The sequence below is a fragment of the Lujinxingia sediminis genome, from assembly GCF_004005565.1.
In the GTDB taxonomy this organism is placed as follows: domain Bacteria; phylum Myxococcota_A; class Bradymonadia; order Bradymonadales; family Bradymonadaceae; genus Lujinxingia; species Lujinxingia sediminis.
Window position 1 is genome coordinate 634,387 of record NZ_SADD01000001.1, and the last position, 461,373, is coordinate 1,095,759.

The 461,373-nt window shown below is 62.9% G+C and carries 376 protein-coding genes, 6 tRNA genes and 1 pseudogene (2 of these 383 cut by a window edge); 234 read left to right on the top strand and 149 right to left on the bottom strand.

What is annotated here, in order from left to right; translation table 11 throughout:
* The 4 genes from hemC to EA187_RS02625 form a co-directional block, all read right to left on the bottom strand.
* Positions 1 to 861, bottom strand: partial view of a hydroxymethylbilane synthase gene (gene hemC / locus EA187_RS02610; protein ID WP_164855917.1) — the 5' portion only. The gene continues 48 nt to the left of window position 1, outside the view; only the first 861 of its 909 coding nucleotides appear in the window; it begins with the start codon at positions 859 to 861; its stop codon lies off the left edge, out of view.
* Positions 851 to 2,140 (bottom strand): glutamyl-tRNA reductase, encoded by a 1,290-nt coding sequence (hemA, locus tag EA187_RS02615; RefSeq protein ID WP_115603052.1) that lies wholly within the window; start codon positions 2,138 to 2,140, stop codon positions 851 to 853. Before hemA ends, hemC begins: the two co-directional genes overlap by 11 nt.
* Before the next feature lies 1 nt (position 2,141).
* Positions 2,142 to 2,969 carry a cytochrome C assembly family protein gene (locus tag EA187_RS02620; RefSeq protein ID WP_115603051.1) on the bottom strand — a complete coding sequence of 276 codons (828 nt, stop codon included), beginning with the start codon at positions 2,967 to 2,969 and terminating at the stop codon, positions 2,142 to 2,144.
* Positions 2,970 to 3,090: 121 nt separating this feature from the next.
* Entirely contained in the window at positions 3,091 to 3,930 is an 840-nt protein-coding gene (locus EA187_RS02625) for a carbon-nitrogen hydrolase family protein (protein WP_127779076.1), read from the bottom strand.
* A gap of 495 nt (positions 3,931 to 4,425) precedes the next feature.
* Between EA187_RS02625 and EA187_RS02630 the strand changes: the two genes are divergently transcribed.
* The 9 genes from EA187_RS02630 to EA187_RS02670 all read left to right on the top strand — a co-directional run bounded on the left by EA187_RS02630 (position 4,426) and on the right by EA187_RS02670 (position 16,095).
* Positions 4,426 to 4,965 carry a ribosome maturation factor RimP gene (locus EA187_RS02630; protein WP_127779077.1) on the top strand — a complete coding sequence of 180 codons (540 nt, stop codon included), beginning with the start codon at positions 4,426 to 4,428 and terminating at the stop codon, positions 4,963 to 4,965.
* Positions 4,962 to 6,689: a transcription termination factor NusA gene (gene nusA, locus EA187_RS02635; RefSeq protein WP_127779078.1), complete on the top strand. Its 1,728-nt coding sequence runs from the start codon at positions 4,962 to 4,964 to the stop codon at positions 6,687 to 6,689. Before EA187_RS02630 ends, nusA begins: the two co-directional genes overlap by 4 nt.
* A gap of 68 nt (positions 6,690 to 6,757) precedes the next feature.
* Positions 6,758 to 7,324, top strand: a complete 567-nt coding sequence (locus tag EA187_RS02640; RefSeq protein ID WP_164855918.1) for a DUF448 domain-containing protein — start codon at positions 6,758 to 6,760, stop codon at positions 7,322 to 7,324.
* Positions 7,325 to 7,567: 243 nt separating this feature from the next.
* Positions 7,568 to 10,345, top strand: coding sequence for a translation initiation factor IF-2 (infB, locus tag EA187_RS02645; RefSeq protein WP_241250155.1), 2,778 nt, complete (start codon positions 7,568 to 7,570; stop codon positions 10,343 to 10,345).
* A gap of 40 nt (positions 10,346 to 10,385) precedes the next feature.
* Positions 10,386 to 10,751 (top strand): 30S ribosome-binding factor RbfA, encoded by a 366-nt coding sequence (gene rbfA, locus EA187_RS02650; protein ID WP_115603046.1) that lies wholly within the window; start codon positions 10,386 to 10,388, stop codon positions 10,749 to 10,751.
* 49 nt (positions 10,752 to 10,800) lie between these two features.
* Positions 10,801 to 11,847: a DHH family phosphoesterase gene (locus EA187_RS02655; protein WP_164855919.1), complete on the top strand. Its 1,047-nt coding sequence runs from the start codon at positions 10,801 to 10,803 to the stop codon at positions 11,845 to 11,847.
* A gap of 44 nt (positions 11,848 to 11,891) precedes the next feature.
* Positions 11,892 to 12,782 (top strand): tRNA pseudouridine(55) synthase TruB, encoded by an 891-nt coding sequence (gene truB / locus EA187_RS02660; RefSeq protein WP_127779081.1) that lies wholly within the window; start codon positions 11,892 to 11,894, stop codon positions 12,780 to 12,782.
* Between the two features lie 68 nt (positions 12,783 to 12,850).
* The gene (locus tag EA187_RS02665) at positions 12,851 to 13,912 is read left to right on the top strand and encodes a saccharopine dehydrogenase NADP-binding domain-containing protein (RefSeq protein ID WP_115603043.1); all 1,062 of its coding nucleotides are present in this window, start codon (positions 12,851 to 12,853) and stop codon (positions 13,910 to 13,912) included.
* A 62-nt stretch (positions 13,913 to 13,974) separates the two neighbouring features.
* Positions 13,975 to 16,095 (top strand): Tex family protein, encoded by a 2,121-nt coding sequence (locus EA187_RS02670; RefSeq protein ID WP_206524165.1) that lies wholly within the window; start codon positions 13,975 to 13,977, stop codon positions 16,093 to 16,095.
* A 93-nt stretch (positions 16,096 to 16,188) separates the two neighbouring features.
* Here the strand turns inward: EA187_RS02670 and trxB are convergent, their stop codons facing one another.
* From trxB to EA187_RS02695, 5 genes are all read right to left on the bottom strand, one after another.
* Positions 16,189 to 17,172, bottom strand: a complete 984-nt coding sequence (gene trxB, locus EA187_RS02675) for a thioredoxin-disulfide reductase (RefSeq protein ID WP_115603041.1) — start codon at positions 17,170 to 17,172, stop codon at positions 16,189 to 16,191.
* An 84-nt stretch (positions 17,173 to 17,256) separates the two neighbouring features.
* Positions 17,257 to 17,841 (bottom strand): hypothetical protein, encoded by a 585-nt coding sequence (locus EA187_RS02680; protein ID WP_127779083.1) that lies wholly within the window; start codon positions 17,839 to 17,841, stop codon positions 17,257 to 17,259.
* Between the two features lie 152 nt (positions 17,842 to 17,993).
* Positions 17,994 to 19,427: a type I glutamate--ammonia ligase gene (gene glnA, locus EA187_RS02685; RefSeq protein ID WP_115603039.1), complete on the bottom strand. Its 1,434-nt coding sequence runs from the start codon at positions 19,425 to 19,427 to the stop codon at positions 17,994 to 17,996.
* A 108-nt stretch (positions 19,428 to 19,535) separates the two neighbouring features.
* Positions 19,536 to 19,877 carry a P-II family nitrogen regulator gene (locus tag EA187_RS02690; protein WP_115603038.1) on the bottom strand — a complete coding sequence of 114 codons (342 nt, stop codon included), beginning with the start codon at positions 19,875 to 19,877 and terminating at the stop codon, positions 19,536 to 19,538.
* Positions 19,878 to 19,945: 68 nt separating this feature from the next.
* Entirely contained in the window at positions 19,946 to 21,130 is a 1,185-nt protein-coding gene (locus tag EA187_RS02695; RefSeq protein WP_115603037.1) for an ATP-grasp domain-containing protein, read from the bottom strand.
* A 183-nt stretch (positions 21,131 to 21,313) separates the two neighbouring features.
* Between EA187_RS02695 and EA187_RS02700 the strand changes: the two genes are divergently transcribed.
* The gene (locus EA187_RS02700; RefSeq protein WP_127779084.1) at positions 21,314 to 22,600 is read left to right on the top strand and encodes a Glu/Leu/Phe/Val family dehydrogenase; all 1,287 of its coding nucleotides are present in this window, start codon (positions 21,314 to 21,316) and stop codon (positions 22,598 to 22,600) included.
* A gap of 23 nt (positions 22,601 to 22,623) precedes the next feature.
* Here EA187_RS02700 and EA187_RS02705 read toward each other — a convergent pair whose 3' ends face one another.
* From EA187_RS02705 to EA187_RS02715, 3 genes are all read right to left on the bottom strand, one after another.
* Positions 22,624 to 23,067, bottom strand: coding sequence for a hypothetical protein (locus EA187_RS02705; RefSeq protein WP_127779085.1), 444 nt, complete (start codon positions 23,065 to 23,067; stop codon positions 22,624 to 22,626).
* A 101-nt stretch (positions 23,068 to 23,168) separates the two neighbouring features.
* Positions 23,169 to 23,954: a hypothetical protein gene (locus EA187_RS02710; protein ID WP_127779086.1), complete on the bottom strand. Its 786-nt coding sequence runs from the start codon at positions 23,952 to 23,954 to the stop codon at positions 23,169 to 23,171.
* A 67-nt stretch (positions 23,955 to 24,021) separates the two neighbouring features.
* On the bottom strand, positions 24,022 to 25,446 hold the full coding sequence (locus EA187_RS02715) for a zinc-regulated TonB-dependent outer membrane receptor (RefSeq protein WP_127779087.1): 1,425 nt from the start codon (positions 25,444 to 25,446) through the stop codon (positions 24,022 to 24,024).
* 311 nt (positions 25,447 to 25,757) lie between these two features.
* Here EA187_RS02715 and EA187_RS02720 point away from each other — a divergent pair, with 311 nt between their 5' ends.
* From EA187_RS02720 to EA187_RS02760, 9 genes are all read left to right on the top strand, one after another.
* Positions 25,758 to 26,276: a hemerythrin domain-containing protein gene (locus EA187_RS02720; RefSeq protein ID WP_127779088.1), complete on the top strand. Its 519-nt coding sequence runs from the start codon at positions 25,758 to 25,760 to the stop codon at positions 26,274 to 26,276.
* 34 nt (positions 26,277 to 26,310) lie between these two features.
* Positions 26,311 to 26,796 carry a GNAT family N-acetyltransferase gene (locus tag EA187_RS02725; protein ID WP_115603031.1) on the top strand — a complete coding sequence of 162 codons (486 nt, stop codon included), beginning with the start codon at positions 26,311 to 26,313 and terminating at the stop codon, positions 26,794 to 26,796.
* Between the two features lie 118 nt (positions 26,797 to 26,914).
* A complete protein-coding gene (locus EA187_RS02730; RefSeq protein ID WP_127779089.1) occupies positions 26,915 to 27,445 on the top strand; it encodes an NADH-quinone oxidoreductase subunit NuoE family protein in 531 nt (176 codons plus the stop codon).
* Between the two features lie 94 nt (positions 27,446 to 27,539).
* Positions 27,540 to 28,841 (top strand): NADH-quinone oxidoreductase subunit NuoF, encoded by a 1,302-nt coding sequence (nuoF, locus tag EA187_RS02735; RefSeq protein ID WP_115603571.1) that lies wholly within the window; start codon positions 27,540 to 27,542, stop codon positions 28,839 to 28,841.
* 173 nt (positions 28,842 to 29,014) lie between these two features.
* Positions 29,015 to 29,788, top strand: a complete 774-nt coding sequence (locus EA187_RS02740) for an NADH-quinone oxidoreductase subunit J family protein (protein ID WP_164855920.1) — start codon at positions 29,015 to 29,017, stop codon at positions 29,786 to 29,788.
* 86 nt (positions 29,789 to 29,874) lie between these two features.
* Positions 29,875 to 30,186, top strand: a complete 312-nt coding sequence (gene nuoK / locus EA187_RS02745) for an NADH-quinone oxidoreductase subunit NuoK (RefSeq protein WP_115603029.1) — start codon at positions 29,875 to 29,877, stop codon at positions 30,184 to 30,186.
* Between the two features lie 92 nt (positions 30,187 to 30,278).
* Positions 30,279 to 32,402: an NADH-quinone oxidoreductase subunit L gene (gene nuoL / locus EA187_RS02750; RefSeq protein WP_127779091.1), complete on the top strand. Its 2,124-nt coding sequence runs from the start codon at positions 30,279 to 30,281 to the stop codon at positions 32,400 to 32,402.
* 93 nt (positions 32,403 to 32,495) lie between these two features.
* Entirely contained in the window at positions 32,496 to 34,313 is a 1,818-nt protein-coding gene (locus EA187_RS02755) for a complex I subunit 4 family protein (RefSeq protein WP_115603027.1), read from the top strand.
* Between the two features lie 63 nt (positions 34,314 to 34,376).
* Positions 34,377 to 36,020 carry an NADH-quinone oxidoreductase subunit N gene (locus EA187_RS02760; RefSeq protein WP_115603026.1) on the top strand — a complete coding sequence of 548 codons (1,644 nt, stop codon included), beginning with the start codon at positions 34,377 to 34,379 and terminating at the stop codon, positions 36,018 to 36,020.
* Between the two features lie 133 nt (positions 36,021 to 36,153).
* Here the strand turns inward: EA187_RS02760 and EA187_RS02765 are convergent, their stop codons facing one another.
* Complete coding sequence (locus tag EA187_RS02765) at positions 36,154 to 37,089, bottom strand: double zinc ribbon and FHA domain-containing protein (RefSeq protein WP_127779092.1); 936 nt, start codon at positions 37,087 to 37,089, stop codon at positions 36,154 to 36,156.
* A 273-nt stretch (positions 37,090 to 37,362) separates the two neighbouring features.
* On the opposite strand from EA187_RS02765, the gene EA187_RS02770 reads away from it, so the two are divergent.
* Positions 37,363 to 38,085, top strand: a complete 723-nt coding sequence (locus EA187_RS02770; protein ID WP_241250172.1) for a tRNA 2-thiocytidine biosynthesis TtcA family protein — start codon at positions 37,363 to 37,365, stop codon at positions 38,083 to 38,085.
* 68 nt (positions 38,086 to 38,153) lie between these two features.
* Here EA187_RS02770 and EA187_RS02775 read toward each other — a convergent pair whose 3' ends face one another.
* Complete coding sequence (locus EA187_RS02775) at positions 38,154 to 40,943, bottom strand: DNA translocase FtsK (protein WP_127779093.1); 2,790 nt, start codon at positions 40,941 to 40,943, stop codon at positions 38,154 to 38,156.
* 567 nt (positions 40,944 to 41,510) lie between these two features.
* Here EA187_RS02775 and fusA point away from each other — a divergent pair.
* From fusA to EA187_RS02790, 3 genes are all read left to right on the top strand, one after another.
* Positions 41,511 to 43,598, top strand: a complete 2,088-nt coding sequence (gene fusA, locus EA187_RS02780; RefSeq protein WP_115603022.1) for an elongation factor G — start codon at positions 41,511 to 41,513, stop codon at positions 43,596 to 43,598.
* Between the two features lie 136 nt (positions 43,599 to 43,734).
* The gene (locus EA187_RS02785; protein ID WP_115603021.1) at positions 43,735 to 44,298 is read left to right on the top strand and encodes an NADPH-dependent FMN reductase; all 564 of its coding nucleotides are present in this window, start codon (positions 43,735 to 43,737) and stop codon (positions 44,296 to 44,298) included.
* Positions 44,299 to 44,317: 19 nt separating this feature from the next.
* Positions 44,318 to 45,445, top strand: a complete 1,128-nt coding sequence (locus EA187_RS02790; RefSeq protein WP_115603020.1) for a CNNM domain-containing protein — start codon at positions 44,318 to 44,320, stop codon at positions 45,443 to 45,445.
* Between the two features lie 494 nt (positions 45,446 to 45,939).
* Here the strand turns inward: EA187_RS02790 and EA187_RS02795 are convergent, their stop codons facing one another.
* Positions 45,940 to 47,181, bottom strand: coding sequence for a porin family protein (locus tag EA187_RS02795; RefSeq protein WP_115603019.1), 1,242 nt, complete (start codon positions 47,179 to 47,181; stop codon positions 45,940 to 45,942).
* A 444-nt stretch (positions 47,182 to 47,625) separates the two neighbouring features.
* On the opposite strand from EA187_RS02795, the gene EA187_RS02800 reads away from it, so the two are divergent.
* Positions 47,626 to 48,144, top strand: a complete 519-nt coding sequence (locus EA187_RS02800) for a metallophosphoesterase family protein (RefSeq protein WP_127779094.1) — start codon at positions 47,626 to 47,628, stop codon at positions 48,142 to 48,144.
* A 5-nt stretch (positions 48,145 to 48,149) separates the two neighbouring features.
* Here the strand turns inward: EA187_RS02800 and EA187_RS02805 are convergent, their stop codons facing one another.
* From EA187_RS02805 to EA187_RS02815, 3 genes are all read right to left on the bottom strand, one after another.
* Positions 48,150 to 48,764, bottom strand: coding sequence for a methyltransferase (locus EA187_RS02805; protein ID WP_164855922.1), 615 nt, complete (start codon positions 48,762 to 48,764; stop codon positions 48,150 to 48,152).
* 25 nt (positions 48,765 to 48,789) lie between these two features.
* On the bottom strand, positions 48,790 to 50,181 hold the full coding sequence (locus tag EA187_RS02810) for a dicarboxylate/amino acid:cation symporter (RefSeq protein ID WP_127779096.1): 1,392 nt from the start codon (positions 50,179 to 50,181) through the stop codon (positions 48,790 to 48,792).
* Positions 50,182 to 50,311: 130 nt separating this feature from the next.
* Positions 50,312 to 50,737: a DoxX family protein gene (locus EA187_RS02815; protein ID WP_127779097.1), complete on the bottom strand. Its 426-nt coding sequence runs from the start codon at positions 50,735 to 50,737 to the stop codon at positions 50,312 to 50,314.
* A 275-nt stretch (positions 50,738 to 51,012) separates the two neighbouring features.
* Here EA187_RS02815 and EA187_RS02820 point away from each other — a divergent pair, with 275 nt between their 5' ends.
* Together EA187_RS02820 and EA187_RS02825 are read left to right on the top strand one after the other, a co-directional pair.
* Complete coding sequence (locus EA187_RS02820; RefSeq protein WP_206524167.1) at positions 51,013 to 52,614, top strand: acyl-CoA carboxylase subunit beta; 1,602 nt, start codon at positions 51,013 to 51,015, stop codon at positions 52,612 to 52,614.
* A gap of 26 nt (positions 52,615 to 52,640) precedes the next feature.
* Positions 52,641 to 53,045 carry a hypothetical protein gene (locus EA187_RS02825; protein ID WP_127779098.1) on the top strand — a complete coding sequence of 135 codons (405 nt, stop codon included), beginning with the start codon at positions 52,641 to 52,643 and terminating at the stop codon, positions 53,043 to 53,045.
* Positions 53,046 to 53,138: 93 nt separating this feature from the next.
* Here the strand turns inward: EA187_RS02825 and EA187_RS02830 are convergent, their stop codons facing one another.
* Complete coding sequence (locus EA187_RS02830; protein WP_115603012.1) at positions 53,139 to 54,035, bottom strand: ParB/RepB/Spo0J family partition protein; 897 nt, start codon at positions 54,033 to 54,035, stop codon at positions 53,139 to 53,141.
* Between the two features lie 12 nt (positions 54,036 to 54,047).
* Positions 54,048 to 54,836, bottom strand: coding sequence for a ParA family protein (locus tag EA187_RS02835; protein ID WP_127779099.1), 789 nt, complete (start codon positions 54,834 to 54,836; stop codon positions 54,048 to 54,050).
* Between the two features lie 263 nt (positions 54,837 to 55,099).
* Here EA187_RS02835 and EA187_RS02840 point away from each other — a divergent pair.
* Positions 55,100 to 55,173 (top strand) — tRNA-Pro (locus EA187_RS02840).
* 63 nt (positions 55,174 to 55,236) lie between these two features.
* Here the strand turns inward: EA187_RS02840 and EA187_RS02845 are convergent.
* Positions 55,237 to 55,992: a hypothetical protein gene (locus tag EA187_RS02845; RefSeq protein ID WP_127779100.1), complete on the bottom strand. Its 756-nt coding sequence runs from the start codon at positions 55,990 to 55,992 to the stop codon at positions 55,237 to 55,239.
* Positions 55,993 to 56,194: 202 nt separating this feature from the next.
* Here EA187_RS02845 and EA187_RS02850 point away from each other — a divergent pair, with 202 nt between their 5' ends.
* Positions 56,195 to 57,055 carry a UbiA family prenyltransferase gene (locus tag EA187_RS02850; protein WP_127779101.1) on the top strand — a complete coding sequence of 287 codons (861 nt, stop codon included), beginning with the start codon at positions 56,195 to 56,197 and terminating at the stop codon, positions 57,053 to 57,055.
* On the opposite strand, the gene EA187_RS02855 is transcribed toward EA187_RS02850, so the two are convergent.
* The 3 genes from EA187_RS02855 to EA187_RS02865 all read right to left on the bottom strand — a co-directional run bounded on the left by EA187_RS02855 (position 57,005) and on the right by EA187_RS02865 (position 59,664).
* On the bottom strand, positions 57,005 to 57,406 hold the full coding sequence (locus EA187_RS02855) for a hypothetical protein (protein WP_127779102.1): 402 nt from the start codon (positions 57,404 to 57,406) through the stop codon (positions 57,005 to 57,007). The two genes, EA187_RS02850 and EA187_RS02855, sit on opposite strands and share 51 nt — an antisense overlap.
* A 334-nt stretch (positions 57,407 to 57,740) precedes the next feature.
* Positions 57,741 to 58,871, bottom strand: a complete 1,131-nt coding sequence (locus tag EA187_RS02860; RefSeq protein WP_164855923.1) for a THUMP domain-containing class I SAM-dependent RNA methyltransferase — start codon at positions 58,869 to 58,871, stop codon at positions 57,741 to 57,743.
* Between the two features lie 94 nt (positions 58,872 to 58,965).
* Positions 58,966 to 59,664, bottom strand: coding sequence for a pirin family protein (locus EA187_RS02865; RefSeq protein ID WP_127779104.1), 699 nt, complete (start codon positions 59,662 to 59,664; stop codon positions 58,966 to 58,968).
* A 200-nt stretch (positions 59,665 to 59,864) separates the two neighbouring features.
* Here EA187_RS02865 and EA187_RS02870 point away from each other — a divergent pair, with 200 nt between their 5' ends.
* Both EA187_RS02870 and EA187_RS02875 read left to right on the top strand, forming a co-directional pair.
* Positions 59,865 to 60,869 (top strand): phosphotransferase, encoded by a 1,005-nt coding sequence (locus tag EA187_RS02870; RefSeq protein WP_127779105.1) that lies wholly within the window; start codon positions 59,865 to 59,867, stop codon positions 60,867 to 60,869.
* 90 nt (positions 60,870 to 60,959) lie between these two features.
* Positions 60,960 to 61,937 (top strand): asparaginase, encoded by a 978-nt coding sequence (locus tag EA187_RS02875; RefSeq protein WP_164855924.1) that lies wholly within the window; start codon positions 60,960 to 60,962, stop codon positions 61,935 to 61,937.
* Positions 61,938 to 62,001: 64 nt separating this feature from the next.
* Here EA187_RS02875 and EA187_RS02880 read toward each other — a convergent pair whose 3' ends face one another.
* Positions 62,002 to 62,721, bottom strand: a complete 720-nt coding sequence (locus EA187_RS02880; protein ID WP_206524168.1) for a response regulator transcription factor — start codon at positions 62,719 to 62,721, stop codon at positions 62,002 to 62,004.
* A 344-nt stretch (positions 62,722 to 63,065) separates the two neighbouring features.
* Positions 63,066 to 66,170: a fibronectin type III domain-containing protein gene (locus tag EA187_RS02885; RefSeq protein ID WP_127779106.1), complete on the bottom strand. Its 3,105-nt coding sequence runs from the start codon at positions 66,168 to 66,170 to the stop codon at positions 63,066 to 63,068.
* A gap of 286 nt (positions 66,171 to 66,456) precedes the next feature.
* Between EA187_RS02885 and EA187_RS02890 the strand changes: the two genes are divergently transcribed.
* From EA187_RS02890 to EA187_RS02955, 14 genes are all read left to right on the top strand, one after another.
* Entirely contained in the window at positions 66,457 to 68,118 is a 1,662-nt protein-coding gene (locus EA187_RS02890) for a cation:proton antiporter (RefSeq protein WP_127779107.1), read from the top strand.
* Positions 68,111 to 69,676: a cation:proton antiporter gene (locus EA187_RS02895; protein ID WP_127779108.1), complete on the top strand. Its 1,566-nt coding sequence runs from the start codon at positions 68,111 to 68,113 to the stop codon at positions 69,674 to 69,676. Before EA187_RS02890 ends, EA187_RS02895 begins: the two co-directional genes overlap by 8 nt.
* Positions 69,677 to 69,688: 12 nt before the next feature.
* Positions 69,689 to 70,192: a Na+/H+ antiporter subunit E gene (locus EA187_RS02900; protein ID WP_127779109.1), complete on the top strand. Its 504-nt coding sequence runs from the start codon at positions 69,689 to 69,691 to the stop codon at positions 70,190 to 70,192.
* Positions 70,189 to 70,443, top strand: coding sequence for an MrpF/PhaF family protein (locus tag EA187_RS02905; protein WP_115603000.1), 255 nt, complete (start codon positions 70,189 to 70,191; stop codon positions 70,441 to 70,443). Before EA187_RS02900 ends, EA187_RS02905 begins: the two co-directional genes overlap by 4 nt.
* A gap of 10 nt (positions 70,444 to 70,453) precedes the next feature.
* Positions 70,454 to 70,765 carry a monovalent cation/H(+) antiporter subunit G gene (gene mnhG / locus EA187_RS02910; protein ID WP_206524169.1) on the top strand — a complete coding sequence of 104 codons (312 nt, stop codon included), beginning with the start codon at positions 70,454 to 70,456 and terminating at the stop codon, positions 70,763 to 70,765.
* A gap of 20 nt (positions 70,766 to 70,785) precedes the next feature.
* Entirely contained in the window at positions 70,786 to 71,034 is a 249-nt protein-coding gene (locus EA187_RS02915) for a Na(+)/H(+) antiporter subunit B (protein WP_127779110.1), read from the top strand.
* On the top strand, positions 71,012 to 71,713 hold the full coding sequence (mbhE, locus tag EA187_RS02920) for a hydrogen gas-evolving membrane-bound hydrogenase subunit E (protein ID WP_115602999.1): 702 nt from the start codon (positions 71,012 to 71,014) through the stop codon (positions 71,711 to 71,713). The genes EA187_RS02915 and mbhE overlap by 23 nt, the downstream gene beginning before the upstream one ends.
* On the top strand, positions 71,710 to 72,015 hold the full coding sequence (locus tag EA187_RS02925) for an NADH-quinone oxidoreductase subunit K (RefSeq protein ID WP_115602998.1): 306 nt from the start codon (positions 71,710 to 71,712) through the stop codon (positions 72,013 to 72,015). Before mbhE ends, EA187_RS02925 begins: the two co-directional genes overlap by 4 nt.
* Entirely contained in the window at positions 72,012 to 73,523 is a 1,512-nt protein-coding gene (locus tag EA187_RS02930; protein ID WP_206524170.1) for a complex I subunit 5 family protein, read from the top strand. The genes EA187_RS02925 and EA187_RS02930 overlap by 4 nt, the downstream gene beginning before the upstream one ends.
* Positions 73,520 to 75,040, top strand: a complete 1,521-nt coding sequence (locus EA187_RS02935) for a complex I subunit 5 family protein (protein ID WP_115602997.1) — start codon at positions 73,520 to 73,522, stop codon at positions 75,038 to 75,040. Before EA187_RS02930 ends, EA187_RS02935 begins: the two co-directional genes overlap by 4 nt.
* 11 nt (positions 75,041 to 75,051) lie before the next feature.
* Positions 75,052 to 76,827, top strand: a complete 1,776-nt coding sequence (locus EA187_RS02940) for a complex I subunit 5 family protein (protein WP_164855925.1) — start codon at positions 75,052 to 75,054, stop codon at positions 76,825 to 76,827.
* Between the two features lie 111 nt (positions 76,828 to 76,938).
* Positions 76,939 to 77,826, top strand: a complete 888-nt coding sequence (sppA, locus tag EA187_RS02945; protein ID WP_127779112.1) for a signal peptide peptidase SppA — start codon at positions 76,939 to 76,941, stop codon at positions 77,824 to 77,826.
* A 4-nt stretch (positions 77,827 to 77,830) separates the two neighbouring features.
* Entirely contained in the window at positions 77,831 to 79,327 is a 1,497-nt protein-coding gene (locus tag EA187_RS02950; protein ID WP_127779113.1) for a TolC family protein, read from the top strand.
* A 106-nt stretch (positions 79,328 to 79,433) separates the two neighbouring features.
* Positions 79,434 to 80,045: an MlaC/ttg2D family ABC transporter substrate-binding protein gene (locus EA187_RS02955; protein ID WP_164855926.1), complete on the top strand. Its 612-nt coding sequence runs from the start codon at positions 79,434 to 79,436 to the stop codon at positions 80,043 to 80,045.
* 86 nt (positions 80,046 to 80,131) lie between these two features.
* On the opposite strand, the gene EA187_RS02960 is transcribed toward EA187_RS02955, so the two are convergent.
* From EA187_RS02960 to aspS, 8 genes are all read right to left on the bottom strand, one after another.
* Complete coding sequence (locus EA187_RS02960; RefSeq protein ID WP_115602992.1) at positions 80,132 to 81,457, bottom strand: FHA domain-containing protein; 1,326 nt, start codon at positions 81,455 to 81,457, stop codon at positions 80,132 to 80,134.
* A 76-nt stretch (positions 81,458 to 81,533) separates the two neighbouring features.
* Complete coding sequence (locus tag EA187_RS02965; protein ID WP_127779115.1) at positions 81,534 to 83,720, bottom strand: ATPase, T2SS/T4P/T4SS family; 2,187 nt, start codon at positions 83,718 to 83,720, stop codon at positions 81,534 to 81,536.
* 213 nt (positions 83,721 to 83,933) lie between these two features.
* On the bottom strand, positions 83,934 to 85,178 hold the full coding sequence (locus EA187_RS02970) for an ABC transporter ATP-binding protein (RefSeq protein WP_127779116.1): 1,245 nt from the start codon (positions 85,176 to 85,178) through the stop codon (positions 83,934 to 83,936).
* Positions 85,179 to 85,205: 27 nt separating this feature from the next.
* Complete coding sequence (locus EA187_RS02975; RefSeq protein WP_115602989.1) at positions 85,206 to 86,309, bottom strand: ABC transporter ATP-binding protein; 1,104 nt, start codon at positions 86,307 to 86,309, stop codon at positions 85,206 to 85,208.
* A 9-nt stretch (positions 86,310 to 86,318) separates the two neighbouring features.
* Positions 86,319 to 87,569 carry an ABC transporter permease gene (locus tag EA187_RS20565; protein WP_206524171.1) on the bottom strand — a complete coding sequence of 417 codons (1,251 nt, stop codon included), beginning with the start codon at positions 87,567 to 87,569 and terminating at the stop codon, positions 86,319 to 86,321.
* Between the two features lie 87 nt (positions 87,570 to 87,656).
* A complete protein-coding gene (locus EA187_RS02985; protein ID WP_127779117.1) occupies positions 87,657 to 89,150 on the bottom strand; it encodes an ABC transporter permease in 1,494 nt (497 codons plus the stop codon).
* 100 nt (positions 89,151 to 89,250) lie between these two features.
* Entirely contained in the window at positions 89,251 to 91,182 is a 1,932-nt protein-coding gene (locus EA187_RS02990) for an ABC transporter substrate-binding protein (RefSeq protein WP_115602987.1), read from the bottom strand.
* Positions 91,183 to 91,427: 245 nt separating this feature from the next.
* Complete coding sequence (gene aspS / locus EA187_RS02995) at positions 91,428 to 93,236, bottom strand: aspartate--tRNA ligase (protein WP_347343325.1); 1,809 nt, start codon at positions 93,234 to 93,236, stop codon at positions 91,428 to 91,430.
* A gap of 272 nt (positions 93,237 to 93,508) precedes the next feature.
* On the opposite strand from aspS, the gene EA187_RS03000 reads away from it, so the two are divergent.
* The 8 genes from EA187_RS03000 to EA187_RS03035 all read left to right on the top strand — a co-directional run bounded on the left by EA187_RS03000 (position 93,509) and on the right by EA187_RS03035 (position 101,638).
* The gene (locus EA187_RS03000; protein ID WP_127779118.1) at positions 93,509 to 94,189 is read left to right on the top strand and encodes a hypothetical protein; all 681 of its coding nucleotides are present in this window, start codon (positions 93,509 to 93,511) and stop codon (positions 94,187 to 94,189) included.
* Positions 94,190 to 94,380: 191 nt separating this feature from the next.
* Complete coding sequence (gene sucC, locus EA187_RS03005) at positions 94,381 to 95,544, top strand: ADP-forming succinate--CoA ligase subunit beta (protein ID WP_127779119.1); 1,164 nt, start codon at positions 94,381 to 94,383, stop codon at positions 95,542 to 95,544.
* 85 nt (positions 95,545 to 95,629) lie between these two features.
* Entirely contained in the window at positions 95,630 to 96,499 is an 870-nt protein-coding gene (gene sucD / locus EA187_RS03010; protein ID WP_115602983.1) for a succinate--CoA ligase subunit alpha, read from the top strand.
* Positions 96,500 to 96,558: 59 nt separating this feature from the next.
* Positions 96,559 to 96,987 carry a nucleoside-diphosphate kinase gene (gene ndk / locus EA187_RS03015; protein ID WP_115602982.1) on the top strand — a complete coding sequence of 143 codons (429 nt, stop codon included), beginning with the start codon at positions 96,559 to 96,561 and terminating at the stop codon, positions 96,985 to 96,987.
* A gap of 194 nt (positions 96,988 to 97,181) precedes the next feature.
* A complete protein-coding gene (gene rlmN / locus EA187_RS03020) occupies positions 97,182 to 98,345 on the top strand; it encodes a dual-specificity RNA methyltransferase RlmN (protein WP_115602981.1) in 1,164 nt (387 codons plus the stop codon).
* 74 nt (positions 98,346 to 98,419) lie between these two features.
* On the top strand, positions 98,420 to 99,346 hold the full coding sequence (locus EA187_RS03025; RefSeq protein ID WP_115602980.1) for a PfkB family carbohydrate kinase: 927 nt from the start codon (positions 98,420 to 98,422) through the stop codon (positions 99,344 to 99,346).
* A 60-nt stretch (positions 99,347 to 99,406) separates the two neighbouring features.
* Positions 99,407 to 100,177: a hypothetical protein gene (locus tag EA187_RS03030; RefSeq protein WP_127779120.1), complete on the top strand. Its 771-nt coding sequence runs from the start codon at positions 99,407 to 99,409 to the stop codon at positions 100,175 to 100,177.
* Between the two features lie 171 nt (positions 100,178 to 100,348).
* Positions 100,349 to 101,638, top strand: coding sequence for a serine/threonine protein kinase (locus EA187_RS03035; protein WP_164855927.1), 1,290 nt, complete (start codon positions 100,349 to 100,351; stop codon positions 101,636 to 101,638).
* 116 nt (positions 101,639 to 101,754) lie between these two features.
* Here EA187_RS03035 and alaS read toward each other — a convergent pair whose 3' ends face one another.
* Positions 101,755 to 104,415, bottom strand: a complete 2,661-nt coding sequence (gene alaS, locus EA187_RS03040; RefSeq protein WP_206524172.1) for an alanine--tRNA ligase — start codon at positions 104,413 to 104,415, stop codon at positions 101,755 to 101,757.
* A 376-nt stretch (positions 104,416 to 104,791) separates the two neighbouring features.
* On the opposite strand from alaS, the gene EA187_RS03045 reads away from it, so the two are divergent.
* Complete coding sequence (locus EA187_RS03045) at positions 104,792 to 105,832, top strand: tetratricopeptide repeat protein (RefSeq protein WP_164855928.1); 1,041 nt, start codon at positions 104,792 to 104,794, stop codon at positions 105,830 to 105,832.
* Between the two features lie 28 nt (positions 105,833 to 105,860).
* Here EA187_RS03045 and EA187_RS03050 read toward each other — a convergent pair whose 3' ends face one another.
* Complete coding sequence (locus EA187_RS03050) at positions 105,861 to 106,793, bottom strand: mechanosensitive ion channel family protein (protein ID WP_127779123.1); 933 nt, start codon at positions 106,791 to 106,793, stop codon at positions 105,861 to 105,863.
* 15 nt (positions 106,794 to 106,808) lie between these two features.
* The gene (locus EA187_RS03055) at positions 106,809 to 107,609 is read right to left on the bottom strand and encodes a DUF432 domain-containing protein (RefSeq protein WP_127779124.1); all 801 of its coding nucleotides are present in this window, start codon (positions 107,607 to 107,609) and stop codon (positions 106,809 to 106,811) included.
* 47 nt (positions 107,610 to 107,656) lie between these two features.
* Here EA187_RS03055 and EA187_RS03060 point away from each other — a divergent pair, with 47 nt between their 5' ends.
* A complete protein-coding gene (locus EA187_RS03060; RefSeq protein ID WP_164855929.1) occupies positions 107,657 to 109,024 on the top strand; it encodes a carboxypeptidase-like regulatory domain-containing protein in 1,368 nt (455 codons plus the stop codon).
* A 33-nt stretch (positions 109,025 to 109,057) separates the two neighbouring features.
* Here the strand turns inward: EA187_RS03060 and EA187_RS03065 are convergent, their stop codons facing one another.
* The 3 genes from EA187_RS03065 to EA187_RS03075 are packed head-to-tail and all read right to left on the bottom strand — an operon-like array spanning position 109,058 to position 111,782.
* The gene (locus tag EA187_RS03065) at positions 109,058 to 109,828 is read right to left on the bottom strand and encodes an ABC transporter ATP-binding protein (RefSeq protein WP_127779126.1); all 771 of its coding nucleotides are present in this window, start codon (positions 109,826 to 109,828) and stop codon (positions 109,058 to 109,060) included.
* Positions 109,825 to 111,336 carry a hypothetical protein gene (locus EA187_RS03070; protein ID WP_127779127.1) on the bottom strand — a complete coding sequence of 504 codons (1,512 nt, stop codon included), beginning with the start codon at positions 111,334 to 111,336 and terminating at the stop codon, positions 109,825 to 109,827. Before EA187_RS03070 ends, EA187_RS03065 begins: the two co-directional genes overlap by 4 nt.
* A 56-nt stretch (positions 111,337 to 111,392) precedes the next feature.
* Entirely contained in the window at positions 111,393 to 111,782 is a 390-nt protein-coding gene (locus tag EA187_RS03075) for an outer membrane protein assembly factor BamD (RefSeq protein ID WP_127779128.1), read from the bottom strand.
* On the opposite strand from EA187_RS03075, the gene era reads away from it, so the two are divergent.
* The 4 genes from era (at position 111,781) to EA187_RS03095 (ending at position 118,552) form a co-directional block, all read left to right on the top strand.
* The gene (gene era / locus EA187_RS03080) at positions 111,781 to 112,725 is read left to right on the top strand and encodes a GTPase Era (RefSeq protein WP_115602969.1); all 945 of its coding nucleotides are present in this window, start codon (positions 111,781 to 111,783) and stop codon (positions 112,723 to 112,725) included. The genes EA187_RS03075 and era overlap by 2 nt on opposite strands.
* Positions 112,726 to 112,802: 77 nt before the next feature.
* Positions 112,803 to 114,125: a ribosome biogenesis GTPase Der gene (der, locus tag EA187_RS03085; protein WP_115602968.1), complete on the top strand. Its 1,323-nt coding sequence runs from the start codon at positions 112,803 to 112,805 to the stop codon at positions 114,123 to 114,125.
* A 27-nt stretch (positions 114,126 to 114,152) separates the two neighbouring features.
* Positions 114,153 to 117,710 (top strand): serine/threonine-protein kinase, encoded by a 3,558-nt coding sequence (locus EA187_RS03090; protein WP_127779129.1) that lies wholly within the window; start codon positions 114,153 to 114,155, stop codon positions 117,708 to 117,710.
* Entirely contained in the window at positions 117,707 to 118,552 is an 846-nt protein-coding gene (locus EA187_RS03095; protein WP_127779130.1) for a class I SAM-dependent methyltransferase, read from the top strand. Before EA187_RS03090 ends, EA187_RS03095 begins: the two co-directional genes overlap by 4 nt.
* A gap of 23 nt (positions 118,553 to 118,575) precedes the next feature.
* Here EA187_RS03095 and EA187_RS03100 read toward each other — a convergent pair whose 3' ends face one another.
* Complete coding sequence (locus EA187_RS03100; RefSeq protein ID WP_127779131.1) at positions 118,576 to 119,850, bottom strand: hybrid sensor histidine kinase/response regulator; 1,275 nt, start codon at positions 119,848 to 119,850, stop codon at positions 118,576 to 118,578.
* 284 nt (positions 119,851 to 120,134) lie between these two features.
* Positions 120,135 to 122,117 (bottom strand): NAD-dependent DNA ligase LigA, encoded by a 1,983-nt coding sequence (ligA, locus tag EA187_RS03105; RefSeq protein ID WP_164855930.1) that lies wholly within the window; start codon positions 122,115 to 122,117, stop codon positions 120,135 to 120,137.
* 348 nt (positions 122,118 to 122,465) lie between these two features.
* Between ligA and EA187_RS03110 the strand changes: the two genes are divergently transcribed.
* The 11 genes from EA187_RS03110 to EA187_RS03160 all read left to right on the top strand — a co-directional run bounded on the left by EA187_RS03110 (position 122,466) and on the right by EA187_RS03160 (position 147,648).
* Positions 122,466 to 122,957: an RrF2 family transcriptional regulator gene (locus tag EA187_RS03110; RefSeq protein WP_164855931.1), complete on the top strand. Its 492-nt coding sequence runs from the start codon at positions 122,466 to 122,468 to the stop codon at positions 122,955 to 122,957.
* A gap of 55 nt (positions 122,958 to 123,012) precedes the next feature.
* A complete protein-coding gene (gene sufB / locus EA187_RS03115) occupies positions 123,013 to 124,449 on the top strand; it encodes a Fe-S cluster assembly protein SufB (protein WP_127779133.1) in 1,437 nt (478 codons plus the stop codon).
* A 103-nt stretch (positions 124,450 to 124,552) separates the two neighbouring features.
* Entirely contained in the window at positions 124,553 to 125,311 is a 759-nt protein-coding gene (sufC, locus tag EA187_RS03120) for a Fe-S cluster assembly ATPase SufC (protein WP_115602961.1), read from the top strand.
* Entirely contained in the window at positions 125,308 to 126,645 is a 1,338-nt protein-coding gene (sufD, locus tag EA187_RS03125) for a Fe-S cluster assembly protein SufD (protein ID WP_127779134.1), read from the top strand. The genes sufC and sufD overlap by 4 nt, the downstream gene beginning before the upstream one ends.
* 45 nt (positions 126,646 to 126,690) lie before the next feature.
* Complete coding sequence (locus tag EA187_RS03130) at positions 126,691 to 127,935, top strand: cysteine desulfurase (RefSeq protein ID WP_127779135.1); 1,245 nt, start codon at positions 126,691 to 126,693, stop codon at positions 127,933 to 127,935.
* Entirely contained in the window at positions 127,932 to 128,408 is a 477-nt protein-coding gene (gene sufU / locus EA187_RS03135) for a Fe-S cluster assembly sulfur transfer protein SufU (RefSeq protein WP_115602958.1), read from the top strand. The genes EA187_RS03130 and sufU overlap by 4 nt, the downstream gene beginning before the upstream one ends.
* Before the next feature lie 3 nt (positions 128,409 to 128,411).
* Positions 128,412 to 128,981, top strand: a complete 570-nt coding sequence (locus tag EA187_RS03140) for a NifU family protein (RefSeq protein ID WP_115602957.1) — start codon at positions 128,412 to 128,414, stop codon at positions 128,979 to 128,981.
* Positions 128,982 to 129,170: 189 nt separating this feature from the next.
* Positions 129,171 to 132,407, top strand: a complete 3,237-nt coding sequence (icmF, locus tag EA187_RS03145) for a fused isobutyryl-CoA mutase/GTPase IcmF (RefSeq protein WP_127779136.1) — start codon at positions 129,171 to 129,173, stop codon at positions 132,405 to 132,407.
* An 81-nt stretch (positions 132,408 to 132,488) separates the two neighbouring features.
* On the top strand, positions 132,489 to 134,387 hold the full coding sequence (locus EA187_RS03150; protein WP_127779137.1) for an ABC-F family ATP-binding cassette domain-containing protein: 1,899 nt from the start codon (positions 132,489 to 132,491) through the stop codon (positions 134,385 to 134,387).
* Positions 134,388 to 134,707: 320 nt separating this feature from the next.
* Positions 134,708 to 135,511, top strand: coding sequence for a hypothetical protein (locus tag EA187_RS03155; RefSeq protein ID WP_127779138.1), 804 nt, complete (start codon positions 134,708 to 134,710; stop codon positions 135,509 to 135,511).
* Positions 135,512 to 136,170: 659 nt separating this feature from the next.
* A complete protein-coding gene (locus EA187_RS03160; protein WP_127779139.1) occupies positions 136,171 to 147,648 on the top strand; it encodes a tetratricopeptide repeat protein in 11,478 nt (3,825 codons plus the stop codon).
* A 76-nt stretch (positions 147,649 to 147,724) separates the two neighbouring features.
* Here the strand turns inward: EA187_RS03160 and EA187_RS03165 are convergent, their stop codons facing one another.
* From EA187_RS03165 to EA187_RS03175, 3 genes are read right to left on the bottom strand one after another with little or no spacing between them, the layout of a single operon-like run.
* The gene (locus tag EA187_RS03165; RefSeq protein ID WP_127779140.1) at positions 147,725 to 148,522 is read right to left on the bottom strand and encodes a protein-L-isoaspartate O-methyltransferase family protein; all 798 of its coding nucleotides are present in this window, start codon (positions 148,520 to 148,522) and stop codon (positions 147,725 to 147,727) included.
* Between the two features lie 23 nt (positions 148,523 to 148,545).
* Entirely contained in the window at positions 148,546 to 149,022 is a 477-nt protein-coding gene (locus EA187_RS03170) for a low molecular weight protein-tyrosine-phosphatase (RefSeq protein WP_115602951.1), read from the bottom strand.
* A gap of 39 nt (positions 149,023 to 149,061) precedes the next feature.
* Complete coding sequence (locus tag EA187_RS03175) at positions 149,062 to 149,370, bottom strand: hypothetical protein (protein WP_115602950.1); 309 nt, start codon at positions 149,368 to 149,370, stop codon at positions 149,062 to 149,064.
* 328 nt (positions 149,371 to 149,698) lie between these two features.
* Between EA187_RS03175 and EA187_RS03180 the strand changes: the two genes are divergently transcribed.
* The 4 genes from EA187_RS03180 (at position 149,699) to EA187_RS03195 (ending at position 154,400) form a co-directional block, all read left to right on the top strand.
* On the top strand, positions 149,699 to 150,790 hold the full coding sequence (locus EA187_RS03180) for a hypothetical protein (protein ID WP_127779141.1): 1,092 nt from the start codon (positions 149,699 to 149,701) through the stop codon (positions 150,788 to 150,790).
* Between the two features lie 90 nt (positions 150,791 to 150,880).
* A complete protein-coding gene (ttcA, locus tag EA187_RS03185) occupies positions 150,881 to 151,693 on the top strand; it encodes a tRNA 2-thiocytidine(32) synthetase TtcA (RefSeq protein WP_127779142.1) in 813 nt (270 codons plus the stop codon).
* 203 nt (positions 151,694 to 151,896) lie between these two features.
* Positions 151,897 to 153,372, top strand: coding sequence for an MATE family efflux transporter (locus tag EA187_RS03190; RefSeq protein ID WP_127779143.1), 1,476 nt, complete (start codon positions 151,897 to 151,899; stop codon positions 153,370 to 153,372).
* A 62-nt stretch (positions 153,373 to 153,434) separates the two neighbouring features.
* Positions 153,435 to 154,400, top strand: a complete 966-nt coding sequence (locus EA187_RS03195) for a dimethylarginine dimethylaminohydrolase family protein (RefSeq protein ID WP_127779144.1) — start codon at positions 153,435 to 153,437, stop codon at positions 154,398 to 154,400.
* 9 nt (positions 154,401 to 154,409) lie between these two features.
* Here the strand turns inward: EA187_RS03195 and EA187_RS03200 are convergent, their stop codons facing one another.
* Positions 154,410 to 154,796 carry a VOC family protein gene (locus tag EA187_RS03200; protein WP_127779145.1) on the bottom strand — a complete coding sequence of 129 codons (387 nt, stop codon included), beginning with the start codon at positions 154,794 to 154,796 and terminating at the stop codon, positions 154,410 to 154,412.
* A gap of 152 nt (positions 154,797 to 154,948) precedes the next feature.
* Here EA187_RS03200 and EA187_RS03205 point away from each other — a divergent pair, with 152 nt between their 5' ends.
* The 10 genes from EA187_RS03205 to EA187_RS03250 all read left to right on the top strand — a co-directional run bounded on the left by EA187_RS03205 (position 154,949) and on the right by EA187_RS03250 (position 164,628).
* Complete coding sequence (locus EA187_RS03205) at positions 154,949 to 157,159, top strand: penicillin-binding protein activator (protein ID WP_127779146.1); 2,211 nt, start codon at positions 154,949 to 154,951, stop codon at positions 157,157 to 157,159.
* Entirely contained in the window at positions 157,156 to 158,388 is a 1,233-nt protein-coding gene (locus EA187_RS03210) for a hypothetical protein (protein ID WP_127779147.1), read from the top strand. The genes EA187_RS03205 and EA187_RS03210 overlap by 4 nt, the downstream gene beginning before the upstream one ends.
* Positions 158,389 to 158,544: 156 nt before the next feature.
* On the top strand, positions 158,545 to 159,276 hold the full coding sequence (gene tolQ, locus EA187_RS03215; RefSeq protein WP_115602942.1) for a protein TolQ: 732 nt from the start codon (positions 158,545 to 158,547) through the stop codon (positions 159,274 to 159,276).
* Between the two features lie 21 nt (positions 159,277 to 159,297).
* Positions 159,298 to 159,801, top strand: a complete 504-nt coding sequence (locus tag EA187_RS03220) for a biopolymer transporter ExbD (RefSeq protein WP_127779148.1) — start codon at positions 159,298 to 159,300, stop codon at positions 159,799 to 159,801.
* The gene (locus EA187_RS03225) at positions 159,801 to 160,652 is read left to right on the top strand and encodes a TonB C-terminal domain-containing protein (protein WP_115602940.1); all 852 of its coding nucleotides are present in this window, start codon (positions 159,801 to 159,803) and stop codon (positions 160,650 to 160,652) included. The genes EA187_RS03220 and EA187_RS03225 overlap by 1 nt, the downstream gene beginning before the upstream one ends.
* Positions 160,653 to 160,671: 19 nt before the next feature.
* Positions 160,672 to 162,054, top strand: a complete 1,383-nt coding sequence (locus tag EA187_RS03230) for a DPP IV N-terminal domain-containing protein (protein WP_164855932.1) — start codon at positions 160,672 to 160,674, stop codon at positions 162,052 to 162,054.
* Positions 162,042 to 162,773, top strand: coding sequence for an OmpA family protein (locus EA187_RS03235; RefSeq protein ID WP_127779150.1), 732 nt, complete (start codon positions 162,042 to 162,044; stop codon positions 162,771 to 162,773). Before EA187_RS03230 ends, EA187_RS03235 begins: the two co-directional genes overlap by 13 nt.
* Positions 162,770 to 163,684, top strand: coding sequence for an SDH family Clp fold serine proteinase (locus tag EA187_RS03240; protein ID WP_115602937.1), 915 nt, complete (start codon positions 162,770 to 162,772; stop codon positions 163,682 to 163,684). Before EA187_RS03235 ends, EA187_RS03240 begins: the two co-directional genes overlap by 4 nt.
* Before the next feature lie 194 nt (positions 163,685 to 163,878).
* Positions 163,879 to 163,962: transfer RNA gene (locus EA187_RS03245), tRNA-Leu, on the top strand.
* 192 nt (positions 163,963 to 164,154) lie between these two features.
* Positions 164,155 to 164,628, top strand: a complete 474-nt coding sequence (locus EA187_RS03250; protein WP_127779151.1) for a hypothetical protein — start codon at positions 164,155 to 164,157, stop codon at positions 164,626 to 164,628.
* Positions 164,629 to 164,723: 95 nt separating this feature from the next.
* Here the strand turns inward: EA187_RS03250 and EA187_RS03255 are convergent, their stop codons facing one another.
* The 3 genes from EA187_RS03255 to EA187_RS03265 all read right to left on the bottom strand — a co-directional run bounded on the left by EA187_RS03255 (position 164,724) and on the right by EA187_RS03265 (position 169,049).
* Positions 164,724 to 165,326, bottom strand: a complete 603-nt coding sequence (locus EA187_RS03255; protein ID WP_115602935.1) for a MiaE family protein — start codon at positions 165,324 to 165,326, stop codon at positions 164,724 to 164,726.
* Between the two features lie 7 nt (positions 165,327 to 165,333).
* On the bottom strand, positions 165,334 to 167,901 hold the full coding sequence (gene sppA / locus EA187_RS03260; protein ID WP_127779152.1) for a signal peptide peptidase SppA: 2,568 nt from the start codon (positions 167,899 to 167,901) through the stop codon (positions 165,334 to 165,336).
* Positions 167,902 to 167,972: 71 nt separating this feature from the next.
* The gene (locus tag EA187_RS03265; RefSeq protein WP_127779153.1) at positions 167,973 to 169,049 is read right to left on the bottom strand and encodes a hypothetical protein; all 1,077 of its coding nucleotides are present in this window, start codon (positions 169,047 to 169,049) and stop codon (positions 167,973 to 167,975) included.
* Positions 169,050 to 169,253: 204 nt separating this feature from the next.
* Here EA187_RS03265 and EA187_RS03270 point away from each other — a divergent pair, with 204 nt between their 5' ends.
* The 4 genes from EA187_RS03270 to EA187_RS03285 are packed head-to-tail and all read left to right on the top strand — an operon-like array spanning position 169,254 to position 173,291.
* Positions 169,254 to 169,982, top strand: coding sequence for a DUF1963 domain-containing protein (locus EA187_RS03270; protein ID WP_127779154.1), 729 nt, complete (start codon positions 169,254 to 169,256; stop codon positions 169,980 to 169,982).
* Positions 169,982 to 170,995: a lipoprotein N-acyltransferase Lnb domain-containing protein gene (locus EA187_RS03275; protein WP_164855933.1), complete on the top strand. Its 1,014-nt coding sequence runs from the start codon at positions 169,982 to 169,984 to the stop codon at positions 170,993 to 170,995. Before EA187_RS03270 ends, EA187_RS03275 begins: the two co-directional genes overlap by 1 nt.
* Positions 170,996 to 171,054: 59 nt before the next feature.
* Positions 171,055 to 172,458: a LemA family protein gene (locus EA187_RS03280; protein WP_127779156.1), complete on the top strand. Its 1,404-nt coding sequence runs from the start codon at positions 171,055 to 171,057 to the stop codon at positions 172,456 to 172,458.
* Positions 172,455 to 173,291 (top strand): alpha/beta hydrolase, encoded by an 837-nt coding sequence (locus tag EA187_RS03285; RefSeq protein ID WP_127779157.1) that lies wholly within the window; start codon positions 172,455 to 172,457, stop codon positions 173,289 to 173,291. Before EA187_RS03280 ends, EA187_RS03285 begins: the two co-directional genes overlap by 4 nt.
* 7 nt (positions 173,292 to 173,298) lie before the next feature.
* Here the strand turns inward: EA187_RS03285 and EA187_RS03290 are convergent, their stop codons facing one another.
* From EA187_RS03290 to EA187_RS03310, 5 genes are all read right to left on the bottom strand, one after another.
* The gene (locus tag EA187_RS03290) at positions 173,299 to 174,804 is read right to left on the bottom strand and encodes a hypothetical protein (protein ID WP_127779158.1); all 1,506 of its coding nucleotides are present in this window, start codon (positions 174,802 to 174,804) and stop codon (positions 173,299 to 173,301) included.
* Positions 174,805 to 174,996: 192 nt separating this feature from the next.
* The gene (locus EA187_RS20905; protein ID WP_127779159.1) at positions 174,997 to 177,291 is read right to left on the bottom strand and encodes an NADP-dependent malic enzyme; all 2,295 of its coding nucleotides are present in this window, start codon (positions 177,289 to 177,291) and stop codon (positions 174,997 to 174,999) included.
* A 46-nt stretch (positions 177,292 to 177,337) separates the two neighbouring features.
* Positions 177,338 to 178,012, bottom strand: coding sequence for a DUF6483 family protein (locus EA187_RS03300; RefSeq protein ID WP_127779160.1), 675 nt, complete (start codon positions 178,010 to 178,012; stop codon positions 177,338 to 177,340).
* Between the two features lie 60 nt (positions 178,013 to 178,072).
* Positions 178,073 to 178,282 (bottom strand): hypothetical protein, encoded by a 210-nt coding sequence (locus EA187_RS03305; protein WP_115602925.1) that lies wholly within the window; start codon positions 178,280 to 178,282, stop codon positions 178,073 to 178,075.
* A gap of 76 nt (positions 178,283 to 178,358) precedes the next feature.
* Positions 178,359 to 178,679 (bottom strand): hypothetical protein, encoded by a 321-nt coding sequence (locus EA187_RS03310; RefSeq protein ID WP_127779161.1) that lies wholly within the window; start codon positions 178,677 to 178,679, stop codon positions 178,359 to 178,361.
* Between the two features lie 521 nt (positions 178,680 to 179,200).
* Between EA187_RS03310 and EA187_RS03315 the strand changes: the two genes are divergently transcribed.
* Both EA187_RS03315 and EA187_RS03320 read left to right on the top strand, forming a co-directional pair.
* Positions 179,201 to 179,407, top strand: a complete 207-nt coding sequence (locus EA187_RS03315; protein ID WP_111728389.1) for a cold-shock protein — start codon at positions 179,201 to 179,203, stop codon at positions 179,405 to 179,407.
* Between the two features lie 74 nt (positions 179,408 to 179,481).
* Positions 179,482 to 180,138 carry a CAP domain-containing protein gene (locus EA187_RS03320; protein ID WP_127779162.1) on the top strand — a complete coding sequence of 219 codons (657 nt, stop codon included), beginning with the start codon at positions 179,482 to 179,484 and terminating at the stop codon, positions 180,136 to 180,138.
* Between the two features lie 184 nt (positions 180,139 to 180,322).
* Here EA187_RS03320 and EA187_RS03325 read toward each other — a convergent pair whose 3' ends face one another.
* Both EA187_RS03325 and EA187_RS03330 read right to left on the bottom strand, forming a co-directional pair.
* Positions 180,323 to 180,535 carry a cold-shock protein gene (locus EA187_RS03325; protein ID WP_115602922.1) on the bottom strand — a complete coding sequence of 71 codons (213 nt, stop codon included), beginning with the start codon at positions 180,533 to 180,535 and terminating at the stop codon, positions 180,323 to 180,325.
* Positions 180,536 to 180,806: 271 nt separating this feature from the next.
* Complete coding sequence (locus EA187_RS03330; RefSeq protein ID WP_127779163.1) at positions 180,807 to 182,126, bottom strand: lysyl oxidase family protein; 1,320 nt, start codon at positions 182,124 to 182,126, stop codon at positions 180,807 to 180,809.
* A 166-nt stretch (positions 182,127 to 182,292) separates the two neighbouring features.
* On the opposite strand from EA187_RS03330, the gene EA187_RS03335 reads away from it, so the two are divergent.
* The gene (locus tag EA187_RS03335) at positions 182,293 to 183,519 is read left to right on the top strand and encodes a hypothetical protein (RefSeq protein ID WP_127779164.1); all 1,227 of its coding nucleotides are present in this window, start codon (positions 182,293 to 182,295) and stop codon (positions 183,517 to 183,519) included.
* Between the two features lie 42 nt (positions 183,520 to 183,561).
* On the opposite strand, the gene EA187_RS03340 is transcribed toward EA187_RS03335, so the two are convergent.
* Together EA187_RS03340 and EA187_RS03345 are read right to left on the bottom strand one after the other, a co-directional pair.
* Positions 183,562 to 184,836: an alpha/beta hydrolase family protein gene (locus EA187_RS03340; RefSeq protein WP_164855934.1), complete on the bottom strand. Its 1,275-nt coding sequence runs from the start codon at positions 184,834 to 184,836 to the stop codon at positions 183,562 to 183,564.
* A 10-nt stretch (positions 184,837 to 184,846) separates the two neighbouring features.
* Positions 184,847 to 185,104, bottom strand: a complete 258-nt coding sequence (locus EA187_RS03345; protein ID WP_115602918.1) for an acyl-CoA-binding protein — start codon at positions 185,102 to 185,104, stop codon at positions 184,847 to 184,849.
* A gap of 143 nt (positions 185,105 to 185,247) precedes the next feature.
* Here EA187_RS03345 and EA187_RS03350 point away from each other — a divergent pair, with 143 nt between their 5' ends.
* Positions 185,248 to 186,234 (top strand): alpha/beta fold hydrolase, encoded by a 987-nt coding sequence (locus EA187_RS03350; protein WP_164855935.1) that lies wholly within the window; start codon positions 185,248 to 185,250, stop codon positions 186,232 to 186,234.
* Between the two features lie 100 nt (positions 186,235 to 186,334).
* Here the strand turns inward: EA187_RS03350 and rho are convergent, their stop codons facing one another.
* A complete protein-coding gene (gene rho, locus EA187_RS03355; RefSeq protein ID WP_164855936.1) occupies positions 186,335 to 187,282 on the bottom strand; it encodes a transcription termination factor Rho in 948 nt (315 codons plus the stop codon).
* A gap of 143 nt (positions 187,283 to 187,425) precedes the next feature.
* Between rho and EA187_RS03360 the strand changes: the two genes are divergently transcribed.
* The 3 genes from EA187_RS03360 (at position 187,426) to EA187_RS03370 (ending at position 190,473) form a co-directional block, all read left to right on the top strand.
* On the top strand, positions 187,426 to 188,325 hold the full coding sequence (locus EA187_RS03360; protein ID WP_164855937.1) for a hypothetical protein: 900 nt from the start codon (positions 187,426 to 187,428) through the stop codon (positions 188,323 to 188,325).
* A gap of 119 nt (positions 188,326 to 188,444) precedes the next feature.
* The gene (locus EA187_RS03365; RefSeq protein ID WP_127779167.1) at positions 188,445 to 189,341 is read left to right on the top strand and encodes a hypothetical protein; all 897 of its coding nucleotides are present in this window, start codon (positions 188,445 to 188,447) and stop codon (positions 189,339 to 189,341) included.
* A gap of 46 nt (positions 189,342 to 189,387) precedes the next feature.
* Positions 189,388 to 190,473 carry a S41 family peptidase gene (locus EA187_RS03370; protein ID WP_164855938.1) on the top strand — a complete coding sequence of 362 codons (1,086 nt, stop codon included), beginning with the start codon at positions 189,388 to 189,390 and terminating at the stop codon, positions 190,471 to 190,473.
* Positions 190,474 to 190,484: 11 nt separating this feature from the next.
* Here EA187_RS03370 and EA187_RS03375 read toward each other — a convergent pair whose 3' ends face one another.
* Both EA187_RS03375 and EA187_RS03380 read right to left on the bottom strand, forming a co-directional pair.
* Positions 190,485 to 191,336 carry a hypothetical protein gene (locus EA187_RS03375; RefSeq protein WP_127779168.1) on the bottom strand — a complete coding sequence of 284 codons (852 nt, stop codon included), beginning with the start codon at positions 191,334 to 191,336 and terminating at the stop codon, positions 190,485 to 190,487.
* 54 nt (positions 191,337 to 191,390) lie between these two features.
* Positions 191,391 to 193,007, bottom strand: coding sequence for an amidohydrolase family protein (locus EA187_RS03380; protein ID WP_164855939.1), 1,617 nt, complete (start codon positions 193,005 to 193,007; stop codon positions 191,391 to 191,393).
* Between the two features lie 205 nt (positions 193,008 to 193,212).
* Here EA187_RS03380 and EA187_RS03385 point away from each other — a divergent pair, with 205 nt between their 5' ends.
* The 4 genes from EA187_RS03385 to EA187_RS03400 all read left to right on the top strand — a co-directional run bounded on the left by EA187_RS03385 (position 193,213) and on the right by EA187_RS03400 (position 200,805).
* The gene (locus tag EA187_RS03385; protein ID WP_127779170.1) at positions 193,213 to 196,455 is read left to right on the top strand and encodes a serine/threonine-protein kinase; all 3,243 of its coding nucleotides are present in this window, start codon (positions 193,213 to 193,215) and stop codon (positions 196,453 to 196,455) included.
* A gap of 53 nt (positions 196,456 to 196,508) precedes the next feature.
* The gene (locus tag EA187_RS03390) at positions 196,509 to 198,158 is read left to right on the top strand and encodes an NAD(P)/FAD-dependent oxidoreductase (protein ID WP_127779171.1); all 1,650 of its coding nucleotides are present in this window, start codon (positions 196,509 to 196,511) and stop codon (positions 198,156 to 198,158) included.
* A 98-nt stretch (positions 198,159 to 198,256) separates the two neighbouring features.
* Positions 198,257 to 199,390, top strand: coding sequence for a PAS domain-containing protein (locus EA187_RS03395; protein ID WP_127779172.1), 1,134 nt, complete (start codon positions 198,257 to 198,259; stop codon positions 199,388 to 199,390).
* Positions 199,387 to 200,805, top strand: a complete 1,419-nt coding sequence (locus EA187_RS03400) for a PAS domain-containing sensor histidine kinase (RefSeq protein WP_127779173.1) — start codon at positions 199,387 to 199,389, stop codon at positions 200,803 to 200,805. Before EA187_RS03395 ends, EA187_RS03400 begins: the two co-directional genes overlap by 4 nt.
* Here EA187_RS03400 and EA187_RS03405 read toward each other — a convergent pair.
* Positions 200,771 to 202,534, bottom strand: a complete 1,764-nt coding sequence (locus EA187_RS03405; RefSeq protein ID WP_164855940.1) for a M64 family metallopeptidase — start codon at positions 202,532 to 202,534, stop codon at positions 200,771 to 200,773. The genes EA187_RS03400 and EA187_RS03405 overlap by 35 nt on opposite strands.
* 831 nt (positions 202,535 to 203,365) lie before the next feature.
* Positions 203,366 to 204,019 carry a nucleotide exchange factor GrpE gene (locus tag EA187_RS03410; protein WP_127779175.1) on the bottom strand — a complete coding sequence of 218 codons (654 nt, stop codon included), beginning with the start codon at positions 204,017 to 204,019 and terminating at the stop codon, positions 203,366 to 203,368.
* A 167-nt stretch (positions 204,020 to 204,186) separates the two neighbouring features.
* On the opposite strand from EA187_RS03410, the gene EA187_RS03415 reads away from it, so the two are divergent.
* From EA187_RS03415 to EA187_RS03475, 13 genes are all read left to right on the top strand, one after another.
* Positions 204,187 to 204,257: transfer RNA gene (locus EA187_RS03415), tRNA-Cys, on the top strand.
* 254 nt (positions 204,258 to 204,511) lie between these two features.
* The gene (locus tag EA187_RS03420; protein WP_164855941.1) at positions 204,512 to 204,889 is read left to right on the top strand and encodes a response regulator; all 378 of its coding nucleotides are present in this window, start codon (positions 204,512 to 204,514) and stop codon (positions 204,887 to 204,889) included.
* A gap of 79 nt (positions 204,890 to 204,968) precedes the next feature.
* Positions 204,969 to 206,687 (top strand): glycosyltransferase family protein, encoded by a 1,719-nt coding sequence (locus tag EA187_RS03425; RefSeq protein ID WP_127779176.1) that lies wholly within the window; start codon positions 204,969 to 204,971, stop codon positions 206,685 to 206,687.
* Complete coding sequence (locus tag EA187_RS03430) at positions 206,684 to 207,754, top strand: lysylphosphatidylglycerol synthase transmembrane domain-containing protein (RefSeq protein WP_127779177.1); 1,071 nt, start codon at positions 206,684 to 206,686, stop codon at positions 207,752 to 207,754. Before EA187_RS03425 ends, EA187_RS03430 begins: the two co-directional genes overlap by 4 nt.
* Before the next feature lie 119 nt (positions 207,755 to 207,873).
* The gene (gene hrcA, locus EA187_RS03435) at positions 207,874 to 208,914 is read left to right on the top strand and encodes a heat-inducible transcriptional repressor HrcA (RefSeq protein ID WP_127779178.1); all 1,041 of its coding nucleotides are present in this window, start codon (positions 207,874 to 207,876) and stop codon (positions 208,912 to 208,914) included.
* Positions 208,915 to 209,008: 94 nt separating this feature from the next.
* Positions 209,009 to 209,830, top strand: a complete 822-nt coding sequence (gene grpE / locus EA187_RS03440) for a nucleotide exchange factor GrpE (protein WP_127779179.1) — start codon at positions 209,009 to 209,011, stop codon at positions 209,828 to 209,830.
* Between the two features lie 46 nt (positions 209,831 to 209,876).
* The gene (dnaK, locus tag EA187_RS03445; protein WP_115602898.1) at positions 209,877 to 211,715 is read left to right on the top strand and encodes a molecular chaperone DnaK; all 1,839 of its coding nucleotides are present in this window, start codon (positions 209,877 to 209,879) and stop codon (positions 211,713 to 211,715) included.
* Positions 211,716 to 211,822: 107 nt separating this feature from the next.
* A complete protein-coding gene (dnaJ, locus tag EA187_RS03450) occupies positions 211,823 to 212,881 on the top strand; it encodes a molecular chaperone DnaJ (RefSeq protein WP_127779180.1) in 1,059 nt (352 codons plus the stop codon).
* Positions 212,865 to 214,073 (top strand): penicillin-binding protein activator, encoded by a 1,209-nt coding sequence (locus EA187_RS03455; RefSeq protein WP_164855942.1) that lies wholly within the window; start codon positions 212,865 to 212,867, stop codon positions 214,071 to 214,073. The genes dnaJ and EA187_RS03455 overlap by 17 nt, the downstream gene beginning before the upstream one ends.
* Entirely contained in the window at positions 214,063 to 215,064 is a 1,002-nt protein-coding gene (locus tag EA187_RS03460; protein WP_127779182.1) for a site-2 protease family protein, read from the top strand. The genes EA187_RS03455 and EA187_RS03460 overlap by 11 nt, the downstream gene beginning before the upstream one ends.
* A gap of 2 nt (positions 215,065 to 215,066) precedes the next feature.
* A complete protein-coding gene (locus EA187_RS03465) occupies positions 215,067 to 215,879 on the top strand; it encodes a hypothetical protein (protein ID WP_127779183.1) in 813 nt (270 codons plus the stop codon).
* Positions 215,880 to 215,954: 75 nt separating this feature from the next.
* Positions 215,955 to 216,959: a thiamine-phosphate kinase gene (thiL, locus tag EA187_RS03470; RefSeq protein WP_127779184.1), complete on the top strand. Its 1,005-nt coding sequence runs from the start codon at positions 215,955 to 215,957 to the stop codon at positions 216,957 to 216,959.
* Positions 216,956 to 217,774, top strand: a complete 819-nt coding sequence (locus EA187_RS03475; protein WP_115602892.1) for a methyltransferase domain-containing protein — start codon at positions 216,956 to 216,958, stop codon at positions 217,772 to 217,774. Before thiL ends, EA187_RS03475 begins: the two co-directional genes overlap by 4 nt.
* Positions 217,775 to 217,778: 4 nt before the next feature.
* Here the strand turns inward: EA187_RS03475 and EA187_RS20260 are convergent, their stop codons facing one another.
* The gene (locus tag EA187_RS20260) at positions 217,779 to 217,943 is read right to left on the bottom strand and encodes a hypothetical protein (RefSeq protein WP_164855943.1); all 165 of its coding nucleotides are present in this window, start codon (positions 217,941 to 217,943) and stop codon (positions 217,779 to 217,781) included.
* Positions 217,944 to 218,070: 127 nt separating this feature from the next.
* On the opposite strand from EA187_RS20260, the gene EA187_RS03480 reads away from it, so the two are divergent.
* Entirely contained in the window at positions 218,071 to 219,339 is a 1,269-nt protein-coding gene (locus EA187_RS03480) for a GTPase (protein WP_127779185.1), read from the top strand.
* 125 nt (positions 219,340 to 219,464) lie between these two features.
* Here the strand turns inward: EA187_RS03480 and EA187_RS03485 are convergent, their stop codons facing one another.
* The 6 genes from EA187_RS03485 to EA187_RS03505 all read right to left on the bottom strand — a co-directional run bounded on the left by EA187_RS03485 (position 219,465) and on the right by EA187_RS03505 (position 224,593).
* The gene (locus tag EA187_RS03485; RefSeq protein ID WP_127779186.1) at positions 219,465 to 220,169 is read right to left on the bottom strand and encodes an outer membrane beta-barrel protein; all 705 of its coding nucleotides are present in this window, start codon (positions 220,167 to 220,169) and stop codon (positions 219,465 to 219,467) included.
* Between the two features lie 107 nt (positions 220,170 to 220,276).
* On the bottom strand, positions 220,277 to 221,107 hold the full coding sequence (locus tag EA187_RS03490; RefSeq protein ID WP_127779187.1) for a hypothetical protein: 831 nt from the start codon (positions 221,105 to 221,107) through the stop codon (positions 220,277 to 220,279).
* Between the two features lie 85 nt (positions 221,108 to 221,192).
* Positions 221,193 to 221,324: a hypothetical protein gene (locus EA187_RS20910; RefSeq protein WP_283808529.1), complete on the bottom strand. Its 132-nt coding sequence runs from the start codon at positions 221,322 to 221,324 to the stop codon at positions 221,193 to 221,195.
* A 13-nt stretch (positions 221,325 to 221,337) separates the two neighbouring features.
* Complete coding sequence (locus tag EA187_RS03495; RefSeq protein ID WP_127779188.1) at positions 221,338 to 221,778, bottom strand: dienelactone hydrolase family protein; 441 nt, start codon at positions 221,776 to 221,778, stop codon at positions 221,338 to 221,340.
* A gap of 107 nt (positions 221,779 to 221,885) precedes the next feature.
* Positions 221,886 to 223,016 (bottom strand): oxidoreductase, encoded by a 1,131-nt coding sequence (locus tag EA187_RS03500; RefSeq protein ID WP_206524173.1) that lies wholly within the window; start codon positions 223,014 to 223,016, stop codon positions 221,886 to 221,888.
* 113 nt (positions 223,017 to 223,129) lie between these two features.
* Positions 223,130 to 224,593, bottom strand: a complete 1,464-nt coding sequence (locus tag EA187_RS03505) for an NCS1 family nucleobase:cation symporter-1 (RefSeq protein ID WP_127779189.1) — start codon at positions 224,591 to 224,593, stop codon at positions 223,130 to 223,132.
* A 365-nt stretch (positions 224,594 to 224,958) separates the two neighbouring features.
* Here EA187_RS03505 and EA187_RS03510 point away from each other — a divergent pair, with 365 nt between their 5' ends.
* The 5 genes from EA187_RS03510 to EA187_RS03530 all read left to right on the top strand — a co-directional run bounded on the left by EA187_RS03510 (position 224,959) and on the right by EA187_RS03530 (position 232,114).
* Entirely contained in the window at positions 224,959 to 226,281 is a 1,323-nt protein-coding gene (locus EA187_RS03510) for an NAD(P)-dependent oxidoreductase (protein WP_115602885.1), read from the top strand.
* A complete protein-coding gene (preA, locus tag EA187_RS03515) occupies positions 226,281 to 227,564 on the top strand; it encodes an NAD-dependent dihydropyrimidine dehydrogenase subunit PreA (RefSeq protein ID WP_115602884.1) in 1,284 nt (427 codons plus the stop codon). The genes EA187_RS03510 and preA overlap by 1 nt, the downstream gene beginning before the upstream one ends.
* 107 nt (positions 227,565 to 227,671) lie before the next feature.
* Positions 227,672 to 229,054 carry a dihydropyrimidinase gene (gene hydA / locus EA187_RS03520; RefSeq protein ID WP_127779190.1) on the top strand — a complete coding sequence of 461 codons (1,383 nt, stop codon included), beginning with the start codon at positions 227,672 to 227,674 and terminating at the stop codon, positions 229,052 to 229,054.
* Between the two features lie 153 nt (positions 229,055 to 229,207).
* Entirely contained in the window at positions 229,208 to 230,707 is a 1,500-nt protein-coding gene (locus tag EA187_RS03525; RefSeq protein ID WP_127779191.1) for a CoA-acylating methylmalonate-semialdehyde dehydrogenase, read from the top strand.
* An 87-nt stretch (positions 230,708 to 230,794) separates the two neighbouring features.
* Positions 230,795 to 232,114 carry an aminotransferase class III-fold pyridoxal phosphate-dependent enzyme gene (locus EA187_RS03530; RefSeq protein WP_127779192.1) on the top strand — a complete coding sequence of 440 codons (1,320 nt, stop codon included), beginning with the start codon at positions 230,795 to 230,797 and terminating at the stop codon, positions 232,112 to 232,114.
* A 110-nt stretch (positions 232,115 to 232,224) separates the two neighbouring features.
* On the opposite strand, the gene EA187_RS03535 is transcribed toward EA187_RS03530, so the two are convergent.
* On the bottom strand, positions 232,225 to 232,650 hold the full coding sequence (locus tag EA187_RS03535) for a DUF1801 domain-containing protein (protein WP_127779193.1): 426 nt from the start codon (positions 232,648 to 232,650) through the stop codon (positions 232,225 to 232,227).
* A gap of 93 nt (positions 232,651 to 232,743) precedes the next feature.
* Positions 232,744 to 234,339, bottom strand: a complete 1,596-nt coding sequence (locus EA187_RS03540) for a class I adenylate-forming enzyme family protein (protein WP_127779194.1) — start codon at positions 234,337 to 234,339, stop codon at positions 232,744 to 232,746.
* Between the two features lie 376 nt (positions 234,340 to 234,715).
* Between EA187_RS03540 and EA187_RS03545 the strand changes: the two genes are divergently transcribed.
* Together EA187_RS03545 and EA187_RS03550 are read left to right on the top strand one after the other, a co-directional pair.
* Positions 234,716 to 234,787, top strand: a tRNA-Asn gene (locus EA187_RS03545).
* Between the two features lie 385 nt (positions 234,788 to 235,172).
* Complete coding sequence (locus EA187_RS03550; RefSeq protein WP_206524174.1) at positions 235,173 to 235,439, top strand: ArsR/SmtB family transcription factor; 267 nt, start codon at positions 235,173 to 235,175, stop codon at positions 235,437 to 235,439.
* Between the two features lie 278 nt (positions 235,440 to 235,717).
* Here the strand turns inward: EA187_RS03550 and EA187_RS03555 are convergent, their stop codons facing one another.
* Positions 235,718 to 236,155, bottom strand: coding sequence for a hypothetical protein (locus EA187_RS03555; RefSeq protein WP_127779195.1), 438 nt, complete (start codon positions 236,153 to 236,155; stop codon positions 235,718 to 235,720).
* Positions 236,156 to 237,962: 1,807 nt separating this feature from the next.
* Here EA187_RS03555 and EA187_RS03560 point away from each other — a divergent pair.
* The gene (locus tag EA187_RS03560; RefSeq protein ID WP_127779196.1) at positions 237,963 to 239,237 is read left to right on the top strand and encodes an APC family permease; all 1,275 of its coding nucleotides are present in this window, start codon (positions 237,963 to 237,965) and stop codon (positions 239,235 to 239,237) included.
* A 61-nt stretch (positions 239,238 to 239,298) separates the two neighbouring features.
* Complete coding sequence (locus tag EA187_RS20265) at positions 239,299 to 239,439, top strand: hypothetical protein (RefSeq protein WP_164855944.1); 141 nt, start codon at positions 239,299 to 239,301, stop codon at positions 239,437 to 239,439.
* A gap of 366 nt (positions 239,440 to 239,805) precedes the next feature.
* Here EA187_RS20265 and EA187_RS03565 read toward each other — a convergent pair whose 3' ends face one another.
* Positions 239,806 to 240,372, bottom strand: coding sequence for an RCC1 domain-containing protein (locus EA187_RS03565; protein WP_164855945.1), 567 nt, complete (start codon positions 240,370 to 240,372; stop codon positions 239,806 to 239,808).
* 30 nt (positions 240,373 to 240,402) lie between these two features.
* Between EA187_RS03565 and EA187_RS20270 the strand changes: the two genes are divergently transcribed.
* Both EA187_RS20270 and EA187_RS03570 read left to right on the top strand, forming a co-directional pair.
* The gene (locus tag EA187_RS20270) at positions 240,403 to 240,681 is read left to right on the top strand and encodes a hypothetical protein (RefSeq protein WP_164855946.1); all 279 of its coding nucleotides are present in this window, start codon (positions 240,403 to 240,405) and stop codon (positions 240,679 to 240,681) included.
* A gap of 351 nt (positions 240,682 to 241,032) precedes the next feature.
* A complete protein-coding gene (locus tag EA187_RS03570) occupies positions 241,033 to 241,869 on the top strand; it encodes an Lnu(F)/Lnu(G) family lincosamide nucleotidyltransferase (RefSeq protein WP_127779198.1) in 837 nt (278 codons plus the stop codon).
* A gap of 417 nt (positions 241,870 to 242,286) precedes the next feature.
* On the opposite strand, the gene EA187_RS03575 is transcribed toward EA187_RS03570, so the two are convergent.
* The gene (locus EA187_RS03575) at positions 242,287 to 244,254 is read right to left on the bottom strand and encodes a hypothetical protein (protein WP_127779199.1); all 1,968 of its coding nucleotides are present in this window, start codon (positions 244,252 to 244,254) and stop codon (positions 242,287 to 242,289) included.
* Between the two features lie 325 nt (positions 244,255 to 244,579).
* Here EA187_RS03575 and EA187_RS03580 point away from each other — a divergent pair, with 325 nt between their 5' ends.
* The 5 genes from EA187_RS03580 to EA187_RS03600 all read left to right on the top strand — a co-directional run bounded on the left by EA187_RS03580 (position 244,580) and on the right by EA187_RS03600 (position 249,110).
* Complete coding sequence (locus EA187_RS03580; protein WP_115602873.1) at positions 244,580 to 245,149, top strand: TetR/AcrR family transcriptional regulator; 570 nt, start codon at positions 244,580 to 244,582, stop codon at positions 245,147 to 245,149.
* Positions 245,150 to 245,233: 84 nt separating this feature from the next.
* Positions 245,234 to 246,334: an SDR family oxidoreductase gene (locus EA187_RS03585; protein ID WP_127779200.1), complete on the top strand. Its 1,101-nt coding sequence runs from the start codon at positions 245,234 to 245,236 to the stop codon at positions 246,332 to 246,334.
* Positions 246,335 to 246,547: 213 nt separating this feature from the next.
* The gene (locus EA187_RS03590) at positions 246,548 to 246,955 is read left to right on the top strand and encodes a DUF6122 family protein (RefSeq protein WP_206524175.1); all 408 of its coding nucleotides are present in this window, start codon (positions 246,548 to 246,550) and stop codon (positions 246,953 to 246,955) included.
* A gap of 117 nt (positions 246,956 to 247,072) precedes the next feature.
* Complete coding sequence (locus EA187_RS03595; protein WP_127779201.1) at positions 247,073 to 247,519, top strand: hypothetical protein; 447 nt, start codon at positions 247,073 to 247,075, stop codon at positions 247,517 to 247,519.
* 244 nt (positions 247,520 to 247,763) lie between these two features.
* Complete coding sequence (locus tag EA187_RS03600; protein ID WP_127779202.1) at positions 247,764 to 249,110, top strand: FAD-dependent oxidoreductase; 1,347 nt, start codon at positions 247,764 to 247,766, stop codon at positions 249,108 to 249,110.
* Here the strand turns inward: EA187_RS03600 and EA187_RS03605 are convergent.
* A complete protein-coding gene (locus EA187_RS03605; protein WP_127779203.1) occupies positions 249,056 to 249,274 on the bottom strand; it encodes a hypothetical protein in 219 nt (72 codons plus the stop codon). The genes EA187_RS03600 and EA187_RS03605 overlap by 55 nt on opposite strands.
* 531 nt (positions 249,275 to 249,805) lie before the next feature.
* On the opposite strand from EA187_RS03605, the gene EA187_RS03610 reads away from it, so the two are divergent.
* Entirely contained in the window at positions 249,806 to 252,748 is a 2,943-nt protein-coding gene (locus EA187_RS03610) for a TolB-like translocation protein (protein ID WP_127779204.1), read from the top strand.
* A gap of 233 nt (positions 252,749 to 252,981) precedes the next feature.
* On the opposite strand, the gene EA187_RS03615 is transcribed toward EA187_RS03610, so the two are convergent.
* The gene (locus tag EA187_RS03615) at positions 252,982 to 253,335 is read right to left on the bottom strand and encodes a cupin domain-containing protein (protein ID WP_206524176.1); all 354 of its coding nucleotides are present in this window, start codon (positions 253,333 to 253,335) and stop codon (positions 252,982 to 252,984) included.
* 147 nt (positions 253,336 to 253,482) lie between these two features.
* Between EA187_RS03615 and EA187_RS03620 the strand changes: the two genes are divergently transcribed.
* A complete protein-coding gene (locus EA187_RS03620; RefSeq protein ID WP_127779205.1) occupies positions 253,483 to 253,905 on the top strand; it encodes a group III truncated hemoglobin in 423 nt (140 codons plus the stop codon).
* Entirely contained in the window at positions 253,902 to 254,558 is a 657-nt protein-coding gene (locus EA187_RS03625) for a helix-turn-helix transcriptional regulator (RefSeq protein WP_127779206.1), read from the top strand. Before EA187_RS03620 ends, EA187_RS03625 begins: the two co-directional genes overlap by 4 nt.
* Before the next feature lie 27 nt (positions 254,559 to 254,585).
* Here EA187_RS03625 and EA187_RS03630 read toward each other — a convergent pair whose 3' ends face one another.
* Positions 254,586 to 254,873: a hypothetical protein gene (locus EA187_RS03630; protein WP_127779207.1), complete on the bottom strand. Its 288-nt coding sequence runs from the start codon at positions 254,871 to 254,873 to the stop codon at positions 254,586 to 254,588.
* Positions 254,874 to 255,051: 178 nt separating this feature from the next.
* On the opposite strand from EA187_RS03630, the pseudogene EA187_RS21115 reads away from it, so the two are divergent.
* Positions 255,052 to 255,408 (top strand): annotated as a pseudogene (locus EA187_RS21115) (DUF1801 domain-containing protein); the annotation flags it as partial.
* 141 nt (positions 255,409 to 255,549) lie between these two features.
* Here the strand turns inward: EA187_RS21115 and EA187_RS20725 are convergent.
* Together EA187_RS20725 and EA187_RS03645 are read right to left on the bottom strand one after the other, a co-directional pair.
* Complete coding sequence (locus tag EA187_RS20725) at positions 255,550 to 256,542, bottom strand: leucine-rich repeat domain-containing protein (RefSeq protein ID WP_241250156.1); 993 nt, start codon at positions 256,540 to 256,542, stop codon at positions 255,550 to 255,552.
* A 251-nt stretch (positions 256,543 to 256,793) separates the two neighbouring features.
* A complete protein-coding gene (locus EA187_RS03645; RefSeq protein ID WP_127779210.1) occupies positions 256,794 to 258,116 on the bottom strand; it encodes an IS256 family transposase in 1,323 nt (440 codons plus the stop codon).
* A 371-nt stretch (positions 258,117 to 258,487) separates the two neighbouring features.
* On the opposite strand from EA187_RS03645, the gene arr reads away from it, so the two are divergent.
* Both arr and EA187_RS03655 read left to right on the top strand, forming a co-directional pair.
* Positions 258,488 to 259,150, top strand: a complete 663-nt coding sequence (arr, locus tag EA187_RS21035; protein WP_127779498.1) for an NAD(+)--rifampin ADP-ribosyltransferase — start codon at positions 258,488 to 258,490, stop codon at positions 259,148 to 259,150.
* Positions 259,151 to 259,498: 348 nt separating this feature from the next.
* Positions 259,499 to 260,275, top strand: coding sequence for a glucose 1-dehydrogenase (locus EA187_RS03655; protein WP_127779211.1), 777 nt, complete (start codon positions 259,499 to 259,501; stop codon positions 260,273 to 260,275).
* A gap of 160 nt (positions 260,276 to 260,435) precedes the next feature.
* Here the strand turns inward: EA187_RS03655 and EA187_RS03660 are convergent, their stop codons facing one another.
* Complete coding sequence (locus EA187_RS03660; protein WP_127779212.1) at positions 260,436 to 262,226, bottom strand: choice-of-anchor Q domain-containing protein; 1,791 nt, start codon at positions 262,224 to 262,226, stop codon at positions 260,436 to 260,438.
* A gap of 251 nt (positions 262,227 to 262,477) precedes the next feature.
* Here EA187_RS03660 and EA187_RS03665 point away from each other — a divergent pair, with 251 nt between their 5' ends.
* Together EA187_RS03665 and EA187_RS03670 are read left to right on the top strand one after the other, a co-directional pair.
* Positions 262,478 to 262,828, top strand: a complete 351-nt coding sequence (locus tag EA187_RS03665) for a DUF6122 family protein (RefSeq protein WP_241250157.1) — start codon at positions 262,478 to 262,480, stop codon at positions 262,826 to 262,828.
* Between the two features lie 246 nt (positions 262,829 to 263,074).
* The gene (locus EA187_RS03670) at positions 263,075 to 264,106 is read left to right on the top strand and encodes a bile acid:sodium symporter family protein (protein ID WP_241250158.1); all 1,032 of its coding nucleotides are present in this window, start codon (positions 263,075 to 263,077) and stop codon (positions 264,104 to 264,106) included.
* A gap of 87 nt (positions 264,107 to 264,193) precedes the next feature.
* Here EA187_RS03670 and EA187_RS03675 read toward each other — a convergent pair whose 3' ends face one another.
* Positions 264,194 to 264,547, bottom strand: coding sequence for a cupin domain-containing protein (locus EA187_RS03675; protein ID WP_206524177.1), 354 nt, complete (start codon positions 264,545 to 264,547; stop codon positions 264,194 to 264,196).
* Positions 264,548 to 264,693: 146 nt separating this feature from the next.
* Between EA187_RS03675 and EA187_RS03680 the strand changes: the two genes are divergently transcribed.
* Both EA187_RS03680 and EA187_RS03685 read left to right on the top strand, forming a co-directional pair.
* Complete coding sequence (locus tag EA187_RS03680) at positions 264,694 to 265,116, top strand: group III truncated hemoglobin (protein WP_127779213.1); 423 nt, start codon at positions 264,694 to 264,696, stop codon at positions 265,114 to 265,116.
* Positions 265,113 to 265,787: a helix-turn-helix transcriptional regulator gene (locus EA187_RS03685; protein WP_127779214.1), complete on the top strand. Its 675-nt coding sequence runs from the start codon at positions 265,113 to 265,115 to the stop codon at positions 265,785 to 265,787. Before EA187_RS03680 ends, EA187_RS03685 begins: the two co-directional genes overlap by 4 nt.
* Before the next feature lie 8 nt (positions 265,788 to 265,795).
* On the opposite strand, the gene EA187_RS03690 is transcribed toward EA187_RS03685, so the two are convergent.
* Positions 265,796 to 266,083: a hypothetical protein gene (locus EA187_RS03690; protein WP_115602864.1), complete on the bottom strand. Its 288-nt coding sequence runs from the start codon at positions 266,081 to 266,083 to the stop codon at positions 265,796 to 265,798.
* Positions 266,084 to 266,264: 181 nt separating this feature from the next.
* On the opposite strand from EA187_RS03690, the gene EA187_RS03695 reads away from it, so the two are divergent.
* The 4 genes from EA187_RS03695 to EA187_RS03710 all read left to right on the top strand — a co-directional run bounded on the left by EA187_RS03695 (position 266,265) and on the right by EA187_RS03710 (position 270,775).
* The gene (locus EA187_RS03695) at positions 266,265 to 266,885 is read left to right on the top strand and encodes a YdeI/OmpD-associated family protein (RefSeq protein WP_164855947.1); all 621 of its coding nucleotides are present in this window, start codon (positions 266,265 to 266,267) and stop codon (positions 266,883 to 266,885) included.
* 145 nt (positions 266,886 to 267,030) lie between these two features.
* Entirely contained in the window at positions 267,031 to 267,693 is a 663-nt protein-coding gene (locus EA187_RS03700) for an ArsR/SmtB family transcription factor (RefSeq protein ID WP_127779215.1), read from the top strand.
* Positions 267,690 to 268,964, top strand: coding sequence for an MFS transporter (locus EA187_RS03705; RefSeq protein WP_127779216.1), 1,275 nt, complete (start codon positions 267,690 to 267,692; stop codon positions 268,962 to 268,964). Before EA187_RS03700 ends, EA187_RS03705 begins: the two co-directional genes overlap by 4 nt.
* A 476-nt stretch (positions 268,965 to 269,440) precedes the next feature.
* Positions 269,441 to 270,775 (top strand): APC family permease, encoded by a 1,335-nt coding sequence (locus tag EA187_RS03710; protein WP_127779217.1) that lies wholly within the window; start codon positions 269,441 to 269,443, stop codon positions 270,773 to 270,775.
* A gap of 11 nt (positions 270,776 to 270,786) precedes the next feature.
* On the opposite strand, the gene alkB is transcribed toward EA187_RS03710, so the two are convergent.
* Complete coding sequence (gene alkB, locus EA187_RS03715) at positions 270,787 to 271,440, bottom strand: DNA oxidative demethylase AlkB (protein ID WP_127779218.1); 654 nt, start codon at positions 271,438 to 271,440, stop codon at positions 270,787 to 270,789.
* Positions 271,441 to 272,011: 571 nt separating this feature from the next.
* On the opposite strand from alkB, the gene EA187_RS03720 reads away from it, so the two are divergent.
* Positions 272,012 to 272,824, top strand: coding sequence for an SDR family NAD(P)-dependent oxidoreductase (locus tag EA187_RS03720; protein WP_115602858.1), 813 nt, complete (start codon positions 272,012 to 272,014; stop codon positions 272,822 to 272,824).
* 257 nt (positions 272,825 to 273,081) lie between these two features.
* On the opposite strand, the gene EA187_RS03725 is transcribed toward EA187_RS03720, so the two are convergent.
* A complete protein-coding gene (locus EA187_RS03725; protein ID WP_115602857.1) occupies positions 273,082 to 273,873 on the bottom strand; it encodes a hypothetical protein in 792 nt (263 codons plus the stop codon).
* Positions 273,874 to 274,653: 780 nt separating this feature from the next.
* Here EA187_RS03725 and mnmH point away from each other — a divergent pair.
* Both mnmH and selD read left to right on the top strand, forming a co-directional pair.
* Complete coding sequence (mnmH, locus tag EA187_RS03730) at positions 274,654 to 275,706, top strand: tRNA 2-selenouridine(34) synthase MnmH (protein WP_127779219.1); 1,053 nt, start codon at positions 274,654 to 274,656, stop codon at positions 275,704 to 275,706.
* Between the two features lie 5 nt (positions 275,707 to 275,711).
* Positions 275,712 to 276,764: a selenide, water dikinase SelD gene (selD, locus tag EA187_RS03735; protein WP_115603558.1), complete on the top strand. Its 1,053-nt coding sequence runs from the start codon at positions 275,712 to 275,714 to the stop codon at positions 276,762 to 276,764.
* Between the two features lie 270 nt (positions 276,765 to 277,034).
* Here the strand turns inward: selD and EA187_RS03740 are convergent, their stop codons facing one another.
* Positions 277,035 to 277,526, bottom strand: a complete 492-nt coding sequence (locus EA187_RS03740; protein WP_127779220.1) for an MOSC domain-containing protein — start codon at positions 277,524 to 277,526, stop codon at positions 277,035 to 277,037.
* Positions 277,527 to 277,568: 42 nt separating this feature from the next.
* Entirely contained in the window at positions 277,569 to 278,453 is an 885-nt protein-coding gene (yghU, locus tag EA187_RS03745) for a glutathione-dependent disulfide-bond oxidoreductase (protein WP_115602854.1), read from the bottom strand.
* Between the two features lie 551 nt (positions 278,454 to 279,004).
* Between yghU and EA187_RS03750 the strand changes: the two genes are divergently transcribed.
* The 3 genes from EA187_RS03750 to EA187_RS03760 all read left to right on the top strand — a co-directional run bounded on the left by EA187_RS03750 (position 279,005) and on the right by EA187_RS03760 (position 281,567).
* Entirely contained in the window at positions 279,005 to 279,622 is a 618-nt protein-coding gene (locus tag EA187_RS03750) for a glutathione S-transferase family protein (RefSeq protein ID WP_115602853.1), read from the top strand.
* A gap of 456 nt (positions 279,623 to 280,078) precedes the next feature.
* Positions 280,079 to 280,687 carry a TetR/AcrR family transcriptional regulator gene (locus EA187_RS03755; protein ID WP_127779221.1) on the top strand — a complete coding sequence of 203 codons (609 nt, stop codon included), beginning with the start codon at positions 280,079 to 280,081 and terminating at the stop codon, positions 280,685 to 280,687.
* A 1-nt stretch (position 280,688) separates the two neighbouring features.
* Positions 280,689 to 281,567, top strand: a complete 879-nt coding sequence (locus EA187_RS03760) for an alpha/beta fold hydrolase (RefSeq protein ID WP_115602851.1) — start codon at positions 280,689 to 280,691, stop codon at positions 281,565 to 281,567.
* On the opposite strand, the gene EA187_RS03765 is transcribed toward EA187_RS03760, so the two are convergent.
* Positions 281,564 to 282,577 (bottom strand): CE1 family esterase, encoded by a 1,014-nt coding sequence (locus EA187_RS03765; RefSeq protein ID WP_164855948.1) that lies wholly within the window; start codon positions 282,575 to 282,577, stop codon positions 281,564 to 281,566. The two genes, EA187_RS03760 and EA187_RS03765, sit on opposite strands and share 4 nt — an antisense overlap.
* A gap of 205 nt (positions 282,578 to 282,782) precedes the next feature.
* Between EA187_RS03765 and EA187_RS03770 the strand changes: the two genes are divergently transcribed.
* From EA187_RS03770 to EA187_RS03790, 5 genes are all read left to right on the top strand, one after another.
* Complete coding sequence (locus EA187_RS03770) at positions 282,783 to 283,286, top strand: GNAT family N-acetyltransferase (RefSeq protein WP_127779223.1); 504 nt, start codon at positions 282,783 to 282,785, stop codon at positions 283,284 to 283,286.
* Between the two features lie 135 nt (positions 283,287 to 283,421).
* Positions 283,422 to 284,657, top strand: coding sequence for a GTP-binding protein (locus EA187_RS03775; RefSeq protein ID WP_127779224.1), 1,236 nt, complete (start codon positions 283,422 to 283,424; stop codon positions 284,655 to 284,657).
* A 123-nt stretch (positions 284,658 to 284,780) separates the two neighbouring features.
* Positions 284,781 to 286,151 (top strand): FAD-binding oxidoreductase, encoded by a 1,371-nt coding sequence (locus EA187_RS03780; protein WP_164855949.1) that lies wholly within the window; start codon positions 284,781 to 284,783, stop codon positions 286,149 to 286,151.
* A gap of 21 nt (positions 286,152 to 286,172) precedes the next feature.
* Complete coding sequence (locus tag EA187_RS03785; protein ID WP_115602846.1) at positions 286,173 to 286,910, top strand: SDR family oxidoreductase; 738 nt, start codon at positions 286,173 to 286,175, stop codon at positions 286,908 to 286,910.
* 34 nt (positions 286,911 to 286,944) lie between these two features.
* Positions 286,945 to 287,496 carry a DUF1697 domain-containing protein gene (locus EA187_RS03790; protein ID WP_206524179.1) on the top strand — a complete coding sequence of 184 codons (552 nt, stop codon included), beginning with the start codon at positions 286,945 to 286,947 and terminating at the stop codon, positions 287,494 to 287,496.
* A 7-nt stretch (positions 287,497 to 287,503) separates the two neighbouring features.
* Here the strand turns inward: EA187_RS03790 and EA187_RS03795 are convergent, their stop codons facing one another.
* The 4 genes from EA187_RS03795 to EA187_RS21040 form a co-directional block, all read right to left on the bottom strand.
* Entirely contained in the window at positions 287,504 to 288,580 is a 1,077-nt protein-coding gene (locus EA187_RS03795; RefSeq protein WP_127779227.1) for a TPM domain-containing protein, read from the bottom strand.
* A 70-nt stretch (positions 288,581 to 288,650) separates the two neighbouring features.
* Positions 288,651 to 289,247, bottom strand: a complete 597-nt coding sequence (locus EA187_RS03800; protein ID WP_127779228.1) for a LemA family protein — start codon at positions 289,245 to 289,247, stop codon at positions 288,651 to 288,653.
* Between the two features lie 81 nt (positions 289,248 to 289,328).
* Positions 289,329 to 289,457: a hypothetical protein gene (locus EA187_RS20915; protein ID WP_283808530.1), complete on the bottom strand. Its 129-nt coding sequence runs from the start codon at positions 289,455 to 289,457 to the stop codon at positions 289,329 to 289,331.
* Positions 289,458 to 289,507: 50 nt separating this feature from the next.
* Entirely contained in the window at positions 289,508 to 290,170 is a 663-nt protein-coding gene (locus EA187_RS21040) for a DUF4259 domain-containing protein (RefSeq protein WP_127779229.1), read from the bottom strand.
* Between EA187_RS21040 and EA187_RS03810 the strand changes: the two genes are divergently transcribed.
* From EA187_RS03810 to EA187_RS03830, 5 genes are read left to right on the top strand one after another with little or no spacing between them, the layout of a single operon-like run.
* On the top strand, positions 290,138 to 291,244 hold the full coding sequence (locus EA187_RS03810) for a methyltransferase domain-containing protein (protein ID WP_115603556.1): 1,107 nt from the start codon (positions 290,138 to 290,140) through the stop codon (positions 291,242 to 291,244). The two genes, EA187_RS21040 and EA187_RS03810, sit on opposite strands and share 33 nt — an antisense overlap.
* A 36-nt stretch (positions 291,245 to 291,280) precedes the next feature.
* Positions 291,281 to 292,090, top strand: coding sequence for an acyl-CoA thioesterase (locus tag EA187_RS03815; protein ID WP_127779230.1), 810 nt, complete (start codon positions 291,281 to 291,283; stop codon positions 292,088 to 292,090).
* Positions 292,091 to 292,915 carry a molybdate ABC transporter substrate-binding protein gene (modA, locus tag EA187_RS03820; protein WP_127779231.1) on the top strand — a complete coding sequence of 275 codons (825 nt, stop codon included), beginning with the start codon at positions 292,091 to 292,093 and terminating at the stop codon, positions 292,913 to 292,915. It begins immediately after the preceding gene.
* On the top strand, positions 292,912 to 293,721 hold the full coding sequence (locus EA187_RS03825; RefSeq protein ID WP_206524180.1) for an ABC transporter permease: 810 nt from the start codon (positions 292,912 to 292,914) through the stop codon (positions 293,719 to 293,721). Before modA ends, EA187_RS03825 begins: the two co-directional genes overlap by 4 nt.
* On the top strand, positions 293,718 to 294,440 hold the full coding sequence (locus EA187_RS03830; RefSeq protein ID WP_127779232.1) for an ATP-binding cassette domain-containing protein: 723 nt from the start codon (positions 293,718 to 293,720) through the stop codon (positions 294,438 to 294,440). Before EA187_RS03825 ends, EA187_RS03830 begins: the two co-directional genes overlap by 4 nt.
* Here EA187_RS03830 and EA187_RS03835 read toward each other — a convergent pair.
* The 3 genes from EA187_RS03835 to EA187_RS03845 form a co-directional block, all read right to left on the bottom strand.
* Positions 294,437 to 295,627, bottom strand: a complete 1,191-nt coding sequence (locus EA187_RS03835) for a hypothetical protein (protein ID WP_127779233.1) — start codon at positions 295,625 to 295,627, stop codon at positions 294,437 to 294,439. The two genes, EA187_RS03830 and EA187_RS03835, sit on opposite strands and share 4 nt — an antisense overlap.
* Before the next feature lie 191 nt (positions 295,628 to 295,818).
* Complete coding sequence (locus EA187_RS03840; protein ID WP_127779234.1) at positions 295,819 to 298,617, bottom strand: hypothetical protein; 2,799 nt, start codon at positions 298,615 to 298,617, stop codon at positions 295,819 to 295,821.
* A gap of 425 nt (positions 298,618 to 299,042) precedes the next feature.
* Positions 299,043 to 300,908, bottom strand: a complete 1,866-nt coding sequence (locus tag EA187_RS03845; RefSeq protein ID WP_115602837.1) for a heavy metal translocating P-type ATPase — start codon at positions 300,906 to 300,908, stop codon at positions 299,043 to 299,045.
* Positions 300,909 to 301,043: 135 nt separating this feature from the next.
* On the opposite strand from EA187_RS03845, the gene EA187_RS03850 reads away from it, so the two are divergent.
* Entirely contained in the window at positions 301,044 to 301,424 is a 381-nt protein-coding gene (locus EA187_RS03850) for a hypothetical protein (protein ID WP_115602836.1), read from the top strand.
* Here the strand turns inward: EA187_RS03850 and EA187_RS03855 are convergent.
* The 6 genes from EA187_RS03855 to EA187_RS03880 form a co-directional block, all read right to left on the bottom strand.
* Complete coding sequence (locus tag EA187_RS03855) at positions 301,421 to 302,074, bottom strand: carbonic anhydrase (protein ID WP_115602835.1); 654 nt, start codon at positions 302,072 to 302,074, stop codon at positions 301,421 to 301,423. The genes EA187_RS03850 and EA187_RS03855 overlap by 4 nt on opposite strands.
* Before the next feature lie 28 nt (positions 302,075 to 302,102).
* Entirely contained in the window at positions 302,103 to 302,498 is a 396-nt protein-coding gene (locus EA187_RS03860; protein ID WP_115602834.1) for a VOC family protein, read from the bottom strand.
* Between the two features lie 191 nt (positions 302,499 to 302,689).
* Complete coding sequence (locus EA187_RS03865; RefSeq protein WP_127779235.1) at positions 302,690 to 303,859, bottom strand: zinc-dependent alcohol dehydrogenase; 1,170 nt, start codon at positions 303,857 to 303,859, stop codon at positions 302,690 to 302,692.
* A 59-nt stretch (positions 303,860 to 303,918) separates the two neighbouring features.
* Positions 303,919 to 304,713, bottom strand: a complete 795-nt coding sequence (locus EA187_RS03870) for an SRPBCC family protein (protein ID WP_127779236.1) — start codon at positions 304,711 to 304,713, stop codon at positions 303,919 to 303,921.
* A 150-nt stretch (positions 304,714 to 304,863) separates the two neighbouring features.
* Positions 304,864 to 306,135, bottom strand: a complete 1,272-nt coding sequence (locus EA187_RS03875; RefSeq protein ID WP_115602831.1) for an aminoacetone oxidase family FAD-binding enzyme — start codon at positions 306,133 to 306,135, stop codon at positions 304,864 to 304,866.
* A gap of 81 nt (positions 306,136 to 306,216) precedes the next feature.
* Entirely contained in the window at positions 306,217 to 307,047 is an 831-nt protein-coding gene (locus EA187_RS03880) for an EI24 domain-containing protein (RefSeq protein WP_127779237.1), read from the bottom strand.
* A 120-nt stretch (positions 307,048 to 307,167) separates the two neighbouring features.
* On the opposite strand from EA187_RS03880, the gene EA187_RS03885 reads away from it, so the two are divergent.
* Positions 307,168 to 308,049, top strand: a complete 882-nt coding sequence (locus EA187_RS03885; RefSeq protein WP_164855952.1) for an SRPBCC domain-containing protein — start codon at positions 307,168 to 307,170, stop codon at positions 308,047 to 308,049.
* Here EA187_RS03885 and EA187_RS03890 read toward each other — a convergent pair whose 3' ends face one another.
* From EA187_RS03890 to EA187_RS03910, 5 genes are all read right to left on the bottom strand, one after another.
* Positions 308,050 to 309,615: a hypothetical protein gene (locus EA187_RS03890; RefSeq protein WP_127779239.1), complete on the bottom strand. Its 1,566-nt coding sequence runs from the start codon at positions 309,613 to 309,615 to the stop codon at positions 308,050 to 308,052. It lies immediately after the preceding gene.
* A 151-nt stretch (positions 309,616 to 309,766) separates the two neighbouring features.
* Positions 309,767 to 310,480, bottom strand: a complete 714-nt coding sequence (locus EA187_RS03895; RefSeq protein WP_164855954.1) for a DsbA family oxidoreductase — start codon at positions 310,478 to 310,480, stop codon at positions 309,767 to 309,769.
* Positions 310,481 to 310,502: 22 nt separating this feature from the next.
* Positions 310,503 to 311,636 (bottom strand): ribosome small subunit-dependent GTPase A, encoded by a 1,134-nt coding sequence (rsgA, locus tag EA187_RS03900; RefSeq protein ID WP_115602827.1) that lies wholly within the window; start codon positions 311,634 to 311,636, stop codon positions 310,503 to 310,505.
* A 122-nt stretch (positions 311,637 to 311,758) separates the two neighbouring features.
* Positions 311,759 to 312,676 (bottom strand): LysR family transcriptional regulator, encoded by a 918-nt coding sequence (locus EA187_RS03905; protein ID WP_115602826.1) that lies wholly within the window; start codon positions 312,674 to 312,676, stop codon positions 311,759 to 311,761.
* A gap of 186 nt (positions 312,677 to 312,862) precedes the next feature.
* A complete protein-coding gene (locus EA187_RS03910) occupies positions 312,863 to 314,620 on the bottom strand; it encodes a thiamine pyrophosphate-binding protein (RefSeq protein WP_115602825.1) in 1,758 nt (585 codons plus the stop codon).
* Positions 314,621 to 314,866: 246 nt separating this feature from the next.
* Between EA187_RS03910 and EA187_RS03915 the strand changes: the two genes are divergently transcribed.
* Entirely contained in the window at positions 314,867 to 316,042 is a 1,176-nt protein-coding gene (locus EA187_RS03915) for an acyl-CoA dehydrogenase family protein (RefSeq protein ID WP_127779240.1), read from the top strand.
* Between the two features lie 229 nt (positions 316,043 to 316,271).
* Here the strand turns inward: EA187_RS03915 and dusA are convergent, their stop codons facing one another.
* Complete coding sequence (dusA, locus tag EA187_RS03920) at positions 316,272 to 317,273, bottom strand: tRNA dihydrouridine(20/20a) synthase DusA (protein WP_127779241.1); 1,002 nt, start codon at positions 317,271 to 317,273, stop codon at positions 316,272 to 316,274.
* Positions 317,274 to 317,479: 206 nt separating this feature from the next.
* Here dusA and EA187_RS03925 point away from each other — a divergent pair, with 206 nt between their 5' ends.
* Positions 317,480 to 318,121, top strand: a complete 642-nt coding sequence (locus EA187_RS03925) for a peroxiredoxin (protein ID WP_127779242.1) — start codon at positions 317,480 to 317,482, stop codon at positions 318,119 to 318,121.
* Positions 318,122 to 318,214: 93 nt separating this feature from the next.
* On the opposite strand, the gene EA187_RS03930 is transcribed toward EA187_RS03925, so the two are convergent.
* Positions 318,215 to 319,858 (bottom strand): PAS domain-containing sensor histidine kinase, encoded by a 1,644-nt coding sequence (locus EA187_RS03930; RefSeq protein WP_164855955.1) that lies wholly within the window; start codon positions 319,856 to 319,858, stop codon positions 318,215 to 318,217.
* A 310-nt stretch (positions 319,859 to 320,168) separates the two neighbouring features.
* Positions 320,169 to 321,149: a COX15/CtaA family protein gene (locus EA187_RS03935; RefSeq protein WP_164855957.1), complete on the bottom strand. Its 981-nt coding sequence runs from the start codon at positions 321,147 to 321,149 to the stop codon at positions 320,169 to 320,171.
* 243 nt (positions 321,150 to 321,392) lie between these two features.
* Here EA187_RS03935 and asnS point away from each other — a divergent pair, with 243 nt between their 5' ends.
* The 3 genes from asnS (at position 321,393) to EA187_RS03950 (ending at position 326,202) form a co-directional block, all read left to right on the top strand.
* Positions 321,393 to 322,787: an asparagine--tRNA ligase gene (asnS, locus tag EA187_RS03940; RefSeq protein WP_127779245.1), complete on the top strand. Its 1,395-nt coding sequence runs from the start codon at positions 321,393 to 321,395 to the stop codon at positions 322,785 to 322,787.
* A gap of 141 nt (positions 322,788 to 322,928) precedes the next feature.
* Complete coding sequence (locus tag EA187_RS03945; protein WP_127779246.1) at positions 322,929 to 325,232, top strand: hypothetical protein; 2,304 nt, start codon at positions 322,929 to 322,931, stop codon at positions 325,230 to 325,232.
* Positions 325,233 to 325,245: 13 nt separating this feature from the next.
* Complete coding sequence (locus EA187_RS03950) at positions 325,246 to 326,202, top strand: RluA family pseudouridine synthase (protein ID WP_127779247.1); 957 nt, start codon at positions 325,246 to 325,248, stop codon at positions 326,200 to 326,202.
* Between the two features lie 42 nt (positions 326,203 to 326,244).
* Here the strand turns inward: EA187_RS03950 and EA187_RS03955 are convergent, their stop codons facing one another.
* The 4 genes from EA187_RS03955 to EA187_RS03970 all read right to left on the bottom strand — a co-directional run bounded on the left by EA187_RS03955 (position 326,245) and on the right by EA187_RS03970 (position 329,461).
* Complete coding sequence (locus tag EA187_RS03955) at positions 326,245 to 327,198, bottom strand: ketopantoate reductase family protein (RefSeq protein ID WP_164855959.1); 954 nt, start codon at positions 327,196 to 327,198, stop codon at positions 326,245 to 326,247.
* 26 nt (positions 327,199 to 327,224) lie between these two features.
* Positions 327,225 to 327,968 (bottom strand): pseudouridine synthase family protein, encoded by a 744-nt coding sequence (locus EA187_RS03960; RefSeq protein ID WP_164855961.1) that lies wholly within the window; start codon positions 327,966 to 327,968, stop codon positions 327,225 to 327,227.
* A gap of 2 nt (positions 327,969 to 327,970) precedes the next feature.
* A complete protein-coding gene (locus EA187_RS03965; protein WP_115602814.1) occupies positions 327,971 to 328,732 on the bottom strand; it encodes a YebC/PmpR family DNA-binding transcriptional regulator in 762 nt (253 codons plus the stop codon).
* Between the two features lie 72 nt (positions 328,733 to 328,804).
* Positions 328,805 to 329,461, bottom strand: coding sequence for a 2OG-Fe(II) oxygenase (locus EA187_RS03970; RefSeq protein WP_115602813.1), 657 nt, complete (start codon positions 329,459 to 329,461; stop codon positions 328,805 to 328,807).
* A gap of 391 nt (positions 329,462 to 329,852) precedes the next feature.
* On the opposite strand from EA187_RS03970, the gene EA187_RS03975 reads away from it, so the two are divergent.
* From EA187_RS03975 to EA187_RS03985, 3 genes are all read left to right on the top strand, one after another.
* Positions 329,853 to 330,647: a gamma-glutamyl-gamma-aminobutyrate hydrolase family protein gene (locus tag EA187_RS03975; protein ID WP_127779248.1), complete on the top strand. Its 795-nt coding sequence runs from the start codon at positions 329,853 to 329,855 to the stop codon at positions 330,645 to 330,647.
* 133 nt (positions 330,648 to 330,780) lie between these two features.
* Positions 330,781 to 331,275 (top strand): tRNA (cytidine(34)-2'-O)-methyltransferase, encoded by a 495-nt coding sequence (locus tag EA187_RS03980; RefSeq protein WP_115603553.1) that lies wholly within the window; start codon positions 330,781 to 330,783, stop codon positions 331,273 to 331,275.
* Between the two features lie 36 nt (positions 331,276 to 331,311).
* On the top strand, positions 331,312 to 335,694 hold the full coding sequence (locus tag EA187_RS03985) for a serine/threonine-protein kinase (protein ID WP_127779250.1): 4,383 nt from the start codon (positions 331,312 to 331,314) through the stop codon (positions 335,692 to 335,694).
* Here EA187_RS03985 and EA187_RS03990 read toward each other — a convergent pair.
* The 3 genes from EA187_RS03990 to EA187_RS04000 form a co-directional block, all read right to left on the bottom strand.
* Positions 335,691 to 336,632, bottom strand: a complete 942-nt coding sequence (locus EA187_RS03990; RefSeq protein ID WP_115602810.1) for an RluA family pseudouridine synthase — start codon at positions 336,630 to 336,632, stop codon at positions 335,691 to 335,693. The genes EA187_RS03985 and EA187_RS03990 overlap by 4 nt on opposite strands.
* Positions 336,633 to 336,652: 20 nt before the next feature.
* Positions 336,653 to 336,925, bottom strand: a complete 273-nt coding sequence (locus tag EA187_RS03995) for a hypothetical protein (RefSeq protein WP_115602809.1) — start codon at positions 336,923 to 336,925, stop codon at positions 336,653 to 336,655.
* Positions 336,926 to 337,014: 89 nt separating this feature from the next.
* Positions 337,015 to 338,634 carry a helix-turn-helix domain-containing protein gene (locus tag EA187_RS04000; RefSeq protein WP_164855964.1) on the bottom strand — a complete coding sequence of 540 codons (1,620 nt, stop codon included), beginning with the start codon at positions 338,632 to 338,634 and terminating at the stop codon, positions 337,015 to 337,017.
* Positions 338,635 to 338,880: 246 nt separating this feature from the next.
* Between EA187_RS04000 and EA187_RS04005 the strand changes: the two genes are divergently transcribed.
* The gene (locus EA187_RS04005; RefSeq protein WP_164855966.1) at positions 338,881 to 341,505 is read left to right on the top strand and encodes an FHA domain-containing protein; all 2,625 of its coding nucleotides are present in this window, start codon (positions 338,881 to 338,883) and stop codon (positions 341,503 to 341,505) included.
* A gap of 4 nt (positions 341,506 to 341,509) precedes the next feature.
* Here the strand turns inward: EA187_RS04005 and EA187_RS04010 are convergent, their stop codons facing one another.
* Positions 341,510 to 342,229: an endonuclease/exonuclease/phosphatase family protein gene (locus EA187_RS04010; RefSeq protein ID WP_164855968.1), complete on the bottom strand. Its 720-nt coding sequence runs from the start codon at positions 342,227 to 342,229 to the stop codon at positions 341,510 to 341,512.
* A 108-nt stretch (positions 342,230 to 342,337) separates the two neighbouring features.
* Between EA187_RS04010 and EA187_RS04015 the strand changes: the two genes are divergently transcribed.
* Positions 342,338 to 343,627: a pyridoxal phosphate-dependent aminotransferase gene (locus tag EA187_RS04015; protein WP_115602805.1), complete on the top strand. Its 1,290-nt coding sequence runs from the start codon at positions 342,338 to 342,340 to the stop codon at positions 343,625 to 343,627.
* Between the two features lie 17 nt (positions 343,628 to 343,644).
* On the opposite strand, the gene EA187_RS04020 is transcribed toward EA187_RS04015, so the two are convergent.
* Positions 343,645 to 345,207, bottom strand: coding sequence for a sensor histidine kinase (locus EA187_RS04020; RefSeq protein WP_127779254.1), 1,563 nt, complete (start codon positions 345,205 to 345,207; stop codon positions 343,645 to 343,647).
* Positions 345,208 to 345,435: 228 nt separating this feature from the next.
* Between EA187_RS04020 and EA187_RS04025 the strand changes: the two genes are divergently transcribed.
* The 22 genes from EA187_RS04025 (at position 345,436) to EA187_RS04130 (ending at position 374,758) form a co-directional block, all read left to right on the top strand.
* On the top strand, positions 345,436 to 346,116 hold the full coding sequence (locus EA187_RS04025; RefSeq protein ID WP_127779255.1) for a hypothetical protein: 681 nt from the start codon (positions 345,436 to 345,438) through the stop codon (positions 346,114 to 346,116).
* A 77-nt stretch (positions 346,117 to 346,193) separates the two neighbouring features.
* Positions 346,194 to 349,061 (top strand): hypothetical protein, encoded by a 2,868-nt coding sequence (locus tag EA187_RS04030; protein ID WP_127779256.1) that lies wholly within the window; start codon positions 346,194 to 346,196, stop codon positions 349,059 to 349,061.
* A 137-nt stretch (positions 349,062 to 349,198) separates the two neighbouring features.
* Positions 349,199 to 351,721: an NHL domain-containing protein gene (locus tag EA187_RS04035; RefSeq protein ID WP_127779257.1), complete on the top strand. Its 2,523-nt coding sequence runs from the start codon at positions 349,199 to 349,201 to the stop codon at positions 351,719 to 351,721.
* 2 nt (positions 351,722 to 351,723) lie between these two features.
* Positions 351,724 to 352,332 carry a hypothetical protein gene (locus tag EA187_RS04040; protein WP_127779258.1) on the top strand — a complete coding sequence of 203 codons (609 nt, stop codon included), beginning with the start codon at positions 351,724 to 351,726 and terminating at the stop codon, positions 352,330 to 352,332.
* A gap of 341 nt (positions 352,333 to 352,673) precedes the next feature.
* A complete protein-coding gene (locus EA187_RS04045) occupies positions 352,674 to 354,230 on the top strand; it encodes a PEGA domain-containing protein (RefSeq protein WP_127779259.1) in 1,557 nt (518 codons plus the stop codon).
* 5 nt (positions 354,231 to 354,235) lie between these two features.
* The gene (locus EA187_RS04050) at positions 354,236 to 355,939 is read left to right on the top strand and encodes a Kelch repeat-containing protein (RefSeq protein ID WP_127779260.1); all 1,704 of its coding nucleotides are present in this window, start codon (positions 354,236 to 354,238) and stop codon (positions 355,937 to 355,939) included.
* Between the two features lie 126 nt (positions 355,940 to 356,065).
* Positions 356,066 to 356,248, top strand: a complete 183-nt coding sequence (locus tag EA187_RS04055) for a hypothetical protein (RefSeq protein ID WP_115602797.1) — start codon at positions 356,066 to 356,068, stop codon at positions 356,246 to 356,248.
* An 811-nt stretch (positions 356,249 to 357,059) separates the two neighbouring features.
* Positions 357,060 to 357,518 carry a division/cell wall cluster transcriptional repressor MraZ gene (gene mraZ, locus EA187_RS04060; RefSeq protein ID WP_115602796.1) on the top strand — a complete coding sequence of 153 codons (459 nt, stop codon included), beginning with the start codon at positions 357,060 to 357,062 and terminating at the stop codon, positions 357,516 to 357,518.
* Between the two features lie 226 nt (positions 357,519 to 357,744).
* Positions 357,745 to 358,710 (top strand): 16S rRNA (cytosine(1402)-N(4))-methyltransferase RsmH, encoded by a 966-nt coding sequence (gene rsmH, locus EA187_RS04065; protein WP_206524182.1) that lies wholly within the window; start codon positions 357,745 to 357,747, stop codon positions 358,708 to 358,710.
* Between the two features lie 11 nt (positions 358,711 to 358,721).
* Positions 358,722 to 359,078 carry a cell division protein FtsL gene (locus tag EA187_RS04070; RefSeq protein WP_127779261.1) on the top strand — a complete coding sequence of 119 codons (357 nt, stop codon included), beginning with the start codon at positions 358,722 to 358,724 and terminating at the stop codon, positions 359,076 to 359,078.
* 33 nt (positions 359,079 to 359,111) lie between these two features.
* Positions 359,112 to 361,181: a penicillin-binding transpeptidase domain-containing protein gene (locus tag EA187_RS04075; RefSeq protein ID WP_127779262.1), complete on the top strand. Its 2,070-nt coding sequence runs from the start codon at positions 359,112 to 359,114 to the stop codon at positions 361,179 to 361,181.
* An 11-nt stretch (positions 361,182 to 361,192) separates the two neighbouring features.
* On the top strand, positions 361,193 to 362,758 hold the full coding sequence (locus EA187_RS04080; protein WP_127779263.1) for a UDP-N-acetylmuramoyl-L-alanyl-D-glutamate--2,6-diaminopimelate ligase: 1,566 nt from the start codon (positions 361,193 to 361,195) through the stop codon (positions 362,756 to 362,758).
* On the top strand, positions 362,755 to 364,224 hold the full coding sequence (locus EA187_RS04085; RefSeq protein WP_127779264.1) for a UDP-N-acetylmuramoyl-tripeptide--D-alanyl-D-alanine ligase: 1,470 nt from the start codon (positions 362,755 to 362,757) through the stop codon (positions 364,222 to 364,224). The genes EA187_RS04080 and EA187_RS04085 overlap by 4 nt, the downstream gene beginning before the upstream one ends.
* 3 nt (positions 364,225 to 364,227) lie before the next feature.
* Positions 364,228 to 365,367 (top strand): phospho-N-acetylmuramoyl-pentapeptide-transferase, encoded by a 1,140-nt coding sequence (gene mraY / locus EA187_RS04090; protein WP_115602790.1) that lies wholly within the window; start codon positions 364,228 to 364,230, stop codon positions 365,365 to 365,367.
* Positions 365,368 to 365,424: 57 nt separating this feature from the next.
* Entirely contained in the window at positions 365,425 to 366,690 is a 1,266-nt protein-coding gene (ftsW, locus tag EA187_RS04095; protein ID WP_127779265.1) for a putative lipid II flippase FtsW, read from the top strand.
* Between the two features lie 29 nt (positions 366,691 to 366,719).
* Complete coding sequence (gene murG, locus EA187_RS04100) at positions 366,720 to 367,844, top strand: undecaprenyldiphospho-muramoylpentapeptide beta-N-acetylglucosaminyltransferase (RefSeq protein ID WP_164855970.1); 1,125 nt, start codon at positions 366,720 to 366,722, stop codon at positions 367,842 to 367,844.
* A gap of 325 nt (positions 367,845 to 368,169) precedes the next feature.
* Positions 368,170 to 369,081 (top strand): UDP-N-acetylmuramate dehydrogenase, encoded by a 912-nt coding sequence (murB, locus tag EA187_RS04105; RefSeq protein ID WP_127779267.1) that lies wholly within the window; start codon positions 368,170 to 368,172, stop codon positions 369,079 to 369,081.
* A gap of 6 nt (positions 369,082 to 369,087) precedes the next feature.
* The gene (locus EA187_RS04110) at positions 369,088 to 370,068 is read left to right on the top strand and encodes a D-alanine--D-alanine ligase (protein ID WP_115602786.1); all 981 of its coding nucleotides are present in this window, start codon (positions 369,088 to 369,090) and stop codon (positions 370,066 to 370,068) included.
* Positions 370,069 to 370,194: 126 nt separating this feature from the next.
* Positions 370,195 to 371,022: a cell division protein FtsQ/DivIB gene (locus tag EA187_RS04115; RefSeq protein WP_115602785.1), complete on the top strand. Its 828-nt coding sequence runs from the start codon at positions 370,195 to 370,197 to the stop codon at positions 371,020 to 371,022.
* 125 nt (positions 371,023 to 371,147) lie between these two features.
* Complete coding sequence (gene ftsA, locus EA187_RS04120) at positions 371,148 to 372,380, top strand: cell division protein FtsA (RefSeq protein ID WP_115602784.1); 1,233 nt, start codon at positions 371,148 to 371,150, stop codon at positions 372,378 to 372,380.
* A 217-nt stretch (positions 372,381 to 372,597) separates the two neighbouring features.
* A complete protein-coding gene (ftsZ, locus tag EA187_RS04125; protein WP_115602783.1) occupies positions 372,598 to 373,905 on the top strand; it encodes a cell division protein FtsZ in 1,308 nt (435 codons plus the stop codon).
* Positions 373,906 to 373,975: 70 nt separating this feature from the next.
* Positions 373,976 to 374,758 (top strand): RNA methyltransferase, encoded by a 783-nt coding sequence (locus tag EA187_RS04130; RefSeq protein WP_127779268.1) that lies wholly within the window; start codon positions 373,976 to 373,978, stop codon positions 374,756 to 374,758.
* Between the two features lie 11 nt (positions 374,759 to 374,769).
* On the opposite strand, the gene EA187_RS04135 is transcribed toward EA187_RS04130, so the two are convergent.
* On the bottom strand, positions 374,770 to 375,081 hold the full coding sequence (locus EA187_RS04135) for a hypothetical protein (protein ID WP_115602781.1): 312 nt from the start codon (positions 375,079 to 375,081) through the stop codon (positions 374,770 to 374,772).
* A 161-nt stretch (positions 375,082 to 375,242) separates the two neighbouring features.
* Between EA187_RS04135 and EA187_RS04140 the strand changes: the two genes are divergently transcribed.
* From EA187_RS04140 to EA187_RS04160, 5 genes are all read left to right on the top strand, one after another.
* Complete coding sequence (locus EA187_RS04140) at positions 375,243 to 376,754, top strand: prolipoprotein diacylglyceryl transferase (RefSeq protein ID WP_127779269.1); 1,512 nt, start codon at positions 375,243 to 375,245, stop codon at positions 376,752 to 376,754.
* 147 nt (positions 376,755 to 376,901) lie between these two features.
* A complete protein-coding gene (gene rpsO, locus EA187_RS04145; protein WP_115602779.1) occupies positions 376,902 to 377,171 on the top strand; it encodes a 30S ribosomal protein S15 in 270 nt (89 codons plus the stop codon).
* A 363-nt stretch (positions 377,172 to 377,534) separates the two neighbouring features.
* Complete coding sequence (gene pnp / locus EA187_RS04150; RefSeq protein WP_127779270.1) at positions 377,535 to 379,640, top strand: polyribonucleotide nucleotidyltransferase; 2,106 nt, start codon at positions 377,535 to 377,537, stop codon at positions 379,638 to 379,640.
* 287 nt (positions 379,641 to 379,927) lie between these two features.
* Positions 379,928 to 380,914, top strand: a complete 987-nt coding sequence (locus EA187_RS04155) for a hypothetical protein (protein ID WP_115602777.1) — start codon at positions 379,928 to 379,930, stop codon at positions 380,912 to 380,914.
* Positions 380,915 to 381,019: 105 nt separating this feature from the next.
* A complete protein-coding gene (locus EA187_RS04160; protein ID WP_127779271.1) occupies positions 381,020 to 382,342 on the top strand; it encodes a hypothetical protein in 1,323 nt (440 codons plus the stop codon).
* Between the two features lie 84 nt (positions 382,343 to 382,426).
* Here the strand turns inward: EA187_RS04160 and EA187_RS04165 are convergent, their stop codons facing one another.
* Entirely contained in the window at positions 382,427 to 383,323 is an 897-nt protein-coding gene (locus EA187_RS04165) for a PDZ domain-containing protein (protein ID WP_127779272.1), read from the bottom strand.
* Positions 383,324 to 383,417: 94 nt separating this feature from the next.
* On the opposite strand from EA187_RS04165, the gene EA187_RS04170 reads away from it, so the two are divergent.
* From EA187_RS04170 to EA187_RS04195, 6 genes are all read left to right on the top strand, one after another.
* Positions 383,418 to 384,833, top strand: a complete 1,416-nt coding sequence (locus EA187_RS04170) for a cytochrome c biogenesis protein CcdA (RefSeq protein WP_127779273.1) — start codon at positions 383,418 to 383,420, stop codon at positions 384,831 to 384,833.
* Between the two features lie 259 nt (positions 384,834 to 385,092).
* Positions 385,093 to 385,320: an FmdB family zinc ribbon protein gene (locus EA187_RS04175; protein ID WP_115602773.1), complete on the top strand. Its 228-nt coding sequence runs from the start codon at positions 385,093 to 385,095 to the stop codon at positions 385,318 to 385,320.
* A gap of 158 nt (positions 385,321 to 385,478) precedes the next feature.
* Positions 385,479 to 387,371, top strand: coding sequence for a molecular chaperone DnaK (gene dnaK, locus EA187_RS04180; RefSeq protein ID WP_127779274.1), 1,893 nt, complete (start codon positions 385,479 to 385,481; stop codon positions 387,369 to 387,371).
* A gap of 174 nt (positions 387,372 to 387,545) precedes the next feature.
* Positions 387,546 to 388,424, top strand: coding sequence for a hypothetical protein (locus EA187_RS04185; RefSeq protein ID WP_127779275.1), 879 nt, complete (start codon positions 387,546 to 387,548; stop codon positions 388,422 to 388,424).
* Between the two features lie 113 nt (positions 388,425 to 388,537).
* Positions 388,538 to 388,609, top strand: a tRNA-Gly gene (locus EA187_RS04190).
* Positions 388,610 to 388,788: 179 nt separating this feature from the next.
* Positions 388,789 to 388,860, top strand: a tRNA-Gly gene (locus tag EA187_RS04195).
* Positions 388,861 to 389,494: 634 nt separating this feature from the next.
* Here EA187_RS04195 and EA187_RS04200 read toward each other — a convergent pair.
* Positions 389,495 to 391,249: a peptidylprolyl isomerase gene (locus EA187_RS04200; RefSeq protein WP_127779276.1), complete on the bottom strand. Its 1,755-nt coding sequence runs from the start codon at positions 391,247 to 391,249 to the stop codon at positions 389,495 to 389,497.
* Positions 391,250 to 391,629: 380 nt separating this feature from the next.
* Between EA187_RS04200 and EA187_RS04205 the strand changes: the two genes are divergently transcribed.
* The 6 genes from EA187_RS04205 to EA187_RS04230 are packed head-to-tail and all read left to right on the top strand — an operon-like array spanning position 391,630 to position 398,792.
* Positions 391,630 to 392,667, top strand: coding sequence for a rod shape-determining protein (locus tag EA187_RS04205; RefSeq protein WP_115602769.1), 1,038 nt, complete (start codon positions 391,630 to 391,632; stop codon positions 392,665 to 392,667).
* Positions 392,668 to 392,722: 55 nt separating this feature from the next.
* Positions 392,723 to 393,556: a rod shape-determining protein MreC gene (gene mreC / locus EA187_RS04210; protein ID WP_115602768.1), complete on the top strand. Its 834-nt coding sequence runs from the start codon at positions 392,723 to 392,725 to the stop codon at positions 393,554 to 393,556.
* A 5-nt stretch (positions 393,557 to 393,561) separates the two neighbouring features.
* Positions 393,562 to 394,077 (top strand): hypothetical protein, encoded by a 516-nt coding sequence (locus EA187_RS04215; protein WP_115602767.1) that lies wholly within the window; start codon positions 393,562 to 393,564, stop codon positions 394,075 to 394,077.
* Between the two features lie 34 nt (positions 394,078 to 394,111).
* Positions 394,112 to 396,037, top strand: coding sequence for a penicillin-binding protein 2 (gene mrdA / locus EA187_RS04220; protein ID WP_127779277.1), 1,926 nt, complete (start codon positions 394,112 to 394,114; stop codon positions 396,035 to 396,037).
* Entirely contained in the window at positions 396,034 to 397,146 is a 1,113-nt protein-coding gene (gene rodA / locus EA187_RS04225; RefSeq protein WP_115602765.1) for a rod shape-determining protein RodA, read from the top strand. Before mrdA ends, rodA begins: the two co-directional genes overlap by 4 nt.
* 11 nt (positions 397,147 to 397,157) lie before the next feature.
* Entirely contained in the window at positions 397,158 to 398,792 is a 1,635-nt protein-coding gene (locus tag EA187_RS04230; RefSeq protein WP_127779278.1) for an ABC transporter ATP-binding protein, read from the top strand.
* A 21-nt stretch (positions 398,793 to 398,813) separates the two neighbouring features.
* Here EA187_RS04230 and EA187_RS04235 read toward each other — a convergent pair whose 3' ends face one another.
* Positions 398,814 to 399,149 (bottom strand): nucleotide pyrophosphohydrolase, encoded by a 336-nt coding sequence (locus EA187_RS04235; protein WP_127779279.1) that lies wholly within the window; start codon positions 399,147 to 399,149, stop codon positions 398,814 to 398,816.
* A gap of 44 nt (positions 399,150 to 399,193) precedes the next feature.
* Between EA187_RS04235 and EA187_RS04240 the strand changes: the two genes are divergently transcribed.
* Complete coding sequence (locus tag EA187_RS04240; RefSeq protein WP_115602762.1) at positions 399,194 to 399,526, top strand: Rieske (2Fe-2S) protein; 333 nt, start codon at positions 399,194 to 399,196, stop codon at positions 399,524 to 399,526.
* Between the two features lie 3 nt (positions 399,527 to 399,529).
* On the opposite strand, the gene EA187_RS04245 is transcribed toward EA187_RS04240, so the two are convergent.
* Positions 399,530 to 401,263: an aldehyde dehydrogenase family protein gene (locus EA187_RS04245; RefSeq protein ID WP_127779280.1), complete on the bottom strand. Its 1,734-nt coding sequence runs from the start codon at positions 401,261 to 401,263 to the stop codon at positions 399,530 to 399,532.
* 664 nt (positions 401,264 to 401,927) lie between these two features.
* Here EA187_RS04245 and EA187_RS04250 point away from each other — a divergent pair.
* Positions 401,928 to 402,821, top strand: coding sequence for a PfkB family carbohydrate kinase (locus tag EA187_RS04250; RefSeq protein WP_164855972.1), 894 nt, complete (start codon positions 401,928 to 401,930; stop codon positions 402,819 to 402,821).
* 84 nt (positions 402,822 to 402,905) lie between these two features.
* Here EA187_RS04250 and EA187_RS04255 read toward each other — a convergent pair whose 3' ends face one another.
* From EA187_RS04255 to fsa, 3 genes are all read right to left on the bottom strand, one after another.
* Entirely contained in the window at positions 402,906 to 403,739 is an 834-nt protein-coding gene (locus tag EA187_RS04255) for a PHP-associated domain-containing protein (RefSeq protein WP_127779282.1), read from the bottom strand.
* 109 nt (positions 403,740 to 403,848) lie between these two features.
* On the bottom strand, positions 403,849 to 404,403 hold the full coding sequence (locus EA187_RS04260) for an FxsA family protein (protein ID WP_115602758.1): 555 nt from the start codon (positions 404,401 to 404,403) through the stop codon (positions 403,849 to 403,851).
* Between the two features lie 60 nt (positions 404,404 to 404,463).
* The gene (fsa, locus tag EA187_RS04265; protein WP_115602757.1) at positions 404,464 to 405,114 is read right to left on the bottom strand and encodes a fructose-6-phosphate aldolase; all 651 of its coding nucleotides are present in this window, start codon (positions 405,112 to 405,114) and stop codon (positions 404,464 to 404,466) included.
* A 272-nt stretch (positions 405,115 to 405,386) separates the two neighbouring features.
* Here fsa and serS point away from each other — a divergent pair, with 272 nt between their 5' ends.
* Complete coding sequence (gene serS / locus EA187_RS04270) at positions 405,387 to 406,664, top strand: serine--tRNA ligase (RefSeq protein WP_127779283.1); 1,278 nt, start codon at positions 405,387 to 405,389, stop codon at positions 406,662 to 406,664.
* A 174-nt stretch (positions 406,665 to 406,838) separates the two neighbouring features.
* Here serS and EA187_RS04275 read toward each other — a convergent pair whose 3' ends face one another.
* Complete coding sequence (locus EA187_RS04275) at positions 406,839 to 409,220, bottom strand: efflux RND transporter permease subunit (protein ID WP_127779284.1); 2,382 nt, start codon at positions 409,218 to 409,220, stop codon at positions 406,839 to 406,841.
* Positions 409,221 to 409,371: 151 nt separating this feature from the next.
* On the opposite strand from EA187_RS04275, the gene ruvX reads away from it, so the two are divergent.
* Together ruvX and mltG are read left to right on the top strand one after the other, a co-directional pair.
* Positions 409,372 to 409,809 (top strand): Holliday junction resolvase RuvX, encoded by a 438-nt coding sequence (gene ruvX / locus EA187_RS04280; RefSeq protein WP_283808536.1) that lies wholly within the window; start codon positions 409,372 to 409,374, stop codon positions 409,807 to 409,809.
* Positions 409,810 to 409,834: 25 nt separating this feature from the next.
* Complete coding sequence (gene mltG / locus EA187_RS04285) at positions 409,835 to 410,926, top strand: endolytic transglycosylase MltG (RefSeq protein ID WP_164855974.1); 1,092 nt, start codon at positions 409,835 to 409,837, stop codon at positions 410,924 to 410,926.
* Positions 410,927 to 410,989: 63 nt separating this feature from the next.
* Here mltG and EA187_RS04290 read toward each other — a convergent pair whose 3' ends face one another.
* Positions 410,990 to 411,544: an AgmX/PglI C-terminal domain-containing protein gene (locus EA187_RS04290; RefSeq protein ID WP_127779287.1), complete on the bottom strand. Its 555-nt coding sequence runs from the start codon at positions 411,542 to 411,544 to the stop codon at positions 410,990 to 410,992.
* 145 nt (positions 411,545 to 411,689) lie between these two features.
* Between EA187_RS04290 and EA187_RS04295 the strand changes: the two genes are divergently transcribed.
* Both EA187_RS04295 and EA187_RS04300 read left to right on the top strand, forming a co-directional pair.
* The gene (locus EA187_RS04295; protein WP_127779288.1) at positions 411,690 to 413,243 is read left to right on the top strand and encodes a sigma-54 interaction domain-containing protein; all 1,554 of its coding nucleotides are present in this window, start codon (positions 411,690 to 411,692) and stop codon (positions 413,241 to 413,243) included.
* The gene (locus EA187_RS04300; RefSeq protein ID WP_127779289.1) at positions 413,215 to 414,588 is read left to right on the top strand and encodes a BamA/TamA family outer membrane protein; all 1,374 of its coding nucleotides are present in this window, start codon (positions 413,215 to 413,217) and stop codon (positions 414,586 to 414,588) included. Before EA187_RS04295 ends, EA187_RS04300 begins: the two co-directional genes overlap by 29 nt.
* A gap of 16 nt (positions 414,589 to 414,604) precedes the next feature.
* Here the strand turns inward: EA187_RS04300 and EA187_RS04305 are convergent, their stop codons facing one another.
* Positions 414,605 to 416,824, bottom strand: a complete 2,220-nt coding sequence (locus tag EA187_RS04305) for a transglycosylase SLT domain-containing protein (protein WP_115602749.1) — start codon at positions 416,822 to 416,824, stop codon at positions 414,605 to 414,607.
* A 68-nt stretch (positions 416,825 to 416,892) separates the two neighbouring features.
* Positions 416,893 to 417,540, bottom strand: coding sequence for a hypothetical protein (locus tag EA187_RS04310; RefSeq protein WP_127779290.1), 648 nt, complete (start codon positions 417,538 to 417,540; stop codon positions 416,893 to 416,895).
* Positions 417,541 to 417,639: 99 nt separating this feature from the next.
* Here EA187_RS04310 and EA187_RS04315 point away from each other — a divergent pair, with 99 nt between their 5' ends.
* The 6 genes from EA187_RS04315 to EA187_RS04340 all read left to right on the top strand — a co-directional run bounded on the left by EA187_RS04315 (position 417,640) and on the right by EA187_RS04340 (position 424,375).
* A complete protein-coding gene (locus tag EA187_RS04315; RefSeq protein ID WP_115602747.1) occupies positions 417,640 to 418,188 on the top strand; it encodes a hypothetical protein in 549 nt (182 codons plus the stop codon).
* Between the two features lie 280 nt (positions 418,189 to 418,468).
* Positions 418,469 to 420,172 carry a hypothetical protein gene (locus EA187_RS04320; protein ID WP_127779291.1) on the top strand — a complete coding sequence of 568 codons (1,704 nt, stop codon included), beginning with the start codon at positions 418,469 to 418,471 and terminating at the stop codon, positions 420,170 to 420,172.
* A 218-nt stretch (positions 420,173 to 420,390) separates the two neighbouring features.
* On the top strand, positions 420,391 to 421,173 hold the full coding sequence (locus EA187_RS04325; protein ID WP_115602745.1) for a Stp1/IreP family PP2C-type Ser/Thr phosphatase: 783 nt from the start codon (positions 420,391 to 420,393) through the stop codon (positions 421,171 to 421,173).
* Positions 421,174 to 421,218: 45 nt separating this feature from the next.
* Complete coding sequence (locus EA187_RS04330) at positions 421,219 to 422,424, top strand: DNA-processing protein DprA (RefSeq protein WP_127779292.1); 1,206 nt, start codon at positions 421,219 to 421,221, stop codon at positions 422,422 to 422,424.
* A gap of 102 nt (positions 422,425 to 422,526) precedes the next feature.
* Entirely contained in the window at positions 422,527 to 423,666 is a 1,140-nt protein-coding gene (locus tag EA187_RS04335; protein WP_164855975.1) for a pyridoxal-phosphate-dependent aminotransferase family protein, read from the top strand.
* Between the two features lie 82 nt (positions 423,667 to 423,748).
* On the top strand, positions 423,749 to 424,375 hold the full coding sequence (locus EA187_RS04340) for a hypothetical protein (protein WP_127779294.1): 627 nt from the start codon (positions 423,749 to 423,751) through the stop codon (positions 424,373 to 424,375).
* Positions 424,376 to 424,377: 2 nt separating this feature from the next.
* On the opposite strand, the gene EA187_RS04345 is transcribed toward EA187_RS04340, so the two are convergent.
* From EA187_RS04345 to EA187_RS04355, 3 genes are all read right to left on the bottom strand, one after another.
* Complete coding sequence (locus EA187_RS04345; RefSeq protein WP_347343331.1) at positions 424,378 to 424,887, bottom strand: peptidylprolyl isomerase; 510 nt, start codon at positions 424,885 to 424,887, stop codon at positions 424,378 to 424,380.
* 236 nt (positions 424,888 to 425,123) lie between these two features.
* Positions 425,124 to 425,903 (bottom strand): hypothetical protein, encoded by a 780-nt coding sequence (locus EA187_RS04350; protein WP_115602740.1) that lies wholly within the window; start codon positions 425,901 to 425,903, stop codon positions 425,124 to 425,126.
* Positions 425,893 to 426,531, bottom strand: a complete 639-nt coding sequence (locus tag EA187_RS04355; RefSeq protein WP_127779295.1) for a hypothetical protein — start codon at positions 426,529 to 426,531, stop codon at positions 425,893 to 425,895. The genes EA187_RS04350 and EA187_RS04355 overlap by 11 nt, the downstream gene beginning before the upstream one ends.
* A 211-nt stretch (positions 426,532 to 426,742) precedes the next feature.
* Between EA187_RS04355 and EA187_RS04360 the strand changes: the two genes are divergently transcribed.
* Together EA187_RS04360 and EA187_RS04365 are read left to right on the top strand one after the other, a co-directional pair.
* Positions 426,743 to 430,513 (top strand): sigma 54-interacting transcriptional regulator, encoded by a 3,771-nt coding sequence (locus tag EA187_RS04360; protein WP_127779296.1) that lies wholly within the window; start codon positions 426,743 to 426,745, stop codon positions 430,511 to 430,513.
* A gap of 4 nt (positions 430,514 to 430,517) precedes the next feature.
* Positions 430,518 to 431,342 carry a hypothetical protein gene (locus EA187_RS04365; protein WP_127779297.1) on the top strand — a complete coding sequence of 275 codons (825 nt, stop codon included), beginning with the start codon at positions 430,518 to 430,520 and terminating at the stop codon, positions 431,340 to 431,342.
* Between the two features lie 64 nt (positions 431,343 to 431,406).
* Here the strand turns inward: EA187_RS04365 and meaB are convergent, their stop codons facing one another.
* The 6 genes from meaB to EA187_RS04395 are packed head-to-tail and all read right to left on the bottom strand — an operon-like array spanning position 431,407 to position 436,621.
* On the bottom strand, positions 431,407 to 432,372 hold the full coding sequence (gene meaB / locus EA187_RS04370) for a methylmalonyl Co-A mutase-associated GTPase MeaB (RefSeq protein ID WP_115602736.1): 966 nt from the start codon (positions 432,370 to 432,372) through the stop codon (positions 431,407 to 431,409).
* Complete coding sequence (locus tag EA187_RS04375) at positions 432,372 to 433,334, bottom strand: acyl-CoA dehydrogenase family protein (RefSeq protein WP_164855976.1); 963 nt, start codon at positions 433,332 to 433,334, stop codon at positions 432,372 to 432,374. The genes meaB and EA187_RS04375 overlap by 1 nt, the downstream gene beginning before the upstream one ends.
* Positions 433,335 to 433,363: 29 nt before the next feature.
* Positions 433,364 to 433,789, bottom strand: a complete 426-nt coding sequence (locus tag EA187_RS04380) for a cobalamin B12-binding domain-containing protein (RefSeq protein ID WP_115602734.1) — start codon at positions 433,787 to 433,789, stop codon at positions 433,364 to 433,366.
* Positions 433,790 to 433,821: 32 nt separating this feature from the next.
* Positions 433,822 to 434,949: an acyl-CoA dehydrogenase family protein gene (locus EA187_RS04385; RefSeq protein ID WP_115602733.1), complete on the bottom strand. Its 1,128-nt coding sequence runs from the start codon at positions 434,947 to 434,949 to the stop codon at positions 433,822 to 433,824.
* A gap of 15 nt (positions 434,950 to 434,964) precedes the next feature.
* Positions 434,965 to 435,750, bottom strand: coding sequence for an enoyl-CoA hydratase/isomerase family protein (locus EA187_RS04390; protein ID WP_115602732.1), 786 nt, complete (start codon positions 435,748 to 435,750; stop codon positions 434,965 to 434,967).
* A gap of 10 nt (positions 435,751 to 435,760) precedes the next feature.
* Complete coding sequence (locus EA187_RS04395; RefSeq protein ID WP_115602731.1) at positions 435,761 to 436,621, bottom strand: 3-hydroxybutyryl-CoA dehydrogenase; 861 nt, start codon at positions 436,619 to 436,621, stop codon at positions 435,761 to 435,763.
* A gap of 177 nt (positions 436,622 to 436,798) precedes the next feature.
* On the opposite strand from EA187_RS04395, the gene EA187_RS04400 reads away from it, so the two are divergent.
* Positions 436,799 to 438,157, top strand: a complete 1,359-nt coding sequence (locus EA187_RS04400; RefSeq protein ID WP_115602730.1) for a serine/threonine protein kinase — start codon at positions 436,799 to 436,801, stop codon at positions 438,155 to 438,157.
* Positions 438,158 to 438,159: 2 nt separating this feature from the next.
* Here the strand turns inward: EA187_RS04400 and EA187_RS04405 are convergent, their stop codons facing one another.
* Positions 438,160 to 439,143, bottom strand: a complete 984-nt coding sequence (locus tag EA187_RS04405) for an NAD(P)H-quinone oxidoreductase (protein ID WP_206524183.1) — start codon at positions 439,141 to 439,143, stop codon at positions 438,160 to 438,162.
* A 97-nt stretch (positions 439,144 to 439,240) separates the two neighbouring features.
* Between EA187_RS04405 and EA187_RS04410 the strand changes: the two genes are divergently transcribed.
* Together EA187_RS04410 and EA187_RS20285 are read left to right on the top strand one after the other, a co-directional pair.
* On the top strand, positions 439,241 to 440,539 hold the full coding sequence (locus EA187_RS04410; RefSeq protein WP_164855977.1) for a CBS domain-containing protein: 1,299 nt from the start codon (positions 439,241 to 439,243) through the stop codon (positions 440,537 to 440,539).
* Between the two features lie 95 nt (positions 440,540 to 440,634).
* On the top strand, positions 440,635 to 440,781 hold the full coding sequence (locus tag EA187_RS20285; protein ID WP_164855978.1) for a hypothetical protein: 147 nt from the start codon (positions 440,635 to 440,637) through the stop codon (positions 440,779 to 440,781).
* Positions 440,782 to 440,784: 3 nt separating this feature from the next.
* On the opposite strand, the gene EA187_RS04415 is transcribed toward EA187_RS20285, so the two are convergent.
* Genes EA187_RS04415 through EA187_RS04425 form a run of 3 tightly spaced genes read right to left on the bottom strand, consistent with a single transcriptional unit; the run spans position 440,785 to position 443,591 of the window.
* Entirely contained in the window at positions 440,785 to 441,471 is a 687-nt protein-coding gene (locus EA187_RS04415) for a deoxynucleoside kinase (RefSeq protein ID WP_115602728.1), read from the bottom strand.
* 58 nt (positions 441,472 to 441,529) lie between these two features.
* Complete coding sequence (locus EA187_RS04420) at positions 441,530 to 442,735, bottom strand: MFS transporter (RefSeq protein ID WP_115602727.1); 1,206 nt, start codon at positions 442,733 to 442,735, stop codon at positions 441,530 to 441,532.
* On the bottom strand, positions 442,713 to 443,591 hold the full coding sequence (locus tag EA187_RS04425) for a hypothetical protein (RefSeq protein ID WP_115602726.1): 879 nt from the start codon (positions 443,589 to 443,591) through the stop codon (positions 442,713 to 442,715). Before EA187_RS04425 ends, EA187_RS04420 begins: the two co-directional genes overlap by 23 nt.
* A gap of 242 nt (positions 443,592 to 443,833) precedes the next feature.
* Between EA187_RS04425 and lon the strand changes: the two genes are divergently transcribed.
* On the top strand, positions 443,834 to 446,266 hold the full coding sequence (gene lon / locus EA187_RS04430; protein ID WP_115602725.1) for an endopeptidase La: 2,433 nt from the start codon (positions 443,834 to 443,836) through the stop codon (positions 446,264 to 446,266).
* Between the two features lie 84 nt (positions 446,267 to 446,350).
* Here the strand turns inward: lon and greA are convergent, their stop codons facing one another.
* The 4 genes from greA to EA187_RS20290 form a co-directional block, all read right to left on the bottom strand.
* A complete protein-coding gene (greA, locus tag EA187_RS04435) occupies positions 446,351 to 446,824 on the bottom strand; it encodes a transcription elongation factor GreA (RefSeq protein ID WP_115602724.1) in 474 nt (157 codons plus the stop codon).
* Positions 446,825 to 447,001: 177 nt separating this feature from the next.
* On the bottom strand, positions 447,002 to 450,250 hold the full coding sequence (gene carB, locus EA187_RS04440) for a carbamoyl-phosphate synthase large subunit (protein ID WP_127779298.1): 3,249 nt from the start codon (positions 450,248 to 450,250) through the stop codon (positions 447,002 to 447,004).
* Positions 450,251 to 450,372: 122 nt separating this feature from the next.
* The gene (locus EA187_RS20570; RefSeq protein ID WP_206524184.1) at positions 450,373 to 452,262 is read right to left on the bottom strand and encodes an alanine/glycine:cation symporter family protein; all 1,890 of its coding nucleotides are present in this window, start codon (positions 452,260 to 452,262) and stop codon (positions 450,373 to 450,375) included.
* A 243-nt stretch (positions 452,263 to 452,505) separates the two neighbouring features.
* Positions 452,506 to 453,099: a hypothetical protein gene (locus EA187_RS20290; protein WP_164855979.1), complete on the bottom strand. Its 594-nt coding sequence runs from the start codon at positions 453,097 to 453,099 to the stop codon at positions 452,506 to 452,508.
* 204 nt (positions 453,100 to 453,303) lie between these two features.
* Between EA187_RS20290 and EA187_RS04455 the strand changes: the two genes are divergently transcribed.
* Positions 453,304 to 454,113: a tetratricopeptide repeat protein gene (locus EA187_RS04455; protein WP_164855980.1), complete on the top strand. Its 810-nt coding sequence runs from the start codon at positions 453,304 to 453,306 to the stop codon at positions 454,111 to 454,113.
* Positions 454,114 to 454,164: 51 nt separating this feature from the next.
* Positions 454,165 to 455,319: an outer membrane protein assembly factor BamB family protein gene (locus EA187_RS04460; protein ID WP_127779299.1), complete on the top strand. Its 1,155-nt coding sequence runs from the start codon at positions 454,165 to 454,167 to the stop codon at positions 455,317 to 455,319.
* A gap of 100 nt (positions 455,320 to 455,419) precedes the next feature.
* Here the strand turns inward: EA187_RS04460 and trmB are convergent, their stop codons facing one another.
* A complete protein-coding gene (gene trmB, locus EA187_RS04465) occupies positions 455,420 to 456,037 on the bottom strand; it encodes a tRNA (guanosine(46)-N7)-methyltransferase TrmB (protein WP_164855982.1) in 618 nt (205 codons plus the stop codon).
* A gap of 96 nt (positions 456,038 to 456,133) precedes the next feature.
* Positions 456,134 to 457,066 (bottom strand): MBL fold metallo-hydrolase, encoded by a 933-nt coding sequence (locus EA187_RS04470; RefSeq protein ID WP_115602718.1) that lies wholly within the window; start codon positions 457,064 to 457,066, stop codon positions 456,134 to 456,136.
* Positions 457,067 to 457,224: 158 nt separating this feature from the next.
* Here EA187_RS04470 and EA187_RS04475 point away from each other — a divergent pair, with 158 nt between their 5' ends.
* From EA187_RS04475 to EA187_RS04490, 4 genes are all read left to right on the top strand, one after another.
* Positions 457,225 to 458,079, top strand: coding sequence for a hypothetical protein (locus tag EA187_RS04475; protein ID WP_127779301.1), 855 nt, complete (start codon positions 457,225 to 457,227; stop codon positions 458,077 to 458,079).
* Complete coding sequence (locus tag EA187_RS04480; RefSeq protein WP_127779302.1) at positions 458,072 to 459,970, top strand: sensor histidine kinase; 1,899 nt, start codon at positions 458,072 to 458,074, stop codon at positions 459,968 to 459,970. The genes EA187_RS04475 and EA187_RS04480 overlap by 8 nt, the downstream gene beginning before the upstream one ends.
* A 3-nt stretch (positions 459,971 to 459,973) precedes the next feature.
* Positions 459,974 to 460,726, top strand: coding sequence for a DUF72 domain-containing protein (locus tag EA187_RS04485; RefSeq protein ID WP_115602715.1), 753 nt, complete (start codon positions 459,974 to 459,976; stop codon positions 460,724 to 460,726).
* 107 nt (positions 460,727 to 460,833) lie between these two features.
* On the top strand, positions 460,834 to 461,373 hold the 5' portion of the coding sequence (locus EA187_RS04490) for a hypothetical protein (RefSeq protein WP_115602714.1). Its footprint extends 75 nt past the window's final position; only the first 540 of its 615 coding nucleotides appear in the window; it begins with the start codon at positions 460,834 to 460,836; its stop codon lies beyond the right edge, outside the window.

Genomic DNA, 461,373 nt, shown 5'->3' on the forward strand with positions numbered 1-461,373 from the left:
CAGGGCGTTCGCCAGGTCGTCGGGCTCGACGCCGGTGCGGCTTTCATGCAGGCATCGCTGGCCGTCGGTCGAGGAGACCCAGGCGTGGAAGATCCACTCGCCGGGCCTCTCGGCCGGCTCACAGTAAGCCCCGAGTGCCACGGAACAACCCCCTTCAAGCCGGCGCATAAAGATGCGCTCGGCCGTGACCGCGCGCATCGTCGCCTCGTCGAGGATCGGCGCAATCAGCGCGTCGATATCATCGCGACCGATGCGGGACTCCAGGCCAATCGCACCCTGACCCACCGCCGGAACATACTGGTCGGCGGGCAGCGCCGAGGTCACCCGGCCGCCCATCTCCAGGCGCTCCAGGGCGGCATGCGCCATAATGATGCCGTCGAATCCCTCGCTCTCCAACTTCTCCAGACGTGTGCCGATGTTGCCGCGCAGATCAGCAAACTTCAGGTTGGGCCGGCGGTGCAAAAGCTGGGCCTTGCGGCGCTGGCTTCCGGTGGCGATGGTCGCCCCGTCGGGTACCTCATCGAAGGAGGCGTAACGCGTGGAGATAAACGCATCCAGCGGGCTGGCGCGTCGCGGACTTCCCGCGAACTTCATGCCTTCGGGGAGTGTGGAGGGCAGATCCTTGAGCGAGTGAACCGCCAGATCGATAGCGTCGCTGGCAAGCGCCGCCTCCAACTCCTGGGTGAAGAGCCCCTTGGCGCCGATGGCCGGCAGCGGCACATCGGTGCGCAAATCGCCCAGGGTGTCCATCGTGACGATCTCGACTGTGAGTCCCGGGTGGGCCGCCCTCAACAGGTCGGCCACGTGATGGGTCTGCCACAGTGCCAGCGCTGACTTTCGCGAGCCAAGCTTAAGGTTCATCGGGGTTCTCATCGTTGTTCTGTAAGTTGTAAAGCGAGAGCACCAGGTTCAGGTCTTCGGAGCGCAACGTGTTGTTGGCCACCGAGGTGCGCAGGTACGAGATCGGGTTATGCAAGAGCTTTTTGACCAGCCCGCGGCTGAACTCTTCGAGCATCACTCGCTCCTGCTCGGAGATGCGCTTGTTATGGCGGTCGATCTCCTGGGTGCAGACGTCTTCAAAGTAGCGGGCCAGCGAGGCGATTGTTGGGGTGACCGCCATGGACTGCTGCCATGCGAGCCACTGCGCAAGCATCTGCTCGATGATGGCTTCGGCCGCCGGGATTTCGTCTTTCCGGGTGGCCAGGTTTGCCGCCACCACGTGCTCAAGATCATCGATGTTGTAGAGGAAAACGCTGTCAAAGCGCGCGACCTCCGGATCGACGTTTCGCGGGTTGCTGATGTCGATGAGGAAGAGAGGGCGGCGCTCGCGCGCGCGCATCACGGACTTCAACGCCGCGTGGGTGAGCAGGTAGTCCGGCGAGCCCGTTGCAAAAACGGCAACTTCGGCGCTCACAATGGCGTCTTCAAGCTCATCGAGGGGGCGGTAGATGCCATGAAACTGGTCGGCCAGCAGGCGCCCGCGCTCTTCGGAGCGGTTGAGCACCACGAAGCGGGTGCCGCCGCTCTTCTCAAAATGCATCGCGGCGGCCTCGGCCGTCTCACCGGCGCCCACGAGTAGGATCTCGCGCTGGTTAAAGTCGCCAAAGATCTTGCTGGCCAGATCGACCGCCGCCGAGCTGATGGAGACGGCCCCCTCACAGAGGGCTGTCTCGGTGCGCACCTGCTTGCCCACGCGGATCGCGAACTGAAAGAGGCGGTCAAGCACCGGGGACTTCGCCGGGTTAGCCAGAATCTGGTCATGCACGTCTTTGATCTGGGCCAGGATCTGGTTCTCTCCCAGGGCCAGCGACTCCAGAGAGGTCGCCACGCGGAAGGCGTGACGCGCCGCCGCGTCGTCGTAGGCGACCATCGGGGAGGGCAGAGCGGCCAGCTCAATGCCCCGTAGCCGGGCAAGCTCCGGGGCGAGCTCTTCCCAGAGCGCGTAAGGCGTGGGGCCGTAGAGGTAGATCTCGGTGCGGTTGCACGTCGAGAGTACCGCAGCCTCACTGAGCCATCGTTGACGGCAGAGCGGTACGAACGCCGCAATGTCTGCGGCGCTCATCGCCAGGGCGTCACGTTCAGCCAGTGTCGCGTTACGATGGCTAAACGAGATGAGGGTGAGCCGGTTGGGTGAGGTCATGCTATTGGAAGGTGTGGAAGGAGCTAAAGAGGGTGTTGACGAGCACCATCGACGCGATCAGCGCCAGGTAGCCCCCGAGCGAGAGGTAGCCCATGCGCAGTCCAGAGAGCTTGCGCAGCTTCGCCCAGATGAAGGCGACCGCGTAGGCGGCCCAGGCCACGTAAGTAATGACGATCTTGGGGTCGAGCAAGCTAAAGTCGTCCAGAACGTAGATCGCGACAAAATGCCCCGAAAAAAGCCCCAATCCCAAAAGCACGATACCTGCCAGCGTGGCCAGCCGACTCATATTCTCAAGGGTGTTTAGCGGGGGCAGGCGTCGAAAGAGCGCGCCTAGCTCCCGGCTCTTGAGCTGGCGAGCCAGGAGGACATACATCAGGGCGTAGATAGCGCTAATGGCCAGGGAGACAAAGCCCGAGAGGATGAAGATGACGTGCACGCCGTAGATCGGGTGCTCGTGCAACAGGGGGTGGGCGGTGTTCGGATCGATGAGCAGCGACGACCAGCTCTGTGCCACCGCCGCCAGTCCTACGAAGAAAGCGCCGGTATTCGGCTCGCCGTGACGACGCTCGGTCAGCGCATAAATCAGTCCGATGGCCAGCGCCAGCAGCGAGAGGAACTCACCCTTCGAGGAGACGGGAAAATGACTGAGTTCCACGCCACGCATCGCCAGGTATGCGGCGTGTACGCCCAGAGTCCCGTAGAGAAGTGGGGAGCCCCAGAAGCGCTGATCCCGATCTCGGCGGGCCACAAAGCGGCGTACATAAAGCGCAAAGATGGCCAGGTAAGCCAGCGGGAGCGCAATTTCAATGAGTTGAAAGACCTGCAACATGCGGGGCCTCTACGGCTAACAGCAAAGGGGCAAAGTGAAGCTGGTAAGCAACCTGTAGGGCGTCGCTCACCGAATCGATCATAGCCTCCGCGCGCACTGATAGTCCGCACGGGGCGGCGGGTCAAACCTCGTCTGCGTCCGGGGCGCGAAGCCCCAGACGTTGATGCGTGAGCACCGGCATGCTCTGACGAATCTCGCGTTGACGCTCCAGGTTAAGATCCGCGAGCACCACGCCATTTCCCTCTTCGAGACACCCCAGGCAGTCGCCCCAGGGGTCGTAGATGACGGAGTTGCCAAAAGAGGCGCGGCTTCCGTAATGATGTCCCCACTGGTTGGGCGCGAGCACGAAGCATTGATTCTCAATGGCGCGAGCCCGCAGCAGGGTGTGCCAGTGGGCACGACCTGTCGGCAGCGTGAACGCCGAAGGCACCGTCAACATTTCCGCGCCTCTCAGCGCGAGCTCCCGGTAGATCTCCGGGAAGCGAAGATCGTAGCAGATGGTCAGGCCGACGCGCGCCTGCTCTTGCTTGAGCAGCACGTCTGTGAGTACGAGTTCGCGGCCGCCCATCACGCTCTTGGACTCCATCAGGGTGAGATCCCCGTCGACCTTTGCGTCGAAGAGGTGAATCTTGCGGTAGATTGCCGCGATGGCACCGTCGGGGGTGAGGTGAATCTGGGTGTTAAAGGTGCGCGTGGGGTCGGGGGAGGTCTCTGCGAAGCTGCCCACGGTGAGGTAGACGCCCAGCTCGCGGGCGATCGTCTGGTAGGTCTGAATCTGCGGCCCGTCGAGAGGCTCGGCGATGGGAAGTTTGTCGCGATCCGGACCCAGGAAGGGCGCGCACTCCGGAAAGATCACCCAGCCTGCGCCTTGCTCCGCGGCGCTTTCGGCGAGCTGGCCGCAGGTCCTGAGGTTATCTTCGATATCGCGGGTTGATGCGATCTGGGCGAGTGCGACGCGCATAAAGACTCCGGTGCGGAGGGAAGAGGCCTGCGGTGAACGTCATCAGGCGTTGCGAGTATGGCATTGAAGTGCGGTCAGAGCACTGAAAGATTGTGAGCGTCTTGCGCGCTGTCAACGTCGCTTCACGTCGCTCTAAGGTCCTCAGAAAAGCCGGCTCTTGCGGGCGTTCCGGGGGCGCTTTCGCAGACTGCACCTTGACAGATTCTAAGCCCTTGTTTACTACATCGGCCCGCGGCATGCAGATTCAGTGGAAGAAGCGTGTCGGGCTGTCAGTTCATCGGGATAGAGCTGGCAGGGAGAGGCCTGAGAGTGTGTTCAGTTTTTGAAAGTCTCTTCTCGGGCGACGTCAGGTAAAGTGTGGATGATCTGGCGTCTCGCTACATTTCGCGGCGCTGAGCGAAAGTGGGCCCTCCAAGCCCGCTTTTTTTATTTTTCAGGCCCGGGGTGGCGTCCCCTCACAGCGATGCGTTCAAACACAGGTAAGGCCGAGGACACGTGGGTAAGAAACGACGAAAAGAGCGACGCGCTAAGGCTCCGGCGCTGCCCCTGAGCAATGAGATCGCCGAGGCGATCGAGGCCTGGGCGCACGAGGCCGCCGAGGTGCACGAGCTGGAACTCTACGATGTGATCACCAGCAGCGCCGGCGGCTGGTCGGTGCAGATCTTTGTAGACCGCCCCGATGCCGAGCCTGGCACGGGGGTGGCTGTTGAAGAGTGCGCCCGCGTCAGCCGATATATTGAGGCGTTGCTCGACGCCGATGAGAGGGTCCCGGAGCGGTACGTGTTGGAAGTTTCCAGCCGGGGCGTAGAACGCAAACTCACCAGGCCTGCGCATTACGAAAAAGCGATCGATCGCGAGGTTGAACTTGTGGTTCGCGAGCAGATCGATGGACAGAACAAGGTAGTCGGGCGGCTGACGTCTTTTGAGGACGACACGCTGACCCTCGAGATGGACGGCGCCACGGTGAGCATTCCCCTGAGCGGGGTGAGCCGGGCGAAGTTGACGTTCGACTTTTCAGGAGCGAAGCAACGATGAATCTCAACAGTGTCATCGAAGAGGTCGGAAGGACCAAAGGGATCGATCGTTCGATCCTTGTGGAGACCCTTGAGGCGGCCATCTTGACCGCGGCGCGCCGGACCTACGGCGCGCAACGCGAGATCGAAGCCGAATACAATGAAGAAAGCGGTGAGGTGCAACTCTTCCAGATCATCACGGTGAGTGATGATGTGGAGAACCCCTACCGCGAGGTCTCCGTGGAGGAGGTGCGCGAGGCGGGCTTTGAAGCCGAGCCTGGCGATGAACTCCTCTTCCAGATCTTCTACCGTGAAGACGACAAAGAGAAGGCCAAGGCGCAGGACAAGCGCTATGGCAAGTTGCTCAAGCTCGACTCGTACAACTCCACCTTCGGCCGCATCGCCGCGCAGACCGCCAAGCAGGTCATCATCCAGCGCGTACGCGAGGCCGAGCGCGACATCATCTACGACGAATACAAAGATACCGTCGGTGACATGGTCATCGGGCGAGTGCGCCGCTTTGAGAAGGGCAACATCATCGTGGACCTGGGGCGCACCGACGCGATCCTTCCTCGCCGCGAGCAGACCCCCCGCGAGAGCTACCGCCCCGGCGACCGTCTGCAGGCGATGATCAAAGAGGTTCAGAAGTCCAGCCGCGATCCGCAGGTTGTCTTAACGCGTGCCGATCCCATGCTTCTGCTCAAGTTGTTTGAACAGGAGGTTCCGGAAATTCACGAAGGCGCGGTCCGCATTGTGGCCGTGGCTCGTGAGCCCGGCGTGCGTACCAAGGTGGCCGTTTACAGCCGCGATAGCGATGTCGATCCGGTGGGCGCCTGCGTCGGGATGCGCGGTTCGCGCGTTCAGGCGGTGGTTCAGGAGCTGCGCGGCGAGAAGATCGACATTGTGCCTTACGTCGAAGATACGGCTCGCTTTGTGTGCAACGCCATCAGCCCTGCGGAAGTGGCCAAGGTCTTGATCGACGAATCGAACATGACCATGGAGCTCATCGTCCCCGACGATCAGCTCAGCCTGGCGATCGGTCGCGGCGGTCAGAATGTGCGTCTTGCCGCTCAGCTCACCGGCTGGAACCTCGACATCATCAGCGAGACCCGACTCAAGAATATGATGGCTGAGTCGCGTGCCCAGCTGCTTGAGTTTGAGGGGATCACCGAGGATATGGTCGATACGCTCTTCACGCTTGGATACAACAAGCTCGAGCATATGGCGCATGCCGCCGCTCCTGAGCTTGCGCAGATCCCGGGGCTCAACGCCGAGTCGGCCGAGCGCATCATTGCGGCTGCCGCCGAGATTCTCGCGCGTCCTGCCCCCGGCTCGCCGGAGGCGATGACCGAGGCGGATTACGAGCGTAAAGCACTGGAGGACATCCGCGGTGTGGGCACCAAGGTTGCTGCCTCGCTTCACGACTCGGGCTACATCACCGTGGAGCATATCGCGTTCGCCGAAGACGCCAGCAAGCTGGCTGAGGCTGCGGGCCTGGGCAAGAATGTGAAGAAGGCCAAACAGATTCTCAGCGCGGCTGAAGATCACCTCAAGCGGGAGCTTGAGCTCGACGATGAAGCCTTCGAGGCGCGTCGTGCCGAGTTTAAGGCTGCGCAGGGGCAGGGCGCCGAATCGGGCGCCGAGGCCGAGGCTGTTGAGACACAGGACGAACAACCGGCCACCGCCGGCGATGCAAGCACCGAGCCGGCGGAAGCCACCAAGAGTGATGATGAGGAGGACGCCTGAACGTCGGTAAGCACACAGTACCAGGTGAACAAAACCCGGATGGTCCCCACACCCCGCAGCGCACCTGCGTGGGGTGTCGGGAGGTCGGGGAGCCCGCAGCCTGGGAGCGCTTTGTGTACGTCGAGGATCATGGATTGATTCACGACGTGCGTCATAAAGCTCCCGGCCGCGGGGTGTGGGTTCACGCCGATCCGCACTGTCTGCAGACGGCGCTTGAGCGCGGTGGGTTTCAACGCTCGCTCAAGCGTCGTGTGGAGTTGCCCCCTTTCTCAGACCTGCTTGAACAGGTCCAGACGGGCGCGCGACGTCGCCTCGATGAGGCGCTGCAGATCGCGCTGCGGGCTCGCGCCACCACACCGGGGCAGACCTTTGTCAAAGAGGCGATGCGCAGCGACGCTATTGTTGTGCTCATCCTTGCCTCGGACGCAGGTGAGAGTACCCGCACCAAGTTCACCACCAACGCGCAGCGCAAGGGCATAGACGTGATCGAACTCTGGACCGGCGACGAGCTGGGCCAGATGGCGAAGGGCGAGGCCTACGTCTCAGTGATTGGCGTTGAAGCCGGCCCCCACGCCGAGCGAATCTTGAAGCATTGGAAGAGTTTGGAGGCGCTCAGTGCGACTTCGAAAACATAGTGACTGAACCCGTCGCGGATCCTCACCAGCAGGTGAGGGTGCCTGCGTTTTGAAGGGCCTTCTCTTTGTGGTAGTAAGCGCACGAGAAGGCGATAGATGGTCAAGAAAGCCGACGATCGCGACGAGAAAGAAGACTGTCCGCGCGGAGCGTCATCAAACCCCGACGGACAGAGTGGAGACGATATGCCTAAGCAGCAACGCGTATATGAGCTAGCCCAAGAGCTAGAGATCAATAAGCAAGAGTTGGTATCCAAGATTAACGAGCTCGATCTGGGCTTCTCCGTCAACAACTACATGACGGTGCTCAATCCGCCGGAGATCGACTCGATCAAGGCCGCGCTCGGTGGCACGAAGACCGAAGCGCCCAAGAAGAAAGCCACCAAGTCGAGCAAGAAGAAGAGCTCGAAGAAGGCTGAAGCGCCCGTCGAAGACAAGGTTGAGGCCGCACCGGCTGCGCCGGTCGTTCGCCGCCGTCGTAAGACCGCGACCGAGGAAGACGAAGCCACCGAGGAGAGCACCGAGACGGAAGTTGAGGTGGTTCGCCCGACGGTGCGTCGTCGTCGCAAGGTCGAGACGGCCGATGAGGTCGAAGAAAGCGCCGAGGAGCCGGCCATCGAGGCTGAGCAGCCTGAAGAGGTTGAAGAGGCTGAAGCTGTCGAAGAGCCGGCTGCCGAAGAACCTGTCGCCGAAGAGCCGGTTGCCGAGGAAGTCGCCGTCGAGGAGGCTGCTGAGGAAGAGGCTGAGGTGAGCCAGGAGGTCTCCGAGCCGGTTGAGGAGGTCGAAGAGGCCGCCGCTGCCGCTCCTGCCGAGGAAGAGCCCGCCAAAGAGGCACCGGCTCCCGAAGAGAAGGCCGCCGAAGAGCCTGCCGAAGAAGCGAAGAGCGAAGCCGGCGAAAAAGTGGCCGAGACCGTTGAGACGCCAGCCGCTCCGGTGGCACCCCCGATTCGTCGCCCGCCGCCGCGCAGCCCCAAGGGCGGTGCCAAGGTGCTTGGTCGTATCAGCGAGAGCGTGCTCAAGGACCGTCTTGCTGCCGAGAACAAAGACTTCACTCCGGGCCCCTCGCGTCGTCCGAGCGCAGGAGGCGGAACGCGCTCCTCGAGCAGCCGCCGTCGTGGTCGAACCAAACGCGTGGTGGAGGGCTCCGATCTGTACGGACCGAAGTCTCGCCGCAGCCGTCGCGGGGGATCCCGAGGACGTAGCCGAGGTCGCGCCAAGAAGACGCAGAAGACCGAGATCACCCAGGCAGCCGAGCACAAGCGCGTGATCCGTATCGAGGACGTCATTTCGGTCGGTGACCTCGCGCACTCCATGGGCATCAAGGCCGCACAGGTCGCCATGAAGCTCATCGAGAGCGGCATGATGGCCACGGTGAACACCACCCTGGACTTCGAGACCGCGGCGTTGATCGCCGATGAGTTCGACTACACCGTTGAGAACGTCGCCTTCGATATCGCGAACTTCTACGACACCACCCCGGACGAGGAAGAGAGCATGGAGCGTCGTGCTCCTGTCGTCACCGTCATGGGTCACGTCGACCACGGTAAGACCTCGCTTCTCGATGCGGTGCGTGCCTCCTCGGTGACCAGCGGTGAAGCCGGTGGCATCACCCAGCATATCGGTGCCTACATGGTGGAGACCTCCGCCGGTATGGTGACCTTCCTTGACACCCCGGGTCACGAGGCGTTCACCGCCCTTCGTGCGCGTGGTGCCAAGGCTACCGATATCGTGGTCCTGGTCGTTGCCGCCGACGACGGTGTCATGCCTCAGACGGTGGAGGCGATTAATCACGCCCGCGCCGCCGAGGTGCCGATCATCGTTGCCATCAACAAGATCGATAAGCCCGGTGCAAACCCTGACCGCGTCAAGACCGCGCTGACCGAGTACAACCTCATTCCCGAGGAGTGGGGCGGAAGCACCCTCTTCGTGGAGGTAAGCGCGCTTGAAAAACTCAATATCGACGGGTTGCTCGAAGCGATCTCGCTTCAGGCTGAACTTCAGGAGCTCAAGGCCAGGGCTGATCGCGATGCCCAGGGTATCGTGATTGAAGCCGAACTCGACATCGGACGCGGTCCGGTTGCTACCGTGCTCGTGCAGCGCGGTACGCTCAACCGGGGCGATATCCTGGTCAGCGGTCGCTACTACGGTCGAGTGCGTACCATGCACAATGACCGTGCACAGACCATCGATAAGGCCGGCCCCAGCCAGCCCGTCGAGATCACCGGTCTGAGCGGTATCCCCGAAGCTGGCGAGCCCTTCTTTGTGGTGACCGAAGAGCGCGACGCGAAGCGGATCACCGAGAACGTCGCCGACCAGCGTCGTAAAGAGGTCATGGCCAGCCGGGCCAAGGAGTCGGCCGGTAGCCTTGAAGATCTCTCCGCGATGATCGCTCGTGGTGAGATGAAGACCCTCAAGATCATCCTCAAGGGTGATGTGCAGGGCTCGGTCGAGGCCATTAAGGAAGCCTTCGGCAAGCTCGGTAACGACGAGGTTCGCACCAAGATCATTCACACCGGTGTTGGTGGCATCACGGAGAACGACGTTAACCTTGCTGCATCCTCGGATGCCGGTGCGGTGATCGTGGGCTTCAATGTGCGTCCGGACAACCGGGCCGCTGAGGTCGCCGAGAAATACGGCGTGCAGATCCTCACCCACAGCATCATCTATGACGCCATCGAGCAGGTGCGCGGTATTCTCGAAGGGCTCCTCTCCCCGATTGTTCAGGAGAAGGTCCTGGGGCACGCCGAGGTGCGCGAGACCTTCAGTGCGCCGAAGATCGGTACGATCGCCGGTGTGTACGTCACCGACGGGATCGTCCGCCGCAATGCCAAGGCTCGCCTGCTCCGCGGCGAACGGGTCATTTACGAGTCGACCGTCGGTTCGTTGCGTCGCTTCAAGGATGACGCCAAAGAGGTCAAGACGGGCTTTGAATGCGGTTTGAGCATTGAAAACTACAACGACATCAAAGTCGGTGACGTTGTGGAAGTCTTCGAACTCGAAGAGGTCAAGGCGACCTTCGACTGAGGGTGAATGTCACCTCGGTTACGGGTAGCCGGAGAACATCATGAAACAGAAACGCAGCTACAAACGCACCGAACGGGTCGGGCAGCAGCTCCACGAGGTTATCGCGGGGCTGCTCCTGACCGACGCGGATGATCCGCGCCTTCAAATGGTGCAGGTCACCGCGGTGGAGATGAGCCCGGATCTTCGTTATGCGAAGGTCTACTTTATCATGCTCGACGGCGAGGAACCCGAGGAAGGCGTGGAGCCTGCCCTGGAACGCTTCGCCGGCTTTGCGCAGCGCGTCATTGGCGAGCGGCTTCGCCTGCAATTTGTGCCTCGTCTGACCTTCAAGTTCGACGAGGCGGTCATGCGCGGGCGCGCGATGGATGAGCTCCTCTCAAAGCTCCCCGGGAGTTCGGAGACGTGAGCCAGTGATTGCCCGCGATGTGCGCGGCGCCTGAATGGAGATTGTTGTCATGAGTGCGGAGACACACCATCCGTCGGGCGCTGCCACAGCGCCGGTTGCCATCCCGACCAGCCCTGAGCTCGAAGCGCAGATCGACGCCTTCGGCGAGCTCTTCGATAAGCACCAGCGCTTTCTGGTGGTGGCTCATGCGTATCCCGATGGCGATGCGGTCGGTTCAACGCTTGCGATGGGGCTTCTTCTGGAGCAACTCGGCAAAGACGTTACGTTTTTCAATGTCGACCCGATTCCTTACAACTTTCGCTTTTTGCCGGGGGCCGATCGCTGGACCACCGAAGCTCCTTCAGAGCTTCCGGAGGTCACGGTGATGTTGGACTGCGCCGAGCCCGGTCGTCTTGGCGAAGGGTTTCCGAAGGGGGCATGGGGTCAGACGGTGGCGGTTGTCGATCATCACAAGACCTGGGATCCCGACTTCGCCAACGTTTACGTGCGCGATGTGAGTGCGGCATCGACCGGCGAGCTGATCTATCGCCTTGTACGCCGCTACGGGCAGCTGAACTCGGAAATCGCGCAGAATCTTTACTGCTGCATGATGACCGACACCGGTAGCTTTCGGTACTCCAATACCAGCCAGACGGCCTTTCGTGTGGCAGGTGAGCTGGTCGCGGCCGGGGCTGATCCCTGGCATATGACCAGTCATATCTACGAAGATCAGCCTCGTGAGCGCCTCGACCTTCTCTGCCGGGTGTTAGCCACACTCAAGGTCTCGGAGTGTGGTCGCCTGGCATTCCTGCGTGTTGAGGATGCGATGCTTGAGGGGCTGAGTTCGGAGGAAGATCTCACAGACGGGTTTATCAACTACGCGCGCTCCATCCGCGGTGTGGAAGTAGCCACCCAACTTCGGGAAGCCGAGGGAGGGGAGTGGCGCATCTCGTTCCGATCGCGCGGCAAGGTTGATGTCTCCGCGCTGGCCGAGAAGTTCGGAGGTGGCGGGCATCATAACGCCGCGGGGTGCCGAGTAAGCGGCACCCCTGGCGAGGTGGAGAGTCAGCTGACGGCGGCTCTCGTTGAGATGCTCGACCGACCGGCGTCCCCCTGATTCGACGCTGTCTCGCCAGCAGCGATCCACGTGGAGTAGTACGCATGCAAAGCCAGGATGGCTTGATCCTGATCGACAAAGACGCCGGCATGACCAGCTTCGACGTAGTGCGTCGAGTGCGACGATTGGCCGGCACGCGCAAAGTTGGGCATACCGGCACACTTGATCCCGACGCCACCGGGCTGATGGGGGTGGTCCTGGGATGTTGTACCAAACTTGCGAACTTCCTGACCCTCGATGAGAAGGTGTACGACTTCGAGATGGTGCTCGGAAGCGCCACCGACACCGAAGATGCTTCTGGCGAGGTGATTGAGGAGGCGGGCTGGGAGCATGTGACGCGCGAGGCGCTCGAAGAGGCGATGTCCGGATTTCTGGGGACCATCCAGCAGGTGCCGCCGATCTACTCCGCTCTAAAAGTCGACGGGAAGCGAGCCCACGCCCTGGCGCGCGCCGGAGAAGAGGTGCGTCTTGAGGCGCGTCCGGTGGAGATCTTCGAGTTGGAGCTGACGCGCTTTGAACCGCCGCATATCGCGATGCGGGTGCGCTGCGGCTCGGGGACCTACGTTCGGGCGTTGGTCCGCGACCTCGGGAGAGCGGTGGGAAGCGTAGCGCATACCCGAAGCATCAGGCGAGTCTCGGTGGGGGCATTCGACCTCTCCATGGCCCTCCGCCTCGATGAGCTCAGCGAAGACACGTTCTGGGAAAAGGTGCTCTCTCCGGCGCGGATGGTCGGCAGTCTTCCCCGGGTCCGTATCGACGAGGAGCAACGCCGCGCGGTGGGATTCGGGCAGACGATTCTCGTGGATTCCGAATTGCCGATGGACGCGCCTGTCGCCGTGATCGATGCGAATGAGGAGCTCGTCGCGATCATGGCTCGCAAAGAGAGTCACGACCCGCAGGGAAGCCGCCTGGCACCTCGACGCGTGCTGATTTAGGCGCTTGCTCAACCCGGCGTGTTGCACCATCGTCGACGGCGTGACTCTTTTGAGCAGAGGTGTGAGAGGTGGACCCGATCATTGCGATCTACGGTGCGAGTGGTTTTGTGGGCCGTATGCTCGCGCGAACACTCAGTGAGGGCGGGCGGTCGCTGCGCTTGATCGGGCGCGATCTCGGGCGGCTGGAAGAACTCGAAGAGGAGCTTCGCGCAGACGGGTTCACCGCACTCTCGGTGCGTCAGGCTCGCCTCAGCGATGCGACCGGACTTCGGGGGGCGTTGCGCGATTGCTGCGCGCTCGTCAACTGCGCGGGCCCCCTGGGCAACAAGACCCGGGCGTTGGTACAGGCCGCGCTCGATGAGGGCGTGCATGTTTTTGATATGGCCGGAGAACAGTCCCAGGTCCACTGGATGTGGGAACATGTGGACCAGCCGGCGCGGGAGCGCGGACTTGTGGTCATGCCGGCCTGCGCGATCGAATACGCGGTGGGAGATTTCGCCGCCGAGATCGCGCTGGTGAAAGCCGCCTCTCGCATCGTGGTCTGCTACGCTGTGCGCGAGATTAAACTCAGTCAGGGGGCGCGCAAGACCTTTGTGCACGCGCTTGGCGAGGGGGGCTACAGCTTTATCGATGGCAAGTTAGAGCAACACCGAGCAGCCTATCGCCTCTTTGATGTTCCGTTTCCCGGGGGGCATCACCGAAAAGGGGTGTGGATTCCCGGTGCGGAAGCCATCTTCGTGCCACCTCGCGGCGGCGTGTCGCGTGTGGAGAGCTGCGTGGTGACGGGGGAGGCGGTGGTCCGGATCCTGGCGACGCTCTCCGGGGTGTTGCCTTCGGTGCTTCGGGCGTTGAGGCCTGTGGCCGACCGCATCGTAGAGCAGGGCGATGAGAGTGATGCATCGGATGCATCATTGGGGGAGTATCTGGTGATCGCCTTCGACCCCCGGACCTCCGAGCCCTATGCGATGTTGACCGGCGAAGATGTGTATGCGACGAGCGTGCGCATCGCGGCCGAGTGCGTCTGCCGCACGTTGGATGAAGGCCCGGTAAAAGTCGGGGTGACTTCGCCGGCAGCCGTCTTTGACGCGCAGACCTTTCTCGCGTCGGTGGGTGTGCGGCGCCTTCACTGAGAGTCGTGGGCCCTACGACCTGTACCCCGTGAATCAAAAAAACGATGGTGATAAGGGAAGTTATGGAAACTCGTATTGCTCGAGAGTTAGGAGTTCGCGAAGATCAGGTGCGGGGCACGCTGGCACTGCTCGATGAAGGCAACACCGTGCCCTTTATCGCGCGCTATCGTAAAGAGCGCACCGGTGGGCTTGATGAAGTGCAGATCCGCGATGTGGCGCGCCTCAGTGAGCAGATCCGGCAGACCGAAGATCGTCGCGCGACGATCCTCGCGTCGATCGAAGAGCAGGGCGCGTTGACCTCCCAGCTTCGATCCGCCGTGCTCGCTGCCTCCACGCTCTCGGAACTCGAAGACCTTTACGCCCCCTACCGACCTAAACGCCAGACCCGCGCGACCCGAGCCCTGGAAGCTGGTCTGGGTCCGGTGGCCGAGGCGATTGAGCGCGGCGAAGATCCCTTTCGACTCGCGTCGACGTTTCGTTGCGACGACTTCCCCGGCGACGACGAGGTCGTCGCCGGCGCGCGGGATATTCTCGCGGAGGCGATGGCCGATGATGCCAACGTGCGCTCCTACGTGCGGGACGCCATGCGACGCCAGGGCAAGCTGATGAGCAAGCGTCGCCGCGGGGGCGACGAAGATCCCAAGTACACCATGTACTTTGAGTTCTCCACGCCGGTTGAGAAGATGCGCCCTCACCAGGTGCTGGCAATTCGCCGCGGGGAGAAGGAAAAGGTCCTAAGCGCCGGCGTCGATGTGCCCGAAGAGCGACTCATCGACTGGATCGTCGGTCAGCGTGTCCGGGTGGGCGGGGTGGCCCGCAAACACTACAGCGAGGCGATTCGCGACGGCTTTGGTCGTCTGCTTCACCCCTCGCTGGAGCGTGATGTGCGCGGGGAGCTTGAGGAGCAGGCCGATAAGCACGCTATCGGAGTCTTTGCGCTCAACTTGAAGAACCTGCTCCTGCAGCCGCCCCTGGCCGGTCGCGTGGTGTTGGGGGTGGATCCCGGACTGCGTACCGGTTGCAAGCTGGCGGTGGTTGATGCCACCGGGCGCCTGATCGATACCGGCCATATGTATGTGCATGATGGCCGCAAACGTGATGTGCCCGACATTGTGTCGGCGATGGTACATAAACATGGTGTGCAGGTCGTGGCCATCGGCAACGGAACCGGCAGCCGCGAGACCGAGGAACTCGTGGCACAGGGCCTGCGCGGAAAGCAGGGGGTGCATTACGCCATCGTTGATGAGGCCGGGGCCAGCGTCTACAGCGCCTCCGATGTGGCGCGAGCGGAGTTCCCAGACCTTGATGTCAGCGTGCGCGGAGCGGTCTCCATTGCTCGCCGCATCCAGGACCCGCTGGCCGAGCTGGTAAAGATCGATCCGAAGAGCATCGGCGTGGGGATGTACCAGCATGACGTCAACCAGAACGCGCTCAGTCAGGAGCTCGATGCGGTTGTCGAAGACGTGGTCAATGCTGTCGGCGTGGACCTCAACTCGGCCTCACAGCCTCTGCTGGCGCGTGTGGCGGGCATTGGACCGACCCTTTCTAAGCGGATCGTGGCGCACCGTGACGCCAACGGTCCTTTCGGCTCTCGCGAATCGGTCAAAGATGTGCGCGGTCTGGGCTCGAAGACCTACGAGCAGTGCGCCGGCTTCCTGCGCATCCGCGACGGGAAGGAGCCCCTCGATACCACCGGAATTCACCCGGAGAGCTATCCGCTGGCGCGGGACATTCTCAAGCGCGCCGGGAAGGCTCCGGGTGACAACGGGCTGAAGTCCGCGCTTGATGCTCTGGAGCGCTCGGGCGAACTGCGCGTGATCGCCGAGAAGCACGGGGCCGGAGCGATGACGCTGGAAGATGTGCTCCACGCACTCGTGCAACCGGGGCGCGACCCCCGCGACGAACTCGATCCGCCGAAGCTCCGTAGCGATGTGCTCAACGTCAACGACCTGCGCGAGGGCATGGTGCTTGAGGGCACGGTGCGCAACGTGGTCGACTTCGGCGCGTTCGTCGACATCGGCGTGAAGCAGGATGGGCTCGTGCACGTCAGTGAGATGGCCGATCGCTACATCAAAAATCCCTACGATGTGGTGGGCGTTGGGGATCGTGTGCGCGTAGCCATCGTGTCCATCGACAAGGATCGAGGGCGTATTGGTCTGTCCATGAAGCAGGCAGCCCGCTAACAGCCCCCCCAAGCAGATATCTCCGATACGATCAAAAAAGCTCGCCGGCCCCGGAGGTCGGCGAGCTTTTAAGTGGTTGGTTTTGCTCAGGTATTAGGCGTTCCAGTCTTCGGTGCGGCGCTCTTCGATGACGTGCTCGCTCTCCAGGAAGCGTTCCGCATCGATGGCACCCATGCAGCCCGAACCGGCCGCGGTAATGGCCTGACGGTAGGTGAAGTCCTGGACGTCACCACAGGCGAAGATGCCCGGCACGCTGGTCGCGGTGGAGCCGTCTTCGGTGATGATGTAGCCGTTCTCGTTGGTCTTAAGCTGTCCTTTGAAGACAGCGGTGTTGGGGGTGTGGCCAATGGCCACAAAGACCCCGGTGCAGGCCAACTCGCTGACCTCTTCGGTCTGGTTGTTGTAGATCTTGATGCCGGTCACACCCGACTCGCGGGTGCCCAGGACCTCCTGGACTTCGCTGTTCCAGACCATCTCGACTTTGGGGTTGGCGAGCACGCGATCCTGCATGATTTTGGAGGCACGAAGTTCGCCACGGCGGTGCACGAGCGTGACCTTGGAGGCGAATTTGGTGAGGAAGTTGGCCTCCTCGCAGGCGGAGTCACCGCCGCCGACGACCACGATCTCCTGATCGCGGAAGAAGTAGCCGTCGCAGGTGGCGCAGGTGGACACGCCGTAGCCCATCAGCTCGCTCTCAGACTCCAGCCCAAGGAGACGCGCCGAGGCACCGGAGGAGATGATCATGGTGCGGGTATGAAACACGGTGCCGTCATCAAGGGTGACCTTGAAGGGGCGTTTGGAGGTGTCCACGTCGGCGATCAGGGCGATGTGGTTCTCCAGACCAAAGCGCATCGCCTGGCTGCGCATCCGCTCCATAAGTTCCGGTCCCATAACGCCTTCGGGAAAGCCCGGGAAGTTCTCGACGTCGGTGGTGATGGTCAGCTGGCCACCGGGCTGGGGACCTTCAAAGAGGACCGGCTCCAGATTGGCGCGGGCGGTGTAGATAGCCGCGGTAAGCCCGGCCGGGCCGCTTCCCATGATGGTCACGTCGTAGAGTTCTTTCTTGAGTTCGGGCATCGTCTTTCTCCGTAGGACTGCGGGTTACAACAGGGGTGGGGTCGGCGTCGAACCTGGGCTCGGGCCGGCTAGGTTGAGGATATCTCAGGGGGAGGTTGCCGCGGGTTGCACGGCAGTGGGTGGTGCGAGGTTCTCCCAGGAGGCCAGAATGAGATCGACCTGGGCAATGAGCGCTTCGCTGTGTTCGTCACCGGCAAACGCGATGATCTGATAGCCAAAGCCCTGATCGACCAGATAGGCATTGATGTAGCGCACCGGGTCGTCGTTGAGCTCTCCACGGGCAATCACCGAGAGGCCCTCGGCGCCGCCCAACCGGATCGGGCTCTGGCGGTCAATGATAAGGTTATCAACGGAGCGGTCGAGGGTCTCCATACCCAGGCGTTGCAATTGGTGAACGTCAGGGGTTGGAAAGCTGGGAAGTTTCTGGGGGATCACCATCAAAAAGAGTGTGTCGTCCAGGCTTGCAGCGATTTCGGCGTGGGGATTGATGCTCTGCGGGGGCTCGGCGATCCACTCCGCCGGGAAGGTCAGCGCATAGGGAGCGCGCTGCCCTTCAACTCGCCAGGCGGGGTGGCTCGAAGCCCCCTCGTTACAGCCACCGCAGCCGGTAGAGCTGATCAGTACGAGCAGCGCGACAGGCAAGAGAATCAGCAGGCGAAAGAGGGTCATTGTTGCTCATGACGGAGGTGGCCCGAACATCAGGCGGCAATCCCTACCATCGCACCAACGGACAGTGCTCGTGGGATCTTCCCGAGGAGGCCATAAGAGGCGAAGTGCGAGAGCGCGGGCTCGTCGGGGAGCCCGCGCTCAACGACGTCCGATCAGACGTCGTAGTACATTGCGAACTCCAGCGGGGTGGGGTGGAGGTTCGCCGGATGGACTTCTTTCTCCATCTTGTAGGTGATCCAGGCCTCGATCGCGTCTTCGGTGAAGACGTCGCCGCGCAGCAAGAACTCGTGATCTTCGGCCAGCGCAACCAGCGCTTCCTCCAGATTCGCCGGAGCGCTGGGCACCTTGGCCAGCTCTTCAGGCGGGAGGTTGTAGATGTCTTTGTCGAGCGGGGCGCCCGGATCCATCTGCTTTTCGATGCCGTCCAGACCAGCCATCAGCATGGCTGCGAAGGCCAGGTAGCCGTTGGCAGCACCGTCCGGAGTGCGGAATTCCATGCGACGCGACTTGGGGCTCGAGGCGTAGGTCGGGATACGCACCGCCGCCGAGCGGTTGCGGCTGGAGTAGGCCAGGCGAATCGGGGCCTCGTAACCCGGAACCAAACGCTTAAAGGAGTTGGTCGTCGGGTTTGTCAGCGCGATAAGGGCGCGAGCGTGGTGCAAGATGCCCGCGATAAACTGCAGTCCGGTCTCGCTCATCCCGGCGTAGCCCTCACCGGCGAAGAGGGGCTGGCTGCCCTTCCAGAGGCTCATGTGAGTGTGCATGCCCGAGCCGTTGTCGCCGTGAAGAGGCTTGGGCATAAAGGTGACGCTCTTGTTGTGACGGCGCGCCACGTTCTTGACGATATACTTAAACCACTGCAGATCGTCGGCCATGCGCACCAGGCTGTTAAACCGAATGCCGATCTCGCTCTGTCCGCCGGTGGCCACTTCGTGGTGATGCACATCGACCTCGATGCCGCAGGCTTCAAGGACAAGCGACATCTCAGTGCGCAGATCATGGAGGCTGTCGTTGGGGGCAACCGGGAAGTAGCCGCCCTTGTGCGCGGGTTTGTAGCCGAGGTTGGGACCTTCGTCGCGGCCGGTGTTCCAGGCACCTTCCACCGAGTCGACCTTGTAGAAGGAGTGGTGGGTGGCGGTGCTGTAGCGGATGTCATCGAAGACGAAGAACTCGGCCTCGGGACCGAAGTAGGCGGTGTCGGCGATGCCGGTGGTCTTGAGGTAGTTTTCGGCCTTCTGGGCGATGTAGCGCGGGTCACGGCTGTAAGGCTGGCCGGTGATCGGGTCGAAGACGTTGCAGATAAAGCTGACGGTGGACTCGCGGCAGAAGGGGTCCATGCGCGCGGTCATGTGGTCGGGACGAACCTGCATATCGGAGGCCTGAATCGGCTGCCAGGCCCGCATGGAGCTGCCGTCGATGCCCACGCCCTCTTCAAAGAGGTCCTCGGTGAGGCGGTGGGCCGGGATCGTCAGGTGCTGCCAGGTGCCCAGAAAGTCCATAAACTTCAAATCCGCCATGACGGCGTCGTTGTCCCGGGCGAAATCAATCGCATCTTTGATCGAAGTGACGGTCGTTGCGGTGGTCATGATGATCCTTTTTTAGTTGGGTGCGCGATCAACGCGAAAAAACTCCCCAGGACAAAATACGATCGCCACACATCGCTGGGGGCGTGCGCAGCGAACATCGATTCAGGCTTACGAGAGCGCGTCCGGGCCGGACTCGCCAGTTCGAATGCGGATGGCTTCATCGACCGGCAAGACAAAGATCTTGCCGTCGCCGACATGGCCGGTTCGCGAAGCGTCGGTGATGGCCTCAATCGCGCTGTGAACAAGCTCGTCAGGGACGACGAGCTCCACTTTAACGCGGGGCACAAAGTCGACGATGTATTCAGCGCCGGGATAGATCGGCGCTTTCCCCCCCCCTCGCCCGAACCCTTTGACCTCGGAGACGGTCATCCCGTGGATGCCGGCCTCATCGAGACGGTCTTTCACGTCGTCGAGCTTGAAGGGCTTGATAATGGCTTCGATCTTCTTCATGGAGACCTGTGGGGGCAGCCGTTGTTGGCGTGGTGCCAAAACGCGTTTCTTAGCGAAGTGGCAGCGATTTATCCACCCGAATCATGCGACGGCTCAGGGGATGTAGGCACGCTTTGCGCCGGGGCAAGCTCGATCTCGACGCAGCGGTGGGCCTCAAGGAGTGCGCGGGCCACGCTGGCGTAGTCGGAAGCGCCAGCGCGAATTCGCCCGACAGACTGCCCGACGCCCACGCGCTCCTCAATCGTGTCGCCGGGTTGCACCCGACAACTCACCGCGCTGACGTGCGCGAGTTGACGACTGCGCCGGAGCCCGCGCACCGCTGTCACGCGCCCGCCTCCCGGGTGAAGAAAGTAAACGCCTTCAAAACGGCGAAGGCCGGAGGGAAAGCGCGGGAGCCTTCCGGTCTCGATGTCCAGAAACGCCTGCCAGGCGTCAAATCCGTAGGCCTCCCCGATGAGCTCCATCAGGGCGCCTCCGGGCGGACGCGCGGCGAGTTCGCCGACGACGTCGCCGCTCTCGGAGGCGAAAAACTCCATGTGCGTCATCCCCTGGTCAACACCCAGCGCAGCGATGGTCTGTCGGTTGAGCGTTGCGATCGTGGTGATTCGCTCGGCGGGCAGGTCAGCGGGCACGATATTCGCCCATCCCGGTCGCAGGTAGCTGGTGACGTTGAGAAAGCACACCTGGCCTCGATGCACAAAACTCTCGACGCTAAACTCGGTGCCGGGAACAAAGGCCTCGGCGAGCAATCCCGGACGGAGCGCGGCTTCGACCTGGGCGCTGCTTTCGCAGATGTGGGTGCCGCGCCCCCCGGAGCTGTCGGGGGCCTTGATGACCAGCGGAAGACCGAGTGCCTCGATCAGATCATCGACTCCCGTTGAAGGGGTGATCGTCAGGTAGCGTGCGCAGGGGACGCCTGCTGCTGTGAGGGCGTCTTTCATCCAAATTTTGTCGTGGCAGCGCCGTGCGGTGGCGACGCTCATCCCACTCACACCCAGGCGCTCACGGAGCAGGGCGGCCGGAACGACCGACGACTCCCCAGAGGCGATGACTGCGTCGATGGTGGCGTCACCGGCCAGTCGACGCGCGGCCTTCTCCCAGCTCTCCACGTCGCCGTTGAGGTCAACACTCGCCCAGGAAACACCGCTTCGGGGAGGCTGGCGTGTGCTGTCGACCAGAAAATGAGCGCGCCAGCCGCGCGTCAGTGCGGCTTCATGGGCGTCGCGGCGAAAGCCGATCATCACCAGGTTCATCGCGTCTCGGGCGTGCAGGTCGTGTCGTGCAGTCAGCGCAATACCAGGATCGAGGCATCATGGAAGCAAAGTCGTGCAGGTAGGCCCCTTCTTGCTCCTAAACTTGATGCATGGTGCTCGGTGTGCAAAGTGTCCGAGCAACCCCCGAAACAGAAGATGACGCTATCTTAGTCCGGAATCTGTATGACCTTATTTGAAGATGCAAGTCAGGCCCTGGCCCCTGCTTTCGAGCGATTGAACTTGAGCGAGGACGTCATCGAACGTCTTCGCCATCCCAGTGCCAGCGTGAAAATGTCGCTTCCTGTGCGCATGGATAGCGGCCACCTTAAGGTGTTTCCAGCCTACCGGATTCGCTTCAATACAGCGCTCGGGCCGGGAAAGGGCGGGCTTCGCTTTCATCCTGAAGTCGACGTCGATCATGTGCAAACGCTGGCGTTCTGGATGACGTTGAAGTGTGCGCTGCTTCGCCTGCCTTTCGGTGGTGCCAAGGGTGGTGTGCGTGTTGACCCCAAAGAGCTCTCGAAGATGGAGCTTGAGCGGCTTTCCCGCGCCTACATTGATGCGTTCGCGGACTTTATCGGCCCCAACCGCGATGTGCCCGCTCCAGACGTGTACACAAACGAGATGATCATGGGGTGGATGGCCGACCAGTACGCAACAATCATGCGACGCCACGCCCCGGCTGTCATTACCGGCAAGCCGCTCGCTCTGGGGGGCTCTCGTCATCGCGACAAGGCCACCGCCAGCGGTGCGTTTATGATCATTGACGCGTTCATGGCCGAGAATGACCGCAGTCCCGAGCAAACCACCGTCGCCATCCAGGGCTTTGGTAACGCGGGCGCCGAGCTTGCAACCCGGCTCTATGAGGCGGGCTACAAGGTCGTGGCGGTGAGCGACTCCAAAGGGGCGGTCTGTGATCGCGAGGGGCTCGATGTGCCTGCGCTTCGGGAGTACAAGACGCACGATGAGGCGAATGGTGTCTACGATGCCTACGCGTTGCGCGATTGTGATGAGACTCGTTTTGAGCGCATCAGCAATGAGGAGCTTCTGGAGTTGGACGTGGATTTTTTGATCCCCGCCGCCCTGGAAAACCAGATCACCGAGGAGAACGCCGGTGCCATCCGTGCCAGGGTGGTTTTCGAGGTCGCCAACGGTCCGGTAACCACACAGGCCGCCCGGTTGCTTGAGGCGCGCGATGTCTCCGTGCTGCCGGGCATTCTGGTGAATGCTGGCGGGGTGACGGTGAGCTACTTTGAGTGGGTGCAGAATCGGCGCGGTGAACGTTGGTCCGAAGAGGGCGTTGTGAAGCGACTCGACCAGCGGATGCGTGATGCGTTCTCGCGAGTTCGCGATGCGCGCCAGGAACACGGGGTCTCCTGGCGGGTTGCCGCCTATCTTGTCGCGCTCGGACATCTTAATGAGGCGATCCACGCCCAGGGCACACGCGAGTACTATCAGTCCGAACTCTGAGCCTGGACCGACGTCGTGGGGGGCTACATGATCGCCGCCGGGGGCTCACTCTGATGGGCGCGTCGATCCTCCGGGGGGAGGGCGACATCGGGCCCCTGAACATTAAGACCGAAGGGCTCTTTGATATCATCGCGCATCCAAATGCTGATGGCGAAGATCGACAGCGGCAGGGTGATCAGGAAGGCCAGCGAGAGCGCCAGGACCGAAAGAATATATTGCCAGGCCCAGGGACGCAGGGGCAGCACCGCTGCGATCCCAAACGCCAGCGTGAATCCGAACATCAACGACGTGAAAAAGAGCGGATCGATGCGGATCTGGGAGATGGCCAGCGGGATGTCGAGAAGGCCAGTTGCTACGCTTAGCCCGAGCGCCGTTAGTCCCAGAAAGAGCAGGGCCTGGAGGGCCAGATAGACGCTCACGAAGATGTAGCCGGAACGTGCCGGCGGTTGCACTCTGGTGAACCACATCGCTTAGCTCCGCGTCGACAGGTCAAAGATCACCGCGAAACGCTCGCGGTGTGCTGCTCTCGAAGCTAGGCGCGACCCTGAATCGCCAAAGTTCAAAGCCCTCACATCGACGCCGGACTCAGCTCCAGCTGGAGCGCGACGCGCTCCAGCAGCTCCTCGGCGAGGGCGCGATTTCGGGTGTTGGTGATACGCAGAGTGCCGTCCTCTTCAAAGGTTGCCTGCTGGAGGTCGAGCCCCTCGGTGATGTCGCCGTTTAAATAGATTTTCGCGTCCAGCGTTTGCTGCAGTGGCGAAGATGCGTCGACCAGAAGATCGAGGGGCATAGTCAGGCGCAATCCCTTCACCGGTATGTTGGCGCGGTAGGCGACGGTCGCTTCCTGGTGGGGCAGCGTACCGTGCAGCTCCATCGCGTTAAGTTCGACTTCGGCTGCCGAGAGCGTGCCCCGACGCGTGATTTTAAGCCGTCCCCTGGCGGAATCTCCCGGAGAAAGCGCCTCATCAAGCGCGATAGCGGAGATGACCTGCGGACCGCTGGCGCTCTCTCGAAGAACGTCTTCATAGGGGACCAGGCGGCCATCATCGGCGTGACAGTGGCCGCCGTGACAGAGCGAGAAGCCTGGCGGCGGGCTGGCCGGATCAAATTCCGCTGGCGCCGATGAGGCGCTGCTCTCGCTGAGCAGGCGAAGGGTGGCGAGTTCCAGGTTCACCGAGGTAATGCGCGGCGAGGTCGTGGAGCCAGGGGCGGCGTTTTGTACCTCCACCTCGATCCAGCCCCAGGGCTCGCCATCGCTAAACGCACACCCGGCATTGCTCAGAAGGGCCAGGGCGGCGAGGGCGAACAGGGCGATGGGACGTCGGGCAACGACATGGCGAGCGGCAAGTGGCATCGTAAGTTCCGTGAGCGACAGGGGGAGGCAGAGAGGTCGGGAAGAAGTGGGTGCTGGTCGGGCAAGCTCAGTACGCGTGCGCGCCGTGCGCACCGGCGACCAGATCGAGCTGTAGAAAGACCATGTGAACGAGCGGGTGCACGCCGTCGGGCTGGTGGTCAAGGCCGTACTCCAGCCGAAGACGGCTAAAATGCGAGGGCATATAACTCAGGCTCAACGCGCCGCGCTGGCGCGTATGACGCCAGTCCGGGTCAAGTGGGTCGCCCTCCAGGCCCGAGACGCGTTCGTAGCGTGCGGCGACGCTCCAGAAGAGGTCAGGGCTGTAAAAGACCTCGGTATAAGCGCCCCAGTCTTGCAGGACGGTGCCGGTTGCCTCGTCGCTTGCTCCGGCGTCCTGACGGCGGCGAAGCATCACCTCGCTCTGCCAACCCAGCTCCGAGCGACCTCGGTTGCCGGTCACCGTACGCTTAAGCAAAAGGTCGACCCCGTAGATATCGCTGCGATTCCCGCGGCCGCTGCTGTTAGGCCCGTTGATAGCGTTGATGCCGAGCAACGCTCCGGTGCGACTGCCCACGTCCCAGAACTGTTCGAGCCGAAACGCCACGCTCAGATCGCTGAGCGCGGTGAGGTCGCTGTCGGAGGCAAGAAAACTGCGCCCGGTGGCACCGCCGGCGATGTTCTGCGCGCTCAACGTCCAACTCGCCAGCCAGGGTACGGGTAGGAGCCCTCCGAGCTCCGCTCCCAGGCCTCGCAAGCCTTCCCCGCCGAAAAACTTCCCCAGGACAAGCGGCTGCGTCGTGAAGTTCCACGCGTGCAAATGCGTGGGGTTCACTCGCCCGAAGTTCGTCAAAAATTGGCCGGCCCGTGCCTGGAGCCCAAAGGGTAGCGCCAGAGTCGTGGCGTAGGCCTCCTCGATCTCCAGCCCGAATAGCGAGAGCAGAATATGGCTATCAAATCGCCAGTAGGGATCGATGCCGGCTGCCAGCCCCAGCTCCAGTCCCTGCAGGTTAAAGCCGGTCTGCGTGGCGTCGTGCCCCCCCAGGAGCGAAGGCTCTTCGGAGAACCATGCCAGCGCGAAGTCCGCAATCAGGGAGATGTCCGGGTTCATCGAAGCCACGACGCCCGAGCCTGCCCCCGGCATCGCCGCAGCGCGAGTCGGGAGTTGCGTATCGCCCTGATCGCTCGTCGCCCCCTGCGATACTTCCATCTCCAGACGCTCAAGCTCGTCATCGACGCCCTCAGAGGGGACGTTCTCATCTGCTGGCGTGGCGAGAGAAGGCGGCTCGAGGTCGGACTCCTGGAGTTCGGTCTCCTGGAGTTCGGTCTCCAGCGCCTCGAGTTCGGCGTCAACCGTGTCGTCGGTTGCCTGTGCGCTGGCTGAGAGGGGGGCGGTGAGTGCTACGAAAGCCAGAATGGCGACGAACAGGGCGTAGCGATCGCGCGTGCTCAAGACGGTGCGACAACGTGATGAGAGGGCAGAGGGCCTGGGCATGATGCGATCTCGTGGCATGGACGCGCCGGCGGCGTCCGGTCATGGATGGGGCGCGTCCCTGGCGCCCGGCTTGCCAGACGATAACTTGCACAGATGCAAGTCTATTGCAATAGGGTATGGTGCGAAGGCTACCGGCCGGGCCGTAAACATGGGAAGGGCACGAGCTTCGGAGTCATGAGCGCGTGGGACAAAGCGCACCTGCCTGGCTTGCACCTTTGGCATCCGGTCGTTATCTTTCGCGCGCCTGCCGGATCGTACGCGTCGACCCGACGGCACACCGCCCTGACGCAGCACCGGAGAGCCAAGCAGCCATGGACCACGACTCATCCAAAGCAACGCCATCGTCGGACTTGATTGACCGTGTTCACCACGAGCATGTGCACCTGCGCCGACTTTTTGAGGACCTCAGCGGCACGTTTGAGCGCATTGGCGCGGAAGAAACCGGCCAGGAACGCAAGCGCGAGCTGATCGAGTCTGCCTCCGAGGATATGGAGGTTGCGCTTGATGATATGCTGGAGCACTTCAATCAGGAGGAAGAGATCTTCTTTGTGGAGATCGAGGAGCGCTTCCCGGAGCTTGCCGGACGTATCGCGTCGCTGGTTAAGAGCCATGAGCTTATGGGGCAGCGCACCCGCTGGCTGCATGAGCAGCTGGGTAAGCCGGCCGACGAGATCAGCCGCAACCTCACGGTGATCCAGGATGTCGTGCAATCCATGGCGCGCATGATCGAGGAACACACCGAGGAGGAAACCGCGCTCTTTGATGATGTCCTGACCAAAATCCCGGCCGATGAGCGCCGTGTCTTGCTTGAAAAAATGCGGGAGATCTGAAGTGAGCAGGCTTTACGCTGAGGGATAAAACGCGATGTCTGAAGAGGTGATCGAGCTTCCTGTGGCCGAGGATGCGCCCGTACTGGCGCGCCTCTTCCAGGAGGATATGGACGACCTGGGAGTGGAAACGGCGCTGGAAGACCTGGAAGCGCTGGCTCGGGAGGTGATTGAAGACTCGCGCGCTGAGCCGGCGCGCTGCGTCTGCTTCGTGGCTCGCCAGCAGGAGGGTGGCGAGGCGGTAGGCGTGGTCCTTGCGAACTTCCACTGGTCGCTCAAGTTTGCCGGCAGGGCGCTGTGGATCGAGGAACTCTATGTGACGCCCTCGGCTCGCCGGCGTCGTCTGGGGCGGCGGCTGGTCGAAGCCGTGTTGGATTGGGCCGAGGACCACGGCATCCGTGGCATCGACCTGGAGGCGTATCAGGGCAATACCCCGGCCTCGATCCTCTACCGCTCCCTGGGGTTTTATCGCCTCGGGCGAGAACGTTTTTATTACCGGCTCGGCCCGGCCGAGTACCTTTGATGAAATCAGGCCGCGGTGTAGTTGACACCGCTCGGCCCCCGCAATTAGGTTTCCCCGGCTAAAGGCGTGCTCAAATTGCACTCCGATTTACGCCACCACATCGAAAGGTCGTTTGATCATGGCAGTTGAATTCTCTGAGAAAGCGGACGCCGAGTTCAAAGAGCTCGTCTCACGATACCCCAATACGCTCGCTGCGATGCTTCCGGTGCTTCACCTGGCGCAGCGCGAGTTCGGCTGGATCTCGGTGGAGGTGATGGACTACGTCGCCGAGCGCCTGGAGGTGCACCCGACCAAGGTGCTCAACGCGGCGACCTTCTACACGATGTACAACAAGACGCCGGTCGGGAAGTGTCACGTGCAGGTTTGCACGACGCTCTCCTGCGCGATCCGGGGGGGCTACGAGCTCATCGAGCATCTTGAAGAGAAGCTCGGTGTCAAACTCGGCGAGACCCGTGAGGACGGCGCATACACCCTCTCGGAGGCCGAGTGTCTGGCGTCGTGCGGAACCGCCCCGATGTTCCAGGTCAGCTACTCCGATGGCGAGATCGAATACTTCGAGAACCTCGACGATCAGGCGCGAGTCAACCAGGTGATCGAGCAGCTCAACGCGCGGCTCGCCAGCCTGCCCGATCCTCGTAAGATGCACTGAGCCGCCCGACTGCTTTGCAGCCACCGGCACTGAGAAGGTGCTCGCCGCCAACCTCCAAAGGTCACCCGCGAGCCTGAAGGGAAGAGACGTCATGATGCAGGAAAAGTACCTCAGCCGTAATTTCGATATCCCCAATGCGCACACCCTGGAGGTCTTTGAGGCCAACGGGGGCTATCAGGCGATGCGCAAGGCCTTTAAAATGGATGGGGAGACGATCATTGAGGAGGTGAAGACCTCCAACCTGCGTGGTCGTGGTGGCGCCGGCTTCCCCTGCGGCATCAAGTGGAGTTTTCTTCCCAAAGAGAGCGATCTTCCCAAGTACCTGGTGATCAACGCTGATGAGGGCGAGCCGGGCACCTTCAAGGATCGCTACCTGATGGAGCTCGACCCGCACCGCCACATTGAGGGCTGCATCATCGCGGCGTGGGCGTTGGGGATTCGCTACGGTTATATCTTTGTGCGTGGCGAGCTTCAGAGCGCGATTCGTCGCCTGGAGGGCGCGATCAAGGAGGCCTACGCCAAGGGATACCTCGGTGAGAATATCCTGGGCACCGGCTTTGATTTTGACCTCTACGTGCATCCGGGCGCAGGTGCCTATATCTGCGGTGAGGAGACCGGGCTTATCGAAGCGCTCGAAGGTAAGAGCGGGCAACCGCGTATGAAGCCGCCGTTTCCTGCGGTCGTCGGCGCCTTCCAGGCTCCGACCATCGTGAATAACGTCGAGACGATCTCCTCGATCCCCTGGATCATCGAGAAGGGCGGGGAGTGGTTCGCGTCGATGGGCGTTGAGAAGAACGGTGGACCCAAGCTCTACGGCGTGTCCGGACCGGTGGTGCGTCCCGGTGTCTACGAGGCGCCCTCGGGCGTGACCGTGCGCGAACTTCTGGAAGATTACGCCGGCGGCATGCTCCCGGGGCATGAACTCAAAGCCTTCATTCCCGGTGGATCCTCCTGCGCGGTGATGACTCCCGATAAGCTCGACTCGCAGATGGGGTTTGAGACGATGCGTGAGGCGGGCAGCTCGATGGGCACGGCCTGCATCACGTTCATGGACACCGACACCTGCATGGTGCGCCTGGCAGCACGCCTGGCGCACTTCTACCACCACGAGTCCTGCGGTCAGTGCACGCCCTGCCGCGAAGGCAGCGGCTGGGTGGCCAAGGTTCTCGATGAGATCGAGGCAGGTCGTGGGCGCATGGAAGATCTCGATCTTCTGCTGGATATGTGCGGCAACATCGAAGGGAACACCATCTGTGCGCTTGGCGACTCCATCGCCATCCCTGTTCGCAGCTATGTGCAGGTGTTCCGCGAAGAATTCGAACGCCACATTAAAGAGGGGTGCTGCTCGTTCCCCGCCTGGTCGAAGCGCCGCAAGGGCTCCAGCGAAGCGGCCTAATTTACACCCTTCCGCGCACTGTCTGGGGCTTTGACCTCGTTGAGAAAGTGCGCTATCAGACCTTCGCCTGCACCGGCCTTCAGAATGAAGGTCGGCTTCGGCAGGCTCTGCCAATGCTTCGAAGTTGGCCGCAGCGGGCGTACGCGTCCCGGCCTCTCGCGTGGAGTGTTTCAATGGGTTTTTGGGAACCCCTGTTCTTCTGGATGTTTGCGCTGGGGGCGCTGATCACAAGCCTTACTGTGATTTTGGTGCGTAACCCCCTGTACAGCGCGCTGGCGCTGATCGTGGACTTTTTCTTCTTTGCTGGCCTCTACGTGCTGCTCTCGGCCCACTTCCTGGCGATCGTTCAGGTGTTGGTCTACGGCGGTGCGATCATGGTGCTCTTCCTCTTTATCATCATGCTCTTAAACCTGCGTGATGAAGAGCTGGGCGAGAACCGCTTCCAGCTGCATTTTGTGGCGGCAATTGCCAGCGGTCTTGCGATCTTCTTCTTTGCAGGGGCGTCCATTCTGGCCGTCGTCAGCAGCGAAGATGTCGAACAGGGTCGTCAGGAATACGCCCAGCAGGTGGAGGGGGCCGAAGAGGGTGAGCAGGTCGCACTGCTGACGCGCTCGGCGATCCCGGGCCTTGCCGCAGACCTCAATGAAGTCGGTCTGGAGGCTGCCTACCAGGCGCAGCTGACGGCGTGGGAGGCAGGTCAGGGCAATCCCGCTCAGGGCAAATACAACCGCTTCGACAAGAGCGTCCCCTTTGAGCTTCCTCCTGCGCTCAGTGCGGAAGCGCGTCAGGGGCAGGTGACCCCCGGTCGTCAGGGGCTCTACGGTACGTTTAAGCCGATCAGCATCGCTCTTGTGAATCGCTTTGTGGTGCCCTTCGAGTTGACCGCGATTCTTCTTCTGGCCGCCATCATTGGCGCCATGATCATCGCTAAACGACGCGTCGGTTAATCGACGCTTATGCGCAACCCGGGCCGACCTCTTTGAAGGCGGCTTATGAGTAACCGGTTGCACGTCTTTGTGGATGGAGTGTGGGCATGTCCTGGGAACCAACCCTCGCACATTATTTGATCCTCTCGGCGGCGATCTTCTCGATCGGGATGATCGGGGTGATGGTGCGTCGTAACGCGATCATCCTTTTTATGAGCATCGAGTTGATGCTCAACGCGGTGAACCTGACTTTCATCGCCTTTAGCCGCTACCGCATCGACATGGACGGGCACATCTTTGCCTTCTTTGTCATGGCGGTTGCGGCGGCCGAGGCGGCCGTTGCCCTGGCCATCGTGCTGCATGTCTTCCGGCATAAGCGCAGCGTGAACGTCGACGAAATGCAGCAGCTTCAGTACTAGGACACGGGCCGCATGATGGATGGGCAGCTCCCCTCGATGTGAATGCAGGGGAGGGCCGCAGGTGCGACTCCCTGGCGATAGAATAGGCGATCATGGAACCGCTTTACTCCGATAGTTTTTACTTCCTTGGCCTGATTGTGCTGATGCCTCTGCTCGGCGCGATCATCAACGGCCTTTTTGGCGCGAAGCTCCCCAAGAACCTGGTCAACTGGGTGGCCTGTGGGGCGATGGCGCTCTCCTTCGCGTTTGCGCTGGTGAGCTTCCAGGCTCTGGTGAATCAGGGCAATGGTGAGGAGGTGGGGCATCTAAGCTACACCGCCTTCCAGTGGATCTTCAGCGGCAGTCTCAGCGCGGAGATCGCGTTTCTCTTCGATCCCCTCTCGGCGGTGCTGGTGCTGATCATCACCGGCGTGGGTCTGCTGATTCACATCTACTCGACCGGCTACATGGCCGAGGACCCGTCGAAGTGGCGCTACTTCGCCTACCTCAACCTGTTTGTGTTTGCGATGCTGCTGCTTGCCCTGGGCAAGAACATGCTCGTGACCTTCATCGGTTGGGAAGGCGTGGGGATGGCCAGCTACCTGCTGATCGGATTCTGGTACAGCGACGCTGATAAGGCCGCCGCAGGTCAGAAGGCCTTTATCGTCAACCGTGTTGGCGACTTCTTCTTCCTGCTGGGGATGTTCATCCTCTTCTTCACCGCGGGCACCTGGGATTACCTGGAGCTCGAGCAGCTGGCCACGAACACGGCCACCGCCGCTGTTCTTTTGCCGGTCGCACTTCCGGTGGGCGTGCTGATCTTCCTGGGCTGCACCGGGAAGAGCGCGCAGATTCCTCTCTACGTCTGGCTTCCTGACGCGATGGCCGGCCCGACGCCTGTCAGCGCGCTGATTCACGCCGCGACCATGGTCACCGCCGGTGTGTTCTTGCTCTCGCGCATCAACTGGATCTTTACGCTCGACCCCAACCTGATGGCCATCGTCGCCGTGGTGGGGGCACTGACTGCGCTGATGGCCGCGACGATCGCGATCGTTCAGACCGACATCAAGAAGGTGCTGGCGTACTCCACCGTGTCGCAGCTGGGCTTTATGTTCATGGCCGTGGGCGTGGGCTCGTTCACCGCGGCGGTCTTCCACCTGATGACCCACGCCTTCTTCAAGGCGTTGCTCTTCCTTGCGGCCGGTAGCGTGATTCACGGCATGCACCACGAGCAGGACATGCGCAAGATGGGCGGGCTCAGAAAGTACATGCCCTGGACCCACGCCGCCTTCCTTATCGGGACGCTGGCGATCGCCGGGGTGCCTTTCTTTGCCGGCTTCTACTCCAAGGACTTCATCCTGTGGAGCGCACTCTCCAACGTGCATGTGCTCAACGTCGTCGGTGTGTTGGAGACGGCCCAGATGGAGATGTTCACCACCACGCTTGCTCCGGCGGTTGTGGCCGCCGATGGCCACGCGCTCGAAGTCCTCGGTGGTGCGCTCTTTATCAACTGGTTCGTCTTCATCGTCGGTGTTCTCACCGCCGGTCTGACCGCTTTCTACATGTTCCGCGCCTACTTCATGACCTTCCATGGTGAGTGCCGCGCCGACGAAGAAACCAAGAGCCACATCCACGAGTCGCCCTCGGCGATGCTGGTGGCGTTGCTGGTGCTGGCCTTCCTCTCGGTGGTCGGTGGCTACATCGGGTGGCCGCACTTTATCGCTGCGGCCTTCCCCGCAGGGCTCAAGGTCTACGCGCTGGGTCTGGAGAACTGGCTCTCCGAGGTCTTCGTCGTCTCCGATACCTACCGGGTGCTCGGCCGCTTCGGGGAGCATCCCTACCTGGCCGAGGGCCTGGCCGCAGCGACCAGCGTGATCGTTGCCGGCGCGGGCATTGGTCTGGCGTACTTGATGTACGTCAAGCGCACCGACCTTCCGGGCGTGATCTACGCTCGCGCGACCAAACTTCATTACGTGCTGTCCAACAAGTACTTCGTCGATGAGGGCTACTTCGCGGCATTTGTTCGCCCGACGCTGCTTATCGGTAAGGTGATGACCTGGTTCGATAAGAACATCATCGCCGGCCTGCTTGTGGGTGGTGCGGCCTTTATGACCCAGAACCTGGGTCGGATCTTGCGCAACCTGCAGAGCGGTAATGTGCAGCGCTATGCGACCTACATCAGCCTTGCGCTGGCGCTTGTCGTCCTGGCGATCTTCTACCCGGGCTGCCTCGCTTAAAGGCAGCAGACGTTGGGACGTTCGAGGTAACCCTTAAGGCGCGCGTGTCGCAGAGGTTGCAACACGCGTGAACCGAGCACTGGATTAGGACCGATGGTTCAATTGACGAACATCTTTGGTGCCCTGGTGGGCAACCCGCTTCTGGCACAGGCCGCCGCGGTCAGTGAGGGGGGCATCCCCTGGCTGACCTTGACGACCTTCGGGCCGCTTCTGGGGATTCTGGCGCTACTCTTGATCCCGCGCGAACAGGTGCAGGTGCTACGTAACGTGGCTCTGCTTACCTCGCTGGGGGTCTTCGCGGTGAGCATCGGCATTCTCGTGCTTTTCGACCCCTCGTTGCCGATGGCTGCTGGCGAAGCGTTTACCTTCCAGCTGACCGAAGGGCCCTACGAGTGGATTCCCTCGCTGGGGGTGAGCTACGCGCTGGGAGTTGATGGCTTCAGCTACTGGCTGGTCATGTTGACCACCTTCCTGATGCCCCTGGCGATCTGGTCGACCTACTCGTCGGTGCACGAGAACGTCAAAGAATACATGATCTGCCTGCTCTTCCTGGAGGTGGGGATGATCGGTGCGCTTGTCGCCACCGACGTCTTTCTCTTCTACATCTTCTGGGAAGTGATGCTCATCCCGATGTACTTCATCATCGGCGTGTGGGGTGGGGCGGATCGCGTGAAAGCGGCGGCGACCTTCTTCATCTACACGATGCTGGGCTCGATCCTGATGCTGCTGGCCATCATGTACGTCTACTTCCAGGCGGGCGTGCAGACCGGGACCTTCTCCTTCCTGTACACCGACATTCTGGCGGCGGACTTCAGCGCTACCGAGCAGTTCTGGCTCTTTGCGGCGTTCTTCCTGGCCTTTGCAATCAAGGTGCCTCTCTTCCCTTTCCACACCTGGCTGCCTCTCGCGCACGTTCAGGCTCCGACGGCTGGCTCCGTGATCCTGGCTGCGGTGATGCTGAAGATGGGGACCTACGGGATCCTCCGCTATGCCTTCCCGCTCTTCCCCGATGCGCTCAAGACCTTCGCGCCTTATATCGCGGTGCTCTCGGTCATCGGCATCATCTACGGGGCTATCGTGGCCCTGGTGCAGGATGATGTGAAGAAGCTCGTGGCCTATTCCTCGGTCAGCCACCTTGGTTTCTGTGTGCTGGGCCTGGTCGCCATGACCCCCCAGGGGATCAGCGGTGCGATGTATGTGATGCTCGCCCACGGTATCGCCACCGGCGGTCTCTTCCTGTGCGTGGGCGTGCTCTACGAGCGTCGTCACTCGCGCCAGATCGCCGACTTCGGCGGGGTGGCCAGCGTGATGCCGATGTTCGCGACCTTCTTCATGGTCATCACCTTCGCCTCGGCCGGTCTGCCCGGTCTTAACGGCTTCGTCGGTGAGTTCTTGAGCATCATGGGCACCTCACAAAGCCACTTCCTGTGGTTTGAGACCCCCTTTGGTTTCATCAAGCCGGAGAACGCCGGCTCGGGCTACGGGGTCTATGAACTCTCGGCGATGACCGACGTGGCGATTGGCTCGGCGCGTCAGGCCGGTCCGGAGATCACGGCCTTTATTTTCACCATCTTCGCGACCTCCGGCGTCATCCTGGGCGCGGCCTACCTGCTGTGGATGTTCAAGCGCGTTATGTTCGGCTCTGTCGTTCACGATGAGATCCGCACGATGCCGCGCCTGAGCGCTCGCGAGATTGGCGTGCTCGTGCCGATCGTCCTGATGGCCATCTTCATGGGCGTCTTCCCCAAGTACTTCCTGAGCCGGATGGACCCCTCGATTCACCAGTTTTTGACCTACATGGACCAGAACGTCACTGAGGCGAACACTGTGGTGGTTGAGCCTCTTGACCCGACCTGGGTTCCGCAGGGTTCGATGATCGACCTGGCCAAAGAGCGTCGTAACGAGCGCTGAGCGCGCGCGCCCGGACGTTAACTCGGCGTGCCTTTCTGCGCCGTAGCTGCTGAGACGGATGTAATGACCATGCAATTGCTCTCCACATTGAACACGCTCGCGATGCTCACACCGCCCCAGGGCGCGGAGTTCGCCGCGATCGTCCCCGGGATGATCGTCACGCTTGTGGCGCTGGCGTTTATTCTCATCGACGTCTTTCACCGCAAGGGGACGCCGCGCGACTACCTGGCCTACTTCTCGGTCATCGGTCTGAGCGTTGCCGCCGCGAGCAGCTGGTATCTGTGGGACGGCACCCTGGAGGCACCGACCTTCTTCGGGATGCTCTACCTCGATCGCTTCGCGCTCTTTTTCAGCGCGCTGGCCTGTGTGAGCGGAGCGCTGGCGATTCTCTGCTCGCCGGCGGTGCTTCGAAGCCACCGCATGGATCGTGGAGAATACTACCTTCTGGTGCTCTTCAGCGTGGCGGGCATGATCTTTATGGCGGGCTCGGCGGATCTGCTCAGCCTCTTTATCGCCTTTGAGATCATGTCGATCCCGATCTACGTGCTGGCCGGCTTCCTGCGTGAAGATTCGCGCAGCGCCGAAGCCTCCATGAAGTATTTTGTGCTGGGTGCCTTCTCCGCCGCGCTGATGCTTTACGGTATCGCGTTGATCTACGGTGCTACCGGTACGACCAACCTCGAGATGATCGCCCAGAACCTCTACTACCTCGAAGGTGGAGAAGGGCAGCACGCGGGCTTTGGCCTGGCGATGTTGGGTGTGCTCCTGATCTTCAGCGGTTTTGCGTTTAAGGTCGCGGCGGTACCCTTCCACATCTGGACGCCGGACGTTTACACCGGTAGCCCTACGCCGGTGGTGGGATTCATGGCGACGGCGGTCAAGGCGATCGCGTTCGCCGGTCTGCTGCGCGTCTTTGTTGTCGCGTTCCCCCTCGACGTGCTGCGCGGCGGTTTCTTCGGCTATGGCTGGATTGACATCGCTTTTGCGCTCGCTGCCTTGTCGATGGTGCTGGGCAACGTGGTGGCGCTTGTGCAGAACAACGTCAAGCGCATGCTCGCGTACTCTTCGATCGCTCATGCGGGGTATTTGCTGCTCGGTTTTACGGCGGCCAACGCCCATCCGCGCTTCTTCCTGCACAACGACGCCATCCTCTTTTATCTGGTGGCGTACACCTTCGGCACGATTGGCTCCTTTGCGGTGCTTTCCTACTTCAGCCGTCGCGGCGAGTCGGTAGAAACCTTTGAAGACCTGGGTCAGCTGGGCATCAAGTACCCGATGATGGGTCTTGTGATGGGCATCAGCATCTTCTCGGCAGCCGGCATCCCTCCGACCGCGGGTTTCCTGGGTAAGTTCTACATCTTCCGCTCGGCGATCGATGTGGGCATGCAGACCGATGAGTTCTCCTTCATTGGCCTGGCCATCCTGGGCGTGCTCAGCAGTGTGGCCGGTGTGTATTACTACCTGAAGGTGCTCATCTACATGTACATGAAGCCTGAGAAGCGCGTCTTCCGCCCGCTGGAGCACACCGGTCCGAAGGTGGCGATGGTGGTTTGCGCTGCGATGACTCTCTACCTTGGCCTCTTCCCGGCGCGTGCCATTGAGATCACGCAGGAGTCGATTCTCGACTTCCAGGGCGTCTCGTCGGCGGTTCAGGCCACGATCGACCTTGGTCAGCAAGCGCTGGAAGCCCGGCAGGCCGCCGAATAAGGCACTGGCGATAGACCTCAACGGCATGCTCCGGCGTGCCGGTTGAGCGACCGAGTTACAAGACCACAGAAAAGCCCCGGTGCCGTCAGGCTCCGGGGCTTTTTTTATCTCTCAGCGTTGGCGAACAGGCCTCTTAGATCGCCGGTAGGGAAAAGCGCAGCGCGAGCTTCTCGCCGAGGACAAGCGTATCGCCTTCATGAAGACGGCGGCGATCGCCCGGCTCCAGAAGCTCGTCGTTGTACTGGGTGCCCGAGGCTGCCAGATTGCAGACGATGTAGTTCTTGTTCTGGCGATACACCGCCACCTGGCGACGCGCGATTGCTTGACCGGCGTGCTCGCTCAGGTCGATATGCGGGGTGTGGTCGGCGTCCGCATCGGCGCGGCCGACGACCAGTGCGTCGAGCTCTACGGCGTAGGTTTCCAGCGCCTTCTGGTCGCGGTAGAGGGTGAGCAGGGCAGGCTCCTCAAAGGGGCCGGGAACTGGCAGAGGTTGAACCTCGGGGCGCTCGCGCGGTGTGGTGCGCTGCGGCTGAGGTTTCGCCGCAGGCGTTCGCTCGACCTCGACGCCCGGCTCACCGGCCAGCATATCCGGGACGTCGCTCAGATCGTCGTCAGTCCCTGCAAAGGCCGGGGCTTCGTCGGCGTCGAGCGGATCGACGTCGATCGTTCCAAACTCGGCGATTTCCTCGGACTCCCCATCGACGGCGGCTTCCACGGCGATTTCGGGGTAGTCGAACTCCCCACCGGCCGGAGGCGGGGGCGGGGTGTCGTCGGAGACGTCGCTGACTTCTACGAGGTCGTAACCCTCGGCATCCAGTTCCAGCGCCCCATCGTCGTAGTCCGCCTCGGCGTCGAGGGGCTCAACCGGGATCTCGGCGAACTCGACATCGTCATCATCGGCAACTTCAGCGTGCGGGACGTCTGCCTCGTCCACCGCGTCATCGATGGCAAAGGGATCGTCTTCAGCAGCCGGCACCGCGGCGCTGAGGTCGGCGCCGCAGCTCTCGCAGTACGCCTCACCGGCGTAATGGGCAGTCTGACATTGGGGGCAGATGATGGCGTCGGACATGGTCTCCTCCAGGGATGGTTCCAGACGTTGGGTGCGGCCGAGAAACGGCCTCGCTTCGCGCAGTCTACTCTACGATCGGTCCGCGCGCCTAGGCCTGTGCAGGACGGCGTGGAAGTGCGGTGCTGTGGACCTTGCACACCGGCGCGCAGCCGGTAGAATTCGCCGCCAAATCAACCCGCGACCTGCGTGTTGCCAAACCTGCACCCTGAGAGCCCCACCATGAGCGCTGCGCCCTTTGAAACCCCTGAGCCACCCCGCGTGAGCCGCCCGGTGATGAAACTTGTCGAGCGCGCTGTGCGCGACTTCTCACTGGTGGAGGCGGGCGACCACGTGGCTGTGGGGATCTCCGGGGGCAAAGATTCGCTTCTGCTCGCCGCAGCAATGCTGGAGCTGGCGGCGCGCGAGGATATGGGCTTTGAGGTCACGCTGATTCACCTCGATCAGAACCAGCCCGGCTTTGACCGCGAGGGCCTCAACGCGGCGATGGCGCGCCTGGGAGCTTCGCTTGAGGTCATCGATCGCGATACCCACTCGGTGGTTCAGAAGATGCTCAAGCCCGGACAGATCCCCTGTGCGATCTGCGGGCGGATGCGCCGTGGCATTCTCAATGCGTACTGCGCGGAGCGCGGGTTTACGAAGCTGGCGATGGGCCATCATCTCGATGATGCTGTGGAGACTTATTTTTTGAACCTCCTCTTCGGCAGTCGCCTCGATCCGCTGAAGCCTGCGACGCCGGCGTCGACGCACCCGGTCACCACGATTCGGCCTTTGATTCTGGTCGAAGAGCGCAAGATTGAAGCCTGGGTCGATGAGGTTGGGCTTCAGCCGGTGGCCTGTCCGGTATGCGACAGCTTTCCGCAGTCGAGCCGCCGCGACGTTAAGACCTTCTGGCAGGGCTTCTCGGAGCTCGCGCACCGCGATGTCTACGCCTCGGTGCGCGAGGCGCTCTACGGCGACCCGACAACCTTTGCAGGTGCGGGCGTCGAAAAGAGCTGAACGAAAAAACGCCGCGATTCGCGGCGTTTTTTCGTTGGAGTCGTCATGAAACCTGAGGGCAGGGCAGCTCAATAAGGCGACTGGTCGACCAGCACCTCGCGCGGCTTATAGCCATCGGACTCGCCCACGATGCCCTCGATCTCCATGATGTCGACCATGCGGGCAGCGCGGTTGTACCCGACGCGCAACTTGCGCTGGAGCATCGAGATGGACGCCTGCTTTGACTCGACCACCAGGCGTACAGCCTCCTCGTAGAACTCATCTTTATCTTCGTCGGCCACCGCGCTCTCATCGTCCTGACCATCGTCGGCCAGGATGGACTCATCGTAGTTGGGTTCGCCCTGGACTTTGAGGAACTCAACCATCTTGTCGATCTCCTTCTCGGAGACGTAAGCGCCGTGGGTACGCTGCAGAAAGCTCGTGCCCGGGGGCACGAAGAGCATATCGCCGTTACCCAGCAGGTTCTCGGCGCCGTTGGCGTCGAGGATAACCCGGCTGTCGGTCTTGCTGGTCACGCGCAAGGCCAGACGGGTGGGGAAGTTGGCCTTGATAAGCCCGGTGATGACGTCGGTAGAGGGGCGCTGGGTGGCGAGGATGAGGTGGATGCCCGCCGCGCGAGCCTTCTGGGCGAGGCGCGCAACGGCCGTCTCCACGTCTTTGGAGGCGGTCATCATCAGGTCGGCAAACTCGTCGATGATCACGATGATAAAGGGCAGGTGTTTGTGCTCCGGGTCGCCCTTATGGTCGATGCCCAGGGAGCGCAACGCCTCGGAGTCTTCCAACCCGTTGAGCTGGTCGAGCTCGGCCTGCTTGGTGAGCTTTTTGATCTTGTCGTTGTAGCCGGTGACGTTGCGCACGCCCATATCGGCCAGCGCCTGGTAGCGACGCTCCATCTCCTGAACGGTCCAGTTGAGCGCGACGGTGGCCTGCTTCGGATCGGTCACAACCGGCAGCAGAAGATGGGGGATGTCCGCATAGATGCTGAACTCGAGCATCTTCGGATCGACCATGATCATGCGCACATCGTCGGGGGTGTGCTTGTAGAGCAGGCTGCAGACCATGGTGTTGACGGCGACCGATTTACCGGCGCCGGTGGCACCGGCGACGAGCAGGTGAGGCATCTTGGCCAGGTCGGCGATGACCGGTCCGCCTTCGGTATCTTTGCCCAGGGCCAGGGGCAGCTGCATCTTCTTGTTATCGGCAAAGGCCTCATCGGCAATGATTTCCTTGAGGTAGACCATCTCGCGCGAGGGGTTGGGTACCTCAATGCCGACGACGCCCTTGCCGGGAATGGGCGCGACGATACGAACGCTGTGGGCGGCCAGAGCCATGGCCAGATCATCGGAGAGGTTTGCGATCTTCGAGAGCTTGACGCCCGGGGCCGGGCTGAACTCAAACATCGTGATGACCGGGCCGGGGCAGATCTCCACCACCGTGCCTTCGACCTTGAAGTCGGCCAGGGTCTTCTCGATCTGGGCGGCCATATCGCGCAGAGCGTCGGAGTCGACGGCGACTTCTTCGCCGCGATCGAAGTTCAAAAACGAGATGGGAGGCAGCTCGTAGTTGCCCTTCTTCTGCGGCTTGAAGAGCAGGCCACCCTCGGCGTCGCTCTCCAGCATCTGCTGGCGCTCGCGGGCCTTGCGGGTGGCCTCGCTCTCAACGATCTGCGGGCCGAAGTCGCCTTTGACCGGCGCGCTCGCCTCGCGCTCGGAGCGCATGTCGATGACCTGGGTGTCGCTGACCTCGATGGCTTCTTCGGAGGGCCCAGCCTCATCAAGCCCGGCGATCGGAATGGGTTCGGCTTTGATATCGGCGTCGGTCGCGAGCTCGCCGATTTCCCAGCCCTCATCGTCGGGGATGGGGTTTGAGGGGGCCTTCTTCGTGTCGTCGCTCTTTTTGCTCTTCTTCTCGGGGGCATTCTTCGCCGGAGTGTCGACGCTGGCGTCGACCGAGGAGACCGGAGCGTCGTCGCCGGCGAGCTCGGCGTTGCGCAGGCGCGGGCCAAAGAGTCGGGCCAGCCGGCCGGCAACTTTGCGCTCGACCTCGTCGTCGAGGCTCTCTTCAAAGTCGTAGCCGCGCGTGGTTTTGCCCAGGACGGCGCGCTCGGCCTCAAGGCGGGCTTCCTCGGCGATGGTGAGTTCCTCGCCGGCGAGCAGGCGGTCGCGCTCCTCCTGGTAGCGTTGTTTGAACTCGCGGCGCACCGCGCGGCGATGGCGCATCCAGGCGGTGAACCGGTGGATGTGCGCGGCGAACCAGCGGGCGACCGCCCCGGGGCTCAGGTCGGTCACGAGCACCGCTCCGATCAGAAACGCGCTTCCCGCCAGAATGGCCGTGCCCACCGTGCCGACCGCACCGCGCATCAACTCGCCGCCAAAGGCGCCAATCCAGCCGCCGGGCTCATGGCCGAGCACCAGATAGCCGCTCAGCGCCAGGTGCCCGAGCACCGTGCCTGAGAGCACGAAGAGAAGTTGCCCGATGATTTCGCCCGGGCGCGCCTCAATCTCGCGACCGAGCAGCATGGAGATGCCGAAGTACCAGAGCAGGGCGTTGAGGAAGAAGGCCCCCAGCCCGAAGATCGTCAGCAGCACATCGCCCACCCACACGCCCACCGGGCCGATCAGGTTGGTCGGTGGCGCCTCGCCGCGGATGAGGTCGGCCGGGTTGAAGCTGGCGATGGAGAGCAAGAGCACCAGGGCCAGTGCCAGGAGCACCACCCCGCTGAGTTCACGCTGCAGCGCAAATGAAGTGCCGTTGACCCGGGGGGCCGCTTTGGCCTTGCTGCTGGTGGTCTTGCTGCTCGAGGAGCGAGCGGTCGATTTTTTCTTTGAGGATGAGGATGCAGCGCTCTTGGCCGCCATGACTGCCCTCCGTGGCAATGCATTGGGGTCGCAAGGCTTGCGTGTGCGCCGCGAGGGGCTGTCGAGTAGCGCGCTTCCGTGCGCGTGACTCGCGCCCCCATCAACCCGGGGCGAGCAAGTCTGCGAGACGATTCCTCCGGCAACCTACCACGGCCATTGGCGCCTGCAAATTTTCAATGGGGTCGTGACCGGGGCAGGCCGTGGTAGAAAAGAGCCGGTTGAGGAGCGTTTCGGGAAGAAGTCTGTGGTGGGGCACGTTGAGGGGGGCGTCGCGGAGAGGGGAGTGGGGCTTGAAATTTCGCGCAGAGCCGCTATAGAGTCCGCCGGCGCTCGTGGGAGCGACGCAGGCGCCGCGTCGTTTTCGCAGAGTACAACGGTGAGATACTCACGCTGGTGAGGGCCTCGCCACTGCCTCCTGCCCGGGAGGTGGCTTCGTATGCCGTATCCCGAACATCGTCGGGGCGTGGCAAAAAACTTCGTCAACCGACGTGACAGACGCTCCGAAATGGGGTAGGCGCTACGCGCAAATCGCGCTAGCCCCTCGTCTCAACATAACCGAGTAGGATTATGGACCTGAACAAACTTCGTAACATCGGGATCTCCGCCCACATCGACTCCGGCAAGACGACGCTCACCGAGCGTATTCTTTACTACACCGGTACCATCCACCAGTTCCACGACGTCCGCGGTAAGGACGGCGTCGGGGCCAAGATGGACAACATGGATCTGGAGCGCGAAAAAGGCATCACGATCCAGTCGGCGGCCACCTACTGCAAGTGGGGCGAGAACGCCATCAACATCATCGACACCCCGGGCCACGTCGACTTCACCATCGAAGTTGAGCGTGCTCTGCGTGTTCTTGACGGCGCCATCCTGGTCCTGTGCTCGGTTGCCGGCGTTCAGTCGCAGTCGATCACCGTTGACCGTCAGATGCGCCGCTACAGCGTTCCGCGCATGGCGTTCATCAACAAGTGCGACCGCTCCGGTGCCAACCCCTTTGCGGTGACCGAGCAGCTTCGTGAACAGCTCAAGCACAACGCCGTGCTCATGCAGTACCCCCTGGGTCTTGAAGACAAGCACGTCGGCGCGGTCGATCTGCTTACCCGCAAGGCGCACTACTTCGAAGGCGACGGTGGCGAAATCATCCGCACCGAAGATTGCCCCGAAGACATCAAGGATGAGGTCGAGAAGTACCGCGCCAAGCTCGTTGAGGCGGTGGCCGACCTTGATGACGAAGTCGCCATGGCCTACCTCGAAGGTGAGCCTGTGACCGCCGAGATGCTGATCCCGGCCATTCGCAAGGCGACGATCTCGCGTTCGATGACCCCGGTGTTCATGGGCTCGGCCTACAAGAACAAGGGTGTTCAGCTTCTGCTCGACGCCGTCGTCAGCTACCTGCCCAGCCCGCTGGAGATGAGCTACGACGCGCTGGCGATGGACGAAGAAGAGAGCAAGGTTGAGCTTCTTCCGGTCGACGACAAGCCCCTTGTCATGCTCGCGTTCAAACTGGAAGACGGGCGCTACGGTCAGCTGACCTACTGCCGCATCTACCAGGGCCGCCTCAATAAGGGCGACTTCATCTACAACATGAGCAACCAGAACAAGCATAAGGTCGGTCGTCTGGTGCGCATGCACTCCGATGAGATGCACGACATCGACACGGCGACCGCCGGCGACATCGTGGCGCTCTTCGGCATCGACTGCGCCTCGGGTGATACCTTCACCGACGGCGACCTCGAAGTGACGATGACCTCGATTCACGTGCCCGACCCGGTCATCACCTTCGCCGTCGAGCCCAAGAAGAAGGACGGTCTTCAGAACTTCTCCAAGGCGCTCAACCGCTTCTCCAAGGAAGACCCCACCTTCCGCGTCTCGCGTGACGAGGAGAGTGGCCAGACCATCATCGGTGGTATGGGCGAGCTTCACCTGGAGGTTTACATCGAGCGTATTCGCCGTGAGTACGGCGTCGACGTGGAAGTGGGCCAGCCGCAGGTTGCCTACCGCGAGACGATCACCGTGCAGGCCGACTTCGACTACACCCACAAGAAGCAGACCGGTGGTTCGGGTCAGTACGCTCGCGTGGTGGGTTGGCTTGCGCCCTCCGATGAGGGTGAGCACTACCAGTTCATCAACAACATCACCGGTGGTGTGATCCCCAAAGAGTACCAGCCCTCCTGTGATAAGGGCTTCCAGGACCAGATGGACGAAGGTGGTCTCATCGGCTTCCCGGTGGTCAACGTCAAGGCGGCGATCGTCGACGGTAACTCCCACGCGGTTGACTCCTCCGATATGGCCTTCCGTCTGGCGGCTCGTGCGGCCTTCCGCGACGCGTACAAGCGTGCCAACCCGGTCATTCTCGAGCCGATCATGAAGGTTGAGGTCGAGAGCCCCGAGGAGTTCAGCGGTTCGGTGCTCGGTGGTCTGAACAAGCGCCGCGGCATGATCACTGGCTCGCGTACCCGCCAGGGCTACGCGGTGGTGATGGCGGACGTTCCGCTCAGCGAGATGTTCGGCTACTCCAACGACCTGCGCAGCGCGACCCAGGGCAAGGCCGAGTTCTCCATGGAGTTCGCCAAGTATGCGCCGGTGCCCCGCTCGGTTCAGGAAGAGCTGATCAAGGAGTACCAGGCCAAGCGTGCGGCTGAGAACAGCTGAGCAAGATGGGCTTGAGTTCTGAGCAATAAGAGGCGGCGCTCCCCGGATTGCATCCGGGGAGCGCTGCTTTTTTTATGCGCGCGTCTCGCGCGTGACCCTTCTCTCTTGGAGCGCCTTCGGGCCTCAGAGGTCGACGATGACTGTCAAGATCATGGGTTTTGCCGCATCCCTGCGGCAGAACTCGCAAAACGGAAAACTCTTCGATGTGGCTGCGGACCTGCTCGACGCGATGGAGGGCGTGGAGGTGGACCGACGCAGCTTCGCCGAGTTTGAGATGCCCCTCTACAACCAGGACCTTCAGGAGGGCGGCTTCCCTGAGGGGACCGAGCGTATGAAAGCGGCGGTGGAAGCTGCCGATGCGCTCATTCTGGTGACACCGGAGTACAACTACTCGATCCCGGGAAACCTCAAGAATGCGCTGGACTGGCTCTCGCGCTACCGTCCCGGGCCGCTTCGTGATAAGCCCTTGCTTCTGATGAGTGCGTCTCCTTCGATGATCGGCGGCAACCGCGGTCTGTGGCAGACCCGTATCCCGCTGGAGGCGATGGGAGCGGTGGTCTCACCGCAGATGTTCGGGCTTTCGATGGCCCACCAGGCGTTTGAGGATGATGGCAGCCTCAAAAACGCTGAATTGCATGAGCAGCTCGATGGTTTGCTCGCTGAATTCGTTGAATTTGCCAGAGCGTTAACGCGCCGTTGAGCGCGAGGACGATAAGTCGATGACATTGCTGATCATTTATGCGCTTTTTGCGCTCGGGACGTCCTTTCTGTGTTCGCTGCTGGAGTCGGTGCTCCTGAGCGTCACTCCTTCCTACGTCGCGGCGCTTCGCAACGAGGGGCAGCCCATCGGCGAGCTCTTGCACCGGCTCAAGAGCGACGTGGATCGGCCGCTGGCGGCCATTTTGAGCGTGAACACCATCGCCCATACCGTCGGTGCGGTGGGCGTCGGTGCGGAAGCCACCAAGATCTGGGGCGAGGGGTATGTCGGGGTGGTCTCGGCGGTGATGACCCTGGCGATTCTCTTTTTGACCGAGATCATTCCGAAGACCGTCGGCGCAAACTACTGGCGAGGCTTGAGTGCTCCGGTCGCGCGTATGCTGCCGGTGTTGATCTTCATCAGCTACCCGCTGGTGGTGGTCTCCCAGCTGCTGATGAAGCTGCTCTCCTCCAAAGAGGCGCAGCCTCAGCTGAGCCGCGAGGAGATGAGCGCGATGACCGAGATCGGTGTGCAGGAGGGGGTGGTTGATATCGGGGAGTCGATTCTTCTGCAGAACGTGCTGCGCGTCGGGGCGTTGCGGGTGCGCGATATCATGACCCCGCGCACGGTGCTCCTGGCCGTGGAGCAGGATACCGCCATTGGCGAGTTTTTTGAGGCGCATCCCAACCCGGTGTTTTCGCGCATCCCGATTTACCGCGAGAAGGCCGATGAGATTGTCGGCTACGTCTTGAAAGGTGACCTTCTGCTGGATCTGGCGCGCGATCACGAAACCCGCAAACTTGTGGAGCATCGTCGCGACATCAAGTTTGTGCCGGAGCACCTCTCGGTGCGCGAGCTTTTTGAGCTCTTTGTGGCCGAGCAGCACCATATCGCCGTGGTGGTCGACGAGTACGGCGGCATCGCCGGGCTGGTGACCATGGAGGATGTGGTGGAGACGCTGCTGGGCCTGGAGATCGTCGACGAGTCGGATGTCGAGCAGGATATGCGCGATATGGCGCGCAAGCAGTGGCTGCGTCGCGCCAGGCGCATGGGTATTTCGACCGAGCAGTTTGAAAGCGTGACGGGCCAGGCCAGCGATGATGCGTCGCCGAGCACCGAGAAGGATGTGAGCGCTCACGAGGAGAAATGAGCGTCGCGTTCCTGTTGAGATAGCCCCCCGAGTCTGCGCTCGTGGATCGAAGGCCCTGCTGGCTCCCTGGTGAGCCGCAGGGTCTTTTTTTATGCGACGCGACGACCCTGGCTCTGGAGTCGATGAGCGCCCGTGGGGTAAGGCATGAGCCTGAGAGGCAGCACGTCGGGGTGACGAAGGGGGCCTGAAGGGCGTGAGGTAGGCTTCGTGACGATGACGAAGGGTCGCTATTACCCATAAGGGGGTATTCGTAGCGGTGACGAAGGGGGCCTGAAGGGCGTGAGAAGGGCTTCGTGACGTCGACGAAAGGCCACGTTTGTCCGTAAGAGGGTATTCGTAGCGGTGACGAAGGGGGGCCTGAAGGCATGAGGCGGGCTTTGTCGCGTTGACGCGGGAACAAAAACGCCCCGGCCGCGAGAGCGGCCGGGGCGTCTGTGGCTTCAGGTCAGGAGCAGGAGCTCGCTAAGCGAGGGCCTGCTCCCGCCGGGTGTGGCTTAGAAGCGGTAACCCGCGGCCACCGAGGTGAACATGCCACCGCCGGCGCCACCGAGGAAGTCGGGGCCGTTGGTGATGAAGCCGGCCTGGAAGGCGCCGTCGAGGGTGAAGTCACCCAGCTCGATGCCGAGGCCAGCGCGCCAGCCGAAGTCGCTGGTGCGCACGTTGGCGGTTTCGGTGTCACGCACGTTGTTGCCGGCGTTGGGGTCACGCTCGAAGGAGTTCGTCGCACCGATGAAGGTGTACTGAGCGCCGGTGCGGAAGTAGAGCCAGTCGAGGAGCTGGATGTCCGCGGCGACATGCAGACCCGGGGTCAGGTAGGTGGTGAGACGCTGGCTGTCGAAGTCGGCGTCGGTGTCGGGGTCGGTGCCTTCGGTGGCCACACCGAAGAGGGCGTAACCGGCCAGGGTGGTGTTTTCTTTGACTTCAAAGACCGGACCGACGCCGGCCATGATGCCGAAGGCGCTGGCGCTGGCTTCGTTGCTGGAGGTCTCGTTGCCGTTGGCGTCGTAGGTGCGACCGGTGGCGCCTTCGCTCTCGAAGGTCACGTCGCCGAGGATGCCCAGGCTGGTGCGATCATCCATCGGGACGAAGGCGCGGGCGGTGGCGCCGATGGCCAGGCGAGAGTGGTCGATGACGTCGTCGCCACCATTGATCTGGTTGCCGGAGTTGAACTGAATGTTCAGGCCGGTGTCCACGCGGGTATCGCCCATCATGGAGTAGCCCAGGGTCAGGCCCACAAAGTTGTGGGTCTGAGCGTCGACGACGTCTTCGGCATCAACGTTGCGCTGCCCACCGTTGCCCACCGAGAGGCGCGCACCGGCGGAGCCAGCGCCCAGGTCGAAGCCGGCGAAGAGATCCACAATGGTGTGGGGCTGAGGGCTGATCGGCGCCAGCGGGTTGCCGATATTACCCAGGTTGGGGTGGCCCAGGTTGTAAGGGTAGCTCTGCGCGCTGAAGAGATCCCCGCGGTAGATGCCCAGACCGAAGACCATCGCGTCGTTGCCGATCAGCGCCAGGCCGGAGCCCGAGTTCTGCGAGCCACCGTACTCCAGGCTGAGCAGGTTGTTGTACTCGGTGGAGGTCTGGGGGAAGAGGTAGACGTCGTTCTTGTCGAGGATCAGACGGTTCTGGCCGAGGCTGGCGCGACGGGCGGCGTCGGCCTCCGGCACAAGGGTCAGGGTCATGGCGCCAGCGGCGGCCAGGGTGAACATCCATCGCAGTTGCGTATTCATCTTCATGTACAGCTCCGTGTTTGCGACGCCGTGAGTGGCGTCCATCCAAAGCGGCCGGCAGCCGTGCCGGCCAACGATTCAAACGGTGATACAGTGACGACTAAACTTCTGCATGGTAGTACGCCGGGAGCAGGCGTTAAGGCCGTGTCTGCTGCGTGGAGAGCGCCTGTGGCGAGGTTGGCGTGCCGCGAGAATGCCTGTGCATGGTGCGCATTGTGTGGCCTGCGCGGGCATTCTCATCATCGCTTCCATCGACATCACCTTCTGCTCATGGGTACTTCAACGTACATCTCATCCCGCGAATCGCGAGTTTTGTGGGGTCGGGTTTTCTCGGGTGTGAGACGGCGCCATCGTGCACACGTCATCGGGGCGGTGCAAGATGTTTTTTAGACACGTCGCGTCGTGACGGGCCAGTCATTTCAAGGGTTTACGAGTCTTTACGAGGGTGTGATGGGACGAACAAGCGTAGGGCTGGTCTCAGATACGCACGGCTGGCTGGACGAAAAAGTCTGCGAGGTATTCAAAGACGTTGCGCATATTGTGCACGCCGGCGATATCGGACAAGAGGCGGTGATACATCGCCTGGAGGAGGTGGCGCCGGTCACGGTGGTGCGGGGCAATATCGACGGTGGCGAGCTGCGTTTTTATCCCCTGGAGGCCAGCGTGATGGTCGCCAGCAAGAAGATCAGCGCGCTTCATATCGCGGGCTCGCCCAAACGCCCCCGGCCAGCGGCGCGGGAGCTGATCTCAAGGCTGAGGCCCGATGTGCTGGTGGTCGGGCACAGCCATATCCCGGTGGTGGGCAAGGTGGGGCCGACGCTCTGGATCAACCCCGGGGCTGCGGGGCGAGTGGGCTTTCATACGGAGCGCTACGCGGCGATTCTGCATATCGAGGACGATGGCAGCTTTGCGATGGACCGCGTGCTGCTGGGGCCGCGTAGCGCGTCGCTGGAGAAGGGCGATCGCTGAGGCGATTACGCGCGCTCAAAGATACCCAGCCACTCCATATCTTCGCGTCCGGGATGACTCAAACTCGGGGGTACGGGTTCGAGTCGACGAGTTTTGAAGTTCGCGGCGACGAGCGCCTCGACGCCGGCGGGGCGGAGGGGAAAGGGCGGGCCGTTGGCCATGCGTTCGGCCTCGCGCTGCGGGTCATCCTCGAGCACCGGGAAGATCAGCGTGGCGAGCAGGCCGCCCGGCGCGATGAGGGCGGCCATGCGCTCGGCCCAGCGGGGGCGAAGCGTGGGGTCGATGGCGCAGAGGAAGGTGTAATCCCATACGAGATCGAAGGGGGCGTGCAGATCGTCTTCGAAGAAGTCGCCGACCTGGTAGGGGGCGCGCTCCTCGGAGAGGTTCGCCACGTCGCGAAGCTCAAAGAAGCGCTTGCGGGCCGTCGGCGCGAGATCCAGGCCGCGGGCCTCCTGGAAGGTGCTGGCAAGGGTGATCACGTCATAGCCCGCGCCGCATCCCGGGACCAGCGCTCGCTCTCCCCGAAACTCGCCGCGTCTTACCAGATGTTGGAGAAGTGGCGAGGATTGGCCGGCATCCCAGCCGGTGCGTCCCTCGCGCCAGGCGTCTTCCCATGACATACGAATCCTTGAGTGAATGTGGGGGTTATGGGGTGGCGTAGGAGCCGTCTTCGCGCTCGGGGGCGAAGAGCTTGCTCTCGTCGATGGCGTCTTCGAAGTGGGCGATGGCGGTGGCGCCGATGGAGTCGCTCCAGACATTGATCATCGTGCGCATCATGTCGAGGGGGCGGTCGATGGCCCACAGAAGGGCGATGAGCTCCAGGGGCAGGCCCACGGCCTCGAAAATGATGACCATCATCACCAGGCCGGCGTGCGGGATGCCGGCCGCGCCGATGCTGACCATCAAGGCGAGCGCCACGATGGTGAGCTGGGTGGAGAAGGTGAGCACGAAGTCGGGGTTGGCGCTGGCGTAGACCTGGGCGATGAAGAGGACGGCGACGCATTCGTAGAGGGCGGTGCCGTCCATGTTGATCGTGGCGCCTAAGGGGAGCACAAAGCCGCCGACTTCGTTTTTGACGCCGACGGTATCTTCGAGCTGCTCAAGCGTCATGCCCAGGGTGCCGGCGGAGGAGGCGGTGGAGAAGGCCGTGAGCAGCGTGGCGCCCATCGCGCCGAGCACCCGGTAGGGGTTGCGGCGGGTGAGAAGCCAGAAGAGGAGCGGCAGGGTCACAAGCCCGTGCAGGAGCAGGGCGGCGGCGACCGTGCCCGCGTAGCCCACTACGCTTGTCAGGGCCTCCGGACCGGTGATGGCGAGCAGGCGGGCGATGAGCGCAGCGATGCCCACCGGGGCCAGGGCGATGATGAAGAGGGTCATCTTCATCATCACGGCAAACACAGCCTGAAAGAAGCCGTCGATCGTCTCCAGAAAGGGCTCATCAACCTGGAGGGTGAAGATCCCGAAGAGGATCGCAAAAAAGATCAGCCCCAGAAGATCGAAGTTGGCCGCGGCGGCGACCACGTTGGTGGGCACCACCGAGAGGAGCATCTCCCAGGGGCCGCTGGGCGCGGGGATGTCAACCTCGCCGAGGGCCATGGGCATCGAGAGGCCGACGCCGGGCTCGAAGAGATTGACCAGGAGGAGTCCCAGAAGAATGGCGAGCAGGCTTGTGGTGACGTACCAGGCGGCGGCGCGCGCGCCGATGCGGCGAAGGCGAGCAAAGTCGCGCATCCCGGTGATGCCGCAGACCAGCGAGGCGAAGACCAGGGGAATGACGATCATGCGCAGGAGCGCCAGGAAGAGCTCGGCCAGACCCCGGGCGGCGGCCCCGGCCGGGGTCTGGTTCATCAGGCTTTGCAGCGCGGTGTTGATCTCGCGGGTCGCACCGATCAGGTCGTCGGGACGGTAGCTCGGGCCGAGCACCTGCTGGCGGGCCTGCTCGAGCAGCGTCTCGTAGTAGGTGCCGTGCAGGGCCATGCCCCAGACAACGCCGACGACCATGCCCAGGAGGATCCACCAATGAAGTTTGATCTTTCGCATCGCGCACGCTCACGTCTTGAGACTTCGCCATCACACATGTTGGGTGCGCGGAAGTAGAACGCGAGCGGGCCTCGGGCACAAGGGGCGCGTTATGGCGTCGTTACGATGCGTGCATCCGAGGGGAGCAGGCTCAGGCGTCGCCTTTTTTGCGGGCGATGAGGTGGTCGAGCGAGAAGCGCCCCGGGCCGGTGAGCATGAAGGTGAGGTAGGGGACGGCGTACATCAGCGCGAACTCCTTTTTCTGCCAGGGATCGTCGCCGTGGATCACGAACGCGGCGATGAGCATCGTGACGAGAAGCGGCACGCTGACGACGCGCGTGGCCAGACCGAGCATCAGCAGAAGCGAGGCCCCGACTTCGGCGCCCACGGCCAGGGTCAGGCTCACCGGGCTGGAGAGGCCCAGCGGGTCCGGGAAGGAGGTCGAGTATTCGCCAAAGTTCGAGAGTTTGGGCATGCCGTGGGCAACGAGCATCGCGCCACCGATCCACAGGCGAAGGATGAGCAGGCCGAGATCGTTGAGGGTGGGGCGAAGACGTGAGGGGATGAGGTGTTCCATAGGGGGGGGGCTCGATGGTGAGGGGGGAGGGCGACGCCCGAAGGGGAAAGAGCGACGCGTCAAGTAAGGCGGGGACGAAGCGGGGGCGCTTCAATCCGCCGACCAACGTTGTGGGGTGGGCGAGGATTCCCGGCGAGGGGCGAAATGTGATGGGGGGCCTTGTTGCGCGCGATCGCCTCGGGCTTCTATTCTGCAGGCGACACGAAATCATGCCGAATTTCAATGACGCGCGCCGGGCGACCCTGTGTGTTGCGGGTGTGTTGTAGGAGTGAGCGATGTCGGAAAACAAACGCATGCGAGAGCTGGTCGAGGCATTGTGGAAACGTCGCGAAGACGTCGCGCAGATGGGAGGGCCCCGGCGCGTGGCGCGTCAGCATGAGCGGGGCAAGCTCGATGTGCGCCAGCGCATCGCTTACCTCTTTGATGAGGGGAGCTTCAGGGAGTTCGGCCAGCACGCGTTTTTTCATTCCAACAGTCAACCGGTGCCACCGGAGAAGGTGCGGACGCCGGCCGACGGGGTCGTGTGTGGTTTTGGAAAGATCCGCGGGCGGATGGCGGTCTGCGCGGCCTACGACTTTACGGTGCTGGGCGGCTCGATCGGTGATGTGGGAGAGCGGAAGGTGACGCGCGCCCGGGAGTTCGCGTTGAAAAACCGCGTTCCGATGATCTGGCTTATTGATTCGGCCGGGGCGCGGGTGCACGGGGGCTCGGGTATTGATGGTGACCAGGTCACGCTCTTTGCTAACACGGGCTATCTCTTTCGCGAGCAGGTGATCATGAGCGGAGTGGTGCCGCAGGTGGCCGCAATGCTGGGGCCGGGGGCCGCGGGCACGGCGTATATCCCCGGGCTCGCCGACTTTGTGCCGATGGTCGATGGCACGAGCTTTATGGCCCTGGGAGGCCCCCCGCTTGTGAAGGCGGCGGTCGGGGAGGACATCGATGAGCAGGCGTTGGGTGGAGCGCGGGTGCATAATGAGGCGTCGGGGGTGGCCGACCAGATCTACAAAAGCGATGAGGACTGTCTTGACGCCATCAAGGATTATTTGAGCTACATGCCGCAGCATTGCGAAGATCGCGCACCGGTTGCCGAGGCGGTGCCGGACGAGGCGCGCGAGCCCGGCGGTGCGCTGTGTGAGGGGCTACTTGACGTGCTGCCGGAGTCGAGTCGCCGAGCCTACGATATGCGGAAGCTCGTGGCGGCGGTGGTCGATGAGGGGTCGATCTTTGAGATGAAGCCGAAGTTTGCGCGCAACATCGTCACGGCCTTTGCGCGTCTGGGTGGGCAGCCGGTGGGGGTGGTGGCCAACAACCCTAAATACCTCGGGGGGATTCTGGAGAATGACGCGGCCGATAAGGCCGCGCGTTTTATCAACCTGTGCAACAGCTTCAACATCCCGCTGATCTTCTTTCAGGATGTGCCGGGCTTCATCATCGGCAGCAAGGTGGAGAAGGCGGGCATCATTCGCCACGGTGCGAAGATGCTTTTTGAGGTGGCCAGCGCCACGGTGCCCAAGCTGACCGTGATTGTGCGAAAGGCTTACGGTGCGGGCTATTATGTGATGTGCGGGCGGGCCTATGAGCCGGATCTGATTGTGGCCTGGCCCACCGCCGAGATCAGCGTGATGGGCCCGGAGGGGATGGTGTCGATCTTTGCTCGCAAGATGCTGGAGGGCGCGCCGGACGCCGAGGAGGTCAAGGGGCAGATGGTCGAGGCGATCCGCCCCTACATCGATATCTACAAGGTGGCGGGGCGAGGGCTGATTGATGAGGTGATTGATCCGCGGGAGACACGCGACTATTTACTGGCAGGGCTGGAGCTTGCGCGTGAGAAGCGCGTGGAGCGCCCGTATCGAAAGAGCGGCGTGCGGCCGGTCTGAACAACGCAACGAACCAGGGTGAGACGATGACATTAACACTGTGGATGATTGTGGCGGCCGTGGCGGCGGTGGTTGTGGTGCTCTGGCAGTTCGGGGCCGGGCGGCTGCAAAAGCCCCTGGCGCATGCGATGCGCACCGGGGAGTTGGCCGGGGTGCTGGCGGCGGTGGAATCGGCATCGCCCTCGGAGCAGCCCACGCTCTGGGATCACGCCATCGGGGAGTTGTGGAAGGCCTACCAGCGCGAGACGGCGACGCGCCTGATCACCGAGGCCGCAGCGCGCTCCGATGCCGACATCGTGCAGTACTGGGTGCGCCAGGCCATGGAGGTGGAGCCGGAGATCGCCGCGCAGTATTTTTCGCCGGAGTTTCTGGAGGCGTTCTTTAAGCCGGAAGTCGCGGCGCGCTGCGGTCGAAAGGGCTGTTGCGGCTGAGTGATGCGGGCCTGATGAGGGCGGTGAGCATCACGAAAAGAGAAGAGCCCGGCGCGTTAGCGCCGGGCTCTTTTTTTGTACTCTTAAAGACGTTCAGCCCTGCGATTCTTTGTCGTCGACGATGATGCGGTCGAGGACAGATTGCAGGATCTCGACGTCGTCGTAGAAGATCTCGATCTTACCCTTGCCCTGGCGGTCTTTGACTTTGACGCGGGTTCCAAGGCTGTGCTGGAGGCGTTCGGTGAGGTCGCGCACCAGCGCGTCGTCGCGGTAGCGGTTGCGTTTGGGCTCGGCCTTTTTGCCCGGCGGCTCCTTGAGGTTGCGTACGTACTCTTCGGTCTCGCGGACCGACCAGCCCTCGGCGACGACCTGAGCGGCGAGCCGTTCGGCGGCCTCGGCTTCGAGGGTGATGATGGCGCGGGCGTGGCCGGCGCTGAGTTCGCCGCTGGCGAGAAGATCGAGCACAAACTCACTCAAGGTGAGCAGTCGCACGGAGTTGGCCAGCGCGCTGCGAGACTTGCCCACGCGGATGGCCAGATCGGCCTGGCTCAGGCCGGAGTCGTCGAGGAGCTTCTGGTAGGCCAGGGCTTCTTCAACCGGGTTGAGATCTTCGCGCTGAATATTCTCGATGAGCGCCAGGGTGTAGGCCTCAAAGTCGGTGACGTCTTTGATGACGACCGGGACCTCGCTCAAGCCAGCTCGTTTGCAGGCGCGCAGGCGGCGCTCGCCAGCGATGAGCTCGTAGCGGCCCTGGCGTTCGCGCACGACCAGGGGTTGAATCAGCCCGCTCTCTTTGATGCTCTCTGCCAACTCCTCAATGCGCTCGCCATCGAAGTAGGTGCGGGGCTGGGGGCGCGCGGTGTCGATGCGAGCGATGGGAAGTCGAATAAATTCGCGCTTCTCAGCGCTCTCGGCCTGTTTAGGGATGAGCGCGCCCAGGCCTTTGCCGAGCGCCTTGCGCGTCGGCTTCTGATCGTCGGTCGGTGCCATAAGTGGTCCTTATCAGGCGGAGGCGCTGACGCCGCCGTGCCCGTTACGCTTGAGGAATTCGCGGGCGAAGTCACGGTAGGAGATCGCGCCGCGGGAGCTGCGGTCGTATTCGCTGATCGGCATCCCGAAGGAGGGCGCCTCCCCCAGGCGCACGTTGCGGGGGATGACCGTCTGGAAGACGAGCTCGCCGAAATGGGTGGAGACTTCCGTGGCGACCTGCTCGCTTAAGTTGGTGCGCGAGTCGTACATGGTCAACAGGATGCCCTCGATGGTCAGCGCCGGGTTGAGGTGCTCGTGGATGAGCTCAATGGTGCGAAGCAGATGGCCCAGGCCCTCAAGCGCGTAATACTCGGTCTGGATGGGTACGAGCACGGTGTTGGCGGCGGCCAGCGCGTTGATGGTGAGCAGCCCTAAGGAGGGAGGGCAGTCGAGGATCACGAAGTCGTAGTCGTCGGGGACCTTCTCCAGGGCCTGACGAAGTCGGAATTCGCGGTCATCTGCGCTGACCAGCTCGATCTGGGCTCCGGCAAGGTCGGTGGTGCTGGGGATCAGATCGAGGTTCTCGGTCTGAGTGGAGCGTATAAGCGTCTCGACGGAGCGCAGTCCCACGAGCGCATCGTAGATCGAGGTGTCGCACTCCTCGCGATCGACGCCGACGCCACTTGTGGCGTTGCCCTGGGGGTCGAGGTCGATCAGGAGCACCCGGCAGGACTCTGCGGCCAGGCAGGCGGCCAGGTTGACTGAGGTCGTGGTTTTTCCCACGCCTCCTTTCTGGTTCGCAATTGCGACGATTTTCTTCACGATCGCACCTTCAGTGCTGCGCGGGCCCTCAAAGCCCCGACGTTGACGTCTGCCCCGGCCTCCCTGGCACATGTCGGCGCGGGGCCGACGAGGGCAGCGCATGATGGATCGCCGATCGGGAAAGTTCAAGGGTTGGGAGGAGGGGCTTTTCGGAGAAAAATGAAAGTTTTTCAAAAAGGGTGTTGACGCCATCGGGGGGGCTGGGTATTTAAGCGCTCCACTCAACGAGGGCCTGCAACACGGGGCCTGAGAGAGTCGGATGTCGGGGCGTGGCGCAGCCTGGTAGCGCACTTGCATGGGGTGCAAGGGGTCGCAGGTTCAAATCCTGTCGCCCCGACTTAAAGAAACCCGCGAAGCGAAAGCTTCGCGGGTTTTTTTATGCCCGAAACACCGGGGCCGCTCAGGTCGTGGCGCGTTTGCGGCGGCGCATCAGGTGCTGGAGCTGGCGGGGGAGGATAGCGGCCAGGGTGGGCAGTGTGAGCTCGACGCCGAAGAGCAAGACCTGACCGGTGCCGGCGTCGGGGCATTCTTGAAAGAAGCGGTGGACGGTCGGCTCGGGGCGACCGAGCCAGGTGGCGCGTTCATCGGGGGAGATGGGGTAGATGGGGCCATTGCGCATCGACCAGGCTTCGGGATGTTCGGGGATCATGTCGATCGTGCGGAGGAGATCGACGAAGATCGCGCGTTGTGCGGGTGATGCGTTGGCGTGTGGGTCGGGCGGGGGGAGGATCGTGCGGAAGTAGGGTGCGAGGCGCATGTAGGTGACCGGGCCAGCGGATTGGCCCAGAAGCCAGGGTCTGCGACCCGAGGCGTGGGCGCGCAGCGCCTGACGGATGAGTTCTGTGGGGCCAAAGCGCTCAAAGGCCCGGGAGCCTCGTGTGCGGTTGGCCTGTGCACGGGCGACCACGCTGCGGATGATCATGAAGTCGCCGGCGGGCAGCGTCACCGGGGAGGAGGTGACGATTTGAAAGCCGGTCAGCCTGTCGTGCTCTTTAAGAAGCGCGATGCGACTGCGCTCGATGCCGCTGTGAAAGTACTGCCTGTGGATGGCCTCGGTGGTGCTCTCGGGGAAGTAGGGAAGGAGCAGCGTGTTGAGTTCGCTGGCGAGCTTATCTCGGGCGGCGTCGTCCAGCGTAAGCGGGTCAAAAACGTGCATGGGTCCATCGTGGGAAGGAAGTCCGGAAATTGGCGAAGGGTTGCGATGGTGCCAGAGGATGGTGCTGGCGAGCAACGGGCGCGGCGATTCGCCGGGTGGCCTCCCCCTGTGATGCGGCGTAGGGTGGTTTGATGCGCCGCGCGCTTGCTCGACTCTCTGGGCTGCCAGGCGAAGCGGCGGTGATTTGTGGCAGGAGTCTGCGATGCGCGTTCTCAGCGCACTGATCTTTTCGAACATCTGGATTGCGACCGGGGCGGCCGCGTTGACGCTGGCCAGCGCGCGCCAGTTTGGCGGGGCGTCCGGGGCGATCATTGCGCTGGGGTCGACGGTCTTGTGGGCGACGCTCGCGGTGTACAGCCTGGATCGCCGGGTAGGAGGCCGCGGCGAAGATCGCCTGGCGGGGAGTGTGCGTCATAGGTGGTTGAGCGGGCATCGGGGGATAGTGACAGTGGTGATCGGGCTGGGCGTAGCAGGGAGTGCTGTGTCGGCCTGGATGTTGCGTCTGCCGACGTTGGTGGCGCTGGTGCCGCTGGCCGTGGTGTCGGTGGGCTACAGCCTGCCGTTGATCTTCTGGAAGGGGGCGCGGCTTAAAGATCTTCCGCATGTGAAGACGCCGGTCACGGCGTTGGTGTGGGCGGTGGTGACCTGCGGGTTGCCGGCGCTGGAGTTGGGGGGGCCGCTCAATCCGGGCATATGGACGTGGCTTATGCTGGAACGTGCGCTCTTTGTGTATGCGCTGACGCTCCCCTTTGATGTGCGCGATTTGCACAGCGATCGGGCCGGAGGGCTGCGTACGCTCGCCGGGCGGCTGGGGGAAGATTGGAGTTTTGTGCTGGCGCAGACGGCGGTGCTGGCGGTGATCGTCTCGGCGGCGGTGCGCGCCTTCTCGGGTCCGGGCGTAGGGGGGCTGGCAGTGATGCTCGCCAGCCTCGCTTCGCTCGGCTTGCTGCTCTACGGCAAGCGCCGCTTCGCGGCGCGCCGCCCCCCCGGCGAACTCTATTATGCGGGCGCATTAGACGGGATGATTCTGGGGCAGGCGATCCTGCTCATGATCTTCGGCTGAGGCGGGCTCCGGGGCGTTGTGGATATGAATGTTGGGGTTGGACGCCAGCGCGCTGGCCGCTCCCAGATCTTCGAGTGCTGGCGGAGCGTAGGTCGAACGTGCATGTGCCGAGATGTTGGCCTGCCCGGCGTTGCGCCGGGCGGCCTGGCTCTCTCGGTGGCCGCGCTCAAAGTGATAAATCTGCGGTCGACCACCGGGCGGGAAGGCCACCAGCACCGGCTCGGCGTCGGGGGGCTCGTCGAGTGCGTCGCGTTGGTGTCGACGCGTAAGCAATGCATCGAGTTCGCGGCGAATTTTAACGATGCGTCGCGTTTTTAGCCCGAAGATGTTCCATCGAAAGTTCAGTCCCATCACGTCCCCTCGTCATGGTTTGCAACGTCGTTGAAGTGTGACGCCGTGAACTCGCGTTGAGGCCGGGTGTGCTGCATCGATAGCCCCGCGGACTGCGTTGCAAAGCCTCGACGATGTGAATCGCCTTTCTTTATGCGCCTTGCCCGCGTCACGGAGTCCCGATGTTACATCCATCGGAATCAATTTCTGTTCACGGTGTGCTGTCGGGTTGAACGGCCCCCCCGTCAGGGTGCCCGTGGTGGGCACTCGATCTATTATCGAGTGTGGCGCCCGGGTTTTGCGTCCGAAATGAAAATTCATGGAGCCAGGGGCTCCATACGCCGTGACGTGCGTGTCAGCCCGGAGGGTTGCTGTGCCAGAGATCGACGGAGATGCCGCCGTTAAAGATGGTGGCGATACTTTTGAGGCGATGTGTGGCGAGTGCCTGAACCTCGGTGGCGCGCTCGCGGGGCCAGATAAAGGCCAGTGACCATGAGGGGAGCTCGTTTTGCCAGCGCTCGATGAGCGTGGGCAGGACGTCGCCACTCTCCAGGCGCTCGCCATAGGGTGGGTTGGTCAGGATGAGGCCGGGAGGGGTGTCGGGGGAGCAGAGCTCCGCGAGGGGGGCGGGCGTAAGATGAAGTTGAGTGTCGACGCCGGCGCGGCGGGCGTTTGCGGCGGCGGCTTCCAACACGTGGGGATCGCGGTCAAATCCCAGAATCCGGGTGGGAGCTTCGGGCTTGCGGGCGGCTCGAAGTGAGTCTCGAAATGCGGCGAGTCGGGCGCTGTCGAGGTTTTGCCAGCCCTCAAAGGCGAAGCTGCGCGTGAGGTTTGGCGGGGTCTTCGTGGCCATGAGCGCGGCCTCAATGAGGATGGTAGCGCTGCCGCACATCGGATCGAGCAGGGGTTGGTCGGGCTGCCAGCCGGAGAGTAGCAACAGGCCGGCGGCGATGTTTTCGCGGAGGGGGGCCGGGCCCGATTCGGTTCGCCAGCCGCGTTGTTGGAGACGCGGTCCGCTGGTGTCGAGGCTGAGCTGGCAGCGATCGCCCTCGATGCGCACCATGATTCGCTGGGCCTGGTCGCTTTCGCCGAACTCGGGGGCCGGGCGCTGTAGCTCGTCGGCAAAGCGTTCGCCAATCGCCTGCGCGACAACTTCCGCGATGGTGCCGGTGTGCACCATACGGCTCTGCTGGCTGTGCGCGTGGATGTTAAGGGTGAGGTCCGAGCCGATGAGACGCTCCCAGTCGAAGCGCCTGCATTTTCGGTAGAGCTCGGAGGTGTCTCGGGCGCGAAACTCATCAAGGCGAAGCCAGATGCGTGTGGCGCTGCGCAGAGTGAGGTTCGCCTCATAGAGGGTGGCGTAGGTGGCCTGGAACTCGACGCCGCCGGTAAGCATTCGCGGCTTTTTGATCTTGAGTTGGCGAAGCTCCGCGAGAAGCGCCTCTTCGAGGCCGGGCTGGGTGGTGGCGAAATAGGTCTGAGCCATAGAGACAGTCGGGGCAGGGAGTAGGCCAGTGGCGTGGGGGACGATGCCCGCACCACTGGCCCGGCGCAAGAGGCCTCCGGTTGGCAGCGTGAGATCAGGCCAGATCAAAGAAGAGCACTTCGGACGCAGCGGTGGCCTTAAAACGGAGTGTCGGCTCCTGAAACGCGGCCAGGCCATCGCCCTCGCCGAGGGGCTGGTCGTTGACCTTAAGCGTACCGCGCACCACCTGAACCCAGCCGTAGCGTCCTTCGGGAAGCGTGATGTCGACGGCGTGCCCCTCGTCGATGCGGGCGGCGTAGATGCGGGCGTCCTGGTGGATCTTCAGCGCGTCACCGTCGGCGTCCGGGGAGACGATGAGGTGGAAGGTGTTGGGTGAGGAGCTCAGCTCGAAATTGCGTTGTTCGTAGGAAGGCGTCAGCCCGGGCTCGGAGGGGGGAATCCAGATCTGGAGAAAGCGCACCGGTTGGGTGTCGGAGTCGTTGAACTCGCTATGACGCACACCGGTGCCCGCGCTCATGCGCTGGACTTCACCCGGGCCAATGGTGGAGCCGTTGCCCATGGAGTCGCGGTGGGCGAGTTGTCCGTCGACGACGTAGGAGATGATCTCCATGTCGCGGTGGGGGTGGGAGCCAAATCCCGCGCCGGGGGAGACGATATCATCGTTGATAACGCGCAGGTTGCGAAAGCCCATTCGGTCGGGGTTGTGGTAGCCGCCGAAGGAGAAGGAGTGGCGAGAGTTGAGCCAGTCGATGCGGGTGCTGCCGCGTTGCGTTGCGGGGAGGTGTTCAAGCATAGGGACTCCTGAGAAGATGTGGGCGCGGCGGGCGGCCGGGCGATTTTAGACGGCGAGAATGTAAGCAGTGCGAGGGTGTTGGAAAGCGTCAGGGGGAGTGGGGGGAGCCGTCCGTGCCAGCGTTGCTCAATGCGCTTGAATGCCGTGACGTGCTTGCAGGATGCGGTGATCGGCTGGTTGGAGGAAGGCAGGAGTGAGACTTGGTTGATGCGAACGATACGAGGACGGGGGGCTGCACTAAAACCACGGATGCGCCAGCGTTGGTCGTCCCTGATGAGCGCCCCTGGGAGTTGGTTGAGGACCAGTCGATGGATCGCGACGCGCTACGACGTCGTCTTTGGCGTTGGGCGTCGATCGAGGTGATCGGGCGCCTGGCCGGTGGCACCAATCCCGGGGTGGTTGTGTCGTTGGGAGAGGGGCGACGAGCGGTCTATCGGGAGTACGCCGGCGGGCGGCGTGCCTGGCAGACGGAGTGCGGGGTATGTGGCGAGCTGGCCGGGGTGGTGGGCGCGCCGGCGTTGCTGGATTGCGGGGAGGAGCGCGATGGAAGCCGGCGCGCGGACTACTGGTCTCTGGTTGCGTATGTGGATGGCGAGGCGGCTGCTTGCCCGACGCAGGTCGATGTGGCGGAGGCGATCGTGAGGATTGCGAGCGCGCGTCGCTACGCGTGTCCGGGGCTACTGGGGGAGGGGCTGGCGTTGACGAAGCGCTGGGACACGCACCGTGCGGAGTTTGACGGGTTTATGGGCTGGGCGCTGGGCCAGGAGGTTGTGGTGGAGCGTCTCGGGGTGGCGAGGTTGGCCCGGGTGCGCGCAACGATCGCGGCCGGAGGGGAGGCGCTGGCGATGTTGGGGGCGGAGGCGTATTTGATGCACGGGGATCTTAAAGATGCCCATGTTATGGGGCGGCGTGTGGGTGGGGCGTGGGGGTGGTGTCTGGTTGACTGGGAGATGGGGCGGGCGGGGCATCCGCTGATCGAGCTCGGGCGATGGTCGGCATCGAGAACGTTGAGCCGCTGGCGTGAGGAGAGTGCGCAGGTGCTCAAGCTGCTTGAAGCGAGGTGGCCCCCGGGACGGTGGGCGCGGGGCTGGGAGGTGGTGGAGCTCTATCGCCTTCAAACGCTGGTAGGTACGTTGAAGGCCGGGGCACGTCGTGAAGACGCGGTGATCTGGGCGTTAACAGCGATCGACGCGCTCCTTGCTTGATAGCGAGGATGGCCTGGCGCATAGTCGGCGCGCGAAGCCACGAGACGGTGCGCCCAAAACGGCCCCGTGATGATGGACGAGAGGTCTGAGATGCCACGCGTATTGATTTTGCACACCGGCGGGACGCTGGGGATGAGCGGTTCACCGCTTTACCCGGATGCGTATGCCACTCGCCTGACCGAGGCGGTGCCGGAGCTTGAGCAGCTGGCGACGATTGAGACGCGCATCGTCTTCAACCTCGACTCCAGTGATATGGGGCCACCGCATTGGGAGGCGCTGGCGTGTGAGATCGACGCGAGTCGCGACGCGTTTGACGGTTTTGTGATCGTGCATGGCACGGACACCATGGCCTACACCGCGGCGGCGTTGAGTTTTGCCCTGGTGAATCTGGGCAAACCCGTGATTCTCACCGGTGCGCAGCGTCCCCTGGGAGCCCTTCGCACCGATGCGCGCCGCAACCTGGCTGATGCCGTGGAGCTTGCGACCCGGGCGATCCCCGAGGTCGGGGTGTGTTTTGATGGTATTCTGGTACGAGGAACGCGCGCGACCAAGAGCCACGCCAACGATTATCGCGCCTTTGATAGCCCGGGTACCGCCCCGATTGCGAAGTTGGGCGTCGACATTGAATTGAGCGCCGGGCTGCGTCACCCGACAGGGGAGTACGTTTTTCGCCCCGGCTTCGACGCTCGTGTGATGATGCTTCAGATGACGCCGGGTTTAAGCCCAAAGCTCATCGAGCCGCTTTTTGAGGGTGGGGAGCTTGGCGGGCTTGTGCTTGCGGCCTACGGGATGGGGACGGTGCCTGCGAGTGAGCCTGATATGACGGCGATGGTTTCGCGCGCGGTGGCGTCGGGGGTGGAGGTGCTCGTGATCACCCAGGCCGCAGGCAAAATTGACCTGGGGCTCTACGAGAATAGCCGTCGCCTGGCCGACGCCGGAGCGATCGGTGGGGGAGGACTGCATGTGGAGGCGGCAGTGACCAAGATGATGCACGCCCTGGCCAACTTTGAGACCTCGGCTGCGCGGCGCGACTATCTGTTGCGGGACATCGCTGGCGAGCGAAGCTGAGCCAGGGCGCGTGCGCCCTGGCTCAGCTTCGCGACGGTGAGCGCGACGTACGCCGCGGCTGCGTTCAGGCTACGAAGAACTGGTAGCCCTTGCCGTGCACCGTTTTGATCCAGTCGGCCTCACCGCCGAACTCGACGAGCTTTTTGCGCAGGCGGCTGATGTGCACGTCGATGGTGCGATCGAGGCCGTCGTACTCGCGGTCGAGCAGGTGGCGGTAGAGCTCATCGCGACGCACGGTGGTGCCGGAGCGTCTGGCGAGCATCCAGAGCAGGTCAAATTCGAAGGTGGTCAGCTCAACCAGGGTCTCGTCGATTGTGGCCTGGCGGGCGCGTCGATCGATGAAGAGCGGCCCCATGTTGAGCTTTTTGGAGTCACCGCTGGCAACCGAAAGGTCGGTGACTTCGCTGATCTGTTCCAGGCGGCGCAGCAAGGCTTTAAGCCGCGCGAGAAGCAGAGGCGGTGATACCGGCTTGGTGACATAGTCGTCCGCACCGACCTCCAGACCACGGATGTGGTCATTGTCGCCGTGCGAGCCGGTGAGCATGATGATGGCGCCCATATATGCGGGACGCACCGCCTTGCACACCTCAAAGCCGTCGGAGTCGGGCAGGCCCAGATCCAGGAGCACCGCGTCAGGGTTCTCGCTGCGAATGTGTTCAATGGCGCGCTCGCCATTGTGCTCGACCCGGGTTTTATAACCCTCGGCTTCCAACAACTCACCAAGAGCGCTGGCGAGGCCGGGGTCGTCCTCGACGATCAAGACAGTCGCTTCACTTTCCATCATGCCAACAGTCTCCTCAGGAAGACGCGAAATCGAATACGGGGAGAGTTAAGTTCACTACGTGCTCGCCGGAGGGAGCGGCTGCAGTTGTGCGCCATGGATACTGCTCACCACCTGTTCGTGGCGTCGTGTCGCAAGCATGACAACGAACCGCGCGGTATTACGAATGCTCCGGCAGACGTTATCGCGGCGGAACTATAACACCAGGGATAGGTTCGGGCGCGGGGCGATTGCAGTATTTTACAAGATTTCACAATGGGCGCCAGCGCAACATTCAAAAAGGACGAAGCCGCGCCCGGGGCGGGCGCGGCTTCAAACTTAACAGCTGTTAAGAGTGTGGAGTGACCTCAGTTTATGTTGAGGGTGACCGCGGGGACTTCGACGGTGATGTTGGTGCCGATGTCGACGCGGGCGCGGTAGGTGAGCTTGGACGCGTCGACGTCGGCGTCGGTGACGGAGTCCGCGTCCGCGGCCCCGAAGGTTTCCCAGACGACGGGATCGGCGGCGAGGCTGGCGCGCTCCCAGGTGAAGGCGAGGGAGGTTGCGGGGCGGAAGCCTGTGGCGTCGGCCGAGGCGGTGGCGTCAATGCCGCTCTCACCGCGGGCGATGATGCGGACGGTGATGGGGGCGCCATTCACCGGGGTGCCGTTGGTGATGGTCAGCGCCATGTCGTTGTTCCCGCTGTCGTAGGTGCCGTCGATCTGGTCGAAGGTGTAGTCGGGGGCGTTGGCCGCCAGCGCGGCCGACCCGGCGGAGGGCACGGTCGAGAGCACGGAGTCATCGCTGGCGTCGAGGATGTCGTAGCCGGTGATGGAGGGTGCAGCGCGCGAGCCGTTGACGGACGTGGAGGGGGCCGAGGGGCCCGCCGCACTGAGGGCGCGCACGGTGTAGGCGTGCGAGATGCCGGCTTCGGTGGCAGGGGCGCTCCAGCTGAGGTCAACCTGATCGGGGTTGGAGTTCGAGGCGCTCAGGTCGTTGACGGTGTCGATAGCGCCGGCGTCGGCGGTCGTGTCGGCGTAGGAGGTGACGAGGCCGAGGGAGGCCAGCGGGTCGCTGTCTCGGAAGATCTCATAGCCGGTGATGGCAGGCGCGGCGCGCGAGCCGGTGGCCACATTGGAGGGGGCCGAGGGGCCCGCCGCACTGAGGGCGCGCACGGTGTAGGCGTAGGAAGTTCCGGCGCTGCCTGCAGCAGCGCTCCAGCTCAGGTCAACCTGGGCGGCGTTGGTGGTGGAGGCGGTGAGGCCGCTCGGGGCGCCGAGGGTGCCCGGGTCGGCGGAGGTGTCGGCGTAGGAGGTGGCAACTCCGGGAGGGTTAATGATGTTGGACCCGCGGAAGATTCTGTAGCCGGTGATGGCGGGAGCGGCGCGTGAGCCGGTGGCGATGTCGCTCGCGCTGCCCTCGTCACCCGCGCTGTTGTAGGCGCGCACAGTGTAGTCGTACGTGACGACAGGGCTGGCGACGGAGGCCTCCCAGGTAAGGTTGACCTGATCCACATTGTTCGTGGATGCCTGAAGGTTGGTCGGAGCATTCAGAGAGCTTTCGGTGGCGGTGGTGTCGTTGAAGCCGGTCTGACCGGCGTCGTTGATCTCGGTGAGCAGGTTGCCGTCGCGGTAGACGCGGTAGCCCTCGGCGCCGCTGACCGCGTTCCAGCTAAGTGCGACGTGTTGCGTGTTGGTGTTGGAAGCGGTCAGGTTTGTAGGGGCCCCGGGGATCGTGACGAAGGTTTGTTCGCCGGAGTAGGAGGTGCCGGTGGCGTTGACGATGAACGCGCGCACGAAATAGGTGGTGGCGGGGGCAAGCGAGGAGAAGGATTCGGTGAACGGGCCGGTGGAGGCGGGAGCACCGCGCGAGCTGCAGTCGGTAGCGCCGGAGGCCGGATAGGCTGGGTTGGTCTGGGTGCTGATGCAGATGCCATGCTCCGTGGCTGCAGGATCGCCCAGGCCGGTGACCGTGGCGCTGATGGTGGCGTTGTTTGTATCCACCCCGGAGATCGACGCCAGATTGATCTGGGCGCCAAACGCGCGGTAGCCGGCCTGGCCCGCGGTGGTGACCGAGGGCGCAGCCGGGGCGCCTACGACCACGCGGTAGAAACGCGTTTCACCGGTTGCCGGGGCGTCGAAGTCGCTGTAGGTGGCCGAGGTGGCGCCGCTGATATCCTGATAATCGTTTTCCTGATCGAGGTCGGAGGTGGTGCGCTGCCACTGGTAGCTGAGCTCGCCGGCGTCGCGGAATCCCGACACTTGCGGGCTGGGAGCGCCGGCCGATGCGTCGGCGAGGGCGCGAACCCGGTACTGTCGCGGCTGGCCGTCTGCGCTTGTGCTGCCGCTGATGCTCACCTCGACACGGTCGGCGAATTCGCCGGCACTTACCGTGGTGGTGCCAGCGGTAATGGTGCCTTCGGGGGCGTCCTCGTCGAGGTACTCGGTGACAAGACCCACGTCGATCCAGGCACCGTCGTCGATCTGAACTTCGTAGGAGGTCGGAGCCGGAGCGGGAAGTTGAGCGACGACTGCTTCGGAAGGAGCGCTGTCGGCGTCGGGATAGGATGCGACAACTTCGTAGCTGAGTTCATCGCCCTGGCTTCCGGTAGCCGCAGACCAGGTCAGGCGCACGCCTGCGCTTTCGGTGCCCTGCGTGGCGCTGAGATCTTCGTAGCCGGAGAGGGTGCCCGCCGGCGCGTCTTCGTCGGCATAGGAGGGCTGGCCGACGACGGCGATGGACGTGCCGTCACGAAGCACTTCATACTCCACGATCCCGTCGGCCTCATCCCAGCTCAGGGTGATGACGCCGCCGTCAACGACGGCGGTGACGTTTGTGGGCGTGGGGGCCATGGTGGTGAAAGCCAGGGTGTTGCCATAGCCGGAGTCGGAATCGCCATCGATGAAGTAGGTGGCGACGTTGTAGCTGGTACCCGGGTTTAAGCCCTCAACCGGCAAGGAGAAGGTGCCGGGGGCTTCGAGAAGGGTCCCAATGGCCTCGCAGTTGGCGTTGTCCAGCGTGGGGCTGGCCTCGCTCGAAGACCAACAAAAGCCCAGCTCGCTGATGCCTTCGATGGGGAGCTCTGCCAGCTCGCCATTGAGGTGCGCGCCCCGGGCGGTGATGTCGGTGGGCGTCGTTGTGATGACGTCGGTCTCGGGGCAGGGCGTATCGCCGGAGCAGACAAGCTCGGCACCCTCGCACTGGAACTGGTCCAGGTTGCAGGAGCCACAGGGATCGCCCGGAGCGTTCTCCAACTCCTGGATGCCGCCGCAGGCGTTGAGTTCGGCGTCCGGGTCGACATCCGGGAGGTCGCTTCGCAGCATGCACACGCCGGCCTGGCATGCTTCGTCGGGGAAGCAGTCCTGGTCGCTCTCGCAGACCTGGTCGTTGAACTGGGGCTCACAGCCGAACAGGCTTGCTGCCGCGCTCAGGGTGAGCGCGGTGCGCGCGAAGAGGGAGAAGCGTGGGGTCATTGCGAAGTCTCCTGCCGAAAGATTTGGCGTCACGCCCGGATTGCGGGACGTGGGTCACTGGGGGGCTATCACCATCGCCGAGCAGCCTAGTACAAATAGAAACGAGTGTCGACGCAGGGGGCGGGAGCCTGATATCCGGCGTTGAATGCCCGCCGAATGTGCGCACTCTTTGTGCCGATAGACGATGTGCTGATGTGATACTGGGAACGTACGTCATGATGGATGTGTCGATGATGCTTGATACGCGTGCGACAGTGCGTCGGGAGCCGGCCGCCGAGGTGTGGGAATGATGGAGCCCGGGTTCATAGAAAATCTGGGGTGGATCATCTGCGCCTCGACCCTGGTGGTGCTGGTGGCCGATCGCCTGCGTGTGCCCTCGATCGTGGCCTACATTGTGGCGGGGCTTTTGTTGGGGCCGATCTTCGGGCTTCTGGAGGTCACCCACGCTGTGGAGTTGATCGGGGAGGTGGGCATTGCGCTCCTGCTCTTTGTGGTGGGGCTTGAGCTGAGTTTGGAGAAGATTCGGGATGTCGGAAAGGTCGCCGCGGTCGCCGGCTTGACGCAGGTCGGGCTGTCGGCAGCCGGCGGATTCGGGATCAGCTATGCGCTGGGCTATGAGCCGATGCAGGCGTTGCTGCTGGGCATCGCCGTGACATTTAGTAGTACGGTGGTGGTCGTCAAACTCGTCGACCAGAAAGGGGAACTCGACGCCCTCTACGGACGTATCGCTGTGGGAATCTTGCTGGTGCAGGATATCGTCGTGGTGCTCGCGCTCACCGTGCTCGCCGGCGTTTCGGAGGGGGGCGCAGACGTCGGGATCAAGGGCCTGCTCTCAAGCGTGGGCTTTGCGCTGGGCGGCACGGCGATGTTGATGGTCGCCGCGCTGGCAGCCGCGCGCTGGGTGCTTCCACGGCCGATGGCCTGGGCGGCGCGCTCCGCCGATACGCTCTTTATGTGGAGTCTGGGGTGGTTTTTTGTGTTCGTGCTCGTGAGCTACGTGCTCAATCTGAGCCTGGAGATCGGGGCGTTTCTGGCGGGTCTGAGTCTGGCGCAGCTGCCCTATAGCGAGGAGCTGAAGCGGCGAGTTCATCCTCTTATGAGCTTCTTCGTGGCGATCTTTTTCGTGACGTTGGGGCTGCAAGTTGATCTGAGCTCGGCCCGTCAAGGGGTGGGGGTGGCGCTGGTGCTCTCGGCGTTTGTGATGGTGGGCAAGTTCGTGATGTTCATGGCGAGCGTGAGTCGAAGCGGCTATGGCGAGCAGACGAGCTTTCGCACGGCGGTGTCGCTGGCTCAGATCAGTGAGTTTGGATTCATTTTCGCCGCCATGGCGCTCTCTGCGCAGTTAATCGGCGAAGAGGTGCTCTCCATTGTGGCGATGGTGGGGCTGCTGACGATCGCGCTCTCGTCGATGCTCATTCAGTACAGCGATCCGCTCTATCGCCGGATTAAGAAGACGGGGGCGCTGAAGGTGTTCGGGGCAGCCGGTAATCCGGAGGAAGCGAGGCAAGAGGAGGGCGCGCGCGACCATGTGATCATCGTGGGGATGAACCCGCTGGGTCGCGAACTTGTGCGGTATCTCCACGAGTGTGGGGAGCGGGTGGTGGTGATTGATACAGATGTGTTCAAGCTGAGCGATCTTCCGGCAGAGACCATTCTGGGCAATGTGGAGCACGGTCCGGTTCTGGAGGAGGCGGGGCTTGAGCATGCGCGGGCGATCATCAGCGCGTTGCACATCGATGATACCAACCGGGTGGTGGCGTTGAAGGCCCGACGAGCGGGGGTGCCGGTGGCGATTCATGCATTTGATGGTGCGCTCATCTCGGAGCTCGAGGCGCTGGGGGTCGACTACCTGATTACGCCGAGGGCCGATGCGATCGAGCAGGAGTGGGAGCGCTTGAAGGCGTCCTTGATGGAACAGGGAAGAGGCCAGGAGTCTGGGGATGATTGAGGTCGCGGTCATTGTGTTCGGAGCGGCGGTAGCCTACGGGCTGGGGCGAGGGCTGCGCATCCCGGTGATGCCTCTGTTGATCGTGGCCGGGTTGCTCTTTTCGCTCACAGGCTTGCTCGACGATCGTGAGGTTGTCGGGGCGATGCTGGAGATGGGATTAACCTTTCTGGTGTTCACAGCGGGGCTGGAGATGGCCCCTTCGCGGGTGCGCGAGCAGGTGGGAGCGGTATGGCGGGTGGGGCTGACGCAGTTTGTGTTGCTAGGTGGCCTGGCCATGGTCGTGCTGTGGTTGGGGGGGCAGAGCGTGGAGGAGTCGCTCTATGTGGCTCTGGCGGTCGCGGCGAGCTCGACGCTGGTGGTGGTGCGTATTTTGCGTCAGCGTCGCCAGATCTTTGAGCCGCTTGGCCGTATGCTCATCGGGGTATTGTTGCTTCAGGATGTGTTGATCATTCTGGGGCTTGTGGTGGTCTCGGGACTGCCCGAGGGGCCGGTGGTGGTGTTGCAGCGGGTGGGAGGCGGTGCGTTGCTCATGGGGCTTGCGGCGTTGCTCTACTGGCAGGTGCTGCCACGGGTGATCGACCGCTTTGAGGACGATGATGAGATCGGTTTGTTGGTGGTCGTCGCCACGCTCTTTGCGATGCTGGGACTGGCATCGTTGGTGGGGGTGCCGATTATTGTCGGTGCTTTTGCTGCCGGGTTGTCGCTCTCGTCCTTCCCCACCAATGCGTTGGTGCGGGGGTTAATTGGTCCGCTGATCGACTTTTTTATGGCGCTGTTTTTTGTGGCGCTGGGGGCCTTTCTGGTGGTGCCCTCCATGGAGGAGTTGCGGGTCGGGTTGGGGTTGATTGTCCTCCTATGGATCGTGACTCCGGTTGTGGTTGTGGTGGTGGCGGAGCGCGCCGGATTTACAACGCGCGGGGCGGTGGAGGCGGGGCTTTTGTTGGCGCAGACCAGTGAATTTTCCCTGGTGGTGGCGCTGCAGGGCGTGGCCAGCGGCCAGCTCAGCGAGGGGACGTTGACGATCATCACGTTGGTAACGGTGGTGACCATCGGTCTTACACCCTGGATTTCAGGGCGCCGGATGGTGCTCTGGGGAATGCGGCTTCATCCGCGGCCCCGGGCAGTCGAGGGGGGCACCGATGTGGAGGATCACGTGGTGGTGATTGGTCTGGGGGTGGCCGGCTCGAAGTTGATGGAGAAGATCAAACAGGCGCAGATGCAGGCCGTCGGGCTGGACTACGACCCGGCGGAGGTGTCGCACCTGCGGGAGCGAGGCTATCAGGTGGTGTGGGGCGATGCCGACGATCCGCGAGCGTTAGAAGCGCTGAATCTGTCTCAGGCGCGTGCGGTGATGATTACCACCGGCAAGCTCGCGCATGTGGAACAGGTTGCCGAGCGTGTGGCGAAGGGGACACCGGTCTGGGTCAATTTGATGGATGATTCCCAGGTGAGTGCGTGCGAGGCGGTGGGGGCTCATACCGTAAACTACTCTCGGGCATCGAGTCGTCCGGTGATGGCGTGGTTTGAGGGGTTAGAGGCTTCGAAGTCGACGTCGTAATGGCGGGCTAAGATGGACGAGGGGGGAGCGATGGCGGTGGGCGTGTTCTGGCGCGTGGTGTTCTTCGCGTCGCTATGGTGGATCTGGGCGGGTGATAAGCCGGCGTCCTGGTGGTTTGGGGCGCCATCGGTGCTCGGCGCGGCGATAATGGCCGCGCGGCGAGTTGGCGATGAGTCGCAGCGGGTGCGGGTTCGGGGGCTTGTGGTGTTTTTGCTCTACTTTGTTCGCGCCTCTTTTAAGGGGGGGCTTGATGTGGCGTGGAGGGCGATAAGCCCGCGTATGAGGTTGCGCCCGGGATTTCTTGAGTACCCGCTTCGTCTCGATGGCGAGAGAGCCCCCGCGGTGTTTTTTGCCAACATCATCAGTTTGCTGCCGGGGACGCTCAGCGTTGAGCTGGGTGCCAGATCCGTGATGGTTCACGCCATTGACCTGGAGGCCCCGGTGGAGGCGCAGTTGCAGGAGTTGGAGGAACGCATCGCGGTGATGTTCGGTGCCGGGAGCGGGGGGGCCACATGATCGTGGCGGCGGCGCTTATCCTGGGGAGTTTTTCGGCTGCGTTGATCCGAATCTGGCGAGGGCCCAGTGGGGCCGACCGGATGATGGGCGCCCAGCTCTTTGGCAGCTCGGGTGCGGCCACCGTGCTGGTTCTGGCGGCGATGCGGGAGGACTGGTCGCTTATCGATGTGGCGCTGGTGTTCGCGTCTCTGGCCGCGGTCACCGTGGTTGCATTTGTTGAGCGAACCGAGCGGGCATCCACGCCGCAGTGAAAGGAGCGTGATGGAGGGGGTGAGGGAGGCGCTTGCCGTCGGGGGGATGGTGTTGGGGGCGCTCTTCTTTGTGGCGGGCTCGGTGGGGATGCTGCGTTTTCCGGACGTGTATACGCGACTTCACGCTCTGACCAAGGCCGATAACCTGGGAATGGGTTTATTGGTGGTCGGATTGAGCCTTCGGGCTCCGGGGTGGCAGCTGGTTCTAAAGTTGGTGTTGATCTGGATCTTCGTCATGATCGCCGGGGCTGTATCGTGCCATCTTGTGGCACGTGAGGCTTACCGTCAGGGCGTGAAACCGGAGCAGGGGGGAGAGCGGTGATCGTCTTCGATGTGGTTCTCATGGTGACGCTGTGGGTGCTGGCAGTCGGAGCGATTTCGCAGGCCGGCCTGTTCAAGTCGGTGGTGCTCTTTGTGACGATGGGGGTGGTCGTGGCGGTGGCCTGGGCACGGCTGGGAGCGGCGGACCTGGCGATGGTCGAGGTGGCCGTGGGAGCGGGGATCACCGGCGCGCTCTTTTTGAATACACTGGGGCATCTCGAGCAGGGACCGGGCAAAGGGGGGCAGGGTGAGGACAAGGCGCGTCTTTGAGTACGGAGTTGCCCTGGCAAGCCTGGGACTTGGAGGGCTGGTCGCGCTGGGGGCGCTCAATCGCCGGTCCCTGGAGCCCTCCGCAGGCCATGTCGTGCAGGGGGCATTGGAGCAGAGCGGGGTGAGCAGCGTCGTGACCGCAGTGCTGCTGAACTTTCGCGCGTACGATACGATGCTGGAGGTCGTGGTCCTTGTGGTTGCGTTCTGGGGGGCGTGGTCGTTGAAACCGGTCGACGCGCAGGTGCACCGGCGGCCAGCCGACCCGATCTTGATGCGGACGGTGGGTGGAATGCTGCCGGTGCTCTGGCTGCTGGGCATCTATTTGCTCTGGGCGGGGACGAGCAGGCCGGGCGGAGAGTTTGCCAGCGGCGCGGTGCTGGGAGCGTGTGGGGTGCTCACGTTGTTGATCGGCGAGAGGGTGCCTGCCACAGGGGCTCGTCCGGCGCGAAAACTTGTGGTGGTCGTGGGGGTGCTCGCTTTTATGGTCGCCGGTGTGGCCGGGGCGTTGAGCGCTGAGGGGGGCGCAGAGGTTTGGAGTTATACCGCGAGCGAAGCTCGAGGGTGGATCCTGGCGATCGAGGTCGCGGGGGCGGCGACCATTGCGTTTGTTCTCCTGGGGCTTTTTGCCGGTGGGCGAGAGGGATTGGATGTGGGGAGGAGGCCGGGAGAGTCGCTATGAATTCTTCGCAGATCTACGTGATCGCCGGCGCGGGGCTGGTCTCTGTGGGGTTGTTTGCCTGGGTTGTTCGGCGCCACCTGGTGCGCCGGATGATGGGGGTCAACATCCTGAGCACCGGCGTGTTTATGGTGTTGATCGGGGGGGCTCGCCAGGTGGAAGGCGGGCCTGATGGTGTGCCCCAGGCGATGGTGCTTACGGGGATTGTTGTTGCGGTAAGCGCAACGGCGCTGGGGCTGGCGTTGATTCAGCGCATCTACGATCAGCGTGGTGAGCGCTCTGTCGAAGAGAGGGGGCCGATGTGAACTCGCTTCCTCTGGTCAGCGCGGCGATCTGGGTTCCCTTGCTCGGGGCGCTGGTGGTGTCGTTGTGGCCGCGCCGCTATGCGGCGCGGTGTGGCATGGGGGGGGCGATCGTTAGCGCGGCGGTGGGGTTGGGGCTTGTGGTTATGGTGGCCCTCTCGGGACCGCGTCGCGAGCGTCTGGGAGGATGGGGGGCGCCGGCGGGCATCGAGTTGTGGGTCGATGGGTTCTCGGCCTTGATGATCGCCATGACGGCCGTGGTCGGCGTGGTCGTCAGCATGTATGCCTTAGCCTACTTTCGGGTCGACGAGGGCCAGGACGATGCGGAGCGCCGGGAGGTTGAACGTCGTCGTGAGGCTTATTTCTGGCGGATCTGGCTTCTGGTGTGGGCCGCGATAAACGGGGTGTTTGCCTCTGCCGATCTATTTAATCTCTACGTCACGCTGGAGGTCGTGGGGCTGGGGGCTGTGGCCTTGGTGGCGCTTGCCGGAGGCCGGGCACTGCCGGCGGCGATGCGTTATCTCTTCGTGACGCTGAGCGGTTCGTTGCTCTACCTGCTGGGAGTGGTCTTAATCTACAGCGAGGGAGGAACCCTGGCGTTGTTTCAGGCCGGTGAGTCGCTGATGGCGGGGACGCTCGCGCAGGCCGCACTCGTGGTCATGGTGGTGGGGTTGGCGCTGAAAACCGCGCTGTTTCCGCTGCATTTCTGGCTGCCGCCGGCACACGCTGACGCACCAGCGCCGGTCAGTGCGCTGCTCTCCGCGTTGGTGATCAAGGTGACGTTCTACATTTTAGTGCGCCTCTGGGTCGTGGTGTTCCCGGCCGCTGTGAGTCAGCCGGTGGGGGAGGTGTTGATGATCCTGGGGTTGATCGCGGTGATCTGGGGGAGCTGGCGAGCGCTACGCCAGCGGCGTCTGAAGATGCTGGTGGCGTACTCGACGGTCGCTCAGGTCGGGTATCTGTTTTTAGTGTTTGGGCTGGCCCCCCGAGTCGATGGGAGCGCGGGGTGGCAGGCCGGGGCGTATTTCGCGATCTCGCATGCCTGCGCTAAGGGCGCGATGTTTCTGGCAGCCGGGGCGATCGCGCGTGCCGTCGGCCATGATCAGATGGAAGAGATGCGCGGAGTCGGAGCACAGCTTGCGCGGTCTTTCTTCGCATTTGGGTTGGGGGGAATCAGCCTGATGGGATTACCTCCCAGCGGTGGCTATGTCAGCAAGTGGCTCTTTATCACCTCGGCGGCAGCGAGCGGAGACGTGATCGTGGTGATTGCGGTGGCGCTGGGGGGGCTGCTGGCGGCGGCGTATGTGTTTCGTGTACTGGCGCTGGCCTTTGAGCGTGCACCGCGGGAAGGGGCGCCTCAGCTGCGCCCGATTCCCTCGACCCTGGAGTGGGCAGCGCTGGTGTTGGGGGCGGTGGCGGTGGCGCTGGGGCTAGCCGCCGGCGCTCCGCTGGCACTCCTGGAGGAGGGCCTGCCCTTTGGGCAGAGTCTGGCCGAAGGAGTCACCCCTTGAGCGTGCTCTTCTGGCTACCGCTGGCGGTGGTGCTGAGCTCTCTGGTTCCCGGGCTGGCGATCTTCCTGTTGCGCGAAGACCAGATCGTCACGCGCACCACCCTCAACCTGCTCGGTGCGCTGACCAAGCTGGCCTTGATCGCGGCGATGGTCCTGGGCGTCTACCAGGGCCAGGTCTATGAGACGCGCTTTCCCCTGATGCCCGGCTTCGATCTGGTGCTTCACGCCTCGGCCCTGCCGATGCTCTTCGTCGTGCTCTCGGCGGTGCTCTGGCTGATCACCACCATCTACGCCATCGGTTATCTGGAGCGCTCGCCAGGGCGCAGTCGCTTCTTCGGATTTTTTAGCGTGTGCGTCAGCGCGACCACCGGCATTGCCCTCTCCGGCAACCTCTTTACATTCGTGCTTTTCTACGAGCTACTCACCCTGGCGACCTATCCGCTGGTCGTCCACCGGGGCACTCGCGAGGCGTTGCGTGCGGGTAAGATCTATCTGGCCTACACGCTGACCGGTGGCACCGCGTTGATGGTCGCAGTGGTGTGGATGCACACGGTGGTCGGGCCCTTCGACTTCACCGAGGGCGGAGCGCTGTCGGCGCACTACGAGGAGCATCGTCAAGCACTGATGGTCCTCTTCTGGGTGATGGTGGCCTCGCTCGGTGTGAAAGCGGCTCTGGTGCCGCTGCATGGCTGGTTGCCCGTGGCGATGGTCGCGCCCGCCCCGGTGAGCGCACTGTTGCACGCTGTGGCCGTGGTCAAGGCCGGAGCCTACGGAATTGTCCGACTGGTCTACGACGTCTACGGCATCACCTTTGTGCGGGATCTGGGGCTGGGGACGGGCCTGGCGTTCTGGGCATCGATCACCATCCTGTATGCCTCGATGCGTGCACTCTCCCAGGACAAGATCAAGCGCATGCTGGCCTACTCCACCGTCAGTCAGGTGGCCTATATCATCCTGGGCGTAGGGCTGGGCGGGCCTCTGGCCAGCGTGGGGGGAATTGTTCATCTGGTGCATCAGGGGGTGATGAAGATCACGCTCTTTTTCTGTGCTGGAAACCTGGCCGAGACCCTGGGAATTCACCGCATCTCCCAGACGCGCGGCGTCGCTCGGCGCATGCCATGGACCATGGCTGCGTTTACCATCGCGGCACTGGGGATGATCGGGGTGCCGCCGCTGGCAGGTTTTATCTCGAAGTGGACGTTGGGCACCGGCGCGATGGCCAGCGGGTCGCCCTGGGCGCTGGCTGTACTCGCTGTCTCCAGTGCACTCAACGCCGCCTACTTTCTCCCGGTGGTCTTTCGCGCCTACTTTCAGGAGCCGCTGCGTCCCTGGCCCCGGGAGGGCGATGCAGGACGTCTGGAGACCCACCTGAGCCTGCTCGTGCCGCCCGTGATCACCGCAATTCTTGTGATCGTGATGGGGCTCGCTGCCAGCTCACCAGCCAGCCCCCTCTCCTGGGTGGAGCTGATCGTCACACGGATTTATCCCGGTCCAGAGACCGGCGTCGGGGGGCTTTGAGAATGCCGGATATGGAGCAGGTCGCGGTTGTGGGGTTGGTCATCGCCCTTGCTTTTCCACTGCTGGGGGCGCTGCTCTCGGCGCTAGGGCTGGCGAGGCTAGCGCTGATGGCCGGGCCGATATGGGCGGCACCGGCGCTGGCATCCCTCGTTGTGGTCGGCGAGCAGAGCGGACGTGTCCCGACGATGTTGATGGAGGCGCGATTTGGACTGGATCCGACCTCCATGGCCTTTCTGGCGGTGTGTGCCGTGGTCTGGTCGATGGCATCGGTTTATGCCGCGGCGATCATGCGAGGAGATGGAAATCTGCGCCGTTTCGGCGTTTTCTTCTTCGGCGCGATGGCTGGCAATTTTGTGCTCATCGGCGCGCTGGATATGATCAGCTTCATGTCCGGGTTTGCACTGATGAGCTACGCGGCCTACGGACTGGTCGCGCATGCGATGAGCGTCTCATCCTGGCGAGCGGGGAGAGTGTATCTGGTGTTGACGGTCGCCGCCGAGTTGGCGCTCTGGGCCGGTGCCGTGCTGGCGTGGTCGATCGCCGACACCTGGGAGTTGGCCGAGATTCGTCATGCGCTCGCTACCTCCGAGGGCGTTGCACCACTGGCGATTGCCCTGATCTTCGGCGCTTTCGGCGTCAAGGCCGGGCTCGTTCCGCTGCATATCTGGCTTCCTCTGGCGCATCCGGCCGCACCCACCGCTGCCAGCGCTGTTCTGAGCGCCGCGATGATCAAAGCCGGCGTGCTCGGCTGGCTTCGTTTTTTGCCGCTGGGAGAGATCGAACTTCCCACCCTGGGAGCGAGCGCGGTGACGCTCGGAGCGCTCGGCACCTTTGGTGCCGTCGTCGTCGGGTTGATGCAACGAAAACCCAAAACCATCCTGGCCTACTCAAGCGTCAGTCAGATGGGGTATGTCGCCCTGCTCATCGGCATCGCAGCGCGCTGGCCCTCGATCTACCCGACGACGCTCCTGGCCATCGTTGTGTTTGTCGTGCACCACGGTCTGGCCAAAGGTGCGCTCTTTTTGAGCGTCGACGCTGCGCCTCGCCTGGCGTCCTCGGGCTCCCGTGTGCGCACGTCGATCAGCTCGGCGCTGGTCCTCTTGCCTGCTCTCGCTCTCTGCGGGGCCCCGCTGACCAGCGGCGCGTTGGCCAAATACGCGCTCAAAAGCGTTTCGCATCTCGAGCAAGTGAGACTTCCCACAGCGTTGCTGAACGTCTGGTTGGTCGCCGGAGCCCTGGCGACCGGCGTACTGATGGCGCGTTTTCTCATCGTCGTGTGGCGCGCGCGCTCCACGCGCGACACGGAGACCTTGCCGGGAGCGGGGCTTTTAGCCTGGATCGTCCTGGCCACAGGATCGTTCTGGGCGCTGGCGATCCTGCCCCTGACGCTTCCCGCGAAGTGGTTCGGGAGCATTCAGACAACGACGGCGATGTGGTCGGCGCTCTGGCCGCTGATGGTGGTCGCGGGGCTGGCCTGGGCCGCCCTGGGGCCCCCTGGCGCCGTCTTGCATCGCGGGGTAGGGCGAGTGGAGCCGGGTGACCTGCTTGGGCCAGCCGTCGTGTTGAGTTTGTATGTGTCGCGCCGAACCCGGCGCCTCAGCGCATTTCTGGAGCGCCATTGGACGCGAGGGGTCGCGCGTCTCGACGACCGCGTGGATCGGATCATCTTGCGCGTGAAGGCGACGCCGGGAACCCGCTACCAGCTCTGGGCTCGCTGGCTCTCCGGAGAGTGGCTCGCTCTGGCGCTCGCGCTCACCTTCGCCGCAGCGATCTGGCTGAACGTGTAGCGTCTGGTTTCGATCTCGAAGCCCTCCATGGTATGAGAGGCGCGATTGAGATCGAACGATCGTGCCGCCGGTCCCTGACCCGGCTCTCGGCGTAACTCCTGAGGATAACGCATGAAGAAACGTGGAATTATTACCCTGGTCGCCATCTTTGGCGCGCTCTTCTTTGGATTGATGGTCTTTATTGGCGTGCTCATCACCGCGTTTTCCCCGGAGGGCCTTAGTGGCACCGGGGAGAGCATCGGCGTGGTGGAGGTCGAGGGCACGATCATGGACGCGAAGGAGACCATCGATGACATCCGTCGCTTTCAGAAAGATGATAACATCAAAGCCGTCGTCGTACGCGTTAACTCCCCGGGGGGGGCGGTAGCCCCTTCGCAGGAGATCTACGAGGCGGTCAAAGATCTCAAAGAGGTCAAACCGGTGGCCATTTCGATGGGGGCTACCGCCGCAAGCGGCGGTTACTACATCGCCTGCGGAGCCGACACGATCTTTGCCAACAACGGCACGCTCACCGGATCGATCGGGGTGATTACTCAGTTTTTCAATGTCGAGGGCATCATCAACCGCGTCGATCTGGAGGTAAACACCATTAAGAGCGGGGAGTTCAAAGACTCCGGATCTCCCTTCCGGGAGTTTTTGCCGCAGGACGAGGCCATCTTCGCCGAGATGGTGAACGACATCCACGATCAGTTTGTCGAAGACGTTGCCGCCTGCCGCGAGCTTGATGAGGCCACAGTTCGTCGCCTGGCCGACGGGCGCGTCTACACCGGCCGTCAGGCCAAGGCCAATAAGCTGGTCGATGAGATCGGAACCCTGCAGGACACCATCGACTTTCTGGCCGCCGAGGTCGGACTGGATGATCCTCCCGTGGTCTATCCGCCCGAAGAGAGCATGGGATTTGTGCAGGAGTTGCTGAGCGCCAGCGTGCGCTCGACCGCCGAGGCCGCCCGGGCCGAAGCCGCTCCGCGCGTGCAGCTTCTCTACACCGGACCGCGGTGAGTTCATGGCTTGCACACGTTTTTCTGCCGGTGCACTCGCGCTGGTTATCGCAGTATCGCTCCTTGCCAGTCTGCCGGATGCACGAGCCGAAGAGGCTCCCGATATCGCAGAAGAAGGGCGGGGTGGGAGCGGGGTTGTTTCTCTGACACTGGAGGCGGTCGAGGCGCGCGCGCGCCAGAGTGACGATCTCCAGGCCGAGCAGCAGGCCCGGCGCGACCATGCCCGCTGGCAATCCTACCGCGCTGATCGCGCCTGGTGGCCGAAGATTGAGGCGCAGACGCTGGTGGCCCCGGTTCCGGCCAATGCCGACCCTTCGCGCCTCGACGAGAACCTCGATGAGATCCTGGCGCTTAACCTCGGTCCGCTTGTGCGTCAGACAGCGCGGGTGATCGTGCCTGTCTACACATTCGGACGCATCGGGCTGGCGCAGGAGCTGGCTGAGGTCGGGGTGGACGTCGCCGAGATTCAGGCCTTAGAAGCCGTTGAGACTCAGCTGCTTCGCGCTCGCCAGGCTTATTTTGGACGTCAGCTTGCTGAAGCCTTCGGCGCTCTGCTGGCCGAGGGGGAGACGCTGGTCAATACGACTCTGCGCGAGATGGAAGACGCCCGTGCCTTCGGCGATGCTGACTTCTCGACGGAAGATCTGCGCCGCCTTCAGATCTTTAAGGCCGAGCTCGATACGATGGTTCTTGATAACGCCCGCCTCCGCGATCTGAGCGAGGCGGCGTTGCGCTACATCACCGACATCGAGCAGCCGCTGAGCGTGCCGCCTCTGGACCCAGAGCGGGTCGATGTTCCGCTGGCAAGCCTTCAGGCCTGCCAGAGTTTTGCCGGGGAAAATCGTCCCGATCTCCAAAAACTCGACGGCGCAATTCGCGCTCGGGAGCTGCAAAGCTCCCTGGCGCGTCGCGATTTTTTCCCCCAGGTGTTTGCGGCGGCAGATTTCGGCTTCGCCTGGTCGACGGAGTCGCCGGCGTTGCAGCGCGTCTGCCGCCGCGCTGCGCCGGGGGAGTCCTGCGTTAACGTCGACACGTTGTGGACTCAGCCCTATGCCAACCCATTGAACTCGTTGACGTTTGGGGTTGCCCTCGGGCTGCGCTGGCAGTTCGACTTCGCCCAGCAGCGTGGCAAGGTCGGGGAGGCGGACGCAAAACTCGCCGAGCTTCGTGCCCAGGCTCGGCGCGCGCGCGGCGCGGTGGCGCTGGACGTCGAGCAGGCCTGGCGCACAGCAGCAGACGCCCGCGAGCGTATGCATATCGAGCAGCGTCGCCTCGATGCAGCGCGACGCTGGCGAAATCAGTACGGGCTCTCCCAGCAGCTCAGCGAGTCGGTCGATATGCGTGACGCGCTGGATCCGCTGCGCGCCTATTACGAAGCGCAGGTTGCCGTGCTCGAATCGGCGCACAGCTATCTCGATGCGCGCGCTCGCCTGGCCCGGAGCATCGGTGCGCCCTCTCTGGATCTGCTCTCCGAGCTCAATGCGCAGCCAGGTGCGAACTGAACTTTCTCATGCGCCGGGTTGAATGAAGACCGCCGCTCCACTGTCTTAGTGATGAGCGCGGCGAGGTGCGTCGCACAAAATGACTGACTTAGCAGGAGCACGACGTATGAAGACCCACACGTCCATAAAACGACTGGTTGCAGGGCTGGCCGCCGGCGTTTCGCTGGCCCTTTTAAGCCTGAACGCCTGGGCCGACGCCCCGGCCGAGGTGGTGGAGGAGCGCACCTCGGCGATCGCAAAGGTGCTTGAGAAGCCCGACAGCGAAGCGCGCAACGCGGAGTTGACCCGGGAGCTCGATCAGACCCTGGACTTTGCCTACCTGGCCTCCCAGGCCTTCGGCGAGCACTGGGAAGCGCGCACGCCGGAGGAGCGCGCGGAGTTTCTGGATCTTCTCCAGCGTATGCTGCAGGCCAACTATCAGGACAAGCTCAGCGGCCGGACTCTCAACGAAGATTACACCATCACTTTCGGTGATGCGCGTACCCGCGACTCGCGAGCGTTTGTGCGCGGCGAGGTCACTCGCGAAGGAAAGACCTACCCGGTGGTCTACCGCCTCTATCAGGACGGTGAAACCTGGCGCATCTACGACCTCGTGATCGACGATATCAGCCTGGAAGAAACCTACCGCGAGGGCTACGTGCCGATCATCGAAGATGAGGGCTGGGGCGAGTTGATCCGACTGATGCGCGAGCGAATCGACCAGATGGAAAAGGACTAATCCCTCCATCTTCGCTGAGCATCGAACATAAAAAACGCCGGCCTCTTCGGGCCGGCGTTTTTTTGTTCACATGCGTCGTCAGACGCTCAAGGAGCCGGGGCGTAACTCTCAAACGCGATCCGCTTCTTGCGCATATGTGCTTCGACGTCATCAAGGAGCGCGCGCGACTCCTGGTCTTCGGGCAACACTTCCAGCGCTTCCACCAGCAGCGCATGAGCAGCCTTCGGGTCGGCTTCGCGGCGGCTCTTAAAGAGACGGCTCGCCTCACTGCGAAGATTGTAGGCGATGGTGCGGTTGAGGTGGGCGAGCGTGGTCTGAGCACGTTGCTCAGCGATGGAGCCCTGGGGAAGTTGCAGCAACATCTCGCGGGCCTCTTCATGACGGCCCTGTTCGCTGAGAAGTTCTCCTTGAGCGAGCTTCTCGGCGGCCTGACGCTCGACATCGACCTGATCGCGAAGCGCGCGCGCCTCGGTGTTCTGCGGAGCCAGGGCAAGCGCCTCATTGGCCGCCGCGATGGCCCCGTCCCAATTGCCAAGCTCCAGCTGAGTGCGACCGCCTGCGACATGCTCGGCGACCTGCTCCTCCAGCGTGGGCGGGGCAGGGGCGTGAGCCTGTGCCTGGCCTTCACCATCGCCGGAGTTCACAAGCGCGAATACCGCAGCTCCACCCAGCGCCAGCCCCAGAAGCACGAGCACGGCGAGGCCCCCGTACGTCGTCATGGCATTGCTGCTACCGCTGGCCGCATACTCGGCCGGGTTGACCGTGGCGTTGCCTTCGACAAAGACGAACTCCAGGTTGCCGAATTCCACCCGATCGCCGGGGGAGATGGCCTGCTGCGACTGCACGGCTTTGCCGTTGAGGCGCGTGCCGTTCGAGCTCCCGCAATCGACCACCGAGTAGAGATCGCCATGGCGCGCGATGATCGCATGGCGGCGGCTGATCGAGGCGTCCGAGAGGAGAATGAAGTTCTCGTCGGTACGACCGATGGTGTTCTCCACCTCCGAGAGACTGAACTCCTCGCCGGCGAATGCATCGTTGATGCGCACCAGCTTATGATGCTCGCTTCCCGAGTCGATGAAGAGGGTCGAGAGCACATTCTGGTTTTGCATGCGCGCCGAGCGCTTGAATTCCAGATAGAGGTAGTAGTCGCCGATACGAATCTGGCTGGCGGTTCCCAGATCGCGCTGTTGCACGACTCTCTGCCCGTCGACAATGACGCCGTTGGCGCTCCCGAGGTCTTCGATATAGCAGCGCCCCTCGTGCACAAAGATGCGCGCGTGTTCGCGGCTGACGCTGCCTGAAGGCAGCACCACATCGCAGGTGTCCAGACGCCCCACCACGTAAGAGCCGTGGTCAAAAGAGAAGGTGTCGGCGACCTGCCCGTTCTGGTCTTCGATCGTAATCGTAAACATGTTGTTCGCCGATGATGATGGCGGCAGAACAAGGCGCCGCAACCTCTAAGAAGGCTGCGGCGCCAGGCTCAGCTCGCTACTCGCGGAAGATGCCCAGGTCGACGTCGACGCCGGCATGGCGCAGGTCTTCATAAAACATCGGGATATAACCCGTCGGGTAGAACTCGCCGGTGCCGCCTTCAACGCGGTAATAGAAGACGTCGCCCAGGCGGAAGGTGTCGAGATCGACACCTTGAACCTCCGAGATTTGCTGGACGCGGAACCCGCCCTCGCTGGTTGCATGCAGCACAACGACCAGGTTGACCGAACGGGCCACCTGCTCGCGCAATCCGCGGGGGCTCAAGTCGGTGGCGCCCAGCAGGCTCAGGCTCTCCAGTCGTCCCAGCGCATCGATCGCGCTGGATCCGTGCAGGGTAAGCATGCTGCCTTCGGTGCCACTGGCCGCTGCAGTGACCCAGTCGTAGGCCTCCGCGCCGCGGCACTCATCGAGCACGATGCGTTGCGGATGCATCGCGACCGCGCCCCGGAGGAGATAGCGCATATCATAGCCCTGGGCCGGGTTGGCCTCCAGACGCAGGGCGGTCGGAGCATCAAGGTTCAGAGAGCTGTGTTCTTCGATGGCGATAAGCCGTGAACTCTCCGGTACAAGTCGGCTCAGCGCGTTGAGCAGCGTGGTCTTACCGGAACTCGTCGGACCGGCGATCACGATGGAGCGGCCTGCTTCGACGGCTCGTCGCAAGAAGTCGGCCATGCCCGCGCTCATCGTGCCCTGGGCGGCGAGTTCATCGAGCGAAGGCTGATAGCGCCTGGGCTTGCGGATCGACAGGACCGGGCCATCGACTGCAAGCGGGGGCATCACGATATGCACGCGCGTCCCGTCACCGAAGCGAACTTCATCAGCCGGCGAGACACCGTCCTGTGGACCGAGAAGCCGTCGAGCGGCCAAAGTCAAAAACTCTGGATGGCTGAAGACCCGGGGAGCAATCACGAGCTTGCCGCCGCGTCGCAGGATGATGCGGTCGAAGCGGTTGACGTAAATCGCCTGAACTTCCGGGTCATCCAGATAGGATTCCACCGGCCCCAGTCCCACCGCTTCTGTGAGCAGCGTTTCGATGAGCGCTTCGCGATCACCCGAGGGGCCAACCACCTCAATGGCCTCATCGATGGTATTCTCAAAGCGCGCACGATCGCTTTCTTCCGGCGGGTAGGAGAGCGGTAGCTCGTCTTCACCGACCCTCTCGAAGAAGACACGCGCGACATCCACCTGGGCCATATGCCCTTCAGGGTCGAACTCATCTTCGAGGGCGATGCGCGTGGCGAGCGGGCGAATGCCCAGTGGTCCGGGCGTCTCCACCACGCCTTCATCCAGCGGGGAAGGCGGAGCCGTCTCTTCCTCGGCGGGCGCGTCGAAGACCGGCACCTCATAGGCTGGCGCGTCGAAGGAGGGCACCGGGGGCTCCGGGCTGGCAGGAGCCTGTGGCGCGGCCTGGGGAGTCGGAGTGGGCGTGGCCGCCACATCGAAGGGATCGACCTCTTCGTAGTCGGCTTCAAAGGCCTGACCCTCACCGGTAACGCGCTCGTCCTGGGCGAGTGGTTCCACCTCGGGAGTCACCTCCAACACGTCCGCGTCGATAGGATGGGCGCCGATATCGGCGTAGGTCTGGCGCACGTCCTGGCCCAGCGCACCCGCCGGCGGCGGGGTCGGCGTCGGAGGCGTCATCGGAGCGCCTGGGAATGAGGGCGCTCGGGGAGGCGTCGCCTGCGGACCGCTGGCGCTATGCTGTGGCGCCTGGAAGGGCTGCTGAGCCCCGCTCTGGGGCTGGACGCCAAAGCCGCTGGCCTGCGGGCCGTCCATCACCGTGGGGAAGTGGCGATCCATCGGAGGAGGGCCGCCCGGGGCCTGGGGAGGCTGCGGAGGAATCCCACGGCCGGGAGCCAGCGGCGGCATCGGAGGTCCAGGGTTCGCAGCCGCGTTGGGCTGCTCTACCTGCAGGATAAAGTCGCCGATGTAGATCTTGTCAGCCTCGCCAACCGGCTGCTCCGCGATGACCTTGCGCCCGTTGACGTAGGTACCGTTGGTGCTCTTTAAGTCGACGATGAAAAAGGCGTTGTCGCGCAGCACAATACGCGTGTGCTGCTTGGAGACGTTGCCCTTGGGAAGGACGATATCATTGCCCTTCATACGCCCGATGGTGATCTCGGACGTGTCGAAGTCGAGCCGTGACTGCTGCCCACCTTTCTCGCTGATAATTACGCTGAACATGAGGGGCAGATCCTCCTTAAAAGATAAACGGACGTGAGGTGCAGAGAGGTCAACGCTCTCGCAGCGGTGGCCGCCGCGACAGAGGGGCCTGACGCGCCCGTGACTTCCGAAGAAAGGGGCGATCAGGCGCGCGATTTCAGGCCCATCTCAAACTGCCCGGATGGTCGCATCGGGTCGAAAGGGTGTCAAGAACCCTGCTGGCCGGCCAGGGGATCAGACGTTGTTCTTCTCGGTGGTTTCGGCTGCTACCTTCCCCGAAGAGGCTTCGCTTTGCGGCCCATCGGAGCTTTCCGCACCTGCCTCCACAGGAGGGGCCGCTTCGGTGGCCTCGGTGCTGGCCACGCCGTCGGTGCCATCGGGCGCAGGTTCACTCGACGCGGCGCTCTTCTCAGGGGCTTCGCTCTCAGGGCTCTCGACCTTCGTCGGCGCCTCGGGCTGGCGGGGAAGCCGCGCCCAGATATCGGGATCGTTGGGCGCAAACTCGGGGTCGTAGAGGTGGCAGCGCACCTTATGGCCCGGAGTCGGCTCCACGGTGCGCGGCTCTACCGTCTTGCAGGGCGCAAAACACGCCGGGCAGCGGGTATGAAAGCGGCAACCCGAGGGCGGGTTCATCGGGCTTGGGACATCTCCTTTGAGGATGATGCGTTGGGCCCGACGCCGCGGGTTGGGCTGCGGAATCGCCGAGAGCAGGGCCTGAGTGTAAGGGTGCAGCGGGTTGTCGTAGAGCTCGTCACACTCGGCGAACTCCGCGATCTGTCCCAGATACATCACCGCGATGCGATCCGAGATATGCTGCACGACCGAGAGGTCGTGGGCGATAAAGAGGTAGCTCAGGTTATACTCCTGCTGAAGATCCATCAGCAGGTTAATAACCTGGGCCTGAACCGACACATCAAGCGCGCTGACCGCCTCATCGCAGACAATGAAGTCGGGATTGAGCGCCAGAGCTCGGGCGATGCCCACGCGCTGACGCTGGCCACCGCTGAACTCATGGGGGTAACGCGTGATGTACGAAGGCTGAAGACCCACGCGCTCCAGAAGCCCCTCGACCATCTCACGCACCTCCGGGCCCTGGGCCACCTTGTGGAAGGTGATCGCCTCGCCGATGATACTTTCGATCGTCATACGGGGGTTAAGGCTGGAGAAGGGGTCCTGGAAGATGATCTGAAGGTTGCGCCGAAGGCTGCGCATCTCCGCCGGCCCCATCTTCAGAATGTCTTGCCCCTTGTAGAGCACCTCACCATCGGTGGGCTCGAGCAGGCGCAGCAAAGTGCGTCCTGCGGTGGTCTTGCCGCAACCCGACTCCCCCACAAGCCCGACGGTCTCGTTGGCGTTGACCTCAAAGGAGATGCCGTCGACGGCTTTCACCGAGCCGACCTGACGGTTGAAGAGGCCCTTCTTGATGGGGAAGTGCTTCTTAAGGTTGCGGACTTCAAGCAGAGTAGGGGCGACGCTCATAGCGAGTACCTTGGGGCCTTAAGCAGGTTACCGTGCGACTTCCGCCGCATCGTCGTTGGGGGCGACCGAGCCATCGGCCGCGACGCTTCCGTCGGTGGTGGGCTGGGTGCCCGCGCGTACCTTCTCGGCGTACCAGCACGCCGCGGTGTGGCCGGGCTCAAGCTCGACCGTCGGCGGAAGCTCGGAGCACTTCTCGGTGGCGAACTGACAGCGCGTGCGGAAACGACATCCCGAGGGGAAGTCCTGCGGGCGCGGCACCATCCCGGGAATCACATAGAGGCGATCTTCGCGCCCGCGCGCCCCGGAGGTGTCGATGGTCGGCAGGCTGTTGAAGAGTCCAATGGTGTAGGGGTGGGCCGGCTTCTCAAAGACGGTGTAGACGTCGCCGTACTCCACGATGCGCCCGGCATACATCACCGCCACATCATCGCAGGTCTCAGCCACTACACCTAAGTCGTGGGTGATAAAGAGAATCGACATGCCCGCTTCGCCCTGAAGCGACTTCAGAAGCTCCAGGATCTGCGCCTGAATCGTCACATCGAGCGCGGTGGTAGGCTCGTCGGCAATCAGAAGCTTCGGCTTACTGGAGAGCGCCATCGCGATCATCACACGCTGCTTCATGCCCCCGCTCATCTGGTGGGGGTACTCGTCGATGCGCTGCTCCGGGGCCGGAATACCCACCTTGGCCAGCATATCGATGGCGTACTCACGCGCCTCGGCGTACTCCATGTCCTGGTGGAGGAGGATCGCCTCGATGATCTGGTTTCCGACCGTGTAGACCGGATTAAGGCTGGTCATCGGCTCCTGGAAGATCATCGAGATGTCGTTGCCACGCACCTTGCGCATTTGCGCTTCGGTGAGCTTGGTCAGGTCCTTTCCTCCGAAGAGAATCTGACCGTCAACGATCTTTCCGGGCGGCTGCGGGATCAGGCGCAGCACGCTCAACGAGGTCACCGATTTACCTGATCCCGACTCGCCGACCAGCCCGAGCGTGCGCCCGCGCTTGATCTCGAAGCTCACCCCGTCGACCGAGGGCAGCACCCCGTCGTCGGTAAAGAAGTAGGTCTTGAGCCCGTCGACCTTCAGGATCACGTCGTCCGACGCGTCAGTCTTGTTGCTATCGTTGGCCATAAGGTCGCTCTACTTGCGAAGTTTAGGATCGGTGGCGTCGCGCAGCCCCTCGCCGATGAGGTTGAGCAGGCTGATGGTGACGAAGATGGCAAAGCCCGAGCTGAGAATCAGCGTCATCTGCTGGGTGTTCCGACCGCTGGTCAGAATCTGACCCCAGCTCGGCGCGTTGGCCGGGCCCACGCCCAGGAAGCTCAGCGTGGCCTCAATGAGAATCGCTCCGGCCACCCCGAAGGTTGCCGAGACAAAGACCGGCTGCACCGCGTTGGGCAGAACGTGGCGGAAGATGATGCGCGCGCGGGTAAAGCCCAGCGCGATGGCCGCCTGCACAAAGTCCTGGTTGCGCAGCCTCAAGAACTCCCCGCGCACAAGGCGCGCGATGCCCGTCCAGCCCGTCAGGCCGATGATCAGCATGATGTGGAAGATCGAGGGCTCCTCGATAAACCCGGCCAGCGTCAGGATGAGAAAGAGCACCGGGAAGCACATCATAATTTCGATCATGCGCAGGATGATGTTGTCGACCCGACCGCCGAAAAAGCCCGCCAGGCTTCCCAGCACAAGGCCGATGGCGGTGTAAATGCTCACCGCAACCACCCCGATCGTAAGCGAGATACGCGTCCCGTAGATCAGTCGCGTGAAGACGTCGCGTCCCTGGCGGTCGGTGCCCAGGAAGTGCTCCAGGCTCGGGCCCTGGCTCACCGCCATCAGGTCCACATCGCGGTAGGAGTACTCGATGAGCGGAAAGATCAGCCGCGCTCCCTCCAGTTCTTTGAGGGAGGCGTAGTCGACGTAGGGCTGACGGAAGGCCATCAGGTAGACGACCGAGAAGAGCACGATGCCCACCGCCGAGACCAGACCGATGAAGCGAAGGCGAGCCTTGCTTCGTTCGGTGGCGGCGAGGTCCTTTTTAAAGCGCATCATCACCGTCCAGGCGATGAAACTCACCGGGACGTAGAAGAGCAGGAAGTTAAAGAAGATGTCGACGCCGCTATCGAAGAAGTTCTGATCGAAGAGCGCCGCAAACCACGGAAAGCTCGTCGTGCCGTGCAGCTGCGCATACGGCCCCACACCCTCGGGGATGTGCATGTAGAAGGGCACGTTCATGGCGACCACCGGCGCGACCATCGCGATCACAAAGAGCGCCAGTACGCCGTACACGCTGTAGTAGCTGAGTCGGTACTTTTTGAACTGACCCCAGACAATCTGCCCGTAGGTCTTGTACTCGGGCCGCGGAGGGCTGGAGGAGGTTTGGGAAGAGGTCATCGTCGCCTGTCCAACGTAAGGTGCGAGCCGGGCGCGGAGCGCGCCCTGGCAAAAAAGGTCGAATCCTGCGGGCTCAGTGATCGAACATCAATCGAAGGTGATGCGCGGGTCGACCAGCGCGTAGCTGATGTCGGAGAGCAGCAACCCGATCAGCGTGAGCACCGTCGACATCAGCAGACAGGCCATGATCGCGTTGTAGTCGTACATGTAGATGCTCTCATAGAGGTAGAGCCCGATGCCGGGGATGTTGAAGATGAACTCGATGACGATCGAGCCACTGACCAGCGTGGGAAGAAGGGTGCCCAGCAGGGTGAGGATCGGGATCATGCCGTTTCGCACCGCGTGCTTGAGCACGACCATCGACTCGGCCAGGCCCTTGGCACGCGCGGTGCGGATGTAGTCGGCGCGGATCACGTCCAGAAGACCCGTACGCGCATAGCGGCTCAGAGCGGCGAGCGAGCCGTAGGTCAGGCAGATCAGCGGCAAGAGGATATGCCAGGCGATCGAGCCCATCTGCTCAAGCACTTCCATATTCTCGGCGCCGTCGCCGATGAACCCGCCGGCCGGAAACCAGGAGAAGGGGCGACCCACCGCGAAGAACTGAATGAGCAGAACCGCGGTGAAGAAGCTCGGAAGGCTGTAGAGCACAAAGAGCGCGATGGTCACGACCTGGTCGCGCTTGGTGTTCTGATTGTACGCGCTCCAGATGCCCAGCGGTACGCTGATGAGGTACGCGATGAGGATCGAGAAGAAGCTCAGCGTGATCGTGTAGGGGAGCTTCTGCATGACCGTGTCGAAGACCGGACGGCGGTCGACGGTGCTCACCCCGAAGTCCAGCTTAAGCAGGTTCTCCCAGTACTTGGCAAAGCGGGTATCCAGAAAGAAGATGCTCACTTTATCAGCCGCGGAGTACTCGAAACGATCCTTGTTCTCGTTGAACCAGGGGAGCCACTTCTCGTCGAGGATGGTGGTGATATCCTCCTCGGTCACATCCTGAGGGATGGTCCAGGCGCGAAGCTGGTTGTTCTCCGAGGCGATCTTTCGGTTCGTCTCGCGAAGTTCAGGCGTGGGATCCGGGTTGAAACGGTCCACCTGGGGGCGCTGAGCGTTAATCGCCAGGCGCTGCACGGCGAGTCGGCGGATGTCCAGGCGCTCGTGGTTCTGCGCCAGCGCAATGAGAAGAGGGACGGCGTAGTTGCCCAGGTTCTCCACGTGCTCCTGAGCGGCGATGATGTCGGCCGACATCGGGCGCTCATCGGCCGGGGTACACGAGGTGTCGGCCGGCGCGCCTTCCGGACAGACCGGACGTTGGAAGTCGGCCACAACCCGGAGCTGCTCTTCAACCTCTTCGATGGAGAGGTTGTAGCGGGTGTTGAGCAGGATCGGTTTGTCCAGATTGAACTGCTCTTTAAAGATGCGATAGCTCTCGCGGGCGTCCTGCGAGACGGTCTCGGTGCCGTCGGGATTGGATGCGGCCGCAGGATCGCCGGGTGCCAGGTTGAGCACCAGGAAGATGATCAGCGAGATGATCGTAAACGTCGGGATCATCAACAGGACGCGCTTTAGGATGTAGGTAAACATGCTGCCTCGCCCTCAAGGGGGCCGGTTGCGCGCACCAATGGAACGCGCGAAGGATGCCTTAAGCGCACAACGCCGAGGCCTGCCTCGGCGCCGGCGCCGCTTACTCGCCGGACTCGTCGATGTACCAGGGCAGCGAATAGGTCTGCGGGCGAATCTTCTGGAAGACCACGTTCTCAAGACGCGGGTTCCAGGCGACCGCTTCCTTGGGCGCGTAGAAGAAGCTGTAGGGCTGCTCCTCATGCACGATCTGGTGGAAGCGACGCAGAAGACGGGTGCGCTCTTCGGTGTCGAAGGTCACGCGCAGGGTCTCGATGATCTCGTCGGCCTCGGCATTGCGGAAGCCCACGCGGTTGGAGCCCTTGGGAATGTCGGCCTGGCTGGAGTGCCAGATCTGGAAGGGATCGTTGAACCAGCTCAAGCCCCAGCCGCCGGTGAAGGCGTCGAACTGCTTGTCGTCCATGCGGCGCTGCATCAGCGGCCACTCCACGAAGTCGCCACGCATCTCCACGCCGATCTTACGAAGATCTTCACGGTAGACGGTCACCCAGCTGCGCACGGTGGGGCGGTTGTAGGAGGTCAGCGTGAAGCTGAAGTTGATGTTCTCGCCATCGACATTCTTCTGGCGGATGCCATCGCCGTCGGTATCCACCCAGCCCGCTTCATCAAGAAGGGCCGCAGCGCGCTCAAGATCAAAGGGGATGGGCTCAATCGTCGGGTCGTTGGCCGGGTGGTCATAGTAGAAAGGACCACTCTGCAATTCACCCAGGCCGTTGAGCACGTTGTCGACGATGCTCTGACGGTTAAAGGCGTGCGTCATCGCCAGGCGCACCTTCTGGTCGGCGAACATCGGCTTATCCATGTTCCAGCCCACGTAGTAGTAGGCGAAGGCGTCGATGATTTCGTGCTCAAGTTTGCCGTTCTTAAAGGGGCTGTTGGCGCCGGCGTTCATGATCTCGCTGCGGTAGCGGGGCTCGGGAAGCTTGGGCAAAAAGTCGAGCTGGCCGCTGAGCAGGCGAGCGAAGCCCTGCTCAGGGTCTTTGATGATGTGGAATTCGATGCGCTCAATCGGAGGCTTCGCGCCGAAGTAGTCGCGGTTCTTGGTGAGCACGATCTGACCGCTCGGGGTGTAGCTGTCGAAGAGGTAGGGGCCGGTTCCGATCGGGTAGTCTGCCGACCAGTGGGTGTTGAACTCCACCGGGATGCTCTCTGCGGGGAGTTCGTTGCCCTCGCGGTCGCGTGAGAAGAGCCATTTGGGCAGCGGATAGGCCATCAGCGTGGTGGTGCGCGAGTGGTAAACCGGGCGCTTCCAGGTGACCTTGAAGGTGTAGCGGTCGATGACTTCGACCTTTTCGATGTCTTCGACGTAGCTCTTGATAAAGCCGGCTTCCACCTGGGGGTTCATCGCCATCTCGAAGTAGAAGATGGCGTCTTCGGCCGTGAGCTCACGCGGCTCGCGCAGCCACTCAAACTCCGGCTTGCTGAAGTCAACTTTGGGCACATGCCAGTATACACCTTCGCGCAGGCTGACGGTGTACTCGGTGTTCTCGTCGTTGACTTTGACCATGTAGGCCAGGTCCGAGACGAAGTTGTCCGGGTTGTTGAAGTCCTGGCGCACAAAGCCGCTGTGCACGTAAGACTGAATCTCGGTCACGTCGACTGAGTTTTCGGTCAGCCAGTTGAACCCTTTGGGGTCGCTGGAGATCAGGCGCTTGAGCGTGCCACCCTGCACCGCGTTGGGGGCGATGAGCTGGTCGGTGGCCGGGCTGAGCAGGTTGTCGGGATCGTTGATGGCGGCGGCGTAACGGTCGTTCGAGGCGCCGGCACCCCCGCCGGCGTTGCCGGCCACAGCCACACCCGACTCCAGCTGCGAGAGGATGCGCTCGGTGATGCGATTGAGGTCACCCAGGCTGCGGTTGACTTCAATGATCTTTTTGTTGGCCTGGTAGGATTGCGCGATGCTGACAATCGCCAGCAGGGCAACCACGATCAGGACTCCGATCAGGGCGAGGGTGGCTTTGAATGTTCTCGGCATGAACTTTACCGCTCCAGGGGTCGGACCAGGACGTGTGGCGAAGACGCAGAGCCGCGCCGGCCAGGTTCAACGATCACTTTAAGACGTTAGCATCCGGCGAACACAACCGGGCGCACTCAGGCGCGCGCAGGCTCGCCATCAAAGAGGGCGTAAGCTACTGGACCCTCTAAAACTCTGTCAACTACCCCGAAGCGCCTGCCATGCAGGTCGCCCGGGGTAGTGGTTGATGTGTTAAGGTGTTGATATTATTCGGTTTCGTGTTCGATCGCCGCTTCGCGGGCGCGCACGCTCAGGCTGAGTTCATCGAGCTGGGCCGTGTCGACGGCGCTGGGCGCCTCCGACATCAGGTCGGCCGCCCGAGTGGTCTTCGGGAAGGCAATGACGTCGCGCAGACTGGCCGCGCCGGTGAGCAGCATCACCAGGCGGTCCACGCCGAAGGCGATGCCGCCGTGGGGCGGGGTGCCGTAGGTCAGCGCCTTGAGCAGGAATCCGAACTTCTCGTTGGCCTCTTCCTGCGAAAGTCCGAGGAGCTCAAAGACGTTGTTCTGCACATCCTGGCGGTGGATACGAATGGAGCCACCGCCGATCTCGTTGCCGTTGAGTACGAGGTCGTAGGCCTGGGCACGCACCGAGAGCGGGTCCGTCTTGAGCTTGTCGAAGTCCTCGGGAAGCGGACTGGTGAAGGGGTGGTGCATCGCGTAAAGGCGGCCCTCTTCTTCGTCGGCCTCGAACATCGGGAACTCGGTGATCCAAACAAAGCGGAAGGCGTCGGGATCGGCCAGGCCCAGGTCTTTTCCGAGCTGCTTACGCAGGTTGCCCAGCGCCGGGTTGACCACCGACTCGCGGTCGGCAACAAACACGACGAGATCGCCGGCCTCGGCGCCCATCTTCTGCTCGATGGCCGCGCGGGCGTCGTCGTCGAAGAACTTGGCGATCGAGCCGCTCCACTCTCCTTCACCCACCTTGGCCCAGGCCAGGCCTTTAGCGCCGTAGACTTTGACGATGTCTTCGAGCCCGTTGATGTCTTTGCGGCTGAGCGTCTCGGCGCCGCCTTTGATGCAGAGGCCGCGCACGGTGTTGCCGGCTTCCACGGTCGCGCTGAAGACCTTGAAGCCGCTCGTCGCCACAAGCTCGCTGACGTCGCAGATCTCCATGCCAAAGCGAAGATCGGGGTTGTCCACGCCAAAGCGGCGCATCGCCTCGGCGTAGGCCATGCGCTCAAAGGGCAGGGTGATCGCGATGTCCAGCGTGCCCTCGAAGATCGACTTGATGAGGCCCTCGCAGACCTTCATCACGTCTTCGGCGGTCACAAAGGAGAGCTCCATATCGATCTGGGTGAACTCCGGCTGGCGGTCAGCACGCAGATCTTCGTCGCGGAAGCATTTGACGATCTGGAAGTAGCGGTCGAAGCCGGAGACCATCAAAAGCTGCTTAAAGATCTGCGGCGATTGCGGCAGTGCGAAGAACTTGCCCGGGTGCACGCGGCTGGGCACGAGATAGTCGCGGGCACCTTCCGGGGTGGAGCGGGTGAGCACGGGGGTCTCGAACTCTCCGAATCCCTGCGAGGTGAGGTAGTTTCGGGTGAGCGAGTAGACCTTGCTTCGTGTGAGCAGCGAGCGCTGCAACAAGGGGCGACGGAGGTCCAGGTAGCGGTATTCCAGACGCAGGTTCTCGTTGGCGTCGCAATCGTCGCGGATAGCAAAGGGGGGAGTCTTGGCCTCGGAGAAGACCTCAAGCGTCCGGACGACGACTTCGACAGCGCCGGTGGAGCGATCTTCGTTGACGTTCTCGCCACGGCTGACCACCTCTCCGATGATCGCCACGCACCATTCCGAGCGGAGCTGACCGGCGCGGGAGAGCGTCGCCTCATCCAGATCCGGATCAAAGCGCAACTGGCAGATGCCGGTGCGGTCGCGGAGATCGACAAAGACCATGCCGCCGAGGTCACGGTGGCTGGCGACCCAGCCGACCAGGGTGACGGTCTGACCGATCTGGCTCTCGCTGAGCTCGCCACACATATGGGTGCGCTTGTGCTGATCGAGGAAGGTACTCACGAGCTGCTCCTTACTAGGGATCATCAAAGGTTCATGCCCGGAAGTCGTCGTGCGAGGTGGGCCGGGCGAAATTGACGCAGGGCGTCGATGCAATCGCGGACTAAAACACGCGCTTTAGCGCAGTGTCAACGACGGCGCTCTTTGCCGTGGCGAGTCCTTTTCATTGAGAAAGTGTTTTGTGACTTTAAGGGCGTGCACATCATCCCACCACCAAAGCGTTCTGGTGAGCTGCGCACTCGCCATATGGACTTTCTAAGACGAAGGAGGCGATGATGGCGCTCGTTGAACTGGGACTGACCCGAGAAGTGGCGATGGATGAGAAGCTCCCCGTGACATGGGGCAAAAAGGCGGTTTCAAGCGAAGCAGCACGGGCCCAGATTGTGTCAGCCCCCGGGGCCAGCATGGTCTACAGCCCTTATCTAAAGGAGCGCCCCGGGCGCGCGCTGCAGGTCCTTGGTGAGCGCGATAATCCGTCGGTGGTCCCCTGGGGCTTCTGGGGGGCGGTGATGCTGGCGGGGCTGCTCGCGGCGATGATTGTTTTTCGTGGTACCTCCGGGTTGCAGTCGATGTGGGACTTGCTCTGGGTGATGCTCGCGGTCGTGGCCGGCTCGGTCATGCTCAAACTTGGCAAGAAGACCAGCCTGGAAGAGCACCTTCTATGCGAGCTCGACTTGATGCGGGGCATTGTGACCTGGCCTGTACAGGGTACGGAGCTCGCGGTGACCTTTGATGAGGTCGAGGAGTTGGTCTTTGGCATGACGCACTACCCGATCTCCAGCGACGGCGAAGGCACCCGGGTGCACGCCTTCTCATTGCTCCTGCGGGATGCGCAGGGGAGGCTCGTGCCCATCGTCGAGGCGTCGCCTAATAAGGGGGAGACGCATCAGATCGGCCAGGTTTTCGCCCGGGTGCTGGAAGTGCCCCTGACCTATGTCGGTATGGGCATCAAATAAGGCGATGGCCGGGCGGGCTGGCGAGTCAAAAATGGGCGGGCAGGCCGCCTTGACGCGCTGGCACCCCGGCGGTAATAAGGCGGCGGCCCCGCTTTGCGGGCCGCTCATTTTGTGATTTTGGCAGGGCGTGGAGGCCGGCTAAGCGGGTCGCGCTGCGCGTAGGTTGATCTTCCAACGGCAGGTAAGTTCGTATGAACATCCATGAGTATCAGGCCAAGCAGATCTTTCGCGAGTACGGGGTGACCGTCCCCCAGGGGACCGCGGCGTTTAGCGTCGACGAGGCGGTGAAGGCCGCCGAAGAGCTCGGCGGAGAGCTCTGGGTGGTCAAGGCCCAGATTCACGCCGGCGGTCGCGGCAAGGCCGGTGGCGTTAAGCTCGCCAGGAGCCTTGACGAAGTTCGCGAGATCGCTGCCGAGCTGCTCGGCTCGACGCTGGTCACCCACCAGACCGGCCCCGAAGGCCAGGTCGTGCGTCGTCTCTACGTCGAGAGCGGCGTCGACATCGCCCGCGAACTCTACCTTGGCATGGTCGTTGACCGCGCTCGCGACGGCGTGGTGCTGATGGCCTCGACCGAGGGTGGCGTCGACATCGAAGATGTCGCCGAGAATACCCCCGAGAAGATCCACAAGGTCTTCATCGACTCGCTCACCGGCATGGCCGACTTCCAGGGCCGTCAGGTCGCGTTCGCGCTGGGCCTGGAAGGCAAAGCGGTGTTCAAGGCGGTCAAGTTCATGAAGGCGCTCTACAAGCTCTTCGTCGAAAAAGACGCCTCCATCGTCGAGATCAACCCGCTTGTGGTGACCGGCTCCGGCGACCTCATCGCCCTCGATGCCAAGGTCAACTTCGATGACAACGCGCTCTACCGTCACGCGGACGTGGAAGCGCTGCGCGATGTGTCTGAGGAAGATCCCGCCGAACTCGAAGCGAAGAAGCACGGGCTGAGCTACGTGAGTCTCGACGGCAACATCGGTTGCATGGTGAACGGCGCCGGTCTGGCCATGGGCACCATGGACATCATCAAGCACTACGGCGGCGAGCCGGCCAACTTCCTGGATGTCGGGGGTGGAGCGACCAAAGAAACCGTCGCCGAAGCCTTCAAGATCATCACGCAGGATGAGGCGGTGAAGGCCATCTTCATCAACATCTTCGGCGGCATCATGAAGTGTGACGTGATCGCCGACGGCGTGGTCAACGCGGTTCAGGAAGTGGGCCTGAAGGTGCCGCTTGTGGTCCGTCTGGCGGGCACCAACGTGGAGCTCGGCAAGAAGATTCTCAACGAGAGCCCCTTCGATATCGTGAGCGCCGACAGCATGGCCGACGGCGCCCGCAAGGCCATCGAGCTGACCCAGGGCTGATAGGCCCGGCGCAAACCAAGACGCGTTGACCGGCGCGAGCGCCCCTCAGAGTGGGGCGCCGCCCAGAGACATATAGAGGTTGAAGATGAGTGTAATGGTAGACGAGTCCACCCGGCTGATCGTGCAAGGGATCACCGGTTCGGTCGGTAGCTTTCATACCGAGCAGATGATCGAGTACGGCACCAACGTCGTCGGTGGTGTGACCCCCGGCAAAAGCGGCCAGAAAGTTCACGGCGCGCCGGTCTTCGATACGGTGGCTGAAGCTGTCGCGGAGACGCAGTGCAACGCCAGCGTCATTTACGTGCCGCCGCCCTTTGCGGCCGATGCCATCATGGAAGCGGCGGATGCCGGTGTGGAGCTCATTGTCGCCATCACCGAAGGCGTGCCCGTTCAGGACATGATCACGGTGGTGCGCTACCTCAAAGACAAGAACGTGCGCCTTCTCGGCCCGAACTGCCCCGGGGTGATCAGCCCGGGTAAGTGCAAGATCGGCATCATGCCCGGTCATATTCACCTCCCGGGTAAGGTCGGCGTTGTGAGCCGCTCCGGTACGCTGACCTACGAGGCGGTTGGTCAACTCACCGCGCTGGGCATCGGGCAGAGCACCTGCATCGGTATCGGCGGCGACCCGATCAACGGCATGAACTTCATCGATGCGCTTGAGCTCTTTGAGGCCGACCCGGACACCGAAGCCGTCGTCATGATTGGCGAGATCGGTGGTACGGCTGAAGAAGAGGCCGCCGAGTGGGTTCAGAAGAACATGAGCAAGCCTGTGGCGGGCTTTATCGCCGGTGCCTCGGCCCCTCCCGGAAAGCGCATGGGCCACGCCGGTGCGATCATCTCCGGAGGCAAAGGCACGGCCGAAGAGAAGTTCAAGGCCATGGAGGCCGCAGGTATTGCCGTCTCGCGCTCGCCGGCCGAGATCGGTGAGACCCTCAAAAAAGCGATGGGCTAAGTTCGCCCTTTGTTTTGATAGCGACACCAACATTCAACGATTGAATCTGGAGACACACGATGGCGATTGAACGCACCCTGAGCATCATCAAGCCCGACGGCGTGGAAAAGAACGTGATCGGCAAGATCATCGCGCGTTTTGAAGAAGAAGGCCTCACCCCGGTGGGCATCCGCATGGCGCACCTGGCCAAGCACGAAGCCGAAGGCTTCTATGCTGTACACAAAGAGCGTCCCTTCTTCGGTGAGCTCGTTGAGTTTATGACCCGCGGCCCGGTGGTCGTGATGGCGCTTGAAGGCGAAGATGCCGTGGCCAAGAACCGCGAGATCATGGGTGCTACCAACCCGGCGGAAGCTGCCGAAGGGACCCTGCGCGCGCTCTACGCCACCGACATCGGCGAAAACACCGTGCATGGCTCGGACTCGGCGGAGAACGCCGCGATCGAGATCAAGTACTTCTTCAGCGACGTGCAGCTTTTCTCGCGCGGCTGATGTTTTGAGGCCGTCGCCGGCGTTGGGCTGGCGACGGTCTTCACCTCGCGCCTTGCAGGGCTGGCGCAAGGTGAATGCTCAGCCAACGCACCCTTGTAGGGAATGCGTGTGTTGAGGTGGCGGCACGATTTGAGATCCTTTCGCACGCGGCGTAGGCTCAGTTCGGCCGCCTTTTTTCTGAGAGAGAGACACCCATGCGACGCGAACGCTCCCCGAGCATCGACCAGGCGCTCGAAGCGCTGAGCCAGGGCACCGACGAACTCGGTCCCATTGACCTGAAAAACTTCACACAGGCTGAGCTCAAGAAGTTGCTCGCCGAGGGGTTTGGCGAGAAGGCATTTCGCGCCAAACAGGTCTACCAATGGCTCTACCTGCACCTGGCCGACGATTTTGAGGCGATGACCAACCTCTCCAAGGGGCTGCGTGAGCAGCTCAGTGCGAAGGTGCGTGTCTCGTCATTGGAGTTCAACGGCTCGCATACGGCCAGCGACGGCACCACCAAGCTCACCTTTAAGTGTGACGACGGCGCGGTCATTGAGACCGTTTACATCCCCTCGGAGGGGCGCAATACGCTGTGCATCTCCAGCCAGGTGGGGTGTGCGATGGGCTGCACCTTCTGCTACACGGCGAAGATGGGGCTTAAGCGTAATCTTAGCACCGCTGAGATCGTTGAGCAGGTCGTGCAGGCGCGCCGGCGGATGGGGGAGGTCAACGGGCATATCGGCAACATCGTCTTTATGGGCATGGGCGAGCCGCTGCATAACGTCGATAACGTCATCCGCGCGATTCATATTTTGACCGATGAGCAGGGGCTGAACTTCTCGCGACGCAAAGTCACTGTCTCGACCTCCGGGTTGGTACCGGCGATCAAGCGCCTGGGTGAGGAGACCGATGTGCAGCTCGCCATCAGCCTCAACGCGACCACCGACGAGACGCGCGGGCAGATCATGCCCGTCAACGACCGCTGGGATCTGGAGACGTTGATGGCGGCGCTCAAAGAGTTTCCGTTGACCAACCGCGAGCGCATCACCTTTGAATACGTGATGATTCGCGATTTGAATGACACGCTCGAAGACGCGCAGCGCATCATTGAGTTGACGCGGGATATCCCCTCCAAGATCAACCTCATCCCCTTTAACCCCCACCCGCGCACGCCCTTCCAAACTCCGCCGGAAGAGCGTATCGACGCCTTCCAGAAGTATCTGGTCGATCGCAACGTCGGCGTGTACCGTCGGCGCACCCGGGGACGCGATGAGATGGCCGCATGTGGTCAGCTCGGTAAGCCCGGGGAGAAGGAGCCGCCGCATGTGCGCAAGCGGCTGGAAAAGTTTCGCAATGAGAGCCCGGCCAACGCCTGAGAGTGAATGGGTCGAGCACGTAGTTCATTAAAGCATCGGACGCCGTGGTGCGTCTGAACGGAGTGAGTCCAGGCATGAGTCTTTTGGTCGTAGGGTCGGTGGCGTTTGATTCGGTTGAGACGCCTTTTGGTAAGGCAGAAGAGGCGATCGGCGGATCGGCGATGTTCTTCTCAACCTCCGCCAGTTATTTCACCGACGTGCAGCTCGTCGCGGTGATTGGAGAAGACTTCCCGCAGGAGGAGGTCGACTTTTTGTGCTCCCGCCAGATCGACTGTGAGGGGCTTCACCGCGTCGCCGGCAAGACCTTCCGCTGGGAGGGCAAATACGGCTTTGATCTCAACGAAGCCATCACCCTCGACACCCAGCTCAACGTCTTTGGAGATTTCCACCCGGAGTTGCCCGAGAGCTACCGTGACGCCGAGATCGTATTTCTGGCCAACATTGACCCCAGCCTGCAGCTGGAGGTGTTGGAGCAGGTCAAAAATCCGCGTCTGGTCGTGGCCGACACGATGAACTTCTGGATCGATGGTCCCCGGCGCGATGAGCTTGAGCGGGTCCTGAGTAAGGTCGATATGCTGGTGATCAACGAGGGCGAAGCGCGCAAGCTCGGCGGCGAAGCCAACGTGGTCAAGGCGGCTCGCGCGATTCAGGCTCGTGGTCCGAAACATCTGGTGATCAAGCGCGGTGAGTACGGCGCGTTGCTCTTCAGTGGCGAGGAGATCTTCTTTGCGCCAGCTTACCCGCTGGAGTCGGTCTTCGATCCCACCGGGGCCGGTGACACCTTCGCCGGCGGGCTTCTGGGGTATCTGTCGAGCTGTGAGACCATTGGAACGAAGGAGCTTCGCCAGGCCACCGTGGTGGGCTGTGTGATGGCGAGCTTCTGCGTGGAAGACTTCAGCCTCAATGCGCTGCGCGATCTGAATACGAAGGCGATTGAAGAGCGCTTTGCGCTCTTTGAGCAGCTTGTCGGGTTTGGTCCGCTGGAGCCGCTGGACGCCTGAAGGCAACTGTGAATTGGGTCGGCACCCGCTGCCGCACTTGAACCTGGATGAGGTAGAGCCATGAAGATGTCGAATGCGTGGATGGTGTGGTTAGTGTCGGCAGGGTTACTCGCGACGGCCGCATGCGGTGGCGAGTCCAATGAGGAGGTCGACGCGGGCGTGGAAACCGGTGACGATACCGGTGGCGACTACGCGGAGGAGCCGGACTTTGCGGCGCAGTACGATATGCGCTTCAACGCCTTTGCGTTTGAGCGGGGCACGCCGGGCTTCTCACTCAACAGCCCCCTTGAGTACTTCCTGGATCAGGACCTGGACTACCCGGTCGTGGTGCTGGTGGAACTTCGCGAGATCGACACCGAGGCGGGCACCCTGCAGGTGCGCGGCGGGGCGGGACTCAAGACCAACACCGCCGGTGAGTATGTCTGGGATGAAGAGGTCGAGGAGCCCGAAGCGGCGGCCGGCACCATCGCGGCGAATGGCGACTTTGAGGCGACCTTGCCGCTTTTGAGCTTTGTGGCGACGGTGGAGTCGGGCGGTGACATCAACAAGACGGTGATTCCGATTCGCGACCTGGCCATCGACGCGAAGATTCAGGCTGACGCGGCTGGCGAGAACCCGGTGATCAATGACGGGATGCTCAGTGGTTTCGTGCTTCTCTCGGAGATCGAAGGTGTGGGGCTGACCATTGTTCCCGGGCAAGAGCCGCTTGCTCTCACCCAGCTCTTCGGCGGGCCGGAATCGGTGAACTACGACTACGATGAGGATGGTGAGAACGACGCCTGGCAGCTCAGCGCGACGTTTAGCGCCCAGCAGACCGTGATCGTTGAGTGAAGCGGTCGGATAGGGGTGAGTGAGCCCGACGGGCGCGAGTAAGCAGAGGGCCGATTGACACCGTCGATCGGCCCTCTTTACAATCGCCCCTTCGATCGGGTGACTCCGTTGGGTCTGAGGGACCGCATAGTGTGTGCGGTCGGCCCGACGCGTATTAGACGTAGGCGAAGCGTGGAACGCGAGAACCGACAGCTGGGGGAATATCGACTGCTGGCCCATCTGGCCAAAGGTGGGCAGTCGGCGGTGTTTCTTGCGGCGCGTGGTGGGCCGCACGGCTTCTTTCGGCCGGTGGTGATCAAGGGAATTCCCGACCGAAATCTGGGAGACCGCCGCTTTGAGGCGCTTTTTTATAAGGAGGCGACGGTCTCCTCGCGCTTCTCCCACCCGCATGTGGTGACGGTGCACGACGCCAAGCAGGTGGGCGATGAGCACTTTATGGTCATGGACTATGTGGCCGGTCAGACCGTTGCCGACCTGGCGCAGCGGGCGTTTGCGCAGGGGGACGGGTTGAGCCTTCACGAGTCGCTGCTCATCGTGGCGGACGCGTGTGAGGGCCTCGATTACGTGCACGACTTCGTGGATATCGATCAGCAGAGCTACTCGATCGTACACTGTGATATCAGCCCGCAGAACCTGATGGTGACCTATCAGGGAGTCACACGCGTCTTTGATTTTGGCATCGCGCAGGTGGTGGGGGAGACGGCGGCGGGCGGCGATGAGCTGATCGGCGGAAAGTTTGCCTACATGAGCCCCGAGCAATGCCGCGGTGAGGGAGTGGACGGGCGCTCCGACATCTTTAGTCTGGGGGTGATTGTCTATGAACTTGTCAGTGCGCAGCGCCTCTTCCGACGGGGGTCGGTCGAGGAGGTGAAAGAGGCGCTTTTGCACGAACCCTTCGATGCTCCGAGTAAAGTTTCGGAGTGGGTTCCGGCGGAGATTGACCCGATCATCATGCGTGCGCTGGAGCGCGATCCGGCAGCCCGTTATCAGCGTGCGGGTGAGTTTGGCGCGGCGATTCGGGGATATCTGACCGGGCTGGGCGTCGATCTCGAAGCGCTTCGTGGGGGACTCGGTGCAAAGGTCGCCGCGCTTTTTGCTCAGGAGCGTAGGGATGTTGCCCGCGCGCTCCGAGACGCCCGCGAGCAGATGAGTGACCAGGCACTCCGACCGGCCAGTGAGACCTCCGTGGAGGTTGCTACCTACCGCGCTCAGCTGGTTGCCAGCGAAGAGGCGCTGGAGGAGGCCACCGCCCGCGTTGAGGAATTGAGCGTGGGTGCGCAGCGCGGTGCGGAGCTCATCGACGCGCTCTCCGACGAGGTTCGCGCGCTGCGCCGTCGCCAGGGCTACTTTGTGGCGGCGATTGTGGCGCTCTCACTCTTTGCAGCTGCGATCGCAACGCTCTCGATGAACGAGGTAGGTGTTGCGGCGACTGCCAGCGCCGAGGCTGCGGAGCAGGATTGAGGCAGGGGCGTCTCACGCGCATCATGTAAGAACGTCGTCATGTATCGTAGGTACGTTTTTATAAAAAAAGCCCGGGCTCATGGAGCCCGGGCTTTTTTGTGTGCTTTATCGGAGCCTCAGCTCAGCGCATCGCGCACCGCGCCCACAAAGGCCTCCACGGCTGCTGGAATACCGGCGGGGTTCTGGCCGCCGGCCTGCGCCAGGGTGGGGCGTCCGCCGCCGCGCCCATCGACGTGGCTGGAGACGCGGTTGATGAGGTCGCCGGCTTTCACTTTGCGGGCTTTGAATGCGGCGTCGGTCACCACGCAGATGAGCGCGGCCTTCTCGTCGATCTCGCTGGCGAGCAGCACGACGGCTTCGCCCTGGCCGAGCTTCTCGCGGAGGTTATCGGCGTAAGCCATCAGCTGGTCGCGGGTGCCGGCGGCGACCGAGGTGGCGATGACCTTAAGGCCATCAACCTCGGCGGCTTCGTCGAGCAGGGCGTCGGCGCCGCGGTTGGCGAGCTTTTGCGAGAGACTGTCGACCTCGCGCTCCAGGCGGCTGCGATCGTCGAGGATGGCGCGGGCCCGGTCATTGAGGTTGGCCACATCCGACTTAAAGAGTTCGGCCAGTTTCTGGAGCTGGTCGCGCTCTTTCTGGAAGGCCTGGAGCGCGCCTTCCTCGGTGAGCGCCTCAATACGACGGATGCCGGCGGCGACGCTGGACTCGCTGGTGATGCGGAAGAGAGCGATATCACCCGTGTTGGTGACGTGCGTGCCACCACAGAGCTCCACCGATTCGCCGGGAATCTCGACCACGCGCACGGTATCACCGTACTTCTCGCCGAAGATGGCCATCGCGCCCATCTCCTCGACGGCCGTGTCGCGGTCGACGCCGGTGTGGCAGCCGACGCGGTGGTGCTCGCGGATCTGGCGGTTGACGCGGGCCTCAATGCGGCGGAGCTCCTCGGAGGTCAGGGGCTTGCCGTAGCTGAAGTCAAAGCGAAGGCGTTCCGGAGATACGAGTGAGCCGGCCTGGAAGATGGCGTTGTCGACCTCATCGCGAAGCGCAGCATGCAGGAGGTGGGTCGCGGTGTGGTTGCTGGCCGTCTTCTGGCGATGGCGTGCGTCGACCTTTGCGACGAACTCACCCTTAAAGTTGGGCTCACCCTCGACCACGCTGACGCGGTGGACGATGCCGATGGGAGCCTTCTGGGTGTCTTCGACCTTGAGCACCACCTCGCCATCGCTGCTGATCAGCTCGCCGCGGTCACCGACCTGGCCGCCACTTTCGGCATAGAAGGGCGTCGTGGCCAAAAGAACTTCGTAGCCCGTGGCGATCGTGCGCACCTTGCGCACGGTGGTGGTGGCTTCGAGCTGGTCGTAGCCCACGAAGGTATCGGCGGTGCCTTCCTCCAGGGTCACCCAGTCGCCCACACCGGCGGCGTCGGCGTACATGTCTTTGCCGCGGCTGGTCTCCTGGTGCTCTTTCCACAACGACTCGTAGCCCTCCCAGTCGATGCTCATGCCGCGCTCCTCGGCCATGATCTCGGTAAGATCCGGCGGGAAGCCAAAGGTTGCATGAAGCTGGAAGACTTCTTCGCCACTGAGGGTCTTCTGGCCCTCGGATTCGACGCGGGCTGCGGCGTCTTCGAAAAGCTCCAGGCCGCGGTCCAGGTTGCGGAAGAAGCGCTCTTCTTCAAGGCGAATCAGTTCCCCGGCCTCCTGGCCGGTGGCGCGCAGCTCAGGGTAGACCTCGCCATAGGCCTCGACCACTGTCGCCGCGACCTTGTGAAGGAAGGGGCCCCCAAAGCCCAGGTTGCGCCCGTGGCGCACCGCACGACGCAGGATGCGGCGCAGCACGTAGCCGCGCCCATCATTGGCGAACTTCGCCCCGTCACAGATGGCAAAAGTCACCGTGCGCACATGGTCGGCGATCACGGCGTAGTCCGAGAAGTTGGCGGCTTTGTAGAAGGCTTCCAGATCGCGATCGGCGTCGTCGCCCAGAAGTTCAAAGAGGGTCTTGAAGATCGGGGTGAAAAGCTCGGTGTGGAAGACGTTATCGCGTTCGGCCAGCACCATCGCGGTGCGGTCCAGCCCAAGGCCCGTATCGACGCTCTTCATCGGCAGCGGGTTGAGCGTGCCGTCTTCGTCGCGATTGAACTCCATAAAGACGAGGTTCCAGATCTCGTTGATGCGGTCGTCGTCGTAACCCTCTTTGAACTCGAGGGGGCCCTGCTCGGGGTGAAGATCGTAGTGAATCTCGGTGCAGGGGCCGCAGGGGCCGGTGGGGCCCATCGACCAGAAGTTCTCCTCGTCGCCGACTTCGATATCGCCCAGACGCAAGACGCGCTCGGGGGCGACGTCCATCTCCTGGGTCCAGATGTCGAAGCACTCGTCGTCGTCTTTATAGATCGTGACGTAGAGGCGGTCCTTATCGAGCTTGAGTTCGTTGAGCAGAAAGTCCCATGCCCACTTGATGGACTCGCGCTTGTAGTAGTCGCCAAAGGACCAGTTGCCGAGCATCTCGAAGAAGGTCAGGTGGCGGCCGTCTTTGCCGACCTCGTCGAGGTCATTGTGCTTGCCACCGGCGCGCACGCACTTCTGCACGCTGGCTGCGCGTGTGTAGTCTCGGGTTTCGTTGCCGAGGAGCAAGTCCTTGAACTGGTTCATGCCCGCGTTCGTAAAGAGCAGCGTCGGGTCGGCCTGGGGGACGACTGGCGAGGAGGGGACCACGCGGTGGTCGTGCTCTTCGAAGAAGGCGAGGAAGCGGCTGCGAAGTTCGTTGGGAGTCATCATGGCGTCCACATTGTATGGCGAGTTCGAGCTGAGAGTGGGGCCGCGGCAACGCGAGATCGGCCGAAGCATAGGGAGCAAAGAACAGCCTTGCTCGCGAGAGTCTTCCGCGCGCGCGGTCAATGGGGCGGTGTTTAGCACGGGGGGAAGCGCTGAATCAACAAGGGCACGGGCGTCGGGCCGCGTCAGGCGGTCCTCGAGTCGATCGGGCGTTGGCGGAATAGGAGGCGGGAGTCGAGGGGCAGGGGGAAATTTTTTGACGGCGCTGCCGATCTCGACGAGCCTTAACGGGTACTGAGAGCGGCCTCTTTGCCTGGCCCCCGGCCGTGCAGGCTTCATGTGTTGCCTGTGGGATTGTGAAAGTGACGCTGGAAGGTCTATGAAAGTATTGCTTGAGCTTTTGGGTGACGCCTGTCGGGTATTGAAAGGTGTGGAGTCGCTCTCGGAATTTCGCCCGGAGTCCCGCGATCGCATGCGAGAGCTGCTCTCCCAGCTTCGCCTGGAGCTCGATCGGCTGCTCGATGCGGATGCGCCGGTCGATCCGGAGCTTGCCGGACGCGAGCCCTTTCTGCAGCGGGCGCTCGAGGCGATTGCCTCGCAGAGTTATGGCGAGGCTCGCGGCGTGTTGGCCCAGGCGGTGGAGCGCTTCCCTCAGGACTTTGAGTTTTTAAGCTATCTGGGGCTCATCGCCTGGGAGCAGGGCGATCTGGTGGAGGCGGAGCGCTCCTATCGACGCGCGATGGAGGTGGTCTTCTCCGAGGGGCTAAACACCGCAGAGGTGGAGAGCGGCGATGACCCGGTGCTGCGCGCCGTGGAAGGCCGCGCGCTTTGTCTCTATCGCCTCGGCGAATTGGAGGCGGCCCAGCGCCACTTCGAGTGGCTGGGCATCAACTTCTCGGAGCAGTACATCGGGTGTCTTTTTCTGGCCGGCGAGGCCTACCACCGCATGGGGCTGCTGCACGAGGCGCTGCGTTGCTATGAGGCGGTGCCTGTGGAGCCGGCGGTCCTCTACAACCGGGGGCTTGCGCTCTACGGGTGTGACCGACTGGAGGAGTCGGCGCGCGCGTTGATCGAAGGGTTTGTGGCGAACATCTATGTGGCCACGACGTTGCTGGGGCGTTTCGGCTATCGCCGCCCCTGTACGCCGGGATACCTGGGCAGTGAGACGTACGCCGAAGAGCTGGTGGAGGCCTGTGCTTCGCTCTGGCACGGGCATCCGGGCAGCGTACGATTTATGGAGCGTTGTTTCGATCATGCGCTGGTTCAGGCGCACTTGCAGCAATGTGGAGAGCAGGGGGGCACACGTCTTTTGCAGGCCGGGGAGAGTGGTGTGGAAACCGACGCTTTTTTGGAGCAGCTCCACGATGCGGGGACCCTGCAGAGTATGGCGCGGCGAGTGATTCAACGGCTCGATGCTTAACCGGCCCTCCTCGTGTTGGAGGCGGCTCTCAGGCCGGAGAGTCTCCGGAGGTGATGGCTACTGCATCTTCGCGCGCGGTGCGGCGTGTTCGCACGTCTGGTGAGGTGCCAGTCTCACGAAGCGTTGAGACCAGCGCGGAGCCCTGCATGGCTTCACTGAGGTGCAGCACCCGCTGGGGAAGGGGAACCTCCACGCCCAGTTCACGCAACCGGGCGTGAATCGCGCCGGTCAATTCGCTTTTGGCCGAGACGTAGTTCTGGCGCTCGGACCAGGCCCGCACCAGAAGTTCCATGCCGTTTTCGCCAAAACGGTCGATCAGCACAATCGGGGCCGGTTCATCGAGAATCGTGGGGAGCGCATGCATCGTATGGGTGAGCTTTCGCTGCAGCAGCTGAAGTTCACACTCAAAAGGCACCCGCACCGGCACCTCAATGCGGCGTACGCCGTAGAGGGTGTAGTTGATGATGGTGCTCTTGAGCAGCACTTCGTTGGGGATACGCACCATCAGGTTGTCGAAGGTGCGGATACGCGTGCTCAGAAGATCGATGGAGATGACGGTGCCCAGCGTGGTGTCGATCTTGACGGTGTCATCGATGGAGAAGGGCCGGTCCATAAAGAGAAAGAAGCCCGAGATGATGTTGGAGACGCTGGTCTGCGCGGCGAATCCCAGCGCGACAGTGAAGATGCCGGCAGCGGCCAGAAGTCCGCTCAGCTGTACGCCCAGCGCGCTGAGCGCGATGAGCACCACGAGCATAAAGGCGCCGTAGAACGCGGTCTTGCTGGCGATGACAGCGCTGTGCGGGCTTGCGCCGTGACGAAGGCGCACCACGCGCTCCACGCCGCGAGCAAAAAACTTGGCGATGAAGTAGCCCACAATGACCCAGAAGACGCCCAGGATATAAGGCTCCACGCCTTCCCAGCCGCCCAGGCGAGTAAGCCAGCGGTTGATGGTCTCATTCATAGGGGTGTCTGGGGCTTAAAAGCCGTGCTCCAGGCCGGTCTTGGCGCGGTAGGCGTGCAAAAAGGTATAGGCGCGGCGCGTCTCGTGGGCGTTGGGCTTGCGACCGCTATGGGCGATCGCTTCACCGCCTTCGGGGCCGTCGTCGATGAGCACCTCGGCTTCATTGGGGCCGAGCAGGCGCATCTGCACCTGACTGGTGCATAAACGATCGCGATCCGGGCGGCGGTACAGACCCAATGAGGCAGTGGGAAGCATGATTTTGCTGACTTCGCGCGGCTCCGGCGTGGTGTTGGTGACGGTCAGCGGGATCGTCGCCCATAACGCAAAGCGTGTCTCGTCGGGGAGTCGAAGATCGAGCGCGCAGATCGGATGCTCGTCAAGACCCTGGCCGGCGTCGGGCGCGCAAACTGGCGCCCGAAAGGAGGTGCAGATCTGCCCGGAGTCCACCGGCCCGTAAAGTCCCGGTGAGGTGTGCGGCGCAGGCAAATCCATAAGATGCACACTGCCACCCGGGTGCAGCGCTTCGATGCGCAGGCCCAGGGGCAGTCCCAGCACCACTTGCATGGTGAGCCCGGCCGGACATAGAAGCTGTGGGGTGGGGAAGGCCAGCAACGCCCGCTCACCGAAGTTCGGAAGAAAGCGCAGCGCGCTGCAACTTGCAGGTAGGGCGCAATGGCGCGTACTACGCTCCTCATCGGTATCGATCACCAGCGCCTGAGCGCCACGCCGCTTGAGGTAAAGAGGCTTGTCGTAGACGCTGAGCGCTTCGAGAGCGCCGTCGTCAAGACTAAGCTGGAGAGGCCACCGGGTTTCCATAGACGACCGTATGCGCCGGACCTTGCCGGCTGATGAGAGCAAAAGACGTGAGGAGAGGCCAAAAATGGTGGGCGGGGGGAGTCAGCGCGGTCGGCCTGGCCGCGCTTTCCATTGGCGTCCTCGGAAAGGCCGATGAGGAGCAGATTAAGCACAGCGTGGAATCGGAGCAAGGGGTGCTGGCTCCCTACCAGGGCGAGGAAGAGCCGCTTCGAGCGCTGGCCGTTGACGATGCGCCTCCCTCCCAGGCGCGCTGGGTGCAGGTGCTTGATGAGCAGGAACGCGCGCTGGCGTCGCGGGTGATGGTGAGCGCGCCGGGGCTCTGGCCCCCGGTGGTAACGCGCAGCGACGAGGCCGGCTATGTGGCGTTGCCCGAGCCCGGCGCGCGCGGCCCGGGAAAAGAGCCGATGCGCTTCTATGAGTTCCTGGCGCGCAGCGACGATGCCGAGGAGCCCCGGGCTTTCTGGGGCGTGATTCAGGGCCCCGGCGGTCCGGTCTTTGCCGAAGAAGGCGCACGCGTGGTGCGTGCGGCCCCCGCCGCCGATCTTCGCCTGGGCATCGTCGACCCGGAGGGCGCGCCGGTCGAGGGAGCCTTTGTGCGCCTCTCGCGAGAGAGCCTGGCACTCTTGCACCTGCATGTGACCACGCGTGCCGACGGCATCGCCGCGTTCCGCCATGTTCCGCCGGGAACCTACTATGTGACCATCGACGCCGACGGGCATTCTCGCCGCACGCTGCAGGTGCAGCATGAGGCAGACGACGCGTTTATGCTCAATGTGGAGCTTCTCAAAGGCGGCGGCCTGCGCATGCCCGAGGCCTGGCGGGCACCGGTCGTTCAGGTGTTGGGGCAGTCGAGTTCGGCATCCGGTGAGGCGGCAGCGGGCGAGTCGATGGTTGAGAATGGCGCCTCCGAGGACGAGGTCGCACGCGAGGCGCTGGAGATCTACGTGGCCGACCCTCAGGGGGCCGGCGTTACCGGGGCCTGGGTGGAGGTCTGGCACGCTGGAGCGCGGGTGGCCGCCGGTGTCAGCGCGGGAAGCCGGGCGTTGCGTCTTCAGGTGCCGGCAGACGTTCCGCTCACGCTCTACGCGACGCATCCCGGGTGGGGCGAGGGGCAGCTTAATGGCGTGGAGGCCGGGGGGCGGGGCGGGGCGACCGTGCGTCTGGGGCGTCCGATCCTCTCGGTGCCCGTGCCTGACCGGGTTCGCTCGATGTCGGCGATTGAGGCAGCGCTGGGACAACGTATTGTCGACACCGGTTCTGGCCACCAGATCGATGTGGTGGACCCGCAGAGTGCCGCGGCCCGCGCCGGGGTTGAGCGCGGCGATGCGCTGGTCTTTGCGCGTCGGTCCGGCGAGGGGATGCGGGTGACGGTGTCGCGCGGCGGCAGCTTCGTGGAGGTTGCGCTGCCGCGGTGAGTCTCAGTGGTGGTGCTGGAAAGTGCTTGTTTGTCAGGGGGTTGTGGTGGGTATGAGGTCGATCTTTCCGGTCGTCTTCAGGTAGAGCTCCGTCAGATCGTTGACCTCGCCATCCTTCATCTTTCGGTCGAGCTCGCTGCGGCTCAGATCCATCACCAGCTCGCCGCCCTGAAGGAGGACGAAGCGGGAGCAGAGGCGCTCGAGCATATCCAGAATATGGCTGGAGAGGAGGATCGCGCCGCCCTGATCACAGTGGCGCTGGAGACGCGTGCGCAGGCGGGCGGTCGACTCGGGGTCAAGGCCCACGAAGGACTCGTCGAGTACGAGCAAGGTCGGGCTTCCCAGCAACACTGAGGCGATGGCGAGCTTGCGGGCCATGCCGCCGGAGTACTCTTTGAGCACGACGTGGCGGGCGTCTTCGAGTTCGGTGATGGCCAGCAGCTCCTCGATCTCGGTGTCGCGCCGGGCGCTCTTAAGTTCGCGCAACTCCGCCACAAAGTGCAGGTATTCCAGACCGGTGAGGTAATCGAGCATGGCCAGGTGCTGGGGAACAAAGCCCAGGTGCCTGCGGGCCTCCACCGGGTTTGCTACCACGTCGACGCCGTTGATGTGCACGCTGCCCTCATCGGGAGCGGTGATGCCGGCGACGCAGCCCATCGTCGAGGACTTCCCGGCGCCGTTGGGGCCGATGAGCGCCACGAACTCACCGGGAGCGATGCTCAGGTCGAGCTGGTTGACGGCGACGAGTCGGCGGTAGCGTTTGGTGAGGTTCTTTAAGACCAGGGCGGGGGATGGGGCGGTCATGAGGAGCTCCGGCCAGGGGCGGCAGTTGAAGGGACGAAGAGGGCAGTGGCGATGAGGAGCAGGCTGACCCCAAGCGCGGCGGGAAGTGAAAGGCCGGCCAGCGCGGCGATGAGTAGTGCGACGCCGGCGGGCAGCCAGCGCTCCCGGGTGTGTGTTTGAGGAAGCAGGCGTAGCGCTGAGGCAAGCCCCGTGGCGAGCGCGAGCGAAGCGAGCGCGACGATCCAGGCGCCGGGCTCGGTGCGCCACACGCCGTTGATAAGCGCGACCAGCAGCGCGAACGGAAGCGCCAGGAAAAAGACTTCACGTACTGCGAGGCGAAATATGGCGTTGTCCACGTCGACCGGAGCAAGCGGGAGCGCGGTCGGGCTTTGGAGGCGCTCTGCCTGGCGGGAGACGCGCAGCCAGGGGTTGATGATCAACGCGAGCATCAACATCGGTGTGATCGCCACGGCCCAGCTCGGGCGCGCCGCAGCGTCGATGGCGGCCAGCCCAATCGCCGCGAGCACCAGGACCACCGCATATCCCACGCGGCCAGCGGCCAGGCGGCGGTCGCCGTCAAGCACAAGCGCACGGTATGCCAGCGCCGCACCGCGGCTCAGGCCTTGCTCCAGGCGTTGTGGAGTCTCAAAGGAGGAGCGCTGGTAATCCATCACCGCCTGAAACTCCGCGCTGTCGGCCTCGCGGAAGCGGGCTGCCATCGCGTGGTAATGCTGCGCAAACGTACGCCAGGAGGTCACGATCGCCACAAGCCACGCCGCAGCGAGAAGGGCGCTGCCGATCAAAAAAGGCTCACTGAGGCGCTCCAGACGCAGCGGCTCACCGAGAAGCAACTTCCAGAAGAGCGCGGCGATCACCACCGCTGCCAGCCCCACCCCTGGGGCGTAGAGAAAGATCTGGCCGCTGCCCCCGTAAACGTCGCCGCCGAGCTTGACCCCGCCGCCCGAGGGTGCGCCATCGGGGACCAGCTGCCTTCCGGCCAGCACCATCGCACACATCGAGAGGCCCGCGCCCAACCACAACGCCCCAAAGAGCATGGCGATCGCCGCCAGCGCCGCGCCCGCGCCGTTCTTCCAGAAAAGCGGCACAAAAAGCAGGCTGGCCCCTGCCGCGCTCAAGGTCGCTTCGGTGAGTGTGGAGAGCGTACGGTCCACAAAAAACGCCGAGGGACGAATCGGCAGGGGCTGCAACGCCAGCGCATCGCTGCGCCGAAAGAGCAGCTCCATCACCCGGAAGTTGAGCACGGCCGCCAGCAGCGCGCTCAGCCAGAAGGCTGCCTCCAGCGCGTTCTGGCCGGGCGGCAGCCGACCGGCATCGACGCCCTGGCTGGTCGCCAGCGCCTCGGGAGGGGCCAGAAGATCGGGAGCGAGAAGATGGCCCGCACCCAGGAGTGCGATCACTCCCAGCGCGCTCATCAACAGGGTGAGCGGACGGTTGGAAGGGCGCGAAGCGGCACGGTTTCGCCACTGCTGGCCCCGCAGCGCGAGCACGCGCCAGAGGTTGGCATTCACAATTCAATCAGCCTGAAAAAAGTTCAACGTCGGGGGCAATCTGGCGAGCGAACGCCTTATTCGGTACCATGGTCGGGCGATGTTGGCTCGGAGAGCTCCGGCACGTTAAGCGGGACGGCGGCTGCGCTTTGATCGCCGCGCGAACCGTGATAGACGGGGCTGGGCGAGCCCTGGCGTTCCAGCACGGAGCTGACTTCGCGGTGGATGTTGCGGAGGCGTATCTCCACAGTCGGCGCCAGTGGGCTGGCCGGGTAGCGTTTCAAAAACGCCTCGTAACCCGAGAGCGCCTCACCGTAGTTTCCCCCGCGATAATGGACCTCGGCCGCCTCAAAGAGCTCGGTCTCGGTGGCCTCCGGCTCGGAGCAGGCCATCATCGCCAGCATACTTACCACCAGCAACGCTCCTAACCGTGCGCGCGCTCGGCGCGCCATCCCTGGAATACTCATGTCGGACTCCACACCCCTTGAACTGCCCGCCGGATTTGTCGCTCTGGTGGGTCAGCCCAACGTGGGCAAATCTACGCTGATGAACGCCGTGCTCGGCGTCAAGGTGGCGATTGCCACCTCCAAACCCCAGACCACGCGCAACCGTATCTTAGGGGTGCAGACCCTAAGTGGAAAGGGCCAGCTCTGCTTTGTGGACACCCCCGGCATCCACCAGGGCCCCAAGCGCCTTAACCGCGTGATGAACGAGGTCGCCCTTCAGAGCCTTCGCGAAGTGGATGTGGTCTGCCATATGGTCGACGCCGCCGCGCTCTCCGGCTGGCAGCGCCGTACCGGCCAGCAGGGACTACCGCCGGAGGAGCGCTACGTTATTGAGCGACTCTCGCAGGCCGAGGTCCCCGCGCTGCTCGTGCTCAACAAGATCGATCAGATCAAAGATAAGAACCTCCTTCTTCCCATGATCGACGCGCTCACGGAGCGCACCGATTACGCCGCCGTCGTGCCCCTCAGTGCGCTGACCGGGGAGCAGCTTGACGCCTTCGTCGAGACGGTGCTGGAGCATCTTCCCCACCAGGGGCTGCTCTTCCCGGAGGATATGCTCACCGACCAGGCCGAGCGTTTCCTGGCGGCAGAGTTTGTGCGCGAGCAGGTCATGCTGCAGACCCGCAAAGAGATTCCCTACAGTGTGGCGGTCGAGGTCGAGCATTTTAATGAAGATGAGCAGCGTGACTTGCTCGAGATCTCGGCGGTGATTCATGTCGAGCGTGACAGCCAGAAGGGCATCGTCATCGGGCAGGGGGGCCAGCGCATCAAAGCCATCGGCCAGGCCGCGCGGGCCGAGCTGGAGCGCTTCTTCGGCCGCCAGGTCTTTCTGGAGACCTTTGTGCGGGTTGAGCCCCAGTGGAGTGAGAAATCGCGCCACCTGCACCGATTTGGTTACGAATAAAGAAAAGAGCATCACCTCCGAAGTTCAACAGGGCCGCGCGAATTGCGCCGCCGCACCATGCAAGTGACGAAACTACCATGGCCTTTATGATCGCCATCGTCGGCCGCCCCAATGTGGGGAAGAGCCGCCTTTTTAACCGCCTGATCGAGTCGCAGACCGCGATCGTGCACGACTTTGAGGGCGTGACCCGCGACCGCCAGTACGGCGACGGGGAGTGGTTCGGTCGCCCCTTCACTGTGGTCGACACCGGGGGCTTTGTGCCTCGCTCCGAAGATCCGATGCTTGTGCAGATGCGCCATCAGGCGCAGCTCGCGGTCGATGAGGCCGACGCCATCGTCTTTGTGGTCGATGGTCGCGCCGGGTTGGCCGGAGCCGACCAGGAGATCTTTGAGCTGCTGCGCACCACCGACAAACCGGTGTATCTGGCGGTCAACAAGATCGATACCTGGACGGGACAGGAGCAGTACCTGGCCGACTTCTACCAGCTCGGTGTGCCGCTTTATTCGCTCAGTGCGGAGCACGGTATCGGCCTCGACCCGCTGATGGACGATGTCATGGAGCACGCGCCCAAAGGCGAAGTCCTTCAAGACGAGCCCTTCGCGCGCATCGCGGTGGTGGGTAAGCCGAATGCCGGAAAATCCAGCACGATCAACGCCTTGCTGGGCGAAGATCGTTTGCTTACCAGCGATGTGGCTGGCACCACGCGCGACGCCATCGACACCAGGGTGCGCGTCGAAGGCAAAGAGTACCTGGTCATCGACACCGCCGGGCTTCGTCGCAAGCGCAGCATCAGCCAGCGCCTCGAGGAGTTCTCCGTGGTTCAGGCGATCCGAAGCATCGACCGCGCCGACGTGGCGCTGCTGGTGCTCGACGCCACCCAGCCCATCTCCACCCAGGACAAGAAGATCGCCTCGGTGGTGCAGAACCGCGGGCGCGGTTGCGTGATCCTCGTCAACAAATGGGATCTCGTCGAGAAAGACACCAACACCGCCGGCGAGTATGTGAAGTCGCTACGGCAAGAGCTGCAATTTGTGGATTATGCGCCGGTGATCTTTGTCTCGGCGTTGACCGGCCAGCGCGTGCACAAGATTCTCGGTGCGGTCGACACCGTTTTTGAGCAGTACACCCGCCGCGTGCAGACCTCCGAGCTCAACCGCTTCCTCGAAGGGGCGGTGGCCCGGCACTCGCCGCCGATGCACGGCAACCGCCGCGCGAAGTTTTTCTACATCTCGCAGGTCGCCACTCGCCCACCGACCTTTATGTTCTCGGTCAACTACGTCGACGCGGTGGCTCCTTCCTATCGGAAGTATCTGGAGAATCAGCTGCGCGAGGCCTACACCTTTGAGGGCGTGCCTCTGCGAACGGTGCTGCGCCCACGTCAGCAGCGCGAACGCGATTAAGTGACTTGAGGCCACGGGAGTGGGGCAGTGTCCAGGATCATCTGCTCAGAGTTCGAGCTGGTCGCACCCATCGGCAAGGGGGGGATGGGCCAGGTATGGGAGGGGCGCCACCTGGCCAGCAGGGTGGATGTGGCCGTCAAGATCTTGCACCCGGAGGTGGTCACCGACGATGAGTACCGTCGAACCTTTGAGGCGGAGCTTCGGGCCGTCGCCGCGCTGGATCATCCCCATATCGTCACGCTGCTTGATTACGGGACGATTGAGACATCGACGGCACGTCAGTCGGGAGGGGCGCTCGTAGAGGGATGCCCCTATCTGGTGATGGAGTACGGGCGAGGTGGGGCGTTGATCGATCACCTCCATCATATGGAGTGGCCCGAGCTCAAAGCGCTGCTTTTGCAGATGCTCGATGCTCTGGCCCACGCCCACGCCCGGGGGCTGATTCACCGCGACCTCAAACCCGAAAACGTGCTGGTCGGATGCGGGCCCGACTGGTCCATGAAGTTAACCGACTTCGGGCTGGTGCACGTCGACTCGACCTTTGATGACGAAGGCAAGGTCGGCAAGGTCTGGGGCACCCCTCAGTACATGGCACCCGAGCAGCTTCGTGGCTACTGGCGGGACTACGGGCCCTGGACCGACCTCTACGGTCTGGGGTGCATGGCGTACGAACTTGTCTGTGGGGGCTGGCCTTTTGTGGCGAACGCGCCCTGGCAGATCGCGGCGAAGCATCTTCGAGAGCCGGTACCTGAGCTCAAACCCCGCTTTGAGGTTCCCCGGGGGCTTCAGGCCTGGGTGGAGAAGATGATGGCCAAGCGCACCTGCGAGCGTTTTCAGCGCGCGGCGGACGCGGCCTGGGCGCTTGCCAGCCTGACCTTGCCCGGAGAGCGTGTGGCGAGCGGGCCGCTCTTTGCGCAAGACCTCAGCTGGAACGAGCTCAACAGTGAGGTCAACGACAACGCGTGGGCCTCGCAGACCACGATGCTTTTGCCACAGCTGCATGCCGGTGAGACGCGGCGTTCCTCCACGGCCTCGCTCAACGTCGGGGACTGGGGCGATGCGAACGATCGTGGATCGCGCTGTGATGCACCCGATGCGATCGGACCGCCTCTGCCCCTGAGCTGGCGCCGGGGGCAGGATGTCGCGATCTCCAATGAGCTTATCGGGATCAGCCTGGGGTTGTTCGGGTTGCGAGCTATTCCCCTGGTTGATCGCGAGGAAGAACGCGACAAGCTCTGGAGCTTGTTGCACACCGTACACCACACTCGCCGCGCTCAGATGGTGCTTATTGAAGGGGCTGCAGGCACAGGAAAGTCGCAGCTGGCGAGGTGGTTTTGCGAGCGGGCGGAGGAGATCGGGGGGGCGGTGGCGCTGGAGGCCTGGCATGGCCCGGTGCAGGGGCCCCGAGACGGCATCGCCCAGATGCTCTCCCGTCACCTGGGCTGCGTCCATCTTCCGCTGGAAGATGCTTTGACTCGGCTCGAACGCCTCGGTGAGCCCCTGGGAATCCATGATTCGCATATGCTCAAAGGTCTGGCACAGATCGCAGCCGCACCCGACCGGGATGAGCAGGGGCAACGTGCGAGTTCGATGCGGATGGCCACCCAGAGCGATCGTTTCTCGGTGATGTACCATTACCTCAAGCGTCTCGCTGCGCGACGTCCGGTAGTCATGTGGCTCGACGATGTTGCCTGGGGCGCGGAGGCCATCGAACTCACCGCCTACATCGCGCAGATGCAGGAGCGCGATCCCGCTGCGATCCTCACTGTGATGACGGTGCGGTCTGAGGCCCTCGATGATCGTGAGTTCGAGCGTGAGCGGCTTGCCACACTCGAAGCGCAGGGCTTGATGAGGCTGCGGCTTGCCTCGCTGCCTGATGAGGATAGCGAAGCGCTTGTGCGTACATTGTTGCGCCTTGATCATGGGTTGGCTGAACACGTGCTCAAACGCGTGGGCGGTGTGCCGCTTTTTGCCGTTCAGCTGGTCGAAGACTGGGTTGCACGGGGCAAGCTGGTGATGGGAGGCGATGGCTTTGTGCTTCGACCGGGCGCGGATAGTGCGATCCCCGACGATATCTACGCGCTCTGGGATGAACGCGTTCGAGCGTTCGTCGGAGCGTCCGGAGACGCGGAGATGCAGCAGCTTGAGGTCGCCGCCACCCTGGGAGTTGTCGTTGAGCTTGCAGAGCTCCGAGCGGTCTGCCAGCGCGCTGGCCTGGCGCCCCCCGAGGCCCTGGGACCACGCCTCATTGATGCGAGCCTGGCACATCGCCATGACCAGGGCTGGCGTTTCGCTCACGGTCTTCTTCAAGAGAGTTTGGAGCGCTCCGCACGCGAGGCTGGCCGCTGGGCCCGGTGGAATCAGGCCGCCGCCGATGTCCTTGAGCAACGCTACGCGTTGAGCTCGCCCGGGGTCGCCGAACGCGTCGTCTGGCATTGGGTGGAAGGGCGCTGCTCCGACCGCGCGCTTACGCCACTTCGTGTGGCCATCGCCCAGGCCATCCAACGCAGTGAATATGTCCACGCCGAGGAACTCATTGTCTGGCGAGAGGGGCTGGCTGAAGAGTTAGAGGAGCGCACCGGCCAGCGCGCCGCACTGCAGTGCGCCGTCGATCGCGCATGGCTCGCTGCTTCCCGCGCAAATTACGGGCTCTGCCGTGCGCTGGCTGAGACCGCCCAACGCCAGGCTGCCGCACTTGGGTTTATCGGCGTGGCAGCCGAGGCCGCCAGCTGGGCCGGCGTTGCCGCCCGCCACGCTGGAGAACTGGAGCGCGCGCAACGACTTTTCAAGCAGGCCCGCGACGTCTTCAAGGCGCGCTCGGCATCCCGCGACCTCGCCCGTGTTGAGTTGGAAGGCGGGCGAGTCGCCGAACTCAGCGGGGACCTCGACGCTGCACACCGCCGCCTGAAGCGTGCTCGTGACGCCTACGCCCGATTGGGCGACGCGTACGGACAGGCACGGGCGCTCAACGCCCTGGGTGATGTTGCACGCAAGGCCGGAGATGTCGAAGCCTCCCGCAGCGCTACCGTGGAGGCGATGGCCCTTTTTGAGAGCATTGGCAATATCAGCGGCGTCGCCGATTGCCTTAACGACCTGGCCGAACGCAGTCGTCTTCGAGGGAACGTCGAGCTCGCTCGTGAACGTGCTGAGAAGGCCCTCAAACTCTATGAGGCCCTCGGCTCCCAGGAGGCCAACACGGTGCGCTTAAATCTCGCGCTGATTGCGCTTCAGAGTGGTGATGCATTGCGCGCCTTGCATCTCTGTGCCCCGCTCGACGATGCTTTTGATCGCGCTGCTCAGGCAGCCCCCCGCGCGCAGGTCCTGGCAACCACTCTTGCCGCCCAGGCCCGCCTCGGCCGCTGGCGTGACGTCATGGCCACCCTCACCACGCGTGCGCCATCGTTGCGCGGGACCTCCATGCAGATGTTCTCTGTCCAGGAGCTGCTGCGCGAGACCATGGATGTTGCCAGCGCACAGGGTGAGACCGAAGTTGTTTTGGCGCTGCGTAAGTGGGTTCGCGATCTTCCTGATGAAGCCGCCGGACTTTCCGGGGTGTCGAGTTGGGTGAGCGACGAGTCGTCATGAATCCCCAGGGAGACTATTATCAGGAACTCTCGTCGGCCGCAGAGCCGGCGCAACGTGCTGGCTGGCGCCATCGACTGGAGCAGTGGTTGCGTTTTGAACTGGCCACCGCCGCGCTCCGACCGCACCCCGGCGACCACCTCGTCGATCTGGGATGCGGCCCGGCGGCTCTCGCCGCCTACCTTCAACCGCATCCGGTCCGATACCTGGGCGTTGAGCGTCACCCGGCGCTGGTTGAACTCGCCCGCCAGACCCTCGCCACATTGACCTCCGACGCCTCGCTCCTGGACGCCGATCTTTTCAGCTCGCGCGTCGACGATGCCGGACCCTTCACGTTGGCCATCGCCATCGGCGCGCTGGTCGATGGCCGCGCGGCGACCCCCGCGGAGCGGGCTCGCCGCGCCTCCAGGCACGTGCAACGGGTGTTGGCGCTGGCCGGGCAGGGCGCTGTGCTCTTTGTTCTCGACCAGGCCGCGCTCGACGCTGACCCGATCCGCAGCCTTGAGCCGGCGTTGCTCGGCATGTACGAGCACGAGCTTCGTGCCATCGCCACCGAGAAGAGCTGGCACATGGCTCTCTCTCAACCCATCGCCGGGGAGTGGATGATTGCTGCTGGCGAGCGCGCAGAAAACTTCGATGCCCTCGCGGCGCGCGCGGCTTGCGTCGAGCGCGTACTTGAGCGCTGGCAGCAGGCCGGAGGCCACGACCGGGCGGACCATACCTGGCTGTGGTGGGTGGCCGGTGAGCAGAAACGTGCGCTCGACACCTTTGCCCGGGTGCCGCAGAACCATCCCCGCCACGCGTTACTCAAAGCGCGCCTCGAGCTGATGGACGGTGAGTTGTGACCGTTGATTAAATACGGCCGACGTCAGTGGGGTGCGTGTTGCGCCAGCTGGCGAGCTTGCACGCTGCCGCGCAGCGTCTGTTGCTCCGGCCGCACCGGTAAATACACCGTAAACAGCGAGCCGCGCCCCTCTTCGCTATCGACCTTGATGTAGCCCCCGTGCATCTCGGCAAAACGTTTGGCTACTGCCAGGCCCAACCCGATACCTCGTTTGTTGAATTCGAATTGCCCCGAGGAGTGGTGGCCGGTGTTAAAGGTGCTGAAGAACACATCGAAGATCTGCGCGATATCATCATCGGAGATCCCCACACCACTGTCCCGTACCGTCAGCGCCAGTACCTCCGGATCATCCGATAGGCCGATGTCCAGCGTGATGACCTGATTGTCGTACGAGAACTTGATCGCGTTCATCAGCAGGTTCAGACACATGTCATTGAGCTTGTCCTCGTCGGCCAGAATGCTCTGGGCCTCCGGGGCGACGATGGTCTCCAGGCGCTGATGTCGTTTTTGCAAAAAGGGCTCGAGCTGATCCTGGAGCGAGTCCACGAACTTGCGCACGTCTACCCATTCCAGATCCAGCGCCTCACCGGAGCCATCATCACCGAGCATCTTGAAGATGCGGTTGGAGATGTTCTTGAGCCGAACCGCGCTGGAGTCGATCCCGCTGAGCGCCTTCGATGCGACCGAGGAGAGGTCATCCCCGAGCTCTTTGCGCAGCAGGAAGGTGTAGCCAAACACGATCGCAATCGGGGTGTTCAGCTCATGGCTGACCACCTCCATAAAGACGTTTTTGACTCGGTCGAGCAGTTTGAGCTCTTCATTGGCGGCGCTCAGCAGCGCGTTCTGCTCTTCGAGCTGCTCGTTGGCCTCGCGCAGCTGCGAGAGGAGCTCGCGTCGCTCGCGCTGCGCCCGGTAATACTCGAAGGCCTGCGCCACAAAGAGCCGCAGCTCCACCGGCTTCCAGGGCTTGGAGATGTAGCGGTAGACGTGCCCTTCGTTGATCGCATCGATCACATCTGAGATGTTCGAGTACCCGGTAAAAAGCACGCGCACGATCTCGGGGTGCTCCTCGCGAAGCTCGGCCAGAAACTCAATGCCTGACATCTTGGGCATACGCTGGTCGGTCATCACCACTTGCACGTCGTGCGCGGCGATGAGCTTGAGCGCTTCCTCCACCGACTGAGCGGTGAGCACGGTGTACTCTTTGCGAAAGAGGCGCGCGATCGCGTCGAGGATATCCGGCTCGTCGTCGACCACCAGAAAGGTCCCCCGAGACTGCGCACCCGAAAAGCTGGTCATAACATCACCCGTTGAGCGCTCGGACCCAGGGGATCGGGCCCCCGAGCGCGGTTGCCGCGCGCGGGTCGCATATTCAAGGCGACCGGGCTGCTGCGCCGCGGAACGTAGGTCGGTATCGAAGTGAAGCGAAGACTAACAGATGCTTTCCCGGCGTAAAAGGTCTATTGACCCCTTCCACACGACTTCTTGCTTCAGGTCAGCACTTGCCATTTGGCAGGGTCTAAAAATGGCAAGGCCGGGGGTGGCGGAGGCATAAGCCCCGCCCCCCCCCTCTCCGGGAACCCTTAGTCCTCGCTGTCTTCCAGGAGCTTCACGAAGGTCGATTCGCCAATGATCGCAATCTCCCCACCTTCGGCGTTGAACTTCTCGGCTTTTTTGAGCTTGCTGGAGCGCCACCCGCCTTCAAATCGCTCCATATCGGCGTCGCCCATCACCAGATAGTCGAGGTCTTTGACCACCGAGGAGGGGCAGTCACCTCCGCGTTTCTCCACCTCGGCCTGCGCCTCCTTACGGGTCATCGACTCCATGGCTCCGGTGAAGAGCACGCGTTTGCCAGCCAGGGGAGAGCCTTCCACCGCAGGCGCTTCACGCGGAGTGGGGAAGACCAGGGTGATATGGGCGAGCAGGTCGTCGATAAGTTCGGCGTTCTCTTCCAAACCGCGGGTTACTGACTCGGCAATCACCTCGCCAATGGTATGCACCTCGGCAAACGCTTCCGCCTCCACCGCGCGAATGGCGTCCATCGAGTCGTAGCGTTCGGCAAGGATGGCGCTCACATGTTTGCCGAGTTCGTGGATCCCCAGCGCCTGCAAGAACTTCTCGACCTCCACCTCTTTCCGACCTTCGATGCGATCGATGAGCTTGTTCGCCAGGATTTCTCCGACCCGCTCCAGCCCCATCAACTCCGAGGCACTCAGCGTAAAGAGATCGACCGGCGAGGTGACGAGCTCGGCGTCGTAGAGCTGTTCGAGGAGTTTGGGGCCGAAGCCTTTGATCTCCATGCGGCTGACAAAATGTTCGATCTGGCGGATCTTCGCCGCGCGGCAATTCTCGCTGTGGTTGGCCATCAGCACATCGTTCTGCCGTTCGGTGGGCGCGCCGCACTCCGGGCAGGCGCTCGGAACCACAACCGGCTCCTCACCGGCCTCCAGCACCCGTTCCAGGTTTGGAATGACGCCGCCACGGCGCATCATCAGCACCTTCGAGCCCAGGGTGAGCCCTTGTTCGCCGCCCAGGTGCTCCATGATCGCCAGGTTATGCAGGCTTACCCGGGTGACCGTTGCCCCGGAGAGCACCACAGGGTCCACGATCCCCACCGGGTTGATCGCCCCGGTGCGCGAGACGTTCCACACCACGTCGCGCAGCACGCTCTCGCCGGCGTCGCCCTGAAACTTATAGGCGATCGCCCAGCGCGGGTGATGCGCAGTCGAGCCCAGGCGGCGTTGCTCGGCGATGCTGTTGGCCTTGTAAACCACCCCGTCGGTTTCGTAGCCGAGCTGGCCTCGCCGTTTGGCGATATCGTCGTAGGTGGCCTGAATGGCCTCGCTGCTAACCTGGAAGGTCTCCGGCGTCTCAAAGCCCAGGGCCTTGAGACGCGCCATTTTCTCGGCCTCGCTTTCAAAGTCTTCGCCCAGCAGGTCAAAGGCGAAGAAGCGAAGCTCGTAATCGGCGGTCTTCTCGGCATCTTTGAGCTTGAGTGCGCCGGCGGTCAGATTACGGGGGCTTGCGTAGTCGTGTTTGAACTTCCGCTCGAACACCTCCACAGGCATATACGCCTCACCGCGGACCTCAATGGAGGAGGCGTCGACCTTGAGCGGCAACTTCTTAATGCGACGCACCTGCTCGGTGATGACCTCGCCCACGCTGCCCGTGCCCCGAGTCGCCGCAACGCTCAGGCGCCCCTGCGCGTCGTAGCGAAAGCACCCGGCAACGCCGTCGACCTTGGGTGTGACGACGACATCGCCCTGAAACTTCTCGTACCACTTTAAGAGTGTGGCCTCGTCATACGCTTTATCCAACGAGAGCATCGGCGGATCATGGATGAGCTTTTCGGCGTTCGGATCGATGGCGTCCACGTCGGCCCCGGCCGGTCCGATCTGAGCGAGCACCTCACTCTCGGGGGCTTTGCGACGCAGCGCTTCCACCAGGCGATCAAACGATTCATCGCTGATCTCCGGGGCGTCATCCACCCAGTACTTCCGGTTGTGGTAACGCACCTGCTCTTCGAGCTCGATTATCGAAAGGTCTTCCCAGGTCGGGGCGCTCATCGTCCTGCTCCGCGTCATCAGATCTGCGTTTATGGCTTTGCTGCCTTCAGGGGCATGGCCGGGAGTTATGGCGCGAGCCGGACGTTTGCTCAAGGCCGAACCTTGGTCCTGAAGCGGGGGCTTTAATGCTTTTCCCTGAAAATGGGCGATCGCGGAAAGAATGCGCCAGGCCCGACCGTTACCTGCGTGAGATGGCCCCCCGGCGGCGGGCGTCAGTCGTAATTCATACAAAAGTGTATGGATTGGCCGAAAGCGCCTTGAATGCGTACGTTTGAGTATGCTATCGAGCCGCCCGGAGCGTTCGGCGCTCTTCGTTGTTTTTTCCCGCTCCAGCAGACCGAGGTTTTGATGAAGATCACAGCGCTTGAAGAGTACGGGTTGCGCTGCATGCTCCGGGTGGCCGAGCAGCCCCCTGGTGAGTCGATCTCCGCGCAGGCCGTCGCCGACCTGGAGGGAATGTCATTGCCTTACACGCAGAAGATCTTGCGCACCCTGGCGCAGGGCGGCCTCATCGACTCGCGCCGCGGCGCTCAGGGCGGCTTCCTACTGGCTGCGCCTGCCGAAGAGCTCAGCCTGGGCGACGTCATCCGCGTGCTCGGAGGCCTCTTCGAAGTCGAAGATATCTGCGAGCGACATACCGGCGAACTTGAGCGTTGCGCACGCGGCTGCGGATGTTCGATTCGGCCGGTCTGGTCGTACATTTCCAACTTTGTCATTGAGACCCTCGACGGGATCTCGTTGGCGACGCTCCTGGCGGACGAAGCCAGTGTGCGGCGCCACCTGAGCCGTCAGCACCTTACGCACTCGGAGCGACCTGCGCCGCAGGGCTCGTCACATTGAGCTTCAACACGCCGCAGGCTTGCTCCCCAGGCATCACCAACCCCGAGGTAAGACGATGAGTTCAAATATCGAGTCCATGCTGGATCGCCCCTATAAGTACGGGTTCGTCTCGGACATTGAGACCGAGACGATCCCCCCGGGCCTCAACGAAGACGTCATCCGTCTGATCTCGGCCAAGAAAAACGAGCCGGAGTTCATGCTTGAGTTCCGCCTCAAAGCCTACCGGCACTGGCTCACCCTGGAGGAGCCCGAGTGGGCCAACGTCCACTACGAAAAGCCGAACTTCAACGACATCATCTACTACGCGGCGCCCAAGCAGAAAGAGAAGAAGGCCAGCCTGGATGAGGTTGATCCCGACATCCTCGAGATCTACGAGAAGCTCGGCATTCCGCTGCATGAGCAGAAGATGCTCCAGAATGTCGCCGTCGATGCCGTCTTCGACTCGGTGTCGGTGGCCACCACCTTCAAGAAGCGCTTGAGCGAAGCGGGCGTCATTTTCTGCTCCTTCTCCGAGGCGGCTCAAGAGCATCCCGAGCTGATCAAAAAGTACCTGGGCTCGGTCGTGCCTTATACCGACAACTTCTACGCTGCGCTCAACTCGGCGGTCTTCACCGACGGCTCCTTCGTCTTCATCCCGAAAGGTGTGAAATGCCCCATGGAGCTCTCGACCTACTTCCGCATCAACACCCAGAACACCGGACAGTTTGAGCGCACGTTGATCGTCTGCGAAGACGGCGGCCACGTCAGCTACCTGGAGGGGTGCACCGCGCCGCAGTTCGACACCAATCAGCTTCACGCTGCCGTCGTCGAATTGGTGGCTCTGGACGATGCCGAGATCAAATACTCCACCGTCCAGAACTGGTACGCCGGGGATGAGGAAGGGAAGGGCGGCATCTACAACTTCGTGACCAAGCGCGGGCTCTGCGCTGGCCGCCGCTCCAAGATCTCCTGGACCCAGGTTGAAACCGGCTCGGCCATCACCTGGAAGTACCCCTCCTGTATCCTCAAGGGGGATGAGTCCATTGGCGAGTTTTACTCGGTGGCGCTGACCAACAACATGCAGCAGGCAGACACCGGCACCAAGATGGTGCACATCGGCAAGAATACTCGCTCCACCATCATCTCCAAGGGCATCTCCGCGGGCCGCTCGCAGAACAGCTACCGCGGGCTCGTCAAGATCGCCCCGGGAGCCGACGGCGCGCGAAACTACTCCGAATGCGACTCCATGCTCATCGGAGACCGCTGCGGCGCGCACACCTTCCCCTATATCGACGTGCGCAACCCCACTGGAAAGGTGGAGCACGAGGCCTCGACCTCGCGCATCGGCGAAGATCAGATCTTCTACTTCCAGCAGCGCGGCATCGACATGGAAGACGCCATCTCGATGATCATCAACGGCTTCTGCAAAGACGTCTTCCAGGAGCTGCCGATGGAGTTCGCCGTCGAAGCCCAGGCGCTGCTCGGCATCAAACTCGAAGGCTCTGTCGGCTAAGCCGGAAGCTCATCACGTACAGAGGCGGCCCTGTGGCCGCCCACCTCTCTTCAAACACGACGAGCGCGTCCCCTGACCGCGCTCAGACATCGAAGGACGCATTATGCTACTGCAAGTCAAAGATCTACGAGCCACGGTCGGCGAGGAGACGATTCTTAAAGGCGTCAACCTCACAGTAAACCCCGGCGAGGTGCATGCGATTATGGGCCCGAACGGTAGCGGTAAGAGCACGCTGACCAAGGTTCTCGCAGGCCACCCCTCCTATGAAGTCTCCGGCGGCGAAGTCACCTTTGAGGGCAACGACCTCTTTGAACTTGAGGCCGACGAGCGCGCCCGCGCCGGACTTTTCCTGGCCTTCCAGTACCCGGTCGAAGTCCCCGGCGTCTCCAACGCGGCCTTCCTGCGCCAGGCCTACAACGCGAAGCAAATCGCCAACGGCCTCGACGAACTCGACCCGCTTGAGTTCGACGACTACGTCCGCGAGCGCATGAAGCTCGTCGAAATGGATCCTGCCTTCCTCAACCGCAGCGTCAATGTAGGTTTCTCCGGCGGTGAGAAGAAGCGCAACGAGATCCTGCAGATGGCCGTGCTTAATCCGCGCGTCGCACTCCTTGATGAGACCGACAGCGGCCTGGACATCGATGCGCTGCGTGTGGTCGCCAACGGTATCAACGCGCTCTCCAACGAGGGCAACGCCGTGGTGCTTGTGACCCACTACCAGCGCCTGCTCAACTACGTGCAGCCTGACTTCGTGCACGTGATGGCCGGCGGTCGCCTGGTCAAGTCGGGCGGCAAAGAGCTCGCCCTTGAACTCGAAGAGCGTGGCTACGACTGGATCCTGGAAGAGCAAGGAGCGGCATGAGCGCGTTGAAGAATACCGCAGAGCAGCACCCCTTCATCGGTGCGTCGCTCGCTCAGCCCGGTCCGCTGGCAGACCAGCGGCTCCCCGGCTGGTGGGCGACGCTGCGCACCGAATCGCTCGGGCGCATCACCTCCATCGACGTGCCGACCTCCCGTCATGAAGAGTGGCGCTTTATCAAGCCGGCCACCATCTTCGACACCGACTTCATCTCTCCCGACGACGTCAGCGTCGATCCGGGCGATGAGGCCATCGACGCCCTCAAGCTCGCCGAGGACTGCGCCGCGACCCTGGTCTATGTGAACGGGCGTTTTGATAGCGCGCGCTCCTCGACGTCCGATCTTCCCGAAGGGGTCGTGATCGCCGACTGGAGTCAGGTGCTCGACCACGACCAGATCGACACGCTGGCCGAGTATGTGGGGGCCAACGACTATTTCAATAACGACGTCTTTTACGAGATCAACACTGCTCAGTTTGGTCATGGCGCGGTCATCCTCGTGCCTCGAGGCAAAGTTGTTGAGAAGCCCATTCACCTCCTCTTTCTTACCACCGGTGAGAAGGGCGCGGTGCACGCCAACCCTCGCAACCTTATTGTCGCCGGCGAAAGCGCAGAGCTCACAGTCGTCGAGGAGTACCGCGGGGCAGGGGAGGGCGCCTACCTCAACAACGTCGTCGACGAGGTCATCGTCGGGGCCAACGCGGACGTGAAGCACTTTAAAGTGCAGCGCGAATCCACCGATGCCTTCCACGTGGCTCGTAACCTTGTGACGCTCTCTCAGGATGCCCGCTACATCTCCACGGCCATCACCCTGGGGGCGGCGCTCTCGCGCAATGATTCTTATGCGCGCTACGTCGGTCAGAACATCGATTGCACCCTCGATGGGCTTGCGCTCGTGCGCGGCAAACAGGTCGCCGACACTCACACCGCCATCGACCACGCGCTTCCCAACTCGCGCAGCTACCAGCTGCACAAAACCATCGTCGATGATCGGGCGCACACGGTGTTCAACGGCAAGATTTTTGTCCGCCAGGACGCCCAGAACACCCGCTCCGAGCAGCTGAACCAGAACCTTATCCTGTCGGCTCGGGGTCACGTCGATACCAAGCCTCAGCTTGAGATTCTGGCCGACGATGTCGTCTGCTCTCACGGCGCCACCGTCGGGCAGCTTGAGGATGAGCAGCTCTTCTACTTGCAGAGCCGCGGCATCGACGAGGCGAACGCCCGCAACCTTCTGACCTTCGCCTTTGCGGCTGAAGTCATCGAAACCATCACCGTCGCATCGGTGCGCGAATCCCTGGCTGACGCCGTGATCGCCTCCACCGATACCGGGCTCTAGGCAGCACACGGGCCCGGGCCGCAGCCCGGGCCCAACGAGGTAAAGATGTCCGCACAACCCACCGCACTCAGCCGCTCCTGGGATGAGGTCCGCGCCGACTTCCCCATCCTTGCGCAGTCGATCAACGGCCACCCGCTGGCCTACCTCGACACCGCGGCCTCCGCCCAGATGCCTCAGCAGGTCATCGATCGGCTGGTCTGGTACCACAGTACGCTGCACTCCAACGTGCACAGGGGCGTCCATACCTTGAGTCAACGCGCCACCCAGGCCTTTGAAGACGTGCGCCTCAAGGTCAAGCAGCTGCTCAACGCGCCCTCGCTGAAAGAGTGCATCTTCACCGGTGGCACGACTGATGCCATCAACCTGGTGGCGCACAGCTTCGGAAAGACCTTTTTAAAAGAGGGCGACCGCGTGCTCCTCTCCGCTCTGGAGCACCACGCCAACATCGTGCCCTGGCAGCGCATCTGCGAGGAGGTCGGGGCCTCCATCGACGTCATCCCCATCAACGATCGTGGTGAGCTTCTGCTCGATGAGCTCGACGCTCTCTTGACGGATCGCACGCGGATCGTCGGCGTGAATCACGTCTCCAACGCGCTCGGCACCGTCAACCCCATCGAAGAGATCATCGCCCGCGCTCACGCCCGCGACATCCCGGTGCTCATCGACGGCGCGCAGGCTGTCGCGCACATGAAGGTTGACGTGCAGGCCCTCGACGCCGACTTCTACGCCTTCTCCTCCCACAAGCTCTGCGGCCCTACCGGCATCGGTATCCTTTACGGAAAGGAGCGCTGGCTCGAGAAGATGCAGCCTTACCGAAGCGGCGGCGACATGATTTTGAGCGTGAGCTGGGAGGGCACCACCTACAACGGGCTTCCTCATAAGTTTGAGGCCGGCACCCCCTCCATCGCCGCGGGCGTGGGCATGGGCGCCGCCATCGACTACCTCCAGGAGCTCGGCCTGGAACGCATCGCCGCCCGCGAGGCTGAACTCTTAGAGAAGGCCACCGAGCGTCTCGCTCAGATCCCCGGCGTCCGTCTCATCGGTACCTCCGAGCACAAAGCCTCGGTCCTCTCCTTCGACATCGAAGGTGTTCACCCCCATGACATCGGCTCCATCCTCGACAGCGAAGGCGTCGCCATCCGCGCCGGCCACCACTGCGCTCAACCCGTGATGACGCGCCTCGGCGTGCCGGCCACCGCCCGGGCCTCCTTCGCATTCTACAACGACGACCAGGACATCGACCGCCTCGTCGCCGGCATCTACTCGGTCAAGGAGATCTTCGGCGTATGAGTGATATGCGCGCTCTCTACCAGGAGGTGATCCTGGATCATAATCGCAAGCCTCGTAACTTCGGTCCCCTCGACGGCGCCAACCGCGTCGCCCAGGGCACCAACCCTCTCTGCGGGGATAACTACACCATCTACGCCCGCGTCAACGACGACGACATCGTCGAAGCCGTCAGCTTCGAGGGCAGCGGCTGCGCCATCTCCAAGGCCGCCGCTTCGATGATGACCACCCGCATCAAGGGCAAGAAGGTCGAGTCCGCCGAGCAACTCATCGAGGAGTTCCGCGCCATGCTCACCGGTGAACTCGACCTGCAGGCAGACCACAGCCTCGGCCACCTCACGGTCTTCGAAGGGGTCGCCCAGCTTCCCCAACGGGTCAAGTGCGCCGTGCTCCCCTGGCACGCCATGCACGCCGCCCTCGAAGGCGACGAAGAGACCTCCACCGAGGGTGACTCGGACATCTGGAGCAAGGAGTAATCCATGAAAATCGCCGAGATTGAGCCGACGCCTAACCCCAACGCGATGAAATTTGTCCTCACCGAGGCCATCACCCACGGCTTTGTGACCCGCTCCTTTGAGGACTTCAACCAGGCATCTACCGTCCCCCTGGCCAAAGCGATCTTCGAGATCGACCACGTCATCAGCGTGTACTTCGCAGACCGCTGGATCACGGTCACCCAGGATGGCGGCGCAGACTGGTCACAACTGCTTCGCGCTGTCGCCGAACCCATCCGCGCGGCCAGCTTCGCTGACGCCAACCCCGAAGGTGGCCTCTCGGTCAGCGGTGACGATACCGACGACTCCGACCTTCCGGGCATGGACGACCCCCGCATCCCTCTGATCCGCGAAACCATCGACGAGCACATTATGCCCTTCCTCGCCGGCGATGGCGGCGGACTCAAGATCATGGGGCTTGTCGATAACCAACTCCTCGTGCGCTATGAGGGGGCCTGCGGAACCTGCCCCGCCTCCATGACCGGCACCTTGCTGGCCATCGAGAACCTCTTGCAGGTCGAGGTCGACCCTGAGCTCTACGTCGCTACCGTCTGAGCCACACGACATCTGAACGCACGCAGCAACGAGGCCACCCTTTCAGGGTGGCCTCGTTGCGTTAGACCTTCGCCCTGCGGAGACTTGTCAATCGCCCCCCACCTTTGTTCTAGTGCCCCCACCTTTGTTGGCTTCGCCGCCCTTCCCGGCGACACCCTCTTTCCGACACCTTCAAGCCCGGATGAGCCCATGAGCGTCCACGCCCTCGCACCCGACACGGTCAACACACCCATCTCCCTGACCCACGCCGTGCGTTTTGTGACCGCCGCCAGCCTCTTCGATGGTCACGACGCCGCCATCAATGTCATGCGTCGCATCCTTCAGGCCTCCGGTGCCGAGGTGATTCACCTGGGGCATAATCGCTCCGTCAACGAGATCGTCAACGCCGCCATCGCCGAAGACGCACAGGGCATCGCCATCAGCAGCTACCAGGGCGGCCATGTCGAGTTCTTCAAATACATGGTCGACCTGCTCAAAGAGCGAGGCGCTTCTCACATCAAGGTCTTCGGTGGCGGAGGGGGCGTCATCGTTCCCGAAGAAATCGCCGAACTCGAAGCCTACGGCGTCCAGAAGATCTTTAGCCCGGAGGACGGTCGCCGCCTCGGGCTCCAGGGCATGATCAACCACATGCTCAAGCTCGCCGACTACGATCCCGTTGCCCGCATAGGCGTCGCCGATCCCTCGGGCGTCATCTCGGCTCGGCCTGGCGCGCTGGCGCGCGCTATCACCATGGCGGAGCAGGGCCGCCTGGAGGAACTGAACCTCCCCACGCCCGACACCCTGGCTCCGGTCCTCGGTATCACCGGTACCGGCGGGGCAGGGAAGAGCAGCCTCACCGACGAACTCATCCGCCGCTTTCTGATGGATTTTGACGACCGGCGCATCGCGCTGCTCTGCGTCGACCCCTCCCGCAAAAAGACCGGAGGAGCGCTGCTTGGCGACCGCATCCGCATGAACGCCATCGACGACGACCGCGTCTACATGCGCTCGCTGGCCACCCGCGGCTCCAAGGGCGAAGTCTCCGACGCCCTCGCGGACGCCCTCACGGTCGTGCAGGCCGCGGGCTTCGATCTTGTCATCGTGGAGACCAGCGGCATCGGGCAGGGCGACGCCGACATCGTGGACTACGCCGACTGCTCCCTCTACGTCATGACCAGCGAGTTCGGTGCACACACCCAGCTCGAGAAGATCGGCATGCTCGACTACGCCGATTTCGTCGCCATCAACAAGTTCGAGAAGGCCGGCAGCGAAGACGCCCTTCGCGCTGTCCGCAAGCAGCTGCGTAGAAACCGCCAGATCTCCTACGACATCGCCGATGAAGACGTTCCCGTCTTCGGCACCATCGCCAGCCAGTTCGGCGACACCGGCGTCAGCGCCCTCTACCACGCGCTGGCCACTCGCTTCTTCGGCGCCTTCGACTCCCGCTGGAGCTTCGACGGCCCCGTCAGCCAGAAGACCCACACCATCATCCCCGCCGACCGCACCCGCTACCTGGCCGATATCGCTAACACCTGCCGAAATTACCGCGCCTGGGCTCAAGCGCAGGCCGACGTCGCAACCAAACTCTACCAGCTCGACGGCGCCGCAAAGCTCCTGGGCGAAGACAACGCCGAGGCCCTCCACGCCCGCCGCGATGAGCTCGAAGATCGCCTCGACCGCCGCACCCAAAAGCTCCTCGACGGCTGGGATGACCTCAAAGAGGCCTACGCCGGCGACCATTTCGAAGTCCAGATCCGCGACAAGGTCCGCCGCTTCGAGCTGACCTCCACCTCCCTCTCCGGCTCCAAGATCCGCCGCGTCTCCCTGCCGCGCTTCCAGGACTGGGGCGACATCGTCCGCTGGCAACTCCTCGAAAACGTCCCCGGAGAGTTTCCCTTCACCGCCGGCGTCTTCAACTTCAAACGCCGCGACGAAGAGCCCAAGCGCATGTTCGCCGGCGAAGGCACCCCCGAGCGAACCAACAAACGCTTCCACTACCTGTGCGAAGGCGAAGCCGCCAACCGTCTCTCCACGGCCTTCGACTCCGTCACCCTCTACGGCGAAGACCCTGACCTGCGCCCCGACATCTACGGCAAAGTCGGAAACTCCGGCGTCAGCGTCTGCACCCTCGATGACATGAAGCGCCTCTACGACGGCTTCGACCTCTGCGCCCCCAACACCAGCGTCTCGATGACCATCAACGGTCCGGCGCCCATCATCCTGGCGATGTTCCTCAACACCGCCATCGACCAGCAGGTCGACGCCTTCATGGCACTGCAGGGCAGGGCGCCCTCCGACGACGAGCGCGACGACATCGCTCAGAACGCGCTTCAGGTCGTCCGTGGCACCGTCCAGGCTGACATCCTCAAAGAAGATCAGGCCCAGAATACCTGCATCTTCTCCACCGAATTCGCCCTCAAGATGATGGGTGACATCCAGGAGTACTTCGTCGACCACCGAGTCCGAAATTACTACTCCGTCTCCATCAGCGGCTATCACATCGCCGAGGCCGGCGCGAACCCCATCAGCCAGCTCGCCTTCACCCTCGCCAACGGCTTCACCTTCGTCGAATATTATCTGGCGCGGGGCATGAACATCGACGACTTTGCCCCCAACCTCTCCTTCTTCTTCTCCAACGGCATGGACCCCGAGTACACCGTGCTCGGACGCGTTGCCCGACGCATCTGGGCCGTCGCCATGCGCGAGCGCTACGGCGCTAACGCCCGCTCCCAGAAGCTCAAATACCACATCCAGACCTCCGGCCGTTCCCTCCACGCCCAGGAGATCCAGTTTAACGACATCCGCACCACCCTCCAGGCGCTTCTGGCTCTCTTCGATAACTGCAACAGCCTTCACACCAACGCCTTCGACGAAGCGATCACCACCCCCACCGAGGCCAGCGTCCGTCGCGCCATGGCCATCCAGATGATCATCAACCGCGAGTTCGGCCTCTCCATGAACGAGAACCCCTGGCAGGGGTCGTTCGTCATCGACGAACTCACCGACCTCGTCGAAGAAGCCGTCCTCCAGGAGTTCGAGGCCATCAGCCGACGCGGAGGCGTCCTCGGTGCCATGGAGACTCAGTACCAGCGCTCCAAAATTCAGGATGAGTCCATCCACTACGAACTCAAGAAGCACTCCGGCGAACTCCCCATCATCGGGGTCAACACCTTCATCGCGCCTGAAGGTATCGACGACAGCGACGGCACCGCACTCGAGCTGATCCGCTCCACCACCGAAGAAAAACAAACCCAGCTCGACAACCTCGCCACCTTCAAGTCCGACCATGACTCCCGGACCGAAGCTGCCCTTCAGCAGCTCAAAGAGGTCGCACTCGGTGACGGAAACATCTTCGATGAGCTTATGCGCACCGTCCGCGTCGCCAGCCTCGGCCAGATCACACGCGCCCTTTATGAGGTCGGCGGACAATACCGCCGCTCGATGTAACAACCTCGTCGACTCCTCGCATCACCACACCTTCGCATTCCCCCGTACTTCTCCCCCCGCAGTGGGGGAACATGAGGCTCTATGGTCGTCATCTCTGTGGACTCCGTCGCAAAATCCTTTGGCGATCGCACCCTCTTTAAAGACGTCAGTTTTGGTCTGGGCGCAGATGATCGCGTCGGCCTCCTCGGCGTCAACGGCGCCGGTAAAACCACGCTCCTTCGTATCCTCCTCGGCCTCGAGCCCCCCGACGAAGGCAACGTCATCCACGCCCGCCAGGCCCGCATCGAATACCTTCCCCAGGAGCCCGACCTCCAACCCGAACGCACCGCCCTGGAAACCGTTATCGCTGACGGACCCCAGGCCTTCCGCGTTGTCGAGGCCTACGAGGCCGCCTGCCGGGCACTCGCCGCCAGTCCCCAGGACAATGACCTCATCATGCGCGTCGCCGAACTCGGCGAAGAGATGGATCGCGTCGGCGGCTGGACCCTGGAGAGCGAGGCCAAAACCATCCTCTCCCAGCTCGGCATCCTCGACCACGACCAGCCCGTCGCTCAGATGAGCGGTGGTCAGCAAAAACGCGTCGCCATGGCACGTGCCCTCGTTCGCCCCAGCGACCTCCTCATCCTCGATGAGCCTACAAACCACCTCGATATCGAAACCGTCGCCTGGCTCGAAGACTACCTCGCCTCCCGCAGCACAGGCCTCCTCCTCATTACCCACGACCGCTACTTCCTCGATCGCGTCGCCAACGTCATCCTCGAATTGGCGGACCACACCGTCTACCGCCACGCCGGCAACTACTCCGCCTTCCTTGAGGCCCGCGCCCACCGCGAAGAACTCAAACAGATCGCCGAGTCCAAGCGCGCTCAGCTTGCTAAAAAAGAACTCGCCTGGCTGCGCCGGGGCCCCAAGGCCCGCACCACCAAAAGTAAATCTCGTATCCAGCGGGCCGAAGCTCTCATCAACGGCGCCGTCAACCTCGACGAACAGAAGGTCGAGATCGACACCGTCGAAAGTCGCCTCGGCAAAAAGATCATCCGCCTCGACCACGTCTCCCACGCCTACGAGGGCAGGGCCATCCTCAACGACGTCTCCTACACCCTTGATCGCCGCGACCGCCTCGGCATCGTCGGTCCCAATGGCGCCGGAAAGTCGACCCTCCTCAACATCATTGCCAACCGCCTCACCCCCGACCAGGGCATCGTCGATATCGGAGAGACCGTCGTCATCGGCTATTTCGACCAGCAGGCCGAAGGCCTCGACCCGGACATGCGGGTCCACGACTACATCACCGAGGTCGCCCACCGCATCCCCACCTCCGATGGCTTCCTCACCGCCTCCCAGATGCTCGACCTCTTCCTCTTCGACCGCGACAAGCAGTGGACTTACATCCACAAACTCTCCGGCGGGGAGCGCCGGCGCCTCTACCTGCTTCGCATCCTGATGCGCCAGCCCAACGTCCTCCTGCTCGACGAGCCCACCAACGACCTCGACGTGGATACCCTCACCGTCCTCGAAGACTACCTCGACAGCTTCGACGGCGCCGTTATCACCGTCAGCCACGACCGCTACTTCCTCGACCGCACCTGCGAGCATCTCCTCACCTTCAAAGAAAACGGTCAGGTCGAAGAGGTCCCCGGAAACTACGCCTTTCTCGAAGAGCGCCGCGCCCAACAGGCCCGTCAGGAGCGTCAGGAGGCCGCTGCCCGCGCAGAAGCCGAGCGCAAAACCTCCCCTGTGCCTGCCGCCCCGAAACCCGACGCCCCCCGAAAACTCTCCTACAAAGAGCGCCGCGAACTCGAAGCTCTTGAACCCCGTATCGCCGAGATCGAAGAGCGCCTCGAAGCCATCGATCAGGCCATGGTCGCCTCCGCCACCGACTACGAAACCGTCGCCGCCCTCGACGAAGAAAAGTCCGCACTCAGCACCGAACTTGAGACGTCCCTGGAACGCTGGATGGAACTCTCCGAGCTGGCCTGACACCCTCCAAAGCCTGCGCATTCCTTTCCTCACCCAGACCTTCTTCCGGCTTTTGGTTGGAAATCAACTTGACCCGGCGCCTCCCGCGCTCAGACTCCTCCCACTTCATGTTCGATGTGTCGGGGAGGTGACGCGTGGCCGCCTTCTCCGTCTTCAGGTCGAAGCCCCTTGCCGGGCGTTGGCTACACACATCTCCGTCGCAAGCCCTCAGTCTTGCGATGCCGTCGGGGACCCTCAACGTACCCTGGGCATGCTGTCGATCTTGCCCCCGCCGCGCTGACCTTGAGCCCCTCCGGGGCTCTTTTCCCGACGGAGACATCATGTTCGAAACCACCTGGAACGCGCTCAATCTCTACCAGCAGCCCAACGGAAGCATGGCTTTCTGCCTCTCCGACATCGAAGAGAAAGCCTGCGATGCAGGCCTCGACGACGTCTGCTCCCGCGCCGAGAGCGCCCTCGAAGCTTGCGTGCGATCCCAACTCCTCGACGACCAGTGGGCGAACTCCGGTCAAACCGGTCTGCCTTCCCGAGCCGAAGCCGTCAAAACCAGCGCCCTCATCGCCCGCACCCTCTCCCAGATCCACGATGTCTGCGAGACCTTCGGCTCCCAACACCGCGAGACGCCTCGTAAACTCGCTGCGATTGAGGTGCTCAAAGTCGCCTTTCCCCGCGGCGTTCGCCCCGTGGTCTCCTCTCGCCTTGAGGAGCAACTCGCGGCCTATGACCTCCTCATCCAGCGCCTCCAGCGCGACCTCCACGCCCAACTCGTCGCCGTTGGCATCGCCGATCTCGTCGCCGACCTCGCTACCTACAAAAACGACTTCGCACGCCAACTCGCGGTCCATGACGACGTCCTCTCCTTCGAGCGCGTCAAAGACGCGCGCCACGTCGCACGCGAATCGTTCGCCGCCGTCATCGTCCAGGTCCTGGCCAGCACCTTCGACCAGCCCGAACTTCGCGCCGACTTGCTCGCGTCCGTCCGTGACCAGCAGGCCCGCATCGCCATCCATCACCGCCGCCGCGGTAAAAGCGTGAGCCCCGACGACCACGACATCGACATCATCGAGCTTCCCACCAAGCCTGACGATGACGCAGACCGCCCCGACGCGCCTGACGCCGAGTAACGGCGCTCATCATCGCACCTTCTGGCACCATCTCCGCGCCGGGCTTTCGCCCGGCGCTTTTTTTTGACCTCGGTGAGCCATGCCTACGCATCGCACCAGGGGATCTAGCACTCCAATCTCTCACAAACCCCTCTCCAACCCCTGCCTGCCCGACCCCTCCCACACCCTGACCCTACCGAGGACTGTTAACTTTAGCAGGTCATCCCTCATTCGGGGGCATGATCCACCCCTCCAGCTGGCACTCGACCCCCAGCCTGACCCCTCCCACACCCCTCCGGTTGGCACTCGACCCTCAGCCTGACCCCTCCCACACCCTTCACCTTCAAACCCCACAACGAACGCGACGCCTCCGGCCCCCCTTCACTCATAGCCTCACGGCCAGCGTTTCACCCCCAACACCCCTGACCCTCACGTCCTACCCCCGGCGCTCCGTCTGCCTCTTGCCTCACGCTCACACCCGACCCCCCGTTGACCCGTTCGCTACGTCTTGTAACCATCCCCCTTTCACCGTACAGACCGCCTTGCCGCACGCCCGCTTTGATTGCTACATTTGCCTGACGGCTTCACCCCCCGAACACTCTAGGATTTCGCGCTCGCCATCAGCCCCACCGCAGACATCCTCGCGGCAGGCCCTCCCGCTCTACAGACAGGTAAGATCGATGACCGATCAGCTCCGCGCGCTCCAGGACCAGTTGGCCACCGACCCCGGTAATCCCGACATCTTCCGCGCCTTGCAGAGCCTCTGCTGGGAACACGGACACTGGCAAGAAGCCCTCTCTGCCGCTCGGGAACAGGCCAGCATCAGCACCCTCAAGCCCGACTACGAGAGCCTTGCTCAGAGCCTCCACGCCCTCGCCGAATCCCTGCAACCCGGACCCGAGAAGGCCCGCGCGCTCCTGGCGCTGGGGGATCTCTACCTCGAAGAGCTCGACCAGCGCTCCCGCGCCATGGAAGCCTTCCAGGCAGCCTTCAAAGCACACCCCGAAGACGCACTCCCGCTACAGCGCGCTTCCGCCGTCTATCTGCAGCACCAGGAGTGGGACAATCTTCTCACCACTCACCAGATCGAGGCTCGTGTCGCAGCCGAGCTCGCCGAGCGCACACGCCTCCTGCTCGCCATCGCTCAGATCCGCGCCGAACACCAGGGCGACATCCCCGCCGCCCTCGAAACCCTCGCGCAAATCGAACACTCCGACCCCTTCGTCGATCAGCTCACCGCTCTCTACCAGCGCGGTAGCTCCATTGCCAACGCCATCGCCGAAGCCGACGAACTCGCCACCGAGCTGCTCGCAGAAGGGGAGGGGGCCGACGCCGCTCAGGCTTGGCTAGAAGCCGCTCAGCTTGAGTACGATCGACTCGCCGGGCAACCCGCACACGCCCTCGACTTCGCACGCCGCGCCCTCAACGCCGACCCCCAAAACGAAGACGCTCGGCTCATCATCGACGAACTCTCCACTGAGAGTGATACCTCCGCTTCCCCCTCCCGCGAACCTGACGCTATGACCGAATCCGGCGCAACTCCCGACCTTCCTATCGAACCTCAGAAGCGCAGCGTCAGCGCCTTCTTCGACGCCATCGCCCCCTTGGAGGGGGACCCCGACGATGCCCGCCAGGCTCTCCAGGATGACCCGGCCAACCTCTCCGCCCTGGCGAGACTTCGCGCCGAACTCCGCGCGCAGGGCGACCTCGGTCAACTCGCCGAAACTCTCGAACACTCCGTGCGTTACCTGCGCAAACGTGACGGTGAATGGGAGGTCATGACCGAACTCGCCAGGCTCTACTGGCTGGAACTCAATGATGACGAGCGCGCCGAGTACTATTTCAAACGTCTCAAACTCCTCGATGACGCTCACCCCGACGTCTTTGCCTTTTACGAAGCCTACTACGAAGACGCTGGCGACTGGCGAAAGCTCTTCTCGCTGCTCGCCAGCCGCCTCACTCAACTCAACGACCGCGAGGACTACTGGCTCGTCGCCGAGCGCCTCTCGGACATCGCTGAGACCGAACTCGGCAGCGCAGAGAAGGCCATCGATGTCTGGAAAAACTTCCTGAGAGAGTTCCCCGCTGACCCCCAGGCGCGTCGCCGTCTTCGACACCTCTACGAAGACCACGGCAAATGGAACGCCCTCGTCGATCTCATCAAAGACGAAGTCCGTCAGCTCGAAGAGAACGACCCCGACAACACCGCTGAGCGGGTCGTGCTCCTCGAAGAAATGGCTGACATCTACCGCGTCCGCCTCAACCTCGACTCCATGCTCATTACGATCATGGCCCAGATTCTGGAGCTCGACCCTCTCCACCCCTCGGCCTTCGATCAACTTCGCGACCTCTACGAAAAGAACCGCCGCTTCAATGACCTCGCCAGCCTGCTCTCCGACGCCGCCGAACTCGCCGCAGAGCAGGGCGACATCGGCCGCGCACTTGGCCTCCTCCTTGAGGTCGCTGACATCTGGCAGGAACGACTCAATAACGTCACCCAGGCCATCCCCTACCTCGAGCGCGTCATCGCGATCGCTCCCGAGGAGGCCGACGTCCGAGACCGTCTCCGCCAGATCTACGAGCAGCGTCGAGACTTCCGCTCCCTCTTCGACCTTGAGGTCAAAGAAGCCGTCCTCGAACTGGGAGACCTGCGTGAGACCCGCCTGACCGAACTCCTGGAGATGGCTCGCGAGAAACTTCGCGACCCCGAGCGCGAAGCACGTGTCCTCGAAGCCCTCTCCGAATCCCACCCCTCCGAAGAGCGCCTCGACGAACTCCAACGCGCCTACCGTCGCCTTGAAGACTGGCGATCGCTCGCAAGCCTCCTCGAATCCCGAGCTCCCTCCTTCGCCCCGGATAAGGCCCTGGCAACCCGGGAAGAAGCGGCGAGTCTCTTCCACCAACGCCTCAACGACCTCGACGAGGCCGCCCGCGCCTGGCAGGCCATCCTCAGCGAACACAACGACCATCAAGAGGCCTTTGAGAGCCTCAGCGAAATCTTCGCCCACACCTCTCAACTCGACGCCCTCGAAGGTCTCTACCTGAATGCCGGGCGACCCGAAGAGCTCTTCGACCGCCTCGACCTCCTTGCCGAAGACCTCGACGACGCTGCGCTCATCGACCTGCGCGAACGCCAGGTTCGCGTCGCTCAACAACACCTCCAGGACAACGCCCGCCTCATCACAACCCTGGAAGACCTGCTTCTGCGTGCTCCCGATGAGGAGACTCAGGCCGCTCTCTACGAGCGGCTCCTCCCGAACTACGTCGTGGAGGCGCACTACGATCGCGCCATTGAGGCACACCAGTTCCTTCTGGAACGACGCGATGAAGACGGCCCTCGCGTCGAAACCATGCTCGCCATCGCCGATCTGGAACATCGACGCGAGCAGCCCGACCAGGCTCTTGCCTGGGCGCTGAAGTGCTTTGAGCGTTTCCCGGCGGACCCCGAAATCCTTGACGTCTCATTGGACTACGCCCGCGCCGCCTCCCTTCAGCAGACCCTCGCTGACGCATGGATTGCCCGGGCCGAGGCCATCGAAGACGAAGCCACGCAGAACGACCTCTTCTCCCGCGCCGCAACGCTCCTGGCGCACGACCTCGAGCAGACCGAGCGGCCGATCGAGCTCTTCGAGCTGCTGCGTCCACGTATGCCCGAATCCATGAAGGTGCTCGCCGCCCTCGACCCCCTCTACGACCGCGCCGGACGCCACGAGGATCGCGTTGACACCCTCCGCACCCAGATTCAGCTCCTGGCAGAGCAGGGCGCCGCAGACGCCGACCTCGTCGACCAGCTCTCCAAGATCGCCGACGTTCAGCGCGCTCACCTCGACCAGAAAGACGCTGCTCGCCAGACCTACATGGAGATCCTCGACCGCGACCCGGACCACCTCGGTGCGCTGCGCGGCGTAAAAGAACTCCATCGCCTCGACGCGCGTCACCACGACGTCGCCGAATTCCTCATGCGCGAGATCCCCCTGGCTGCCTATGAGGGCCCCGAAGCTGTCTGGCGTGCCCGCATGGAACTCGGCGACCTCATGCGCGACCACCTCGATGACCCTCACGGTGCGCTCCGATCCTACGCCGAGGTCCTCGGGGAGAATCCCGAACACGACGGCGCCCTCACCGCCGCCCGCCAGTTCCTTGAGCGCGACGACTTTGCTCGAGACGCCGCCTTGCTTCTTGAGCCTATCCTCCGCGATCTCAATGCTCACGAACCCCTCGCCGAGGCTCTCGAAGCCCGCCTTCGTGTCTGCGACGACCCCTTCGAAGAGCAGGAGATCCTCGACGAGCTTATCCCTCTCTACGCCGACGAACTCAAAGACCTTGAAGTCGCCTTCAATCACGCCTGTCGCCAGTTCAACATCGATCCCGAACGTGACGATATCTGGCTGAGGGTCGAGCAGCTTGGTGCCCGTCTCAACCGCTGGGCCCTCATCGAAGAGATGTTCACCGCTCAGAGCCCCCTCCTTGGCCACGAGTCCCCCACGCGCTTCGATCTGCTCCGCCACCTCGCCGCCATCCGCGAGCACCAGATCAAAGACCGCCCGCGAGCACTCGAAGCCTGGGAGCGTCTCCACGCGTATGACCCGATGGACCTCCCCACCGTCGAAGCGCTGGAACGCCTCTACCGCAAAGACGAGCGCACCGCGGATCTCGTCGATATCCTTCGCAAACGCGCACTCCTCGTTGACCTCGACGAAGATCGCGTCAACCTCCTGACCGAAGCCGCCAGCCTCCTCGACGCGGCCCTCCATCAGCCCGTTGACGCCATCGAACTCTATCGCGAAATCCTCGCCATGGAGCCCGATCATTCCGACGCCGTCGACGCCCTTGAGCGCCTCCTCCGCGATCAGCAGGCCTGGCACGACCTCGACGCCTTACTCGCCGAACAGGCAGAGCAGACCCTCCAGCCCCAGCGTCGCCGCGCTTTCCTGCGACGCCTTGCCAGTCTGCGCTTCGAGCAACTCGATGATCTTCCCGGCGCCGTCGCCATCAGCATCGACCTCCTGGAAGACGACCCCGGAGACGACGCCGTCCTGGCCTTCGTAGCCGACCTCGACGACCGCCTGGCCTCCGAGGCAACCTGGCCCGAGCTCCGCCTCGACCTCGCACGCACCCTCGAGCCCATCTACCGCCTGCGCAGCGAGTACGACCGCCTCGATCACGTCCTCGCCATCCGCCTCGACCTCTGCGACGAGCCCTTCGAGAAGCTCGAAATCCTCGATGAACTCGTCACGCTTCGCCACAAAAAGCTCAGCCGACCCCGCCAGGCCTTCGACGCCATCGCACGCGCAGTCCTCATCCAGCCCGACGATGAAGACCGCCGCAGGCGCCTCATCGAACTCGCCAACGCCGTCGACGCGCTCGATGAGGCCGCTTCTACCCTCGAACAGGCCGCCTTAAGCGCTGACACCTTCGCCGCTGGTGCCATCTGGAAACGCGTCGGACAGCTCGCCACCCAGAAGCTCAACGACTCCACCCGAGCCATCGCTGCCTTTGAGCAGGCTCTTGAACTCGACCCCAACGACATCTCCGCCATGGAGGCCCTCGAACGTCTCTTCGAAGCCACCGGCGACACCGAAAACCTCAGCCTCATCCTCCTGCGCCAGTCTGAAGTCGCCGCCTCCGAGCAGCGCCTCAAGCTCCTGCGCCGTGTTGCCATCCTCCAGGAGCAGGTCCTGGACAACGCTCCCGATGCCATCGACACCAACCGCCTTATCCTTGAGGCGGACCCCACCGATCTCCAGGTTGTCGAAGCCCTCGAACGACTTTACGACGCGCAAGACCAGCACTTCGAACTCGCTGAACTCCTTCAGAGAAAGGCGGAGCTCGTCGAGGAGGGGGCCGCTCGGATGGGCGTCCTCGTCAGACTCGCGGAAGTCTACGAGCATCAACTCCACGACCTCGAAGAGACCATCTCAACGTACCGTCGCATCGTCGCCGAAACCCCGGGCCACCTCCACGCGCTGGCTCAGCTCGACCGCATCCTCCGCGACGAAGCCCGCTGGGCTGACTGGGTGGATGTCGCTCGTCAGCGCCTCGATAGCCCTGCAGCCCGCGACCCCGAACTTCGCCTCGAACTCGAACTGCGCCTCGGCGCCGCCCTCGCAGACGAACTCTTCGACACCACCGAAGCCCTTCAGGTCTTCCGCTCCATCCTCGCCAGGGTCGAAGACCAACCCGAAGCCGTCGCTCGCCTCGAAGCCTTTGCCCGGGAAGACGCCTGGATCGAAGACGTCGCCTCCGATCTCCGCGAGATCTACCGTCGAAACAACAAGTGGTCCCGTCTCCTTGACCTCCTCGATCGCCTCGCGACCCAACTCCTCGACCCTACCGAGAAGGCCACCCTTCTCTTCGATCGAGGTGTCATCGCCCGCGACCGATTCGACGACCGTGGCGAACTCGCCATGACCTGTTTCGCTCAGGCCTGGGCCCTGGAGCCACAGCGGGAGGGCTACGGTGACGCCCTCATCTCGCTGGGAAGCCGTCTGCAAGCCTGGAACACCCTCACGGAGCACCTCCGCACCGTCCTGGACCGCGCCCTCGAACCCCGCATGATCCTTGACCTCCACCTCAAGCTCGCCATGATCTTCGGTTATGCGCTGAGCGATGAGGCCGAGGCTGAGCACCACCTGCGTGAAGTCCTCGCCATGGAACCTTCCCATGCCGAGGCCCTCGCAAGCCTTATGTCACTGCTCGACAGACAAGAGCGTTGGCACGACCTCATCGAGATCTTCGAAGCGCGTCACCAGGAACTCCTCGACTCCAGACCCTCGGACGCGCTCACCTTCCTTCGAAAGATCGCCGAGCTGCAGGAGAACCGCCTCAACGACTCCTTCTCCGCCGTCGATACCTGGCGCCGCGTTCGTGCACTTGAACCCCGCGGCCAGCTCGCGCTGGAGCAACTCGTGCGTCTCCTCTCTGCCCGGGAAAGCTGGGAGGAGCTCGCCGACCTCTACACCGACATCGCCGCCTCCAGCAGCCTTCCCTCCGAAGTGCTGCAGGCCGAACTTGCCCTGGCCGACCTCTGCCGGGGCCCCCTCCATGAAGTTCCCCGGGCCGTCGAACTCTACGGGCGCGCCCTCGATATCGACGCGGAGCATCCCCACGCCATTGCCTCCCTCGAAGCTGTCTTCGACCAGGACCCCGAGCATAGCGCCCTGGCTGCTCAGCACCTCGAACCTCTCTACCGCCAGCGCAAAGACCGCACCCGCCTGGCACGTGTCCTCGATGTCCGCGCCGCCGCCAGCGATCTCCCGGCCGAACGCCTGGGATGGCTGCGCGAGCTCGCCCAGATTGTGGACTACGAGCTGGGCGATCCCGCCTGGGCCTGGCAGATTCACGGTCGCATTTTTGCTCTCGACCCCGCTGACCAACCCTCCCGCGACGCCCTCGCCATCCTCGCGGCGCGTGTCATCGATCCCCTCCAGGGCTGGCTCGCCCTGGCCGAACGCTATGATACCGTCCTGCGTGAGAGCTATGACATCGACGACGCGCTCCGCGCACGTCTGCGCGTGGAGCAAGCCGAGATCTTCGCCGATCGTCTCCTCGACGCCACACGCGCTTCCGACACCGCCAACCTTGCCCTGAGTCTTGCCCCTGACCTCGACCGGGCGATCGATCTTCGTGAGCGTCTGCTGGAGCGGGAGCGCGACTGGCTCGAACTTGCCGAGCACTATCGTCGCCTCGCCGAGCAGCAGCCCGAGCACGCGGCACCATGGCTCGAAAAGCTCGCTGTCCTCTTCGAAGAGGTTCTCGGCGACGTTGAAGCCGCCATCGACACCTACAACCAACTCCTTGAAGTCGATCCCACCTCCGCCTCCTATCGTGCCTCGCTGGAGCGACTCCTCGCTCAAGTCGAGCGCTGGTTTGATCTGGCCGAGATTTACCGCTGGCGGATCAACGACGCTCTCGACCCCGACGTCGTCCTCGACAATCGCTTCAAGCTCGCCCGCCTGCAGGAGGCCCATCTCGACGCCGTTGAAGAGGCCATCGAGACGTACCGCTCGATCCTTGATGACGAGCCCTCCCACGGTCCTACCATCCGCGCCCTGGAGGGGTTGCGCCACGACCTCGAACGCCGCAGCGGCCCCTGGGAGCCCTTGCGCCTGAGCGTCATTGATCTCCTCCTCAACACCTACGATGAATCCCTCGCCTGGCTGCGAATCGATGACCTTCTCGAAGAAAAGGTCCTCCTCCTCGATGACGTCGCTCTCCAGGTCCAGGTCCTCGTGGAGCGCGCTCAACTCATGCTTCGCGTCAGCGAAGACGTCGTCGAACGCTCTCAGGCCCTCATCACCCTGGCACGCGCCTACTGCCTCGATCCTTCCAACAGCGAAATCGAAGAACTCGTCGATGTGCTCGCCACCGACCTCGACGCCTGGCAGCGGGTCATTCCCATCTACCTTGCTGCCCTCGAAGACTCCGACGACGTCGCGCGTCAGGGACGCATTCTTGCCGCCATTGCTCGCGTTTACGAAGGTCCCCTCGACGACAAAGAGAGCGCTATCGCCGCCTACCAGCAAAGCGTCGAGATCGCTCCCGACACAGAGGACACCCTCAGCAAACTCCAGCAACTTTACGGCGAACTCTCCAAATGGGAGCCTCTCGTCCAGATCCTTGAGCGTCGCCTCGCCGAGACCTACGACCCTGAAGAGGGCCAGAGCCTGCGCGTGCGCATCGCTCGCATCTACGACGAAACCCTTCAGCAGCCCGACCAGGCCCTGCGCCTCTATGAGGAACTTCGACAGGACGCTCCCTCCGAGCTCTCCTACCTTCTTGTCATGGAGCGCCTCCTCGAGTCCCTTGAAGATTGGCAGGGGCTGGAATCCCTCCTCATCGACAAACTCTCGATTGTCGACGGCGACTCGTTGCGCTCACGCGCCTTCCATCGCCTTGGTCAACTCCGTCGTGACCACCTCCAGCGACCCGATGATGCTATCGTCAGCTTCATCGATGCTCTCGCCATCAACCCCGAGGACACCGATGCCCTCGACGCCCTCATTGATCTCTACAATACCAACCAACGTTGGCCCGAACTCCTCGACGCGCTTCACTCCCGTCAGGAGCTTCTTGACCCCGATGCTCTCAACGACCTCACAGCCCTTGAGGTCCGACAGGGCGATGTCCTCGCAGAGCACCTCAACGATCCTCTCCAGGCCCTGGAGCGCTACGCCAGCGCCCTTGAGCGTGACCCCCAGAACTACCTGGTCCGCGGTGCGCTCTTCCGGCTGATGACCCACCCCGAAGCCCTCGTCCCCGCCGGTCAAGCTCTCCAGGACGCCTACCGCGCCGGACAAGAATACGATGAGCTCGAAGCGCTCTACGAGCGCATGATCGAACTCAGTGAGCTCCCCGAGCAGCGCGCCGGACTCTACATCGATCTCGCTCAACTTCAGATCGACGCCTTCGATCTCCCCGTCAAAGCCTTTGCCACTCTGGGGCGCGCCTTGCGCGACGTCCCCCAGGTCGACTTTCTTCGCGAGCAGCTTCAACTCCTCGCCGAACACCTCGGCTTCCAGGACGACCTCGTCGCCCTCTACGAAGAGGCCCTCGAACTCGGCGTTGACGACCTCGAAGTCCGCCGCTCGATGCACCTCGCTGTCGGACAGGGGTACGCTCAGGGCATGGGCGAGGCTGACGAAGCGATCCGTCACTTCAACGCCGTGCTGCAGCTTGATGAGTATGACCTCGACGCCCTGCGCTGGCTCGACCAGATCTACCAGGCTCTCGAAGACTGGCCCAACCTCGTCGAGGTCCTCGGGGCCAAACAGACTGTGGTAGACGGCGACGAACTTCTCCAGACCAACTACCAGCTCGCCTACCTCCTGGAACTCGCCTTCGAGCAGCCACTGGAGGCCTTCGAACTCTACCGCCGCGTGCTCCTGGACGATCCCACTCATACCGGCGCCGTCGAGGGCCTGGAGCGTCTCAGTGATGTCGATGACCTACGCTCCGAGATCCTGGAGCTGCTCGAGCCCACCTACCGCGAGGCTCAAGACTGGCTCAAACTCAGCCGCCTTTACCTCCTGAAGCTCGAAACCGTGGAGAGCGCCGCCGAACGGGCAGATCTGCTGCGAGAAGTGGCCTCCCTGGAGTACGAAGAACTCGGTGACATCGACGCTGCCTACGCGCACTGGGGCAGGGCGCTCCGCGAAGATCCCCACGATGTCGACGTTCAGGAAAGAATTGAGGCCATCGCCGAGCAACGCGATCTCTACGAGGCCCTCGTCGTCCTCTACGAAGACATCGTCGAAGACCTCAATGACCCCATCCGACAACTCGAACTTGCGGAGCGCGCTGCTGACTGGGCTTTCCGTATCCTGGGTGATGAACAGCAGGCGGCATCCCTCTACCGCGTCGTTCTCGCTGTCGAACCCACCCACCAGCAGGCCCTCGAAAACCTGGAGCGCATCGCTCGCCAGCAAGGGGACGATCACAGCCTGGAGGCCGTCCTCACGGCCAGACTCCAGTCCTCCCATGACGCCTCCGAACAGGCCGACATCTACGCCGAGCTGGGCCGGGTACGCCTCGGGCTGCAGGATCACGCCGGCGCCATCGACGCTCTCAACGGCTGGACCGACCTCCAGGGCGAAGATCCCGAAGTCCTCGAAACCCTCTGCGGCCTCTTCGAGATCACCGAACGCTACGAGGAGCTCGCAAACACCCTCGATCGTCTTCTCAACCACCGTGCCGAGCCCGAGCTTCAACTCGAACTCCTCACGCAGCTCGGTGCCGTCACCTCCGATCGTCTCCAACAACACGGACGCGCCCTCGACGCCTACACCCGCGCCGGCGAGCTCGCCCCTGACGATCCCCAGATCCTTCGCGCACTCGAAGACGTCTACCACGGCCTCGGTGACCACCAGGCCCTGCGCGACCTCCTCGACCGTCAGCTCGAACTCGCGGGCAACGAAGACGAGATCGTCCGGCTTCTTCTTCGACGCGCGCGCCTGCGTTACGAAGTCGACCGCGACGCCAATGCCGCCATCGAAGACTATCAGGCAGCTTTCGCTCTGCGCGACGATCACCCCGATGTCATCGCCGCCCTCGGCGACCTTTATCGCAACGAAGCCCGCTGGGACGATCTCCTTGGCCTGCACCGTCTTCACTTCGATCGTGCCCCGGACCAGGACGCTCAGCTCCACCACCTCCTCGTCATGGCCCAGATCTGCCACGAGGAACTCCACCAACTCGACGAAGCCGCAAGTTTCGCAGGCACCGTACTTCAAGCCGACCCCCATCACCCCGACGCCCTCAGCCGCCTGGAGTCGATCTACCGCTCTCAACAGGCCTGGGACAACGTCATCGCCGTCCTCGATCGCCGCATGGAGGGCGCTGATGATCAGCAGCGTTACGACCTGATCCTGGAGCGCGCCCGCACCCTGGAGCACGATGCCGGCGCAGCTCAACCCGCTGCCGAAACCTACCTCACGATCCTGGAGTCCTTCCCCGACGATCAGGTTGTGCTCAGTCGTCTCGACGCCCTGTACACGCGCACCGACGACTACCTCGGCGCATACAGCCTCCTCGACCACCGCGCCCAACGTGCCGACGCCGCCGACGAGCAGGTTCAACTCTACCTCCAGATGGGCGAACTCGCCCGACAGCATCTCCCTGGCACTTCCCTGCGCACAGACGCTCTGGAGAAGGCTCGCGCCATCTCCGGCGATGACCTCGCCATCGTGGAGCCGCTGCTCGACGCTTACATCGAGCAGGGGCTCGTTGATCGGGCCTCTCCCATTCTCAACGCTGTCATCGATTCCCTCCTTGACGCCCGCCAGATGAAAGACGTCGTGCGCTTCTATCACCTCCAGGGCAAGCTCGCCGAACAGGCCGGCGATCGCGTCAGCGCCCGCGAGTCCTACGAGGCCGCCCACAAGATCGACGCCACCTACGTCCCCAACCTCCTCAGCCTCGGCAAGCTCGCCTTCCACGGCGAAGACCTCGAGCACGCCCTCAAGATCTTCCAGATCCTCCTGCTCCATCAGATGAACATCAAGGACAACGCCGACAAGGTTGACGTCTACTTCCACCTCGGAGCCATCCGGCAGGCTAGCGGAGACGAGCGCGGCGCCCGCGATATGTACAAACGCGCCCTCCGAGTCGATGCCGCTCACGCCCCCAGTCAGCAGGCACTCGACGCCCTCGGCGCGTAAGTCCCACCCGCGTTCAACACAGAGAAAAGGCCGCCCAAAAGGGCGGCCTTTTCTCTGTCTCGGTTGAACATTCCGACTACTTCGCCTCGCCCGAACGCCAGAATTGAACCAACTCCACGTCGCGCAGGGTCACCATCCCATCCTCGTTCTTCATGACCACCGTCAGCGCTTGCTCCTCTCCCTCTCCCAGCGCCACCACCATTCGCCCCCCCGGCGACAACTGGGCAACCAGTGCTTCTGGAGGCTCCGTCACGGCTTCATGCACCAAAACCCCTTCAAAACCAGCGTCACGCTCCGGCCACCCCTTAAGCCCGTCGCCACAACGCACCTCCGCCCCTCGATACCCCGCACGCACCAGGTCATCACCCAGCAACGAGGCCATCTCACAATCCCCCTCCATCACGTTGACCCTGGCTCCCATCTCCGTCAGCAACGCCGTCGTATACCCGCTGCCCGGAGACACCTCCAGAACCCGATCGTCCGGATTGACTTCCAGTAACTCCAGAACCAGCGCGGCAAGATAGGGCTGCAGGACCGTGCGTCCCCCGCCCAGCGGCAAGGGCGCATCCTGATACGCCCGCGGCCGCACCGGCGCCGGCACAAACTCCTGGCGAGGCACTGCTCGCATCGCCTCAATCACCGTGCGATCCCGGACCCCTCGCGCCACCACGTGCGCCTCCACCATCCGCTCTCGCTCTCCCTGCCGCGCGGCCGCCTGCGGATCCTCCTTCGGCTCAATCGTCCCCATCGTCACGTCCGTCTCTTCGGGATTCCCTCCCGACGACGGGGCAGGGGAGGGCTCACATCCCATCAACCCCACCCCCGTAAGCAGACTCAGGCACACAACCCGGCACAACGCTCGCGTAGCTCGCATCACCTCTCCTCGGTGTCGTAAAATCAGCCCGCCATCATGGCATCGAGCAGCCCCGCGGTGCAGCGCTCCACCATCTCAAACACCCGCTCAAAATGCTCAGGCCCCCCGCCCCACGGGTCGGGAACATCCTGTCCCCTCAACGACATCTTCGGCTCATAATCCCGCAACAGTACCAATCTTTCCCGAGCCCCACCCGGCAGTCGTCGAGCATCTCGCAGGTTGGTTCCATCCATAGCCACCAGCCAGTCGTACGCTTGAACATGCGCACCGACCAGCTGCTGAGCCCGCTGCCCGGAGATATCCAACCCCAGCCTCTCTCGTGCCACCCTCACACTCCCGGGATCAGGCGGCTCCCCCACGTGATAACCACTCGTCCCTGACGAGGCGATCTCAAAACGATCCCCCAACCCCCGCGTCTCCACGTGGTAACGAAACAACGCCTCGGCCAGCGGCGAGCGACAGATATTACCCAGACAGAAGAACATCACACGGGTGGTCATGGCTCGCTCCTGATGCCTCGCGCCATACGGGTCAGCATCTCAGAAGTTGATTCGCCGGCAGGCACCGTTGGGTTGCACCGCCACCTGCGCCCGATCTTGCCGCCACAAAAATGCCAGCTGGTTCAGCATAAACCCCACACCCTCTGCAGGGTTCGGTGCTGTTGAAAGATCCAGAAGCACTTCCATGGCATAGGTCGCACCCTCCACGTTGACCTGATAGCGGTACAATGCCTTTTTCCCCTCCAACTCTTTCGAGTAGATATTCGACTCGCCGGGGGTCGGCAGATCCTCCGGCCAATTCTCCGTCGGAAACCCCGCATCTTCGAGCGCTTGCAGTGTTAAACTCATCTCATATCTCCAGCTTCGACGAGACCTCGGGTCTCGCATCGCCTATCCAGTTGGGGAATGGTTCTCACGCAGGTTTCTCGTCCTCAGTTTGCGCCATCCCCCGCCTCCTTTCAAGGCCCCAGAACTCCCCTATATCGACCATTCCCCCCCTCGATCCTACATTTCCAGGGAGAGCATTCGACAACCAGGGGGGGACACGATGGACAGCATCCCGGGGGAACGAAGCCCGACGTCACGCATCATCGCATGCATGGTACTCGCACTTTTAACCTTTCACGCAGCTGGCTGCGCAACACGCACCGAGTGGCGCCCTCCTCAACGCCCCCTGATGCCCCTGGTCGAAGAACTCAGACCTCCTTCCACAGACATGCGTTTTGTTCAGCGCTGTCCGACCACCGAATTCACACCCGCACGCACCGGCCCCTGGATCAGCGCAGCCTCCGAGCGCCTCGCCAACACCCAACCTCCCACCCATCAGGTTCCCGACCAGATCATCACGACCGGGCAACCCATCACTCTCAACGCACGACTGACCTACGGTAAGTCACCGCTTCAGGGGGAGTGGGCTCGCATCTTCTGGGGAGGGTGTGAGCGGGGTTGGGAGCAGGTCGGACACGTGCGCACAGATGACGACGGGCGTCTCTCCTGGCCTCTCGCTACCCGGCCGGCTCGTGGCCGCTATGCCTATGCTGTTCAGGTTGTCGGCGACCGCACATTTGCCACAGGGCACATCTGGGTGGTCGCACCCGAGGTTCGCGCAGTTGCCATCGCCGCCTCCGCCATCTTGCGAGCCGACACCGGACAGCCTGACGCCCAAAACCTCAGCTCCTCAGCTCATAAGGACTCTTCCGCATCAACCCCAGACTCACCGGGGGCCTCTCCATCATCTGAAGTGGCCACGGCTGCCGACATCGCCGATGACTCCACATCGCCCGAAGCTCCCCCGCAACCCGCTTCCATGCTCACGCCGGGGGCCCGGGACCTGGCAGCCTACTACGCTCGCCGCGGCCACCTTATCATCTACCTGAACGACGATCCGCGGGGTACACCACTCACCTCCCGGACCCTCGCTGAGCTTGGCCTTCCGGCCGGGCCCGTACTCACAATGGCAGAGCAGGGCGACGCACCTCTCGAACTCACCCCACCCGGCAACCGCTGGGAAGACGCCTCCGCCCTCGCCACCGGCGGCGGGCCGCCGCTCCCCATCATCCTCACCCACTACTTCGTCGCCACCGCTGATGATGCCCAACTTCCCCCCTCACTACCCCTGACCCCCGGGGAGGTTGTCGCCCGAAACAATGCTGAGGGGTGGGACATGCATCTCAAGACCCTTCCAGCTGAGGAGGGCGCAGAACCGCAACCCTCCCACCAGATCATCCGTCCGGCCCACGCCGTCCCCAACCATCCTCGCGCCCGCTAACGGCTTCGCCTCTTACAATCCGGGTTGAGCGCTGCCGCCGCACAGAGTATAGACTCCGGCGGCAGTGTTTTCGGACGCCGTGAGGTGAGTATGGCCGAGCTGGATCGACTTCATCAGCGCCTTCTGGGGAAGGTGAAGACCGCGGCAAAGAACTTTGGCATCTTCGAAGACGGCGACCACATCCTGGTCTGCCTCTCCGGGGGAAAAGATTCTTATACGCTCCTCGATATGCTCATCGAGCTGCAGCGATCGAGCCCCTACACGCTCAAACTCACCGCCTTCCACCTCGACCAGAAGCAGCCCGGCTACCCCGAAGGTGTGCTCCGCGCCTACCTCGAGGAGCAGCCTGTCCCCTTCGAGATATGCGAGGAGGACACCTACTCTGTCGTCCAGGAGAAGTTGGCCCCTGACGCCACTCCCTGCTCTCTGTGCAGCCGCATGCGTCGTGGTATCATTTACCGCCGCGCCGAAGCCCTGGGATGCAACAAAATCGCTCTGGGCCACCACCGCGACGACAGCATTGAGACCCTCCTTCTCAACCTCTTCTACACCGGTCGCACCCAGGGCATGCCCGCCCAATTCACCACCGACGACGGCCGTTTTCGGGTCATCCGTCCCCTGATCCTTGCTGCCGAGGACGAGATCGCCACGTACGCCGGGCTGCGTGGCTTCCCCATCATTCCCTGCAATCTCTGCGGCTCCGTCGAGGGCAAGCGCAAGTTCGTCAAAGGCCTACTCAACGACCTTGAGACGACCATCCCCCACGTCCGCCACAGCCTCCTGGCAGCTATGGGCAACGTCAAACCCAGCCACCTCCTCGACAAGGACCTCCACTCTCTGGCGGAGGACGCCGCCGATCAAAGTCCTACCGGTGGGTGCGCGACCGAGCCCGCGCTCTTCTGATCCCCCCTCGACCTCCCGAGCCATGCACGCATCACGGCCTGGATCGTGCTCACCTTCGCGTCGCATAAAACGGTACACGCAGCCACGACCTCCCACCGCCTCTAAGCCCGCTGCTGTGCATCTCCCCCCCTTCGTAACGATCGTCGCCGGCCCACATCCCCGTCGACGCTCGCTGAGCCCGCAACGGGCTTTGAGGAATCCCGATGGCACGCGCCTCCACCGTCGACACCACTGAGGGAAGCCTGGCCGGGCGCTCCGCCCAACTGGCCTGGCCGGCTGTCCTTCAGGCCATCCTCGCAAACTTCTACGCCTTCAACGACTTTGTCTTCGTGGGCATGTTGGGGGACGCGGCGGCCACCGCTGCGCTCTCCGCATGCTTCGCGCTGCTCATCCTCCACTTCACCTTCATCAAGGTCTTCCCCGTCGGCGCCACTGCGCTTATCGCCCAGGCCTTCGGCGCGCGTAAGCCCGAGCGCATCGGCGCGCTCTTTCGCAGCGCGGTCACCACCACCATGGGGCTCTCCTTGCTCATCGCGGTGGCAGGCGTTCTGGCGATGCCCTGGTTTGTGAGCCTGGCCAACGTCACACCGGAGGTGGGTCTTCACGTCGCCGATTACCTGCGAATCATTTACTGGGCCACGCCCACCTTCGCGCTGATGCTCGTTGTCGTCGGAGTCTTCCGCGCCTGCGGAGACACCCGCACCCCTCTTGTTCTGGAGATAGGAAGCCTCCTGGTCAACATCGTCCTCAACTTCATCCTCGTGCTGGGCTGGGGGCCTATCCCCGCCATGGGCATTGAGGGCGCGGCGCTGGCCACCGCATTGAGTCGAGGACTTCCCGGCATCGTCGGCCTCGGGATGATCCTGCGCGGCGACCTCGACTTCGACCCGATGGCCGGTGTGCGTGGACGTCTTGCCTGGCGCCCCGACCTCAACCTCTCCCGTCAGATGGCCGCCATCGGTATCTTCGAGGCTCTCTCCGGCCTGATCTACGGCGGCGTCTACCTGATGCTTAACCGGATGGCCGGCGAACTGGGTTCGGCCGCTCAGGGCGGCCTGGGCGCAGGCTTAAGAGGCATCGAGTGGATCGGCTTCGCGTTTGGCAGCGGCTTCCTTACCGCCAGTATCTCTATCGTCGGCCAGAACGTCGGCGCCGGAAAAATGGACCGCGCATGGGGAGGTGCCTGGATCAGCGCGGGGCTCAGCGCCCTCTGCTGCCAGCTCGTCGGCCTTATCTTCATCCTCTTCCCCGAGTCCCTCTCGCGCATGGTCACCGACGACCTCGACACTCTGCGCTACGCCATGATCTACGTCTACTACATCGGGTGGGTGATGTGGGCGGTCGGCTTTGAAATGTCGATGTTCGGCGCGATGGTCGGGGCAGGGCAGTCCCGCACGGCGCTGGCCGTCTCCGGCGGCTACAACCTCGTGCGTATTCCCCTCGCTGCGGGCCTGCTCTTTGGCCTCGATAACCTCATCGACGGCGTGCGCTGGGTCACTCTCGGAGCTGCAGACGCCCCTGACGTTGTCGGCCCCTTCGCTGCTCTGGTCTGGACCATTGGCCTGACGTCGGTCCTGAAAGCCATCACCTACGCCCTGATCTTGAGTGCCCGCTGGAGGGCACTCAAGCGCTCCCAGACCACCCCCCGCGTCCGTGGTGCGCGCAGCGTGCGAATGTGATAGAAGGGCGCGCAATGTTTGAACATCACTGACCACCACATAGCATCGGGCAGAGGTAGTTGATGAAACCAGCGGTATTGATGGCGCACCCGCGCCATTTTACGATCAAAGGCGGCGCAAACCCCCATACGCGCAACAAGGACAAATCCCTCAAAGAGGTCGACCCCACGCTGGCCCTGGAGCAGTGGAACACCTACGTCGACCAGCTCGTGGAGTGCGGCCTCGACGTCTACGTTATCGACCCCACCCCCGAGCTCACCGGCATGGTCTTTACCGCCAACGCCGGCTTCATCTACGGCCTGCACGACACCAGGCCCTCTCCCCAGAAGACCTTCTTCCCCTCCCACTTCATGGTGGAGCACCGCATGGGCGAGACCGAGCGTTTCGCCGACTTCTTCACCAATTTTGGACTGCAAGTCAGCGACATACCCGAGCAATGGCGCTGGGAAGGGGAGGCCGACGCCTTTCCTGTCCTCAAAGGCGCAGATCAGACCTGGATTTTCACCCACGGCTTCCGCTCTGACTCCGAGGTCGGCGACTGGCTGGAGAGCGGTCTGCTCAATGAAGACGTCGTCTCCCTGACGCTGAGCGACGAGCGCTACTACCACGGCGACACCGCCATCTGTGACCTGGGTGACCACGTTCTCGTCTACCTCGACGCCCTCGAACCGGTATCCCGCGAGCGCATCAAAGAAGTCCTGGGCGAGCGCCTCGTCGAAATTGAGGAAAAGGACGCCAGGGCCTTCCTCGGAAACTCGTTCTACGTCGAAGTCGAGGAGCGACGTCTGCTCTTTGTCCCGGCCGGCGTCCGCAAGAAGACCCAGAAGGCCATCGAGAAGCTCGGTGTGGAGGTCATCGAGATCGACGTCTCCGAGTTCTTCGGCAAGGGCGGAGGCGGGCCCAAGTGCATGATCTTCAACCTCGGTGTTTGCGATCCGGCCGAAGCTGGCCTCACCGAGGAGCAGAGTGCTTTCCGTCACGCCCGCCACATCAACAGTCTGCGCAGTCGCCGCGGTCGCATCCGCTGATCCTCGCGTTCACCCCTCGGGGGCAGGGTGGGGGTAATGGCTCACCGCGACCCGGTTGCCCTCCGGGTCGCGGGCATAGAGCGAATACGTGCTCTCGTCTTCCACCTCACTCCCCATCGACTTCAGGCGGCGTCGTAACGACTCGCGCTCTTCAACAGCGATCGCAAACGCCAACCAAAAGGGGCCTGCTCCCACGCCCTCAACCTGCGGACGCTCATCGCGCGTATGTTCCACCATGAGTACCCCCGGGTTGAGATCGAGCCAGACCGAGCGCAGCGTACCTTCCTCATTGCGGTGACGTGTCAGCTCCCGCAGCCCGAAGGCTTCGCAATAGAATCGCGCCACCTCCTCGACCTCGCGTGCTCCCAGGGCGATATGATGCAATCCGGGGTTCATCTCTCCTCCAACCTTAAAGTGGCCCCGAGCGTGACACAGCCTGGCGGCAACCGGAAGAATTTCGAGCTTGCTCCACCCTGTGGTACATCGGGTGGTGAAGTAGCGCGACGAGTGTTTCGTGGCGTGTGAGCGGTGACGATGGTGAGCGAGTGATGATCAAGGTGCACCTTTTCCGAAAGTCGACCCGAGGCCTGACCCTGGCGCTGAGTGCCCTTATCCTCAGTGGGGCACTCGGCTGCAAGACCACACGCAGCAGCACGACCCTGGAGCAGGAACCGCCCATCGTGGCCCAGTCCCCCGAGGTCCAGGCGGAGTTCGAGGACGCGGTGGCTCTTCTCAACGCTGGCGACTACGAAGACGCGGCCGAACGTCTGCGTCTTCTGCAGGCGGAGAACGCCGACGATCGCATCGCTCAGGTGGCCGAACTCTATATCGCGCGCGCGCTCATCGGCGACATTGATGCGCGCTTCGAAGCGATGGAAAAGGGGCAGTGGCAAGCCCTCTCTCCCGAGGTCGAACATCTGCTGACACCGCTGGCATCGTCCTCCTCGGTGGATGAACGTGTGCGCTTTGGCGCGGCCGCCTATCTGGCGTTGAGCCAGGCCCTCAACGCGCAATCCGTGCAGGTCGCCGCAACCTTGCGCGCCTACCCCGGCCCCTCCATCAGCCCGGCGATCCTCGAGAAAGACCGTACCTGGGTCTGGCCGCTTATCGCCGAGGGGCTTCAGCAGGCCCAACGCCCTGTCGAAGCGATCGAGGCCTGGGCGCGAACCTTCGAGGCCCTTAAGCCCGGGCCTGGAGCCGAGGCAGAACAGCTACTTACGGCCCCGTCTTCTGGCGCTGTGGGCGGTACCGACGAGTCTTCCCGCAACGACGCCGGCGCAGCCCAGGTCCAGACCTACGCCGGGGGGGATGAGAATCTGGAGTTTGGCGACGGCCAGTCGCTTCTTCCGGGGCAAGTGATGGCTGTCTCACGTGCCTTCGACGCCGCCGACACCTTAAGCGATCGCCAGGCCGCCGACCTCCTCAATGCCGAACGCCCCTTTGTGCGAGCCCTGGCCACCTGGGCTTACGTGCGCCGGGAGGCCCGCCAGGGCATCGACGAGCGCGAGCAGGAAGCCCTCCTGGAGATCTTCAACGAGAACGCCCCTTATTTCCTTGAGATGGGTGTCGCCAGTCGCGCCGCCGAACTCTCCATGACCATCGCTTCCTTAAGCGAGGCGCGGCGCCTGGTCGTCGGCGCGCTCCTTCCCCTGAGTGGTCCTAACCGCGCTGTGGGTTACCGCGCACTCTCAGGCATGCTCATCGCCCAGCAGTCTTTTCACGTTGCCGGTGAGCCTGCCGTGACTCTGATCATTGAAGACAGCGCCGCGGACCCTGCCGCAGCCCTCCAGCGTCTGGTCGACCTCGGTGCGCTCGCCATCGTCGGCCCCCTCGACGGGCGCATCGCCGCTGAGCTTCGAGAGCCTGCCGCCAACGCCGGCGTCTCCATGATCGCGCTTGCCCCCGAGGCCATCGAAGGAGGCGGAGAAGAGCGCACCTCCTTGCTCTTCCGCAACTTCCTCAGCGCCACCTCTGAAGCTCGCGCCATGGCCACGCTCTCGTTTGAGCAGCTTCATGACCGCCGCGCTGCGATTGTCTTTCCTGACATGGGCTACGGCCGAGTGATGGCGCAGGCTTTCGCCCACGAGTTCCGCGCCCGCGGCGGGCAGATTGTCGCCGAGGTCTCCTACGACCGCTCCAGCTCCAACTTTGTCGACACCGCAAAGGCCGTCGCCCGTGCCAACCCCGATGCGATCTTCATCCCGGACTCCGGCAGCAAGATTGCCCAGCTCAGCGCCTTCATGGCCCAGGAGAACATCTGGGGCCATGCCCCCGATAAACGACCCTCGGCCCGTGCTCAGCGTACCTACGTGCACTACCTGGGTACCAGCCTCTGGCAGGACCCCATCGTCACTCGCCAGGCCGCAAGCTACGTGGAGGGCGCGCTTATCCCGGCCTGGTATTCCGCGACCTTTGATGACGCCGACACCAGGCAGTTCAGCGCGGGCTTCGAGGCCGTCTACGAGCGGAGGGCCGACTACTTCGAGGCCTTTGCCTACGACTCGGTCCAACGTCTTCGTGAGCTGATGGTCGAGCGCGGTGTGGGGCGCGCCGAGACTCTGGCGAGCTCGCTCCACACAAATGAGTGGGCGAGTGGCGCCACCGGGCGCTACCGCTTCGATGATCGGGGTGAACCGGTGCGAGAGCTGCGGATGCTTCAGGTCAAGTCCGGAGAGTGGGCAGCGTTTGAGCGCAGCATCATGACTCCGCTCCATCGTCCCTCCAGCCCGACCCCCGACGCCAACGGGAGCGCGCCGTGACCTTCGCGCCATTCCGCGTCGCAAACCTCCTGGTGGGGCTGGGCGTCGTGCTGCTGGCGTTGTCCGCGTCTCCCTCCCCGCTGCACGCTCAGCCCTTACCGGATCGCGCGCCGGCCTCAGATGCGCCTCAAGGTACCGAGCCTTCCCTGGCTCCCGCCGACACCATCGGCCCCGAGTCGCAGCGTGGGAAGTCTCTGGAGGGGCGAACCCGCGAAGAACTTGAAGCTCAGGGGTTTGAGTTTGTAAGCACCGTCGAGCAGCGCCGCCGTGCCCACGCCACGCTCCTTGCCGCAAGCGCCGGGTTGATCCTTCACGGAGTAGGGCACTGGCACCTCAAGGAGCCCTCCACCGCATACTTCTTAGCCGGCGCCGAACTCGTAGGCCTCACCACCATCGCCGGTGGCATCGTCCTCAACCTTCGCCCCACGGGCAACGCTCGGCTTGACCAGTTTAGCAACGAACTTCTCTTTCTCGGAATCGCCACTCTCGGAAGCTCCTGGTTCATCGATGTGCTCGGGACGGCCTTTCACGACGAGCTCGGCGTTCCTTCCTCCACGCGCCGCGATCATGGCCTGGGGCTGCATCTCGGCTACGAGTACATCCGTCCCGACAACTTGAGCATGCGCCACGTCGCTGCCGCTCAGGCCTACTGGCGCCGTCGCAATTACGACCTCGACCTGCGCGTCGCCCAGGAGCTTGGTCTGGGCATGTCCGACTATAAGCTGCGCGGGGTTTGGCGACCCTGGGTGGCCGCAGCCGCCCAGACCAGCGTAGGCGTCGCCCTTCAGAGCGGCCTCGTCCAGTATCGCCTCGATCTTCCCTACGAGCGTGCCCGCGTCGCGTTGAGCGCTGTGGGCACCATCAACCTCGGGAGGCTCTTTCCCCACCTCGATCAGATGACCCTCTCGGCGGAGGCTGGTCTGGCGGTACGTACCTTTCGTTTCGCCCCGGGGAGCGCTGGCGCCTCCGGTACCGAGGGCTGGCGCTGGGGAGGGTGGGGCGTGCCCCTTAAAGTCGAGCTCGGCCTGAACCTCACCGAGGAGCTTCGCTTCCTGGCCGCGTTGGAGCGAGGGCAGGGCGACTGGATACTCACCTCCAACTCCCGCATCGGCGTGCCCGTATTTCACATCCTCTACCGCAGCGCTCGCCGCCTCGACCTGCGTTTCTTCGCCGCCTTCGGCGACGGTGTCAGCGCCGGCGCCGGTCTGGCCTTCTGGCTGGGGGAATAAAGAGCAGGGGGGGCCGCGCTTTCAAGCGCGTTGCCAGTGCTCCGGCGCTCGTGATACCCCGGTTATTCCTGTAGTTGGCACCTGTACCGCTTGAACCTCGACCGCGTCGGGTGCCCCACCACTTCAGCAACCCTATCTGTTCGCGAGGAGCGTCGCATGCTCGCAAACCTCCTGTCGTCGCCCCTTCTTGCCGAAGCCGCCGGCTCGCACATCAGCGTCATCGAGATCGTGATGGATGCTGACGCCGTCGTCACCGCCATCCTGATTCTTCTGGCGGTGCTCAGCGTCATCTCCTGGTACATCATCGGCTACAAGGCTCTCTACTTCCGCCGCGCACAGGCCGAATCCCAGGACTTCATGGACGTCTTCTGGCAGTCCAAACGCCTCGACGCCATCTACCAGTCCTCCGAAGAGTTCCCCCGTGCCCCGGTCAGTCGCGTCTTCAAGGCGGGCTACATTGAGCTCTCCAAGCTCAAAGGAACCGGGGAGGGCGCCGGCGCCGAATCCATGCGCCAGCAGCTCGGAGATATCGAGAACGTCGAGCGCTCTCTGCGCCGCGCTTCCCGTACCGAGATGACTGAGCTGGAGAAACTTGTCCCCTTCCTCGCCACCGTCGGTTCGACCTCACCCTTCATCGGCCTCTTCGGCACGGTTTGGGGCATTATGGTTGCCTTCCTTAACATCAGCGCTTCCGGCGCAGCCGGCATCGACGTGGTAGGCCAGCCCATCGCCGAGGCTCTCATCGTCACCGCCATGGGCCTCTTCGCGGCCATTCCGGCCGTCGTCGCCTACAACTTGTTCGTTAACAAGATCAAAGTCTTAGGGGGCGAGATGGATAACTTCTCCTCGGACTTCCTCAACATCGTCAAGCGCCACTTCTTCAAGTAATCCGCGTCCCAGGGATAGCCCATGGCTATGAACTCCTCAGGTGGTGGGGGGACCGTCCTCTCCGAGATCAACGTCACCCCGCTGGTCGACGTGATGCTCGTGCTCCTGGTCATCTTCATGGTGACCACGCCGTTGATCGAGCAAGACGACGAGAAGCGAGAAGTCGAGATGGACCTTCCGGTCACCCGCGACAACGAGAGCCGCGTCAACCTCGATCAGACCGACCAGATCATCCTGGAGATCGACGACAACCTCCAGATCTTCATCGGTGAGACGATGATCGTCGACTGCACCGCCGCCCTCGACCAGGCCGAGCCGCAGCGCTTTGAGCCTTGCTTCGACGAGCTGCAATCCAAAGTTGCCTCCAACCAGAAGCTCCAGGACCAGGGGCGTCTCTACCTCCTGGGCCATCCGGACATCCCCTACGGCTTCGTCGTCGGCGCGATGAATCGCATCCGCCTGGCCGGCGTCTCTAACGTAGGCATGGTGACCAATCCCGAGTACCGACAGGCCGAGCCGCAGTGATGACGTCGACCCCGATAAAACCAGCCTCGCCCCAACAGGGCGGGGGAGCGTTTGAGATCGGCGCGGGCATTGCGCTTACCCTGGCGCTTCACGGCATCATCGCGCTCAGCGTCTGGTGGGCCTCCACGTTGGCTCCCGAGGAGCCGGAGCAGCTTGAACTGGTCTTCGACAGGGTCGAACTTCTGGCCCTGGGCGAAGAGCGGCCCGAGGCGGCGTTGCCTCGAATGGCCAACCCTGAGCCGCCGCCACCGGCGCCCGATGAGGCTGTCGTGGTCCCGGATCCCGAGCCCCAACCCGATGAGAACCAGGTCAACCTCCAGGCTCAGCGCCACGAAGAGGAGCAGGAACGCCAGCGTCAACGCGACGAAGAGGAGCGCCGCCGAGAGCAGGAAGAGCGCGAACGCCGTCGCAAAGCAGCGCTGAGCGCCCTGAGCAACCCCGACCGCCCCTACAACGACGACGCCCCCGAGGGCAGCCCCGATGGGGTCGCCGGCGGCACCGTCTCCGATGCGGCCATGGCCAACATGATGGGTACCTACCAGGCGCGCCTCCTCCAGGAGATCCTTCGCGCATGGACCGTCCCCACCACCCTGGGCGACGCCGAGCTCGCCCAACTCGCCGGCAGTGTCCGCGTCTTTGTTCGCCTCTCCGAAGGCGGCAAAATCGTCAGCCACACCTTCCGCGCCCGCAGCGGTAATGAGCAGTTTGACGCGAGCATCGACCGCGCCATCCGCCAGTTTCATGTCCAGTTCGGCGGCCGTACCTTGCCGCTCCCTGACAATGAAGATGTTCGACGTGAGGTGCTCCGCGAGGGGCTCTTGCTGACGCGGTGGGATTCCACCGCACGATGACCTCGACAAGGAATTGATGATGCGACCCTTCGCACTTTCCCCTCGCCACCGACGCTTCGGCCGGAGTGCTTCAGCCCTCCTTGGGATCTGCCTGCTCTTGACGCCGCTCTACGCCAGCGCCCAGGACGCTCCCACTTCCGCCGACAGTGCCACCGAAGGTGATCTTTCCGGCATTGAGGTCGAGGTCAGCGGCTCGGCCCGCCGCACCCTCCTCCCTGTCGCGGTCCCCGACACCCAGGCGCTGGCGGGCGCGGACAGTGCTATCGCCGACGAGGTTGAGCAGACCCTGCGCCGCAATCTCGACCTCGCCGGCTACTTCCGCGTGCTCCCCGTCGACAGCTTCTTCTTCGACACCCACAATGAGGGCGTCGCCGCCGCCGACATCAACTTCTCCAACTGGATGAACGTCGGTGCCCAGGGGCTCGTTAAAAGCTCGGTGCGCGCCGAAGGCGATCAGATCGCCCTCGACCTGCGCCTCTTCTCCGTCGACCAGGGCCGTCAGATCTCCCTGAACTGGTCGGCCAGCACGCTCAGCCCCGACGACGTGCGAAAGGAAGTCAACGCCTTCATCAATGCGGTCATTGAGCATTACACAGGCCAGCCCGGCTTCTTCGGATCGCGCATCGCGTACTCCCAGCGCACCCGCTCCGGTGCCAAGCACATCTACGTGATGAACATCGATGGCAGCGGTGTGCAACGCATCACCCGCAACAACGCCATTAACCTGCTCCCCTCCTTCGGGCCCGGTGGAGCGATCTATTTCACGAGCTACCAGGACCAGAACCCCGACCTCTGGGTCTGGCGAGGCGGCCGCGTCTCCAAGCTCTCCAGCCGCAGCGGCCAGAATAGCGGCGCGGCCTTCTGCGGCGGGAAACTTGCTGTGACCCTCTCGCTGGGCGGCGACAACACCGACGTCTACCTCATCAGCCCCGAAGACGGCTCGGTCGTGCAGCGCCTCACCGACCACTGGGCCATCGACGTCTCCCCGACCTGGAGTCCGGACTGCAGCCGAATCGCCTTCGTCTCCGGACGCTCCGGCGGTGCCCACATCTACGTGATGAACGCCGACGGCACCGAGCAGCGCCGCCTCACCTTCCAGGGCACCTACAACACCACCCCGGAGTGGTCCCCACGCGGCGATCGCATCGTCTTTAGCGGCCGGGACGAACGCAATCACTACGACATCTTCAGTGTCGATATGCAGGGCAATATCGAACGCCTTACCCAGGACCAGGGTAATAACTTCGAGCCCAGCTACAGCCCCGACGGGCGTTATCTCGTCTTTACCAGCGACCGCGGAGGGCAGGGCAAGCGCCTCTGGCTGATGAGCGCCGACGGGCTTTTCCAGAAACTGCTTACCGAAGAGGGTTCGAGCTACGAGGAGGCCGCATGGGAACGTTAAACAAGTACCGCTTGAGCACCTGGTTTAAGACCCCGATGCTCGTGGCGTTGGCCATACTGCTCAGCGCCTGCCCCAAACCTCCCCAGGAGGCGCTTGATGCCGCTGAGGCCGCTGTGCTGGCTGCCGAAGGGCGTAAAGACTGCGCCGGTGAAAAGTTCGCCGCCGCCGAGGCTCTCCTCGAAGAGGCGCGCGCGCATGTCCAGGCTGAGGAGTACGAGGCGGCCGAACGCAAGGCCCGCGCTGCCGAGCGACTGGCCCGCGAGGCGCAACAGCAGGCCAATGAGACCTGGGAAGACTGTCAGCGTCGGCTGGAGGCAGCGCGCCGCGCTGCAGAAGGCGGCACTCAGACTCAGACCACCGAAACCGAGCCGGAGACTCCCGAGGAAGAACTCAAGCTCACCACGGTGCACTTCCCCTACAACAGCGCCGAGATCTCCGACGTCTCTCGTCAGGCCCTGGAAACCAACCTGCGCTGGCTGCGTCAAAACCCCGACGCCACCATTCTGCTCGAAGGCCATACTGACGAGCGTGGAACCTCGGAGTTCAACGTCGCGCTAGGGGAGCGCCGCGCGCGTTTTGTTCGCGACTTTCTCGTGCAACGCGGCATCAAGGCCGAGCGCCTCTCCACCCTCTCGTACGGGGAGGAGAAGCCATTAGCCTTCGGTCAGTCCGAAGATGACTTCGCCCGCAACCGTCGCGTGGAGTTTTTGCCTCGATGAGCGCGCCTCATTTCAACGCCATCGTCGATCAGCTCGAAGCGCTCCTGGCATGCCCCACCTTCGTTGCGCTGGCGAGCTGGCAGGGGGAGTACGCCGTCGACCTCGACGAAGATGCGGGGCACCGCCTCGTGGCTCAGGTGCTTCGGCGCTTCCGTCAGGCGAACTTCCAGCAGGCGGCCCTGGTTATTGTGGCGCGTGGAGGCCACGTCGCCTTCGCCGAGACTCTGCTCCGTGCGCTTCGGCATCTTGATGTGGAGCTAAGCGTCGTGGTGCCTCACGAGGTCAGCGGTATGGCGAGCGTTCTCGCGCTGGGGGCGGGGCAGATAACCCTTCATCCGGCCGCCGGGCTCGGTGCTTGCGATCGGGGCCTGTGCGTGCTCGAACGTGTGCCATGGACAGCGAGTCTGCTGGACCATCTGCCCGACTTCGCCGACACCTCCATCTTCGGAGAACAAGCCACCCGGGTATTGAGTACGATCGCCAACCAGCAGCGCTACCGCGCCGAGGTGCGTCTGGGGCTCGCTCGCCAGGTAAGCGCTCGCCAGATCAGCCCGGAGCTCGTCGCCGCGACCTCGCTGGAGCGGCTGGGAGAGGAGGGCGTCGCTGACCTCGGAGCGCTCACGCGTGCGGGGGCTCGTGTCCAGGTTGCCTCCCCGGAGCTCTCGACCTTGCTCGAACAGCTCCTCCTCGCTGCCCGAGACAACCACGGGCTTTTCGACACCCCGCGCGCGCGTTTTGAGCGATCCACGGACTGGGCCGATGAGGTGGAGTTCGCCCCGGCCGAGGACGTCGCCGGCGCGCTGCTGGCCAGCGCAGCGTTACGCGACCTCTATCTGCTCGATACCGGAAGCCCCGACCCCGACTCCCCCCGCCTTCAGGGACGCTGGGTGAGGCCTCCAGGCACGCAATAGGCAGTGTTTATCACGTAGCCTTCACCTTTTTGCTTGCGTATTCCCCGGCGAACCCGTAATTGTTTTTAACAAGCGGATGCAACCTGCCTCGCCCCTACGGGCACCCTCCTCACGAAAACTGAAGAATGTGCTTGCGGGTTGCACCAGTCTGCTCTACATAACAGCCCACTTCGTCCGACACGGACGCGAGGCTCGCCGGAGTGGCGGAATCGGTAGACGCGGCGGATTCAAAATCCGTTGATCGAGAGATCGTGCGGGTTCAAGTCCCGCCTCCGGTATCATCATAGAAGCCCCTCAACGCTCGCGCGTTGAGGGGCTTCTACGTGTCTCGCACAAGGTCTGACCGGCACTTCGGCATCCTTTGGGCTCGCGACCTCTACGGGCACGGGCTTGCCTGGCATCGCCCGCGGTGGTAAGACCCTGAGTACTGCTGGAAGCAACGCCAAACTTGTATGGTCAAGGAGAGAGTTATGTCGCACGTGCGTGGCGCGCTGTTTTCGTTGGTTGCCCTGACGGTCTTTATGGTGACCGCATCGGCTTCGGCCCAGAACTACAGCTTCCGTGATTGGAGCGACGTCAGCTCGGTTTGTCCCTCCTGCGATGCGGTTTCCGCCGACGTCCTGGAACTCACCAGCGGGCGGGAAGTCCAGGGCAACGTCGTGGCCATCAACGCTGACTTCTATACCGTGGAGCGCTTCGGTGAGATTCGCACCGTGCCTGCTTCTCAGGTTAGCGCCGTGAGCTGGAAAGACGGCTCCCAGCCTGCAGGCATCGATGCGCTGGATCAGATCGTGCTCAAGAACGGCCACGTGCTCACCGGTGAGCTGGTCGTGGAGAACGACGCTCCGGCCTACATGCAGCTGCGCAGCGCCACCAACGACTCGACCTTCACCGTCTTCGCCTCGCAGGCGGCAGCGATCTACAAGGCAGGTCAGGCGCAATAAAGGTCTCGACCCTACGCTGCCAATACGTCGCGAAAAGGCCGCGTCCCTCTCAGGGGGCGCGGCTTTTTCGTTGGGCATCGTCGAGCGGATAAGGCTCAGAAGGAGTGCAGGCGAGGAGTCTCACCGCTGGCCCGCAGCGCCTCGACCTCAATGAGTGCCAGTTCTTGCAGCCGGGTTTTGACCTCCTCACGCGAGAAGTGATCCCGGGCCAGGTTGGTGTAGAGGGTGTAGTGCATCGCCTCGGTTTCAAAGAGCTCGCGGTAGAAAGCCGCGAGTTCCGGATCCTCGACGTTCTCACTGAGGATGGCAAAACGCTCACAGCTGCGCGCTTCGATCAGCCCGGCCACCAGGAGCTTATCCATAAACATCGAGGGCTCCTCCGAGCGCACCGCCTTCACCAGCTTTGAGGCGTAGGGAGCGGGCTCCAGCCGCACGAGCTCGACGCCGCGGGCTTCCAGCACGTCGAGCATCCGGGAGAAGTGGTCCATCTCTTCCTGCACCACCGCACTGAGCTGACGAGCCAGACCCGCGCGTCCGGTGTAGCGAAAGATCATACTCAGCGCCGTTGACGCCGCGCGTTTCTCCAGGTGAGCGTGGTCGATGAGAATGATGTCGAGATGATCCTTCACCCGCTCATACCATCCATCATCGGTGGGCTGAGCAAGGTTGAGCATCTGTCGGGAGAGCGGGGCGTTCATAAGCGTCTCAATGAAGTTTCAAGGGGTGAGCGGGCAGCATCAGCGTCTGCCCTTGCTCGAAGTAAAGAGGCCACAGCGCCTGAGTTTCGATCGTCTCCAGAGAGCGCCGAAGGGCACCCTGAGGCAAATGGTCAAGAAAACGCGGGGCATTCGGGGCCGTATTCGCGTTGATGAAGGCTCGCAGCCAGGCGCCAAAGCCCTGCGGCGCGGGCAGCCCGCTCATGCCTCCGTAGGTCGTAACCTCGGCGCGGTCCGGGGTCAGCCCGGCAAGCTCCTCAGCGCGGCGCACCGCGTCGAGAATACCGCCGATGGAGTCCACAAGTTTCGCCTCCTGCGCCGCCGTCCCTGTCCATACGCGCCCACGGGCCACCTTGTCGAGCTCATCGGCGCTCAGAGGGCGCCCGGCCGAGGCCTGCGTCAAGAAGAGCTGGTAGAGGTAGGTCATCGTCTCACTGACCCCTTCGAGTTCCTCCTCACTCCAGCCTCGCCACAGGGAGAAGACCCCGGCGCGCTCCCCGCGTTGAACCGGTGTCGAGGTCACGCCGAGCCGGTTGGCGAACGCTTCGAAATTGAACTTGCCGGCAAAGATGCCGATCGAGCCGGTCAGGGTATTGGGGGTGGCGAAGATCTCATCGGCACCGGCCGCCACGTAATATCCGCCGCTGGCCGCCACGTTCCCCATCGAGGCGATGACCGGCTTGGTTCGTGCCAGCGCCCGCACCTCCCGGTAGATCAGGTCACTGGCAAGCGCGCTGCCCCCGGGGCTGTCGATACGCAGCACCACCGCCTTCACCCGATGGTCACTGGCGAGTTGTCGCAACGTGGCGTTGACGCTTGCGGCGCCCGTCATCACGCTGCCCCCTAGAGGGGAGCGACCTGAACCTCCGTCGATGATCGCGCCGTCGATGTAGACCACCGCGATCTCTGGACGAAGCCCCCAGGCCTCATCATGAATGGCCACCGGTCGGTAGCCTCGGTCGACCCGAACCCTGGAGCCGAAGAGGTCGCGCATCCGCCCGGAAAGTTCATCATCGTAGACCAACGCATCGACAAGCCCCTGATCCAGCGCCTCATCCGGCAGCAACGGGGCGTTGTCGACGATCGACTTAAATGCATCGGGCTCAAGCCCTCGACGCAACGCGATGCGGCGAGTCAGTTCGTCGTAGATGGCCTCGACGTACTCGCCGGTTTGCTCCAGCGCCTCCTCCGAGGGTGTCGGGTTCACAAAGGCCTCCGGTGCCGACTTATACGCGCCGATGCGCACAAACTCCGCCTCCACTCCCAGGTTCTCCAGAAGTCCCTGGTAGCTGGTCAACTCGGCCTGGAGCCCGGTCGGGGCGTAGGGCGTGGCCGGAAGCATCCACACCTCCCGCGCCGCCGAGGCTGCATAGATGCCGGCAGTTGTCGTCGAACTCATCAACGCCACACTGTGCTTGCCGGCCTCATGAAGTCGCTGGAAGCCCTGATGAAGTTCCCAGAGCTGGCCGTAACCCAGGTTGAAGTTTCCCACCCCCAGAATCACGCCCTCAACGGTGGGGTCGTTGGCCATGGCGTCGATGTTCTGCATCAGCTCCAGAAAACTTCGGGTCGAGGGACCTAAGAGCTGTGAGACGGCCTGCTCGGCGATCGAGTTATCAAGGTCCAGGCGCACCCAGCGCCGTGATGAGGCCACCACCGAGCGTCGTCGCTGGTTGCCCAGCCACACCCGACCGTTGAGCGCATTAAACGCCACATCGGCACTCTCGGCGTCTTTGCTCAGCAGGGCCGCCACCGAGGTTCCCAGAAGGCCCAGGCTCATCTCGGCACCGGTACTCATCGCGACCATGCGTGGCTCATACTCGCGTTCGGTATCCAGGGAGATCGCTCCGCGCGCAAAGAGGCGTAGCCCGGGAAAAACCTCACCCATCACCCGGGGCTCTACGGAGACAAGCCGCTCCCCGCGGACATGGTAGAGTTCGGTATCAAAGACCAGTCGCCCTTCAAAACCTCGCAGCGCCAGCCCCAGACCCAGGCGAGTGGGCAGCGCGCTGTCTTCTTGCAGATAGGCCGGCATAGCGTCGCGGACCATCATCCCCAGCCCCAGGTGCTCTCCCACCCGCCACTGCATACCTACGTCCAGCGTGGTCAGGTCGTTGAGGCGCTCGCTGCTGCGACTGCCGAACATGTTGATGCCCACCCCCACACTGAAAAAGCGCGGCACAGCGACGGCCGCTCCCAGGGTGTACTTGCGGTAGCTGCCAAGCTCCGGGCCAAGTTCCCGGCGTTTGAGCCACTGCACCTGGCCCCCCAGGCCCACATAACCATTGCCCAGCGCAAAGCTCGCTGCGTGACCCGAGCCCAGCACATCATCGAAGGTGTCCGAGGGAATGAAAAAGCGATAACCCAGCTCCGAGCCTCGTACGAAGCCCACCCCGGCCGGGTTGATCTCCAGGCTGGCGCTGTCGGCCTGAGTGGTCAGCGAGCTGTCCGGCACCGCAACGCCCTGGCTCGGGGAGGGTTGCGCAGCGAGTGAGGCGGGAAGTGTAAGTGCGAGGCTGGAAAGCAAGAGCGCGATGCGCTGGCGAGGGGAGATCATAACGATGTTCCTTGCATCAAAACACGGGCAGCGACCCTCGCGCGCGCCTCACTGGGGGGCGCGCCGGGGCATCAATTGAAATCAGCTTCTACACCGTCTTCCGGTACCGGAGCGGCCTCGGTCGGGGAGGCGGGCTGCGATGCGGGGTTTGCCCCTTGCTCCAGGTCCTCGGAGGTTTTGACGATGCGCATCACCTTATCAAAGAGGACCTTTGCTTCACCCTGGGTCATCGAAGTCGTCACGAAGATGTCGGAAGCCTGCTGGCGCACCGCCAGATTTTGCGCGGCAGGAGCAAGCCCAAACACGGTTACAAGCGGGTTGCTCAGCGCTTGTTGACGGGCTGCAGCGATCTCCTGGGCGGAGACTCGCGCGCGCTCATCGTCGCGCATCGTCATCACCATCGAGGCCAGCACACTGGCTTTCAGGCGGACACTCAGCGCCGCAAAACTCGCGTCGCCGGCCTCCCCCTGATAGTTCGGCTGGATCATCATGATCACCCCCGGCGCCTCTCCCAACTTGGCCAGTGCCCCCACAAAACGAGCGCCGAGCCGCTCTCCACGCTCCAGCCTCCCGAGCACCTCATCGCGGTAGGCTCGCTCTCCGGTGAGAACCAGTACGGCGTTCGGTGCCAGGGTAACGACATCGAGTTGCGAGGTGCGCACGCCGGCCCGCGCTCCCACGCTCAGGTCGACGGCATCGCTGGCGCGAGAGCGTACGCTCGTCAGCACGGAGGCCGCCTCAAAGTCGCCGCGCGCCGCCAGCGCCGACCCTCGCACTGAGCTCAAATCCAGATTAGAGGGATCCATGGGGTTGGCCATGCCGCTGAGCATCGCCAGGTTTAAGGGCGGGGTGTCCGAGAGGATCACTAGCTCCTCAAGATCCTCCTGAACCTCGATCTGAAGTGTCTCCTCCACCGCCGCCAGGGCCGGGCCCACGGCCGGGTGTGAGCGCATCCACCCCAGCGCCGGGCCGAAGAATGGCGAGTCGCGCGTCTCATCGAAGTCCACCGCCATCACCGCGTCGTGTCCTCCGGGAAGCGTCTCCAGAAGGTCGCCCATGGCCCGGGCCTCAAGCGTGGTGAGCAACACCAGCGCGCTCACGCCAAAGGTCACCGCCGATCGTATCAGCACAGATAAGTTCTTCTTCATCACGTGGCTCCCTGGTAGAGCGTCAGCCCCCGAGGTTTAAGAGGCAAACATGTCGCTGTCGCCTCACACTAGGTCTGGCCGTTGGGGGTGTAAAGCCGTGGTGAGGGTTTGTCTGCAAGGACGAGGCAAGCGTAGGATGTCGGGGCATGGCTCCCTCCGCCAACATCCCAACTTCGACACGCTTCACCTCACCGACGAGGCACCGTGAACAACGAGACCATCCTCCCGCCCGAACTCTCGACCTTCCGTCGAACCGCGTACCGACCTGTCACCGCAGAGGGCGATGCCGATCTTCGTGGGAGCAAGTTCAGCGGACGTCCCTGGCTTCAGCACGATGAGCCGTGGCCCCTGTGCCCCAACTGCAACACGCCGCAGCAGCTCTTTGTTCAGCTCAACCTCGCCAGCCTTCCCCCGGATCAGCAAAAGCACCTGGGCGATCGTGGCCTCCTGCAACTCTTCTACTGCACCAGCAGCGACCCTCTCTGCGAGGTGGAGTGTGAGGCGTACTTCCCCTTCGCCCGCAGCGTTATGGCGCGTCGCATCGACGACGTCTCGGAACCTGCCAACACCGGCGCTCAAGGTCCTGTGCAGCCCTTCGCCGCGCGACGCATCGAGGGGTGGGAGGCCATCGACGATGATGTGCCCGGCTATGAAGAACTCGACCAGCTCGGCCATGAACTCAGCCCTGAAGCGGAGCAAGCGCTCGAAGAGGCCGAGCGTCCGGTTACCGGCGATAAGCTCGGTGGTTGGCCAGCCTGGGTCCAGGGCGTGGAATACCCCTCCTGCCCGACATGCAGCACCCGGATGGAGGTCGTCTTGCAGATCGACTCCAACGACAACCTCCCCTACATGTTTGGTGACATGGGCGCAGGGCATCTGACCTGCTGTCCGAACCACCCCGACGTGCTGACCTTTGCATGGGCCTGCTATTGATGAGCAACGCAACGACACATGATGACGGACCACGTTGGCTTCGCTGGGTGATGGCTCTTGTGATGCTTCCGGCCGCACTTCTTGCCGCTGCCCTCCTGACCTACGTCGGCGGTGTCGGCGGTGAGCTCAGCCCGATGCGCCTGGGGCTGGGGCTTGCGGTGCTGGTAGCAATGGTCGTCTGGCCCGTAACGCCGGGCATCAAACGAGGTGGGCTTCTTGCAGCATTGCTCGCCGTTCTGATCGGGGTTTTCTTCATCGCGCAGCGTCCCGCCGCCGAGCGCGACTGGCAGGAAAATGTCTCCCGCTCGCCTCGGGCGACGATCGAGGGCAGGGAGGTCACCCTGCGCCATGTGCGCGACTTCCGCTACGATGAGGAGGGCGAGGTCGAGGAGGCCCGCTGGTACGATGCGACGTACAATCTTGACGCGATGAAGCAGGCTTATTTCATACTCACCACCTTTGGCGGGGTGCCCGGAGTGGCGCACGTTATGGTGAGTTTTGAGTTTGAAGACGATCGCTTCGTGGTGCTCTCCGCAGAAGCCCGACGAGAAGAAGGGGAGAGTTACGATCCGATCGGCGGGATGTTTCGCCAGTACGAACTCTTCTACGTCGCTGCCGATGAACGCGACGCGCTGGGGCTTCGCACCTACGTCCACAAAGATCCTACCTGGGTGATTCCGATGAACGCCGGGCCGGAGAAGACCGCAGAGTTTTTCGTCGACATGGTCGAGCGTATGGAGGCTCTTGCCACGCAACCGAGTTGGTACCACACCGTGCTCAACTCCTGCTCCTCCAACCTGGCGGCTCACTATGAGCGCATCAACGCTGTGGAGCTTCCGCCGGACTATCGGGTGTTGCTCCCCGGGTTTAGTGAAGAGCTTATCGCTGAGCTCGATCTTCTACCGGAGGGCATGAGCGTGGCCCAGGCGCGCGAGCGCTTTTTGATCAATGAACGGGCGCTTGCGGCGCCTCTTGATGCGAACTTCTCAAAGGCGATCCGAAGCACGCCCTGAGCCACACACGGCACGTGATCCGGACCTCGCCCGGGCATCACTTTCACGCTGGAGCGACCATGGACGTCAGCCTCATTCGCAACCTTTCGGTGATGGACGAGGTATGGCAGGGCCTTCAGCTGGTGCCTACCTCACCCGCGGATGTCGGGCTGATGGTGGGCGTGGGGCTGATGCTCTATCTGGCCTACCGGGCGCTGGCGCGAAAACGATTCATCGAAGACTTACCCCTGTCGACCTGTGCTGGTGTGACTGTGGGAATGTGTCGTCTCCACGCTAAGGCACGTGCTGCGCACGCGAGCGACCTGCTGAAAGCGCCGGGCTCGGGCTCTCCGGTGGTGTACTGGTCGGAGCGGGTCGAAGAGCAGGTCGCCGTCGTCGAGGAGGAGCCACCAACCCGGCAACGCCGCCGACACCGTCGTGTGCGCTATGAGTGGCGGGAGGTCAGTCGCCGTGCCTCCCGCGCATCATTCTGGCTCGAAGACGAGACTGGCCGGGTGGAGGTCGATCCAGGGGGCGCGGAGATGCACACGCGCGTCGATTTTCAGGAGGTGATTGAGGTGGCGCGCGCGGGCTCGCGCCGACGTGAGCGGGCGCGCCGACGAGGGGGACGAACCGGGCTTCGCCGCCGCGAGGTGCGCGTCATTCACTCTGGCGAAGAGGTCAGCATCATCGGCCCGGCCAGACTCACCCAGGCTGCCGACAGGCTGCGCATCGGTCCCGGGAACTGGAACGCGCCGGAGTACGTGATCACGACCCTGGGCGAGGCGAAGCTCACGCAAAACTACGGGCGTTGGGCGCTTTTTCTGCTCCTGGTAGCGCTCGCGCTCCTGGGCTGGTGGGCTGGCTCCGGAGGCGTGGTTGAGTCCCGGGCGATACGACATGCCTGGGCTGCCCCGGGCGAGTACCCCGGCGCCCGCGCCCTACTGATGGCCTGGGCGCTGGCCTGCGTGCTGATGCTCTACCTCAAGGTGATCTTCGACGGGATGGTGGCTCTCCAGAACCGTGTCGAGCGGGCCTGGTCGATGTTGGAGGTGGAGCTGGCCCGGCGACATCATCTGATCTCAACGCTCGTCGACCTTGTCCGCGGCTATGGGGCGCATGAGGCTGAGGTGATGCGGGAGGTCGCCAGACGTCGAAACCCGGCTCTAGCTGGCGAACGAGGTAGCGAGGTGCGCTCCCGGGCTCGGTCGGAGCGCGATGTGCAGGCTACCTCATCATGCGATGCGCTGGCGGAGGCGTATCCCAACCTTCGCTCCAGTGAGCACTACCTGCGTCTGATGGATGCGTTGCGATCCACAGAAGATCGCGTGGCGTGGGCCCGAACCTTCTACAATGACTCCGTTGAGCGACATAATACGCGCCTGCAGCGCTTCCCCGATCGCATGGTGTGGCGAGTGTTCGGCGTGCGGCCCGCTCCCAGCGAGCGGGATCGGAGACGCGAGAACACAGCGAGCGACCCATGAAACGTGCCGGTCTGCTGGCTGTGGTCATCATTGCATGTGGAGCCATCATGATGGGTTGGCAGAGCAGGCTGATCTTCTATCCGGAACGCCTGGCGGCGGACGTCGACTTTGAACTTCCGCGCTCCGCCGAAGAGGTGCAAATCACAACCTCCGACAAGGAGGTGCTCAGCGCAGTGCTGCACCGCGCTCAATCCAGTCAAGGGGTTATCCTCTACTTTCATGGGAATGCCGGTAGCCTGCGCACCTGGAAAGACGTCAGCTCCGATTTCGTTCCTCTGGGCTACGACACGTTGGTGCTCGACTACCGGGGCTACGGAAAGAGCACCGGACGCATCACTGAGGCCGGGCTTTACGAAGACGGACGCGCGGCGTACCGCTGGCTCATTCAGCAGGGCTATCATCCTGATGACGTGGTGATCTACGGACGCAGCATCGGCAGCGGCGTAGCCTCGAAGGTGGTGAGCGAGGTTGAGGCCCGCGCGCTCATCCTGGAGTCGCCCTTTAGTAGTCTGGTGACCCTCGGCCGTGAGTTAATGCCCTGGGCATTGCCGGGGCTTACGCTGCGTTTTCGCTTCCCGAACGAGATCCATCTGGCGCAGACATCACTGCCGGTGCTCCTGGTCCACGGCCGCGCCGACGAGTTGATCGGAGCGCATCATAGCGAGCGCCTGGCGGAGGTCCTTGGGGAGCGCGCGGAGCTTCATCTCATTGAGGGCGGCGCTCATAACGACCTCGCTGCTTTCGCGCCCTACCACCGGGCGATCGCTGCGTTTCTCGCCAGTCATCGAAGCGGTGGTGCCGCCCATGTTCCCACCGCCGAGCCCGCACCTTAAGTGAGGGTCACGGGCGCCACTCGATCTGAAACCCGATCATCGGGCCGCCCTGGCTGACCTCGGCATAGCAGGTGCGCTCGCCAGAGGTGGCCTGTTCCCCGGAGGGCAGTGTGGGACCGCTGCCGCAGTCCACCTCCCGGGTGCCACGAAGTTGGGCGAGCCCGACGGTTGGCACAAAGAAGATCGAAGCGCGGTCGCCGTTGCCCCGTGCCAGCACTTTCAGCCCCACCTCGCCGAAGGCATGACCGGCAAAGCCAGCACCGCCGCGCGCGACGATCCAGGAGGATTTCCCGATGGAGCCCGCCGGAACCTGCGCCCCCCCGGCGGTGCCGCCGTAGCGGAAGGCGCCATCGTAGAGAAAGAAGTTGTTTACGAGCTGAATGTGAATCCCGTCGAGCGCCCCCAGGCGAACTTTTTGGGAGATGGCAAAACCCAGCTCTGCCCCGAATCCGCCGGTGTCGCTGCTGCCGCTCTGATATGCCGTGGAGTTGATCGTGGTGGTCCCCACGCCGATGCCCACCTGAAAAGGGGTGGTGTCATACGACACGATGGCCGTACCGATCACGGCAAGCAGGTTGGTCGCGCGCGAGAAGCCGACCGCCAGAGGATCGACGAGAATCTCTGCGGTCCAGGGCCCCTTAAACTGATAGGCGGCCGAGGCTTCGCTCAAGGAGCCCGCACCCACCGTTCCCAGGGCAAGAAAAGGGCGCAGCGTAAAGCTCAAACGGGCCAACCCGGGGAGGCGAGGAGGCGCGAGCCGGCTGGTCGTCCGCTCCTGGTCGGTGGGCCTGGCGAGCGCACCGGCGGGCACGCGCTCGTTGACACCCAGGCTGAGCTCGGCACGGTTTTCGCTGAGCGAGTCGATGGGGGCAATCGCCAGAGTGCGCACGCGCTGCGTGCTCTCTGAGGTATCGCCCAGGCGTATGGTTTCGATCTCGTAAAGCTCCAGAAGTTGGCCAGCCTCCAGGCCCTGCGCCCCGCCCATGTCCACAATGACGCTGCCGTGCTGGCTCTCGACGACGGTAGCTACGAGCGCCTCATCGGGGCTGGATGACGGGGGTAAGTCAGGGCGCGGCAACGCGGGCTCTTCCGGCGATGTTGCCGGTCCGGCAGGGCGTGGCAAACCCGAGAGCAGGCTGGCTTCTTGACGCCGCGTAATCACCCAGACGTCATCTTCTGCGGGGAGCAGGGCATCGATGGGGCCGGATGCACGGCGCACTTCCCGAGTCCCATCACCGAAGAGCAAAACGCGCTGGTCGGAGCACGCGAGCACCGGACCCTGCTCCCGCATCAGGCTGGCGACGAGCTCGCAACCCTCAGCCCGGGCGCGCGAGGTGATGGTGTCGACCTCCGCAGCTTCCTCCGCGGCCTCGTAGCTTTCCGCGCTGTCGGGTTGGGATGGTCCGGTGTCGCTCGGCGAAGGAGCCTCTTGAGCGACGGCCTCAGGGAGTACCAGCAGAGTGGCAACAATCGCGGCCGTCAGGGGAATGGACAGGGTGGGGCGCAGAAACATGGGCGGACTCCATCGGTAGAAATTCGAGCATCCGGCGCGCAGCGTCGTGAGCATGCGATGGTAATGCCCGGCGGTGTCAGGACAACGAGGTTGGTTCTTCAGTTCTAGGCCAACGCCCCGGCGCATCATGTAAAAAAGCCCCGACAACTCACACAGAGACATCAGGGCTTGGTCCTGGCAGAAGGGCCGTATTCAGCGTGCGTCGCGCTCGCGATCAAGCTGTTGGGCCCGCAGACAGGTGACGACTGTCAGATGCACAATCGAGGGCACGGAGCATGCGAACTGCAGCACGTTTACCGGCCGACGCATCCCCAGCAAAATGGGGCCAATTACCTCCGCGCCCCCGAGCTGGTTGAGGAGTTTGTAGCCGATATTGCTGGCGTTGAGGTCCGGGAAGATCAGGACGTTGGCCTCACCCTCCAGCGTCGAGAACGCAAACTTATCGGCGCGAAGATCGGCCTCGGTGGCGAACTCCAGTTGCATCTCGCCATCGACATTGAGGTTGGGGCGGCGCTCTTTAACGATCTGTGTCGCCTCCGCCACGCGACTGGCGTCCGGGTGACGGCTCGCCCCGAAGTTGGTGTAGCTGAGCATGGCGACGCGGGGCTCAAGGTCGAAGAGGCGTGCGGCGTCGGCAGTGGCGATGGCGATGTCGGCCAGGGTGTCGGCGTCCGGGTCGATGTTAACCGTCGTATCGGCAAAGAGTTTGACGCCGCGGCGAGTGACGACGACGTGCATGCCCGCCACACGACTCTGGCGTTCATCGACGCCGATGATCTGCAGCGCAGGCTTCAGCGACTCCCGGTAGGGCCGTGTCACCCCGGAGACCACGCCGTCGGCAAGCCCTTCGTGCACGAGCAGCATCGCATAGGGCTCCGGGCTACGCAGATGGTCGCGCGCATCGGCAATCGTCACGCCTTTGCGCTGACGCATTCGGTAGTAGACGTGGGCCAACTCCTCAAAGCGCGGGTCGCGCTCGTTGTCGAGAAGTTCAATACCGGTCAGATCAATGTCGAGCTCTTTGGCGCGCGCCCGGATGACATCCACCGGTCCCAGAAGGATCGGACAGGCGATCCCTTCATCGACAAGAATCTGCGCTGCTTTGATGATCTTATCTTCGGTGCCTTCCGGGAAGACGATGCGTTTGGGCTCGCGCTTGGCGACGTTAATCAACCGGCGCATCAGGCCCTTGGAAACCCCCTGGAGCCGCTCCAGTGCTTCGACGTACGTCGGTAAATCCACGCTCTCCCTCGCCACGCCTTCGGCCATGGCGGCCTCGGCGATCGCCGGCGAGAGGCGCAGCAACACGCGGGGGTCAAAGGGTTTGGGGATGATGTATTCGGGGCCAAAGCGGATATGGCTCTCGTCGTAGGCTTCCGACACAACCTCCGGGACATCTTCGCGGGCCAGCGCCGCCAACGCGTGCACGGCAGCCAGCTTCATGGATTCGGTGATGCGCCGCGCACCCACGTCCAGCGCCCCACGGAAGATGAAGGGAAAGCCCAACACGTTGTTGACCTGGTTGGGATAATCGCTGCGCCCGGTGGCCATAATCGCATCATCACGCACGGCCATCACTTCCGGGTAGGCGATCTCGGGGTCGGGGTTTGCCAGCGCAAAAATAATGGGGCGTTCGGCCATCGAGGCGACCATCTCACGGGAGATGATGCCGCCCGCAGCGAGCCCGACGAAGACGTCGGCATCGACCATCACCTCGTCCAGGCTTCGCTTGTCGGTCTTACGGGCGAAGTAGCCCTTATACGGATCCATGTCGATCTCGCGCCCTTCAAAAATCACCCCGTGGATGTCCACCATGGTGATGTGGTCGCGTTTGACCCCGAGTGATTCGTAGAGACGCGCGCATGCCACCGCGCCGGCACCGGCACCGGCAAAGACCACGCGCACCTCTTCGATCTCTTTTTTCTGCAGCGCCAGCGCGTTGATCAGCGCCGCACCGGTGATGATAGCCGTACCGTGTTGGTCATCGTGAAAAACCGGGATATCCAGCTCGTCGCGCAGACGCTCCTCGATCGCAAAGCAGTGCGGCGCGGCGATGTCCTCCAGGTTGATGCCTCCGAAGGTGGGCTCAAGGGCTTTGACGCAGCGAGCAAACGCGTCCGGGTCGCGTTCGTCGAGCTCAATGTCGAAGGCATCAATGCCCGCCAGAACTTTAAAAAGAACGGCTTTGCCCTCCATGACCGGTTTGCTTGCCAGCGCGCCGATGTCGCCCAACCCCAGGGTGGCCGTGCCATTGGTGATGATGCCCACCAGGTTCTTTCGGTTGGTATAACGAAAGGCGGCCTGCGGGTCCGCGGCGATCTCGCGGCAGGGCTCGGCCACGCCCGGGCTGTATGCCAGCCCCAGATCGCGCTGGGTGGAGAGGGGCTTGGTGGGCAGGACCTCGACTTTACCGGGACGGGGAAACTCGTGGTAGTCGAGAGCGTCTTTGCGGCGAATGGGGCCGTCGTGCTTGGAGTTGACGGTCATGGGAGAGGGACTCCGAAGAGGGGGGGAGGTCGGGCGATCGAGCCCGTCACCGGCCTAACAGGTCGTCGAGGTCGGCCAGGGCCTGGGTGATGTCGAAGCGGGAGAGGCCACGGCGTCGGAGCTCGGTTTCGTCGAGCGTCCGCAGATGGTGATAGTAGCTTCGGGCGCGTTGGCCAAGACGCGCACGTTCCGGGGCGTTGTCGGCCAGAAGTTCCAGGGCATGAAAGAGGGTGTCTTCGGCGCGATCGTCGATGCGATGCTCCGCGTAGAAGTCAAAGAGCTCCACATACGCGGGCGCCACCTCATCGGGGCTCAACGCCTGCGCAGCGATCGGATGAACGAGCAGTCGGTGAAGGTGGTGAGCCGCATAGCGGTCTTCGTCGTCGAGACGCTCACGCAGCGTCTGGCGCAACATGTGGAAGGCCAGAGTTGCGCTCTGAGCTGCGGCCCCCGGTTTCGCCAGGTCGTGGAGCATCGCTGCACGCAGCGTCCACAGTCGCCCCAGCGAGGCCAGAATCGGCGCATCAAGCGACCGCAGGTCCTCGTACGTCAGCGTATGGATGAGCTCCGGGCGTGTGTGCAGGTGCTCGGCCAGGACGGAATCGAGGGCCGCCAGAGCCATCGCGTCGTCGGAGGTCTCGGTGCGCGCGCCGGCGACGCGTTTGTACGCCCGTGAGAGAGCTTCCAGCGCACGCATCAGTTGTTCATTCTTTACGATCATGGCAACCAGCTCGAAACGTGCTCTCGGATGCGAATGCAGCGCTGGAAGCGCTACCAACGACTAGCCCTCGCGCGGGTCATAGCCCAGGAGTTGGTCGGCAACTTCGCCCACGCTGAGCTCATCATCTTCGATGAGGGTGAGCGCGTCGGCATCGCTCATGGAGAGCTCCAGGGTGTTGATGAGGCGCTCGACCTCACCCGGGTCAAGCTCTCCGCGGTCGAGCTCGTCGAGCATCAGGATAAGTTGTTCACGGCTAACGCGTCGCTTCATGGTGCGCTCCCTGAGATAGAGGTTCAAAGGAAACTGCAATCAGAGAGTGATAAGCACCCTTTCGCGCCTCGACAGCTCAGGGCGAGCTTGCGGGCTGTGGAAGGGCCGCACGCATGCACGCCATGTAGACCTCACGATCATGATCGACGGCGAAGTTGCCGGCCTCATTCATGACCATCGCGTCGTTAAAACAGGGGCGGTGATGGCTGCCGATGGCGTCGGCGCACACGCTCTCGTCATGTTGACCCACACAGCGTCGCTCGAAGTAGTGGGCGAACTCATGGGCCACCTCCGGATCGTAGGGAGGGCTCTCCACAAAGTTGACGTAGGACCAGGCGGCGACTCCGCCGACGATGAGCAGGGCGATGGCCAGAACGATGAGCTTGGAGCTTTGCACGGCACCCTCAGGACTTCAGGGGAGGGAGGCGAGGACGCCTCGGGGAAAGGAACTCGACATGTAGGCAATTTTACGGGTATGAACAACCAACATATCCGACGGCCCGATGGGCCTGACCTGGCGGTAAGATCGCGCGACGCGCTGCGTCAACAGAAGACGTTGAAAGTTCGCGTTTGAGGTGTCATACTCCCTCGCGTTCATGGCAATTTGCTTACGCGAGTTCTTACCGAGCTTTCGGAGCCCCGACGTGACGTCGAGGTCTGGCAGCAGGGGGAGGGTTTCAAGGGGGCTGTTGGTATGAACACCAGAGCGATTTTTGTTTTGAGGTGAGGGCATGTAAGGCGCTCGCCGGTCGCTCGAGATCCACGTCGTCGACGCGTAGTACCCCCACCGGGGGCGTCGTTCGGATTTTCCCATCGCGGCATGGTGCGTGGTGGGTTAGTTAGGACCGGGGAGGTCCCGGGTTGTCTTTGTCAGGCGACGGTCAAAGGCAGCGCAGATCATGTTTCAGGAGTTAGGCAATGAAGATTCAAGGTACGGTTAAGTGGTTCAATGCGGACAAGGGCTACGGTTTCCTCACCCAGCCTGATGGCGAAGATGTTTTCTGCCACTTCAGCGCGATTCAGTCCTCGGGCTTCAAGACCCTTCGCGAAGATCAGCGCGTTGAGTTTGAAGTTGAGCAGGGCCCCAAGGGTCTTCAGGCGGTCAACGTTGTGCCGCTTGACTAAGGTCTGTTCGACTTAGAATAGAACCCCGACGTCGCGAGACGTCGGGGTTTTTTTATGGGCCTCAGGAGGTAACGATGGGCTGGCGAGCAGTGGTCGGGGCGGTGGTGGTGGTGGTGATGGGCTGTGCAGCAGGAAGCGCGGACCAGCCGGTGATGCGCCGCTACGTGGAGGTCGAGGGAGGCCTGGGCGGGGCGGTCGCCGACGGGGATTGGGAGTGGGCCAAAAGCTCTCGCCATGTGCGTTGCGGCGAGGCGGATATTCGTGGTGATGATCTCGGCGCGAATGTGGTCGAGGGCGGGGATGTCGCGAACTGGTCGTCGGTTGTTGCGGAGCGCGGCGACCGCTGCGGCGATGATTACGAGACGGCGCTTTTTCGCCTCGCCAACTGCGAGCGTCGTGAGCGTGGGCTGAGCGAACTTACCTGCGATATGAGGCTGGTGGCTCTGGGGCGTCAACACAGCGCTGATATGCGGGATCGGGACTTTTTTTCGCACGTGAATCCCCGGGGCCAGGGGCCCTTTGATCGCATGGAGGCGGTGGGGATTGCCTATCGCGCGGCCGCCGAAAACATCGGGCTCGCCCCCACCGTAGCGCATGCTCATCGGGGATGGATGGACTCGGCCGGGCATCGGCAGAATGTGTTGCACGAGGGTCTGACCCACTATGGTGTCGGGGTCGTCGCCAGTGAGCAGGGCTACTTCAAGACGGCGCTCTTTATCGCGCTGCCCTGATCCGTGGGTTCATGAGGTCGAAGCCTGGGCCCGTCTGCCAGAGGGAGCCAGCGCGCTATCGCTCTCGAATGTAAAGGTGAGGGGTTTTGACATAATTATAATTATCAGGCGGCCTGTGTTCGGACGAAAAAAAACCGCGGAGCCGAAGCTCCGCGGTTGATAGACCGATACTTTCTAAGCCGGATCAGTCAAGGGGGATGACGTTCACAGCCTGCAGGCCTTTGGGGCCTTGCTCGACTTCGAACTCCACCTGCTGGTCTTCACGCAGGGTCTTGAATCCCGAGCTCTGGATGGCGCTGAAGTGACAGAACACATCTTCACCATTGGGCTGGCTGATGAAGCCGAAGCCTTTTTGTTCGCTGAACCACTTCACTGAACCGACGAGACGCTGTGCCATGTTGCTTTCTCCTGTGGTGGTGGCCTCAAAGTTTGGGAGGTCGCCACCTGTCGCGCCACCCCTGGCAACGCGTGCCCATCCAAAGATGTGGGCTGTGGGTATGAATCGAGCGACGATGAGCCGTGGACACCGCATATACGCGATGACACATCCCTCCAGGGGAGGGGCGAAGCTACGAACAAGAGTAGCTCCGAGGAGACACCACCGTCCGGGCCTTCCTACGTGAAGCCGGAGGGAAAGGCAAGGACGAACCTCCGACGAGATCCGGGTGTCAGGGGCGACGCACCGCCAGGTTGTCAATGAAGCGCAGGTAGTCCGGACACATCTCCTGCTCTTCGTCGTCAAAGCTAGACTCCGGCCCGCTGCAGTCAATGCGACTTAAGGGAGAGCTGCATAGCGCGGTCAGATCCAGGGGGCGAGTAAGTGCTTTGCTGGCGCGGTTGTTGGCGATGTTGAGTTCGGTGAGCTTTCCCCGCGGGTCAACGCTGGCTTCCACAATCACCCGGGAAGGCAAGGCCTCCATGGCTTCGGCGTCACCGACAATGATGACCTGGCCTTCGAGCAGGGCGTGATAGACGTCTTTCCAGCCCGGGGAGAGCCCCTGCTCGACACTGTCGCAGGTGGGGGGCTCGGGGTAGCGCTGGTGTCCTTTATAATGCTCCCGGATCTCGGCGTCGAAAGGCTCCAGATCCATGATGCAGAAGGAGAGTTTGGTTCCCTGCGCAAGCGCGCAATCCTCAGGGCGCGGGCCCGGGGTGTCGCATGCTGCCGTGGGCTGGATCAGCCCGAGCTCCAGCCAGTCTTTGAAGTGAATATGGTTATGCCCGGGGTGAAGCTCAAAGGCGTCTTGCCCCAGATCGACCTCATCCTGCCCCCCCGGGTGGCGGTCGAGCTTCTGCACCACCTGCGCACGTTCCGGGTCATCTCCCGGGCCAAAGCCTCGCCCCTCCAGATGAAGCGGACCGGTGCCCACGTTGGCTGTGCTGGCTCCGACGCGCAGGCCGAAGATCGGAGGCCCGGAAGGCATGATCGCGCATTGCCAGAGGTTATCCTCAAATTCGCGCACGTCGACGATGATATCGGGCAAGAGCTGGTAGTCGCCTTCACGCGGCCACAGCGCGAAGTCTTCGCGGCGACACGGCCCTCCGGCGCTCTCGATACCTCTGGAGGTACAGAGGTCCATGGAGCATGGCTCGTTATAGCCGTCGTGGAAGCGGTAGAAGATTCCCGGGCGGTAGTCAGGATGGTCGATGCGCACGCGGTACCACTGTCCCGGGCTCAGCGTTGACTCCGGGTCGACCAGGCAGGGGCCGGCACCGCCCAGCCCGAAGTTCGATCCGTTGAAGCGCGCCCGGGCGCTGCGCGTGAAGTGATCGGGTTGCTCGCGCCGAAGTTCACGTGGCCACTCCCAGCTGTAGCCGGTGGATTCAGGCGGTGGCCAGGCGTAGAGGCGGAGCTCGGCGTCGGGCACCGGCGAGGAGGTCAGGGCGTCTTCGACGCTTCCAGAGGTGCACGCTGACAGGTGCAGGGTGCACCACGCCAGCCATAACACGGCACAGAGCAGTCTGGCTCGATTCGACGCATTGTTCATCTTCCCCCCTGTGAGCCGAGGGAGCACCTCCGTGTGCTCAGCTCCCCCCCTCCTGATTTCTTGGATCACGTTCAACTAGAGCGTAAACATAAAGTCGCCTGCGGCCAGGGGTTTTCCCTCTGGTTGTCGCGAGGCATTCACCAGAAGATGCTCCGGAGAGACACACGTGAGACCGAGCCTGAAGAGACGTACAAAATCGGCAGCCCCCTGGATCTGCAAAGCCCCGGGTGTAAACGTCGTCGCGCTGACCCTCGCGCTGAGCCTCCCGCTGGTCAGTACCACCGGTTGTGTGGCCTCGGAGCAGGGGCCTTTGCCGAACAGTGAGGCAGGGCACCTTTTTGTCGATCTGAACACCCCGCTGGCGGCAGGTTGGGATGCCACAATCCTGGTGCTCGGGCCGACCAATGGTGAGCAGATTTGCGACGAGGAGATCGGCTGCTACCCGGACCACCGCGCGTTGGAAGCGCACGATATCTCGCTGAGCGGCGATGAGGGGGTGCTCGAGGTGGTCGGTTTTGAGGAGGTGGAGCTGATGGGGGTGGCCGGGGCGCGTGTGTCGCTTAAGGCGCTGCAGCCCGGACGCGCCCGGGTGGAGCTCGTCTTTGATGTGGAGGGCCTGGAGCCGCCCGCGAGTACCGATCCCGAACGTGGGGAGGATGCTGGCGAGCTGCCTCATTTTGTGGACGCGTTCGAGGTGGACGTTCGCGAGGTGAATCGTGTGGAGCTGCGACGCGTGATCGGGGGCGTCGACCCCCAGGGGCGTTACGGGAGCTGTCCGGCGACCGGAGCCGGAGCCTACGTATTTGACGATCCGACCGAGCTGGCCATCACCGTGGAGCAGCGAAAACTCGATGCGGAAGGCCAACTTCTGCGCGGCTCCGGTCAGTTCGCCTTTGAGGTCGACCCGCCCGAGGCGATGGCGCTTTTTGAGGGGGAGGAGAGCCTGCATCAGATTCGGCTGGAGCCTTCGCAGAGCGGAGCGATCGCGCTCAAGGGCGACCAGGGAGAGGCCCTGATGAGCTTTCGGCTCGGAGGGCCGGAGGCTGTCGACGGGGCGCAACCACGTGTGATCGAAGTCACCACCGAGGGGCAGCGCGGGTTTGCCGTCAACCGCATGGTTCAGGGACGTTTTTATGAGCTTCAGCTGGGGCCGACGCTGGCGCAGGCTCCGCTCTGTGGCGGGGATGCCGTGGTTCAGAAGCAGGTGATGACACCGGCGAACTGTGAGTTCGCCACCGCGCCCACTGCAAACTCCGTACAACTTGTACGGGCGCTCAACCCGGGGGAGTGCTGGGTGCGATTTGTTTCGCCGCAGGCCAGCGGAGGACGCGGGATCGCAGTGGATTTTCAACTGGATGTGGAGCCCGGCACCCCGACGCAGCCCGGACTCTAAAAGCCCGGGCTGCGTCGGGAGGCGGCACAGACAACGCGTCGATTACTCGTGGCGATCGAAGAGGAGCTGGTCGCTTAAAGGATCCTCGCCGTCGAGCATCGCCTCATAGGAGGTGTCGCCGTCGAGCTGCAGGCGTAAAAAGGCCATGCTGTAGGCGTTGATGACATGGTAGGCCTCTTCATAGCCCATGTTTGTTGGGCTGCAACCGTCCTCCTGGAAGTCGTCGACCGCGTCTCCGAGAAGTTCGCAGAGGTTGGAGAAGGTGAAGTGGCCGCCGTTTGTGATGTCGATGCGGCGGTGTTGCTCACCTTCCATCGCCTCCCAGAGAGGATCGCCCTCAAGCGCATTGGGCAGGGTCAAGTCTCTGCTGGCAGTCCACATCAGGGTCGGGATCTCGATGGAGGAGGTGCCTGGCACATATACTTCGGCCCCGGCCGGTGTCATCGGGATGGAGGCTTTGAAGCGAGTGTCGAGGAAGCCCTCTTCGAAGATAGCGTTCTGATCGTTTTCGAAGATCTCGCAGATACGGTTGCTGATGGTGTCGTTGGCACAGCCGGTGTTGACGGCCTCCATATCAAGCGTCGCGCCGGTTGTGGCCAGCGTGGTGAAACCGCCGAGGCTGTGGCCGCTGAGGGCGATCTTCGATGGTGAGATTGTGCCGTAGAGCGCGTGGTCTTCGGGGAGAGCCTCGACCCAGTCCAGAATAGCGCTGACGTCCTGTGGCCGATAGACGGTCGATTCCAGTCGCACCGCACCGCCGGTATCACCGAAGGTGTTGCCTTTATGATCCGGCGCGATGACGACGTAGCCGTGGCTGGTGAGGTACTCGGCAAAGAAATAACTCTGGACGCTGAAGCTGCCATTGCCGTGGGAGAAGACCATCAGCGGCGCAGGCTCATCCGGGTCGATGGCCGGGGTGGGATCGCGAAGCACGCCCGGGGCGTTGATGGAGTTGAGATAGCGCCCCTCGTATCCCTCGGTGTCGAGGGTGGGGTACCAGATGGAGATGAAGATCTCGCGCTCCTCCTCGCCATCGCCTCGCGGTACGTAGCGGATCTTGGTGTAGGAGTAGCCGATACCAAAGTGGCCGCGCGCCTCGATGGGCCAGGGCCGCTGGGGGAGCGCGTCCAGGGGATCGACGTCTGCGTCTTCGTCGGCGTCTGACGTGTCGACGTCACTCGGATCGGCGTCGGCGACGAGATCGGTGTCAGGGGTGCCCGTATCGGGGCTGTCGGAGGCCTGGTCTTCGCCGCAGGCGAAAAGAAGAAGACTGGCAAGCCCGGCCAGACTCAGGCGAACGCGGTTTCGGGTGCACATCGGGCGTCCTTCAGGAGTTGACCAGCGAGTTGACGAGCTTGATGTAGGCCTCTTTGGCCGCATCCTGGGACATACCTTTTTTCTGCGCCCAGGCGTCGAACTTCGCCCGCTCGCGAATCTTTAAGCGGGAGGGTTGTTTGCCTTCGACATCGCCGGCGGTGGCCTGCTTAAAGAGGGCATAGAGATCGAGCAACGTGGCGTTGTCGGGAGTGCTGCCAAGCGTTTGCACCCGGCGAGTGGCAGATTCGAAGTCGTTTTGTAGGCTCATTCTGGCTCGACCCTGAAAAGAGGTTGGGGTAGTTGGAACCTTCAAACTACCAGAGCTGATTGCGGCGGCAAGGCAGAAGCGTGCGTTTCGGCCCGCCGATACGTGCCGGGGCGGCGCTCTAACTCATGGCAAGGACAGGATCGATGAAGATGCAAAACCCTCTGGAAGGACTGCTCGGCAGTGCCGCGCTTCGCGAGCGCCTGGGAGGGCACGTGCAGACGATCGCCCCGGCGCTCCGCCATGACTGGCTGCCGCGCAAAGCGCCCAGGGCCAGCCTCTGGCGCACGCGCGTGGACGATGGGCGAGGTGGTGAGGTGACGCTCAGCGGGATGTTTGCTGATGTGCCCGGCGTCCGTGATCTTGTGGTTGTGGTGCACGGGCTGGGCGGTTCGGTGGATCGTGGCTACTGCGTGGAGGCCGCCCGCGCCGCGGAGCGTGCCGGTTTGCCCTGTCTGCGCCTGGCGATGCGCGGCGCCGATGGGCTGGGCGAAGATATGCATCACGCCGGCCTCACCGATGATCTGCGCGCGGTGCTTCAGCAGCCATTTTTCGAGCGTTTTGAGCGCATTGCACTGCTGGGCTACTCAATGGGGGGGCATGTCTGCCTGAAGGCGGCTGCTGAGGGCGTAGCGACGAAGGTAACGGCTGTGGCGGCCGTCTGCCCGCCCCTTGATCTGGAGGCCACGCAGCGCTGTCTGGATGCGCCGGCAAACCTGATCTACCGCCGTCACCTGCTCGGCGGGCTCAACGCCATGTATGCGGGCATCGCTGAGAGGGGGGCCGTGCCCACCCCTCCGCAGCGCGTGCGCCTGGCGACGACGATCCGCGAGTGGGATCAGCTCACGGTGGTGCCGCGCTTTAAGTTTCGGGATGTCGACGACTATTACCGCTCGCAGTCGGTGGGGCCGATGTTGAAGTCCCTGGAGGTGCCGACGCTTGTGGTGGCCAGTCCCGGCGATCCGATGATTCCGGCCGACTCGCTGCGCGGACCGCTGGTGAGCGCGTCGACCCGTGTGCAAGCGCGCTGGATCGCGGGCGGGGGCCACGTCTTCTTTCGTTCCGATGTCGATCTGGGTTTTGGCGGGGAGCCGGGCATCGAGGCCCAGATCTTACGCTGGTGTTTCCGTTGAGTGTTTACGCTCTTAACAGGCGTATGCGAAAGAAGCGCGCCCGGACATTCGGGGCGCGCTTCTTTCGTAATCAGGATGGACAGCCCGCCTGATGAGCCGTTTAGAGCTGGGGGATGGAGCGCAGGAAGCTCTGATTGCTCTTGGAGTCATGCAGCCGTTTGATCATCCACTGCATGCCCTCCACCGGGCTCTGGTCCATGAGGCGCCGGCGCAGAAGCGGGGTCTGCTTGCGCTCAAGCTCATCGAGCATGATCTCTTCGCGGCGGGTGCCGCTGCTTGCGATGTCGATGGCCGGAAAGACCCGACGCAGCACGAGCTCCTCGTCCAGGAGCAGCTCCATATTGCCGGTTCCCTTAAACTCCTGGAAGATCACCTCGTCCATGCGGCTGCCCGTCTCGATCAGGGCTGTACCGATGATGGTGAGGCTGCCGCCTCCCTCAAGGTTGCGCGCCGCGCCGAAGAGCTGGCGGGGGATGTCGAGCGCGCCGGCGGAGACGCCGCCGCTCAAGGTGCGCCCGCCCGAGCCGGTATGCTCGACGTTGTAGGCGCGCGCCAGACGGGTAATGGAGTCGAGCAGGATGAGGACATCCTTACCCTCAAGGACTTTCTCCAGCGCGATGGAGAACGCTTTCTCCGCCACTTTAATATGGTTGCTGGAGGAGCGGTCGGAGGTCGACGCGTGGACGTCGAAAGGCATCTTCCGGCGGAAGTCTGTCGCTTCCTCGGGACGCTCATCGATGAGGACGGCGAGTTGGAAGATATCGGGGTGGTTTTTGTGGACGGCTTTGCCGATCGTTTTCAGGATCGTGGTCTTGCCGGCCTTTGGCGGACTTGTGATCAGGCAGCGTTGCCCCCGGGAGATCGGGGTGAACATGTCCATGATCCGCCCGATATACTCGTAGCGGTCGGTCTCCAGCCGGATGCGCTCGTTGGGCTGGATGGGGGTGTAGTCGGAGAGCTTCGCGGTCAGCGTAGCCAGGTCGACTTTGGGCTTGGAGCTCTGGCGATTGCCGCTGCGGCGACGACCGCGGCTGCGATTTCTACTCATGACAGCATCGATGGGGTAGATTAAAGGAAGGGTCGAAAGAGTGCGTGGGCCCGGCAAGTTTAAGGGGACAAGCTGCTCGACACGAGTGGAGCTGCAGGCGCGGGCGTACGAAGTCACGACTCCATAGTCAAGAGAATATGCACATGGCGCGCGAAATTGAAAACGAAAATTCACATGGCGGCCTTCATCCGGCGCTGCTGACGGTGAGCTGGCCGGGCGGAAAGCGCTGGACGGCAGCGCTCTGGCGCAGCCAGGGGGGCTCGACGATGCGTGGGATTCGCGGCTTGTTGGAGGCGCGTTTTCTGGCGCATGTAAGCATGCCGCCTGCATCCTATCTGGAGCAGGTCGAGGAGGCTGAGGTGCTCTCCTTTGATGTGGCCTGTTATGCCGAGCTCAGCGAGAGCGATGAGGCCGGAATGCAAGCCCTGGGATTCCGGAGGGTGCCCGAAGCGCTTGACGCCGAGCAGCTTGAGCGGTTGAGCGTGTTTCGCAATGAGGCTCGTCGCAGCGGTGGAGCGTCGGTGTCGGATCCGCAGTCGCTGTGGCGGCTCAACTTCAGCAGGCCCAATGGCATGCTTGAGGGCATGATCAAAAGGGCGTGTGTGGCCAGCGCAAAACGCCAGGGCGGGCAGGTCTTTGGCGATCGGCCGGGGTGGCCGAGTAAGTGGCTGGTCGAAGAACTCAGCCGCGCGATGCAGCTGGAGCTCGGGCCCAACGTCGACGGATTGGAGCGGATCTGCGCGCTCTTGATCGACACCTCGCCGGGAGAGCTCGGCTGGGTAGAGCCGGTGGCCTTTCAGGCGATCTGCGATCTTCTTGCGGTGGTGCTTCAGGCCAGCGGTCGGGGGCAGGTGGAGTGGGCGAGCAGCCCGATGGATGCGCTGAGCGGACTTGCGCCGCCGCCGATGGCGCGGATTCGTCGCGCGGGTTCCTGGCGAGCGCTGGAGCTGGGGCGCGATGTGGCCTCGACCTTGCTGCTTCCCTTCGAGCGTCGGGAGACCGGCGAGGGACTGAAGGTGCTTCTGAGTACGTATCTGCGCTGAGGCGCGGCGTTGTCGCGCCGTGTTGAGGGGTTAGCTTCAGAGAGGGAGAGGTCGCAGGGGCGCGGGCGCTGAAGCTGCCCCGGTCGCTGCGAACTGACACGACACAACAGGGGGAAAGGATGGCGAGCCTCAATGGCAGGTGCGCCGGTCTGTGGGGCCGTCACCGCTGGACGCATCGGGGGCTGGTGCTGCTTATCGTGCTCGGATGCTGGTGTGTTGCCGGCCTGGCGCAGAGCGCCCAGCCGCAGAGGGCCTCAGACGAGGAGCGGGCGATAGCGAGCCGAGGCGAAGTGTTGCTCTTCAGCGGGGTGGAGCGGATGGGAAACCGCGACGCCACAGGCTCGCCGCTGGCGTACCGTGGTCAGGCCTACCCGCTGATTTTACGCTGGGGGCGCAGCACGCCGCGCTGGAGTCGCACGTTGGAGTTGGGGGGATTTACCCCGGGGTTCAACGGGGGGCGGCTCAGCTCCGCGATCGATGATGGCCAGGGGCACTGGGCCAACGCCAGCTTCGTGGATGCGTCCTTTCAGTGGCGTTTTGCCTTGCTCAACCGCGGCAAGCGACGCCTGGAGATCGGCCCCCGCTTAAGTCATTGGACGATGTACCGATCCTACCAGTACGACCCGGCGCAGATCGGTTCGGTGGAGGTCTGGGAGGCCTTTGTCTCGCTGGATGCGTCCGCGGGCCTTCGCCAGTCGCTGGGAAACTGGGGGGAGCTGCACCTGGGCGTTAATGTGCCCCTGGGAGGCTACCTGATGCGTCCCAGTTACGCGGTTCGAGGCGACGAACGGGTGCGTCTGGTTCAGGAGCGCTGGCGGGCGGTGACCGACGGTCGTTTCGCGAGCTGGGGGAGCTTTCGCATGGTGCAGACTCGCGCTGAGATCTGGTGGATGCCGGGCACGTATCTGGCGGTAGTGGGCGCCTACCGAGGGGGGGCGTTCAGCTATGACTTACCTCTCGATACGCGCACCTACAGCCATCGCTTCAGCCTGGGCCTGGGGTTGCTCTACAGGTAGGTCTGCGTACACGCGATTTAGCAGGTTCCGACAACCGGGGGGAGGGATGAAGACCAGAGCGCGGCTGAGCGGGTGGTTTCGCGGGGGGCTTTTGGCGCTGCTGCTGCTGATGAGTGGTGGATGCGGGGCTTTTCTAGGGCCCGATCCGGCCAATACACCCGAGAGCAACTTCGAGATCTTCTGGGAGTCGTTTGACCGTCATTATGCCCATTTTGTGCATAAGGATGTCGACTGGGACGAGGTCTACCTGCGCTACCGTCCGCGGGTTGATGCAAAGACCACGGACGATGAACTCTTGGAGGTTTTTGGCGAGATGATCCGCTATCTGGAAGACGGCCACGTCTACGTCTCGGCCGGCGAGTTGGGGCGGGTTCAAAGCGATCTTCATCTGCGAGGCTCGCGGCGCAACTATGACCGCAACCTCATCAGTCGGCGCTACATCATGGGTAAAGAGCAGAGCGCCGGTGGGGGGAACTTCCGCTACGGCTGGGCCAGCCACACCCTGGGGTACGTGCATCTGGCGACGTTAAGCGGTGCGGAGGGCATCGGTGAGGATGTTCACGGCTGGATCGAGGATCTGGATGAGATACTGGCGTACTTCAAAGACGCTGAAGGGCTGGTCATCGACCTTCGTAATAACAGCGGGGGGCGAGCGTTTAATACCACGTTTGTGGCCAGCCGCTTTGCCACCGACACCCGGGACTTTGTGGTGACCCGCACCCGCAACGGCGCACGCCACGATGCCTTCTCGTCGCCCACCGTCTGGAAGGTCTCACCGGCGGGACCGCGTCAGTTTACAAAACCTGTGGTGGTGCTGACCAACCGCTACAGCTTCAGCGCCGCAGAGTGGCTCACCCTGGCGCTTCGTCAGTACGATCACGTCACACATATGGGCACCAACAGCGGCGGGGGCCTGGCGATGTTTCTGCCACGGGAGCTTCCCAATGGATGGCACTACACGATCTCGGTGCAGGAGACCCGCGACGCCGATGGGACCTTTTACGAGCGTGTCGGCGTACCCCCGCATATTCATGTGGAAAACACGCCGGATGACGTCAGGCAGAACCGCGACGCGATCCTCGAGCAGGCTCTCTCCCATCTGAGAAAGCAGGCCGGGCTGGCCGGGCACTGAGGTTCACAGGCTCAGTCGGGGCTGCGCACCGAGACGCCCAGCCCCACCGCCCAGCCCGCCGCGCTGTTTCGGGAAAAGGGCGTGAAGTAGCCGTCGGCTTCCAGCGCGATTCGATCGGTGATGGGAAAGAAGATTGAGGGGCCCACCGTCAGGTAGCTCTTCGAGATGAGGTCGTCACTTAAGGGGAAGACCGCCGAGGATGTCAGCGCCACCGTGGCGGTATCAAAGAGGTTGTAGCCGACCTGGGCCATGGTGACGAAACCATCGGAGAAGTCGCCCACCTCGGTTTCGTTCAAGGTCCAGGCGCTGCGGTACTGGTAGCCGATGTCGGCGTAGAAGTAGATGCCCAGATCGTGGAATCCGCCCCCTGCGGAGAGCCAGAGCGTAAGGTCGACCTGCTCGTCCCCCCGCGCTGGCGTAAGATCGCCTGAGGGGCGTCCGTAGAGGGGAAGTTTGGCCTCCAGGCGAAGCGCGGTCGGCACGCTAAGTTGGAGCGGTGAGACCTGAATGGCCACGTTCATATCGCCCGGCCCGAAGTCGGTGTAGCTCTGCGTGCCAAATCGGTTGCGGGCGTAGGTCAGCGGCACGTAGGTCTGAAGGTGCATGCCCTCGAGAACTCCCACCTCCCCGTAAAGGTAGGTCGTGGCGCTGAAGTAGTCGACGCCGGTGACCAGGAATCCCTCCGGGGTGCGAAAGGCGCTGGCCTGGTAGGCGGACTCTCCGACTTTGACGTAGTAGTCGCCGCTCTTTTTGGTCCAGGGGCCTGCCATCGCATCGGGCATAGCCAGGATGGAGACGAGAGAGGAGACGAGAAGCGCCGCGCAGAAGGGTAGCGCGGCGCGAAGGCGAAGCGAGTTGGGCATGATTCTACGGCTCAGTCAGGCCGAGAATCATTCAGGGCAATCTCGGCAAAAAATTCAGGGGCAGAGGACAAGGTCGAGGAGCTCATCGCCGCGACCGTACTGTTCATCTTCCGGGTAGCCAGTGCCTTCGAGGATGTCAATGAGCTGCTGGCGGATGGCAGCGTAGGTCTCATCGCGGCGGTCGCCTGCAGAGGGGCTGTCCTGGACGCACAGAAACTTCGATGTGCCGCAGGTGGGGAAGGTTTCACAAAATTCGTTTCTCGCGGCGGCGTCTTCGAGATCGGCGTCGCCGAAGTAGACCTGGCCGTCGATCATGCTCAGGCGCACGTCGGAGGCTTCGCTTTCCAGCACCGCGAGGTAGGGGTCGTCGGCCTGGCGTCCGAAGACGACGATGTCGGCACCGTATCCTGGCTCAAGTTGGCCCACGCTATGCTCCAGGCCGACGGTAATGGCACCGTCCCAGGTGGCCATCTCCCAGATGCGCTGCGGGGTGAGCGCGTCGATCGCTTGCTCCTGCCCGTAGCGATAGGCTACACGCATCTCGGCGAGCATGTCGAACTCCCCGGAGACGGTCCAGTCGGGGCCAAGCGCGGTGATGATGCCTAAGTCGAGAATCGACTCGATGTCGGCGGTCACGCCGTAGAGCGCGAGGTTGCTCGACGGGGACCACACGATCTTCGAATCGGTCATGTAGACCTCTTCGAGTTCGGCGTCGGTCAGCGCCACCGAGTGAATCAGCATTGCGGTGCCGTTGTAGAGAAGCGAGGTGCCGGAATGACGGTTGTTGCGGGTGTCGCGGCCGGCAAAAGAACTGAACTCAAGCTCGATGTTGTCGCCGCTGATGCCTTCGGCCATGTGCACGGCAAGGCGAGTTGTTGGATTATTGGGAGCGTTAAAGTTGTCGAGAAATCCTTGCGCCTGATCATCGGTGATGTCCCGCGGGGAGCCGATGGAAGTCTGCATATGGTTGTAACCCAGCTTATGATAATGGTCCGCGTTTCGAACCGCCCAATCGACGCATCTTCGTCTTGCAGATTGTCCCATTATCGTCGTGGTTCCATGAATCACTGAGCGGAGCTCGCCCCATTTGCCAGCCGGACATTCATGAGAAATGGAGCCACGGTTGTTGGCGTAGGGTTCGATATGAGCTTCGTAATCAGGATCGTCGGCCCACTGGTAACGGTTGCCGAAGAAGCCGGTGTCGCCGGGAATCCAGGGCATGAAGAAGTTGTAGGCTAGGTGGTTGTGGGCGTCGATGAGCCCCGGGGAGATGACCCCGTGGGTGTTGATCACCGTCACCGTCGCCGCGCCCGGCTCACCGGAGCAATCTTCGGCCACACAGGTGATGGCGCCGCCTTCGATGAGCACCTCGCCGTCTTCGATGGGGCCGTCCAGGGTGAGCACGGTGCCGCGGAGCAGGTAGCCGCCGGCGCCCACACGCTCCACTTCAGCGGCAGGGGAGGGCTGGGAGCGATCATCGTCGACCGGTCCTGTGTCGGCATCGTCGCCGGTATCCGTATCGGGATCGTCGCCGACGTCGGCGTCGGGATGCCCCGTGTCGGGTTGGCCCGTATCGGGGTTGGCGATGGGCGGATCGGTGCTGGAGCAGGCGGCGCTCAGGGCGAGAATGAGCAGGGCTGAAGCGCGCAACAGATAAGGCGAAGGTCGCATGGTTTCTCCCATAGAAGTCGGCGCCAGTGTAGCGGCTTCCCTCTCCAGGTGAAATGATCTTCGCCAGATCGTGAGCGCATTGTTTCAGGGCAGTCGGGCTGACCGGTGAGTTGGTTGAGGATCTGCGGGTCGCGTGGCATGTTAAGCAGACGCGGCATTGACCGGTGTGGGTCGATCCTGTGGCGAGCAACCCCGGGCAGAGTAGATGGCCATCGAAAACAAGCAGCGAGCGCGCAAGCGTAAGTCCAAGAGCGTGTCCGCGACCAAGGTCTTTGCGGGACGCTACGCCTACAAAAAGCCGCTGGGCCGCGGTGCGGGCGGCTCGGTCTACCTGGCCGAGGACCTGCGTAAGGGGGAGCGGGAGGTCGCGCTCAAGGTGCTCTCGGCCGATGCGTACAACAGCGTGCAGGGGAAGATGCTGCGCCGGGAGTTTGAGATCCTCTCCAAGCTCTCGCACCCCAATCTTGTGCGGGTCTTCGACTACGGCAGCCTCCCTGACGGCGGCGTGTATCTGGCCGAGGAGTACATCGACGGGTTCAGCCTGCAGGATGCGCGCGCGCTCCTGGAGCCGGCGGCGCTCATCGATATCACCCTGCAACTGCTGCAAGGCTTAAGCTACCTGCATGCGATGGGCATGATTCACCGCGATATTAAGCCGGCCAACGTGATGCTGCTCTGGCTTGATGACGCCTCTGCGCTTCCGATGGCGAAGCTGGTGGACTTTGGCCTCTCCAGCATGGACCCCAAGCGCGACACGCTCCGCGGGGGGACGCGCTCGTACATGGCGCCGGAGGTGATTCGCGGGGAGAAGGGGGAGCAGCGCTCGGACCTCTACAGCCTGGGGGTGACGCTTTATTATGCGCTCTGCGGCGTGCTCCCTTTCGGGCCGCGTAGCAAAGATGATCCGCCGCCGACGGAAGAGGACTTTCGGCCGCCGGAGCCGCACCGCCTTAACGCGGAGGTGCCACTGGAGTTGAGTCGTTTTACGATGGCGCTTCTGCGGCAGCTCCCCGATGTTGATTTTGCGGATGCCGGCGAGGCGCTTCAGGCGCTGGCTCAGGACACCGGGGTGCTTGAGCAGTGGTCGGCCGGTCGTATGGCCAACTCGCTGGATGTGGCCGCGGCGCCTGTGATTCGCGGTTATTTTGAGCGGGGCATTCTGGCCCGACGGCTCGATGAAGATGATCTTTTGCTGGAGTGGCTCTCGACCAATGAGAGCGAGGCGATGGGCCAGCTCTACCTGATCCGCGGTGCGGATGGGGCCGGGAAAACGCGTCTTTTGCACGATGTTCAGGCCTCCTCGAAGCTCGGTGGACATGTGGTGCTGGAGAGCGCTGGCTATGAGGGCATGGGCCCCTACGCGCTGCTGACCGACCTTGTGACGCAGACGATGGAGCTTGCGCTCAGCCAGGACCAGCTGGGACTTGAATCCTACCGCTCGGCGTTGCTGGCCCGGCAGTTGATGACGTCCCTGGGGATTGAGACCGCTGGCGAGCGCGTGGCACCCTTTGTGGAGCAGGCCTGGATGCGCGCGGCGCTGGAGGAGGCTGTGGGGTTGCTTAAGCCTCAGCAACTGGTCTTCTTTATCGATGAGTTGCATCTGGCCGATGAGGCCAGCCTGGAGGTTCTGGAGGATTGGTTCAGGGCGGTGAAGGTGCGACATCGCCCCGATATCGTCGCTGCGTTGACCGAGGGGGAGGTCTGCACGCGCCTTCAGAGAGGGCAGGGCGTGCAACTGCTTCCCATTGAAGGGGTTGAGCACGAGGATGTGGCCGACTTCTTCGGGGAGCAGCTGGCGTTGCGAGGGCTCTCGGATGTGTGGATTGAGGATGTGAATCGGGCTGCGCGGGGGCGTCCGGCCTATGTCGAAGAGCTCTGTCGCTATCTGATTGATGCCGGGCTTCTGCGTCGGCAATCGGCCTCGCGCTGGGAGGCGCGTCTCGAGGAGGTGGAGGCACGCGGGGTTCCGGCGTCGTTGCGCGAGTCGCTCAGGCGTCGGGTCACTGCGGTCGGCGCGGCCGGGCGAGAGTGTTTGGAGCTTCTCTCGTTGATGGAGCGTCCTTTGCTCTGGGAGAGCGTTCGCAAACTTCTGGTGGCCGGCGGGGTGAGCTCCTCGGAGGCCGAGCGCACGTTGAAGACGGTGTTATGGCGTAACCTCGTGGAGATCGATCTTCGGGCGGGCGGTCGCTTTGTGAGGCTGATTCACGATGAGCTCGGAGAGGCCGTCTCCGATATGATCAGCCCGGAGTGGAGGCGGGCGTTGCATCGGCGTATCGGCCAGCAATTGACCCGGGACTGGCGCCGGGGGGCGGCGCGTGCGGCGGAGGCTGCGCATCATCTGGCGGCAGGGGGCAACCTCGACCTGGCCGCGCATTACTTCATCATGGCGGCCGAGGAGGAGCGGGCCGACGGGGATTTCTCCCGGGCGTTCGCGCTCTTTAAGCGGGCCGATGAGGCGCTTGCCGACGGGCCGGAGCGCGCGCTGGTTAGCCTTCATCTGGCCAACCTGGCGCTTGCCCATTTCGAGACCGCGAGCGCACGGACGTGGTTAAAGCGGGCTGAAGAGCTCTCGCTATCCTGCCCCTCGGCGTGGTTGCGCTGGCAGGTGCTTTTTCGCGGCGCGGAGTTGATGCTCTACATCGGCGATGTGATGCAGGCGGAGCGCTGGCGTGCGCGCATCGACGAGGAAGGCGTCTCGGAGTACGGCGTTGTCGATCTGCTCACCCTCGACGCGCGTTTGCTGCTCGGGCGAGGCAAGCTGGAGCTGGCCAGCGAGATGTTGCAGCGTTGTGTCGAGCGTGCTGGTGCCGGGGTGGTGCTCTATCGCCAGGCCAGCGCGCTGGGGAGCCTTGCGCATGTTCAGCTCCTCTGTGGGCAGTCAGCTCTGGGACTTAAGAGTTATCAGCAGGCCATCGAGATGGCCGACCGGCTGGGTGACGAGGGGCTGCGCGCCGAGGTTCTCACCGGTTACGGGGCCGACCTGCGTCGCATCGGAAGTCCGGTGGAGTCGCGTGATGCGCTTTTAGAGGCCCTTGACCTGGCCCTGCAGGCGGAGCGTGCCTGGGTGGTGATTGAGGCGCTCTTTCAGCTGGCCTGGACACTGGCCACGCTGGGCAACCGCTCCGATGCACGGCGTCGGGGCTCAGAAGCCTTCCGGCTTGCCCAGGAGCTGGGTCACCGAGCTTCTGAAGAGAAGATTGCGCTCTTTTTAGGCGGACTGGTTCTGCGCAGCCGCGCCGAGCAGGACATTGGCGCCGAGCAGCTCGAGCGTGTCGCACTGGCTTTCGACGCCCGAGAAGACTATAGGGTCGAGCGCGCCGAATTGCTGATGGCTACCGGCGATCTGATGATCGAGCTGCAGCTGGCCGACGTCGGCGCGCGCCTTCTGCAACGGGGGCGAAATCAGGCCTTCCGAATGGGGGCCCACGGTCTCCTCCCCAGGCTCTAAGTCGGCGCTAAGCCGTCGGTGAACGCCTCCCAAATCACCTCGAAGTGACAGCGATGAATCAGTCGAAGAGCAAGCGTCTGCGCGTGGGCGATCTGCGCGTGGACTTTCAGTCGGATGAAAGCGAGCTTCGCATTCAGGCCGCCAAAAAGTTAGGAGTCAGCCCCTCGGATATCGAGGAGGTGGAGATCCTCAAGCGTAGCCTCGATGCGCGTGGACGGCCGCGCTACGTTTACAACGTGGAGGTGGCGCTCAGTGAGGCGCGTGCGCTCGGCAGACTTCCCGAGGGCGTCAAAGAGGCGCCGGCGCCCGGGAGCCTGGCACCCGAGCGCTTTCAGCCTCGCAAGAAGGAGCGTGTCATCGTCATCGGTGCTGGTCCGGCCGGGCTTTTCTGCGCCAACCGGCTGGCTGACAGCGGGGTGGAGACGATCTTACTCGACCGCGGGCAACCGGTGGAAATTCGGGGGCGAGATGTCTCGGCGTTGATGCATCGCGGCGAACTCAAAGAAGACAGCAACATCTGTTTTGGCGAGGGTGGCGCGGGCACCTGGTCCGACGGAAAGCTCTACACGCGCGTCAACGATGTGCGTGTGCGTCATGTGCTCGAGACGATCGTTGCGCTGGGGGGCCCCGAAGAGATCCTCATCAACGGCAAGCCTCATCTGGGCACCGACCGTCTGGTCGCGCTCTGCAAAGCCTTTCGTGCGCACCTCATCAACGAGGGCTGCCAGGTGCGTTTTGGGGCCTTTGTGAGCGAGCTCATCGTGGAGGAGGAGCGCGGTGAGCGCGTGATCAAGGGCGTGCGCCTGCGCGACGGGGAGCGCATCGATGCCGATCGAGTGGTGCTTGCCGTTGGGCACTCCGCCCGCGAGATGTACCGCCACCTGGCCGATTTAAAGGTTGCCATGGAGGCGAAACCCTTCGCGGTGGGCTTTCGGGTGGAGCATCGTCAGGAGCTCATCAACAGCATTCAGTATGGCAAGTACGCCGAACTTCCCGATCTGCCGGCGGCCGACTACCGCCTGGCCGAGAACCTGGGCAAAGGGGCGGAGCGTCGTGGCATTTACAGCTTCTGCATGTGCCCGGGAGGCCAGGTTGTGCCTTCGCATACCTTGCCGGACGGCATCTGCGTCAACGGTATGAGCCACGCCAGCCGCAAGGGGCACTGGGCGAACTCAGCGCTGGTGGTCAGCGTACGCCCCGAAGACTTTGGAGCCTTCGGCCCCATCGAGGAGCTCGACGACTACGACGGGCTGCTCGCCGGGATGGCATTTCAGCACGAGGCTGAGCGACGCGCCTTTACGCTCGGAGGCGGCGGCTTTGTGGCCCCGGCCCAGCGCGTCAGCGACTTTAAGCAGGGTGTGGCGAGTACCTCGGTACGAAAGACGACGTACAAGACCGGGATTGCGCCGACCGATCTTTCGAGCTGTTACCCCGCGTTTGTGATCGACGCGCTGCGCGTCGCCCTGGATGGTTTCGAGCGCCGAATGCGTGGCTTTGTCAGTGAGGACGCCCTGCTCATTGGCGTGGAGACGCGCACCAGCGCACCGGTGCAGATCGATCGCGACGCCATCTCCTACCAGTCGACGTCGGTGGCAAGGCTCTACCCCTGTGGTGAGGGCAGCGGGTACGGCGGTGGCATCGTCAGCGCGGCCATCGACGGGTTGCGGGTCGCCGAAACGATTCTGGAAACGCTCAGCGCCTGAGGCGCGTGGGGGGGAACTTGCGATTGTTGCGTCAAGCTGCGAGGTTGTTGGCTGAGGTCGCCCTGTGAGCGACCGATGACACGCTCCTGACTCGCCCTATGACGCCTGCCTCTTCACGAACCATCTGGATTGTGGATGCGCTCGATGAGCGTGCCACAGAGATTGCCGATCTTCTGGCGCCGCTGGACGCGACATTGCGTGTCTACGCCGATGCGCGAAAGGCGATCTTTCATGCGCGCCGCGCCGCCCCCGATCTGGTGGTCTTGGGAATGGAGCAATGCACGATTCCGCCCGATGAGATTCTGGGGTGGACGCGTCAGTTCACCGAGACGGCCACGATGCCGGTGCTTCTTGTCCACGAGGACGATGCGCAGGACGAGGAGATCGACTGCGTCATGGCTCGGGGGGCAACCGACGCGTTGGGGCGATCCTTGCTCCGAAGCGAGTTGAGGCGACGGGTGCGCTGGCGACTGGTCCCCGTGCGTGGTGAGGCGAGGCGCGGCGATGAAGCGACACGATCGTTTGAGTTTTTGGATCGGGTGATTCATGCCAGTCCCAACGCTATTGTGGCAGCACGGCGCTCCGGCGAGGTTGTCCTTTTTAATGCGGCGGCCCAGCGCGTGCTCGGCTGGAGTGAGAGCGATGCGATGGGGCTCAACGTTCGTGAGCTCTATCCGCCCCAGGGGGCCGAGCGCATCATGCATATGTTGCGCAGCCGGCAGCATGGTGGACGCGGTCGCATCGAATCGCTGCGCGAAGAGGTCGTTGATCGCCACGGGGAGCGCATCCCTGTGGAGATCTCCGCCGCGCTGGTGATGGAGGGGGAGGTGGAGGTGGCCACCGTAGGAATCTTCACCGATCTTCGCCAACGCCTGGCGATGGAGGAGCGTCTACAAGAGGCCTTTGAGACGCTGGAACGCACGCAACGTCAGGCGGTGATTGCCGAGTTGGCCGGCGCCGCCGCGCATGAGCTTAACCAACCGCTGACCAGCCTGATGGGCTACGCTGAGCTTCTGCAGCGTCAGGGGCATAGCGCCGAGTTGGTCGAGCGTGCGGTCGATACGATCCATCAGGAGGCACGTCGTATCAGCGAGATCGTGCGCAAGATCGGACGCATCACACGCTACAAGACCAAAGAGTATGCGGGGGGAGAGCTGATTGTTGATCTGGATGAAGCAGGACCTTCTGAGCCGGTGCTTGCGCCGGGCTCGGATCGAGGAGATGGCCTATGAGTGAGACCGTCGCAGCTGAAATGATCAACTTTGCCAGGGTGCTCGATGAGTTGCGCGATCCGGTGGCGGTATGTGACGCCACCGGGCAGCTGATCTACGTCAATCGGCTCGCGAGCGCCTTCCTGGGCATCGCCCGGGGGGCAGCGCTCCCCGGGTTGAACCTCACGCAGCGTGAGACCTTCTCCCAGATGCGCCTTCAACCGGCTGAAGACGGGCGAGAGGAGTACTTCCTGGGTGGTGTCTCGCTGCAGGGGTGTGAGCGTGAGACGGTCTCGGTGAGCCTGGCGCCGATGGGCGACGGAAATTACCGGGTGCTTTTTGAGCCGGAGGCCGACGAGCGTCTGGCCCCGATCATCGATCAGATCGACGCGCTGGTCGCGATCTGCGACGGCCGGCGTCAGGTTCGGCTGGCCAATGCGGCTCTGACCCGGGTGATGGGGCTTGCCCCCGGCGAAGATCCTGAGTGCGACCTGCTCGACATCTTCTCACCCGAGGACCGTCCGCGTTTGCGGGTAGCGGCGTCGCGTGCCCTTGCCGGCACGTTGCCCGAGCCGGTTTCCACACGTCTGGTGGGCAGCGACCTTCCCGACGGTGGAGAGCTTGTGCAGGTGCGCATTCGCCCCATCTCGCCAGGAGAGGGGGCCCGGCACCGGCCGATGCGTGGTCTTGTCGCGGTCGTGCAACCCAGCCAATCTTCCCTCGAAGAACTCAAACGCCGCTTCGCTCGCGCCGAGGAGCTGATGAGTCTGGGGCAGCTCGCCGCCGGTGTGGCACACGAGCTGAAAAATCCGCTCACCAGCATTCTCAACTATGCCGACTACCTGCTGCGCAAATACCGCGGGCAGCTCTTTGATCCTCGCGATGGTGAGCGCCTTCAGCACATTATTGAGGGCGTTGAGCGCATCGATCGTTTCGTGCGCGACCTGCTCAACCTGGCCGGGACCGAAGGGGCGACGCTTGAAGAGGTGGAGCTTCACGGCTGCATACGCACCGCCGTCGGGCTGTGCGACGTGCAGTTGGAGAAGCATCAGGTCGAGGTCAGCTATGAGCTCTGGGATGCGCCACTCAGGATGCTGGGTCACGCCGGGGGGCTGCAGCAGATCTTTGTGAACCTGATCACCAACGCGGTCCGCGCGATGGAGGAGCCCGCTGGGCGTATCGTCATTCGGACCGGGGTCGATGGGGATGACGCGGTGATTGAGGTCAGCGACAACGCGTGTGGAATGGCCCCTTCGGTGCTTGACCGTGCGTTTGAGCCCTTCTTCACCACGTCCACTAACGGCAGCGGGTCGGGGCTCGGGCTCTCGCTGGTCGGTCGTATTGTGGAGCAGCACGGGGGAAGCGTCAGCGCCCGGTCGGAGGAGGGGGTCGGCACGACCTTTACGGTGCGTCTTCCCGTTTTACCCAGAGGGTGAACACGTCGTTGACCGCCGGATGGTCGCTGGCCAGAAAGGCGCTCGTGTTGCTCACATGCGCACGCAGCTCAACCCAGCCCCGGGGGGCGTCCTTGGTGAAGGAGTTGCCCCCCAGGCGCAGGCGGCCCCCTTCGCCAATCTGGCGCTCTCCAAGATGCCAGGTCACCGCGTAGCGACCCGGCGCGTCGCGTCGTGGCACACGCGCCTCGATGAGGCCGGGGGAGACGCGCTCCACCACCAGCGCTTCGTTCGGAGTGGGGTCGACCCCGGAGTAGAAGCGTCGCACCATCTGCTCGGCGCAAACCGGGCAGAAGTCGTCACCGCTATCTTTCATCATGCATTCGTAGCTGGGGCGCACCAGAAACTCGCAGTTGTAGGCGCGCTCATACGCCCCCACAGGATGTGCGGACGTCTGATTGGGCGGCGTGGGCAGCGGGGTATCTGGGCTCACCCAGGCATCCCAGCTCAAGGGTTCCCCCTGGCGCAGCTCGTCGATATTGGCCGGCAGCGGGATGAAGGGCTCATTGAAGAAGCAGGGATCCCCATCGACCATATATTCATCGCCCAACATCCCCAGGGTATGGCCCAGCTCGTGGACCACCGTGTCCGGGAAGCTCTGGCGGTTGTCGTAGGTGGTCACCAGCGAGACGTAGACACCGGCAAAGCCAGAGACTTTGCGCGTGTTAGAAAGAAGTATGACCTCGTCGTACTGTGCCAGCGCGGCCGCTTCAAACATCCGGCCGACCTGAATCGGCAGCGCCACCCGGTCGGAGACTTCGCCGATGTCGATGTTAAAGAGATCGGCCACAGCCGGGATGACAAAGGTCGTCTCAAAGACCGTATCGCGCAGCCGGCCCTCACACTCGGTCTGCCCGAAGCGGCAATCGTAACCGGCTCCCGACTCGTTGCTCGGGGTCCACACGCTGTGCACGTTGAAAAGATCGCGGTGCTCGGTAAATGGCGAGGTCTGTAGAATACGCTCGGCTACCGCCTGGGCGTCGCCTTCAAAGATGGCACGCTCCTCCTCGGTGTAGCCGTCGGCCAGGATCACGATGTCCATGCGATCTTCGGCCGGGCCGCTCTCCACCAGGGTGGCCACCTGGCCATCGACGCTGTTGGGCTGAGCCTGTGCCAGAAGTTCCTCGATGGGGAAGCGGCCCAACTCGACCCAGTCGCCATCGGGTTGCGCAAGCTCCAGAATGTAGTATCGGGCACCGGCCACGCCTGTGGGAACGCGCGTGGCGAACTGCGTCAGCGGCGCGTACTGCGCGCGCACCAGCGCGTAGACCTGATTGGCGTCGAGCTCGACGGCAGCCTGCTGGTCGAGGAGTAGGTTCAAGAACTCCAGAAGTTGAAAGAGGCTGTTAACCCGCTGTGACCAGAGCGTTGTGCCCTGCGCATCTTCGATGCGCGCCCGGGTGATCCAGTGGGTGTCGGTATCGTGGGCGTCATCATCGACGAAGAGCGGGGTGTCGACCACCCGGGCGACCTCCACGGTGGGTGGGCTGGCGGGATGGCTTCCCAGGAGCGCGTCGAAAATCACCATGCGCGCCTGGCGCGCTTCGGCGCTGAGTTGAACGGTGTCGCCCTCATTCATCCCCAGCTGCGCGCCCTCCTGCTCCGGGGCAGCGGTACGAACCTGGAGGGTCGAGCCATCGCCATCTTCGACGCAGGCGCTCAGGAGGAATGCGGTGGTGGCGAACAGGGACCAGCGGAAAAAGTGATGCATGTGTGTTCCACAGCGCAGGAGGTTTTTTGGGGGGCTACCCGCGCAGGCTAGCCGAGTGTAACGTAGGGCACAATGTGGGAGCGACGTCGGGCGCGGCCTGGAACGAGGAGGAGTGATGTGGACCTGGATGACGCTGGGAGTGTTGGTGGTGCTGATCGCGGCGGTGGGCTGGTTCGGCTGGCGTCTGGCGCGGATGCGGCGCGCCGGTGAGGCCCGTGCAGAGCGTCTCAGTGAATTGCGAGCCTTTACGGAACGCATGGGGCTCAACCACCTCTGGGAGACCTCGATCTTTCAGTCGCACGTCATCGGCATGCGCGGCGAACTCAACGGCTTTCGCGTGCGCGGCGAACTCTGGGAGGAGCCTCAGTCCGACGCCTATCGCCTCTCGGTGCGTTTCCCGAAGGTCTTACGCCAGCCGATGAAGATCCGTCGTAAAGGCGCTAACGGGCGAGTGCTTCCGGGACGTGGTTTGGTGACGGTGAGTACCGGTGATGCGGCCTTTGACGCGCGCTTTGCCACCATGGTCGGTGTGGCGGCCGCCGAGAAGATCGATGCGCTGCTCGACGCCAACCTGCGCGAGCGCATGGTGGCGCTCTCCGAGAAGGTCAGCTCGCTGCGTCTGGGGCATCGCTCGCTTTACGTGGTGGCCGACCGGGAGGTCGAGGCCGCCACGATCGACCGTTTGCTGCGCGAGACGTTGCGTGTGGCCGTGCTTCTTTACAACAGCTCGGTGGAGCTCGGCCCCCTGACCTCGGCGCGCTCCACCCAGTATGAGCGAGTTTCGCTCGATATCTTCGGGCGCGAAACCGCGCGGGAGTCTTCCATCGAGGATCAGGAAGATGAGTCCGGGGAGTCGAGCCGTGAGGTTGCCGCCGAGGAGATGGAACTCGAGTCGCCTTCCGACGACGATGATGATGACTCTTCGGGAGGCGAAGGCTCGGCGCGGGGCGAAAGCGCGTCAGAGCGCTGATCGGAGGCAACCTCGACCATCGCTGCGCGCAGCTGACGGTCCTGATGGCGGTAGCCCGCGCGCAGACAGCTGAGCACGCTTCCTGCGGGCACCTCGTCGCTGGCGCGAGTGGCGACGGCTTCATGCGATTGAGGATCAAAGCTGTCGCCGGGGCCAGGTTCCACGCGCTCAATCCCGTGGCGCGCCAGAGCTTGCACCAGCGATCCACGCGCCAGCTCAAGGCCCTCGTAGAGGGCGTTGTCGCCGGCGTCAGGGGCACTGTGTCGAAGCCCCTCATCGAGCGCATCGAGGGCCGGGAGGAGGTCGCGGACCACCGGATGGTGGGCGTACTGCAATTCCCGACTGTGTTCTCGGCCCAGACGCTCAACGCGGCGGCTGTGATCGTCGTCAGCCTCTTCAAGCTCGGCGCGGTGATGGCTTTGAAGCCGGCGCAGCTCGCGGCGATGGTACGAAAAAAAGAGGGCGAGCGCTGCGAACGCGACCGCCGTCATGAGTATCAGTAGTGCAACCGCCATCCCTGCTGTCCTTTCAAGGGGTTAGATGCGGTGGGGAGTCTGCACCCGCGGGCGGCTCCGGGTCAACGCAGCAGCCGGGTGCAGGGGCGGCATTGACAATAATGAGGATCGAGAGCATAAACATCGTTGACAGCCCCCCGGGGCAGTGTTAGTTCAAATCCTGCGCTGGCGGCGTAGCCAAGTGGTAAGGCATGGGCCTGCAAAGCCTTGATCACCGGTTCGAATCCGGTCGCCGCCTCTCTCAACTCAGCGTGTTTAAGAAGCCCCGATGAAGCTCACTTCATCGGGGCTTTTTTCATGGGCGTCAGCCAGCCTGTAGCCTTCGGGAATCGGGTTGCGTTCGGCGGGGAAGTGGCGATCATGGTCGAGTGTGCCTCCCGAGCCCTGATTTCTTTGACGGTGTCCGGGGCGCAGCTTAGGGTGTGGCCCGCAGTCGGCGTAACGAATCGTTGCGTCCCAGGTGTCGAACCAACGACGTGTCAGGAGGCAGCGATGGAGTCTCGTCGCAAAGTGATGATTCTCGATGAAAACATCCTCGATGTGATGGAGGTTGAGCAGAGCCTCCAGGGGGGCGGGGGCTACGAGGTGGTGCATCTGGCCACGCCCAACGGGGCGCTCTCGAAGATCGAATATGAACGCCCCGAAATTTTGTTGATCGACGTGGCGATGAATCGCCTCAACATCGACGACCTGCTCGGGACGCTGCGCGCTTCGGTGGACTACGATGAGATGGTCATCGTGGCCTACAGCGATATGGACGCCGATCGTCTTCAGCAGTTCTGTGTTGATAACGAGATCAACGGCTATTTCTGCAAGTCGATGGATGTCGCGCAGATCGGCGACTTCCTCGACAAGTTCTACGAGTATTGAGCGACGTCTTTACGTTACCTGATCCCTGAATGCGGCGACCGGGGGAGTAAGCAGGCCCGGCGCCTTGAGGAGCGAGAGTATGACTGAGGTCATCGACGAGGCATCTTCTGGCGAGTCCGGGCGCATCTGGATTCTTTCGGATCAGCGTGCGCGTGAGGGCGCCTACGAGGCGGTGGTTCAGGGCCTGAAGGCGCGAGGTGTGGACGCCGAGCTGGTCTCGATCAGCGAAGTGCTGGGTACGGCGGCGCGCGAAGCGCTGGCCGGGGGCGCGGAGCGCCTGTTGCGTGGCATTCGAGTGGCCACCCGCGGTCATGCCGGCGAAGAGGACTTTATCGGCGCTCTGCGCCGGGCTCGCCCCGATGTGCTGGTGCTTACGAGCCCGAGGTTTGTACGGGCGCTCAGTGTCATTGAGAGTCTCACCGGGGTGGGGGCCGTGCAGGTTGGACTTGTGCATGAGCATGTGGCCTCCCCGGCGTGGTTTGCCGGTTCGGTGCATGGTTTTGTGGTACCGGACGCGAAGACAGCCGAAGCCTTTGAGGGGGAAGGGGCTGCTGCCGAACGGGTGCAGGTGGCCGGTCCGGTGGTGCGTCCTCAGAGTCTGGAGGCCCCGGAGCGGGAGGCCACGCGTGATGAGCTCGGGCTTTCTGAGAGTCTGGTGGTGCTGGTACGCGCCGAACACATCGATCATGCCACCCTGGAGAAGCTCGTCTTCCAGTGCACGCTGATGGACCGGCAGGCGCGCGTGATCTTTCATCATGGAGGCGACGGAGCCGTCGCGGCGACGCTGCGTCGAGCTGCTGACCAGTACGGGCTTGCGGCCTCGATGTTCGGGCAGGTCGCTGATCTGGAGCGCTATGTGGTGGCGGCCGATCTGGTGATTGCCGCCGGCGATGATCCGTATCTGGCCGATGTGATGGTCTGCGCTACGCCGGCGTTGCTTCTGGGCACGAGTGACGGGGCGGATGCGGAGGCCGAAGCGCTGCAGAAGCGCGGCCTGGCCGGCCGCGTCCGCGATGTGCTGCGTCTGGGGAGCGAGCTCGACCGCTTTACCGAGCCTCAACGTCTTAAAGACCTTCGCGAGCACCTGCTTGAGGTGCGCGATGGCCAGACCAACACGCGGGTGGTCGACGCGCTCATCGCGGCCCTGAAGTCTCGGGAAGCCTGGCGCAAACCGGCGTCTCCCGAGGTTCCGCCCGCCGGTGAGGAGGCGCCGCCTGCCGGGCCTTTTGAGAGCATCGGGCGAAGCTCCGGCAGGGCCTCGGCCGGAACCGCGCCTCCGGCGGAGGCCGCGGGCGGTGGGCCCGGCGCGACCCGAAGCACCGAGGGCGCCTCGGACGAGAAAGGTGCGCTGGTGGTTCCTCCGCCGCGCATCCGACCGGAGGCACCTCGCGCCACAATTGGTGCCGCGGAAGCCCGCGAGCAGCTCGCTCAGCTGATTTTGAGTGAGCGTGAATGTGAGCGCCGCCTCGAAGAGCTGGAGAAGCATCAGGAACGCTGGCGTGGCCGCCTGGAACTTGCCCGGGAGTGGAACGAAAACGATCTTGAGGAAGAGGCCCGCACGATTTTGCGAGGCTATCAGGATGAGGCCGGGCCGCTGGTCCAGGAGCTGGCCGATATTCGTCGTCAGAAAGAGAAGCTCAAGAGTGCCGCGCGTGGTGGGGAGCCGCAGGTTGGCGATGAGGGTGGGGCGGCGACCACGGAGCGCAGCGCCGCGATCGAAGAGCGCTTCCAGCGCATGGAAGTCGACCGCGATCTCAAAGGTCTTAAAGACCGTATCAAACGCGAACTTGGTGAATGACACAGACCGGCTCGAAGATGTCCGGGGCGGCTCGCATTGCGGGTTCTTTCGGGGTCGCCTCGTTGATCGGCGTCTTTTTCCTGTGGCTTGCCGCCCGCGGCCTGCCTCTCGACGACGTGCGTGCCTATCTGGCTGGCGCTGACTATGGCCGGCTGGGGGGGGCGTCGCTCGCCTTTGTAGCGATGTATACGATCTGCCACGGCGCGCGCATATGGCGCTGGAACTACCTGGTGCGACCGCTCGGCGACGTCTCCACCTCGATGGTCAATCAGGCCTGTACGCTGGGATTTACGGCGATTGTGCTCTTGCCCTTGCGCCTCGGAGAGTTCGTGCGCCCGGTTGTCCTCTCGCGTAGCTCCAGTCTGCCTGCATCGGGGCTGCTGGCCACCGCGGTGGTGGAGCGGGTGATGGATGGTTTGATCATCACCGGTCTGCTTTTTCTAGCGCTCTCTACCTATCAGGGCGAGGCGCCGGTGGCGTTTGCACGGGGGGCCGGGCTGATCTCGCTGATGATTTTCTTGCCGGCGATGGTCATGTGCATCATCGCCTACACCCGCCGCCACTGGGCTGAGGTCATCGTCGAGCAGACCCTGGGGCGCGTCTCCTCGAAACTTGCCTCCGGTGTTTCGGGGCTTTTGATGGGCTTTGTTGAGGGGTTTAAGTCCCTGGTCGATGGTCAAAACCTGGGGCGATTTCTGGCCGCGACCGCCCTTTACTGGGGGACCAACGCCCTCTCGATGTGGGCGTTGCTGGCGCTGGGCTTCGACCTTGAGGTCAACCTCTGGGAGATGGCTACGGTTATGGCAGTGCTCGTCATCGGCATTATGGTCCCGGCGGGGCCGGCGATGGCGGGAAACTTCGAGTTCTTTATGTCGCAGGGGCTCGGTCTTTTCGTCGACCTGGATGTGAGTCTGGTGGCAGCGCAGGTCGCCGTATTTGCGGTGCTTGTTCACGTGCTTCAGCTACTCGTGATCGTGCTCCCCGGCGCCTGGGTGATGGCGCGTGCTCCCTGGCTGTGGCGCCGCGATGCGCGCCGGGTTGAGGCGTCAGCTGCGAGCGCGGATTGACACGCGTTGACCTCAGCCCTTAGCGTCGAGGAATCCTCGCGTGCGCCTGCGGGTTAAGGGCTTTTGAGTGCAACGCGGCACTGTCGCCGCTCCGATCGAATACGCCCCGAGATGATGTCGTGACACTGCTCCGCGAACGGCAAATCATGATCCTGGTGCAGGTGGTTGAACTCTTCAACCGCACCGGTGAGCCTGTGGGCAGCGCGGCCGTCGCACGCGCGGAGACGATTTCGGTGAGTTCCGCGACCGTCCGTAATGTCATGGCCGAGCTTGAGGGGATGGGGCTTCTTCATCAACCCCATACGTCTGCCGGGAGGGTGCCCACCGCAAGTGGCATGCGACTTTATGTGGACCACCTGGTGGCTACCGGAGCAGTGGTCACCGGTCCCCATGCGGACTGGCTGGCAACCCTCTCGGAGCTGGAAGCCGACGATGTGGGGCAGATGGCGCGCAGCGCCGGGTTGCTCGTTAGCCAGATCTCGCATCTGACGAGCCTGGTCTCAACGCCGCGCCTTGCCGCAGCACGCCTGCGTGACGTGCAGCTCTCATGGCTCTCTGAGCATCGCATTCTGGTCGTGCTCATCACCGAAGACGGTCGCGTCTTCAACCGCGTGGTGCGCATGGAGGAGGCCGTGGAGCGCAACTCCATTGAGCGGATGCGCAACTACCTCTCCGAGCTGGTCGTCGGCCGCAGCCTCGTTGAGGTGCGGCGACGCGTGCGTCAGGAACTCGCCGCAAGTGAGTCACGCTACCGAAGTTACGTGCGCCGGGCGCTCTCGCTCAGCCAGCAGGTTCTTGACCTGGCGACCGGAGCTGAGCTTTACGTTGAGGGACAGCTCAATATCCTCGATTTTGGCGAGCTTGCCCATGACATCGCCCGGGTTCGGGAGGTCTTGCGCACGCTCGAAGATAAGGAGCGGGTGCTCGACGTGCTCGACCGCATTTGCGAGGCGCGAAAGGTTCAGACCCTCATTGGCTCCGAGCTGGGATTGGACCTGGGCGACGACCTCAGTTTGATTGCGTGCGGCTACTACCGCGAAGGCGAACAGGTGGGACTGGTCGGCGTACTCGGGCCCCTGCGCATGAACTACGCACGGATCATTCCTCTAGTCGAGCATACCGCCCGTATGCTATCGAAAGAGCTTGATGAGCTGAGCTAAACGGCTACAACAACCCTTCCTTTTCAACCTGATCTGGGGCGAGCACACGCAGTGGCGTGACTCGTCCAGCTTGTGTCTCAATGAGGAGCGCGCCTTGACTGAGAACGAGAAGCACGACGAATCGATGGACGAGCCCACCGAAGTCAGCACGGAATCCACCGGGGCCGAAGATCCGGCCGGTCACGAGGCCGAGAGTGAGAACCTCGATGATGACCTCTTTTTAAGCCCGGATGGCGACGATGATGAGGTCATCGTGGTGGGTGACGAAGACTCCGATGCCGGCGATGAAGACAGCGATGCTGACGACGACGAGGACGAAGCGGCGGCAGCCCACGACGCGCTGAAAGTCGAGCTTGAGGCAGCCCGCACCCGGCTCGGCGAGGTCAGTGAAGAGCGTGACGAACTCAAGAATAAGCTGATGCGCTCGGTAGCTGATCTGGAGAACTACCGTCGCCGCGCCGACCGCGAGAAAGACGACCTGCGCAAGTACGGGATCGACAAGGTTGTCTCCGACCTCATCCCGGCAGTCGATAACCTGGAGCGTGCATTGCAGCACGCCGAAGGCAAAGAAGACCCCTCCTCGATCGTCGACGGCGTGACGATGGTTTACAAGCAGATCGTCAACGCGCTGGCGAAGTACGGAGTTCAGGGTTTTGTATCGAAAGGCGAGCACTTTGACCCGCAGCGCCACGAGGCGATTCAGCAGGTGGAGAGCACCGAATTCGATACCGGCACGATCGTCGAAGAGTACCAGAAAGGGTACTTCTTGCATGACCGTTTGCTGCGCCCGGCGCTGGTCGCTGTTGCAAAACGCATCGACGCCCCGCAGACTGAAAGCTCCAGCGACGAAGGACAGGCCGAGGCGTCCAGCGAGCCTGATGGCGACAGCGATGAAGGCGCGGCCGCTCAGGACTGAGACGCGGGCAGACCCACTTCCTTGAATCTCGGATGAGGCGAGACGCATGGCATATACGATCGGCATCGACTTAGGGACGACCAACAGCTGCGTGTGTGTGATCGCCAACGGCGAACGCATCGTGATTCCCAACGCTGAGGGCACGCGCACCACGCCTTCGGTGGTGGCGTTTACCGACGACGGCCAGCGTATTGTAGGTCAGGTGGCCAAGCGTCAGGCTCAGACCAACCCGGAGAACACGATCTATGCGGTCAAACGTCTGATCGGTCGTCGCTTTGATGCGCCGGATGTCGAGCAGGCCAAGCGCAGCTGTGCCTATCCGATTGTGGAGGGGCCCAATGGCGATGCCTGGGTGCGTGCCCAGGATAAAGATTATTCGCCGGCGGAGATCTCCGCGCTGATTCTCAAAGAGATGAAAGCCATCGCCGAAGATTATCTCGGCGAGGAGGTCGAAGACGCAGTGATTACGGTGCCTGCGTACTTCAACGATGCCCAGCGTCAGGCGACCAAAGACGCCGGTCGCATCGCGGGCCTCAACGTACTGCGTATCGTCAACGAGCCCACCGCTGCGGCGCTGGCGTACGGTCTTGCACGGACCGATACCAGTGACATGAAAGTGGCCGTCTACGACCTCGGTGGCGGCACCTTCGATATCTCGATTCTGGAGCTCTCCGACGGTGTGTTCAGTGTGCTCTCGACCTCAGGAGATACCTTCCTGGGGGGGGAGGACTTCGATAACGCCATCATCGACTGGCTGGCCGACACCTTTGAAGATGAGCACGGCGTCGATCTTCGTGAGGTGCCCATGGCCCTGCAGCGTCTGAAAGAAGATGCCGAGCGGGTCAAGTGCGAACTCTCCAGCACCGAGGCGGCCGAGATCAACATGCCCTTTATTCACATGGGCGATGAAGGCCCGCTGCACCTGGAAGTCACCCTGACCCGGGAGAAGCTCGAGGAGCTGGTTGACCACCTGGTGGAGCGCTCACTTGATCCTTGTCGCACCGCTTTGCAGGATGCGCACGTAGGCCGAGATGAGATCGACGTGGTGTTGCTGGTCGGCGGTATGACGCGCATGCCGCGCGTGCGAAAGCGAGTGGCGCAGTTCTTCAACAAGCGGCCCGACACCTCGGTCAACCCCGACGAGGTCGTGGCGATGGGGGCCGCGGTTCAGGGGAGCATTGTGCGCGGTGAGCTTACCGATGTGCTGCTCCTCGATGTGACCCCCCTGACCCTGGGAGTGGAGACGGCCGGCGGGGTGTTCACGCCGATGATTCAGCGCAATACCACCGTGCCCTGCAGCTACGGTGAAGTCTTCAGCACGAGCATCAATAACCAGTCGATGGTTCGGGTGCATGTGCTCCAGGGCGAGCGCGCGATGGCCGCCGATAATAAGAGCCTGGCGGTGTTTGAACTGACCGGCATTCCGCCGGCACCTCGCGGTGTGCCGCGCATTGAGGTGACGTTTAATATCGACGAGAACGGTATTGTCACCGCATCGGCTCGCGATCAGGCCACCGGTCGTGAGCAGTCGGTCAATATCGTGGCAGACGGCGGTTTGAGCGATCAGGATATTGAGCGCCTCATCGCCGAGGCTCAGGCCAATGAAGAGCAGGACCAACTTACCAAAGAACTCACCCAGCGCCGCGTTGAAGCCCAGGGGCTTCTCTACTCCACCGAGCGCAGTCTGGATGAGTTCGGCAGCATGATGCCCGATCAAGAGCGCAACGATCTGATGGCGGATATCACGACGATTAAAGAGCTCATTGAGGACGCGACCTTTGAGGAGCTCGACACCATCGTGGCGACCCTGGAAGCCGGCGCGTATCGTCTGGCGGAGTTGATGTACGCCGCGATGGACGATGGTGGGGCTGCCGTCGAGGAGTGAGCCCGGCGGCTCGCCCAGGGTGAGAATAGTTCAAGGGCCCCGGAGGTTGGCAACGCAGCCCCCGGGGCTCTGTTGTTTCCGGTGGCAACCCACTTAGAATCGGTCTTATGAACGCAGATCTTTACCAGGTGTTGGGCGTACGACGTGACGCCGATGGCGCGACGATCAAGGCGGCCTATCGCAAGCTCGCGCTGCGCTACCACCCTGATCAGAACCCCGACGACGCCAGCGCCGAGGAGCGCTTCAAGGAGCTTGCGCACGCCTACGAGGTGCTCAGCGATCCGGCCAGGCGTGCCGCCTACGACCGCTCCGGGCGTATCGGCGGGGTCAATACCATGGGGGGCCCTTCGTTCGAGGGGCTTGGGGATATCTTCGAGATCTTTAACTCGGTCTTTGGCAGCGTGACCCGCGGCCCTTCGCGGCCCCGACGCGGGGCCGATGTGCGGGTGCGACTGGATCTAAGTCTGGAGGAAGCCCACGCCGGAGGTCGGCGCGCGGTGCGGGTGCCACGGCGTCGCAGCTGTGCTCGCTGCGAGGGAAAGGGGGGGGAGCCCGGCACCCGGGTGCGCACCTGCGAGAGCTGTGAGGGCAGCGGCCAGGTGCGCTCGCAGCAGGGCTTTTTCTCATTGATGCGCGAGTGCAAACGCTGCCAGGGGCGCGGACGTGTGGTGGAGACTCCCTGCCGGGTGTGCGCAGGGGAGGGCACCATTGAGAGCGCGGAAACCCTGGAGATGGTGGTGCCCGCCGGGGTGGACCAGGGTCAGACGTTGCGCTGGGAAGGAAAGGGGAATCCCGGGGAGCCGGGCGCGCGCCCGGGAGATCTTCTGGTGGAGGTGCACCTTCGGTCTCATCCGGTCTTTACGCGCGATGGGCTCGATGTTCATCGCGACCTGGAGGTGACCTATACCCAGGCCTCTCTCGGAGCGAAGATCGATGTCGCGACGCTTGAGGGGGAGGTGGTCATGAAGTTGCCCCCCGGGACTCAGGAGGGGCGGATCTTGAGGCTGCGCGGCAAGGGGTTCGCTGCGCGTCAGGGCGACTCCCGGGGCGATATGTATGTGCGCGTGCGCGTGGTCTCACCGCAGGCTCAGGCCAGCGCCGAAAACGAGTCTCGAGGTGGGCTGCGCCAGGGGATACTCGGGAAGGTTCGTGATCTCTTTCGTTAAGAGGGTCAGCGCGGCGATGGTGTGTGCGGCGCTGATGGCGTTGTGCAGCGCTGTGGTGCATGCGCAGCCCGCGCTTCAGTCGCCGGCTCAGATTGTGGCGGTGCTGCCACAGTCTGGAGCTCTGGTCGGGGTGGGCGAGCAGCTCGTGGAGGTGATGATGTGGGCCGCCGCCGATGCCGGTGCGAGCCTGATCGTCGTCGACAGCGAGCTGGCAAACGATGCGCTGGTCGAGGCATTGAGCCATGCACTGAGCGACGAGGGAGTCGTGGGCATCGTGGGCCCCCTGCGGGCGAGTCGCGCCGGGTTGGTTGCTGCGTTGAGTTCACAGGCCAGAGTTCCGGCGCTTCTTTTGAGCGGTGTGGAGGGCGTGGAGGAGCGTTCGCACTGGGCGTTTCGCGCGCGGCTGAGCGTGGGTGAGCAGGCGTCGTTTGCGGCCAGTTGGGCATACGAGCAATGGCCTCAGGCTCGCGTCGGGGTGATGGCTCCGCTGACGGAGTACGGCGATGAGGCGGCGCGGGCCTTTGTCAGCGCGTGGTCAAAAGAGGGCGCGCGGGTGGTGGGGCTGGCGCGCTATCGAAGTGGGGAGACGCAATTTACCCCGGTGGTTGAGACGCTTCTCGGGGCGCGTGTGCGCCTGGAGCGAGGTCGGGAGGTTGCCGGCCGGCGCGCCGATCGTTGGGGAACGGTGCGCGTCGGAGCGCAGCGTCTCGACGGGCTCGACGTGCTGCTCCTTGCAGATTTCGATGACGCGATCGCACGCCAGGCTCCCTTCATTGTCCGGGAGAAGGCCTTGCAACAGACTCAACTTCTGGGCCTGTCCGGGTGGGGCGGGCAGCGTCTGCAGCAGTCCGGTGAGGAGCTCGCCGGAGCGGTCTTTTTTGATACGTTCGGGGGGATCGCGCAGGGGGGGGCGGCGGAGGCGTTTGTGCTGGCCTTCGAGACGCGTTTTGTACGTGAGCCGACCACGGTGGAGGCTGAAGTTTTTGATCTTGTTGGGTTTCTCGCGTCATCCGGGCGTGGTGATGCGATTCGGACGTTGCGCTCGTCGCAGGGGTTTGAGGGCGTCACCGGCCGCTGGCGCTTCGATCGACGTGGGGCACCCCTGCGCGTTCCGCAGGCGCTCCGGGTGACCGAAGACGGACGCTGGATCCCCCTGAACTCATGGAGCGCGGAGACACCCGATGCACTCTGAAAGCACACACGAACTCGGCGCTACAGCCTCCGGCTCAGAACACAGCTCCGCGGGGCATGCCCCGCGGGCGGCCGGTGACGACCAGGGCTCGCTGCGCAATCAGCTCGCGCTGGCCATGCTTAGCCTGGTCACGATGTTCTGCGCCGGTCTCTACGCCCAGGGATTCAGCCCTTTCGACGTGAGCGCCTGGGGCTCCACGGGCGTCGGCATCGCCGCCGCCTACGCCGGCTCTCTCTTCACCATTGTGGGCGCGCATGAACTGGGTCACTACCTCAGTGCGCGTCGCCGTGGTGTGCCGGCTAGCCGCCCCTATCTGCTCCCCGGCATCGGGCCCATTCCGGGGAGCGGCATGGTGCCCTTCTTCGGAACCTTTGGTGCCTTCATCCGGTTGCAGTGGAGCCGGGTCAGCGCGACGGATTTGATGGCGGTGGCTGGCTGGGGACCGGTCGCCGGGTTTCTTGTCACGGTGGCGGTGCTCGCCATGGGCGTGGGCATCTCGGAGGTGGTTCCCATCAGCGCCGGAGACGCCGAGGGGGTGATGCGTCTGGGCGATAGCCTGTTGATGCAGGCTATGATTGCATGGCACCACGGCGCACTTCCTGCAGACCACGAGGTGGCTCTGCATCCGGTGGCGCTTGCCGGCTGGGTGGGGTGTTTGCTGACATCGCTCAACCTCTTGCCCATCGGACAGCTCGATGGCGGACATCTGGTCTATGCCGTGCTTGGCGAGCGTGCCCGGTGGGTCAGCTACGCCGGATTCGCGCTTCTGGTAGCACTGGGACTTCTGATGTTTCCGGGATGGTTGCTCTTTGCGGGCCTCCTGGCGGCGATGGGGCTCAGGCATCCGCCGATGTTGAGCGGTGAGCCCTTGCCGCTGTCGCGGGCGTGGATGCTCGGGGCTGGAGTTGTGATGTTCGCATTGACCTTTGTGCCGGCCCCGGTTGAGGTGGGTGGTCTTCTGGACGTGCTGGGTGTCGTTGCCAGGGAGTAAGCGTGGAGATTCGCTGCGAAGCGTGCAAAGACGTAGGGCCGGCCGCCGAAGTTCGCGCCGGAACCGGAGGGATGGAGCTTATCTGCGCGGGGTGCGGTCACGCTAACCTGCTGCAGGTTGCAGGTGCCCCCGAGGTTTCGGTCGATGCGCAGAGTCGCGACGGCGATGCGTCGCCCGCTCCGGGGCCTATTGCCCGAGCGGCGGCCGGGAGCATCTCGACATCGCCGAATCATGCCAACCCCGCGTCAACCGTTGCCCCCGGCGCGTCTCTCGCGGAGGGCGTTGTTGAGGCGGCGATGGCGCGGCTTATTCCGGTTCCCGGGGCCGGGCCCCGGTGTCCGAAGTGCGCGCACCTGGTCGCCGGCTCCGAGCATTGTGAGCGTTGCGGATTGAGCCAGAATGAGGCCGGTCGTTACGGACCGGGACAGGCCCCCTGGGAGGACGCCCCGGCCGGGAAAGAAGACGCCTTTCTGCAGCTCAACGCCGCATGGGCCCGCGCCGAAGACGGTGATGTGCAGGCCATGGGAGAGTTCGCAGAGCTCGCAGTCGGACAGGGGTTGGTCGAGGCTGGCATTCGACGGGTGCGCTTTTATCTGGTGGATCATCCCGATGATCCCGGCGCACTCGACGCTCTGCGTCGTCTTGCCAGCGCGCTGCAGGCGCGCGTGACGATCGCCGCCAGCCAGGCCGCAGCCAGCGCGGAGAACTTCGGCAAAGACGTGCGCCGGCTTCGCGGGCTCCTGCTGACCATCACGCTGACGATGTGCGGCCTGATTTTACTTTTGTTATCCGCGGTCTTCTGGGATAAATGCTAAGCATTGTTTCATTGGCCTCCAAGATCGTCTGGTGCAACGTTCTGCACTTCTCGCACGCAGCCCGGGTCGCGCTCCATGACCACCGAATTTGAACTCATCGCTCGCATCGCCGCTCTTTTTGGTGCCCCGGAAGGGGTGGCTGTCGGGATCGGAGACGACGGAGCGGTGCTCGACCCGGGGCGCTTCGACCTGGTGACCATGGATACGATGGTCGAGGGCGTGCACTTCGATCGCGACTGGAGCAGCCCGCAGGACGTGGGCTGGAAGTTGCTGGCGAGCAACTTAAGTGACATCGCCGCGATGGGGGGCGGGCCGGGGGCGTTCTTTTTGTCGATGGCGCTTCCCGCTGCCCTCGACCCGGGCTGGCCGGAGGGGGTGCTCGAGGGCATCAAGGAAGCGGCGCGCGCGCTGGTCCCGGAGAGCTTTGAAGTTTCGGCAGGCGGCGGTGATTTGAGTGCGACCCACGGCCCTATCGTCCTCACGATGACCCTGATGGGCGAGGCGTCGCCAGCCGGCCCGGTGCTTCGGCGGGGGGCGGTGCCGGGGGATCGTATCGTGCTCCTGGGGCAAACGGGTCTGGCCGCTGCGGGGCTCGCGATCCTGCGGGGCGACGTGGAGGTGGAGTCCGGTCAATTCGCCTGCGCGCTTCGAGCCCACCGTCGTCCGGGGGCCCAGGTGCGCGCGGGGGCCCTGCTGGGACTCTACGGGGTACCCTCGGCCATGATCGATGTGAGTGACGGTCTGGTCCAAGACCTGGGGCATATCCTCAAAGCCAGCGAAGTAGGCGCTCGCCTGGAAGCCTACAGCCTGCCGCATCATCCCGAGCTTGTGATGCTGCGGGAGGAGTACGGCGTCGACATTCTCAGATTAATGCTCACCGGCGGCGATGATTATGAGCTGCTCATGACGATTCCGCCCGCGCGTATGCCTAAAATCTGGGATATGGCGCGGCGTCACAGCTGGGATGTTCACGATATCGGCGAGGTGCGCTCTCCCGATGAGGGGCTGGTCGTGTTGGGCCCTGAGGGCGAGCCGGTGGTGTTTGAGCATGGTGGCTATCGCCACTTCGAGGCGAAATGAGTCAGTCTCTGGAGAGCCCGGCTGTACGTGCCCACCGCGAGGTCGTGGAGCGTCTCTGGACCAGGCCACTGCTCAACGCCTGTGCCGAGCTTTTGCCGCTGGTGGAGGGCAAGACGGTACTGTCGGCCGAGTCGCGCTGTGGCGCGGTCGTAACGCACTGGCTGAAGTATCTCCCCGAAGAGACGCGAATGATGGCGTTGGATTCGAACGCCTCGATGCTTGACTGCGCTCGCGAGCGGGTCAGTGAGGCGGAGCAACGTCGTATCTTCTTTGTGCAGCAACGCGTCAACGCGCTCTCCTACGCCGATGAGGTGTTCGAAGCGTCGGTCTGCCTGCACGGCCTGGTGAGCCGTCGACAACTCGATGAGGGGCTCGCCGAACTGGCGCGTGTGACGTCGAGCGGCGGGCTGGTGATGGCGGCGCTTCCCACATCCGAGAGCTTCGATGCGTTTTACGATCTTCTCGATGAGGCTCTGCGCTCTCATGGCTTGCACGAAGCGCTGGAGCGTTTGGGAGAGTTAAAAGAGCGCACGCTGGTCGATGCCGGCGCGGCTGCCCGGAGCGCTCGCAACTTCGGGCTGCATGATCTCATCCTGGAGCGGATTCGTTGGGATCTCTCCTTTGCCAGTGGTCGTGATTTTTTGCAGTCACCTCTGATCCAGGAGACCTTCTTCCCGCATTGGTCTGGGGCGATTCGCGGCTCGGAGCGTGAAGCGGTACTTGGTTATATCACCCGGGCGATCGATACCTACTGGCGTGATCGCACCTTCGATACCCCTATCGAGGCTGCCGTGGTGATCGGTCGTCGTCTCTGAGCGCTCAGTCGTGAAAAGGGGGAAGGTCGCGAAGTTCCGGGTCGATCGTCTCTCGCGGGTCCTGATCGGATTGCTCGTGTTTCTCTTTGGTAAGCACGGCGACAAATCCCAGTGCCAGCAAGATCACGGGGATGGCGATAAAGAGCACGGTGGCGATGTTCACTTCCATAACATCCTCGGGGCGGCCGAAATCGCGATGAACGCTCGCCATTCGAACAACGCTCTGGCGAGTCTGCCCCTGAATGTAAACACCGCTGAGCTGGCCTGGTGATGGGATGTTTTAAAAGGAGGCTGTGATGACGTTGCGCGAAGAGCTCCAGGAGCAGGTCGTGCGCATCGAAGAGATGCTCGAGAAGGTGCCCGAGCCGATGGCTCGCAAGCTGCGTGAGCACCTCGGGGAATTGCGAGAACTTCTGCTGGAGCAGCGCCCACCACGCTTTGTACTGGTGGGCCGGCGGGGGGCAGGGAAATCGTCGTTGGTCAACGCCATCTTCGGCGAACCCGTCGCTGAGGTGGGTCATGAGAAGGCCACGACCGCTCGGGGGACCTGGTGGAGTTATCAGGGTGCCCTGGGGACGCTTGAGATGCTCGATACCCGCGGCCTCCAGGAGGGCAGCGCCCCGGAGCAGGCCCGCGCCGAGGAGAGCGCACAGCAGAGTATTGCGCGGGCGATCGAAGAGAAGGCGCCGGATGCGCTGCTCTTTTTGATCAAGGCCAAAGAGGTCGACGCCGCTGTCGATGGCGACCTCGATGGTCTCGAAGCGGTCAGTCAGCAGGTGCGCGAGCTTTACGGCTACCGGGTGCCGCTGGTGGCCGTGATCACACACTGCGACGAACTCGAGCCCAAAAACGTCAGCCTCCACGCCCCCGACGACGAAGCGCCGGAGGAGCTTCAAGAGAAGCTCGCCCGCGTGCGGCGTATTGAGCAGGACCTCGGCCAGAAGATTCGAGGTCGCGTTGCGCTGCGCGATCAGCTGGTGGGAGTGCACGGCGTCTCGGTCTATCAGTCCTGGCGTCGCGACGGCACGCGCCGTGCCGATGAGCGCTGGCGCGTTGAGGAGTTACTTGATTTTTTACTCGATGAGCTGCCCGAGCAGGCCCGGGTGGAGTTCGTGCGGCTCAGTCAGGTTCGAGGGTTGCAGCATCGTATGGCGGATCGCCTGACCACGGTGGTTTCCGGGATCACCGCCGGGGTCGCGCTGACGCCGCTGCCGCTGGCCGATATCGGACCGATCACCTCTCTGCAGGTCAGTCTGGTGGTGGGGATAGGCTATGTGGCCGGTCGTCGCCTGGAGCTTCGTACCGCGGCGGAGTTTCTGGGCGCGCTGGGGGCCAATGTGGGCGCGGCGATGGCGTTTCGTGAGGTTGCCCGGGGACTGGTCAAGGTCCTCCCCGGATTCGGGAGCGCGGTTTCTGCGGCGGTAGCGTTCGCCGGCACTCGCGGTGTGGGGCGGGCCTCGGCGGCGTATTTCATCGATGGCGTGAGTACCGAGCTGGCGAGAGAGCTCTTTAAGAAAGCGCGCCGCGACGCGGAGGCGGAGTACCAACGCGACCTTGAGGACTGACGTTGCGTGGTGAAGACCGGCGCCATCTTTGGGAAGGCAATCCGGCGAACGACCTCCCGATCCTCGCGCAGCGATGCGGGGGAGCGGAGGCCCTCCTGCGAAGATCGCCAAAAGCGACCGGGGTGTCAGAAGAAGTATCGCAGCCCGGCGCTGGTGCCCACGTGAGCAGTCGTTACGCGCAGGGAGTCGTCGCTCGTCGAGAGGCGCTCTCGTCCCCAGAGCCAGGTCAGGTCAACGCCGAAACGTACCTGCAACCCCTCGCTAACGCGGTAGCCGACGCCAAGCCCGGTGGAGGTGATCAGGCCCAGGGTGCGCGTGCGTTCTTCCGCGCGAAGTTGCTGATCGCCTTCAACGACGGTGATGTCGCGGCTGCTTCCCCCGAAGTAGGGGCCCAGCGAGACCTGCACATGGGTCGAGAATCGGTCGGTCATGGGGAGGTGGTAGCGGGCCATCGGCTGAAGGGTCATCGCCGTCTCGGTCGCGGCAGCTTCCTCGTCGCGATTGAGGCGACGAACCAGCAGACCGATCGTCGCGCCGACTTCCAGGCGTTTGACTACCATCACGCCTACGGAGCCATCGACCCGCAAGAAGAGCGTCGCGTCGCTCGCCACGCGGCCCGAGGGGAGCTCGTTGGAGGCGCTCGTGCGCGCAAAGCTCGCGTCGATACCGGTGTTCCATCGGCCGGTGCGAAATGCTGACTTCAGTCGATTGCGCTCCTGAGCATCGCTCGCGTCGAAGGGGGGTTGTTGCTGAGCGATCGCCGGGCTTGCGGAGACGAGAAGTACGACCATGGCGAGTGAGACGACACGACCCGGATGTTTCATCATCATGCGTAATCTCCATGCGCTCGAGTGACACATAAAAGGAAGCGCGGCGACGGGCTGCCGAGCCAATCTCATCATGACGGGTGATGCTTCTCAGTGCCACTGTGCGCGCCTCACGGTATCGCCGGGACCATCAGGCGGGCGTCTTCGGAGAGCGTGAAGGTGTCGAGGTGTCCGCCGGGTCCAGCAGCGAGGACGACGTGCGCGTGCACCGGCGTGGTGTGGTCAACGATCACCCCGGTGTGCTCGGTGGTGTAGATGCCCACCAGCGTCACTTCGATACCACTGTGCGCGAACTGATGGCTGAGCTCTTTGCGTTCCTCGCAGGTGGTTGCGCCGCCCTCGGGGAATCGGGTCGCGTCAACGACGTGCCAGTTCACGGTGGCCGCCGGGTCCTTCACGCGGAAGGGGACCGGCTGGCCCGGGGCGTTGTCACGGCGCCAGGCCTCCAGCGTTTTGACGAGCGCGTCCCGGTCGGTGCCTTCGTTCAACTCGAGCTCCTGCCAGGCGTCGACCTTCGCGCCGAAGAGGAGTGTGGCGTCGAGCGCGCCCAGATCTTCGGCGTTTTTATAATGGTCAAAACCGACCTCGTCGCTGCCGGAGCGAGCCACATGGATGTTCTCGTCGAGCACGGTGATCTCACCGAGCAGGCCCCCGACGGCGCCGACACCGTGGTTGATGGCCGGGAGGGCGTCGGCAACGTTCACAATAGGGTTGAGGTCTTTGTCGAGGTTGACGCGCTTCATCGCGCCGTGGATGTGAAGCTCGGCCCAGGCGGGCGTTTCGACGGTCGGATCGTCGGCCGCTTCAGGGGGCCGGGCCGACTCCAGGGGGCTCTCGTTGGTGGCAGCGGAGCGTTTCGAAACATCGGTCTCACTGCTCTTTTGCTCGCAGGAAATCATCGAGAGAAGGAGCAGGCAGAGCAGGAGCTTGAGTCGGTTCATGGTCACATCGAGGCATGAGGAACACGGAAGAGATGCACGAGGCGAAGTATGCGCGGCGACCCCGATGATGACAACCTCCGGCCTCTCAAGCCAGACCGCCGCCAAAGCACCATCCCAGTGTGGCAATGGAGGTCAGTTCGAGCTCCTCACGCAGGAAGTTGACGGCGCTGGTCATGTTGGCAGTGAGGGCTGGTTGGTTGGCGCTGGCGCTTTCCATCAGGACTTTGGCTTCATCCGGGGGTTTGAGCGGTCTGGCCCTCGTAGAGATCGACGGCGAGCACTGCGTAGCCCTCACTGGCGAGCTGCTCGGCCATGGCGCGGATGGTGTCGTTGAGTCCCCACCACTCATGTACGATGACCACACCTGCGATGGGCTCCAGGTTTTCCGGGGTGGCCAGATAGCCCTCAACGGCGCCATGGAGCCCTTGATGGTAGGCAAGCTCGGTGGCCTCAACTCCCTCAACGTGGCGAGGGCGCCCGGGATCGGAGAGCGTGGGGGCGTCGTCATGATGCTCGTGGGCCATGGCCTCGGAGTACGTGCGCGTCTCCGACTCCTGGCGGACCTTCGACGCGCCGGGAGGCGCATCGGGGGACGATGAGGACGAGGAACAGGCCCATGCAGACGCCAGGGTAAAACCGATGACCGGCACCATCATCACACGACGGTTCATGCGCTGCTCCTCGTGGTTTCCGACAGGGTGAGGAAAAGGGCGTGTCGGCCAAGTTGGACACCGTCACGAAGAAGTCCCATCGCGACGGTGCATGACGAAGATGCAGGTTAGCCTACGAAGCCCTTCCAGTTGCGCATGTAGTCGATAAAGGCCGGGCCCAGGGCGCGAGCGCGCAACTCCTCGGGGCTTAAAGGCGGGCGGCGCGGCTCAAAACCGGGCTGGAGGGCTTGCCGGGGCCAGTCCGGGTTGGCGATGGCGGAGCGGCCCAGGGCGATGGCGTCGGCGCCGCGCTCCAGCGTGACCAGCGCGTCGTCGAGGCTCCAAATATGGCCGGCCGTGATGAGAGGAATATCGGCGGGCAGGGCCTCGCGAAAGAGGGTGAGCGGATGGGTGTCCGGGTACTTTTTGGAGGGCTGGAAGACGTCCCACAATGAGATGTGAATGAACTGTGCGCCGTCCTCCACAAGCCACGTTGCGGTCTGAATGGACTCGTCGATGTCGATGCCGATGGTCGAGCCGAAGTCTTCTGGCGAGAGGCGCACACCGATGATGAAGTCGCCAGGAACCTCGGCGCGGCAGGCCTGCATCACCTCGCGGAGCAGCCGTGAGCGCCCCTGCAGCGATCCGCCCCAGAGGTCGGTGCGTTGGTTTCGGGTGTGGCTCAAAAACTGGCAGAGAAGGTAGCCGTGGGCACCGTGCAATTCGACCCCATCGGCTCCGGCCTCAAAGGCGCGGCGAGTGGCCCGGGCGAAGTCGTTGATGACGCGCGCGATGTCGGCCTCGGTGGCGGCGCGCACATTACGCTCGGTATCGGCGCTGGCCGACCAGGCCTGCTGGCCGGAGACCTCCGTGTTGGCACGCCCACCGGCATGGAAGATCTGCGGGATGAGCAGCGCGTCGTGGGCATGCACGGCATGGGCCACGCGCTCCCAGTCGGCAATGAGGCGGTCCTCAAAGATGCCAAACTCACCCGACCACCCCTGACCGTCGAGCGAGACGTGGGTGGCGCAGGACTCGATGACCGAGAAGCCTCCGGCGGCCCGGGCCTCCAGAAAGCTCAGCTCATCCTCGGAGAGGGAGCCATCGTCGTGGCTGGACTGGTTGGTCAGCGGCGCCAGCCACAGGCGGTTTCGGGCCTGGCGTCCGCCCCGAAAGTGCATTGGCGAGAAGATGCGTTCGCCGCTGGCATCGGAGATCTCCGGAGTGGGTAAGGGCTTCGGCAGAGACTGCGAGGTCATGCATGCTCCATACATCGTGCGGTCGACAAAGGGTGAATTTGCGAGGACTTCCTCGATGCCCGGCTCAACGAATGGACCCTCGTAGATAGTCCTGTTGAACGCACCATCGCGCGTTAGCGCTGCATCAATGCTGGCGAGCTGCGTCGCATCAAGAGCAGATAGACCGCGCTGGCCAGCCCGAAGCTCACGAACCACGCGTAGGTGTAGAGCGTCATGAAGACCGCCGGCACGGCGTCTGCCGCGATGATGCCGGCGGTACCCAGAAAGCCCGGTACGCAGGGAAGAATGCCACAGGCCAGCGCGATCATCGCCGCCGGATTGTATCCGCGGCGATACCAGTAGGGCCCCCGGGGCTGGTAGAGCGCGTTCAAGTCGAGTTCGGTTTTGCGCACCACGAAGTAGTCGATGATGATCACCCCGCCGATAGCCCCGAGCAGCGCTGAGTAGCCCACCAGCCATACAAAGACGTAGTTTCCGGCGCTCTCCAGGAGCTTCCAGGGAAAGATCGCCATGCCCAGACCGGCGGTGACCATGCCGCCGAGGCGAAAGGAGAAGCGCTGCGGTCGCAGGTTGATGACGGCGTTTGCCGGGCTGACGACGTTGGCGGCGATGTTGGTGGAGAGGGTGGCCAGCGTCAGAGCAACCAGCGCGACCACAATCGAAAGTCCGCCTCCCATGCGGCCCAGAAGTACGGTCGGATCGAAGATCGCTTCCCCGTAAATCACCACCGTCGCCGAGGTGACCGCCACGCCGATGAACGAAAAGAGCGTCATAAAGGTCGGAAGCCCGATGGCCTGGCCGAGCATCTGGTCGCGCTGTGATCTGGCGTAGCGGGTGAAGTCAGGGATGTTCAACGAAAGTGTCGCCCAGAACCCCACCATGGCCGTCAGCGAGGGAAAGAAGACCGCCCAGAACTCTCCTTCTCGGGGCTGGCCCGGGCCAAATTGCGAAGGGGCGGAGAGCATGGGGCCGAAGCCGTCGGCTTTGACGTAGGCCCAGGCCAGAAGCATCAGCCCCATCACCACCAGAAAGGGAGCTGCCCAGGTTTCCAGGATGCGAATCGACTCAATGCCGCGCCAGATCACGACGACCTGCAAGAGCCAGAAGGCCATAAAACAGGCGAACTGCAGAGCGTTGATCCCCAGTACCGGAAGCGCCTCGCCGCCGCCCCAGCCAAAGACGACGTCGAGAATCTGATAGACAGCCGCGCCTCCGATCCAGGTCTGGATGCCGAACCACCCGCACGCGACCAGTCCTCGCATCACCGCGGCGATGTTGGCTCCGTAGATGCCGAAACTCGCGCGCGAGAGCACCGGGAAGGGGATGCCGTATTTGGTGCCCGGATGTCCGTTGAGCAGCATCGGGACGAGCACGATGAGATTGCCCAGCGACACGGTGAGCACGGCCTGCCACCAGTTCATGCCGTTTTGCACCAGACCGCCGGCGAGCATGTAGGTAGGCACGCAGACGACCATGCCGATCCAGAGGGAGGCCATATTGAGCACCGACCAGGTGCGACCTTCGGGGGGCGTCGGTGCGATGTCCTCATTGATGAGTGTGGGATCAGGTGCGAACATGGGCGCTCCAGGTGGGGGCCCGCCGCCAGCGCCGAGCCGAGTTTGACAGTTTGAGATGCCTCGGATTAGGTTAGGCCCCTTGCACACTACGAACGGTAATTTCGACCGATACGATGTACGCGACGACGAACTCGGGTGACCGTGTGTCGCGCGCGGAATCCGCACCGACGCAACTCGCCGGGCCTTGCAGAACTTCTTGCGCGGGCAGCTGCCGGAGGGCTTGCGATGTTTTAAGAACGCTTCAGGCTAACGCCGAGCTGTGGTCTTGAGCAAGGCGTCGCCGATTGCAGGTGAACTTCTCCGCTCGATAGCGGGACGGCCGCTCGGAGAGTCTTGATGATCCCCCAGACGACGAGGCAACGACGATGACTGACGGAAGCGGGCTGAGCCCATCGCCCTTCGCGGACTACAAGCCCCCCATGGACCGCGGCGCGGCGATGGTAGAGGCCAACCGCTGTCTGAACTGCTACGACGCGCCCTGCATCCGGGAATGCCCCACCGGCATTGATATCCCGGGGTTCATCAAGAAGATCGCCAGCGAGAACATGCGGGGCTCGGCTCGGGTGATTCTTGAGGCCAATATCCTGGGGGCCTCCTGCGCGCGGGTCTGCCCCACCGAGGAGCTCTGTGAGGGGGCGTGCGTGCTGCACGACCTTCATGAAGAGCCGATTCAGATCGGCAGGTTGCAGCGTTACGCCACCGACCCTGTGGTCCTTGGCGAGAAGGCGCTCTTCAAGCCGGCGCCTTCCAACGGTCGTAGCGTGGCGTGCATCGGGGCCGGCCCGGCAAGCCTGGGGTGTGCCGCCGAACTTGCGCAGCTGGGCTATGAGGTCGTGGTCTTTGAGAAGGCCGAGCAGCCCGGTGGGCTCAATACCTATGGCATCGCAGACTACAAAATGGATTACGCCACCGCCCTGGCCGAGATTGAATGGGTCAAGCAGCTCGGTGTGAGCATCCGCTGCAACACCGAGGTGGGCGAGGACGTCTCGGTGGCATCGCTCTTTGAGGATTTCGATGCGGTCTTCATGGGTGTGGGCCTGAGCGGGGTGTCGCCGGTAGGCATTCCCGGCGAAGAGCTTGAGGGCAGCCAGGACGCACTTGATTTCATCGCCGAGCTCAAAACACATCCCAAGGACGACGTTTCGCTGAAAGGTAAGCGTGTGGCCGTCATCGGCGGGGGTAACACCGCCATCGACGCCGTCACCCAGGCCAGCCGTCTCGGTGCAGAAAAGGTCTATATGGTCTACCGCCGCACCCGGGAGCGTATGGGCGCCTACGCTCACGAGCAGGAGCTTGCGCGCAAAGACGGCGGCATCTTCGTGCTCGAATCGATGCCCGTAGAGATCCTGGGGGAGTACGGCCGCGTCATTGGGTTGAAGTGCCAGAAGACGCGAAGCGACGCCGATGGGAGGCTTGAGCCGGTTCCCGGAAGTGAGTTTGTGCTCGACGTTGAACGGGTCTTTCGCGCCACCGGTCAGGCCAAACGCGTGGGCTTTTTCGACACCATCGACGGCCTGGAGTTCGACGCGCGCGGCAAAGTCATCGCCGACGAGCATGGCCGCACCAGCGTCAAAGGTCTGTGGACCGGCGGGGATTGTGTCAGCGGCGGCAAAGAAGTCGTCAACGCTGTGGCCGAAGGAAAACGCGCCGCAATGAGCATCCACCAAACCCTTGAAGGAGCCGAGTGATGGCCGATCTGAGCTGCAACATCGCGGGCATTAAGTCGCCCAATCCATTCTGGTTGGCCTCGGCGCCACCGACGAACACCGGTTACCAGGTTGCCAACGCCTTTGAAGCGGGGTGGGGCGGGGCGGTCTGGAAGACCCTGGGTCAGCCCATCGTCAACACCTGGTCGCGCTACGGGGCGATGGACCTCAACGGCCAGAAGATCGTGGGTCTCAACAACATTGAGCTCATCACCGACAGGCCTCTGGAGGTGAACCTCAAAGAGATCTACGAGGTGAAGAAGCGCTTTCCGAACAACGCTATCATCGTCAGCTTGATGGTGGAGTCGAAGCGGGAGGCCTGGCATGAGATCGTCAAAAAGGCGGAGGATGCCGGCGCGGACGGACTGGAGTTGAACTTCGGGTGCCCGCACGGGATGTCGGAGCGCGGCATGGGCGCGGCTGTCGGGCAGGTGCCCGAGTACTGCCAGCAGATCACCGAGTGGGTCAAAGAAGTGGCGACCGTTCCAGTGCTGGTGAAGCTGACGCCCAACGTCACGGATATTCGTTATCCGGCGCGCGCGGCGAAGGCCGCCGGTGCCGACGGGGTGAGCCTTATCAACACCATCAACAGCGTCATCGGCCTCGACATCGACACGCTCGCGCCTCGTCCCACCGTCAACGGGTGGTCTTCGCACGGCGGTTACTGTGGCCCGGCGGTCAAGCCGATTGCGCTGAATATGCTCTCGCAGATCGCCACCGACCCCGAGACTCTGGGCCTTCCGATCAGCGGTATCGGCGGGGTGAGCACCTGGAAGGATGCCGTCGAGTTCATCGCGCTCGGTGCCACCTCGGTGCAGGTCTGCACGGCAGTGATGCATTACGGCTTCCGCATCATCGAAGATCTCTGTGACGGGCTCTCCAACTACCTGGATGAGCGTTCGATGACGCTCCAGGAGCTGCAGGGCATCAGCCTGGAGCGCATCCACGACTGGAAAGAACTCGATCTGAACTACGTGGTCAACGCGCGTATCGATCAGGAGAAGTGCATCGGTTGCGGGCTTTGTTACACCGCGTGTGAGGACGGCGCTCACCAGGCAATCTTCTCGGAGCGACGCGACGACGGCCGCACCTTTGTTGAGGTGAAGCCCGATGCCTGCGTCGGTTGCAACCTCTGCAGTCTGGTCTGCCCGGTCGACGGTTGCATCGAGATGGTCCAGATTCCCAACGACTTTGAGTCCTGCAGCTGGGAGGAGTATTCCTCTGGCGAGGGCGTACTGGCCCCACGACCGACCTACGAGCGTTGATTCGGTGCTCTGAACATCGCCCGCTTCATTCGCCACCCGAAGGGAGGCGGGTGATGAGGTGGTCGCCAACGCGTTGAAGTTTGTTTCACCCCCGAGATGAGGTTTGCATGTCGCAGCTTGTCATTCGTAACGGAGAGATCGTCACCGCCAGCCAGCGTTATGTGGCGGACATTTATTGTGAGAACGGAACGATTCAAGCCATCGGCCCCAATCTGGACGTTCCGGCCGGGGTTGAGGAGTACGATGCCCGGGGCAAGTACGTGTTCCCGGGCTTTATTGATCCTCACACCCACGTGCGCCTCCCCTTTATGGGCACGATGGCCGTCGATGACTACGAGTCGGCCACCGTCGCCGCGCTCTGCGGAGGCACCACAACGCTGATCGACTTCTGTATCCCGGAGCGCGATGAGTCGCCGCTGCATGCCTTCAACACCTGGCAGGAGGTCTCGCAGGGGAAAGCATGCTCGGACTTCACCTGGCATATGGCGGTGACCCGTTTTGATGAGGAGGTGGAGCGAGAGCTGCGCGAGATCGTCAGCCGCGGCGTGACCAGCTTTAAGGTCTTTCTGGCCTACGGCGGAGCGCTGGGTGTTGATGATGCCGCGTTGCTGGGCGTGATGAAGCTCGCAAAAGAGCTCGGCGTGGTGGTCACCGCGCATTGTGAAAACTCTGAGATGATCGACACCCTGCAGAAGAAGCTCGTCGCCGAGGGCAAGCTCGGTCCGCAGTGGCATGAGCCCAGCCGCCCGACCTATGTGGAGGCCGAGGGCACACGGCACTTCTGCAACCTGGCGCGCACCACCGGGGCGGAGGGCTACATCGTGCACCTCTCGTGTGAGGATGCCCTCAAAGAAGCCGTCGATGCCCAGCTGGCCGGGGCCAATGTGTGGGTCGAGACGCTGATTCAGCATCTGGTGCTCGACCACACCGATGCCGAGCGGCCCAACTTCGAAGGCGCCAAGTTTGTGATGAGCCCGCCGCTTCGTGACAAGAGCAACCAGGACCCGCTCTGGAACGGGTTTGCAAAAGGCATCATCGCTACCCTGGGAAGCGACCATGCTCCCTTTGATATGGAGCAGAAGCGCATGGGGGAGGATAACTTCTGCCTGATCCCCAACGGCATCCCCTCGCTCGAAGATCGCGTGCGCGTCTTTTTCACCGAAGGCGTGCAGACGGGCCGCGTGGACATCCATCGCTTCGTGGACGCAGCGAGCACCCAGGCGGCGAAGATCTTCGGGCTCTTTCCGAAAAAGGGCACGATTCAGATCGGCAGCGATGCGGACCTGGTCGTCTACGATCCCGAGGTCCGCGAGATGCTCAGCGTAGAAACCCACCATATGAACGTGGACTACAACCCCTTTGAGGGGCGCGACGTTCAGGGGCGCTGTGAGCTGGTCACGGTGCGCGGCCATGTGCAGGTGCGCGATGGTGAGTTTGTGGGCCAGAAGGGCATCGGGGAGTTTCTCAAGCGCAAGCCAAAGATGAGCTGACGCGCAGTCTGCGCCGGCTCATCGCCGGAGTTCTTTACCATACAACCTGTCTGACCTGACGCTGCGTGCCAGGACACCGTCGCGCCGACCTGAGGGCTCGAAGGTGTGCTGGCACGCGAGGTGTCGGGGGACCCACCTGAGAGGAGCAAGGCGATGAGCGATTCGAAGTTTTCTTTTGCAACCCGGGGCTACGAGTTTACCCCCTACGTGCAGGCCAATAACTGGATCGGTGGTGCGTGGAAGCCCTCGAGCAGCGGGGCGTCTGAAGACGTCATTAACCCGCGTCACGGCAAGTCCATGGGGCGGGTCGTCAGCTCCGGCGCTACCGATGTGGAGGAGGCTTTTGCAGCGGCGAAGGCGGCGCTTCCGGAGTGGAAGGCGCTCCCGATCCGCGAGCGTGCCCAGGTGCTCTACAAGGTCAAAGAGCTGATGGAGGCCAACCTCGAGGAGCTCTCCTGGTTGCTCTCCCACGAGAACGGCAAGACCATCGGTCAGGCGCGCGGCGAAGTGCTCAAGGGCATTGAGTGCGTGGAGATGGGGGCCTCGCTCCAGAATATGGCCGATGGCGGGCAGCTTGATGTGAGTCGCGGGGTCAACTGCAGGGTGATTCATGAGCCGGTGGGTGTGGTCGCCGGGATCGTGCCCTTTAACTTCCCGACGATGGTGCCCTTGTGGATGCTTCCTCAGGCGCTGGTGGCCGGTAACACCTTTATTCTTAAGCCGTCTGAGAAGGTGCCCTACGGAGCGATGCGCCTGGCGGAGATCTTCAAAGAGGCCGGACTTCCCGATGGCGTGCTCAACATCGTCAACGGGGGCAAAGACGCCGTGGAAGCGATCATCGACCATGAGGGCATCGGCGCGGTGGCCTTTGTGGGCTCGACGCCGATTGCGAAGTTGCTTTACGCCCGCGGCGCAAAGACCGGTAAAAAGGTGCTCGGCCTGGGCGGTGCGAAGAACCACCTGGTGGTGGTGCCCGATGCATCGCCGGAGGTGACCTCGGCCAATGTGGTGGCTTCGTATACCGGGTGCGCCGGGCAGCGTTGCATGGCGGCCTCGGTGCTTCTGGCCGTGGGCAACGTCGACCCCATTCTTGATGATGTGGCCGCGCAGTCCCGTGCGCTCAAAGTCGGTCAAGACATTGGTGCGGTGGTCTCCAAAGAGGCACGCGACCGTATCGTACGCTACATCGATGAGGCTGAGGCTGCCGGTGCCACCATCCTTGTCGATGGCCGCGGCGCGAAGGTTGAGGGCTCGGAGGGGTACTGGGTGGGACCGACGATCATCGACGGCTGCACCCCGGATATGGCCTGTGTACGCGAAGAGATCTTCGGGCCGGTGCTCTCGGTGATTCGTGTCGACACGTTGGACAAGGCGCTGGACATCGAAAACGCCAGCCCCTTTGGCAACGCCGCGTGTATCTACACCACCAGCGGCGCGGTGGCCGAGCGGGCGATCAGCCGTTTTGAGGCTGGCATGTGCGGCGTCAACATCGGCGTGCCCGTGCCGCGTGAGCCCTTTGCGTTTGGCGGTTGGAACGACAGCAAGGTCGGTCACGGCGATATGACCGGCATGGACGGCTTCCGCTTCTGGACCCGACCGCGCAAGGTTACGGTGAAGTGGGAGCTTCAATCTGACGAGACCTGGATGTCCTGAGTCGATGTGCTGTCGCGCATCCGGGAGGAGGCGCGGCGGCGTCGGACAGGTGGGAACACAACCCTTTTCTGCGACCCGAGGAATGCGATGGACTCTCAGGACATGATCGACCTCTGTAAGAAACACACCATGTATACCTGGGCTGCCGGCGATAACGTCGAGCCGATTCCGGTCGAGCGGGCCGAGGGCGTGTATTTCTATACGCCCGAAGGCAAGCGCTTTTTGGACTTCAACAGTCAGCTGATGAGCGTCAACATCGGCCACAGCCATCCGCGGGTGATTGAGGCGATGCACCAGCAGCTTCAGCAGGTGGCCTATGTCTACCCGGGTACTGCCACCGCGGTGCGTGCGCGGGTGGCGAAGATGCTCTCGGAGCTTGTGCCCGGCGATATCAACACCTTCTTCTTTACGCTGAGCGGGGCAGAGTCGAACGAGAATGCCATCAAGGCGGCGCGCAGCTACACCGGCCGGTTTAAGATTTTGAGCCGCTACCGCAGCTACCACGGCGCGACCAACGCATGCATGCAGCTCACCGGCGATCCGCGCCGCTGGGCCAATGAGCCCGGGAGCCCCGGCTTTATCAAGGTGATGGATCCTCGTCCCTATCACTACAGCTTCGGGGAGAGCGAGGAAGAGCAGACGGCGCGAAACCTCGAGTACCTCGAAGAAGTCATCATGTATGAGGGGCCCGACACCATCGCGGCGATGTTCGTGGAGACCATCACCGGGACCAACGGGATTCAGCCGCCGCCCAAAGGCTATCTCAAAGGGCTGAAGGCGTTGTTGGAGAAGTACGGCATCCTCATGGTGTGTGACGAGGTGATGTGCGGTTTCGGGCGCACCGGCAAGATGTTTGGTTTTGAGCACTATGACGTGGTGCCGGACATCGTCACGATGGCCAAGGGCCTGACCAGCTCTTATGCCCCGCTGGGTGCGATGGGGGTGAGCGACGCCATCGCCGAGCATTTTAAGAAGAACATGTTCTGGGGGGGCCTGACCTACAACTCCCATTGTCTGGCGCTCTCGGCAGCCGAGGCCTCGATTCAGGTGATGCTCGACGAGAAGCTCGTCGAGAATGCGGCGCGTCTGGAGTCGGTGATGCGCGAGGAAATGGAGCGCCTGAAAGAGCGTCATCCCTCCTTTAAAGAGGGGAGGGCGCTGGGGCTCTTCGGCATGATCGATGTCCAGAAAAACAGCGCGGGTGAGCGCATTGCGCCCTTTAACGGGAGTCACCCGGCGATGACGAAGCTCGGGCAGTTCTTCCGCGACAACGGGCTCTTCACCTTCGTGCGCTGGGGGAGCTTTATGTGCAACCCGCCGCTGTGCATTACGGAAGAGCAACTTCGTGAGGGCTTTGCGATCATTGATCGCGGTATGGAGATCACCGACGCGGCGTTTGAGGGCTGAAGTAAGACCTCGAAGTGGTGTGGTCAGAGAGTGCCGCGGGCCCATCGGGCTCGCGGCTTTTTTTCGGGCGATGCGAAGATGCCCGGGTTGGGGACCACGGGGTGTGGTCGTCATGCAGGCGTCGTTTCGTAGGTAGCCTTGAGGTATGTGAGCGAGCGCTGGATAAGTTCGCGAAGTGCAGCCTCATCGATGTCAGCGAGCTTGTTGATGTAGAGGCAGGACTTGCCGGTTTTGTGTTTGCCCAGGCGGCTCATGATGTCTTCGACGCCTTCAAAGCCCGACATGATGTAGAGCGAGATGTTGCGTTTGCGTGGGGAAAAGCCCGCCAGCATCCAGTCGCACTCGCGGCCGCTCTTGTAGATGTAGTGGTAGGTGCCAAAGCCGATGATGGCGTCGCCCCACATCACCGCCGGCGCGCCGACCTCCTCCTCGAAGATCGTGAGCAGGCGCAGGCAGTCGTCGCGACGTTTCGGGTCGTCGATGGCGTCGGTGAAGTCGGCGGGGGTCTGGTTGGTGGGTTTCGTTTTCAGGGACATGGTCGAGTCGTGGGTTCGGGTCAATGTGCGCAGTCGGGGGCCGGGATCGTGTCGGAATATACCGGTGGTTGCCATCAGCGTATCAACTCCGCGTCAGGTGGCGAGTCGTTGCCAGAGCTTCACGAGGGCGGGGCGGTCGATTTTTCCGGCCGAGGTCAAAGGCAGCGTGTCGCAAAAACGAAGGTCGCGCGGGAGCTTGTAGCCAGCCAGCTGCGGCCGTAGATGCTCAATGAGCGCCGAAGGTGTCGGGGGATGGGCCGGGCGTGCCGGACACATCAGAGCCACGATTTTTTGCCCCCAGTGCGGATCTGCGACGCCCAGTACAGCAGCCTGGGAGACTTCCGGGTGCTCGACGAGTCGTGATTCAATTTCAGCCGGTGCGACATTTTCGCCGCCGGTGATGATCACATCGTCGAGGCGTCCCTCGATATAGAGGAATCCCTGGTTGTCGAGATGTCCGAAGTCGCCGGTGAGGTAGACGCCGCCGTCGCCGCGAAAGGCCTTGCTGAAATCGGAGGATTCGCCCAGATAGGCCGTGGCGAGCTGCGGACCGCGCACTACGATCTGGCCGGACTTGCCGGCCGGCAGGCGTCTGCCTTGCGGACTTTCGATCCAGACGTCGACGTCCCGGGGGGGGATGCCTGCGGATGCCCGTCGTGGGTCGTCGGCTTCCAGGGTTCCCGGAGGCATCAGCGTGACCATGGGGCCAGCCTCGGTCATCCCGTAGCCCTGAAGGAGCTCAAAGCCGAGTGTGCGGGCTTCGTCGACGTAAGAGGGGGGCATGGGAGCGCCTCCACAAATACCGAAGCGCAGCGGGGAGAGCGTGGTCTCGCAGCGTCGCGTGGCATCGAAGAGTGCGCGCCACATCGTGGGGACCATCACGGCGCTGCGCACCTCGCCACGACCGATCGACTGGAGTAGCTCACCGGGCTTAAAGCGCGAGGCGATCTGCAACGGTGCGCCGGTGGCGATCGCGGCGGCAGTGAGCGCGCTGAAGCCCGCGACGTGGAAGTTGGGTGCAACCACCAGCACCGGCTCGTCGGCGCGAAGTTGCGTCATCTCTAAGAATTGGCGGGCGTTATGAGCGAGGGTCCATCGCGTGTGAGCCACCTGTTTGGGCAGTCCGGTCGTGCCGCCGGTCGACATGATGATCCAGGGGGCATTGAGGTCATCGTTTTGATGCACGGTAGCGCCGGACGGTCGTCGCGCGGTTTCGTACTGCGAGCGATCGCAGACACCATCGGCCCAGAGCGCGTCGCGATCCATCATTCGCGCCCGCAAGGTCGGGTTCTCACCAAACGCTCGCGTGATGGCCTCATGCGTGCTGGCGGAGGCATCGCCCTCGACGATGAGTGCGCTGATCTCGAAGGGCAGTGCCTCCAGTGCCAGCCCGAGTTCGCGTGCGCTCCAGCGGTAGTTCAGTGGCCAGAAGCTCGCACCGACTCGGGCGCAGGCCAGCGCCAGGCTCCAGGCAATGGGGTGGTTGGTGCCGCGGTAGCCCACGGTCGTGCCCGGGCGCACCCCCGCCTTGACGATGAGTGCGCTGAGGCGCTCAACGATGCCTGCCCATTCACGCCAGGTGGCCGAGCCGCGCGGCTCATCGGCACGCCAGGCGATGGCGTGGGGGCGATGTGCGGCATGCTCGGCGAGGGCTGTGAGCAGGTCGAAGGTGGGTTGAAGCTCGGACATGTTGGGTCTCAGAAGGTGCAGTGCATCAGGAGCGTGGGGGTGAAGATGCCGGCGCTGGATGTGTCGCCAGAGGTCGGTCGGGATGAACCTGCTGATTCTCGTTCGTCAGCTCAGATGGTGCACACCCGGGAGGTGGGGGGCGAGCAAAAAACGGAACTTTTTTTCAGTGGTCTCCGGCCGCAGTCCCGCAGTCGGAGAGAGGATCCCGGGGGGCAGGCAGGGTGGGGGTGGCTATGTAATTGCAACTCAACGACTTTCTTGCATCGGCGGTGTTGCGGGCGAGCGTCCTGAAGAAAAATTATCAAAAGTACGTTGACACTCAGAAGCTCCTTGTGGCACATAATGGTCATCGCGGCGGCGCTGACCGCCACAACAATCCGGCGTAGCTCAGGGGTAGAGCGAGCGGCTGTTAACCGCTTGGTCGTAGGTTCAAATCCTACCGCCGGAGCTTGAGAGAAAGGCCCGAGTCGAAAGACTCGGGCCTTTCTTTTGACAGGACCCTCGTCGGCATCGCCGGCGGGGGTCTTGTCGGTTCTTGCCCAGCTGGTGGCGCTTTGTGGGCGATCGCTGGTCGACGCGGGTGCTCTCTGGTCGGACGGCGCCAGAGTGCCTCTGCTCGTCGTCGGGTCCCGAACGGTGCTCTTTGAGAGATCTTGGGCCTCAGAGACGCCTCCAGACGCCCACATGCCGGTTCTGGTTAGCCCGGTGAGAGTGGGGCAGCCGAGCTAGCAGCGATGCGCGATCGGAGACGCTCTGAGAGCTCCTCGGCGTGACGCTCGCCAATGCTGCATCGTTCATCGGCGATGGATGTTGACCTTTGCCGCGGAGGCATCGTGAAGAAGACCAGGACCACAGCGTGCTGCCCTCCAGCGGAGCCGATGCCGCCGGTCCCGACCGACGAGGTGGAGGCCAACAAGTACCTCGCTCGACTGGCGAAGGCCATGGCTCATCCCGTGCGAGTCACCATCCTCCGCATGCTCGTGCGCCAGGAAGGCTGCATCGTCGGCGACATCGTGGACGAGCTTCCCCTGGCTCAGTCCACCATCTCGCAGCAGCTCAAGCAGCTGAAGGACGCCGGGCGACATCCTCGCCCGGCTTAATGCCGCCACGCACGACCTGGCGACTTCATGGTCTTCACTCCCCCCCTCACGCGTGGCACCCCGAGGTTTCTGCGGCGCCGTGACCCGGCTCATCCGGCGAACCGGCTCTTCGAATGCGACTGCTGCTGTGCCGGGCAGGGCTGCCCCTCGCGCGTAGCCCGCGTCTCCCGACACCATGAAGACAGGTCCCAATCGACCTAACCGCAACGTCGCTGCGGCGGCTTCAACACATCGAGACGGTGCGGACTTTTCGGGGCTCTTTTCGGTCCTGGAAGCGGTTACTCGCCCCAGCCCTGGATGCCTTCGAAGCGCTCAAACTCCTCGCGCTTCGGCCACTCGATCCCGAGCGCTTCCGTGACGTCGGCATCCATGAACGATCGCGAACCGATCAGCCAGGCGCGATCGCCATTGATCTTCCAGGCGAGGGTAGGCGTGTCGCTTTCCACGCCCTCATCGCCGCCGTAGTCGTCGCCGGGTCGGGCCATCTCCATCACCGCGAGCACGCCCACATCTCCGTCGACGCGGAGTCGCACCGATGCCTCGCCGTTCCAGGTGGTGTAGAAGTCATCGCCGAAGTTATCGCCCGCCAGATAGATCACCGAGGTTCCGAGCGCTCCGCCCGTTTCGGAGAGGCGTTTGGCTTCGATCTCGACGCCATACAGGTTTCCATTGCGGTATGCGCTGCCTTGCTTCGTCCAGTCTTCAAACATGTTCATCTCGTGGCTCGGTTAAGGTCATTACACGATATCAGCAGAGAGGGATGACTCTGCGTCCGCGGCGAAAATGATTCTGCAGCACCGCCCCCCGAGTCAAGGAAGGAATCGCCGATTCCCGACCCGGGAGACCACCAGGACGTCGGGCGTCCGACGAGCCCTCGACGGGTAGCGGAGAGGCACGAGGTGCCTGTTTGGACCCCCTCGACGGGTAGCGGAGAGGCACGAGGTGCCTGTTCTGAACCCCTCGACGGGTAGCGGAGAGGCACGAGGTGCCTGTTCTGACCCCCTCGACGCCTCGTTTGGGGTATGCGCGGGGCGTCAGGGCGGCATTTTCGGGCCATCGGCGTAACGCGCGAGACCTGCGGCGCTGGTGCCGCCGGGAGTTTTTTCGCTGATACGCCGACTTCGTTACCACCATCTCGATCACGTACGCCTTCCCATCGAACTCAAACGCGAGAGCCGTCGCCTCTCCCGGCTCCACCTGCTCTTCGATGCCTCCCCACATGCTCCACCTCCCCGCCAACCCTGCCTTTCAGCCAGCCGGCGAGCGCGATGGACTCGCCGACAACGATCGGGGTCATCGTACGTTGGAGGTGAATCGGGCGCGCGCCGCCACCGGGGGACGTCACTGTGACGGGTTTGCCCGGCGTTGTGATGATTTGCGGGCGCGACGCCACATCGCCATCCACCTCGATGGTCATCTCGAAGTGCAGTTGGGTGTAGCGGTTGGGGGCTTCGGGCGGTGCGTCGGCGGGGGGCCAGTGGGTCGGTGGCGGAGGGCTCGGGGATGGGGTGTTTGGAGATGGGGCGGAGCGTCGGCGTGTGAGTTCGACTCGGGGCACCGAGACCTTCATCGCCGAACACTCACGCCTGGTCGACGTGTGCCTTCGAGCGGAGCAGAAGGAGAGTTCGAGAAGGCTGCAGAGGGGCTGGGGCTGCTCACCTGGCTCCGGCGCGAGTTGGGCAAATCAGTCCGCTGCACGTTCGCATCAGGGACGGATGCTCCGCGTCCTGGCGGCAGGCCGCCCGTAGATGCCGGGCACAGAGAAGCCGGTCGCGGGCTGAAACGATGTTCGCTGTGCGCTCGCCGGTGAACTTCAATTCTGCGACGCGCTCAAGGGCGTTATCAAAAGCATGTGTCGAGCCCTCTTCGCGTGTGTCGGCCCATGGGGCTTGACCGCGCAGGAGCCCTTGAGCTTTCAGGCCACCGAAGATGCCGGTGCGGTGGGGTCCCTTGCCGCGAACACCGCGTGGGTGGCGGCACTAAAATCGTCGCCTGCAGCGCTGAAACGTCGTGTCAGGGGGTTCCTTTTGGCCAGGAACTCATCTGAGATTAACTTCGCAGTATGCAGGCGCCAACGGCGCGAATGTAGGTGGGGCAGTGATCGCGGCGACGCTTGTCGTAGCCTTACATCGGGGTCGACCTTGCTCCAGGCCGCGTACGAACCTGACGTCCAGTCGATTCCGACGCCATCTTCTCAGCACGCGAACAGGGGCTGGCGACGAGGATGCCATGTCAGGGGGGACCTCGTGCGTTTTGCGAAGGTGTCGGTGCTCCCGGTACCCGTCAGCGAGCATTCGGTGGCGACTGCCATGCAAAGCGTGTCTGTGCGACGAGAGCGACCAGGAGCGTTTGGCGAGCGCTGTTTCCGGCATGTGAGAACCCGAGAAGACTCGGGGGCGTGTCCGTAGTGACGTGAAGGGGCAAGGCTTACAGATTCAGGTGGGGGGGCGTCGGCCATCGCGGTTGGTTCCGGCTGCACCCTGAATGACCGCAATGACGCGGAACGATGATAAGGGGGTTCGCATGGATCCGTCTGAATCCAAGCTCGGGTTTAGCGGGACCTGGTCCATGGCCGTTGGGGGAATGGTCGGCGGAGGGATTTTTTCGACGCTGGGAGTGGTCGTGGGAATCGCTGGCGCATGGGCATGGCTCAGCTTTGTCGCAGCCGGTCTCATTGCGCTGGCTGCGGGCTATAGCTACGTGAAACTGGCCGTTAGTTATGGTGAAGGAGGCGGGGCATTTACCTTTCTGCGTAACATCAACGCAGAGGGGTTTGCAGGCAGCCTGTCGTGGGTTCTCATCGTCGGCTATGTGCTCACCAACGCCGTTTATGCGTTCACCTTCGGGCACTATCTGGGCTACGTCGTGGGTCTGGGGCCCTGGTTTCCCCGCGCGGCCGGGGTGGCGATCATGCTTGTCTTCGTCGCCTTGAATTTGCGGGGTGTGGGCGAGGCTGGCGGCGTTGAAATCATCCTGGTGTGGTTCAAATTGGCCGTGCTCGTGGGCCTGGCCGGGTGGGGGCTCGCCAGCTGGAATCCTTCGATGCTCTCACGAGGCGTGCCAGACGCAGGGATTTGGGCGGCGCTCTTCGGTGCTGCGTCCGTGTTCATGGCCTATGAGGGATTTCAACTGCTGACCTACGATTACGACGACATCCGCAACCCACATACGACCCTTCCCTCCGCGGTGCTCTCGGCGATTGTCATCGTGATTGTTGTCTACGTGCTCGTCGCGCTCGGTACGGCAATGCTGATCGGAGCCGACCAGGTGCTGCAGCATAAGGAGGTCGCCCTGGCGATCGCCGGACGGCAGGCGTTTGGCACGATCGGCCTGGTCGTCGTAACAATTGCTGCTGCGTTTTCCACGGGGTCGGCCATCAACTCGACGCTCTTTGCAACCGCACGCTTGACCTACACGGTCGCTGAGGATGGAGAGCTGCCGGAGGCGCTGGATCACAAAAACGCGGCGGGCATCCCGGACCGAGCCGTGATCGGGCTGGGAACTGTGGCAGCGGCCCTTGCCGCAGTAGGAACGCTCACCACCCTGGTCGAAACCGCGAGCCTTGCTTTCCTTGTCACCTTTGCCATCGTCTGCGGGCTCGCATTCCAAAAGCATGCAGGATCGCGAATCATTACGGGGTTGGGGGCGCTGAGTGCAGCCGCGGCGTCGGTGGCGCTTGTTGTACGTCTGGTTCGAACGGACCCGATGGCGATTGTTTTTCTCGGCCTCTTGATTGTCATCGCCGTATTCGGGCGTCCGGTCCTGCTGCGCCACATGAGAACCAAAAAGAGCGACTGAATCCGCCCTGGTCTTCTCGACACCCTCCTACCGGTTCAACGGGGGAGCATGGAGGTGAACGATGCCCGGTAAACGACCGGACCGACGCGATACCGACGGATTCAAACGCGAGGCGATCCGGCTGGTTGAGCAGGAGGGGATGCCCGGTCCGCAGGTGGCAGGCGACCTGGGGGTGAACGCCAACTTGCGGCATGGCTGGTAAAAAGCGCCGCGAGGAGCAGGGCGATGATGGGACCGAGCCGGAGCATCCGGAGTGGCGGCGTGTGCGCAGGGAGAGTCGCATTCTCAGGGAGAATCGCGAATTTCTAAATGAGGCCGCAGCCTCTGGCGCGATCTGGCAGTCCTTGTCGACCTGGCGTCACGGTGCGTGGTTGGCTGGGAGATTATCACACACACATGCGCCAGGATCTCACTCTTGCCTGCCAGCACATGGCGGAGCGTTGGTGAAGACCCGACTTCGACCAGGGCTCCCGGCGGTGCCAACCATGCTCAACAGCAGACGCAGATGAGGGTGGCGAGGGAGACCTTCGCGAGACGCAGGAGGGATCCCTCATTGCGCCGGATACACTCATGGCGGTGTGCTCTGGAGGTAGCCGTTGTCACCCCAGCAGGTCACCTCACCCGCGTTGTTGATCGCACAGCTGTGATCCCCGCCGGCGCTCACCTGCACGACGTTGTCGAGCTCGGTCGGCACGTCGCTCTGATCGTAGGTGTTCATGCCCCAACAGCTCACTCTGCCATCTTCGCTGAGGGCGTACATGTGGTTGTAGCCGGCGCTCAGTTGCACCACCGTCCCGAGAGATTCGGGCACTGAAGTCTGGCCGTAGTCATTGTTGGCGTTGGGTTGCCCCCAGCAGCTCACGTCATGGTTCTCATTGACCATGCAGGTGTGGGTCTCTCCGGTGCTCACGTGTGCTTCAAAGGGGGGGAGGGCGATGCATTCGCGACCGCTTGTCGGGGTCGGTGGCGTGGATTCCATCTCTCCAGGCGCACAGATCGTGAGCGCTGTGCATTCGCGGTCGCTCGTAGGGGTCGGTGCCACCGACTGATACTCGTCCTGTGTGCACACCGTGAGCGCTGAGCACTCCTGGTCGCTTGTGGTGCTGCCAGGCGACGCGACGAACTCTTCCGCCACGCACTCCGTCCATGCGGGGCAGTCGCTGGCATGGGTCACAGTGCTGAAGGTGCCGCTCGCGCATGGGGCGCACTCCCGGTTACTCGTGGCGGTCGCTTCGGCCCTCATATATTCGCCGGGCGCGCATTCGGTGATCGGGAGGCACTCGGTGCCGCCATCGGCCAGATACTCGCCTGGGCCGCAGTCGAGGACATCTTCTTCACCGACATCAGCATCTTCTTTGTCGCACCCGGCGTCGACATCGGCAGAGCAGGAGGGCCGGGTCGTGCTCCCCTCGCCGCAGCCCGCACCGAGGAGGAGCGATACTAGCGGCGCTGCCGGGCAGCCAGGAGCGCGTCGAGCAGTGCGATGAGAAAGGGGCGAGCCGGCGAAACAGGGGCGTGAGGCATGTTGGAGGCAACCAGGCGAGAGAAGGGGGGCGCGTGGGAAAGAGCGATCAGGAAGGGGATAAGACAAAGTGCCCTTCAGGCTAACGGTCTATCCGTACGCACTCAAGGAGGCTCCTTTCAGAACGCGTCTACCTGCCTTACGCTGGGGTCCCAAAGCCTTCGGTACATTCTCGCCGGTTGTAGAGAGCCGCGCTATTTATAGGGGCGAGCTGTCGAAGCGACTCCAGCCACCGAGCCCGAGCCCTCCCCAATCAGCTACAAGGAGTTTCTCATGCTGCAGTTGACCATGATCAAGCGCGTTCATGACCTATGCTCCCGCGATGAGGGTATCGTGGGTGCCCTGATGTTCGGCTCTTTTGCCATCGACGAAGGGGATGCATTCTCCGACATCGAGTTTGCGATATTTATCCAGGACGAGAGGTTCGATACCTTTCCTCAGCACACATGGCTTCAGCAGATTCATCCTGTCGCGGCCTACTTCATCGATGACTTCGGCCATCACACCGCGCTCTTCGAGAACGGCGTGCGTGGTGAGTTCCACTTCATGCGTGCCTCGGAGATGTCGGTCGTTGAGAGTTGGAAGGGGTACGCGTGGTTTCCGTCCCTGGACGCTGCCGTGGTGCTGGATCGGAGCGGCGAACTCTCGCGATACGCCAGCGTACTTGTGGGGGGGCCGCCTGAGCGCGGGGGGGCTGCGGAGGTGGAGCGGCTCATGCTGAACCTTACGAACCTGATGCTCTTTGGAGCAAACGTGCTCAACCGTGGCGAGTTTGCACGCGCCTGGGCCTTGCTCAGCAGGGCACATGAGTATCTCTTAAAGCTGATCCGCCTATCCGAAGGCACGACTGCGCACTGGCCGACCCCATCGCGTGCGTTGGAGAGTGACCTCTCGCCAGCTACCTACGAGCGCTACGTGACCTGTACCGCCGGCGCACAGCCTGATGAGCTGTTCTCCGCGTACCGGGCATCCTGGACATGGTTCAAAGAACTCGCGCAGGAGCCGAAGAAGACGCTGAACATCACGATCCCTCCTTCGATAGCACAGAAGGTCGACGAGCTTCTCAGCCAGGCGTACTCATCACCGAGTGGCGCCGCGTCTGGCGGATGATCGTGGGTGATGGCGTGGGAAGCCGCGAAGGTGGTTTTGGAGCATACGTTGCGTTTCCAGCGCCTGGATCGACCGCGTTGCCCGAGAGCGGAGCCGCGCTTGCCATGAGGTGCTCCGTAACTTGCGCGCACCACCTGGCGCGGCCCCCCCTGCATGAGCTCTGGCCCAACGACCCCGTCGGCAACCACATCGAGATCTACGCACGCCTGATCGACGCTGAACTCGTCGAGATGCCAGTCGACCAAGAACCGCTCGTCTCAGCGGCGGCCCTCAGTTCATACATGGTGTGAACACCCAGGTTCGTTACGCGTTCATAATGACGCCGATGTCTACTTCGGATGAGACCGCGTCCCCCCCTCCGGGTAGACCACGTGACGAGACGGCGCGAGCTTTCCTCCCCACAGCGCCGTTGAAGCCTCAGGGAGGGGTGCTCTGGAGGTAGCCGTTATCCCCCCAGCAGGTCACCTCACCCGCGTTATTGATCGCACAGGAGTGACGGTGCCCGACGCTGATCTGGGCGAAGGTTTCGGGGGCCGCGGGGGTGTCGGTGATCTGGTCATCATCATCGCGGCCCCAGCAGGTCACGGTGCCCGTGTCGTGGAGCGCACAGGTGTGGAACGTCCCAGCGCTGACCTGCACCACCGGCGCCAGGGACATGGAGCCTGAGACCTGGTTGTAGGAATCGTCCCCCCAACAACTTACCCCACCGGATGCGTCGACGGCGCAGGTATGGAAATCTCCGGCGTCGAGTTGCACAACGTCGCTAAGGCTGCTCGGTACCGTCAGTTGACCTTCGTCGTTATCCCCCCAGCAGGTGACAGTGCCATCCCTTTTGAGAACGCAGGTATGGCGGGTGCCTGCGCTGACGTGCTTTACCGCCGATAGAGAGGCGGGCACGGTGCTCTGGTCGTAGTTGTCGCGACCCCAGCACGTCACCAGGCCATCTTCATCGAGCGCACAGCTGTGGTCTCTGCCGGCGCTGACCTGCACGATTTCGTCAAGGGCTGCGGGCACATCGCATTGGCCATAGTTGTTCATTCCCCAACAGCTCACCTGGCCATCCGTGTTGAGCGCGCACATCGAGTTGTACCCGGAGCTCACCCGGGTCACCGTACCGAGGGAGCCGGGCACGGTAGTTTGACCGTAGTCGTTGTTGGCGTTGGGTTGCCCCCAGCAGATCACCTGGTGGTTTTCGTTGACCATACAGGTGTGTGAGGCTCCCGCGCTCACGTGCGGGCGAAAGGTTGAGGTGCACTCGCGGTCGCTCGTCGGGGTCGGCGGTGTGGACTCACTCTCGCCGGGCGAGCAGACCGTGAGAGGTGTGCATTCGCGGTCGCTGGTGGGAGTAGGGGCTGTCGACTGGAACTCGTCTGAGGTGCACGCGGTGAGCGCCGTGCACTCACGGTCGCTGGTGGGAGTGGGGGCCGTCGACTGGTACTCGTCTGAGGTGCACACGGTGAGCGCCGTGCACTCACGGTCGCTGGTCGGCGTCGGCGGCGTTGATTCAAATTCGTTGGAGGCGCAGACACTCAGGGCGGTGCACACGCGGTCATGTGTCGCATCACCCTCATCGTCGGCGTGTTGGGTGGCGGTGCATGCGGTGCGCGCGACACACTCCGTGGCAGGGTTAGCGTCGTGATCCCAGGTGTCTGCCCCGGTGCCGCAGTGTGTGATCGGGGCCTCGCCGCCGGCGCAGTATTGACCCGACGCGCAGGCGTTGCAGTCGGTCGATGAAGACGCAGATTGGACCGTTCCGGCGGGGCAGACGTCAGGCTCAAGGCACACCGTCTGGTTGGGGCCCGAGGTCGACGTCCCATCTTCGCAAGGCGCGCATTCTCGATCGCTCGTGGGGCTGCCTGCCGCGACCACAAACTCGCCAGCCACGCACATCGTCCAATCCGTGCAGCTTGCTGCATTGGTCTCGGTGCTGAATGTGCCGCTCGAACACGCGGCGCACTCACGGTCGCTGGTGGGGGTGGCCTCCGCGCGAACATACTCGCCAGGGGCGCAGTCATTGAGAGGATAGCATTCGCCATCATCAGCTGCGTATTCCCCGGAATCGCACTCCGGGATGGGGATGCACTCCGAGCCGTCATCGGCCAGGTATTCGTCGGGACCGCAGTCGAGAACATCGTTGTCCTCCACGTCGCTATCTTCACCCCCGTCGAAGGTGGCATCTTCGCCTGCATCGTCTTCGGTGATATCGGCATCTTCGTGCTCGCACCCTGTATCAGCCTGTGGCGAGCAGGGCGCCTGCGCCGTACTGCTTCCGCCGCAGCCCGCACCAAAGAGGAGCGCAATCAGCAGCGCGGCTGGCAACCAGGAGGATGTTGAGACCTGTGATGAGATAGGGGCAATTCGATCGAAGTGGGGAGTGTGGAGCATTTTAAGAACAACCCATCATGAGGGGAGACATCCTGACGTTAAAGGGTCGGACGAGCAGGACATATCCTTGAAAAACTGGATAAGACGATGTGCGACAGAGCATAACGGGCGATCCAATCGGGCTCAAGCGCCGCTTCATCCGATGCATCGAGGGTTCTGTCCGAGGGCAAGAGCGAGCGAGCATCGCCTGCGGTTCATGGTGAGCGTGACGCCCTGTGGCGTGAGGCCTACGACATAATGATGCGATGACAGTTGCGTGAATATGATGACCGGTCTACATTGGTGCCGAACGTGACGATGAACTTTGGTGGCAAGGGAGCTACGCATGAGCAAAGGCGAAGAAACACGCGAGCGGATGATCACGACGGCGACCCGTCTTTTTCAGGCGCAGGGCTATGCGGCGACGGGACTCAAGCAGATTCTCAGCGAGAGCGGCACGCCCCGAGGCTCGCTCTATTTTCATTTCCCAGACGGCAAAGAAGAGCTCGCCGTCGAAGTTGTAGCTCGCCACGGTGAGGACTTCGCGCAGACGTTGGAAGAGGTGATGAACGCCTCGCCAGACGCCGTCACAAGCGCCCGGCAGATCGTCGACCTGCTCGCCAGGGAGTGTGAGGCCACCGCCTGTCAGACCGGCTGCCCGGTGGGGGCCATTGCCTTCGAGATGGCCAACACCTCGGAGAGACTTCGTAAGGCCACCCGCGAGGTCTTTGAGCGATGGAGCGGCATCCTCGCCAGGCGCTTGAGCGCCGACGGCATCTCTCCCGACGACGCTCGTCAACGCGCGCGCGCCGCGATTTGCGCGATCGAAGGGGCGCTCGTGCTGACTCGCGCGTACGGCGATGCCAGCATTCTTCACGACCTTCGGGAGAGGCTTCCCGCGTTGCTTTCCGACTGAGCTTTCGTTTCGTATCGCCCGCGCGTTGCCTAACGCGCACAAAACCGGCCCGTAGAGAGGCCTCTTTCTTCTGGAGATGATAATATGATGACCGGTCTGCATTTTGATATTGTTCTTGTGACAGGAGCCACTGGATTTATCGGCCGCTGGTTGCTCCTCGAACTCACAGCGAATGGGGTCGAGGTGTGCGCGCTGATCCGCAACCCCGAGGCGCGTCTTCCGGAGCTGCGCGCATGGGTGAACGCGAGGGGAGGGGATGGCGCAAAGCTGCACGCTGCGGCCTTTGATTTGAGCGATCCTGATCTCGGCCTCAATGATGAAGGCCGTACCTGGCTTGCGCGTGCCGAAGCGGTCTACCACCTGGCTGCGCGTTTCGACTTTGGGATGCCACTGGAGGCCACGCGCCGCGACAACGTGGAGGCATCGTCGCGTCTGGTGGAGCTCTTGGCCGGCAGCGCGCGCCTGCGGCGGCTGGTGCATCTGAGCGGCTACCGGACCGAAGGAAAGGAGGCGCGAGAGCTGGATGTGAATGACGCCCGTGCGCTCTCGCGCTTCTACCGGGCGCACGGCGCCTACGAGGGCTCCAAGGTGGAGGCCCACTACCGCGTCGCCGAGGTTGCTGCGAGGCATGATGTGCCGCTAACCCGCATCAGCCCTGCCTCTGTGATCGGTGACAGTCGCAGCGGTGAGACGACGCAAGAGCTCGGCCTGGCCGAGACCCTGCAGCGTTTGCACGCCCGCCAGCTACCGGTGCTTCCGGGCAACCGCGAGAGCTGGCTGCCGGTCATCGCTGTCGACACGCTCGCTGCACTGCTCGCCAGGGTGCCCGGCGACGCCGATTCACTCGGTGGACATGTGGTGGTCTTGGATGAGCGCACGCCAAGTCTGCGCGAGCTCATCGCGCTGGCCGCTCGCCATATGAATGTGCCCGCGCCTCGCTTTTCGGTGCCGGTGGGGATCGTGCGCTGCCTGCCGATGGCGCTCACCGGGGTGCACCCGGAGGCGCTGACCTTTGTGAGCAGCGATCGCTACGACGCGCGGCCCGTCACCGCGCTTGCGTCTCGAGTCGGCGTGAAATTGCCGGACATCGAGACGAGCCTGAAGCGATGGATCGACTTTCTGGTGGCGACAGACTTCGGGCAACGCGAGCCTGATGGGCGCGCGACGACACAGCGGGCGGCGTAAACGACCGAAACCCGATGCGAGGTTAGGGCGGAGACGTTAAGCTACCGCCAGCACACAGGAGCCTGCCAGGCTCCGACGAAGCCTGGGTGGCTCAGGCCACGACCTCGCGGTCCGGGGGGAGGGTGCCGCAAGCGTTGTCGGCCGGCTATCTTTCGTAGGATGCGTCTTGAGGCGCTACTTCTCGCGCTATGACTGGCGCTCAGGTTGGTCGTGATGGTCGAGTATCTCCCCCTTGTTCAGTCGATGGTTCACTACAGCCTGCATCTACTCGCGCCCGGGCTTATCGCCTGGATCTTCTTTCGGAAGCAGTGGAAGAAGGCGTGGCTGATCATGCTGGCGACGATGCTCGTCGACCTCGACCACCTCTTCGCGTGGCCAGATGTATTTGTGCCCGATCGGTGTGGGATCGGATTTCATCCGCTGCATTCGTATCCGGCGATCGCCGTGTATGCGGTGGGATGCTTCTTTCGCCCGCTGCGCATCGTCGCGGTCGGACTCCTCTTCCACATGGCACGGATTTTCAGGATTGCGTGTGGATGCGGTGTCTGGGTTCGATTTGAGGCTGGAGGACTCTGGATGAAAGGGGGGGGGGCGCATGCATCGGGGGCATGTACGTCATAACGCGCGCGTGAGCTGGCGTGGGTGTATGAGGCCAGCACCGACGTTTGCTATCGTGTCGTGGTACGCCAAACACATCCGGCTGGCACGACAGAAGAGTTCATCATGAGGAGAGCGTTTATGAACGCCCTGCGACACATCCTGCTGATCGTTTCCCTCTTGCTCTCGCCGGGGTGTGGAGGCGCGTTCACCTCCACGATTGTGCGAACCGACGGCGCCACGTTGGAGACCGTTCCGAGCTGCGTGACCCTGGGCGCCGACGGCATGCGCATGTTGCGTGGCACGGGTTTGGGAGATGGCATTGCGGCGAGCAACGTGGAGACGATTCGCAGCCACGCGGGGATGGAGTCGGTTGGGATTGGCACCACCGCGGTGGTCCTCGGAACGGCGTTGATGATCTGGTTTGCCTCCGACCAGCCCCGATCTGGGACGACGTGGAGACTTGCAACCGGGGGTGCGCTCGCTGGTCTCGGGCTGATCAACGCCATTGTGGGTGGGGTGATGTGGTCGCGATCCGCCAGCGCGCTCTCAAGCCTGTGTCATCCCCGCGCCACCATCCCTCGCTAGCGCCGACCTGCATCCGAGGGGAAGTTTCCATATCGGATCGGGTGGCATTCTCTTCCGGTCTTTCGGGGTGGAAACGCATGGTTGTGCGTGCTGAATGCAATTGAGTTGCAATTGTGTTTGTTGCAGTGCAGCGGTGATGCCAGAGATGCTCTCGCTGGCTTCTGAGTATGTTGACTCGAACCAGGTCCGGAATGACGTTGCGCCAGGGTGACGCGCCGGGGGCCGTGAACACGGGGAAGATCATATGCGTTTGGATTGGCTGATCATTGGCGGGGGGATTCATGGTGTGCATATCGCGGCGCGCTTACTCGGGGAGGCGAGGGTCTCGGCAGACGCGCTGCGGATCATCGATCCGGCCGATCGTCTCCTGATGCGCTGGCGGAGCTGCACCAGGATCACGGGGATGACCCATCTGCGCTCGCCGGTGGTGCATCACCTCGATCTGAATCCCAGGTCCTTGAAGCGCTTCGCCAGCGACTACCGGAGCACCAGCACAAGGACGTTCGCGCCGCCTTACGATCTGCCAGCGTTGGGTCTTTTCGATGCGCATTGCGACCAGGTCGTAGAGACCTTTGGCCTTGCTGAGCGCCACATCCAAGAGCGAGTCGTCGGCATGCACATCGGTTGCGAGGGCGTCTCGGTGCGTCTCTCGGGAGGGGACGAACTCACGGCCGGCAACATTGTGCTGGCTATCGGAGCGAGCGAGCAACCCCGGCGCCCGGCGTGGGCGCCGACTGAAAGTGAACGTGTTCAGCACGTCTTCGAGGAGGGGTTTGATGCGTGGCCCTGTGAGGCTCGCGAACGTGTAGCGGTGGTGGGTGGAGGGATATCCGCGGGGCAGGTCGCTTTGCGACTTAAGAAGGAGGGCCACGATGTGCATCTGGTCTCGCGACATGCGCTGCGCCAGCATCAGTTTGACAGTGATCCGGGCTGGCTCGGCCCGAAGTTTATGTCCAGCTTTGGCCGCGAGCCAGATCTCGATCGGCGCCGTGCGATGATTGTGGAGGCGCGCCACCAGGGCTCGGTACCGCCGGATATCGAGCGAGGACTGCGGACGGCCCTCGCTCGCGAGGAGATACGTTGGCATGAGGGCGAAGTCGAAGGGCTAGCCTCCAAGGAGCGGGCGCTCAAACTTCGACTCACGACCGGCGAGTCGCTTGAGGTGCAGCGGGTGCTTCTGGCAACCGGTTTCCGGTCGGAGCGACCCGGCGGAGCGATGCTCGACGAGCTGATCGCCTCGGCATCGTTGCCCTGTGCAGACTACGGCTACCCCATCGTCGATGCCTCGCTTCGCTGGCATCCGAGGGTTCATGTCTGCGGCCCCCTGGCGGAATTGGAGTTGGGGCCTGCGTCACGAAACATTGCCGGTGCTCGGCGGGCTGGCGATCGGCTCGTTTCGGTGGCGCGTGCGCAGCGTACGACGGGTCGGTGGCAGGCGTGCGTGAGCACACGAGGCATTGACCGAGGGGGGGCGGGCGCACACCTCAACGACGCCACCTGCCTTCCGAAAAAAGTCGCGGCACACATTCAAACGATTCAGCGCTCGTCCTCAACATCCTCACATCGAAACACTCTCCCCGTGCCGCTGTAGAGGTTGTCTTCCAGGACCAGCGTGTCTCGAAGCACGACGTTGGCATCGTAGGTGGTCGCAGCTTCATTGCGCAGGTAGACGTTGACGTCGTTGGGCTCACGGAACCAGTGGTTGTTTGTGGTGACATGACCCACTTCCGGGCCGTCGGGCTCGGCGTTGGTCATCCGTCGAATGGCGATTCGTTCATCGCTGAGGACAGGTTGGGGTCACGCAGGCTGCGCTGGCACAGATGAGCGTGAGGAGAACAAGGGTAATCATAAGGCTTTTCATGGCTTTATTCCGGGTCATCGCATGGTGTGTTGGGTGAACGTATCAGCTCAATATTTCCATCACAATGACGTTCAAACATACGTTCGCAGAGATGGGGATGGGAGGGAAGGCTCCGTGTGTGGCCGACGTGAGTGCGAAGATGCCCCTGCTTGTTGTGTGCGGGATGAATGGTAGGTACGTTGCGTTACGTTTTTTCACCTCAGGTCGCTCATGCGGCGCTTTGTTTTTTTCCGGTGCTTCTCCGACACGTCTGCGGCCCCCTTCGCCGCAAAAGGTAGTTCATGATCTGGTCGCGTGCGTTTCGATCGTTCTGCTCGGTTCTCATCGTTGCGGGTGTGTCTGCGAGCTTCATCTCAGGCTGCTCAGGTGACCCTTCAGATGCTGAAGACGTCGTCACATCGGTACAAACGACGCCGATCGACGGGTTGTTGCTGCTCTCTTACAACTCAGTAAGTGAGCATATCGCGCTGTTGGACCCCTCCACCGGGAAGATGTCGCCGATGTACGCCATGCGCTCGGCGGCCGGCGTCGCTATCTCGCCGGACAGCTCGCGGGTGGCTTATGTCGATGACTTCGGAATCACGATTGCGCGCGTCGTCGTCAACGGCAGTGGTCCTATGCTGGTGGAGGAAAAGAAGTTCGCGCAGACGCGAAACATCATGTCGCAATGGACTCTGCGCTGGACCCCCGATGGGCGAAGGCTCGTGTTTGATGACGGTTTCATCGATCCCGATCAGGAGATCGTCTATCCGTGCCCGGGCCTTGACCCGCTGCGAGTTCGCTACGCGACGGTGATTCCGGGCAGCCATGACGTTGTCTGTCAGACGAATTACACGCTGCGCCGCGATGACCAGATCATCACCTCCGGGGCCTTTGGCTTCCCAACCTCCGATGGGCAGCTGCTCCAGAACGGAACCGTCGTCGCTCACGGTGCGCAGCCGGTGCCCCTACCCGAGGTTGGCGCCAACACCGTCCCTGCCTTGCCGGAGGGCTCGTTTGCGAACTTTCCGCCCGGTGTTCACGGCAAGTACATCGTTGAAGAGGCCGCAGGGTTCGTGACGCTTTATAAGGTCGAGGAGAATCTCGGTGCGCCTGCCGACGGCAGCGTGATCTCCACTGGCGTCGAAGTGTCCGGGGCGTCCAGCGGCGCATCTGAAACCTGGCCATTGGCGGAGGCGTTGATGCCCTGGTTCACCGACGGGGAGGGCCGGCGCTTCACGCATCTGGGAACTTCGCCGGATGGGGAAGAGGTCTTTTACGGGATTGTCTCGTATGTCATTGAGTCCGATCTCACCACCAACGTGCTGCGGGAGACTCCCGTGGAAGGGGCGCTGGTGGGGATCCGTCGCGACGGGACCTCGCGCGGTTTTCGGACCTCGACTCTGGGGCGCACGACCATCGCTGGCGGTGGCCTGCCGGATCCCGGTGAGAGGTTGAATCAGATTCCGCCGCATCTGATGCCGGGCCTGGTCATGTCGTTTGGTAATGGCGACACGCTCGTTGCCATCGATATCGACATCAACGGGCGTCCCGACTCCTGGATTGGATGGCGCGGTGGCGAGCCGTGGCTTGGCGAGCGCATTGGCATGGTGTCGCCCGATGGCCGCGACTTTGCGACGGTTGTCGACGAGGGGACGACGGTGCCGCGCAAGCTCTGCGTTTCTCGGATCTCCGAGGGCCTGCGCACGCAGTGCCTGGACGTCCCTTACGACTTCACGCACGCCCGCGTGCTCGGCATCGTGGGCGTGGGGAGCGATGCAGGTTATGCAGGCGACGCGCCGCGCATCCTGCATACCTCGCGTGCTGCGGCGTATCCCGGATCGACCGTGGAGGTCTTTGGCGTGCGCTTTGGTCAGAGTGGGGAGTTGTTCATCGGGGACATGGCGGTCCCGCAGTCGGCGATCACGGAGTGGACCTATCGCCGCATTGCGTTTGTGATGGACGCGGCGATGCCCCTGGAGGGGCCGCTGATGGTTCGCACGGACGCCGGCGATAGCGCGTCTCAACGCGAGTTCTGGCTCCATCGCACCACGCAGGTGCAGACCCCCTTTGACGATGTTCCCACGGGCCGGGTCGCGCTTGGTCAGGGACTCAACGCGCTCGAACTCGGGTCGCTCACCGAGTTCGAGTTTCAAACCGAAGGTCATCGGCGCTGGGTGCTCTCGCAGGACATGCATGACGATGAAGGACATTACTATGCGTTTGCTGAGGGCGCTTCGGAGACCTACCAGGACAGTACCCGGCTGGTGAGTGGCGACTACAGTCGCGAGATGTTCTTTGAGCATGGCACGGGTTTAAGTGACGACTCGCGCTGGCAGCCGGTGGCCCTGCAGTATCGCCAGCCCGGACTGCCGACGATCATCGCCCGCGAGCTCGGAGTGCTGCGTGCGCTTGGCCCCAACGGGCGCTTTATGGTTCCCCGGGAAGAGCGCGTTCTGCTGGTGGAGCCCTCGACTCAGGACCGCTGGTCCTTCTCGCGTCCTGTGGAAGATGGCAGCGGGATCTGGCGGGTGCGCGAAAACCGCGGATTTCCGTCGCGTCTGCTGCGTCAGACGGGCTGGAATCGGATCGAGCAGCCCCCTGAGATGCGTGCGGAGTACGCCCAGGAGGTCACGTCTTTGCCGATTGGCATGTCGGCCGTGGAGCAGGCCGGCGATGTGATGATCACGACCGGAAGCGTCGGCGGCGTGGGCGCCTACGCGATGAGCAGCGACCGGGGCGCAACGTTTGGGGAGCCCGTCGCAGTGCCGACCGTTGCAGGGCAGTTGCGAGAGCCTATTCGGGTGCACGCTTCAAGCGGCACGTTTTTCCTGGTGTTTAGCAGCCCGACGAATGCGCCCGGCCTGAGTGGGGTGCACGTGATCACGCTCGATGGAACGTTCATCGAGCTCGTCGGAGATCTTCCGAACGGACAGCTCGGGGGCGGGCTTTCGCCCGATATTCGACCGCTGACCTATGCGGAGCGCGAGGGGGAAGTGCTCGTCTATTTTCCGCAAACGAATGTGCTGGTTCGTGCCGACCTCTCCGACTTCTCGCCAGCCGCCAACACGGTCTCCTGGGAGGTCGTGCCGAGTGCTGGGGCCGACGAGCAGGTGGTCAGTGTGTATTACGATGAAGATAGCCAAACCTTCTACGCGCTCCTGGACGATGGCACGGTCATGAGCGCGAGCGAGGACTGGAGCGCTTGGTCAGGCGAGGACTTCGGGGTTGATCTGGCGCTGCCGACGCAGGTTGTTCCGCGCGGTCTGGGTCGCATGAGCGATGGCCGGTGGTTGATCGAGGCCAGGCTCTTTGACGCGCGATCTGGTGCGGCACCGCAGACTCCAAGCCCGCTGCGTCAGGAGGCGTTTCTGGTTTCTCCGCTCTGAGTCCGGCGGTGTGATGCTCGACCGTCGATACACCAGGTGCAATCGCTTGTTCACGTCAGCCTGCACCGGGCTCGCGCTCGGGATTCTCTTCCACATGCTTACGGGGTTTAAGAGTTGCGTGTGGATATCGTGCTTGACCCACATCTGATGGTCGACGACGAGCAGCGGTGTCAGGTTGGTGAGTTTAGTTGTCATAATGGTGATTATCGTGGGCGCGTCGTCTGGAGGGTTGCTCAGGTCGTGCCCAGGGTCAGCACAAACACGCTGTCCTCAAGCGCATGCACGTCATGGGGGAGGTCTCTGCCCAGGGGCAGAAGGTTGCCGGCCGCCAGCTCCACCTGGCGATCGGGAAGTTGCAGGCGCAGTCTGCCGCTCAGGCAGTGGATGGTCACCGTGGCGCTGGCGTGGTGCTCAGCGATGGTGCGGTCGCCGGCCAGGGCGATGATGACCACGCGAAGATCCGGGGTGTGTACGAGGGTGCGCGCGATCTGGCCTTTGCGCTGGTAGAGGTCGTCGGCTCGGAACTCAGCGGCGAGGTCGTTGAGGTCGATAAGGTGTCCGCTATCGGGAGCGTTCAGGCTGCTCATGGTGTCCTCCATAGTGGTGTGCGTAATAAAATCTACTTGAGGGGATTAAATTCGAGGCTAGTCTGGGCAAGGGGGTAGCGCATCGCTTCGTTGAGAGCCAGATCGGCTGCTGGCGTTCGTCTGAAAACCCATGTGCAGGTGTGGACCATGCTAAGACCCGTTACTCCCAAAGTTGAAGAGCGCCGCGAGCGCTTCTCGATTGCCGATATCAACCTGATGGTGCACACCTTCTACGCGCAGGTGCGCGAGGATGACGCGCTGGGGCCGATCTTTGATCGCCGCATCGACAGTTGGCCCGAGCATCTGGAGCGGATGGTGTTCTTCTGGCGCGCGGTCTTGCGCTCCGAGCCCACCTTTACGATGTCGGAGCGTGGGGCGCCGCCGGTGTTGCACTGGTCGATGGAGGAGGTTGAGCGCCACCACTATCAGCGCTGGCTCTCGCTCTTCTCGGAGTTGGTTGAGGGCATCTACGAGCCTGACGACGCCGAGCAGGTGTTTGCAGCGGCCAGCCGCATCGCGGAGGCTTTCTCGCTTTATCTGCCTGCGGATGCGAACGAGGGTGAGCCATGAGCACGGAGGGGTTGAGCGATTCGCGGCGAGTCGTTCTGGATGTGTTGCGCCGGCATCGGGCCTCCACGATCGATGCGGTGGTCGAGGAGTCGGGGCTTTCCAAGACGGCGGTGCGGGCGCATCTGGTGCGTCTGGAGCGGGACGGAGCGGTGGAACGTACGTCGCTGGAACTTGAGGGGCCGGGGCGGCCGCCAGTCGCGTTCTCGCTCACCGAGCAGGGGGCTGCGCTTTTTCCGAGCAGCGACGCGGCGATGCTCTCCGGGCTGCTCGAGTACCTGAAGGGGCAGGGCGCCGGTGAGCTTGTGGAAGGGTATTTCGCCGAGGTCTGGGCGGGTCGAGCGATGGATGTCTTGGAGGAGCTTCAGGCCCCGGACTTTCGGAACTCGCCGCTTGTCGAGAGGTTGCGGGCGTTGGAGGCGGTGCTCAAGCGTAGCGACTTTATGCCGCGGATTGAGCGTGAGGTGGACGGGAGCGGCACGGAACACGTGCGCGTCTGCGAGTGCAACTGCCCCCTTCCGGCGGCGGCGCGGGCCGGTCGCGCCCCGTGCCGACTCGAGGTTCAGTTTCTCTCCGAAGTCATCGGTGCACGTCCCTCGTCGGTGCAGATTTGCACAAAGCGCCGGGAGCCCTGCGTCGTTGAGTTTGAGTTCTAGAGGTAGCGCTGGCGCGTGACGGTACACTCAGCCCTCCGGCACGGTATCCATGAGGAACTGAAGCGTCCGGCGCAACTCGCCGCGCATCGCTTCGACGCGTTGCGCCGCACAAAGTTGGAAGAGCATCATCTCGAGCCGAGTCTCCAGCGCCTCCAGGGTAGTTTGAGCGCCGGAGGATTCGGTGTCTTCATCGTCGAACATCGCCCGCAGGGTGTTCACCCGGGCGATCAGCTCTTCGCCATCCAGCATATCGATGAACTCCAGATCGCGCAGGAGGTGCAGGGCGAAGGCTCGTTGTTCCGACGAGAGTGCCATCCGAGGTTCCTGCAGGGCCCTTGAGCCGGGTTTGGATCAGGGGAGTTGCGAGTCTGGGCTGAAATCGTGAAGGTTCCGGAGAGTTAACGCAACTGCACGTCAGGCAACGCTGTCGGGCCTGGCGAAGGCTGCGCGTTTGGTTTTGGAGCTGTGCGGCACAGGCTCAAAAGGAAGTAAGATGAAGAACACCGGTGATGTGAATTCTTATCTCGAAGATGGTTGCGGGCGTTGTCAGCACTACCAGACCCCCGAATGCAAAGTGCATCAGTGGGCTGATGCTCTGCGGGCTATCCGTGAGCTTGTTCAGAGCACGGAGCTCGACGAGCAGCTTAAGTGGGGGTCTCCCTGCTACTCGCTGGATGGGCAGAATGTGGTGATGATTGGCGCGTATCGCGACAACTGCGTGTTGAGCTTTTTGAAAGGCGCGGCGTTGCCAGACCCGACGAACATTCTGGAGAAGCCGGGGCCCAACACCCGTTATTCGAGGGTGGTGCGATTTCGGTCGGTGGACGAGGTCAGGGAGCGTCGCGAGGCGCTGACGCAGCTGCTCTGCACGAGGCGAACATTTTTGAGCGATCGGGTCAAGAGGTGCAGGTTGACGTCAGCGCTCGCCCTCTCGGCTCGCACCCCGAAGCGCCGCTCCGATGGCGGACGGACCTCCGGGGTGCAGAGACGCTCAGGCCCAGGCGGCGCGAAGTCGTGCTCCAAAGGCCTCTCGTTCGTCATCGGAGAGCGCGGCGTACGCCTGTTTCGTACACGTGAGGCGAAGGCGGTTGACGCTGGCAAGCGCAGGGTCGACCGAGGTGAGAGGCGCGTTTACGTCGAGCGACTGGAGGGAGTCCGCTGGCAAGGGCGGCAAGGCGGGGAGCGCGTCTCCGAGCACCACGTGCTCGAGTGCCGGGGCTTCAAAGGTCTTCGGGAGCTTTTTGAGGGGGCCGAAGTTCTCGAGTTCGCGTAGCTGCGGCCACGACACGTCGGGAAGCTTTTTGACCTTGCCTCCCCGAATCACCAGCGCGCGAAGGTTGGCGTGCTGCGCCAACCCGACTGGAATCTCGGTGAGAGGAACCATGTCCGTCTCAACGCGCTCAAGCGCAGCGAGTGTGTCGAGTCCGTCCGGAAGCACCTTGAGCTTCTTGGTCCAGACGAGTCGAAGGGTCTGCAGTGCGGTGAGCCCTGATAGGTCCGGGAGGTGAGTGATCGGGGCGTTGACGATCACGAGAGTGCGAAGGTTCGGTAGCGAGCCGAGGTCTTCAGGGAGAGACGCGATCTTTTTGCCTTTGATCGTCAGCTCTTCGAGAGCTTTTAGTTGTCCAATCCCGTCCGGAAGCGCGGTGACTTTCTCATCAACGAAGAGCGTGCGAAGCGTCGAGATGCGATAGACGCCTGGCCAATCCGCGAATTGACTCGTTTCGATGCGCACGCTGCGCAGGGACGTGAGTCGGGCGATCGAATCGGGAAGACGGACCGCTTTTTTTGCGAAGTCGGAGATTCGAATCGACTCGGCGTCGTCGACCAGGCCGGTCGCGATAAGCTCGTCGAGGTGCTCAGTCGTGCCCGCGGGGCTAAACGAGAGTTCGCGGATGCTCGGGTACCACAGAAGCCGAGTGCCTCGCGGGATTTCGGGATTGCCCTCGGGCGGATAGACGAAGACGAATGGCGGAAAGGTCATGCGTTCCTCGGGATGCAGGGACAGAAAAGCTGGGGGTGAGGAGAAAATATTACGTGAGCCCGAATCCGGGCTCAACTCCGGCGCAATGGCTCGATGGGGCTGACGACGTTCTTCGATGTGCACGACCCGTGTCGACGTCCTGCCGAGGCGCTGCCCGGCCGTGGCCGGTGCCTCGGAGCTCGGGGGAACGCTGACGACAGACAGGCCTGACGGGTGTGCAAGCAATTTCGTGTACGACCCTTCGGCTCTTCTTAACTATCCGCGCGGCCTTCCCACGGAACGTAGTTTGGAACGCGGTCTTGAAACGTCAGTTCAAGCTCAGAGCGAATGGCAGCCCAGTCGCTGCGGGGTAGCTTGAATCCGTCGTGAATCTCACGCAGCTTCAGGGTAATCAGACGCAGAGCACTGTCGTGATTGGGGAAGCTGCTCTTGGTTTTGGTGACTTTGCGTATCTGGCGGTGGAGGTTTTCGACCATGTTTGTGGTGTAGACCATCCGCCGCAATGCGTAGCCGTAGGTCCACAAGTTCTCCAGGTGAGGCAGGGCATTTTTCCACACATCGCAGAGGTGGGGCTCTTTTCGACGCCACTTCTCCTGGAGTTGTTGCAGCGCAAACTTCGCTGCTTCGAAGGAGACGGCCTGATAGATAGCGCGTACATCGGCGGAGGCCTCCTGGCGTAGTTTGCTGGGCACATAGCGCATGCTGTTGCGAATCAGATGCACCACGCAACGCTGGAAGCGAGTCTGCGGGAAATTCGTGGCCACGGCCTGCTCCATCCCGCTGAGGCCGTCGGCGCAGAGGATGAAAATGTCCTCCACTCCTCGCCGCTTCAGGTCGAGCAACACTTGATGCCAGAAGCTCGCGCTCTCCGATTTCTGCCCTTCGCCGGCCATCCAGACCCCGAGAATCTGGCGGATTCCCTCGCAGTTGTAGCCTACTGCCGTGTAGACCGCGGTGCGCTCAACACCGCTCTCGTGGCGTGTATTTACATAGAGGGCGTCGACAAAAATACAGGGCCAGACTGCCTCCAAAGGACGGTTTCGCCACGTAATAAGCTCCGGCTCAACCCTGGCAACCACCCGGCTCACCAGTCCGTCGTCGACCTCGATATTGTAGAGTTCCTCAATATGATGGTGAATGTCTCGCTGCGACATACCACTGGTGTAAAGCGAGAGAATCTGTCCGGCGATAGTCTCGCTGAGCTGCCCGTGCTTGGGCACAACCCGGGGCAAAAAGCTGCCTTCCCGGTCCCGCGGCACCGAGATGGGCACCTCCCCAAATTGCGTCTTTAAGACCTTGCTTCCATAACCATTTCGCCGGTTGCCAAAGCGCAGAGCCTCACTCTCGCGCTCCCCCCATCCGTAGCCCAGATGATGCTCCTGCTCGGCCTCCAACATGAGCTCCACGAACCTCCCCAACAGCTCTGACATCGGCGAAGAGCTCACGACCTGACCCAGCGTCATCTGCTCTCTGGCAGCCTCACGGGCCATCGGCCGTAACAACTCCTCAAGCGCTTCGGGGAGCATCCGTTCATCAGCACTTCTTCGGCGACCACCACGGCGATTCTTCGTCATGACCAACTCCAAAAATTGACCAGCTTTGGATTAGAACATGCCGTACACAGAAAGTCTTACACTCCCGGCCTGACACTCACCGGGTGCAGTAGCCTGCCTCATTCTTTCTCCGGGGCCCTCTCAACCCGCACATCTCGCCGCATATAAGACGGTTTACGATGAGAAGGGAGAGGCTCCCATGCCTTTCTCGCGTTATTTACAAGGTCCATGGGGCAAGAACACGAGATCACGAGAGCCGTCGGTGCTCGGGCGGTGTAGCCTGTGCCTCGGGGGCTCGTGTTTTTTGTGTCAACACCCCGTGTCCGGTGCTGTGGCTCCGGGCTCAGGACAAGGTGAGCGGCATGACCGAAATGATGTCTGCACCTGGAGCGATGCTCCTCTATCACGGCACCCGTGCCGCGTTGGCGCCGGGGGAAACGATCCTGCCTGTCGGCGACTTCGCGTACTTCAGCCCGAATCTCGACGCCGCGATCTGGGCGGCAGAGCTTGCCGAGGGGGACCACAACGCTCGCGTCTACCGGGTGGCGGTGAATGGGCCGATAGAAGACTCCTCGCGGCTGGACGGCTACACGGCGCCACCTTATCCGGCGATGTCCTGGCGTACCCGGGAGCCGCTCACGGTGTTGAGCGAGGTGGTCGAGTGGAATCACTACCATGGGACGCGGGCACCTTTATCTGCCGGTGACCTGATTGAGCCCGGCCACGCCGCCAACTTCGGAGCGACGCCTCGCCGGGCGAACTTCGTGTACTTCACTCGAACCCTCGATGCGTCCATCTGGGGCGCGGAGCTCGCGGCCGGTGAGAGCAGGTCGCGCATCTACCTCGTGGAACCCACCGGTCCCTTTGAAGACGACCCCAACCTGACGAACAGGCGCTTTCGCGGCAATCCGACCCAATCCTTTCGTTCGCGAACTCCCCTGCGCGTGGTGGGTGAAGTCGAGGCGTGGGAAGGGCACGATCCGGAGGCGGTGCGGGCCATGAAAGAAGGGCTGGCACGTCTGGAGCGCTCCGGTGTTAATCCCGATGACGATTGAAGGCAGTAGGGGCGACGAGGCGACGGGGAAAAGGGCTGTCTGATTGGCCGTGCCGGGCTCTTTGGGCGGAGGTTCTTCGTTTAACGGCCGGTAGCCGGAGCGCATCGTGTCCAAGTAGCGGCAGTGGCCCGCGCGGCCGGGTTGCTTGAGTGTCCACAAAAAGGGCGGAACTTCAGGGGTGGCATCACCCGCATCCGTGGGTGTGGGATCGGCCAGGCCCCGGGGCACAGGTGACTCCATGGCTCAGGGGCATCGGGCGCGCGATGCGCCGGGCCCGTCTGGGATGTCAGCTCTGAGTGAACCGACATGAAGCGCGACGAGGCGTTTCCTGATACCAGGAGTAGCGATATGGGACGTGTAAGCGGAAAGAGAGCCCTTGTGACCGGCGGAGGTTCGGGCCTGGGGGCTGCGCAATGCGAGATGTTGGCGAGCGAGGGCGCCCAGGTGGTCGTCGCGGATATCAATATGGACGGAGCCAGCGCGGTGGCCGAGAAGATCAAAGGCGCCGGCGGCCAGGCGCTGGCGCTCTCGCTCAACGTGACATCGGAAGAGGAGTGGGCCGAGGCGGTCGACGCCACCGTGGATCATTTTGGCGGGCTTGAAGTGGTCGTGAATAACGCCGGTATCGCCATTCCCGCCAACGTCGAAACAACCACCATGGACATCTGGCGTAAGACCCTGGCGGTGAACCTCGACGGCGTCTTCCTCGGGACTCGCGCGGCGATCGGGTACATGAAAGATCACGAAGGGGGCTCGATCATCAACATCTCCTCCATCGAGGGCATCATCGGGGAGCCGGGGGCAGCGGCGTACAACGCCAGTAAAGGAGGCGTGCGTATCTTTACCAAGTCCGCCGCGCTGCACTGTGCGGACGAGGGGTACGCCATCCGCGTGAATTCAGTACATCCCGGCTACATTCTGACGGCGATGGTGTCTGGAGCGGTGGCCCAGCTGCCACAAGACGAAGCAAAGGCCTTCCAGGATCGCATTCTGGGAGCGATTCCCCTGGGGAGGATGGGGGAGCCGGACGAGATCGCCTACGGCGTGCTTTTCCTGGCCAGCGATGAATCGAGGTACATGACGGGATCTGAGTTAGTCATCGACGGTGGCTACACTGCACAGTGATGGCGACCTCCGCGACGTGGGCCTCAACCACGGGAGCGCGTTACAAAAGGCTGCTCCGCCCTGGTTGGCTTGCCCGTCCTGTGGACCCGTGCTCAAGCGGCAACGGTGCCACGGCGAGTCCCCCTTCGCGCGTCACGAGCGCGCGAAGGGGGACTCGTGTTTAGTCCGCTTGATGCTCGTACGCTCCGATGTCATAGGCGCCGGCCGGCCGCGGGTTGCCGGCGATGTCCTCCACGACTTCTGCGACGTCTACACCGGCATTGATCGCTGAACATCCTGCGGCGAGTTGGTAGTCGTGATTCGCCGCATCGACGAAGCAGTCGGCGGTGACGCCTGCGTTGCTCGTGCTGCCTTCTCCTTCGACCGCAAGATCGCCGAGGAAGAGGCTGTTGAACATCTCGTAGGTGTCGGCCTCGTAGCAGAGGTCGTCGGGACAGTCCGCGTGTTGAAAGAGATTGGCGTTGTTGGCGAAGGTGCTGTTGTAGATGTGCAGATCTTCCACGTAGCGCTCGATGCGCGCCACGTTGTCGTTGTCGTAGGCCAGTACGTTGGCCATCTGCAGGGTCGCCGAGCCCTGGGGCTCGTTGTTGTATCCGCCGCGGATGCGGAACGCGTACTGGTTGCCGTGGATGTTGATGCCATCCATCGTCCAGTCCACACGGTACTTCACGTTGAAGACAGCTCGCGTTGAGATGTAGCCGCTGTTATCCCACCCGAAGGCCTCGACGTTGACCAGGGAGACGCGCGGACGCAAAACGCGGTGCTCCGGGGTCTCGAAGGTCTTGGTGTCGATGCCGTTTTCGCCGGGGTTTTCGCCATCGTTCCAGCCGGCATGTTGCCCCTGCAACGCTGAGGTCCAGAGGCGAGTGTTCTCGATGCGCAGGTTATCCCACTGCTGCGTGCCGCATTTGTTGTAGATGTCGGCGTCCACCTGGAGGCTGTCGCCGCTGCAATGGTGGATGTCGACGTGATTCAAGCGCACATCACGGGCATGGGTGACAGCGACGCAATGAGAGTCGACCTGGGTATCAAAGGTCCCGCGCAGGCAATGGTGGATCTCAGAGTTTTCAACGAGCACATCGTCGGCGGCGATGTGCAGGCAGTCGACCTGGTTATGCCCCATCGACACATTTCGAATGATGGCGTGGTCGCCGTTGTAGTCGTAGTACACCTCCGAGGACGAGGGGGACTCCGGCGAGCCGTTGCAGGTGCCCCAGTGAGTAACGGCAATCATGCTTCGGAAGGCGCGTTCTCGGGGGCCGCCCGGCGTGTCGGAGTTCTCATAGCGGGCCGCAAAGTCGTCGGCGGCGTAGTTCCCATCCAGCACAAACCCGTCCAGAACGAAGTACTGATGCTTGATCAGGAAGAACTCCCCGCCGTACTCGCCGGCGCGCGTCAGGACCGGGCGGTCATCAGGGTCGAAGGCTCTCAGGCAGATGCGCTCATCCGCCGTACCATCCCGAGCGGTGTGGGTTCGGGTCGTGACGTCATACTCGCCGGGCATCACCCAGACCGTATCGCCGGGCATTGCCAGGTTGAGTGCTTCCTGGATGGTGTTGAAGGGGCTGGCCTGAGAGCCGTCGCCGTTGGTGGGGGCGTTGGCGACATAGTACTGCGCACCGTCGGTAGAACACTCGGGGCTTGGCGCCGGTGTGCTCATCAATCCGGGCGTCGGGCGCGGGCCCAGAGGTTCTGGCTGGGGATTTGTGCCGCTGTCGGTACCGCTATCGGTGCCACCATCTGTACCGCTGTCGGTGCCCGCGTCATCGCCAGCATCGTTGCCGCCGTCGCTACCGCCATCAACAGGGGGGTCACTATCCGCGTCCTCTTGCGCGCCGGTGTCGTCCGGCACTGATGCATCAGGTGTGTTGACAGAATCAGGGGAATCGCCGGAGGGGCAGGCGACTGCCATCGTCAACGCCAGTACGAGTAAAAACGATCGTTGCTGCATCGTGCTCTCCCCTTGTGCCGCGCGGTGCACCCCCGACGTCGCCAGGGGCGGAACTCAAGTGTGCTCGGGCGTGTTGTCTGAAGTTGAACCTTCAGGTATGCCCGCGAAAGTATTCCCGCGCAGATAGCTCCGTGAATGGACTGTGCGCGAACTATTGCATCGACCGCGATGGCGTGCAACTCGGCGAAGCCGTGTGCGAGACCGTACAGCGGCTCAAGGTTCTCGCTTTATTGGCATTCACCAGGCAGTGCATGATGGTCGAACTTCTCCCCTTTGCGCAGTCGTTGGTGCATTACAGCCTGCACCTGCTTGCCCCCGGGCTTATCGCGTGGGTCTTTTTTCGGGGGCGGTGGAAGAGGGCGTGGCTGATCATGCTCGCGACGATGCTCGTCGATCTCGATCATCTCTTTGCATGGCCGGACGTGTTCGTGCCCGATCGTTGTGGCATTGGCTTTCATCCGCTGCACTCCTATCCGGCTATCGGCGTCTATGCTGCGGGGTGTTTTGTGCGTCAGGTGCGAATCCCTGCCATCGGCCTTCTTTTTCATATGGTCACCGACTTTCAGGACTGTGTGTGGATGGCCTGCCTGAGCCGGATGTAGGCGTGTCTGGGGCCGCGACGGTGCGGGAGGTTGGGGAGGTCAGGGAGGTATGTAGAGCCGGGCGAGGCACCTGCTGGCCCGCGCCAACAACCGGGCACGGTATGGTGGTTTGAGCATGATGAAGCGGAGCGGGAGGTTCGCCGTAGGAAGATGCGCGCGCTCGAACATGCTATGAGCTCGGGCTGATGCTGATGCGCCCGAGCGTTTCGGGCGTCTGGTTTTTCCTGTCTTACGAAGATCCCCACCATGCCAGATCCCCTCGCGTCCAGCGGCCTGCTGTCCAAACTACGTCTGCTTTTCGACCGCTTTACCCTCGCGTTGATCACAGTGGTCGCGGTGGCGACGATTCTGCCCGTGCACGGGCAGGGCGCGCTCTTTTTTGAGCACGCCACCACCGCTGCCATCGCGCTCCTTTTCTTTTTGCATGGGGCCAAACTCTCTCGCCGCGCCATCATCGAAGGAGCGATGCACTGGAGACTTCACGGGGTCATCTTCATCTGGACCTTCGTGGTCTTTCCCCTTTTGGGATGGGCGCTGGGCCCCTTGCTCAGACCTCTGCTGGGGGAGGCCCTTTACATGGGCGTCATCTACCTCTGCGTACTCCCGGGTACCGTTCAGTCCGCGATCGCGTTTACCTCCATCGCTCGCGGGAATATCCCTGCCGCTGTCTGTGCTGCCTCGGCGTCCAGCATCCTGGGCATCGTCCTAACGCCCCTCTTGCTTCAACTCCTGCTGCAAACGGACACCTCCGTGTTGGGCGGAAGCGCCTCCCTTCTGGACGCGATCGGCGAGATCGGTCTCCAGATATTTTTGCCCTTTGTCGTCGGACATCTGATGCGCCCGCTGATTGGAGGGTGGATGAGCACTCGCGCTTCACTGGTCCGTGCTGTCGACCAGGGATCGATTCTGTTGGTGGTCTACACCGCCTTCAGTGCGTCTGTTGTCGCGGGCCTGTGGAAGAGTGTGGGGTTCAGCGCGCTCTCCTGGCTTGTGCTTGTTTGCATCCTACTTCTTGCCATCGTGCTCAGTCTCGTGACGTGGTCGACTCGCCGGATGGGCTTTTCTCGCGAAGATGAAATCACCATCGTCTTCTGTAGCTCCAAGAAGAGTCTGGCGAACGGAGTGCCTATGGCCGGCGTCCTCTTTGGGACTGCTGTGATTGGGCCCGTGCTTCTTCCGCTCATGCTCTTCCACCAGATTCAGCTGATGGTGTGCGCCGTCCTCGCGCAGCACTACCTTCGGCAGGACGTTGAGAGCACAACGTCTCTCCCGGGCTGAAGCTCCTCGTGCCATCTCGGACCAGGGGAGCGGGGTGTGCGTGTTGTCATAATATAAATTATCGTGATTCAGCGAGGCCTCGCGGTGTCAGCTCGCCCCCAGGGTCAGCACAAACACGCTGTCCTCGACTGCCGACACGTCGTGAGAGAGGTTGGCTCCCATGGCCAGGAGGTTGCCGGCACTGAGATCGACGTGTCGATCGGGAAGTCGCAGACGCAACCTGCCGCTGAGGCAGTGCACTGTCACCGTGGCGCCGGCGTGGTGCTCAGTGATGGTATGTTCGCGGGCCAGGGCGATGAGGACGACCCGAAGATCCGGGGTGTGCACGATGGTACGGGCGACCTGTCCCTTGCGTTGATAGCGATCGTCGCGACGGAGCTCGGTGGCGAGTGTGTTGAGGTCGATGAGGTGGCCATGTTCGGGGGACTTGAGGCTGCTCATAGTGTTCTCCAATCAAGGTGGTTTTAAAAACTACTTGTATAGATTAAATCCATGACTACCCTGGACAAGGGGATGCAACGTTTCGCTGCGTTGGACGTTGTCTCGACGTCCAACGCACCTTTGAGAGCTTGAGCCCGGGTAGAATCATGCAACGAGTCGTCACACCGAAAGTTGAAGAGCGCCGCGAGCGCTTCTCGATTGCGGCCATCAACGAGATGGTCCACACCTTTTACGCATGTATTCGTGAGGACCCGGTCCTGGGGCCGATATTTGAGTCACGAATCGACCACTGGCCCGACCATCTGGAGCGGATGGTGTATTTCTGGCGAGCTGTCCTGCGCTCGGAGCCGACGTTTACGATGTCGGAGCGGGGAGCGCCGCCGGTCTTGCACTGGGCGATGGACGAGGTTGAACGCCATCATTACCGGCGCTGGCTTGCATTGTTTAAGGACGTCGTTGAGGGCATCTATCAACCCGATGATGCCGAGCAGGTGTTCGAGGCTGCCAGCCGTATCGCCGAAGCGTTTTCGCGCTACCTCCCGTCAGATTCGGTCGAGGGTGGGCGATGAGTATTGAGGATTTAGGTGACTCGCGGCGAGCGATTCTCGATGTAGTGCGCCGCCAACGGAGCGTCACCATCGACGCGCTGGTCGAGGTAACACACCTCTCGAAGACGGCGGTGCGGGCGCATCTGGTACGCCTGGAACGGGATGGGGCCGTCGAGCGAACTCCTCTTGAGCATGCCGGGCCGGGGCGACCGCCCGTGGCGTTTTCGCTCACGGATCAGGGCGCCGAGCTCTTCCCGAGCAGCGATGCAGCGATGCTCTCCGGGCTGGTGCATTATCTGGAGCGGCAGGGGGCCGGTGAGCTTGTGGAGGGGTATTTTGCCGATGTCTGGGCCGAGCGGGCGCTCGATGTGCTCCGAGAGCTCGGGGCTTCGGATTTTCGCTCGCCACCGCTTGCCGAGAGGTTGCGGGCTCTGGAGGCGGTGCTCATTCGCACCGACTTCATGCCGCGGATCGAGCGCGAGGTTGACGCGGACGGCTCCGAGCGTGTGAGGGTTTGTGAATGCAATTGTCCGCTGCCAGCGGCGGCCCGGGCCAGTCGCGCCCCGTGCCGGCTCGAGGTTCAGTTTCTCTCCGAAGTCATCGGTGCGCGTCCCTCGTCGGTGCAGATTTGCACAAAGCGCCGGGAGCCCTGCGTCTTTGAGTTTGAGTTCAGAGGTAGCGCTGGCGAGTGACGGTACACTCAGCCCTCCGGCACGGTATCCATGAGGAACTGAAGCGTCCGGCGCAACTCGCCGCGCATCGCTTCGACGCGTTGCGCCGCACAAAGTTGGAAGAGCATCATCTCGAGCCGAGTCTCCAGCGCCTCCAGGGTAGTTTGAGCGCCGGAGGATTCGGTGTCTTCATCGTCGAACATCGCCCGCAGGGTGTTCACCCGGGCGATCAGCTCTTCGCCATCCAGCATATCGATGAACTCCAGATCGCGCAGGAGGTGCAGGGTGAAGGCTCGTTGTTCCGACGAGAGTGCCATCCGAGGTTCCTGCAGGGCCCTTGAGCCGGGTTTGGATCAGGGGAGTTGCGAGTCTGGGCTGAAATCGTGAAGGTTCCGGGGAGTTAACGCAACTGCACGCCAGGCTACGCTGTCGGGCCTGGCGAAGGCTGCGCGTTTGGTTTTGGAGCTGTGCGGCACAGGCTCAAAAGGGAGTAAGATGATGAACACCGGTGATGTGAATTCTTATCTCGAAGATGGTTGCGGGCGTTGTCAGCACTACCAGACCCCCGAATGCAAGGTGCATCAGTGGGCTGATGCTCTGCGGGCTATCCGTGAGCTTGTTCAGAGCACGGAGCTCGACGAGCAGCTGAAGTGGGGGTCTCCCTGCTACTCGCTGGATGGGCAGAATGTGGTGATGATTGGCGCGTATCGCGACAACTGCGTGTTGAGCTTTTTGAAAGGCGCGGCGTTGCCAGACCCGACGAACATTCTGGAGAAGCCGGGGCCCAACACCCGTTATTCGAGGGTGGTGCGATTTCGGTCGGTGGACGAGGTCAGGGAGCGTCGCGAGGCGCTGACGCAGCTGCTGCACGAGGCGATCGTTTTTGAGCGATCGGGTCAAGAGGTGCAGGTTGACGATGATGAGGCCTTGCCTGCGGAGTTGGAAGAGCGTCTGGCGGTGGACCCCGAGCTCAAAGCAGCGTTCGAGGCGCTGACGCCGGGACGCCAGCGCAGCTATCAGATTTATATCGGCGAGGCGAAGAAGGCGGGGACGCGCCAGGCGCGCGTCGAACGCAGCGTTGAAAAGATCATGAAGGGCAAGGGCTGGAACGAACGCTGAGGAAGCGGGGGCGACGCGGGCGTGTCGGACACGTACCGCTGCGAGATGGAAGAGTTCAGGGCTCGATGGGCTTGCTTGAATAAAGTGCCGTGCGCATTGTTCAAGTGTTCGTTTGAACGCTTGATCTCTTCGCGCGGAGTATTCCATGTCCTCATCTTCATCTCGAGCATTTAAAGACGCTGCCTACGCCCACCTGGCACAGGTCGGCAAAGCGCTCTCCAGCCCGGCCCGGCAGGAAATCCTGGAGCTTCTGGCCCAGGCCCCGCGCACCGTAGAGGTGTTGGCCGGGGAGATTGACCAGTCGATGGCCAATACCTCGCACCATCTTCAGGCGCTGAAGCGTGCTGCGCTGGTACGTTCGGAGCGCCAGGGGTTGCACGTTGTGTACTCGATCGCCGGCGATGATGTGGCTGCGTTGCTGGTGCGGCTGCAATCTGTGGCGGCGCACCATAGTGCGGGGTTGGAGAAGTTAACCCGCGAATTTTTCGACGACCCGCAGGGGCTGGAGTCGCTTGACGCCGCCACGCTCCGAGCACGGATGGATGCAGGTGAGGTCGTGCTGATTGATGTGCGTCCTCGGGCGGAATTTGAGGTGGGGCATCTTCGCGGTGCGCTCTCGATCCCACTCACAGAGCTTGAGGCTCACCTTGAGGAGTTGCCTCGTGATCGGGCGATTGTGGCGTACTGCCGCGGTCCCTTCTGTACCTTCTCAGCCGAGGCGGCACGCAGGTTGCGCGCTCTCGGCTTTGACGCCCGTCGTACCGATGTCTCGGTTCACAGCCTTGGGGAATCTGGAGTGCGGCCATGATTACTTCCACGTCTGCATCACCGATTCGTCTGGGCCTGCGAGAGAATATCGCGCAGTTCTCTCTGCTGGTACTCGTCAACGCCTTTGTGGGCGCGATGATCGGCATGGAGCGCAGCATCTTACCGGCCATTGCCGAAGATGAGTTTGAGCTGGCCGCGCGCACCGCGATCTTATCCTTCATTGTCGTCTTCGGGGTGACCAAGGCGCTGACCAACTACATGGCCGGGCGCTGGTCCGATCGATTCGGCCGCAAGGCGGTCCTTATCGCCGGCTGGCTTGTGGCCGCGCCGGTGCCCTTCTTGCTGATGTGGGCGCCTTCCTGGTCATGGATTCTGGGGGCCAATGTGCTGCTCGGTATCAGCCAGGGGCTGACCTGGTCGACGACTGTGATCATGAAGATCGATCTGGCCGGCCCCAAAAATCGCGGTCTGGCGATGGGCCTCAATGAGTTTGCTGGCTACTTCGCCGTTGCGCTCAGCGCGCTGGCCACCGGTTTTATCGCCGCGGAGTATGGCCTGCGACCGCAACCCTTCTTCCCGGGGATCGCATTTGTGGTGCTGGGTACCTTACTCTCAATCTTCGCGGTGCGGGAGACGCAGCATCACGTCGCGCTGGAGTCCTCGCAAACAGGTCATACTGATGCGGCGACCCTCTCGGCACGCGAAGTCATGACACGCACGAGTTTTTCCGACCCGAACCTCTCCTCGGTGAGTCAGGCGGGCCTTGTGAACAACCTCAATGATGGGATGGCCTGGGGGCTATTTCCGCTCGTCTTTGCTGCGGCCTCGATGTCGCTGGGGCAGATCGGCACGCTGGCGGCGATCTATCCGGCCGTCTGGGGGATGGGGCAGCTGTTCACGGGCGCCTGGAGCGATACGATCGGTCGCAAGGGCCTGATTGTGGCGGGGATGTGGACGCAGGCTGCGGGCATTGTCGTCATTGCGTTCGGAGCAACCTTTGCGATGTTTGCCCTCGGAGCGGGGCTGCTCGGACTGGGCACCGCCATGGTCTATCCCACGCTTCTTGCCGCGATTGGCGACGTGGCTCACCCGAGTTGGCGGGCCTCCGCAGTTGGCGTTTACCGCCTCTGGCGCGATATGGGTTACGCCTTCGGTGCGTTGCTCGCCGGAATTATTGCCGACGCGTTCGGGCTCTCGGTGGCGATGCTGACGATCGCCGCGTTAACCTTTGCTTCGGGCGTTGTCGTGGCGACACGGATGCGGGAGACGTTGCGTGCAGAAGGAGCGACCGGTGCGTCCGGCACCGTGTAGGCCTTCTGACGCGTTGCGCGAGAGCGCGATGGCAGGGGGGGGAAGGGCTGGGTTGGAGAGCCAGGAGTGCGCCGTGGTCTTCTCCGAGGGTAGCTCGAAACGGTGTTGCTTCGTTTCGTGGCCGCTGCGGCCACCGAGCGCGCGTTTGCCGGGCGCTCCCAAAAGAACGAGAGGCCCGGAAGGTCGGCGGCCTGCTCGATCCACTCTGCCAGCTGCGCCTCATCAAGTGACTCGTCCTCGTGGAGATGCGTGTCGCGCACTCGCTCAGGTTCGGAGTCAAAGGTAGGTCCCGAATCGCTGCCGTTAATCACTTGCAAATCCCCGCGAGCTTGGCGTGCGCGTTGAACGCGCGCCGGGCCGGACGGCAGCGCGCGTCCTGATGGGAGGATGCTCTTTTGCGAGGTCGGGCTCGGTGCTCACGATCATGGTGTCATGAGAGAAGTGGTCGTCCGAGCCCTCCTGAAAACTGAGATGACATGAGCGAACGCAGCGCGAGCTATGAGCAGGGAAGCCTGGGACTCTGGCAAAGCGTGGCGATGGGAACCGGCGTGATGATCGGCGCGGGCATCTTTGCGCTCACTGGTCAGATCGCTGAGCTGGCTGGCGGGCTCTTTGCGGTGGCCTTTGGCGTGGCGGCGATCGTCAGTGGGTTCAGTGCCTACAGCTACATCAAAGTTGCCAGTGCCTACCCCTCAGCCGGGGGGATCGCGATGATTCTCAAGAAGGCCTACGGCAGCTCCACGGTGACCGGGGCGGCGTCTCTCTTGATGGCGCTCTCGATGGTAATCAACGAGAGCCTGGTGGCTCGCACCTTTGGTACCTACACCCTGCAACTCATTGATGGTGAGGGCTCTCAGGTCTGGGTGCCCGTACTTGCGGTAGGTCTGATTGGGCTTGCGTTCGCGGTAAATCTGGCTGGCAACAAGGTCATCGGTACGGCCGCCAACGTGAGCGCAGTCGTTAAGATTGGGGGGCTGCTTGTGTTCGCTGCGATCGCAGTGGTCGCGTCCGGTGTCGACCTGCGCGTCACCATGTGGCCCCCGGCCGGGGAGCCGGGGGCAGCCGGGTTTGTGGGCGGGGTCGCACTGGGCATTCTGGCGTTTAAGGGCTTTACCACGATCACCAACAGCGGCGATGAAGTCCGTAACCCGGAGAAGAACGTGGGGAGGGCGATTGTGTTCTCGCTGCTGATTTGCCTGGTGGTGTACCTGGCGGCGACATACGCAGTGGCCTCCAGCCTGAACCTTGAAGAGCTAATCGCCGCTCGAGATTGCGCGTTGGCCGAAGCGGCAAGTCCGGCGATTGGCGGATACGGGACGCTGTTTACCGTGATTGTCGCGATCATCGCGACGGCCTCCGGGTTGCTCGCCAGTATGTTTGCCGTCTCGCGGATGCTGGCGATGCTTACCGACATGGAGTTGATTCCGCATCGACACTTTGGAATGCCCGGAGACATTCAGAAGCATACGCTTGTCTACACCGTAGTGCTGGCCGCACTGCTGGCGGCGATCTTCGATCTCTCACGCATCGCGTCGATGGGCGCGATCTTCTACCTTGTGATGGATATGACGATTCATGTGGGAGTGTACCACTACCTGCGCGACGACGTCGGAGCGCGAGCTCCCGTGCTCCTGTGTGCCATCGCCCTCGATGCGATGGTGCTCGCCGGATTCCTCTGGGTGAAGGCTCAGAATGACCCGATGATTGTGGTCATCAGCGCGGCCGGTGTGGGGGCAGTCTTTGCTCTTGAGCGCTTCTACCTGCGACGGATTCGTGCGGAGCGGGCTTCTCGGGACGCAGGTGCGAGATGATGTGAGAGCGATTAGCCCGCGCACCTGAAGGTCAGGTTGATGCGTTGCGGGCCAACGAGCCGATGGTCGTCGGGCTTGAGCGGCTGGATGCCGTGAAAGCGCAAGCGATCCTCGCCGCCCCACACCACGACATCGCCGTGGCGAAGTTGTACGCGTCGGGTAGGGTCGCTGCGCTGGTTTCCGCCGAAGAGAAAGGTCGCCGGAATGCCCAACGAGACCGAGACGATGGGGGCATCGCGGTTGCGTTCGTCTTTGTCCTGATGAAGCGACATGCGGGCACCGGGGAGGTACCGGTTGATCAGGCAGGTGTCGGGGGTGAAGTCGGAGAAACCAGCCGTGTCGGCGGCATTTTTCGCAAGGGTCAGCAGCCGCTCGGGCATCGCTGGCCACGGCCTGCCATTCCTGGGATCGAGTCTGGCGTAGCGGTAGCCGCGGGCATCCGAAACCCACCCAAGTTCGCCGCAACTCGTCATGCCGACGGACATGGTGTGGCCCCCCGGTGTGGTCATATGGCGAAAGGGGGAGGCCGTGGCCACACGCTCGATCTCCCGAAGAAGCTCCGTAGCCTTGTCGAGCGCAAAAGCGCGAAGCACCCGTGAGGCGGGGCCAAGGTCTTCGGTCGTGCGTTCTGCCAGGGCGTTGTCGTCGAAGAGAGGTAGTGTCATGAGTTGGTTGTGGTCTGGAGAGCTTTCGTCGTGAAGGGAAGGCACCCATGATGCCCTTGCAGCGCTCACTGGCGAAACGTCCGCCTGAGGTTACGCCTCGATCGTTGGAGCGGTCTGTCCGGCGACCGCACCGCGCTCAATCGAGGGTTGGGGCCTGAGCCGCCTGACTCCGTGGAAAGGCCTGAACGATGAAACGCCGAATGCGCTTATCACGAAGCAGGCCCGCAATGGCGAGAACATCCTTTCTGTCCCCCTGAAGCGTGACGGCTGTCACGCGGCCGTTCTCGTGTCGTAGCGGAAAGGGGCAGGGATATCGGTGGCAATCATACCCGGCCGCTGCCGATCGAGGTGCGTCGAGCAATAGTCGCGGGTGTGCACGAGTCAAATGACGGGGGACTGGGATGAGTAAGCCCCGGGAAGATCGGACGGGACTCCTGGAAGGCCGGCGAGTCTTCCCCTGTATCGAGGGCGTTACGTTCTTATGCTCTCACTATACCATGCATGGGGTTTCACCGAAGTGAGGTGAGCCTCGGATGCGTTCTGGGACGTCCACCAGAGAGAGGGAGTTGTTATGGAGATGAGAGGTAAAGGGGTCGTGGTCACCGGTGCGGCCAGCGGCATTGGACACGCATTGGTCGAGGCGTTGCTCGCGAAGGGGGCCCGGGTGGCCGCTGTGGATCTTCAGGACCAAGGACTTGAGAGGCTTGCGGCAGAGGTTAACGCCGGCGAACGTCTCTCTACCCACCGGCTTGATATCACCGATCGAAGCGCGGTGCGCGCGTTACCCGCCGAGGTTATCGCGCGTCACGGTGCGGTAGATGTGGTGATCAACAATGCCGGCATCATCCAGCCCTTTGAGTGCGTGCACGATCTCAGCGACGAGGTGATTGAGCACACGATGGACGTGAACTTCTACGGCACGTTGTGGATGGTGCGAGCCTTTCTGCCTCATTTGCTCGAACGCCCGGAGGCGTATCTCGTCAACGTGGCGAGTATGGGGGCGTTTTTACCGGTGCCAGGCCAGGCGATCTACGGGGCGTCGAAGGCCGCGGTGAAGTTGATGACCGAGGGGCTTTATGCCGAGCTCATGGAAACGTCGGTAAAGGTCTCGGTGGTGATGCCCGGGGCGGTGGCCACCAACATCGCAGAGAACTCGGGAGTGGTGATGGGGGACGGAGAGGAGGGCGGTGATGCCGGGGAGGGCTATCGTGCGCTGGAGGCGGATAAGGCCGCCGAGATCATCCTGGAGGGCATGGAGGATGAACGCTTGCATATTCTGGTGGGGTCGGATGCCAGGTTGATGCAGCTTGCTAATCGCATCGCTCCCAAAGGTTCCATTCGCTTGATCCAGCGAAAGATGCGCGATCTCCTGGGCGACTCCTGAGCGGATGGGTTGGCGTGGAGACGCCGCGACGCGAGACGGGAGACTGGAGCCTCCCAGGGAGTAGCGAGGCTCCAGTGATGTCTCAGGCCCTTGAGTGAGTGATGCGGGACGTCGGTATGCGTTGAGCTGGGAGGCAGGGGTCGTGTCTGATGCTCGGCGTCTCCATCTACACTACGAAGCCCGGTGAGCACCGATCCTACTCCTCGCTGTGCACCGGGCTTCCTTTCTCCCAACTCAACGCCCCCTTCTAGCTGGCCTCAGTGCGTCGAGGGCTGGGCGGCGTTTGTGTCGTCGGACGTCGGGAGCGTGCCGCCGGTCGTGGTGATCTGCGCCGGTGCGTTGTCCTCAGGGACTTCCTGACCCGATGACCTGGAGACGGTAGGGCGTACGCGTTCTGCCAATTCGTGAGCGTCTGCCATGCGAAAGACGTTCTCCAGCGTGCTGGCGGCGATCTTGTACGTCATCGACCAGTCATCAAGCGCGCGATTGCGAAGTGTGAGGAGAGCTTCGGCTTTGCGCTGCTCATGAACCACGCTGGCTGAGAGCTCCTTGTAGCGCTCATGAAGCGCGGCGATCTCTCGGGCGAGGTTACCGGTGTGGATCTGGTTGCCGATGACAGTGAAGGTTTCGTCGGCGGCTGCCAGGCTCCGGGCAACGTTGTCGGCGAAGGACTCCAACTCCACACCGGACCGAGGCGTTCGCCCGTCGAGCCCAAAACGTTTTGGTAGATCGGAGTCAACGAGTGCCAACGACGCGCGCGATGTCGCCAGAGTCCCGGCAAGCTCGACGCCGCACTCGTCGCGTCGCGTACGAAGCTCTTTGTCTCCCGAGCGTTCCCGGGCCAGTGCCAGGGCCGCCTCGTAGAGCCTCGCTGTTTTCTCATCCAGCGTGTCTCTCTGGAGCATGATCCACCAGCGCCAGTCCTCCTCGCGATATCCTGTGCGCGCCACCAGCGCCACCAGGATGGCCTTGAGGTTTGAGTCTACCGCAGAGATGACGTATCGAGCGCACTTAACGCGGTTTTCGGTCGTCTTACCCACTTTGTTCATCACAGCCTCCTGTAAGGAAAAGGTCGATGTCGCGGTGAGGCGGCAGGCACACCGGTGCGCGCAGCAACTGCAGGTTGCGACAACAGAGATCCCCGTACGTCAGGACTGCTCGGGTTGAGTACGTCAGGTTAACAAAGGCGATTTTCTGTCGCCAGACAAAACACGCGTCTGAAGGACGTTCCTCGGAAGAATCAGGGGTGTACGTGCGTACACCCCCTCTATCTGGCACGGGGAAGCCGCTCTTCGCAGGGGCCTATACGGTGATCGGGCTCGAAGCTGCGGTTACTCCAGGTGGGGTGGTGGTGCCAGGCCAGAACAACGTGGTGCACGCAGTGGGGCACAGGACTTCGCAAGCGCCAGCAAGGGGCGAACGCAGGTGATGGAGCTAAGCGGCCTGCGAGAGACGAGGGGGCTCCCGCGACTACACCTTTGTCGCCCGGTGCGCGCCGCAGTGCGCGTTCGTTCCACTCGGTATCGAGATGTCACGGCTCGGGCGATCGTACCGGTGGCTTGAGCATCGCATGCCGACGTCGACCGTGACTTCGCTACCGTGACCACTCCGATGTCAAAAAGGTCCGTGGATTGGGAGTGGGAGTCTTCCTGCGTGGTCGAAGTTCCCGGGGGCACGCGGTGAGACACATACGCGGAACTGGCGAAACCCCCGGTGACGTGGGATGCATGAATCAGCGCGTGCCCGGGAAGGTGCAGCGCTTGCCGGAGGTTTGCACGTGAGCTGGATCGACGGGGTGGTTGAGACGGCGCGTTGATACGAGGTGGTGAATGAAGCAGCTAGGGATGACCGAATTTTTGGGGGAGATGGCCAGAGGTGTCGTCGCATATGACGTGCGCACCCCGGCGGAGTTTGCGAAGGGCCATATCCCGGGCGCGCTGAATCTGCCGCTTTTTGAAGACGAGGAGCGCGTGGTGGTCGGGACGCTCTACAAAGAAGAGGGGCGCCAGCGCGCGATTCTGGAGGGGTTGGGGTTTGTCGGGCCAAGGATGCGCGAGCTTGTGGAGCGAGTTCAGGCCGAGGTGGGCGCGTCCTCAGGACCGGTATTGGTGCACTGCTGGCGAGGGGGGATGCGCAGTCAGAGCGTAGCGTGGTTGCTGGAGCTTTATGGCTTTGAGGTGTGCGTGCTCAAGGGGGGCTATAAGTCGTACCGACGCTGGGCCATCGAGCAGATGGAGGATATCCCGCCCCTGGTGGTGCTGGGCGGGCGCACCGGAGTGGGAAAGACCGAGATCTTGTGGGCGCTTCGAGAGCAGGGCGAAGAGGTTGTTGATCTGGAGGGGCTGGCCAACCATCGAGGCTCGGCCTTTGGAGGCCTTTTGCTGGGCGAGCAGCCCACACAAGAGCATTTTGAAAACAAGCTGGGTATGGCACTTGCGCTCGCTCGACGCTCCGGGAGCGCGGTGTGGGTAGAGGATGAGAGTCGGATGATCGGCTTTCGGCATCTTCCCAACGCCCTGATCAAAGCGATTCATCGCTCACCATGTGTCGTAGTAGATGCTCCTCTGGAGGAGCGCCTGGATCGCCTGGTGGGTGTTTATGGCGACGCCGCGAACAGGCTTCTTGCGGATGCATTTGAACGTATCAAAAAGAGCCTGGGTGGGTTGCGAACAGCCCAGGCCAGAGCCGCGCTCGATGCGGGGGATGTTCGCGCTGCTGCGGCGCTTGCGCTTGAGTACTACGACAAGGCCTACGCAAAAGGCATTGCGCGTCGCGATGCCGATCGAGTCATTGACGTTGATACCCAGGGGACGCCGCGGGACGTGGCGCTCCGTCTGATCGAGGTGCGCGATGAGCTCGCGCCCACCGGAGAAGTGCTATGAGTGAGATGTCCGAGACCATTCGATTGACGCAGTACAGTCACGGGGCGGGCTGCGGTTGCAAACTCTCTCCGGCGGTACTCGATAGGATCCTTGCGAACCGGGTAACCACACCCGATGCCATGCGCAGGCTTCTGGTTGGCAACAGCTCGCGCGATGATGCCGGGGCGATGGATCTGGGCGATGGTCGCGTGCTTCTGAGTACGACCGACTTCTTTATGCCGATTGTCGACGACCCCTACGAGTTCGGACGTATCGCCTCGGCCAACGCCATAAGCGACATCTACGCGATGGGTGGTGACCCGGTGATGGCTATCGCCATTCTCGGCTGGCCTATCAACGTGCTTTCGGCTGAGGTGGCCGGAGACGTTATGGAAGGGGCGCGCTCGATATGCGCGGAGGCCGGTGTCGCACTGGCCGGTGGGCACAGCATCGACAGCCCGGAGCCGATCTTCGGGTTGGCGGTTAACGGGCTTGTAGACCTGGCGCATTTGCAGCGAAACGACGCCGGGCAGGTTGGCGATACGCTCTTTTTGACCAAAGCGCTGGGGGTGGGAATCTTGTCGACAGCCGAGAAGAAGGGCGTGCTTCGACAGGAAGATCGGGGGCTCGCGGCGGCATCGATGATGCAACTTAACAAGGTGGGCGCGACGCTCGCGAAGATCGAAGGCGTGCACGCGATGACCGATGTCACGGGCTTCGGGCTACTGGGGCATCTCTCAGAGATGTGCGCCGGGGCCGGTGTGAACGCCCGTGTGGCCCTGGGTGCCGTACGTCAGCTCACGGACCTGTCGTACTACCTCGATGCCGGCGCGATTCCCGGCGGTACCGGGCGCAACTGGGAGAGCTACGGCCATCATGTGGTCGACCCGGGAGAGCGTGTGCGTCAGATTCTTTGCGACCCTCAGACCAGCGGTGGTTTGCTCGTGGCGGTGGCTCCCGAGGCGGTCGAGGCGGTGCAACGCGCGCTTGTCGATGCCGGGCTGCACGCGCATCAGGAGCCGATCGGTGAGCTTGTGGCGCGCCCGGGGGAAGGCGCACACATTCAGGTCGAGGTATGATGCAGCCGAAGTACCGCCTCGTTTGAGGACGTTCGGGGCGAGGTGTTGCCGGCACATGGGGTAAGGATTCTCGCAGCCGCCGATAGAAATCGGCTTGCCGCCGAGCGAGGTCTGGTGCCGGCAGAGTCAGCGATGGCCTGCGATGCGCGGGGACGCTTCGAGCGTGCTCGGCCGGCGCCTGGCAGGGGGAGGTGAGACGCCGGGGGGGGCATGCGTCTGGTGCAAAAGGCCCGGCTCGACGGGGCCTTACGTCGAGGGGTGTTGTTTCGCTTAAAGTGGCAGGCGACCCTGCATCGGGGGCACCGGGAGGATGGTGTCTCCCGGTCTGAGGATGCCGCCGATGAGGATTTCTGCGTTGAGGCCGCCGCGGTGCACGAAGGCTTTGATGGCGCCCTTTTCGCCGGAGAGGCGCGCCATGCGTCGGCAGGGCTCACAGAGCTCTATCCCCCTCAAACGCACCTCTCCGATCACGAATTCATGACCGACGAGATCGTTGAGGGGAGCTCCCTGCACGACGAGCTGGCGGCGGTGGCGACCGTCGCGCAAGTCGATGTTCTGCTCTTTTGCAACCTCCGTGAGCACTTCAGCGGAGATGAGCGTGACCTGACGAGCGGGATCCCGTTGAAGGGAGGGGGAGAAGTAGCGGTCGCCGCGCAGGCCGGTCGAAGCTACGGCTTCGGCCTGCGTGACAGTCGCCGGGACGCCTCCGCGTTCCGCGCAGATCCAGATCTGGTAGAGGGTGCCCTGCCACGGGTCGGACATCGTAAACATCCATCGGGACGCGCATTGCGCGGAGAGTGAGCGTTATTCGGCGGGATCTTGCGAAGGGAGTTTGTCGGCGGTGCGAAGTTCGAAATCGCTGGCGTCGTGGCGCTCGTGGAGTTGCTGGTCGGCTGGCCCCCAGGTGCGGTTGACCATGACGCCGCGTTGCACCGCGGGTCGCCCCTCAATGGCTTTCGCCCAGCGCAGGAGGTTTTTGTAGGTGTGCACGCTGAGGAATTCCGCGGCGTCATAGAGCTCACCGAGTGCGAGCTTTCCGTACCAGGGCCAGTTGGCGATATCGGCGATGCTATACTCATCGCCAGCCAGGTAAGTCGACTCGGCCAGCCGTCGATCCAGAACATCAAGCTGGCGCTTGGCTTCCATCGCAAAGCGGTTGATGGGGTACTCCATCTTGGTCGGGGCGTAGGCGTAGAAGTGCCCGAATCCTCCGCCGAGGTAGGGGGCGGAGCCCATCTGCCAGAAGAGCCAGGAGAGACACTCGGTGCGGGTGGCCGCATCGGTGGGGATGAACGCTTCAAAGCGCTCGGCCAGGTAGAGCAGGATCGCGCCGGACTCGAAGACGCGGGTGGGCGGGGAGGTGGAGCGATCCAGGAGGGCGGGGATCTTCGAGTTAGGATTAACCTCGACAAAGCCAGAGGAGAATTGATCGCCCTCGAGGATGTTGATCAGGAACGCATCGTAGTCGGCGTCTGTGATGCCGCGCTCCAGAAGCTCCTCCAGGAGGATGGTGACCTTCTGGCCGTTGGGCGTGCCCAGTGAGTAGAGCTGGAGGGGATGCCGGCCCACGGGCAAGTCTCTATCATGGGTGGCTCCCGAGAGCGGGCGATTGATCGACGCGAACTCACCGCCGCTCTTCTGTTCCCAGGTCCAGACGGCAGGCGGGGTGTAGGGGGTGTCTCCAGACATGGTGGCGTCTCCGAAATCAATTTAGAAGCGTTGAGGGCGCGTGATGAGCGCCGCTGAAGATGTGACGACGGAGAATAAGGTCTGGGCCTGCACTCTCATTCCCTTCGTTGATGTTCGCTTGCTGCCGGTGCGTGCGTGACGTGAAGGTGGGTCTGGCGTAGACCGGCGAGGAGGGCTGGCGAGCAGGTTCTGCAGAACATCGTACTCTCGCTGCCGATCGAGATGTTGTACGGATGGGCGATTGACGCCTCACGGGAGCATGGAGCTGCGCGTGTCGAACATGGCACGTCCATGCGGTACGACTTTCGTGTGGCCAGGCGACGGGAAGGCGGAGGAGCTGCGAGTTTGGTGTGAGCTCCCGGTCGTGCGTTGTGTACGAAGTCAGGTGCCCGGATGTGCGACGTGTGGTACCCGCGGAAGGGAGGAGTAGAACAGGCTGGCCGAGATTGTGTGCGACAGGCGCGCGGCTGTAGGGTCGTCGCTTCGATGATGAGATGGTTGGCAGGGTGTTGAAGACAGCATTCTGACGTTTGGTGACTCAGGAGAAGATGATGAGAGGAACGCTTAAGCTGTACACAAACCCGTTGTCTCGGGGACGCATCGCGCGCTGGATGCTCGAAGAGGTCGGTCAACCCTATGATGTGGAGGTGCTCGGCTACGGCACGACCATGAAGTCGCCGGAGTATCTGAAGATCAACCCCTTAGGAAAGGTTCCGACCCTGGTGCATGGGGAAGATGTGATCACCGAAAGCGCTGCGATTTGCGCATACCTGGCTGAGGCGTTTCCCGAAGCGAAGCTGAACCCTGATGTGCATGAGCGGGCATCTTACTTCCGCTGGCTCTTTTTTGCGGCCGGACCGCTGGATGCGGCCGTCAGCAATGCGTCTGCCGGGTTTGAGGTGGCGCCGGAGGACTATCGCCGCTTTGGGTACGGAAATTATAAGAGTGCAGTCGACACTCTGGCGTATGCCGTGAGTCAGCATGATTACATTGCTGGCGACCGATTTACCGCGGCCGACGTGTACGTAGGGATGCAGGTAGGATGGGCTTTGGAGTTCGGCACGTTGGAGACGCGTCCGGAGTTTGAGGCGTACTGGTCGCGCCTGCGTGAGCGCGAGGCGTACGTGCGCGCCAGCGCCCTGGACGATGCGTCGGTGCGGGGCGAGTGAGCGAGGAGAGAGGTTGAGATACGGGACGCTGTGCGCGGAGAGTGTGTTGGCGCGTTGACGACGTAGATGGGGTGCGTCGATAGCGTCAGGAAACCGTGCGAGCCGCCCGACCTTGCCGAGGTCGGGCGTTTTCGCTCTGGGGGGACCACGATCGCGTCGTGGTATGACGCCTCGAGCTATCGTTGACGCCGCGTTTACTGCTTCGAGAGCACCGCGTGCAGCTTCGCAAAGCCCCGGCGCTGCCAGTGCATCGGCTCCCCCTTCTACATTTCGCAGGTATTTTTCCGCTCGATCTTGCGTCCAGCGGCATCACCTTCAGGCGCTGGCGTCGTCATTCAGAAACGAAGCTCATTGAACGTGTTTAATATGTTTGTTAAACGTGTTTAATGAGTGCTGCGTGACGCGCCATAGTGCGTTGGTGCACGCGCGAGTCTTCACCCCCGCTGGAGTGTAAGGATGACCACCTCGCGAGATGAGCAGAAGAAGGCCACCCGGGAGGCGATTCTCGAAGCTGCGCGGCAGTGTTTCGAGGTCGAGGGCTATGAGAAGGCCAGCGTGCGCGACATCGCGCGTGCGGCCGGAGTGAGCGCTGGCAGCGTCATTCATCATTTTGGCAGCAAGCGGGAGCTGCTCTACGCCACTCTTTTTGAGGATCTCGAAGCAACCATGTCCGAAGCGTTGTCGCTGGGGACTTCGCCACCGCTGGCAGGGCAGATTGAGGCCATGACGCGCCATATCTTCGCCTGCTACGGGCGTCGCCCCCGGCTCTCGCGGGTCTTGCTCAAAGAGTCGCTCTTTGCCGAGGAGCCGTGGGCGAGCCGCTTTCGGGCGCAGACTGAGCGCCTGCACGGTGGGGTGGAGGGGTTGGCTGGTGATGCCGTTCGGCGCGGGGAGCTCCTCCCGGAGGTCGACACGCGTCTCCTGGCGATGGCGTATGTGTCCTTCTACTACTTCGCGCTGCTGGCCTGGGCGCAGGGAGGCCATGAGGACCCGACGCGTCTTGTGTCGGTGCAAATGGCTCAACATCTGCGGGGGCTGAACTCCGCGCGTACAACCGGAGGTTAAGATGGCGTCTCTATTTAAGAGCGAAGAGGCCAGGGCTCGTCTGGTCGCGTGGCATACGCGTTTTCGGGAGCGCATTGGCTCGACGACTGAAGCGCAACGTTTAAAGACGAGCTTCGGAGAGACTCATGTTCTGATCGGCGGGCCCGACGGTGCGCCAGCGCTGGTGCTCTTGCACGGTGCACTGGCAAGCTCGGCGCATGCGCTGCGGGAGCTTGAGGGGTTGCTCACGCACTATCGGGTCTATGCGATCGACATTATCGGGCAGTCGGCGATGAGCGCGGATGTGCGTCTTGCTGTAAGTGATGACGCCTACGGCCGCTGGCTTGAGGAGGTCTTTGACAGGCTGGAGTTGGAAAAGGCGCTGGTGGTAGGTGTGAGCTGGGGGGGCTTTGTGGCGATTCGGCTGGCGGCGCATGCGCCCGAGCGCATCGCGAAGCTCGCGTTGCTGGTGCCTGCGGGTATGGTGAAGAGCCCGATCTCCAGCGGCTGGAAGATGGGCTGGCCGATGACGAAGTTTGTGATGGCACCGTCTGAGAAGCGCCTTCGCAGCTTTTTGAGTCGGCTACTGACGACGATGGATGAGGAGTGGGTGGGGTATCTCGGTGAGGCATTTACCGGCTTTAACCTCAACATGAAGGTGCCCGCGCTCGCGCGGGTTGAAGAATTGCAACGCTTCAACTCGCCGGTTTTTGTTCTGGGAGCTGATGGCGACCTGAGCTTTCCGGGAGAGGCGGTCGTTGCGCGTGCTTCCGAGCTCTTTCAAAATCTTCAGAAGGCCCGTGTTTTGGAGGGATCGAGGCATTGCCCGCCGACCACCGAGGCTTTTCGTACTTCGCTGGCGGCCGAGCTTCATGCATTCTTTGATGGCGAGGCGAGTTAGCGAGATTGCCCGCTGAAAAAGCGCCAGATCACCTCGCTGGCGGCAAAGTCTGTGGTGTGGTGGCCGCCTTCGCACCGGCGCAGCTGGAGCGCGGGCGGTTGGCCTCCTGGCCAGGAGTGACCGCCTCCTTCAACGAGGCAACGCACCACGGGACTCCCGCAGTCGCCCAGCGTCTGACAGTGCCCTGCACCCAGTGAGAGCAGATCGGCGGGGGCACCTTCGCAGAGGTTGGCATCTCTCCACACCTGCATGCCCTCCATGGCGGGGGGAAAGGTGATGTTGGCAAAGCCGCAGCCTTCGCCTCCTTCGTAAGGCGCGTTTGGATCGTCGGTTCCGTGGATGTGCAGGAGGGCTACGGGGTGGGTCGGGTTGCAGTTCTCGAAGACCTGGGGGGCGGCCACCGGGGCAATCGCCGCGATGCGCTCGGAGGCCTCGCAGGCCAGGCGGTAGCTCATGATCGCGCCGTTGGACATGCCTGTGCTGTAGACGCGAGAGGTGTCGATGCAGAGCTGTGTCTCAAGGCTGTCGAGCAGTGCCATCACGAAGCCCACATCGTCGATGTTGGCCTCGGAGGCATACCCGCAGCAGTCGCCACCGTTCCACGTACGGGCCTTGAGCAGACCGTCGGACTCGACGCCATCGGGGTAGACCACGATAAACCCTTCGCGCTCGGCAATGGGATTAAATTCGGCAGACCGTGTTTCGATTTGCTCGCCGCTGCCAAAGCCTCCATGCAGAACAAAGACCACGGGCATCGGAACGCCAGGGGTGTAGCTTGAAGGGATGAAGACGCGGGTGGTGCGCTCCAGGCCGTCGTGGAAAAGCGCGCGTTCGTGAGACTCTCCGCCGGGGTAGAGCCGTGCGTCGGAGGTGCAACCGGTGGAGGCGACCTCCGAGGCGGCTCGAGACGCGTCAACTTCGCGAAACGCCGCGTCGATTCTCACAAGAGTCTCCGGCTCTGCGGTCGGCGCAGGATCGGCGTCGGAGCGCTGGGCTCGGCAGCTGCTCATCAGCGATACCGTCAGAAGCATGGCGAGGATGGACGTTCTGCTTTGAGGAGGGCTGAAACATTGATGCATCACGTGCCTCTTCTGCGAGCGTGGCGAGTGTCAGGGGGATGGTGCGTGAGCTGTGTCCGACGGTGTTTCGTATCCCAAAGGGCAAAAACGCCAGGAACTCATCGTAGTCTGCCAACATCCCTTTTAAGGAGCCATCATGGCCGGAGTTTCCGTTCGAGATGCAACCCTCGACGACGTTGCGCTGCTGCGTGCCTGGGATGAAGAGGCGCATGTGATCGCTGCCGATCCCAACGACGACTGGCAGTGGGAAGAGGAGCTTCAACGCCAGCCCGATTGGCGTGAGATGTGGATCGCGGAAGTGGACGGGCGACCTGTCGGATTTTTGCAGATCATCGATCCCGCCCGCGAGGACTCGCACTACTGGGGGGATTGCGAGCCTGATTTGCGGGCGATCGATATCTGGATCGGTCCGGCCGACGCGCTGGGAAAGGGCTACGGTACCCGGATGATGCGCCTGGCTATTGATCATTGCTTCGCAACCCCTGAGGTACGGGCCATCCTGATCGACCCGCTGGCACGAAACGCGCGGGCACGTCGATTTTATGAGCGGCTGGGCTTTGCGTTTGTTGAAGAGCGCACCTTCGGAGAGGACCGTTGCGCGGTGTATCAGCTGGATCGCAGGACCTGGGAAGGTCGCTGAGCGCTCTTCATGGTGACAGGGGGGAGGAGAATCTCTGTGTAATTGCAATTGACTTGCGTTTATGTGGCGGTTACTTGCAAGTGTATTGCATGTGTGGCGGTTTTCGCCGCACTTTTCTCACCAGGGAGCACGACCATGACATTGTTGAATTCGAACGATCGACGCCTGCCCGTGACGGTACTCTCCGGTTTTCTCGGTGCGGGAAAGACCACCTTGCTTAACCATGTGTTGAACAACCGGGACGGGCTTCGGGTGGCGGTGATCGTCAACGATATGAGCGAGGTGAACGTGGATGCCGAGCTGATAGAGCGCGGCGGCGCGGCGCTCTCTCGCACCGAAGAAACCATGGTGGAGCTTTCCAACGGGTGCATCTGCTGCACGCTCCGCGACGACCTCTTAAGCGAGGTGCGACGCCTGGCGGAGGAGCGTCGTTTTGACTACCTGCTCATTGAGTCGACCGGGATCTCGGAGCCAGTTCCTGTGGCCCAGACCTTTGTTTTTGAGGACGAAGAGGGCGTGACGCTCTCCGATATCGCGCGTCTGGACACGATGGTGACCGTGGTGGACGCAGCGAGCTTCTTGAGGGATTTTCGCGCCTCGGAACGTCTTGATGAGCGCGGCGCATCGTTGGGGGAGGGAGATGAGCGCACGGTTACCGATCTGTTGATCGAACAGGTCGAATTTGCCGATGTGATTGTGCTTAATAAGACCGATCTTCTCAGTGAGGAGGCGCTGGGGGAAGTCGACGCGGTGATCGCATCGTTGAATCCCGGCGCGCAGCGTCTTGAGGCGACGCGGGGGCGAGTTTCTCCGGGGTCGATTCTGAACACGGGACGCTTTGACTTTGAGGACGCGATGAACTCCGCGGCCTGGATACGTGAGCTCGCTGGCGAGCACACCCCGGAGACCGAGGAGTACGGGATCGGAAGTTTTGTGTATCGCGCCCGTAAACCCTTTGACGCGGAGAAGATCTGGGCGTTCTTCAACGATGCGTCGCGCTGGAGAGGCGTGCTGCGCTCAAAAGGATTTTTCTGGGTCGCTGCAGACCATCGTGCAGTCTACGAGTGGGCCCAGGCTGGAGGCGTCAGTGAGGTTAAGCCTATCGGGATGTGGTGGGGAGCGATTCCGCAGGAGCATTGGGACTTTGAATCGGAAGAGCGACCTGATGCACATCCGGAGTGGGATGAGCGGTACGGCGATCGCGCCCAGCAGATTGTGGTGATCGGGCAGCACCTCGACCGTGACGCGTTCTGCGAGCAGCTCGATCACTGTTTGCTCGATGATGAGCGTCTCAAAGAGAGCAGCGTGGTCTGGTCGACGCTACCCAATCCACTGCCAGCGCTGGTGATCGAAGAGGCGCAGGAGGGCTAGAGCGGTGGCGGCGTCGGCGGAGCGCTTGACTTCGAGGGCCCTCGCGTCGAATCTGTCGCGCGATGCCAATGTTGAGTTCACGGATGCGTGAACACGATGACCCGAACCTCGCGGAACTCTCTGATGACCACCACTTCATGGGCCTCAAAGCCGCTGGCCGGCTGGGGCCGATACCCGATTGTCGAGGCGCTTTGCGCGCGTCCGGAGTCGCAATCGCAGACGTTAAACGCTTTTAACGAGCGCGAAGGCGACGCTGTGCTTGCGCATGGTTTTGGCCGAAGTTATGGCGACGCTGCGTTGCTCAGCCAGGGGCGTGTGGTGCTCACGCGGCGCCTCAAGAAGATGCTGGCGTTCGATGAAACCTCTGGCGTGCTGCGGGTGGAAGCGGGCGTGACCATCGGGGAGCTCATTGAGGTGTTTTTGCCCCGAGGTTGGTTTGTTCCTGTGGTGCCGGGCACGCAGTTTGTGAGCGTGGGCGGGGCGATCGGGTGCAACATTCATGGCAAGAATCACGGTCACGCGGGCTGTTTTGGCGACCATGTGCTCTCGATGGAGGTGCTTCTTGCCAGCGGGGAGGTAGTGCGGTGCAGTCGAGCGCAGCACGACGACCTCTTCTGGGCGACCATCGGGGGGATGGGGCTAACCGGCATCATCCTCAGCGCCGAGATTCAGCTTCAGGCCGTGGAGAGCGGGGCGATCGAGATGGAGTCGATTCGCTTTAACAACCTCGATGAGTTTTTTCAGATCAGCGAAGAGAGCACGGACTACTTTCATACCGTCTCGTGGATCGACTGCGTGAAGGGCGGCTCGCAGATGGGGCGCGGTATCTTCATGCGCGGTCGGCACGCGTCGGCGGAGCAGGCCGCGACGCTCTCGGAAGGGCCCCTGGAGCGAGTTGTCGAGCTTGTTCAGCGCGCGCTGGACGGGCGAGCCTTCGAATCGAACCTGCTGCTGAATCGGGCGACGATTCGGCTCTTTAATGAGGCCTACTACCACAAGCATCCGGCCGGGGAGCTGCATTCGGTGGTGGGTTATGAGCCTTTTTTCTTTCCGTTGGATGCGGTGGAAAACTGGAACTACGTCTACGGCAAGCGCGGGTTCTTGCAGTACCAGATGGTGGTGCCCGAGCGTGAAGCGGTGCGCGACATCCTTAAGGTGATCTCCGAGAGCAAGATGGCGTCCTTTCTGGCGGTCATCAAAGAGTTCGGAGATCAGGATCACGGCGGGCTTTCGTTCCCCTGCGGGGGGACAACGCTGGCGCTGGACTTTCCGAACTTCGGGGAGCCGCTCTTAGCGATGATGGAGCGTCTCGATGCGCTTGTGGCCGAGGTAGGAGGGCGGATTTACCTGGGGAAAGACGCGCGTCTGAGTGCCGAGATGTTCCGGCGAATGTACCCGACCTGGGAGGCCTGGCGAGAGGTGCGCGACCGCTGGGATCCGCAGGGTGTATTTCAATCGGATTTGAGCCGCCGCCTGGGCCTGACGCCTGGTTGATAGCGTAGTACTGGAGTTCTCATGACTGTTCTCATCCTCGGGGCGACCTCGCCCATTGCTCAGGCTGTGGCCGATGTGTACGCCGCTGCCGGTTTATCGGTGGCGTTGGCCGCGCGTGATGTGGAGGAAGCGGCCCGCGCGGCGAGTGACCTGCGGATTCGTTATGGCGTGGAGGCGCAGGGGTTTGGCTTTGATGCCTGCGATGCGTTTGAGCGCCACGCCACGCTTGTGAGTGAGGTGGAAGAAGCGCTGGGCCCGATCGATGTCGCGCTGGTGGCGTTCGGGTTTATGGGCGATCAGCAGGCGTCCGAAGACGATTTTGAGAAGGCGCGACGCGTCATCGAGATCAACTATACCGGGGCGGTCAGTGTGTGTGAGGCCGTCGCGCGAGTTATGGTAAGCCGCGGCGCCGGGAGCATCATCGGGCTCTCATCGGTTGCCGGGGAGCGCGGGCGCGCGTCGAACTATTTTTATGGAAGCGCCAAAGGTGCACTGACGCTCTATCTGCAAGGTCTGCGCAACAGGCTTGCGTCCAAGAACGTGCATGTCATGACGGTGAAGCTCGGTTTTATCGACACGCCGATGACCTTTGAGCTTGAAACGGGCATCCCTGTGGCGAGCCCGAAGAAAGCTGCCGCCGCGATCTTCCAGGCTCAGGGACGCGGGGTTGAGACCTTCTATTATCCGCGTTTCTGGGGCGGGATTATGGGGGTGATCAAGTCGATCCCGGAGAAGGTCTTTAAGCGACTCTCGCTCTGAGCTGCGTTTTCACCTCTGACTGCAGGGAGCCATAGTGAACACTTCTGAGTTCACGGAACATGTCGTCTTGCTACGCGGAATCAACGTAGGCGGCGTGCGCTTGAAGATGGGGGATTTGCGCGAAGCGCTGGAGCAGGCCGGCTTTGAAGGGGTACGCACCGTATTGGCCAGCGGCAATGTGGTGCTGGAGAGCGCGGAAGGCGACCCGGAAAGGGTTAAAGAACAGGCAGAAGCCGCCCTTCGAGAAGCGTTTGGTTATGAGGCCTGGGTGGTCGTCATCTCTACTACCGAGCTTCGAGACGTGGTCGAGGGCTACCCCTTCGATGAAGAGGCAGAGGGCCTTCAACCCTATGTGACCTTTGCCTCGGAGCGCGCGTCGCTCGACGCACTCGAAGTGCTCGGATCCGAGCTCGACGCGGCGGTGGAGCGCATCGAACGTGGCCCCTCGGTGCTTTACTGGGAGGTGGTTCGCGGCCAGTCGACGAAGAGTCGCCTGGCGAAAGAGGCGGCAAAGGTGCGCTATAAGCCGACGACCACCACGCGCAACATGCGCACGCTTCGCAAGATTCTCGCGCTGACGCGCTGAGGCTCACCTACCAGCTGGAGCCGGCGCCGCCTCCGCCGGAGCTTCCGCCACCAAAGCTGCCCCCGCCTCCGCCGCTGGAGAATCCCCCGCCGGAAGACGAGGATTGGGTACGGGTTCGTCTGGGAATCGTCGCGGTATAGGTGCGGGTGTGGGAGCAATGCGCGCAGGTGACTGTGACGCGTTTTTTGCCGGTGGACGTGTAGGTCGGCTTGCGCGTGACGGTGGACTCCGACGCCAGGGTTCGATTGCTGCATTCCGGGCAGCGGGCGTACCCGCTAAACCAGCGTGAGTTGGCGTGAATGCGCTGCACACCGCATGACGCGCATTCGAAGACTTCGTAGTTAACGGACGCGACGGCTTCTTCTGTGAGCTGGCCCGCGTTGAGGTAGGCGTCGTCTTCGTCTTCCCGGAGGATGCGCATGGTGTCTTTGCATTGCGGGCAGGTTTTTAGCCATTTGCGACGGAGGAGGAAGAAGGCAAGGCCGCCCAAACCCAGAATCCATCCACAGGGAGGCAGCATCGGGGCCGAGCCCCGACGTGAGGATGTTGAAGACGATTCGGCGGGAGACGAGTGCGAGGGGGCTTCGGTAGCTGCGCGCAGGCGCTTATCGACGGCGGTGATGCCTGCGCCGAGGCCTGTGCCGAAGTCGCCCCGGCGAAAATGAGGCACCATATCGCGCTCCTGCATCACTTTGAGCCAGCCGTCGGTGAGGGTGGCCTCCAGGCCGTAGCCCGTCTCCATCTCCAGGCGGCGCTCATCTGTGACGAGGACGATAAGAAGACCGTTGTCGCTCCCGGCTTTCCCTACGCCCCAGAGATTGAAGAGCTCGGTGGTGAAGTCTTTGGGCGTAGGGGAGTCGACGGAGTTCACAGTGACGACCGCGACCTCCACGCCGGTTTGCGCCTCGAGCTCCGTGAGCACGTTGTTGATGCGGGCCGTCTGTGCGTCGTTCAGAAGGTCCGCTTCGTCGGTGACCCACCCGCCGGTATGGCGAGGGTTGGGGACCTCCTCGGGGCCCATGGCGCTGGCGAGCGTGGGGAGAAGCAGCGTCGAGACCAGAACAATGAATCGAAGTGCGAGCATGGGCGGGCCGGTAGCGAGCGGAGCGATTCAGTGATCGAGCACGGGGAGGTTCGACACTCTGATCAGGCGGCTAGTCAGTGCGGGCGGTGCCGTGGCTGAGCTTCACCGTCTTCGGAAGATTCCCACCGGTGATGAGCGACGCCGGAGGCAGGCGCACCGCGCTGTTGTATCGAGCCGCCGCCTCATGGAAGCGCTGGGTGGCCACGTGCACGCGGTTCTCCGCGCCGATGAGTTCGGCCTGCTTGTCGATGGAGTCGGGTAGGTCGCGGTAGTGAGCCTCGACGGCCTGTTGCCGCGCTTTGACGTTGGCAACCTCGGCCTGATGGCGCTCGACTTCTGCGTAGAGTTCGCTCAGGCGTGAGGTCGTGGTGCGGTAGCTCACTGCACCGGCCACCACGATGACAAGGAGGATGCCACCGGCGATGGAAAGCAGCCGCCGCCTGCGGTTTTTCTGGCGGATCGCGGCGATGGTTTCAGCGCGCCGGACCTCCTGCAACTTCTGGTGGGCTCGATCGATATACTCCGCCGGGATGCCAACTTCGGCTCCGACCTCGCGCATCTCGTCCAGAGTGAGCTCGTTCCGGGCCTTCTCGCGCAAACGCTCAGCGGTGGCGATGATGTCGTCAACGTCATCGTAGTCGATGGTGGGATCTGGCGTAGAACGCATCGTTGTGGGGCCTCATCAGGTCATCGTGTGCAGCGCCCGCAACCTGTCGGGGGGAACGGGCGCCGCATATCGTAGGTCGAGTCATGCGTCGTTTAAGGGAAGCACAAAGGCTTTGAGCTTCGCAACTTGCGGGTCGCTCTCACCGCGTAACTCGTAGAGGTCGCAGAAGGCGAAATGATACTCTTTGCCAGCGGCGTTGCGGGTGCGCATCGTGCCGTGAACCGCGCCTTTGCTCCTCCCCCTCAAGGGTTGCCGGGCACTCATTTCGCCCGCGAGAGCGCTGCCTCAAGCTCATCAAGGCCTTGCAGCCAGGCCCGGGCATCGTCGCTTTCCTCCCAGAGTTCGGCGAGTTCCGAATTGACGCGCACGCGCACCACCGCGGCCCGGGCCACCGGAGCGTGTTTCTCGTAGAGCTCGGTAATGACCTCGCCGTCCTGGTCGTCGATCCACTCAACCAGCGCTTCGGGAAGTTGCGTGAGGGCAGAGCCGCCGAGCGCGGCGATCAGCGCGGCGGCCGCCAACGCGATGCTTCCCAGGTCGGCGTCGAGGTATTCGTCAGGCTCGGCGCCGGCGATCTCGCCAAGGGCTTCGATCAGCGGCTCATCATCCTCGGCATCGAGCATCTCGTGGAGCCAGTCCATGGCGTGGTCATTTGAGAAAGGTTCGTGGCCCCAGGCGCCCATGATGTCCTCAGTGTGAAGATCGAGATCGCGTTGACGGAGTGTTTTGCCTTGTTGATTGCTTCTACACGCAGGGCTGTCTTCTGAGCAATGCCATTGGGGGCTTTGCTGGCGAAGCAAGTCGGTGCGAGGTACCTTCCGCCCCGGTAAAGGAGATGAGCCCCCGGTAGTGAGGCTCTGACCATGACGAGCAACATCGAGGAGCAGAAGATGAGTAAGGTTCCGCAGGGTGCGTCCACCCATGAATGGGTCAAAGACTATTATGGCAAACTCCTTGAGAGCTCTGAGGATCTTCAGACCAATGCGTGCTGCGCGGCCGGGGCGCCGGCTGGCTGGATCGCCTCGCGTTTGCAGCATGTGCACCCCGAGGTCAGCGAGCGCTTTTACGGCTGTGGTTTTCCCATTCCGCAGGCCGTTGAGGGGGCTACGGTGCTCGACCTGGGATGCGGCACCGGTCGCGACGCGTATGTCATCGCGCAGCTCGTTGGTGAGCAGGGCCGCGTGATCGGCCTGGACATGACCGAAGAGCAGCTCGCCACAGCGAGGAAGACCGAGGGCTGGCACGCGGAGCGTTTTGGTTATGCACAGGCCAATACGTCCTTTGTGCAGGGCTACATCGAAGACCTCAAGGGCGCGGGTATCGAGGATGCGTCGGTCGACGTGATCGTGTCGAACTGCGTGGTGAACTTGAGTCCCCGCAAAGATCTGGTGCTGGCGGAGGCGTATCGGGCGCTTAAGCCCGGTGGTGAACTCTATTTCAGTGATGTGTTCGTCGATCGACGACTTCCCGAAGACATCGCCAATGATCCGCTCCTGCACGCGGAGTGCCTGGGTGGGGCGCTCTACCAGTTCGACTTTGAAACCCTTGCCAAAGTCACCGGGTTTGCCGACCCACGTATCGTCTCGACCTCGCCGATCACCATCAACAACCCCGAGATTATGGCGAAGGTGGGCCTGGCGAGTTTTGTGTCGGTGACCTACCGCCTCTTTAAGCTCGATGGGCTTGATGCGCAGTGTGAGGACTACGGGCAGTCGGCGACCTATCGCGGCGGAGTTGAAGGAGCGGAGCGTCTCTTCTGGCTTGACGACCATCATGCCTTTGAGGCCGGGCGGCCGGAGCGGGTCTGCGGCAATACCGCGGCGATGCTGAAGTCGACGCGTTTTGCAGAGTTCTTTGATGTGCGGGGATGCCGTCAGACCCACTACGGTGCCTTTGCCTGTGATCCGACGATGGCGGCAGCGCAGTATGCGGGCCGTGAGGTCGAGAGCACTGCTGTGGGTGCGACGATCAGTGCCCCGAAGACGAGCTGTTGCTGAACGACGTTCGGTGACCCTACATAGAGTGAGGACGGAATGAGTCAGAGTTATAGCGACGCCATCGCGCTGACGCGCGATGAAGAGGGCATCTTCCACGGGCAGATCGATCGCAGCTGGTATCAGGGGCGGGGAGCCTTTGGTGGGGTGAGCGGGGCGGCGATGGTTCGCGCGATGGAGCGCCACCTCGAAGCGCCGCACTTCGCGCTGCGAGCGCTGGCGGTGAACTTCTGCGCGCCGGTGACCGAGGAGCCCTTTGAGGTACATGTGGATGTGGTGCGCCGAGGATCGTCGGTGATCTGCGCGGAGTCCCGAATCGTGCAGGAGGGCCAGGCGCGGATGGTGGCGATTGGAACCTTTGCAAAAGAGCGAAGCTCGGGCTCGGATTTTGAGCAGCGCGCGATGCCCGAGGTGCCCCCGGCGGCCGAGGTGCCGACGGCGCCGGAGAGCCCGCTCTTTCCGAAATTTGCGAAGTACTACGAATATAAGTTCTGCCACGGGGCGATTCCTTATACCGGGCATGATGAGGCGGAGCTTGGCGGGTGGTGTCGTCTCAAAGATGCGCCGGGACCGCTGGATGCCGCCCAGCTCATTGGTCTTTTGGATATGTGGCCCCCGGCGGTGATCACGCGGATGACCAGTCCGGCTCCGGCGGCGACGGTGTCCTGGCAGGTGGTGATCAACGAGCGCCTGCCGCTTGAAGGTGCCGCAGCGGACGATTTCTACCTTGTGACGGCGCGTTCGGAGCGTGCGGTGGGCGGGTTCTCCGAGGAGCGCGCGGCGGTCTACAGCGCCGACGGTCGTTGTCTGGGACAGGCGTTGCAGCTTGTGGCGATCTTCGGTGGATAAATGAACTCAGCGGATCGTCTCAAACGCCACAGGAACGCCCGGCAGGGTGTCACGATGTTTGTGGCGCTGGTGCTGTTGGCGATGTTCTGCGGGTGTGATCGGGGGCATGAGGCGCCGGAGTCCGCGCCGCTGCAGATCTTTGTGGCATCGTCGTTGACGGAGGTCTTTGAGGCGTTTGAGGCGAGGTATGAAACTTCAAATCCGGGCGTTGATGTGGTGATAAGCGCCGCCGGCAGTCAGACGTTGAGACTGCAGATCGAAGAGGGCGCGCCTGCCGATGTGTTTGTGAGCGCAAATATGAGGCATCTCCAGGCGCTGGTGGAGACGGGGCACCTGGACGATGAGCGACACTTCGCGAGCAACGCGCTTGTCGGGATTGTGGAGGGGGGAAACCCCCTTGAGATTTCGCGTTTTGAGGACCTTGTTCGGGCACAGCGTCTGGTGGTCGGGGGGCCGGAGGTTCCTGTGGGAAGTTATACCGAGATGATGTTCGAGCGGGTCGCCGTCGCCAACCCCGGGCTGGCCGCGGAGCTTCGGCAGCGCATCGTGTCGCGGGAGCGGAACGTGCGCCAGGTCCGCGCGAAGGTTGAGCTCGGTGAGGCCGATGCGGCCTTTGTGTATCGAAGCGATGCCTTGAACTTCGAAGGCGTTGAGGTGGTGGCGATCCCCGAGGCGTTTCAGGTGCGCGCGAGCTATGGGCTGGGCCTGGCGAGCCAGCTTAAGGGGGCGCGGCGCGCGCGGGTTGAGGACTTCGTGGCGCTGACGATGTCGGCTCAGGGGAACGAGGTGCTGCGCGAGCATGGCTTTGAGCGAGATGTGCTGTGAGCCATGAGCCGGGCTGGCTGGAGGTTGGGTTGGGGCGCGTCGCTGCGCTGGGGTTGCTCGGGGCACTGGTTTTGCCACTGGTAGCGCTTGCGCTTGCTATGTCTCCGGCAGAGCTTCTGGCGGGTGTGCGCGATGCGCGCTTTGCGCCGGCGCTTATGTTGAGCCTGCGCACGTCATTGCTGAGTCTGGCGCTTGTGGTGGTCGGGGGGCTTCCGCTGGGGTGGTGGCTGGCACGCTCACGCTCACGTGGGGCCCGGCTGGTCGAAGTGCTGGTGGATCTTCCGCTGGTGCTGCCTCCGGCGGTGGTGGGGGTGGGGTTGTTGATGGCCTACGGGCGTCGTGGACTTCTGGGAGGTGTGTTGGAGAGCGTTGGGGTGAGTTTACCTTTCACCAGTGCCGCAGTGGTGGTGGCACAGGTGGTCGTGGCGGCGCCATTTTTTGTGCAGGCGGCGGCGACCGCGTTTCGCTCGGTTCGCGAAGAGCAGCTGCTGGTGGCTCAGACCCTGGGAGCATCACGCACGGAGGCGATCTGGAAGGTGGCGGTGCCAGCAGCACTGCCCGGGCTTGTCGCCGGGGCGTCGCTTGCCTGGGCGCGGGCGCTCGGGGAGTTTGGTGCCACACTGATCTTTGCCGGAAGTCTGCAGGGCGTCACGCAGACGATGCCGATAGCGATTTATGCGGCTCTGGAGCGCGATGTCGGCCTGGCGGTCACCTTTGCGCTGGCTCTGGCTGCGATCGCCACGGTGCTTTTGCTCACGTTGAGGCTGGGACTCGGCGGTGTTGTGCGCGTCGGGGGGCGGCCATGAACGAGCGCAGGCTGCAGGTGGAGTTGCGTCATCGCCTCGGAGCGCTGGAACTCGATGTCGACTTTGAGCTCGGCGAGCGGCCGGTGGCGCTCATAGGGCCCAACGGTGCGGGGAAGAGTACGGTGCTCAAACTCTTGGCCGGCGGTCTTCTGCCCGATGAGGGGCGAGTGGCGTGGCAGGGGCGCGCGTGGGTGGATACGCGCAAGGGAGTAGCGCTCTCGCCGGCGGCGCGGCGCGTGGGGTATGTGCCCCAGGGGCCGAGCCTCTTTGAGACGATGCGGGTGTGGGAGAATGTGGCGTTTGGTTTGCGCGATGGTGCCGGCGGTCGGGAGGGGAAACGCGCCGAGGCCCTGCATTGGCTTGATCGCTGGGGGGCCGCCTCACTTGCGGAGCGCCGCGTGGGGGCTCTCTCCGGAGGTGAGGCGCAGCGGGTGGCGATGGTAAGGGCGCTGGCCGCCCGCCCTGATGTGTTGCTGCTCGATGAGCCCCTCTCAGCGCTGGACGCCATCGCGAGGCGTCGGCTGCGTGCTCGTCTCAGTGAGGCGATTGTGGAACTCAAGGTGCCCACGATTATCGTCACGCACGACTGGCGTGATGTGGCCGCCATGGGAGCCCGGGTCGTGGCGATGGAGGAGGGGCGCATCGTGCAGAGCGGGGATCTGAAGGCGCTCGGTGAGACTCCGTCTTCGGCATTTATTGCTGAGTTTTCAGGGGTTTAAGGGGTGTTTTTGAGGGCGTTTGGATCGTTGCCCTCCAGTCCCTCCAGCCATAACTCGCGACTCTGCGAGGGGACGCCATTGACGCGGGCCTCCAGGCGATGCAGCCCCGTATACACCTTGCGAGTGCTGCGGTGGGCGAAGCTGTGGGTCGTCTCCAGGGTCTGCGACTGGCCGGGCTTGAGCTCCAGGTCGCTCCAGCGAAAGACCTTCGAGAAGGCGCGCCCGCTCTTTGTGGGACCGCTGAGCGCGTAGTCCACCCGCACGTCGATGGACCGGTCGGTGGGGTTGTTCAGAGTTAACGCGAGCGTGAGCGTGTCGCCGGCGCGAAGCTCGTCGTGCGAGAGGGTGAATTGCCCAATGCCCACCACACCGGGCTCAAAACCGAAGATGCGCAGCGCACGGGGATGGCCGGCCTTGAGCTGGCCGCGGGCGGCATGGCGCACGACCCACAGGAGGTCGCCTTCGCTCGAGTTGGACTCGCCGTCGGTCGCCCAGCGCTCCAGAGTGTCGAGCCCTGTGGGGAGGTCGTCTTTGACGATGTCCTGGAGGTGGTTGGCCACCGAGCGCTGTACGTAGCGCTCCGGATCATGGCGCAGCACTTCGAGCAGCCTCAGGCGTCGGGGCTGAGCCTTTTTGAGCCCGGGCACCCCTCTGGCCCAGGGAAGGCGGGTGCGCGTGCCCTCACTGACCCAGCGCCGTACATGAAGGTTGGGGTGGTCGACGAGGGCTTCGAGTCGGTCGAGCGCGCCGTGGAGGTCGGCCGCCAGAAAGGGCCGAATCGCAAACTCGGAGGTGAAGCGTTTGGTGAGCTCCACCATCGCCTCAAAGCTCGCGTCGACGTCGTCGAGCCCCTGGCGGGCGATGAACTCGCCAAAGGGCCAGAAGCGGTAGCCTTTCTCGGTGACACCCTCGTCATCGGGAAGCTCCGGCGGCAGCGCGGCGATAAGCGTCTGCATGCGCTCGGCGGTGGGCCAGGGCATCGCCAGAGCCATGGCGTCGGCGATGTGCAGGGTGCGATCTTTGAACTCGAGCGTGTCGAGCCCGCGGGTGGCTTCCCGGCGAAAGAGCGCGCGGTCGAAATCGTCGCGCGTGGCGTGCAGGAGCGCGGCGATCTCGTCGACGAGCGCGGCGTCGAACCAGAGTTTGTAGGGTGTGCGAGGTGTCTCAGTCTGGGTGCCAGCGACCACGTCGGCCTCCTTGTTCAGCGTCGTCAGGTGGCGTGACTATGGCGAGGATGCGCGCTGAACGCAAGTGCAGTCTTTGTGGGGAAGGAGAGGCGGCAGCCCCGGTCAGGGCGCGCAAAAAAGCCCGGGCCCTCATCGATGCGAGGGCCCGGGCTTTCGAGCAGTGCTCAGGTGCGATTAGCGCCTGATCACCATCACTCGAAGTAGCTGAGCATGTTGTTTCCGGTGACCGCCGCGGTGGTGCCGGGCGGGGTGGTGCCGATCAGGCAGAGGTCGTCATTGATTTTCTCCCCGATCGGGCATGAGTACTGTGCGGTGAAGTAGAGCTTGCCATCCCAGATAAAGGGCTGATGACCGGGCACGGGCTGGGCAATCTGGCAGTTCTCTTCATCAAACCAACCGTCGGGGCAGACGCCACCGGGGAGCGCCGTGGTGTAGAGGTGTCCCTGCCAGATGAAGGGAGAGACGTCCGGGTGCGGGGTGAGCACGTGGCAGTTTTCGGTGTCCCAGGTGCCCACTGGGCAGATTGGCGAGGTCTCGGTGAACCAGTTGCGTTCGCTGACGCTGACGTCGACCCATGAGGGCGCTCCGATCACCTCGCAGTGGTTATTGGCCGGGGTGGCGCTCTGAAGTTGGCCGTCGGCCATCACCGCAGGCTGCGTGCAGCGCTTAAAGCAGCTCTGGCTGGGGTTGCTCCCGTGAAGCGGGTTGAGGAAGGGCAAGCGCTGATTCAGGAAGTGGGCGTGGGTGTCGTGGATGGCAGCAAAGCGCTGCATGAAGTCCACAAGATCGTTGCCCGGCGCGATGGAGAAGTGGTCGCCAAATCCCTTGTCCGGGTCGGCTTTAAAGGCCCAGAGCAGATCCCAGAAGTCGTAGTCGGTCGTGCCCCAGTAGCACTCGGCAGGGAGGTTGATCGAGGAGTGGACGTTGGCGGTCTGGCCGCTGCTCGTGAAGTTGCGGCGGTAGAAGTTGTTGGCGGTCAACAACTTCAGCCCGTGGGTGACGCCGTCGTCATGGCGGATCACGCGGTAGGGTGAGTTCAGCGGCGGCTGGCTTTCGGAAGCGCAGGTGTTGTCGTAGTCCTGGTAGAGACCATGCAGGCTCAGAGGGCTCTCATAGTAGTGCTGCTCACTCTCACTACACGCTCCGGAGTCGAAGATGGCGCCGCAGAGGGCCTCGTGAGCGAAGTACTCGGCGAAGCCTTCGAGGAAGGCGACGTTGGTGTCTTCCTGGCAGTTGTGGGTATTCCATCCGTCGATGAGGCTGGTGACGACGTTGGGGATGTTGCCGCTCTTATGTTTGTAGTGCCAGGCGTGAGCGATCTCGTGGACGGCGGTTTCAAACGTCCAGGAATCCTCCGAGAGGAAGACCCGGTGCGCAATGGGGAAGGGGTTGATGGGGGCGAGCACGTTGGCCGGGTTTGGCGGCACAATGCCCACCTTGTTAAAGGGGACCGGGTAGTTGAAGAAGACCGGACCATGAAAGCGCAGCCAGTCGTTTTGTGCGCCGGAGACCTGATCGATGCGACGCATGGCGTCGAAGGCCACCGCGCGGCGCCGATGATCGGCGTCACCGAGCGCATCAGGCTGACCGGGAGCAATGAGCATCCAGCCCATGGTATGGCCCGATGGGGCGTGCGCCAGCTTGTGGGTCTTTTTGATCACCGAGTACCCCTGACGGAGGATGCCGTCGGCGGAGAAGGTGTTCCAGGCTGCGAAGTCTCCATCCTTAAGCCGGTACTGAATGCGAATACGGCGTTTTGCGCCTGCGAACATCCCGGTGAACTTCTTCTTGGCATTGAAGCAGCCGTTGGCGTTGGTACGCGTGGCGGCCCAGGGCCTGAAAAAGAAGCCGTCGACGCTGGTGGCGACGCGCACGTCAATATCGTGCAGGATCTCCTCGGTGGTGGTGGCGCTCAGCTCAGCCTGGTTCTGGAACTTCAGACACCCGGAGACTTGCCAGGTCTTGTCGGGAAAGCTCCACCCGAAGATCGGCGCGATGACAACGCCGGTGTCTTCGATGCCGCCGCCGGGGGCCTGTAAGGCGATGAGGGTGTCGGGGCCGAAGCCCTCCTCAGGAGCGTTAACCCGCACGGTGAAGTCGCCGGTCTGTTCAAACTCCAGCGGCTTTTGACTGCCGTCTTCCAGGATCATCACGGCCCGCTCCGGGCGCACCCGGTTGGACAACTGCAGGGTGACCGTGCCGCGGTTTTCATCGAAAGAGTCGACGCGCAGCGCGCCGAAGACGCTGCGATCGGCGATGTAGCTGGTGATCAGCTCGGCCGGTGATGCGTCTTCGTGAAGGGCTGGCAAGGCGTCGAAGCTCGAGGTGATGCAGCTGCTGTGTGCCTGGATCATGCAAGCGAGATCACCGGAGGCGCATTCGCGCTCGGCCCCCTCGCAGCTCATCGGTTCGTCCAGCACGGCCAGGGCGAAGACGTCGTCGCCGAGCGCTTCCAGGTCGGTGTCGGCGGTGCCGAGCAAGAGCGTGCCAGCGGCCGGCAGGTCGGTGGCAAGGATGCGTAGCTCGGCCAGGCCGCCTTCGACCTCTTCGAGCACATGGGCGATCTCGTGGAGGCGGCCTGAGGTGTCGCGCAGCTTGAGCTGAATCTCGGCGCCGGCGGCGATCATCAGGTGCAGATCGGGGCTGTTGGGGTGGCGGATGTAGACCGGCTCGCGGGCGTCGGCGTAATCGATGATCGGCCCCTGGGTGACGAGCTGGACCGGGCCGCGCGTAGCATAAAGCGCCGGGAGCGCCTCGTTGAGCGCGCGGACGTCGGCATCGGCGATCAGCCGGCTGAGCTCATCGAGGTTGCCGCGTTCGCCGATGCTAAGCGGGGCGGGCGCAGCGACCGCCTCCAGCGCCTGATCGGCTTGAGCCGGGGTGCTGCTCTCGTCGGGGGAGGTGTCTGTGGCGTCGCCACAGGCCATCGCCGTGCAGGCCAGGAGGCCTGCGGCGAGCAGGGCAGGTGAGCGCTTAAACAAGACATTCATACAGTTGCTCCTTCTGCGGTATGCAGATGTTGTGCACCGGCGCCCCGGGCATGGCTCCGCCAGGGCCTGTTACGATGCGTAACGGCGAAGGGGGAAACACTGCCCACGCGGCGACAATCGCCGCGTGGCGCGGTGGTGCGGGTTATGGGAGCAAGGAATCTTATCTGAGGGGGGAGTGCAAAAGGTTTTGAAAAAGAGTGCAATTCCAGGGGTTTAGTCGGGGTGGGGTTTAGAGTCCTAACCGGTGGGTAAGTGTACTCCACCGCGTCCTCCGACCTGTCGCAAGCACCCGTCCCGACCTGAGGTTGTGGAGCCGGCGATACCGACACCGGCCGAAACGGGTGTGCTGAAGGGCGCCGTCCGGGGGGCGAGGGGGGCGGCTGGCGATATGGGACCCGACATCGCCAGGGAGGCGCCTCTCGAATTCATCTCTCGGTATGAATGTCGGAGAGCGGCCCGCCCTGGCGGGAGGTGCGCAGGGCGTTGATCACTGCGAGCAGATCGATGCCCTCCTGAGCCAGGGCACCGGCGATGGGGGGAAGCATGCCGAAGGCGGCAAAGCCCATGCCGATCATGCTCAGTGCGATGCCGCCCACCGCACTCTGCAGGGCGACGCGACGCATGCGTGCGGAGATGTGCAGGAGTTCGTCGAGGTGGGTGAGGGTGGGCTCTAGCAGCACCGCGCCGGCGGCTTCCGAGGTGACCTCGTGGGCCTGGCCGAAGGCGACGCCGACCGTCGCAGTGGCCATCGCCGGTGCGTCGTTAACGCCGTCGCCGACGAAGAGCGTCTGTGTCGATTCGCTTTCCTTTCGCACAATCTCGACTTTGTCCTCCGGACTCTGCTCGGCGTAGGTGCGTTCAATGCCCATGAGGTTGGCCAGGTAGGCGACTTCGCGCTCCCGGTCGCCACTGACCAGGAGTACTTCGTTGAAGCCATGGCGCGGCTTGAGGTGCTGAATGAAGGGGCGCCCATCGTGGCGGGGGGCATCGTGGAAACGAAGGGTGGCCTGGTAGCGGTCGTCGACCAGGATCACGCACTCCAGTCCAGACTCGACAGGCGGGATGGCGTGGAGGTCGGGGTGATTGTGTTTTGCGAGCTTGCTGCGGCTGGTGACGACGATGTCGCGGCCGTCCACCTTACCGGTGAGCCCCTGTCCGGGAGGCTCGCTGACCTCGGAGGCGAAGCGGGGCGCAAGCCCCCGGGCGTCGCTGGCGCGGATGATCGCCTTGGCCAGGGGATGCCGCGAATAGTGCTCCAATGAGGCCGTCAGTTCGATGACCTCATGTTCACTGAGTTCGCCGCGAACAACAACGTCGGTGAGTTCGGGTTCCCCCACAGTGAGGGTGCCGGTTTTGTCGATGATGAGCGTGGTGCAGCGCGAGGCGCGCTCCAGCACGCGGGGATCTTTGATGATGATGCCGCGTTTGGCCGCCAGTGAGATCGAGCCAATCAAGGCCACCGGGATGCCAATGAGCAGGGGGCAGGGGGTGGCGACGATCACAACGGCGAGAAAACGCACCGGGTCGCCGCTGAGGGCCCAGGCGGCAAGGCCCATGGCCACGGCCAGCGGGGTGTAATAGGCGCCGAGCTGGTCGGCCAGCCGGCGCAGGCGAGGGCGGCGCTGCTCGGAATCCTGCATCACCTTCATGATGCGGGCATAACGCGAGTCTTCGGGAAGGCGTGTCACGCGGATGGTCAGGGCGTGCTCCCCGTTGATGGCTCCCGAGATCACCTCTGCACCGGGGGCCTTCGAGATCATGTAGGGCTCACCGGTGAGAAAGGACTCGTCCATGGCACCGTGCCCCTCAACGACTTCGCCATCGGTGGGGCTGGGCTCGTGGGGGAGGACGACCAGAAGATCCCCTACGGCGATCTCGCTGAGTTCGATGTCGACCATCGCGTCGTCCTGACGTCGGTGTGCGAGGTTGGGCATGCGCGCGGCCAGGGCTTCAAGAACCGACGAGGCGCGGCCTGCGGCGTAGCGTTCCAGCGCTTCACCCCCGGAGAGCATCAGGACCACGATACTGCCCGCCAGATACTCGCCGAGCAGCACCGAGGCGACGATGGAGATGCCGGCGAGCCAGTCGGCCCCGAAGTTGAGCTGGCGAAGTTGCTTGAGCAGATCCCAGATTAAGGGGATACCGCCCAGGGTCAGTGTTGCGTAAAGGGGCCAGTCCTGGACGGATGCGGGGCCGGGCCCGAATCGAAAGAGAAGGTGAGTGAGGATCGCCACCACGGTGAAGATGGCGATGATGCTTTCCTGGCTGAGCCAGTTACGTTGGTGGGTCACGCGAAACTCTCGGGTAGGTCATCGGGGATGGTCGCGCCGGTAGTAAGGCCCGGGGCTATACAGGCCAGTGTGGAGCGTTAGCGTATGTACGGGTGTCGTCCCATCACGCTGTGTTCTGAGGAGTGAGGAGTTCAGATGAAGGTTCTGGGTATTCGATATTGCGCGGTGAGCCCGGAGGCCCGCGCGATCGCTGAGTTTCTGGGGAAGTTGGGCCTGCCCGAGCGCACGATGGAGCGCCCCGTAGGCCTGGCCCCGGAGGTGTTTATGGGGGCCGTGTTTCCAGCTGGCGAGAGCTGGGTGGAGATCTGGGAGGAGGGCGAGGGGATGCCGGCGGGCACGATGTTGCAGGTGCTGGTCGATGACGCCGACGCGTTTGCCGATCATGCCCGGGCCAACGGTCTCTCTCCCAAAGGCCCGATGGATATGCACGGGGAGCGGATCTATTTTGCAACAGGCCCCGGGGGCCTGCAGGTCTCGTTTCAGTCGAAGCTCCCCGGGGCCGATGACGCGGTTTAGCCTCGCTCGCCGGGCGTCAGGCTGTAGATCTCGCGGACTTCGCTGAGAAGATCTTCGAAATTGACGTTGAGATCTTTGAGCAGGCCGCTCGACAGGTCGTAGACCCAGCCGTGAACGGTGGGGGCGCCGCGCTCCAGGAAGTTTCGCTGAACTTCGGCGGTCTTGATGACGTTGAGGCATTGCTCGCGCACGTTAAGCTCGACCAGGCGGCGGTAGCGTTGTTCTTTATCCTCAATGGCGTCGAGCTCTTTTCGATGGAGGCGGTAGACGTCGCGAATCTCGCGCAGCCAGCCGTTGAGCACCCCGAGGTCTTTGGACTGCATCGCCGCCATCACGCCGCCGCAGCCGTAGTGGCCGCAGACGACGACGTGTTTCACTTTGAGGTGGTCGACGGCGTAGTTGATGGTGGAGGCGACGTTAAGGTCGGTGTTGACGACCAGGTTGGCGACGTTGCGTGTCACAAAGACTTCGCCGGGCTCAACTCCCATGATGGTGGAGGCGGGCACGCGGCTGTCGGCGCAGCCAATGAAGAGGAAGTCGGGGTTTTGTTCGCGAGCCAACTTCTCGAAGAAGGTGGGGTCCTCGGCGTTGCGTTCTTCCACCCAGCGGCGGTTCAACTCAAAGATGCGCTGGTACGTCTCGTCGCTCATTCTACAACTCCAATCAGGGTAGGAAGTATCAGTTCAGGCCGACCTGCCAGGAGACGCCGAAGCGGTCGTTGCACCAGCCGAAGCGCGCATTGAAGGGGTAGGCATCCAGGGGCATCATGACGGTGCCGTCTTCGCTCAGTGCGGCAAAGATGCGGTCGACCTCCTCGACGCTCTCGCAGCGCACAAAGAAGGAGACCGAGGGGGTGAACGTGAAGCTGTGCATGTCCGGGCTATCGGTGAGGAGCAGGGACTGATTTTGCAGGCGAAGCTCAGCCTGCATGATCTGGCCTTCCATCTCGGGGTTGGAGGCGTCGTAGCGTGTGATGCGCACAAGCTCGGCGTCATCGAAGATCGAGGTGTAGCGATCGATGGCCTCCGAGGCCTTGCCGATGAACATCAGGGAGGGGGTCAGGGTGGTCGACATCGGAATACTCCTCATAGCTTCGTCGAAAGGGAGGGCGACGCGCCGAATGATTGGGGTGGGGCGCCCGGCGAAAGGTTTGCGCCGAGACTATACGCGCAGGCCCCGCGGGTCGAGTCGCCCCGGGTGAGATGTGATCACTCCGGTGGTTGACCCGGCCCCCCGGGGTTGCTCAACGAGAGCTCGGCATCGGATCAGGGGCGCAGTACGACTTTGATGCAGTCATCCTCTTTGTCGCGGAAGATGCGGTAAGCCTCCGGGCCGTCTTCGAGGGAGAGGCGGTGGGTGATGAGGAAGGAGGGATCGATCTCGTTTTTCTCGATCCTGGCGAGCAGGGGTTTGAGGTAGCGGTGGACGTGGGTCTGGCCCATTTTAAAGGTCAGGCCCTTGCTGAAGGCCGCACCGATGGGGAGCTTGTCGATGATGCCGCCGAAGACGCCGGGGATGACCAGGGTGCCGCCTTTGGCACAGGCCATGATGGCCTCTCGGAGCGCGTGGGGGCGGCCGGACTCCAGGCCCAGGGTTTGTCGGGCTTTGTCGTGATAGTCCATCAGGCCGCTTCCGTGGGCCTCCATGCCGACGGCTTCGACGCAGGTCTGGGGGCCACGGCCGTCGGTCATCTCTTTGATGGCTTCCAAGACAGGGTCGTCGGTGAAGTTAAGGACTTCGGCGCCGGCCTGGTGGTGGGCCATGGCCAGACGCTCGGGCACGTGGTCGATGGCGATGACCTTCTCGGCGCCGAGCATGTAGGCGCTCTTGATGGCGAAGAGGCCGATCGGGCCGCACCCCCACACGGCGACAGTGCTGCCGGGGGTGATGTTGGCCACATCGGCAGCCTGGTAGCCGGTGGGAAAGATGTCGGAGAGGAAGAGAACGTCTTCGTCACTCAAGGTGTCGGGGACTTTGATGGGACCGATATCGGCGAAGGGCACACGCACATACTCGGCCTGGCCTCCGGCGTAGCCCCCGTAGAGATGGGAGTAGCCAAAGATGCCGGCCGGCGAGTGGCCGAAGGCACGCTCGGCCATCCAGGCGTTTGGGTTGGAGTTATCGCAGAGCGCAAACTCGTCGCTATGGCAGTGGTGGCAATGGCCACAGGCGATGGGGAAGGGAACCACGACGCGGTCGCCTACCTTGAGTTGGTGCACCTCGGGACCGACCTCGACGACGGTACCCATGAACTCGTGGCCCAGGATGTCGCCGGATTCCATGGTGGGGATGTTGCCGTCGTAGAGGTGGAGATCGGAGCCGCAGATGGCAGTGAGGCTGACCTCAATGATGGCGTCGTGAGGGTTGATGATCGTGGGATCGGGGACATCTTGCAGACGGACGTCTTCTTTTCCAAACCAGCAAAGCGCGCGCATAGGGGCTCCGTGGGTCAGGCGTAAGAGGGGGCGGGATGTGAGGCGTTGGTTGAGCCGCTTCAGCGGTTGGTGAGCATGCTCAACCCCTGCTCGCGGTTTTGGGTGCCGCCGTAGGGTTGGCCGCGCACCGTGGCGACTTCTCCGGCTTCGGCAAGCTGCTTGAAGGCACGCAGTTCCTCGCGCAGGATTTGCTCGGGGATGGCCTTAAAAAAGCGCTCGATCGCCGCGCCGAACTCGCCGCCCGGGGGCTGGTAGCGCAGGCACAGGTGGACGCGGGTTTGTTCATCATCAAGTGGATAGAAGCTGACCACGCCGGAGCTCACAAGTTCGGAGCCTTCGAGGGAGCGCCAGGCGATGAGCTCGTTTTTTTTGTCTTCGGTGATCTCGGCGTTCCAGCACAGCTCCATATCGCCGGGGATCTCGGCCACCCAGCGGGTGAGGCGTTCGCCGAGGTGCTCGACGCGCTTGATGTGGCGGAAAAAGCGCGGGATCTGCTCGGGGTCGCGCCACATCTGGTAGAGCCGGGAGGGAGGTTGAGCGATGGAGGTGGCGATGTCGATTTCGACCGGCTCCGTGGCCGCTGTGTTGGCGATGAGGCGTTTAAAGCCTTTGTCGAAGCCGGGCTTAAGGCCGTTGTAAATCAGGCCAGCGCCTGCCGCGGCAACCAGGATCTGTTTGATGCCGTGCTGGCGGGCAAAGGCCCAGGTCGCCAGAGCTGTACCCAGGCCAATCGACGGCCATCCCAGCTCCTGAAGTCCGGGCTCGGTGTCGGGGGCGGCGGTGCGCTCAAGAGCGCGCTCCTCCTCCTCGAACATCGGGGTGTGTTGGGCGTGTTGGGTCGATGTTTGCACCATAGGAATCTCCCCGGATCCGAAGTCCGCAAGTGGCCGGTGCTCGGAGGCGGCCGGCCGACCAGGTGTCGGGTGGTCCTATGAAAGTTAGAAGCAAAGCGTGCATCCCCAAGTACTTTGATCGGGGGCGCTCAGCGCTCCCGGTTGGGCTCGCTAGCCGGCGTGTTCCAAAAGGCTGTGGGCGATGGCTGTGCCGGCCAGGTGACCCGTGGTCCAGGCGTTCTGGAAGTTGAATCCGCCGGTGACCCCATCGATATCCAGAAGTTCACCGGTGATATAGGCGCCTTCGCAGATGCGACTCTCCATGGTGCGCATATCCAGATCATCGGTTGGGACGCCGCCGGCGGTGACAAACTCGTCTTTGTGGGTGCTCTTGCCGGTGACGTTGAACGTCGCGTTGGTCAGCTGTGCGATGAGGGCGTCGCGGGGGCCGGCCTGCAACGTGGCCCAGGTTTGCTCTTCGTCGATGCGAGCGGCGGCCACCAGGCGTTGCCAGAGGCGTTTGGGAATGGCGTCAAATGGCGAGCGGGTATGGACATGACGGGTGCCCGCCGTGGCGCGTAATGCGGCGAAGGTGGCGGTGGGATCGGCGCCGTGGAGCCAGTCGACGCTGAGCGTGAAGGTGTAGTCGAGGGCGTGCAGTTTGCGTGCTCCCCAGGCCGAGAGTTTGAGAATGGCAGGAGCACTAAATCCACGATGGGTGATCAGCAGTGGCCCCTCGTTCTCAAGGTCAGCGTCGTCGATGCGCACACTCACCGGGTCGACGGCGAGCCCCTGAAGATCGCGGATACGCCAGTCGTCGACGTGAAAGGTGAAGAGGGAAGGGACGGGCTCGATGAGCCTGTGGCCGAGTTGTCTTGCGAGCTCGGAGCCTGCGCCGGCGCGGGCCCCGCCGGTCGCCAGCACCACGAAATGCGCGTAGAGCGACTCGCCGCCTTTCAGAGTGACCTCGAAGCGCGGTGTCGTGGTTTCGCTCGTGTTGAGGGCTGCGAGGGAGCGCACAGCCGCGCGGGTGCGCACTTTTATGCCGGCGGCGTCGGCGGTGCCTCGCAGGACATCGATCACCGACTGGGAGCTGTCGGTGGTCGGGAACATGCGGCCGTCGGCCTCGGTCTTAAGCTCAAGGCCGTGCTCGGCGAACCAGGCCACCGTCTCCGCGACGCCGAAGCGGTGCAGCGGGCCGATAAGCGCTTTGTTGCCCCGGGGGTAGTTCGTCGCCATGCGCCTGGGCTCGAAACAATGGTGGGTCACGTTGCAGCGCCCCCCCCCGGAGATGCGCACTTTGTCGAGCACCCGCGAGGACTTCTCCAGGATCAGCACCCGGGGTGTCGCCCCATAAAGGGCGCTCTGCTCAGCGCAGGTGATGGCGGCGTAGAAGCCGGCTGCGCCGCCGCCGATGACGATCAGATCGTAGTGTTGGGTCATGGTCACGACTCATCGGCGCACACGCAGGCAAACCCTGTGTGCGCACCGTCGTATGGCAGTGGGGAGGGGGAAGCGATGGGATCAGGTGGGCGGCGTCGTGGGGCGTTCCTCGCGAAGCTCAATGCCCAGCATCGTGCCCCCTACCACAGCCACTGGCATCACCAAAAGGTTGACCACCGGAATGAGCATCAAGAGCGTGCTCCCCAGGCCAAAGCCGCCGGCCAGGTCGAGCTGCGCGCGCACCCGGGTGATTTTTTCTTTGAGCGAATAGCCCTCGCGATCGAGGGCGGCATCGCTGTATTCAAAGGCCAAAAAGACCGCGCTGATCATGGTCCCCAGCACCGTGTTCAGCAGGCTCCCCAGCCCCGGAATCAGATGCAGAAAGAGCAGCGGGAAGATGCAGGCCAGGTAGGCTGTGAGGGTGAGCAGGCTGATGGCGATCGAGCGCAGGATGCCCGTTGCCATCGACTCCCCATCGCGGGCGTTGGCAACTCTGCCGCAAAGCTCCCGTTCGGTGATCACGGAGAGCTGATCGTTAAAGGGGCTGGCGACGACGCCCGCGACCATCAGCACCGCAACGTAGGAGAGCACCACCGAGGCCAGCAGCACCACGCCGAGTACCGCGTACCAGACGATCTGCAGCCAGGTTGCCTCGGGCCGGGCCCACAGCCAGCCCAGGAGATCCGGGGCGTTCATCACCAGGGCGACCGCAGTGATGGCAAAGAGCACGATGTTGATTAGCGCCGGGATGATCATCCAGGGCCACATCATCGAGTGAGCGGCGATAAAACGCATCGCTTTGAGCGGGAGCTTGATACCACCGATGAAGCGGCGCACGCCCGATTGGCCGCGAAGTGCACGAAGGTCATCGAGGACTGTCGGTTCGGCGAGGGGGGCGGTGGCAGGTTGCATGGCAGGTCTCGCGAGGGGGGGAGGGTGCGTGGGCGTGTAGGGGGCTGGCCGGTATGTGCACACGTTCAACAAAGGCGGGCACGTGTCTCAATGACCCCCGGACAACTCGTGAGGGCGACCATGATTCACCTGCAAGGCACAACCTACGCGGTACGTGATCTCAACGAAGCGCGGCGATGGTATCAGGAATGGCTCCAGCGCTCACCTGCGGTGGAGGGCGCCTCCGAGGTGCGATTTGAGGTGGGGGCGGGTTGGCTGGTTCTCGTCGAAGATCGCGCTGGCAAAGCCCTATCGGGCTGTTCTGCCCGGTGGCAGGTCGAGGATGTTGAGGGCACCTGGGAGCGCCTGCTGGAGCTCGGGGCCGAGGCCGTTGAGAAACCCTGCATGGGTGAGGATGGCGTGTGGGGTGCCCTTGTCTGCGATCCTTTCGGCAATCGTCTGGAGCTTGTTGAGGGGATGGGCGTGCCGGGGCCTGTGAGGATAGCGGCAGCCGGTGAGTCGACGCGAGCCATCGAGGTGGAGCGCATCATCTCGGCGCCGCGCACACGCGTCTGGCAGGCCTGGACACACCAGGATGAGCTTGGGAGTTGGTTTGGACGTGATGCGTACGTGGAGCTCAGGGTGGGCGGGCCCTTTGAGATCTACATGCTGGCTGAGCCCTCCGGGTTTCGGGGCAGCGAGGGCTGCCGGGTGCTCAGTTATCTGGAGGAGCGCATGCTCAGTTTTAGCTGGAATGCGCCGCCCGATCATCCCACGCGTCTCTGGCAGACCCGTGTGGTGGTGGAGCTCTCGGATATCGACAGCGTACAGTCGGTCTCTCGCCTGCGCCTTACCCACACCGGTTGGCCGAGCCTGGATGGCGATGAGGCGCAAAAAGCCGCCGCGTCGGGAGAGCCCGACGCGGCGGAGTGGGACGCGACCTTTGCCTACTTTCAGCGGGCCTGGCCGAAGGTGATGACCGCGTTGGAGCGTCACCTGGGAGGCTCGGCCGGCCATAGTTAACTAGTTGTAGCAGAGATTGGTAACGTCTCCGCGGCAGCAGAACCCATCGCCATCGCCGGAGCAGGTGCGCAAGGTTGGGCAACCGCCGCAGCTGATGGTGCGCTCGGCGCCGCAGTTGTCGGTCACGGTGTGCTCGCCACAGCGGTAGTTGTAGTGGTCGCACAAATCGTTGTTGCTGGCGGGACTACAGCAGGTCAGATCGGAGGCGCAGACGTTCTGCCCGTTGCAGGCATTGCTGCCGCCGCAGTCGACATCGCGAGTCGCACCGCAGTTGTCGACATGATCGAGGATCATGCCGCATGCAGCTCCCTGGTCGTCGCAGATATCCTCGTCAGTCTGGGGCTGGCAGGCCTCGCACTGGTTCTGATCGTTGCAGCTGTCGTTGCCGGGGCATGTGCCGCAATCAAGAGTGCGAGGTTGGCCGCAGTTATCGGAAGGCAGCTCCAGGGTGCCGCATGCGGCTCCCTTGTCGGCGCAGTAGGTCTCGTCGAGGATGGGGTTGCAGACGCATTGATTGTCCAGCGAGCAATTCTCGCCAGTGCCGGTGCAGAGGCCGCAGTTGATGGTGCGCTCGTCACCGCAGTTGTTGTCGGCGGTCACATTGCCGCACTGCGCGTCGTTGTCTGCGCAGAAGGACTCCTGGGACTGAGCCGGGCAGAAACACTGGTTATCGTCAGTGCAGGACTCCCCGGTACCGGTGCACGTGCCGCAATTCAGAACGCGCTCGTCACCGCAGTTGTCGGTCACGGTGAGGGCACCGCATTGGGCGGAATAGTCGTCGCAGAGCTCCTCATCGGAGAGGGCCGTGCAGACGCAGCGGTTGTCCAGGGTGCAGCTCTCCCCGGTTCCCTGGCAGCTGCCGCAGTTGATCTCGCGGGTCTGACCGCAGCCGTCGACCACGCTGCGCGTGTCGCATTCCACATTGTTTTGCTCGCAGAGCTCAGTGATCGATTCACCGGGGCAGGTGCAGCGGTTGTCTGCGCCGCAGATGTCGCCGTCCGGGCAGGTGCCGCAGGTGACGGTGCGCTCCTCGCCGCAGTTATCCGGGGCGATAACGACACCGCAGTCGGTCGCCAGGCGAGCGCAGAAGGCGACGTTATCTTCGGGCTGGCAGACGCAGACGCCGCTCTCGCAGAGCTCGTTGTCTTCGCAGGTGCCGCAGTTCAGGGTGCGCGCCGTGCCGCAATCATCGACCACCTCGAAGGGGCCACAGCCGATCGCGCCCTCGTCGCAGAGCTCCTGATCTGTGGGAGGTTCGCAGCCTGCGTCGGTGTCCGGGAGATCGGTATCTGTGTCCGGGAGATCGGTGTCCGCATCGGGAAGATCGGTGTCCGCATCGGGAAGATCGGTGTCGGCGTCCGGGGTGCCGATGTCGAGGTCATCGACAGCGACCCAGAAGCCGTTCTGGCAGGTTGCGCCATCGCGCTCTTCCCCTTCGTTTTCGCATCGGATCTCAGCGAAACTTGCAGGCTCAAAGGAGCAGGCCGAAAGGCCAAGGAGTGTGAGCAGGCTCAGGGCGCGCAGAACGCGGGTGAAAGGGCGACTTTGGGTGGCGAGATTCGACACAGCGAGCTCCGAGGCAGTTGGCACGCGTGGCATAGCAGGTACACAACGGGAAGATTTGGTACGTCAAGGCTAGCGCGAGATGCGGCCCATGCCAACGAAACTCGCTATGTCAGTGAGAGCGGGAGGATTCTCGCCAGGTACTCCAGACCGTTCAGCTCTCGACGGCGCATCCCTCATCGGTGCAGGTGGCGTCGTCTTCGGTGGTCGCCGGGGTGTCGCCCGGGTGGTGATGCAGCGCGTCTTCCAGAACCTGCAGGAAGGTGGCCGGCGGCTGGGCGCCGCTGATACCGAGTCGGCGATCGATCACAAAGAATGGAACGCCGCGGATGCCGAGTTCGCCAGCGAGGGCCTGGTCTTCGCGGACCGCGCGGGAGGTGGCGTCGTCGTTGAGCGCGCGTTCTGCTTCCCCGCGTTCCAGGCCGACTTCTTCGGCCAGGGCAAGGATCTCCTGCGGATCGCCGATGGCTTTGCCTTCGGTGAAGTAGGCTTTGAGCAGGCGCTCCTTCATCACGTCGCCAAGGCCGGCTTTCTGCGCGGCGTGAATGAGGCGGTGAGCGTTGAAGGTGTTGCCGCTTTTGGCGGTGTCTAAGTGAAACGTGAGGCCTTCGTCGCGGGCGGCGTCGCTGACCTGGGTTTGAATCTCGCGGGCGCGCGCGACGCTCATGCCGTACTTTTTGGCGAGATGTTCGGCCATGGGTTCGGTACGCTGTGGCGGGGCGTTGGGGTCGAGCTCAAAGCTGCGCCAGGCGATCTCCACCTCAACCTCGGGGTGGGCGATGCGGAAGTCGCTGAGCGCGCTCTCGAAGCGGCGCTTTCCGATGTAGCACCAGGGGCAGACGACGTCGGACCAGATTTCGATCAGCATAGGATTCTCGGGGGTGTGGGGCTTAGCGATCCCAGTGTTTGCGGCGGGAGCCTTTGCGGGTGCGAAGTTTGTTTTGTTTGCCGCGCTCTCGCCGGGCGTTGAGGCGCTCGGTGCTCTCGGCGGCCAGGGCTTCGGTTTCGGCGAGTTCTTCGAGGGCGCGCAGGTAGCGGGCGTAGCGATCGTCGTCGATGGTCCCGTCGGCGAGCGCTGCGAGCAGGCCGCAGCCGGGCTCATCGACGTGGGTGCAGTCTCGGAAGTGACAGGATTCGGAGGCGGCGTGGATCTCGGGGAAGAGCCTTGCGACCCCTTCGCGCGCGTCCCACAGGCCAAACTCACGCATGCCGGGGGTGTCGATGATGAGGGCACCACCCGGCGCTCGCCAGAGCTCGCGTCGCGTCGTGGTGTGACGGCCGCGGTCGTCGGTGTGGCGCACATCGCCGGTGGCCAGCCGGTCGGTTTGAAGGATGCTGTTGGCGATGGTGGATTTGCCCACTCCCGAGGAGCCGACGAGCGCCACGGATGTTCCCGAAGTCAGATAGGGTGAAAGTGCGTCGATGCCGCCCGGCTCAAGCGCGCAGGTGAAGAGGACGGGAACATCAACGCCGAGCTCTTCGATGAGCGCGTCGATCGCATTGCGCTCGTGCTCGCGGTCGGTCTTGTTGATGACGATCACCGGCGCAATGCCAGCGGCGAGGCTGCCGATGAGGTAGCGCTCCAGACGGCCCAGGTTGAGATCGTAGCCGATGGCGGTGACGATGAAGAGGTAGTCCAGGTTGCACACCACGACCTGAGCGCGGCCCTGACGGCCTGAGGCGCGCCGTAGAAGGGCGCTCTTACGGGGCAGCACCTCGGTGATGCCCGGGGTGCCCTCGCGGACCACCAGCGCAACCCAGTCGCCGACCGCGGGTTGGGCGGTGGAGTCAAGCTCGGTGCCTTCAAGCCTCGCGAGGGTGGGGGCGTCGATGGCCGCGGCGTTTTCCACCACAAAAAAACCGCCGCGCTCCACCGAGGCTACGCGGGCCGGACGGGTGTCAGGGCTGGCGAGGCGCAAGAAGTCGGCTTCCAGCGCGTCGTTCCAGCCTAGCTCAAGAAGCCCTTGACGTTGCTCCGAGGTTACTCGCAGCGCCGAGTTGGCTGTGGGGTCGTGTTCGGTCATAGATGCCTGGGATGGTGCATGGTCAGGGCGCGAGCAGGCGCTCAGGGCGCACTTCTCGCGCGATTAACGGCCGGGGTAGATGTTCTATGCCCGAAGCCTGAGATGATGCGGAAGTTTGCGCTTCAGGGTGATGCGACGTCGCCGTCATCTTCGGCGAAGAGCAGCTGAACGTGCTCCTCTCGACTCAAAAAGTCGATCAACGCCCGGATGCGCTGCGCCAGATGTCGGCTCGCCGGCCAGAAGAGCGAAAAACGGCCGGTGGCGCTGCCGATCTCGGGCAGGACGCGGGTGAGCAGTCCGGCGCGCACATGGTCGCGAGCAAAGAAGGTGGGAACTTCCCCGATGCCTGCGCCTGCGATCAAGAGCTGAACGACCAGCCCAAAGTCGTTGACGCGCATGATGGGCTGGGGGATGTGCGGGTCGAAGACGCTGTGTCGCTCCCGTAGCATCGTCTGGTGTGCCACGACGCGGTGGGTTTGAAGATCGTCAACGCGCGCCGGGGTGCCGTGCACGTTGAGGTAGGCCGGGCTTGCGTAGAGGCCGCGCTCCACCCGGGTGAGCGGGCGGATCATCAGGCCGGTGTCGTCGGGAAGGTTCGGGCCGTGAGCGCGGATGGCGGCGTCAAAGCCCTCTTCCACCAGGTCGACGACGCGGTTGGTCAGCTCGATGCGAAGTTCGATGTCGGGGAAGTTCGCTTCAAAGCGCGTCATCAATTCGGCGAAGCCAGCCATCGCCCCGAAGTCATGCGGTGCGGTCATGCGCAAGATGCCGGTGGGTTTGAGGGCCGTGTCGGCCAGAGCGCGCTCCACCTGGGAGAGCTCGCGGATCGCCGGCGCGCTGCGGGCGTAAAGGTGGCGGCCATCGGCGCTGAGTGTGTTGCCCTGGTTGGAGCGGTGCACAAGCGTCACCCCCAGGGCCTCCTCCAGGCGAGCGACGCGGCGGCTGATCGTGGAGCGGGGTACGCCGAGTTCGTCGGCCGCCGCGCTCATCGTCTCGGTCTCGGCGACGACGACAAAGGTCTGCAGATCGGTGAGGTTCATCGCGCGCTCCGTCTGGTGACGTGGGGCAAAAGGGGGGCAGGGGAGCTAAGGTGCGGGTAACTTGCAGAAAAGGTGGGGGGCGCGTCAACTCCGGGGAGGTCGGGCGTACGACCGAGAGAGGGGGCATGAAAAAACCGCCGGGCGGGGCGCGGCGGTTTTTTCAATCGTTCAGATCATCCTGTCAACTCACATCGAGATCGAGCCCTTGCGGAAGTCGGTCTGCTCGATGTGCAGGTTAATGACCACGGGACGACCCTCTTTCGAGAGCTTTTTGGCCTTGTCGATGGCGCGGTTGATGTCGCTCTTGCGTTTCACCAGGATGCCCTCTGCACCGTAGCCTTTGGCGACGGTATGGTAGTCGTTGCGGGTGAGCACCGTGGCCACATCGTCGCCCAGGATCTCGACCTGTTCGCGGGCGATCTGGGCCCAGGCGCCGTCGTTTCCGATCACGGCGATGGGGGCCAATCCGTGGCGTACGCAGGTATCAAACTCCGCCAGGCTGTAGGCCGAGGAGCCGTCGCCCCAGATCAGCCAGACTTCGGCGTCTTTTCGGGCCAGGCCAGCGCCCAGGGCAAAGCCGCCGCCGACGCCCAGGGTGCCGAAGACGCCCGGGTCAAGCCAGGCCATCGGGCTGCGGGGGCGCAGTACGTAGGCGCCGGTGGCCACGAAGTCGCCGCCGTCGACCACCAGCACGCTGTTGTCGTCGAGCTTCGTATCGAGGCGCTTGAAGAAATCGATCGGGTTGACCAGCCCGCCAGCATCGTCCTCGCTCATCGCATCGATTTCAGCGTCGCGGGCGTCTTCGCGCTGCTGCAGGTCGCCAAACCAGGTCGGTCGCGAGGCAGCCGGACCCATGCGGTAAGAGAGCTCGCGCAGGAAGTCGCCCGGGTGGATGTTGAGACCGATCTCCGGGCGACGGTTCTTGCGCAGATCCTCCTGGGATAGGTTCGCCGAGACCACGCGGGTCTTCGAGCCGAAGGTGCGCCCGTAGCCCATACGGAAGTCGAAGGGGAAGCCGGCGATGATCGCAAGGTCAGCCGCGCGCAGCGCTTTGGAGCGCTTGTGACGGAACTGAAGATCGCTCTCCGCGCCCAGCAGCCCGCGCGCGCCGCCGCCCAGAAAGGTCGGAATACCCAACTTCTCCACCGCCGTGGCCAGGCTTGCCGCCTCACCCGGAGAGTAGTTCACCAGCGCCTGGGAGCCGATGACAAGCACCGGGCGCTCGGCGCGGGCAAGCGCGTCGGCGACCTGGTCGATCTGCTTTTCAGGGTCAGTGAAGTCGGGAAGGGGCAAGGAGGTGTCGGTAAATTTCAGCGGGTTATAAGGCGCGCTGAACTGCCGCAGAAGATGGGCACGCAGGTAAAGCTCAAGCGCTTTGGCGCTGACGCCGCTCATTTTGTCGAGGCCGCTCTCCTTGATGAACCACTCTTCGACAATAGCCTGCGGGTAGAGCAGATCGACGGGGATCTCCAGAAAGACCGGGCCGGGGGTGCCGCTGGTGGCAACTTCAAGGGCGTAATCGATCGCCGGTGCAAGCTCGCTGACCATCGAGAGTGACGCTGCCCACTTGGTGATCGGCCGCATCAGGCTGATCTGGTCGATGTCCTGAAGCGCGCCGCGCCCTTTGAGCACGGTGGCCGGAGCTCCGCCGATGATCAGCACCGGGGATTGCGCCATCTGCGCGTTTTTGACCGCGGTGACCGTATTGGTCACCCCCGGCCCGGCGGTGACCGCGGCCACGCCGGGTACGCCGGTCATGCGAGCCATGGCATCGGCGGCAAACACCGCGGAGACCTCATCGCGGACATCGACCACCTCGATGCCCTCGGACTTCGCGCCGGTGAAGATGGGCGAGATATGACCTCCGCAGAGGGTAAACAGGTGGGAGACCCCTCGACGTGAGAGGCGCTGAGCGATCACTTCACCACCGTGCGCGTGCGACATAACACTCCTCAAGGCAACAGATTCAAAGCAGGTTCCAGCCAGTGAAGGTGGTATTGAGCAGGTTTTTTGCTGCTTGTCCAGCCCACCACCGCCGACGGGGCGATGCGAAGGGGGAAATCGCGAAGAAATTGCCGGGCAGGCTTGTTCCCCGCGCGGATCGGTTTATGGTGACTGGCGAGTCTGTAAACGTGTAAGGCACCGGCGAGCCTCGCCGGTACATGCGCCGATTGAGGAGAGAGTGAGTCTATGAGCGATCTTTTTAACCCGACTGAAGAACATAAAGTGCTGCGCGAGATGGTGCGTTCGTTTGCCGAGCGCGAGGTTGCGCCTCAGGCCGAGCATCACGACCGGGAAGAGCGCTTTAATATCGAGCTCTTCAAGAAGCTCGGTGAGCTGGGCCTGCTGGGTGTGACCGCGCCGGAGCAGTTCGGGGGATCGGGAATGGACGCCACCGCAGCGGCCATCGTGCACGAAGAGTTGGCCGCGGCCGATCCGGGGTTTTGCCTGGCGTACCTGGCGCACTCCATGCTTTTTGTGAACAACCTGGCGGTCAACGGCAACGACGACCAGCGCTCGCGCTACCTTCCCGGAGCCTGCAGCGGTGAGCTGATAGGCGGGATGTGCATGAGTGAGCCCAACGCTGGCACCGACGTGCTGGGCATGGGGTCGGTGGCGCGCCGCGATGGTGACGACTACATCCTCAACGGGCAGAAGATGTGGATCACCAACGGAGCCGTCTCCGAAGGGGAGCTCGGCGACGTGTTTCTGGTGTACGCCCGCGAAGAGGGCGGCGATCGGGCAGTCTCGCTCTTTCTGGTCGAGAAGGGCATGGAGGGATTCTCCCTCGGTCAGAAGATCACCGGGAAGCTGGGGATGAGGGCCTCCACCACCGCCGAACTCGTCTTTGAAGATGTGCGCGTGCCTGCGGCCAACCTCGTGGGCAAGCCCGGGAGTGCGGTGCGCTCGATGATGCGCAACCTGGCCATTGAGCGGGTGACGCTGGCAGCCATGAGCGTGGGAATCGCTCGTCGTTCAGTGGAGATCATGAATCGCTACGGCGCCGAACGCGAGGCCTTTGGTGAGCCCATCAACCGTTTCGGGCAGATCCAGCGTCATATCGCCGAGAGTTATGCCGAGTACATGGCCGGACGCAGCTACCTTTATAAGGTGGCCGGGGATCTGAGTCTGGATGCCTTCGGCAGCCGCGCGGACTCCGACGGGGTTAAGCTCTACTGCTCGACGATGGGCAAGAATGTGGCCGATCGCGCCATTCAGGTGCTCGGGGGCTACGGGTATGTGGCCGAGTACGATGTGGAGCGTCTGTGGCGCGACGCGAAGTTGCTGGAGATCGGCGGGGGCACCAATGAGGCGCACCAGAAAAACATCACCCGCGACCTCTCCAAGGTTGAACGCCTGCTCTGAGGGAGGTTGCGTGAGGTCGTCGCTCGTTGTGTGGCGTGCGACGACCGCGCTGAGGCCCTCGCCCTTATGACGCCGTGAGCTAGCGTTGGCGCCGTATCTGCTGCGTTGAGAACACCTCGGGAAGCCTTGCAATGCCTGGAAAAAGGCTAAAGCATCGTCTGCGTTTCGCTCCTTACCCGAGCAGCTCTCAACTTCGCAGCCAACGACGTCCACTGCTGCTGACGGCGTATTAAAGGGTGGCGGCTTTTTTTGTGGCTGGAGCGTCTTCCTGCATCAGGTTGAGCGCCTGCTCCAGGGTGTGAACGCCCGCGCCCTCGCGCCAGGCGTTCTCGGAGAGGTGGCGGCGGTAGCGGCGCGCGCCGGGCTGGCCGGCGAAGAGTTGCAGCAGGTGCCCGCTGATATGCGATAGCTTTCCGCCTTGGCTTAAGTGGCGCTCGATATAGGGGTACATTGCCCGGGCCACCTCGTGGCGCGTACGCGGCGCGGACTGCTCGCCATAGAAGCGCCGGTCGACGTCAGAAAATTGATAGGGGTTGTCGTAGGCTGCTCGCCCGATCATGACCGCGTCGACGTGCTCAAGGTGTTCTGCGGCCTGGTCCATGGTGAGGATCCCGCCGTTGATTTCAATGGTAAGCTCGGGGCGTTCTTCTTTGAGTCGCCAGACCTCCGGGTAGCGCAGGGGCGGGACGTTGCGGTTCTCTTTGGGGCTAAGCCCCTGCAACCAGGCCTTGCGAGCGTGCACCGAGAAGCGGGTGCAACCGGCGGCAGCCACCGTGTCGACAAAGCGCTGCATGTGCGCGTAGTCGTCGAGCTCATCGACCCCGATGCGGTGTTTGACGGTGACCTCGATATCCACGGCCTCGCGCATCGCTTCGACTGCGCGGGCAACCGTCTCGGGGGTCTTCATCAGGCAGGCGCCGAAGTTGCCGTTTTGCACCCGATCGCTGGGGCAGCCCACGTTGAGGTTGACCTCGTCGTAGCCCCAGTCCCGGGCGATCCTGGCGCATTGCGCGAGCTCGTTCGGATCGTCGCCGCCGAGCTGCAGGCTGATGGGGTGCTCGCTGTCGTCAAAGCGCAGGTGCTGGTCGCGATCACCATGCAAGATCGCACCGGTCGTCACCATCTCGGTGTAGAGGAGGGTGCGGCGGGATATCAGGCGCATGAAGAAGCGGAAGTGCCGGTCGGTGCGCTTCATCATCGGGGCGATGCTGATGGGGTGTTTAAAACTCATAGGGTGCTCTCTCGAAGATCGTCGGGCGCATTGTAGGCAAGGGAGCGCAGATGAAAAGCTCGCTGCACAAGGTGTTCGCCCGAATGAGCTTGCTCTTCCTTGACCCCGGATGTTCGATGGTCAATCTTTGTTTTCCTATCAGCTTGGTAGGATATCTTTTAAAGATCCGACCCTATCCCTCAAACCCTTCGTAAGACGAGGACATCATGACGCTTCAACTCGGCGATACCGCACCGAATTTCCAGGCCACCACCACTGCTGGCGACATCGACTTCTATGAGTGGGCGGGCGACTCCTGGGTGATCTTCTTCAGCCACCCGGCCGATTATACCCCGGTCTGCACCACCGAGCTGGGTACGGTGGCGCGCTACAAGGAGGACTTCGACAAGCGCGGGGTCAAGACCATCGCGATTTCCATCGATGGAATCGAGGATCATCACGGATGGGTCAAGGATATTGAGGAAACGCAAAATACCAGCGTGGAGTTTCCGATTGTGGCCGATGAGGACCGGGTGGTGGCCGACGCCTACGGCATGATTCACCCCAAGGTTGATACGACGGCCACTGTGCGTTCGGTCTTTATCATCGATCCCGACAAGAAAATCCGCCTGACGCTGACGTATCCGGCGGCGACCGGTCGCAACTTCAAAGAGCTCTTGCGCGTGATCGATGCTCTGCAGCTTACCGACAAGCATAAGGTGGCCACGCCGGCGAACTGGGAGCAGGGCGATGACGTGATTATTGTGCCCTCGCTCAAAGATGAAGAGGAGCTCTCCCGGCTCTTCCCCGACGGTTATAAAGAGATCAAGCCGTACCTGCGAATGACTCCGCAGCCTGAGAAGGGCTGATGCTCAGGGGCTGCTCACGCAAGGGTGTGCGGGTCAGGTGAGGGCGGGGTGCGGCGCGCGCCGGCCGGAACAACGGCGGCGCGTGTTGAGCTGTCAGACGGCACGCAGGAAGATCGAAAAGATCGCTCCTTCTCCCGGGGCGCTTTTAACGGTCATGAAACCTCCATGAGAACGAACAATCGCCATGGAGGTGGGCAGGCCGATGCCGGTGCCGTGGTTGGGCTCTTTGGTCGTGTAGAAGGGCTCGAAGATCCGGGCTCGGACCGCGTCACTCATGCCCTGGCCGTTGTCGCGAATATCAATCCGCAGATAATCGCCGGGACGAGCGTCCGGGTGGACGGCGGCCTCCCGGGCGCTGAGCGTCAGCTCGGAAACCGCCACCTCGACATGCCCGCTGGAGGCGATAGCGTCGCGGGCGTTGATGCAGAGGTTGAGTAGCAGTTGATGGATCTGGGGGGGATTGCCCAGCGCTTGCCAGCGGCGGGCACGGTAGTCCAGGTGTGTGCTGATACGGTGCGCGTGACCGTGCATGGCAACACGAAAGACTTCGCTGATGATGTGTGGCAGGTCGAGCGGCTCCGGGAGCTGAGTTTCACCGCGCGCGAAGTTGAGGACGTGATGGAGCATCGCGCTGGCCCCCTGGACGCTCTCGGCGATCTCGATCAGGACCTCGTTGACCTCGGCGTTGGTGCGATCGAGCTGAAGTCGTAAAAACTCCACACCAAAATGAATGGGCACGAGCATGTTGTTGAGGTCATGGACCATCCCCGCAGCCAGGCTCCCCATGCTGTCGACGCGTTGAGCGCGCAGAAACTGCGAGAGCAACGCTCGCCGTTCGGTGATATCGGTTCCAACAATGAGGATCGCCTGGGGGTGGTCGTGTTCATTCACAAGTAGCGACCAACGCTCCTCCAGGATCACCTCCTCGCCGGCGGTGGTGCGGTGATGGGCAACGCCCTGCCATAGACCTCGACGCCGCATCATGTCGATTGAAGGTGCGGCGGCCTCATAGTCGGGCACGGAAAGCGGTGCGCCGATGAGGTGGCGGCGATCGGTGCCGAACAGGCGCTCGACACTCGGATTGCAGAAGCGGACGGTGTTTTCGAAGTCAATGACCCAGATTGCGTCGTGAGTCTGCTCAATGAGTCGGGCTTGTTGGCGGATTGTAGCATTGGCCAGTCGGTCCGCCGTCACATCATTGAGGCCTCCGATAAGTCGTGTGGGGCCCTGGCTGTCGGAGTCGACGACAAATCCTCGGTCGACGACGTGGGCCCAGCTCCCGTCAGCGCGTCGAAAACGATACTCCTCCACCCAGGCCTGTGCCCCCCGGGCGAGAGCGCGATCGAGGGAGGTGACGACACGATCATGGTCGTCGGGGTGAACGTGCTTGAGCCAGGCGTCATAGGTGGAATCAAGGTTCGAATCGTCATAGCCGAAGACTGCGTGCAAACCGGAGTGCCAGGTGAGCGTTCCCCTGGCGCAGTCCCACTCCCAGATGGCGTCGTGGGTGCCCTGGGCGATCGTGCGGTAGGAGTGTTCGTTCGCCTCGGATGTCTCGGTCAGGTTCAGCGTTGGTGCGGCGGATGCAGGCCAGGTCAGCACGATATGGTCGTGGTCCCCAAAGATGTAGGCCTGGACGGTTCGCGGCCCGCCCTCAGGTTCGGAAGGCCTCAGGACGAAGCTCTGCGCCGGGTGTTGCGAGCTGAGCTGCTGGAAACCATCACGTAGCGTCTTCAACGACTCCGGGCACAGGTGATCGCTGAGTTGGGGGGCTTGCTCGTTGCCTGGTGAAGTGACGACAGACCGCTGCGCAGCCAGGTTCTGGTACACCATATGGGCCGACCGCGTGCAGACGCAGGTCGGAACCGGAGAGTGCCCAAAACACTGATGAAGGGTCTGCTCGAGCGTCGAGCGAGCGTCACGCAGTGGCATAGCTGCAGTCGTCGGGAGCGAGAGATGGCGATGTGTGAGCGATGGCTTTCGCGCTCGAATAGTAGCGTTGAGGGCCGGGCACCGCAATTCCAGACGCCGCTATGTCAGGTGAGCGTCACGGCTCTGCAGAGAGGTTGGCGCTTTGATGGTGGCTTGAGGTGCCGGGCTGCATCAGGGTGCTGGCCAGAAAGAGGGTGGCGATCCAGAGGATCTGGGCGACCAGCAGGTGCAGTAGCTGCACCCAGCCGGGGGCGGAGAGGAGGATGTTGAACACGCCGACCATCGTCTGCCCGATCAGAAGCGCGATGACCACGTTGGCCCAGGTGAGGGCTTGTGGCGAGGGCTCTCGCACCTTCACAATCCAACCCACGACAAGGAGGTAGGCGGCAGTACCCACGGCGATGACGGGATGAAAGATGCGCAGGCGCACCAGGAAGTGGTTCGCTGCGGAGAGGTCGCCGCGAACGCGATCGACCAGGCCGCCCCCCACGGTGGGGTCGACCGGGAAGAGGGTGTCGCCCAGCGCCGTGACCGCACCGGACATGCTGGTGGCGATGAGCCCCAGCATCCCTACCAGCAGCAGCGCTCGAAAGACGCCGCCGCAACGCAACCTCGGGAGCTCTCGGCCACCGGAAAGCCAGGCGGTAAAGGCCGTGGCTCCGCTCAAGATCAAGGTGTTGACCAGGTGAATGGCGATGACCACCGCGCGCGCCACGGAGTCATCGTCAGCGACGAGCTCAGCGAGCACGAGGCCCGCACCGATCGCCCCCTCAAAGAGGATGAAGATGAAGGTAATGACGCTGGCCCAGAACACCGGATGGTTCTTAAAGATGCGCCAGGACCAGCCCATCAAGACGATGCCCAGGATGCCCAGAAAGCCGCTGGTCAGTCTGTGGGTATACTCGATGATCGTCTGGACGTTGGGAGAGGGCGGGATGATCTCGCCGTGGCAGGTGGGCCAGTGCGAGCCGCAGCCAGCTCCTGAGCCGGTGATGCGTACCCAGGCGCCAAAGAGAATGACGGCGAGCAAGTAGACCAGAAAGATCCAGGCGTAGGCGGTAAATGCGCGGCTGGTGCGGGGGGCGGGGCTGGACATCGTCATTTCCGGGGAGAGCCTTTGGGGTGGTCGGAGCATTCTCCACGTGCCCATAACATTGTGGGGCGCGGTGGTCATCCATCGGCAGGTGGGGCGAATCGCCGCATATCCCCCGGTGCTATCCTTGCCCGGGTGGCGAGCGGGGTGGTAACTAGCCCGGGGCAGCGCATGCAGCACCGCCGACGGTGTAAGCAGGGCGATGCCTCGGGGCGAGGACTAACTTCGAAGATAAAGGTACGTGAGATGATCAAAGGATTGCTGGAAGGCCAGACTCCCACGGGCGCTGAGGTGCTTGTTGAGGGATGGGTTCGCACACGACGTGACTCCAAGGCCGGGTTTTCATTCATCAATGTGCATGATGGCTCGTGTTTCGACGCGATTCAGGTCGTCGCTCCCCGAGATCTGGCCAATTACAACGATGAAATCCTCAAGCTGACGGCGGGCTGCTCCGTGGAGGTGCGAGGAGAGTTGGTGGAGTCGAAAGGGAAGGGGCAGCCGGTCGAGGTGCAGGCCACCAGCATCAAGGTGGTGGGATGGGTCGATGATCCGGACACCTACCCGATGGCGCCGAAGCGTCACAGCATGGAGCATCTGCGGGCCAACGCTCACCTGCGTCCTCGCACGAATCTCATCGGGGCGATCACGCGCGTGCGTCATCGTCTGGCGATGGCCACTCATCGCTACTTCGATGAGCAGGGGTTTTACTGGATTCATACCCCGATCATCACCGCGTCAGATGCGGAGGGGGCCGGTGAGATGTTCCGCGTCTCCACGCTGGATATGGCGAACCCGCCGCGGCTGGAGAATGGCGAGGTGGACTTCTCCCAGGACTTCTTCGGGCGGGAGGCGCATCTGACGGTCTCCGGTCAGCTCAACGTCGAGGCGTACTGTCTGGCGATGAGCAAGGTGTACACCTTTGGACCGACCTTTCGGGCGGAAAACTCCAATACCTCGCGCCATCTGGCGGAGTTCTGGATGGTCGAGCCCGAGATTGCGTTTGCCGATCTCAACGATGACGCCGACCTGGCCGAGGATTTCCTGAAGTATCTCTTAAAGGATCTTCTGGATGCGCTGCCGGCGGATATGGATTTCTTCAACCAGTTTGTGAAGAAAGGCGTCCGAGACCGTATGGAAGCGCTGGTGGACTCAAACTTTGAGCGCATGGATTACACCGAGGCGATCGCGATTCTGGAGAAGGCGGCCGACAAGGAGAAGTTCGAGTTTCCGGTCACGTGGGGCGTCGACCTGCAGTCGGAGCACGAGCGCTTCTTGAGCGAGAAACACGTCGGTAAACCGGTGGTGGTGATGAACTACCCGCGCGACATCAAGGCGTTTTATATGCGCCAGAATGATGACGGGCGCACGGTGGCGGCGATGGACGTTCTGGCACCGGGCATCGGCGAGATCATCGGTGGGAGTCAGCGGGAGGAGCGCCTGGATGTGCTCGACGCGCGCATTGAAGAGATGGGACTCCCGAAAGAGAACTACAGCTGGTACCGCGACCTGCGACGTTACGGGACGGTGCCGCATGCGGGCTTCGGGCTGGGATTTGAGCGCTTGATCGCCTACGCCACCGGGGTCGAGAATATCCGCGAGGTGATTCCCTTCCCGCGGGCACCGCGTAGCGCCGATTTCTGAGGCGTTACTTCAGGTTTTTAGCTGAGGTTTGGAGATGGCGAGCGCTCGCGTAGCGAGGCTCGCCATCTTTGATCCGGGGCGCCTGCAGTGGTAGCCACAAAGGGATAGCGACAAGGTGCGAGGCAACCGAGGAGTCGAGACGTGGGACGATGGCAGGCTTGGTGTGTGGTGGGTGTGGCGTGGGCCGTGGGATGTTCTTTGTCACCGACGGAGCCGGGCGACTCGGACGAGGGCAAGCGGGGGCTTGAGACCCGTTGTGAGGCGGCCGGGGGCGATTTCTATGAACGGGCGCCGGCGACACTTTGCATCTTCGGAGAGCGGCAGGGAACCTCGGTGGGGCCCGGGTTTGCATGCCCGGAGGGGTTTCCAAACAGGCTCGGAGATGGAGAGCTGCTCTTATGCAACGCGAGCGGTGAGTTTCCGGCTGAGATCCTGGTTGAGATCGACGGGCGGTATCCATCATGCACCGATTGCGAGCTTGATGCCGGTGATGTGGGGGCGGATGTTGAGGTGGGGGACGTAGGGGATCCCGGGGACGTGGAACGCTGCGACGATCCCGATGAGCTGGTGTGGGTGGATGGCCAGGCCGAGGTAGAGGGGAGTTTTGCCGGCACGGGGTTGGGCGAAGCGCTCAGCTGCGATTCCAACGCGAGTGTGGGGCATGTGTACGCGCTCACCACGGATGCATCGGGGGACCTGGTCATTGAGGTTGAAGCGGATGAGGGGACCTTTGTGCCGGCGCTCTCGGTCCGAAACGTCTGCGCTCAGCGGGCCTCCGCGTTGCCCGGGGCGTGTCTGCGGCATCGCGCTCAACCGTCGAAGAACGTTGCGGTGCTCCTGAGCGCGGAGCCAGCGACGTATTATGTCTGGGTGTCCACTCCGCCGGCTGCAGATCGCGGGACGTATCGACTTCGGGCCAGCTTCCAGGCTCGCCCGGAGCCCCAGGACCTGGAGGCGTGCGAGGCGTTGCCGGAGGTTTCGCTGGGTGATGGGGAAGTCCTCGGGTTGGGCGTCAGCGCACGGGGACAGTTTGAGGTCGGGGGGCCCTTATGTGGGCATGATGCAAGCTCGCGCGCCGAAGTTGGGATCGATGTGGAGGCCGACGGGGTTTGGAGCATCGACCTGCTGCGCGGCCAGGGGCAGGGCTTTGCCGCTCGCCAGCGAAGCGAGTGCTCCCGGGCGGAAGGCGAAGTCTGTGGTGACATCATCCTGGGTGAGCTCCGGCGGAATCTGTTGCGCCAGGAAGTTGAGGCCGGGAGGAAGACGCTCTCGCTGGGGAATTTGCCGGACTCGGCGATACCCGGCTACGGGTTGGAGCTTCGTCATAGCTCCGAGCTCGAGGGGCAGAGTTGCGCGCGCCCTCAAGTGCTGGATGTCAGCGCACGCGATGAGGATGGGGTTTTCGAGGCCGTGATCGCCGCATCGCTCCGGGGCTATAGGGATAGTGCCGCTGCGGAGTGCGGCATGAATGGGCGAGATCGGGTCTGGGAGCTTGTGCTGACGGAGCCCTCCGATGTGCGGGTGGAGGCGCGCGGTGTGTCGGGTGCGCCTCTGAGCGTGACGCTCTCGAGCAGCTGCGATGCGCCGGGCGATTGCTCGGTCGGGGGCGTGGCGCGTTCGGGGCTGGCTGCGGGAACGTATTATGTGCGGGTGGACGGCGATCTCGACGATCCGGCCGATATTGAGTTGGACCTTCGTGTCGCCCCGGCCCTTGTAGGCGGGAGTTGTGAGGTGCCTGGTGAGCCGGTGGTTCTGGCCATCGGTGATACGGCGCAGGTGAGCCTTCGCCAGGAAGACGGCTTCTCGGGAGTGATCAGCTGTGGGGCAGAGGTTGTGCGTGATCGGGTGGTACCCCTCGACCTGGTTGAGGCGGGAGATCTGGCGATCGTTGCCACAGGTGAAGTATCCCTTGAGGATCTTGTGGTGGAGCACGCACCGAGCTGTGAGGTGTCGGGAAGTTGCGGGGATGCTCACCACGGTATCGCCGCGCTGGAGGCGGGGAATCAGGTGGTCAAGCTCGGTGGATCGCCGGGCGTTGATGAGGGCGATGTTGAAGTGTCGCTTGAGCTTTTGAAGCCAGGGGAGCGGTGTTTTGGTGCGCAGCTCGTGTCGCTCGATCATGACCATGCGGTGGGTCTTGGCGGGTATCAGCCTGACGCGATGCCGGGGTGCGTAAGCGGGGGGCTCGCTGCGGATCGGGCGTACGCATTTGAGCTGAGCGAGACGAGTACCGTGATTCTGACGCTGACCCCGGCGGATGCGCAGCAGGCCGTGGCGCTGTGGCTGGAGCGTGGTGCCTGCGATGCGGCCCATGAGTTGGCGTGTGAGCATGGCGAGGCTGGTCAGCCGGCGACACTCGTGTTAGGGGCGCTGCAGCCGGGCTTCTACCGGGTCTGGGTCGGTGGCGATCCGGGCGACTCTACGCTTCATATCTCGACCAACTGAAGGATGACTGCCGATGGCGCATTACCTGTTTACGATCTCGGAGGCCGATGCCGGTGAGCGCCTCGACAAGGCGTTGACTCGCCATCTTTGCGAGCAGCATCCCGGTGGGTTTTCGCGCAAGAAGACCAAAGCATTGCTCGACGGCGGGCAGGTCAAGCTCAACGGGCAGGCGCATGGTATCGCCTCCTACACGCTCGCGCCGGGAGATCGCCTGGCGGTGGACGTGGAAGGGCAGGGGAGTAGCGATGAGGGGTCGGAGGGGCGTTTTGAGCTCGACGGCTCCACCGTGCTTCTGGAAGACGGCGATCTTCTGGTGATTGCAAAACCGGCCGGGCTGCCCAGCCAGGGCACCCGCGATCGGAGCCGCGATCATGCGGTGGCTGTGGCCAAACGCTATCTGGAGGCGAAGGGAAAGAAGAAGCCTTATGTGGCGATTCACCATCGGCTGGATGTAGGCACCTCCGGGGTGCTGGCGCTGGTCACGGCGCGCCGCTCCAATAAGGGGATGGCGCGCGCGTTTCGCGAGCATCTGGCGAAGAAGACCTACGTGGCCGTGGCGCGCGCGTTGCGTCCGGAGCTGGAGCGGGAGGTCGGAGAGCGCTGGGAGGTGAAAAACCACCTGGGCCGAGTCGGAGAACGACGCCAGGGCGAGGTGAGATCGGGGGGGGATTGGGCGGAGACGTCGTTTGTGGTGCGTGAGCGCTGGGGCTCGTTGCACCTGATTGAGGCTCGTCCGTTGACCGGGCGGATGCATCAGATTCGCGCGCACCTGGCCGAGGGAGGTTTGCCGATTGTAGGCGATAAGGATTACGGCGGGGTTCGGCGTATGGGCTCACAGCGCTTTACGCGCGTGATGCTGCATGCGGAGCGTCTGGAGTTGCCGCACCCGCACTCCGGCGATCCGGTGGATGTGAGCTGCCCGTGGCCCGCGGACTTCCTTGAAGTGCGTGACGCATTCAACGAAGGATAACGAGCGGGGACGCTCACCTGGCGAGAGCGTCGGGCGACTCTTTCATGAAGGCTCGCCAATCTTCGCCCGGAGCTCGACGATGGCGTCGTTAGGGAGGTTGAGGGATTCGCCTTTTGCGATGTAATCGTCGAGAAACATTCGGGTCTGTGCGCCGACCTTGGTGAAATGCACCTTCAGGTAGACTTCAAAATCAAAGGGGGGCACGCGCGGGGCGACGCGGGTCAAGAGCTTGACCGTTGTGGGGGTGAGCATCCTCATCGGAAGCGGCGCCTTTGATTGAAGCGTGGCCTCCAGGATGGTGCGGATTTGCGACATCGTCGTGACCAGTTCTGATAAGGTCTCGTCACGAAGGCGGTCGAGGCTCCAGCCCACGGTTTCCATATGGGCGACGATGGGCATAAGTACGCCGCTGCCGAAGGCGGCTTTTTCGGCCAGGCCGCGGACACTCCTTGAACTCATATGCCCGCGGTTGAGTGCAGTGACGATGGGCGTCACGCGTTCTTTCGGGCCCTCGAAAAGGGCGGGGGTCAGCGGTGGGAACCAGTAGGCGGTCCCCGGTTGCGGACAGGACTCCCCGGGGAGAGGCGCCGGGTAGCTCACTGAGGTGATAAGTCCGCGAACGATCTGGTCGGGGGCGATGTGCTCGGAGAGCGTCTGCACATCGTCGAGGCCCGGGGTCAGTGTGAGGAGCGTGGCATCGCCAAGTCCCCTGGCGAGCGAAGCGAGCCAGGGGCCTTTGAGGCCGGTTGAGGGGATGGCGAGGATGATCGCATCAAAATGTCCCGGGGGAAGATCGGCCGCGTCGGTCCAGACGCCATCGGGCGTGAAGATGGCGTGCTGCTTGAAGTCGCGTCTGCGTTCATAGAGGCGATAGCCCCGGCGTGCTTCCTCGGCGTAGCGGGGGCGTACCAGGACGTGCACCTCTTCGCCAGCGCGTGCCAGGTGAAGTCCATAGAGTTGTCCGACGCTTCCGGCGCCAACGATGAGGATTCGCATGTGAGACTCCGTTTCGGCAGCAGAAATCAGGTGGCGAGTGTATGCCATGCCTGCGCCCATCCCGAGGCGTCGCGAGCGGGAAGCGGGACGTGAAGATCGTGTGCCAGCGCGACGAGGTCTTCGGCCAGCGTGGCGATGAGCGGGGTTTCGGGTAGGGCCTGGTGGCCACCACGGTTGATAAGTCCCAGAGCGTGCAGTGCCTGACGGGGATGCAACGCACAGGGGATGTCGTTGTAGAGCGTCTCTCCGAGCAGGGGATGCCCGGCGTGGTGCAGATGCGCACGCAGCTGGTGGGTGCGCCCGGTGAGAAGTTCAGCTGCGACGAGGCTGTAGTTGCCATCGGGGCTTGAGGCCCAGTGCCAGATCCGGGTCTGGGCGCTTTTTCCCGAGCGGTGCACGTCGACCACCGAGCGCCCCTGCTGCGAGCGTTTTCGCAGGGGGGCGTCGATGAGCAGGGTGGCGTTGTCAGGACGGCCGTGCACCAGCGCGACATAGATCTTCTGGAGGTCGCGTGCCGCCAGGGCCTGTTGTGCACGCAGCAGTGCGCTCTTTTTCCGGGCGAAGAGAAGCAGGCCGGAGGTGTCACGGTCGAGCTGGTGCACGGCCCAGACCATGCGCCCGGCCCAGGTCATGGCATGGGCCTGAGCGCATTGCGGATCGTCCAGGGTGCGACCGGTGCTGGGAAGACCGGCCGGCTTGTCCCAGGCGACAAGGCCATGGTGCTCGGCGACGATGCGTCGAGCAAATTCATCGTGACGACGATCGGGCACGATCAGCCCTCGGCTTCCAGAGCCTCGGCGACATCATCGGAGAGCTCGAGGTTGTGGTAGACGTTCTCGACGTCGTCGTCCTCTTCGAGCAGGTCGATGAGCTTCATGTTGCGCCTGGCGGTGGCCAGGTCGGGGGAGAGGTCGGTCTCGGCGACTTTGGTGATCTCGTCGCTTAAGAAGTCCACGTAGCCGGCGGCGTTGAGGGCGTCGCGCAGCGGCATGAAGTCGTCAGGGCCGCTGGAGATGGTGATCACACCGTCTTCGACCTCAAAATCCTCGGCGCCGTTCTCCAGCGCGACTTCCATGAGTGTGTCGTTGTTGTCGACCTGGTCCTGCTCGATGCTGATGATGCCCTTGTCGTGGAACATCCAGGCCACGCAGCCGTTTTCGCCGAGGTTTCCGCCCTGCTTGCTGAAGAAGTGGCGGATGTTGGCGACGGTGCGGTTTTTGTTGTCGGTGGAGCCTTCGAGCAAAAAGGCCACGCCGCCCGGGCCGTAGCCCTCATAGGTGAAGTCGGTGTAGGTGACGCCTTCGAGCTGACCGGTGGCCTTGAGGATGGCGCGCTCGATGTTGTCGTTGGGCATGTTGGCCGCTTTGGCCTTCTGGACCCAGAGACGCAGCTCATTGTTGGTATCGAGATCACCACCGCCGCGACGGGCAGCCGAGGAGATCTTTTTGCTCAGGCGGCTAAACACTTTGCCTCGTTTAGCGTCCTGAGCGGCCTTCTTATGTTTGATGTTGGCCCATTTACTATGTCCTGCCATAGAAACTCCTTGGGAGGGAAAAGAGTGGGTCGATGCCGAAGCGGCGGGACTATACCACCGGGGCTGCGGAGGCTAAAAGTGGCGAGTGGAGCGCACTCGATACCAGCCGGTAATGCTCAAGCGCTCGGTGTGGGCCGGTAAAACCTCGTGGTAGAAACGCGAGCTTAAGAAGGTCACCAGCGTGCCGCCGCGCGGCTCAAGGTCGATGTAGGGCTCCATCTCGGCGCCGTCAAGGTAGAGGCGAAGTTCACCGCCGTCGCCGGGACGCCAGTTAGGGTTGAGGTAGAGGATGGTGGTGAGCTGACGCTCGCGGGCGTTGGCAAACACGTCGATGTGGCGTTTGTAAAAGGTGCCCGGCGGGTAGAGCGCCAGGTGTCCCTCCCAGTCGACAAGGCCCATCATGGTGGCACGGTTGATGTGCTGGCGCAGGGTGTCGAGCGCGTCGAGGTAGATCTGCTGCGGGGCGCTGAGCTGGTCGTTGTCCAGCCAGAGGATGCGGTCGCTTCGCACCTGGGGGCATCGCTGGCGGTTGGGGCCGGAGCCGATGCGCGCGAACTGGAACTCACCGTCATCCCAGAGCCTCAGCGTTTCTGCAGCGAGCGCTTGCACCCGGGGGGGGCTTAAAAAGCCGGGCACGCAGGCGTACCCCTTCTCGATGAGCGCATCTGCAATAGAATCGGAGAGGTCGGGCTGGACCGGATGCTGGACGGGCGGGGAAGGCTGGCGCATGGGCGTCGCTCGGTGTCAGGGGGCCTGGGGGGCCGGTCGTGGATCGATAGAGACCTCGTGCGGTGTGCGAAAAATTTGCATTGTCGAATCGCGGGGAACGAGTTTACTCACGCTGAAACAAGCGGTCAATAAAAAGCAGTGATTGCAGGGAGATGTTGCGGCTGTGAGGTGGGCATGGTGATGGCGCGTTGCCGGGGGCTTTGGGGCAGGGCGACCGGCATTGAGACTTCGCCTGATTCCAGGTTGAGGGGTGTGGGGGAGTGCCGCAGACTCTCTCCACGTTTTGCTTGAGAAGAGGGCTGGAGCCTGGCGCTCTCGCGTTTCGTCTTCCATCGCATGGTGATCTCAGGCAGTGACCGCCTGGCGGCGCTGCCACGCATCAGGAGAATCGATGTCTGACCAACCTTCCCGACCGCTGCGCGTCGGTGTGAGCGCGAACTGGATGCACGCCGACCCGGAGCGCACCGTCTACAACGGCCGGCCACTGCTCTATATGGAGCAGTCGATGAGCGACTGGTTTCTGGCAGCCGGGGCGCTGCCGCTGATGATCCCGGCGCCGAGTCCTACGTGTGAGGTGGCGATCACGGCGGAGCAGATGGTCGGTGCGCTGGATGCGCTGGTCGTCGCCGGGGGGGCCGATGTGTGGCCGGGAAGCTATGGCGAGGGTGCGCTTCGCCCGGAGTGGGAGGGCGACCGAAGACGCGACGAGGCTGAAATCGCCTTGATTCGCGCGGCGCTTGCACTTGACGTGCCGGTGCTCGGTATCTGTCGGGGCCACCAGGTGCTGAACGTGGCGCTCGGGGGCACGCTCTTTCAGGATATCGCCACCCAGGTCGAAGGGGCGCTGCGGCATCGAGACGCGGAACGCTACGCCGGTAGCATCCATGAGGTTACGTTTCTGGAGGGCGGCTACCTCCACCGGATCTACGGGCAGGTGCAGGCGTTCATCAACAGCGTGCATCATCAGGCAATCAAGGATCTGGCCCCCGGGCTGCGCGTGACCGCACGCTCGACGCGGGACAGCATCATCGAGGGGGTGCAGCTCGATGATGGCAGCGATCGGTGGGTGGTTGGTGTGCAGTGGCACCCGGAGTTTCAGCGGCCCGAGCAGGTTGAGCTTGTGCCCGCGGCACCCTTGATGAACGACTTTCTCAAGGCCGCACGTCGTCGGGCTTCAACGCGCTAGCAGTTGGGGAGTCGGGTTCGGTGTGTTACCTTACGCAACATCTGCGCGGCGCGGTGCGTCATGGCCGATGTCGAGACTGGTTACAGAAGAGGTTTTTTTGGAAAATCCCTATAAGTTCAATATCTTGGAGCCGTTGGATGGCTTCGGCGGTCCCGACGATCGTCGCCTTCATATCGTGCTTCACGAGCCGGAAATCCCGGGAAATACCGGCAATGTCGGCCGGCTCTGCGCCGGTACCAACGTGTGGCTGCACCTGGTCAGGCCGCTGGGGTTCGAGCTCGATGATCGTTACCTCAAGCGTGCCGGGCTGGATTACTGGCCGCACGTCAACATCAGCCTCCATGACAACTTTGAAGCGGTGGAGGCCATCTTTCCGCGTGAGCGCATGCACTTTTTTACCAAGAAGACCACCCGCGCCTACGATCAGGCCAACTGGCAGGGGGGAAGTGTGTTGATTTTCGGTAAAGAAACCAAAGGGCTACCTGCGGAGATTCGCGAGCGCTATGAGGACCGGTGTTTCCGCATCCCGACGACCGATAAAGTACGCAGTTTGAATCTTTCCAACGCGTGCGCGATTGTGTTGTATGACGCAATGCGTCAACTTAACTGGGAGCCCCTCCAGGGCTAGAGTATGCCGGTTGTACGGTCGTCGTGGTGAAGCGCTGTGAGCGAGCCCTTTGGTACATACATGCTGGGAGAGCGCATCGGCGTGGGCGGGATGGCCGAGGTGTTTCTTGCGCGCAGTGTTGGTGCCGAGGGGGTTGAGAAGACCCTGGTCATCAAGAAGATCCTGCCACAGCTCGCCACCGATGAGCGTTTTGTGGAGATGTTCATCGCTGAGGCCAAAATCGCCATGGGGCTTAATCACCCCAATGTCGTGCAGATTTACGACTTCGGGAAGGTGGGGCGAGATTATTACCTGGCCATGGAGCACGTCGATGGCGTGGATCTGGGGCATCTGTTTCGGTCAGCAAAGCGCGCCGGTCGCGCCCTGGCGCTGGGTGATGCGCTCTTTGTCGCCATCGAGCTTGCCCGGGGGCTTGACTACGCCCATCGCCGTACCGACGGCTTTGGGCGAAGTCTGGAACTGGTGCATCGTGACGTAAGCCCCCAGAACGTGCTCATCTCGCGGGATGGTGCTGTCAAACTGGTGGACTTTGGCATCGCCAAGGCTATCGGTGTGCGGGAGGATCGTCCCGGGTTGGTCAAGGGGAAGTACCGCTATATGAGCCCGGAGCAGGCCCGTGGCGAGGAGGTCGATCAACGCAGTGACCTCTTTAGCCTGGCCGCGCTGATGTTTGAGCTGGTGTGTGGACGTCCGCTCTTTCGGGCGGAGAGCAACGAGGACCTGCTCAGCCTGGTTTCGGGGGCGGTGGTGCCGGACATTAAGGCGATCCTCCCGCAGATTCCCGAGGCGCTGGAGCACCTGATGTACAAAGCGCTCTCCCCGGATCGTGAAGAGCGCCCGGCCAGCGCCCGTGAGATGCAGCGGGCGATGACCCGCGTGCTCTACGGGCTCAGCGAGATTCATGACGAGATGACACTCGCTCAGCATCTGCGCGAGCTCAGCCCGCATCTCGAGCGAGAGGGGCGGTGGGGGGAGAGTGTTTCGGTGGGGGCGGAGCCCTCGGTGTCGACGGTGGTGGGGCGAACGCAGGTGGCGCGTGGCGGAGCATCGGCTCGCGCGGCGAGTTTGCGCACCTCGTTGCAGGTGACACCGGCGATGGTGCAACGCCGCAAAGAGGTGGTGACCATCGCCGGCAGGTTGGAGGGGCTTGAAGAACTTGAGCGTGCCCTGAGTCCGGAGCGATGGCGTCATCTCGTGGCGGAGCTTACGCGGATTGTCGATGCCATCGCGTTTAAAAACGACGGGGTTTTGCATCGCATCGATGCGGCGGGGTTTGTGGTCGTGCTGGGCCTGCCTATCTCCAGTGAGAATGACGGGGTGCGCGCTGCCCGGGTGGCTCGCGATCTGCACGAAGCGGTCGCGGGCATGAACTTCAGCCTTGATGTGCCCCTGCTGGTCAGCCTGGGAATCGCCACCTCGGAGGTGCTCATTGAGCATCCGTCGAGCGGCCTGAAGAAGGGCTACCGATGGGAGTATCTGGAGCGAGGTGAAGACGGCGCGCGATCGCTGGCAACCTCAGCCCTGGCGCGGGAGACCTTGATCGGTCCGCAGGTCTTTCAGCGGGTGCGGCGGGCGTTTTACTGCGAGGCGATCCAACCTGTGGCCGGTAACGAGGAGGCCGGCGCCGGGGGAGCGGTGGGGGCGACGGCATACCGGCTGGTCGGGCCCAAGAGCGCGCGTGATCGCATCAAAGAGTTGCGTCGTTCGGTGGCTTCGTTTTACGGGCGCGATGTCGAGCGGCGTGTTGTGCGTCAGGCGTATCGCCGTGTGGCGATGGACCGCCGGGCCGGGGCGTTGGTGCTGGTCGGGCCGGCCGGGGCCGGGAAGTCCGCGCTGCTGGAGGAGTTTCTCTCCGGATTTGATGGCGGTCAGGCTCGGGTCTTACGTGCGGTGGCCTCACCCCATGAGCGCGACCAACCGCTGGGGAGCGCGGCGGCCTTTTTTGCCGAAGCCCTCGGGCTCGGTCCTCGCGATGATCTTCGGCAGCTGGCGGCTCGCCTGGAGAAGGTCATTGAGACGATCTTCTCGGAGGAAGAGGTTGACGAGCGGGAACTGATCTTCGACTCGATGGCGACCGTCTTCGGGGTGCCGGTGTCGGAGCGCGCGTTTTCCCGGTTGGACCGTGAGGAGCGGCAACGGCGCATTTACCTCACGCTAAGCAGGCTGGTCAGTCGTTTTGCGGCCACCGGTCCGGTGATCATCGCCATTGATGATGCACATTATATCGATCCGGTGATGCTGGAGTTTACAGCGCGCTACTTTGAGACCGATCGCGACGTGCCGGTCTTCATGGTGTGCACCGCCCGTGATCTGGGGCCGCATGTCGAGAGCGACGCCTGGCAGCGACTTGTGGGAAGTCCGCGCGTTGAATGTGAAGCGGTCGGAGAGCTCTCCGCTCGTGAGTCCCGTCGGCTGGTTCGCGATCTGCTGCGTTTGGAGGTGGGCGAGGATCAGGCCCTTGTGGATGAGGTGCTCAACCGAACGGGGGGAAACCCGCTCTATATTCGGGAGGTGATCGAGGCGATTCGGGAGCGGGTGGGCTTTGGACGGGCGACAGACTCGGCGGAACTTAGCGATGAGGCGGTGTGGTTGCCGGCGAGCGTCGAGGGGATCATCGACGCGAAGCTGGAGCGGCTGCCCTCGGAGGCGCGTGCAGTCCTGGTGAGGGTAGCGCTCTTCGGGGTGCCTTTTGATCGAGAGCGGGCCGAAGGTCTGTTGGAGCAGCCCTGCGGGGAGGCTATCGCCTTGCTGGTGGAGTCGGGGATTCTGGAGGAGGTCGGCGCACAGGGGAGTCTGCGCTATCGCTTCTGCAACGAGCTGACGCGGGAGGTGGCCGCCCGGGGGCTTCTTCCCGAACATGCCGCAGAATTGCACGGGCGCATCGCGTCCGAGCTGATCGCGCGCGAAGGGCAGAACAGTGCCCGGCACAGCGCGCTGATTGCCCGGCACCTGGAGGCCGGCGGCGACGCGGAGAACGCCCGGAGCTACTACGTGCGTGCCGCCCGGGAGGCCTCGCGATGGGTAGGGGCGCAGGCCTGTGTACGTCATTGCGATCGGGTTCTCGAGATGGGCGGGGCGCCGACCGGAGAGCTTGTCGAGGTCTTATTGCTCAAAGAAGAAGCCTGCCAGGAGATCGGAGATGACGCCGGTGCTCGAAGTGCGCTGAAGGCTCTTGAAGACCGCGTGGCCAGCGGCGATGCCGACGATCGCGCCGCCGAGGTGTGGTTGCGCCAGGCGCGCTATCAGTATCAGCGCGCGAGCTTTCGGGAGGCACGGGACTACCTGCGACGGGCTGAAGACGTGGCTCAGCGCCGGGATGATTGCATCAGCCTGGCCCAGGCGGCGCGTCAGCGCGCCGTACTTGACCTTACTGAGGGCCATCGCGACGGTGCTCTCGAAGTGGTTGATGCCGGGCTGCTACTGCTCGATGAGGCCAGCATCCATCATGTGGATCAGCGCCGGGCGGGGGAGGTGGCAGTAGAACTCTTTACGGTGCGCGGGGTTATACTTCGTCAGACCGGGCGGCACCGTGAAGCGCTCATCGCCTATGATCGCGCGCTGATCCGCGCCCGTGAGTTGGAACTCCCCCGTCACCAACGCCAGGTTCTGACCAACTCCGGGTTGGCGCTGGCCTATGTGGGGCACTTCGCCGCAGCGATGGCCCGCTACGAGAGCGCCCTGGCGATGTGTCGCCAACTCGGGCACAGGCGAGATGAGGCGCTGCTGCTCGTCAACATCGGCCATGTGAATTTTTTGCTCGGGCAGACGCGCCAGGCGATCTCCGAGATTCAACGTGGGCTGCATCTGGCTCGCCGTACAGGCTATACGACTACGGAGGCCGACGGTCAGATCTCGCTCGGGCTGTGCTATCTGGAGCTGGGGCAGAGTGCGCAGGCCGAGCGGGCTCTCCACGAGGGGCTACGGCTGGCGGACTCCATCCCGCATGCGTACCTGGCGGTTTGTGCGACTCTGGCGCTGGCCCAGGTCAAGTTGCAGGGGGCCGGCCCGGGTGATGCGCGTGTGGCGTTGCTGCAGGCCGAAGACGCGCTGGAGCGCGCGGATCAGGCCGACATGCGCTGGGGCAGGGCATTCGCATTGAGCTTGATGGCGCGTGCGCACGCCAGCTCCCGGCGCTTTGACCAGGCGCTCTCCCTTTCGCGCCAGGCGTTGGAGATGCTTGAAGTGGTGGAGATCTACGGGGAGGATGAGGTCCACTTCGCCCACGCAACGATTCTGGACACGGGGGGCGATGCCGAACTGGACGACGAGAAGTTACGTTCCTTGCGGCGCGCCCAGGCGGTGGTCCGGGAGCGCGCGTCTGCCATCGACGATGAGCGACTTCGGCGAGACTACCTGGCGCGGCCTCTCAACGCACAAATCATGGCGGCGCTGGCCGATGTTCGGACCGCGGCGGATTAACGCCAGTCTCGCCCGGCGCGAAGCGCTTCGAGAGCCCGCGCGAAATCTTCGGGGTATTCCGCCACGCAGTGCACACGCTGACCATCGGGGTGCTCAAAGCCCAGGGTGCGCGCGTGAAGGGCCTGTCGTCCGATCAGCGAGCATTGCGAGGTGCGTCGGCCGCCGTAGAGCGTATCGCCCAGAAGCGGCGAGTCCGCGTCGGCAAAGTGCATGCGGATCTGGTGGGTGCGTCCGGTCTCCAGGCGGCACTCCACCAGCACCGCGCCGCTATCGTAGCGCTCCATCACCCGGAAGTGCGTGATGGCGTGGCGTCCCTTTGTCACGCGTCCTGTAAAACGCATGCGGTGGTTGGGATCGCGCCCGTGCAAGGTCTCGAAGGTCCCCTCATCGGCCAGCCCCGGACCGAACACGATGGCGTGGTAGACCCGGTCGATGCTGTGGTCGCGAAACTGTTCCGAGAGGTGATGGTGGGCGCGGTCGGTCTTGGTCACCGCGAGCGCCCCGGAGGTGTCTTTGTCGATGCGGTGTACGATGCCCGGACGAAGCTCCCCGCCGATGGTGGGGAGCTCGTCAAAGTGATGCATCAACGCATTAACAAGTGTCCCGTCGGGGTGGCCAATCGAGGGGTGCACGACCATTCCCACCGGCTTGTCGACCACGGCCACCTCGTCGTCCTCATAGAGGAGGTTGAGCGCGATGGCCTGGGCTTGAATGCTCGGTTCGGTGGGGGAGACGTGCGACCAGTGGATGCGGTCGTCTTCACGCAAGGTATAGCCGGCCTTGACCCGCGCACCGTTGACGGTGACTTCGCCGCGGTCCAGGAACTTTCGCACCTGGGAGCGGGTCAACGGCGGATCGTCCTGCTCGGCCAGGTACACATCAAGGCGCTGGCCGGCGTCTTCCGGTTCAACCTGAAAGCTGAATTCAGTGGTGCTCAAAGCATGCCGGGGGCAGCGGGTTACCAGATCGAGCTTTCGATATGGCCGCAGTTGGCGAAGACGATATCAATAAACGCCTTCTCCAGAATATTGGTGTTCTCCAGCATGTCTTCGTCGACGTACTGACGCATATGCGTGAGCGCCTCGCGCCAGATGCCATCGAGCTCATCGAAGAGGTTGTCGTTCTTGATGCCCGCTTCGATCTTCTTCTGGATGTCCGGGTAGATCGTCAGGTCGGAGGCGATAACGCGGGCGCGCTGAGCGGCCTTCTTCGGATCGGTGATCTTGGACATGCGTTCCTCATAGCGAGGGGTTGGACGTGAATTCGGGCCGGGAGCCCGGGAGCGAAAACGGCAGGACGCCGCCAGTGTCGGCGACCTTATCACGATTGATCGAGATATCGGAAGTAATCTTCGATCAGGGGCTGGGCCGGGACATCGAAGACACGGGAGATCTCACGCAGGTAGCCGCGCAGGTAGACCGGCCGTGGAAGCACATCGGAGTCGACGGTTTCGATGGCGGCCAGGTATTTGACGCCGATATGGGTGCGGGAGCTCAGCTCCTGGAGGCTCAGCCCGTGACGTCGTCGAAGGGCGGCGATGGCGTCTCCGGGCGACTTTGCGCCGGCTGGGCGGCGCGCGGCTTTGGCCTCGTCGCCTGCGAGCGTCTCGGGATGGTCCGGCGGTGTTTCGGTCTGGTGCGCCGAAGGCTGGGCCGGGGGAGTAAACTCCGGGGGGCGAGGAGGCTGGGGGGTGGGGTGCTCCTGTCGGGGAGGTGGGGCGGTTCGCTCGCGCTCATAGTTGCGCATGGCTTCATCGACCTCCGGCCGCGAGAAGTTCTCACTGGGCATGGTGAGCACGTGACGGTAGAGCCCTTCGAGCTCCTCGGCGATCTCCATCCTCCGGGTGGGCTCGGTGAAGACCAGGCTGATGGAGGCTTCGCGCCGGTATCCCTCCCAGAGCCTGCGGCAGTACTGGCGCACCTCGTTGCGGCTGAGCTCGGGGTTGAGTCCCATCATCAATGCCGGATGCGCATCGCCGCGGGCAGGGATGGGCCGCGGATAGCGTAAGTCAACCAACTGGACGTCGCGGATATGACGCGAGAGCAACTCGATCTCGTTGCTCAGCCCTTCCTCATTGCGCGATGATCCGGTGCCGGTGGTGCGGCGGTTGTAGAACCACCGGCGGTCGGCGTAGTCGATGCTGGCCAGGACTCTGGGGAAGACCTGCAACTCACGGTGGAGTGCGTGGCTGAGCACAAAGCCCAGATCATGCTCGGCTCCCTCGCGCACCATATTCACCACCATGTAGACCTCCAGCTGGCGGGCGGTCTCATCGATGATGGCGCGGGACTGGGCCGAGGGCGCATCGTAACGAAGCGAGCGGGTGTTCAGCCACAAGGGCTGCTTGTAGAGCACCTCGACAAGTTCGTCTTCAAAGTTGGGAGCTTCCGGGTGGTAGCCGATGGCGCTGAAGAGCGAGGCGCGCAAAAACTGGGCCATCATCCGGATCGCCGCCGGGTCGGGCGTGCCCACCAGGATCGGTGTGTCGCTCAACGTGAAGAGCCCCACATCAAATGGCGAGAGGCTGGGGGGAAGATCGATAAGCACCCAGTCGAAGTCGAGTTGGTGCAGCTGAGCGATGATCTCTTCGGGGCGCACCCGCGGGCGCGTAAATGGGTAACGTCGCGCGGCCGCGAGCGAGGCCAGGTACACATTGGTGTACGCGGTGCTCACGATGAAATCGGCAATATGCGCTCCCTTATCCCCCAGGCCCTGCGCGTCGTCGGCGCCCAGGTCGAAGGCAGGCTCATTGGCGCCCAGCAGGATGTTGAGCGTGGGCGAGTGCCAGGAGGCGTCGACGCAGAGCACGCGCCCCTGGTGGCGGGTCAACGCCCGGGCGATGTCGGCGCACAGGGTGCTCTTGCCGGTACCCCCTTTGCCGCCTCCGAAGGTGACGACGCGCGGGCGGTCGGGATGTTGGGGGGGAGCGATCTGGTTCAACGGGCCTACTCCGCATGGCGAGGGCATCAAATGCCGGGCTCAAGCCCGAGCGGGCGCGCTATCTTCGTTGACCGATCGTTACTTGGCAAGGGGGCAGACGCGGGTTAGGTTAGGTGCGCTTCTCGGCTTAAAAAAGGAAAGTTCGGACCCGCTTTGTCGGTGCCTTCGTAGCGTTGCCGAGAGCCTTAACCTTCGCCACTAATCCGACTTACGCCAGCGCCGACGCATTCGAGCCAAGGTGGACACGTGCCAAAGCTGATCTATCAGGATCCCGAGATCGGGACCGAGGTCATCGTTGAGATCAACTCGGAGGTTCCCGAAGTCACCATCGGGAGAAATCCGGGCAACATCATTCGCATCAACAACCCGTCGGTGTCTCGGCGACACACGAAGTTTGTCTACGAGAACGGCCGCTGTACCCTTTACGATCTCAACAGCTCTAACGGCACCTACGTCAACGGGATGCGCATCCAGAGCCAGGTGCTCGAGCACGGTGACCTGGTTCGCGTGGGCGAGTTTCCGCTGGAGTTTGCCGAAGAGCAGCCGGTGATCAGCACCCCGGTCGAAGATCCGGGCATCGCGTCAATGGCCAATGCCACCTCGATGGGGATGGGCTTTGGCATGGACGATTTCGAGCCGGAGCCTATCGAGCTTGATGCCTCTTCTCTGGTCGAAGAATATGAGTTTGATGACCAGCCGATGATGATCGGGGAGGATGAGATTCACGAGGTGCTCGACCCCGATGAACTCTACCCGGAGCTTGAGCCGGAGTCCTTCGGCGACGACACCGTCGATGGTGGCGCCGAGATCGCAGCGAGCCTCGCCGCGCTGCGCGCGGCGGCTCGGGAGTCGGCAGGGCCGGACACGCATGAGCACACACAACGGGCTGACGGCCACGCGCTTAACCTGCAAAACTGGGAGCGCGAGTTCAGCAGCGGGGAGTACGAGCAGCCGCAGCTGAAGGCCGCCGCTCCTGTGCCCCCGCCTGCGGCGCAACCCGCTGACGTAGCGCCGACGCGGAAGAGCGTGGCGATAGCGGCGGCAGTCAATAACGAAGAGGTTGAGGCCCTGCGCGAGGAAGTCGCGTCTCTTCGCCAGATGCTTGATGCAGGAGTGGCCGACTCGGACGACATGCAGGTCGAGCGGTTGCGCGGTGAGCGGGATCGTTTGATGGATGAGCGTCGTACGCTGGTGCGTCAGCTCAACGATACCCGACAGGCGCTGGAGCAGGCTCCCACCGATGAGGCGATGGCCGAAGCGCAGGCCGCGCTCCATGCGGAGCGCCACCGTGCTTCCGAGGCCGAAGCTCAGATGGAGGCGCTTCGTGATGAGTCCGGCTCGCGTGCCCGTCAGCTCGAAGAGGCGGCGGAGCGGGAGCAGGAACTCAGCGCGCAGCTCGCCGCGGTGCGCCAGGAGTTGGAATCGCACCAGCAAGCGCAGGCGCTGGGGGATTCCGAGCGCGCCGAGCTGGGCAGTCAGGTCAGTGAGCTGCGCGATGAGATGCAAAGCTACGAGGACCGCTACCATCAGGCGCTTCTGCGCATTGATGATGTGACCGAAGAACTCGGCGCGAGCCTGGCGAAGATCGAAGAGCTCGAAGAGGCCGCTCAGATTGGGCAGGCTGAGCGCGACGCGCTGCAATCGGAGATCGCTGACCACATCCACGAGCTGGAGCTTCGCGCTGAGCGCATTGAGGCACTCAGCACTTCGCTGGAAACCGAGCAGCAGAAGGTCGCCGCGCTTAACGCCACGATCGAAGAGCTCAACGAGGAACTCTCCCGGCGGCCGCCTGAGGATGAGGCCAATGCGCTTCTGGCGCGCGCCACGACCCTCGACGCCGACCTTGTCGCGATGACCTCGGCGCGCGACGACCTTCAAGCAGAACTCCACGAGACGCGTAGTGAGCTGACCCGAGAACGCCAACTTCTGGAAGACCTCGAAGCCCGTCATAGCCGGGTCGCTGCTGAGCGCGACCAGGTTACGCGTGAGCGTGACGGGCTCAAACAGGAGAAGGCCGCCTTTGCCCGTGAGACCGACTACCTGCAGGTCGAACGACGCAAACTGGGCGATGAGAATCAGTCGCTTAAAGCTCGGGTTGAGGAGCTGGAGAAAGACCGCAAGCGCAAGCGTAAGATCTTCGAAGAGCTCTCCGGCGATCTTCGCGGGCTGGTCGAAGAGAACGATCGCCTGGGCGGTGAACTCGCCAGTGTCCGCGAGCGTCTGGAGCAGGCTCCCACAGGGGAGGCGCTTGAGGCCTTGCAGTCGGAACTTGTCGAGCGCGAAGAGCTCATCACGTCGCTCTCTGCTCAGATTGAGGAGCTGGAGAGCGACGCCTCCAACCTCACCCGCGACCTGGGACAGATCGCCGAGGAGCGAGACGCGCTGGCCTCGCTGGAAACCGAGCTCCGAGAGCAGCTTGAGGCCGCCCGCGCCGCCCAGCTCGCTGACCTCGAAGAGGGGGAAGCGCTCGAAGCGTTGCGCAGCGAGATGGCCGAGCTTCAAGCCCGGCTGGAGGCCGCACAGGGCGAGCTCGAAGAGGCGCGCCAGGCCGTAGAGGACGCCGCCGAGGCCGGAGAGGGCTCCGACGCCGAGGAGCTCGCCAGGCTTAAGGCTGAACTCGAAGAGGCACGCGACCAGAACGCCAGCGTTGAGATCGAGCGCGATGCGTTAAACGCGCGCCTGGCAGCGCTCGAAGCTGAGCTTCAGGCCCGCGATGAAGCGGCGAGTGAGCGAGGTGAGAGCGGAGCTGTCGACGAGGGCGAGGTGGCGAAACTTCTCGAAGAGAAGACCTCGCTGGAGGCTACGCTGGCTGAGATCATCCTGGAGCGTGACCGCCTCGAAGATCAGCTTCGCCAGCTCGCCGAAGCCTGAGGGCTCAAACCTCCCAGAGGGTGAGCACGCCCAGGTGATCGGAAGCCGTGGCGTTCTCCAAAACCCGGTGGGCCAGGGCGCGAGCGCCCTGGCCCAGCACGAAGTCGATGCGGCGGTCAGGCTGGTGGGCCGGGAAGGTCTCAATCGCTTCGGGCGCGCCCGGATCGTCGCAGACAGCAACCAGCGCCTCAAGCCATTCAGCGCGCTCGGGTTCGTTGAAATCCCCCATAATGAAGCGGGCCACCGGCGCATCATCCGCACCACAGAGGGGCGCTGCGCAGATGCGTTCGCGCAGCACCTGGCCTTGCTGCGGGCGATCTTCTTCCAGGTAAGAGAGATGCGTGCAGAAGATCTCCACCGCTCCAGCCGGGCTGTCGATAAGGACTCGTGCCAGCCGTCGGGGTTCGTCGCGGATTTGAGGCAAGGGGTCGACCTGAACCTCCAGAATCGGCCAGCGGCTTAAGAGGGCCTGGCCGTAGCGCGCCGGCTCCTGACCAGGGCGGTCCTCGATGATCGCCGGGATAAAGATGTGATGCTCAAGTCCGGTCAGGGCGCTGAGCCGGGCGGTGGAGTCCCCGGAAGGTCCCATCGTCCAGTGATGCCCGACCTCCTGAAGTGCGACCACATCGGCATCGGCCTCGTCGATCACTTGAGAGATCGCATACAGCCCTTCCTGAATGCCCAGGCGGATGTTGTAGGTCATCACTCGAAGTTGGTGTGGCATCGAAGCCTCCCGGCGTTGGTTGGGGGTAGGGAAGTGTGCTAGGGCTCGAAGGCGTTTCAGGCAACTCATGGGGCTCTGTGGATGGGGCCCGGCTACCCGGAGAGAAGTATGGTGGAGAGACGGTCGGAAGGGAAGAAGTCGCACGGGGCGTTTCGCTCGGTGCCCAAGACCGGCGTGATCTATGTGATGAGCGAGGCCGGTCGCCACGGTTACCGACCCGGTGATCCGGGGTGGACCAATCTCGGCCAGGGCCAGCCCGAGACCGGGATGCTTGAGCATGCGCCTGCGCGCATCGATGCCATCTCGATTACCGAAGATGATCACGAGTACTCCCCGGTCACCGGATTGTGGGAGCTTCGCGAGGCTGTGGCTGACCACTACAACCGCCGCTACCGCCGCGGTATGGCCAGTCAGTACTCCGCCGAAAACGTCGCGATCTGCGGCGGTGGGCGCACCGCGCTCTCTCGCCTGGCCGCAGCGCTGGGGCCGATTAACCTGGGGCATTTTTTGCCCGATTACACCGCCTACGAAGAGCTGCTGGATCTTTTCCGCCTCTTCAACCCCATCCCGATTTTGCTCGACCCGCGCCGGGGCTACGCGTTTAGCGCGGGCGAACTCGAAGATGAGATTAAAGGGCGAGGCCTCTCGGCGCTGCTGCTCTCTAACCCCTGCAACCCCACCGGAAAGCTGGTCGGAGGCGACGAACTCGGCCAGTGGCTGCGCGTGGCGCGGGAGCTCGACTGCGCCATGATCTTCGATGAGTTCTACAGCCACTACGTCTGGGGCAAGTCCGTGGAGGAGGCCACCGCGGCGCGCTACGTCGAAGATGTGGAGCGAGATCCAGCGGTCATCGTCAATGGCCTGACTAAGAGCTGGCGCTACCCGGGCTGGCGCCTCTCGTGGACGGTGGGGCCGAAAAAGGTCATCGAGCGCGTGGCCAGCGCCGGAAGCTTCCTCGATGGCGGCGCGGCGCGTCCGCTGCAACGCGCGGCGGTCAGACTGCTTGATGATGAGGTCACCGACGCGGAGATCGTTGCCATACGCGAGCGCTTCGCCGCCAAGCGACATATGATGATGTCGCGCCTGCAGAAGATGGGCATCAAGCTCGACTTGCCTGCTCAGGGCACCTTCTACGTGTGGGCCAATTTAAGTGAGCTTCCGCCCGGACTTCGCGATGGGATGGACTTCTTCTCGCAGGCTCTCAAGAGGCAGGTGATCTGCGTGCCCGGCGAGTTTTTTGACGTCAACCCGGGCCAGCGTCGCGCCAACCGCTACAGCCGCTTTAAGAACTACGTGCGCTTTAGCTTCGGGCCGCCTCAGGCGGAGCTTGAGGCCGGGCTCGACCGTCTGGAGCAGATGATCGCCGAGGTGTCTCAGGCGCAGATGGCAGGCGCCTGAGGGGAGCTTTCCAGCTCTCAATGGGGGCTGGAGAGAGGGAGCTCGAAGCAAAAGCGCGTGCCCTCGCCGAGGTCGCTCTCGACGCTTAGCTGGCCGCCGTGTTCTTCGAGGATCTGCTGGGTCATCGGGAGCCCCAGCCCGGTGCCCTGGGACTTGGTCGAGAAGAAAGGCTCAAAGAGGCGCTCCAGCGCCTCAGGGCGAATGCCTTCGCCCTGATCTTCGATTGCGACGCGGGCGACGCCCTCGACGCGGGTCACACTCACCACGATCGCATCGCCCGGCGAGCTGGCTTCGACGGCGTTTTTGATGAGGTTGAGAAGGGCCTGGCGTATCTGGTTGGCGTCGACATCCACCTCCAGGGGGGCGTTGTCGATGGTCACAATCACCTCGACACCGTGCTGGCTCCACTCCCATTGATGGAAGTCGATGAGCCCCTGAACGATGTCATCAAGGTTCTCAGGCTGGGTCTTCGGCGAGGGCAGGCGCGCGTATGTGAGATACTCTTCGGTAATGTCGCGCAGACGATCGATTTCTTCGATCACAGTTTCCAGAAGAGGGCGGATGTCCTCATCGGAGGCGTCGATGCCGCGCTCCTCTAAGGCCTCGGCGAGCATCTCCACATTGAGGTTGATGCTGGAGAGGGGGTTTCGCAATTCATGGGTGATCAGGCTGGTCATGCGCCCGATGGTGGCCAGGCGTTCCGACTTGAGCAGCGCGGCGTGTTGGCTGCGAAGGCGAGCATCGCGTTCGGCGAGGCTGTGGGCCATCGCGTTGAACTCAGCGGTGAGCAGGGCGACCTCGTCCTGGCCCATGCGGGTCGAGGGGGTGGGAAGAGGGCGGTAGTCGCCCTCACCGATGCGACGGGCAGCCTGGGCGAGCGTGGTCAGCGGTCGCAGCGTCCAGACAATGAGAATGAGCACAAGCAGCGCCACCGCCAGAGCGGCAAGGCTGAGCGCGCCCAGTGCGTAGACCGAGCTGCGTTCGGCGTCATCGGCTCGCGTCAGGGCCTGATCCGTGGCCACACGCAGTTCGGCGCGCAGCTGTGTAAGTCGATTGTCCAGCGCGCGCGCCTCGGCGCTGAGCTCGGTCTGCGTCTCCGAGATGGAGGCCGAAAGTTCGGACCCCTGCGGGCGCTCCCTCAACACCTGGGCGGTAAACGCACTGGCCGCCTTTGAGAACTCCGCGCCGCGCGTTTGCAGAGCCCGGAGATCGCGAAGGATGGACGCAAAGGCCTCACTCTGCGCCGCGGGTACCTCCTCAAGCTCGCTGAAGTCGGCCAGGAGCGCGGCCTCGCCGAGCTCCTCGTCGAGGTTTTCAGGCAGCGCATTGAGCAGGCGAGTCAGCTGCAATGAGCGACGTAGTACCGCCGGATCGCGCTCGTTGAGTACGACGTGAAAGCTGCGCAGATCGTTTTGCACATCGCTCAGTTGCAGCCCCAGCGGGACGATACGTTGGTTGATAGCGCGAAGCTGCCCGTAGAGGCTCTGGGTGCGCTCGACGCCGAACATCACTACCGCGCTAAAGACGATGGTGACGCCGGCAAAGGCGATGAAGACTTTGGTGGCCAGGCTCAGGCGCATGGGCTCGTGGTGGGATAGGAGAGTCGGGGGGGAGGGACCAACGCGTCGATAGTAGCGAGACGTCGTCACGCCTGTCGACCTACGTTCAGGCGCCGGAGACCCGGGAAGCTGTCACGGGCTGCAGCGGGAAGAATTCTCTCGATCCTTTATTGCAAGTGATTTGCGTTTGCATTACTACGCCGTGGGCCGAGCCCGAGGGGCGTACGTTTCGCTTACGAAGGAATCAACATGAACATGTGGCATCTGACAGGGGTGGTGGGATTGAGTTTGATGGGGTGCGCCGCCGGAGTTGCCGACGCAGAACCAGCGCAGACTCCGAATGACGCGGGGGAGATGGACACGGCGGCAGGTGATCGTGGCGATGTCGCCATCCGAGATGTCGAGGCGTTCACGGACGGCGGTTGGGAGGAGCCGCGCGACGCTGAGGATGGTGGCGGGGAGGTGGATGGCGGGGCCGACCCGGTGGAGGCATGGGCCCCGGGAGATCGGCCGATCGGGGAGGGGCCTTTCTGGCCGGGAACGGGGCGACGCGAGTTTGTCGCGTCGCACTTCGACGACCACGTCTTCTGGGAGGCGGGGGTGCAGGGGGGCTACCACATCTGGATCGCCGCGGAGGTCGACCGACACGTTCTCGATGCGATCGACGAGGAGGCTCGCCGGGAGATTCGGCACACCTACACGTTTTTTCATGAAGATGGCGAGTTGCTGGCCACCGCGAGTCGCACCGGAGGCTTTCGTCTTAACGAAGACGAGGGAACCTGGCAGGCGCGGGGCTTGTACGCGGTGCTTCAGGCACCGCGACGTCCCTCGACGATGAATGATGAGGCGATTCGCTACGAACTCGAGGTGCAATGGGGTGATGAGATGTTTCGACGCCAGGTCTGGCTTTTGAGCCAGTGCTGCGACTAGGACGCCGCGAGCCAGCGCTGACGTCGCAGCCATCGACGTCGGCGTCTGCTCGAAGGCGGAGCAAGGAGATTCAAGACATGAAGTTGAGGTTTAAAAATTACCGAGCCGCACTGGTCGCGAGCGTGGTTGCGGTCGCACTTGCTGCATGTGCTGACCGCGCCGAGGAGCCCGGGACCAACGAGGCTCCCGATGCGCGTTCGGCCGAGTGGGACGTTCTGGCCGAGGAGCTGCCGGCGGCTCTTCTTTCGGTGGCCGGGCGCGCGTCAAACGATGTGTGGGCCGTGGGCGCTCAGGTCGGCGATAGGCCCATCGCGATACACTATGATGGGGAGTCGTGGGTTCAGCACGACGTCCCATTTAACGTGGATTTGTGGTGGGTCCATATCACACCATCGGGGCGCCCCTATTTTGGTGGAAGTGACGGGGCCATTCTGACCCTGGAGGGTGAGCGTTTTCGACGCATCGACGAGCTGAGTCTGGCCCGTCATACCGTCCTCGGAATCGCCGGAGAGGAGGACGATCTCTACGCCGTTGGCAGCATCGGCGCTCGCAGCGGATTTGTATGGCATTTCAATGGCGAGCGCTGGCAAGACCTCCCACTCCCGAAGGAGATGCCACGTCTGGAGGACGGCACGCTCCCGGGACTCTTCAAAACGCACGTCGACGAGGCGGGCACGCTCTGGGTTGTCGGCGCTGAAGGCACGGTCTTGCGACGCCAGGGCGAGGAACCCCTGGAGCGTGTTGTCGTCGATACCCGGGCGACGCTCTTTACGGTGCATGGCGCCGGCCAGACGGTTTATGCGGCCGGTGGGCACGCGCAGGGCGTCATCGTGGAGTTGGGCGATGCCCCCCGGGTCGAGACGCTATCGACACCCTTTTTGCAGGGCGTGCATGTCTCTGATGACGGGGAGGTCGTGGCTGTAGGCGGGCTCGGAACGATTGTGCGCAAGAGCCAGGAGGGGCAATGGGTGCCGGTGGGCGATGAACTCGACCTCGTCGTGGAATCCTTGCACGCAGTCTGGTCGGCTCCAGATGGGGTTCGGCTGGCCGTGGGGGGGAGCGTCGTCTCGCCGGAGCTCGATGAGGGGTTGATGTTGATTCAGGGGGAGGGGGCAGCGCCGGAGATCGATGAGGCCTTGCGGCCCGAGCCTCCCCGGGAGCGCTGTCCCGACGAGGTGCTCACCCGTGGCGCGGAGCACTCGGTGGCGCGGCGCTGGATCGAGCAGAATCTGGCCGCCATTCGCCTTGAGGTGCCGATGCCCCCGGTGCATGCGCGCAACCTCTACCATCTCTCGTTAGCGCTCTTTGATGCCTGGTCGCTCTTCGACGCGGAGCAAGAGCCGATTTTGGTCGATGCCAGCCTGGGCGAAGGCGTTCGCGACACATTCTCTCCCGAGGAGTGGAGTGACGCCCGGCACGAGGCGATGAGTGTGGCGGCCTACCGTCTGTTGGCGCATCGCTACGACGGGGGGCTCGGGGCGGCGATAACCCGCGACTGTCTCGACCGAACGCTGGCGTCGCTGGGGTATGACCCGGCGCTGATGGCCGATGAGCGAGGGCCGGCCGGGCGACTTGGCGAGGAGGTGGCACAAACGATCATCGATGCCTTCGTGCAGGACGGTTCGCTGGAGGCGTCGGGCTATCAGTCTCCAGATTATGAGAGCCTGGCACCGCCCCTGGTCGTGGACGATGCGGGCACCCTGGCCAGCGATCCCTCGCTGTGGCAACCCCTGGACCTGGCCCAGGCGGTGACGCAGAACGGCATTGCCGTCGACTCAGGAGTGCAGGGCTACATCGGTCCTCATTGGGCCGTGGTGACCCCCTTTGCGATCGAGCGTAGCGCCGCGGATCGTCCCTATGTGACACCGGGGCCGCGACCGGAGATGGGCGCGGACATGCGCGACTGGGTGGTGGATGTGATTCGGCGAACCTCCTGGCTCGACGCAAACTCCGAGGAAAGGATGGATGCGTCGCCGGGAGCCTACGGCAACAACACCCTCGGCGCCGACGACGGCGAGGGACATGCGATCAACCCGTCGACCGGCCGCGCCTACGACCAGCAGATCGTGTCGCGTAGCGACTTTGGTCGGGTGCTTGCCGAATACTGGGCCGACGGGCCCGACTCGGAGACCCCGCCGGGGCATTGGAATACGCTCGCGCATAAGGCGCTGGATCACCCTTTGTTTGAGCGGCGCTTTTACGGTGATGGCGAGGAGGTCGAGGCGCTGACCTTTGATGTGCACCTCTATCTGGTGCTCAATGGCGCGCTTCATGACGCGGCGATTGCCGCCTGGGAGTTAAAGCGTCTGTATGAGACCTCGCGACCGATCACGCTGATTCGGTGGATGGGGGCCCGGGGGCAATCCAGCGATCCGACGATGCCCTCCTACGATCCGCAGGGGCTTCCGTTGATCGAGGGCTTGATCGAAGTGGTGACCGAGGCCTCAGCGGCGCCGGGCATGCGCCATGAGCATTTGCAGCCCTACATCGGTCAGGTGGTGCTCTTCACCTGGCCGGGCGCGCCCGGCGATCACGAGCATCGCTACGCGTCATGCGTCTGGCAGCGGGCCGTCGAGTGGAGCCCTTATCAGCCGCGAACCTTCGTATCGCCGGCGTTCCCCGGCTACGTCTCAGGACATAGCGCGTTTAGTCGGAGCGCGGCGGAGGTGTTGGCAGAGCTCACGGGCAGCGAGTTTTTCCCCGGTGGCCGTGCTGAATTTGTCGCGAACGCGGGCGAGTTCTTGAAGTTTGAGAATGGGCCCTCGCAGGAGGTTCGCCTGCAATGGGCCACCTACTTCGACGCCGCGGATCAGGCGGGTCAGTCGCGAATCTGGGGCGGAATTCACATCCTCGCGGATGACTATGATGGCCGACTCGCCGGTGCCCAGGTGGGCGAGCGCGCGCTGGAGTGGGCCGAGGAGAACCTCGTGCGCCTGCAGCGCTAGGGCGACCTGATCACCATGACATCACGCTCGCTATGAGCGGGTGGGACGCTCTCTGCCGCGCGTCGTACGTCGCTCCGGCAAAGAGGAGTGTCCCGCTTAAGTGCAAATAACATGTGTTTGTAAAGCATGGAGAAAACATGCGTAGAAATCTGAAGGTAAGAGGTAAGAGCGTCGCGCTCTCAGCGGCCCTTGGGGCCATCGTCCTGTCGAGCGCTTGCGGAGGTGAGACCGAGCAGGGCTCGTCGTGCACCGTCGCCGAGCTTGCCGGCGGTCAAGTGCAGGTAAGCTGTCCCGATGGCACCCGTGCCACGATTTCGGGACCGTCTTCAGACGCGACGAGCTGCAGCTTTGAGGAGTCCGAGGGAGCGGTCCGCATCCGCTGCGATGATGGCACGGATGTGGTGATTCGAGACGGCGTGGACGGCACCAGCGGGGCGTCGTGCAGCGTGGAAGAAGGCGCCCATGGGAGCGCGACGATCGTCTGTGAGGACGGAAGCTCCGCGCCCATTGGGACGCCGGCGCCGGGGGTTGCTCCCGGTGAACTCAGCCTGGAGTTGCTGGCGGGGGTGACCTCGGTGGGGACCACCGATGGGGTCGGCACCGAGACGCGGATGGATGGGGCGCTGGACGGGGTCTACGACCCTCATGGCGAGTTTCTCTACTTCGTGGACACGTTCAACATGACGATTCGCCGCTTTGGTCTGCGCACCCAACAGGTCGTGACCCTGGCCGGTCTGGCGGGTCAGAAGGGGGCGTCGGATGGCGTTGGCGACCAGGCTACGTTTGATGGCCCCCGGGGTATCGCCATCCACCCGGATGGCGACCGCTTGTTCATCGCCGACGGGTTTAACTGCACGATTCGCCAGCTCCATGTGGTGAGCCGTGAGGTGACCACTCTGACCGGCCAGCCCGGGGAGTGCGCGGCGGTGGACGGCACCTTTGAGGAGGCTCGTTTTCGCCTGACCATCGGGATGGTTGTGGAATCGAGCGGGCGTTACCTCTACGTCGCCGATCGTGGCAACAACGTGATTCGCCGCATCGATCTCGAAGACAACGTGGTGGAAACGATCGCCGGACACCTTCCCGTGGAGAACGGCAATGAGTTCCGGGGCCACGCCGATGGGGTGGGCACCGACGCCCGCTTCGCCGGGCCGGGAGGCATCGATCTCTCGGAGGATGAGTCCACGCTCTACATCAATGATACGTTTAACAACGTGATTCGCTCGCTGGTCGTGGCGGTCGACGAAGACGCGGGCGGCGGGCCGGCCCTCTTTGAAGTTGAGACGATCGCCGGCGCTCCCGGTGTGCCCGGCAACATCGATGGAAGTGCCGAGGAGGCCCGGTTTCAGGTCTCGCAGGGGCTGGCGCGTGCCGAGGATGGGCTCTTTGTCGCCGGTTTTCATAACAGCATTCGACGCATCGACCTCAACACCCACGAGGTCACCACGGTGGCCGGCCAAAATGGCGTTGGTGGTTCGTCTGATGGTCCTTATTTCGATGCTCGTTTTGGCGTCTCGTTCGGGATTCTGGCCCATCCCGACGGTCGACGCGTCTATTATATGGACCGTGGAAACAACAGCATCCGCCTCTACGACCGACGAACTCGCCAGGTGAGCACGGTCATGGGCGCGCCCGAGCCCACGGGCTGGCGCGACGGGGAAGCCGGCGTCTCTCGTCTCAATGGTCCGCGAGGTGTCGTCTCCAACGAGGCGGGCACGCGCTTCTATGTGGCCGATGGCAGCAACCAGGTCATTCGGGTCTACGACGCGGAGACGGGCGGTCTGAGCACGCTGGCAGGCCTTCCGGGGCGTGCCGGCTTCCGTGATGGCGTGGCCGACGAGGCTCGATTCGCGTATCCCGAGGGCCTCTGGCTGAACTCGGAAGAGACTCAGCTCTATGTCGCGGACTCCGGAAACGACGCCATCCGTCGCATCGACCTGGGCTCGGCACAGGTATCCACCGTGGCGGGGATGCCGCTGGCCGACGAGGAGACCTCGGCCGACGGACCTCTGGAGGAGGCCCGTTTCGACGCGCCATTTGCCATTGTGGGCGATGAGAGCGCCGAGGGGCTTGTCCTCTACGTCTCAGACTACGCCAGTCACCTGATTCGCCGCGTCGAGCTGGGCTCCGGACAGGTCACAACGCTCGCCGGCGGTGGCGAGTCGGATGAGGAGAATCCGGCAGCCATCGACGGGGTAGGAGCGCAGGCGATCTTCGCGGGGCCTGCCGGGTTGGCGCTCACGGCGGATGGCCAACGTCTCTATGTCGCCGATCAAGGCCATCATGTGATTCGCAGGATCGATGTTGGCACGGCTCAGGTCGAGACCTTTGTGGGCGATATCGGCGTGCGGGATGCGTTTGATGGGGTGGGGGCTGACGCGACGTTCTCGTTGCCCGCTCATCTTTCGCTGGCGCAAAATGACCAGGTGCTCGTGGTGAGCGACCGAGCAAACTTCGCGATTCGACACGTGGATATTGCCGAGTCGGCTGTGACGACGCTTGTCGGCAGTCTCGGCACCTCGGGAGGCAGCGGGCTGCGCTACTCGCCGCTGGACGAGGCCAGGCTCTACTTTACCTCCGGCGTAAGCGTGGCGGGCAACGACGTGATTCTCACGGCGGATGAAGCGTTGCTGCGTGTCTCCGACGTGCTGGGAGAGTGACCATGAGCGCTGAGCGACGACTACGATGGTGCTCAGTTCTCGTGGGGGCGCTGGTGGCAACAGCCGCCAGCGCCTGCAGTGAGGCTGACACGAATATCGGGGGGCCCGACGTCGAGACCTACAGGGATGTCGGGACCGACGTGAGCGAGACCCCCGACGTGAGCGAGGACCTCGATGTGAGTGAGGCCCCCGATGTCACCGAGGCCCCCGATGTGAGCGAGGCCCCCGATGTGAGCGAGGCCCCCGATGCGACGGAGGGGCCTGATACCGATGTGGAGCCCCCTGCTCCACGAGCGCTGGGAGCCTCATGCAATGACACGCAACGCTGCGAGGACGATCTCCTGTGTTTTCGTGACCTTGAGCCGGAGGCGGACGGTTTTTGCACGCGACGTTGCGAGACCCCGGGCACAGGGTGTGGCTATGCGGGGCCCGATCTTCACCTGGCGTGTACGTTGAGTGATGAGGAAGGTCCGGTCTGTGGGTTTGTCTGCTATCTCGACCACGGCGACCATGGGCATTCCTACTCCTGCCCATCAGGTGACTGGGGGCGTTTGAGATGTCAGCTGAGCGCAGGGCCTGGACGTCATCGCTATTGTGCACCGCGAGCGTAACGATGCGTGCGTGGGCTGCCTGATTTAAGCCGTTGACGTGCCGAGCAGGCCGGAGTGCTGGAGGAGGGGGCACTCGAGTGCGAACGTCGTTTGGACCGAGTCGCATACACCATCATGAAGAGGGCAGGGGGGCCTTGTGCGTGGGCCCCGGAGCGTGGGCTCGGCAGGGTGCCGGTTGACGCATAAATCGCGGTTATGCTAGTGAACGAGGCCGTTTTATCCACGCGAGTTGCGCGTCTTAGAGGCGTCGTTCACAGGTCGAGTGCCGACCCAGTGCAGCGCGTATGTCGTCGTGCCCGGGTTCTCTGCGAGGACGCGAGCAGGCCGGAGGTTGAGGTATCATGAATTCTGTCAGTATCGCGAGCCGCGCCAGGCGTCCGCTGGGCGCGCTGCTCTTTATGCTGGGGTTTGTCGCGCTGAGCGCCCCGGCCTGGGCTCAAGAGGGCGAGGAGAGCGGCCAGGGTGAGCAGCCCGCCGCCGAAGAGACAGCCCTGCCAGCGGGACCCACCCCTCGTCTTTTTATGGTGCCGACCGACAGCGTCGGCGGCGAGCTTACGAGCATCATTCCGGAGCGCGTTGATGATGGCACCCGGGCTCGCCTCAAGGAGCAGCGGGGGCTGGAGCTTTTGCCCGACTACCGGCAGATGCAAGAGCGCCTGGGCGGTGGTCGCAACGCGAGTGCTGCGGTGGCCGAAGCCGAGCGCCTCTACACCTCCGGCATCGGTCTGTTGGCCGCCGGTGACTCGCAACGGGCCGCGGAGACCTTCCAGCGTGCGCTCGACATGATGAACGAGCACCTCTCCGATCTTCAGAATTTTGATGTGTACGCCGATACCCTGGCCAATCTCTCACTGGCCTACTTTCAGACCAACTTCGATCTGGACGCTCGCAAGTTGATGCAGCGCTACGCGCAACTTCGCCCCGGGGCCACCTTGGACCCGGAGAAGTTCCCCGCCGACCTGCGCGAGGTCTTTGACGCGGAGGTTGACCGGGTGGAGAAGGCCGGTCCGGGTGTGCTCGCGGTGGTGGGTAATGTCGACGGTGCTCAGGTCTACCTTGACGGTGAGCTCAAGGGGGTGACCCCGACGCGCATTGACGGGGTGGGCTTTGGCCACCACTACCTGGTGGTGCGTGGCGGGGGCAGCGTGTGGTCGCAGGAAGTGCGCGTACGTGGTCGCGGCACAGAGCAGGCCGTCTCGGTGGAGTTGGGCGCGTCGCGAGAGGCGTCGGCTTCGACCGACAATGATCTTCCTGCGTTCTACCTCGATCTTCGCGAAACGCTGCGCTCGGGTCGCTTCGGCACCGAACTTAGCCCCTATCTTGTAGAGTTGACCACGCGTACCGGCGCCGACTTTGTGGCCTGGGTCATCATGGTACGAGACGGGCGCGACTATGCCGCGGCGCCTTTCGTGTACCGGGCTCGCGACGGGATGGTGGTGCAGGGCGAAAACGTCAGCTTCAATATGGAGATGTCGAACCAGCGCGTCGGCGTGAGTCGTCTTGCCGCTGAGATCGCCACTGCGGTGCGCACGATGCCCGCAGATCGGGCGGTGGTAGACGTGGACCTGGCCCCGGCGCCCGTCGTCGCCGTGGAGGTTCCCGCGGTGACGGAGGGAACCTCCGAGGAGGGCGCTTCGACCTCGGGCGTTCGCGAGGTGAGGGAGGAGAACGAGGTCGCTCGTGCTCCGCTGCCCACGCCCGGCCCTGTGGTCGAAGACCCGGAAGTCATCGCCCCGCCCGCAGCGATGCCCTCGGAGGGACGCAGCAACACCGGGCGCTACCTCGCCTACGGCGGCGCCGCAGTCCTGGCTGGCGGCGCGATTGCCGGGACTCTCTTTTTGATTTTGCGTAGCAGCGCCTCGCAGCCCGCGGCGTTTGAGGCGGAGGTGGAGTGGTGAGTACGGTGAACGTTACGACAAAACAACTTGCCTGCCTGCTGGCAGGAACATTGGTCCTCAGTCCGCTGGGATGCGGCCCCGATGAGGCGACGCCCCGGGTGCAGGTTAGCATCTTTGGCTGGGGCCCCACGCTTCAAGGAGACGAGGGGTTTGTGACCGGTATGCCTGCCTACGAGGGGGCGCAGACGGTCCGAATCAAAGTCACTCAGCCGATGGACCGGCGCATCCTTTCACAGAGCTCCTTTAATGTTTCGGAGCGCAGCGCATCGATGCCCGAGATCACGTATGGCGAGCGACTGCGGCTGGATGTGGAGGTCTTTGATGCCTCCAACAACATCGTAGCCGCCGGCGCTACCCCGATCTTCACTTTCCAGGCCGGAAGTCCGCTGCGGAACTTCCGGGCGATGGTCGCTCCGGTCGGCGAGTCGTCGCCGGTAGGGTCGTTGATCCTGGACAGTGAGACGCAGCAGACCCAGTTTGTGCAGAGTGCTTTTGATTATCGGGGCGATACGCATGACTGGCTCGGGCGCATCGGGCATGGCTCTGCGTCAACCTCCGAGGGCGAAGTTATTGTCGTCGGGGGCGGAAATCCGGGGAGCTTCTACCAGCCCTACACCACCCCGAACCTCACGGATGTTTACGACGACATTCAGGTCTTCTCACCGGTGACGGGCTACTTTACCAGCCTGGACCAGGACGACGCTGCGGAGGCCGTCGGTGTGCTCGGTCGCGACAAGCTCGCGGTGCCGCGTGCGTTCCATTCGGTAACCCACCTGGGCGATAATCGCTACCTGGTGGCCGGAGGGTTCACGCTGCGCGATGGCGTGGTGCGGCCGGTGGACTCGCTGGAACTGATCGACCTGAATGAGGCTCCGGGCACCCGCGTGCGCAGCGTCGTTGATTTTAACGGCAACGCCATTCGCCTGGAGACGCCGCGTGGGCATCACACAGCGACACGCCGCACCTCTGACGGTGCCGTGGTGATTGCCGGCGGTCTGGGGCGCGATAACGCGGTGCTCAACACGTTTGAGGTAGTTAACGTGGACGCCGCTCAGGTGAGCTCCGGCCTGCAGATGACCGACGCACGCGTAGGACACGCCGCGGTCTTGCTGCACGATGGGCGCACGGTGTGGTTGGCCGGCGGTCGTGGCGCAAGCCAGGTGCTTGCAAGCTCGGAAGAGATTGTGCCGACGGAGGCCAGCTCGGTCACCACGGAGAGCGTGCCGCTGAATACCGCTCGCTTTGGTGCCTCCGCTCGCCGCATCAGCAGCGGGGGAGGGGACCTGGTGATTGTGATCGGCGGGTTCACCGGCCTGACCGACGGCGGCACCGCCAACTTCGAGGTCGGGCGGCCCCAGCAGGGGCAGATGCTCAGCGAAAGCAACTGGCGTATCAATAAGGCTCGCGGCGCTGCCTCGCTGGTTGAACTTCCCCAGAGCGGTGATTTGTTGCTTGTCGGCGGCCTGGGGCCGGGGCGTGAGCATGTGAGCAACGCCGAGCGTCTGACCTTCCAGGGACTCACCGCCATTCCGCCCTTCAGCGTGAGTACGCAGGGCGATTTGCATCAGGAGCGATTCGATTTTACCGCGGATGTCGCATCCAATGGACGCGTCCTGATCACCGGCGGGATGAGTCGCACCAATAACAACGTTGCCCGTCACGACGCCGAGTATTTTAACGCCTACGACCCGGTTCGTCCGCCCCTCTAAGTGCCGTGCAGAGTTGACGGCGCTTCAGATGCCTGTTAGCTCATCCGGCCTGCCTGACCCGTTCTCCTTCGCCATCGGCGCGGGAGACGCCCACAGCCCAGTGCTATAGATTTTAAGGAGATGACCATGGCTGAAGAGACCACCAACGCGCCCGCCGAAGGCGAAGCCACCAAGCTGAGCGGCGAAAAGATCATGTGCTTTGTATCCAAGCAGATGGTGCCGATCGAAGACACCGTTGAGCTGGAAGTTCAGGAGCACAAGAAGGTTCGCGTGCTTCCGAAGTACATCAAGTACGACCAGAACGCGTAAGGTTTGAGTTCGGCGCATGGCGCCGGCTTCGCCTTTCAGACCCGCTTCCCCTCAGGGAAGCGGGTTTTTTTGCTCTGTAGGACACCCGCTTCATCCCCCTGGTGCCACGTCATCCCCCTGGTGCCACGTCATCCCCCTGGTGCCATGTCATCCCCCTGGTGCCACGTCATCCCCCTGGTGCCACGTCATCCCCCTGATGGCACGTCATCCCCCTGATGGCACGTCATCCCCCTGATGGGACTTCATCCCCCTGATGGGACTTCATCCCCCTGATGGGACTTCATCCCCCTGATGGGACTTCATCCCCCCGATGGGACTTCATCCCCCCGATGGGACTTCATCCCCCCGATGGGACTTCATCCCCCCGATGGGACTTCATCCCCCCGCCAGGCCGCAGGGGCGTAGTTCATGACGTGTTGGTGTGGGTGTGCACCTCTGGAAGAGCGGAGCGTGGGAGCTGATCCCACTTCGGCTTCCCACCTTCTCCCATAGATCGCTTTTGGAGGGTTTTATAAGGAGTTGGGAGGTGTTTGTTTGGTCTTTAAGTTGTTGTTTTTTAAGGGTTAATTGGTGTTTTTGTGGGTTGGGGTGAAGTGCCTTTTGTCCACGTTTTATGCGGGTGAACGCGTCAAATACTTTTCTTGACGACGGATCTGCGCGTCCCTATAGTGCCCTCAGTGGGATGAATTCCCATCCGGTGGCACGAGGTGGTGGAGCACGGGTTAACCGGCAAGCGCCAGGGACGGCGCGGCCGGAGTTGAGATGGGTTCCATGGATGGAGTGTGGTTGGTGATATGAGCCGGGTGTCGCGATGTTTCGAGGTCAGTACGAACACACGATGGATGGGAAGGGGCGTATCAGCGTCCCGGCTCGCTATCGTGAGGTGCTGGCCGCGAATGATCCGACCGGCGACCATGCCGACCGCCTCATCTTGACGCGCACCTTCGAGCAATGCCTGGTGGTCTATCCCATGGACAAGTGGTTGGCCTTTGAGGAGAAGGTTCGCGCGCTCCCTCAGTTCAACCCCAGCGTCCAGCAACTCAAGCGGGTCTATATCGCCGGTGCGGTCGAGTGCTCGATTGATAGCCACGGTCGGCTGTTGGTGCCCCAGGCGATGCGAGATTTCGCGCAGCTCGACCGTGAGTGTGTCTGGGTGGGCCAACTCGACACCGTCGAGCTCTGGTCGCGGGCCAAGTGGGACGGCGCTGTTGAAGACGCGCTGGAAGACCCGCAGGCGCTCTCCGCGGCGATGTCGGAGCTCGGTCTTTAAGAACAGTCCTTCGTCTTAACGCTCAAGGATGAGCGGGCCGCGCATGGTAGCGATCGCGCGGTAAGACTCAGGGATGAGCAGGCCGGGAGCTTCACGGATTGAAGCATGGGTTGTGGCGCTCGTGAGAGCTCTGCAGCGCAGACGCCCAGGGAAGGGCGAGCCGTCCCGGCTTTGAGTTCAGCCGACGACGTGGCGGCGTTTGTAGGTGCAGTCAGAGAGGTCGCCAGTGTCATCGAATCTTTATGCCAGTGACTACCACGCTCCGATCATGGTCGAGGAGGTGCTGCACTGGCTCAACGTCAAGCCCGGGGGCTTTTACGTCGATGGGACCGCCGGTGGTGGTGGGCACAGCGCGGCCATCCTCGATCGCAGCGCTCCCGACGGGCGCCTGGTCGCCATCGATCGCGATCCGGAGGCGCTGAGCACCGTACGCGCACGCCTGGCCGAGCTGGCCGGTTCGCGTCTCACGCTTGTCAACGCCAACTATTCTCAGGCCGCCGAGATCCTCGCCGAACGCGGAGAACTCGCCGACGGCTGGCTGGTCGACGCCGGGGTGAGTTCCCATCAGCTCGATGAGCCCTCGCGAGGCTTCAGCTTTCAGCAGCCCGGCCCCCTGGACATGCGCATGGGCCCCGATGTGCCCACCCTTGCCGAATATCTGGAGTCGACCTCTCGAGAGGAGCTCGCCCGGGTGATCAAAGTCTACGGCGAAGTGCGTGGATCCTGGGGTGTGGCCGGCGCGATTCTGGGAGCCTTCTCCCGCGGAGAGCTTAAGTCCACCACCGATCTTGCCGATCTTGTGGCCTCAAAGCAGCGCGGAGGCTCGCGCAAGATTCACCCGGCCACGCTCGTCTTTCAGGCGCTTCGCATCGCGGTCAACCGCGAGCTGGAGCATCTGGAGGCGGCTGTCCGCCAGATTCCAAACGTCGTCAAGCCCGGCGGGCGTGCGGTCTTTATGAGCTTTCATTCCCTCGAAGATCGCATCGTCAAGCACACCTTCCGAGAGCTCGCCGACCCGTGTACCTGCCCCCGCGATTTTCCGCAGTGTGCCTGCGGTAAAGAGCCTCTGGTGGAGGTGCTCACCCGTCAGTCGGTGGTCGCCGGCGACGAGGAAGTTCAAACAAACCCCCGCGCCCGGAGCGCGCGTTTGCGCGCGCTGACGGTGTTGCCCCATACACGCAGCGATGTGTGATCAGGAGTTGTATGAAGTCCCCTATCATTGGCGCGCTTCGCGATCTGGTTGAAGTCTCCAAAGTGCTGGTGCTCGTCGGGGTGCCTGGCGCGCTCTTGCTTTTTCATGTCTGGCAGGAGTACCAGATCACGCAGACCGGCTATGCGATCGCTGAGGTTACTGAGGAGCACCGCGAGCTGCTCGAAGAGCATAAGCGGCTGACCGTCGAAGCCAGCATGCATGGTCGCGCCGACCTGGTTGCGCAGACCGCGCGCGAACAGTTTGGGCTGGAGCCGGCGCGCCCCGAACAGGTCATTGTCATTGACCTCGAAGCTGGAGATCGTCAGGAGCACGCCGCGCTCTTCGATGGGAGCACCGCGACCCGCTGACGCGCGCGATATCTGGCCGCCTGGAGCACGACAATGGAGCACATCAATGAGCCGCGAGAGCGCTTCTGGCTGAAGGCGCGCTTTTTGATGGTGGGGGTCTTCTTTACGCTGGGGTTTGTGGCGGTTGCCGGTCGAGTCTACTACCTGCAGACCGTCGAGTCGGAGGCCTTGCAGGAACGCGCGGCGATTGAATGGAACCGCGAGGTCGTCAAACAGGCGCGTCGCGGCGATATCGTCGATCGCAATGGTGCCGAGCTGGCCGTTTCCGTCGAAGTTCCCAGCATTCATGCCAATCCCCGACGCATCGACAACCCGGATCGGGTTGCTCGCCAGCTGCAACCTCACCTGAAGCTGAGTTATGACGAGCTGGTCGCGCGCTTGAGTCGAAACTCGAGCTTTGTGTGGCTGGAGCGCCAGTCGCGTCCGAGTGCTGCCGAGGCGATCCGCAGCCTGGACATCACCGGGGTTCACATCACCCGGGAGTACAAGCGCTACTACCCCTTGCGTGAGATCGCCGGGCAGCTGGTGGGCTTTGTCGGCATCGATGGCCAGGGGCTGGAGGGGCTGGAGCGGCAGCTCGACCGCACGCTTGCCGGCGGCACCTATGAGATGCGCGTGACGCGCGACGCCAGCGGGCGCGCGATGCTTTTGAGCGATGCGCCGCAGTTCGGAAAGTTTGAAGGTCACAGCGTTCGCCTGACCATCGATGAGAAGATCCAGCGCGTCGCCGAACAGGCGCTCGCCGACCAGGTTAGCGAGTTTGAGGCCAAAGGCGGCTGGGCGGTCGCCATGGATGTACACACGGGTGATATCCTGGCACTGGCCAACACCCCGGGCTTCGACCCCAACCGCTTTCGCGACCATACCAGCTCGGATTGGCGCCTGCGATCGGTGACCGATACCTTTGAGCCGGGCTCGGTCTTCAAGCCCTTCGTTCTGGCGGCCGCACTTCAGGAGCAGGCCACCTCCCTGGATAAGGTCTACGATATTGAGGACGGTCGCATGCAGATCGGCCGAAATGTCATCCGCGACACCAAGCGCCGCGATGAACTCACTCCCGCAGAGATTATGCAGGTCTCCAGTAACGTGGGCATCTACAAGGTCGCGCAGGAGATCGGTAAAGAGACGCTCTACGACTATATTCGCGCCTTTGGTTTTGGTCAGCGCACCGATGTGGGACTTCGCGGCGAACAGCCCGGGCTTGTGTGGCCGGCTGACCGCTGGCCGGAGATCACTTTTGCCAACGTCTCCTTCGGCCAGGGGTTGACCACCACTCCGATGCAACTCGCCGCGGGAACCGCCGCGCTGGCCAATGGCGGACTTCTGATGAAGCCCCGCATCATCGACGCGGTGCTCGACCGCGACGGCAGTATCGTCGAGCGCGAAGAGCCCACGCTTGTGCGCCGGGTCGTCTCCGAGCAGGTCGCCGAGCAGGTCTCCTGGGCGATGTCCCTTGTCACCATTAAGGGAGGTACCGGAACCAGGGGGGCGATTCCGCACGTGACCGTTGCTGCAAAGACGGGCACCGCGCAGAAGGTCAACCCGGAGACGCGCCGCTACGATCCGGATATGTGGATCGCAGGTTTCGTGGGTTACGCTCCGGCCGAGTCACCGGAGGTTGCCGTGGTGGTCTTTATCGATGAGCCGCAAAAGACCCACTACGGCGGCGTTGTGGCTGGACCGGCCTTTGCGCGCATTACGGCCGAGGCGCTGCGCGTGCGCGGGATCATGCCACTGCCGCCCGATGCGCGTTTCCAACTTCAAGAGGAGCCGCCCGAGGCGCTCGCCAGCCAGGCCGCAGCCCCGGCACCGCAGCATGTGGTGACCCTGCCAACGATGCGTGTCCTCGATCCGACCGTGGATGAGGTGGCCGAGGGGCAATTGCCCAACTTCACCGAGCTTACACTTCGTCAGGCGATCGATCGTGCCCGGGAGTTCGGGTTCGTGCCCCAGGTCACCGGTTGGGGGCGCGTGATCAATCAGGATCCACCACCGGGAACACCGCTGGAGGAGGTCGCGGCGCTCAACCTTGCGCTTGCGCCCGGAGGCAGGCATGGAATGCTGGCCGAGGAACCCTCGGCAGGTGGACGGGATCAGCAGTGAGGCCAGCGTCGATGAAGTTGAACGAAGTTGTACAAGCATTAAAAGAGCAGGGCGTGCGGCTGCGCAGTGGCGCGGCCGAAGTCGCTCTGAGCGCCCTGACGCAGGACTCGCGTCAGGTTTCAGCCGGTACGCTCTTTGTCGCGGTGCGCGGCGAGCATTTTGATGGTCATGCGTTTGTCGAAAAGGCCATCGCGCAAGGCGCCGCAGCGGTGCTTGTCGATGACGACTATGACACCTCGGCGCTCACCTGCCCGGTGCTAAGCGCGCCGGATACCCGCGCCATTCTTGGCCATCTGGGGGCGGCCTTCTACGCGCACCCCTCCCGCGCGTTGGACGTGGTCGGAGTAACCGGCACCAACGGCAAGACCACCGTTTCGTATCTGGTGGAAGCCATCGCGCGCGAGGCCGGCCGCGAGGTTGGTGTCATTGGCACCATCAATAACCGTTGGAAGGGCCGGGTGGAGCCCACCGTCAACACCACACCTGACGGGTTGGCGCTGCATCGACGACTCAGGGACATGGCCGATGACGGGGTCGATCTTGTGATCATGGAGATTTCCAGCCATGGCCTCGCGCTCGGACGCGTTGACGGGGTGGCCGTAGACGTGGCGATCTTTACCAACCTCACCCGCGATCATCTCGACTTTCATAAGACGATGGAGGCCTACCGCGACGCCAAGCGGCTGCTCTTTACGCGGGTGCTGCCCCAACGCATGGATGTTCAGGGTGTGCCGGGAGCGGCCATCATCAACATCGACGACGTCGAGGGAAAGACGCTCGCTGCACTTCTTTCCGATGACCCGCGTCTTGATGTGACCACCTACGGAGCGAGTAAGGGGGCAGTGATGGAACACAACGGGCGTGCCGCGACCTCCCAGCTCCGGGCAACCGACGTACAGATGCGCATCGACGGAACCTCGCTGACCCTCGCATCGCCAGACGCGGAGCTTCCCATTGAGACGTCACTTCATGGCGAGTTCAATGTCTCCAACATTCTGGCAGCCGCCGGTGCGGCGCACGCGCTGGGCATCGCCGATGAGGCGATCGCCGCAGGATTGCGCAACCTCTCCGGGGTGCGCGGGCGGCTGCAGCGCGTCGAAGGCCCCGAGGGCACCCCGGCAGTTTTTGTCGATTACGCCCACACTCCCGATGCGCTTGAGCGTGTGCTCACGACGCTTCGCCCGATGGTCGCGGGCAGGCTTCGGGTGGTTTTCGGCGCCGGTGGTGACCGCGACCGAGACAAGCGCGCCCCGATGGGGCGCATCGCCTCGGAGCTCGCGGACCACGTCATCATCACCTCCGACAATCCCCGCTCCGAAGAGCCCGGGGCGATCGTTGCGCACATTCTGCAAGGGGTGCTCTCACGGGCCGGCCTTGAGGTGGAGGCAGTGGTCGATCGCCAGGCGGCGATCGAAAACGCCGTCGGCAACGCCGCGCCTGACGACGTCGTCCTCATCGCTGGCAAGGGGCACGAAACCTATCAGGAGATCGCCGGGGTGCGCCGTCATTTCGATGACGCCGCGCTCGCTGCGGCCCTCCTGAAGGCCCGGGCGCCGGCGGCCAGGGGGAGGTCATGAGCACGCTTCGACTCGCAACCTGGCCCCTCGAGAAGATCGCAGAGAAAGCGGGGGCGCAGTTGCACGGCTGGCGCGATGGACGCGTGAGCGGCGTCAGTACGGACACCCGTTCCATCGCTCCCGGAGCGCTTTTTGTGGCGCTGCGCGGCGAGCGCTTCGACGGACACCGTTTTGTCGAAAGCGCCTTTGAGCGCGGCGCCAGCGCGGCGCTCGTCGATGCCGCCTGGTGGGGCGACTACGCCGACCCCGATGGCGCCCAGATGTTTTTTGTGGTCGACGACACGCTCAACGCTCTCGCGCGTCTGGGGCACGCCCTCTGGCAGGAGGCCACGGCCGAGGGCCTGCACACCGTCGCAGTGACCGGCTCCAACGGAAAAACGACCACCAAGGAGCTCCTTTCGGCGCTGTGGTCGACCCGAGGCAAGGTCTGGGCGACACCCGGAAACTTAAACAATCACATCGGGGTTCCCCTCACCCTCTGCGCGCTGCCCGTCGACTGCGACCACCTCATCTGCGAGATGGGGGCGAACCATATCGGTGAGATCGCCCATCTGGTGCGCCTTGCGCCGGGATCCGCCCGTGTGATCACCTCGATCGGCAGCGCTCATCTGGAGGGTTTTGGCTCCATGGAGGGCATTCGCCGCGGGAAGTCCGAGATCTTTGAGCATTCCGATGCTGACTCCCACGCGGTCTTTCCCTTTAGTGAAAAAGATGAACTGGTACTTGAGGGTTTTTCCGGAACAAGGTGGACTTTCGGGCATCAGGAGGGCGCGCGGGTGCGCGTCGTCTCACTTCGAGAGCGCGCGCCTGGGGAACCTTCAGGTATGACTGTAGGTCTTGAAGTGGATTCTAGAGAGCTCACCCTGTCGCTTCCCTTGCTGGGGATGCACAATGCGACCAACCTCGCTGCGGCGCTGGCGACGCTGGCGGCCAACGGGGTAGAGCTCGATGAGTCCCTTCTCAACGAGGCACTTGCCCGGCTGGTCTTGCCGGGAGGACGCTTTCGTCAGCTTGTGGTCCAGGGCGTGCACATCCTCGATGATGCCTACAACGCCAACCCTTCCAGTGTACGCGCCTCGGTGGAAGCGTTTGAGCGCTGGGCGGCCGCCCGTGACTGTCAGGGGCGCTACGCGGTGCTCGGCGAGATGTTGGAGCTTGGCGAGGGTGCCGCCGGCGCGCACGCGGAGCTTGCGCGGTGGGTGGCGCTTCGCCCGTCCATCGACGGGCTGGCCTTCGTAGGAGGCTTCTCGGAGCTGATGGCTCGGAGCGCCCTTGAGGTGCGCTCGGAGCTCGATGTGTGCGCCTTCTCCTCGATTACCCGAGAACTGACCGACTGGGTTGGAGCCCGACAGGGCAGTGCCGTGCTTCTCAAAGGCAGCCGGGGAGGTCGCCTGGAGACCATCGTCGACGCTCTCACGAACGACCCCGCGTCTGGCTCGCCGGGCCCAAACTCTAGCGAGGCATAAGCCATGCTTTTTGAACTCTTCTTCATGCTCAAAGACGAATTCTCCTGGCTGAACGTCTTTCGCTACGTCAGCTTCCGGGTGGTCGCCACGATGCTCACCTCCCTGATGGTGAGCTTTTTGCTCTATCCCTGGTTTATCCGAAAACTGCAGGCGCAGCAGATTGGCCAGGTCATCCGCGACGACGGACCGCAATCTCACTTCAGTAAGGCCGGCACGCCTACGATGGGTGGGGTACTGATCCTCTTTGCTGTGGTCGTCTCGACGCTGCTCTGGGCCGACCTGAAGAATCCCTACGTGGGGGTCGTCCTGGGGGTGACGGTGTGTTTTGCCGTGGTCGGTTTTTTCGATGACTACATGAAGATCCGCGGCCGCTCCAGCGCCGGACTCAGCGGTAAGGCGCGCCTGGGCATCGAGTTTGCGGTTGTGCTCGCGATGATGCTCTTGATGTTCAAGAGCAACGTCTTCAGCTACTCCACAGAGCTCTACCTGCCCTTTGTGAGCACCGAGAAGTTCAGTCTGACCTTGCCCCTGTGGGTCTACGTGCCTTTTGCGATGCTGGTCGTCGTGGGCACGGCCAACGCGGTGAACCTCACCGATGGCCTTGATGGCCTGGCGATCGGCCCGGTGATTATCGCTGCAGGAACGTTTTTGATCCTGGCCTGGAGCACAGCCACGGTTCTCCACTACACCGAGGTGATCGACGGGGTGCAGGTGGTCTCGCGCTTCGATGTCGCAAAATACCTGATGATCCCGAAGGTTGAGGGCGTTCAGGAACTGGCCATCTTCTGCGCGGCCATCATCGGCGCCGGGGTGGGCTTTCTCTGGTACAACTCGTTCCCGGCTCAGGTCTTTATGGGCGATGTGGGAAGTCTATCCCTGGGCGGCGCACTCGGCACGCTGGCAGTGGTCACCAAGCATGAGCTGCTCTCGACGATCATCTTCGGCATCTTTCTGGTGGAGGCGCTCAGCGTCATCACGCAGACCACGAGCTACAAGCTCACCGGAAAGCGCGTCTTCCGTATGGCGCCGATTCATCACCACTTTGAGATGAAGGGCTGGCCAGAGCCCAAGATTATTGTGCGCTTCTGGATCATCGCCATTATGCTCAGCCTGGTGGCACTGGCGAGTCTGAAGCTGCGTTGAGGCTCGCCGCCGCTCTCTTCGTAAATCGATGACCGACGCCATGGCCACGGAGGGCTCATGTCGAGCGATCTTCTCTCACATCTGACGCGTCAGAAAAGCCGCGGGGCCAGCGGCTCGCTCGCCGCCGACGGTGAGCGCCGCTGGGACATCTGGCTGCTCTTCTTCGTAGGGGCCCTGGTGACCTACGGGCTGGTCATGCTCTATTCGGCCAGCGCCGTGATGGCCAGCCAGCGCATGGCTGCTCATAACGTGCTTTTGTGGAGTCAGACCCAAAAAATAGTGCTCGGGGTGGGGCTTCTGATCTTCGCGTTGCAGTTCGACTATCGCTGGTACAAGCGTCTGGTCTATCCGATTTTGCTCGGGACCGTGCTGCTGCTGATCCTTGTGACCATTCCCGGGATCGGGGTGGTGCAAAATGGCGCCCGGCGTTGGTTTAGCCTGGGCGGGCTCTCGTTTCAGCCAGCTGAAGTCGCCAAGCTCACCGCGGTGATCTTCATGGCCTATTCCGTGAGCAAAAAAGCCAAACGCATGGGCTCATTTACCATCGGTTTTTTGCCACACCTGGTCATCATCGGGTTGATGGTCGGCCTGCTGATGTTGCAGCCCGACTTCGGCAGCTCGGTCATCCTCATCAGCATGATGATGTTGCTGCTCTTTGTTAGCGGCGCGCGCTTCTCCTACCTGCTGGTGATGACCCTGTGTGGGGCTGGCCTGGCGTATGTCGCGATCAGTAACAGCGAGTATCGCATGAAGCGGATCCTGGCCTTCCTCGACCCGTGGAGTCACCGCCAGGATATCGGCTACCAGATCAGTGAGTCACTGATTGCCATCGGCGCCAGCGGGCTCTCGGGCCGGGGGCTTGGCAACGGTGCTGGCAAGCTGGGCTACGTCCCCGAGCTCTGGAATGACTTTATCGGCACGATCATCGCCGAGGAGCTCGGGTTTGTCGGTGTCGTCGTGCTCCTCTCGCTCTTTATCGGCATGCTCTGGCGCGGCTACCGGGTGGCGTTTAACGCCGTGGATGCGTTTGGAATGTACCTGGCCTTTGGCATCACCTCGCTCTTCGCCCTGCAGGGTATGGCCAACCTTTTTGTGGTTACCGGTATGCTGCCCACCAAGGGGCTGACCTTGCCCTTTGTGTCGTTCGGGGGCACCTCGATGATCATCAGCCTCTTTGCGATTGGCATCGTCCTCAACATCTCCCGCAACGATGAAGACACCTGGGAGGAGGAGCGCGATCATCGCGCCGCGCGCCGCGAGGAGAAGCGTTGGGAGCGCAAGCGCCGCAACATCCTCAAGCGCCGCGATGATCTTCGAAGCTGAATGCTCTTCTCCTTCCAATGGACATTCCCATGACATCTCCCACTTCGACGCCTCCTCATCTTGTGATCGCCGGTGGCGGCACCGGTGGCCATCTCTTCCCGGGGGTGGCCGTCGCCCAGGCCTTTGAGCGCCTCGCGCCCGGCGCACGCGTGACCTTTGTGGGGACCGAGCGTGGGATTGAAGCCCGCGTCGTCCCCGGGCTCGGTTATGATCTCGAACGGGTCGATGTGGTGGGCCTCAAGGGAAGTGGGGCGCTGGGGGTCATGCGGGGGCTCTCGCGACTACCACGCAGCGGGCTACAGGCACGGAGCATCATAAAGCGGCTCGCGCCTTCCGTTGTGGTCAGTGTGGGCGGTTATGCCGCCGGTCCGATCACCCTGGCAGCCTCGCTCAGCGGGGTGCCCACGGCGTTGATGGAGCAAAATGCCATTCCGGGGCTGACCAACAAACTTCTCGCTCGGGTGGTGACGCACGCGTTTTTAACCTTTGAGGAGAGCGCGCCACATCTGGGCGGCGTCTCGTTCTCGGTGCCGGGTAACCCCGTGCGAGAAGAACTCCTGAAGCTGGCACAAACCTTCGCCTATGAGGCCCCCGCGGCCGAGGGGCCCTTCCGTGTATTGATTGTCGGGGGGAGCGGTGGAGCGGGCAGCTTTAACGAACACCTGCCCGGCTGGTTTAAGGCCATGGGCGATTTGCAGACTCGTCTGGAGGTACGCCATCAGGCCGGACGCAACCGTGCCGAAGCGGTACGTCCGCGTTATGAGGGGTTTGGCGGCCAGGTCCAGGTCGAAGAGTTCATCGACGATATGGCGGAGGCGTATCGCTGGTGTGACCTGTTGATCTGCAGGGCGGGCGCGACCACCATCGCCGAGGTGCTCAATCTCGGGCTCCCGGCGATCTATGTGCCTTTTCCTCAGGCAGCCGACGACCACCAGCGCTTCAATGCCCGCTCCGTGGTCGAGGCCGGTGCCGGAGTGATGCTCAATGACGCTGAGCTGGGTTCCGAGCGAGCCGTGAATTTGCTTTCCGGTCTGATGCGCAACCCCGAATCGCTCCTCCGCATCGCGACCGCTGCGCGTCGCATCGGTCGTCCTGATGCTGCGGAAACGATCGCTGCCAGACTGCTTGCGATGGCAGGGAAGGACCTACCCTGAACGGGGTTTGCCGGGGTTGAAGTGATGCCTTTGAGGCAATTTTTTAGACCCAAGAACCCTCTTGAGGGGAGCTAAAAAGGCTGAAATTTTGCTTCAGGTGTTGCGCGCAAGTTGCTGATTTTTAAGTGGAAAGTGTGTGGCAAAGAACGGGTTGCGAGGCCCGTGCGCTCGTGTATTCTTGCCCTCGTTCCAAGGGTGGAACTTACAGATACTTAAATAGCGAGCAGCCACGCTGAGCACGTACAGAACCATAGCCTGGCAGCAGCCATCGGCTCCGCTGGAGGAGCGTCTGGAACGTTTTGCAGGCGCAGCTCTCCGGAGCAGCATGCGTGCCGATGAGCCGCTTCACCGTCGCTCCTCGTTGCGAATCGGTGGTTCTGCCTGGCGCTTCGTGGATCTTGGCTCTCGCGAAGATGTGATAGGCCTCCTGGCGGCGGTCGGTCCCGACTGGCGTCGTTTGGTCTGGGTCGGGCTCGGAAGTAACACGCTCTTTCCTGATGAGGGCATCGACGGTGTGGTCGTTCGAATGAGCGGCGAGCTTGCGGATTGGCATAGTGCCGAGTCGCAGGTGACGGTTGGTGCGGGAGCGGTGAACGCGCATCTTGTGCGAGGGTTGCTGCGTGAGGGTTGGATCGGCGCGGAGTTTCTCTCGCTGATTCCGGGCACCTTCGGTGGCGCTGTCGCGCTGAACGCGGGAACCCGCGAGCGGGAACTCTCCGAGATCCTGGAGCGTTGTGAGATAGCGCGCGTGAACGAAGAGCAGGGTGTCTGGCACGTGGGAACGTTCCCGGCTTCCGAGTTAAACCTGAGCTACCGCCATGCCGGGCTGAAGGACGGCGACGTGGTGCTCAGTGGAGTGGTGAAGGTGGAACGCGGCGACGTCGAAGAGGCGAAGTCGCGGGTGCGGCAGGACAAGGACCGTCGAAATCGCACGCAACCTTACCGTCTGGCGAGTGTCGGCAGCACCTTTGCAAATCCGCAGGGTGATTACGCCGGCCGTCTCATTGAGGCCGTCGGGCTTAAGGGCCACAGGGTTGGCGGAGCGCAGATAAGCGAGTTGCACGCCAACTTCTTTATCAATGCCGGTGATGCTACGGCGGCCGACTTCATCGCTCTGATGGCGTTGGCCCGTCATCGGGTTCGAGAGCGTTTTGGTGTGGAGCTTCGCCCGGAAGTGCGCTTCGTTGGTTTTGACGGGTGGGCGCAACTTATCGAGCAGGAAAAATCGCTAAGGTGAACACGGATGTTCAGCGAGCTTGATACAACGACATTTCGGGGAAAGCGCGTCGGTGTGGTCACCGGCGGTGACTCGCCAGAGCGCGAGATCAGCTTGAAGACGGGCGCTGCGTTTGAGAACGCGCTGCGTGCTCGTGGCTACGATGTGACGGTCTATGATCTGGCCAGCGATGTGGCCCGGCTGGTCGCGGATATCCCGGCAGCGGTGATTATCGGCAGTCACGGTGGACTTGGAGAGAACGGGTCGCTGCAGGGTCTGCTGGAGTGCGCGGGGATTCCTTACACCGGAAGCGGCGTGCTGGCCTCGGCCCTGGCGATGGACAAAGCTCGGGCACGCGAAGCCGTGGCCGATGTGGGCGTACCGGTTGCGCGAGGTCTGGCGCTGCGTCTGAGCGATGTCGCGATGAACGACGCGCAGGCGATCGTCGAACGCATTCAGGGCGCCGGTCTGAAACTTCCGATCGTGGTCAAGCTGAACGACGCTGGAAGTAGTTTTGGCGTGGCGATCTGCCAGAGTACCGAAGATGTCCATGCGGCGATAAGCGAGCTTCGTGTTCATCTGAGTGACGACCCGGCCTCGGCGCTGCTCCTGGAAGATTATATCGAAGGCCCCGAATACACGGTGGGGTTTTTTGGAGATACGTGCCTCGGGGCGATTCAAATCACCGCAGCGCAGGCTTTTTACGACTACGAAGCCAAGTACAAGAGCCAGCAGACTCGTTACGATGCGCTGGACGAGGGCACGCTGCATGCGCGCCTGGAAGAACTCGGGCGTCTGGCCTATCAGGCCCTGGGGTGCAGGGGCGTGGCTCGCGTTGATTTTAAGGGCGATGTGACCTCTTCGCAGGGGCGATTCCTGGAGGTCAACACCATCCCGGGGATGACCGCGACCAGTCTGGTCCCGAAGATGGCCGCAGCGAGGGGCGTTTCTTTTGAAGATTTTGTGGAGTTGATGCTCTCCGGTGCCCGGCTCGATCGGGTGCGCTGAATCGTCGCCTTCAGGCGACGCAGAAGAGGTTGTAGGCAGGCCGCGCATCTCGCGGCGGATGGTTGGGAGTAGGTTGTGTTTCAGAGGCGTGCAAATAATCGGCGGAAGCCGACCCGGGAGCAGCGCGTGGCCAGCCGTAAAGAGACGGCCTGGCTGTGGGCGCGGCGGCTGGGAACGTCTCTGGCGGTGATCGCCGTGGGTCTGGGGCTGCCGTATCTGGTGCTTCAGGGTTACAGCCACACCATGCAGAGCGAGTACTTCCAGGTGAACTACCTCGATGTCGAGGGGCTCAATTACCTGGAGGAGCGTGAGCTCTTGGAGGCCGCCGAGCGCATTGCGGGCGAGAACATCCTCAACGTCGATCCGCGACGCATTGAAAGTGCGATGAGTGGGCTGCCTTTTGTGCGTTCGGTCGAGGTCGAGCGTCGCCTGCCCGACCGCCTGAGGATCACGATTGAGGAGTATGAGCCGGCTGCGCTGATCGCCGACGAGGGCATCTGGCTTGCAGATACCCGTGGCGAGGTCTTTCTGGCGATGGACAGCGCTCGCAGTATTGAGGGTCTCTGGGAGCTTCCGCTGGTGACCGGACTTACGCGAGCTGAACTCGTTGAAGATGAGGCGCGTCAGCGTCTGCTTGAGGCGCTCTCGGTGTGGGAGCTCTATCACGCCATGGGGCTCGATAAGCAGCAGCCGCTGAGTGAGCTGCACCTCGATTCGGTCCTGGGGCTTTCCATGGTGACCGCTGAGACGGGAACAGAGATTCGGTTGGGGTGGGGCCGCTGGCAAGATCGTCTCAGCCGATTGAAAGTCGTGCAGACCTCGCTGATTCGGCGAGGGATGGACGCGGAGTATGTATTGATTGACCAGGAGCGCGACTTGAGTCGCGTGACTGTGGGGCCGCGCACCGAGCCATGGATGCGCGAGGATGCGGCCTCCGCGGGGGCCTCGCCATAGGCGTGGCGAAGCCCCTTTGTATGACGGTACTGGAAGTTCATTTGTAGATGTTTCTGGACTCGTGATGGTCGCTACGTGGGGTGGCGAGGGCACGGGGTTCGGGCCGAGACCAGGGAAGGTGCGGAATGGCGAATCGACGTAATGGTGAGATTGTTGTTGGGCTTGATATCGGGACGACTAAAATCGCCTGCATCATCGGCGAGGTGACCCCTGAAGGGATCGATGTCATCGGGATTGGGTCGCACCCCTCGAAAGGGATGCGTAAGGGAGTGGTGATCAACATCGACGCCACGATCAACTCGATCAAGAAGGCCGTCGAAGAAGCCGAGCTGATGGCAGGCTGCGAGGTCAACACGGTGCACGCAGGCATCGCCGGCGGCCACGTGTTGGGCTTTAACTCTCACGGCATCGTCGCCATCAAAGATAAAGAAGTGAAGGGCGGGGATCTTGATCGCGTGGTCGACGCGGCCCGCGCGGTGGCCATCCCCATGGATCGTCAGCTGCTGCACGTGATCCCTCAGGAGTACATCATCGATGAGCAGGACGGCATCAAGGAGCCCCTGGGCATGACCGGGGTGCGCCTGGAGGCCAAGGTCCACATTGTGACCGCGTCGGTGACCAGCGTTCAGAACATCGTCAAGTGTGCCAACGCCTGCGGTCTCAACGTGGCCGACATCGTGCTTGAGCAGCTCGCCAGCAGTGAGGCGGTGCTCGGCGCCGACGAGAAGGAGCTCGGTGTGGCGGTGGTCGATATCGGTGGGGGCACCACCGATATCGCCATCTACAGCCAGGGAAGCCTTGTTCACACCGCTGTGCTTTCGGTGGGTGGGAACCACCTGACGAACGACATCGCCGTGGGCCTTCGCACCCCGATGGCCGAGGCCGAGCGCATTAAGCAGCGTTATGGCTGCGCGATGACCGGCAAGGTTAGCGCCGAAGAAACCATTGAGGTGCCCTCGGTGGGTGGGCGTCCGCCGCGGATCTTGAGTCGCCAGATCTTGAGCGAGATCATTGAGCCGCGTGTCGAAGAGATCTTTGCTTACGTGGCCCGTGAGATCAAAGAGTCGGGCTGTGAGGATCTCATCTCGGGTGGCGTCGTGATCACCGGCGGTACCACACTTCTTGAGTGCATGCCGGAGCTTGCTGAAGAAGTACTTGGATTGCCGGTGCGCCGCGGTGTTCCGCGCAATATCGGTGGGCTCGTGGATGTGGTGCGTAACCCCAAATTCGCCACCGGGGTTGGCCTTGTGCAGCATGGCGCTAAAGCGCCCGAACGCGCGCCTTTCGGCGAGAGCCATGGCAACCTCTACCAACGCCTGACCACGCGTATGCGCGAGTGGCTTGCCGAGATGTTCTAAGCCTGCTTGCTGACGGATGGGGGCGGTGCTATCGTCGCGCGAAGTCTCAGCTTTATGTGGAAACAAGGCGCGGAGTGTTACCGTTGTCCCTTGGAAGGAGGATGGCATCATGACCAAGTCCGTCCTTGCGGTAAGCGCGCCTTGAGGCGTATCATCTGCGCCCGCCCACGGGTGGGCACAGATGTTCAGTTCTGACTCAGGAGTCCAGGGAAAAGGTATGCTCGAGTTCGATGACGCCGATGTCTCAAACGCGGCAAATATTAAAGTGATCGGCGTGGGTGGGGGAGGCGGCAACGCCATCAACACGATGATCACCGAGGGGATCTCCAGCGTGGAGTTCATTGCAGCCAACACTGACTTGCAGGCGCTGGAGACGAACCTCGCCACGGTCAAGATTCAGCTTGGCGGAGCACTGACAAAAGGTCTTGGTGCCGGTGCGAATCCGGACGTCGGACGTAACTCGGCGCTCGAAGACCAGACCCGCATCGCCGAGGCGCTCAAGGGTGCCGATATGGTCTTTGTGACTGCCGGGATGGGCGGTGGGACCGGTACCGGCGCTGCGCCAATCATCGCGAGTATCGCCCGGGAGTTGGGCGCGCTGACTGTTGGTGTGGTGACCAAACCCTTCCAGTTTGAAGGGCGCCGCCGTCGTCGCTCCGCTGATGAGGGCATTCGCAACCTGGCCAGCGCGGTCGATACGCTGATCACGATCCCCAACCAGCGTCTGCTGGCGATCGCCGGTGAGCAGACCACGATCCTGGAAGCCTTCAAAAAGGCTGATGAGGTGTTGCTCTATGCCGTGCAGGGGATCTCGGATCTCATTACGGTGCGTGGTCTGGTTAACGTCGACTTTGCGGACGTGCGCACCATCATGACCGGCAAAGGGCTGGCTTTGATGGGCACGGGCCGTGCCTCCGGCCCGACCCGTGCGTTGGAAGCCGCCGAGACGGCGATCTCCTCGCCGCTTCTCGAGGATGTCTCCATCGAGGGCGCTACCGGCATTCTCGTCAACATCACCGGTGGCGTTGATATGACGCTCACCGAGATCAACGACGCGATGATGCTCATCGAGCAGGCCTCGCATGAGGACGCCAACATTATCTTCGGCAATGTGATCGAAGAGGATATGCGCGATGAGCTGATGGTGACCGTCATTGCCACGGGCTTTGACAAGGCGCGCGCCGAAAGCTCGGACTTCAGCGAGATGAGCCGCCGTCGCGAGTCGACGACGCGTCAGTCGGCCCCGGTCGCCGCAGCGCCCCGTCAGGCTGAGCCGCCTCGTGCGCCGGCACCGGTTGAAGAGGAGGTGGTCGAGAGTGTGCCCGCCCAGCGTGGTGCGCCTGCCTACCAGAGTGGTGCGCGCTACGATCGCGGCGCACAGGACTCGGTGACCGAGCGTCGCGCCTCCTTTCTGCGTTCGAACACGGGCAGTCACTCGGTACCCGGTGGCCTGAGCGCAACGGAGGAAGAAGAGATCGATACGCCGACCTTCCTGCGCAACTCGCGGCGGCGCAACGACTCCTGATCTTCGGGCGACGCGGTCGCTCAAAGCCCGCTCTCAATGGGAGCGGGCTTTTTTGTCTTTGAGAGCAGTTATGACAGGTTTGATTGAGAACGTCTCGGTCGTGCTGGTGGAGCCCCAGGATGACATCAACATCGGCAACGCGGTGCGTGCCTCCAAGAACTTCGGCATCGAAGATCTTCGGCTGGTGAACCCGGCGAACGCCGATCGCGAACGCATCGCGATCAGCGCGCCGCGCGCTCATGAGACCATCGATCGGATGGGCCGTTTTGGTTCGCTTGATGAGGCCCTTGATGATTGCGTGATGACTGTGGGGCTGACCGCTCGGGTGCGCTCGGCCCACTGGCGTGTCCTGGAGCCGGAGCAGGCCGCCGCAGAGCTTATCGCTGAGGCAGCAAAGGGCCGACGCGTGGCGATGCTTTTTGGTCGGGAGGATAGCGGACTTCCTAACAGCGCGCTTGATCGCTGTCAGGCGGTGGTCACCATCCCCACCAACCCCGACTACAGCTCCATCAATCTGGGACAGGCGGTGTTGTTGATGGTCTGGGAGGTCTCCCGAGCCCTTCGAAAGATGGAGGCCGGTGACGTGGAGACGGCCCCGAGGCTCGCCATGCAGACGGAGTGGCACTCCGAGTTTGACCCGGCACCGATGGCCGGGCTCACGCGGATGTTTGGCCAGGCGGAAGCAGCGCTCCAGGCCATTGAGTTTGTGAAGGGGAGCAGCAACGATCACATCATGCGCAGCCTGCGATCGGTCTTTTTGCGCGCGCGCCTCGATTCCCGCGAGCTGGCGATCTGGCACGGGATTTTTAAGGAGATCGTGGCGTATATGCGCCGCAAGGGCATGGAACCCTGAGCGAGGAGCGCTCAGTCCGCCGAGAAGCAGTAGTTGGTCTCGGCCTGCTCGTCGGCGTCGTAGCAGCGATGTCCATCGCGGCAGGCGTCGTCGCTCTCGCAGCTCTTAAGGCAGAAGCTGGTGTGGCGGTCGATCACCACGCAGGTCGCGTCCTCGGGGCAGTCCCCCGGGCGACAGCCGCGCACGGTGCAGAGCCCCCCCTCCACCGAGAGGTCGCAGCGCGCGCCGGAGGGGCACTCGTTGTCGGAGGCGCATTCCGCGCCGATCTGCGGCGCGCATCCGACGGCCAGCATCAGCGTCAGGGTGAGGATGGCAGGGAGCATGCGCGTCAATGGGAAGAATGGGAGCATGGGGCAACGTTCTGGCTGGAGTTCAGGTGGGCGCGACGCGCTGAGGCTGGCAGGATGCCAGCGACCCGGTCGTTCTACCGTCGCATTGAGATGCTGACAAGATGAAGCCAGCCAGCGCGAAGAGAGCAGGGGGGATGCTCGTGGGGCTTTCGGCCTCGGTGCTCACGCATCTGCTGGCGGTGGTAGTGCTGGCCTGGGTTGTTTCAGGACCGGAAGCGCAGACTGATGAGGAGGAGGCGGTCGAGGTGGTGCTCGAGGATTGGGAGCCACGCTTCGATGAGCCCGACGTCGAGGCTGTGCTGGAGGAGCCTCTTCGTCGTGAGAATCCACCGCTCCCGGATGAGACTCCTCGCCCCGAAGTGGTGCAGCAGGAAGAGCCTCCGCCTCAACAACCAGATCCGCAAGATGACGATGCGCAGCAAGAGCCGCAGCCGCCCTCAGACCAGGCGATCGCCGTGGAGTTGCAAAACCCCGATCCCGCCGAGGAGGAGCCCGAAGATGCGGAGTTCATCGCCGAGGTTGCCCGGCGCACCGATGTACAGATGGTGGCCGAGCAGACGACCCTGGAAGACGCCGAGGCACCCGAGCCCGACGAAGACGTCACGGCCCCGGAGCAGGAGGTCGCGTCGGATGCACCCGAGTACCTCGCCAGTGAGGCTGAGGTGAACGACGAAGATCTGGAGGGAGCTCGTGAAGATCAGGGCACCTCGGAAGAGGTCGTCGCCAGATCGAATGCTCCCTCTGAGGTCGGACGCGATGAGGAGGTTCCTGCCGCTCAGGCAGCGGTAGACCGGCGCGATGAGCCTGTGGTGGAGCCGCTGCCTGTGGCTGAGCCTGAGCCATCCGAACTCGCTGCAGACGATCTGGCCATGAGGCTCCCCGCCGATGAGGCAGCTGAGGTGCCGCTTGCTCGAGATCGCGCTCTGGATACGGCTGAGAGAGCCGAGACGTCTGATCCCAAAGAGGCACCGAGCACCACAGAGCCTCAAGATGCGGCGGCGTCCGGCGTCGCTGACGAGACCCTGGGGCCGGCACGTCTTTTCGGGCGAGATATGAAGGCTTACCAGGAGGTCTTCGAGGAGAGGGATGCAGAACGGGCTGATGAGATTGCCGAAGCGCGTGCCTCGCAGCGACGACGGTTGCTCAGCGGTTGGCAGGGAGACAGCGCGAAGCTGCGCGCGAGCCTGCAGAACTTCGTGCCACATGTGCAGGTGGGCAATCATACGCAGGTCAACGCCGCCTCGGCCGCCCACGCCACGATGATCGCGCGGATGCACCGCCGCTACATTCACCCGCAATGGGCCGAAGGGTTTGTGCGTCGCATTGAGTCCGACCTCTCCATGGCTCACCCCCTTAACAATCTGGAGTTGATGGCTCGCCTTGAGCTTGTGATCGACGGTGAGACGGGGGAGGTTGTCGATGTGGTTCGTCTGGAGAGTTCCGGCAACGAGTTCTTTGACGGGCAGGCGATCATCGTTGCCTGGAACATCACCTCGGTGGCACCCGTGCCCGATGAGGTCATCAGCCATGATGGCCGGGTCTACATCCACTGGGAGTTTGCCCGTGGACCACGCCTCTGCGGAACCTTCGGCGCACGGATTTTCAAACTGACCGAGCCCGGATCTGAGCGTCAGCTGGACATGTAATGAGGGGGCTGCGTGCTTGACTTTAAGGGTGGGCGCACCTAGTGTCCCGCGCCGTACGCAGCCTCGGCCTACTCTCCATGGGTGGGTTGCCGGGGAGTTGATGCGTACCGGAGCAATTCATTTTACTTCTGACCCAAAAGGAACCCCATGGCCCTGCATCCGGATCGCAAAGCGGAGATTATCGAACAGTTCAAGCGCGGTGAAGGCGACACCGGCAGCCCCGAAGTTCAGGTGGCGCTGCTGACTACCCGCATCAATGAGCTGCAGTCCCACTTTGAAGCTCACAAGCACGATCACCACTCCCGTCGCGGCCTGCTGAAGCTCGTCGGCCAGCGTCGCCGTCTGCTTGCGTACCTGCGCAAGACCGACGTCAACCGCTACCGAGAGCTGATTCAGGCTCTCGGCCTGCGTAAGTAAGGCTCTTTTGCCCCCGCTGAGATGGCTCAGCGGGGGCATTTTCGTAGCGCGCCTGAGTCGACAGCATGATTCCAGGTGAGGAACACGACGATGTTGGCCATCGATAGGGTAGCCTGTAACAGGCCCCTTCAGCGCATCAAGGAGCGCTGGAGAGTCCTGTTACATGCTACGCAATCGCGCCCTGCCAAAGGTGTTCGAGTCCCTCCCTGAGGCTGCTCATGACGATGGGCCGGTAAGCGCTGTCCGACCGATAGGTCGGGGCAGGGCGCCAGGCTTCATCTCAGGACTCGGCCTGTTTGTTTTTGAACCACCGCAGCGCGGGGATCGGCCCTGCGTGCGGCGACCATGTTTGAGGAGAAAGAAATGGCAATTATTCGTGAAGGTGCAAAGTTTGGGGACCGTGAGCTGATCATCGAGACCGGCCGTATGGCCCGTCAGGCCAATGGTTCCGTGGTGGTGCAGTACGGCGATTCGATGGTGCTGTGTACCGCTACCGCCGGTGGCGAGCGCCCCGATCTGTCCTTCTTCCCGCTGATGTGCGACTACGTTGAGAACATGTGGGCGGCGGGCACCATCCCCGGCGGCTATTTCAAGCGCGAAGGCAAGCCCAGCGACAAGGCCGTGCTCAGCAGCCGTCTGATCGACCGCCCCTGCCGTCCGCTCTTCCCCGACGGCTACATGAACAACACCCAGCTCATTGCGTGGGTGATCAGCGCTGATCGCGTTCACGACACCGACATCCTGGGCATCACCGGCGCTTCGACCGCGCTGATGATCAGCGACATCCCCTGGAACGGCCCGGTGGCTGGCGTGCGCGTGGGTCTGGTTGATGGCAAGTTCATCGCCCACCCCAGCTTTGAAGAGCGCGAGCGTTCCTCGCTGGATCTGGTGATGGCCATCAGCCCCACCGCGGTGGTGATGGTCGAGGGCCTGGCCGATGAAGTTCCTGAAGATGTGATGGTGGAGGCGCTTGAGTTCGGGCGTGAGTCGGTTCAAGACGTGCTCGACCTGCAGCTGAAGTTGGCGCGATCGATCGGCAAAGAGAAGATGGTCGTCAACGTCACCAGGCGCGATGAAGCCATCGACAAAGCCGTTAAGAAGGCCGCGGGCACCAAGCTCAAAAAAGCTCTGGCGGTGGCCGACAAGATCGAGCGTTATAAGGCGCTTGATGCCCTCAAAGATGAAGTTGTCGCCAAGCTCGAGAAGGACTACCCGGAGAATCTGGGCGATGTGAAGGAAGCCTTCGGCGATCTTAAGAAAGACGTCGTGCGTACGGCGACCGTCAAGGATAAGATCCGTATCGATGGCCGTGGTCCCAAAGACATCCGCCAGATCACCTGCGAAGTTGGCGTGCTGCCCATGGCGCACGGCTCGGCGCTCTTCACCCGTGGTGAGACGCAGGCGTTGGTGACCACCACGCTTGGCACCGAGCGCGATGCGCAGCGCATTGACACGCTCGAAGGCGATGTCACCCGTAACTTCATGCTGCACTACAACTTCCCGCCTTTCTGCGTGGGTGAGGCCAAGCCGCTGCGCGGCACCTCTCGCCGCGAGACCGGTCACGGGACCCTGGCTGAGCGTTCCATCTCTTCGTCCCTGCCCGACCAGGCTACGGAGTTCCCCTACACCATTCGCATTGTCAGCGACGTGCTTGAGTCCAACGGGTCGAGCTCCATGGCCAGCGTATGCGGCGGGAGCCTGGCGATGATGGATGCCGGTGTACCGGTCAAGCACGCCACCGCCGGCATCGCCATGGGTCTTATCAAAGAGGGCGACGACCTGGTGATTCTCAGCGATATTCTCGGCGATGAAGACCACCTGGGTGACATGGACTTCAAGGTCTGCGGGACCGAGAAGGGCATCACCGGCTTCCAGCTCGATACCAAGATCGAAGGCCTGAGCAGCCAGACGATGGTCGACGCGCTGATGCAGGCCCGCGAAGGTCGCCTGCACATCCTCAACATCATGAACGAAGCGCTCGGTGCGCCCCGCAAGGATCTGGCGGCGACCGCCCCGCGCATCGTGACCATCCAGATCCCGGTCTCGGAGATCGGTACGATCATCGGCCCGGGCGGCAAGACCATTCGTGCCATTCAGGAGACCACCGGCACCACCGTCAACGTCAGCGATGACGGCACCGTGCGCATCGCGTCGAGTGGCCAGGCTGCCGCCCAGCAGGCCATCGAGATCATCGAAGGCCTCACCGAGAAGCCCGAGGTCGGCAAGATCTACCTGGGGACGGTCAAGACCGTGGTCGATTTCGGCGCGTTCATTGAAGTACTTCCGGGTGTCGATGGCCTCTGCCACATCTCTGAGCTGACCGAAGGTCGGGTCAACAAGGTCGAAGATGTGTTGCGCGAAGGCGATGAGTGCCTGGTCAAGGTCATCGCCGTGGACAGCCGCAGCGGCAAGATCAAGCTCAGCCGCAAAGAAGCTCTGGCCGAGCGCGGTGAAGACGCCGGCGAGTGATGTTCAAAGCGAGGAGAGCGTGAGCTCTCCTCGCGCGATGCATCGTAGCGAAGCCCGTACCGACCTCCCCGTCGGCGCGGGCTTTTTAAGTTGTACGAGCTTCACCACGCGGGGCTCTCCGATCGTGGCCAGGCCTCCATGAATCGAAGGCGCGTTCCTCCCGTCAGACCCGGGATGCCTCGGTGGTGCGGGTTGTTGCCACCCGGGCCATTTGGTAGCTTGAGCACGTCGACGTCGGCGAGCCTTCAGGTTCGCGGCGTCTCTTCAATCTACGGTGGAGGGTTGCGATGCGAAAACTCAGTGTCCTGGCCATGTTTATGTTCGTGCTGCTCGCGATGTCGTCTCAGGCTGCGGCCGAGGAGGGGATCGCCGCGATGCTCGGCGACATCGAGTGGGGCGATAGCCGCGCCGAGGTCGTGGAGAAGCTGCGGGAGCACATGATCCAGGAGGTGCGCAATGACGAGAGTCTGCGCAACGATCGGGTCGCCATGCAGCGTGCACGCCAGCGCGCGCTTGACCGGGCCCGTGCCGTCGAAGACAGCCACACTCCGCTTCGCGGCTCGCGCACTGGCTACGAGGTCAGCATCATCTCCGGGGAGTTCAAGAAAGATAACAGCGAGGAGCTTCTGCGTGTTCGCGACGACGTCGCTCAGCGCTATTATATCTTCGTCGATGGCAAGCTCTACCGGGTGGTGGTCGCCTACAACCGGGATTATGTCGAGAATGTGGGGTTTGAAACCTTTCTGGCCCAGGCCAGCCGTCGCTACGGCCGCCCCGTTTCGTCGGACTACGGTGAAATCTTCGGCGAAGAGGTTCTCGTGCGCGCGACCTGGGAGGATCGTGACTCGGAGCTTCGCGTCGAAGATAAACGAGAGTTTTTCGGCACCTTCGCGATGATCTTCAGCGACCGCAGCATGCTCTCGGAGCTTCGTGCGGCCAATCGCCTGGCCACCGGCGAGCAGACTCAGCAAGCTGCAGTCTCCGACCGGGTGCGCGCGCTGCAACGCTCGGAAGCCGTTGATCGCCACGCCGGCGCGGTCGATTCGCTGCTCGGCGGGGATACTGCCGTCGACCTCTCGGCGGGGCGCCCGGACTACAGCGAGGAGGAAGCCGCGGCCGCCGAAGCTCAGGCCCGCGCCGAGGCCGAAGCCCGCGCGGAGCGTGAACGCGAGGAAGAGGAAAAGAAAAAGAAGAAGAAGAAGAAACGTCGTCAGCCGCGTAACGACTTCAGTGATCTGGAAGCCGGCGGTGGCGACGACCTGATCATTTACTAAAGCCGCATTGCCCGCAGTAAGTGCGGGCTAACGATGCGATCCTCGCGGGCCGAGGCTGCAAAGGCGGCGCTCGGCCCGTGGTGTTTGAACCCCTGGAGAGATGTGATGACCTTTTCGAAGTCCCCGATCGTGCTTTCTTCCACATTGAACGTCCGTGCCGGCGCGCTGGTCGCGGCCAGCCTGGCGCTGGGAAGCCTGATGGCATGCGGGGGAGAGGATGATCCTTTTACTGAGCTTGAGCCGGTAGCACCGCTATCGCTCGATAAGTCGCAGATCGGTGTGGGCATCCACCACGGCGATGCGCTCGCGCTGGCGGCCAATCGCCCCGAGTCGGTGGAGGTCGTCAACGCTACGGCGACGCACGGGTTGTTGCGGGTGAAGTCCTACGATGAGATCGCGACGGTTGTTGGCGAGTACCACGCTCACTCGTTGCCCTCTCGATTTGAAGTTCGCGATGCCAGCGACTTTCCCGCCAGCGGGACACCGGCCGGGCGCCTGGCGGCCCGTGCCGATGATCTCGTCGCGGAAGTGGAACTTGCCGGGCAGGAGGCCCAGGTAGAGCTCGTCTCTGAGCTGAGCATTGTCGTGGACTTCTGGCGCGAGCGCGGCGACTGGCTGGTCCGTTGGGACGGCCTGCTCAACCAGGGCACCAACATCGAAGGGGAGGGCACCTACGGGTTTACGCGCCAGGAGATGGTCGATGATCTCATCGCGGATCTTTCGGAAGTTGCCGAAACCCACCAGCCCACCTGGATCATCGTCGGTGACGCCATGGACAGGCTGGTAGCCGGGCCTGATGGTGAGCCCATCTCCGAGGCGGAATTCGATGCCTTTAAGGACTTCTTTGCTCAGGCGGTCGACGCTATCAAAGAGGCCTCGCCAGAGACGAAGGTGGCCGCCGGCTTCCACTGGGAGAACATCACCAACGTGATCGCCGCGCGCTATGCCGATGGTGAGGTCAATGAGGCCGCGATCGATCAAGCGTTTGCCGAAGTTGTGCTGCCTCTTGTGAACACGGGTGATGCCGTCGCGCTGCGCAGCTACGCGGTGCCTCAGGATATGGTGGAATCGCACTACCAGTACCTGCGACGCATTGAGGCGATTCACGGTGTGACCAAGCCGGTGGTGGTCTACTCGGCGTCGAGTCCCATCACCTCGCAGACGGCCTACGCGCAGCAGGCCAGCTACTTCACCCGCCTGCTCGAGTACCTGGGTGGCGTCAACGTTGAGCTGCTCGCCTGGGAGCGTCTCACCAACATTGATGGCGTGGATACCACCGATCAGGCGATCATCGGTCGTTGCCGCACGCTCAGCAACCCGGAGAACCGCGTGGTGCAGATGGAGCAGAGCCGTTGCTTTGACGGGTTGTTCTCGCTCTTTCGCCCCAAAGCAGTGATGGATCTTCTGACGGCGCAGGCTGCAGATTGAGACATGTTGGTTGAATGAAACACGCCGAAGGCCGCGCAGCTGCGCGGCCTTCGGCGATCGTGGGTCCCGGCGATTGGGCGATGCTCACGGAGCGTCGGCGCCCTTCGAGTCGGTGGGGGAGGGCGGAGGGCCTTGTTGTGGCGCGCGTTCTGTGGATGGTTCGGTGGGCGGCAGGGCGTCGGCCAGCGCACGCTCAATACGTGTGAGATCATCGACCCCGAAGGCCACCTCAACGACCTGACCGTCGGCTCCGACCAGGGCGTAGGTCGGAAGGGCACGCACCAGGAATGCCTCGGTAAGGACACGATCGGTGTCGAGGTACACAGGGGAGTGGCGCTCGCCGCGGGCCTGAAGGTAGTCGCGGACCACTGTGGGTTCTTCATCGCTGAGGGTGATCACGGTGAGGCGTTCACCGTAGCGCTCCGCTATGGCTGCGATACGCGGTTCGGCGAGTTTGCAGGCCTGGCACCAGGTGGCCCAGAAGTCGAGGAGGTAGGGCGTGCCCTCCAGCCCCTGCGCTGTGATGGGCTCTCCTTGCACAGACGCAAGATCCTGTGTCGGCGCGGGGGCACCGACCAGGTGGCGACGCGCGACTTCATCCGGGGTGGGGGAGGCCGGAAGCGTCAGGCTGCGAGTGAGAACGTCATCGCCGCGCCGCACCGTGATGTCGACGGAGGAGTTGATGCGTTTCCCACGCACGAGCGCGAGCAGCTTGCCAGCGGTTCGCACCGGCTCACCGTCGACGGCGATGACGCGGTCGCCCTTGCGAAGTTCGGCCTGATGGGCTGGTGAGGTACGCAGCACAAGTTCGACTTCCACGCCGGTGCCGTCGCTCGTACCCAGGATGATACCCAGCCAGGGCCTGGCCAAAGGACGCGCAAAATCGGGCTCCTGAGCCAGGACCGGGGATGCGGTGAGGCTGAAGGGGGCCAGGCTCAACGCGATGAGAAACAGGCTGCGGCGGAATAGCTTGGTGTTCATAGGATTTCTGCTCTAGGTTCGGCGGGCGCGCCTCTACGTACCATGATGGCGAGGCGGTCGCGAGGTTGCCGTGAGATGAAGTCGACGAGCGAGAATGCCGATGTGTTCAAAGGCGATGATGCAAAAGGTGTGGACGGCGCTAAGCCTTACGGTGGCGTTGGGGTGGCCGGGAGTGGTGTATGCCAGCGAGGGAGCTGCGGTGGCATCCCGGTGGCCTATGCTTGCCGCCGGGGGGCTTCTGGTGGTCGCGGGTATGTCTCTGATGACCCTGCGTCGCGCCTGGTTTGAGTTGTCGTCCCGGGCGAAGGGCTGGCGAGTGCTCGGTGTGATGCTGGCCGGTGTCGGGTTTTATGCGTTGACCTTCGGGGTCACCGAGCCTCCGCCCGGCGGGGAGCGCGTCGGCTGGATCACCTCGTACTCCGAGGCTCAGGCCCTGGCGAAAGCCCAGAAACGCCCAATCATGCTCGATTTCACCGCGGACTGGTGTCTGGCCTGCAGTGAGATGGAACGCGAGGTCTTTGAGCACCCGCAGGTGCGTCAGCGTCTCGAAGAGGAGTTTGTCACGCTCAAAATCGACTATGAAGCCGGCGACGCCGAGACCATCGCTGCGATCGAGCGTTTCGAAGTTGCGGGCCTGCCGCGGATCGCCTTTGAGAGCCCTGGTGGCGAGTTTCTGCGCGGCCCCAGCTTTGAGGGTAAGCTCGGAGTGGAGGAGTTCAACGCGCGCCTGGATGCGGTCCTTGAAGGACGCGACGCGGGGTCGGAAGGATGGCTCTCGAATGCGCTCCGGGAGCGGGGACTGTGGGCGGTCTTCATCCTGGTCTTTGGTGCTGGCGTGCTCTCCAGCTTTGCCCCCTGCGTGTATCCATTGATTCCCATCACCATCGGGGTCTTCGGGGCGCGCCAGGCCTCCACGCGTCGCGAGGCATTTTTGCTCAGCCTGACCTATGTTTTTGGCATTGTGGTGACGTATTCGGCGCTCGGGGTGATGGCCGCGAGCCTGGGAACGGTCTTCGGCGGGTTTTTGCAGCACCCCGGAGTGCAGCTGGGCATCGCATTGCTCTTTGTGGCGCTGGGGCTTGGGACCCTGGGGGCCTGGGATATGCGTCTTCCTGGAGGCTTGCAGACGCGTTTGAGTCAGGCGGGCGGAGCAGGGTTCGGAGGCGCATTTGTGATGGGCCTTGTGGCCGGTGCAATCGCCGCACCCTGCATTGGTCCGGTGGTTGCGGGCATTCTCGTCTACGTGGCTCAACAGGGCGATGTGCTGCTGGGGTGGTCACTGCTCTCGATCTTTGCGCTGGGACTGGGGCTGCTCTTTCTGGTGTTGGGCACGTTCTCGGGGCTCATCCAGAAGTTGCCGCGCGCTGGCGGATGGATGGAAGGTAGCAAAGCGGTCTTCAGTGCCGTCTTTTTCGGGCTTGCGCTCTTCTATGCGCGTCTGGCGCTGCCTGTGCTTGTTACCCAGACCGAACGGGTCTGGTGGGCGCTCTCCAGCGGGCTTGTCGGTTGAGTGAGAATCCCGAAAGGACCCGGGCGATACGCCGGGTGTCCGTGAGGGGACCGCTCAGAATCAATGCTTGACGCTTGGTAACCTGTGTATAACTTGGGCGCGATCTGGCCCGGTTGAGCGTGGCGTCCGGCTGTCTGGCACGGAACGCCGCGCGTCATGAATCGAGTCACCCTCATCCAAACTGGCGCAAGCTCGGGCGCGGTGTCAGCGTTCCATCACGAGGCTTGCGCAAGCTTGAGCTATCAGGAGGTAAGAGCTCATGCCTATCTACGAATACCGTTGTGCCGGCTGCGGCCATGTCTTCGAAGAAATCCAGCGATTCTCGGATCCCGATCCGGACGCTTGCCCCCAGTGTGGGAGTCCGCAGGTGGGTCGGATGATCTCCGCCAACTCCTTTCAGCTGAAGGGCGGCGGGTGGTACGCCCAGGACTATTCGGGCGGCTCGTCGTCTTCGAGCTCGTCGTCGGGCGGTGGCGGCGAGGGGTAGTGGCGACTACCTGAAAAAACGTTTGGTGATGCAGGAAGTGTGCATAGGATTGCCGCTGACAGATGGAGAGGGCCGAAAACGCCAGCGATTCGCACGTTGAGGTGGCGAGCGTTGGTCGGGCCCCACGGACCTATTGTTCCAGCTTAAGGAGAACCAAAATGGGCAAAATGATCGGAATTGACCTGGGTACGACCAACTCGGTGGTTGCCGTGATGGAGGGCAAAGAGCCCAAAGTGATCGCCAACCAGGAAGGATCGCGTACGACGCCCTCGGTGGTGGCGTTTGATGAGAAGGGCGATGTGCTGGTGGGTCGCGTGGCCAAGAACCAGGCGATCACCAACCCTGAGAACACGATCTTCTCGGTGAAGCGATTCATGGGCTTGAAGTTCAAAGAGCTCAAGAACGAGGCGGATCGCGTGCCTTATAAGGTCGTGTCCTCGGATAACGGTGACGCGCACATCGAGCTTCGCGGCAAGAAGCTCAGCCCGCCGGAGCTCTCCTCGAAGATTCTGATGAAGCTCAAAGAGGCGGCCGAAAGCTACCTCGGTGAGACGGTAACCGAGGCGGTCATCACGGTACCGGCCTATTTCAACGACGCGCAGCGCCAGGCAACCAAAGATGCCGGTCGCATCGCCGGCCTTGACGTCAAGCGTATCGTCAACGAGCCGACCGCTGCTGCGCTGGCGTACGGTCTGGACAAGACCGAAGAAGAGCTCATTGCCGTGTTCGACTTCGGTGGTGGTACCTTCGACATCTCCATCCTCGAGGTTGGCGAGGACGTCGTGGAGGTTAAGAGCACCAACGGCGACACCCACCTCGGTGGTGACGACGTGGACCAGACGATCATCGACTGGCTCATTGCCGAGTTCAAGAAGGACACCGGCATTGATGTCTCCGGCGATAAAATGGTGCTTCAGCGCCTCAAAGAGGCTGGCGAGAAGGCCAAGATCGATCTTTCCAGCGTGCTGGAAACCGACATCAACCTTCCCTTCCTCACCGCAGACCAGAGCGGTCCGAAACACCTCAACATCAAGCTGAGCCGCGCGAAGCTCGAGGCGATGATCGAGCCGATCATCGAGCGGACGCTGGAGCCCTGTCGCAAGGCGCTCGAAGACCGCAACCTCAAGCCCAGCGACATCGACGAGGTGATCCTGGTCGGCGGTTCCACGCGCATTCCGCTCGTGCAGAAGAAAGTCGCCGACTTCTTCGGCAAAGAGCCGCATAAGGGGGTCAACCCCGATGAAGTCGTCGCGCTCGGTGCGGCCGTTCAGGCCGGCGTGCTCAGCGGCGATGTCAGCGACATGCTGCTGCTCGACGTGACGCCGCTCTCTCTTGGTATCGAAACCAAGGGCGGCGTGATGACCACGCTGATTCCTCGGAACACCACGATCCCGACCAAGCGTAGCGAGGTCTTCAGCACGGCGACCGATAATCAGACCTCGGTGACGGTGCACGTCCTTCAGGGTGAGCGTCCCATGTCGGGCGACAACCGCACGCTGGGTAAGTTCAACCTGGACGGCATCCCGCCGGCTCCGCAGGGTGTTCCGCAGATCGAAGTTGTCTTCGACATCGACGCCAACGGCATCGTGCATGTCTCGGCCAAAGACAAGGCCACCGGCAAAGAGCAGAAGATTCGCATTGAGTCGTCCAGCGGTCTTGCCGATGACGAAGTTGAGAAGCTGGTTCGCGAGGCTGAAGACCATCGCGAAGGCGATAAGCGTAAGCGTGAGCAAGCCGAGCAGCGCAACAAGGGCGAGGCGATGGTCCACTCCGCCGAGAAGACGCTCAAGGAGTTTGGAGACAAGCTCAACGCTGAGCAGAAGAGTGAGATCGAGAGCAAAGTGGAAGCGCTTCGCAAGGCTATCGACGCCTACGACGACGCGGCGATTGCTTCGGGCATCGAAGAACTCGAAGCCCTGATGCACAAAGCCGCCGAGAAGATGTACGAGGCGACCGGTGACGAAGCGCCTGGCGCCGACGCTGGTTCGGACTCCAAGGGTGGCGATGATGACGATGATGTCATCGACGCCGAGTTCGAAGAGGCGAAATAATCACGCCGAACACGTGATTCGTTTGGGGTAGCTCGCGATGCGTTCTACCCCCCACGGCAGTGATTTGAAGCCGGCGAGGGTGATCCTCGCCGGCTTTTGTTATAGTAGGAAAGGCCGTCAGGACACGTGTACCGGTCGAGACCCTTGAGTCTGTGAGTTGCTGGAGAAACCAGGATGAGTACGAAAAGCCCCAAAACTGGCCGACAAGGCGCGGTGGAGAGTCACCAACTGGATGATGGCGCGTTTGAACTTGTGGTTGATGATGTGGCCGCAGCAGCGCCCGGAGCCGCCGCGAGCGGTGCCGGTGCGTCCGGGAAGGCTCGGGCAAGCACGGGGTGGGGTGGAAAACTTCTGACCATCGGCGGCGTTGCGGCAGTCGGGGTTGGTGCGATTGTCGCGGTGAGCCTGATGTTCGGGGATGCTTCGACGTCCGGTGGCGCCGACGTTGAGCTTGATGAGGTGCCGTCGTTTCGCCCCTATGAAGGCAGCGGGGCGGTGGCTGCGCCTGCTCCCGCGCCTCGGGTACGTGAGCGCCGGCCGAAGCAGGGCTGGGAGGTCGAGGAGCAGGGCGATGAGCTCCTGGTCAACGGTGAGCCTGCTGAGGCGGACTGGCGCATCACCGAGAACGACGTGATCGGTAAAGAGATCGACGGAGAGCGCATTATCGCTGACTCCAAGGGCGAGCCGATGTCGAAGATCGAGGCGGAGATTCGTGCGCGCAAGATGGTCCAGGCGATCGACGAGTCTGAGTACGAGTTTGAGAGACGGATGCGCGTGCGCGATGCGGTGAACTCCCGAATCATGGTGCCCAGCCGCGAAGGAATTGGAGCGATTGAGCTTGCGCCGGGAGTGACGATGGGCGCGGGGCTTCAAAAACGCCTTCTGAAGCGCTACGGAAACACCGGCGAGGTGGGGCGCAGGGCTGAAGAGGGGGAGGTCATCGAAGATGAGGAAGGCTATTACGACGAAGAAGAAGGGTTTTACGACGATGAAGTTTACCCCGAGGAAGAGGAATTCCTTGAGGACGAGGAATGGGAGGAGCCCACGTATTGAGAGAATGACGCGCTGAGTCATGATATGTGATTTTTATGCGAAAAGCTGTTGACAGCATACGGCTCCTGGCTTACATATCTCCTCGTTGTCGCCGAGGTGGCAACGACTCCCAGGCGGGAGTAACTCAGTGGTAGAGTGCAACCTTGCCAAGGTTGAAGTCGCGGGTTCAAATCCCGTCTCCCGCTCTAAAGAAGCCCCGAAGCGCAAGTCGCTTCGGGGCTTCTTTTTTGTCAGCTGGCATGAGCTCAGTAAAAGATTTTGGAGAGTGCGCGATGTGATTGTTTTTGTAGAAAAGTGGGTTGACACCCCGACCCGCTAAATCTATAAACCTCCTCGTTGTCGCCGAGGTGGCAACGACTCCCAGGCGGGAGTAACTCAGTGGTAGAGTGCAACCTTGCCAAGGTTGAAGTCGCGGGTTCAAATCCCGTCTCCCGCTCTAAGAAGACCCCGAAACGCGTAAAGCGTTTCGGGGTTTTTGCTTTGGTGAGCATGTGCGGTGGTGGCGTGCCCTGCGAACAAGAGAGCGGGAGGAGGGGAACCAAGCACGGGGCTTGAGCGGGCGCCTGCAGCCGCGTTGAGGCCGCCTGATACGCTACGTGGTGGATGGCCTTCTCTCTCTGCTAAAACGGGTCAGGGGAGGGCTCAGGCGCGCTCCTGGTTCGGGCTTTGAGGATATCGGGTGGGATGGATAGCCAGGGGATGCGATGTGGTTTGTCGTCGCCCTCCAGGTGGGCGGAGAGCCCTGTGGATGTGTCGCGTGCCCTTCGGGGGAAGCATGGGCTGTGGGTGCCTTCCTGCCCTCCAGGCGGTTTGTGAGAGCCTTGTGGATGTGTAGCGTGCCCGTCGGGGGGGAGGGCTGAGAGGTTTGGAGATGTGTGCCTGTCCTGCGGGCTCTCTGTGATCCCGTAGAGGAGGGGGCTGGAAGGACTCCGTCTCGTGCACTGCTATAGCGGGGCGTTGAGGAGCATCGCAGTAAGCGGGGCTTGATGGCGGTAGGGCGATGTGTGGCGCCCATAAAAAAAGCCCCCGACCCTGTGTGGGGCGGGGGCTTCTTTGTGGAGACCGTCAGGTTAGTTCGCGGCACCAACGAGGTCAGCCAGGGGATCATCGCCGGTGATCATGTCGCGGACCTTTTCGGCGGCGGGGCTGGACTTCTCGTAGAGCTTGATGGTGCCGTTCTCCAGGCCTTCCTCAAGCGCGGCGTTCACATAGTGGCCAGCGCTCTCCAGGGGGTTGACGAAGAGGAAGCGCCAGGGGCCGAGGAACTCAGAGACTTTTTCGGCACGAAGCTCAGAAGAGAGCTCGGTGCGCGCATCCGCTTCAAGCTCGCCGGCGTCTTCGCGCTCTGTGAGGCGGATGACGGCCAGGCTGCTGTCGACACGCGCCACCCGGGGAAGAAGGGCGTTGTCTTCGGTCAGGTTGAAGGACTCGGTGAGGAGCTTGGTGTCCTGGCCAAGTTTGGGGATTTCGTTCCAGCTGCGGCCGAAGTTCATGCCTGCGAGTTGGGCGCGGAACATGGCCGGAATCTGCTGTCCCTCTTTGTTGAACATGCCGGTGGTCTCAACCGAGAGGCTGTTCCAGAGGGCGGCCTCGGTGCCGGGCTCATCGCTACCTTCGTCTTCAGCGGCGACTTCGGCCTGGATGGCGGACAGGGCGTCTTCGAGTGAGCTGTTGTCAGCCTGGGCGCGGGCGTGGAGGCGCTGAGCCATCTGAGCACCGCGCTGGTCGACGAGATCTTCGCGAAGCAGGGTGGCAGCAATCTCGTTTTGCACTTCGCTGAGTGCGGGGACGCCGGCCTCTTCACGTTCTTCGACCTTTACCAGCATGCGTGCGAAGTCGGTTTCAACTTCACGCACTTCGCCGACTTCGGCTCCTTCGATCGCGGTGGCGATGGCGCCGTCGAGGTTCTCCGGAGTGGTCCAGTCCATCAGCCCGCCCTGGCTGCGGGCGTAGTCTTCGGAGAGTTCGGTGGCCACAGCGGCGAAGTCTTCGCCTTGTTCGGTGACACGAGTCTTAGCCTGCTCATAGCGCGCCAGGGCGTCGGCATCTTCGGCAGCCTCAGCCGGCTTGGTGATGTAGATGCGGCGGACGCGAACGCGCTCGTCGGTCTCAAACTCGCTGCGCTTTTCTTCAAAGTAGGTGGCGATGCGCGCGGAGTTGTTGGCAACGAACTCGGCGATGGCTTCATCGCTGAGATCAAGGGCGCCGGCCAGAGTCTCCTGGGAGAATTTCACGAACTCCAGGTTGATGCGGGTGTTGCGCAGCTCATGGAGCTCTTCAACCTCGGCCGGGGAGACGGCGACCTGCATGTCCAGCATGGCCAGGTACTTGCGGGCAAGCAGCTCGCGGCGCTTGAATGCTTCATAGCGCTGAAGGGGAACGCTGAGGCCAAATTTAACGTAGCGCTCGTAGAAGGGGCCGTCGAACTGGCCGGTGCGGCCGTAGCTGCTGAGAAACTCGACGTTGCGCGAGCCATCGGTGATGTACTCGGCAAACTCTTCGTCGCTGACGCGCAGGCCGGCGTCTTCGGCGCGGTCGGCAAGCAAGTAGATCGCCAGGACGGCTTTCAGCGCGGTGGCCTGCTGCTCGTAATAGATGTCGTCAAGGGTCGTGGAGCGGTTGGCGCCGTAGTAGCGGTTGTAGATGACGTTGACATCTTCGGTGTAGATGTCGGTGCCATCGACGCTTGCCATCAGCGCGCGGGAGCCCGAGGGGCGGCAGCCGTCGGCAGGGGCGCCGAAGAAGACCGCGAAGACGACGATCAAGAGACCGACGAGGATGTAAGAGAAGCCACTTTTGGTGGAGCGGCGCATTTGATCGAGCATGGGGAAGTAACTCCTGCGACAATTCTTAACGAGGGCCGACGACGCGCTCGCGTCTCCGAGACAAGGCGCGCACACCAGTGCAGACGGAATCAATGCCTGGTGCGAAAGGTTCAATTCCGCCGGGCGGCTCAAGGCGGGGGATGTTAACGAGTCGGGATCCGGTTGGCAAGCTCGCCGCGCTCGTGATGGAAGGGCCTGTGACGCGGTGTAGCAGTCATGCAGGCGCCGCCCGGAGCGAGGTGGTGATGGTGGTCTTTTCGCTTGTGTTACTTTAACGATCTTTGTTAGCAGACGGGCTGCTTGCGCGCCGTGTGAAGGGCGCGGGTCGGCTCCCACGTGGCGGGTCGACCGTTAAAGCACGTCACCTACAGGAAAGGCGAATGTTCAACAAGCTCCTCGGCCTCTTCAGCGATGATCTGGCCATCGATCTGGGCACGGCCAATACCCTTGTGTATGCCAAGGGCAAGGGCATCGTATGCTCTGAGCCGTCGGTCGTGGCAGTGCAGCGCGATGCGCGTGGAGGAAAACGCGTTAAGGCGGTGGGGCGCGTTGCCAAAGAGATGCTCGGGCGCACGCCCGGTAGCATCGTAGCGATTCGCCCGATGAAAGATGGCGTGATTGCCGACTTTGAAATCACCGAGGCGATGCTGCGCTACTTTATGGGTAGGGCGCATAACCGTCGTAAGCTCTACTCCCCACGGGTTATCATCTGTGTGCCTTATGGCATCACCGAGGTGGAAAAGCGGGCGGTTCGGGAGTCGGCGCTGCAGGCTGGCGCTCGCGATGTGTATCTGATCGAGGAGCCGATGGCCGCCGCGATCGGGGCCGGGCTTCCGATTGCGGAACCCTCCGGCAATATGATCGTCGATGTGGGCGGGGGTACGACGGAGGTTGCTGTGATCAGCCTCTCCGGGATTGTGTATTCGCAGTCGGCGCGCGTCGGCGGTGATAAAATGGATGAGGCGATCATCCAGCATATGAAACGCAAATATAACCTGCTCATCGGTGAGCGGACCTCCGAGATGATCAAGTGCACCATCGGTACGGCCTACCCGACCGAGGATGTGATGACGATGGAGGTCAAAGGGCGCGATTTGGTAGCCGGGCTGCCCAAGACCCTGGAGGTCAATTCCGATGAGATCCGCGACGCGCTGCAAGAGCCGATCAATGCGATTGTAGAGGCTGTGCGCATCGCGCTGGAGCGCACGCCTCCTGAACTCAGTGCTGATATCGTCGATAAGGGGATTGTGCTTGCAGGTGGGGGTGCGCTGCTCAAGAATCTGGACATTCTCATCCGCGAGGAGACCGGTCTTCCGGTACTGATTGCCGACGATCCGATGTCGGCGGTGGTGCTTGGAAGTGGCCAGGCTCTCGATGAGATGGAGCTGCTCAGTGAGGTTGCCGACCACTCGTATTGATACGGTCGGTGTCGCCTCTTCGCCTAATCCCGTCGTCTGAAGCGTGAGCCTACAGATGTTGCTCGCATGGCTAGAACATCATCGTCGAAAGGTTGTGGCGATGGCGCTGCTGTTGGTGCCGCTGGTGATGTTCGCGACATCCGCGGGGGCGACACCCGGCAAGACTGTCGGGGCGCCAGCCCGCTATGCCGCGGTGCCGATGGGGTGGACTCAGTCGAAAATAAGCGGGTTGATCGGCGTTACGGGCCTCTTCGGTGGGGCCGGGTCGAGTGAACTTCGCGAGGAGAATGAGCAGCTTCGGGAGGAGGTCGATCGTCTGCGCGAAGAGAACACGCGGCTGATCGGTGTGCTTCAGGAGAACGGGCGGCTGCGCGAGCTCGTCGGGTTTCGTGAGCGCCATCCCGAATATAACCTGATTCCGGCGCGCGTGATTGCGCGCGATACGTCTCCGTTCTTCCGGGTCTTGAAGGTGGAGATCGCCGCTGATGTGAAGCTGGAGCCCCGGATGCCGGTGGTGAGCGCGCAGGGGGTTGTGGGGCAGGTGCACCAGGTCTTTGAGGGCTATGCTGATGTGGTGATCGTCTCGGATCCACGCAGTCGCATCGATGTCGTCAGCCAGCGCAACCGTGCGCAGGGAGTGGTCGAAGGGCTGGGACATGAGCGGGACTATCAGGGGCGGATCTCATATCTCTCGGAGCGCGACGAGGTGGTGGTGGGCGATGTGATGGTGACCAGCGGGATGGGCGGGATCTTTCCGCGAGAGCTGGTCGTGGGGACGGTCGGGGAAGTTCAAGAGTCGCAGCGGGGTCTGTTTCAAGAGGCGGTCATTTCGCCGTCTGTGGACTTCTCACGGCTTGAGGAAGTCTTTGTGATCGCCGGGGCGGAGTAGTCAGGATGCCGACTCTGATGGTGGTCGTGGTGGCCTGGCTGATGCTGGTGATCCAGGGGGCGGTCGGGGGCTGGTTTGGGGAGTGGTTGGTGCCTCAGCTGGCGATCTCGGTGGTGGTGTATCTGGGGCTGGAGCGCACGATGGTTGCCGGAGGCGTGGCGCTCTTGCTGCTGCTCTGGCCGATCGAGTGGCTGGTGGGCGGGGTTGGCGGGATCTACAGCCTCGGGCTGGTGGTGGTGTTTTTTCTGATGCAGCTCTTCAGGGGGAGGGTGCAGGGGAGTTGGGGGCTGTCCCGGGGAATTGTGGCGGGGCTGGCGACGCTTGTGCAGAGTCTGGTGATGCTGCTGGTGCTCACGCTCTCGGAGTCGGGTGAGCGCGTGATGGCTTCGATCGCCTGGCAGATGTGGACGAGTTGCTTTGCGACAGCGCTTGCGACGCTTGTGGTGGGGCGAGTGTTCGGGCGGCTGGATCGTTTGATGGATCCTCGTCGTGGGCGTAACGTGTTGGAGTTCCGGTCTTGACGCCTCTGGCGAGGACCGATGTGCAGGCGAGCAGATGGCATTAGGCGACCTTCCAACTCGGGGGAGGCACGGAGAACTGGCGGAGTATGGCGCTCGCTATGGCTGGACACTGGCGATCGTGCTGGTGGCGTTTGGCATAATCGCGCTGCGCCTGTGGCAGATTCAGGTGATCGAGGGGGAGCGCTACTACCGGGCTGCCACCGAGAACATTATTCGTCAGGTGGAGGTGTCGGCACCGCGGGGTCGTATCCTGGATCGCTACGGTGTGGCTCTGGCCGAGAATCGCCCCTCGTTTGATGTGTATATGGTGCCGCATATCTTTCGGCGTCACGCTGACGAGGAGGCCTATGCGTTGCTCAAGCGTTACATGAACCTTTCGGAGGCGGAGCTCGCACGGATTCGCGGGATGGTCGAGTCGAATCGCGGTGAGGTGCTTCTACGGCGGGATGTCCCGCGCCTGGAGGTCGCGCGTCTGGAGGAGGACCGCTTGCGCCTTCCCGGCATTGAGGTTCGGGCGACGGCGCATCGGCACTATCCGCTGCACCATGTCGGGGGCCATGCGGTGGGGTTTGTGGCCGAGGTGGGCCGCGATGAGCTGCGGAATCTTCGAGCCTACGGCTACCGTTCCGGGGACCGAGTCGGTCGGATGGGGCTGGAGAGCGCCTTTGAAGAAGTACTTCATGGATCGCCGGGGTTGGACCGCGTGGTGGTCGACGCGCGGGGCAACCGCCAGGGGGAATCGCAGACGCGTTTTCTCATCGGGGAGTACCAGCGTATTGAGCCGGTGGCGGGTCGAGACGTTGTCTCGACGTTGGATGCTGACCTGATGGTTATCATCGATGAGGCGATGAGGCGATACGCAGCCGGGGCGGTGGTGGCGGTGGACCCGCGGGACGGCTCTGTGAGGGGGCTCTATAGCAAGCCTCACTTCAATCCAAACGCCTGGTCGGGACGGCTCTCGGCGATGGAGAAAATGCGCAGCGACAACGACCCCTTTAAACCGATGCTTGATAAAAGCGTGAACGCGTACTTCCCCGGCTCGGTCTATAAGATCGTGGGCACCTGGGCGGCACTGCACGACGGGATTTATGAGCCTCATGATGAGGTGGACTGCCCGGGATACTACCATTTTGGCGGTCGGCGGTGGCGCTGTCACAAGCGCGGGGGCCACGGGGATGTTGATGCTTACACGTCGATGGCGCTCTCCTGCGACGTCTACTTCTACAAGCTGGCCGAAGAGATGGGGATGGACCGAATGGCGGAGTTTGCTCGCCGTTTCGGGTTTGGGGAGCGCACGGGCTTGCCGATCAATCATGAGTCTGCCGGGCGGATTCCGGACACCGAGTGGTATCGGCAGTACGGACCGGACGGGTATACTCGAGGGATGGATTTGAACTCCGTGCTGGGGCAGGGCGACACGTTGACGACCCCGTTGCAGGTGGCGATGGCGTACGCCGCGATCGCCAACGGCGGTGACCTGTATTATCCGAGGATGGTGGAGGAGATTCGTAACCAGAGCGGTGATGTGGTCTTCGCTTATGAGCCCCGGGTGAGGAAGAAGGTGGGAATCGATGCGGAGTCGCTGGAGGTGCTGCGTCGTGGTCTGTGGATGGGGGTGGAGGACGACATTGGAACGGCCTCACGGCTTCGGCTGGATCATGCCGAGGTGGCCGGGAAAACGGGTACTGCGCAGGTCGCGAAGCTCGGAGCGGTGCGGGTTGCGAACAGTGATAAAGAGATTCGGCTTCGAGACCACGCCTGGTTTGCGGCGTATGCGCCCTATGATGATCCGGAGCTTGTGTTGGTGGTGTTTCTGGAGCACGCCGGGCACGGCGGAGCGGAGGCGGCACCGGTGGCGATGGAGATCTTTGATCGTTATCTGACGCGCAAGCAGGGCTTCGATGCGCTGGAAGTCAGGCTGGGAAGCGCTCCCCTGGAGCGGGCGGGGGAAGCGCCATGAGAATGGGTGCTAAGACAGGTGCGGCAGCGCTGGTCGAGCGTATCGAGTGGCCGCTGGTGATCGTTGTGGTCCTGCTGGCGGCGTTGGGGCTCCTAAACCTGCGCAATGCGTCACTGAACTCACCGGCTTCGTTCCACCTTGCCCAGGCGGTCTGGTACATGGTGGGGCTCGGGGCGATCACGGTGGTTACGGTGATTCACACGCGATTTTTTCAGCGCTGGGCCTACGTGGGGTTCGGGGCGGTGGTGCTGCTTCTGGTGGCGGTGGCGCTCTTTGGCACGGAGCTCAACGGGTCGAAGCGTTGGCTGAACTTCGGGGCATTTCTGGTGCAGCCTTCGGAATTGTTGAAGCTGGCGGTGATCGTGGTGACCGCGCGTTTCTTCAACGATCGCAATAAGGAAGGGAGTCACTCGCTTCGAGAGCTTGTGGTGCCGACGGCGATTGTGCTCTCGGGGGTGTTCTGGGTGTTCAATCAGCCGGACCTGGGGACATCGCTGGTGATCCTGGCGATCTTCGGGACGATGGTGCTCTTTGAGGGGGTGCGCTGGCAGAGCGTTGTGGCTCTGGCGGTGGCCGGTGTGATTGCGCTTCCTTTCGGATATGCGTTTGGGTTGAAGGAGTATCAGCGCGATCGAGTGCTGTCGTTTATGAATCTCGACGCGGATACCCACGGGCAGTCATGGCAGGTTCGGCAGTCGATGATCGCGTTTGGTTCGGGGCGGGTATGGGGAAAGGGGCATGAAGAGGGCACCCAGGTTCAGAAGGGGTTTGTGCCGGAGCATGAGAACGACTTTATCGCTGCGAACTGGGGGGAGGAGCGTGGCTTTGTGGGGATGCTCCTCTTGCTCGGGTTGTACTTTGCGTTCGTTGCCGCGGCGCTCAATGTGTCTCGGAAAGCTCGGGATCGTTACGGGGTGCTCGTCGGGGTGGGGGTAGCGGCGCTCTTCTTCTGGCATACGGTGGTCAATCTGGGGATGGTGACCGGGATGTTGCCGGTAGTGGGGCTGACTCTGCCGATGCTCAGCTATGGGGGGAGCAGTCTGTTGACGATGATGGTGGCGATCGGGCTGCTCTTTAACGTGAGTTTTCACCGGCCGTCGTACGGCTAAGGGGTTGGTTCGTGGCGGAGCAAGCTGAGGCGACAGACGATCGCGAGAATCTGCTCTTGCCCGGAGAGCCGCGGTGGGAAGGGGGGGATGGCGAGCCGATCATCGAGCTTGTCGATGTGTACAAGAGTTTTGGTGATGATCATGTCTTAAAGGGGCTGAGCCTGAAGGTGATGCCGGGGAAGATCACGATCATTATCGGGGCGTCGGGCTCGGGTAAGAGTGTGTTGATCAAGCATATGAACGGGTTGTTGAGGCCGGATAAGGGGACGGTGCGCCTCTTCGGTCAGGATGTCTCGAAGCTGGGGGATCAGGCGCTGGACCGGCTGCGTAAGCGGGTGGGGACGATGTTTCAGAATTACGCGCTCTTCGACTCGTTGACGGTGCGGGAGAACGTGGCGTTTGCGCTGGTGGAGCACGGGGCGATGGCCCGTGCGCAGGCCGAGGAGCTGGCCGAGACCATCATTAAGGACCTCGATCTGGGGCATGCCCTGGATCAGTATCCGGCGACACTGTCCGGGGGAATGAAGAAGAGGGTAAGTCTGGCTCGGGCGATTGTCTCGAACCCGGAGGTTGTGCTTTTTGATGAGCCTACGACCGGGCTTGATCCGGTGATGATGGAGTTTGTGGACAAGCTGATCGAGGAGATCACGCGCAAGTACGCGCTGACCAGTGTGTTGATCAGCCATGACCTGGCCACGATCTTTCGCATCGCCGACCAGGTTGCTGTATTGGCCGAGGGGAAGATCATTTGCGTGGGGCGACCGGAGGAGATTCGGGAGAGTGAGGACCCACGGGTTCAGGAGTTAATCGGGGGGAAGGCCAAGTCGCAGATCGAGGTGCATGCTTCTGACGGGGCGGAGAAGGCCGAGATGATCGTGCGCATGAAGGGGGTGCATAAGGGCTGGGAGAGCAATCAGGTGCTGCGCGGGGTTGATTTTGAGGTGCCCAGGGGCACGTTGACGACGCTGATCGGTGGGTCGGGCTCCGGGAAGAGCGTGATGATGAAGCACCTCTTGGGGTTGCTGAAGGCGGATCGGGGCAGGGTGGAGGTCTTTGGCCAGGATCTCTCGAAGCTCAGCGAAGGGGATTTGCGGGAGTTGCGCACGAAGGTAGGGATGCTTTTTCAGCATGCAGCGCTCTTTGACTCGATGAGCGTGCGGGAGAACGTGGCGTTTCCGTTGGTAGAGCGTCGGGTATGCAGTCGCAAGGAGGCCCACGAACGGACGGACAGGCTGCTGGAGCAGCTAAAGTTGATGGAGATCGCCGATCAGGTACCGGTGCAGATTTCCAGCGGTCAACAGAAACGGGTGAGTCTGGCACGTGCGCTGGTAACGGAGCCGGAGCTCTTGATTTACGATGAACCGACCACGGGGCAGGACCCGATCATGTCGCTCTATGTGGAGGAGATGATCATGGAGGTCCAGGAGAGCTTCGACGTGACGAGTATTGTGATCAGTCACGATATGGCGTCGGCGTTTCGTACGGCGGACGTGATTGCGATGCTGCATAAAGGGGAGATTATTGCCTGCGGGCCGCCTCAGGTCATTGCGGCCGCGGAGGACGAGCGGGTACGCAACTTCGTGTATGCCGCGGATGTAGCTGCGCAGGAGCGCGAGGCGGCGGCGCGGCGAGGAGGTGGGGGGTGAGTGTGGATGAGGTGCTTGCGTTCAGGGAGAGCGCGGGGTGAAACGCCCGGCGTCGCGAACGTCGTATTTTTTAAAGACCTGGTTGAGGGCTTCGTCGAGGTCGATGTCGAGGGAGTTGGCCAGGGCCAGGATGACAAAGAGCATGTCAGCGAGCTCTTCGGCGGGGTTTCCCTTGCCTTCGGTGGACTTGGGGGGCTTGTCGCCATGGAGGTGGTTGATGGCGCGGGCGAGTTCTCCGAGCTCTTCGGTGAGCCTGGCGAGGTTCGAGAGGGGGCTGAAGTAGCCCTCGTCCCACTGGTTGATCCAGGCGTCAACTCGTGCTTGTAAGTCGGGGAGTGATGGGGGAGTTTTCTTCATGTGAGTTCTGAGGGTTTGTTGGAGCTAAAGGTTAAGGAGTCGACGTGGCAGGACCGGTGGTAGAGGCGACGCGATATGTGGACGTGTCGGATGTCGAGGCGGTGAAGGAAGGGGAGGGGACGATTGTGTTTGTGGGCGTGAGGCGTCTGGCGCTCTTTCGGTTGGGGGATGAGGTGCACTGCATCGAGAATCGCTGCCCGCATGCCGGTGGGTTTCTGGGGCTGGGGCGGGTTGAGGGGTGCCAGGTGCGGTGTCCGAGGCATGACTGGGCGTTTGATTTTACCACGGGAGATTGCCTGAGCGACCCCCGCTACGACGTGCGTCGTTATCCGGTGCGTGTCGAGGGGGGCCGGGTGCTGGTGGGTGTTGCGGAGTAAGGCTTAGCCGCGAAGTGCCTGGGTGAGGACGCCGGCGAATCTGGCGAGACCGGGGTTGAGCTCGAAGCGGGTGAGGCGTTCGGCGACTTTTGCGGTGTTTTTGGTGGTGACGAACCAGGGGGGCCTGGGGAAGGCCTTGAAGGGGCCACGGATGACACTTTTCTCGGGTTTGTCGAAGAGGAAGGTGTTGTGGACGACGCCGATGCCGGAGCCGATGTCCTGGTAGGTGTGTCCGGGGAATGCGCCCCAGGGGGTGACGCCGAGGCCGTAGCTGACGGCAGGCCAGTGGTTGACGACAACGCTTCCGTAGCGCAGCTCGGCGATGGCCTGTTCGAGGGCTGCAGCTTCTGAACGCTGGGTGCGAGGGTCGATGAGGATGGAGGCGCTGAGGGTGCCCCAGAGGCGCTCGTTGCAGAAGTCAGTGGCGTGTTTGAGGAACTCGGAGGGGGAGGCAGCGTCGAGGGAGGTCTCGCACATCACGCCGCAGAAGGACTCGGTGGTGAAGCAAACGTTGTCGGTGTCGTCGGCCGGGACGTTGGGTATGAGACCCCAGGGGAGGATGCCGTCTTCGCGGGGGCCGAAGAGTTCGGCCTGGTCGTTGGCGTTGATGAAGGTGTCAAAGCGTTGTTCGGCGCCGGGGTAGTACGCGACGCGTTTGTCGATGTCGCTGAGTACGCCGCGGAGCGTGTTGAGAAAGGTCTCGCGCTGGGGCCAGTCCTTGTGGGTAATGAGGACGCGTGCGGCGTTGCAGTTGAATCCGCCGTTGTTGGCAAGCTGGGTGGCGACGTTTTCGGCCTGGAATTGGAGCTCGCTGTCGGACCAGTTGCCGGGGGTGACGATGATGGGGCTAACGTTCCCGAGTTCACTGGTGATGCGTTTGGTGAGTAGCGGCTCGTCGTTGGCTTTGCGTCTGTCGCCTTCGGGGCCGGTGCCGTAGACGATGGCGTCGTGGGTGATGTCGCTGCCGGTGATGTGGATGTCTTCGACGATGGGGTGGTGGCAGAGGTAAGCGCCGACGTCGGCACCGCCATAGGCCATGGCGAGAAAGCCGCGCTCGATGAACTCGGCGAAGGCCTCTTCGATGAAGGGGCCGAGGTAGTCGTTGACCGGGTTCATCTTCAGGATGCAGACCTGGCCCTCGGCGAAAAGTTTGTAGACGACATCCAGGGGGCCAATGCTGGCAACGTTTCCGGCACCGAGGACGAGTGCGACGCGCCCTTCGGGCAGGTCGCGGTCGTAGAAGCTGGCGGTGTGGTCAGGGAGGTTGGAGGGAGTAACCTCGGGCTGCATCCAGACTTCGGCGGTGAAGCCCTGGTACATGAGCTTGTCGAGTGTTCCCAGGGGGAAGACGTCGACGATGACCTGGCCATCGTGGCGCGTGCGCAGGGCGCCATTTTTGAGTTGGGGTTTTCCGTGACGGTCGATGTCTTCGAGGGTTTCGATAAGTAGACGCAGGTTGCGTGCGGTGACAACCGGGCCCCCAAGCCACTCCTCGCCGGCCAGTGGGGAGCCATCGGGGATGCGTTTTGCGTTCAGTGCAGCTTCAACCTGGCGGGGGGCGACGTCTACGGTGCGCTCAAGGAGGCGGCGAGTCATCGCGATCTTTTCGCTTAAGGGGAGTCGGGCCCAGGTGTGGCGGTTGTCGTGCAGGGTGGCCAGGCGCTCGTCGAGCTGAGGTGCGTTTGCGGGAGCGGCGATGGCTTGGGGCGAAGCTGGTGAGGAGGCGGATGTGGCCATGGCTGTCTCAGATTGTGGGAGCGCGCAGGGGCGCGGGTTTGGGGCCGGTAGCGGTGGGTAGAGGTTAGGACGGAAGTCTTCGGGAGGCAATGTGCGGGGCGAGTATGGTGTGTCGGCGATGGTATCCGGGGAAGTAGCAAGGTGGAGGGGGGGTGAGGGCCCGGGGCCGGGGAGAGGCGAAAGGTTGGGGGGTGAGTGGTGGTCTGAGGGGTGGGAGGCCTACCACATGTGAGGGGGTATCCCTCATTCGGGGGCATGTCAGAGGGGTCCGGGTGAGGGTCGAGTCCCGGCCGGAGGGGTGTCAGAGGGGTTCGGGTGAGGGTCGAGTCCCGGCCGGAGGGGTGTCAGAGGGGTTTGGGTGAGGGTTGAGTCCTGGCCGGAGTGGGGCAGAGGGGGCAGGTTGCGATTGGAGTGGCAGGGCGAGGGAGAGATGAAGGGAGGGGCCGGAGATTGCGTGATAGGCGAGGGGGATGTTGAGGGGTGAATGTCGGGTAAGTGTAAGGATGTGCGAGAGGAGGTCCAGGTGAGCGCGAGGGGTGGGGATGCGCGTCGTTGCTCAGGGAGGATGGGGCGCTTCCGGTGCGGAGGGGGATTCTCTATACTGAGCGTCACGGAATGGAGAGCTGTTTGTTACCGGAAGGGGCGATACCAAGGGAGTGATGCGATGCGAGTGCTGTCGGCAGGCTACTGTACGCTGGATCAGATCGGGGTGGTTGAGACGCGAGGGCATGGGGAGACGCGTCGCGATCTGTCGACATTCTCGGTACAAGGCGGGGGTACGGCGGCGACCGCCGCCGTGGCGTTGGCACGATGGGGTGTGGAGGTGGGGATTGTCGGTGTGGTGGGCGATGATGAGCGAGGGGCGCAGATCGAGCGAACGCTGTCGGCGGCACGTGTGGATACCAGGCATATGATCCGGCGCCGTGGGGGTATAAGCCAGTTGACGATGGTTGTGCTGGACGCGGAGGTGGGGCGGCGGCTCTACGTGACACCGGGCAATGTGGCAGCGCTGGGTGCGGAGGAGGTCTGTGAGGAGATGCTTGAGGGGGTTGATCTTCTGGTGATCGATGGAGCGTATCCGGAGGCGCAGTTGGCGTTGGCTCGGAGCGCAAGGGCGAGGGGCGTCTCGGTGGTGGGTGAGCTGAAGCGCGGGGGACGTGAGGTTGCGGAGAGGCTATTGCCCTGGCTGGATGTGGTGGTGACCTCGGAGCGGGTCGCCAGTGATTTGACCGGGGTAGGGGCGTTGCAGGGCATCTGCGCAGGGTTATTGAAGCGGGGTCCGAAGGTCGCCGTGGTGACGCTGGGAGAGGAGGGTGCGGCGGGTATGGGGGAAGATGGCGAGTTGTTGCGAGAAGTGGCCACCCGGATTGACGAGGTGGATGTGACGGGAGCGGGGGATGTGTTTCTGGGGGCGGTGGCGTTGGGGGTAGGGGAGGGGTGGAATCTGCGGCACGTACTTCGCTATGCTAATGCTGCTGCGGCCCGGGCTTGCGAGGGGCTGGGTGGGCGAAGCTCGATTGATTCCCGGGAGGTGATTGAGGCGGTGCTGGAGGGGTAAGACGTCGCGTCGATGCTCAAGAACATAAAAAGCCGCTCCCGATGGTCGGGGGCGGCTTTCCTTTTATGGTGTTGTAGCGCGGGCTCAGGATCGCCTGGAGCGTCCGTCGCGGGAGCGCCCACCGCGGCTGGAGCGTCCTCCGCCCTTCGAGGAGCGGCGCTCACCGCCCTTCGAGCCGCCCCGTCCACCGCCGCCTTTGGATGCGCGCGCGGAGCGACCACGTCCAGATCCACCTTTGGAGGGGCGGCGCGCGCGATTGGATGCTTGTTGTTCGACGTCGCCGATCTGGACGGCCCAGAACTCGGCGTTTTTGAGGGCTTCGACGAGTTGCTTCTGGGTGCGAATCTCATCGTCGAAGAAGGTAGCGAAGCGTCCGACGGCATCGAGGTCGTCGGAGGGGTCAGAACCGCCCACGGTGCCCAGGCCCATGAAGGTGGCGGCTTCCAGGGCGAAGTTGTTCTGGAGGGATCCGACCCGGGGGGTAAAGACTTCGATGGCGCTGAGGCGGTCGAAGGTGAAGACGTGATCGCCCATGTTAAAGGGGATCTCGAGGTCGTAGGGGCGCGCGGCAATGGTGACGCCGTTATGCTTGTCGAAGAGTTGCATGACGGCTTCGGCGGCCGGGGTGGTCATGTAGGTGATCGCACGCCACTCTTCAGCCAGGTAGAAGGCATCGACTTCGGGGACGAAGCCCAGGAGGATGCCGCGGTCGGTGGGGATCTCGACTCCGATGAAGACATTGAGTTCGGGGAACTCGTCGCGGGCAAGCGCGAGGATGTCGGCGCAACGGGCGGTCGAGAGGGTTTCACAGAAGGCGACGGCGTCGAGGCCAGCGTCGCGGGCTTTTGTGAGGATCTGACGGGGGGAGAGCTTAACACCTTCGGAGATGTCCGACTTGGCGTGGAGATCAATCAACATAAATCAAAGCCGTGTGTGCGGTCCGTCGGCGTCGATGAGGGCGCCGAAAGGTAGGGTTCATCGTTGCGCAGTGACGCGTGGCGTGTGGCCATTGGTCCGAGGTTTACGGTCAGCGCTGTCGAGGCAGGCTAGCGTCCGAGTCGCTGTCTGTCGAGTCTCCGGGGCGATCCGGGGTGATATCAATGATATCGCCCTGCTCTGTGCCGCCGAAGGGGGAGTGTGGGGCGTGGGAGCGGGGATCGAAAGGTGCGCTGCCGAAGATGTTGGAAGACTGAGAGATGAAGAAGGTGGATGTGCCCTTCTCCAGAGCCGACTTAAAGCGGGCGCGGATGGCGTTTTTGAGCGGGCGTCTCAGCGGGGGGATCAGGAGCACCAGGCCGGCGATGTCGGTGAGGACGCCGGGGGTAATGAGGAAGACTCCGGCGATGAAGACGGCGAGGCCGTCGAGGAGGCTGTCGGCGGGGATAGTGCCCTGGCGTAGATCATCCTGGATGGCGTGCCAGGCGCGCAGACCTTCGAGTTTGCCCAAAACGGCACCGAGCAGCCCCGTGGCGACGACGAGGCCAATGGTAGGCCAGAGCCCGATGAGCTGACCCAGGGGGATGAGAAGGGCGAGCTCAATGAGGGGGATGACGGTGAAGAGGAAGAGCAGTTTGAGTAGCACGATGCCTCTCAGTGGGGCGGCGCCGCGTGTCTTGAATGTGCGACGCCGCCACGCAAGGGATCAGGCCTTGGGGACTTTCTCCCAATCCTTGAGGAACTTCTCCAGGCCGGTATCGGTCAGGGGATGTTGGAACATCTTGTCGATGATGTTGAAGGGAATGGTTGCGACGTGTGCACCGAGCAGGGCGGACTCGGCCACGTGGCGCGGGTGGCGGATGGAGGCCACGAGCACCTGGGTGTGGATGTTGGGGTAGTTGGCGTAGGCGGCGACGATCTCTTCGATGAGGTCCATGCCGGACTGGCCCAGGTCATCGAGGCGGCCGATGAAGGGGCTGATGTAGGTGGCACCGGCGCGTGCGGCGAGCAGCGCCTGGTTGGTGGAGAAGCAGAGGGTGACGTTGACGCCGATGCCTTCGTCGGTGAGGGTCTTGCAGGCTTTGAGGCCGTCGGGGGTCAGGGGGATTTTGACAACGATGTTGTCGGCCCAGCTGGCGAACTCGCGACCTTCACGCACCATGCCTTCGGTGTCTGTGGCGGTAACCTCGGCGCTGACTGGTCCATCGACGAGTTCGCAGATCTCGAGGATGACTTCTTTGAAGGGGCGACCACTTTTGGCGATGAGGCTGGGGTTTGTGGTGACGCCGTCGAGGATGCCGAGCTGGGCGGCGGTGCGGATTTCGGTGGTGTCAGCGGTGTCGATGAAGAATTTCATGGGGCTCACTCGGTCAACGGGTGGATACACAGGGCGAAGAGAGACGCAGGCTCCCTAACATTGAGGGTGTCACAGGCGCAAATCATCTCGATGGTCTCCGACCTTGTACTGACACTGGCAAGAACAAGGTAGGAGGGGGGCTGATTCCCCCGGGGAGAGGCGCTGGCGAGGCTGGAAAAGGGCGCGTGCGATGTGCTATTCGGTCGCGACGATCCTTGAGCGCCAGCACTCGCCGTCGCTCTCCATGTTTAAGCACCCAAGAGGCATTCACCATGCTGGATATCAAGTTCATTCGCGAGAACGTTGAAACGGTCAAGGAAGCGGCCCGCAACAAGCGCTTCGACGTGGATATTGACCGGTTGCTGGAGCTGGACGAGCGTCGTCGTGATTTGATGAGTAGTTCGGAGAAGATTCGGGCGCGACGCAACGAGGTTGCCCAGGCGATTCCGAAGGCCTCGAAGGAGGAGCGTCCGGCGCTTATTGAAGAGGGTAAGCAGCTCAAGGAGGATCTGGCGAGTTACGAGGAGGAGCTCGTCGAGGTGCAGTCGGCGTACGAAGGGTTGATGCTGATGGTGCCCAACGTGACTCTCCCGGAGGTGCCGATCGGGGAGACCGACGATGATAATCAGGTGATCCGGCACGTGGGTGAGCCGCGCACCTTCGATTTTGAGCCTCGAGATCATGAGGAGCTCGGCGAGCTGCTGGGGATCATCGATAAGGAGCGGGGGATCAAGGTGGGCGGGGCGCGTTCGTATGCGTTGCGCGGTGCCGGAGCGCTGCTGGAGATGGCGGTGATGCGCCTGGGGATGGACCTGATGGTAGAGCGGGGGTATGAGCCGATCATTGGTCCATTGATGGTCAATGAGAGCGCGATGCTGGGGACGGGGTTTTTCCCGTACGGCCAGGAGGATACCTACCACCTGGAGAAGGAGGATAAGTATCTGGTGGGTACCAGCGAGGTGATTCTCGTGAGCCTCAATGCCGACGAGATCCTTGAGCGGGAGACGATGCCTCGCCGCTATTGCGGGTACTCGCCGTGTTTCCGGCGGGAGGCGGGGAGCGCGGGGCGCGATACCCGTGGCGTGTACCGGGTGCATCAGTTTACGAAGGTCGAGCAGGTGATCATCTGTGAGGCCGATGAGGCGACATCGCGCGCGCTGCATGAGGAGTTGCTGGGGAACTCGGAGGCGCTGATGCAGAAGCTGGAGCTTCCGTATCGGGTTGCGCTTGCGTGCACCGGGGAGATTGGGCTGGGACAGGTGCTCAAGCATGAGATCGAGACCTGGATGCCTTCGCGAGGGATGTATTCGGAGACGCACAGTTGCTCGAGCCTGTATGACTACCAGGCGCGTCGTAGCGGGATTCGTTACCGCAACGAGGAGGGGCAGATGCGTTATTGTTACACGCTCAACAATACGTTGGCTGCGAGCCCGCGAATTCTCATTCCGATTCTGGAGCATTATCAGAATGAGGATGGGTCGGTGACGGTGCCCGAGGCGCTTCGTCCCTATATGCACGGCATCGAGGTGATTCGGCCGAAGGCGTCGTAAGGTCGAGGGGGGAGGGGTAAGGCTGTGAGTTCGTGGTGATGCTGCGTCCGTACTGTCACTTCTGAAAGCACCGCGTGCGGCGTTGCAACGCCCGGATGATGTTGATGCATTGTCTGCGTTGTTCGCTTTGCTCGCGGTGCTTTTTGTTTGGGATATGTCGCCCTCACTCCGTGCTCAGGTCGTGGTGATAGGTTGCTTTCGAAGGTTCAGAGGGAAGCGGCCCAGGACCAGGTAGAGGAGTACCGGGAGGATGATCAGGTCGGCGACGAGTGCACCGGCGATGGTCATGGCGGTGAGTACGCCAAATTGCTGAGTGGGGACGAAGTCGCTCAAGGTGAGAACGCTAAGGCCAATGAGCAGGAGGACGCTGGTCAGCAGGATGGCGCGTCCGGCGCCGAAGTATGTGTTGAGAATCGCGTCTTTGAGGGAGTCGGTTCGGGGGAGTTCTTCGATGAAACGAGCGAAGAAGTGAATGGAATCATCGACGGCGATACCCAGGCTGATGGCGAAGATGATGATGGTGGTGGTGTTGATGTTGATGCCGGCCCATCCCATGTAGCCAAGAGTCATGAGGAGGGGGAGCGCATTGGGGAGAAGGCTGATGATGCCGATTTTGATGGATCGGAAGACCAGGCTCAGGAGCAAGAGGATGAGGCCGAGTGCCAGAAGGATGCTGACGATGAGGTCCCGGATAAAGGAGTCGAGAGCGGCAGAGGCGACGTAGGCGTCACCGGTGAGGCGGTAGGAGATGTTGCTTTCGGGGGGGAATGCGTCCTGGAGGTTGGCGTGGAGCTCTCTGGCGAGTTTAAGGTTGGCCTTGGCGCCGGCGTCTCGCACACGGAGGAGAATGCGGGCGTTGCGGAAGTCGCTGGTAACGAATGCGTGAATGCCGGAGCGTGAGTCGGGGGCGTCGGAGATGAGCAGGAGGAGCTGTTCGACCTGTTCTGGCGTTTCTGGGAGACGAACTCGCTGCCCGGGGTCGCCGGTGATAGCGGCGCGTGCGGCGCCGAGGTAGTCGAGTGGGGATTCGGTGCTGAGCACAATGCTGTGGAGGGCGGCGGACCGCTGGAGGGTATCGATGCTGGCGAGGACATCGGGAGCTTTGAAGCGGTCCCGCTCGGGGGATTCCAGGCTAATCTCAATGGGGAGGATGCCGCTTAAGTCATCTTCGAGGGTCCGGGTGGAGATGAAGGTGGGGTGATCTTCGGAGAAGACTTCGAGGATCTGGGTGTCGATGACGACGTTGGAGGCCTGGGCGATGAGGGCACCACTGGCGAGTAGGGAGACGGTGAGCACGGTCCAGGGACGGGAGAGGAGGACCTCGCCGGCGCGCATCAGGAGGCGTTCCAGGGTGGGGACCTGGCGGTCTGCGTTGGGCGCATCCGGGGCGGGGTGAATGCGACGTGCAGGTCGCATGAAGCTCAAGCCGGCAGGGAGAAAGAGGATGGTAGCCAGGTAGGCGAACATCACGCCGCAGGCAGCTTGCCAGCCGAAGTTGCGAAGGATTGTGGTTTCGGCGCTGAAGAGGCTCAAGAAGCCGATGGCTGTGGTTCCGGTGGTGAGGAGGCAGGCCACGCCGGTGTGGCGGATCATCTGGCGGATGGCTTCGGAGTGGGGGCGTCCGGCTTCGACTTCTTCGGCTTGCCGGGTGAGCATATGGATGCTGTCGGAGATGCCGATGACGAAGATCAGGGTGGGGAGGACGTTGTTGATGATGTTGATGGGGTAGTCGGTGAGCACGAGCATCGCCAGCGTGGTCAGAAGAGCGATGAGGACGGTGCCCAGAGGGAGGATGACGCCACCGGGGGAGCGAAAGAGGAAGATGAGGACGAGCAGGTAAATAAAAGCGGTGAGGGGGACAAAGATCAGCTGCTCATGTCGCAGGCTGTCGACGATCTCAACGCGGAGTGGCGGGACACCGGCCAGGGTAGCGGTGGTGTCGGGCGGAAGCTCGTACATGGCGAGTCGCTCGGCGACGCGTTCATTGAGGGTGCGCAGGTCATTGACGTCCTGGAGGCGGGTGTCGATGCGGGCGGCGACGATGGCGCTGGAGGCGTCGAGGCTGATGAGGCGGCCTGCGATAAGGGGTTCATTGAGGGCGAAGTCGCCCAGTTCCCCGGCCTGGTCGACGCTGACCGGAGTAGCCCTGAATGGAGAGGGAGCGCTGGCGAGTTGGTTGGAGAGATCGCCGAGGAAGGGCTCTGAGCTGAGGCTGTCGGGGCGAGGGATGGCTATGGTGGCCAGGGACTGGGCGTCGACGATGTCTTCGACGCGGCGAAGTTCGTAGGTGAGGTCGCGGATGAAGGTGACCACCGGAGGTGCGAGCACGTCGGGGGCTTCGATGAGGACGATGATGAGGTTGTCCTCGCGGCCAAAGCGCTCGGCGAAGGTCTCGCGGTAGGACGCGTCGTCGCCGCGGCCTTCGAAGAGTTGCTGCGGGGTGAAGTTGAAGTTGATGCGGGGGGCGAGCGCCAGGCTGGCCAGGGTGATAAAGGCGAAGACGATGATGGTGGCCAGGCGGTGTTTTAAGACGAGCGTGGCGAGTCGATCGAACATGGGGTAAGTCCCGGTCAGGAGCGCGCGGTGGCGAAAGGGAGGGGAAGGCGAACGCCGGGGCGAAGATTACTACCGTGGGGCCGGGGTCAACAACCGGGCCGCGCGCCGAGCTGATTCGGCGAATCGAGGAGTGAGAATGGTATCAGGGCGAATGTTAGGCGTAGATGTCGGGACGCGGCGGGTGGGTGTAGCTGTGAGCGATCCTCTGGGAACGATGGCGATGCCGGTGGAGACGATCGAGGTGCGAGGGTTGCCGGGGGCGGCGCGGCGCCTGGTTGAGCTTGTGGGACAGTATGAGGCAGGGGTGGTTGTGGTGGGGTGGCCGTTGGATATGCGAGGACGAGAGGGGGTCGCCGTCGAACGGGTGCGCAAGTTTATGGGAGCGTTTGAGAAGGCGTTGGTGGGGAAGGGACATCAGGTCGAGGTGGTGCGGTGGGATGAGCGGCTGACGACGACGGCGGCGGAGCGAAGTTTGCTCAAGGCGGATGTCTCGCGTCAGCGGCGCAAAGAGGCGATCGATCAGGTGGCGGCCTGCCATATCTTGCAGGGATATATGGACCGCTTGAGGATTGAGTCGGAGCGAGGGTGAGACGATGAGCGCGGGGAGTCGACGCATGAAGAAGGCGAAGCATGAGGGCGGGGGGTGGGGGCGACTTTGGCGTTGGGTGGCAGCGCTGGTCGGAGCAGCGCTCATCGTGGTGGGGGCGGCTGCCGCCGGTGTGTACGCGCATTATCAGAGAGTGATCACTCGTCCCGTGTTGGAGGAAGGAGAGACGCGGACACTTGTGATTCCGGAGGGGACGGCGTGGCCGGGGGTTGTGAGTCGGGTTGCGGATGCGGGGCTGGTGGAGCCAGCGCATTATTTTGATGTGTGGGGGCGTCGAAGTGGTCTGGCGAAGGAGGCGAAGGCGGGGACCTTTCACCTGGCGGGACCGTTGAGCCTGGAGGAGCTGGCATCGGTGGTGCGGCGTGGCGGGTTGGCGGAAGAGGTGGCCGTGACCATCCCGGAGGGGTGGACGATCTTTCACATTGCCGATCGCATCGAAGCCATTGGTCTCGGGAGCCGCTCGGAGTTTCTGGAGAAGGCACACGATCCGGTGTTTTTAGAGGAGCTGGGAATCGAGGGGGAGAGCGTGGAGGGGTATCTGTTCCCGGATACGTATCGATTTCACCAGGGGGCGTCGGCTGAGGCGGTGATACGGCGGTTGCATGCCCGTTGGGAGGCCGTCATCGGTCCGTTGGTGGAGGTGCATCGCCCGGCGCTGGAGGCGTTGAAGTCTGACTACGGGTTTGAGCTGCATGATGTGGTGATCATGGCGTCGCTGGTGGAGCGGGAGACGGGCGTGAAAAGTGAACGCGAGCGCGTTGCGCGGGTCTTTTACAATCGGCTCGATCGGGGGATGCGTTTGCAGACAGACCCGACCTGCGTTTACGGAGCCGAAACCTATCGGGAGGTGCCTCACCCCCGCTATTGTCACGACAAGCTCAACCGCTACTCCACCTATGTGATTGATGGGTTGACCCCCGGTCCGATCGCTAACCCGGGGCAGGCGTCCCTGCTGGCGGCGCTCAAGCCCAGTGAGGAGCCTGAGGATCTGGCGTTTCTGTATTTTGTGGCCAGGCGGGATGGGCAGGGTGGGCACCACTTCTCAAAAACCTATCAGGAGCATCGCGAGGCGATACGCAAGTACCTGTTGGGCAAATAGCGCTGATGAACGAGGGGGCGCCTGCCGGGCCGGGTGTTCACCCGGCCCGAAGGATGAGCGAGCTCAGCCTTTTTCAGCGCGGAAGGGGAGGAAGAGCGCTTCAAAACGAACGACGGAGATCTGGGAGGTCTCAGGGGCCGGGAAGCGCCACTTCTTAAGTTCCCCGGTGACGCAGTCGGCCAGCGCATCGCTGTTGGTGTAGTTGTCGCGGGTGACGGCGGCGATGACTTCACCGGTCGATCCGGAGACGGTGAACTGAAGGGAGAGTTCGCCGCGGACATCGGGATTTTTATCGAGGATGCGCTGGTAGCAGCGTTGGAAGGCGGAGCGTTCGTTGGTGATGCGGGTGCGGACACTGCCCTCATCGATCTTGCCCTGGAACTGCAGGGTGTCGGTGATGGGATAGGCCATTGCATACACCTCGTCGCTGGAGGTTGCCGAGGAGGTGGCTTCTGTGACGGCCGCTGGACGGCCGAGGTTTAGTTGTTCAAGCCCATCGGCACTCTGGGAGAGGTAGAGGTAAAGACCTCCCGCGCCGGTCATGACCCCGAGGGTTCCACAGAAGATGGCGATGAGGATGACAACCAGGGGGCCGCAGCCCGAGGACGAAGAACTCATAGATGTCTCGATGCGAAGCGTTTAAAGGATAAGGTGTAGGGCACAGATGCGGGGTATTCCACGGTCGTCGCCTTTGTTATAGTCGCGACGAAGCCGACACAAGAGCATTTGATGGGCAAACGAACACCCGAGGCAAGTGGCCGAGATGAGTAGCATCGTAGACTGGAACGCGTTGAGTCTCAACGCAGCGGTAAAGGAGCTGGCGGCGCTACTGAGTGAGAACCTGCAGGTGCGCGTGGTGCTTGTCAGTTGCTCCGGGGAAGTCGTGGAGTTAGGAGGCACCGGTGGTCAGGGTGGAGGGGCTACGCTCTTCGACGTGTTCGCTGATACACGAGGACGCTGGGGCGACGAGTCGGAGCGAGTGACCTACGCGCAGACGGTGCGTAGCTGGTTTCAGGCGTGTCAGGAGGCCGAGGAGGAGAGCGGGCGGGTCGTTGTGGATAGCGCGCCCGGATTTTGCGCGCACCTCTACCCGCTGCGCTATCAGGGGGCCCGGGCTGCGGTGGTCTGCGCCGGATTTGTAAACTCGGAGAGCGCGGCCGGAGCGTTGGAGTCGATTCGAGCGATGCTTCCACGGCATGTGCTTGAAGCGATTGAAGAAGGAAATGGCCCCCGGGTCCCGCAGCTCGGTCGGGAAGACCGACGCTGGATGGATCGCATCGGTGAGCGTATCGCGCAGGTGATGACCGGCGTGTTGAGCGATGAGCATGCGCCGACCTATGAGCCCGGAGCGCAGCGTTTTGCGGAAATGCTCGGGGGGAGCGATGCGATGGCTCGGCTTTTCGGCCAGATCGAGCGAGTGGCCCGGAGCAACTCGACCATCCTTGTGACCGGTGAGAACGGAACGGGCAAGGAGCTGGTGGCACGCGCTGTTCACAGGCATAGCCGACGGCGCGATGAAGCATTTGTGGCGGTGAATTGCGCGGCGATCCCCGGTGACCTCATCGCCAGTGAGCTCTTCGGGCATGTGAAAGGTGCCTTCTCGGGGGCGCATCGTGACCGTGCGGGGCTTTTTGAAGCCGCCAATCACGGCACGCTCTTGCTCGATGAGATCGGCGATATGGATCCGATGCTGCAGACGAAGTTGCTGCGGGTGCTTCAGGAGGGAACATTTCTTCGGGTCGGGGACAACCAGGTGCGAAAAGTCGACGTCAGGGTGATCTGCGCGACGAATTGCGACCTGGAGGCGATGGTCGCCCGCGGAGAGTTCCGCCAGGACCTCTATTATCGCATCCGTGTGATCGAGTTGAAGATTCCGGCATTGAAAGAGCGAGGTGATGACATCGAGCTTCTAGCACGCCACTTCCTGAGCGCGACGGCCAAGCGTCATGGTCGGGGGGTGAAACGTTTCAGCGAGAGTTGCATGACCTACCTTCGGCGCTACAAGTGGCCCGGTAATGTGCGTGAGCTGGAGAATGAGATTGAGCGCCTGGCGATTCTTTCGGGCGATGAAGAAGTGATCGATGAGACCTGGCTGAGTCGTCGTATCGTCGGGGAGGTGGAGGCGGCCCCGGTGGTTGACCTCAAGGGGTACAACTTGCCGGAGGCGATGGCGTTGCTGGAGCGGCAAATGATCGTTGAGGGCCTGGAGCGCGCCGGTTGGAACAAAACACAGGCCGCCAAAGACCTGGGAATCTCTCGCCGCAACTTGATACGCAAGGTTGCTCAGTATGCGTTGGAAGAAGACCGGAATGCTTAAAGGGCGAGCTCCGAGGAGCGTTGCCGCTGTTTGTGCGCTGGTTTGCCTGGCGTTCGGGGGCAAGGCGCAGGCACAGGGGGGCGAGGAGGTTCCTTCGGGCGGGGAGTACCGAGTCGATGCGATTGTAGTCGAAGGGCTGCTGCGCACGCGCAGATCCGTCATTGAGCAAGAGTTGCTCTTCGGCGAGGGCGATCGCATCAACCAGGCGCAGCTTGATGAAAGTGTGCAGCGGCTGCGAAACACCGGGTTGTTTCGGGCGGTGAGCGTCGATGTCGTGGATACGACAGTCGCCGCTGTGGGCGGCGTAAATACCCATATGGAGCCAGGGCGTCTGCTTCGGGTACGGGTTGATGAGCGGTGGACCCTGTTGCCGAACTTTCGCTTTGGGCGAGGGGGGAATGATGTTGAGCTGATGGTGGGATTGCAGGACGCCAATCTCTTTGGGAGCTACCTGCAACTCGGGGGCAGCTTTCACCGGCTTGCCGGGGTGAATTCGTACTCGTTGTGGTTTCGAGATCCGCGTTTTCTGACGCGTCGTCAGGCGCTCTTTGTCGAAGGCTCGCTGGGAAACCGCGTCGATGCGGTCTTCGACCTGGAGGGGAATCTTACCGGCGGTTATTCGCTCTCAAGGAGATACTTCGGAAGCTCGATGGAGCGGGAGTGGCGACGGTGGTTGAAGACCGGAGCCTACCTCTCGTTCTCCGATGACAGGTTTAGCTACAGCCGGATCGGAGCGGCTCGCCGCGATGCGCAAGAAGCACGGGGTGGGTTGCCCGAGGCGATGCGGACGTTGACCCTGGGTGTGTCAACGTCATTCGGTCGTCTCGATCGGGATAGTTATTTGCGAGACGGCACGCTGTTGACCCTGAGGTTCAACCAGAGCTTTCACTTCGGGGGGGAGCAGGGCCGGTCCAATCGTTTTGAGGCGAGTTTGCTCAAATTCTGGACGTTGCCCTGGCGCTCAAACGTGGGGGTGAGGGCGATTCTCGGGTTTAGTGATGTTGAGGCTGAGCATCTGCAGTTCAGCGCCGGGGGGTTGAGCGGTCTTCGGGGAACGGTAAATATGCGGTATCGGGGGCAGAACTACTGGCTGCTCAACGCGGAGTATCGCATCCCCTCACTCGATCATCGATGGCTTGTGCTTCAGCACGTTGCCTTCGTGGACGCGGTGGGAGTAACGCCGTATCCAGATCAAGTCTTCGGTGCCACCGCCCTGACCTCCGGCATTGGAGTGCGACTTCTCTCGCCAAAGATCTACGGGCTGATTGTGCGCGTGGACTACGCGTTTCCGGTGGCCGGGGCCGACGGCCCCGGGTTGAGTTTTGGGGCCGGGCAGGTGTTTTGACGGGGTCCGAACACGCCTAGCGCGCAGGGTTGGCGATTCGCGCGTCGAGTTGGGTGGTTCCCTGGAGCCATTGGTAGGCCGCGTAGGTTCCGATGACGCGCTTGGAGTAGTCGCGGGTCTCGAGGAAGGGGATGTCTTCGACCCAGAGAGCGATTTCATCGTTGGGCTGGCGTCGAAGCCAGCCGCCAATACGGCCTGCGCCGGCGTTGTAGGCGGCCGCCATCAAGACAGGGTGTCCGTCAAGGCGGTTCGCCAGGGTGAACAGGTGGTCGACGCCAACGCGGATATTGACCTCAGCGGTTTTTAATTTCTCGGGGGTCGCGCGGCCTTCAATGTCGCGATCGTGATCGAGGGCAGTTGCCGGCATGAGCTGCATAAGGCCGTGGGCGCCCGCCCAGGAGACGACGTCTTCGATGAAACTGGACTCCTCGCGCATGATTGAGGCGGGGAAGCCCGGGTGCAGATCAATGTCGGGAGCCTGTGCTCGCTCGGCCTCAACAGCATCGGCGATGATCGTCTGGTAAGGGTTCGGCCAGGCGACATGCCAGCGGGTGACTCGCCCTTTCCGGGGCAGCGCCCATGGGCGACCAGGAATGGAGCGTCGCGCGATGTTGTGGCTCAGGGGGAAACGTTTCGCTTTGTGGCAGAGCCCGGCAAGTCTCCAGCGTTCGGATTCTGAGGGCGCGCTTTGCTGCTGGCGTGCGCGCTCGTACTCGCAGGCCCCTTCAAAATGGTGGGCGGCAGCAAGGGTTGCGGCACCGGATCCGGCGAAGTCGCCCTCGAACCACGTAACGCGCGTGTCCTCGGAGTCAGGGGAGAGGGGCTCGGGCGTGAGATTCATCTCCAGCAGACGCAGGTGAGCCAGGTAGCCGTAAAAGCTGAAGGGATACTTTACCCATGCTCGTTGAAGGTAACGTTCGGCAAGGGCGGGGCGGCTAAGCTGGCGGTAGGCCTGGCCGACGAAGTATTCGAGACGTCCCTGGCTAAAGTACTGGGCATCACGTTCCGGGAGATCGAGGGCGGTCACCGCGCTGGTAAACGCCTCGAAATCTCCAGTGCGGTAAAGGTTTTCGTGGGACTCCCATACCAGCTCGTGGACCATGTCGCCTTCGGGATAGTCCTGGAGGGCGCGCGAAAGAAGTTGAAGTTCTTGTTGATGGTCGCCTCGCTGACGGGTGACGCGCGCCAGGTAGAAGAGGGCATCGTCGGCGTGTGAGCGCTCGGGGTAATCTTCAAGAAGTTGTTTAAAGAAGGTCTCAGCGTCGTCGAGACGTCCGCGGTGGTAGTTTCGGTTGCCGACGGCGTAGAGCGAGCGGACGCGCTCGTCTTCGTTGGCGTCGTCGGTGCATGTTTTGACGACGTCGCGGTAGAGGGCTTCGGCGCGTTCGGGTTGGCGCAGTCGAAAGAGCGTGCGCGCCAGGCGGAAGTCAGCGCGACAGCGGTCCATGGTGTTGAGCGTGCTCATGTCGATGGCGTCGAGTTGAACTCGGGCGTCTTCAAAGCGAACCGCAGAGAAAAGGCGGTCGGCGCGCTCTCTTCGGGAGTCCGAAGAGGGGTTGAACGCGAGTTCGTCGAAGGCGTTGTCGTGTCCCGGATCGATGCAATGCGCGAAGGCCTGGTCGGCCAGCGCGTTGCGGGCCTCGGAGGGGGCCGCGTCGACGAGCGTCGTGACCAGCCAGGGGCAAACCTCGTCGGAATCGTCGTGACGCAGCATGGCAGCGGTGCTTTCAGCGGAGGGAAGGCCGTGGCGTTCGGTCTGGATGCGTACAAGCGAGAAGGCGCCTCCGCTAAAGCCCTCTTCGAGCGCACGGGTCGCGAGGACCTCGTCGATGAGAGGGCTGTCTACGCCGAGGTTGAGTTGGGCGCGTGCTGCCTGTGTCCAGAGGAAGTTCTGGAGCTCGCCGCCGATGCGTGCGGCCTGCGCGTAGTGTTGGGCGGCCTGGTGCCAGTCTTCAGTACGCTCGAACGCGTAGGCTGCTTTGACCAGCCAGGGTTGGCGTTTTGCAGGCTGAGCGAGGGACGCGGCGTGCGCTGTAAAATGGGTCGCGGCGTCGAGGTATCTGGACTCATCCTGAGCGTTGAGGCCGGCCTGACACGTTTCGGTAGCGCACTCAACCGGGGGGATGTTCTGGTCGATGAGCTCATCACCAGACAGGGCGGGTTCACCCCAGGCTGCTGAGGCCCAGAGAGACGTGCCGAGGGTCAGACATAGAGAGGAGAGGCGCGCGAAAGTCATCGTGTGCTCGGCGTAAGAGATCAATGGGGAAGGAGGACAGAGGCTCAAGGCTTGCTAACGAACAAAGCCTAAAAGATGACGCCGTTGGTTCGCCAGGCCAGTCCGAGGAGCACGGCGTGCTCGTGGACCCGGGGCTGGTCGGGACCGGAGCGCAGGGTTGTCCAGGTCCTACGGTACGTGCCTGTGAACCACAAGCCCTGGCCCCGGTTAGCGCGGGTGATGGGCAGGTCAAAGCCTGCGCCGAGGCTGCCTGCGAGGCCAAAGCTAGCACCATCATTGAGGCCAACAGCGAGTTGTGGGCCGAACCCCAATTCCAGATGAAGGGAGGCCAGGAAGTGGCTGAGAAGTCCTTCGCTGAGCAAGGTCAGGTACAGGGGGTGGAGATTTAGCGCCAGGTGAAGGGCGTGGACCGGGCCAGGCTCCGAGTCGCCCAGGGGGGAGAGCCGGTAGGCCAGGCGTGTGTCCCCAAGATAAAGCGGAAACGAGGTTCGAAACGCCAGCTCGCCGCCCAGGCTGCTGCTGAACGACGAGGTCGTGGTGTTGACCGACCCTCGCAAGCTCCACTCCGAGAACGAGCCGTTGAAGGGGCGATCCCCTTCATCGGGTAGAGGCTCTCCTTGAGCGGCAAGAGGGGCGCCAGCCAGGAGGACCAGCGCAAAGAAGTAGGCCGCCAGGGCCTGTCGGGCGGCGGAGGGTTGTCGTGAGCCAGAATTCATTTTAAGTTGCGCTGGTGTAAGGGTGTACTTTAGCATCAGCGGCCAAATGAATTGCCGCCATATCGCGGCGAATTCTGGCATACGAACATGAGGGAGTAAATGTTTCTTCGGACACACAAAGGCATCGCGCTGGTCGCGTTGGCCTCGCTTAGCCAGATGGCCTGTTACAATACCTACACCATCAGCAATCAAGAACTTGCCAAGCTGGAGAGTTCTGTGGAACCGGTGGAGGTTGTGGAGGTAAACGCGAACTGCCAGCCGACCGGTTTAGCCTCGCTTGAGGGGATGGACGGGCAGGCGTTGGCACAGGCCGCCGCAGAGCCGGGTGTTGAAGAGACGGCGAGTGATGCTGGCGCTCAGGATCCCAACTGCATTGTGGTGCCGGTTTCCACGGTCAACGCGTTGACCGTGTTGACGACCGACGGATCGCGCGAGCGGGTCACTCCCTTTAATTTCGTTATGGATGATGTGCAGCTTGTCTCGCCGGAGTACGACCTGCTCATCGAACTGGATAACGTCGACGGGGCGGAGGTGCGCGAGTTCAGTACCTGGAAGACCGTGGCGACGATCGCCGGGGTCAGCCTGGTGGCGGTCGGCACGTTCGTGGGCATCAGCCTGATCGCCCCGGATGAGCAAGGTTTCCAGTAGGGCTACCGCAGCACGGTCTGCGGCGAGAGCACGGAAGCTTTTAAAGCTCGATCACGTGATGTGGTCGGGCTTTTTTGCGTGGTATTGTGAACGGTGCAGCGTTGATCTTCAGATGGGTGGATGTTACTTTGAGTAGCCATTCTATGTGATTGAAATGCCTCAAATTCATTCCACGACGTACGAGTCGAGGGAGATTCTGATGAACGTGTCGAGACGCTGGTTCAGCCTTGCAGGTGTGTGTCTATCTATCATGCTCGTTGCGGCATGCGGTGAGCCCGGGTTGTCTGCGGGCAACGGCGATCCGCAGGATGAGAACTACGACGGGCCACGCGCCACCGACCGCTATTTCATGGTTCCGGCTGGCGAGTCGACGATCTGGGGAGAGGTGACCGGGGAGGTCGAGGTTAAGGTCTTTGTCTACGACCGCTTCTCTGGCGAACCGGCAACTGGCCAGGAGGTCACTTTTGAGGTGATGGGCACCCAGGCCAACCCGCCTCATCTGCAGGCGCGCGCGGCGGTGACCGATGATGCGGGCGCGGCAAAGGTTCGCGCCTACTTCGGTGTTGATGCCGGTAGCTGGACCGTTCGCGCCGATCACCCCTATGCCAATGCGGTTAGTTTCACCCTGGAGTCCACTCCGGTGGAAACTGGAACGCTGCGCGTGCGCGTTGAGAATAGCGCGCCGACAATCATGCGTTTGGGCAACATCGATGTGAAGGTTTATCGCGAGGACGTTCTTAACTGCGATTATTTCAGCCCTTATGGTCAGATCGGCGTGACGCCGCTGACCGAAGGTAATGTGTCGTTTGCCGGCGAATCGATCGATTTTGAGGGGCTCGGCACGCGCAACCGTTACGTGGTCACGGCAGTGGCGCGCGGCGAGCGCGGGCAGATTGCCGCCGGGGGATGTGTCAATGCGCTCTCCGTCTCGGCCGATACGACCTCCGAGGTGGAGTTGCTCTTGCAGCTTGTGCCGCTCAATCCGGTGGGGCGTTACGATGTTGTAAGTTTTTGGGACTTCACCGAAGCGATCGCAGACAGCGGAGCCGCCGGGGCGGTGATTGTCCGGGTGCTTAATGTGTTCGAGAACCCGGGTCAGGCGATTTATGATGAGATTATCGCACTGGTATCCAATCTTGTCGGTGGTCTTATCAGTTCGGCGATCGATACCTTCCTGGACCTCACCAATCTCGACCAGGCCTTCCAGAATATGATCAACGCGTTCATTGAGGATAACGCCGTGCTGCGGCAGATCCGGGACGCCGGGCGCGATCTTCGCGATGTGGTTGCGAACCTTCAGGTGCACAGCGAGTTGTCGATCGGCAAACTCGACTCAAACTACACCTTCAGCGGCCAGGACAACTGGATTGGTCTGACGCTCTACTGGCGGTGGGATTGCGCCGATAACGCGCCGGCGGACTGCGGCGCGATCGAGCTTGTGCCGGAGGCCGACGGGCAGTTCGCTGAGTTGGGGCTTCTTAGCTCAAACTGGACCGGTCAGGTCGTGGCTTACGATCAACTTCAGATCAATCGTCACCCGGTGAGTCTGCGCTACGGGCGGCTTATCATCTACGTGCTTAACGACGTAATTCTGCCGCGGCTTACCGATGGAAACGCTACGAGCATGTCGGAGGCGTTTGCCTACTGGATTGGCTGCGAAGATCTGGCCAACAGCATCATTCCCAATGGCCAGGTGTGCGTGACGGAGGACTCCTACTGTCTGCAGGCCACCACCGTGGCGAACTTCTGCGAGAGCGCGGTGAGTACAATCTTTAGCTTTGCGGACATGATGGTACGCGGGCTCGAGTTTGATATGGGGCTGCAACTCGGCGGCAGTGGCAAGTTGATTGAAGAGGACAGTGACGGGCTGGTTGATCGCATCGAAGAAGGCCTATTCGATGGATTCGTGCAGGCCAGCGATGGCGGGCAATCCTCGCCCTTCACCGCGACGTTCAGCGGTGTGCACCGTCATTACGGGGAATAACGCTGCGAAGTCGGGGGGGAAAGTTGCCACGTGGCGCATGAAGCCGTACAACATGTTGCGCGGTGTGAAAGAAGCGAGCCGTGGCGAGTGTTTAGAGCCAGGACGACGTGGGCGCAGAGGGCGCCCGAAGTCGCCGAGAAGCGCGATAGAGTCACCCCAGGGATTCGATGCTCGGGTCGGCGCTGTCGCGTGATCCAGCGACCATGGAAGGAAGGTAGATGAAGCTAATCTGTGCCGGGATTACAGACGTCGGCTGCTCGCGCGAGCATAACGAAGATGATTTTTATCTCTCCGATGGTGATGAGGCGCTCTGCATCGTTGCCGATGGGATGGGAGGCCATCGCTCTGGAGAGGTTGCCAGCGCGATGGCAATCAAGGCGATCGTGGAATACTACCGGGAGACGATGCCCAGCCAGGTCAACGGTTACCGGGGAGAGCAGGCAGGTGAAGGCGATGGAACTCGCGACCTCGACGAGCTTCGTATTCACGAGGCGCTTAAGATGGCGAACCGCGCGGTGTTCGAGGCGGCTGAGTCTGATGAAGCTTATGAGGGGATGGGGACGACGATCGTTTCCGCCTATTTTACCGAGGACGGTGTCTATCTTGCCCACATCGGAGACTCTCGGGCGTATCTCTTTCGCGAAGGGACGCTGGAGCAAGTGACCCACGATCACTCCCTGGCCAATGAATATGTTCGGATGGGAATTCTGGCCAAAGAGGATGTGGAGTTCTTTCCCTACAAGAATGTGATCACCCGGGCATGCGGTCTGACTGATGAAGTCGAGATCGACGTGCAGTTTCATGCGATGCAGCCGGGAGATATGTTCATTTTCTGCTCGGACGGGCTTTCAGATATGGTGCCGGACCGCGCGCTGGTGCAACTTTTGGATGAGAATGAGGATCTCGAAGTTCTCTGTCAGCGCCTGGTTGATCAGGCCAATGAGAACGGCGGGTCGGACAATATCACGATTATTTTGGCGCGTGTGGTGGACGAGGCGTAGGCGCGCTGTGGCGCCCGGGGTAGGGGGCGCCTTTTCGGGGGCATCATGACCGACAATTCGGGGAGTGAGACGTGGTCGTTGCTGGGCGCGGAGGAGCGAGGTGTGCGAGCGGCGCTAGGCTGGGTTGGTCGTCTCAAAGCGCGAGACGTCCAGGCGATTGCCGAGGTTCATCATCAAGACGTTGCCGGGTGGTGGCGCTCAGGGGCCAGGCTCAGTGAGGAGCTTGCAGTTTGCTTACGTGCGGGGGCGCAGCGGCGTATTGAAGAGTTGGAGATGGGGCCGGCCGAGGCGGTTGAGCGCATGGCGCACTGGGCGGGGCAGACTGTGTTGCGTGGGGAGCCGGGATACCCTCCCGGGCTTGAAGAACTTCGGGATCCGCCGCTCTATCTTCGGGTTTCAGGGAATTGCGAGGTGCTCGCCAGGGGGGCGATTGCGGTCGTGGGCTCTCGCAGACTGCGGCCTCGCGATACGGCAGTTTCACGGATGCTTGTCGAGGCAATCACGGCTGCGGGGCGTGTGGTGGTGAGCGGTGGCGCGTTGGGGGCCGACGCCCTGGCGCATGAGGTGGCGCTTGAAAAGGGTGTGCCCACGGTTGTGGTTTTGCCGGGCTGCCTTGAGGAGCCTACGCCGGCGTCTCATCGCGCTCTCTTTGAGCGGGTGGTCCACGCGGGAGGTGTGCTGGTGAGCGAGTATCCGCCCGGGCAGTTGGTGCGCTCGTACCACTTTGCGCGACGCAACGAGTTGATCGCCGCGATGTCGCAACGTGTGCTTGTGCTGCGTTCGGGGCGAAAGGGCGGGACGATGTTGACTGTGGAGGCAGCAGAGCGGATAGGTCGCCCCCTTGCCGCGGTGCCTGGTGACCCCGAGGATGAGTTGTGCCGCGGTTGTTTTGATGCGATCAGGCGCGGCGCAAGTCTTGTTGCTGATGCCAATGATCTGCGGGCATGGTTGGGGGCGGCTGAGGAGCCGGGCCGGTCTTTGTCTCGTTCCCCGGTGGCCAATCGATCCGCGGGGCAAGCTGTGCTTCCCCGGCTGGCACCACTTCCGACGCAAATCAGCGATGAGGCGCGCACCCTTTTCGAGGGGGCGCGTCAACTGGTTGGCGATGATGTCAGTGTGTCTGTAGATGCCCTGGCTGCGCAGCTTGCCTGGCCGGTGCCTCGCCTGCTTGGCGCGCTACTGGAGTTGGAGTTGTGTGGAGCCGTGCAGAAGTTACCCGGCGCGGAGCGCGTCCGTTTACTCTGCGCTTGAGAGCAGTGACATTCGAAGTCGATGCGAGCCTTGATAGCGACCGCGACCCCTGCGATAAGTCACCACGATGATGTTCGGCCCTGTTAAGGTTGAGGTGAGATGATGGCTGGAAAACGACATTTGCTGGCTCCCGGGCCTACACCGGTTCCCGAGGCTGCGCGCCTGGCGATGGCTCGAGAGCTGATCCATCACCGGGGACCTGAGTTCAAGGCGGTCTTTGAGGAGGTTCAGAAGGGACTGCAATGGATCTTCGAGACCGACGCAGAAGTGCTCAGTCTCACCTGCAGTGGCACCGGCGCGTTTGAAGCGGCCATGATTAACTTCACGCGTCGGGACTCCACGATCGTTGCCATCGGTGGAGGTAAGTTTGGCGAGCGTTGGGCTGAGGTGGGTAGCGCCTACGGCATGAAGGTCGTGGAAGTTGCGGTTCCCTGGGGAGAGAGTCTCAGCCTTGAGGTTTTGGCCGAAGTGCTTACGGCCACGCCGGAAGCATCGATGGTGACTGTGTCTGCAAGCGAGACATCGACGGGAGCCTGGCATCCGGTGGAGGCGCTGGGAAGGGTTGTACGCGAGCATTCCGAGGCGCTCTTCGCAGTCGACGGGATCACCGCGGTGGGTGTGCAGCCCATTCCGATGGATGCGTGGAAGATCGACGTGCTGGTCAGCGGTTCGCAAAAAGCCTTCGGGGTGCCTCCTGGCCTTGCGTTTGTTGCTGCGAGTGAGCGCGCATGGGAGCGCTACGCCGACAGTGATCACCCGCGCTACTACTTTGATCTGGGGCGGGAGCGCGACGCCCAGAAGCGTCAGCAGACGGCGTTTACGCCGGCCATCTCTGTGGTGCTCGCACTCAAGGAAGCCCTGAAACTGATGGAGGAGGAGGGGCACGAGGCGCTCTTCGCGCGTCATCAGCGCAACGCTCTCGCGGCCAGAGCCGGGGTCGAAGCGCTGGGGCTGCGCCTTTTTGCCGAGAATCCAGCCAACTCGGTGACTGCGGCGCTCGTACCGGACTCGGTGTCGGCCAAGGCTGTGGTGCGGCAGATGCGAGACGCTTACGGGGTGACGATCGCCGGCGGACAGGGAGATTTCGCAGATCGTCTTATTCGCATCGGCCACATCGGTTTTTTTGATGGCTTTGATATGCTTGTGGCAATGAGTGCGCTGGAGCGTGCTCTTGCGGACCAGGGGCTAGACGTCGATTTCGGTCATGGGGTTGCGGCTGCTCAGCGTGTCCTCAGTGCCTGAACGAAGCCTCGTGGTGTCGCCCGCTAACAGTTTGGATCAGTCTCTATAGCCTGGATACGTGAGCGCAGTACATGGAGAAATCATGGCAAAGAAACAACAGAATGCAGATGAGCGCTCGCGCGACGACTCGCCGGAGTCTGGAGAGACGGTGATGGAGGAAGAGCATCTCTATGAGAACTGGGATGAGCTTTCTGCCGATGCCGAAGAGGTCTCCAGGCTGGGTAAAGCGCTGGAGGGATTGCTCCCGGATATCGTGAAGCGCGGGCTGGGCGGTTTGGTCAGCGAGGATGGCATTCGCTCGGTGGTGACCGACAAACGTCTTCCGCGGGAGGCGGCGAGCTTCATTGCGACCCAGGTCGACGCGACCAAGCGGGAGGCGTTGAGGATCGTGTCGAAGGAGGTTCGTCTCTTCCTGGAAAACGTCGACCTCGGCGGCGAGTTGACCAAGATCCTGACGAGCGTCAGTTTTGAGGTGCGCACCCAGGTACGTTTTGTGCCGAATGACGCTGCTGTGAAGCCGAGTGTGCGCAACAAGGTTAGTGTAAAGCGCGAGCGTGGTGACAATGAGGGCGTCGAGGAAGAGGGTGCCGGCGAGAGCGAAGAGGAGCGCACGCGAGCACGAGGGGGACGACGCTGGAGTCGGCTGCGAGGGCGGGGCTCAGACGAGCGTGAGGAGCGCGACGAACCGTCGGACCAGGAAGACGCGTGAGCTCACTCGGCGCGCCGCTCGATGATGACCCGAAGAAGTTGCACGTCTTCGTTCGGGCGGTTTTCGGGATCGGCGGGTATGTGTGAGATAGCACGAACTGTCTCAAGGTCTGAGCAGCGACCAAAGACGGTGTGGCGATCATCAAGGTGAGGCGCGGCGACCTCGGTGATGAAGAACTGACTTCCACCACTGTCAGGCCCGAGGTTTGCCATGCTCAGGGTGCCCGGGCGATCGTGGCGAAGCTCCGAATGAAACTCATCGGGGATAACGTAACCCGGTCCGCCATAGCCGGTGCCCGTCGGATCTCCCCCCTGGATCAGGAAGCCGGGGATGACGCGATGAAAGCGCTGTCCGTCGAAGAAAGGCCGGCCGGTAACGGAGCGGTCAGTTTGAGGATCAACGTAGGCTTTAAGTCCGCGCGCAAGCCCCACAAAGTTGGCAACGGTCACGGGCGCGCGTTTCTCGAATAGTTCACAGGTGACGCTGCCCTCTGAGGTTTCCAGGATCGCGATAAGTGTGCCGGGTGATGCTAGATCCTGGGTGTAGCGAAGGGCATCGTCGGGCGTGGGTGGCGTATGTGCACTCTCCGAAGGATCGGGCGGGAGTTCCGAGGTGGGGCCGGGCACACGTGCATCTGGGCCCGGGCTCGCCTCCATGGATGGCGGAAGCGAGGGGCTCGCACACGCGCACAGGGTCGAGCTAATAAGAAGTCCGACCAGGGCGCGAGGGGGATAGGAGGAAAGATGAATCATTGCAGCGGCGAGCAGATGGCGGTGATGTAGTCGAGCATACGTCCGGCGCGTCCTTCAAGGCCGGTGACGACATGGCCAGGCGGACACTTCAGTGAGAAGTGCGTGCCACCGCTGCCGCCGGCCCCGTCCAGAACCTGGCTGTTGGTGCCGAGTTTGTAGCGGGCGGTCGCCTCGTGGGCGTTGGGATCGGCGATATGCTGGCCCAGGCGTTCCAGCGCAAGGTTTGAGAGGCGCTCGATCTCGTCGACGGTCAATTCGCCGAGAGCGTCGGCACTCTCCGCGATGACAGCGCGCTCGGCCTCAATGGCACGGTCGGCGACTTCCGCGCGGCTGACGTGACTTCCAGTCGCGTCACTTTCCCCGGGGGTTCCGGGCCGGGCAATCGTGATCCGGTCTCTCAAGAGCTCGCCCTCGCCGACAAGCACCACGCCCAACCAGCGCTGTCCGTCGACCTGACGAGCACGCAGCGGTTCATGGCTTCCCAGGGGGACCTGATAACGGCCCTCGACCACCGAGACATAGTGGCGCTCGGTCCAGAGGGGCTCGGCTGCCATGCCATCGCGATAGAGGTTGAACTCCAGGGGGAAGACGCCGCTGATCGGGGCGCCACTTTCGTCCTGGAGCAGGCCGCGGTAGCGGATCTCGACGGCGTCGGGGAGTGCACGCCGAAGACTCTCATCTTCGGCGTGCGCCATCGCGCTGGTCAGCAGACCGGTGGCCATAAGCGTGGCCACCAGGACGTTGCGCGTCATGATGGTGAAGCGTTCAGATCGCATCGAGAGGGTTCGCTACAAGTTTGATATTGATGGTGAGTTTCACTTTGGCGCTGCCGCGGGGAGGGAAGGGCTGGCCTTCCTCGATGCGCGGTTGGCTGGAAGGCAACGCGGCAAACTGCAGGCTTTTGAAGAGGTCGCTGGTAGTTTCCAGGCTTTCCTCCACAGCCGGAGCTCGCGCGCTGGCGTTTTCGCCGGCGGGCGTTGCGGGGATCGTGGTCAGCAGAACAGTGCCTTCATCCTCCGGGCTCGTCGCGTCGAGAGGGCCGACGTAGATGTCGATGCTGGGAAGTTCGAAGTTGAGGCTATTCTCGGTGATTTCGTAGTCAATGCTGGTGATTTCCACCGAGCGCAGACGCTGGCCAACGCCCTGGAGCTCGTCGTTACCCGACGCTTCGACGATGTCGACGGCGATATCAAATTCGATCGGATAGAGATCGACGGCCTCGGGGGCAGGCTGGGGCTCGGCGTCGCAGTCAATGTCCGGGGGGCAGAGTGCGTCCGCGTTGATTTCAAAGTCGAAGGGGATGCCTTCTTCGTATGTGATCGTTGCGATCTCTTCGTCGAGAAATCCGCAGGCCAGCGATGAGGCTCCGAGGGCAGCAATGAGGATCAGGGTAGGGCGGGTCATAAAAAGCCTCTTCAAAGAAGTCAGATGTTGAGCACAACACGTAGCCGGTTCATTCCTAGCAAGAAGCACGTGCCGATCACAACAGTGAGGTGTACGCCAGGCGCCAGGCTGCGCAAAAGGGTGTCGGTTTGGAGTTCGGGCTCCTCTAAGCTATACTTGCAGATCGGATTGGAATGAACCCCGCCGCTCAAGGTGGGCGAGGAGCTCTTTGATGCATCGTGACGAGCAAGAATCACATGAGGCCAGAAACGGGCAGGCTCTAAGCGGAGACGCATTGCTTGATGCAGGGCGTCAGAGCGTGGTGCGTTGTGCGGGTGTCAGTGAGGTTGCGTTGCGCCGCGACGAGGCGAACATTCGTGAGAGTCTGGCATCTCGCGGGTGGGAGTACGTGGTTTGCGACGCCCGCCAGGTTGAGCCCTGGCGTAGCGCCCTGCAACAGGCGCTGGGAGCATGGGCTCACGCGTGTGGCGAGGCCGCACAGCTGGCAGATGTGGAGTCTCAACTCGATACGCTCTCTCTTCTCATGCGCATGCAGCCGGGCGATGGTTCGAGCGAACGCCAACGCATGGTTTGCGACGCAGTCGTCGGCGTAAGTGAGGCTCTGACCGAGTGTGCGCCAGCGGTGCTTATGGTGATTGCTCCCGAGCGATTGACCGCGTTGGAGCGAGCCGGCTTGCGAGCGCTTATCTCGTACCATGTGCAACGTCCGGTAGAGCTTCCGGGGACATCAGCCCGCCAGGTGGTTGTGGCGGTCGCCGGGGAGGTAGGGGCGCTGGGCACTGATCTCGATGTCGTTGCGGTTGATATGAGTGGGAGTTCGCGCGAGCGGACTCAGCGCTTTCTGCAGGATGAGCGGGTGCTCGAGCGCGTGCTTTCGAGCACAGGTGGCTGTCCGGAGCGCCTGGAGGCCATGCTCGCGTCGATGCCCTCCAGTGCTGATGAGCTGGCGCTGCTTCGGGTGGGGAAGCTCTCGGCGACCGCGCGCAACCTCCTCAATGCGCTCTCAGTGGCGGGGCGAGAGTTGGAGCTGACCTTTCTCGACGGATTGATCGAAGGATTGATGTCGGAGGCATTGCGAGAGCTTCGAGACGCGGGGCTGGTGCACCGAAGGGTGGATGCGGGGAGCGTCCAACTCAGCGTTTCTTCCTCGGAGGTCGGCGCGGCTGCGGTCGCGTCGCTGGGCGAGCCGCGACGTCGGCAGATTCATGCCGCGCTGGCGCAGCGCGCGCTTGCGTGTAGCTCTCATGGCGATTCCGGGTTCATTGCCCTCCATGCGCTGGAGGCCGGAGACCGGGAGTTAGGCGTGCGTTTCGGACTTCCGGCTGCACGCCAGATGATGCAGTGGGGGCGCTGGGACGAGGCCCGCGGCCTGGTGCAACGGTTGCTCAGCGAGTCCCTTGAGGAGGGGATTAAGGCTGACGTTCATGAGCTTGGTGCCGCATTGGCTGAGGCTCGAGGAGACTGGCTGGAGGCTGTTTCTCACTGCGGGAGGTTGCGGCGCTTCGCTCGTGAGCGTGAGGAGCGCGCTTCGCTGGAGATGCGAATTGCCACGCTGTTGCTTCGGCTTGGCCGACCCGAGCTCGCGCGGAACCGCTATCTTGTGGCGGAGCGGCATCTTGAGTCGGCTGACGACTCGTTGCTTTCGATCGGCGCGCTGCGCCTGAAGTTGCTTCTAGGGCAGGGGGAGGTTGCCTACCAGCTCGGCGAACATGAAGCCGCGGCGTTGTGCGTTACCTTTGTGTTGGAGCGCAGTCAGCCTCTGGGGCCAGATCTTGTGGCCGACGTGGTGGTCGGAGCGCATAGTCTTAACGGTAAGGTTAATCTGTTTCGCGGTGATCTTGAGGGGGCCAGTCAGGCCTTCGCTCGATGTGCATCGCTGGCAGGTCAGCATAATCTGCCGGCGGAGGTGGCGCGGGCCGAGGCAAACCTGGGAGTGGTCGCCGTTCAGAAGCGAGATTATGACGAGGCGGAACGTCGGCTGCGGCGGGCGCTGGAGCAATCGCAGGCTGGCCTGGCGAGCGTCTCCAGGCTGAATTGCTGGCTGAACCTGGGAATCGTCCACCAGCGTCGCAGTGAGTATGGCGATGCGCTCTCGTGCTTTGAGCGCTCGCTACGCGCGGCTCAGGCGGAGCGCCACGAGGTTGCTTTTGAGGTTGCATCTCATAACCTGGTGACGTTGCTGCAGGACCTCGGGGCGTTTGACGCTGCCTGGGAGTTGGTTGAACGTTTGGAGCAACGCCCGGCGGTTTCCGGGCATTTTGCCGGACGATGGTCGGCGATGCTTCGCGGCCAACTTCTGCTGGATCAGGGACGGTTCGAGGAGGCCGTAATCGAACTGGCGAGGGCCGAAGACGAACTCAGCGCAGCCCCGCGACTTTACGCGGTAGAGATGCGTTTGCGACGTGCCGAGGCGCTCATTGCACTGGGGCAGCGGGAGCGCGCTCGTCAGATGCTGGAGGCCGCTACGGCCGTCGATGATGCTCAGAGCCAGGCGATGCATCGTAAAGTTCGTGCGCTTCTTCTAAGCGGGAAGGCTCGTGCCGAAGAGCTTCGTGATGTGATCGCGGAGTTAAGTAGCCTGGGGCTTTTCCGAGACTCCATGGACGCCAGCGTTGTCTGCGCGCAGACCTGGGAGCAGGTTGGTGAGCGCGACCTCGCTATGCTGGTGGTCGAGCGCGCGCTTTCTGATCTGCGTGAGCGAGCCCGCCGGGTTCCTGAGACGTTTCGCGCTGGCTTCTTCGAGGTGCCGGTCCATCGCCGTTTGGTCGAGCTTTTTCAGAGCTTCGACGGTCAGCTCCCGGACGATGTTATCGAGCCGCATCGGCGTGGGGAGGCGGCGAATGAACAGGTATGGCACGAAGACCCGGCCTTCGACGCGTGGCGTGCGCGCTACGCTGAGATTGTGGGCTGCGATGCGCGCTTGATGCAGGTCTTTCGCTCCATCGATCGGGTGGGGCCGGGGGAGACGACAGTGCTGCTTAGCGGCGAGTCGGGGACCGGCAAAGAACTCGCGGCGGCGGCGATTCACCGGCAGAGTCCGCGGGCCGCTCGCCCCTTCGTGAAGGTCAACTGTGCGGCCTTCGTCGAGGAACTTTTGCTCAGCGAACTCTTCGGTCACGAGAAAGGCGCTTTTACCGGCGCGATGCGCCAGAAAGAAGGGCTTTTCGAGGTTGCCGACGGCGGCACGCTCTTTCTCGACGAGATCGGGGATATCTCTCCCAAAACTCAGGTTGCGCTGCTTCGGGTGTTGCAGGAGGGGACCTTTGAGCGTGTTGGAGGGACCGAGACGCTCAGCGTGGATGTGCGAGTGGTCGCCGCAACCAACCGCGACCTGGAAGAGCTCGTTGAAAGGGGACTTTTTCGTCTCGACCTCTACTACCGACTCAAAGGGTTCGTTATCGAACTTCCGGCGCTGTGCGAGCGGCGCGAAGATATTCCGCTTCTGCTCGACCACTTCGCGTCGAGGTTTAGCAAGGGTGTGCCGGCGCCGAGCTTCGCGCCGGAAGTGGTGCAGTTTCTGGCTCGCTACCGGTGGCGGGGAAATATCCGCGAGTTAGAGAATTTTGTGCGCAGCGTGTTGCTCTTTGTCGAAGGCGATCGTGTGGAGATGCGGCACCTCGACGAGTTTGGCGACTTTTTCGCCAACTCGGAGGTTGATGAATCGCTTCCCGAGATCACCATCTCGCCGCGCGTCGAATCGACTCACCAAAGCGCCAAGACCGCCGAGTGGGGGGAGCTGGCACACGCGGAGGTGTACGAAGATCCGGAGGAGGCGTTGATCGAACAAATCGTCGCCGACGGGCTCTCGCTGAGTCGCCTTAAAAAGCGATTGGAACATGAATGCATCAAACGTGCGTTGGAAGAGACCGGTGGTAATATCACCCGGGCTGCAGAGATTCTTCAGCTTAAACGTCCGCGATTAAGTCAGATTATTAATGCATCGCCGGAACTTACGGCGCTCAAAGAACAGCTGGTAGGGTAAGGGTATGAAGAGACGACTTCTGGCAGCGTTGATGTTGAGCAGCGCGATCGCCTGTGGGGAAGCCGCGCCCGAGTCCCCGGGCACCGACTCGGCAGTTGACGAGCGGAGTCAGGCCGCGATGGTGACACCGGAGTTTCGGCTCAGCGGGATCGGGGAACTGCCCGACGAGCTGATTCTGGAAGAGGTGGGACTGACGATCACCGAGATCCGTCTGCAGCCGGTGAATGGGGCGGAGGTTGCGTACTCCACGACGCGCCCCATCGGTCTGAACTTTGATTTGTCTCAGGGAGAGACTGCGATTCGCGGTCACGCCGTCGAGTTCCCCCAGACCGGCCGCTACCTGGTCAGCGTACGCCTCGAACCCTTAAGTTCGGCGGAGCGAGAGGAGCTTATGGCCGAGGAGGGCGCGGAGATCCCGATGGGAAGTCTCGAACTCAGCGGTCTTGTGAAGTATGGCGAGGACTCGATGGGGAAGGTCGGTGGCGAAGACGAGGATGGCAACCCGCTGCCACTGCCCTTTGAGCGCACTCGCGTGTGGACCATTGACGAGAGCTGGACGCCTTTTCATTACGAGAGTCAGCGCGCTGTCTTCTATGCGCTCTCCAACGTGGAGCTGTCGCCCGGAGAACAAACCCTCGTGTTTAATTTTGATTTGAATCAGTGGGCGATCAGTGCGCTCGACCCGATTGTCAGCGCGGTGGAGTCCATCGGTTCCCAGGGGCGGCCTGGTGAGGTGATCGATATCAGTCCTTCGCTGGACGAAGATGCCCTGGGTACAGAAGCGATGGTTCAGGCGGCCTCGGTTTCCACGATGCCGGCGGCGCTGTAAGAGGGCCTGAGCGTCATATCAGAATGGATGAGCCCCGGAGGTTTGCTCCGGGGCTCATTGCGTTTCAAGTGTGTGCTTTGAGGATGGCTTCAAGCACCTGGTCGGCGGCGGCGTAGGGGTCGGTCTGTCCTTCAACCAGATCGCCTGCGAGCGTTTTGATGAGGTGGGTTTGTGCGGCGTGATGGAGGCGGGCGTGAAGCTCGGTGCGGGCGATGAGGGCGATGAGGTGCTCAGCGCGCTCCCGTCGGCGAAGGTCGCGCGGTGCGGAGTTCTCCAGCCATTCGCGGTGCTTGAAGATCGTCTCAACCAGATCTGCAACCCCCTGACCCTCGCTGGCCTGTGTGGGGCAGATCTGAGGAAACCAACTCTCAGCGTCGCGGCGAGCCTGACGATGAAGAGCGAGCATCGCTCGGATCTCGCGCTGGAGTCGGGCGTGGCCGGCGACATCGCTTTTGTTGAGCGCGAAGATGTCGGCGATCTCCATCAATCCGGCTTTGTCGGCCTGCACATCATCGCCCAGGCCCGGGACCAGGACGACGACGCTGGTGTCGGCCAGGCGTACGATGTCCACCTCGTCCTGGCCCACGCCGACGGTTTCGACAATGATCCAATCAAAGCCCATCGCGTCGAGCACCTGGACCATCGCCGGAGTAGAGCGCGAGATGCCCCCGAGGTTGCCGCGTGTGGCCACCGAGCGGATGAAAACTCCCGGGTCCATGGCATGCTCCTGCATGCGCACTCGGTCGCCCAGAATGGCTCCACCGGAGAAGGGGCTTGTGGGGTCGATGGCCACACAGCCTACAGTCTGGTCGAGGGCTCGCAGCCGGGCGATGAGGCGGTTGACCAGGGTCGACTTGCCCGAGCCCGGGTTGCCCGTGACGCCCAGGATGTAGGCGTTGCCCGTATGCGGGGAGAGGCGCGCGAGGACGTCACGGGCGGCCGGGGCACCGTCATCCACCAGGCGCATCAGGCGCGCTGCGGCCCGGGGCTCCCGGTTGAGGATGCGTGTGGCGAGGTCGACGGCGGTCATCAGCGCAGCTCCCAGAGGTCGAGGGTGGAGAGCTGGACGGCGTCGCGGAAGTGGCGCTCCACGGGGTATTCGCGGGTGTAGCCGTAGCCGCCGTGGATTTGAAGAGCTTCGTCGGCGACGTTAAAGGCGCATTCCCGGGCCAGGCAAAGCGCCAGGCGGCTGTCGCGTGGCGAAGCGGTCAGGCAGGCGCGGTGGGTAAGTTGCCGGGCAGCTTCGACCTCGGTGGCCATGGTCGCGAGTTTAAACTGGATGGCCTGAAAGCCGTGAAGTGGGCGCTTGAACTGATGCCGTTCATCGGCATAGGTCAACGCCAGTCGCAGCGCGCCGGCCGCGATGCCGACGCCTACGGCCGCGAGCAGGGCGCCGGTGCGGATGTAGGCCTCACGGTCGAGGGCGACATCGTCGAGGAGAAGATCGGTTTTTGAGATAGTGCTTTCAGGCGCATTGGATAAGGCGCGCAGGCCGATCGTCTCGGAGCAGGCTTCACCTCCCAGCTCCGAGAGCACCCAGCGAGCGCTTCCACCATCGAGCTCACGGCTGACCCGGTGGGTCGCGCCGGCTGCCGCCGTCTGGATGGTGCCGGATACCCCACCGGCGCTCTCGGCCTGCCAGCTTAGGCCGACCAGCGAGGTGCCTGCGGCAACAGCATCGCGCAGCGGATGCTGTCCAGCGGCAAGCGCCGGAACCACCACCGCGTTGGTCAGCGCCACGGCGCAGGCCACCGCCGCGTCGCGCGCAGCGAGCTCCTCGATGGCAAGCGCGCCGGTGAGGAGGTCGAAGCCCGCGCCGCCCTGGGCCTCGGGTACCGCCAGGCTCCATAGCCCCAGGTCGGCCAGCGACGTGGGCCACGCGCTCTTCGGAGCGTGGTCTCGGAGTGCGGCGTCGGTCGCCAGGCTCTCCTCGGCGAAGCGGCGCACCGTCTGGCGCAGGATCTGCTGATCTTCAGTGATCTCAAAGTTCATAACGACTCGACTGCAGGGGTGGGGCAGGATCAGGCGTTCTTGCGCTCGCATTCCTGGCGCACAAACTCAATGACCTCTGTGGTCGGTGTGCCGGGGGTAAAGATCGCACGCACGCCGGCCGCTTTGAGTTCGGCGATATCGGGTTCGGGGATGATGCCGCCGCCGAAAACAAAGATGTCGCCGGCACCTTCCTCATCGAGCAGGCGGACGACCTCAGGCATCAGGGTGTTGTGCGCGCCGGAGAGGATGGAGAGTCCCACGCAATCAACATCTTCCTGGATCGCGGTACGTACGAGCATCTCCGGGGTCTGATGCAGACCGCTGTAGATGACCTCGAAGCCGGCATCCCGCAGCGCGCGGGCGATGACTTTGGCGCCGCGATCGTGGCCATCAAGGCCGGGCTTGCCGATGAGCACACGGTAAGTTGTGGGATGGGGAACGTTGGCGTCGGACATGTGGCAACACCTTTTGGAGTAAAGCGGGGCGCTCAGGCCGCGCCGTTTCGAATCAAGTCACGGGCGATGACAACACGCTGAATCTCGCTGGTGCCTTCGTAGATGCGGGTGACGCGTGCGTCGCGCACCAGTTTTGCCAGGGGATGATCGTAGGCTGCGGCCGACGGTCCCACCAGCGCCAGGCAACGGCGAGCCACGTCGTTGGCGACCTCCGAGGCCATGAGTTTGGCCATGCTGGCCTCGCGTGAGAAGTTGGTCGAGCCGACTTCTTTAAGCCAGGCTGCGCGCAGTGTGAGCTGCCGGGCGGCCTCAATGCGCGCGTGCATCATCTCAAAGGCGTCCGCGCTCTGGGGGTGGTTGCCGACGCCGGCCTCCGCGGCAAGCTCCAGCGCAGCGTCGGCGATGCCGATGGACTGGCTGGCGATGCCAATGCGGCCCCCGTCGAGCGCCATCATCGCGATACGGAAGCCTTTGCCGAGCTCTCCCAGGAGGGCATCGCCGGGGATGAGCACATGATCAAAGGCCAGGGAGACGGTATTGGAGGCGTGCTGACCCATCTTCTCCTCGGGCGGTCCCACCGAGACGCCGTCGAGGGTCGGATCGACGATGAAGAGCGAGATGCCCTGATCGTCGCCCTCGACGCTGGTCTGGGCCCAGACGAGGAAGACACCGGCGTAGGAACCGGAGGTGATCCAGGCTTTGGTGCCGTTGATACGCCATCCCTCCGGAGTGCGTGTGGCGCGGGTGAGCATGCCGGCGGCGTCGGAGCCGCTGCCCGGCTCGCTTAAGCAAAATGACCCGCTGGAGAACTCGCCGGAGGTCATCTTCGGAACCAGCGTCTGCTTCTGCGACTCGGTCCCAAAATACGCCAGAACCTCGCCGACCATATTGTTGACGGCCATGGTCACGGCGACGGCCGGATCGGCCTTGGCCACGGCCTGCACGGCCAGGCTGTAGGCGACGACGCCGGCTTGAAGTCCGCCGAGATCGGAGGCGATGTTAACGCCCATCAGGCCCGCGTCGGCCAGGCGGCGAAGATCGTCGAGCGGGAACTCGGCGCTCGTGTCGCGTGAGAGGGCGCGCGGGGCGATGTGCTCGCGGCAGATCTCGCGAGCGCGGGCCTGAACGTCACGTTGGCTCGGGGTAAGTTGCAGGTTCATGCGGAATTCGGCGCCTCAGCGCCCCTCGTAGGTGGGAGTGCGCTTCTCGAGAAATGCGGCCATGCCTTCGGCGCGGTCGTGGGAGTTCCACAGCCCGGAGAAGGCTTCGACTTCCTTCTGGTTCGCATCGTCGATCGGCAATTCACTGCCCTGAACCATGGCCTGCTTGGCCGCGCGAATCGCCAGGGGGCCGCGGGTGGAGATGGAGCGTGCGAGCTTGATGATCGCGTCGAGGAAGCCTTCCAGTGGAAGTTTGTCGAGGGCAAGGCCGTAGGCAACGGCGTCGTCGGCCGAGATGGTGCGACCGGTGAAGACGAGCTCTTTTGCGCGCTGCCAGCCGATACGACGGCCCAGGCGCTGAGTGCCGCCAAAGCCCGGGACGATTCCCAGGCCGGTCTCAGGCAGCCCGAGCCTGGCTTTTTCACTGACATAGATGAGGTCAGCGGTCAGGGCGAGCTCAAGCCCGCCGCCCAGCGCAAACCCGTTGACGGCCGCAATGACGGGAACCGGGAGGTTGCTCAGCTCCGTCATCGCGCGGTGACCAAGGCTGGAGAACTCGTACGAGGCCTCTTCGCTCATGTCGGACATCGCCGCGATGTCGGCGCCGGCGACAAATGCGCGCCCCTCGCCAGTGAGGATCAGTGCACGCAGGGAGGCGTCGTCTTTGAGTGAGATCGCTGCCTCATAAAGATCGCTGAGAACCTGCGCATTGAGCGCGTTGAGTTTGTCGGGGCGGTTGACGGTCAAAAGGGCGATGCCGTCTTCGAGCCGCTCGAGCTTCAGGGTTTCAAACGTCGTCATGTCCCCTCCTTCAGGCGTTGTAGTTGTAGAAGCCACGTCCGCTCTTACGGCCGAGCCAGCCGGCGGTCACGTAGTTACGCAGGAGCGGGCAGGGGCGGTACTTGCTGTCGCCCAGATCCTTGTGCAGCACCTCCATGATCGCCAGGCAGGTGTCCAGACCAATGAAGTCCGCCAGGGTCAGCGGCCCCATCGGCTGGTTGGTCCCGAGCTTCATGGCAGTGTCAATGTCTTCGACCGAGCCCACGCCTTCCATCAGGGCGTAGACCGCCTCGTTGATCATGGGCATCAGGATGCGGTTCACGATGAAGCCAGCGTAGTCCTGCGCGAAGACGGTGGTCTTGCCCATCTTCTCGGCGACCGCCTTGACTTTGGCAGTGGTCTCTTCACTGGTGGCAAGGCCTTCGATGAGCTCAACGAGCTTCATCAGCGGCACCGGGTTCATAAAGTGCATGCCGACCACCTTGTCGGGGCGAGCCGTTGCACCGGCGATCTGCGTAATCGAGATGCTGGAGGTGTTGCTGGCCAGGATGGCGTGGGCCGGGGCGATCGCATCGAGCTTCTTGAAGAGCTCAAGTTTGATGGCGAGGTTCTCAACGATGGCCTCAATGATGAGGTCACTGCTGGAGAAGTCCTCCATCGAGGTGGTGGTCTTGATACGCGAGAGGGCCTGATCGCGAACGTCAGCGCTGAGGCGCTCCTTGCTCACGAGCTTATCGAGGCTTTTGGTGATCGATGCCACCCCGGCGTCGAGAGCGTCCTGGTTGAGGTCGGAGATGATCACGTCAAAGCCGGCTACCGCGGCGACCTGGGCGATGCCATTGCCCATCTGACCTGCGCCCACCACACCAATCGATTGAATCGTGCTCGACATACGTCCTCCAGCTGAAATTGTTGGCAGATTGCCCGGTGAATTGCCCCGCGCTGCGGGTCGCGCCGATTCGATAGCACGGCGAGTTTTAAAGGGTCAAATCACCGCCCTCTGACGTGCTGGTCAGCTCCGATGGGCTGTGCGATAGTCGGCGCACGAGATTGTCTTCGCTGAGTGACCTTGAACACGGGTTTCTGGATGGCCATTTGCCCGAATTGCAAGACCAGGGTGGAGCACACCTATGCGCCGTGCCCTTCGGGCGACGGCTTTTTTGCGATCGAGGAGGCCGAGCACGCCAGTCACCCCGACGAGCGTCTTCTCGGCCGTCGTATCGGGGAGCGCTTTATCGTGGCGTCGATCCTTGGCAGCGGTTCGATGGGGTATGTCTACAAGGCCTATCAGGCGCGAGTCGATCGTATGGTGGCGCTCAAGGTCTTTCATGCGGAGAAGGTCGAAGGCACCCTGATGGGCCAGCGTACGGTGGGCTCCAGTGGGCCCGGAGGCCAGGACCGCTTCGCGCAGGAAGCGCGGGTGTTGGCCAAGCTCTCGCACCCCAATTGCGTGACCCTATATGACTTTGGGGTGAGCGATGATGAGCGTTTCCTTTACATCGCGATGGAGCACGTCGCAGGGGTCTCGCTGCGAAAAGCGGTGCGGCGAGGGCTTAAGGTAGACTCGATTCTTGAGATCGTACGCCAGATCTTGATGGCGCTTCGCGAGGCGCACTCGCTCGATATCGTGCACCGCGACTTAAAGCCGGAGAACATTATCCTCTCCTATCGGCGCTCCAGCGATGAGCAGATCGTCAAGGTGCTCGACTTCGGGATCGCCAAACTTTTGCAGCAAGATCCGCAGTCGGCGCGCACTGCCGTGGGGCTGCTCTTCGGTACGCCGGCCTATATGAGTCCGGAGCAGTGTCGCGGAGAGTCGGACATCGGGCCTGCGACCGACATCTACGCGCTGGGCTGCATGCTCTTTGAACTTGTGTGCGGCCGGCTCCCCTACATCTCGAAGTCGCCTCAGGAGATGGTGCGGATGCATCAGCTCGAAGCCATCCCCGACCTTGAGCCTCGCCCCGGGCTGAAGGTGCCGGCGGGGTTGGAAACCTTCGTGCGCACCTGCATGGCCAAGAACCCTCGGGATCGCTACGTCGATGCGCATGCCGCGCTGGTAGCCTTTGAATCGCTGGCAGGCAAAAGCTCCGGACAGGCGTTGCGCGTCAGTGCGCCCGAGGGCAGTGCGCGCAAGGGGAGGGTGACGGTGCCTGGCGATCGCATTATCGGCAACAACGTTGAGCCCGCGATTGAGCACGCCGCGCCAGCCGGACTTTCACCGCGGGCTGTGAGCGCGCAGGCTGCCGCCCCGGTGGAGGGTGTGCGCGACACGGCCAGGGGGGAGGTGGGGGGCAAGGCGTCTGCGCGCTCATCGTTTACAATGGTGCGCCAGGGCAACAACGCGCTGGTGCTCATAGCCTTGAGCGTCGTGCTGATCTTCTGTGCGTTGCTCTTCACCTACATCTACCTCTCCACGCGCGGGTGAGATCACGGCCTTACCCGCAGCACGATCTTTCCGGTGGTCTGATTTGAGGCCAGAAGTCGGTGTGCGTCATCGGCCCTGTCGATGGGGAGCACCGTCTCGATGATCGGGCGCAACGCGCCGCTGACGACGTGAGGCCACACCCGGGCTTTAAACGCGACGGTGATCGCTTCTTTTTCGGCGAGCGTGCGGCTGCGGAGTACGGAGCCTTTGATCTGAAGGCGCTTCATGAGAAGGCGGCCCAGCGAGAGCTCGGCGCTCGCCCCGCTGAGAAGTCCGATGATGATGAGGCGTCCGCCGGTGGTCAGACTTTTGAGATTGGCATCGAGGTAGGTCGCGCCTACGGGATCGAGGATCACATCGACGCCCTCGCCATCGGTCCATTCCCGAATGGCCTCGGCGAAGTCTTCGGTGTGACGATCGATGGCGCGTTCGGCACCTAACTCGAGGATCGATTCGAGCTTGGACGCGCTGGCCGTGCCGAGGACCGGATTGCCTGTGAGGCGACAGAGTTGCAGTGCGGCTGTGCCTACGCCGGATCCTGCGGCGTGAATCAGCGCACGCTCTCCCGCTTCCAGTTGCCCTTCGATGTAGAGGTTGAGAAAGGCGGTGTAGAAGACTTCCGGGAGGGCCGCGGCGTCTTCCATCGAGAGGGCGTCGGGAAGAGGAAGGAGGAGTGACGCCGGCGAGGCGACATACTCGGCGTATCCCCCCCCGGTGAGCAGAGCGCAGACGCGATCGCCGAGGTTGATACCCTCGACGCCTTCACCCAACTCGACAACTTCGCCGGCTGCTTCAAGACCCATGATCGTGCTGGCGCCGGCGGGCACCGGGTAGCGTCCGCGGGCCTGCAAGAGATCAGCCCGATTGACGGCGGTGGCGTGCACCTTGATCAGAACCTCGCCAGAGGCCGGTTTGGGGCGGGGATGGTCGGTCCAGAAGAGGCGTGGGGTGTCGGAGGCGGTGTCAACTGCGATGGCGTTCATCATAGCCTTGCTCATCGGGGTTAAGAGGTTAGTCTGGGCGAGCCTGATGGTAGCAGACCATGCACACCTTAAAACGAGCCTCAACCTAAAGGGAGACTTCATGCGTGTGGTGATCACCCACAGCAACGCCGACTTTGACGCTCTGGCAACCCTCATCGCTGTGACGCGTCTGTGGCCGGAGGTGCGGGCCTGCCTCGTCGGGCCGACCAGCCCCTCGGTGAAGCGCTACCTCGCGTTGCATAAGGATAGCTTTGAGCTTGTGACCGTAGACGCGCTTGAGGGTGAGGCGATCGAGGAACTGATTGTGGTGGATACGCGCTCCCGCAATCGACTCAAACCTTATGCGTCGTTGTTGGAGCGGGCGCAGCGGGTGGTGGTCTTTGATCATCACGCACCCTCATCGGATGATGTGAGCGCGGATGTGGATGTGATCGAGCCAGTTGGGGCGTGCGTCACGCTGATCTGCGAGCGCCTCGAGGAGGCCGGAGTCTCACTGAGCGTGGGCGATGCGACGTTGATGATGTTGGGACTTTACGCCGACACCGGAAAGCTCTCATTTGGGAATACCAGTACGCGCGACATCCTGGCGGCGGCGTATTTGCGCAAGCAGGGCGCGCGCCTGGAAGTGGTCAATCGTTACCTGCAGCAGGAGTTCAGCGCCGATCAGCAACGCCTTCTGGTAGAGGTCATGGGCTCGGCCCGAGAGGTGGACCGAGAGGGGCTACGCCTGGCGTTGGCGACCCATGTGGGCGAGGCCTACGTCAAGGGTGCGGCCGTAGTTGTCGAGAGGGTGCTGCAGTTGACCGGGGTCGATGCGCTGGTGCTTGTGGCCCAGCAGACGGGGTCGAAAGTTGTGCAGGTGATTGCGCGCAGCAACACGCGTCATCTTGATGTGGCGGCACTCATGGGGGGCTTTGGAGGCGGCGGGCATCCTGCCGCCGCTGCCGCGAAGATCAAGCCGGGAGATGCCACCGAGGTGGCGTCCGCCATCTTCGAGAAGTTGCAGAGCTGGCCGGTCGATCCCCTGGACGTGGCTGATGTCATGAGCTCGCCAGTTCAGACCGTCGCGCATGATACCACGCTCAGCGAGTTTCGACGCTGCCTGGAGCGCTGGGGAGTGCACGGGATGCCGGTGATGCGCGCTGGTGAGGTGGTCGGGGTGGTGTCGGGCCGTGATGTGGAGCAGGCCGTACGGCGCGGCGATTGGGAGATTCCTGTCGCCGGGTTCATGAGCCAACGGGTGATCAGCGCCTCGCCGGACGAGCCTCTCAGCGAGGCGCTTAAACGGATGACGGAGCATGATATCGGACGGCTGCCGGTGCTTGAACAGGGCGTTTTGGTCGGGATCATCTCGCGAAGCGACGCGCTGCGTCGACTCTACAGCGAAGACGCCGAATAGGCTTGCGTCCGCTCGTCACGCTTTTATACCTTGCCCTTTCCACTTGAGCGCGCCCGTTGCGCCTTTCACGCTCGAATCGAAGTCAGGAGATGTTCATGGCCCCCAAACGTCGCCGTAAGAAAAAAGAGAGCGCCCAGCGTCACCGCGAGGCCGAGCAGTCCAAAAAATTCATGATGCTGCTGCTGGTGATCGGTGGGCTTTTTTTGCTGGGCTTTATTGTGCTGCAGATGTTGCCGGCCTGAGCGTCAGTCCGTCTCAGACTCCATCGCCAGGGGGAGCTCTTCGTTGGGAGCGAGGTCGCGGTTGATGAACTCGGCGACCTCACCGAGGAAGCGTTTGCGCTCCTGGCCGCTGCGGAAGTCGCGGCTGGTCACGTCGATCTCTAAGACGTCGAGTCCATACTTGCGACGCGCGACCTGGGCGAACGTCTCGTAGTAGCCATTGAGGCCGCGCAGGAAGTCGCTGGTGATGCCGCGCTCCTCCTCGCGTCCACGCTCGGCGATGCGTTTGAGCAGCACACGGGTATCCGGGGTATGCAGCAGGATGACCTTGTTGGGCTGGCGGATCGAGTGGTTGAAGCGCTTGAAGAAGTCGAAGTAGAGATCGAGCTCGTTGTCGGTCATATGCCCCAGACCGTGCAGGTATTTGGCGAAGATCTCGGGATCTTCGATCAACGTGCGGTCCTGGACGCAGGAGGCTCGCATGCGATCGATCTGGCCGTGATGTTCGACCCGGCGCAGCAAAAACTCCATCTGAAGGGTGAAGCTCCAGCGGGTCATGTCGCCGTAGTAATTGCGCAGAAAGCGGTTGTCGACGACCGGCTCATGGAAGAGCTCACAGCCAAAGTGGCGGGCGATGATCTTGGCGGCGGTGCTTTTTCCGGCACCGATGTTTCCGGCCAGCGCGATGAAGTGACGGGGGGAAGTGGTCATGTTCAGCTCAGTATTTACAGGGGAATCATTGCCTGAATCGGCGGCAGTGTAGCCGTGGTCAGGAAGGACGCAAGAATGTGTTGGCTGCACGGTTCAACCAGCGCCAGGCCGCCAGCAGCCCGATGAATGCGACGACCTCCAACCATCCAGCAGCCGCAAAGGTTCGAGAGGCCGGGGCCACGTCGAGAAGCCAACCGCCGAGCCCAGCCCCCAGCGCGCCGCCCAGTCCGAAGACCACAAGGTAGAGGGCTCCCTGGCCGGTGGCGCGAACCTCCGGCGGTACACGTCGGTCAAGAATGGCCATCATCGCCACATAGAAGGCCCCATAACTGAAGGCGTGACCGAGCTGGGCCGCAAGGATCAAAGGCAGGCTGGTGACGTAGGCAGTGAGGAACCAGCGCAGCGCGGTCAGCGCGATGCTCAGCGCGAAGAGGGGCAGTGGGGCGATGCGTTTGAGAAGGCGCGGGGCCATCGCAAACGCGACGATCTCCGCTGCGATGCCCACGCCGACGGCCAGCCCGGGGGTCCACGCGGGAAAGTCACGTTCTTCGCAGAGAAACACCAGAAAGAGGTTGTAGGGCATCTGGGAGGCCCAGTGCAGCGCGGCGATGGCAAAGATCACCACCAGCGGAGCACGCCACAGCTCTTTAAAGAGGCTCCAGTCCGGCCGTGGACGAGTGAGGCTTCGCTCGTCACGGGGAAGCCCCAGCGTGGCGAGGGCGGTCAGAATGGTGGCGAGCACCAGCGCCCAGGGAGTCATCGCCGCGATCTCGGCGTGGGTGTAATAGAGCCCGAGAGCTGCTGCGCCGAGCGCGGCCAGGCCAAAGCCGGCAGACCCAAAGGCGCGAAGTCGGGAGAATCCCTCGGCACCGGCGGCTCGGAGGGTAAGGGCGTCGATCAGCGGAAGGGCGCAGCCCGCCGTTAGCGCGTAGGCCAGAAGCACTCCGAAGAGCGCCAGGGGAGCGACGACAAAGGGCAGGGCGGCGACGGCTACCACGCCACTCACCAGCAGGGCACGCGTGGTTGCTGTGAGGCGGTCGTGGCGGTCGGCCAGTGTGGCCCACAGTGGGCTTGCGAAGCTCTGGGCGATGGTGCGGGCGGCGAAGATCGTGCCGATCATCGCGCCGCTCAACCCCAGCGCCTCGAAGTGGCGGGGGAGGTAGGTGAAGACCAACACGGTTGCCAGGCTTGTGGCGTAAATCAACGCCAGAGAGCCAGCGCGGGCCCCCCCTAGCTCAGCTTCAGCGTTGTGGGGGGAGATCATGAGGCTCGAGTTCTCGAAGGCGCGCGGCCATCTCAGGGAGCGACTCGACGAGGTGGCGAAGCAGGTAGCTCTGCATCACGAAGGTCGTCGAGAAGACCAGAAAATGCAGGTGGGCATCCCCCAGTCCAGGAACAAAACGCGTCAGGCTATGCTGGCCTTTACCCGAACGATCCAGGCGCTGCGAGAGATCCCGCAGCGCGCTCGACGCTCGCGTCGCCGGTGCTGGTTTTGCCGGGTCGAGCCCCTCGCCGACGGCCATTGTGGCCAGCACGCGAAAGCGCTCCGGGATCGGCGCGTCGGCGATGTAATCCTGGCGGGAAGCGACGGTTCCCGACGCCGGCGCGGGGGTCTCGGTGGCGAGCTCCGTCAGGCTGACCAGAAGTTCGAGAAGTCGTTGGCCTGCGCGATCTTTAAGCCGCTCAACCTCGTCGACTCCCCAGGTTTCGGAGGACGGCGGCGCAAAGGGGGAGAGTAACGCGGCCGCACGGGTGATGGCCTCCAGAAAGGCCGGGTCCTGAAACATGGGGCTGAGCATCAGCCGGGTCATCACAGCCTCGCGCCCGTACTCCGCGTCGACCCAGTCGAGAAACTCGAAAAAGAGCGCGGCGTTAGGGTCCAGGGCAAAACCACGCTCCATACCCCACTGGGCGAAGCGGGCCAGTGCTCCCTGAATGGCAGTGATCTGCTCCGGCTGGATCATCTCGTGCGCCAGGCGTTTCGCGATTTTCTGACCGGCTTTTTGAACCCGGGCGCCCATCTTGCGAGCACCCATTTTTCCGACTCGCCCCAGCGTGCGGACAGCGCGGGGCGCGGGAATTCGCGCCAGAAGGCCTTTCTCTTCAGGGGTCTCGTCCATAAAAAACTCGCCGCCTCAGCGGAGTCGAGCGCGCTGCAGGCACGTCATTTGCTTTGCGATTGGTAAAGCGTGCCTAGAGTTGGCGCGTCGTGGATGCGCTTCCCGGCTGGCACGCGAAGGTTGACGCCATCGCGCTGGCGCGCCAAAAGGGAGGTGCACGATGTTAGCCACGGGGCAAGTTGTCAACGAGCGAGCCACGCTCACCAGAGTGGACGCCTCGGATCGAGGCCCAGGATAAAATTATGTCGCAAGAACACGAAAGTACTCCTCAAGAGCCGATGGAAAAGAACCAGGATCTGGCGCTGTTGCCTCTGCGCAACACGGTGCTCTTTCCCCAGGTGGTTGTGCCGCTGGCGGTGGGGCGTCCCAAAAGCGTCCGCCTGATTGAAGACGCGGTCAAACATGAGAAGCCGATCGCGGTGCTCACCCAGCGCAACGCGGAGACCGACGACCCGGTCGCCGGCGATCTCTACGAGATCGGTACCGTCGCACGCATCCTCAAGGTCGTGAAGATTGCCAACGACAACTACAGCGTGATTATCCAGGGGCAGAAGCGCATTCGCCTCAACGAGATCACGCAAGAGGAGCCTTACTTTATCGGGAACTTCGACGTGCTGGAGCCCGAAGCTGAACTCAGCCCGGAGCAGCAGGTCGAGATTGAGGCGCTCTTCCTCAACCTGAAGAGCACGGCCAAGCAGGTTGTGAAGTTTATCCCGGAGATGCCCAAGGAAGCCTCTCAGATGGTCGACGGGGTCAATGATCCCGGCCAGCTCTGCGACTTCGTGGTCGCCAACATGGAGAACACGCCCGAGGAGAAGCAGGCTATTCTGGAGACGGTCGATCTTAAGGAGCGTCTCACCAAAGTGGTCACGCTGCTCGCACGTCAGCTCGAAGTGCTGCGGGTGAGCGACAAGATTCAGAGTCAGATCAAAGAAGAGATCGACAAGAATCAGCGCGAGTACTACCTGCGCCAGCAGCTCAAAGCGATCAAAGAGCAGCTCGGCGAGCTCGATGGGGAGGGAGGTGACCTGGAAGACATCGCCCAGGCGATCGAGGAGGCGAATCTTCCCAAAGAGGTTGAGGAAGTCTGTCGCAAGCAGATGAACCGCCTGCGCATGATGCAGCCTGCCTCGAGTGAGTACGGGGTGACCCGCACGTATCTGGAGACGCTGCTGGACATCCCCTGGAGCAAGTCCACTGAGGATAAGCTCAATATTCAGGAGGCGCGCACGATCCTTGATGAGGATCACTACGATCTCGACAAGGTGAAGAAGCGCATCATCGAGTATCTGGCGGTGCGCAAGCTCAAGAACGACATGAAGGGCCCGATTCTCTGCCTGGTGGGGCCTCCCGGTGTGGGTAAAACCAGCCTGGGCCGCAGTGTGGCACGGGCGCTGGGGCGTAAGTTCGTGCGCATCAGCCTGGGCGGCGTGCACGACGAATCAGAGATCCGTGGGCACCGGCGTACCTACGTCGGCGCGCTCCCCGGTCGTATTGTGCAGGCGCTGCGTAAGGCCGGGACGAATAACCCGGTGTTTATGCTCGACGAGGTCGACAAGATCGGACGCGATTTCCGCGGAGATCCCTCGGCGGCGCTCCTGGAGGTGCTGGACCCGGCGCAGAACCACAACTTCTCGGATCACTACATGGAGGTTCCGGTGGATCTCTCCAACGTGCTCTTTGTGGCAACGGCCAACCAGCTTGATACCATCTCGGCGCCGCTTCGTGACCGTATGGATGTGATCGAGATCCCGGGCTACACCGCTCAGGACAAACACCATATCTCGCGCCAGTACCTCATTCCCAAGGCGCTTGAATCGCACGGGATCACCGAGGAGAACCTGCGCATTGATGACGAGGCGCTCGACATCATCATCCGCAACTACACCCGAGAGGCGGGCGTACGTAGCCTGGAGCGGCGCATCGCCGACATCGCGCGTGGTGTGGCGGTCAAGGTTGCCGAAAACCTCGGCAAGTCGGAGGAGGAGAGCCAGGAGATCAGCATGACCGTCGCTCCAGACGATATCGCCGACTACCTGGGGCCGGAGCGCTACCAGTATGAGGTCGCCCAGCGTACCTCGTCCCCCGGAGTGGCCACCGGGCTTGCCTGGACGGCTGCCGGCGGCGACATCCTCTTTATCGAGTCGACGCGGATGCCCGGCAAGGGTGAGCTCGTGCTCACCGGGCAGCTGGGCGATGTGATGAAGGAGTCGGTTCGCGCCGCGCTGAGCTACATTCGCAGCCGTGCCGAAGACTACGAGCTCGCGCCGAACTTTATGCGCGAGAATGACATCCACATTCACGTGCCGGCCGGCGCCATCCCCAAAGATGGTCCTTCGGCGGGGATCACGATGTACATCTCGCTCTTAAGCCTGCTGACCGGCGTGAAGGTGCGCAGCGATGTGGCGATGAGTGGCGAGATCACCCTTCGCGGCAATGTGCTCCCGGTTGGCGGTATCAAAGAGAAAGTCCTTGCGGCGCACCGCTCCGGCATCAAGCGCATCATCCTGCCGGCGCGCAACAAGAAAGACCTGATGGACGTCTCCGAAGACATCCAGAAGGAGCTGGACTTCCATTTCGTGGAGCACGTCAGCGTGTTGCCTGAGCTGGTCTTTGAGGAAGGTGCCTGGACCATCGGTGGTGAGAAGGCCTCCGACGAAGCCAGCGCTGAATAAGCTCGTGACGACGATGTCTAGAATGTGAAAAAGGCCGCCCGATAAAGGGCGGCCTTTTTTTATCGCGGGTTCTGCAGAACGCGCTCAGCGGAACTCCACTTCCATGATCTCGACGACGCGGTCGCCGCCGGGGGCCTTGATGACAGACTCGTCGCCGACGGTCTTTCCGATCAGGGCGCGGGCGATGGGGCTGGCGAAGGAGATTTTGAGCTGCTTGATGTCGGCCTCATCGTCGCCGACGATCTGGTAGGTCTTCTCCTCGTCGGTGTCTAAAAAGAAGACGGTGACAAAGGCGCCGAAGACCACGCGGTCGCCACCGAGCTCATCGGTGTCGATAACCTGGGCGTGTGCAAGTTTGCCTTCGATCTCGCGGATACGTCCCTCAACAAAGCCCTGCTTGTCTTTGGCGGCGTGATACTCGGCGTTCTCTTTGAGGTCGCCGTGGGCGCGGGCCTCTTCGATCTCCTGGACGATGCGGGGGCGCTGGACCTTTTTGAGGTTGTCGAGCTCTTCGCGAAGCTTGCGATGGCCATCGACGGTCATAGGAATCTTCTGCATGGGTTGCCTCATGAGCAGCAGGACACGAGCGCGCGCGTCGAAGGACGCGGCACTGTGCCTTAGAAATAAATGCCCCCATCGTGGCGAACCAGGATGGGGGGCGGCTTGTTTGAAAGAGTCGCGATGCGCCTCAGCGCAATGTCGCTCAGGTAAGTATGGGACAGCCCGACAAATAGATCAACGGGCAGTCTCTGAGGCATGCAGCTCCTGAATGGAGTGCACTGTGGGGGAGGCCTTGGCCAGCGCGCCAAGCGCGCCGACGGCGCTGCGTGCGGCGGCCAGGGTGGTAAAGTAGGTCATGCCGAGTTGCAGGGCGGCACGGCGGATGGTGCGACTGTCGCGAACCGACTGTCCCCCGACGGTCGTATTGATGACGAGGTGAACTTCGCCGTTGATCATGGCATCGACGATGTGGGGCTGGCCTTCGCGCACCTTGTTGATGGGCGTGACCTGGAGGCCGTTCTGCTTGAGGTAAGCAGCGGTTCCGCTCGTGGCCAGAAGGTTGAATCCCAGTTCGCTCAAGCCGCGCGCCACCGGCACCGATGCCCATTTATCGTCATCTTTGACGCTGATAAAGACAGTACCGCCGGTTGGAGGTGCATTGCCCCCGCCCACCTGGGCTTTGTAAAAAGCCATCTCGTAGCTGGGGTCGATGCCCATGCACTCGCCGGTGGAACGCATCTCGGGGCCCAGCAGGCTGTCGACTTCGGGAAACTTCGTAAAGGGGAAGACGCTCTCTTTGACCGAGAAGAAGCTCGGCACGCATTCCTCGGTAAAGCCCAGATCCTCCAGCGACTCGCCGAGCATCGCGCGCGCCGCGATTTTGGCCAGCGGGCGGCCGATGGCCTTGGAGACAAAGGGGATGGTCCGGCTGGCGCGGGGGTTGACCTCGAGCACGTAGACGTTGCGGTCCTGCACGGCGAACTGCACGTTCATCAACCCGACGATGTTGAGCTCCTTCGCCAGGCTTAAGGTCTGCTCCCGAATGGTGCGCAGTACCACTTCAGGAAGATCATGGGAGGGCAGCGCGCAGGCGGAGTCACCGGAGTGAACGCCGGCTTCCTCAATATGCTCCATGATGCCGCCGACCACAGCCAGGGTGCCGTCGCTGACGCAGTCGACGTCGACTTCAACCGCCTGGCTCAAGAACTTATCGAGGAGCACCGGGTTGTCGGGCGACTCGGATTGCGCGCGCAAAAAGACCTGCTCGAAACTCGGGGCGTCGTAGACGACTTCCATGGCCCGGCCGCCGAGCACGTAGCTTGGCCGCACCATCATCGGAAAGCCGATCTCGGAGGCGGCCTCCTGAGCCTGCTCCCAGGTCATGACGGTACGGGCCTGCGGTTGCTTGAGGGCCAGTTTTTCGACGATCGCGTTAAAGAGCTGGCGATCTTCGGTGCGGTCGATGGCCTCCGGTGAGGTTCCCAGCACTTTGATGCCCAGCTCGGTGAGCGCCGCGGCGAGCTTGAGAGGAGTCTGGCCGCCGAACTGAAGGATGACGCCTTCGGGCTTTTCGATGTCGATGATGGCCAGCACCGTCTCAAGGGTCAGCGGCTCAAAATAGAGGCGGTCGCTGATGTCGTAGTCGGTAGAGACGGTCTCCGGGTTGCAGTTGACCATAATGGTGCGGTAGCCGGCCTCACCAAGCGCCATGACCGCGTGGACTGCGCAGTAGTCGAACTCGATGCCCTGGCCGATGCGGTTGGGGCCGCCGCCAAGGATCATAACACCCGGGCGATCGTCGGGGTTCGATTCGCAGCTGCCCGTCTCATAGCTGGAGTAGAAGTACGAGGTGACGGCCTCGAATTCAGCGGCGCAGGTGTCGACCTGCTTGAAGGTCGGCGAGACGCCGAGTGAGAGGCGGTGCTCGCGGACCTCGCGTTCGCTACGTTGGAGGATGCGGGCGATGTCGGTGTCACCAAAGCCGTAGCGTTTGGCCAGAAAGATGTCTTCGTCGGCAGGCCACGTGCCAACGGGGGCGGCGCTTAAGAGCTGCTCCACCTCGATGATCTGCTGGAACTGGTCGAGGAACCAGGGATCGATGCGCGAATACTGGTGCACGGTTTCAAGGGAGAGACCGCGGCGAAGCGCTTCGAAGACGTACCAGGGCCGCCGCGGGGTGGGGCGGCGCAGATGAGGCGCAAAAAACTCCTCAACTTGCGCAGGGGAAGCTCCATCGGCGGGAAGATCGATCTCGGCGAAGAGGCCGCTGTCGCGTTGTTCCAGGCTGCGAAGCGCTTTGAGATAGGCCTCCGGGAAGGTGCGCGCGATGCTCATCGCTTCGCCCACCGACTTCATCTGGGTGGTCAGCGTATCGGAAGCGTCGGGGAACTTCTCAAAGGCAAAGCGTGGGATCTTGACCACGGTGTAGTCGAGCACCGGCTCGAAAGCCGCGGCGGTCTTTTTGGTAATGTCGTTGAGGAGCTCATCAAGGGTGTAGCCCACCGAGAGGAGCGCAGCGATCTTGGCGATGGGGTATCCGGTGGCTTTACTTGCCAGGGCCGAGGAGCGGGAGACGCGGGGGTTCATCTCAATGACCACCCGGCGCCCGGTTTGCGGGCAGACACCAAATTGGATGTTGCATCCGCCGGTCTCCACGCCGACGGCGCGGATAATGCGGAGCGCGTCATCGCGCATGGCCTGGTATTCGCGATCGGTCAGGGTTTGAATGGGGGCAACGGTGATGGAGTCGCCGGTATGCACGCCCATGGGATCGACGTTTTCGATGCCGCAGATGATGACGACGTTGTCGTTGCTGTCGCGCATCAACTCAAGCTCGTACTCCTTCCAGCCGAGCAGGCTCTCGTCGATGAGCACCTCGCCGGTGGGGCTCTGAGAGAGCGACCACTTGACGTACTCGGCGAACTCTTCGCGGTTGTAGGCGATGTTGCCGCCGCTGCCACCCATGGTGAACGAAGGGCGCAGGATGGCCGGGAAGCCAATCCGTGCCTGGATCTCCCAGGCTTCATCGATCGAGCGGGCCACGCCGGCCGCGGGCTGATCGACGCCGATAGCGCGCATGGTGTTGGCAAACTCCTCGCGGTCTTCCGCGCGGGTGATGACTTCGGGTTTGGCGCCGATGAGCTCAATGCCCAGGCGATCCAGGGTGCCGTCTTTATGAAGCGACATCGCGATGTTGAGCGCGGTTTGCCCGCCCATGGTGGGGAGCAGCGCGTCGGGGCGCTCTTTTTCGAGCACACGGGCGACGAAGTCCGGGGTGAGTGGCTCGATGTAGGTCGCATCGGCCAGCTCCGGATCGGTCATGATCGTGGCCGGGTTGGAGTTGACCAGGACCACCCTGAAACCTTCCGCGCGTAGCGCGCGAATGGCCTGGGTTCCCGAATAATCAAACTCGGCGGCCTGTCCGATGACGATGGGCCCGGAGCCCAGGATGCAGATCGACTTCAGATCGTGACGGCGTGGCATGGCGCACTCCTAAAACGCGTGTTGCGGGGCAAATTCAGCCCCGGGACGCGCGGACTATGCCAAAACCCGCCGTCGATGCAAAGCGCCTGTGCGTTGGAATCTCATCGCGGGTCGCCGCTTGCCTATACGTCGAACTCGCCAGCTTCCAGCCGGTCCCAGTACGAGATCAGGGCGGCGCGGATCTTTCCAGAGAGAAGTACCGCACCCAGGATGTTGGGGAAGGCCATCGAGAGGATCATCAGGTCGGAGAAGTCCAGGACGTTGCTCAGGCTGGAAACCGATCCCAAAAAGACGAAGAAGAGGAAGATGACCCGATAAATCATCGAGCTGTTGGCTCCGAAGAGAAAGCTCCAGCAGCGCTCGCCATAGTAGGACCAGGAGATCATGGTGCTAAAGGCAAAGAGAATCACCGCGATGGAAAGGATGTAGGGGAACCAGCTGATAACCGTCTCGAAGGCAGCCGAGGTCAGCGCGACCCCTTCGAGGCCAGCGGTTGCCGGGTCGGCATAGACGCCTGTGATGACCACGACAATGCCTGTCATAAAGCAGACGAGCAGGGTGTCGATGGCCGGCTCCAGGAGGGCGACAAAGCCCTCGCGTACCGGCTCTTTGGTGCGTGCGGCGGAGTGAGCGATCGCCGCCGAGCCTACGCCGGCCTCGTTGGAGAAGGCGGCACGCTGGATGCCGACGATGAGCACACCGACCAGGCCGCCCAGGCCCGCCTTCGGGGCAAAGGCCTCCCCGATGATGGTGCCGATGGCGTGTGGAATCATCGTGACGTTGCTCAAGAGGATGTAGAGCGCGGCAGCCACGTAGATGACGCACATCGCCGGAACGATCTTCGAGGCCACTTTGCCGATGCTCTGGATGCCGCCGATGATGACCATGCCGACGAGCAGGGCGATGATGATGCCGTAGAGCCAGCTGCGCGGTTGAATGCCACCTGCGACGGGGGCCTCATTGAGCGTGTCGACTCCCACCGGGACCGTCCAGTTGACCTGGCGCCCTTCGACACGCGCGAGTTCAAGGGTGGAGATGGCGCCAGCGGCGACATCGAAACGATGCCCGGAGTCGGCGGCTACGACATCCAGCGTCAGGGTCCAGCGGCCGTCGTCGCCCCGAGTCCAGTCCGTGGTGGCGATGTCGAGGCGTTTTACCGGATTGAAGTAGAGGACGTCTTCGGTCTCCAGGGGCGAAGGGGCCGAGAAGCGGGCCAGATGGCGAGCGTAGGCCAGCTCCATCGGGGCCTCGCTTGCCAGCGTCACTTCGCCGCGGGCGCGCTCCCCGTCAAACCAGGGGACCAGGTTGGCCATAGCCGCAAAACTCTGGTTGGCCTGGAACATATTACCGCCACCGAAGGATCCTCCGATGCAGAGCACCGCGAAGATCACCGAGAGGTAGCGCCCGAGCACAGGGCGTCCGATCTCGGCCAGGCCGTCGCGCAGATAGACCATCGGGCCGCCCTGGACTGCGCCGTTGGCGTCGACCTTGCGGTACATCTGGCCCAGTGTGCATTCCGCGAACTTGCTGGTCATGCCGAAGATGGCCGCGGCCATCATCCAGAAAACGGCGCCCGGCCCACCGATCCCGACGGCGATTGCTACGCCGGCGATGTTTCCCAGGCCCACGGTGGCCGAGAGCGCGGTCGAGAGGGCCTGGAAGTGGGTGACTTCGCCCGGATTGTTGGGGTCGTCGTACTTGCCAGCGACGACTTTGACCGCGTGGCTGACTCCGCGCAGGTTCACGAAGTCAAAGCGAAAGGTGAAGAAGATCGCGCCGCTGATAAGGATCAGCACGACCAGTGGAATCTGATTGAGAAAGGACCAGATGCCGGCCAGAAGCCCGGGGACCGTGCCGAAAGGTATAGCAGCCATCGCAGAGACAATGAGGCCGAAGCGCTGATCGATCTTGTTGAGGTCTCCGCCGCTCGAGACACCCACGGCGATGCTGACCAGGATAATCAGCCCGATAATCAGGGCGTAGCGCTGAGTTGGCTTCAGGAATGGCTTCATAGATGACCTTCGGGCAAGTGCACACGGAGCACCGCGACGACGGTCGGATCTTCCCCTGGAGGGGAAGACAGACACCCGGGCTGGACGTCGGCCTGATCGGCGCGTCGGCACAGTCGTTGGCGACCGCGGTGCAAGAAAACCGGAATGGACCCGATGGTTTATCATCGCCGGGCGCGATCAGGCAACCTCGCACCATGTCTGGGAGGCAGCCCGGGCGTGGGAGGGGATGTTTAAAGTGGTACTTTAGAAAGATCGAAAGTGCCACGCGAGGTATGCTCGGATGGCGCCATAGAGCGGGAGGTTCTGCGGGGCGGTCAGCGGGGCATGCAGGTCGATGGCGATGCCCAGCGAGCGTTCGCGGCTGTAGCGATAGTCCGCTCCCAGCGTGGCGCGCAGGCCCAGCACTTCGCCGGTGGGGGCACGCTCGGAGGAGGGGCCGGTGGGGTAAAAGACGCCGGCCACTCCGACATAGGGAACGTAGGTGAAGACATCCAGAGCGTAGCGCGCCTCCAGAGCGAGGGCGCTAACAAGGAGGGCGTCGAAGCTGTCTTCGCCCTCGACCCGCGAGGGGTGGTAAGAGGCGGAGACGTCCATGCCAACCTTCCAGAAGTCATTGAGATGCAGGTTAGCTCCGAGCTGAAGCCCGGGGCCCCACCTGCCCAGCGCAGAAGGGGCGGGGGCAAGGACGTTATGGAGTCCGGCGCCAGCCCATAGCTGGCCTTCCCAGGCATGCGCCGCGCCGGGTTGGGCGAGTGTGACGATGCCTGCGGTCAGAAGTGCGAGAGTGAGGGCGAGGGGGACGGGGAGGGGGCGGGTAGTGCCCCGGGAGTCAGGCATGCGATGGGGTCCAGTTTTAAAGGGGAAGCGAAGCGTCGCATGGGGCGTGTGGTCTGCGTTGACACCTCATGGTGCCCTGCATATAGTCCGCACCCATTCGTTTCCGGCGACGCCCGAAACGAGAGCCCAAAAAGGCCTCGTGGGTACGGATTCCCGAGGTTGCGCGCGGCGCGATTGAGCGGGCTCAGGTTAAGGAGAGAAGAGATGGCGATCAAGATTAAGAAGCAGGGTGAGGCGCCCGAGCCCGAAGAGCAGGAAGGCCTCGATGAGTTGGAAGCTGCCGCCGCGCTGGGCGCGGGCAGCGGTGAGGACCTGGATGCATTCGAGCGAACCACGCTGCAGGCGACCGCCTGGGTTGAAGAAAACCGCAGTGTGGTTTTCGGTGGTATCATCGCTGTGATTGTGGCGGTGTTAGGCGTGATTCTGGGACTTCAGTACATCGAAGGCCAGCAGGTCGAGGCCTCCAGTAGCCTGAGCAAAGGGCTGGCCGCCTATGAATGGTATGTGGAGGGCTCGCCCGAGCTTGAGGCCATTCGCGGGCAAGAAGGTCTGGCTGAGCCGGCCAACATCTTCGCGAGCGAAGAGGAGAAGTGGCAGGCCATTTATGACGCCGCAGCCACCACGCTTGCCGACTTTGATCGCGGTCCTATTGCCGCAGATGCGCGTCTGACACAAGCCGCTGCGGCGTTCCATCTTCAGAAGTTGGACGAAGCTGAGGGGCTCTACCGCCAGGTGCTCGATGGTGAGGCCAGCGATGCGATGAAGGTGATGGCGCGTGTGGGCCTTGCGAACACGCTCTCGGCGCTCGAGAAAACCGACGAGGCAGCAAAGGCGTGGGATTCTGTGGCCGAGAATGCCCCGGAGCGTGCACAGTTTGCGCAGTATGAGAAAGCGCGCATGCTCGACCGTGCGGGCCAGTCCGACCAGGCCAAAGAGCTCTATCACAAGATTCTGGAAGACGATCCCGAGTTCACCTTCAAGTCGGAGATCGAGCGCCGCCTGGCGACGCTTTAAGGCAGCGCTGAAGACGACGAGCGACGATTCTCGAAGAGAGAGTAAGCGGACGTGACCAAAGGTACCGTTAAGGTTGGACGAGCGTGGCTGGTGGCCGCGCTCGTGTCGTTTATGGGGAGCGGGTGTGCGATGCGGCCCGCGCAGCCTGCCGGGATTGACGCGGTGGCGCAGCCCACAGCGCGCGTGAAGGTGGAGTGGCGCGTTCCTCTATCCTCAGATCGCCCCTGGGAGAGCAATCCGCGGGAGTTCGGCAAGCCTGTGCTCGCGCCCGGCGGTGATCTGGTGGTCGGAGCCAGCGATGGCTACGTCTATCGGGTGCGCACGGACAGCGGCGAGGTCGTCTGGTCCAAAGAGATCGGTGGTGCCATTGATGCCCCGGTGACCCTCGCCGATGGTTTTGTCTATGTGGCCAGCGCCAGGGGGAGCTTGCACAAGCTGAGCTGGGAGCGCGGCGAGGAAGTCTGGCGAGCCGATGCCCGGAGTGCGTTCGAGGCGCAGCCTGCCGTGGGGCAGGGGGTGGTGGCAGTAACGGACAGCGCCGATGTGCTCTACGTCTTCGATGAGGTGAGTGGCGAACTGGTGTGGGATTACCAGCGTCGTCAGCCCGACTTCTTTACGATCAAAGGAGGCGGTGCACCGGTGATCTCCGGAGATCGCATCTATTGCGGATTCGCCGATGGGTATCTGGTTTCGCTTTTTGCGGACAGTGGGGAACTCGAGTGGTCGGCCAATCTGGGAGACGCATCGCAGGAGTTCGGAGATGTGGATCTGCCGGTTATTGAAGATGGTGAGTTTCTCTACGCCGTCTCCTACGCCGGGGGCATCTATGCGGTGGAAAAGTCCAGCGGCGCGCTGATGTGGCATCAGGATATCGAGAGCGTAGCGGACTTGATCATGCAGGGCCCCTGGCTCCTGGGCGTCTCGGCGACGGGGCATGTCTTTGCGATCGCGAAGAGCGATGGTGAGCCTGTGTGGCGATTTCGGATGCCGGATGAGCAGTCGCCTGTGGCGCTGAGCACCACCGGACCGCTGCTCAGTGTGGCGACGGCCTCGGGGCCGCTCTACCTTGTTCGTACCCGCGATGGGCGTCCGGTCACGCGTTGGAACCCTTCCTCGGGCTTTCAGCGGGCACCGGTCTACGACAGCGTTCGCGGCTACACCCTCTCGAACCGTGGGTATCTCTATGGCTATCGTCTGGCCTATTGAAACGGTGAGGTGTACTCGCGACACTCGGTAGAACAAAAAGGCCCGACGCGCTGGTGCGTGTCGGGCCTTTTTCTATGGAAGAGCGGGGACGCGATGAATGTCAGCGTCGCACGTAGTACAGGGTGTGAACGGGGATGCCTTTCTGCAGGATCTTGACCTCGCGCGTGGTGCGCGGGAAGGGCTCGACCGGCATCTGCTCGAAGGGAAGAAGCTCAAACTCGGGGTGCGCGTCGAGGACCTCGCGGAAGTCGTCGGCGAGTGTGCCCACGTCGGTGCGGAGCCAGAGCTTTGCCCCCTGGTGCATCTTTGAAGCGAAAAGATCCAGGGTCTGCGGCTGGATGATACGACGCTTACGATGGCGCTTTTTCCACCAGGGGTCTGGAAAGAGGATAAAGAGCTCCGAGAGCTGGCCCTCTTCCAGAAGGATGGGAATGGCCATGGTGGCGTCGGCCTGCAGGAGGTCAGCGTTTTTCACGCCGTGCTCCAGCATGTTCTCTTTGCCGAAGTCCACGTGTTTTTTGCGCCACTCGATTCCCAGGTAGAAGCGCTCCGGATAGCGCTGGGCGAGCTGACGCAGAAAATTGGCCCGGTTCGAGCCGATCTCCAGCGAGACGCGCTCGGGGAGGGGGCGCTCCGCAGCGAAGGTGCGGATGCGTGTGAGCATACGATCGTAGTTCTCTTCGATGACGTCATCGAAGCGAAGCGACAGGTCAGCCACGGGGTAACCTCTGCAAGTGGCGGAAACATCAATGGGGAGAGGTGCAGCGACGTGCTTCATCGCGACGAGGCACAGGTCGCCAAAGGGTGTGAACGTTTAGAGCGCGATCGTCAAGCCATCGCGTGCAGCGAAAGACTCGGCGAAGAGGCTCTTTCCGAGAGCGTCAATCGCGTCGAGGTCCTCGTCGGTGCTCTTGGGATCGTGGTGGAAGAGGCAGAGGCGTTTGGCCCGGGCTTGCCTGGCGAGCTCGGCGGCGATGGCCACGGTTGAATGGCCGTAGCCCTGGGTGGGCGCGGGCATCGAGGTGTAGTGGGTTTCGGTGTACATCGCGTCGTGCACGATCAGGTCTGCGCCACGGGCAAACTCGGCCAGGCGGCGGTCGCCGTGCACATAGCCCTCGGTATCGGTGGCGTAGACAAAAGACCTGGAGCCGGCGATGACCTTGTACATGTTGACCCCGGACTTGGGGTGGTTGTAGCCGCGCAGGCAGTGGACCTCCAACTCGACCTCGTTCGGATCGGGGCGCAGGTGAGCCTGGCTCGGGTGAGTGGCACGCACGAGCACAGGCTCGGGGCGATCGCGCAAAAAGTAAACGCGGTCGACCTCGCCGATGTCGTAAAAATGCTTAAGCGCGTTCATCTCGTTGAGCGCTACCGGGTAGTAGGGGGAGCAGATGAGGTTATGGATGGTCTGCTCAAAGCTCTGCTGACTTCCGTAGCGTGGCCCGAAGATGTGCAGGGTCGCCTCAGGAATGTAGACCGGCGGAAAGTAAGGCAGGCCGACGAGATGATCGAAATGGGTGTGGGAGACGAAGATGCTGGAGTGAATCGGGCGATTTTGCGCGAAGGCGTCTTTGACCAGCGCTCGGCCGTACTCGATGATGCCGCTGCCAGCGTCGAAGATGATTTCGCGCTGGCCTGCGCGAAAGCTCACACAGGAGGTGTGGCCGCCGTAGCGCGTAAACTCCTGGCCGCAGACCGGATAACTTCCACGAGAGCCGTGAATGGTGACAGATACGTCGGAGGTCATGGTACAGACTCGATCTGCGAGAGGTTGGGAGCGCGCAAGAGGGACATCAGCGGCAGACGTCAGAATGACGCGGGACTATAACAACCGGCCAAAAATAGCGTCAAGAAGGGCAGCAGGGCCCCAAGTTGCCGGGGCCCCTCTGAGGCGTGGACGAGGCGATGGCGCGGCGATCGGATACGCGCATTGAGAAGCCATCGAGCGGAGCTGAGGCGACCATGGAGTTGATGGTGGAGGCCGGGGGCTGGCCGGCCGGCAGCGCGATGATTGGCGTTGGCGTGTGGGTGATGTTCGGGCTGTGGTGGCTGGCGCTGGCCAGGCGTGGCGAGACTGTAGCGGTGCGCCTGGCGAGTTTCGGGGTGGTGATGGGGGCGGGGCTTGCAGGAGGAGGTGTGGTGGGCCATTGGCTGGGGGGCGGGGCGTCGTCGCTGGGGGCGGTGATGGGGGCCGGAGTTGTTGGGGTTGTGGCCTGGTCGCGGTGCAAGGACCGGCAGAGGCGCGCGGATTGGCTTGCGGGGGCACTTGTGGCGGGATTCGCCGGTCTTGCGATGGCGCGTATCGGGTGCGTGTTCGAGGGCTGCGATTTTGGCGACGTGCTGCCTCCGGGGGATGGACTCATCGTGCAGCGGCATGCCGCCGGTACCGCGGCATGGGAGCTTCAGGTGCTCACCGGAAAACTCAGCTCGGCGGCCTCCTGGAGCCGGCCCACACGTCCTTTCGCGCCGATGATGGTGGCGACCTTTATGCTGGGTTCGCTGGGCACCGCCTTCGCCTGGCGACGTTTCGGCTCGCGATCCGGGGGCGTTGCGGCCATCGGGAGTCTGACCCTGGGACTGGCAGCATGCGTCGAGGTGACGCGAGCGGCCGAAAGTGTTTCGCGTCGGGTCGGGGATAACCCTGCAAGCGTGCTGCTTTACGGGGCCGGAGCGCTGGCGTTGGCTCTGCTCGCGCTTCAATGGTGGCGAAATGGTCGCAGCCCGCTTAGGATGACGCCGGAATCAGGTGGGCTTGAGTAAAGCCCTGGGCGTCGGTTTTGAGGCTGTGATGAAAGACGTGGTGATGGTGGTCGATCCTGAGTTTAGGCGGGGGGCCTTCGAGGGTGCGCGCCGGGCGATGGCGTCTGCCGGGCTGCAGGCTGCGTTTGTCTCCGCCGACGAGGTGTTGAGTGCAGCTCAAATTTCCGAAGCCGTCATTGCACCGACGCGTTGCGCCACAACGTTGCGTGCGCTCGCTGCGATGCGGGAGTCGGGTCAGGCTAGCTTTGTTCTGCTGGCGACCATGGAGCCCTGCAATCTGGCGAGCTTCGCGACGCTACGCGATGTGGCGATCGACGGTGTGGCGCTTGAAGATGAAAACCTCGGTCCCGACCTGCTCCTGCGTATCGAACTTGCCCGCTCCGGAGAGCCCGATGCCGGGACGGCGGTACAGCGCTATCGCCAGCTGGAGCGCGAGTGCCGCGACCTCCTCGGCTTGATGAGCCTGTCACCTGCGGCAAGCGCCGCACGGGATGCCGATGAGGTGCTGCGCTCGATGATGACCCTGTGGCATAGCGTCTGCGCGTCGGGCTATATGGCCTACTGGGAGTGGCGCAACGCTGAAGGGCGCTGGGAATTGTTGGCCGAGCTGGCGGGCGGTGCCATGGTGGTCAAGCCCGGGCGGGAAGAGCGCTCTTTAAGGCGCGAGACGGAGAGTGATTCGGGTCGGGTGCAGCTTGTTAAGGCCCCGGAGCAGGATGCGACCTTTTTGCGCTGGGCTCCCTCCTGGGGCGCGGCTGCCAGGGGTGCCTCGGGCCGCGCAGCCCTGGTTCATATGGCACCCTCGGCCTCCGGACGCGGGCTGTTGGTGCTGGGGGATCTGGCCACACATCCCACGCCATTGCTCTCGCGCGAGGCCGTGTTGCACTCCCTGGGCTCCCAGCTCAGCGCGGCGCTCACGCGGGTTCAGCACCATAACGAAGTCGAGCACGCCTATCAGGAGTTGAAGCGTACTCAGCGCCAGCTTGTACACGCCGAGAAGTTCGCGGCGATGGGGCTGCTCTCTGCCGAGATTGCCCACGAGATCAATAATCCGGCGAGCTTTGTGATCTCGAACCTCAGCGTACTTGAGGACTACAGCCGTTCGTTGACGGAGTACATCCAGCAGGCCGAGGCGATCACTCTGGAGCGTGCGCCACTGGTTGCCCTGGAGCTGCGCGCGCTCCAGGAGCGGCTCGACCTCACGTATATTCTCGGGGATCTTCAAGGGTTGCTTGAAAGAAACCTCGCCGGAATGCAGCGAATTCATCAGATCGTGCGCGATCTTCGCCTGATGGCCCATGAAGGCCCCCATGAACCGGGGTGGATTCAGCTGGCTCAGCTCGTCGACGGAGCGCTGACGCTGGTGCGCCACGAGGGACGCAGGCGCGCCGAGATTGAGGTGGACCTCGTGCATGCGCCCGAGGTCTACACGGACGCAAACCGGCTGAGTCAGGTCGTGCTCAACCTTGTGGTCAATGCGTTGCAGTCGATCGAGCCCGGCGCTCCGGATGAGAATCGGGTGCGGATTCATGCCGTGGTCGACGAAGAAGCCGATCGCATCGCGCTGCGCATCGCCGATACCGGCATCGGCATGGAGCCGGAGGTCCTGGAGATGATCTTCGAGCCCTTCTTCACCACCAAAAAGCCCGGTACGGGCACCGGGCTGGGCCTGTCCATCTCCCGCGATCTGGTGCGTAGCTTAGGAGGAGAGCTGCGTGTGTTGAGCACCCCGGGCGAAGGCACCACGATGTGCATCGAGTTGCCCATCCGCGCACCCAGATTTCGCAAGCCGGAGCGTATGGGCGAGAGCGGCACGTTTGAGCTTCCATCGAGCGACGAGATCGAGTTGGCACGTCAGCGCTGGCGGGCCGCCGCCCACTTCGAGGAGTAGATCATGACGCAACCTGGTCGCGCGCTGATCGGAACTTCGGGCTGGTCCTACGATGACTGGGATGGCGTCTTTTACCCGCGCGGCGTCAGCGGCACGGAGCGCCTTACCCATTACGCCACACGTTTTAAAACAGTGGAGATCGACTCGACCTTCTACGCCATCCCGGCACGCAGCACGGTGCAGAGCTGGTACGGGCGCACGCCTGACGATTTTATCTTCTCGGCGAAGTTTCCCCGCTCGGTCACCCATGAGGCGCGGCTTGTGCACGCCGGCGAAGATGCGATGCGCTTTGTCGAGACGATGAGTGAGCTCGGGGAGAAGCTCGGCGTGCTGGTCCTGCAGCTTCCTCCGAGTTTTTCGATCGAGGAGTTCGACGCGCTCGCCAGCTTCTTTGAGGGCCTTCCAGACGGGTACGCCTACGCCGTGGAGGTGCGCCACCGCTCCTGGCTTGTCGATGAGTTTGCCGACCTCCTCAAGCGCTGGCGCGTCTCGATGGTGCTCACCGATGGCGAGTACCTGGAGCGCTTCTGGCGGGTGACCTCGCAGATTTGCTACATCCGCTGGCTGGGGCACTGGAACGCGTTCGAGCATTTCGACCGGGTGCAGGCCGACACAAGCGAGGAGCTCTCCTGGTGGGTGCCTCGTATTCAGCATTTTGTCGAGCGCGGGGGCACCGTGCTCGGCTACGTCAACAACCACTTCTCCGGCCACTCGCCGGCGACCGCCGACGAGCTCACAGAGATGCTCGCTCCCTGAAGATGGGATCAAGCCGACAGGAGCGCGCCGGGGTAGATTGACAGCGCGCGCCGGGGTGGGGCATACCAACGGCGGTCTTCGCTCGCCAAACAACCGAGGGTTTCACGATGTCCGTTGCCAATGTGTTTGAGTTAAACAAGTGTCTCGATGACTGCATCCGCTACTGCGAGGAGCACGCCGATCGCCAGCATAGTGCGATGTTTGGGCCGCGCCTTCGCAAGGTGCGCGCCAACTTCCAGGAGGCGCTCAAGTCCACTGACCGTCAGTTTACGCAGTGGCGTATGGAGAGCCGCGACGACAAGCTGGCCTGGAAGCATCTGGCCAAAGAGCTGCGTCAGACCCAGGACAAGCTCGCTCAGGTTGGCGCGGTGGGTTACGACCCGGAACGCGTGATGTACTGGTCGACGGCGATCTTGGTCGATGCCATCAAAGAGATGGTCGTCTATCTGAAAGAGCGCGCCGATCAGATCGAGTTCGCCTCTGAGCAGGCCGAAAAACTCGAGCGTATGATGGATAAGGCCACCGGTGAGGCCAAAGAGGAGAGCTCGGCCTTCTCCAACTACCAGCGTTTTGCGACGTTGCGCTCCGATGCGTTCAGCGACGTGGCCGACAGCCTCAGTAGTTTCCGCCAGGTGCTGCGGCGCGAG

Excerpts from the sequence above, each read along its gene's own strand:
- EA187_RS02860 (WP_164855923.1), bottom strand. The coding sequence starts at position 58,871 with ATGGCTCAGACCTATTTCGCCACCACCCAGCCCGGCCTCGAAGAGGCG.
- EA187_RS20565 (WP_206524171.1), bottom strand. The coding sequence starts at position 87,569 with ATGACCTCTTCCCAAACCTCCTCCAGCCCTCCGCGGCCCGAGTACAAG.
- EA187_RS02730 (WP_127779089.1), top strand. The coding sequence starts at position 26,915 with ATGGCAGTTGAATTCTCTGAGAAAGCGGACGCCGAGTTCAAAGAGCTC.
- EA187_RS03645 (WP_127779210.1), bottom strand. The coding sequence starts at position 258,116 with ATGACGAAGAATCGCCGTGGTGGTCGCCGAAGAAGTGCTGATGAACGG.
- EA187_RS04415 (WP_115602728.1), bottom strand. The coding sequence starts at position 441,471 with ATGACCACTTCCCCCCGTCACTTCATCGCGCTGGCCGGAAACATCGGT.
- EA187_RS03290 (WP_127779158.1), bottom strand. The coding sequence starts at position 174,804 with ATGTTTCTGCGCCCCACCCTGTCCATTCCCCTGACGGCCGCGATTGTT.
- EA187_RS20270 (WP_164855946.1), top strand. The coding sequence starts at position 240,403 with ATGGGTCACAGTGCTGAAGGTGCCGCTCGCGCATGGGGCGCACTCCCG.
- EA187_RS03710 (WP_127779217.1), top strand. The coding sequence starts at position 269,441 with ATGAGCGAACGCAGCGCGAGCTATGAGCAGGGAAGCCTGGGACTCTGG.
- EA187_RS03380 (WP_164855939.1), bottom strand. The coding sequence starts at position 193,007 with ATGCGACCTTCGCCTTATCTGTTGCGCGCTTCAGCCCTGCTCATTCTC.
- EA187_RS02725 (WP_115603031.1), top strand. The coding sequence starts at position 26,311 with ATGTCTGAAGAGGTGATCGAGCTTCCTGTGGCCGAGGATGCGCCCGTA.
- EA187_RS03795 (WP_127779227.1), bottom strand. The coding sequence starts at position 288,580 with ATGCTCGCACTTCGATTCATTGTTCTGGTCTCGACGCTGCTTCTCCCC.
- EA187_RS04055 (WP_115602797.1), top strand. The coding sequence starts at position 356,066 with ATGGCTGAAGAGACCACCAACGCGCCCGCCGAAGGCGAAGCCACCAAG.
- EA187_RS03190 (WP_127779143.1), top strand. The coding sequence starts at position 151,897 with ATGGCACGCGCCTCCACCGTCGACACCACTGAGGGAAGCCTGGCCGGG.
- EA187_RS03325 (WP_115602922.1), bottom strand. The coding sequence starts at position 180,535 with ATGGCACAGCGTCTCGTCGGTTCAGTGAAGTGGTTCAGCGAACAAAAA.
- era (WP_115602969.1), top strand. The coding sequence starts at position 111,781 with ATGTCGGACTCCACACCCCTTGAACTGCCCGCCGGATTTGTCGCTCTG.
- EA187_RS04070 (WP_127779261.1), top strand. The coding sequence starts at position 358,722 with ATGAAGTCCCCTATCATTGGCGCGCTTCGCGATCTGGTTGAAGTCTCC.
- EA187_RS04155 (WP_115602777.1), top strand. The coding sequence starts at position 379,928 with ATGCGAAAACTCAGTGTCCTGGCCATGTTTATGTTCGTGCTGCTCGCG.
- EA187_RS03665 (WP_241250157.1), top strand. The coding sequence starts at position 262,478 with ATGATGGTCGAACTTCTCCCCTTTGCGCAGTCGTTGGTGCATTACAGC.
- EA187_RS03585 (WP_127779200.1), top strand. The coding sequence starts at position 245,234 with ATGATGACCGGTCTGCATTTTGATATTGTTCTTGTGACAGGAGCCACT.
- nuoL (WP_127779091.1), top strand. The coding sequence starts at position 30,279 with ATGGAACCGCTTTACTCCGATAGTTTTTACTTCCTTGGCCTGATTGTG.
- EA187_RS03540 (WP_127779194.1), bottom strand. The coding sequence starts at position 234,339 with ATGTCCGAGCTTCAACCCACCTTCGACCTGCTCACAGCCCTCGCCGAG.
- EA187_RS03255 (WP_115602935.1), bottom strand. The coding sequence starts at position 165,326 with ATGAACGCCCCGCTCTCCCGACAGATGCTCAACCTTGCTCAGCCCACC.
- EA187_RS03700 (WP_127779215.1), top strand. The coding sequence starts at position 267,031 with ATGTCCTCATCTTCATCTCGAGCATTTAAAGACGCTGCCTACGCCCAC.
- EA187_RS02680 (WP_127779083.1), bottom strand. The coding sequence starts at position 17,841 with ATGACCCTCTTTCGCCTGCTGATTCTCTTGCCTGTCGCGCTGCTCGTA.
- EA187_RS03775 (WP_127779224.1), top strand. The coding sequence starts at position 283,422 with ATGACATTGTTGAATTCGAACGATCGACGCCTGCCCGTGACGGTACTC.
- yghU (WP_115602854.1), bottom strand. The coding sequence starts at position 278,453 with ATGTCTGGAGACACCCCCTACACCCCGCCTGCCGTCTGGACCTGGGAA.
- trxB (WP_115603041.1), bottom strand. The coding sequence starts at position 17,172 with ATGCCCGAACTCAAGAAAGAACTCTACGACGTGACCATCATGGGAAGC.
- EA187_RS04080 (WP_127779263.1), top strand. The coding sequence starts at position 361,193 with ATGAAGTTGAACGAAGTTGTACAAGCATTAAAAGAGCAGGGCGTGCGG.
- EA187_RS20285 (WP_164855978.1), top strand. The coding sequence starts at position 440,635 with ATGGCCCCCAAACGTCGCCGTAAGAAAAAAGAGAGCGCCCAGCGTCAC.
- preA (WP_115602884.1), top strand. The coding sequence starts at position 226,281 with ATGGCCGATCTGAGCTGCAACATCGCGGGCATTAAGTCGCCCAATCCA.
- EA187_RS03350 (WP_164855935.1), top strand. The coding sequence starts at position 185,248 with ATGAAGATGCAAAACCCTCTGGAAGGACTGCTCGGCAGTGCCGCGCTT.
- EA187_RS04355 (WP_127779295.1), bottom strand. The coding sequence starts at position 426,531 with ATGACCCGCCCTACCCTGATCCTCATTGCTGCCCTCGGAGCCTCATCG.
- EA187_RS03155 (WP_127779138.1), top strand. The coding sequence starts at position 134,708 with ATGTTCGAAACCACCTGGAACGCGCTCAATCTCTACCAGCAGCCCAAC.
- EA187_RS03265 (WP_127779153.1), bottom strand. The coding sequence starts at position 169,049 with ATGAAGAAGAACTTATCTGTGCTGATACGATCGGCGGTGACCTTTGGC.
- rlmN (WP_115602981.1), top strand. The coding sequence starts at position 97,182 with ATGCGACGCGAACGCTCCCCGAGCATCGACCAGGCGCTCGAAGCGCTG.
- EA187_RS03690 (WP_115602864.1), bottom strand. The coding sequence starts at position 266,083 with ATGGCACTCTCGTCGGAACAACGAGCCTTCACCCTGCACCTCCTGCGC.
- EA187_RS03340 (WP_164855934.1), bottom strand. The coding sequence starts at position 184,836 with ATGTGCACCCGAAACCGCGTTCGCCTGAGTCTGGCCGGGCTTGCCAGT.
- EA187_RS03390 (WP_127779171.1), top strand. The coding sequence starts at position 196,509 with ATGAATCAGTCGAAGAGCAAGCGTCTGCGCGTGGGCGATCTGCGCGTG.
- EA187_RS02890 (WP_127779107.1), top strand. The coding sequence starts at position 66,457 with ATGATGGAGCCCGGGTTCATAGAAAATCTGGGGTGGATCATCTGCGCC.
- EA187_RS02670 (WP_206524165.1), top strand. The coding sequence starts at position 13,975 with ATGGAAACTCGTATTGCTCGAGAGTTAGGAGTTCGCGAAGATCAGGTG.
- EA187_RS03895 (WP_164855954.1), bottom strand. The coding sequence starts at position 310,480 with ATGCTGATCGAAATCTGGTCCGACGTCGTCTGCCCCTGGTGCTACATC.
- EA187_RS03865 (WP_127779235.1), bottom strand. The coding sequence starts at position 303,859 with ATGCGCGCGCTTTGCTGGTTTGGAAAAGAAGACGTCCGTCTGCAAGAT.
- EA187_RS02990 (WP_115602987.1), bottom strand. The coding sequence starts at position 91,182 with ATGCCGAGAACATTCAAAGCCACCCTCGCCCTGATCGGAGTCCTGATC.
- EA187_RS03915 (WP_127779240.1), top strand. The coding sequence starts at position 314,867 with ATGAGCGATCTTTTTAACCCGACTGAAGAACATAAAGTGCTGCGCGAG.
- EA187_RS02625 (WP_127779076.1), bottom strand. The coding sequence starts at position 3,930 with ATGCGCGTCGCACTCGCCCAGATCGCATCAACCCGCGATATCGAAGAT.
- EA187_RS03875 (WP_115602831.1), bottom strand. The coding sequence starts at position 306,135 with ATGACCCAACACTACGATCTGATCGTCATCGGCGGCGGCGCAGCCGGC.
- EA187_RS03525 (WP_127779191.1), top strand. The coding sequence starts at position 229,208 with ATGAGCGATTCGAAGTTTTCTTTTGCAACCCGGGGCTACGAGTTTACC.
- dnaK (WP_127779274.1), top strand. The coding sequence starts at position 385,479 with ATGGGCAAAATGATCGGAATTGACCTGGGTACGACCAACTCGGTGGTT.
- EA187_RS04295 (WP_127779288.1), top strand. The coding sequence starts at position 411,690 with ATGAGTAGCATCGTAGACTGGAACGCGTTGAGTCTCAACGCAGCGGTA.
- EA187_RS03705 (WP_127779216.1), top strand. The coding sequence starts at position 267,690 with ATGATTACTTCCACGTCTGCATCACCGATTCGTCTGGGCCTGCGAGAG.
- ruvX (WP_283808536.1), top strand. The coding sequence starts at position 409,372 with ATGTTAGGCGTAGATGTCGGGACGCGGCGGGTGGGTGTAGCTGTGAGC.
- EA187_RS03630 (WP_127779207.1), bottom strand. The coding sequence starts at position 254,873 with ATGGCACTCTCGTCGGAACAACGAGCCTTCGCCCTGCACCTCCTGCGC.
- EA187_RS20570 (WP_206524184.1), bottom strand. The coding sequence starts at position 452,262 with ATGAAGCCATTCCTGAAGCCAACTCAGCGCTACGCCCTGATTATCGGG.
- EA187_RS03345 (WP_115602918.1), bottom strand. The coding sequence starts at position 185,104 with ATGAGCCTACAAAACGACTTCGAATCTGCCACTCGCCGGGTGCAAACG.
- fsa (WP_115602757.1), bottom strand. The coding sequence starts at position 405,114 with ATGAAATTCTTCATCGACACCGCTGACACCACCGAAATCCGCACCGCC.
- EA187_RS03660 (WP_127779212.1), bottom strand. The coding sequence starts at position 262,226 with ATGCAGCAACGATCGTTTTTACTCGTACTGGCGTTGACGATGGCAGTC.
- EA187_RS04205 (WP_115602769.1), top strand. The coding sequence starts at position 391,630 with ATGTTCAACAAGCTCCTCGGCCTCTTCAGCGATGATCTGGCCATCGAT.
- sufB (WP_127779133.1), top strand. The coding sequence starts at position 123,013 with ATGAGTTCAAATATCGAGTCCATGCTGGATCGCCCCTATAAGTACGGG.
- EA187_RS02775 (WP_127779093.1), bottom strand. The coding sequence starts at position 40,943 with ATGGCGGCCAAGAGCGCTGCATCCTCATCCTCAAAGAAAAAATCGACC.
- EA187_RS02915 (WP_127779110.1), top strand. The coding sequence starts at position 70,786 with ATGGTGACGCTGTGGGTGCTGGCAGTCGGAGCGATTTCGCAGGCCGGC.
- EA187_RS02855 (WP_127779102.1), bottom strand. The coding sequence starts at position 57,406 with ATGGGACTGAACTTTCGATGGAACATCTTCGGGCTAAAAACGCGACGC.
- EA187_RS03970 (WP_115602813.1), bottom strand. The coding sequence starts at position 329,461 with ATGCGCCAGCCTTCCCCGCCCGTCCAGCATCCGGTCCAGCCCGACCTC.
- EA187_RS20910 (WP_283808529.1), bottom strand. The coding sequence starts at position 221,324 with ATGGAAAGCGCCAGCGCCAACCAACCAGCCCTCACTGCCAACATGACC.
- EA187_RS03495 (WP_127779188.1), bottom strand. The coding sequence starts at position 221,778 with ATGAACCGTCGTGTGATGATGGTGCCGGTCATCGGTTTTACCCTGGCG.
- EA187_RS02800 (WP_127779094.1), top strand. The coding sequence starts at position 47,626 with ATGGGACGAACAAGCGTAGGGCTGGTCTCAGATACGCACGGCTGGCTG.
- EA187_RS03535 (WP_127779193.1), bottom strand. The coding sequence starts at position 232,650 with ATGTCCCTGAAAACGAAACCCACCAACCAGACCCCCGCCGACTTCACC.
- EA187_RS03740 (WP_127779220.1), bottom strand. The coding sequence starts at position 277,526 with ATGTCCGACCCGTGGCAGGGCACCCTCTACCAGATCTGGATCTGCGCG.
- EA187_RS03395 (WP_127779172.1), top strand. The coding sequence starts at position 198,257 with ATGACGCCTGCCTCTTCACGAACCATCTGGATTGTGGATGCGCTCGAT.
- EA187_RS03385 (WP_127779170.1), top strand. The coding sequence starts at position 193,213 with ATGGCCATCGAAAACAAGCAGCGAGCGCGCAAGCGTAAGTCCAAGAGC.
- EA187_RS02740 (WP_164855920.1), top strand. The coding sequence starts at position 29,015 with ATGGGTTTTTGGGAACCCCTGTTCTTCTGGATGTTTGCGCTGGGGGCG.
- EA187_RS03510 (WP_115602885.1), top strand. The coding sequence starts at position 224,959 with ATGACTGACGGAAGCGGGCTGAGCCCATCGCCCTTCGCGGACTACAAG.
- EA187_RS04420 (WP_115602727.1), bottom strand. The coding sequence starts at position 442,735 with ATGATCTCCCCCCACAACGCTGAAGCTGAGCTAGGGGGGGCCCGCGCT.
- pnp (WP_127779270.1), top strand. The coding sequence starts at position 377,535 with ATGGCAATTATTCGTGAAGGTGCAAAGTTTGGGGACCGTGAGCTGATC.
- lon (WP_115602725.1), top strand. The coding sequence starts at position 443,834 with ATGTCGCAAGAACACGAAAGTACTCCTCAAGAGCCGATGGAAAAGAAC.
- sufU (WP_115602958.1), top strand. The coding sequence starts at position 127,932 with ATGAGTGATATGCGCGCTCTCTACCAGGAGGTGATCCTGGATCATAAT.
- EA187_RS04470 (WP_115602718.1), bottom strand. The coding sequence starts at position 457,066 with ATGACCTCCGACGTATCTGTCACCATTCACGGCTCTCGTGGAAGTTAT.
- greA (WP_115602724.1), bottom strand. The coding sequence starts at position 446,824 with ATGCAGAAGATTCCTATGACCGTCGATGGCCATCGCAAGCTTCGCGAA.
- EA187_RS02690 (WP_115603038.1), bottom strand. The coding sequence starts at position 19,877 with ATGAAGAAGATCGAAGCCATTATCAAGCCCTTCAAGCTCGACGACGTG.
- mnhG (WP_206524169.1), top strand. The coding sequence starts at position 70,454 with ATGGAGGGGGTGAGGGAGGCGCTTGCCGTCGGGGGGATGGTGTTGGGG.
- EA187_RS03250 (WP_127779151.1), top strand. The coding sequence starts at position 164,155 with ATGTCGCACGTGCGTGGCGCGCTGTTTTCGTTGGTTGCCCTGACGGTC.
- EA187_RS03765 (WP_164855948.1), bottom strand. The coding sequence starts at position 282,577 with ATGAGCAGCTGCCGAGCCCAGCGCTCCGACGCCGATCCTGCGCCGACC.
- EA187_RS04075 (WP_127779262.1), top strand. The coding sequence starts at position 359,112 with ATGGAGCACATCAATGAGCCGCGAGAGCGCTTCTGGCTGAAGGCGCGC.
- meaB (WP_115602736.1), bottom strand. The coding sequence starts at position 432,372 with ATGACCGCCGTCGACCTCGCCACACGCATCCTCAACCGGGAGCCCCGG.
- mreC (WP_115602768.1), top strand. The coding sequence starts at position 392,723 with ATGTTGCTCGCATGGCTAGAACATCATCGTCGAAAGGTTGTGGCGATG.
- EA187_RS02815 (WP_127779097.1), bottom strand. The coding sequence starts at position 50,737 with ATGGAACACCTCATCCCCTCACGTCTTCGCCCCACCCTCAACGATCTC.
- EA187_RS03485 (WP_127779186.1), bottom strand. The coding sequence starts at position 220,169 with ATGATGATGAAACATCCGGGTCGTGTCGTCTCACTCGCCATGGTCGTA.
- rpsO (WP_115602779.1), top strand. The coding sequence starts at position 376,902 with ATGGCCCTGCATCCGGATCGCAAAGCGGAGATTATCGAACAGTTCAAG.
- EA187_RS04140 (WP_127779269.1), top strand. The coding sequence starts at position 375,243 with ATGCTCGTGGGGCTTTCGGCCTCGGTGCTCACGCATCTGCTGGCGGTG.
- hemA (WP_115603052.1), bottom strand. The coding sequence starts at position 2,140 with ATGACCTCACCCAACCGGCTCACCCTCATCTCGTTTAGCCATCGTAAC.
- EA187_RS03320 (WP_127779162.1), top strand. The coding sequence starts at position 179,482 with ATGGGCTGGCGAGCAGTGGTCGGGGCGGTGGTGGTGGTGGTGATGGGC.
- EA187_RS03360 (WP_164855937.1), top strand. The coding sequence starts at position 187,426 with ATGGCGCGCGAAATTGAAAACGAAAATTCACATGGCGGCCTTCATCCG.
- EA187_RS03170 (WP_115602951.1), bottom strand. The coding sequence starts at position 149,022 with ATGACCACCCGTGTGATGTTCTTCTGTCTGGGTAATATCTGTCGCTCG.
- EA187_RS04375 (WP_164855976.1), bottom strand. The coding sequence starts at position 433,334 with ATGAACTTTGAGATCACTGAAGATCAGCAGATCCTGCGCCAGACGGTG.
- EA187_RS04175 (WP_115602773.1), top strand. The coding sequence starts at position 385,093 with ATGCCTATCTACGAATACCGTTGTGCCGGCTGCGGCCATGTCTTCGAA.
- EA187_RS04485 (WP_115602715.1), top strand. The coding sequence starts at position 459,974 with ATGACGCAACCTGGTCGCGCGCTGATCGGAACTTCGGGCTGGTCCTAC.
- thiL (WP_127779184.1), top strand. The coding sequence starts at position 215,955 with ATGACCACCGAATTTGAACTCATCGCTCGCATCGCCGCTCTTTTTGGT.
- EA187_RS03375 (WP_127779168.1), bottom strand. The coding sequence starts at position 191,336 with ATGCCCAACTCGCTTCGCCTTCGCGCCGCGCTACCCTTCTGCGCGGCG.
- EA187_RS02620 (WP_115603051.1), bottom strand. The coding sequence starts at position 2,969 with ATGTTGCAGGTCTTTCAACTCATTGAAATTGCGCTCCCGCTGGCTTAC.
- EA187_RS02700 (WP_127779084.1), top strand. The coding sequence starts at position 21,314 with ATGACCTTATTTGAAGATGCAAGTCAGGCCCTGGCCCCTGCTTTCGAG.
- EA187_RS04325 (WP_115602745.1), top strand. The coding sequence starts at position 420,391 with ATGAAGCTAATCTGTGCCGGGATTACAGACGTCGGCTGCTCGCGCGAG.
- EA187_RS03370 (WP_164855938.1), top strand. The coding sequence starts at position 189,388 with ATGAAGACCAGAGCGCGGCTGAGCGGGTGGTTTCGCGGGGGGCTTTTG.
- EA187_RS03570 (WP_127779198.1), top strand. The coding sequence starts at position 241,033 with ATGCTGCAGTTGACCATGATCAAGCGCGTTCATGACCTATGCTCCCGC.
- EA187_RS03620 (WP_127779205.1), top strand. The coding sequence starts at position 253,483 with ATGCTAAGACCCGTTACTCCCAAAGTTGAAGAGCGCCGCGAGCGCTTC.
- EA187_RS04025 (WP_127779255.1), top strand. The coding sequence starts at position 345,436 with ATGAACATGTGGCATCTGACAGGGGTGGTGGGATTGAGTTTGATGGGG.
- mraZ (WP_115602796.1), top strand. The coding sequence starts at position 357,060 with ATGTTTCGAGGTCAGTACGAACACACGATGGATGGGAAGGGGCGTATC.
- EA187_RS02940 (WP_164855925.1), top strand. The coding sequence starts at position 75,052 with ATGGAGCAGGTCGCGGTTGTGGGGTTGGTCATCGCCCTTGCTTTTCCA.
- EA187_RS02710 (WP_127779086.1), bottom strand. The coding sequence starts at position 23,954 with ATGCCACTTGCCGCTCGCCATGTCGTTGCCCGACGTCCCATCGCCCTG.
- EA187_RS04035 (WP_127779257.1), top strand. The coding sequence starts at position 349,199 with ATGCGTAGAAATCTGAAGGTAAGAGGTAAGAGCGTCGCGCTCTCAGCG.
- EA187_RS03180 (WP_127779141.1), top strand. The coding sequence starts at position 149,699 with ATGCCCCTGGTCGAAGAACTCAGACCTCCTTCCACAGACATGCGTTTT.
- EA187_RS02970 (WP_127779116.1), bottom strand. The coding sequence starts at position 85,178 with ATGAGCGTCGCCCCTACTCTGCTTGAAGTCCGCAACCTTAAGAAGCAC.
- EA187_RS03000 (WP_127779118.1), top strand. The coding sequence starts at position 93,509 with ATGGCGCTCGTTGAACTGGGACTGACCCGAGAAGTGGCGATGGATGAG.
- EA187_RS03935 (WP_164855957.1), bottom strand. The coding sequence starts at position 321,149 with ATGTCCAGCCCCGCCCCCCGCACCAGCCGCGCATTTACCGCCTACGCC.
- EA187_RS04360 (WP_127779296.1), top strand. The coding sequence starts at position 426,743 with ATGCATCGTGACGAGCAAGAATCACATGAGGCCAGAAACGGGCAGGCT.
- EA187_RS04235 (WP_127779279.1), bottom strand. The coding sequence starts at position 399,149 with ATGAAGAAAACTCCCCCATCACTCCCCGACTTACAAGCACGAGTTGAC.
- EA187_RS03755 (WP_127779221.1), top strand. The coding sequence starts at position 280,079 with ATGACCACCTCGCGAGATGAGCAGAAGAAGGCCACCCGGGAGGCGATT.
- EA187_RS04160 (WP_127779271.1), top strand. The coding sequence starts at position 381,020 with ATGACCTTTTCGAAGTCCCCGATCGTGCTTTCTTCCACATTGAACGTC.
- rbfA (WP_115603046.1), top strand. The coding sequence starts at position 10,386 with ATGAAACAGAAACGCAGCTACAAACGCACCGAACGGGTCGGGCAGCAG.
- EA187_RS03770 (WP_127779223.1), top strand. The coding sequence starts at position 282,783 with ATGGCCGGAGTTTCCGTTCGAGATGCAACCCTCGACGACGTTGCGCTG.
- alkB (WP_127779218.1), bottom strand. The coding sequence starts at position 271,440 with ATGACACTACCTCTCTTCGACGACAACGCCCTGGCAGAACGCACGACC.
- EA187_RS02900 (WP_127779109.1), top strand. The coding sequence starts at position 69,689 with ATGGACGAGGGGGGAGCGATGGCGGTGGGCGTGTTCTGGCGCGTGGTG.
- EA187_RS04365 (WP_127779297.1), top strand. The coding sequence starts at position 430,518 with ATGAAGAGACGACTTCTGGCAGCGTTGATGTTGAGCAGCGCGATCGCC.
- EA187_RS03175 (WP_115602950.1), bottom strand. The coding sequence starts at position 149,370 with ATGAGTTTAACACTGCAAGCGCTCGAAGATGCGGGGTTTCCGACGGAG.
- der (WP_115602968.1), top strand. The coding sequence starts at position 112,803 with ATGGCCTTTATGATCGCCATCGTCGGCCGCCCCAATGTGGGGAAGAGC.
- EA187_RS03905 (WP_115602826.1), bottom strand. The coding sequence starts at position 312,676 with ATGAACCTCACCGATCTGCAGACCTTTGTCGTCGTCGCCGAGACCGAG.
- EA187_RS04170 (WP_127779273.1), top strand. The coding sequence starts at position 383,418 with ATGCCGATGTGTTCAAAGGCGATGATGCAAAAGGTGTGGACGGCGCTA.
- EA187_RS03220 (WP_127779148.1), top strand. The coding sequence starts at position 159,298 with ATGGCTATGAACTCCTCAGGTGGTGGGGGGACCGTCCTCTCCGAGATC.
- EA187_RS04020 (WP_127779254.1), bottom strand. The coding sequence starts at position 345,207 with ATGCGCCTGAGCCTGGCCACCAAAGTCTTCATCGCCTTTGCCGGCGTC.
- EA187_RS04015 (WP_115602805.1), top strand. The coding sequence starts at position 342,338 with ATGGTGGAGAGACGGTCGGAAGGGAAGAAGTCGCACGGGGCGTTTCGC.
- EA187_RS03030 (WP_127779120.1), top strand. The coding sequence starts at position 99,407 with ATGAAGATGTCGAATGCGTGGATGGTGTGGTTAGTGTCGGCAGGGTTA.
- EA187_RS02770 (WP_241250172.1), top strand. The coding sequence starts at position 37,363 with ATGAAACTTGTCGAGCGCGCTGTGCGCGACTTCTCACTGGTGGAGGCG.
- EA187_RS03530 (WP_127779192.1), top strand. The coding sequence starts at position 230,795 with ATGGACTCTCAGGACATGATCGACCTCTGTAAGAAACACACCATGTAT.
- EA187_RS03430 (WP_127779177.1), top strand. The coding sequence starts at position 206,684 with ATGACACAGACCGGCTCGAAGATGTCCGGGGCGGCTCGCATTGCGGGT.
- EA187_RS03555 (WP_127779195.1), bottom strand. The coding sequence starts at position 236,155 with ATGAACATGTTTGAAGACTGGACGAAGCAAGGCAGCGCATACCGCAAT.
- EA187_RS02785 (WP_115603021.1), top strand. The coding sequence starts at position 43,735 with ATGACTGTCAAGATCATGGGTTTTGCCGCATCCCTGCGGCAGAACTCG.
- EA187_RS03675 (WP_206524177.1), bottom strand. The coding sequence starts at position 264,547 with ATGAGCAGCCTCAAGTCCCCCGAACATGGCCACCTCATCGACCTCAAC.
- carB (WP_127779298.1), bottom strand. The coding sequence starts at position 450,250 with ATGCCACGCCGTCACGATCTGAAGTCGATCTGCATCCTGGGCTCCGGG.
- mnmH (WP_127779219.1), top strand. The coding sequence starts at position 274,654 with ATGAAGCAGCTAGGGATGACCGAATTTTTGGGGGAGATGGCCAGAGGT.
- EA187_RS03425 (WP_127779176.1), top strand. The coding sequence starts at position 204,969 with ATGACTGAGGTCATCGACGAGGCATCTTCTGGCGAGTCCGGGCGCATC.
- EA187_RS03475 (WP_115602892.1), top strand. The coding sequence starts at position 216,956 with ATGAGTCAGTCTCTGGAGAGCCCGGCTGTACGTGCCCACCGCGAGGTC.
- EA187_RS02880 (WP_206524168.1), bottom strand. The coding sequence starts at position 62,721 with ATGATGGAAAGTGAAGCGACTGTCTTGATCGTCGAGGACGACCCCGGC.
- EA187_RS03965 (WP_115602814.1), bottom strand. The coding sequence starts at position 328,732 with ATGGCAGGACATAGTAAATGGGCCAACATCAAACATAAGAAGGCCGCT.
- EA187_RS03300 (WP_127779160.1), bottom strand. The coding sequence starts at position 178,012 with ATGATCGTAAAGAATGAACAACTGATGCGTGCGCTGGAAGCTCTCTCA.
- EA187_RS20265 (WP_164855944.1), top strand. The coding sequence starts at position 239,299 with ATGCCCGGTAAACGACCGGACCGACGCGATACCGACGGATTCAAACGC.
- EA187_RS03140 (WP_115602957.1), top strand. The coding sequence starts at position 128,412 with ATGAAAATCGCCGAGATTGAGCCGACGCCTAACCCCAACGCGATGAAA.
- EA187_RS02795 (WP_115603019.1), bottom strand. The coding sequence starts at position 47,181 with ATGAAGATGAATACGCAACTGCGATGGATGTTCACCCTGGCCGCCGCT.
- EA187_RS03885 (WP_164855952.1), top strand. The coding sequence starts at position 307,168 with ATGATTCACCTGCAAGGCACAACCTACGCGGTACGTGATCTCAACGAA.
- EA187_RS02955 (WP_164855926.1), top strand. The coding sequence starts at position 79,434 with ATGAAGACCCACACGTCCATAAAACGACTGGTTGCAGGGCTGGCCGCC.
- EA187_RS02950 (WP_127779113.1), top strand. The coding sequence starts at position 77,831 with ATGGCTTGCACACGTTTTTCTGCCGGTGCACTCGCGCTGGTTATCGCA.
- EA187_RS03575 (WP_127779199.1), bottom strand. The coding sequence starts at position 244,254 with ATGCTCCACACTCCCCACTTCGATCGAATTGCCCCTATCTCATCACAG.
- EA187_RS04165 (WP_127779272.1), bottom strand. The coding sequence starts at position 383,323 with ATGAACACCAAGCTATTCCGCCGCAGCCTGTTTCTCATCGCGTTGAGC.
- murB (WP_127779267.1), top strand. The coding sequence starts at position 368,170 with ATGCGTGCCGATGAGCCGCTTCACCGTCGCTCCTCGTTGCGAATCGGT.
- EA187_RS03850 (WP_115602836.1), top strand. The coding sequence starts at position 301,044 with ATGAAGGTTCTGGGTATTCGATATTGCGCGGTGAGCCCGGAGGCCCGC.
- EA187_RS20905 (WP_127779159.1), bottom strand. The coding sequence starts at position 177,291 with ATGACCGTCAACTCCAAGCACGACGGCCCCATTCGCCGCAAAGACGCT.
- nusA (WP_127779078.1), top strand. The coding sequence starts at position 4,962 with ATGAATCTCAACAGTGTCATCGAAGAGGTCGGAAGGACCAAAGGGATC.
- EA187_RS03975 (WP_127779248.1), top strand. The coding sequence starts at position 329,853 with ATGTCTGACCAACCTTCCCGACCGCTGCGCGTCGGTGTGAGCGCGAAC.
- EA187_RS03045 (WP_164855928.1), top strand. The coding sequence starts at position 104,792 with ATGAAAGTATTGCTTGAGCTTTTGGGTGACGCCTGTCGGGTATTGAAA.
- EA187_RS04255 (WP_127779282.1), bottom strand. The coding sequence starts at position 403,739 with ATGTTGATTGATCTCCACGCCAAGTCGGACATCTCCGAAGGTGTTAAG.
- EA187_RS04305 (WP_115602749.1), bottom strand. The coding sequence starts at position 416,824 with ATGACTTTCGCGCGCCTCTCCTCTCTATGTCTGACCCTCGGCACGTCT.
- EA187_RS03595 (WP_127779201.1), top strand. The coding sequence starts at position 247,073 with ATGAACGCCCTGCGACACATCCTGCTGATCGTTTCCCTCTTGCTCTCG.
- EA187_RS04330 (WP_127779292.1), top strand. The coding sequence starts at position 421,219 with ATGACCGACAATTCGGGGAGTGAGACGTGGTCGTTGCTGGGCGCGGAG.
- EA187_RS03860 (WP_115602834.1), bottom strand. The coding sequence starts at position 302,498 with ATGTCGACCACCCTGACCCCCTCCCTGATGTTCATCGGCAAGGCCTCG.
- sufD (WP_127779134.1), top strand. The coding sequence starts at position 125,308 with ATGAGCGCGTTGAAGAATACCGCAGAGCAGCACCCCTTCATCGGTGCG.
- EA187_RS02755 (WP_115603027.1), top strand. The coding sequence starts at position 32,496 with ATGGTTCAATTGACGAACATCTTTGGTGCCCTGGTGGGCAACCCGCTT.
- EA187_RS03280 (WP_127779156.1), top strand. The coding sequence starts at position 171,055 with ATGGACGTCAGCCTCATTCGCAACCTTTCGGTGATGGACGAGGTATGG.
- EA187_RS04245 (WP_127779280.1), bottom strand. The coding sequence starts at position 401,263 with ATGGCCACATCCGCCTCCTCACCAGCTTCGCCCCAAGCCATCGCCGCT.
- EA187_RS03760 (WP_115602851.1), top strand. The coding sequence starts at position 280,689 with ATGGCGTCTCTATTTAAGAGCGAAGAGGCCAGGGCTCGTCTGGTCGCG.
- EA187_RS04390 (WP_115602732.1), bottom strand. The coding sequence starts at position 435,750 with ATGACGACGTTTGAAACCCTGAAGCTCGAGCGGCTCGAAGACGGCATC.
- arr (WP_127779498.1), top strand. The coding sequence starts at position 258,488 with ATGCTCCTCTATCACGGCACCCGTGCCGCGTTGGCGCCGGGGGAAACG.
- EA187_RS02655 (WP_164855919.1), top strand. The coding sequence starts at position 10,801 with ATGAGTGCGGAGACACACCATCCGTCGGGCGCTGCCACAGCGCCGGTT.
- EA187_RS03995 (WP_115602809.1), bottom strand. The coding sequence starts at position 336,925 with ATGTCCAAGATCACCGATCCGAAGAAGGCCGCTCAGCGCGCCCGCGTT.
- EA187_RS03855 (WP_115602835.1), bottom strand. The coding sequence starts at position 302,074 with ATGAGCGACGAGACGTACCAGCGCATCTTTGAGTTGAACCGCCGCTGG.
- EA187_RS02830 (WP_115603012.1), bottom strand. The coding sequence starts at position 54,035 with ATGGCACCGACCGACGATCAGAAGCCGACGCGCAAGGCGCTCGGCAAA.
- mrdA (WP_127779277.1), top strand. The coding sequence starts at position 394,112 with ATGGCATTAGGCGACCTTCCAACTCGGGGGAGGCACGGAGAACTGGCG.
- EA187_RS02715 (WP_127779087.1), bottom strand. The coding sequence starts at position 25,446 with ATGCCCAGGCCCTCTGCCCTCTCATCACGTTGTCGCACCGTCTTGAGC.
- EA187_RS03925 (WP_127779242.1), top strand. The coding sequence starts at position 317,480 with ATGACGCTTCAACTCGGCGATACCGCACCGAATTTCCAGGCCACCACC.
- EA187_RS20290 (WP_164855979.1), bottom strand. The coding sequence starts at position 453,099 with ATGCCTGACTCCCGGGGCACTACCCGCCCCCTCCCCGTCCCCCTCGCC.
- ndk (WP_115602982.1), top strand. The coding sequence starts at position 96,559 with ATGGCGATTGAACGCACCCTGAGCATCATCAAGCCCGACGGCGTGGAA.
- EA187_RS20725 (WP_241250156.1), bottom strand. The coding sequence starts at position 256,542 with ATGACCTTTCCGCCATTCGTCTTCGTCTATCCGCCCGAGGGCAATCCC.
- EA187_RS02875 (WP_164855924.1), top strand. The coding sequence starts at position 60,960 with ATGCCACGCGTATTGATTTTGCACACCGGCGGGACGCTGGGGATGAGC.
- EA187_RS03420 (WP_164855941.1), top strand. The coding sequence starts at position 204,512 with ATGGAGTCTCGTCGCAAAGTGATGATTCTCGATGAAAACATCCTCGAT.
- sucD (WP_115602983.1), top strand. The coding sequence starts at position 95,630 with ATGAGTGTAATGGTAGACGAGTCCACCCGGCTGATCGTGCAAGGGATC.
- EA187_RS03315 (WP_111728389.1), top strand. The coding sequence starts at position 179,201 with ATGAAGATTCAAGGTACGGTTAAGTGGTTCAATGCGGACAAGGGCTAC.
- EA187_RS03625 (WP_127779206.1), top strand. The coding sequence starts at position 253,902 with ATGAGCACGGAGGGGTTGAGCGATTCGCGGCGAGTCGTTCTGGATGTG.
- EA187_RS02805 (WP_164855922.1), bottom strand. The coding sequence starts at position 48,764 with ATGTCATGGGAAGACGCCTGGCGCGAGGGACGCACCGGCTGGGATGCC.
- EA187_RS03870 (WP_127779236.1), bottom strand. The coding sequence starts at position 304,713 with ATGGTGCAAACATCGACCCAACACGCCCAACACACCCCGATGTTCGAG.
- EA187_RS03230 (WP_164855932.1), top strand. The coding sequence starts at position 160,672 with ATGCGACCCTTCGCACTTTCCCCTCGCCACCGACGCTTCGGCCGGAGT.
- ftsW (WP_127779265.1), top strand. The coding sequence starts at position 365,425 with ATGTCGAGCGATCTTCTCTCACATCTGACGCGTCAGAAAAGCCGCGGG.
- EA187_RS03750 (WP_115602853.1), top strand. The coding sequence starts at position 279,005 with ATGAGAGGAACGCTTAAGCTGTACACAAACCCGTTGTCTCGGGGACGC.
- EA187_RS03590 (WP_206524175.1), top strand. The coding sequence starts at position 246,548 with ATGGTCGAGTATCTCCCCCTTGTTCAGTCGATGGTTCACTACAGCCTG.
- sufC (WP_115602961.1), top strand. The coding sequence starts at position 124,553 with ATGCTACTGCAAGTCAAAGATCTACGAGCCACGGTCGGCGAGGAGACG.
- EA187_RS21040 (WP_127779229.1), bottom strand. The coding sequence starts at position 290,170 with ATGGGTGGACGCACCCTGCGGAACCTTACTCATCTTCTGCTCCTCGAT.
- modA (WP_127779231.1), top strand. The coding sequence starts at position 292,091 with ATGAACTCAGCGGATCGTCTCAAACGCCACAGGAACGCCCGGCAGGGT.
- dnaJ (WP_127779180.1), top strand. The coding sequence starts at position 211,823 with ATGAACGCAGATCTTTACCAGGTGTTGGGCGTACGACGTGACGCCGAT.
- EA187_RS02865 (WP_127779104.1), bottom strand. The coding sequence starts at position 59,664 with ATGCTTGAACACCTCCCCGCAACGCAACGCGGCAGCACCCGCATCGAC.
- EA187_RS03815 (WP_127779230.1), top strand. The coding sequence starts at position 291,281 with ATGAGTCAGAGTTATAGCGACGCCATCGCGCTGACGCGCGATGAAGAG.
- EA187_RS03100 (WP_127779131.1), bottom strand. The coding sequence starts at position 119,850 with ATGACCAGCTTTTCGGGTGCGCAGTCTCGGGGGACCTTTCTGGTGGTC.
- EA187_RS03165 (WP_127779140.1), bottom strand. The coding sequence starts at position 148,522 with ATGCGAGCTACGCGAGCGTTGTGCCGGGTTGTGTGCCTGAGTCTGCTT.
- EA187_RS04215 (WP_115602767.1), top strand. The coding sequence starts at position 393,562 with ATGCCGACTCTGATGGTGGTCGTGGTGGCCTGGCTGATGCTGGTGATC.
- EA187_RS03225 (WP_115602940.1), top strand. The coding sequence starts at position 159,801 with ATGACGTCGACCCCGATAAAACCAGCCTCGCCCCAACAGGGCGGGGGA.
- EA187_RS02760 (WP_115603026.1), top strand. The coding sequence starts at position 34,377 with ATGACCATGCAATTGCTCTCCACATTGAACACGCTCGCGATGCTCACA.
- EA187_RS03050 (WP_127779123.1), bottom strand. The coding sequence starts at position 106,793 with ATGAATGAGACCATCAACCGCTGGCTTACTCGCCTGGGCGGCTGGGAA.
- selD (WP_115603558.1), top strand. The coding sequence starts at position 275,712 with ATGTCCGAGACCATTCGATTGACGCAGTACAGTCACGGGGCGGGCTGC.
- EA187_RS03505 (WP_127779189.1), bottom strand. The coding sequence starts at position 224,593 with ATGTTCGCACCTGATCCCACACTCATCAATGAGGACATCGCACCGACG.
- EA187_RS03615 (WP_206524176.1), bottom strand. The coding sequence starts at position 253,335 with ATGAGCAGCCTGAACGCTCCCGATAGCGGACACCTTATCGACCTCAAC.
- tolQ (WP_115602942.1), top strand. The coding sequence starts at position 158,545 with ATGCTCGCAAACCTCCTGTCGTCGCCCCTTCTTGCCGAAGCCGCCGGC.
- EA187_RS03725 (WP_115602857.1), bottom strand. The coding sequence starts at position 273,873 with ATGAACAAAGTGGGTAAGACGACCGAAAACCGCGTTAAGTGCGCTCGA.
- sppA (WP_127779112.1), top strand. The coding sequence starts at position 76,939 with ATGAAGAAACGTGGAATTATTACCCTGGTCGCCATCTTTGGCGCGCTC.
- EA187_RS02705 (WP_127779085.1), bottom strand. The coding sequence starts at position 23,067 with ATGTGGTTCACCAGAGTGCAACCGCCGGCACGTTCCGGCTACATCTTC.
- asnS (WP_127779245.1), top strand. The coding sequence starts at position 321,393 with ATGATCAAAGGATTGCTGGAAGGCCAGACTCCCACGGGCGCTGAGGTG.
- EA187_RS04045 (WP_127779259.1), top strand. The coding sequence starts at position 352,674 with ATGAATTCTGTCAGTATCGCGAGCCGCGCCAGGCGTCCGCTGGGCGCG.
- dnaK (WP_115602898.1), top strand. The coding sequence starts at position 209,877 with ATGGCATATACGATCGGCATCGACTTAGGGACGACCAACAGCTGCGTG.
- serS (WP_127779283.1), top strand. The coding sequence starts at position 405,387 with ATGCTGGATATCAAGTTCATTCGCGAGAACGTTGAAACGGTCAAGGAA.
- EA187_RS02885 (WP_127779106.1), bottom strand. The coding sequence starts at position 66,170 with ATGACCCCACGCTTCTCCCTCTTCGCGCGCACCGCGCTCACCCTGAGC.
- EA187_RS04425 (WP_115602726.1), bottom strand. The coding sequence starts at position 443,591 with ATGGACGAGACCCCTGAAGAGAAAGGCCTTCTGGCGCGAATTCCCGCG.
- EA187_RS02925 (WP_115602998.1), top strand. The coding sequence starts at position 71,710 with ATGAATTCTTCGCAGATCTACGTGATCGCCGGCGCGGGGCTGGTCTCT.
- EA187_RS03195 (WP_127779144.1), top strand. The coding sequence starts at position 153,435 with ATGAAACCAGCGGTATTGATGGCGCACCCGCGCCATTTTACGATCAAA.
- EA187_RS04130 (WP_127779268.1), top strand. The coding sequence starts at position 373,976 with ATGACAGGTTTGATTGAGAACGTCTCGGTCGTGCTGGTGGAGCCCCAG.
- EA187_RS03685 (WP_127779214.1), top strand. The coding sequence starts at position 265,113 with ATGAGTATTGAGGATTTAGGTGACTCGCGGCGAGCGATTCTCGATGTA.
- EA187_RS03580 (WP_115602873.1), top strand. The coding sequence starts at position 244,580 with ATGAGCAAAGGCGAAGAAACACGCGAGCGGATGATCACGACGGCGACC.
- EA187_RS04250 (WP_164855972.1), top strand. The coding sequence starts at position 401,928 with ATGCGAGTGCTGTCGGCAGGCTACTGTACGCTGGATCAGATCGGGGTG.
- EA187_RS03150 (WP_127779137.1), top strand. The coding sequence starts at position 132,489 with ATGGTCGTCATCTCTGTGGACTCCGTCGCAAAATCCTTTGGCGATCGC.
- EA187_RS03065 (WP_127779126.1), bottom strand. The coding sequence starts at position 109,828 with ATGACCGCCCCATCCCCCGCCCTGGTCTTAAAGAACCTCACCAAACGC.
- EA187_RS04200 (WP_127779276.1), bottom strand. The coding sequence starts at position 391,249 with ATGCTCGATCAAATGCGCCGCTCCACCAAAAGTGGCTTCTCTTACATC.
- mraY (WP_115602790.1), top strand. The coding sequence starts at position 364,228 with ATGCTTTTTGAACTCTTCTTCATGCTCAAAGACGAATTCTCCTGGCTG.
- EA187_RS04395 (WP_115602731.1), bottom strand. The coding sequence starts at position 436,621 with ATGTCGAGCACGATTCAATCGATTGGTGTGGTGGGCGCAGGTCAGATG.
- EA187_RS03655 (WP_127779211.1), top strand. The coding sequence starts at position 259,499 with ATGGGACGTGTAAGCGGAAAGAGAGCCCTTGTGACCGGCGGAGGTTCG.
- EA187_RS03405 (WP_164855940.1), bottom strand. The coding sequence starts at position 202,534 with ATGCATCACTTTTTCCGCTGGTCCCTGTTCGCCACCACCGCATTCCTC.
- EA187_RS03560 (WP_127779196.1), top strand. The coding sequence starts at position 237,963 with ATGGATCCGTCTGAATCCAAGCTCGGGTTTAGCGGGACCTGGTCCATG.
- EA187_RS02820 (WP_206524167.1), top strand. The coding sequence starts at position 51,013 with ATGTCGGAAAACAAACGCATGCGAGAGCTGGTCGAGGCATTGTGGAAA.
- EA187_RS03780 (WP_164855949.1), top strand. The coding sequence starts at position 284,781 with ATGACCACCACTTCATGGGCCTCAAAGCCGCTGGCCGGCTGGGGCCGA.
- EA187_RS03910 (WP_115602825.1), bottom strand. The coding sequence starts at position 314,620 with ATGTCGCACGCGCACGGTGGTGAAGTGATCGCTCAGCGCCTCTCACGT.
- EA187_RS03605 (WP_127779203.1), bottom strand. The coding sequence starts at position 249,274 with ATGACCAACGCCGAGCCCGACGGCCCGGAAGTGGGTCATGTCACCACA.
- EA187_RS03365 (WP_127779167.1), top strand. The coding sequence starts at position 188,445 with ATGGCGAGCCTCAATGGCAGGTGCGCCGGTCTGTGGGGCCGTCACCGC.
- EA187_RS03810 (WP_115603556.1), top strand. The coding sequence starts at position 290,138 with ATGAGTAAGGTTCCGCAGGGTGCGTCCACCCATGAATGGGTCAAAGAC.
- EA187_RS04335 (WP_164855975.1), top strand. The coding sequence starts at position 422,527 with ATGGCTGGAAAACGACATTTGCTGGCTCCCGGGCCTACACCGGTTCCC.
- rsgA (WP_115602827.1), bottom strand. The coding sequence starts at position 311,636 with ATGACCGAACACGACCCCACAGCCAACTCGGCGCTGCGAGTAACCTCG.
- EA187_RS02720 (WP_127779088.1), top strand. The coding sequence starts at position 25,758 with ATGGACCACGACTCATCCAAAGCAACGCCATCGTCGGACTTGATTGAC.
- EA187_RS03695 (WP_164855947.1), top strand. The coding sequence starts at position 266,265 with ATGAACACCGGTGATGTGAATTCTTATCTCGAAGATGGTTGCGGGCGT.
- EA187_RS20915 (WP_283808530.1), bottom strand. The coding sequence starts at position 289,457 with ATGCGCACCCGCAACGCCGCTGGCAAAGAGTATCATTTCGCCTTCTGC.
- EA187_RS04310 (WP_127779290.1), bottom strand. The coding sequence starts at position 417,540 with ATGAATTCTGGCTCACGACAACCCTCCGCCGCCCGACAGGCCCTGGCG.
- mltG (WP_164855974.1), top strand. The coding sequence starts at position 409,835 with ATGAAGAAGGCGAAGCATGAGGGCGGGGGGTGGGGGCGACTTTGGCGT.
- alaS (WP_206524172.1), bottom strand. The coding sequence starts at position 104,415 with ATGATGACTCCCAACGAACTTCGCAGCCGCTTCCTCGCCTTCTTCGAA.
- ligA (WP_164855930.1), bottom strand. The coding sequence starts at position 122,117 with ATGAGCGCCCCGACCTGGGAAGACCTTTCGATAATCGAGCTCGAAGAG.
- EA187_RS04410 (WP_164855977.1), top strand. The coding sequence starts at position 439,241 with ATGCGTGTGGTGATCACCCACAGCAACGCCGACTTTGACGCTCTGGCA.
- EA187_RS03235 (WP_127779150.1), top strand. The coding sequence starts at position 162,042 with ATGGGAACGTTAAACAAGTACCGCTTGAGCACCTGGTTTAAGACCCCG.
- EA187_RS03840 (WP_127779234.1), bottom strand. The coding sequence starts at position 298,617 with ATGAATGTCTTGTTTAAGCGCTCACCTGCCCTGCTCGCCGCAGGCCTC.
- EA187_RS04385 (WP_115602733.1), bottom strand. The coding sequence starts at position 434,949 with ATGAACCTGCAACTTACCCCGAGCCAACGTGACGTTCAGGCCCGCGCT.
- EA187_RS03680 (WP_127779213.1), top strand. The coding sequence starts at position 264,694 with ATGCAACGAGTCGTCACACCGAAAGTTGAAGAGCGCCGCGAGCGCTTC.
- EA187_RS04315 (WP_115602747.1), top strand. The coding sequence starts at position 417,640 with ATGTTTCTTCGGACACACAAAGGCATCGCGCTGGTCGCGTTGGCCTCG.
- EA187_RS04275 (WP_127779284.1), bottom strand. The coding sequence starts at position 409,220 with ATGTTCGATCGACTCGCCACGCTCGTCTTAAAACACCGCCTGGCCACC.
- EA187_RS03240 (WP_115602937.1), top strand. The coding sequence starts at position 162,770 with ATGAGCGCGCCTCATTTCAACGCCATCGTCGATCAGCTCGAAGCGCTC.
- EA187_RS04185 (WP_127779275.1), top strand. The coding sequence starts at position 387,546 with ATGAGTACGAAAAGCCCCAAAACTGGCCGACAAGGCGCGGTGGAGAGT.
- dusA (WP_127779241.1), bottom strand. The coding sequence starts at position 317,273 with ATGAGTTTTAAACACCCCATCAGCATCGCCCCGATGATGAAGCGCACC.
- EA187_RS03205 (WP_127779146.1), top strand. The coding sequence starts at position 154,949 with ATGATCAAGGTGCACCTTTTCCGAAAGTCGACCCGAGGCCTGACCCTG.
- sppA (WP_127779152.1), bottom strand. The coding sequence starts at position 167,901 with ATGATCTCCCCTCGCCAGCGCATCGCGCTCTTGCTTTCCAGCCTCGCA.
- EA187_RS02905 (WP_115603000.1), top strand. The coding sequence starts at position 70,189 with ATGATCGTGGCGGCGGCGCTTATCCTGGGGAGTTTTTCGGCTGCGTTG.
- EA187_RS04340 (WP_127779294.1), top strand. The coding sequence starts at position 423,749 with ATGGCAAAGAAACAACAGAATGCAGATGAGCGCTCGCGCGACGACTCG.
- ttcA (WP_127779142.1), top strand. The coding sequence starts at position 150,881 with ATGGCCGAGCTGGATCGACTTCATCAGCGCCTTCTGGGGAAGGTGAAG.
- EA187_RS03130 (WP_127779135.1), top strand. The coding sequence starts at position 126,691 with ATGTCCGCACAACCCACCGCACTCAGCCGCTCCTGGGATGAGGTCCGC.
- EA187_RS03720 (WP_115602858.1), top strand. The coding sequence starts at position 272,012 with ATGGAGATGAGAGGTAAAGGGGTCGTGGTCACCGGTGCGGCCAGCGGC.
- EA187_RS03800 (WP_127779228.1), bottom strand. The coding sequence starts at position 289,247 with ATGCGTTCTACGCCAGATCCCACCATCGACTACGATGACGTTGACGAC.
- EA187_RS20260 (WP_164855943.1), bottom strand. The coding sequence starts at position 217,943 with ATGGAAGTGAACATCGCCACCGTGCTCTTTATCGCCATCCCCGTGATC.
- EA187_RS03950 (WP_127779247.1), top strand. The coding sequence starts at position 325,246 with ATGGCGCATTACCTGTTTACGATCTCGGAGGCCGATGCCGGTGAGCGC.
- EA187_RS03460 (WP_127779182.1), top strand. The coding sequence starts at position 214,063 with ATGCACTCTGAAAGCACACACGAACTCGGCGCTACAGCCTCCGGCTCA.
- EA187_RS02790 (WP_115603020.1), top strand. The coding sequence starts at position 44,318 with ATGACATTGCTGATCATTTATGCGCTTTTTGCGCTCGGGACGTCCTTT.
- nuoF (WP_115603571.1), top strand. The coding sequence starts at position 27,540 with ATGCAGGAAAAGTACCTCAGCCGTAATTTCGATATCCCCAATGCGCAC.
- EA187_RS03285 (WP_127779157.1), top strand. The coding sequence starts at position 172,455 with ATGAAACGTGCCGGTCTGCTGGCTGTGGTCATCATTGCATGTGGAGCC.
- EA187_RS03830 (WP_127779232.1), top strand. The coding sequence starts at position 293,718 with ATGAACGAGCGCAGGCTGCAGGTGGAGTTGCGTCATCGCCTCGGAGCG.
- EA187_RS03110 (WP_164855931.1), top strand. The coding sequence starts at position 122,466 with ATGAAGATCACAGCGCTTGAAGAGTACGGGTTGCGCTGCATGCTCCGG.
- ftsZ (WP_115602783.1), top strand. The coding sequence starts at position 372,598 with ATGCTCGAGTTCGATGACGCCGATGTCTCAAACGCGGCAAATATTAAA.
- EA187_RS03600 (WP_127779202.1), top strand. The coding sequence starts at position 247,764 with ATGCGTTTGGATTGGCTGATCATTGGCGGGGGGATTCATGGTGTGCAT.
- ftsA (WP_115602784.1), top strand. The coding sequence starts at position 371,148 with ATGGCGAATCGACGTAATGGTGAGATTGTTGTTGGGCTTGATATCGGG.
- EA187_RS03500 (WP_206524173.1), bottom strand. The coding sequence starts at position 223,016 with ATGACCTCGCAGTCTCTGCCGAAGCCCTTACCCACTCCGGAGATCTCC.
- EA187_RS03200 (WP_127779145.1), bottom strand. The coding sequence starts at position 154,796 with ATGAACCCCGGATTGCATCATATCGCCCTGGGAGCACGCGAGGTCGAG.
- truB (WP_127779081.1), top strand. The coding sequence starts at position 11,892 with ATGCAAAGCCAGGATGGCTTGATCCTGATCGACAAAGACGCCGGCATG.
- EA187_RS03410 (WP_127779175.1), bottom strand. The coding sequence starts at position 204,019 with ATGGCGGTTGCACTACTGATACTCATGACGGCGGTCGCGTTCGCAGCG.
- EA187_RS02825 (WP_127779098.1), top strand. The coding sequence starts at position 52,641 with ATGACATTAACACTGTGGATGATTGTGGCGGCCGTGGCGGCGGTGGTT.
- EA187_RS03490 (WP_127779187.1), bottom strand. The coding sequence starts at position 221,107 with ATGAACCGACTCAAGCTCCTGCTCTGCCTGCTCCTTCTCTCGATGATT.
- EA187_RS03075 (WP_127779128.1), bottom strand. The coding sequence starts at position 111,782 with ATGAGTATTCCAGGGATGGCGCGCCGAGCGCGCGCACGGTTAGGAGCG.
- EA187_RS02895 (WP_127779108.1), top strand. The coding sequence starts at position 68,111 with ATGATTGAGGTCGCGGTCATTGTGTTCGGAGCGGCGGTAGCCTACGGG.
- EA187_RS02960 (WP_115602992.1), bottom strand. The coding sequence starts at position 81,457 with ATGTTTACGATTACGATCGAAGACCAGAACGGGCAGGTCGCCGACACC.
- EA187_RS04380 (WP_115602734.1), bottom strand. The coding sequence starts at position 433,789 with ATGTCCGACGCCAACGTTCCCCATCCCACAACTTACCGTGTGCTCATC.
- icmF (WP_127779136.1), top strand. The coding sequence starts at position 129,171 with ATGAGCGTCCACGCCCTCGCACCCGACACGGTCAACACACCCATCTCC.
- EA187_RS04455 (WP_164855980.1), top strand. The coding sequence starts at position 453,304 with ATGGCGATCAAGATTAAGAAGCAGGGTGAGGCGCCCGAGCCCGAAGAG.
- EA187_RS03880 (WP_127779237.1), bottom strand. The coding sequence starts at position 307,047 with ATGCAACCTGCCACCGCCCCCCTCGCCGAACCGACAGTCCTCGATGAC.
- EA187_RS02975 (WP_115602989.1), bottom strand. The coding sequence starts at position 86,309 with ATGGCCAACGATAGCAACAAGACTGACGCGTCGGACGACGTGATCCTG.
- EA187_RS04010 (WP_164855968.1), bottom strand. The coding sequence starts at position 342,229 with ATGCCACACCAACTTCGAGTGATGACCTACAACATCCGCCTGGGCATT.
- EA187_RS04300 (WP_127779289.1), top strand. The coding sequence starts at position 413,215 with ATGCGTTGGAAGAAGACCGGAATGCTTAAAGGGCGAGCTCCGAGGAGC.
- EA187_RS03480 (WP_127779185.1), top strand. The coding sequence starts at position 218,071 with ATGACGTTGCGCGAAGAGCTCCAGGAGCAGGTCGTGCGCATCGAAGAG.
- EA187_RS02845 (WP_127779100.1), bottom strand. The coding sequence starts at position 55,992 with ATGCACGTTTTTGACCCGCTTACGCTGGACGACGCCGCCCGAGATAAG.
- EA187_RS03160 (WP_127779139.1), top strand. The coding sequence starts at position 136,171 with ATGACCGATCAGCTCCGCGCGCTCCAGGACCAGTTGGCCACCGACCCC.
- hydA (WP_127779190.1), top strand. The coding sequence starts at position 227,672 with ATGTCGCAGCTTGTCATTCGTAACGGAGAGATCGTCACCGCCAGCCAG.
- EA187_RS03095 (WP_127779130.1), top strand. The coding sequence starts at position 117,707 with ATGAATCCCCAGGGAGACTATTATCAGGAACTCTCGTCGGCCGCAGAG.
- EA187_RS04040 (WP_127779258.1), top strand. The coding sequence starts at position 351,724 with ATGAGCGCTGAGCGACGACTACGATGGTGCTCAGTTCTCGTGGGGGCG.
- EA187_RS04475 (WP_127779301.1), top strand. The coding sequence starts at position 457,225 with ATGGCGCGGCGATCGGATACGCGCATTGAGAAGCCATCGAGCGGAGCT.
- EA187_RS02965 (WP_127779115.1), bottom strand. The coding sequence starts at position 83,720 with ATGTTCAGCGTAATTATCAGCGAGAAAGGTGGGCAGCAGTCACGGCTC.
- EA187_RS04110 (WP_115602786.1), top strand. The coding sequence starts at position 369,088 with ATGTTCAGCGAGCTTGATACAACGACATTTCGGGGAAAGCGCGTCGGT.
- nuoK (WP_115603029.1), top strand. The coding sequence starts at position 29,875 with ATGTCCTGGGAACCAACCCTCGCACATTATTTGATCCTCTCGGCGGCG.
- EA187_RS03330 (WP_127779163.1), bottom strand. The coding sequence starts at position 182,126 with ATGAACAATGCGTCGAATCGAGCCAGACTGCTCTGTGCCGTGTTATGG.
- rho (WP_164855936.1), bottom strand. The coding sequence starts at position 187,282 with ATGAGTAGAAATCGCAGCCGCGGTCGTCGCCGCAGCGGCAATCGCCAG.
- EA187_RS04030 (WP_127779256.1), top strand. The coding sequence starts at position 346,194 with ATGAAGTTGAGGTTTAAAAATTACCGAGCCGCACTGGTCGCGAGCGTG.
- glnA (WP_115603039.1), bottom strand. The coding sequence starts at position 19,427 with ATGACCACCGCAACGACCGTCACTTCGATCAAAGATGCGATTGATTTC.
- EA187_RS04135 (WP_115602781.1), bottom strand. The coding sequence starts at position 375,081 with ATGCTCCCTGCCATCCTCACCCTGACGCTGATGCTGGCCGTCGGATGC.
- EA187_RS03785 (WP_115602846.1), top strand. The coding sequence starts at position 286,173 with ATGACTGTTCTCATCCTCGGGGCGACCTCGCCCATTGCTCAGGCTGTG.
- EA187_RS02850 (WP_127779101.1), top strand. The coding sequence starts at position 56,195 with ATGCGCGTTCTCAGCGCACTGATCTTTTCGAACATCTGGATTGCGACC.
- sucC (WP_127779119.1), top strand. The coding sequence starts at position 94,381 with ATGAACATCCATGAGTATCAGGCCAAGCAGATCTTTCGCGAGTACGGG.
- EA187_RS03305 (WP_115602925.1), bottom strand. The coding sequence starts at position 178,282 with ATGAAGCGACGCGTTAGCCGTGAACAACTTATCCTGATGCTCGACGAG.
- EA187_RS02810 (WP_127779096.1), bottom strand. The coding sequence starts at position 50,181 with ATGCGAAAGATCAAACTTCATTGGTGGATCCTCCTGGGCATGGTCGTC.
- EA187_RS02695 (WP_115603037.1), bottom strand. The coding sequence starts at position 21,130 with ATGAACCTGGTGATGATCGGCTTTCGCCGCGACGCCCATGAAGCCGCA.
- EA187_RS02765 (WP_127779092.1), bottom strand. The coding sequence starts at position 37,089 with ATGTCCGACGCCATCATCTGCCCCCAATGTCAGACTGCCCATTACGCC.
- EA187_RS02985 (WP_127779117.1), bottom strand. The coding sequence starts at position 89,150 with ATGTTTACCTACATCCTAAAGCGCGTCCTGTTGATGATCCCGACGTTT.
- EA187_RS04350 (WP_115602740.1), bottom strand. The coding sequence starts at position 425,903 with ATGCGATCTGAACGCTTCACCATCATGACGCGCAACGTCCTGGTGGCC.
- EA187_RS04085 (WP_127779264.1), top strand. The coding sequence starts at position 362,755 with ATGAGCACGCTTCGACTCGCAACCTGGCCCCTCGAGAAGATCGCAGAG.
- EA187_RS03055 (WP_127779124.1), bottom strand. The coding sequence starts at position 107,609 with ATGGAAACCCGGTGGCCTCTCCAGCTTAGTCTTGACGACGGCGCTCTC.
- EA187_RS03955 (WP_164855959.1), bottom strand. The coding sequence starts at position 327,198 with ATGCGAATCCTCATCGTTGGCGCCGGAAGCGTCGGACAACTCTATGGA.
- EA187_RS03670 (WP_241250158.1), top strand. The coding sequence starts at position 263,075 with ATGCCAGATCCCCTCGCGTCCAGCGGCCTGCTGTCCAAACTACGTCTG.
- murG (WP_164855970.1), top strand. The coding sequence starts at position 366,720 with ATGACATCTCCCACTTCGACGCCTCCTCATCTTGTGATCGCCGGTGGC.
- EA187_RS04405 (WP_206524183.1), bottom strand. The coding sequence starts at position 439,143 with ATGATGAACGCCATCGCAGTTGACACCGCCTCCGACACCCCACGCCTC.
- rodA (WP_115602765.1), top strand. The coding sequence starts at position 396,034 with ATGAGAATGGGTGCTAAGACAGGTGCGGCAGCGCTGGTCGAGCGTATC.
- EA187_RS04290 (WP_127779287.1), bottom strand. The coding sequence starts at position 411,544 with ATGAGTTCTTCGTCCTCGGGCTGCGGCCCCCTGGTTGTCATCCTCATC.
- fusA (WP_115603022.1), top strand. The coding sequence starts at position 41,511 with ATGGACCTGAACAAACTTCGTAACATCGGGATCTCCGCCCACATCGAC.
- EA187_RS03275 (WP_164855933.1), top strand. The coding sequence starts at position 169,982 with ATGAGCAACGCAACGACACATGATGACGGACCACGTTGGCTTCGCTGG.
- EA187_RS03025 (WP_115602980.1), top strand. The coding sequence starts at position 98,420 with ATGAGTCTTTTGGTCGTAGGGTCGGTGGCGTTTGATTCGGTTGAGACG.
- EA187_RS03400 (WP_127779173.1), top strand. The coding sequence starts at position 199,387 with ATGAGTGAGACCGTCGCAGCTGAAATGATCAACTTTGCCAGGGTGCTC.